The organism is Tunturiibacter gelidiferens (assembly GCF_014201335.1).
Lineage (GTDB): Bacteria > Acidobacteriota > Terriglobia > Terriglobales > Acidobacteriaceae > Edaphobacter > Edaphobacter lichenicola_E.
Genome location: NZ_JACHEB010000001.1, coordinates 1 through 461,373 on the forward strand (window position 1 = coordinate 1; position 461,373 = coordinate 461,373).

Below are 461,373 nucleotides of genomic sequence, written 5' to 3' on the forward strand. Positions count from 1 at the left end.
CCGCCGTCAGCGTCGTCTTGCCATGATCGATGTGCCCGATCGTCCCGATGTTTACGTGCGGCTTTGACCGGTCAAACTTTTCCTTGCCCATGACTCTCTCCGTATTTCCTGCGTCTCGTTGACTTCTAAATTCGTGCGAAGACTAACGCCTCGCGATTATTTTGCGTTTGCTTCTTTGCCCTGCACCTTGGCAATGATCTCTTCCGAGACCGAGCGAGGCGCTTCTTCGTACTGCTTGAACTGCATCGAGTAGTTCGCACGGCCCTGCGTGGACGACCGCATATGAGTGGCATAACCAAACATCGTGCTCAGAGGAACGGTGGCCTTGATTGCCTGCGTACCACCGACCATCTCCATACCTTCGATACGGCCACGACGGCTGTTAAGATCGCCGATGATCGTACCCATGTACTCTTCGGGAACGGTCACTTCAACCGACATCACCGGCTCCAGCAGAACAGGCTTTGCCTTGCGGGCGGCTTCCTTGAAGGCCATTGAACCGGCGATCTTGAATGCCATTTCGTTTGAATCGACATCGTGATAGCTACCGTCGTAAAGCGAAACCTTAACGTCCACCATCTCGTAGCCGGCCAGAATGCCGCGCTGCATCGCGTCTTGAATTCCCTGATCGATCGGCTTGACGTACTCCTTCGGAATAGCGCCACCCTTCGTATCGTTGGTGAACTCATAACCCTTACCCGGCTCGTTGGGCGAGATCCGGATCTTGCAATGGCCGTAGTTACCAGAACCACCGGTCTGACGAATGTACTTGCCTTCAGCGTCAGAGTTCGCGCGAATGGTCTCGCGGTAGTTCACCTGGGGCTTACCAACATTGGCTTCGACCTTGTACTCACGCATCATGCGATCGACGATGATCTCAAGGTGTAGCTCGCCCATACCGGCGATGATCGTCTGGCCAGAATCGATGTCCGTGCGAACACGGAAGGTTGGATCTTCCTGCGCCAGCTTGGCAAGCGCCATACCCATCTTTTCCTGGTCAGCCTTCGTCTTCGGCTCGACAGCGACCTCGATAACAGGCGCCGGGAAGTCGATCGACTCAAGCACTACAGGATACTTATCCGTGGTGATCGTGTCGCCGGTAACAAGATTCTTCAAACCAACCGCAGCGCAGATATCGCCCGCGAGGATCTCAGTGATCTCTTCACGCTTGTTGGCGTGCATCTTCAACAGACGGCCAATACGCTCCGTCTTGCCCGTCCGCGGATTCAACACCGAGTCGCCGGTCTTCAACTGACCCGAGTAGACGCGGATGAAGATCAGCTGACCAACGAACGGGTCGGTCATGATCTTGAAACCAAGCGCCGAGAACGGCTCGTTATCATCAGCCTTGCGGATAACCTCTTCTTCCATGTTGTCGGGGTTGTGACCGATCATGGGAGGAATATCGAGCGGGCTAGGCAGGTAGTCGACAACTGCATCGAGCAGCGTCTGCACGCCCTTGTTCTTGAACGAAGAACCGCAGAGGACCGGGAAGATGTTCATCGCGATGGTCGCCTTGCGGATACCAGCCTTAAGCTGTGCCTCGGTCGGCTCCATACCTTCGAGATAAAGATGCATGATCTCATCATCAGAATCGGAGACAGCCTCGATCAGGGACGCACGCGCAGTCTTGGCCTTATCGAGCAGGTCGGCAGGAATCTCTTCTACCGAGTACTCTGCGCCCATGGTCTCGTCGTGCCAGTAGATCGCCTTCATTGTGACGAGATCGACAACGCCAAGGAACTTCGCCTCGGCGCCAATCTGAATGTTGATCGGTACCGCACGCGCGCCCAAACGATCAACGATCGTTGAAGTCGCGTAAACAGCGTCCGCGCCGGCCTTGTCCATCTTGTTGATGAAGCAGATCCGGGGAACCTTATACTTGTCAGCTTGACGCCAGACAGTCTCAGACTGAGGCTGCACACCAGCAACCGCGTCAAAGCAGGCAACCGCACCATCAAGCACACGGAGCGACCGCTCCACCTCGGCCGTGAAGTCCACGTGGCCAGGCGTGTCGATGATGTTGATGCGGATGTTCTTCCAGGTGCAGGTCGTCGCCGCGGAGGTAATCGTAATTCCGCGCTCCTGCTCCTGCTCCATCCAATCCATGGTCGCAGTTCCCTCGTGCACTTCTCCGATACGATGCGTGATGCCCGTATAGAAGAGAATGCGCTCGGTCGTCGTCGTCTTGCCGGCGTCGATGTGCGCCATGATACCGATGTTCCGGCAACGATTCAGAGGTGTAGTGCGTGCCACGATCTATCTCTCATCTGCGAGCATCTGCTCGCGGTAATAACTGCGTGAACCTAAAATCCTAAGGACGCTGCTGGAGAACTAACTACCAGCGGTAGTGCGCGAAAGCCTTGTTGGCTTCGGCCATACGGTGGACGTCTTCCTTCTTCTTCATCGCGGCGCCACGGCCATTGGCTGCATCGAGCAACTCAGCGGTGAGCTTCTCAACCATGCCCTTCTCGCCACGCGCGCGGCCGTAGGTCACAAGCCAACGGATAGCGAGCGAAGTTCGGCGCTCCGGCAGAACTTCGATCGGTACCTGGTAGTTCGCACCACCAACACGGCGGCTCTTGACTTCGAGAAGCGGCTTGCAATTCTCGATCGCCTTCTTGAACAGCTTGAGGGCTTCGTCGCCACCCTTCTGCTCAAGGTTGGTCATGGCGGTGTAGAAGATGCCCTGCGCGGTCGACTTCTTGCCGCCCCACATCATCGAGTTAACAAACTTCGTGACCAGCGTCGAGTTATAGACCGGATCTGCAGCAACTTCACGCTTTGCGATGTAACCTTTTCTCGGCATTGCTTTCTCTTCTCGTCTTCCTTCAGGACCGTAGAACTCTCAAGCCCTGAACCTGATTGATGCGACCAGCCGATTTCACTCAGCCAGCCGGGTTGATCTCAAAACTACAAACTATTTCGCAGCTGCTGCCTTCGGACGCTTCGCGCCGTACTTCGAGCGGCTCTGCTTGCGGTTGGCCACGCCGACCGAGTCGAGCGTGCCGCGAACCACGTGATACCGGACGCCCGGCAGGTCCTTCACACGGCCGCCGCGGATCAGCACAATCGAGTGCTCCTGCAGGTTGTGGCCGATGCCCGGGATATAAGTCGTAACTTCAATCCCGTTGGTGAGGCGAACACGCGCAACCTTCCGGAGAGCCGAGTTCGGCTTCTTGGGGGTCTGAGTGTAAACGCGGGTGCAGACGCCACGACGCTGGGGCGAACCCTGGAGCGCGGGACTGGCGGTCTTATAACGAGTGGGCGTGCGGCCCTGCTTGACGAGCTGATGGAACGTAGGCACTAGAACTCCTTGTTAATGCGCGCGAAACATGACAACCAAACTTATGTGAGACGCACAGGTAGGATTCAAGCTTCGCCTTTTGCGGTACAAGCCCCGTACACGCAAAAAAGTGAGAACGCTGAAGCGTCTCTGACGAAGATCTTCCCTGCTGCGTCTGTAAACCGGTACAACAAACCAGACGTAAACAGTCGACGGTGGCCGAGCGCCTTTCCTTAACTTTCAAAGGATGAGCCGACTCCGTTTCGCTGTCCCGGCCCGCATAGCCCATCCAGGGTGGAGGGTGTCGCAGGCACGATTGCGATAGGCCGCAGACGAATGACATTCAGATCCGATGAATCAAACGAATCACTGACCGGGAATGTCCTGCGGTGAATCTCTTGTATCCAGTATAGCGCAATCATCCTCAACCCGTCTTGCGACAGGAAGCGAACCTAAGATCACGTGGGTTTTTCTCCACCCATCCGTGCGTCGAGCTTCCCCTACGACACGGTCCGGATACTCGCGGAACCTTTTTACAATATCAATATGGCGGCAAAACGTCAAATTTTTCGCCACTTTTCCCACCAAAAACGCCGATTGCACATCTCAGGATGCAGCCGTCGCCCTCATGACAAAAGAGCATGCCTCCATGCTAGGCTTTTCGAATGGCTTTGGCAGATTTCCGTACGTGTTCCCCCTCCTTTCATTTCATCGCCTTCACTGCGGTCCTTCTCCTTGGACCCATCTCCGCAGCGCAGGCTGAGTCCGATGCGGCCACCGCGCCGAAAGACCCGCGGATCGGATCACTCATCGAGACACTTGGCCAAACGAAGATCCCCAGCGAGGCAGCTATCTCGCCCGACGGCGCGACGGTAGCCTGGTCAGTTCGATCGCACGGAAGTACTCAAATTCATCTCTCCGATGTAGCGAATCCGGATCCCGCCAAGGAAAAAATCGTAAGTACCGGATCGGGAGCAACCGACTGCAGCAGTTCGAATCCGAAGTGGTCGCCAGACGGAGAATCGCTCACATTCGTCTCCGGCTGCACAGCCAAAACCGACGCGAAGGGACAGGATCAGGTCTTTCTCTGGTCGAAGAGCACCGGCGAATCAAAACAGTTGACCCATCTCACAGGCAACATCGACTCTCTCGCGTGGTCCCATGACGGAAAGTCCATCGGATTCCTCTTTGTCGAAAACGCCACGCGCAGTGCGGGAGCTCTCGCCGCCATGAAGCCCTGGTCCGGAGTAATCGGCGAAGATGGAGTCGAGATTCAGCGAGTCGGAGTCGTCCAGGTCGCAACCGGCGACTTCGCACAGGTGACGCCGGCAAATCTGCACGTCTACGAATTCAACTGGTCCCCCGACTCGAAAAGCCTTGCCTTCGTAGCAGCAAATCCCCCAGGCGAAAACAACTGGTGGGTCGCCCAACTCTACACCGAAGATCTAGCCACCGGCCAGCCCAAATCCATCCTCGACACCTCGAAGATCTCCGGCTCCCTCCACGGCCTCCAGATCGCCGTGCCCCGCTGGTCGCCGAACGGCAAGCAAATCGCCTTTATCGGCGGCATCATGAGCGACCAGGGATCAACTGGCGGCGACCTCTACCTCATCCCCTCCACAGGAGGCGAACCGAAGGACGTAACGCCGGGACGTAACGCGTCGGTCGCCTACTTCGGCTGGGCCGGGCCGGAGATTATCGCCATAGCGGAACACGTCGGCGGCAGCAGCCATCTCGTCGCTCTCGACCTCGCCACCGGCAAAGATATTCCCCAAACCAGCGTGACCTTCCCCGAGTCAATCGGCGCCGGCGACCTGGTCATGAGCGTCTCTCTCTCCCACGAACACACCATCGCGCTGATTCGCAGTTCCTTCGAGCGTGCCCCCGAAGTATGGGCTGGCCCGCTTCACGACCTCAAGCAGATCACCCACCTCAACGACGACCTCAAACCCACATGGGGCAAGACCGAAAACATCGAGTGGACCAACGGAGGATTCAAAGTTCAAGGCTGGCTGCTTTACCCTGCGAACTATGACCCTGCGAAGAAATATCCTCTCCTTGTAAGCGTCCACGGTGGACCTTCAGCTGCCGTTACCCCCCGCTGGCCCGGTGTCGGCTACGGCGGCGTGCCGTTCTCAGCCCTCGGATACTTCGTCTTCATGCCGAACCCGCGCGGAAGCTACGGCCAGGGAGAAAAATTCACCCAAGCCAACGTCAAGGACTTCGGCTACGGCGACCTCCACGACATCCTCGCCGGCATGGACGTCCTCGAAAAGCGCTTCCCCATCGACAAAAATCGTGAAGGCCTCACCGGCTGGAGCTACGGTGGCTTCATGACCATGTTCGGCGTCACGCAAACCAATCGCTTCCGAGCTGCAGTCGCCGGAGCAGGTATCAGCGACTGGAAGAGCTACTACGGAGAAAACTCCATCGACCAGTGGATGGTGCCGTTCTTCGGCAAAACCGTCTATGACGATGCGGACGTCTACGCCAAGAGCTCGGCGATCGAGTACATCAAGAAAGTAAAGACCCCAACCTTGGTCGTCGTAGGGGATCGCGACGGCGAGTGCCCCGCTCCGCAGAGCTTCGAGTTCTGGCATGCGCTCCGTGCCGAAGGCGTGAAGACGCAGTTAGTGATATACCCGAACGAGGGACACGCGTTCCGCGATCCCGCCCACCGGCGAGACGTTCTCGAGCGCGCTCTGAACTGGTTCGAGACAGAGATGCCCGCAAACTAGACGGGCCATCTCCAAGCCTCGCTCCCTTCAACGATTTTTTTTTGCGGAAGGGAGCGACCTTCCCACGATGCGAAATGATTGGTTGGATCGTCCAATCAGCGTTCACTATTAGGCCCGGACGATTTGCTTCCGGTCTGTGCAGCTTTTACACTATGGGTTCAGCTATCCAGCGGTTGCGGTGTGACCGTTCAGCTTGAGTTCTGGTTGGACGGGGAGGTTCAATGCGTCGGTTTGTCACGGTAGTCTTTCTTCTGTTTTTCACGATTCCTTTTGGCGTCTCAATAGCAGGCTGTTCCAAAAAATCAGCCACCGTCTTCTGCAACGGCGGAGACACCGGCCCTGCCGTAGGTCAGGTGTCGAACATCACACTACAGCCGAAGATCTTCGGCGTCTCGCTGAACTTCGCGCAGATCGGTCAGGTCACCGCACCGACCGCAATCGACTGCAAACAGACTGCCGTAACGGTGTCCAGCTATACCTACTCCACCTTCCTCCCGAACGGCCAGCCGGACATGACAATCGCCGATGTGCAGCCCACCACCGGCCGTCTCTGCGCAGGAACCTGGAACAGGAACACCGGCGGCGGCATTGCCGACTTCACTACCTGCAACCCCACCAATAAATCCGGCACCGTCTACGTCATTGCCAATGGTGGCGGAGTCAGCAGCAATCCCCTTCCTATCTTCGTTCACCCCGTCGTCACCAACGTCACTCTCGGTCCACTCTCAACAGACTGCGTCAACGATCCTGCTACCAACTGCAGCCCCGCAGCATTTGACACGCAGGCCTCCACCTGCGCACAAACCACCAATGGAAACGGCTGCTGCGCCGTACCGGTTCCGACAACCGCCACTGCAGCCGCTGAAACCGGTTGTGTCTCCCAATCCGTCACCAGCCAGCTCGCTGCCAGGGTGGTGGCCGGAAACGGCGCGAATATCAGTTGCCAAGTCGGCCATCTCTCCTACGCCCCGCAGACCGCTACCGTTGTCACCATCGACGAGAACGGCGTCGCGACCGCGCAGCAACCAGGTTCGACTGTCATCACCGCAAATATCTCGAACGCAGGAAGCTCCGCAGGATTCTTTTCCACCTGCCCTCCCATTTCGATCCAACTCACCGCACCTGTTGGGACCACACCTTCCAACAGCGTCATCGTCAATCCCAACAACGTTCAGCCGATTAACATTGTAGCGATAGACAAAAATAATACGATCCTCACCGGCCTCACCCTCAACTTCGAATCCACCACTCCCACCACGATTCCCGCTGCTTCAGCCGCCTCGGTGACCCCCATCTTCCCCGGCGCAGCTGCCATCACTGCCGTCTGCCAGCCTCCCACCTGCAATCCTGCCCCATTCAATCAGATTGGCCTCTTCGGCAACGGAAAACCAATCACCTCGAATCCTGTTCTCGTGACAGCGCCAGGCACCAACAGCACCAATCTCTACATTGCAAGCACCAACTCGTTTTATCTGGTGCCGGTAGATTTCACGCAGCCTCAGCTCGGAAGCCCGATTCGCCTGCCCTATCAGCCCAACTCGATGGTCATCAGTGACGACGGGAGCACCGTCTACATGGGGAGCTCCTTCGAGTTGATGACCTTCGCTACCGCGACCAACAGCTTAAGCGCTCAGGACACGACCGTACCCGGCTCTGTACTCGCAATCTCCCCCGACGGTACAACCCTCGTCATCACCGATCCGATTCGCCAGTTCGTCTACCTCTACACCCCGAGCAACGGCACTATCCAGACCCAATACGGCGGCGTTGGCACCCACGCCGTCTTCTCGCCCGACAGCACCACCGTCTACATCACCCTCGGCAACTACGACGCTTCGACCGGCGTCACCACCCCGAACAATCAGCTCCTCGTTCACTCCACCTTCACCGGCTGGTACCAGACGCAAACAACGCTGCCCAACTCGACTACACCGGTAAATACGACCGACGTCGCCATCGGGGTTCCAAGCGTTGGGGCTTTCTTCGGCGGCAGCAACACCACGGCCCGCTCCTACTGCCCGGTGGCGACGATAGTAGGCTTGCCGGCCACCACCGATTCGACTACTACCAACATCTTCTACCCGGATGCCGCTGTGCTCGGCCCACAAACAGACCGAATTGCCACTACAAACGACGGTCAGCACGTCCTGGGCGCGACTGTCACACCAACTCCAACCTTCACCGACCTCTCGACGGCGCCGGGGCTGCCGGACAACGAATGCAACGAAACCAACTCGACGACAGGCCTCACCAAGCCGCAAACGTTTTCAACCAGCACCGCCTTCACTGGGCCACTCCCCGGTATCACCGCCACGGCGATCACCGGCATCTTGCCTACCTCTGACTCGAAGATCGCCTTCGTAACCTATCTAGGCAGCGGAGCCGTCGTGCCGACCTACAGCCCGCAGGCCACCGGCGCCGGAACTCTTGGCAGCATTCCGCTATCGACCGCGCTGGGTACACCCATCGCACCGGTCGCTGGCGTCGTCAGTGCCGACAACCAGACCTTCTTCGCGGGCACATCAGGTGACAACGCCGTCCACCTCATCACCAAACAGACCGACGGCACCTACAAGGACACCACGACTCCGATCGCGCCGAAGCTACCCGACGCGAACGGAAACATCGTCGCTCCGAACCTCCTGGTACAGAAGCCCCGGAAGGCTACTTCCTAGAATAGGTCCTGCCGGACGGGTACCCTGCGCGAGCAGCGGTCACTTCGCGACTCGTGATTGCTTAGCAGGGTGCTCCCGTCGGTCGCCAGCAAAGATCCGCGCCGACCAACGGGAGGGCTAACGGTTCATCCAGCCAAGACCGGTACACAAGCCACGAAGTGACCGCCGCCCGCGCAGGGCGCCCGTCCGGCAGGACACCGTCTCAGGCAAGCCGTGTCTTCAGCACATCCCGCGCAATCGCATCTAGAACGCCATTGAGGAAGTGAATTGACTCAGGCGCAGCAAACCGCCGTCCAATCTCCAGCGTCTCGTTGATGATGATCGCAGCAGGCGTATTGGGAAATCCCAGCATCTCAGCGACCGCAGCCCTCAACAGATTTCGGTCAACCACCGGCATCCGCTCCAAACGCCAGTTCTGCGCATGCGCCTCAATCAGCTTGTCGATCTCCTCATCGCGAGTCGTAGCGATACGATAAAGATCTTCCGCAAATCCCCGCGTCTCGGCGTCCACATCTTCCACCGAGGCCCAGAAGAGCTTTTGCACTTGCTCAGGCGCCTGCTTGCCCAAGTCCCCCTGAAATAACATCTGCATCGTAAGTTCACGCGACTTCCGGCGGGTGCCCATTATTTTTTCCCCCCGTCGTTCTCTGCCGCGAGCTTACGCTGAAGCGACACCATCTCAATCGCCGCACTGGCCGCCTCGAACCCTTTATTCCCTGCCTTGAGCCCAGCGCGATCCAATGCCTGCTCCAGAGTCTCGCAGGTCAGCACCCCAAACGCATGCGGAATCCCAGTCTCCTGTTGCGACTGGCCAATCCCTCGCGCCACTTCGTTGTAAATCGCCTCGTAATGCGCCGTCTCGCCGCGAAGCAGGCACCCCAGCGTAATGATGGCGTCAAACTTCTTCGACTCCGCCAGTGTCCGAGCGGCGTTTGGCACCTCCCACGCACCCGGAACCCGAACAACCTCAATGTCCGCCCTAGCCGCACCACTGCGATGCAGCGCATCCAGCGAGCCCTGCAGCAGCCTATCGGTAATCACCGTATTCCACCGCGTCGTCACCACGGCAAAGCGCATATTCGCGGCGCTCAGGTCGCCCTCAATCGCCTCCGGCAAGCCATGAAGCGGATTCTCCGACTGCCAGAACCCAATCCTCAGCTCCGGACTAATCTGCACGGTGAAGAGCCTGCTGTTCCAGTGCGTCAGCTCCGTGCCCGACAGAATATCTGCGATCTCCTCGCTGCGATAGCTGGTGAGCAGCCACTTTTCTACAAGCGAACGAATGTGATCCAACTGCGTTGTCTCGACCAGGACAGGCGGCACCGCAGGCGCCCTTCCAGCGACGAACTCAAGGTTCCCAACAGGCGCCAGGAAGGCAGCTCCACGACCCTGCCCATCCTGCCAGCCCTTGCCTTGCTCGAAACCAAGAGCGGAAAATAGGCTGGCGACACGGTCAAACTCAGCCTCCGAGGCGATCGCGCTCACGAGCGTAATTCCCTTAATCATAGATTCGATTGTATCGTCTGGAGTGCGAAGCAAGCTTGCCCGAGGAGTGGTCTGTGAACTACGAAACGCTGTTGTGCGAGGTAAAGGATCAGGTAGCGCGTGTCACTCTGAACCGTCCCCAGGTGCTCCACGCCCTCAACGCCCAGGTCTTCAACGAACTGGAAGCGATCTTCACCACGCTCGCGACCGACCCTGCCGTTCGGGTCATTCTCCTCACCGGCTCCGGCGAAAAAGCCTTCGCCGCGGGCGCAGACATCAACGAACTCGCCGGCACTGACCCCGTCGCGGGAGAGGCCAAAGCCCGCCGCGGCCAGGCGGTCTTTCGCCTCATCGAGACCTGCGGCAAGCCCGTCATCGCCTGCATCAACGGATTCGCCCTCGGTGGCGGCTGCGAGCTCGCCATGGCCTGCACCATGCGCCTCGCCAGCGAGACCGCGCGCCTCGGCCAGCCCGAAGTAAAGCTCGGCCTCATCCCCGGCTACGGTGGAAGCCAGCGCCTTCCCCGCCTCGTCGGTCAGCCAGCGGCGCTAAAACTCCTTCTCACCGGCGATATGATCGGTGCCGCCGAAGCACTGCGAATTGGCCTCGTAGACGAAGTCCTCCCCGCCGACAAGCTCATGGAGCGAGCCGAAGCCCTGGCCAAAACAATTGTCAGCATGGCACCACTCGCCATCTCCGCCTGCCTCGAAGCAGTACGCGACGGAAGCGAAGCCAGCCTCGAAGAGGCCATCGACATGGAAGCAAAGATCTTCGGACGCCTCTGCGGAACCGCGGATAAGCAGGAGGGCACCAAAGCCTTTCTGGAAAAACGCGTTCCCGTGTGGACAGGACGATAAATCACCGATCTTTGCGAGGAATTACAGGCAATTTTGGCCTTTTGATCGATGCGGTGGCTTGGTATGCTGTGATCGTGCCCAGACAGTTTTTATCAAGCGCCTCTCTCTCCCGACCGTCGTTCCTCAGCCATTCACTGCTTCGCTGCTCCCTGCCTCTATCCGCCCTCGCGCTCTCTCTCGCCCTCACCGGCTGTTCTCACCCCTCCATCCCCTCCATTCCCAACGTCTCTGAAGCCAACGCGCTCGCGGCCGAGCAGCAGCAGGAAACAGCCCTCGCCCGTCAGCAGATAGAGCTAATCCCCCCTCCCTCGAAGACCCGCTACATGGCCGTAAAGAGCCTCAACCTCTGGGAGAACCCATACATCACCGTGCAAGGCGGAATGGCAACCCTGCACGTCGTCGTCGCTGACGCCAACACCAGCAACCTCGGCGTCGGCGGTATGCTCCGTCCCATCGGCGCACGCCGTCGCGATCTCAACGTACGCGTGTCCGACCTTCCCACCGCCCTCAATGCCATCCCCGAAGACTCCTGGCCGTACGGACGCGTCATAGCAGTAGAAGAAGCCCACGAAGTCCCCACGAGCGCCCGGCCACAGGTTCGGCGCAACATGGAGAGCGTCATCAAAACCCTCAGCGACCTCGGCGTAGTCGTCTACGAGTGGAGCGACAACGGACGCAGTTGATCTCGCGAACTCGCCTACGCAAGCAGGTCTGATCTTCCATCCACGGTTGCGCTAAGATGCTCGTACCTTTGAGTGCGGCAAATCTTTAGAGCTGGGTGAACGATTGCAACTGCATACGACGGCACTGGTAGTCTTCTGTTTTTTCTTTCTCCTCGTAACTCTTGCCGGATTCTGGGCCGCACGATGGCGAAGACCGAAGACAGGCATGGGCTCGCTCGAGGAGTGGGGCCTCGCCGGCCGCAGCTTCGGTACCTGGATCACATGGTTCCTCATCGGTGGCGACCTCTACACCGCCTACACCGTCATCGCGGTCCCCGCAGCTCTCTACGGCGCCGGCGCGATGGGATTCTTCGCAGTGCCTTACGCGGTCATCGCCTACCCGTACATGATGCTCGTCTTGCCGAGACTCTGGACAGTATGCCACCGCCACGGTTACATAACCTTTGCGGACTTTGTCAACGGCCGTTACGGCAACCGCTGGCTCACCATCGCCATCGCGCTAACCGGCGTTCTCGCCCTCATGCCTTACATTGCGCTCCAGCTAGTCGGCATCCGCGTCGTCATCGGAGCCATGGGCATCCACGGGGAGTGGCCCCTCGCAGCCGCCTTCGTCATCCTCGCCGCCTACACCTACTCAAGCGGCCTGCGCGCCCCGGCGGTCATCGCCATCGTCAAGGACGTAATGCTCTACATCATGGTCCTCGCCGCTCTCATCTACATCCCTCACAAACTCGGCGGCTACGCCCGGGTCTTCGAAATCGCCAATCAACTACTGGCCCACCACACCCCAACCGCCACGATTCATCTGAAAGAGGGACAGTTCCTCGGCTACTCCACCCTCGCCATCGGTTCTGCCATAGCCCTCATGCTCTACCCCCACACGGCCACCGCAGTCCTAAGCGCGCAGAGCGCAAACGTAGTACGCCACAACGCCGCCATGCTACCGGCCTACAGCTTTCTCCTCGGACTCATCGCCCTCCTCGGCTATCTCGCCCTCGCCGCAGGCGTCGTCACCAAGGACGCGAACATGGCCGTCCCATTGCTCTTCCTCAAAATGTTTCCCGAGTGGTTCGCCGGCTTCTGCCTCGCCGCGGTCGCCATCGGCGCGCTCGTACCCGCAGCCATCATGTCCATCGCTGCCTCAAACCTCTTCACGCGCAACCTCTACGGAGCGCTGCTCAAACGGAAGATGCTCCCCGAAGAAGAATCGCGCATGGCCAAGGTCGTCTCCCTGGTAGTCAAGTTCGGCGCACTTCTTTTCGTCCTCAAACTCCCCGCGCCCTACGCCATCGAGATGCAACTCCTCGGAGGAATCTGGATGGGCCAACTATTCCCCTCGGTCGTAGTTGGCGTCTTCACCCGATGGTTCAACCCGTGGGCGCTTCTCCTAGGCTGGGCCGCAGGCATGTCCAGCGGCACCGCAATGGCCGTCGCGCTCGGCCTCAAGAGCTCGGTATATCCCCTTCACCTCTTCGGAAGCACGTACCCCATGTACGCCGCCGTCCCCGCTCTGCTCCTGAACCTCGCCGTCTCCACGGTGCTGACGCTCCTATTCCGCGCAATGAAGATAACCTCCGGCAGAGACTCCACGGACGCCGCAGCCTACATAGGATAGCCAAAAAGGTATACAAGTCACGAAGTGACCGCCCTCCGCGCAGGAGGCCCGTCCGGCAGGACGCCTCTACTCCCACTCAATCGTCCCCGGCGGCTTCGATGTAATGTCATACACCACCCGATTGATCCCACGCACCTCACTCACAATCCTGCTCGAGATCGTGCGCAGCACCTCATACGGCAGCGGAGCCCAATCTGCCGTCATCCCATCCTCACTCTCCACCGCCCGCACCGCACACGTGTTCGCATACGTCCGCTGGTCCCCCATCACACCAACCGACTTCACCGGCAGCAGCACCGCGAAGCTCTGCCAAACCTTCCGATAAAGCCCAGCCTTCTTAATCTCATCCACCACAATCTGGTCGGCCTCTTGCAGAATCGCCACTCGCTCCGCCGTCACCTCACCCAGAATTCTCACAGCGAGTCCCGGCCCCGGAAAAGGCTGCCGCTCAATAATGTCGTCCGGCATCCCAAGGTCTCGTCCAATCCGCCGCACCTCATCTTTGAACAGATCCCGCAGCGGCTCAATCAACTTCAGCTTCATATCCGCCGGCAGCCCACCTACATTGTGGTGGCTCTTGATCGTATGGCTAGGCCCATGCACACTCGACGACTCGATCACATCCGGATAAAGCGTCCCCTGCACCAGCCACGCAATCTCCTCCCCCGAACTTTTTTCGGCCTCGAAGATTTTCTTCGCCTCATCATCAAACACAGCAATAAACTCGTTCCCAATTACCTTCCGCTTCTGCTCCGGATCCGTCACGCCCGCAAGCTTCGCCAAAAATCTTTCACTGGAATCCACAGCCACCACATTCAGCCCCAGCTGCTCGCGCATCGTCGTCTGCACCTTCTGAAACTCATCCTTCCGCAGCACGCCGTTGTTCACAAAGATGCAAGTCAGCCGATCACCAATCGCCCGCGCCACCAGCACCGCAGCCACGCTCGAATCCACACCCCCACTCAACCCGCAGATAGCATGCCCGGTCCCAACCTGCGCCCGCACCCGCTCCACTGTCGATTGAATAAAGTGCTCCGGCGTCCAATCCTGCTCCGCCCCGCAGATATCCAGGCAAAAATTCTTCAGCAGCTCCATCCCCTGCCGCGTATGCGCAACCTCGGGATGAAACTGCACCGCCCAAATCCCTCTCGCCTCATCCGCAATCCCCGCCACCGCATTCGAAGTCTTCGCCGTCAAATGAAATCCCACGGGCAGTTCCTCGGCCTCGTCTCCATGCGACATCCACACATCGAGCGATCCCGGAAGGCCACGAAACAGCGGCGTCTCCGCCACCACCGTCACCTCCGCGTGCCCATACTCACGCGCAGCTGCACCCACCACCTTTCCACCAAGATGATGCACGATGAACTGCAGCCCATAGCAGATTCCCAGCACCGGGACGCCCATCGCCAGAACACCCACGTCCGCATCCGGAGCATCCGCGTCATACACAGAGCATGGCCCGCCCGAAAGAATCACACCCTTCGGGTTCAGCTTTTTCACCTGTTCTAGAGGAGCTGTGCAAGGCAGCACAACCGAGAAAACATTAAACTCACGAATACGCCGCGCGATGAGCTGCGTATACTGCGACCCAAAATCCAGAATGACAATCGTTGAGGTATCCACTTACCTAGTGTAAACGCGGCAACGAAAGTCTTTCCCTAGTACAAGTTCTGCCTGCGTCGATACGAGGAATTCCTTTCGCGCGCGCTCTCCATACCGCTCACCACCGCAATTCCCAACATGATCACGGCGATTCCGACAATATAAGACTCAGGAATATGGCTCAGATATGCAAGGTAGGAGACCGCAGCGATCAGAAACAGATATGCAACGGCATACAAGGCAGAGGACATGATCTTCTCCAAAAAGGGGAATCAAGGGCCCGTGCTTGAGTAAGATGCCGTATTTTCTGCCTGGATGGCAAAAACTTTAGTACCCGCCCGACCGCGGCTATTAACTAGGATCTTTATGCCGTGTCGTCTGCACTCCGGTAACAATCCCAACTCCAAGCATGATCACAGCAATCGCAACAATGTAGTGCTGCGGGATATGCATCAGATGCGCAAGATAAGCCACACCCGCAATCAGGATTAAATATCCAACCGCATAGATGCCAAATGACATAGTCGTTCTCCTGGCAAAAAATAGCCTATGCAGATGTGATGCAAAATATCCTACTATCCCCGAGAAAAATATTCTGCGCCCTCGTACGCTCGCCAAAGCTGCAGATAAGCCACCTGCCGAGCAACGTGAAAGAAGTCAGATCCAAGAAAATAAAGGACCGTCACCCCGACCCACCACCAGAACAGAAACTCAGGCGTCGTCACACTCTCAAACGGCAGCGGAGTTGCCGAAAACACCATCGCCAACACAATCAACGCGATCTTCACGATTCCCATCACCAGATTGATCTCCACTAGCTTCGACTTCAGCGGCCCCAACCGAAACGCCGCTGCCAAACTTTCCCTTACACCCAACCCCTTCCACATCGCCATCAACGGCGCCACCGACAACCCCCAGCTCACCACCGCCCACAGCGTAAACAACCCTAACGTCGCCACAATCACCAACGAAAAATATCCCACAAGATTCGGCTCGCCACCCGCCGCAATGGGTCCAGTCACCGTCCACTCCGCCACCCGCTCCATACACCAGAACCAAACTGCGAAGCTCCCCAGCAGCGCCAACACCCTCACCGCCTGCAAGACAATCAGTGTCCCAACACGCGAATGCAGCCGTTCATCGGCGCGCCGCAACACCACCGTTCGACCCACCGCCGACACCACCACCCAGGCCACCACCAGCAACGGCGCCAGCCACAACACCACACTCAACACCTGCGGCACCAGTAGCGCCAACGCCTTCGCCAACGTCTGCGCCGATCCCAACGGATCCACTACCGTCATGCCCTTCAACGCCGCATAGTCCAACGGCGTAGCCTGCAAGATCTTCAGCCCTTCATGCCGCAGCAACAACATAGCCGGCACCCCATAAAGCCACCGCCAAAGCACCTCGAGCGCCGTCAGCGAAGGCCGCCGCCAGCACTCCGAAAGCGTATGCACAAACGACTGCGTCCCCCGAACCGTCCCAGCCGCAACCACCACCCCATCCTGCGGAATCTGCTCCACTACTTCACCACAAGATTCACAAGCTTACCCGGCACCACGATCACCTTCACCACGGTCTTCCCTTCAATCCGAGCCTTTACCTTCTCATCGGCAAGAGCCGCAGCCTTCACCGCAGCCTCATCGCTGCCCGCAGGAACCTTCACCACAGTCACCAGCTTCCCATTCACCTGCACCGGAATCTCAACCTCCTCATCCCGCGCAAGCTCCTCATTCACCGCCGGCCACTGCGTGCGGAACACCACTCCCTCGCCGCCAAGCTCCTCCCACATCTCCGCCGCAAAGAACGGCGCAAACGGAGCCAGCAACAAAATCAAACTACGAAACACCTCAGCCACGGCACCAGGAGAGATCTCCCCCGCGTCCATCGCCGCTTCATTCGCAGTAATCTCGTTCACCAGAATCATGATCGAAGAGATCGAAGTATTGAAATGCCAGCGCCCATCGAAGTCATGCGTAACCTTCGCAATTGTCTGATGCAACCGCCGCAACAACGCCTGATCCTTCGGCGCAGTCATACTTCCTTTCGCACGAGCAACACCCGAAAACTTCGTCGTCAGCCGATACACTTTACTCAAAAACCGAGAGATCCCCGCAACACCCTCTTCCTGCCACTCCAGATCACGATCCGGCGGAGCCGCAAACAGCGCATACATCCGAGTCGCATCCGCGCCATACCGCAAAATCATGTCGTCAGGCGAAACCACATTACCCTTCGACTTCGACATCTTCGCGCCGTCTTTGATCACCATCCCCTGCGTAAACAAACGAGCAGCAGGCTCATCGTTCTTAACCAAACCAAGATCCCGCATCACCTTCGTCCAGAACCGCGAGTAGATCAGATGCAGAATCGCATGCTCGACTCCGCCGATGTACTGATCAATCGGAAACCAATAGTTCGCCTTATCCGAATCAAACGGCGCAGCCGAATTCTTCGCATCCGCATAGCGGTAGAAATACCAGCTCGAATCGACGAACGTATCCATCGTATCCGTCTCCCTGCGCGCCACACCGCCACACTTCGGACACTTCGCATTTACAAACTCCGGAATCCGCCCCAAAGGTGATCCATTCGTCTGCGTAATATCCACCTGCTCCGGCAACAAGATCGGCAACTCGCTCTCGGCCACCGGCAGCGGCTCCTCCGGCGAGCACTTATCGCAATACACCATCGGAATCGGCGTACCCCAGTATCTCTGCCGGCTCACTCCCCAGTCCTTCAAACGATACGTAACCGTAGGAGTGCCAAATCCGTTCACCTTCGCAAACGCAGCCATCTTCTCCTGCGCCTCAAGGCAGTTCTCCCCGGTCCACTCGCCTGAATCGATCAACACCGCCTCATCCTCACCGGTATAAGGCAACGCCAGATCAGTTGTATCGACATTAGGAGCAATCACCCGCCGCAGCGGCAGCCCATACTTCTGCGCAAACTCAAAGTCCCTCTCATCATGAGCCGGCACGCTCATAATCGCACCAGTTCCATAGTCCGCCAGAATGTAATTCGCCACCCAGATCGGTACCCGCTCGCCATTGAACGGATTCACCGCGAACCGCCCGGTAAACACTCCGTGCTTCTCTATTGCACCCAGCGCGTCAGACTCGCGAGCTACCTTCTGCTGCTCCAGCAACTCTTCAATCTGAACTCGCAGCGCGTCATCCTCCAGCGCAAACGCCTTCGATACCGCGTGCTCCGGCGCAAGCTGCACCGACGTCGCCCCAAAGATCGTATCCACACGCGTCGTAAACACCGTGATCTTCGCATCGCCATCCGCGACAGCAAAATCTACATGCGCCCCCTCGCTCCGCCCGATCCAGTTCCGTTGCATCGTCCGGACCTTCTCCGGCCAACCCTCCAGCTTTTCGAGCCCATCCAGCAGTTCATCCGCATACTTCGTGATCCGCAAGAACCACTGCGTCAGATCGCGCAGCTCAACAACCGTATCCTCATGCCGCCAGCAGCGTCCGCCAATCACCTGCTCATTCGCCAGCACCGTGCAACACTCCGGACACCAGTTCACCTTGCTCTTCTTCCGATACGCGAGCCCCTTCTCGAACATCTTCAAAAAGAACCACTGGTTCCACCTGTAGTAATCCGGCAAACAAGTCGTCACCTCGGTGGACCAGTCGTAGCCATACCCCATCCGCTGCATCTGCTTCCGCATCGCAGCAATGTTCGAAAGCGTCCACTCCCGCGGCGGCACTCCATTCTTCAGCGCAGCATTCTCCGCCGGCAATCCAAACGCATCCCAACCCATCGGGTGCAGCACGTTATACCCGCGCATCCACATATGCCGCGCCAGGGCATCGCCAATCGCATAGTTCCGCACGTGTCCGATATGCAGCGCGCCGCTCGGATACGGGAGCATCTCCAGGCAGTAGTACTTCGGCTTCCCCGAATCATGTGCGTCCGCCGCATAGAGCGTCTTATCCGCGTCCCACACGGCCTGCCACTTCGGCTCGATCTCAGCCGGGCTATAGCGCTGCGGCTGGTTCGGCTCCGCAGCAGTAGAACTCTCAACAATGTTCGCGGTTTCACCGCCGATTTCGCTCGTTCGTGTCTCTGGCATACTACTTTTATTGTAACCGTCCCGCCCAAACCAACGTCTCGCACACCATTGGCCCACCCTTCTACTCACCAGCCCGCTGCCTACCAGGCAACAAGGCGCGCAACCCTTCCCGACAGCGATTTGTCTTGGTATCTTTTCCGCATATACCCGATAATCCAGACATGCCTCCGGCCCATCCCGCGCAGCCCGTCTCTTCTGGCGACCCAGAGAATCCCGGCGGTTTTCAGCACATTCCGGCACTCGACGGCATTCGAGGACTCGCCATCCTCATGGTCCTCTTCTTCCACCTCTTCGCGTCCAACACAGAGACGGGCTCGAAGCTCTTTGATCTTCTTAATCAGTTCCGCGCGTCCTGCTATCTCGGCGTCAATCTCTTCTTCGTTCTTTCCGGTTTCCTCATCACTGGCATCCTGCTCGACACGCGCACTCGCCCCCACTTCTTCAAAACCTTCTACGCCCGTCGCGCCCTTCGCATCTTCCCGCTCTATTACGGCGTTCTCATTGTGCTGTTTCTTCTCACCCGCCCTCTTCACTTACTCTGGTCCGGTTGGCCGATCTACTATCTCACCTACACCGCCAACCTAGCCCTATGGAACGTTGGCCCTCTCAATCTCCAACCCTTCAACATCAACCACTTCTGGTCACTACACGTCGAGGAGCAGTTTTACCTCCTCTGGCCCTTCCTGGTCTTTCGCATCAAACGCCTTCAGACTCTCATCAACGTCTCCCTGGTCACATGCGGAGTAATCCTCATAGTCCGCATCGTCCTTGTCGCCATGCGGCCGCATCTGCACAACATCTACCTGCCGTACTCGCCCACCTTCTCCTGCGCAGACAATCTCCTCTTCGGCTGCTGCCTCTGCGCTCTTCTCCGCACCTCCGCCCGTCAGCGTGTCCTCGCGCTCGCTCCCCGCGTCCTTGCAATCTGCACGGCAATCCTCGTCGTTGCCAGCCTCCACTATCACGGCCTTATCTGGGAGACCACCTTCTTCGTACCGACCTTCGGCTTCACCCTCGCCGCAATCCTCTTCGCGTCACTCATCGCCATGGCTCTGCGTCCCGGCTCAAACACCCAGCGTCTCTTCGCCACCCCCACCCTCGGCTTCTTCGGCAAATACAGCTACGGCATCTACGTCTTTCATTACTCCATCGAAACCATGCTCAACGGTCCAACCCGTCTCTTTGTCACCAACCATCTTCACTCCAAAGCCCTCGGAGTTCTTGCGGGGGCCTGCGTAGTTATGGCCGCGACCATCCCGGTAGCGTTCGTTAGCTATCACCTCTACGAATCCCGCTTCCTGAACCTCAAGCGCTACTTCAGCTACAGCAAAAAAGAAACATCCACCCCCCTCCAGGCGACCTAGTCAATCGCGATTCCCCGGCGAGCCCTTGCATCGCAGCTGCCAAATCCCTATAAAGGCTTGACCAGCAACCTGAGTGTCGGCACGCTCCACTCCGAAACCAGGTCCAGGCTTCCATCGAATCGAGTGTGCGACATGAACAAGAGACAGTTCCTCAAAGGCTCCGGCTCAATCCTGACCGCCACCATGCTCTCCCGCTTCGTCTCAGCCTCCGAGCAAGATGCCGCCGCCCACCAAACCGCACCACGAACCAACTGGGCCGGCAATCTCACCTTCCACACCGACACCCTCTATCAGCCCAAAACCGTCGAGGAAGTCCAACATATCGTCAAAAGTTGCGACAAACTCCGTGCCCTCGGCCGCGGTCACTCCTTCAACGCCATCGCGGACAGCACCCACGCGCAAATCTCCCTCAAACAACTCGACTCCATCGACATCGACGCCAAGGCCCGCACCGCTACCGTCGGCGCAGGTGTCACCTACGGCAAGCTGGCCCCCATCATCGACGCAAAGGGCTTCGCCGTCCCCAACCTCGCCTCACTCCCACACGTCTCCGTCATCGGAGCCTGCGCCACCGCCACCCACGGCTCCGGCAGCAACAACGGCAACCTCGCCACCATCGTCTCTGGCCTCGAGATCGTCACTGCCGATGGCACCCTCCACACTCTCTCCCGCGCCAAAGACGGAGACCAGTTCCTCGGCCAGGTCGTCAACCTCGGCGGCCTCGGCGTAGTCACCAAAACCACCCTCGACCTCCAACCCACGTTTCAAGTCGCGCAGGTCGTCTACGAAAACCTGTCCTTCTCGCAACTCGAAAAACATCTCGATGAGATTTATCTCAGCGGCTACAGCGTCAGCCTCTTCACCACCTGGCAAAATCACCGCGCCAATCAGGTGTGGGTCAAACGCCGCCTCGATCCAGGCGCCACCTCAGTCAAGTTCGCTCCAGAATTCTTCGGCGCACCCCAAGCCACGCAGAAACTCCACCCCGTCCCAGGCCACGCCGCCGAGAGCTGCACCGAGCAACTCGGCGTCCCCGGCCCCTGGTACGAACGCCTTCCCCACTTCAAGCTCAACTTCATCCCCAGCAGCGGCGCCGAAATCCAGACCGAATACTTCGTCCCCCGCGAGCACGCCTACGAGGCCATCCTCGCCATCGAACAACTCCGCGACCGCATCACCCCGCACCTCTTCATCACCGAGCTCCGCGCCATCGCAGCCGATAACCTCTGGCTCAGCATGGCTTACCAACGCCCGTCACTCGCCATCCACTTCACTTGGAAGCCCGAGTGGGACGCCGTCCAGCAGATCCTCCCCCTCATCGAAGAAAAACTCGCTCCCTTCAACCCCCGCCCCCACTGGGCCAAAGTCTTCACCCTCCCACCCGCAAAAATTCAACAGCAATATCCCAAAATGCCCGAGTACCAAGCCCTACTCAATCACTACGACCCAAAAGGAAAGTTTCGCAATCAGTTCATAGATACCTACATCTTCAGCGCCTGACCCATTTCAAAGTCTCGAGGAACCAACAAACGGGCCTCAGAAGCTTAGCGTCTATAATTCGTCCTGATTCTCAGGAGTCAACCATGCGAGCAGTTCTCCTGTCTTCCGCGCGCCGTCCACTCTTCCTCACCCTTGGGCTTCTCGCTCTTAGCGCTCCACTCAGATCGCAGACCGCGCCGCCACCCACCGTCAAAACTTACGATGGCGGAACAAGGCAGACTCTCGAGAGCATCTTCATTCCACCCATGGCGCACGCCCCGTTCAGCCTCACCCTCGAAACCGAGTGGTCGCGGCCCATGGGAGGTGGCGGCACCTACACCCTCGTCAACAAACGGCGAATCATGCGCGACAGCACAGGGCGCATCTATCAGGAACGTTGGCTGCTCGTCCCAAAGAATGGAAAAATGGAGTCTGTCATGGACTTCATCCAAATCTCAAACCCAGCCGACCACACTCTCTACAACTGCCAGATCGACATAAAGCGCTGCTTCCTGATCCCCTACAGCGGATCGGTAACCAGCACCTATCAGCCTGCAGTCCATCCCTCAGGCGCACTCGCAGACAACGCAGGCTACCAACAGCACGAAGATCTCGGCCACAACAACCTCTCCGGCATCGACGCCATCGGCTATCGCGAAGTCACCACTCTCAATCCGGGCGTCTACGGAAACGATCAGCCGATGATCACCACCAGAGAGTTCTGGTACTCGCCCCAGCTCGGCATCAACGTTCTCTCCAAGCTCGACTCCCCTCAATCCGGCAAACAAATCTTCACCGCGCGAGAAATCTCAACCACCGAGCCCGAAGCTCACTTCTTCGCTTTACCCGAAGGCTTCACCGTTCAGGATCAACGCCAACCCGCCCCTGACCCACCGCAACACTAACCCGCAGCCAACGTCCGCAACACCCCAACATTCCTCGCCTCATCCCCCGGAGCATCTACCGGCGTCTCCGCAATAAACGCCGCATGCGCAAACCGCTTATCACGCAGCAGATGCCTCGACACCAATATCTTCAGCTCGTAAAGGTTCCGGGGACACTACAAGGTCGTTACGAAACTCGTCTCAGCAATCATTCACGGTTCGGTCGACCATCCGCGTCATGGCCTGAGACCTCTGCTACGAACACCTCACTTCACAGAGGCGCAGAGTTTTTTTGACTTCCAGCTGTCTACCAGTGTGGTTGGTGGCTTCGATGCATCGTGGAGGACGAGCATCAGGCCACGCCGAGCCTCTGTTCCGATTGCGGTCAGTTCCATCGGCACCCCTTCAGGAACAACGATGTCGACTCCGCTCTTTCCTATCCGCGTACCCTCCGGAGTCTCCAGACATGTCTCTCCACTATCGGTATAAAAGGCCTCAATTCCTGAATGGAGGTGCGTCTTGCTAACCATCCCCGGCTGTAAGGTCGCCTCCATAAACTGCGCCGAGTAGGACCGCCCAGCCTCAAGAACCAGAGGTCCTATCTGTGTCACGCGTCTGGCTGAGGAGTTGAGCTCGGGCTTGTCACCGACCGTGAGGAGCCACACCTTTCCCAACGAAGCGGCGACGGTTCCGTCCGATCCTTTCGCCTGCTGTGCGAGTTCTCTTGTCGGGAATACATCAATCGTCCAAAAGACGGATCGACTGGAAGTCGCTACAGGCTGACTGCCAAGAATCCAGCATCCGGTTTCCCCGGTCTTTTGGCTCAATGGTTTACAGCTCACGAGGCCTTGCGGTTGCTGTGCATACATTGCACTGCCAAGACACATGAGCAGCGAAAGACTAGCAGAAGTACTACGAATGGAGGAAAGAACGAACGTTCTATTGATAGTAGGCATCGCTAGCTCCTCGAATTCAGCATATAAGGGATGGTCAAACGAGTTTCATAACACCCTCACTAACCCGCAGCCAGCGTCCGCAACACCCCAACATTCCTCGCCTCGTCCCCCGGAGCATCTACCGGCGTCTCCGCAATAAACGCCGCATGCGCAAACCGCTCATCATGCAGCAGCCGCCGAAACACCTCCGCGCCAATCGTCCCCTCACCAATGTGCTCATGCCGATCCAGCTTCGAACCCATCGCCGCCTTCGCATCATTGCAGTGCCACACCTTCACATCGTCGAACCCAACCGTATCCCGCACCAGCAACATCGTCTCCGTATACCCATCCGGCGACACCATGTCATATCCCGACACATGTACATGGCAAGTATCCAGACACACCCCCACCGGCGCACAAGCCTTCAGTCGCTCCACCAGCTCCGCCACCTGCTCCAGCTTTCCCCCCAGCGAAAACTCCGCCCCCGCCGTATTCTCAATCAAAATCCTGAAGTCCTTCCCCTGCCACGCCACGCCATCAATCGCCTTCTCAATTGACTCCGCCGCCAGCTGCAAACCCTCCTCCCGCGTCAACCCCTTCCAACTTCCCGGATGCAGCACCAGATACTCCGCCCCCAACGCCAGCGCCCGCTCCACCTCCCCGCGAAACGCCGCCACGCCATTCACGCGAACACTCTCCGTCTGACTGCAAAGATTAATCAGATAGCTCGCATGAATCGCTACCGGGCCCACATCATGCTTCGCCCGTAGCTCCCGCATCTTCTTCGCGTCTTCCGGCTTCACCGCCGCAGCTCGCCACTGTCGCGGACTCGAAGAAAAAATCTGAAACGTATTCGCCCCCGCCGCCACGGCCCGCTCCACCGCGGTCCACGTTCCCCCCGCCGTCCCCACATGCACGCCAATCCGCTTCTTCCCCGTCTTTGCGATCACTGAACTCTTCATCCCTCAAGGCTACCCCACCCGCAGCTTAAAGCGCGCCTCCATCACGCCCAAATGCTATGCTGACCCCGGCCATCATTCCGTGCAAAGAGGACGCCCCAATGCCCGCTCCGCAAAGTCTTAAAAACCACACTCGCTACCATCCGCCCTTTCACTTCGTCATCATTCCTCTGCTCCTGCTCAATCTCATCTTCTCCATCTACATCACCGTCCATAACTGGCCTGGCTACCAGCACACTCATCTCTGGAACATCGTCATGGCTATCGTCTTCCTCCTGATGGCCGGCAACGCCCGCGAGTCAGCTATGAAAGCCCAGGACCGCGTCATCCGCCTCGAAGAGCGCCTCCGTCTCCACGCGCTGCTCCCCGAAGCCGACCGCGCGCACATCAACGAGCTCACCACCCGACAGCTCATCGCCCTTCGCTTCGCCTCCGACGACGAACTCCCCGCACTTGCCCACCAGGCCCTCACCAAAAATATGGAGCCAAAGGCAATCAAGCAGGCCATCGTCAACTGGCGCGGCGACCACCACCGCATCTAGCCTTCGCCCAAAGAAAGAGGCGGCCACAATCTGGCCGCCTCTCACAATCACCTATCTTCGAAGCTCAGTATCCTACCGCAAACGAAGCCCGTTCATGCGCCGGCTTCTCAATCTCGTCAACCAAAGCAATCGCATAATCCGCAAAAGAGATCTTGCTCTCCCCCTTCGCATCCGAAATCAGCTCTTTCGTCCCCAGCCGAAACTTTCCCGTCCGCTCTCCCGGCGCGAAATACGCCCCTGGGCTTAGATACGTCCAGTTGATATCAGACTTCCGCAACACCGCCAGCGCGTTCTCATGCGCAGTCGCAATCGGCAGATACTCCGCCGGAAGATGTCCCGACTTGATCAGCGTCACTCCGGGCGCAACCTCCAGCAACCCTGCACCGCCAACCACCAGCAGCCGTTTCGCACCCGCCTTCTTCACTGCGGCAATCTCTCGCTCCGTCACACCAACAATCGCCTCTGTCGTATCCATAGGAGGAGCGTATGCGCTCACCACAGCGTCAGCACCCGTAACAATCGCAGCGATCGAGGTCACATCCGAAAGATCATCCGCCTTCGCGGTCACTCCCTGTTCTGCCTTGATCGAATCCACCTTACGCGCCACCGCAGTCACTTTATGCCCTCGCCGAAGCAGCTCCTTCACAATCTCCTTACCCGAATTTCCTGTCGCTCCATACACCACAACGTTCATCGCCATCTCCTGAGACGCTAAATCAAATTCACTCCAAAACTGAGATGCGGCCCGACACCTGGCTGGACCGCATACCCGAAAATATCTTCAAGCCGCCACAAATTGTGAACGAATCGTCTCGAAATGCGGCTGCAGGAACGTCGCACGATCCGTCTTGCCCTGCATCAATACAGCCGCTCCACCAGCCGACACGAAGGTCGTATCCGTCACACCCAGAAAACCAAACACGTTACGCAGATAAGGCTCCACGTGATTGAACGAGGCCATCACGGTCCCGGCATCATACACACCACCTGAGGCAATCAGGAACGTAGCTTTCTTCCCAATCAGCAAGCCCTTAGGCCCTCCCTCTCCATAAGAAAACGTCTCGCCGACCCGCGCAATCTGATCAATCCAGAGCTTGAGAACCGCAGGCACACTGAAGTTGTGCATCGGCACACCAAAAACATACTCATCGGCAGCTCTCAACTCAGCAAGCAGAGTGTCCGAGAGCGCAAGCGCCTCTTTCTGCTCCGCACTACGCGCATCCTTCGGCGTATACGCCGCGCCAACCCACGCAGCATCGATCGTCTTCAAATTGCTGCCGGCAAGGTCACGTGTGATCACCTTCCCGGTTGGGTTCGCCTTCTTCCAGTTCTCAACATATTCACTGGTCAAACCGCGCGAAACTGAGGTCTCAAGAAATGGGCTCGAATTCACAACTAGTAATGTGGGCATGGCAAAATCTCCTATACAACATCTGACGTCTAAACAACTGTTGTCGATTCATAAAAACACGACAGATGTCGTTTAGGCAAATAATGTCGCCAAGATTTAGTAAACTGTTATCAGTCCAATGTCTGCGTCCACCGCAAAACCCGCCCAAGGGATTACCGATGAGGACATCGCTGAAGCCGCTAGCCGGGCCAGCCACCTGGCCTCAGCGTCTGCAACGCCGGCCGAAATCCCCGAATTGATGCCGGAGAGATCAGTCGACCCCCGCATCCTGCGAACCCGAAAGCTCCTGCAGCAGGCCCTAGTCAAGCTCATGGAAAAGAAGGAGTTTGACGCTATCTCCGTTCAGGACATAGCCGAACAAGCGACCATCAACCGCGCTACCTTCTACGACCACTACACGGATAAGTTCGCGCTGCTCGAGTGCACCGTCGGCTCCCGCTTCATGGAGCTGTTGGCCGAACGAGGAGTCACCTTCAATGGCTCCTGCAGCTCAGCCCTCAAGGCCTTCATCCTCGGCGTCTGCGACTTCATCGCCTCCGCGCAACTCCCCAGTTGCGAGCGGCCAGGGCAGCTGGAACCCCACATGGAGTCGGCTATCATCGCGGTCGTCCGCCGCATGCTCCTCGATGGCCTCGAAAAACACCCCTCCAACCAGCCCCTCTCCCCCCAGATGATCGCGACCACCGCAAGCTGGGCAATCTACGGCGCCGCCAGAGAGTGGGCCCAAACCCCCAACCGCCCCCCATCCATCGACATCGTCGAGACGATCCTCACCCTCGTCTCCCCGCTCCTCGCCCTCGCCGAAACCACACCGCACGCCCCATCTCAGCCTGCCCCATCTGACCGTTAAGGGAGGAGGCCGCCAGAAAGTGGGCCCTGTTCAATTAGTAACAAGAATAGTTACCAATACAGAAAGTCACATCCCCCCGCAATAACCGCTCGTCCAGTAAGCTTCTACTTCGAACTGGATCCACCACCGTGACCGCTGCTCCCCGAGGATCCGCCGCTCGCCGACGACGTAGCACCCAGGCTATGAGAAGACGCCGAAGACGCCGATGACGCCGAAGATCCCCCATACGATCCCGCTCGCGATGCCGGAGCATACGATGTATTCCCACTCTGAATCGGCGCTCCCGCCCGCAATGTAACCGGCCCGGTGTTCCCACTGTGACTCGACCCCATGAACCCCGCAGAAGGCGCGGCAGCATAGACTGGCATATTTGCCGATCCGTGTTGCTCCACATGGGACGAAATCTTGTTCAAGCTTCCCAGCGACCCCCTCGGCACGCCCAACCCCGCCGAGTTCTTCTGGAACACAAAGTTTCCCGGCTTATCTTCCTTGGAGAAGACCATTGGTGTATTGTTCGCAAGCACCAGCGAACCCGTGCCCACCGTCGGCGCCTGCGGTGAAGCAGCACGCAAGGGGGCGTGCACCCCAGTTCCAACCCGCCCCGCTGCCCCGCCACCGACGATCCCAACATTGTTCAATCCATTAAACGCGCCGCCCGGCTGCCAGCCCCACCCATACCCCGGGAAAAACGACCACGTGCCCGAGTGATACGGCAGCCAGCCCCACGGATACGGCGACACCCACGAGTAACCCGCGCCCGGATACTGCGCCCACACCCCATTGCAGTACGGATTCCATCCTGCGCCCACCAGATACGGCTGCCAGAAAGATCCAAACGCTCCGCCATTGATAAAGTTCCCGTAGTAGTTCAGGTCGCTCAAGCCATACGTGGCACCTCCGGCGACCATCGCATTCGCCTGCGAGTAGCGCGCATGATAGTCGTTCGCCTCCTTATCCCACGCATCGTACGGCTCTTCCTCAATCTTCTTCGTAACAGCCACCTGCTCTCCACCCAGCGTCAGCGACTCCTTCTTCGTCAACAGCGTCGTCTCCGAGCCGTGCTTCACCTCCACATTTCCGTTGAAGACCGACACCACCGTCTTCCCAGCCTCCACCGTCATTCTCATATGCGTCGACGGCGAAACCGTCATCGTCTCATCCCCCGCCCGAACCACGAACTCATTCCCCTTCGTGCTCTGCAGGTTCACATAAACCATTCCCCGCACTACCTCTATCGTCGAGGCTTTGGCTCCCGAGCTGCGCAACGCCAGCAGCGGAAACTCCACCAGCGAGTTCGGCGCCACGCGCAGGGTACTGTTATCCTCAAACTCCACCTCAGCGTACCCATCGGCGGTCCGAAGCCTCTCGCCTTGGATGATCGGCATATTCGGCATCGTCTGTTCAAAGCCATTCCCCGTCTTCCGATCGAGCGAAAGCGTTCCCTTCACATCGCTCAGCCGCACAATCCTTACGTGCGAATCGCCCGGCCGCGCCCCATTGTCCACAGGCACGCTGGCTGCTGACACATCAGCCGTCTGCGTACCAGCTGCCGGGACATGAGCCGCGGGCACATCAGCCGCCGTCGCATCAGCCGTCGTCACGTGCGCAGTCAATGCAGAATCCCGATCTAAAGGATTACTTTGCTCCCCGGCCGCTCCACTCTGTGCTCCCGCGGCCACAACTCCCGCCACCGAAAACGCCAACGCCAGAAACACTCCGTATCCGAACCCGATCTTCATCACCGGCCTCCCAAGAACCAGAGCAGTTGCAACCTTCAGGTGCGGGAAGTATACGTCCGCGACGATTGCTGTGGCTTCACCAAAACACAAATAGTTCTGGTCTTTTTTCGTGTCGATACCCGAAAAGAGAATCGGCAGAACAACACGCTTCCCCGCCTCGACAGACCCGTCGCGTGGCTAAATCATCAAAGAAAGGCGGTTGCGGCCGAATCTAGGCTGAAGCCGAAAGTTGTCCTACCGGACAGTGACCGTGGTCGCTACGTCCACGTTTCCCCGAATCGCATTCGAATAAGGGCAAACTAGATGCGCACGGTGTACGAAATCCTCTCCCGTCGCCTGGTCAACTCCGGCCAGGGTCACAGCGAGGGACGCCGACAGAACAAAGTTCCCCTCTCCGTTGCGGCTGATGCCAATCTCTGCCACGACCTCGACCTGATCGTCGGTGAAATGATGCCTGGCCTCTCGACTCACTCGCAACAAAGCGTTCTCAAAGCAAGCTGCGTATCCTGCTGCAAACAACTGTTCAGGATTCGTGGCACCTCCGCTCCCACCCAGAGCCTTTGGCAGCGCCAGGCTGAGGTTCAGAAGCCCATCGTCACTCCGGATCGATCCATGACGGCCTCCTTTTGCAGTAACTTTCGTGGAATACAGTGGCCCCATATATTTTTCCTCCTTTGAATATCCGTGCCGTACCAGCGTACGTCAGGGAGCCTCAAAGGTTCGAGTCAGTCGATCCGCTGACTGGCACCGTGCTCCATCTTGCAAACAAAGCAACTCCACGGCCGACTAGCCAAAAAGAAGAGCCGTCCCGAAGGACGGCTCAAAACAAGATGCATTGTTCTCGTTTTTTACGAACGAAGGGAGCGACGACGTGCGACGCCTGCTGCACTAAGCAGACCCGTCCCGAACAGAACGAGGGTTGAAGGCTCCGGGGTAGCAGCTACGGGAGTCAATGAGAAAGTACCTACGCCGAAGCCGCTGCCGCTGACGATCTCGCTGTAGTTGTTGCCGGGAGTGATGTCGGTGGAGCCGGGTGCGTACGCGCTCCAGACGTTGACCTCTGTGCCATTGGCGGTCTCAAAGCCGAGGCCGTCGGTATCAAGGAAGGTGCTGTTGGGGAACAGGAGATTGTCGCTGAATTCGAACTTGACCAAGCCGGTGATGGCGCTGTCGTCAAAGGTTCCGGTGATGGAATTGATCACCCACTCATCGCCAGTGGACTGAGTTGCTGTGAGAGTTCCACTGCCGGTTCCAGGGAAACCACCGAGCGATGCCGCAGGACCGGTGAGGCTCCAGTCGAAGGTATCTGCATGGGCAGCGAGAGTAGTGAGAGTGAGGGCGGCAGGAAGGGCTAGCAAACAGGCAAAACGTCCAAGCTTCATCGGAACTCCGGTACTGCAGGGATGGGTAAGACGACCTGCAGTACCGCAGTTGAGTCACCGAAATGAAAGTGTTGCGATTGTCCGGTTTTCGCGGTTCGCTTTCCCTTTTCCACAGAGCATGTTGCAGGACTCTGCCTAACGAGTCGGCAAGGATGTCCCATGTTTATTTCAAGCCGGTAAATTCATGATGCTGCAACACTTAGTGAACTTCTCCTGAGCCGAGACGAAGAACAGGTTCGCGCTGCTCTTGGCACATGCAATATGCGATGCGCTTAATCGTGAGTGGCGTCGTGGTCGAGCAGGAATTGATTGACCACCGACGCATACTTATCGGGTTCTTCGTAGTACGGCAGATGCCCGCTTTTTTCGAACCAGACGAGTTGCGCTCCGGGGATGCTGTGGGCCACTGTCCAGGAGATGTCGGGTGTCACGTTCAGATCGAACCGGCCCTGGATCACAAGCGTTGGGAAGTGGTAGTGCGCCATCTGCGAACTAAGGTCGACGTTGGCAAACGCTTTCGAGACAGCTTCGCCAGTGGCCGGGGCAAAGCCAAGGTCAGGAGCATTCGCGAGGTATCGGTCGCAAAGCTCTTGGGAGTAGAAGATCATGCGGAAGTGGGCCCGCAGATCGAGATCAGCGGCCTCCGCGTCGGAGTTCGCGTGGCCATGTAGTTTGTCGATCTGTTCTTTTGTTTTGGCGATGACGTCGGGGAAAACCTCTTCCAGCCGCGGATGGAGCTTGGAAAAGCCTGGTGCAGCGGAGTCCGACAGGATCAGTGTGTGGACGTGCTCCGGATGTGCGGCCGCGTAAGCGGAGGCGAGCAGGCCTCCATAGGAATCGCCAATGAAGTCTACCTTCTCCACATGCAGCGAGGCGCGAACGGCCTCCAAGTCGTTAACCTGGGCCTCCATTGTCTGTGTGGCGCCCGGGCGCAGGTGCTGGGAGCCACCCGTGCCGCGCTGATCGTAGAAGATCACCTGCCTGTGCTCCGCAATGCGCCGCGTCCAGACATCATTCTGGATCATGTACACATGCGAGAGACCGGGGCCGCCGTTGACCGCGATGATCGGCGTGGTGGTGGACGGCTTGCCGTAAGTGAAGGTGGCAAGATCCACATCCGGTGTATGAACCAGACCGGTGTGGGGCTGCGGAACTTGGGCGTAGGCCGCCGCCGTTACGAGAAGGAGAACACCGCGAAGGAGTGAATGCATGGCATGTTGAGTATAGAGTCCTGGCCTTCCCAAACTTGTAGAACCGCTGTGGGTGGCCGTGGCAGATGCGATTGTTACTATAGCGTTCCGATCCAGCTTAAAGGTCACTCCGGTGGCGAGACAGTGATTGTTTTAGAAGTGATCAGTGGGATCAGGCTTTCTTGCATCATAGGAGTTCGTACGCTAAAAGACATCGCCAGCAGAGGAACAGGTCGAAGACCCCAATAGCGAAGAATTGCCATCAATCCTGTCGGATTCGTTCGTTTCGAAAACGATAAAGTTGTCTATCCCGTCCCCATATCGGAGGAACAAACGTGCGAAATCATAAAGAAAAATTCTCAACCTTCCGCCTGTTCCAGAAACTCCCGACCATATTAGCCGGATGTTTCGCGACCTTAGGATTATCTGGATGCCTGGTGGCCGGATACTCAAGCGGCGGGGGCTGGTTCGTTTGGCCGGGGAGTCTAGGGTTAATCGTGATCGTTCTACTGATAGTCTTTTTGCTAAGGCGTCGGTAGTGATTTGGAGCTCACTTCAATCGATCAAAGATCAAATCAGAAATTCCAACATTCGACATTGCCGCCCATGAATCGAATCAGCCGGCTCTTCGGCGTGCTCTCGCTGTTGACGATCAGCATGTCGGCGCAAGATCTAAATATAAATCCCACAAGACCAACGATCGCCAACAGTGCAGCCATCCAGAGCAAAGGTGTCGCGCAGGCGGAGGTAGGCTACGATGCCTATCCCCAAAACCCGCCAGGCAATCAGCAGACGTTCGATACGTTGTTCACTTATTCTCTGCTGCCTAGACTCAGATTGGATTTCGACTGGTCTGCGTTCAATCATCAACAGCAAGACGGAAGCATCACCAATGGAGTCGGAACGATCGAGATCGGCGGGAAGGTCGAGGCGAAGAAGGAACAGTACCATAGGGCAGCGCCGGGGATCGCATTTCAATATGAGGCCGAGTTTCCCACTGCCTCGGCAACCCCGCTTCAAGGCTACGGTCAACAAGCGATTCTGCTCCTCAATCATCACTATGGAAAGAACGGGGATGTGGATGTCATCGTAAACGGCTCGATAGTACAGTCTGATTGCCAAACGACTACAGGGTGTCGGTACGGCGGACAACAGTCATTCGCTCTCAGTTATCACCTTCAGAAGGACACGCGTCTCTATGCCGAGGTTTTTGGTCAAAACACTTCACAGTCCAACACCCCACCAGGCACCTATGTTTTTAGTGGCTTCTATCACCAGTTTGGCGAGGCCTTCGGCATTAATGGGGGACTGCGCTTCGGCGTCAGTGATCACTCGTCTACGATCGGTACGACAGTCGGGCTGGTCTTCGGCAAGCGCCTTCAAAAGGACGCGTCAGCCAGGCAATAGATGGCCGTTGATGCTTCACGACAGGTGCTCATAATGGCAGGACCAACAAATCGACACGAACCTCGCTGGCCCGCGCTCTCGGCTTTGTTTGCCGTGGGAGGCTTACGGTTAGCTATCCCCAGCTTTCTCTCTTTTGGCCCCGACTGGCTTCTTCTCATTGTGGTTAGCTTTTTGATGATTCCGACCGTCCTCGCAAGACGCGGCGGAAATCTAAAGCTCAATCAACTATTCGGTTATGCCTTGAATGTGGTGGTTACTGCTGACATGGCCTGGTCATTGGGCTTATTAATCGCGGCCTTGCCGACCCACAAGCTTCCTCCTCAAGTCCTCTTACGTTCGGCGGCGGCGTTATGGGTCACCAACATTCTTGTCTTTGCGTCCTGGTATTGGCGCTTGGACGCCGGTGGGCCAAACCAGAGGGATTTACGCGAGAGTCATACCGATGGGGCCTTCTTGTTTCCGCAGATGACTCTTAGTTCTGAGACACGAACGGAGATGGGCGAGCAGTACTGGCGACCAGGATTTGTGGACTACCTATTCATCGCCTTCAACACGAGTACTGCATTTTCGCCTACAGACTGCCCAGTATTGTCTCGATGGGCGAAAGTGCTGATGATGATCCAATCTCTTATCTCTTTCACCACTGTCGCTCTGCTGGCGGCTAGAGCGGTGAACATACTTTAGTCGACGGCTAATCACCGCTGGCCTCGGCAGCGCTAACCTCAGGTCGAGAAATCCATCGTCACTCCGAATCGATCCATGACGGCCGCCGTTTGCTGTGACTTTTGTGGAATACAGTGGCGCCATACGTTCTGCCTCCTTTGAATCTTCGGCCGTACCACCATACTTCCCAAATCTCGAAGCCACATCCTATGCAAAGCAGATACGATATTTGCATACGGCCCGTCACTGTTCGTCCCTATTTCTAAGGAGAATCCCATGCTAGCGAGAGCCAGCCTGTTGAGCCTGTGTGTGTTGTTCACCGCATCCGATGCCACCGCACAGGAGATGCCGAAGAGCCAACCGCCCATCTGGGCTAGCAAGCCCGATATCTCCGCCTTCGAAGCGACCGAAAACGCGCACCTCGCGTCCGCGCAAGCCGCCATCGACAAGCTCCTCGCCGTCAAAGGTCCCCGAACAGTCGAGAACACGCTGGCTCCCTACGACAATGCTGTATCCCATATCGACTCCGCTTCCAATCTCTCTGGCATCATGCAGCAGGTCCACCCGGAGACAGCCTTTCGCGACTCCGCTACCGCGATGACCACCAAAGTCTCGAGCGCCCAGACCGCGTTATCCCTGAACCGCGATGTCTACCACGCTCTCTCCTCCATCGATCTCGCCAACGCCGACGCGGCTACAAAGTACTACGTCCAGCGGCAGCTCCTCGAGTTCCGCCTTGCCGGTGTCGACAAAGACGATGTCACTCGCGCTCAGCTCAGGAAACTTCAGGACGAACTGACTGACGCGCAGTCCCACTTCGGTCGCAACATCGCCGACGGCCAGATCGTTGTCGACTTCGACAGCGCCGCCGCCCTCGATGGCCTGCCCGCAGATTACATCACTAGCCACAAGTCCGGGCCGGACGGAAAGATCCACATCACCACGAGTTACCCCGACATCTTCCCAATTCTTGACTACGCCACAAACCGCGAAACAGTCCGCAAGATGTGGGTGGCCTACTCCAGTCGTGCCTACCCCAAGAACCGTGACGTGCTGCTTGCCATGATGAAAACCCGTTATCAAATAGCGACCATCAACGGTTACAAATCATGGCCCGACTACGACACCGCCGACCGCATGATCGCCACAGGCCCAAACATCGCCGCCTTCATCGACCAAGTCGACGCCGCCCTCCGCCCCACCGCACAGCGCGAGTACGCCCTCCTCCTCGCGGAAAAGAAAAAGACCGAACCCAACGCCACCGAACTCTACTCCTTCGAGTCCTTCCATCTCCGTGAACTCGTTCGTCGCTCGCAGTACAACTTCGACTCCCAAAGCGTCCGTCCCTATCTCCCCTATGCCGAGGTCAATCAAGGCGTCTTCAACACCGCCGCCGCACTCTTCCACGTCTCCTTCAAACAGGAGGCCGACGCCCCAGCCTGGGCCCCCGGCGTCGAAACTTGGGACGTCATCGATAACGGTAAAGCTATCGGACGCATGTATCTCGACATGCATCCCCGCAAGGGCAAGTACAGCCACAACGAGATGGCCCCAATCCTCGACGGTATCCGCGGTAAACAACTCCCCGAGGCCGCCCTGGTCTGCAACTTCCCCGCTCCCACGCCCGACGACCCCGGCCTTATGGACATCAACGACGCCACCACCTTCTTCCACGAGTTTGGCCACATGATGCACCACATCCTCGGCGGCAACCAGCAATGGGCCGGCGTCAGCGGCATCTCCATGGAGCGCGACTTCATCGAAGCCCCTTCCCAGATGCTCGAAGAGTGGATGCACAGCCCTCAGGTCCTCGCCACCTTCGCCAAACACTACAAGACCGGGGAACCCATCCCCGCCGAACTCGTCAAACGCATGAACCGCGCCAACGCCTTCGGCCGCGCCAGCGCCGCTCAGCTACAGCTGATGTATTCTGCAATCTCCTACGACATGTACAAGGGCAATCCCGACACCATTGATCCGGACCATGTCATCCTTCCCGATAACGACCGCTACACCCTCTACAAGATCATCCCCACAGACGCACACTTCTATTGCTCCTTCGACCACCTATCCGGCTACTCCTCCGCCTACTACACCTACGTCTGGGACAAGGTCATCGCCGAGGATTTCTTCCAACAGTTCGATCAGAACAACCTGCTGGCAGGTCCTACTCCGATGCGCTATCGCAGCGTAGTGCTTGAGCCCGGCGGCTCCATGTCCGCCAACGACCTGGTCAAAAACTTTCTGGGTCGCCCGCAGAATATGGACGCCTTCAAAAAGTGGGCCTCGCAGGAGTTCAACGAGACACCGTAACCACCAAACATCCTTGAGCACTCCGATAGAAAATCCTGTCAAGCCCCAAACCAGCAAATCCCCGCGCCAGACAAGGGGATTCGCGTGGCGCATTACCCCCACCTAATCCGATATACTTAGAACAGCAAGAAAACTGCAAGGGGAACAGTCTCCTTGCAGTTTTTCATTTAAGCCTCAACGGGTAGCAAGGAGCATCAAAAGCCAAATCTAAGCTATTTATTTTCAATATTTTACAAGCAACCCATTTGTAATGAATATTTTACAGACACACCCCCACCGCAAACCGATCAAAACAAATAACATAGCTGCAAATACCCCTAAGGGGGAGGGGGAGGGGTCCAGAATTGGAAACATAACAGTCATCGCCAAAAACGAAGAACAACAATGCGCCACAAAAGAACCACAAGCCACCACAGAAACACCACAAGATGCACCCACCGCACCGCATCGTTCACTCGCAATTTGACCAAAGGCCCCTGCATTTCCGGCCAATGCGTTTTACCATAGAGGCATGACCGAAGTGGCAGATCAAGAACAGCAATCGACCGGACACGCGTCCAAATACACCCGCAATAGCCCCTTCCGCTCCACCGTGACCTACAACCGCCTCCTCACCGGCGAAGGCTCGGAGAAGGAGACCCGCCACGTAGAGCTCTCCATCGAAGAGGGCATGACCTACACCCCCGGCGACGCCGTCGGAATCATCCCCGAAAACCGCGCCATCGCCGTAGCAGAGGTCCTCGAAGCCCTCCATTTCACCGGCCGCGAGCGGGTCTTCGACCACTACAAGGTCGAAATCAGCCTCGAAGAGGCCCTCCGCACCCGTCTCGGCATCGGCAAGCTCGCCCGCGGCTCCGTAGGCCAGTACGCTAAGCTCGCCCCCACCATCGAAGGCCTCAAAAACCTCGTCGGCCCCGAAAACAAGGCTCGGGCCGAGGAGTACTGCTGGGGACGCGAGTTCGTAGACCTCGCCACCGACTTCCCCAAGGTCATCACCGACCCACAGCAGCTCTTCAACGTCCTCCAGCGCCTCACCCCGCGCATGTACTCCATCGCCTCCAGCCAGGCCATGCACAAGGACACCGTCCAGACCACGGTCCGCGTCATCCGCTACGAGTCCCATGGCCGCGACCGCCAGGGCGTAGCCAGCGGCCACCTCGGCGACCGCGCCGGCGAAGGCACCACCATGCCCATCTTCCTCCACTCCAACAACAGCTTCCGCCTCCCTGAAGACACCACCAAACCGGTCATCATGATTGGCCCCGGCACCGGCATCGCCCCCTTCCGCGCCTTCCTCGAGGAGCGCCAGGCCACCGGCCAAAAAGGCGACAACTGGCTCTTCTTCGGCGAACAACGCGAAGCCATGGACTTCCTCTACAAAGACCAGTTCCAGACCATGCACAAGGACGGCATCCTCACCAACCTGGACACCGCCTTCTCCCGCGACCAGTCCCGCAAAGTCTACGTTCAGGACCGCATGCAGGAACGCAGCAAAGAGCTCTACGAGTGGCTCGAGCGCGGAGCCTACTTCTACGTCTGCGGCGACGCCACCCGCATGGCCAAGGACGTAGAGACCGCCCTCCTCGACGTCATCGCCCGCGGTTCGAACGGAACCCTCGACCATGCAGCCGAGTATCTGGCAGCCATGAAGAAACAAAAGCGCTACCAACGCGACGTCTACTAGAACCCAGGGCGGCGCAGCGATCGTTCATCCGCACGCAGGGGCCGCCCGAAATTGAGTTCCGGCTCATCGAAAGAGAGTAGCTTGTGGCCCGCCCGAAAAGTACCGACAAACGAAGAGCGATCCTGTCCGCCGCAACGCGGATATTTGCGGAGCGCGGATTGAGCGCCCCTACCTCCGCGATCTCGATCCTCGCCGGCGTAGCTGAAGGAACGCTCTTCACCTACTTTGCAAACAAGGTCGAGCTTCTCAATGTTCTCTATCGAGAGATCAAACTGGAACTCGCCGATGCGATGATGACCGGCTTCCCCCGAAACAAAAGCATCCGCATCAAACTCCACCACATTTGGAACTGCTACACAACCTGGGGAGTCGCCCACCCTGAGCAACGCAAAGTACTCTCACAACTTCAACTATCTGACAGCCTCACCCCGGAGTCCAAAGAGGCGGGGTCGGCCCCATTCGTCGGAATCGAAGCGATGGGTCATGACGCAGTCAAACAACGCGTCCTTCAAGACATCCCCCAAGAGTTCCTCTCTGCAACGATGGAAGCGTCAGCACAAACAACCATGGCATTCATGGCTGCCCACCCGGCCTCCGCAGAGAAATTTCAAACCCTCGGATTCGAGATGTTCTGGAGAGCCATCTCAAAAAAATAAGCTGTCCGTGACCTATCGGCGTACACCATTTTTTAGCAGAATGGCAAAGTCATACCCCGCCTCAAGCTCCGTCAGGCTAATGCACTCCGCTCCCATCGCGTCAGCAAGTTCCCTGGCCTTACCGAATGCATTCTCGCTTGACTCGGAGTCAACGATGAGAGCGGGACATTGAATCTTGGTAGCCGCCTGCAACGCATCATGCCAGGCATCCGTGCCGCCAAAGGGGACATTCGCACGACCATCGGTGATCAGCACCAGAAGTGTCTCTGTGGTCACGAATCCGCTCGCTAGTTCAAGAGCATGCGCCAGCGGAGTACGTCCCCCCGTCGGCAGATACTCCAGAGCAGCCGTCACCGCCGACACATCGCTCGTAGGCTCAACCAGAACCTCTGCGGATTCGCCACGAAATACAACAACTGCAACCTCGTCGCGACGTCGTAGCGACCGCTCAATAAGACCGGCCACTGCCCCCTTAACCGCTCTCATCCGTTCCCGCGCGGCATGCGATCCGCTTGAATCAACAACGAATAGAAATCGCGATCCGACGAGGGGCTCCCGCACTTTCTCATATAGATCTTGAAGACGCGGCGTCACTTGCCCCGTACGAACAACGGTTTCCAATATGGAGGAACGCGCATCAAGCTCCGCGGGCTGTTCGCTTCTCCTGCTTCTGACAACGGGCCCCGGGGCCTTTCCTCTGCGCGCCTCTGTAGATCCGCTTTTGCCATCATCCGCAGTCCAACGCAACTCGGGTGTTCTGACCGGCAAGGAAGTAAATCGTTGCTCAGTCATTTGATCGGCCTCTTCACTCTCCCCAATCGGCAGCGGTGTTTGGGGCAATGGCGAAGGCGAAGTCTTCGGAAGGTGTGGTCTCTGAGATGAGCGTGTTATCCGGTGGGCGAGGGCGAGCGGCAAAACAGTATCAATATGTTCTTCTGTGACCTCCTCGCCTCCCAGCATTGCTGCCTGTGCACAGCTGGCACGCGCAATCGCCAGATCTGCACGAAGAGATATAACTCCGCACTCGCAAACAATCGCACTGATGCGGTCCAACATAGCGGTAGAGCATCGCACTGCCGGAAGCGTCGCTCTCGCAGCTACTATCCGTTGTTGAAGACTTATCTGCTGTTCCATCCACCGAGCCGCGAAAAGTGAAGGATCGGTGTCATAAATCATTCGACGTTCAACGATCTCTCGTCTTTCGGTAACCAGTCCAGCGGCAGCAATATCGGCAACGAGAGCAAACCGATCGAGCAACTGTGGCCGCAGCGATCCTTCTTCAGGGTTCATACTTCCCATCAAAACGAACCGCGCTTCCTGTACCGCGCTGAAACCTTCTCGTTCGACCGTAGTGACGCCGGTCGCTGTCGCATCCAACAGCGTATCGGCAAGATGGTCAGGCAAGAGATTGACCTCATCGACGTAAAGAACCCCACCATTTGCTTCTGCTACCAGGCCCGGCCGAAGCGCTGGCTTACCTTTCAATGTACTAGCCAAATCCATGCCGCCCAGAAGACGATCTTCTGTAATGCCTATCGGAAGATTAACGAAGCGGCCAGGCTTCGGGAGCAACTCGGCGAGCGCTCGCGCAGCCGTCGTCTTCCCCGCTCCCTTGTCTCCACGTAATAACACGCCGAGTCGCCAATCCACAGCAGCGAGCAGCAACGCTATTTTCATCTGTTCCTGGCCGACGATCGCAGTAAAGGGATAAGCCGGTCGGATCATACCGCGCTCCTCCTCGTCTCACCGCGTAGTTCCAGCAGGGCTTCACTATCGAATAAAACTTCACGTAACGCCTCGAGCGTCTCCGACTTCGGTTCTTCCCATAATCCTCGCTCATTTGCTTCGAGCAAACGTTCGGCAATCGCATTCAACGCCCAAGGATTTGATTGCTTCAGGAAATCCTGAGTATCGACTTCGAGCGCATACACTTGGGCAAGCCCTTCGTAGACAAAATCTGGCGCTACATGTGCCGTCGCGTCAAAGCCGAAGATGTAATCCACAGTCGCGGTTAGCTCCAGTCCACCTTTGTAACCATGGCGTTTGATACTCTCGATCCATTTCGGGTTGACTACCCGTGAGCGATAGACACGCAAGGCCTCTTCGCGCAGGTCCCGCACGCGAACAGCATCCGGCCGGGAGTTATCGCCAAAATAAGCCTTCGGTTGTATCCCAGTGAGAGCCCGGATGGTCGCCACCATACCGCCGTGAAACTGAAAATAATCATCAGAATCAAATATGTCGTGTTCGCGGTTATCCTGGTTATGCAGAGCGACCTGTACACTCTTCAATCGTTCCGCAAAAACATGCCGCGCATCGACACCGTTCGCTGCGTTGCCGTACGCGTAGCCGCCCCATTCGAGAAACACCTGAGCGATATCTTGGTCACTCTTCCAGTGCCGTGTCTCCATAAGCGCCTGAATACCCGCACCGTACGTACCGGGTTTTGCCCCAAAGATTCTGTACCGCGCGGATGCCTCAGCTTCTTCAATTCCCTGCGCCCGATTTTTTTCAAGGTCCCGCAGGTAATGTTTTTTGGGGAAATTCATCTCCAAAGGCTCATCCTGCTGAATGACGAGCGAGACCGCGTCGTCGATCATATCAATCAGATGAGGAAACGCATCTCGAAAAAATCCGCTGATGCGGAGCGTGATATCAATGCGCGGCCGCCCGAGCTTTTCTAGTGGAATCAAGGTCATTCCCTCAGGACGCCTCGACTGTTTATTCCAGATCGGCTGCACACCAAGTAGCGCCAGAACCTCGCTCACGTCGTCGCCATGAGTACGCATCTGCGAGGTGCCCCACGCGCTGAGCCCAACTGTCTCAGGGTATTGATTTTCCTCGACGCGATATCGCTCTATTGCCTCGCGAGCAAGCTGCTGACCAACCCGCCACGAAGCTTCCGAAGGAAGCGCCCGCGGATCGACCGCGTAGAAGTTTCTTCCTGTGGGAAGTATGTGCGCCATCCCGCGTGTCGGTGCACCCGCCGGACCGGCTGGAACGTAGCGGCCTTCAAGAGCGTCGAGAACGTGCTCAACCTCTTCATTCGCCCGTTCCAGGTTTGGAACAACCTGCTGACAGGCGAACGTAAGAGCCGCTGTAATCTCTTCCGAAGCTGAGCCCACTATCGCACGTTGCAACTCCTCGGACGAATCGACGCAAAAGCCAGTTTCTTCGAGTCTTGTATAAAGACTCAACGCCATTCGATCCAGCACTTCGAGTACATCGGCATGCGTGTAGCAAATAATCTCAGAGAGAATGACCGCAACATCAAGTTTTTTCCCGGGCGCGTCGAGAAGTTCCTGATAGTCAAATTGGAGACTGAGAGCGAGCGCATCCAAAAGACTAGGTGAGCCCACGTTCGCCAACCGAGTCATTGAGCGAAGCATCTCGGGAAGAGGAGGCATATTACCGAGTACGTGCAGACCATCACGGATCTGCGCCATGCCAAGCTCGCACAGATACCCATCAATGTCTTCGATCAGATGCGCGACCTCACTCCCGCTCATCTCTGCGAGGGTTACGGGTACCCCTTCTGGCGTGAGTTCGTCGTCCCAATCGTGTTTATGATCGCCATGGTCACGTGACAATATGTTTTTCAGATCGAGATCAGTTTTCAGATTTGCATCCTGAATCAGTTCCCAAATCTGCTGTTGAATGAAAGGGAGCTTTGATGGGTCCAACTTCTCTACCGCGTAGTACTCGTTCACTAATTGGTTCAACGCCGCGAGCGGGCCGTACGTCTCTGCACTAGTCATTGGTGGTGTTAAATGGTCCACAATCACTGCATGACCTCTGCGCTTCGACTGACTACCTTCGCCAGGATCGTTGATGATAAACGGATAGACAAGCGGCATGTCTTGGATTAGCAAATCCGGGAAGCAGTCTCCCGACAAACCAACGGATTTTCCCGGTAACCATTCGAGCGTTCCGTGCTTTCCAACGTGCACGATGGCATCGGCGCCCCATCCGCCATCTTCCACTGAAGTCGCTAGCCACTGATAGAACGCCGTGTAGTGATGCGTCGGGGGCAGATCAGGAGTGTGATAGATGGCGTCAGGGTTAAGCCCGTAGCCACGCGGCGGTTGAATTGCTATCAGCGCGTTCCCCAGATGCATTGCCGCAAATAAGTAGTCGTCAGTATCACTCCATGGTTCAAAGTCCATCGCAGCAATCTTCGTCGCGACGTCGCCCATCAGCTTCTTATCGATCTTCGGCGAAGACGATCGCAGGGTATGTCCACGATCAGCAGGCTGCCCCCACAAATCGATCATCCGTTTCTTTGGGACATCAGGATAACGTTCGAAACGTTGCCGATAGACTGCGCGCGAATATCGCTGCGCGCTTCCCTCATTGAGGGGATGCGCGTCGTCATATGTCCCGCGCGAAAGTAGATCGTGAATCAGATCATCGGCCGACTTAGGCAGGTTTCCGATCGTGTAGCGGCGTCCCTTCATCGCTTGTAGCAGGTTCAGCAAGCTCGCCGGCGAATCCAGACCGACAGCATTTCCTACCTGGGCAGCCTTGGTCGATGAATTTGTAAGAACAAACGCAACATGCTTATATGGATTGGCCAGGGTCTGGAGTCTCGCAAGCCGAGCGGCAATTCCGGCAACCCGGTCTACGCGCTCAGGGTGAGGAACATAGAGATCCCCGGATTGAGCATTGCCCCGCTCCTTAAATGAAATCGGAACCGAGATGATCCGGCCATCAAACTCCGGAAGCGCTACGTTGATCGCAGTGTCCAGCGCATTTAAGCCACGCCTAGATACCTCCCAGTTTCCCCTTGTCATCCCACTCGGGATCGCCTGGATCACTGGAATTCCTAATCTCTCTAGGATTGACACGTTCTCGCCTGCAAGTGTCACATCGCCGGCATTGATTTCTCCCAGCGCAAATGACAACGTGGTTACGATGACATTGGCGCGTCCTTCAACCAGTCGGAGGGCGGCTGGGAAATCCTTATCCAGAGCCTTCATGCTAGATGTAAATATGCAGAGCGCGTTCAAGCCTTGCGACTCCACAGCCTCAGCCAGAGCATCAACGAAGGCAATATTACCGCTGAGAAGATGAGCGCGATAAAAGAGAATGGCTGCGGTCGGCTTCGTACGATCAGCACGCTGCAGCCAGTCCTCGTATTCCGCATGCTCCAAATCCTGCATGTAGATTCCGTGTTCGGCCGGGGTCGTAGGTTTCTCGTAACCATGCCCGGTTAGCAGCAGACGGTCCGACAAATATTTTAGGCATTCCGTAAGATTCGATGTTCCACCACGCTCCAGATAAGTTGTCACGGACGCGACAACATCGGGATCGACAGTGCTGGCACGAAGAAATTCGGGATTCATCTCGCCGACACCGCTCACCACGACGAGGAATCGATTCTGCGTAGCGCACATGGCGCTGAGAAGCTGGAACCCTGCAACCGAGCTCAATGGCCCGTGCAAACGCAACACAATAACGCGAGCACGCGCCAAAGATCCCGCCAACAGCGCAACCATCTGTTCCTCACTGCGCAGACTATTCAATGAATAAGGAAAGACATTGATGTCTCCAGGAAGTCCAGGGCGCGCGTTTTGAAGCGTCACCAAGTCGGTGTCTGCATGCGTTAAAAGGGCAATACCCTGTACTTCTTCCTGTACTACACTCTCGGAAGCAATCGAGGCCGAAGCCGCAGGCCGGGCGTCCCAGTCGTAAAAGTTGAAGACGTATTCCAGTAGTTCCTCTGGTGGCTGCAAAAAGCGATCGGCTTCCAACATCGCATCGATGTATTCAAATATCTGTTTCACTTGCCATCGAGTATTTACGGAATGAAACCACACCGACCTTCCATCAAACACCAAGCTCGCCACATTTGATAAAACACACGGCCCGAGACATCCCGCCTTTGTAAGATGGACTGTATTTCGCATCTTCCGACGAGTCCATTCTTCTTTGTATGTTTCCACGGGCACCTGTGCATAGCCCCGCTCGATCCTCCCGCAACAGCATCCGGAAAAACAATACGAGAGATGCGCACGTCGCTGAACGATGTTCACCGGTCGACCGTCTGCCCGTACTACACGTTGACGATGCATCTCACTCAAAGCTCACACCTCTTCCTGACGCTAAGGCAACAGGCTCGGTGGAAAGAGCTCCAAATGAGGAAACCGTATAGGAATAGCGATCATGCATCTTCTTGTTCTCCGCAGAAGTCTGCCGGTTACTCTCGGGTAGGTCTCCTGGCTTGGAGGTAGCAGGGTAAACCTGCACGCCGCTTTACCTTCCCCAGCCAGCGGCCGAGTGGTACCTCAAAGCAGCTATCCTCACTTACAGTGGCGGAACCGCGCCGGTTCTTCACCGGACTTCCCTGTTATGCCCTGATGGGCACCCGAGACAGATTTCGTTATACCACAATGAAATCGTTGCGATGTCACGCTCACGTCGGCTCGAAAATCGGCTGGCAAGCAAATCGCCCACTAGGCTGACGCGTTGACGGTCATCACACGCAGATCTGGCGAAACAAGTAATCTCGCCTCGGTCCGGGCTTGCACCTCAGCGGCGTCCAGCCCATCGGCTACCTCAGTCAACACCAGCCCTTCAGCGCTTACGCGAATCCAACAAAGCTCGGTCACAATGTCATGGACCACGCGCTGTCCGGTCAGTGGCAGCGTACACTCTTTCAAAATCCTCGACGTTCCATCCTTGGTCTGATGCTCCATCGCAACAATCACGCGACGCGCCCCCGCCACCAGGTCCATCGCGCCTCCCATGCCCTTCACCATCTTTCCCGGAATCGTCCAGTTTGCGAGATTGCCATTCTCGTCGACTTGCATCGCTCCGAGGATGCTCATATCCATGTGTCCGCCCCGAATCATCGCAAACGACTCCTCGCTCGCGAAAAACGAACATCCCGGCAGCTCCGTCACCGGCTGCTTCCCTGCGTTAATAAGGTCGGGGTCAGCGCAGTCATCGGTCGGAGGCCCGCCAACACCGAGCATTCCATTTTCCGACTGGAACATAACGTCGATCCCCGCAGGTACGTATTCAGCAATCATGGTCGGCAGCCCGATGCCAAGATTCACATAAAAGCCATCTCGAAACTCTCGCGCAATCCGCCGCGCAATCCTCTCTTTCCCTGTCACGCGGCACCTCCGGACTGGATGAACTTCGACTCAATCGGTTTACGATAAGCTGCGCCGACCACGACCCGGTTCACATAGATTCCCGGGGTCACGACGTGGTCGGGATTAAGCTCTCCGGGCTCAACCAGTTCCTCGATTTCGGCAACTGTTAGCTTCGCGGCAGTCGCCATCGCCGGATTAAAGTTTCTCGCAGTCTTCCGATACACCAGATTCCCTAATCGGTCGCCCTTCCACGCTTTGATTAACGCCACGTCGGCGTTCAGTGAGTGCTCTAGCACGTAAGTCCGATCTCCAATTTTGCGCGTTTCTTTCCCTTCGGCCACCACTGTTCCCAATCCGGTCGGCACATAAAACGCGGGGATTCCGGCACCACCTGCACGAATTCGTTCAGCCAGCGTTCCCTGTGGAATCAGCGTGAGATCAAGCTCTTTCCTCAATACCAAAGCCTCCAGCCGTCGGTTTTCGCCCACGTAGCTTCCCACGTGTGAAGCAATCATCCCCGCCTCCAGCATCAGTCCCATACCGAAGCCGTCGACGCCCATATTGTTGCTGATCGTGTGTAGCCCGGTTACGCGGCGTTCCACCAGAGCGGCAATCAGATTCTCCGGAATCCCGCAAAGCCCGAAACCTCCAAGCATCACCGTCGAACCGGAAGCGATATCCGCGACTGCTTCGTATGCAGTTTGGACAACTTTATTCATCGAAAAAATCCCTAGGGCGGCTGAGGAAAGAGGCCGCGTCGTTTATGACCGCCTACTTCGCGTGAGTCGAGAAGGTGAAGGTAGTGGTGCTGTGCCGCACTTCGCCCGGCTTCAACTCGGTCGATGGAAAAGCAGGGTGATTCGGTGAATCCGGAAAATGCTGAGTCTCCAGACATAAGCCCGTGTTTTTCGAGTGGCTTTCTTGCGCTTTCCCATATTGCGTTCCATTAAGGGAGTTGCCCGTATAAAACTGTACCCCCGGCTCCGTCGTCGTCACAGTCAAAACGCGCCCGCTCACTGGATCGTAAACCCGACCTGCGGTCTTTACCTCTCCGTTCTTGCCGCGGAGAACCCAATTGTGGTCATATCCGCCGCCGATCCTTAACTGTTCATTGTCATCGTGAATCCGGGTTCCAATCACGGTCGGCTTACGAAAATCAAATGGTGTACCCTCCACTGAAGCCAGCGCTCCCGTGGGAATCTGCCCCGAATCTACTGGCGTGTACTGATCAGCTGGAATCATCACTACTTCATCAAGAATCGTGTTCTTCGCATCACCCGACAAGTTGAAGTAAGAGTGATTGGTCAGATTGATGACCGTACCTTTGTCTGTAGAGGAACTGTAGTCGATGCGCAGTGCACCGTGGTGAACCGTGTATCGAACATGCACGGTGAGCGTCCCTGGGTAGCCCTGATCGCCGTCCTTACTTACTAACGTCATCTCGACTCCATCTGCGATGGCCCGCGCTTGCCAAACCATGCGGTCGAAGCCCACCGTGCCCCCGTGCAGCGAGTTGGCGCCATTGTTCGTTGGAATCTGATATTGATGACCGTCAAGAGAAAACTTTCCGAACGCAATGCGATTCCCGTACCGTCCGACGATCGCGCCAAAGTACGTTGACTTATCTGCAACGTAGCCATCCAAAGCGCTATATCCCAACACTACATCGGCAATCTTTCCGTCGCGATCCGGCGTCTTGATCGAAACGACTCGCGCCCCGAAGGTCGTAATGCTCGCCTCCATTCCTTCGCTCTTTAATGTGTAGAGTTCGACTGCCGTACCGTCCGGTGCGATCCCGAACGCAGTTTTAGTTACCGAGCCATGTGCCGCCATCGCAGTTGTCATGCTAAGCAGCATAATCCTCAGCCATCTCATCGTCATTCTCCCCGTACATTTTTCCGCTTGCGGGCGGTATTCGGTCTGTTCTGAAGCTGAATTTTCCTCGCTTCGGCAGCCCTCGCCACTATACGTGAACCACTGTTCGTACGAAACAGAGATAACATTTGAGCGTCAAGAGTAATCGTGAGAAGGATGGCCATGACCACGCAAAATCGGCGACTTGAGTCAACTCGCGCTTCACGCACAGAGTTAGGTTTCAGTATTCGCCAGGCGCAAATCTCACATCAGGACGAGATCGCAAAAATGTGTGCGGTGCTGTGGCCAGAAACATCCATCGAAGAACACCGTCAAGAGATAAGTCGCCTGCTCACCTCCGGGATGTACGGCATTCTGCCGGCAACAATTCTCACTTCCTATTACGAGGACGGAACACTCAACGGTTTTCTTCAGGTAGGACTGCGTTCACACGCCGACGGCTGCGATTCCTCGCAACCCGTTGGCTTCATCGAAGGTTGGTTTGTCTACGAGCACTTCAGAGGTCAGGGTATCGGCAAGGGCTTGATGCGTGCGGCGGAGAATTGGGCCCGTGATCACGGGTGTAAAGAGATGGCATCCGATACCTGGATCGACCACGAAAGTTCAAAGAAAGCCCATGAAGCCCTCGGCTTCGAAATAGTTGATCGATGCATCAATTTCCGCAAAGAGCTCTGAGCGTTCGCTCATCGGTTGCTTAGCGATGTACTGGAGACATCTCCCGCTCCCACGGCTGCAATACCTTCACCGAAGCCATCCCAGCGGCCGTCGCCGCTTGAATTCCCATCTCCGTGTCTTCAAAAACCAGGCAGTCCTCTGGATTCACTCCCAGCTGGTTCGCTGCAATCAAAAAGGGCTCTGGATCGGGTTTGCTCCGTTCGTAATCCCCCGCACACACCAACGTTTCGAATTTGTCCAGAAGCCCCAGCACCTCCAGCGAAGAGGTTACAGAGTCCCTTGTACTACCTGATACCACTGCAAATGGAATTTGCCCGTGACTAAATTCGATATGTTCGAGCACTTCCGGCACCGCTTTCAACTCAGGAAGAATCTCGAAGTACAGTGCCTCCTTCCGCCTTGCCACTTCTTCCCCGGGCATCGACAAACCATCTCGCGTATTTAGCGTGGAGATAATTTCGGATACCGGCATTCCACCCCACGCATAGAACGTCTCTTCTCCAAACTCACAGTTCCATTCCGCCAGAATGCTTTTCCATGCGATGTAATGCAGTGGCATCGAGTCAACAATCGTTCCATCGCAATCGAACAGATAGGCCTTGAAAGGCCCCTCTGGCAACTTCAACTTCCGAGGCGCAGCTACCATCAAATCTCTCCTTGCATCTCGTCGGCGCCAAGAGGCCAGACGCCGTCGCTCGCGAATAAAATCCAGGGCCGATAGGCGACCAAAACACTGATCGCACTACCGCCGCTGAACATTATCAATCAATCGAATTATTTCAGTTCGCAACCGGCAAAGAAGTATCCAATCTCAAACGCAGCTGTATCCTCCGCGTCTGAACCATGGATAGCGTTCTCCCCAATCGACGATGCGAACTTCTTGCGGATCGTCCCCTCATCCGCCTGAGCTGGGTTGGTCGCACCCATCAACTTGCGTAGATCGGCAATCGCGTTATCCTTCTCGAGCACCATCGGAAAAATGGGGCCGCTCGACATGAATTCGGTCAGTTCGCCGAAGAACGGACGCGCAGCGTGAACGTAATAGAATCCTTCAGCCTGCGCCTTAGAAATGGAAAGCCGTTTGATCGAAACAATCTTAAACCCTGCCTTTTCAATCTCGGCCAGGATTGCCGCCGCGTGGCCCTTACGAACTGCGTCCGGCTTGATGATGCTGAATGTGCGTTGTGACAACGTATTTCTCCTAGGTGAGTCTCTATTACTTAGTGTAGAACAAGGCCAGCGAACCGCGCCTGTGTTCAAGCTTGGCTGAAACTTCTCACTGGAGCATGGATGAATGCGGATGTTCCAAAAGACAGCGTGGATATGGTTTCTGGGCTTCGCCGCGTGGCTTGCCGATGCCCTCCTCAGCTTGCGTTTACATAACATCCTCCACGCCCGCCTCGCCCTGATGGTCGCTATTGTTTTCTTTACGGCCGGCCTCTTCTATCGCCGTCAAACCTAATCGGTCCGGCATGGAGTCGTCTTCCTCGTGGATCAAAACTCTCGGCAGAACTTGTCGTGCCGAAATTTTCGCTGCCACAAGATTCGACGACGTAAGCCATTGCTCGGCGATAGAATTGTCGAACGATCTCAGTTACTCCCCACGATGATGCCGATGCGAATCCTTCTAACGTTGTTGATGGTTCTTTCTATATCATCGCGCGCGCAAACACTTCGCGCAGGTGAGGCGATCAGTCTCATCCAGCACCATTACGCCGCAATGCCCCCGCCCAACACAGTGGATACCGTTAAGGCGGGCGATCCGAATACACTCGTCACCGGCGTTGCTACAACCTTCCTCGACACGATGGAGGTTTTACGGGAGGCGGTCCGCCGTGGGGATAATTTGATCATCACGCATGAGCCCACTTTCTATAACCACCTCGATGACACGAAGTTCTTTACCGATGATCCGGTTTACAAAGAGAAGTTGGCGTTCATTGAACAACACCATCTGGTGGTGTTTCGGCTCCATGATGAGATTCACGCTGATACAACCGACCACATCTTACAGGGAATGTACGAGGAACTCGGCTGGGATAAGTATCCGCATCCGCCTGGGCCCCGCGGGCAATATTTTTTAACGATTCCTCAGGTAACACTGGCGGAGCTATCTAGATCGCTGCAGTCTAAACTTCACATTCAAACACTACGAGTCGAAGGGGATCCTAATCTTTCTATATCCCATGTGGCATTCCTTCCCGGGTCTTCCGGATTAGAGAAGCAGGTTTCCGCCCTGCGTCAGCCAGCGGTCGAGGTGTTGATCGCCGGGGAGGCAAGCGAATGGGAGACGGTCGAGTACGTTCGGGATGCAGTAGCGCAGGGTAGGCCTAAAGCGCTGATTCTGCTGGGGCACCAAGTGTCAGAGGAGCCTGGAATGGAGCGGTGCGCCAAAGATTTGCGCGAGTTGTTTCCTAGGATACGAGTCGACCATATCGTGGCGGGACAGCCGCTATGGAATCCAGAGCATGGCCCCGCCGTAAAGTCTCCGCAATGATCATGGTTGAGCCAGTACTCGTCCAGCTAACGTGAAGGGGAGATGAGATAGACTTGACGGCGAATTGGCCAGGCCGTCGCTGGAAAGGGCGTCGATTTCCCGATCGCCCTTCTCTGTGTGCAGATGGCCGTTGCAATAGAGAACCTGTCTGCCCGGAACGGCGGGGACACGATCGCCTGGCACGACGACACCAACTAGGTTCATAGGGTCGGCCGCGGCAACGGCAATAATTGCGCTGCACTCGCGTGTGCGTGCAGCCCGGAGGGATTCGACAGCCTCGGAAAGGGCATATTGCTCGCCGCCGAAGCCAGAGACGAATCGACCGCCTCTGACCTCGCCACGGGCCTCGAGGCGTCGAAGCATATGGAGCAGATCGCGCCATTTGGGAGCGTTGGATTCAGCGAGAAGAAGGTCGCGGAAGAGAACGCCATAACGGCTGAGCAGTTGGCGGGCGAAGGACTCAAGCGCGGTTTCGGTATCGCGGGCCATCTCGATTGCCGTCGGCGCGGTCTGGATTCCCTCGCGAAGCAATGACCATCTACCAACCGAGCTACGCGCGGTACGTTTGCCGGGGGCTTCGGTTGTCATGGATTTGCGACGGGGATCCATGCAAGCACGAAGTTGGTCGAAGCCGTCAGCAGATACGACGCCTGCCGTAGCGAGCTCCCATAAAGCTTGCTGGGTTTGTTGCCGAGTGAGTTTAGCAATGCGCTGAATGTCGTTGGCAAAGCAGGCACCGCGTTGCTGGAGGAGTGTACGGAGCTGTAGAGCTGCAGGACTCAGCGCAACGGCTAGCTTGTCTTCTTCAACACCCTGATGAGCGAGTGTGTAAGGCAGCCAGTCCGCAGTCTCGCGGATGTAGAAGGTGATGGGCGCAGCATTGGTGGGTATAACTCGTCGAGGAGAGGAGCCGTCGCCTTTAGACCAAGCTGGATGAGGAGAAATCCGACCCCAGCCCACGGCTCCTGAGAGACACATCGAATCTAGCCAGCGGGGGTCGTAGTTGGCTACGCGGGAGGGAAGAAGAGTACGCTCCCACTCGATGGCAGGAGCTTCAAATCCCTCAAGTTGCCGGAGAGCTTCAAGGACGCCTTCTTCACCGGTGAGTTGAGTTTGGGGGGCGAGATGTTGCCAAGTGAGCAGCCAGCGCATATAGACCGTCGGAGTGACTGGCTCGATCTGCTTGCGAAGAGCGGCAACGGTTCGTCGGTGAATGCGTTGAAGAATGCGGCGTTCGCACCATTCGATATCGTGGTCTGCAACTCCTGCGGTCGAATCTGCCGAGGCGAAATACTCAAACGTTCCGCGAATGAGAAGACCCTGCGTCTCCATCGAGAGGAAAGCTTGGAAAATACCGGCAGGTTCGAGGTTTATAGTGCGTGCGAGAGAGTTAGAATTCGTGGGTCCCGTAATCTGCAACCATCCCTGTACTACCTTTCGTAGTGACTCCTCTTTTGTAACTGATTTTGGCTCATCATCGGCTACTGTTCGCCACAAGACGGCCACCCAAGGGAGTCGCTCGGTAGCTACCCAGACTTGGCTTCCGGCGCAGTCGATCGTCTGCGCGCGACCTGTGCGAGCGAGGCGATCGTAAAACAGATGCCAGTCGCGGACTTCGGCGGAATCGAGTACGTGCAAGGGTAGGACGATCAGAGAGTGGAGAAGGTCGTGGAGCTCATGTTCGTCGCGGAGGTCGGGCCATATCTCCTTGCGGATGGCGGCTATAGCGACAGGATCTACTTTGCCGGGTTGGTCCGGTTGGTTTCGGCCAAGTGAGGTGGCCCGAGCTCGGCGTTCTTCGAGACCGGCTTCGTCTAGATAAGCGTAGGGATTAGCGTTGAGAAGTTCATGGGCAAACTGCGAGGGTGTCGGAGTATCAACCGCCAGGCAATGGATGGAGCCTTCTTTTATCCCGCGAAGAAGATCAATGAGCCCTTCGAGATCCATCGCTTCCTGGAGGACGTCCTGCATGACCTCATTGACGAGTGGGTGATTGGGAATTTGGATGTCGCCGACAATCGTCTCGAAGCAAGCAGCAGCCTGAGGAAAAACAGAGGCCATGAGATCTTCAGAGCGGGTGCGCTGAATCTGTGGGGCTATGCGTTTGCCTTTTGAAAAGCGGAGGAGTTGCAGACTACGACCCGCAGCCCAACGCCAACGGTTTTTGAAAATCGGGGAGGCTATAGACGCTTGTTCCAACAGCTCTTTGGCGGTGTGTTCGGTGAGGAACTGGAAGACGTCGGCAAGGGGGAAGCTGTGCTGCTCGGCGAGGGAGATGTTGATGCCGTTGTCGGTGGCAGCGGCCTGCAGCTCGAAGTTGAAGCCGCGGCAGAAGCGCTTGCGTAAGGCGAGACCCCAGGCTTTGTTGACACGACCGCCAAAAGGAGCATGAAGAATGAGCTGCATGCCGCCACCATCATCGAAGAAGCGCTCGGCGATGATGGTGGTTTTGGAGGGGACGGCACCAAGGGCGGCTCGACCGGTGACGATGTACGCGATGAGCTGTTGGGCTCCGCTGGCGCAGATGCCGCACTCCTGCATGAGCCAGGCAGTGGCAGCGGCGACTTCGGGTTGTGCGGGGGAGATATAACCGGGGGTAACGTTGCGAGTGAGCGCGGAAATCTGTTCGCGGAGCTCACCGACACCGTCAGAAAGAATAGCAGTGCGCTGGGGGGCTTCGCCTTCCCAGAAGGGCAAGCTGGGAGGGGCGCCATGGGCGTCTTCGACGAGGACGCGGCCGGTGGCTTCGACGCGCTGAATCCTCCAGCTGGAAGTGCCGAGGAGGATGACGTCGCCTGGACTGGAATCGACGGCGAAGTGCTCGTCGAGAGTCGCGATCTGTACGCCTTCGGGCTGGAGGATGACACTGTAAAGAGCCGTGTCGGGAATCGCGCCTCCGTTGGAGATTGCGATCATGCGGGCTCCACGGCGGGGATGGAGATGGTGCTGGACGCCATCACGAAGGAGATACGCCCCGTAGCGGCCGCGACTTGATTCGATGCCTTCGGTAAGAAGGGTAAGGAGATCATCGAAGGCTTCTCGGGTGAGATTGCGGTAGGGGTAGGCACGGCGGAAGACGTTGTAGAGTGCGTCTTCTTCCCAGGACTCGGCGCCACAGGCTGCTACGATCTGCTGCATGAGAACGTCGGCGGGCTGAGAAGGAATTTGTAATTTATCCAGTTCTCCAGCGCGCATCTTTCTGACGAGGGCGGCTTGTTCGAGTAGATCATCGCGGGTGGTGGCGAAGAAGCGACCCTTTGGGATAGCTCCGCGGCAATGACCGGCACGGCCGACTCGCTGCATGGCCACGGCTACTGCCCGTGTAGTGCTGATCTGGCAGACCAGGTCGATGTCGCCAATATCGATACCGAGTTCAAGGGACGCGGTGGCGATGAGAATTTGAATTTCGCCGTTCTTGAGGCGCTGCTCCGCATCGAGGCGCAGTGTCCGGGAGAGAGAGCCGTGATGTGCGGCTACGTGCTCGGGACCAAGGCGCGCGGCGAGCTCGAAGGCGATCTTTTCGACGAGGCGACGAGTATTGACGAAGACCAGGGTTGAGCGGTGATTCTGAGCGTGGGCGGCAAGCTTGTCGAAGATCTCGGTCCACATATTGCTGTTGGTGACAGAGTTGAGTTCATCGCTTGGGACCTCGATGGCAATGTCAAGCTCGCGACGCTGGCCGACTTGGACGATAGTCGCGGGCTTACGGTCTTTGTGGATGCCAGTCAAGAAGTTGGCAACGAGTTCAATGGGGTTTTGCGTGGCGGAGAGGCCGATTCTCTGCGGTGGAGTAGAGAGGCCGGTGAGGAATTGACCCGGACTAAGGCGGTTTTCTCCAGTGACCAGAGCATCTAGGCGCTCGAGTGTGAGGGCGAGGTGGGCACCCCGTTTGTCGTCGGCCACAGCGTGGATCTCGTCGACAATGACGGTGCGGACGTGGCGTAGATTCTCCCTGCTCTTGCCGGCGGTGAGGAGGATATAAAGAGATTCGGGAGTAGTGACGAGGATGTGAGGTGGGTTGCGGAGCATGGCGGCACGCTCTTTGGGCAGGGTGTCGCCCGTGCGGACTCCTGTGTGGATCTCGGGGCAGAGATAACCACGCTCCATTGCAAGTTTTTGGATCTCGGCTAATGGTGCGTCGAGATTTTTCTGAATGTCGTTGGAAAGGGCTTTGAGGGGACTAACGTAAACAACTTGAGTGCAGGGCACGAGTTGACCTGAGAGAGATTGTCGCAGGAGCTGGTCAATGCAGACCAAAAACGCTGCCAGGGTTTTTCCTGAGCCCGTGGGTGCTGAGATAAGAGTAGCCTGGCCCGCGAGGATACTCGGCCATCCGAAGGTCTGGGGTTCGGTGGAGCTGCCAAATTTGGAGAGAAACCACTCGGCAGTGACGGGATGCGCCCAAGCGAGTGATTGAGGGACTTCCCATGACATTCGCTGATTGTATCTCGGTTTTGTTCGTTCTTTCTTCGCTGCAATTGTTATCTACAGGTTGCCGGTTCTAACATCAGAGGCGACCGCAGCAGTATTCGATTCGTCGAGGTATTGCTCAATTACTTTTTCGAGCGTCCCCTGGGCGGAGAGGATGAAGTCGATTGCGTCGCGGGCACCCCCAAACCCGCCGGGGTTCGGCGTGACGAAATGGGCTGCGGATTTGACCTGCCGCCGGGCATTGGCAGTGGCGATGGCCAGCCCGCATTGGCGCAGGACTGGAAGGTCAACGATGTCATCGCCGACATAAGCTAGTTGGTCGATGGTGTAGCCGGTCTTGTCGAGAATCTCTCTAATGGCGATCATCTTGTGAGATTGGCCCTGGTAGATGAACTCCAGCTTAAGATCATTGGCGCGAATTGCGACGGTTTGGGATTGGCGTTTTGTGATGATGCCGATGCGAAGGCCGCCGAGACGCCCCAGGGAGATTCCGAGTCCGTCGTGTGCGGAGAAGCCTTTTGCCTCGACGCCGTGACCTTGAGAGTTTGGAATGACAAAGATCTGACCGTCGGTAAGGACTCCATCTACGTCGAAGATGAGAACCTTTATATTTTTTGCGCGGGCTTCAGCAGTCATGGGACGATGATAGCCCGACGGCCACCAGCAAGATCCCGGATGACCCTGGAGATGACATTCCATGAGGTCCAAAGGTGCGCTCGGATCATGGCTGTCTCATGCTGTAAGGAAACTCGAATACTAGACCAGCGATGGGCAGCACGACATTCACAAGTCTCGCGTGCTTGTCGCTCTCAAAGTAAACGCGCCCGCGGGTTACTTCGTTGGGAGGTAGTGAGGTGGCTTGAAGAGGATGATCGCTTGCGGCCTTGTCCGCAGCTTGCTGTAAGGCCATCTTCTTTGCGTCTGAGTCGGCATCTGCAACATCGGGAGTCTGCGCTGGATCAGTGGTGGAGGATATGGAAGATTGTTGGGAGAGGAACGAGGACGCGATGGGGGGAGTGGGGGAGGTCTGCGGCTGTGGGGCCGGCGTTGGTGTTGCTGGAAGATCCTTCAGGTCGCTTGGTGGGACGTAGAGGAGAATCTTCGGCTTGGGGGTAAGGACCTCTACGCGGAAGTCCTCGGGTGTGAGGCTTTGGGGCAGGATGGTGTTGTTGGCGATGCTGACGTCGGCGCGGGTGTAGGCGCCTTCGTGAGATATGGCGACCATGACGGTGAAACGAGGAGTGTTGATGACTCTGTAGTTGCGGCCGTAGAGGGTTTTGCCGAAGCAGTTGGCGTTCGGCTGGCAGGTAATTACGTTGTCGGGGAGGATGGTTTTTGGAACGCTGGCGGCAAAAGTGAGGGTTGGGATCAGGATGAATAGGAGGGGGGCTTGCTTGAGGGGAGTCATGAGTAACCTCCTGCTGGGTGGCAGTGGAGGTAACTTAGCAGTTACCAAGTAGGTACTGAATGACTCGATAGTTGTATTGAGGTGGGTTGGTGCGGGACCGGTGTGGCGCTCAAAGTGCGAAGGGTCACAAGTCGACGCCGAGGCGTCTATTTGTAACCCTTCTTCACTGTTTTGTTGGCGCGAGACTGCATTATCCGGTGGTGCAGCTTATCGCGGGAGAGGTCGGATTAGGCGGGCTGGATGTTCGCAGCCTGCTTGCCCTTGGGGCCAGTAGTGATGTCAAACGTTACGCGTTGACCTTCCTGGAGAGACTTGAAGCCACTGGAGTTGATTGCAGAGTAATGCGCGAAGAGATCCTCTCCACCGTCTTCCGGGGTGATGAAGCCAAAACCTTTTGCGTCGTTGAACCACTTAACTGTTCCGTTTGCCATGATGCGTCCTACTTTCATAAGGCGATATTTCGCCATTAGCTATAAGGGTAGCAGGATGTGAGCGAATTTCAATCAATAACGTTACATGTTTCTTCCAAATCCGGCAGAAGCTTCTTCTAAAGAGTGATTTCGGCCCGAATGGCCATTTTTTGAACTTTCGGTGTCAGGCTATACCCCTCCCCTCCCCTTGGGGGGTATTTTGCAAGCAAGACCAATAAATACAATGGTTTAGCGGGGATAGGTGTCGCTAAAATATTGGATATAAAGTACTTACGTGCAAAATACTTATTTTGTTTGGGTTACGGATGTCCTGAACTTGGTTAGTGCCTCAGTTATGAAGACTTGAGGCCGGAAACGACGCTCGCATGGATGTGGTTGCTTGTGGTCCTTTCGTTGTGGGTTTGTGGTCCGTTGTGGAAGATTAATGGCAAAAGGCTGCCGCAGCTTTCGCCGCAGGCAGCCCTTGGTTTTGATCTCTACTTTAATTGTAACGAAGTGGGTATAACTCATACGCCAAATCTGGTGAAGATTTTTTCGATTATTTTTCGGCAGTGAAAGTTTGGCCCGTGGGTCTTAGTCGTTTTTGGGTTTTAGCGGCTAGGATAGGCATTGCCCTTATGACGACCACAAAATCGAGCTCCGTTTTTCTTCTGGCTAAGAGTGCTATCACCGGAGCGCTCGGCGGCTTGCTGTTTGGCTTCGACACGGCTGTCATTGCGGGAATTACACATGCTCTGACGGACAAGTACCAGTTGTCCCCGGCGAACCTTGGATTTACGGTTTCGATTGCGCTTTGGGGAACGGTGATTGGGGCGATGGTCAGTGGATCGCTGGGCCAGAAGCTGGGCAGCCGTAAGGCGTTGCGGTGGATGGCGGTGTTGTACGTTGTCTCGGCGCTTGGGTGTGCGCTGGCCGGAAGCTGGGGTATGTTTTTGTTCTTCCGGTTCCTTGGCGGGCTGGGAATTGGCGGTTCGTCGGTGCTGGGGCCGGTTTATATTGCGGAGCTTTCCCCGGCGAAGTGGCGTGGGCGGATGGTGGGTCTGTTTCAGATCAACGTGGTTGTGGGGATTTTGCTGGCGTATATGTCGAATGCGATTGTGGCGCATTTTGTGCAGGGTGGAATTCAGTGGAGGGTGCAGATTGGAGTGGCGTTTGTTCCGGCGCTGCTGTTCCTGATCATGTTGCTGAGTGTGCCGCAGAGTTCGAGATGGTTGATTACGCAGAACCGGATTGCAGAGGCTACCCTGACGCTACAGCGGATGGGATCGCCTGACTCTGAGGCTGAGGTGCAGGAGATTATCGAGTCGATTCGGCAGGAGAGGTTGGAGTCGGCGACGAAGCTGTTCTCTGCGCAGAACCGGCTGCCGATCTTTCTGGCAATTTCGATTGGGATGTTCAATCAGCTGACGGGGATCAACGCGATTCTTTACTACCTGAACGATATCTTTGCGAGTGCCGGGTTCAACCAGGTGTCGAGCGATCTGCAGGCGGTGGCGATTGGCGCGATGAACCTGGTGGCGACGCTGGCGGGGGTTTCGCTGATCGATAAGGTTGGGCGCAAGAAGCTGCTGCTGGTGGGGGCGGTGGGCTGTGGGGTGTGCCTGCTGGCTGCAGCGATGATCTTCCAGACTCAGTCTCATCAGCAGTACCTGCTGGCGGTGCTGATTGCTTACATCGTTTTCTTTGCGTTTTCGCAGGGGGCGGTGATTTGGGTTTATATCAGCGAGGTTTTTCCGACGAGCGTTCGGTCGAAGGGGCAGAGCCTTGGCTCGTCGGCGCATTGGATCACGAATGCTTTGATTGCAAGTATCTTCCCGGTGCTCGCCCGGTACTCAAAGTCAATTCCCTTCTTTTTCTTTGCGGTGATGATGGTGGTGCAGTTTTTGGTGGTGCTGTTGGTTTATCCGGAGACGAAGGGATTTACGCTGGAGTCGATGCAGAAGCATCTACATGAGAAGGTGAAGCCGGTTCATTGATTTTTTATAACGAAATGCAAACGCAGATCCCCTTCGGGGGTGACAACTAGAAAAGCAAATACAACGGCAACGGCAAATACAGGGATCCTTCACTATATTCAGGATGACGATTTTAATTTCGAGGGGATGATCGATGCGGTTAGGGTTGTTTACGCCGATATTCAATGGGTTGACACTGGATGCGTTGCTGGTGGAGTTGAAGAAGTATCCGCAGATTGAAACGCTGGAGATTGGGACGGGAGGGTGGCCCGGGAACAGTCATCTTGATCTGGATGCGCTGCTCGCGAGTAAAGAGGCGGCGCGGACGTATAGGGCGAAGCTGGAGGATGCGGGGCTTTCGATCAGCGCGCTGTCGTGCCATGGGAATCCGGTGCATCCGAAGAAGGAGATCGCTGAACGCGATGATGAGGTGCTGCGGAAGACGGTGAAGCTGGCGGAGCAGATAAATGTTCCTGTGGTGGTTACATTTTCTGGCTGCCCGGGTGGATCGGCACAGGATGTGACGCCGAACTGGATCACAGCGGCTTGGCCTCCGGAGTTTTCGGATGCGTTGGCGTGGCAGTGGGAGGAGCGGCTGATTCCCTACTGGAAGGGTGCGGCTAAAGTTGCGGCGGATACAGGGGTGAAGATTGCGCTCGAGGCTCATCCGGGATTCTGCGTGTATAACCCGGAGACGGTGCTGCGTCTGCGTGGGGCTGTGGGCGATTCGGTTGGGATCAATCTAGACCCTAGTCATCTTTGGTGGCAGGGGATCGATATTCCGACGGCGATTGCTGCGCTGGGTGAGGCTATCTTTCACTTTCATGCGAAGGATGTGGCGATCCATGGGGCGATGCGGGATATCAATGGAGTGTTGGATACGAAGAGTTATCGTGAGATGGCGAAGAGGTCGTGGTTGTTTCGGTCGGTTGGGTGGGGGCATGACGAGCTGGAGTGGAAGAGGATTGCTTCTGCGCTGCGGCTGGCTGGGTATGACTTCGTGATGAGCATTGAGCATGAGGATGCTCTGGCTTCTACGCATGAGGGCCTGTCTTCGGCGATTGGGATGCTGTCGCGCGTGTTGCTGAAGGAGGCTCCGGTTGAGGCTTGGTGGGCGTAAGGGACTGTCCTGCCGGACGGGCCCACTGCGCGTGGGGCGGTCACTTCGTGACTTGTGATTGCTTCGCTTGGGTGCTCCCGTTGGTCGCTCTTGATCTAGAGGGGTGATTCTATTGGGATGGCTCCGGCGCTTTCCGTGGCTGTGACTGATGTGCTTTCTTTGTCAGTGAAGGTGAGCAAGAAAAGAACGAGGACTGCAGCTGACGCAGAGGCTGCGACGATCCAGATGGATTGCCACTGGTGGATCGGTGTCCCGGTTGCTGATGTTGTGGTGTAACGCTCTACGACCGCTCCTGAGAGCCATGAGCCTACGAACATGCCCGCTCCGTAGGTGATGAAGGTGATGAGGCCCTGTGCGGCTGCACGCAAGGCGGCAGAGGCTTTGCGGTCTATGTAGATCTGGCCGGTGACAAAGAAGAAGTCGTAGCAGATGCCGTGGAGAAGAATGCCGAGCCAGAACATCCAGACTTTGCTGTCGGCGTTGCCGTAGGCGAAGAGGAAGTAGCGCAAGACCCATGCCGACATGCCCGCGACGAGCATGTACTTGACGCCCAGGCGACGAAAGAACCAGGGGATGAGAAGCATGCAGAAGAGCTCGGACATCTGGCCACCGGTCATCTTGCCTGCGGCGTTGTGGACGCCTGCTTCGTTGAGGAAGAGGTTGGTGAAGGCGTAGTAAAACTGCAGCGGAATGCAGATGAGGAAGGAGGCGATGGCGAAGATGGCCATGGAGCGCTCGCGTAGGAGAGCGATGGCTTCGCGGGGGAAGATGCTGGAGAGGGAGAAGCGACCTTCGCGGGCGAGAGGTGGCGTGTCGGGGAGGGTGAGGCAGTAGAGCGCCATGAGGATGGAGAGCGCGGCGGCGAGTTGTAAGGGGCGGGCGGTGGCTTCGAGTCGGAGGGTGCCGACGAGGAGGCCGGCGGCGATCCACCCGGCTGTGCCGAGGACGCGGATGGGGCCAAACTCTAGCTTGGGGTCGGACATCTGGCGGAAGGCGAGGGAGTTGGTGAGGGCTAGGGTGGGCATGAAGCAGAGGCAGTAGAGGAGGAGGAGTGGATAGATTTTGTTGAAGGCGATTTGTTGCGAGGCGAGAAAGAGGAGGATGCCGCCGAGGAGATGGAGTGCGGCAAGGACGCGTTGGGTGGCGAAGAGCTTGTCGGCGATGAGGCCGACGAAGAAGGGAGCGATCATGGCGCCGACGGCGGTGGTGCCTGCCGCGAGGCCGATCTGCTGGCCCGTGAAGTGGAGCGAGGAGGCTAGCCAGGTGCCGACGGTGACGTACCAGGCTCCCCAGATGAAGTACTCGAGGAACATCATTGCGCCGAGGCGGGTCCTGATCTGCATGTTCACGTGGGGTGGTTCCCTTCTTTGGTGCCTATTTCGCTGCTTGGGTTAGGGTAACGCGAAGGCTATGTAGGCTGCTCCCTGCGGACCTTTGGGGTTGCGGGCGTTGCTGGTGGCGATGACGACGTACTGGCGGCCGTCGACCATGTAAGTGGCGGGGGTGGCGTTGCCGGCGTAGGGTAGGTCGCCTTGCCAGAGGAGGGTGCCGGTGCGGCTGTCGAAGGCGCGGATGGTGTGGTCGAAGTTGGTGGCAGCGATGAAGACTATGCCGCCGGCGGTGGCGATGGGGCCACCGTAGTTTTCGGTGCCGGTGTCTTTGAGGCCTTTGGCAGCTAGCTCGGGATAGTTGCCGAGAGGGATCTTCCAGAGATATTTTCCGGTGTTGAGGTCGATGGCGTTGAGGGTTCCCCAGGGCGGCTGGACGGCGGGATAGCCGTCGGGGTCTAGGAACTTGCGGTAGCCGGTGAAGCGGTATTTGGCTGGGCCTGCTGGTGGGGTCAGGGTGGATTCGACTTCTTTCTTGGAGGAGTTGTTGGAGGTGACGGCGGCTTCGACGATGGGGGAGGCGCTGTCGCCGAGGAAGCGAAGGAGGGATGCGGTGTCGGCGTCGGTGAGTTTGTGGAAGGACGGCATGCGGCCTTTGCCGTTGTGGATGTTGGCTAGGATCTGCTGGTCGGTGAGGCGGAGGCGGACGCCTAGGAGGCCGGGGTAGTTGGAGGGGGCGCCGAGGAGGTCGTCGCCGTGGCAGATGGCGCAGTTTTTGTCGTAGATCTTTGCGCCGGCGATCTCGCTGCGGTTGACGGATTTTGGGGTGGGGGTTGTTGGTCCGCCGGTGTCGCCGGTTTTGAGGTATTCGAGGACGGCGGTGAGGCGGGCGGCTTCTACGTTGGGGAAGGAGGGCATGCGGCCCTTGCCGCTGTGGATGATTTCGGTGATCTGTGCGTCGGAGAGGTGCTTTTGTTCGTCGATGAGGGACGGGAAGGCGGGGGGATTTCCTTTGCGGTCGCCTCCGTGGCACATGGAGCATTGGCTTTGGTAGACATTGGCGCCGAGGCTGCCGCCTTGCTTGTTTTCTGTGAGGCCGCCGGTCCAGACAATGTCGTTGGCGTTGATGTAGATGACGCCGGTTTTGATGTCGACGGCTGAGCCGCCCCACTCGGCGCCGCCGTCGAAGCCGGGGAACACTACGGTTTGCTTGTCGACGGTGAAGGGGACGAAGAGGCCGTTGCTGATGAAGGTTTTGAATTGCTCGGCTGCCCACGCGTGTGCTTCAGGGGTGCGGGTGGTGAGCATGTCGGCGGTGAGGAGTTGGCGCGCGTAGGGTCCGGGGGTGGATGGTACTGGTTGCGTGGGAGAGGTTTTTTCACCGGGTGCGGTGGATGCGGGGAATGGCTTTTCTTCGATGGGGAAGAGAGGTTGGCCGGTGGTGCGGTCGAAGAGGAAGAGGTAGCCCTGTTTGGTGGTCTGGGCTATGGCGTCTACAGTTTTTCCGTGCGAGCGGACGGTGACGAGAGATGGAGGCGACGGGAAGTCGCGGTCCCAGATGTCGTGATGAACACCCTGGAAGTGCCAGAGGCGTTGGCCGGTATTGGCGTCGAGCGCCAGGAGGGTGTTGGCGTAGAGGTCGTCGCCGATTCGGTCTGCGCCGTAGAAGTCATTGACTGCAGAGCCGGTAGGGGCGTAGACGATGCCGCGTTTTTCATCGAGCGCCATGCCGGTCCAGTTGTTGGCGGCACCCGTTACCTTCCATGCGTCTTTCGGCCAGGTCTCGTAACCAGGTTCTCCGGGAAGAGGAATGGTGTGGAAGATCCAGCGAAGCTTGCCGGTGTGGACGTCGTAGGCGCGTATGTCACCGTGCAGCGCAGGCTCAGTTTCGGGCGCGCGGAACCCGACGATGATCATGTCCTTGTAGATGAGGCCGGGGGTGGTGAGAGCGGCGAACGATTGAGTGACGTCTTTTTCGTTGAGATCTTTTCGGAGGTCGATCTTGCCGCCGTCACCGAAGGAAGAGATGAGTTTTCCAGTCGCAGGGTCGAGCGCGTAGAGATTAGTGAGAAGGCCGGCGAAGAGAATGCTTTGCTTGCCATCGGTCCAGTAGCTCAGGCCTCGTGTGGGCTGGAGTCCCGGGGTACCGGTGCTGAAGGTCCAGAGATTTTTTCCGGTAGCTGCGTCGAGCGCGATGACTTTTTGTGTGGGGGTGAAGCCGAAGAGGACTCGACCGATGATGAGCGGATTGGTCTGGAGGCCGCCCGGCTCTTTGGTATCGAAGGTCCACGCAACTTTGAGTTTGTGGACGTTGGTGCGATCGATCTGATGGAGCGCGGAGTATCGATCGTCTGCGCTTTGACCACCGTAGACTGGCCAGTCGGTCTGAGTCGCAGCGTGTCTCGCCTGTGCGTTTGCTGCGGGGAGAATCTGTCCCGGGTTGACGAGGCTCAAAGCCAAGATGGCTGAAACAAGGAAGGGGACGAGGGTAGCGGTGCTTGCTCCGCGTGCTTCCATTCGAAAAGCTGTCAAAAAAAACATAGATGATGGAGGGTGAGAGTAAGGAAGACAGCGGCAAAAACAGATACGGGGGTCTCTCCACTCCGCCGTGCGATGAGGCCGCCCGGCTGCGGTCGAGATGACAATCCTTCTTAAATTTTTGGACATATGTTTCGTGATTTTCGCCAGGCCCATGAGCTAGTCCGTGTACTTGATGATTTGCATGAAGCCGTAGTCCATGTGGAGTTGCTGATGGCAGTGGATCAGTGAGTCGCCTGGGTTGTCTGCAGTGAAGTCTACGGCGACGGTTTGGAGCGAAATCACGTTGACAGTGTCCTTGATGAGTCCGCTGAGGTGTTGATCTTCGATGCGTGTGACCTCGAAGCTGTGGCGGTGCAGATGGATCGGGTGCTGATCGCCGCTGGCGTTGCGGAAGATCATACGATAACGTTTGCCTCGTTTGACTTTGAGAGGTTTGACGTTGGGCCAGGCATCGCCGTTGATGGTCCAGGTGTCGAATTGAGAGCCATTGAGTGCTCCCGCGTCGCGGAAGGTGAGGGTGAAAGTCTCTTCTGGGTCCGGCACGGGATTGTTGGCGGCAAAGCGAGTGTAATCCCACTCAGTGGGCTGTGGGTCGCGCCATACTGGGTCGCCTGATTTGCCGGCGTACTCGATGACGATACCCAAGCCGACGTCGCGGCTTTCTTTCAAGGTCGAGCCTAGAACCCACACGCCAGGAGAGTTCATCTCGACGATCGCATCTACACGCTCGGCGACGGCGAGGGACAGAACCTCGACAGAGGTGGGGTTCGGGACGGGGTTGCCATCCATTGCGATGACGCGGAAGGTGTGGCCGGGAAGGGCGACAACTACATTTTCGGTTGCGCTGGCGTTGAGGAGACGGAAGAGGACGCGCTCTCCTTGTTTGACCCGGATGGGTTCGCCCGCGCCAAGCATGTGCGCGTTGATGGTGGCGTGGGTGTAACCAACGTCGGAGCCAGAGGTCTGCGGCATGTTCTGCGATTGTGCGCGCATGGTTTCGACCATGGGGACGAAGTGGGGGCCCCAGTGATGAATGGCGAAATTTACTTCTTTGTCGTGACGCCCTGGGTCGGGCTCGCCGTCGATGAGGAGAAAGCCGAACTGGCCGGTGTAGGCCGCGAGGGAGAGATCTCCCATGGCCATGGCGTGGGTGTGATACCAGCGGGTTCCGGAGGGATTGGGCGTGAGGTGATAGCGCAACGTTGCTTCGGGAGCGATCAACGGAGAGCCTTCTTCGACTGCGCCGTCATTCAGCGAATCGGTGGTGAGGCCGTGCCAGTGGACCAGGTCTGGGCTTTTCGTGCCGTTGGTGACGTCGATGGTGGTGGGCTTACCTTTTTTCAGGCGGAGCAAGGGGCCAGGGATTTGGCCGTTGTACGCTACGGTTGCTATCTGTACGCCATGGCCGATGTCCAAGGTGCAGGGCTCGATGCGCAAGCGAAGATCGGCGTGGGTTGCTGGTGCTGGGGTCGCCAACGCTTGACTGCTTCGTGGAACGATCGCATTGGCCAAGGATGCGCCTGTTGCAACTAAGAAACTTCTCCGGTTCATTCAAACTCGCGACGTGCTGGGGATCGTTCTATCGTTGTCTAAAAGTAATAAGCGTCGAGAGGTGAGTTGTCCAGAGGATTGAATGTGTGACGATTACTGGACTCGAAGATGGTGCATGTTTTCAGGATTGCGGAGACCATTCGTGCGAATATTGGATCACTGCCCACATATTGTTAGAAGGATCGTCCCTTGAGATCAATCGCCGCTTGCCTGATTTCCGTTGCTTTGACGTCGTCACTCCTTGCTCAGTCCACTCAGTTGCCTGATGCGGATAAAACGCTCGCTCGTGACATCTTTCGACAGTTGATTGAGACGAACACGACGGATTCGGTTGGGAGTACGACGGTCGCGGCGGATGCGATGCGGAAGCGGTTGCTCGACGCTGGCTTTGCGGAGTCGGATGTGGTGGTGATGGGGCCGAATGACAGGAAGGGCAATATGGTGGCGCGGTATCGCGGGCGTGCGGGCTCGACGCTGAAACCGGTGCTGATTATTGGGCATATCGATGTGGTCGAGGCGAAGCGTTCGGACTGGACGACTGATCCGTTTCAGTTCGTTGAGAAGGATGGGTACTTTTACGGACGCGGAACGCAGGATATGAAAGATAGCGATGCGGCTGCAGTTGAGAGCTTTATCCGGATGAAGCGTGAGGGATTTGTTCCTGATCGCGACATCATTCTGGCCTTGACTGCGGATGAAGAGGGAGGCAAGTCGAACGGCGTGGATTGGCTGCTGAAGAATCATCGCGAACTTGTCGATGCAGCGTTTGCGCTGAATCCTGATGCGGGTGGACCTGAGTTGGAGAAGGGCAAAGCTGTGAGCATGGGGGTTGAGGCGACGGAAAAACTTTATGCCGACTATCGTGTGAGTGCGACAAATCCGGGTGGGCATAGTTCCCTGCCGCGGCCTGACAATGCGATCTACCAGGTTGCGGATGCGTTGGGGAGATTAGAGAAGGCGCAGTTCCCTTTGGAGACGAATGAGGTGACGCGCGCTTACTTTGCGAGTAGCGCGAAGACGAAAGAAGGGCAGTTGGCGGAAGATCTGAAGGCTGTGTCGGGGGCGGTGCCGAATGCAGAGGCTGCGCAGCGGCTGTCGAAGGACGCGATCTATAACTCATTGCTGCATACGACTTGCGTTGCGACGATGATGTCGGCTGGACACGCGCCAAACGCGTTGCCGGGGAGCGCGGTGGCGAATGTGAATTGTCGCATATTTCCTGGGCATTCGCAGGAGGAGACTCGGCAGGAGTTGGTTCGGATCTTTGCCGATCCGACGCTGAAGGTGCAGTATGTCGACAACAGTGGCGAGGTGTTTGAAAAGGGCTCCGATCGCAAGTCGATGGCGCCGCCGCCGCTGGATCCGGCGGTGTTTCAGCCGCTCGATGCTGTGGTGAAGATGTTGTGGCCGGGCATTCCGGTTATTCCTGAGATGGAGACTGGCGCTTCCGACAGCGTGTACACGATGAATGTGGGGATTCCGAGTTACGGCTTCTCGGGTATGGGGGTGGATCGCGACGATGTTCGTGCGCATGGGCGGGATGAACGTATTCGTGCCGTCGATTTTTATACCGGAGTTGAGTTCGAGTATTCGTATCTGAAGGCGCTTACTTCGCAATAACTTTCGTCTACTTTTTTCTGGGGCGTGCCGGGAAGCCGGCGTGTCTGAGGAGCCAGGCCTCTTGTTGCCGATAGACAGGGGTCGAGAGAACCATGCTGGTGGTGGGCATTCCGTAGGGGAGAAGACGTTCGATGAGAGGCTCGAGTTGGTCGATGGACGAGAGCCTGACTTTGATGAGGAAGGCTTCTCCGCCTGTGATGTGATGGCACTCCTGGACCGCGTCGATGGTGGGGAGAAATTTTAGGAACGGGCGGTAGTGCGTGTTGTCGCAGGTGAGGCGGATAAAGGCCATGACCGGGTAGCCGAAGGCTTTTTCGTCGAGCAGGGCGCGGTAACCGAGGATGACCTTGTCGGCTTCGAGTTGGTGGATTCGTTCGGCCACGGCAGAGGGCGAAAGACCGACCTTGCGACCGAGTTCTGCGTAAGAGATTCTCGCGTCCTCGGCGAGCATACGCACGATACTGTAGTCGATAGGGTCGAGATCCTGAGACATAGATGTTGCCTCTTTGCTTGTAGCTGGATGAGGTACCGAGGTATCAAGTGTAATACGTTTTGAATTTGATGGATTCGCCTGAATGATGACGGCTATTCCAACGCTTCGACTGATTATTGCGTTGTTTTCCGATTGATTCGCATGGCTTGCCTCGCTGTGCTCCTCTATTCTTGCTGATTATGGTTGAACTAAATGGAAGATCGTTGACGATTGATGAAGTTGTTCGAGTTGCGCGAGGAGGCGAACCTGCCTCGATCGCGGGAAGTGCTTTGGGGCGGATGAAAATCTCGCGCGGCAAGGTGGAAGAGGCGCTTCGTGGTGAGATCGCAGTTTATGCGCTGAACACTGGTGTTGGGCTGCTGGCGAATGTGCGGCTTGAGGCAGACGGTATTGAGCAGATGCAGCTGAATCTGGTGCGTTCGCACTGCTGTGGTGTGGGGGAGCCGCTGCCTGAGGATGTTGTTCGAGCGATGATGCTGATCAGGGCAAATATTCTCGCGATGGGATTGTCGGGAATTCGGCCCGTGGTTGCGGAGAGGCTGTGCGATCTGCTGAACCACGGCATTACTCCGGTTGTGCCGATGCGTGGAAGCGTTGGCGCGAGTGGGGATCTGGCGCCGCTTGCGCATATGGCGCTGGTGTTGATTGGTGAGGGTGAGGCTTTTCTGTCGGGGGAGCGGAAACCGGCGGCTGAGTGCCTGAAGCGTGTTGGCTTGGAGCCGTTGAAGCTGCAGGCGAAGGAAGGGATTTCGCTGCTGAACGGGACGCAGGCGATGCTCGCGATTGGGTGTTTGCAGCTTCATGATCTGAATGAGCTGTTTCAGTCGGCACAGATTGCGGCGGCGCTGACGCTGCAGGCGTTGCGTGGTACGTCAGCGGCGTATGATGAGCGGCTTCATGCGGCACGTCCGCATCCGGGGCAGGTTCATAGCGCTGCTTCGCTTCGCGAGTTGCTTGCGGGATCTATGCGGCACAGGTCGAGTACGAGTGTTCAGGACGCCTATTGTTTGCGTTGTGTTCCTCAGGTGCATGGGGCGGTTTGGGACTCGCTGCGGCAGGCGGAGAGGGTCTTCGCGATTGAGCTGAATAGCGCGACGGACAATCCGTTGCTGCTTGAGGATGATTTTGTTTCCGGCGGTAACTTTCATGGAGCGCCGCTGGCGCTGGTTTTGGATCAGTTGGCGATTGCGATGTGCCAATTGGCTGGGATCTCCGAACGCCGAACGGAGAGGCTGATGAATCCTAGCCTCAATGAAGGGCTCCCTGCGTTTCTGGCTACGAAGCCGGGGGTCGAGTCGGGGCTGATGATGGCTCAGGTGACCTCTGCCGCACTGGTGGCTGAGATGCGAGTTCTTGCTACGCCGGCCTCTGCGTGTTCGATTCCGACGAGCGGGAACCAAGAGGACTTTGTGAGCATGGGAATGACGGCCGCGCTGAAGCTAATGCAATCGGTGACGCACTGCCGGATGGTGTTGGCGATTGAGTGGCTGACCGCCACGCGTGCGCTCGACTTTCGCGGAGATCGTTCCGTGTCGCCTATGCTAGATGCAGCTCGTAGTGCATTTCGCGTTGCGTGTCCGGAGTGGGAGGGCGATTGCGTGCTGTCTGGAGTTATGGCTGATGCCGATGAGTTTCTTGCGAAGATCGAATGGGCGTCGACGCTGAATGTACCGGAGGTAGCGCACGCATGAGTGCCTATAGCCCGATTCGTGCACCACGCGGAAACACACGTACCGCGCAAGGCTGGATTCAGGAAGCTGCCAAACGCATGTTGATGAACAACCTTGATCCAGAGGTGGCAGAGAAGCCGGAGGAGTTGATCGTCTATGGAGGACGCGGGAAGGCTGCTCGCAACTGGGAGGCTTACCATACGCTAGTCAGCACGCTCGATCGGCTGAAGAACCACGAGACGATGCTGGTGCAGTCGGGAAAGGCGGTGGCGGTGCTGGAGACGCACCCGCTGGCTCCTCGAGTGTTGATTGCTAATTCGAATCTGGTGCCGCACTGGGCGAACTGGGAAGAGTTCGACAAGCTGGATCGCGCTGGGTTGATGATGTATGGGCAGATGACTGCGGGATCGTGGATCTACATTGGCACGCAGGGAATCCTTCAGGGAACGTACGAGACGTTTTTGGGAGCCGCGCAGAAGTACTTTAATGGGTCGCTGAAGGGAACGATCACACTGACCGCTGGACTGGGCGGCATGGGAGGCGCGCAGCCGCTTGCGGTGAAGCTGACGGGCGGTGTGAGCATTTGTGTCGAGGTAGATGAGAGCCGGATTCAACGGCGCATTGCCACACGGTATCTGGATGAGGTCGCGAGTTCGCTAGAAGATGCGATTTCGCGGGCGACGGCGGCGCGCAAAGAGGGTCGTGCGGTTTCGATCGGGTTGTTGGGAAATGCCGCTACGATCTTGCCGCAGATTGTGCGGTCTGGTTTTGTGCCTGATGTTGTTACAGATCAAACGAGCGCGCACGATCCACTCTATGGCTACTGGCCGGTCGCCAGGGAGGATGAGGACCTGGCTGCGCAGCGGAGCCGAGAACCGGAGCGCTATCTTGAGCGGGTGCGCGCTGATATTGCTCAGCACGTCCAGGCCATCCTGGAGTTGCAGCGTCGCGGCGCGGTGTGCTTCGACTACGGCAATAATCTGCGTGCGCAGGCCAAGATCGCCGGTGTGGCCGATGCTTTTGACTATCCCGGATTTGTTCCTGCGTTTATTCGTGATTCTTTTTGCGAGGGGCGAGGGCCATTTCGATGGGTTGCACTCTCGGGCGATCCTGCCGATATTGCGGCCACCGACGCGGCGCTGCTGAAGCTCTTTCCGGACGATGCGCGGCTGAATCAATGGCTGCCCTGGGCTGGAGAGCATGTTGCGTATCAAGGGTTGCCGGCGCGCATATGCTGGCTGGGTTACAGAGAACGCGATCAGGCTGGTCTGCTGTTCAACCAGATGGTGCGGGATGGCCGGCTGAAGGCGCCGATTGTGATTGGCCGCGATCATCTGGATGCGGGTTCGGTTGCGAGTCCGTACCGCGAGACGGAGGCGATGCTGGATGGCTCAGATGCGGTCTCCGATTGGGCCTTGCTCAACTTTGCAACCGGGATTGCCAGTGGGGCGGGCTGGATGAGCTTTCATCATGGGGGTGGCGTCGGCATGGGATACAGTCAGCATGCCGGACTGGTCGCGGTGGCTGATGGCAGCGAGGAAGCGGATCAACGGTTGCGTCTGTGCCTTACGAACGATCCGGCTATGGGTGTGATTCGGCATGCAGATGCTGGATATGAGAAGGCTCGCAGAGTTGCAGATGAGCGCGGACTCGACATGCCGAGCGTTCACATAGCCAACAAAGCTGAGGCGAGATGAGCGAGCTGCTCTTAACCGGGATCTCTCAGGTTGTAACTCCGTTTGGTGCGGGAGCGAAGCATGGGACGGCGATGGGGCAACTGCGCATGATTCAGCAGGCAGCGATTGCTGTCGATGCGGGATTGATCTCCTGGATTGGACCGGAGCGTGATTGGCGCGGCAATGCTGAGTCGGTCATCGATCTTGGAGATCGCGCGGTTGTTCCAGGGCTCATTGACCCTCACACTCATGCTATTTGGGCGGGTGATCGGCTGGCCGACTTTGAAGCCCGAAGCGCTGGTGCGACCTACGAAGAGATTCTCGCAGCAGGTGGAGGGATCTGGCATACGATTCGTGAGACCGCGAAGAAGAGCAGTGAGGAGATGGCAGCGCTGGCGTTGGCTCGTGTTCAGGCGCTGCAGCGTTCAGGCGCTACGACCATCGAGGTGAAGTCCGGGTACGGTTACACGCTCGAAGCGGAGTTGCGGATGCTGGAGGCGATCCGCCTGCTGCAGCAACAAGCTCATTGTCAATTGGTACCTACGTTGCTGATCCACCTCTGTCCTGTAGAGCATACAGAACGCGAGGCTTATCGCGAGATGGTTTGCGCTGAACTGATACCTGAGGTTGCTCGCCGCGGACTTGCTCACACGGTGGACATCTTCGTTGAGCATCACGCATGGAGCGCTGCGGATGCGAGGATCGTGCTGGGTTGCGCGAAGGCCGCGGGGCTGAATATCAAGCTGCATACGGAACAGTTTCAACGGGTTGGTGGGCTGGAGATGGGATTGGAGATGGGCGCTTTGAGTGTCGATCATCTTGAGGTGTGCTCGCTTGATCAGTGCGAGCATGTCGCGAGATCGAAGACGATTGCGACGATCCTTCCGGGTGTGAGCCTTCACCTGGGTCTTGCTGCTGCGCCGGGTCGTGCACTGATCGACGCTGGGGCAGCGGTGGCTATCGGGACGGATTTGAATCCGGGCTCCAGTCCGCTCTTCTCGACGGCCGCTGCGATGGGTCTGGCGGTGAGGTTGAATGGACTGACTGCGCCGGAGGCGTTGAGCGCGTTGACGGTGAATGCGGCGGCGGCGCTTGGTTTGTCGAATGTGGGGCGGCTGGAAGTTGGAATGCAAGCAGATTTGCTTGCGCTTGAGAGTTCAGATTGGCGGGACCTTCCTTACACGATCGGACAGAATGTGGTTCGCGAGGTCTGGGTTGCCGGACGAAAGCAGGCTGCATGAGCGTGTCGTATCAGCCTGAGCTCCTTTACGTCGATGGACGATTTCGGAGTGGATGTGAAGTTGTTGTAGCGGACGGAAAGATCGTCTCCGTTGGACAGGTGAATGCTAAGAAAGATATCGAAGGCGTGGGCGTTTCTGATGTTCGGCGGTTGACGGGTCGCGCTTTGTTGCCTGGGATGATTGATATTCATTCGCACTCGTTTCAGCGTGCGCTGAGGGGTAAGGCGGAGTCGAGACGTCGGAGCGGACCTGACTTTTGGTCGTGGCGCAACATTATGTACCGTTGCGCACTTGCGCTAACGCCTGAAGAGATCTACGACGTTGCGCGCATGGCGTTTCTCGAGATGACGCGTGCGGGGATTACGACCGTTGGGGAGTTTCACTATCTTCATCGCACTCCGAAGGGCGAGGCTTACGCCGATCCGAACCTGTTGGCGAAGCGGGTGATTCGCGCGGCTGAGAGCGTGGGGATACGGATTGTTTTGCTTCGGTGTGCGTATGTGCGTGCGGGCTTTGAGCTTCCGCCCGATGCGGGCCAGATACGTTTTCTCGAACCGGATGCGGAGAGATTCCTGATCGATTCGGAGACGTTGCGGAGTGAGATTGCGAAGATGGCGGCGACTGTGAGCTTTGGGCTTGCGCCGCATAGTGTGCGGGCAGTTCCGCGGGAATATCTGAAGACTATCTCGGCGTGGGCGCAGACGTATGCAATGCCTTTGCACATGCATGTTGCGGAACAGCCTGCAGAGATTGAAGCTTGCGTCGCTGAGTATAGAGCGACTCCGTTTGAGTTTCTCGACGGGCTTGGCCTGATGACACATGACTTCACCGCGATTCATGCGATTCATTTGCAGGCTGGTGAGATTGAGCGGATGGGGCGCGGGAAGATTACCGTGGGTGCTTGTCCTACGACGGAACGCAATCTTGGGGACGGGATTCTTGCTGCGGACGAGTTGATTGATGCGGGTGTGTCGATTGCCTTTGGCACGGATAGCCACACGCAGACGGATGCGCTGGAAAATGCGCGGGAGCTGGAATCTAATCTGCGCCTGCGGCATCTGCAGCGGGCGGTTCTCGATGGCAGACAGGGAGAAGCGCTGCCGGCTCTTCTCTTCGACTTCGCGACGTGTGCAGGGGCACGATCGCTTCATGTGGAATCTGGTGCGCTGGAGGTGGGGAAGGCTGCTGATTTCTTTACGGTAGATCTCTCGGATTCTTCCATCGCGGGAAGCCTGCCGGACGAACTGCTGACGAACGTGGTCTTCAGTATGTCTCCGAGAGCAGTTTGCGATGTCGTGGTCGATGGGAAGACTGTCATTGATGAGAGGCGTCATGTGCTGGAGGGTGAGATCATCGAGGCATTTCGACGGGTGCAGACGCGGCTTGGGACGGAGTTATGATGCTTCCTGAAACACTGCTGGGGGAACTGGTGGGTATCCCGAGCGTCTCAAGCATGAGCAATCGGGCGGTGGTTGAGTGGATTCAGAGGGTATTCGAACCGCTTGGGTGGCATCATCGACTGTTTCGATATGAGGATGCGGCTGGGGTGGAGAAGTTGAACCTTGTTGTGTCTCCGCAGCCGATGGGCGATGGAAGGATCGATGCGGAACTTGCGATTGTGTGTCATACCGATACTGTTCCGTTTAGCGCGGAGTGGGTAGAGGCTACTGAACTTCACGAAAAAGATGGGATGCTCCATGGGTGTGGGGCTTGCGACGTGAAGGGTTTTCTTGCGTGTATGCTGGCGGCGGTGTCGGGGATCAAGGCGGAAGAGCTGAAAAAGCGATTGTGCCTCGTGTTTACCTCGGACGAAGAAGTGGGTTGCCGGGGAGCGCGTTACCTTCTTTCGTGCGATGCAATGAGCGCGAGATACGCGATCGTTGGAGAACCTACCTCGCTCGCTCCTGCGCGTGCGGGCAAGGGCTATTGTCTTGCATCGATCAAGGTGATGGGGAGAGCCGCGCACAGTGCGTTTCCTGAGGCTGGGCGATCCGCGATCTTTGCTGCGGCTCGATTGCTGCGAGAGATTGAAGCGCTGGGACAGCAGCTGATGGAAGACCGGAACGACGCTTTTTCTCCGCCGTGGACGACCTTGAATGTTGGGGAAGTTCACGGGGGGACGGCAAAGAATGTTGTGCCGGCGGAGTGTTCCTTTTTATTGGAGTGGAGGCCTATTCCGACTCAGCGGCCGGAGGTTGTTCTCGAGCGGCTGCGAGCGATCATTGATCGAATAGATACAGAGCGGGGCCAAGAAGGGATTGAGATACAGGTTGAAGTCTTGAGGATGGATGAGGGATTTGAGACCAGCGTCGATAGCGCTGTCATTCGTTCCGTCATGAAAGGATCCGATTCCGAAATTAAGACGATTGCCTTCGGGACCGAGGCTCCGTGGCTTGCTCGAATGGGAGCTGAGGCTGTGGTGATTGGGCCGGGATCGATGCTCACCGCTCACAGTCCGCGAGAGTGTGTTCCGATCGCTGAACTTGACGCATGTGTAACGATACTGCGCCGGGCGATCGGAGAGCTTTGTGGCTGAAGACGGTGCGCTAAACTTGCCGCTGAGGCTAAGGGACTGCCTGAAGCAACGCCGGATGTGTAGTGGCCAGGTTTGCTACGAGCTCGCCGAATAACGAGTTTGCCCAGGCGAACCAGCTTCTTGTGAATTTTGTGGCGTCGTTGCGATTGAAGCTCTCATGCATGAAGCCCGATCCGGCGCTCGCGTGTTTCAGCATGGCGAGGGCGTGAGCGATCTCTTTGTCCGATTGGCTTGTAAGCGCGTAAGTGGTGATGGCCATGGGCCAGATCATGTCTTTGCCTTCGTGAGGGCCACCGATGCCCTCGCCTGCACTTCCCTGGAAGAACCAAGGATTGCGTTCACTCCAGACAAAGCTTCGGGTGCGGGCGTAGAGAGCCTGGTCGGGCGAACTGTGGATGTACGGAAGTGCGAGGAGACTTGGGATGTTGGCGTCGTCCATCAAGAGTTGGCTGCCATAGCCGTCTACTTCGTAGGCCCAGATTGTGCCTTGAGGCGTCTGTGCCACGGCGTGTTGTTGCAGCGCCTTGGCCACCTCAGCTGATAAGGCGGTGGCTTCGTTTGCGAGAGCTGAATCGTGCAGAATCTCGTTGGCCATCTGCGCGAGGTAGCCGAGGGCTGTGACGGCGAATAGGTTGGACGGGACGAGGAACGGGAAGGTGCAGGCGTCATCTGACGGACGGAAGCCAGATGCGATGAGACCTACAGGCTGCACCGGAGCGCCGTATCCGCTGCAGGGCAATGTCTCGGTTGCGATCTTTGAGATTCGCTGGAAGTGGTAGGGTCCGAGGCCTTGCTTGCGCTGTTGAACCCGCATCGTCTGGACTGCGAGCTTCATCGCGGAGCGCCAGGTCTCGTCGAAGGGAGACGTATCTCCTGTCGCGCGCCAGTACCCGTAAGAGAGGCGCATTGGGTAGCAGAGCGAGTCGAGTTCCCACTTTCGCTCGCCTACACCGCGCTTCATGTCGGTCGCGTCGGTTCTGCCCCACTCGAGCGGAGGTGCGTCGAGATCGGCCATGAAGGCGTTCGCGTAGGGGTCGATGAGGGTGCACCTCGCCTGGCGGCGAATGACGCCTTCGAGCATACGGCGGAGTTCCGCGTCCTTTGCAGCCAGCGGGAGATAGGGCCACACCTGGGCGGAAGAGTCGCGCAGCCACATAGCTGGAATATCGCCTGTGATGACTGCCGTGTCGGGTTTGCCTTCGAAGGCGCCGAACTCGATGGTGGTATCGAGTGTGTTTGGGTAGCAGTTTTGAAAGAGCCACGCCAGTTCGGCGTCGCCGATTTTTCCGCTCACGTTTGTGAGGTAGGCCTCAACGGCTGTGCTGCAAAACTTTCTATCCTGGAGGGAGGGGCGTTTGGAGGTGAATGAAGGTGGCGCACTGGCTGCCAAAGCTGCTGAAGACCGCAGGGTGAGGGAGGCTGCGGCTCCCGCTCCCATTCGCAGCATCTCGCGGCGGCTGATTTCGTTGTATGTCATCTCTTGATCGACTGGTTCCTGGATAATAGAGGTGATCGAAGATACCTTGAGAGCCAGAAATATTTGGCTCCGCTTACTAATATTTCACGTGGGTGACTTTTCGATCGATAATTCGTCAATATTTTGATCATTCTCGCTCAGTTCGGTTTAGTCTACGTCAATACAGTACGTGTTGCGAAGACAGAGACCGTCTGAGCGACTTCCATCTTTGTGTTTGTGATTGAGTATCCATGGAGTTTCAGTGATTTCAAGAAGAACATTCCTCGGCGGCGTCTCGGCTGCCTGTGCAGTTAGTGCGACGGAGACAAGCGCATTCGGCAAAATCATTCACGATTCCAAGGCCGCGGGTACCACGTTCGATGCGGCGTCGTTGGTTGATATCAGAATTGGAACCGGCGGGCATGGGCACACGTTTCCGGGAGCTACGCTGCCATTCGGCGCGGTTCAGCTAAGTCCTGACACCTTCAATGACCAATGGGACTGGTGCTCGGGTTATCACATCGCCGACACTTCGATTATGGGCTTCAGCCACACGCACCTGAGCGGGACGGGCTGTGGCGACCTGCTCGACTTTCTGGTGATGCCGGGGACTGGCGAGTCGAAGATTGTGCCTGGTCCGCGGAGTAATCCTGATGAAGGATATCGATCACGCTTTGACCATGCGGACGAACATGCTGAGCCAGGTTTTTACTCTGTGCTGCTGAAGGATTATGGGGTTCGCGCTGAGCTGACTGCGACAGAGCGCACTGGATTGCATCGGTATAGCTTCCCGGTTGGGGCGGATGCTCCGAAATCTGGTCACATCATCGTCGACCTTGAGCATAGCTACGCCTATAACGGTAAGTCGGCCGTGGTCACGTCCTCGCTTGAACGCACCGCATCAGACACGCTCGCTGGGGGGCGCACCACGAAGGCCTGGGGTGATGGGCGGCAGATCTACTTCACGATGAAGTTCTCGCAGCAACCGACTCGGGTTGTTTTTTATCGGGAAGGGGTAGAGGTTCCGGATGGCACACAGCCGCTGACGGGCAAATCTCTGAAGTGCGTTCTGTTTTTTGACACCGCGAAGGACCCGGTGGTTTTAGTCAAGACGGGAATCTCTGGTGTAAGCGCAGAGTCTGCAGCGAACAATCTGAAGGTTGAGCTTCCGGGATGGGACTTCGAAAAGGTTCGCCGAGACGCACGCGAGAAGTGGAATCAACAGCTCTCTCGCATCAGGATCAAGACGGAGAATGAGACGCATCAGAAAATTTTTTATGCGGCGCTATACCACGCTTGCGTTGGACCTTCGCTGTTCGACGATGTTGACGGGCGATATCGTGGGATGGATAAGCAGATTCATCAACTTGAGAACGGACAACGAAACTATACTGCGTTTTCGCTGTGGGATACCTATCGTGCCGCCCATCCTCTGTACACGCTGATCGCGACAGATCGGGTGCCGGACTTTGCAAATGCTTTGATCCGCATGGCGGAAGAGAGTCCCGCCGGAATGCCGGTTTGGCCGCTGCAGGGCTGCGAGACCGGGACGATGACGGGCTATCACTCGGCCGCTGTTATCGCTGAGGCTTGCAACAAAGGCATTGCCGGAGTGGACTACGAGCGCGCCTACAAGGTGATGATGAAACGCGCGATGGTGGATGACTATCGCGGGCTGGGTTATTACCGTTCGAAGGGCTACATTCCGTGCGATCTCGAAGAGGAGTCAGTCAGTAAGACGTTCGAGTATTGCTATGATGACTGGTCGATTGCGCACGTCGCGAAGAAACTTGGTCATGCGGACGATGCGGCGATGCTGGTTGAGCGCTCGCGCAACTATCGCAATTACTACGACCGCTCGATGAACTTTGCGCGACCTAAGCTGGCGAATGGGGAATGGGCTGGGCCCTTCGATCCGATCGAGATGGGAACGACGAAGAAATGGCGCGACTTTACTGAGTCGAACTCATGGCAGACTACGTTTGGGATTCAGCATGATGCGGCGGGGTTGATTGAAATACTCGGAGGGCAGAAGCAGTTTCTTGAGAAGCTCGATGAGTTGTTCGACCAACCTTCGACACTGCCTGCCGATGCTCCGCCGGATATCGCGGGACTAGTGGGCCAGTACGCACATGGCAATGAGCCATCGCATCATATCGCCTATCTTTATTCGTATGCGGCGCAGCCGCACAAGACCCAGGCGCGCGTCCGCATGCTGATGGAGAAGATGTATGCCGCGCTTCCGGACGGATTGCAGGGCAACGAAGATGTGGGCCAGATGTCATCCTGGTACATTCTTAGTTCCCTGGGCTTTTATTCTGTTGACCCGGTGAGCGGTAACTATGTCTTCGGCACACCGTTGTTCGATCAAGTGAGTGTGCAACTGGGCAACGGCAAGCAGCTTGAGATTGTCGCGCATCGCCACTCGCCAAGCGATCAGTACATTCAATCAGTGACTTTCAATGGAAAGCTGTATAGGAAGTCCTGGTTCAATCATCGGGATATTGTGAACGGAGCACGCATCGTCTTCGAGTTGGGGGACAAGCCGAATCTTACGTTTGGATCCCAACCAGCGGACATGCCACCATCTTTGACTCTTGAGAGCGCCTGAGCCGCTCGATTTATCAATCTTGTTTCAGCCCGTTTGATGAGGCCTTGATGACAAAACTTCTGCTCTGCCTTCTTTTTCTTGTGCCAGCGGTTTTCGCGCAGACCAAGACGCTGTTCTATATGACGGATCATCCGGATTCGGTTCGCGACTTCCTGGAGCATCAGACCAAGATCGATATCATCGTGCCGACGTGGTATGGCGTGGATTCGAATGGACTGGTGTTTGGTGAACCGGATCCGACGGTGATGCGCGTTGTGAAGCAGCGGCACATCGCTTTGTTTCCCATCATCGCTATCTTCGATAAGATTGGTGTCCACTCGTTATTGACCAGCGATAAAGCACAGACGGCGCTGATCGGATCGTTGATCTCTGAGTGCAAGCAGAATGGCTACGATGGCTTCCAATTGGACTTCGAGGACATCTCATGGACCGACCGTGATGCTCTTTCCGCAAGTGTGAAACGTATCGCCGATGCCATGCACCGCGAACACCTGCAACTCCAGATCGCGGTCGTTCCCAACGCTCCTGGGCATCCGGGGCATAGCGCGTTCAGTAAATGGATCTTCGCGGACTGGCGTGGCGTATTCGACCTGAAGGCGCTTAGTGACTCGGTCGATCTGATCTGCCTTATGACTTATGACCAACACACGCGATGGACTACGCCTGGGCCAGTTGGAGGATGGGTATGGACCAATGAGAACCTTGAGTATGCGCTGAAGGCAGTACCAAGGGAGAAGTTGTCGCTCGGTATCGCACTCTATGGCTATCACTGGTATGCGGGTGACCCGGGGCTGAACGAGAAGGAACAGAAGCCCAATATTACGGCAGATTACATCAGCGCAGCCGACGTACAGACGCTCCGTGATACCTACGACGGCCATGAAGAGTGGGACCCCGTGGATCACTCGGCTTATTTCTTCTTTTATCGGGACCAGATGCGCGAGTGGATCTTCTACACTGAAAAACGCGGATTCGCTGATCGCTACGATCTAGCCAAAGAACAACATCTACAGGGTATTTGTGCCTGGGTTCTCGGTCAGGAAGACACTGCTATTTGGAGTGTTCTGCCAGAGCGGTGAGAATAGTGAGTCAGGTATCGGTTAACTACTACCGACACTTCCCTAACGCGGCGGCGATATTCTAGATTTTCCTTCGACGAGGAGATTGATGTTGCTCTCTTCGTCGAAAGAAAATCTATTTCGTTGACGCTGCGGTTCGATGAACTGCGGCTCTAGTTCGGGGGGAGTTGAGCAGAGTCCCAGCCCCCACCGAGGGCCATCTGCAACTGGGTGCTTGCTACAATCCGCCGAGCAACCAAGGACGCGGCGGTTCTTTCATCCGTCAACTCGATGGTCTGATTCGTCAGCACTTCCAGGTAAGGGGCGAGTCCCCGCTTGTAGCGAAGTGTCGAGAGCTCTGTGCTCTTTTTCGCTGCATCTACGGCTTTGTCTTGTACCGATGCCTCTTGTTCTAACACTCTCAAAGCCGAGAGCTGGTCTTCTACATCACGAAACGCAGAGAGCACCTGTTCGCGATAGAGAGCCGTGGCTTGCTCTCGCTGCGCAATTGCTAAATCCATCTGCGCTCTTCTTCGACCTGCATCGAAGAGAATCTCATTGGCCGAGGGGCCAGCGTTCCATTGTGTGCTGGTTGAATTAAAGAGATTGCTGATCGTGCTGCTTTGCACGCCGCCGCCTGCACCAAGAAAGATGGTGGGATAGTAGGCGGACTTCGCGACGCCGATCAGAGCATTCGCGGATGCAACGCGACGCTCTGCTGCCGCGATATCAGGACGCCTCTGCAGAAGCTCCGATGGGACGCCGGTGGGGATACTAGGGGGATCGCCCACGATCGGGTGCTCTGCGATGTGAAACCCAATCGCCGGTTCTCCTACGAGAACAGCGATCGCGTGTTCGAACTGTTCGCGCTGAACGCCGAGATCGATGAGCTGCGCTCTGGTCTCTTCCAGCTGTGCCTTTGCCTGCTGGACATCGCTGTCCGAGCTGAGGCCGCCTGTTAGCCTGTCCTCTGTGAGCTGAAGGGCCTCGGTATAGGCATCGATCGTCGATCGCAGAAGCTGCAATTGAAGATCAATTCCGCGAATCTGGAAGAAAGTGACAGCGAGGAGTCCTTGGAGGCTGAGTTGAGTGTTGGCGAGATCGGCAGAAGTAGCCTGCGCGCTTGCTGCGCTCGATTCGATCTGCCTGCGTATTCCTCCCCACAGGTCCGGCTCCCAAGAGATGTTGAGCGGAATGAGAAAATCCCAATAAGATTGGGCCGTATTTATCGGTCTCAGAGGTGCGTTATTCGAAATTCGATTGCGCGATGCGCCGGCGCCTATCGATACCGTGGGATAGAGCGAAGAACGATTTTCTCGAACAAGATCGTGAGCCTGATCGTAGGCCTGGAGAGCGGCTGCGATGTTCTGGTTCGCAGTCGCGCATCGTTGCTCAAGATTGTTTAGTTCGTTGTCCTGGTAGACTGCCCACCAAATTCCGCGGTCGACCCCATCGGCGGGCTTCGCGGAGGCCCAGTCGCCGTTGTGGCCTTCGTCCGAGAAGGCGGGAGGGGCGGGCATGGTTGGAACCTTATAGTTTGGGCCAACTTTGCAACCACTTATCGCCATCGCGCCAAGCAGCGCACCAGGGACCAACAGATTGCGGACCTTCATCGCTTGGCCTCCGCAGCCTGATTCTGATTGTTATTGGGAGTAACGACGCGAACTTCTTCTCCGTCAGTTAGTGAATCAGGGGGATTTCCGACGATGGAATCTCCAGGCTTGAGGCCGGCTAGAACTTCAACCGTCGTCCCGTAGTCGCGACCTGGCGTGATGCGCGCCATGTGCACGTGATGATTTGCATCGACGGTGGCGACCCGCAATCCATCCGGCTCCAGGATCAATGAGCTGACCGGCACTACCAGAACAGGCGCTTCGCTGGACACATTGAGGTGCACCTCGGTATAACTTCCCGGCAACAGTTCGCCTGATCGGTTGTCCACGTCTACTTCGGCGAGAAGAGTTCGTGTCGCGGGATCGACTGCATCTGACGAACGCACCAGCTTACCTTCAAAGGTGCGGCCTGGGTATTGGGGCAGAGTCAACTTCGCGATCGTTCCATTCTTGGCATCTGGTGAATATATCTGCGGCACGTTGATGAATACGCGGAGAGTGCGGACAGCAGAGATATCGAATATCTCCCTGTTGGCCGAGTTTGCGCCACCGGAGGTTGAGGTGCTCCCTGTCGCTGTGATGAGTTGTCCGATGTCGAGATTGCGTGCGGTAATCACGCCATCAAATGGAGCTACGATGCGTTCGAAGGAGACCAGTTCCTCCAACCTCTGAACGTTCGCCTGTGCCGAAGCTACTTGAGTGTTTCTCGCTTCCAATGCCTGGGCCGCAGTATCGGTATCCTGCTGCGAGACAGCATTGCGGCCTATCAGGTCGCCGTACCGATCCGAAGTCACCTTTGCAATGCCCGCATTGCTCTTTGCCGTGGCGAGGTCTGCTTTCGCCGAGGCAAGCTGCTGATCCAGCTCCGGCGTTTCAATCACCGCAAGCAACTCACCCTTGCGCACAGGCGTTCCGATGTCGTGATACCAGGCCTTTACATAGCCGGTTGTGCGGGCGTAGATCGGCGCCAGGGTGAAGGCCTGCATGTTGCCGGGAAGAACAATCTCACGACCACCCTTCTGTATCACCGGCTTCTCCAGGGTCACCGGAGGGGCGGACGTGTTTTCGGTGTACGTCTTCAACTCAGCGCTTGCATGTTTGCGGGAGACGATGCCAAAGACCGCGACGACCACAGCCACCACCAGCACAATCACGACGAGGGAGAGCAGAGAGCCGCGCGAGATTTTTGGCGGCTCCTGTCTTGTCTGTTGAGCATCGTGAGGAGCGGCTTGCTCTTTGGCTAAGCTTTGCTCTGGGCTTGCTTTTGGTCTCGTCTGTTCGTCGGCGCTCATTGCCATATCTCCGAACGCGCTTTTGGCGCGGTATTCAGTAGGTTTGAATGATCCTGGATCACTCATAGTTCGTCTCCCGCATCTGCGTTTTGCGCTTCTTGCACTACGAGAGCATCATTTCGATGCATGAATGCAAAAAAGACAGGAACGAAAGTTAGTGTTCCAAAGGTTGCGAGCAGAAGGCCGCCGATGACTGCGCGGCCGAGTGGCGCGTTCTGTTCGCCTCCGTCGCCGAGTCCAAGAGCCATGGGGACCATGCCGATGATCATTGCAAGTGCCGTCATAATGACGGGACGGAACCGCGTGAAGCCGGCCGAGAGAGCGGCGTCCATTGCACTCAGTCCGAGGTCCATCTGTTCTTTCGCAAAGCTGACTACCAGAATTGAGTTAGCTGTTGCCACCCCCACGCACATAATTGCGCCGGTGAGTGCAGGGACGCTGATGTGGGTGCCAGTTAGAAAAAGCAGCCATACGATTCCAGCCAAAGCGCCTGGAAGCGCTGCAATGATGATGAACGGGTCAAGCCAGCTTTGGAAGTTGACCACGATAAGCGCGTAGACCAAGACGATCGAGAAGAGCAGTCCATAGACCAATCCAGTGAAAGAGGTGTGCATAGTCTGGATCTGTCCGCGGACATAGACCTCGGTTCCACGAGGCAGCTTACCTTTACTGTCCTTAACCATCTGTTCAACTTTGGTCGAAACGCTTGCGAGGTCTGTTCCTTCGACCGCACCAAAGATATCGATTACCGGACGCGCGTTGTAGTGGCTTACGGTGCCTTGTTCAGCCGTTCTTCGAATTGAGGCGAGATTTCCAAGAATCTGAAATTGCTGTCCCGAGCCGTTCGTTGCAATCGGAAAGTTTTCGAGTTGTTGCAGACTTTGAACGTTATATTGTGGGGTCTGAACGGCGATGTTGTAGCTGACGTGATTTTGAGGATTGAGGTAGAACGTCGGATTAGTCTGAAAGCTTCCGCTGAGACTCGTAAGCACGCTGTTAGCCACGTCTCGCTGGCTGTAGCCTACCTGTTGCGCGCGAGTGCGATCTACATCAATGTTCCACGTCGGAAGGTTGAATGGCTGCTGAATTCGCAGGTCGGTCGTGCCGGGGATGTGGCTGATTTGCTCCATCATTTGTTCGGCCACAACGCGATTCTGTGCAAGTTGTTGCCCCACTACCTGAATGTCAATTTGTGCGGGGAGACCGAAGTTCAGGATTTGGCTGACCATGTCGGTTGGCAGATAGTAGAACTCAGTTCCTGGAAACTGCTGGGTAAGCTTATCGCGCAGTTCGTGCGTATAGCCGGCTGTTGGATGATGCTTTTCATCAAGCGACACAAGGATATCTGCATCCGCGGTGCCGACCGGAGCGGAGTTCGAATAGGAGAGATTCAAGCCGGAGTATGGGATTCCAATGTTATCGATTACAGAAGTAAGTTCTGCGGCAGGGATCTCTTTGCGAATTACATCCTCGATGTGATCGCATAGTCGAGCGGTGTCCTCAATTCGTGTGCCAGTTTGCGCACGGACATGCAACTTGAATTGTCCTCCATCGATCGACGGGAAAAAGTCTTGCCCCAACCATGGATAGAGAAGGACCAGAGAGGCGATCCAGAACCCAGCGATAGAAAAGAGAAATGCACCTCGATACTCAAGGCAGAAGCTTAGTAGACCGTGATACCAGTTGCGCAACTTTTCGAAGTATCGTTCAAAGACAAGTTGGAAGCGGACGAATGGATTGCGGCTGACATGGTTCGAATGAGATTCTTCATGGGGCTTTAACAGGTATTTTGCCATCGTCGGAACGATTGTTCTGGAGAGGAAGTAGGACGCGAGCATTGCGAATACTACTGCTTCGGCGAGTGGAACAAACAGATATCTCGCCACGCCGCCCAGGAAGAACATAGGAACAAAGACAATACATATCGAGATCGTCGAGACGAAAGCAGGGACTGCAATTTGAGCGGCGCCATCGAGAATCGCCGTTTCGACTTCTTTTCCCTCTTCCAGATTTCGGTTGATATTTTCGATTTCTACGGTAGCGTCATCAACAAGAATGCCGACTGCCAGCGCGAGGCCACCGAGGGTCATAATGTTAATCGTCTCGCCAAGTGCGGCAAGCATCAGCAAGGAACAGATCACGGACAGCGGGATGGAGACGGCGATAATAATGGTCGAACGCCAGCTACCGAGAAATATGAGGATCATTGCAGCTGTCAGGCAAGCGGCGATGAGGGCTTCGCGAACGACGCCGCTGATTGCTCCACGTACAAAGACTGATTGATCAGCAATCGGCTGGATTCTAAGCGCTGGGGGCAACTGAGCTGCGATTAACGGGAGCTGAGCGCGCACGTCCGAGATGATCTGCAACGTTGAGGCGTTACCGGTCTTTTGTATCGTCATCAACGCGGCACGTTGCCCGTCTACACGCACGATGTTCGTCTGCGGAGGAAATCCGTCGCGAACATTTCCTATATCGCGAATATAAGTCGTCGATCCGTTTACCGTCTTGATCGGCAAATTATTCAACGCAGCAATGGAACTAGGTGCACTGTTTGTCTCTACCTGGTAGTCGACGTGTCCCATCTTCATGTCGCCCGCCGGTAGGATAATGTTCTGCGTTGAGACGGTGTTTACAATATCTGAAGCGGAAAGCCCATAGGCCTGCAGCTTCTGCGTATCTACATCGACCTGTATCTGGCGCTGCTTGCCGCCATAGGGGAATGGCGTGGAGGCGCCCTGGACTGTTGCCAGTTGTGTACGAATGAAGTTGGCACCGAAGTCGTAGAGCTGTTGTTCGCTCAGACCCTGGCCGGACAATCCGAGCTGCAAAATCGGGACACTCGAAGCGCTGTACTGAATGACCAGGGGCGGCTGCGTTCCTTGCGGATATTGACGAAGCGCTGTCTGTGCGATGGCTGTAACCTGCGCCACGGCCTGCGAGATATTCACCGACGGGCGGAAGAAGATTTTTACGACAGAGACGCCACTCAGTGTTTGGGATTCGGTGTGTTCGATGTCATTGACTACAGTCGTCAGGTTTCGTTCGAAGGGCAGCACAATTCTATCGCCCAGCTGCTCAGGCGACAGGCCAGCGTAATTCCATACGACGGATACGACCGGAATATCGATGTTCGGAAAGATATCGACCGGCGTGCGCAGCATGACCACGGGTCCGATGATGAACAGCAGCAGCGACAAGACGACAAAAGTGTAAGGTCTCCTAAGCGCGAGACGAACGATCCACATCAAAGCTCCTTGAGACGATACTTTCTCGTGAATGACGGAGGCCTGGCCCCACGAGAGTTGTTAGCACAAACCGGCCAGTTGGCACCATACAGAGAACCAAGCGTTTAGAAATCTGATGACCTGCAAGCGGTGCAGGACTCAAAGATGTGCCCTGCGGCGTTTTACGATATGCCCGATCGTCTTATTTTTCGCGGGTCTTTGATAGTCCAGTCGCCTCAAACCAGCGAATACAGTCTCTACGATTGCCTCGGACTCCGAGTCACTCAAGGACCCGTGGCCGGCGAGAAGTCGAAAGACTATTGGCCCATAAATCATGTCGAGAACAATGTCTCCGTCGACAGCGCTCCGGATCTCGCCACGGTCTACGCCTCGCCGCCACATAATCTTGGCAGCATCTCTTCGAGCGTAGAGGAAACGCTCTCGAAATGATGCAAGAAACGCCGCATCACTCTGTCCTTCCGCAATAAACTGGCAAAAAAGTCTTCCTAGCGTAGACGTGTAGAAAGCGGTTAAAGACTTCAATTGCTGCGTAAAATCTTCTTGGGCGGATCCTGTATTCGGCATTGCAACCCGTTCCGTCGTTCCGGCGAGATACGCGTCGAGGGCTACCATGCTCTTGTTGGGCCACCACTTATAGATCGTGGCCTTGCTAACCCCTGCCCGTCTCGCGATCGCATCAGCTGTCACTTTTCGCAGTGACTCGCGCTCCAACAGCTGAAGCGTTGCTTTCAGGATGGCCGTCTTTGCCTCGAGACTGCGATGTCGGCCGCGCTTCTTTGGCTCATCCGCGTATTCGAGGTCTTCCTGTTGCCGCATGCTTGTCTTCTCGCAGGAAATTCACCAGGTCGCACAAATCCTAGATGTGCAAAGCCTATGTGCTCTTGGATTCAAATCCTCCAACTCGAGACTCAGAATCTTACATGAATTATAAACTATACGTCCAGTATTGAAATACGATTATTCATTCGTATTTGAGAATTGGCCCTCTGAATATCTAGCGTCGATCGCAGACGAAACTCCAACCGCAGGGCTGTCTTTATTCTCGTGGCAAAGAGAACGAAATGGAGATTGCCATCTCCGTGCCCCCCGCAGGGAGCCGTTGCGAGTTCGTAGTGATAGCTGCCTAGACGGTCAGATTTTTCATGTAGTCGGCGTCGATCTTGAGAGATTCCATTGGCGGGAGGTCAAACTCCTCCTGCTCAACAAAGTAGTGTTTGATGTTTGCTTTCTTCGCCGCCTCAAAAACCGGACGATAGTCGAGGGTTCCTCGCCCCAACTCGGCAGCCGGAGGCGGTTCGAGCGTGGATGCCGGCTTCTCGATGTGCTTGAAATCTTTGACATGAAGCATCGAGATTCGAGAAGGATAACGGTGTAGATAATCCACTGGATTGGCGCCACCCACGATGACCCATCCGCAATCCATTTCGAAAGTGACAAGAGCGGGATCCGTCAGGCGAACCATTTCGTCGAATGGGACAACCCCATCCTGTTTGGCAAACTCCATCGTGTGGTTGTGATAACCGAACTTCATGCCGGCGGCCTTCAATTTTTCGCCAAACTTGTTGAATTGATCGGCGTTCCAGCGATAGTCCTCAAGGGTGAAGGAGGTAATTTGCGTGCGATAGGACTGGTCTTTCAGCCGTGAGGGGTCCTTAATCCCCGGGAAGGCGCAGATGATGTACTGCACGCCAATCTCTTTGTTGAAAGCGACGATCTTGTCGAAGTCCTTGTTCAGACTCGCGTAGGGGTAGTGGGCGCTAACGCATTTCAGTCCGGCAGCAGACATCGCACTTTTGACTTGTTCGGACGAGTGGTCAAAGTAGCCTGCCGTCTCAACTTCCTGATAGCCAAGGGCGCCGATCTGTTTGAGCGTTCCTTCGTAATCCTTCGCCATCATCTCGCGGACGGAGTAGAGCTGAAGGCCGATCGGCAGACCAAAGGGCGATGCCATCAATCGATCACAGCGAAGGAGAGGGGAGCTATAGACCGCTGCGGCGGTGGCAGACTGGATAAAGTTTCTACGTGTGTGGCTGGTCATCGGGGTCCTTTTTTCTGAAAGAAGTTTGGTTGGCCTAGTCGGTTCGCGGCTGAGCTATCCAAATACACTACTTCTGTTCGATTCGCAGCGCAGTTCGGCGGCGTTTACGACCAGCAACGACCACGGTACATCAATATTCGATTTTCGGGTATCGCTTCGGAGACCACAGGCGGAGTGGGCCACAAAAGATCGACGACCGGCCCTCCGAGCCCACCCAGAGGTTCCGGCCGCGAGATAAGGTTACCGAAGACGTCTCGTTTCGCCGGCGAGGTCTAACGGCTCTTACTGGAACAGATCATCGTCACTGGCTATGTATATTTTCTCCAAATGGAACTGCAATCTACAGGCTTTAGAACAATCGGAAGCCTGCTAGAGTCCTGTCATCGAAGTTATGCAGGCGCGGGAGAGAACACCAGTGCCACCTGATGAAAACTTTTTATAGCCAATGCGGTATGACCGCGGGTTTTCAAACGATGACGAACTCTGTCATGCAAGGAAGGCGCCAGCGAGACGTTCTGCTGCGAGTGCCAGATCGTTCTCGTTGACTGCAGCAAATGTGAAGACGAATTGCACGTGGCCCGGGCGCTGGAGCTCACAGGGGGCGGGCCAATAAAGGCGCTCTACCCGAATTCCGGCAGCAACCGCGCGGTCGAAAGCATCTTGTTCAGAGAGTTCGATCTCGAAGTCAGCCAGGAAGTGCATGCCTGCATTGTCTCCATAGACTGTGACTTTTCGCCCGAAGTGCTTTTGCAATGATTCGACAAGCACCGTACGCCGGTTACCGTAGATGATCCTCATCTTTCGGACGTAGGGTTCGAGATGTCCCTCGGTGAGGAAGTCGGTGAGGATGCGCTGGTCGATGGAAGAGCTTTGAAAGTCGCAGAGTAGCTTGGCTCCTGTAAACATGTTCTGGAAGCCGGGGGGGACGACGAGGTAGCCCAACCGCAAGGTGGGGAATAACAGCTTGGAAAATGTTCCAACGTAGAGTACCGGGGCATCCGGCACCATCCCCTGAATGGAGGGGAGGGGCCTTTCGTTGTACCGATACTCGCTATCGTAGTCGTCCTCTAAGATGAGTGCGCCGGTTTCTTTGGCCCATGTCAGTAGTTCTATGCGGCGAGAGACGGAGAGGGAGACGCCACGTGGATATTGATGGGAAGGCGTGACATAGACGAGTTTTATAGCTTTGTCGTTGTGCTTCTTGAGCTGCGAGATTTGCATGCCGCTCCGGTCGACCGGGATCGGCAATACGGTTGCTCCCTGGGAGGCGAAGATTCGTCCCGCGAAACGATACCCCGGCGCTTCCATCGCGGCGTAGTCCGATGGATCGAGGAAGATTCTGGCTGCAAAGTAAAGGGCTTGTTGCGATCCGCTGGTGATGATGATCTGACTGGGGTCGCAGACGACGGCGCGTGACACGCGCAGATAGTGAGCTACGGCTGTCCGCAATTCGGTACTGCCACTCCACTCCTGCGTGTATTGCAGAAGGCTTAAGGCACCCTCCTGCATGCGCCGAACCAGAAGTCGGGTCCAGAGCTTTATCGGAAAAGCGCCTACGTCGGGTCCGTGCGAGTCCAACCGAATGATCTCGGGCGGGACGGGGGGGCGGAGTGGCGCGTCGAGGAACTGGCCGTATCGGGAGAGTCGTTTGGGGACGTCGCTCTCGACTTGCGGAACGAGAGCGACGGTCGAATTGGTGGCGTACATGTCCCATTCCGGGAGTCTGGTAGAGACAAAGGTTCCGGAGCCGCGCCGGGTCTCGAGGTATCCCTCCGAGATGAGCCGCTCGTAACACTCAGTGACCGTAATTCGTGAGACACCAAGGGATGCGGCGAGGGCTCGGGAGGCAGGTAGTTTGGTTCCAGCCTCAAACCGCCCCCCGATGATCCCGTCGCGCAGGCCATCGTAGATCTGGCGATAGAGAGCTATCGGGGAGACCGGATCGAGTTTGAGGGCTACTTCCATGGCACAAGATTACCTGTCTTACGTCCTTGGCTGAGAACTAGTTCCGTCGACCGCCAGGTCCAGGCCGGATTTGGTGCGGGTCAGGGTGCGGACGATCGAGTTGGCGGCGGGTTCGATGGTGACGGAGCGGGCGTTGGTGGAGGCAAGTTGGAGGCCGTAGAGCAGGACGGCGGCGCGCTTTGAATCGAGACGGTTGCGAGCTAGGGCGGCGACCAGGAGGGAGATGGAGACCTGGATGGATTCGACGTCTTCGAGTGGCGGGAGGTCGAGCTCGAGGGGGACGGCTTCGGGGAGATATTGGGGTGTTTCGGTTGGGGAGGCCGATGGGTTGGGGTGGTTTGCGGACAGAACTGGTGCGGTTTCAATGAGATGCTTGTGGCGGCGGAGGAGGCGGGAGTGGAAGTAGCAGAAGGCGGAGAGTCCGAGTGAGGGTGATTTGCAGCGGCGTCCGTTGGTTTTGATGTGGCGGCAGATGGCGGTTTCCATTTTTGCTCTCCTAGTGTCTTGTGGTTGGGTACCCCCCCCCACCCGGGGTATTTTGGGGATAACTGAAATGGATGCAATAGCTTAGCGGAAGGGTATACCGCTAAAATATTGCATCCATGTGGGTTACGGCTAAAATACTTTTTTTGTTGTAGTTATAGGTCGTAGTGTCACTTCTCTTCTCATTTGGGTCGTTGCATCGTGTGGAGCGTTCGTGGTCCTTTCGGGGTGCGTTGGCGGTCCGTTGTGGACTTTAACTGCGAAGGGCTGCCGCAGCTTTTCGCCGCAGGCAGCCCTTGGTTTGATCTCCTATTTAATTGTAGCGAATTGGCTATAACTCATACGCCAAATTTCGCGAAGATTTTTTGAATTATTTTCAGACGCGCCTGAAGCTGCGGCGAGTCGGTGCGATGATAGTGCATCACGGCTCCAGGTGTCTCTCTTTGTGGGAGAGGACGTTTCATCGAGAACCTTGCTGACGAGGATTTCATGCTGCTAACACTGATGTCGCGCCATGTTGGGAACGTCTATGTAATCCGATGCAAGGGCCGTATTGTCTTGGGCGAAGAGGCGAAGGCTCTGGAGGTGGCGCTGGAGGGTGGCGCGTGGGAGTTTTCGCAGCTGGTGGTGGAGCTGAGCGGAATAAGCCGGCTGGACAGTATCGGGCTCGGGTTACTGATGCGCTACGCCGAACGGATGCGAAGACGGGGTGGGGACCTTCGGCTGGCTGCGCCGCCGCAGTTTCTTGTGAATCTGCTGAAGATGACGAAGGTATCGGCTTCTCTGGAAAGCTATGCGACAGAGGAGGAGGCGATCCAGTCTTACCTGAAGGAGCGGCCAGTCGAGCCGGCGAAGAAGAGAGTGGGGCCACGGGTGCTGGTGGTGGATGAGTCGGCGGATCTTTGCGTATTTGTGAGAACCGTGCTGACGCAGCATGGCTACGATGTGAGATCGAGTTGCTCTTTACGCGATGCGAAGACCCTGCTGCAGGTGGATGGCGTGGAGTACATTCTGGTGGGACCGAGCACACCGCATCTGTCTGCTGAGACGGTGGTGCAGACGCTGACTGCATTGGCGCCCAGGGCGAAGGCGTTGCAGCTTGACCCGGAGTTTAAGATCCGCGATGTGCAGGAGGCGAGCGACGCTCTGCTTCAGTTGTTTGGGGCCGATGGGGCGTGAAGGGTCATTTGTAACTTAACGCGATAGATTTGTTCTCAGCTGCCGGCCATCCATTCGGTGATGCGAGCATGAAAGCTGCGACTCATCGCAATCTTTTGGCCATCCACCAGCACAACCGTAAACTCTCCGCTGGGTTCGGTGCGGACTTCTTTCAGATATTGCAAATTGACGATGGCGGAACGATGCACACGCAGGAACATCTGCGGATCAAGCTTTTCCTCAAGATGGCTCATCGTCTCGCGCAGCAGGTGTTTTTCGGCTCCGGTGCAGATGCGCGCATAGTTCTCTTCTGCTCCAATCCAACGAATATCTGAGACGGGGAGAAACAGGATGCGACCGCGAGACTTGAAGACGATGCGTGTTGTGTAAACCGGAGGATTCTGGGTGCGGCCATTGCTTCGTCCGGAATTTTTCTTTGAGGTGTCAATCTCGTCATGGGCACGCTGCACCGCTGAATGCAGACGCTCGGAGGTGAAGGGTTTAAGCAGATAGTCGACTGCGTGTATCTCGAACGCGCGCAACGCATAGGAATCGTATGCGGTCGTGAAGATGATGCGGGGCACAATGGAGTCGCTGGCGGTAGAGAGTTTGTCGATGATATCGAAGCCGTCCATGCCTGGCATGCGGATATCGAGAAACAGTAGATCGGGTCGAGTAGCGCACACCAGGTCTATCGTTTCGGAAGCTGATGCACCTTCACCAACGATTTCGATCTCGGGCTCGTCACGAAGCAACTGGCGCAGCTTCTGCCTGGCCAGGACTTCGTCGTCCGCCAAGATAGCGCGGATCATTATGCACCAAACCTTGTCAGTGTCTCTGTGGGACTAGCAGAGAACTGTAGGGGGAGGGTTATGGTTACTTCGACCTGATCGCGTGCGACCTCGCGTATAGAAAATGTGTGTTGATCTCCGTAGTGCAGTTGCAGGCGGCTCTTTATGTTGGCGAGCCCAACACCTTGACCGTCTGTGACTTTGGACGAATTCGAATTTAAACCTGCGCCGTTGTTGAGAACACTCAGCGTCAGGTGCGAGTCTTTCCGTGTTGCCTCGATGTGGAGGAGGCCATTGCTATCTAATCTGGAGAGACCATGAGTGTAGGCGTTCTCGATGAGTGGCTGGAGAATCATGGTGGGTACAAGAGCATCGTGCAACTCCGGATGTACCCATAGTTGCTGGTGTACGCGGCCCGTGAATCTGCGCTCCTGCATAGCGAGATACATCTCCACAAACTCCATTTCGTCATTGAGACGGATGAACTGCACTTCGCCGCGTTCGAGGGTGATACGCAAGAGGCTGCCGAGTTGTTCCAGCATTGTGTCGGCGGCTGCGATATCGGTCCGCATGAGGCTTGAGATGCTGTTCATGGTGTTGAAGAGGAAGTGTGGATTCAACTGCATGCGTAGAGCGGCCATCTGGGCCTGAGCCAGTTGTACCGACAACTGAGCGGCCGCAGCCTCTTTTTCGCGGAATTTCTGGTAGTAGCCTACTCCGCGAAAGAGTGCGAAGACACACCAGAAGATGACAAGGCTATCAATGAACTCTGCGTCCAGGTGAAACGCCAGCCTGTGCCAATAGGTCATGTGCGGGCGGTTGAGCGGAAGACGCGGAAAGCACGCAACCCAGATCATCTCTTCCACGACGCTGGCAACTATGCTTAGCGGAAGCACTTGCGTGAAGATGCGAAATGCGTTCGCCCGTTGAATCCAGGGTCCGCACCATCTCCACAGCAACCAGCAGATGACACCCCACAAAAAATATTGCACCCACCATGCTGAAAAAAGGAGGCCTATGCTCATGCGGTAACTCCATAGGCGCATGGTCATCCACTCCTGCAGGCCGAACAGGGTGCCCAGCAAGATCGACGCGCTTACAAAGATCACCGGATGCATGAAGGCTGGTTGTGCGCGTGTGCGATTTATCGGCAGAAGCTTCAGAGAATCATCCTCGGCCCTCCTCCCTTGACGGATGGAATGGGTACGCAACCAGACATTCTATTCCTACGTCGTCAGGAAGTTGGTACGTAAAGCAATTGGCCAGCGTGCAGACCAGATGTGGAGACTGCAAGTGCTGATGCAGGAAAGCGTTGCCGCCTGTCGCCGTCTTTATAGATGAAGAGAAGGGGCGTGCTGTGTTGCCGATACCAGGCATCTGCATCCGAGTCGAGCGCTGCGATCTGCTCCGAGCCCAGCTTTTTTGTGAGGGCTGCGATGTCGTATTTGACCAGGTTCATCGCTTGTTCTCCGCCCTGCAGAATGGCCGTCCGGAATTGGAGGTAGGCGGCTTTGTTGTCTGCGGGGACACCTTTGCCATCACGTGCAAGCGCGCCCAGCACCACAGACGATCTCCAATAGCCTGCGTTCGCTGAAGTTTCGAGAAGGGAGGGTCCTTCCATTGGGGAGGGTGCAAGCTCAGGATGGTTGACCAGGAGCAAGCCCAGCGAGTGGATCGCGGGAATATATCCAGCATCGGCGGATGTGCGCAAAAGAGCCTCCGCTTTGCGAAGGTCGTGGGGGTGGTCTGCGTCCACCGAAAAGAGTGTGCCGAGGTTATAGGCGGCGATGAGGTCGTGCAACTTCACCCCGGTTTGATACCAGGTTTCAGCGGCAGCCTTGTCTTGTTTCACGCCGATCCCGAAATAGTATAGGTCGCCGAGGTAGCTGGCGGCGGCGCCTTCGCCCCGGTGTACCGCCTCCTGGAAGAGCTGCATGGCAAGTTCCTCATCTTTGGCGACACCGAGGCCCCATACGTATACAACGCCGAGATTTACTTTGGCTCTGGTGAGGCCGGAAGCGGCGGCGAGTTGGTACCAGTGCAGGGCACGTGCATGGTCGACGGGAACACCTATGCCAGCCTGATAGAAGAAGCCGATCTCATTTTCCGCCTCGGGATCTCCGGCTTCGGCGGCTTTTCGATACCAGTATGCGGCCTGCTTCGCATCCTGTGTTACTCCGTTGCCTGTAAAGTAAGCCGCGGCCAACTCAATTTGTTGAGTAGCGTAGCCCTTTTGGGCGTCTGCTTTTAGTTGAGTGATATCGGTCCCCTCTGCTGAAGCCAGGTAATCGGCAAGTAGAGTTACGCCGATCGCGAGCAACAATGCTCTTATCAGCTTTACGGAGATTAGAGGATCGTGAGTTAGTCGAACCATGATTTCCTCCAGCTTTGGCAATTTCGTTGCGAAGCGGAATTGTAGTTATCGGCTCCGCCGAATTACTTTCTCGTAAATAAGTCACTGGCCTCGACACAGGAGCTTACTGGGCAACCATACATGCGGAGTGCGCGGCGACAAACTGACATGTGAGGGATAGCGGCGCGGAGTGACGAAGCTGGCCAAGCTCGGGAAGAAAGAAAAACTATCGATCAGAAATACAAACAAATAGCGGCATCGATAGTTCCGAACTCTTCAGCAAACGGGAGAGGTGCGAGAAGTCGAGCTACCAGATAACTTAGCTGGAGAACTTATTACTCCGTCCTCCGGTGACGCCTAGCATTGGGCGGCTGCGTCACGCTCAGTGCGCGAGACTAGTCATTTGTAGATCGACCTGCGGATTCTGCCCTTTGTCACATTCTGTGCGGCACTCGTCACAACGCTGTTGTTGGCCTAAGAAGTGTCGGCACATAATGCACTGCACAGGGCTGCGGGTTGCGATTCTGCTTTCTTTGCATGACGATCCATGCTCCCGGAGAGTGCAGGACATCAAGCGGCACGAGTAGTAACTGCCTTCGCTACGAGTGACTCGAGTGTGATTTGAAGTTAATGCGACGAGGGACTTCAGGCTTTCCATATGTCAATGATTCGGAGTCGGAACAGATGGTCGCCTGCGCATCAACACTTGAAGGGAGTCCAGCTATGTTCAGAAACATTTCAGTTTACGCGTCGATTCTTTTCGTCCTGCTTTTTCTGCCTGTTTCTCTGACTCTGCTAACAGCACAGACCGATTCCGGCATTGTGTCGGGATTAGCGGTCGATCAAAGCGGGGCCCTCGTCTCCGATGCGACGGTAACGCTGACCAATACGGGGACAAACGCTGCACGAACGGTGACTACAAATCACAGCGGTGAGTACACGTTTCCCCCTGTGGCTGCCGGTATTTATACGGTGAGGGCGGACGCTCCGGGGTTTCAGCGGTTCGAGGCGCGAGTTGAAGTGACTGTTGGTGGGCATGCAACGGTCCCGATAAAGTTTGCACTCAGCGGCTCGCAACAGACCGTGACCGTGATCGATCAGGGTGGGACAACTGTCAATACGCAAACTCAGGAAGTGTCGCAGATCGTGAGCAGCGTCCAGGTTTCGGAGCTGCCCAGCCTCACCCGCAATCCGTACGATTTTGTTTCCATCTCAGGCAACATCAGCTCTGGGGATAAGGTAGCGCAGAGTGGCGCGACGAAAACTACCGGCGACCAGAACGACACGACGCGCGGGGTTGGATATTCGCTTAATGGTCAACGGTCCAGCGGCACAGAGATTCTGCTGGATGGGGTTGAGAATGTTGACTCGTATGTGACGGGCCCCGAAGTTACGGTGCCGATCGATGCGGTGCAAGAGTATCGAATTACGACGAGCAACTTCGAGCCACAGTACGGCCGCGCGTCAGGCGGGGTCGTCAGTGTTGTGACCAAATCGGGGACCAATCGATTTCATGGAGGCGCGTGGGAGTTCAATCGGCTGGCGGCCTATACCGCCAATACCGTTCAGAATGCGCAGAGTGGTGTACCGAAGGGCGGCTACACGCGCAACCAGTTTGGCTACGATGTAGGTGGGCCGATATTGAAAGATCGGCTGTTCTTTTTCCAGAGCACTGAGTGGGTGAGGGTGCGTAGCGCGGGCAATCAGATCTCGCTGGTGCCGACGCCGCAGTTTCTGGCAGCATCCAATTCTGCGACGCAGGCCTTCTTCACGCAGTATGGCTCTCCGGCTCCAACCTTTACCCAGACATTGAGTAAGGACGACGTAGTGGCTTCGGGTGTGAATCCAACTCCTGGTGGACCGTTTGGTCTTTTGTCTGGAAGCACGCCGGTATTCGGTGTCGCGCCGTTTACGTCTCCCACCAATGCCGGCGGTGGCGATCCGCAGAACACGTATTACCTGATTGGACGTGTTGATTTCAACGCGTCCCCAAAAACTCAGATGTACGGGCGGTATGTCTTCTACAACGAGCTCGATGAGAACGGTTCCATGTTCAGTACGCCATACTCGCAATATAACGTTGGTGCTTCCGAGCGGGACAACGCCGCTCTGTTCGGCCTGACGCATGAGTTTTCTGGCGCCCTGGTATCGAGCACGAAGTTGAGCTTTACTCGTCACACGTTAAGTCAGCCGTTCGATACGTCGCAGCAAAACGCCCCTACCCTGTTTCTTTATAACAATGCGACGATTGGTGGGAATCTGGTTCAGTTTCCTGGCTTCTATAGTCAGTTTGAAGGGACAGGAGGACTTCCATCCGGAGGGCCGCAGAATACTGTTCAGATCAGCCAGGACATTGATTGGACGAAGGGTCAACACTCGTTCAAGGCCGGTACTCAATTGCTCTATATCCAGAACAACATCACCTATGGCGCCTATGCGCAGGCAGTCGAGGGGATCGGTACGAGCGCTCCAACAGGCCTGGATAACTTTTTGAAAGGAACACTGTCGATCTTTGAGGGCGCAGTCGACCCACAAGGCGCGCTGCCCTGTGTACGGGACTACACGACTGGCAATTTGGTCCAGACGCCGCAATGCCAGATCACTCTGCCCGCGTCGCAACCGAACTTTGCCCGTAGCGACCGGTTCAAAGACTGGGCGGTGTACGCGCAGGATGCATGGAAGCTCACTCCGCGCTTTACCCTTAACTATGGCGTGCGCTACGAGTACTACGGGATTCAGCACAATAATAAGCAGGATCTCGATGCCAACTTCTACTACGGGCCAGGTGCGTCGCTTCAAGCGCAGATTCGCAGTGGCCAGGTGTTCACGGTGCCTAATAGTCCGATTGGCAAATTGTGGAATTCGCAATACGGCACTGTTGGACCTCGCGTCGGCTTTGCCTACGACATCAACGGTGATGGCAAGACAAGCGTTCGTGGCGGATACGGAATAGCTTACGAGAGGAACTTTGGAAATGTAACGTTCAATGTCATCCAGAATCCACCCAACTATGCTGTGGTCCAGATCACGACACCTTCGCCGATAACAACTAACAACGCCGGTCCCATTGGCGGCTCGAGTGGAACGGTTCCGCTTCCTCCAACCAGCTTGAGAAATGTAGATGAAAATATTCGCACGGCGGCAACGCAGTTCTATAGCCTGACCGTCGAGAGGCAGCTTGCGAATAACGTCGTTGCATCCATCGCTTATGTCGGTTCGCGAGGGACACATCTTTACGATGTGAAGGGCTACAACATGCTTGGTGCTGGGAACGTCTATCTCGGCGATCCTGTGCAGGACGCGAGCGGCAACTTCATCTACTCACGCCTTAATAATCAGTATGGGTCGATCAATAATCGTGGGAGCGAGGGAGATTCTTACTATAACGGCTTGAACATTGGTTTTCAGATGACGGATCTCGAACGTACTGGGCTCATCATCACAGCGAACTATACGGTTGCGCACTCGACCGACAATCTGAGCTCGACGTTCTCTGAGAGCAATAGCTCGGTCAACGGCATTGGCAATCTTGGTTATCTGGATCCGTTCAATCCTGGATTGGATTATGGGGCATCTGACTTCGACATTCGTCAGCGATTCGTCCTTGCGCCGATTTACAGGACACAGTGGTTTAAAGATAATCATTCCTTTGCCGGGAGACTGCTGGGAGGATATGAGGTTACTGGTATTTATACGGTCCGCACCGGGACGCCATTCACGGTCTCCGATAGTAGCAACTCGCTGAATCGCAGCGCCGGGGTTGGGATACCTCGCTACACGCCTGGCACAACGATATCGAACTATAGTTTCACCAAAGCGATAGATAAGAATAGCTCGGGCGCAAACCTGTACGACCTTGTCTCTCTTCCTGCGGCCGTGAGTTACGGAAATCCTGCTCTGGGAGGGATATCCGACTTCGGGCCGTATCCCGCTGCGATGACGCATCGGAATGCGTTCTCCGGGCCTGGCGCGTGGAACTTCGACCTTGCGGCAAGTAAGAGCCTATTCGTCAGAGAAGGTATCGAGGTTGAGCTGAGAGCGGAAGGCTTTGACATCTTCAATCACCACAACCTTTACATCACTGAGTCCAATAACGACGTTGCCAACTACGGCTACGATGGCGCGACCATCCCTATCCAAGCAAAGAAAGGTGGCGTCAATGGGGGCGCGAACGATGAGCGGCGCTTTGGTCAGTTTGCTCTGAAGATTAAGTTTTAATGTGCTTCGCTGGCCGGTACGTCTACCCAGGTGTTTGAGCGGGCGGACCGGATCACAGCGTCGATGATGTGAGCTGAACGCAACCCATCATTGAAAGTAGGCAGGCCTTCCCGCGCTTCTCCTCTGATGCTCGCATAGGTGTCAGCAACAAAGTTCTCAAAGCACTGAGCGTACCCTTGTGGATGCCCAGCAGGCAGAGTCGACAGACGGCGCTGCTCGGATGAGCCATACGAGGGATCTCTTTGAAGTATCTCTGCGTTAGCTTCTCCTCCAAGCCAGACCGTTTCCGGGTTTTCCTGGTCGAATACCGCGGAACGACGCTCCCCATCAAACTCAAACCAAAGCCGATTCTTCCTGCCCGCCGAAACCTGGGAGATCAGGACAGACCCTAACACGCCGGATCGCGTCTTGAAGATGACGGTGGCAGCATCTTCTGTATCCACCTTTCGCGTTTGCCCGACATCGCTACTTCTCTGGAAACTAACTTCTGATTTGACGGGTCGTTCTGGCACGGTAATCGAAGTGGCAGCGGTGAGAGAGGCGATCCTCTCCCCGCTTACGAACTCCATCAAGTCGCACCAATGCGAGCCGATATCGGCGAAGGCCCGAGAGGGTCCTCCTGTTGCGGCATCTACCCGCCAACTTGTCGCAAGTGGAGATAGAAGCCAATCCTGGAGATAACTGCCATGGAGAAGTTGCCAACGTCCGAATTCGCCAGCGTTAACCCGCGAGCGGATCTCACGAACGAGAGGGTGGAATCGGTAGACATAAGGCACAGTAGCAACCCGCTGCCGCCGATGGGCGAGTTCTGTGAGCCTCTGGGCAACGGAAATCGAGGTGGCAAGCGGCTTCTCGCAGATGACGTGTGCGTTCGCGGTAATTGCTGCTTCGACATGCTCCGCATGCATTGCGTTGGGAGTGCAGACGTGGACAACATCCGGGGCAATCGTTATAAGGTCTGCAGGTGTAAGAATCGGTTGCGTGTGCCAACGCCGAGCCATTTCGACTGATCGCTCCGGAGTAGACGCCATTGCGCCGACCAATGTCGCTCCGCATAAGAGCGCGGAGCGCCGATGCACCTCTCCTATCATTCCGGTTCCGAGAATCGCGATACGCAGGGGACTAGAACTGATGTTTTCTTCCGTGTTGTAAGGCACAGTGACTCCGTTTGGCGTTGGCTTTGACTGTAGCTTACCGGAAGCTAAAAGAACATAACCTCAGCATTTGCTGAGGTTATTGAGGGAGGGACTTCTATCATGCTCGGTCGAGTTCGACGTCCTTTACTTTTTCTTCCAGAGGGTAATTTTCAACCCGCCATAGATGTTGAACGGGGTTCCTGGGGCCTGGAAGGACGAGGAGCGAATAGGAATCGAGTCATCGTCGGAGCCGTATGGATTGCCAAAAGGCTGTGCCACAAAATGATTGTTGTTATCGAAGGGGGTCGTTCCTAGTTGTGCCCCGGTCGAGTAGTGCTTATCGAGAAGATTGTTCATCTGCACGAACAGTTGAAGGCGATCAGTTGCCTGGTATCGCGCGCCCAAGCTTGCTACTCCATATCCAGCTGATTTGGCCGGCCCCAGATAAAACGCTCCGTCTGGTTGGTCCAGGTTGTTTTCGTTACCTCGCGCGAAGGAAGACCCAACGGCAAGAATATCCAGTTCCGCCGTGAGCTTAGGCGAAGGCCTGTATTGGCCATAGAGCTTGAATATGTTGCGCGGGACCTGTGGTATGAAGTCACCAGGTACGATGTGGATGTTGTCATCGATACCGGGTTGACCCGCCAAAGCACTGTCGTGCGTGCTGTTGCTACCGCCATCGATGGTCTGGGGGCTTTGATAGGTAGCGTTGAGGAAGGTGTAGTTACTGCCTACACTCCAATGCAGCCAGTCTTCGGATATCTCCAATTCGATGCCATCCCGACGTGTTTTACCGAAATTGAGGAAGTAACCGAAACCGGTCTGCTCGGACGCGACAAAAAGTAAGTCGTTATAGTTCTGACCGAAGAAATAATCGGCGCTCCAATGCAGCGAGAGACTCTCGTTACTGCGAATGCCTACTTCGAAGGTCCGCGAGACAACCTGTTTCAGCGGAGGATCACTCACCAGCGCGTTCGGTAAGTTGCAAGGCTCGGTCGGATCGGCGCAGCCAAGCTCAATCGACGTTGGAGAGCGGCTTGCCTCGCTGTAGTTGAAGTAAGCATTGAAGAAGTGGGAGGGCTTATAAGTGAAGCCGGCTGCGGGGTTGAACCGCTGAAATACATTGCTGCTGGTGAGATTACCGCGCGCTGCGGAAATCGGCAGATAATCCAGATTGTCGAGCGACGTGTGGTTGTAGCGGCCAGAGAGTGTAAAGGCCCAGGGGCCATAGGTGAATGTATCAGTGGCATATATGCTGGGTGTGTTTACTGTCCCGTGCAGTAGCACCTGACTATCTACTGGGTCACCGTCAGAGAACGTCGTGCCGTCCAGAAAGATTGGGACGAGAGTGAAGGACACGTTATCTGTATTAAGGTATCCGAGCTGCGTAAGCTGATGGTAAGTCGAGGTGCCGCGATCCCAGCTGGCGCCTACCGCGAGCCGGTTGTGTTTTGTCTTCCACGCGACCAGCCCGGAGAGGCCATAGCTGTTCTGTTTGTCCATAGTTCGCGTGATGACACCATTGCAAGTGGAGGACGGATCGCCGCCGGTGTCGTTTTGAAGCGTCTGTGCAAGGCAAAGCCAATAAGGGAATGGTTCGGTGGTTGCGTCGCCTGTGATTGGGAAGTTGGTGTATCCAGCGGCGGTGAGTGCGGCGATATCGTCGGGGCCTAGATCGTAAAGGTCCTGACTGAACGAATCGTCGTTCAAGTCGCCATTGGAGCTGTCTGTGCGGACGTAACGATAGTATGCATTTGCAGAGAACGTTAGATTTTCTGTCTGCGCGTGGGTGACGTTGAGAGTCAACGAGGGAGAATGGTCCCACGTGACATCGGGAATCGTATTGACGTCGCTATAGTTCGTCTTCAGGACTCGGAAGTCTGAGGTTCCGTTGCCGGTCATCCAGTTGTCGGCATAAGCTCCGCTTAGAAAGACACTCGTCTTCGCATCAGTCCAGCCCACCTTGACGAAGGACTGTCGGATCTCGGATGGCGAAAATTGTCGCCATCCATCTTCACGATATAGATTGCCTGCCAAATAATAGTTGAAGCCCTTAGGCAATACACCCCCCAACTCTCCTTCACCGGCGCGTCTACCGAATTTACCGCCGGTGATCTGTATGGAGCCACCCTGGGTGTTAAGGCCGTCCTTAGTCTGCACCGGGATCGCGCCGCCCAATGTGTTTAGTCCATAAAGCGGATCGGAACCAGGAATCAACACCATGTCCCAGATGGCCACTTTGGGAATCAGATCCCACGCGACGATATCGCCAAAGGGTTGATTCTGGCGTACGCCGTCCAGGTAAACGGAAAGCCCTTCCGGCGTCCCCAACAAGGGAGAAGCAGTATAGCCGCGATAATTAATGTCCGGCTGATAGGGGTTGCCAACATTCTCGTTGATGTAGACGCTGGTTAGCCGCTTATTCATGAGATCCGCGAGGTCGAGTGCATTGCTGTCCTCAAGGTTCTTTGCGGTCAATGCTTGCACCGGAACCGGAATCTCGTCGACAGACTGATTAGCGTGCCCGATCGGCGTCAGAGAAAAAACGGTGAGGCTACTCGACGCGCCCTGGATGAGAAGGTAACCGCCTGTGAGACAGGTGTCGCCGAAGATATTTCGATTGTGACAGACCGGGGGGCAAATCCAGCCCTTGAGATATCGAGGCGGTAGCGTCCAAATGTTAGACCGTCCAAAGAATAGGCGCCCCGCGCGTCTGTTTGAAAGGTACGGTTGGTACCCGGACCGGCTATATGACCGCTGGCCTGTAGTGCAGCGCCGGAAGGATCGTGGACCTGGAGCCGGATCTCGCCGGTGCTCTGCGCGTAGCTGGGCGTCACCGCCAACTGAGCCGCAAAGAGGAGAAAGCTTATCAGGACAAGGCGGATCAACTTGAATCGAATACCGAAATGCATAGGCAAGGAACAAATATTGTGATTTGGGCACGCGTCTCCCGGATTCACTATGACTCTACTTCGGCGACGTCGATTGAGTTTTCGACGCACTCAGCTTAGGAGTGCTTCTCTTCCATAAACGCGCCGATGAGCCTGGCGCATTCTTCCACGAAGGTTCGGTCGTCTGGCCCAAATGCACTGAGGTCATGGCTATCGATGTCGATCTCGCCAACGACCTTGTCTCGAACTCGGATCGGGACAACAATCTCTGACTTCGTCTCGATAGAACAAGAGAGATAACGGGGATCGGCAGAGACATCATCCACGATCACTGTCTTGCCCTGGGCCACCGCAGCACCGCAGATGCCCTCCGTAACGAGGATGCGAACGTGGTCAGTCGGTGCCCCGTGAAATGGCCCCAGCACAAGAACATCCGCGTCGTTCCGATCCAGCATGTAGAAACCAACCCAGTTGTAGTGAGGCAGTCGCGCCGCGATCAGGCGGACGGTGAACTCCTGCAAAGTAAGAACATCGTCCGAAGTCGCGCTGGATCTCTCAATCTCGCTGAGAATCTCTTGGAACGCTTGGTGAGCCATGTCTCTATTGTCTCTCAAGCAGACTTTACGAACTGGAGCGCTACCGAGTTCATGCAGTACCTGAGCCCCGTCGGACGCGGTCCGTCATCGAAGACGTGGCCCAGATGCGCGTCGCAACGCGGGCACGAGACGGCGGTACGCTCCATTCCTAGTGTGGAATCGGAGTTCTCTTTGACATTCTCCTTGGCGATGACCTGCCAGAAGCTAGGCCAGCCGGTCCCAGACTCAAACTTCGTCTCCGAACTGAAGTTCGGCGTTCCGCAGCAGATGCAGTGATACACGCCCTTCTCGTGGTTATCCCAGTACTTACCGCTATACGGCCTCTCGGTTCCTGCAAGCCGCGTAACAGCGTAGGCCTCGGGGGCGAGCTGCTGCTTCCACTCGGCATCAGGCTTAATTATGGTTTGAACGGTAACGACACCCTGGCGCTGTCCTGAATCGGAGAACTGGACGATTTTGATGTCTTTTGGCGTTTGATCTTTTGCCTCTACGGGCTGTGTTCTGTATCGCGAGTGGAGTATGACTCCCACCACGGCGGCTGCAGTCGCGCCAAGAAAGGCGCGGCGAGGCATCTTGTTTCTATCTTTGTCCTGATACTGAGTCTCTTCGGCCATAACTCCTCCTGCTAATAGTTAGACGTACTGATGACGGGACTGCTTACCCGAAGGTGAATGCGAAGGCCTGCACCCCTGGATTGAGGAACTCGATCGTGAAGGTGTGGTCGGTGATCGCGCCCTTCTGTCGTACCAGCTGATACAGGCGGTTCTCGGTGACAATGCCATCTCCGTTGTCATTTGTATCAACTCCGTGGTTTTCGCCGGGAGCCTTGCCGTCTATTGTCACCCGAAAGCGAACTGGCTTGCCATCTACCGAGGGGCCTAAAACCAGATGTAGATCGCGAGCGTGGAAACGAAAGGCGATCTTTCCCCTCGCGGAGGCGAGGACTGCTATCTGGCCCTGGTCTATCCATTTTCCTGCCAAGGCCCATTGATTGAGCTCGAGCTGTGGCGGAATCGAATAGAGTTTCGGACCGTCCTGATTCAAGCCGCCGGGCGACGCAAAGTGCTGGGTCCGTTGATAGCCGACGTAGGTCTCCGGCGACCGCACATCGTCCATATCGGGTGCTGCCTCCGCTCCATGCGCCTGAACGTTGACGATTCCTGCCGGCAATGCCTGCTGTGCATTTCGTTCTTTCAAGAGGTCTTGTATCCAGCGTTCCGACTCATCGTAGTTGCCCTCTCCAAAGTGATGAAACCGCACCTTGCCGTTCGCATCGATGAAGTAGTGGGCAGGCCAGTATTGATTGCTGAAGGCGTTCCATATTTTGTTGTTGTTATCCATCGCCACCGGATAGGTGATGCCGAAGTCGTGGACCGCCTTCTGCACGTTGGAAAGATCCTTCTCGAACGGGAACTCCGGAGTATGGACTCCGATGACCACGAGGCCACTGTCCTTGTACTTGTCAGCCCATGCCCTCACGTAAGGCAGTGTGCGCAGACAATTGATGCAGGAGTACGTCCAGAAATCGATCAGGACGACCTTGCCTTTAAGCTGATCGGCGGTCAATGGAGGCGAGTTGATCCAGTCCGTTGCTCCCGATAGACCAGCTAGTACGGACACCTGTGTGGATCCTCCAGTTGAGTTGCTGGTCATCGTCATTTGGTCCGCGGGCTTATCGGTTGATCTGGGATGAAAACGATCGAGAAGGCTCTGCTCGACCCCGGATGTGCTGGAAAGCGATAGTCGCGTGAGAAGGCCGCGATCCAGTCCAAATGCGACCAGGAACACTCCGGCGAGTACGGCGACACCTAGGATGCGACGTATCCATTCTTCCGCTCCCAGGGACCGTTTCATCGCCTCGAAGACCCGTCCGCCAGCAAGGAGAGCCACCGCAAGCGAGGAGATCGAACCAACCGCATAAGTAAACAACAACAAGGTGGTATGTGCGCTGGCACCCTGGAGTGCTGCACCAGCGAGAATCAATCCAAGGATCGGCCCGGCGCATGGCGCCCATAGAAGGCCGGTAGCAACGCCGAGCAAAAGCGACTGCAGCACTCCTCCGCGCGAATCGGACGAAGCGGAGTTTGTCAGTCTATTCCCCAACTGCACAAAGGGGCGAGATAGACGCTCGGCGAAGGCAGGCCAAAGAAGGGATAGACCGAGTATTGCGAAGACAATCAGGGCTGCAATGCGCCCGTATTGGTTTGCACGAACCAACCAGGAGCCTCCCACGACGGCAAGCGAAGCTACTGCGGCAAACGTGACCGCCATGCTCAGCAAGAGAGGCAGGCCAGACTTGCGAAATGGCTGGTCTGCCCGTGCGAAGGTAAATGGCAAAATCGGCAGAATACATGGGCTCAAGATGGTGAGGACACCGCCCAAAAATGCCAATACGAATAAAACCATACGACTCCTAGCTCCTTGGATGAGACGCTCTTACCTATAAGGAAGTTACAGGTTTTGGCCAGGATTGGAGGTGGAATGATGACTCCTGGGGAAAGAGACGGGTCCCGGAGCTCGAAGCCGCTCAAATCAAGCAGAAGACTTCTTCCAAGAAGTCGAGTCGCGTGGACTGCGAGAGCTGAACTCATCTGCGAAGAGCCAACCTCCGTTCCGCTAAACTAGGAGTTGCCCTCACGGAAGCCGCATGCCAGCCGAAATCATCCTCCAACAGACCCCGGACGACGCAGCCCTCCTCGACAAGCGCGAGCAGCTTGCCGCCGTCCGCACTACACTCGCCGAACGCGAATCCGAGCTCGCCCAAATTCGCGCCCAGCTCAAGACCTTCGAAGGCCGTTATGTCCGCCAGGTCGGCATTCTCTACGCCGAGCTTGACGAAATCGAAGCCCGAATCGCCGAGCGTGAAATCGACCTCTACGACTCCGACTCCGCCCGTCGCCGAGCCGTGGAGACCCGCCAGCGCGCGCAGGAGACCCACGATGCCGCATTCGGCGAAGCCCGCGAAGCCGAGGAGTTCGACCCACCGCCCAGCCTCAAGACGCTCTTCCGCGAGGTCGCCAAGCGCATCCACCCCGACTTCGGGCGCGATGACACCGAGCAGAAGCACTTCACCCTGCTGATGGCCCGCGCCAATCAAGCCTACAGCCGCGGCGACACCGAAACTCTGCAGCGGTTGCTTGACGATCACCGCGAAATCAACGCCTCCATCGCCGGCGAAGGCGCGGCCGCCGAGCTTCTCCGCATCACGCGCCAGATCCAGCACGCCGAGCGCGACATCGCCACTCTAGACGCCGAGCATCAGACGCTCCTCGCCAGCGAAATCGCCCAACTGCACCTCGATGCCGAAGCCGCCGCCCGCGAACATCGCGACCTGCTGACCGAGCTCGCCACCAACATTCGCGAGCAGATCGCCGACGCCCAACACCGCTTCGAGCTCATTGACCGCCAGATCAGCGCGCACGGAAAATAACGATGGAAGATAAAGCCAAAGCCGGGCTGCAACACATCCCTACCAGCGGCGCTCTGTCGCTCCATTCCACGCGCTCGAGCATCATCACCCGCGGCCGCCGCGATGCCGCCAACGCAGCCTCTAACCCGCACTACCGGCAAGCTGTTACTGACTACAACGCCCGCAACTTCACCGAAGCTGCGCCGGGCTTCCGGCTCGCCGCCGAGCAGGGCCATGCCGAAGCGCAATATCTCCTCAGCACCCTGTACGACGCGGGTCGGGGCCTGCCACAAGATGACACCGAAGCAGCCTATTGGGAGCGCAAAGCCGCTGAGCAAGGCCACGCCTACGCTCAAGCCAACCTCAGCTTTCGCTACTATGCGGCCGACAATTTTGCTGAAGCTTTCGCATGGTGTCAACGCGCTGCTCACAGCAACCTCGCCTGGGCGCAATACAACCTCGGCCTCATGTATCGCAAAGGGGAAGGGGTTCCGCAAAGCAACACAGATGCTGCCCATTGGTATCGCCTGGCGGCCGCCCAGAACTATCCTGAAGCCCAGCAGAAGCTGGCCGATCTCTACTACACGGGCCAAGGCGTCCCGCTCAGCCATACACTGGCCGCCGCGTGGTATCGGAAGGCCGCCGATCAGGGCGACGCTGAAGCCCAGTTCCAGCTCAGTCACCTCTACGCCATCGGCCAGGGCGTCGAACACGACTACACCCAATCCCGCCACTGGATTCGTCAGGCCGCTGTCCAAGGCCACGAACAGGCGCTCCGCGAACTAAAGCGCCGCGAGTACCGTGACCCATGATCCACGCGATCAAGTCCGCCCTGATTCCTACTTCAGTTGCGTTCAGAGACGAACACAGCGGTCGTCAGTGCGGGCACCGTGGCGGCTCCAGTCTTCGAACTGAACGTCGACTCGCGCGTCGCCGTATCGCTGGAGTTCTGCTGGACCGGATGAAGTTGAAGCTTTAATCCCGCCAGTCTGCTATCGGTGAAGGTTGTCTGCGCATTGGTTGCGTTGAAGATGACGACCACATGTTTATATTGGCCGTAGTTCCCACCATTCGCGTCGAGCTTCATCACGATGATCCCCGGCGTTTGGTTGGTGCCCGTGTTCAAGAAGCTCAGATTCTGCTGGATCTCTTTGAGCGTTGACATTCTAAAGAGATTTGAGCTGTAACGAATCTGCATGAACTCCTGGAACGCCGCTCCGGAGAAAGAAACGTCTTGCGGCTGCGGCGCGTAGGCGCCATTGCTTAGCAGAGGTTGCATTAACGGCCACTGGCCCTGGTTCTGACTGGCGATCGGCAACCCGATACCCCAGTTGGCCCCGCGGCCGCTCCAGTCAATCTTGTTGAACCAGTCTCCGGAGTCGAAGCTGTTCTGATCCAAATCCTTTGAACGGAGCAGGTCGTCGCCGGCCTGGAAGAATGGCACTCCCTGGCCAAGTTCGATCACGCTGAACGCTATCGCCTGGCGTCGCGCTCGTACGGTGCTCGAGTCGTTCAGACTTGATTTGATCTGCACGGCATCGAAGATGTCCTGATTGTCGTGTACCGAGCAGTAGTTCACCGCTTCTATCGGCGATGCGGTGTATCCGGCTGGTTGGCCGCCATAGTTAATTTGCGCTCCTGTCACCGTCGCGCCCGTGTAGGACGTAAAGGTGTAGTTCCGCAGATTGCCGGCGAGCCCCAAACGTATCCAATCCTCGTCCTGCAGCAGTGCCGTCAGTTGATCGCTTTGCGCGGTCGTACTCGTCGTGTAATCACTGGAGTCTGTCAGCAGCCCCGTTGAAAAGCCCTGCACCCGCAGGTCCGCAAACGGGTTTCCCCCGCGATCACCATCTCGTATCCGATCGTTAAAGGTACCGACCCCAGAACCGTACAGATTCGCTTGGCTCGCATTCGGTCCGATAGCGCCGTTAGCAGTTTCACCCGTCGTCCAGCCCTCTCCATATAAGTAGATCTTTGACCCATCCACGCCATCTTTCAACGGCGTCAGTGCGGCCAGCGCCTGCTTGATGGCTTGCATGTTGTAGGTAAAGTGGAAGCTCATCAGGTCGAACCGGAAGCCATCGATCTTGTACTCCTTTGCGTTCATCACAAGCGTGTCGACCATCAGCTTTTCCATCATCCGGTGCTCACTGGCTGTGTCAGGGCAGCACGAGCCAGTCTCCAGAGACCCGTTTGCATCCAGCCGGTGATAGTACAGCGGAACTACCTCATCAAGATTTGAGTTTGCAGCTTCTCCACTAGCGTTGGTGTGATTGAAGACGACGTCCTGGATTACCCGCAGCCCCGCACGGTGCAGACCCTGCACCATCGTGCGGTATTCGAAGACGCGATTATCAGGATTGATCGCATAGCTCCCCTCCGGCGCCATGTAGTGCACCGGATCGTAGCCCCAGTTATAGGCATCGCTGGACTGGATTGCAGCGACAGCGGCCTGCTGTTGCTGGCCGTCCGGCGGATCTCCCGAGAGATCGCCTGTCGTCTGCCATGTTGACTTGTCCTCGTTCACCGAGGCGAAGTGGAACGACGGAAGAATGTGGACCGCCTTCAGCCCGCTCTCCGCAAGTGCGTGCAGACGACGCATTCCATTTGTGTTCTCATCCGCGAACGCGTCATACATGCCACGGTGTGCGGCCGGGACCGTCGTATCGCCCACGCTGAAGTCGCGAATATGTAGCTCGTAGATGCTAATGTCGTTCAGCGAATTCAAAGGCGGTGAAAATGAGTAGTTCCATCCCGACGGCTTCGTCGCCTGTGAGTCCAGATCTGTTATGCGGCTCTTTGCGCCATTCAATGCGATATCAATTGAGTAGGGATCCGAGGTGACGTTCGTATCCACCGTCTTATCCACCGGCACATATACGTTCACGCTGTAGAGGTAGTATTTGCCCTTCCAGTCTGCGGTTCCCCGTGCGACCCAGACGCCGTTATGCTCGTGCATAGCCACTGTGGCCTCCGGCGCTGCGTCATTTTCATGGTCAAACAGCTGTAGCGAAACACTCTGCGCGGTCGGCGCCCACAGCTTGAGCTTCACCGCTGCTTCGTTATCGTCCGCCCAATCGAACCAACAATCATCGTCCGGGGAGTGCTTCACCACTACACCGAGCTTTCCCGAGTAGTAATAAATATCGTCTAGTACGCCCGCATCCTGAATGCCAGTTGCATAGCTCAATGCTCCGGATTGGCTGACAGATGAGATCGCGATTTGTCCCTTCAGCCCCTGCTTGATCGTTGCCAGCGGTACGCGTGGCGATACCGTCAGCACAGCGTAGCTCGCCAGCTGCGGATAACGGGTCAGCTCTTCCTGGGTAAGCGTGCCACCTGGAGTCAACGGTATCGCCTGCCCTCCGGTCACGCCCGTCTCCGTTAGCTGCAGCCCGCCCGTGAGGCTCCAATAGATTGCGTAGGTGTTCCCGCTCTGCAAATACGTGGGTTGTATCGCCACGCGGGTGCGATCCAGCCAATACGCCTGCTCTTTGAGGAAGTTGCTGTTCAACTTCTGCGCTTCAGTGGGTTCCGACGTATACACCGTCGCATCCCCCGAGATAATCCACGCCTGACTGAACGCCGTGATCTGAAGATGTTGATCCGGTCCCGGATCCTTCACCTGATTTTCGGCACAGTTATTGATGATGAAACCGAGATCGCCCGTCGGAGTTCCTTGCGCCGGATTCACCGACACGTCAAAGTACACCCCGTAAGCATCCGTCCCTGAGATCTGAACTTCGCTGCTGCACCAGGAGGCATTCTCAGTCGACGCATTCCACGTGTACAGCGCCCAGCCTGAGTAATTTCCATCCGGACGGAAGTAATGGATGCGAACATCGCCGGGGGGAATCGGCGGGTCCGACTGCGCCCGCAGGGTAGGTAACAAACACATCAGCGCAAGTAGAAGGAGCAGAAGGCGCTTTGCTGTGGATCTTGCGCGCGGGGGCATCGTACGTGCCCAAAGAGGGGAGGTAGAAGGCATCATCGCGAAGCTCCTGGAGCTCGTTACCGCACGGCCTGTTCTGTCAATGATCGATCATGTGGCGAGAGACAGCCAGACCGGGGGGTTCGGCACGGCAGTCACAATAGCGGATTACCTTCGCTACGCGCAAGCTTATTCTCCTGTCGTTCCATAATTTTTATGGTCAGGTAGCAGGTAGCAGTCGACCGCTGCTCAGCGAGTCTCTTGTCGGCGCAGTGCACATCGTACTCTGCGAGATGATGTCAGCAGAGCTCAACGGAACCAAATTGCCATGACGTTATATTGTCATTATGCCAGCAGCGACGCTGTATGCCAGGATCGAGGAAACCATTGCCACTGAAATCGCCCAGGGCGAGTATCGCCCGGGAGATCAATTGCCTACCGAAGATGAATTGCTTCAGCGATTTCAGGTGAGCCGCATTACGGTTCGTCGTGCGATCCAGAATCTGGTCAGTCGAGGCTTGCTCGAGATTCGTCGTGGACGTGGAACATTCGTTCTGTCGCCGCGGATCGAAGCGGAACTCACAAAGCTAACGGGCTTCGTCGAGGACATGAAATCTGTCGGGCGAAGAGCCACTGCCCGTGTGGTAAGTCAAGGTGTCATTGCCGCCTCGGAACGCGTTGCAGAACGCCTTGAATTGGCGAAAGGGACAAAAGTGATGCAGATCAAGCGGGTGCGGCTCGCCGATGATACGCCGATCTCTTTTGATGAGACATATCTGCCCCTCCCCCTTGGCAAGCAGATCGTGCGCAACGATCTGCGGCTGCATCCGATCTTCACTCTTCTCGAAGAAGAATATGGAGTCCCTCTGGTCGAAGCAGACTATGAGTTGGAGGCGGTGATCGCAACCAAAGCGGTCGCTGACGCCCTTCAGGTAACGGTGGGTTCTCCGATCTTTCAGATCGAGCGAACGTCGCTGACAATCGGCAATCAGCCGGTCGACTATGAGGTGCTGTCTTATAGAGGCGATCTCGTCCGCTTCGTCACGAGGCTTCTTCGTCATCCGGGAAACTCGGCGGGAACTCGGGCGTTGCGCTCCCGCAAGCGATAGCTATCAATGGACCACGGGCCTGGGTTGAGCAACACGATCGCCAGAATGCACGCGATATAGAGAAGCTCGCATTCGTATCCAGGGGGACCGAATTGCGCTCGACCATCCACGATCGCTTTGATTTTGATGGAACTGAAGCCATAGGGTAGATGGACCGTAAACATGGCGGTTAGCAGGACCACCGTTGCAGGAACGCTTGCCCATGCAACAAATGCGCCGAGAAGAAACGCTGCTCCTCCCAGCAACTCTACCGAAATTGTGAGGTAGGCCGACAGATGCGCGAAGGGAACGTGCAGAGACTGCAGAATCGCTGCGAATGCCTCCGGGCCCTTGATGATCTTCGCCCAGCCGTGTTGTATAAAGCCCCCGCCGACGATTGCGCGAAGTGGAATCGCGGCGTAACGCTGCATGGCTGAAGAAATGCAGGTTGCTGCGGCAGGTTTGAATTGCGTTGGCATAAATTTATCCTTCTGACCGAATTTTGATTTGAGAAATCTAGGTCATTATGACGTTATAATGTCACGTGAGGTTACAAGAATTTCCATGCTTGAGAACCGATCGGGGGGCAGCGGTCATCCTTCCTTACGCGAAGCGCTCGGATTCTGGTGGAAATTGGGCTGGATCAGTTTCGGAGGCACAGCAGCTCATCTCGCGATCATGCAATCCGAACTGGTTGAGAAGCGTCGCTGGATCGATTCCGACGATTTCTTCCATGCACTGAGTCACTGCATGCTGTTGCCGGGACCTGAAGCGCAGCAACTCGCCATCTACATTGGTTGGAAGTTGCACGGAAAGATAGGCGGGTTCCTGGCTGGGATCTTGTTTGTTCTTCCCTCTACCGCCATCCTCCTCGGGCTCAGTTTGCTCTATGCCGGATACGGGACTGTCTGGTGGGTGACCCTCCTGTTCCACGTGTTGAAGCCCATTGTCGTCGCTTTGGTTTTGCATGCACTCTTTAAGATCGGGCGTCGCGCTCTCAGGTCCCGGCTGCAATGGTTTGTGGCAGTTGCATCGTTCCTCGCTCTCAGCCTGTTGCATGTTCCCCTTCCCTGGATTATGGGAGTGATTGTTGCCATCGGTGTCATTCTGGGGCTTCTCCGGCGCCTGAGGGGGATCGACCACTCCCCATCCAGAGAGAGGACGGTAGTTTATGCATCTAGCGACGTGCTTTGGCGGACCATGCGCATTGTGGGTGGATGTGCCGCCATCGGAAGCGTTCCGTTGCTTTTGTTAGGGATCTTCGGGTGCGATTTTCCGTTCTGGATAAGGTTGTCCGCCTTTTTCACTCAAACAGCCTTTGTGACCATCGGCGGCTCATACACCGTAATTCCGTATGTCGCACAGGTAGCCGTAATGAAATTCTCCTGGCTAAGCCATGCGCAAATGTTGGACGGATTTGCGCTCGCGGAGACAACGCCGGGACCACTGATTATTGTTGTCGGATTCGTCGGATTTATGGCTGGATTTCATCATTTTAACGGGTCCTTTCTCATGGGAACGATCGCCTTACTCGTCACGATCTTCTACACTTTCCTGCCGGGGTTCTTGTTTGTTTTCGTTGCGGCGCCGTGGATTGCAAAATCCGGTGCAAGCCAGGTGATCCGATCGGTCCTAAAGCTCATCACGGCCGCAGTTGTTGCCGCCATCCTGCAGCTTACCGTCTTCCTGTTTCGCGGAGTGCTCTTCCCTGCCGGTTCGAGGAACCCGGATCTCTGGGCCGTTGTCTGGATTATGAGCGCGTCCCTCTTGATCCACCTGAACTCTCGACGCATGTTTCGCAAGCCCGATCGCCTTTCAGGCCTTAGAAGGAACTGTGCTCGAAAAGCAGAAACCGCTTCATCCCGCTGATCCTTCTTTTTCTTCGCCACGGCAATGGCGCCGGGCATCAGCGGATGAGCCACCTTCACCGCTGCCGCGTACGGTCAAAGGTAGTGGTAGATCCAGCCCCGCCGGGTAGCCTGAATCTATGCCCTTCGACTGCACTTTGCCACTGCTGTCCTTCTCGCTCGCATGGAATTCAAACTGTTCCAAAGTTCAGGAAGGCTCGCTGTTGCGGATTTCCATGCTGCGGATGAGACCCTCCTGCACGAGGTAGACGTGTTGGACCATCGAATCGACGAGTATTTTTCCGGTGAGATCGCGAACGACCTGATGGACGTGAACGGTAGTGCGGCCATCGGATTCGAAGGTGAAATCGGTGGGTTCGACGTGCGGGTCGAGGATTGCCCACTGGCGCGTCCAATAGTCGCGAACCTCTGCGTGACCGTGCGCGCGACAGTTTTCCATTAAGTTGGGCCAGTCCACATCGCGATGCATGAGGTTTAGTACGGCGTCGATATCGCGTGCGTTGAAGTGCTTGTAGGCGGAGGCGAGAAGTTCGCGGTTAGTCTGGATGGCCTTCTGTTCTTGGATCATGATGGATGCGCTTCTTTAGCCGCGGACGGAGATGCCTGAGAAGGTCAACACGACGCGGCCTCGCACCGGTGCGCCGAAGACGCTGGCTGGCTGGAAGACGCTGGTCAAGAGCTGATCAACTACCTGGCTCTGAACAGCCGGGCTCTCAGGTCCGGAGACGATGCGATAGTCGTAGACCTTCCCCGCTGAGTTCACGCTGGCCTCCACGACGATGACGCCGTCGTGGTCGGTGAGGATGGCGTGGGGGTTGACCGAGGAGTAGAGATAGTGGGGCGAGGTCATGGCGCCGAGGGGCTCGTCGTTTGCCATAACGGGTTCTGGTGCGGCGAAAAGTCCCAGGAGAACAGCGATGCCGCCAACCAGAGCGACAGTGCCGGCAAAACCTGCAGATACCTGCACCAATAGAGGACGAACTGCGTTGTCCCATTTGAGACTGATGGTGTCGATCCAACTCGATTTGCGCCTGGAATGTTCGTGCGAGATGGCGAGCCTGAGCCTAAGCCCGAGGTCGGCCGGAGCCTTCGCTTGCCCAACGGTTGAAAGCATACGCTGGGTGGCACGCAAGGAAGCAAAGTCTTGTCTGCAGTCGGCGCAGTCTTCCAGATGTCTCGCGATTCGTTGCATCAGCTTTCCGCTGACATCGCCATCGAGATACGCGGAGAAAGAAGACTGGCACTTTTGACAACTTAGGGAGCTCATCGTGTCACCATCTGCTTCGATTCCTGAGAGGCCGGGGAGGACTCAGAAATTGCTGCGGCTACGACGCCATCCGCATTCAGGATTATGCGGAGGGCAGAACGACCGCGGGTGAGTCGCGACTTCACTGTGCCGAGGTTGACGTTGAGAATCTCGGCGATCTCTTCGTAGGTGAAGCCTTCAATCTCGCGCAGAATAACGACTGTGCGGAAGGCCTCGGGGATCTGCCGGAGTGCGGCTTCAACCCGCTCGCGAGTCTCGGCCTGGGCTGCATGGTCGAACGGAGAATCGGAGCGATCGGCAAGCGTTGCGGCGAGGCTGAGATGATTGTTCTCGGCGTCCGAGTCGGCTTCGAAAGAGGAATCGATGGTGATCTCCTGTTTCTTGTGGCGCGACCACCAGCGTCTCTGATTCGAGGCCTCGTGGAGAGCGATGCGATAGAGCCATGTACGCAGGCTGGACCCGCCGTGGAAGCCACGGATGCTGCGGAAGACCTTGATGAAAACTTCCTGAGTGATGTCGGCTGCGTCGGCGGGGTCGTTGAGGCTGCGGGCGATGAGTGAGTAGAGGGGTTGATGATATTGCGCGATGAGGACGGCGAACGCCTCCTCGGATCCGGCTTTGAGGTCGGCGACGAGAGCTACGTCTTCGGTGGTGATGCCTATTGCGCTTACTAGATTACCCACTATCGTGCCCGCCTGCATATCGGGTGTCCTTTACATTACGACTTGACGAATCGCTATGCAACTATGGAGCGTGCGACGCTCGCGAAGGTGTTAGAAACTGCGCCGCCGGCGGCCGAGTGCTCGCTCACTCTATTAGACTTAGACACCGGAGCATGGCAGATAAGTTCCCGCTGACATTGACTAATATTGAGCTGTCGGCCAGAATAGAAAGAGTCCTTCCTAAGAGTGGGCCTGTGGCGCAGCTGGGAGCGCGCTTCCATGGCATGGAAGAGGTCATCGGTTCGATCCCGATCAGGTCCACCAAATCATCTAGCTTAGAATCAAAAATTTATAGAGACCGTACAAGGCGACGCAAAAACCCCGTCATCGTCGGTGCGGTAATGCTGCCTCCTCGCGCCATATCTGCAGAGCTGTGACGAGAGCATGAGGGATGGGGATCGTGGCTGCTGACGGAAGATTCTTGAGATTGGTAAGGTGCTTACTCACACTACCCCGTGTTGGAGTAAGCCATCCGCCGCCCAGGTCTATGTCGCACCACTTAAGGCCTCTAACTTCAGAACGCCGAAGTCCGGTGACAGCAGCGACAAAGGACTGCGACGCGGATGGCGGTCTGCTCCAAAGCATCCGGAATCATTCGCTCACGATTTTTCTGACGCTCACTGGGCTTGCCTGGATTATCCTCTACGTCAGAATGGACTCCGAGGCGAAGTGGGGACAGGATAGATGCAACTTCGTCCGTAGCCAAGAAAGTCAATACAAGAATCGAGGAGGAAAGAGCCCAGATGTCAAAGATTCGTGTCGCGGGATTTGGTGTTTCGCTCGACGGTTTCACCGCTGGAGTTGAGCAAAGCCTGAGCGATCCGCTTGGTAAGTGTGGAACCGAGATCTTTCAGTGGTTCTTTCATACGCGGACCTTCTGCTCAATGCACGGCCAAGAGGGCGGATCCGCCGGCGACACCGACGATGAATTTGCCCATCGGGCGATGGACAACTTCGGCGCCTTCATCCTCGGTCGAAACATGTTCAGTCCCACGCGCGGCGCTTGGCTGGATGACTCATGGAAGGGCTGGTGGGGCGACAATCCGCCTTATCATGCGCCAACCTTCGTTTTGACACATCACGCGCGCGAGCCTCTGGTCATGGAAGGCGGGACAACTTTCTACTTTGTGACCGGCGGAATTGGTGAAGCGCTCGAACGCGCGAAGCAAGCTGCAGGCCAAAAAGACGTCAAGATTGGAGGAGGCGTCTCGACGGTGCGGCAGTATCTCAAGGCCGGACTCATCGACTCCCTGCATCTCGCGTCGGTGCCTGTTTTGCTCGGTCAGGGGGAATCGTTGTTTGAGGGGTTGGATCTGCGTGCGCTTGGCTTTTCCGTAACCAATCGCAAAGCTTCGGAATACGCGAATCATCTCACGCTGGAAAAGGTTTAGAGAAGCCGAGTTGCCAGCACGTCGCGGCGATCGGTATCGCGGTCGAGCCTCAGTTGTGTGATGTGAGAACCAATAGCAGGATGTGGAGTCTTGCTGATAGGGATGGGCGCTCATTTGGCGCGATTTGAGGACGATCACAACGATGGGTGTAACTTGACTTCGATCCGCTAAGGGGTCGATTTTCACTGTCGGCGAAGTACGGCGGGTAGATAGCTTCCGCGCCGGAATTGCCATAGATTCCAATTTCGCCCAAGGAATCGATATCGGTAGTTGTCCATAAGGAATTCCCGCGTACCAAAGAGATCGTTGCTCGTGATCTCGCCTGCGTTGACACGTGGCATCAGTGCCGCTTGTTCCTTCCACACATTCTTCGGCCAGACTCAAGTTACATGGGCTGGTCATAAATAAGGCATGTCTCTCGCGAGAATCGCGAATCGCACCGAGTTGGATTTCTCGATGAATGCGAGGCCTGTAAGCTTCAACCGAGCGAATTTTATACAAAGATGGCTCCCGACGTGGAGGACAACCCTACGCTATGCGATTGGCGCCGACACAGATATCTAGCATTGTTATCGATTAGCAGTGTAGTCTTCTGCTGACCTCATATAGGCTGATTGACTCCATCCATAGGCCGAAACCCCTAGGGGATCCTTCATGGCCCTAAGTTGTTTCGAGTGCTCAGCTGTTCAACGCCACAGCTGAGCCAGTCTTACCGGCCCGATCTGTCCTGGAAGAAGAAGGAGAACGATGAATTCGATTCTGCTCAGTGGCATCGTCTTTGCTTGTGTCTTCGCAGCTGCATTGGTTGGTATGGCTATCCGGCGAATCCTTCCGGAGGAACACCTCTGCACGGATGTCAAGGAGACCGTAAGACTCTCGACGGCTCTAATCTCCACCATGGCTGCGTTGGTCCTCGGAATGCTAGTATCGTCCGCAAAGTCGACCTATGATGCACGGCAGAACGAGGTCGTAGAGATGTCCTCCGAGATCGTCACGATCGATCGATCCCTGGAACGGTACGGCCCGGAGACCAGGAACATTCGCAGTGAATTCCGCCGCGTTGTAGCGGAGGGCGTCCAACGTATCTGGCCAGCGCAAAGCTCCTTGCGTTCAGAGCGCAGACCGGCTGACAAAGCTGAAACGCTGGTGGATCAGCTGGAGCATCTGGAGCCTAAGGATTCGAGTCAAGTCGCCGCAAAGTCCCAGATCACTGTGCAGATTATTGCTTTGCGACACACTCAATGGCTCATGTACCTTAAGTCCCAACACAGCTCGGTACCCACTCCTCTCCTCGTGGCACTCATCTCCTGGCTGGTGATCATCTTCGTCGGCTTCGGACTCTTCGCTCCACCAAACGCCACGATCTTCGTTACGCTAGGTCTTGCCGGCTTAGCCGTATCGGGAGCGATCTTCATCATCCTTGAGATGTATAGCCCCTTTACCGGCGTGATGAGGATCTCTTCAGCTCCCCTTATCGAAGCGCTCTCTCAGATGGAACGGTAGTCGTCTGATTCACGATTCTTAATCTCTCAATCTTCAGGCAACGCGCGATCACTTACCAGTCAATTTCTCAGGGAAATTGATCGGGAGACCAACGTCGCCACGCTTGATCTGTCCGGATCGCTTCAGGGAATCAGTCAAAATTCTCAGAACGTTTTGCGGTCGGCGGCTCCGACCCATCGTAGTTAACTCCGATAGGTCGGAGCCAAATCGAGTTGGGATTGCGATGTTCTATGTCTCCGTAGTCATGCGAAGTCTATATCTGATCAAAGCTTAGCCGGTCGGATTGCAATTGGCACATGGATTGCATCTACTCGGAGTGACCTGAGAGCAAGGGCGACGTCACGATCCGGAGAGATATCTCTCTCTGCCACAAGACGACTTCAGGCGACGGTATGAGCGGCGCAGATGTCGGCAGCAGCAGCGGCGTCGATTTGCCGAAAGAAGTGCAATGGGAATGTTCATGAAGATCGGATCGTCGCGAAGCTCATTCAATAACGTCAGTCGCAGGACGTTTCTTTCGACGAGCGCGGCAGCGCTTCTTTCAGTGCGTGCTGTAACAGCGAAAGGTGAGCAGGCATCTGGCGGCGATCCTCTGCCCTCGTGGAATGATGGACCCGCCAAGGCGGCGGTGCTTGCTTTTGTGAGGGATACGACCGAGAAATCGAGCCCGAAGTACGTTGAGAAGGCTGACCGAATCGCCACGTTTGATCAAGATGGCACGCTATGGACGGAACACCCGTTGTACGGACAGGCAATGTTTGCGCTGAAGCGTGTGGGTAAGATGGCGCCGGAACATCCGGAGTGGAAACAGAAGGATCCCTTCAAATCGGTGCTGGCAGGCGACCGTGCGGCGATGAGTAAATTTACTGAGACTGATTGGCTACAGATCGTCGCCGTGACCCATGCGGGGATGAGCACGGAGGCCTTTGAGGGGATCGTGAACGATTGGATCAAGACAGCCAAAGCACCTCGTTTCGACCGGCTTTATACCGATCTTGTCTTTCAGCCCATGCTAGAGGTTATGCAGTATCTGAGGGCCAATGGATTCAGGACGTACATCGTGACGGGAGGTGGCCAGGAGTTCGTTCGCGCCTACAGCGAGAGGGTGTATGGGGTTCCACCAGAGCACGTTGTTGGATCGAGCATCGTCACGAACTATGACAATTCGAGCGGGAAGCCGGTGCTAATGCGAGAGCCCAAGCCATTTTTCATCGACGACGGTCCCGGCAAGCCGGTTGGAATAAACCTCTTTATTGGCAAACGGCCGCAAGCTGCCTTTGGCAACTCCGGAAGTGCCGATTTCAAGTCGGGCGATACTCAAATGCTCGAATGGACACAGGCAGGAGGTGGCGCGCGGTTGATGATGCTCGTTCTACATGATGACGAGAAGCGCGAGTATGCTTATGGGCCCGCCGCAGGACTCCCGGACACGGGTGTCGGTACATTCTCCGAAGCGCTACTAACTGAGGCGACGAAAAACGCGTGGATCGTGATCAGTATGAAGAACGATTGGAAGCAGATTTTCCCTTGGCAAAAATGAATTGAACGACCTCTTTACTGGCCATAACCGCTCGCTCCGCTTTTTCTGGAAGTCGAGTGCGTACTTGAAAAGGAAATTCCAGTGATGATGATAAAGTTGACAGCGTATGCACTGCTCATGTCACTTGCCTTGGCAGTTGGCTGCAAGCAAACGCCCTCTCAGGACCCGACAACCTCGACCGCGCCTGAAGCTGTCGTGAAAGATGCCGCATCTGCCTACGAATATCTGTATCCTCTGGTCGTCTTCGGCGTCTCGACGGAGGCTCTCACCAACGTTGAGAAACCGACCTGGGAGACATTGTCGGCACCCATCAATCAGTTCATGAGTGTGCGCCAAAGCCGTCCAGATAATCATGGCGTCATCCTTCCCAGCACGGACACTTTGTATACCCTGGCCTGGACTGACGTGACGAATGAACCTGTGATATTTACGACACCGGCCATTCCGAACGTTCCCGGAACTACCAAAAAGCGGTTCATGATGTACGAGTTTATGGACGCATGGACGAAGGTCTACTACAGCAATGGCCTTCAGAAGGGTCTGACTAAGAAAACCAGCTTCATCATGGTCGGCCCCGACTTCAAGGGCGACCTGCCTAAGATTCCGAATAGCATCGTCGTCCACTGTACGACCAATCAGTCCTGGCTGATCGTCCGCACCCAAGTTGAAGGGCTCAACGATCTGCCCAATGTTCACGCGGTTCAAGATCAATATGATCTGAGGCCACTCAGCGCGTTCGGTAAACCTTTTACTCAACCTCTCGGAACCGTCAATCCCAATATACCCGTCACGCCTGGCCCGTCGCCGCAAGCCAATGCGCTTGACGGCGAGAAGTTCTTCACGAAAGCCGCCGAGTGGTTTAACAAAGTGCCATTTCCCGACGAAGATAGGGCCAAGGGCGTTGACAAACTCCTTGCCCAGTTCGGGATAGTTCACGGTCAACCCTTCGACTACTCCGCCTTATCGCTTGAAAAGAAGGCGGCTATGGGTCTCGCCACGAAGGCAGTCCAACATGAGTTCGATAAGATCGCCGCAAATCCGGCCAGCATCGGAGATCTGAAACAAGGGTGGCTCATTCCAAATCCACACCTCGGAAACTATGGAACAGATTATTCGCTCCGAGCAGGAATCGCCTTTGTGGGATTTGGCGCGAACCTTCCCGAGGATGGCTACTACCCCTTCTTGGTTCAGGATAGCGCTGGAAAGACCCTGGATGGCGGGAAGAAGTACACGATTACCTTTGCCAAGGGCCAAACACCGCCTGCCGGAGGGTTCTGGTCCGTTACCAACTATCAGAATCACTTTCTGATACCCGGCACTACAAAGTTTTCTGTAAGTGACTGGATGAACCCAAAGAAAAACGCTGACGGATCTTTGACCATCTACCTTCAGCCTACAAGTCCCGGCGCGGACAAAGAGCTCAATTGGCTACCAACATCAGCGAGCATCCCGATGATGACCCCGCTAATGCGCCTTTACTGGCCATTGCCACCCGCTCTCAATGGCACGTGGTACCCACCGCCCGCAATTGAAGTGCAATAAACACACAGAAGCGCAGCCAGACTGAGGTCATACACCATGAAACGTCGCCTTCTTCTCGTCGCGGTTACGGTGCTCCTTTTGAGCAATTTCGCCTTATCCGCCCAGACAGATACTCCAGCAGCGTCCGGTGATGCCTATTGGATTGCTTATTGGGGAAGCCCAAAAGTGGTTCTCTATGGTCCCGAGGAACAAGCGTTTAACCAAAACATCCATCAAGTGCCGTTCGCCCATGACCGTTTCGATCATGCATTAGATCAGGACACTTTGAACGCAAATGTCCAATGGTTGAAGGATCATCCGGGTGATCGTTTCTTCATTGAAGGTTATGCATCTGTGACCGGCAGCGAGGGCTACAATCTCAACCTCTCGAGACAGCGAGCGGAGTGGGTCAGAGAAATCATGATTCATAAGGGCATTCCGGAGAACCAAATCGTGCTGGCCGTGCCGTGGGGGAAGTTGTATCCAGCTTGTATCGACTCCTCCGAGGATTGCCATGCTAAGAACCGAGTTGTCCGGTTTGCCTACGCTCCTCGTTGAGAGAACTCGCCGCTCGCAGGAAAAGCTGGTTCTGAGTGATCACCGTTAAAGCTTGTAGGAAATGCTCTCATTTCAGTCGAGGTAAAGAATATGAAAAAGCTTCACGCAAACCGTTGTGTCGGACTCGTCGTTATTTTGGTTGCGGCGTTGACTTTGACGATTCAAGTTGCCCAGGGTCAATCCCAAATCCAAGGCGTGATTAATGGCCGCAGCGGTGCGACCATGACGGTGCAAAGTGCCGGATCTCCCAACACTGTCGTGCTTCTGACTGACAGTACGAGCGTCGGAGAGGTTGAAGGGGTCTTCAAAGCTCGCACAAAGCAGATGCCTATGACGGCTCTCATTCCCGGCCTTCCTGTTCAGATAAAGGGAACTCTTAATGATCAAAATCAGTTTGTCGCCGACACTATCAAATTCAAAGGCTCAGACCTGAAAGCTGCCATGGACGCCCAGGCGGGTCTGCAACCGACCGAGCAGAAGGTAGCTGCCAATGCGGCGCAGATACAGTTGAGTGACCAGGAGATTGCAGCGCAACAGGCAGCCCTGCAGCAGCAACAAGCTCAACTTACGGCCGAGCAGCAAAAGGTCGCTGCAAATAAAGCGGCCATCGCAGCTGCTAACAAACGCTTTGGCGAGTTAGGCGAATACAACATCCTTGGAGAAACCACTGTTCTCTTCGCTAATGGGAAGATCACCGTGGAGCCGCAATATAAAGAGCAGCTTCTGAAGCTAGCACAACAAGCCAAAGGTATTACTGCCTACATTCTTCAGGTACAGGGGTATGCCTCTGCGGTCGGCAGCGCTGCGTTGAATCAAAGACTTAGCAGCGAGCGCGCGAACGCGGTCACCGCAATTCTCGTTCAACAAGGTCAGATTCCTCTCACCAATATGCTCGCCCCTGGTGCAATGGGAACATCTTCTCAGGTTGACTCTGACAAGACCTCTGAAGGTCAGGCTGAAAACCGCCGTGTCGTCGTGCGGATTCTGCAAAACAAAGGCGTCTCTGGCAATTGAAATCTGGAGTCACAGTACTGACGTTGTTGGGTGGTCACATTCGACGGCCACCTCCCTTAGATTCGGGCTCTGAATAAAGCTTGTCCAATCTCAGTTGAGGAGAATAAATATGCGTGCCTATTCGAGAACTTCCAAGATGATCTTGAAGAGTTTTGTAGTTGCAGCTATCTGCCTGCTAGCCGTCCATCCAGGGTTTGCCCGAGACAAATACGAAACTATTGACGCTCAGGCCTTCGGTACCGGCACACAGATGGGGCAGAATATAGGCGTCACCTTGAACATCTATGAGTTTTCTACTCCTGCAGACCGAGTAACCCTAGTCCAGGCTTACGAGAAGGGCCAAAATCAGGGTCTCGTTAACGCTCTCTCACGAATGAAAGCTGTAGGGCACGTTGAGATAACCGGTACGCTCGGCTACGACTGTGCCTATATCAGAATGACGGCCACGCCCACCGGACGTAAGATCGTATTCGTCACAAATCGGCAGATCCGTTTTGGAGAAGCATTCTTCGACACCCAATCCCAGTCATACAACCTGACGGCCGGCGTTCTCGAACTCAACGATCAGGACAAGAGTAAGAGCACAGGAATTCTGTATCCCGAAGCGCAATTGACCATGAATAAAGAAGGCCAACTGACATTGGATTTGAATCAGAACCCCTGGAGACTTTCCGACCTCCTCGATTGGAAGGGAACTGCGGGAGTTAATTAAAGTAGTGCCAATAAGGCACTTGGCATCGGTGACGCTAGTGATCGACGCTTCAATCTCATAAAAATCGACAACGCCAATTGCATATCAACTAGCTCTTATGTGGTTTGAGGAGATGTGATGTCGAAAGATAGACCCACAATAGGAGTTGATGGATTGTTGCTTCCGATCCTGCCCCCGGAGAGAGATCCTCGCGTTTGGGCGCGGCTCGTGAGAATCATGTTCTACTTGCCCGGATTTATGGCATTGCTCCTAATCAAGACAGGAGAACCCGTGAGCTTCGGCATCACGGTGGAGCTCCTAATGCTATCGAGCGCGGCTGCCTTGGTTGGTGGTCTCTTTATAGGTGCTGATTCGTCAGGTACAGGAGCCGACGCTGCTTCGAAAATTGGCGTGTGGAGCGGATCTTTAATACTCGAGTTATTAGCCGTTGTTCCTTTTTTATGCGCTGTGCCTTCTTTGTTCCACGAGCTCGCTCATAGCACACTGCTGCATGCTCGGTTACCCGACACAGTAGACACATCGCTCGGGGCGTCCGAACTGTTGCCGATGGCCGCGATCCTGATCTTTATGCTTTATCAACTGGCAGGTTTTGGAACCTTACATTTTATCCTGCGAAAGACAGGAAATTGGATGGTGAATGCTGTGATTCTGTGCTTGATCATTGCCAGTTATGTCGCCAATCGCGAACGGATCTATCTATGGGAGCGAAGATGCACAGGGGTCTTGGTGATCCTGATGGTGCTTACAACCATCTACGCAATTCTTAGGTTGAAGCAGATGCAGTTGACTTATGATGAGCGGCTTCCGCCCAAATCGCAAAAGTAGGCCTCGTGCACCGTTCTGAGTTCAATGCTTTTTGCCTTTCCAATCTTTGCTGGTTTCAAGCGCAAGATCTTCCGGTGCATCTTCATCCGATTTTTCCAGCTCTTTGAGAAGCCCTTCATCCGATAGATCCAACGATTTGGAATTCGCCCAGTCGTGGCGGACTATCTCGTGAAGTCGGTTTGTAACGTGTTCATCGTTGACTTCTATCGCTAATTCGCGACGAGTGTCGAAGCTTCCAGGCGAGAGGTTGATTGATCCGATAATTGCCCGATTGCCGTTTGCAAAGAGCAATTTTGCATGTAGCTTCAGATGCTGCAACCTATGGATTTTCACGCCGACGTCCTGGAGAATGCGAAGACCGCTCACCCCCTCGTTCATCTGCTCCCGCTTCAGTTTGTGAGGTGGCCGAGCCATGACATGGATCTCGACCCCCCGGCGCGCTGCCCTGACGAGATGTTCGATCATGATCGAGTCTTGATAACGTTCGTTTTGCAACCACAACGAGTGCTTGGATTCGTCGATGAGTTGTCCAAGGCGCTGACGCCCATTTCCTATGCACCAGATGAGGTGTGAGTGGTCTCCCGGAGAAAACGCGGTACGGTGCCAGTCCGCTTCGAAACAATCAATGATCTCTCCTACCTCGTGTTTATGTGTAGTCACGACAGCGTAGTCGCGGGTCACCGTGAGGTTCTTGGTCTGCCAATTGAGTTACTTCACATAAGCGGTCTTGTCGTCGATCACCATTGACTTTCACGCCGGCCTGAGTCAGAGTTTTACGCGTCTCCTCGTTTTCCTGCATGCCATTTCGTCGCGCCGGATTGAGCATAATCCGCACGTCTACTCCTCGCCGATGGGTTGCAATGAGGGCGTCGATTAAGGTCGGATCCGAAAAAGTGAACATTTTAAGCCTGAGTGATTTCGTTGCGCTCTTCGCGGCGTCTACGATGGGCTTTCCGGAATCATCCGGTAGAACGATTAGGGAACGGGACATGGAGTTCCTTCCGGGCCGACTGCTTAGGATGTCAGCGAGCGTCGCGCGAAGCTCGTTGGAGTGATAAAGTTCTTTCGGTTACGAACGAAGAGCGGATGCAATAAGATCAGCACATTTTGGTCCCAAACCATCGTTTGCAGCTGAACGAGATGGGCGTTATCGCTAGTGACATAAATGGATCGTTCTCAATGTTCATCGATTCTTGCCGATGAATGCGCGGTGAGCGGGCTCTCCTCCGGCTCCATTTTGGAGGCGATCTGCCATGACATGACTTCAAGGGCAACAAGACGTGCGATGAGAACAGTGAGATATAACTGACCCGTCAACGCTTCTGCAATTGCGAGGCTGCGTGAGATCGGCTTAATAGGCACAATGTCTCCGTATCCAAGGGTCGTCAGAGTCGCAAAGCTGTAGTAGTACCACTCAACTACGGAGAAGAAACTACCTACAGAAGTTTGGAATGAGCCGGGAATCAAGCGATTGGCGATGTGATAACAGTGAGCCCAACCCAAGCCGAGCAGGAGATACACGGCCACGGCTCCTTGAACCCTAGCGGAGGTTACAATTCCACTCCGGAATATCTGGGTGAGGAGCACGCAGCAAATAAGGACAATGCTGGCAAGAGTCGCAACCTCCCGCCAAAGCGCGAAGTTGTCGGTTCTGATCCACCATGCGGTCCATCGGATGACGAGAGCAATGATTGCAACAAACGAGCTAAAGATGAAGAGCCGACGATTTTCCCATGCAATCGCCACGCCGCAGATAGTTACGACTGAGAAGATAAGGTCACGCCAAAACTTTGCGTAGGGACGCTCAAGTCCCAGCACGGGGATCAGGAACACGGTGAGGACAAGCAAACCCAGAAATATCGATAGAGTGAGTTGCGACTCCCAGGTCTGTGTGATCAGAGCACGCCCCTTTTCGAAGGCGGAGACTCGACGGTCTTTTACAAAGGTTTTAGATAACATCTGGTTGGAGAACCTTCTATGAGGCTGCGAGAGTGATCACATCAACAGAAGTTCAGATGAAGATAAGCGATTACAGCGTTCAGCGATCTCTGTCTCTGCGAGTTGTTAATCTGCTGACGCATTCTCGTCATCCTGTGATTAGCATCTACGGTTCCACGATGGTCCAGTCAGTATCCGGGTCGAACTCGCTCATAGAGCTTGCTATCTCCGCGGTGTTCTTCCCCAGATCTTTCTGGAGCAGCACGCCATCCTGATTGATGATGAAGGTCATTACTCCGGAGTTTCCATACTCAGCAGGGTAGGCGACGAATGCGTACCCGCCGGTCATCTTTCCTTCGATCACGTAGTCTTTTGCTCCGCCAGGCGCCTTTCCGGTCTGGCCTTTTAGCATATGAAAGTAATAGCCGTGGAATGCAGTGTGCCCGTTTGCATGGGCGACATAGCCATCCGATGATGCGGCTGCCGCCAATGGTCCGAGTGGACTCGCTGGCTTGCCATTCGCGGGCTTCCAGTACAAGCCGTTCTGCTTATCAGGATCGCTGATGAACTTTGATGCATACTGCTTCACCTTCTCACCGTCGTGAAGATGAGCGAAATAGTCTGCTTCGGCTATAGCGGCCGCTTGACAGGCATTGATGATCGCCAACTCGTTCCTTCCGATACGGCGGTTGAGAACCTCTTCCTTTCCCGCATCGGTATCAAAAAACCAGCTACCGTCACTGTTTTTCTTTAATGGAATTGGAAACTGAAAATTATCAGCTCCAACCAGCAACACCTCACCGCCATCGGGCATGGTGCGCCAGCGGTGCATAACACCATACTCGTTGATAAACGAATCTGCCGTGTATTTGTCCTGTACGGGATCTCCAGAGAGAATCAGTGCCTTAGAGTGCGGACCGAAGATTGCCATAAGCGCATCCACATCTCTGGACTTCGCCGCCGTCAGCAGAGCGTTCCCTGCCTCCTCAGGCGAAGCAAAGACCCTAGTCGAAGGGTTCTCATAGGCCTGGCACGGGACAATGGGAAGGATCACAACCAGAAGTAGAAGTCTCAATGCGAATAGAAATTTGCGACATGTAAGCAACATTGCATCCTCCGAAATTGACTTTGTTTCTGTTCGCGTCATTCGTGTCACCTTCTACCTCCCCAACCACCGCCACCGCCGCGGCTCGCCGAACCACGAGCACTCTCCTGTCGGGATTGCCATCCACTTCCGCCGCCTCCAAAGGCCGAAGAACCGCTGCTCTTTTCCTGCCCTCCATATCCTTTAGCAGCTGCAGAGTTGGCTCCGGAATAGCTAGAGGTGTTGTGGCTGGTCCCTTGAGTTTGATTCCATCCGCTGCCCGTGTTCTTGTAGACGTTTCCGTTCGCCGTTGCGTATTTATTTCCATTTGCGGCTTGCCCTGCTGACGCACTATTGCCGTACGCTCCCGAAGCGGCTACACCTTTGCCACCCGCTGAGGTCTGAACCGACCCCACTGATCCCGCCGACGTAGTTTGATGTTGGGTATACGCGGTATTACCGTTCTTGGAGGCGACCGAGCTTCCATAGCTGCCGTAAGCGTTCGAGGACTGATGCGTAGCGGCGTATGCCCCCGTGTTTGGGTTGTAAGCTTGGCCAACCTTTTGAGTGCCGTACGCGGTTGTGGTCGAGGCGCCTCGGGCATAGGTACCGGTGGAAGGGTTGTATGCGTTGCCTGCTTTTGCCACGCCATTCGGGCCGTAAGCCGTCGCACTGGAGCCGTAGTAGCCGCCATGCCATGCGCTGTTTCCGTAGTAGCCACCGCTGTGATAAACCACGGTGCCACCGTGCCAGTTGCAGTTCCAATAGCTGTAGCCCCAACTATTATTGATCGCGGCCCCGACAGCTATACCGATTCCGAAAGCAACGACTGCGGTCGTCACAACTGCGGCCGTACTGTAACCAGGGGTGACATAGGTGACTCCGTAGACCACCGTGGGGTTATAGACCGGCACATACACAACCTGCGGATTGGTCGGTTGAATCACGATCACCTGGGGCGATTGCTGTACTACGGTGATCTGCGATCCAGATTTCAAGTTACCGGCAACCTGCGCTTTGGCGCGTAGTACCTGGACTTCAAACATGACATCAGAAGATTGCGTGTGGTACGCCTCGCCCAATGCCGAGGTCCAACTTAGATTCTTGGCCAGGCTGTCGAGAACCGACGGGAACTGAGTAATTGCTTTCACGCTTGGATCCCACGGCTGTTTATCCACAGCATTCATAAGAGCTGTGCCGCTTAGGGCTTTGTTCATCTGCATCCAATTGCCAGCCGCAGCGATCTGGTCGGGAAAGGTAGCAGCTCCGAGGATTTGCGCGACTAAGGCGTCCGGGTATAGCGCGATGGGTGCAAGCAAGCCTTGCAGATCCTCCGCAGAAAGAGGTGCACCCTGACCTGGATATGGTGCCGCAGCTGCTTGCTGACCCACGGCATCCACAGCCGAGATCTGAAAGACGAGCAGCAACGAGAGCACCGCGGCCAAACCCTGCCTCGTAATAGTTTTGATCATTATCTTCTCCATCCAGAAAGGTCTTCGGTATCCCGCCTAGTTTCAGTTTCGAGATTGCTACTGTTTCAGGGAGATCGGGGGACCGCTCACCCTCTTTGCGAAGAGGTCGACGTTCACTTCAACGCGATCGGCGATTTTGATAAATGGAATTCCACTATTCATGCCGAACTCCTTACGATCAAAGGCCATCGTGCCCTTGATGTCACCGGAGCCGGTTCCTGCGCCGCTAACGGTCAAAGTCAAGGTCTCAGGTTTAGAAACACCTCGTATGGTGAAGGTCCCTGGCACGTCAAAGGTGGTTGGGCCGGTCTGGACGATTTTTATCGACTTGAATGTGATGACCGGATCTTCTGTGACGTCGAAGAAGTCCTTACTCTTCAGCTTGTCGTCCTTCATGCCACTTCCGCTATCCACCGACGCGGCCTGGATCTGAATATCCAAGGTACCCGATGCGACATCCGTCGAAGTGAAGGTTAGAGTGGCATCCCATTTTTTGAAGTCGCCGGCGAGAGCGACTGAGGATTTCACAAAGAATTTGACCGAGCTCTGTTGCGGGGTAACTTTGAAGACGGGAACTTGTGACAGAACGGACGGCGCGAGCGAAGCTATAAGGAAACCAAAGATGGGCAGGTACTTAATCTTCATGGAAGAACTTCCTTTCAGAGAACTCGTGTAGTTCAATAAAAACTGCTAGCGGGAAATCGAACTTACTTAGCGCAAACTTCGCGTGCAGCTCCTTTTGTTAGAAAACTCGTCCTATGCGGAAGTAGAACCGTGCATGGCCATAGTCACCGACAGAGCCTGCTACTAGCACCGGACCGAAAATCGTATTAACTAGAAGCCCTGCCGCGGCATCCATAGGAAGATTTGGCGGGCTCGGACCATTGGGGAGCTTATATGTCTTTCCCAACTCCAGGATGCCGAGGAAATCGACCGTACTTCCCAACAACGGTGGCAATTTCGCTAACTCGCGTATGTAACCGATCTGTCCCAAGAAATATTGGTTTGTGAGTAACTCGTTGGTGCTCCAGGCTACTAACCGTTGAGAGCCACCAAGAGAGAAGGCAGGTACGCCGGTCTTGTAGCCATAGCTACTACCACCATAGGCACCTACAAATATAGAAGATGGCTTGTTTAAGCGGAAGAAGTCCTGCGCTTGGATCTCAGTCACTGGAAAGGGACCCGGCGCAGCGGGGTTGACCGTATACCCCTTTGTGTAAGCCAAGAGGCTCACTCCCGAGCGCGGGATAACAGGTTGATCCAACGTCGTCAGCTGATATTGAATCCTGGCGTCACCAGTGGCGCCCGAGGTGGTGGGAAGAGTCGGCACATTACCAATCTCCGGGGATATCTTTTGATATCCGCCCTCATAGCCGAGTCGAAGTTCACCTGTCCGCCCAAAGGCATAGCCGGTGTCGATGCCGCCCAAGGCCTCCCTCAGGCGATAACTCGCTTGCAACGTATTCCCGGAGTAGACATTCAGTTGTTGGCTATTTAATCCCATTCTCGGCGCAATGAACCAATTGCTCGATGGTGTAAATGGATGGTAGTACTCGCTATCCAAAAGGTATTGGGACCCTACAACGACATCGCTGCGGAGTTCAGATCTATAGCCACCGAAATCTAAAAACGTGATTCGAGCTCCGATGCTAAAGAGCACATTGTTGTAGTCCGAACCGTCGATCAGGATAAGTGGGCGGACGATCGGGGGGGCATAGGACTTTTGCTCTGCTTGAATCTGAAGGCCTTGCTGGCCATCTTTCTTGACCATGGAATAGGTGGAGGTCGTAAAACGACCCTGTCCGATGATGGACATCATGTCCTGGTCTATTGTTTCAGTCTCAACTGGTTGCCCAATCAATCCGGAAAGCTGCTTCTCCATCCCTTGCTTCATTGCGGGAGAGGACGTTCCAGTGACCTCTACAAAGGTGGGGATGGGGGCAGTTTTACGCCGCGCATTTCTTTCAGCTATATATTGATCCCACTCAGTCTGGCTGACTGAGTAGGCAGCTAGAACGGAGGCTTTGGCGGCTGCGGCATCGTATCCGGCCTTGATGATTATGTCGGCCTTGTCATAGTCCAGAGCGGTGTACTTCTGGAGTGGAACGGTCACAAGTATGTCAGCCTGTTCCATCGAGCGAAGTTCATTGGCTGCAATCATCACAGAGATGGATTGACCTAGGACTCCATAGCTGGGCAAGGTCGCTTTGGGGCTTAGCGGCTCCGTTTCCAAGTGGATTCCGAGGACGACGTCGGCACCCATCTCCTTGGCTACGTCGATTGGAATATTGTTGAGCAGACCACCATCTGCATAGAGGTGGTCTCCGGACCGGACGGGCGAGAAAATTCCGGGTAGAGACATCGTAGATCTCATTGCTAATGCTAGCGGACCGTCGCGAAAGATGTGCGGTTTGCCGGACACGAGATCCGTTGCAACGCAGGCGAACGGGATGGGTAGATCGTTAAAGCTCGGGAGCTCAGAGTAAGGAAGAGCCACGCGGTCGAGGATTAGGTCGACCTCCTGTCCGGTATTGAAGCCCGCCGGAAACTGCAGGCCTTTCCGCAACCCGAACTCGAGTGAGCCTGGTACTTCGTGAGCATCCTCTTTGCGGCGGAAGGAAAGGTCGGTGAATGGTGTGTCACCGCTCAGTACCTGGTCCCAGTCAATGCCGTTGATGAGTTCTCTGACCTCGGCAGGAGAGCGACCAGTCGCATAAATTCCGCCAACTAGGCCGCCCATGCTCGTGCCCGCAACATAGCTGACCGGGATGTGATGTTCCTCCATCCAGGTGATGACTCCAATATGAGCGAGTCCCAAGGCTCCCCCGCCTTCGAGCACCAAACCAAGCTTGGGTCGCGCCGTGCTATCCCGCTTGGGCGGGACCTGCGAATAACCGCAGCTGCTGGCCACTAAAGCGCCTAGCAGAAACAGTGATCGCGTGGCTCTGGAGTGCATGACGGCCTCTCTTGAAACACGTGCTGATCTGCAACGTCTGTAATTAACCGATGGGCTGGTAGGAAGAGTTTTGAATCATCACTCCCAACTGCTTGCTGACTCCAGTCACCTGGTTGGTGGAAACGTGATTGGTGCCATCGGGTAGTTTCGCGAACTGCACGGCTATTGTCACTGCGTCTTTAGGATCCGTGAGATAGCTTGAGACTTGCACTGCCATGAGTGACTTCTGTTGCTGGCTCAAGACGAGCGTGACAGAATCGCCGGGTTTAAGGTAATTCTTGACGATTAGACTTATCGTTCCGTCACCCCCATTCGGTTGCATGGAGATGTCACCGCGCTTATAGGCCTGGTCGAGCGCTTCAAGATCCAACTGGGAGTACTGCTTTCCCAAAGCGGCGATCTGCTGACCATACTCTTGAAACTCATCCGTCTTCTTGGCGATGATACGTTGCTTAAATCGTCCCCCGCTGGGTGGAGGTGCTTCCGTCTGATTGATTTCGACCTTCTGTTGCTGGCCATCAGGACCTATGCGCACCTGGAACTGCTGCGTCTTCTTGACTTCGCCTTTGAGGCTGGTGGTCTGAATCTCTGTCCAGGTATAGCGTGCGAGCGCTTGCTTGTTCTTCGCAGAAGAATCTCTGATTTCCATGAGCCGTTGCTGCATCTCTGGGCTTTGAGCATGGATAGGAAGGATTGAACAAAAAGGCATCGTCGTGGCTAACGCCGCCAACAGTGAGTACTTGAGGGTATGTTGCTTCAGCTTGTACATTCGATTGACTCCTTAGGTAAACTCACGGATTAGCTCTTAGGCCATTGTTTGAACATCTTCGCTACGGCCTTCTGCACCAACTGCTGGTTTTTGCTGCCGTTGTTGTTCAAGGCGTTTTGTGCAATGCCACGCCAGACCAAGCTCTGCCCCTTCGCGTCATACAAATCTACGATCAACGTGCCAATCACGTTTTGCTGCGGAGTAATGCTACCCATACCACCTCCAAATCCGCGCATTCCCATCGCGGTGTAAGAGGTTTGCTCCTTCATACCACCGTTGGCCGTGACGAGGATGTCAGGTTTCTGTGACTCATCCACCTTTTGAAGTCCCTTGCTCTGGAGTGCGGTATCGATATCTTGTATCGCGACCTGCGCCAAGATCGAGTTCTGAACCTTATTGGCGTTGTTCGAACCCCACGCGTAGGTATGGTACTGGGAAAAACTCTGGCTCTGGTTGTAGTTCACGGAGACTGTTTGTCCGGTAGCAACCGCGACCGCCGAACACAGTATCATCACGCACAATGCGAATTTAGTTTTCATTGTTACCTCTCTTATTTGCCGGTGTTATGTGCAGATCGTTGTTTCTAGCCCGTGATTGAGACGCTTACTTGCATTTAGATTCATCGGACTCAGTCACTGCCCGCCGCGGCTGCTTTCTGCGCGGCTTCGATCTTTTCCTTTAGGTCTCCAATACTGAAGCTGCCGCCCGCCTGCATTGGTGGATATTCGATGAAGGAAGGTATGTACTTCGCGATGATTTGCCCAGGTACTACGAAACGCCACATCTCGTGTTTGAAGGAGTCGTAGTATCCAATCGATCCATTTGCAAAACCGTTTGATGGCCAGTTCATACGTTCAAACGGATCCTGACGGAGATTCGTGAGCTTTGGCATGTTCGGATATACAACCGGCCCGATCCAGCCTTGGGGCTGATCGATGAACTGGTATTTATAGTTGTCGTATCGAAGTGCGCCAAGCTTTGTTTGGGCGAAATACCAGATCTCATGTCGCTTGGAAGGTCCGTTGCCGGTCAGCATATCGGTCTGGTCGTAACCATCGAGATGAACCTTGTAGCTTTGGCCGCCCAACTTCACACCTTTGAGTAGTTGATCGTTAATATCCGGATTGCCGGCAGCTGCAACCAACGTCGGGAACCAGTCAAGACCGGACATGATGCCATTCGATACCGTGTCGGCTTTGACGTGTCCTGGCCAACGGATCAAAGCTGGAACCCTGAAAGAGCCTTCGGTAACCTCTCCCTTTGCGCCCGCGAACGGGGTTGTGCCGCCATCGGGCCAGGTGTAGACCTCAGCGCCGTTGTCGGTGGTAAAGATGACGATCGTGTTGTCCTCTTCACCGGAATCATGAACCCACTTCAGGACTACGCCAATGTTGTCGTCCATCTGCTTGAGTGCTGCCTCTTCCAGTCCGAAGTCGGTCTCCGTGTTGCGCATTCCGTCATACTTCGGCGACAGGTGAGTTAGTACGTGCGCCCGAGTGGGATTCATCCAGACGAAGAATGGCTTATCGTCCTTCTTGGCTTTCTCCATGAATCCGATGGTGGATTGTGTGATCACCTCATCAAACGTGCCCATGTCGTATTTAATTCCCGGCCTTGGGTCCGGCGGCAGAGGACCTTCATCCACTATCTTCTGTTTACCCACCTCTCCCCATCGCGGCTGTACAGTGGAGTCAGATGTGTCATTTGCCCAGCAATGAATCAGATTTCGGGGTCCTACCGTGTCCTTCCATGCGGCGGGGTAGGTGTAATAAAAGGGATCTTCCATCGCGTTAAGGTGATAAAGATAGCCGAAGTATTCGTCGAAGCCGTGTACGCACGGTAACGCGGAGTTATGGTCGCCGAGATGGTTTTTGCCAAATTGGCCAGTCTCATAACCAAGTGACTTTAGCGCGGTTGCGATCGTCGGAGCCTGCGCGGGCAAGCCAATCAGCGATCCTGCCTGTCCGACCGTCGTCAATCCTGTACGTATTGGCAGCTCGCCGGTGATGAAGTTGGCACGACCGGCTGTGCAGCTTGCCTCGGCATAGTAGTCGGTAAGCCTCATCCCCTGCTTGGCGAATTTGTCGAGGTTAGGGGTCGCGTTCAGCATGATGCCCGAGTTGTAAGAGCCAAGATTGAACCACCCAATGTCATCGCCCATGATCACGATGATGTTTGGCTTTTTTGTGGATGGAGGTTGCGCGTGCCCGGCTTGGCAGACGCCGCCGAAGAGCATTGCGACGATAAAGAAAACTGCCGCCATCTGCTTGATTATTGCTTTACAGTTCATGCCTTCTCCTCAAAACGCCTTCAAGTCCTATACCTAGTTGTCGGAATAACGTACTGCCTCGATGTAATTCATCCCAAATACGTCCCTGACTGAATGAATCTCAAGCAGGGGGACCTCCGGAGACGTCTCCATCAGCATCAACAGATCAGTGAAGCAGCTCGAGCGGATGTGCGATTTCAGTTCCGGTTCGCTCGACCAGTCCTGCTCAAAGCAGAGCGCGTCCGGATTATCAACCTCCCGAAATATCCGGCCTTCAATAAATCCGCGGTCCATTCGCGAGGCAATTCTGATAGATCGCATCGCCTCAACAGCTTCCATTGAACGATTAGGTCGAGCCATCATTCTCAAGCTGATCTGGAACATGTCACTCTAGGAGCAATCGAGTGACCAACTGTCGTCGCGCAGCTGTGGGGAGCTTATGTAGCGAAGGGTACGAGGGTTATGAAATAAAGCCTCGGAACCGTCCTGCTTGTCGCACTTCTCCAGGGCTCCGACCAATCGGAGGAGACTCCGAAGGGTCGGAGTCTGCAAATAGATATCTAGCTTAAGTAGGAACGCTTTAAACGAGCGGCATCCGCGAATTACATATGTGCTCGATGTACGCGGCCCAACGGCTAGTCATTTTAGGGAAAAGAACATATTCAGCTTGAGCCCAATGCCTTCGAGTTGGCTGTTGGGACGCTTACCCGTATTGTTCTGATGTTCGTAGTAAAGATCGAATTCGTATCGCTTCTTTATGGGAAACAAGCTGCCGGCATAAAGTTCAGTTGTGCTCCACTTTTGATACTGCTCCTCGTAATAAACCTCAGCACTGATGTAGGGGATAGGGTGATAGGAGCGAATGCTTATTGGCCGTTCGACCTGGAGCCTGTTGCGATAACGCCACTTAAAACTTCCGTTCGTCCAGTCCAGATCGGCACGGTTTCTGTCCGTGAGTAGAAACTGGAGCTTCAGAGGAAAGTGTGCTGTCGTCGCCAGCTCCATCCGATTGGTTGAGGGTGAGCCCGGCGTTGCGAGATACCGATATCCCGCAGCGAAGACCAGCGGACGGGCCTTCGCGTCGTCAAGGTCAAACGCTGTTACCTCCTTCAATCGGACTAGAGGCTTCAGATACAGTTCCAGATCTGGGCCAATAGTTAGCTGGGTTGGATCGCCACCTTCTCTGGTATTCGCAGCCTGCACTCTGAATCGCACGGTTCCATTTAGCTTGAGATATGGGTCCAGCTCGGGCAGAGCTTCTGTCTCCTGCGCCAACGCGACAACCGTACACGTCGCCAACAGCGCTAAGGACAGCGTAAGCGTCGGAAGGGACATATCAATATGGTCTTACGATCCATCTGCCCGCAGTTTGAAGATTGCTTTGCAACAAATACCTCACACAGTGCGGTGCTTCCGTTCGCGACTATTTCAGACGTGACGCAGCTACTTGAGATTAAATGTGGCGCCGATCAACACACCCTGCTGGGCTGCGTCATAGACAAAGGTGGAGGAAGGACGATAGTTGATGTCCAAATAGCGCCAGCCTACTCCAAGCATGACCGTGGGTTTAATCCTGTAACCCAGATACGCAGCCACCTGATAGTCCACGTTCGCCTGGCCACCTCCCGCATCGCCCAGGATCGTTACCGAGGCCTTCGGTGAAAGCGCCATACTGATCTTCGCTCCAGCAACCACGTCTACGAAGTTAGCCGCCTGAGAGTCATCGGCTAGAATACCCGATGGCTGAAAGCTAAGATTCTCACCCAGATGCCAATATCGAAGTCCGACCAAGACGTCGGTTTGTAACTTTGGACTATCCACAACGCGGTAACCCACCTTAGGCGTGAAGATTGTCTCGGTCATCTTCGCTTTTATTGTCGATACTCCGGGATACGCCTCCTCCGGGATCGCCGTGTCATCGGAAAGCTTGATCCACATGAAGTCAATCGGCACAACAAAACGTCGCTTCCGGGCTTCGACCGCACCCATAAGACCGATGTTCAGCTTCGAGAGGACGTCTCCGACACTCGCGTGAAAGCTGGCGGAACGGTCGCGTGCGCCGATCGTGCCGTGTACTCCCGCAAACCACAGATAGGGGCTGATTGCGAGATGCCATTTATCGTCATCTGCGGGATTGGTCGCTGGTGCGGCGATAGCGCCTGAGGTTTGATCTTGAGAAGTCATACTTGCAGCCTGCTGCCCAATTGCAGAGATAGGTGCAAACAGGCAAACCAGAGTCGCCAGTGCAACAAAACAAGTCGGTTGTCGTCGTTCAAGCTGTGGCGATCGGGTCATATGGTCCTCTTGTAGGGTTGAAATTGCGTTATTCGGTCTGCCAACCCGCTCATCCGTTTACAAATCCACTCCGGGCGAAGCACTTTTTTCGTCAAAGTGCATCAGGTTCTCTATCCGGAGTCGCGAGTACTACATACCAATGCACCCTTATGGCCAAAGGCCAACAGGGGTAGCCTTAGCACAGACTGCTGTTATATAAGGACTTACTTCCTTCCTCACAAGGCCGAGGTGTCTCCCCTAACTGAGGAGAACTCCGACCGTTCGGAGTCAGCTCCGACTCTTCGGAGTTTGGTTTCCAAACTGAATTGCAATACGCCGAGTCTGAAATGTTGGGTTAGTCGACAAAAATGTGGGCCAAGCCATTGACGCCGTGATACCTTACGCTTGCTCACAACAACTCAATTCAGCGGTTTCGAGACGGCAATCCAATCATTGCTCTAAGCGGATCCCGCCAGCACGAGGGCCCGAACGTGTACTCCACGGGAGAAGGTCGTCATGGTCCATTCAGCTCAGCACGTAGCGGAAGATTTGTATGAAGAGAAACTTTCGATTCAAGGGTCACCAAATCGCTCAGCCAACCTGCGTTCGGATCTAGACGACAGACTCAGATTCGAAATGTTAATGACGGAGCTTTCAACGCAGTTCGTTGGCCTGACCTGCGCCTCCATCGATAAAGAGATTGTCGACGCCCAAAGGCGTATTGCGGAGTTTCTGGAGCTCGATCGCAGCACTCTGGTTCAACTACGTGATAACGACCGTTTCGTGTTGACTCACAGTTGGCAACTCGCCGGCCTTGAGCCGTTTCCTGGATTCGCGATCAAGGATCTCCCCTGGATGGCGAACGAAATTCTCCGTGGTGAAACGGTCTGTTTCGCCTCCATCGACGATCTCCCGGAGGAAGCGTACAGGGAGAAGGAAATTGCGCGTCGGTTCGGACCACGCTCCAATGCCACCTTCCCACTCAGAGTTGGAGGCAAGGTCATCGGAGCTATGGCATTCGGGACAGTGCGCCATGAACGACTGTGGCCCGAGACGCTCATAGTCCGATTGAAGTTTTTTGTCGAAATGATCGGGAGCGCGCTTGCACGCACCTGCGCGGAAGATGACGCAAGGAAAGCGCTCGAGGAAGTCCAGCGCCTCCGCGATCAGCTTCAACGTGAAAATGTCTATCTGCAACAGGAAGTGAAGTCTGTTCGTGGGCACAGAGGCCTTATAGGCAATAGCGCTGCACTCCGGAAGGTCTTGGAACAGGTCGATCAGGTGGCAGGTACTAATTCCAGCGTTCTCCTGTGTGGCGAAACAGGAACAGGTAAAGAGCTCATCGCATCCGCTATCCATGAACTAAGCCCGCGAGGCAAGCGGCCAATGGTCAGGTTGAACTGCGCAGCGATCCCAGACACTCTTATCGAGAGTGAACTCTTTGGACGCGAAAAGGGTGCCTACACAGGGGCGCTTTCAAGGCAGGCCGGACGCTTCGAAGTGGCTCACGGCTCAACGCTCTTCCTGGACGAGATCGGAGAACTACCGCTCGACGTGCAATCCAAGCTGCTGCGCGCACTCCAGGAAAAGCAGGTCGAACGCCTGGGCAGCTCGAAGAGCATATCTTTTGACGTGCGAATCGTCGCGGCGACCAATCGTAATCTGGAGACAGAGATTCAGGAGAAACGATTCAGGAGCGATCTCTACTATCGACTAAACGTGTTCCCGATCCACATGCCAGCTCTGCGCGACCGAATCGAGGATATTCCTTTACTTGTCGAGGCTTTTGTTCATGAGTTCTCAAAGTCCTTCGGTAAGCCGATCGAATCGATAGATAAAGACTGCATGCGGGCGCTGCAACTGTATCGATGGCCGGGAAACATCCGTGAACTACGTAATACCGTTGAACGGGCCATGATTCTTGCCAGCGGTCCGAGACTACGTATCTACCCTCCATCCAGCGCATCGGGGGAGGCCGCACATAGCATGCTTCTAAGCGATGCAGAGCGCGGGCATCTGCGTAATGTCCTCGAAATGACAGGCGGAAGGATACGGGGCAAAGATGGTGCGGCGGAATTGCTCGGTTTAAAACCCACGACTCTAGATTCCATGCTGGTTCGACACGGCATCACTTCCAAACTCGAACATTGAGGATACTGGAGCGGCACTCACCTTAGTCCTGTAAAACCCCTAGGCCTCTTCTCTTAGTTTTAAAGGTGCTCACGGAGGTGCCGAGGATTGCCCGGCAGTGTTCAAGGATGCCTTAGGCCACCGATGCTCCTAGTATCAATAGGTCACAAGCAGTTGTTGTTATGGCATGGAAGAGGTCATCGGTTCGATCCCGATCAGGTCCACCAATTACACCAACAGAACAGACAGAAGAACGCGATAGGCCTGGCTTTAACGCCGCACCTCCGCAGCACACTCTGCGTTACAGATCAGAGCGCCGACCTGAAATCATCAAGCCAGATTCCGTAGCCTCTAGTCCGGTGGGCCGCGTCAGGACATATGCTGCAACGATAGCCGCGGCAAAGCCCGATGCTGCGCCCACTCCAAGCGCCCATCGGGGCCCGAAGCGGTTTGCAACCCAACCGACAATGGGCGCTCCTATGGGAGTGCCGCCCAACGCAACGGCGAGGCGGAGCGCCATGACTCGGCCGCGCATAGCTGGCTCAGTCGAGAGTTGCATCATGCTGTTGGTTGTGTTGGTGACCGTCAGTGCTGCCACACCTATGACCACGAGAGCAGCCGCGAACCACCAATAACCTGGAGCCAGCGCAGCGAAAGAACATCCGATCCCAAAGACCGCGGAGCCAATCAGCAAGGAGCCAAACTTCGGCTTTTCGCGGCCGGCGGCGATCAGTGCACCCGAGATCGTCCCGATCGCCATGATGGAGGACAACAGCCCGAAGCCCCGCGCGTCGGTGTGGAAGACCTTGACCGCCATGGTCGAAGTAAAGATTGGGAAGTTGAGGCCGAACGTTCCAATCAAAAACAGCATGACCAGAATCGCCCGAAGATCCTGCCGCCCCCAGACGTACCGGAGCCCTTGTAAAAATCCTCCCTCAGTGCGTCGAGCCCTCATATTTGGATACAGTTCGGATACGCGGAACAGCGACATGGAGATCAGAACCGCGGCGAACGACAGGCCGTTGACCACAAATGCCCAACCAGTCCCAACCTTCGCAATGACGATCCCGGCGACCGCGGGACCGATCATGCGGCCTGCATTGAAAGATGTCGAGTTGAGGGCGACTGCATTCGACAAGTGCTCATCTCCCACCAACTCTGCGACGAAAATCTGGCGCACTGGAGCATCAAGTGCCGCGGCAGAGCCAAACAGGAACGCAAATACATAGACGTGCCAGAGGCGGATGCTACCTGCGACCGTCAGCACTCCCAAAGCTAATGCGAGTGCGCCCATTAGCGCCTGGGTCAGCATCAGGAGCTTGCGCTGGTTGAAATGATCCGCTGCATAACCGGACCATGGTAAAAGAAGAAACTGGGGTGCGAACTGAAGAGCCATGACAATGCCCACAGCGGAGGCATCGTGGTGTGTCAGTTGCGTTAGTACAAGCCAATCCTGAGCGACACGCTGCATCCATGTGCCGATGTTGGAAACCAGAGACCCGGCTGTCCACACTCGATAGTTGTAGATGCCTAAAGCGCGGAAAGTACCCGCCGCTGGGTTCTTCATGAACGCTCCGGCTCGTTGCCTCCATTGAACTTGCCGAAGTGCCGAGCTACTTGAAGACTGATCAGCAGTGCGCCTAGCCCAAGGGCGAGGACGTTGGTTGTCGATCTCAGCTCAAAAGTGCCTACGCGCACTACGAGAAGGTATCCGACAACGGCGTTGAAGAAGCCCCACAACACATTTACCGTCGATGAGGAAAAACCCTGGCCGGGAGGCTTTGCGAAAGGGCTCTGGAACGGTCGTCCCATCATTCCGCTGACAAGATGTGGAACAGCGTTGGCCAGGAAGACTCCTCCGAAGAAGTAGGACACGAGATGATGCCAATTCATATTCAGGCGCTCCTCGTACCAAGCAGATTGATGATTTCCTGTGTTGTGCCCGTCTCGCCAAGGCGGGGAAAGACATGTGCGAGGCTGTACGCGTGTGCCTCAGGCCTCAAGTCGGTCATGGCGTCGGTGGCCAGCGTAACGTTGAATCCTGCCTCATACGCCTGACGCGCTGTCGCCTCTACGCCTGTGCCAGTGGCGACGCCAGTAATGACCACCTGCGTTACATCGTGCGCCTTGAGCTGGGCTTCAAGATCGGTACTGGCAAAGGCGCCCCACGTTCGCTTTGTAACTACGACGTCGCTGGGTCGGTGATCTAACTCCAGGATCAAATCGGTAAATCCTTCTGGAAAGGTCGTGGGACGGCGTGGCAGCTCTGTCCGTCCTGGCGCGCCTCCGGCCACATTGACCAAGACCACGGGCAGGTGAAGCTCGCGAAATGTTGCGAGCAGGGCTTGCGTGTGTTTGATGACGTCGGCGACTGGATGAATGAACGGTGAGCCAACGATACCTTTCTGAAGATCAACGACGATCAGGGCGGTTTTCGGGTCTAGGGTCGTAACAGGCACAAGAGTTCTCCTTGGAAGTGATTTCTGTAAGGTAGCGATATGCGCGCAGGAAAACGTCAGTCCTCAACGAGTCGCGCGAGTAATTGGAGAACAGCCGCAAGCTTCTCCTGCTCTTGAACGGAGAGCTTCTCCTGGATTGTGGTTGTGAGCCAATCCTGCCTGGCAGCACGGCCCTCCTTAAGAAACTTTTGGCATTTCCGAGAGAGTGACATCAAGGTCTGACGTGCGTCGTTCGGATCCGGAGAACCACTCACCAATCCGACGTCCAGCAACGAAGTGACGATGGCGCTCATGGACTGAGGACGCATGCCTTCCGCTCTGGCAAGACTCGATACCGTGACAGGGCCATCTATCTCAAGGCGAAGAATCACGGAGACTTGCGAAGGAGTCAAATCGCTCCGGCCGCCGTGTTCGCGCAGCTTCCGCTTGAGTTTGCCAAGGATCGCCCGCAGTTCCGCCGCAAGTGCATAGGTCCGCTCTATTCGAGGACGATTTGCTCGCTCATCCATGAAGTTCATTCTATCTTATATACAGTTTACCTGTACAGATGAGCTGTATAGTTTGCCCACTCGCTTATTCGGCAATGACGTTATATTGTCCTTATGACTGAGGTCCCACCTTATGGCAAGGCAGACTCGATTTGTCGGAGGCAATGAATTGAGTAGTTGCCACGGAAACGATCCTGATCTTCGCTGTTTCATATTTCGTGATGGAAGATGCAGCGTTGGTCATTGGCGTGGTGCAGTTTCGCACAGTAGGGAACGGCGCCCCTGCGAGTTCGTAAAAACAGCTCAGCGCCGGCGAGCATGCCAAACGTCGGCGCAATGAAATATATCCAAACCGCGTGCCAGTCGGTGGCATAGAGTGCAGGCCCAAACGTTCGCGCAGGGTTCATGCTCATTCCTGATAGCGGCGTTTCGAAGGTTATGTACGTTGCATACAATGCGCCAACAAAATAGGGTGTGAATTGTGCCAGTGACCTGTGATTGGATAAAAATAAGATGGTGCTCATCAGAGTAAACGAGATCATCAGTTCGGCGACAAATGCACCTAAGTTGCCGAACACACCCGGCGCTGTCATCGCATAGCGGACAGCTTCGTTCTGCGGCACGTTGTGCAGGAAGACCGCTGCGATCGCGACGCCACTCGCTGCTCCAGAGAACTGTGCAGTGGCGTAAAACACCGCGTCCCACAACTTCACCTTGCCCAGCCGATAAAAGGTAAAGGTTATTGCCGGATTGAAATGACCACCAGACTGCTTGCCCCACGGCGTCATGATAATCGCGACGAGCGTCGTCCCCACCATCAAACCCATAAGTCCCCGACGCAAGATAGGACTGACGATAATGTGTCGGGCCGGCGAAGCTGGATGTTGCAACAAGGTCGCAAATATACAAACAGAAAGCATGAATAAAGCCAGCCCGACGGCCTCCATGAAGTACTCGGGCCAGTGGAGACGTAAGCTGTCGACTGCATTCATCCTTTCTTCGTTTTGCATCTGGGATGCCAAAAGCAAAACGCTCTCGCTCAGAGATGAGCGCAGAGGTAAGTTGCTCTGAACTGGCAAGATCCATTTTTGAGAGGAGCCGAGAGACTTTGATCCCGGTGACGAAGTCGCGACGGATGGCCGACACTGACGAATGTTGGTCGCTACCCTCGTCGCGGTCGAGGGAACATCACATGTGAATTTTCCGGCGATCTATTTCAGCTCCTATCTCACGCCAGAGCAGACGTACGCCGAGTTACTTCCCGTGTTTCTGGCTACGAGCGAGCCATTCCGTAGGAGACATTCCTACACGTTGCGTAAAGACTCGCGTTAGAGCTGTTGCATTTGCATATCCAACCGCGGCTGCGATGAGCTTCAGGGAGTTGCCTTTGCGCAACATCGTCTGGGCAACTGCCAAGCGCCAGTCCGTCAGGTAATCAAATGGCGTCATGCCGACGACCTTGCGGAAGTGGGCGGCGAAGCGCGCGCGTGACATGCCTGCGGATTGCGCCAGCTGCTCCAGCGACCAGTTAGTTTCAGGGTGTTTGTGCATGCCTTCGATCGCCTTGCCCAGACGTTCGTCGGCGAGCCCCAACAAGACACCACTGTTAACCAGGTGGGCATTCAGAGCGGACCGTATGAGGAGGACGAGGACGTATTCGAAGAGACGATCGAGAGCAGTCTGCCGGCCGGGAAACTCGGAGGTAGATTCGGCGAACAAGAGCGCGAGCGCCGGGGCAAGTTCGGGAAGAACGTTCAGGGGAACCAAGAATGGCTCTGGAAACGAGGCGATAAGGGGATTCATCATTCCGGCGCCGAACTCAACGGTCGCGCAGACGAGTTCTGCCCCCTCTTCTTCTGAGCCCCGAACGCGGTGCTGGTGGGGACGAGGAAAGAACAGGATGCTTGGAGTATCGAGGACCAGCGGTCGAGCGTTAGGGTGAGTGACCGTCAGGGTTCCCTTTCGGAGCACATGAAGATAACCGGCCTGTTCGTCGAGGTTAGGGGAGATGCCACAGAGTCGTCCTGAGTAAAACATTCGGGCGGAGAGGGAGAATCGTTCGAAGAATGGAGCCAGGCTATCCATACGAGACTATAAGATATTCCAACGATACTCTTATTGCCAATAAGTATCGTCTCATCTTCAGAGATGCTCCCGGTAGGGTCCAAAAGCACCGCCGGAGATTGGAGAAGATCATGTCCCGTATTGTTCCTGTAGTTTCGTCCAACGTCGATGCCAAAGTTGCTACTACGCTCTCTCAGGTGAAGGCAACCTTGGGGATGGTGCCTAACCTCTTTGCCACGCTGGCGCATGCTCCCGTGGCTTTGGATGGGTTGTTGTCGCTGTCGAAGACGCTTTCGCGTGGCCGGCTTTCTGCCGCTCAACGGGAGATTGTGGCCCTGGCTGTGGGCCAGGAGAACGAGTGCCAGTACTGCCTCTCGGCGCATACGGCCAAGGCGAAGGCTGAAGGTGTGAGCGAGGAAGATGTCCTGATGGCGCGTGCCGGAGACGGCGTGAATCCCTTTGAACGTGCCCTGGCATCGTTCGCGAAGAAGATCGTTCGTCAGCGCGGTCATGTTTCCGACGAGGATATCGCGGACGCGCGGAAGGCGGGGATCGATGACGGCCTGATGATGGAAATCGTTGCCAACGTCGCGGCGAATACGTTGACCAACTACGCTAATGAACTTGCCGGTAGCGAGATCGACTTCCCAGTGGTCGAGGTGAAGCTGTGATGCGGATGAATTGGTTTGCGGCGGCCACGAAGGGAAGGACGGGATAAAGACAACGAACGAGAGTGACGAACATCGTTCGCCACTCTCGTCGCGACGCGGTTTACAACTCTGCGTTTGAGGCGTTGTCTCTGTTCAACGGCTGAGCGTATGCTGAGAATCGCCCGCACGAAGCATGGCTGACGAAGCCCATGTTGACGAGTGTCATAGTGCGATCCGACACTAATATTGAAGTATTGAACACTCCGCGCGAGTGGCATGTTCTCCTGTTAAGGAGTGGCGATGAGAAAGAAGAACCGATGGAGTCAACGACGCAGTCCCCACCACTGGAATTGAGCAACAAGGGTGCACTCAATGAGTTAGGGCTGGGTTCCGGTGGGGCCGTGCTCAACATTTTGAAGTTGATTCTTGCGGGATCTCCGCTGCCCGAGGTGCTCACAATTATTGCTCAGTCGGTCGAATCTCGTGGCGACGGCACATTGTGCACAATCTGGCTACCGGACGATGATGGAAAGCAACTTCATTGTGCGGCGGCGCCGAGCCTTCCCGGATTCATCAGCGAGACAGGATCGATGCTTATTGGCCCCCAGGGAGGATCTTGCGGCACAGCCGTTTATCGAAGGCAGCCAGTATATGCAAGTGACGTTCTTGAAGATCCTATTTGGGATCATTATCGTCACCGGCTCTTGCCTTTTGGAATTCGTGCGGTGTGGTCGCGGCCGTTGTTTACGAGCGAGGGTCAAACCCTAGGAACGTTCGCCATTCATTATCGTGAAGTGCGTAGCCCTGATGATTCCGATCTGAAGATGATCGAGAACGCGAGTCATATTGCCGGGATTGCAATTGAGCGCCACCTGAATGAAGAAAGATTGCATCTCGAACGGAATCGGCTGCGGCTGCTTCTGGAAATAACTAACAGTATGACATCGAAGTTAGACATGCGTCGTTTGGTGGAGACGTTGTCTACTGATCTGCTGAGAGTGACGCGGTGTGATTTTTGCGCGTTGCTCCTACCCGACTCCGATGGCGGGGGGCTGCGCGTCACTACGCTTTACAACCCCGAAGCACGAGGTTTTCTGTGCGACGGGACGACCATACCTAACGACGGCTCCATCTGTGGCAAAGCCTTCCGGACCGGCACAGCTCAATGTTTCGAAAACTTCGAACAGGTTGGTTCTAACGTTGAAACTTCCGGAAATACCGCAAGTCAACTTACCTTTCAACGTGTAATAGATGAAGGCCTGGTGTCAGGGTGCTGCCTCCCACTCATGGGCAAGGGGGGTGCAATAGGCGTGTTGACAGCGTTAAACCGATCAGAGAGAACGTTCAAACAAGATGACATCTCCTTTCTCGAACAGGTTGCTCGTCAAGTTGCTACTGCCGTCGAGAACGCGTTGGAATATGAAAAAGCGATCTCGGATCGAGACAAGGAAGCGAAGCAGAGACTTTATCTCGAGGAGGAGATTCGGGGCGAGTTCGGGGCAATCATAGGAAGCAGTCCCGCACTGAAGACCGCCTTGGATCTGGTGTCCACAGTGGCGCCTACCGATTCAAGCGTACTGATTCTCGGCGAGACGGGAACCGGTAAAGAACTTATTGCGCGCGCAATTCATAATCTGAGCAGTCGCCGAGGACGTTCCTTTGTCAAATTGAACTGCGCTGCGATTCCGCTGGGGCTGCTTGAAAGTGAGTTGTTTGGGCACGAAAAGGGAGCATTCACCGGAGCGATTGCGCAAAAAACAGGGCGCTTTGAGCTCGCGAACAAGGGAACGCTCTTTCTTGATGAAGTCGGCGATATTCCTCTTGAACTTCAAACAAAATTGTTACGCGTTCTGCAGGAGCAGGAATTCGAGAGACTCGGAAGCAATCATACTCACAAGGTTGACGTTCGCGTGATCGCGGCCACTCATCGTGATTTGACAGCCATGATCAAGCAGACGACATTTCGTGAGGATCTGTATTACCGGCTGAAAGTGTTCCCGATCAGCGTTCCGGCCCTGAGGCAACGCACGGAGGATATTCCGAAGTTGGCCTGGCATTTCACTGCGCTCTACGCGCGACGGATGAACAAAAAGATCGACTCCATCCCTTCGGAAACAATGCTTGCGCTGCTGCGATACCGTTGGCCAGGAAACGTTCGCGAATTACAGAACTTCATCGAGCGCGCAGTGATTCTCTCACCTCACACGATCTTGCGGGCGCCCACATCCGAATTGGAGCCTTTCTGTGCTCCGACCGGGCTAAATCTGCCGATGACTGGTCTCGAGGAATTGGAGCGGGATCATATCGTCCGCGCTCTCGAACTAAGTGATTGGCTCGTGGGTGGCAAGAATGGCGCGGCTGCGCGACTGGGAATCAAGCGCACCACCCTGACTTACAGAATGCGGAAGCTTGGGATAGTCCGTCCGTCCCCGTCTCGACAGAAGATCACCGTCTAGAACCGGATACGTTAGGTTTGACCTTCTTGCTACATGCCGCGACAAGTTTCGCGACGGCAACCCGTCAGTGACGGGCATCGGCCACGGATTTGTCACTGACAATGCGATATGCCCGGACGCTTACCGACCCAACACTTTGCAGACAGGCAACTTAACACTTCCCAGTTTTGTTTCGTCATAGTTCTTATATGGCAAGTTGATTGCACGGGGAATCGTAGCTGACTTTTCCGCGCGCTTACTGTCGAGTTTAAGTGGATCTTGATCGTGAGGCTCGGGCCTGACCTAAGAATTCGGGCGCATCAGACCTGACCATGTCGATTCTCGAATCGAAATACAAAGCCGTGCGCACAATGACGCGATCTCTTGCAGCGAATCTGTCCGCCGAAGATCAGATGGTCCAGTCATGCCCTGAAGCGAGTCCCGTGAAATGGCATCAGGCCCACACCACATGGTTCTTCGAAACTTTCATACTGCGACCATTTCTGCCCGGCTACAGACCCTTTCGAGATGAGTTTCATCGCCTCTTCAACAGTTATTACATCTCGCTCGGAGAGAAGATTTCCGCGAAAAAGTTGCGCGCGGCATTCTCTCGGCCAACGCTCAATGAGATTCTGGCTTTCCGCGCCCACGTTGATCAGGAGATGGAAAGATTGTTTTCCTGCTCCATTGACCAAGAGGTAGCACGGCGCATCCTGTTAGGTCTGAATCATGAACAGCAACACCAGGAATTAGGACTGACTGACATTAAGCATGCATTCTTCTCGAATCCTATCGGGCCGTCCTACGGATCTGCACCCATGCCCAAAGAACGCACCCATCCGGCCTATCAGCTCAGATGGTTCGACTTTGAAGGTGGGCTCACTGGAATCGGTTATCCGTTGAACGCTGGGGATCCTCTGGACTTCTGTTTTGACAACGAGACGCCGCGCCACAAGGTTTATCTGGAGCCGTTCCAGATTGCGAGCTGCATGGTTACCTGCCGTGATTATCTGGAGTTTATGTCCGATGACGGTTATATACGCCCCGAACTCTGGCTCTCTGACGGCTGGGATTCTGTGCAACAAGCGGGCTGGGAAGCGCCACTCTATTGGGAACGCGATTCCACCGACGCAACCGGGTGGCGCGTCTTCACACTAAAAGGGTGGCACGGACTTGCTGGTCTGCTTGACACGGCGTTATGTCACGTCAGTTTCTTCGAGGCTGACGCATTCGCGCGCTGGCGTGGCTGTCGCCTTCCGACCGAGGCAGAATGGGAGTCAGCTGCGATCAAGGAACGCCGACATGGAAATCTGCTCGATACTGGCAGGCTACATCCTACGAGAGCGAATGGCGCGGGTCTTGAACAATTATTTGGAGACTGTTGGGAATGGACTGCCAGCCCCCACACCGGTTATCCGGGGTATAAACCACTTCCCGGTGCGCTGGGCGAGTACAACGGCAAATTCATGTCTAGTCAGATGATTGTGCGCGGGGGTTCGTGCGTCACACCGGCGGATCACATACGTGCGACTTATCGCAATTTCATTCACCCGGCAATGCGTTGGCAGTTCACAGGTATTCGTTTGGCAATTTGAAAGATTCCGAAGTTGAGTGCCGAAGCGTAGATGATGCCCGAGACATTCTGGATGAGTACGGCCGTTCGCGAAGTTTCTCCTATGCCTCCAATTTAGAACGCAGTCGACAGTCCGAGATCCAGCAAACCTGGTTTCGTGACGACTTCGCCGACCAAATCCTGTCAGTGTTGGATCTTCGTCACGAATCTGTCATCCGAACGCCTTCCTTTTGACTCACGCATGAAGTTATCCCTTTACACCTGGATGACTTAGCTTTCGCGCTGATGAGGATCGACGTTGGCCATCTGGTTGCACGGACAGACGTCATGAACCGAAGTCTTTTAATACGTGAAGGGCCGCCACAGTAATTGCTGTCGAGACTACCGTTCGACATCGCGCTGTGACGGGAGGTCCGCTGCCGTCGCATCCCCGACACGTAATAATCATCGGCCGGGTAAGAGCCATTCTGCTTCACGCTGAAGGGGGAGGCCTTGCTCTACGGGCAAGGCGCCCACCGCCAAATCGTTCACATCAACCAAACTAGCGAAACATGAGGAGAAGTTTTTATGGAACAGACCGCCAAGCCTCCAATATCCGCGGCGAATGGTCATCCATCGAGTTCTCGGTCAAACGTGCCGGTGATATCAGTACATAGAATGGAAGCGGACGGAATCCAGATCTTCCACCGTGTGGCCGGCAATGCGGGGGCACCTGTATTGCTCTTGCTCCATGGTTTTCCCGCGTCATCCTTCATGTTCCGTGACCTCATGCTTCGCCTCGCGGATTTCTACAGAGTGATCGCTCCGGACCTTCCGGGATTTGGGTTTACAGAGGTACCCGAGAAGCGAAAGTACACCTATTCGTTCGACGCGTTGGCAAACACCGTGCAGGCTTTCACTGATGCTCTCAGTCTCAATCATTATGCGATTTACGTCTTTGACTATGGGGCTCCGACGGGCTTTCGTCTCGCAATGAGCCACCCGGAACGGATCACAGCGATCATCTCGCAGAACGGCAACGCCTACGAAGAGGGACTCGGCGACGCGTGGGAACCGATCAGGACTTATTGGTCTGCGCCGACATCAGAGAATCGAGAAGTGGTCCGGCAAAACATCTTGAATCTGGAAGGAACTCGATGGCAGTACACGCACGGTGTTACGAACCCGGAAAGCGTGCATCCAGAGTCCTACACGCTGGATGCTGCTTTGCTTGAAAGGCCGGGCAACAGAGACATTCAGCTTGATCTGTTCCTCGATTACGCATCGAACGTCAAGCTTTATCCCAAGTTTCAAGAGTATCTTCGGAAGTCGAAACCGCCGTTGCTGGCGATCTGGGGCAAGAACGATCCATTCTTCGTCCCTGCCGGAGCCGAGGCATTTCGAAAAGACCTACCGAACGCGCAAGTTCAGTTTCTGGATACAGGGCACTTTGCAACGGAGACACATTCCGTGGAAATAGCTGCTGCGATCAGAGAGTTCTTAGGGGCGAATGGTGCCTCCCAAACGGACCGTGGGAGCCTGCGATGAATTCTTCTCTTTCAGCGGCTACTGTTGTATTGGTTCACGGAGCGTGGGCTGACGGCTCCTGTTGGCAAAATGTCATCCTGCCCTTGAAGCGGCACGGACTCACGATTACGTGTGCACCGATCCCCCTTACTTCGCTTACGGACGACATAACGGCTCTCGCGCGAGTGATCGAGAGGACGACTGGACCAGTGGTAGTCGTTGGGCACGCCTACGGAGGTGCGGTGATCGCCGGACAGCATGATGATCGCGTCAAGTCCCTGGTATACGTTGCAGCCCTGGCGCCAGACGAGGGTGAAACAGTTGCGGATGTGTTTTACCGCGCTGAACCGCATCCGGAGGCTCCGCGCCTCGCACCTGATGAGCATGGCGTTATCTGGATGCCGGAAGAGGGTTTCAGCCGAGCGGTCGCTCACAAGGTTCCGCAAGATCAAGCAACGATCATCGCTGCGATTCAGAGGCCGATCGCAGTGAAATGCATTCAGGAGAAAGCCCCTAATCCCGCATGGAAGACGAAACCGTCGTGGTTTCTTCTTGCGGAAGAGGACCGAATGATCAGTCCGGAGACGCAGCGTTTCATGGCTGATCGTATGAATGCCAAGATACGGTCGCATAAGGTGGACCACTCTCCAATGCTTACCGCCCCAGATCTCGTGGTTGAAGTAATCCTGGAAGCGGCCCATGAAACGATCGGGCGATAAGTGCTTGTGAAGAGGAGTGTCAGCTCTTCTCTGCGCAGAAAACATGGGACACGCTCAACGGAAACATGTGTCCTGCAAAAGAAAGGCTTTTACGATGCTCAACTCTGTCGCTATAGTGACTGGCGCAAGTCAGGGAATCGGTCGTGCCACTGCATTGCGGCTGGCACGCGATTTTTCAGCCGTAGTACTTGCAGCAAGGAATCAGGACGAGCTACAAAAGACCTCCGCCGCTGTTAATGCGACGGGGACCAAGTCGCTGATCTGTGCGCTCGACCTGCGCGATCCTCAGTCGCCCGAGATTCTTGTAAAGGCGGCTCTCGAACGGTTCGGGAGAATCGACGCGCTGCTTAATATTGCTGGAGCTGTTCCGCAGATCGATTTGTTCGAAATGACCGATGCTCAATGGGAAGACGGCATGTCATTGAAGCTCCATGGCGCACGTCGTCTAACAATACGAGCCTGGGATGCATTGAAGGCTTCAGGCGGGTCGGTTGTTTTTATCTCCGGAAGTGCCGCTCTTGATCCAAAGCCTGGCTTCGCAGCGGTAGCTGCGGTTAACGCTGCGATCATCGCACTCGCAAAAGCATTCGCGGAGCAAGGCATCAAGGACGGAATACAGGTCAACAGCGTCGTGCCAGGTGCTGTGATGACTGGGCGCAGGCAATCTTTCTTTGAGAAGTGGGCGCCAGCTCACAACCTTACGGTGGAAGAGGCGATGCAGAAGTTTCCGGAACAAGCCGGTATCGCTCGCTTCGGCAAACCGGAAGAAATTGCCGACTTGATGGCGTATATGGTTTCACCCGCGGCGAAGTGGCTGACAGGAGCTTCCGTGCGGATGGATGGCGGCGAAGTCAAAGGTATCTGATGGGAATTCATTTCCCGCTGTGGCTCTTTGAATGCTAACCGGGTTTGAACCGGACACTGCACGCCTCAGCGAAATACGCCGAGTAGAAAGGAGAAATCATGCGTGCATCGTACTCGACCACTTTGGCGGTCTGGACAGCCTGGTCATTAAGGACATTCCCGAACCTGAACCAATGCCTGGCCACGTCGTCATTCAGATCAAGGCATTTGGGATCAACCACGCCGAGATGCACATGCGTAGAGGAGAATGGGCTGAAGCAGCTCCTGTGAGCGGAATCGAATGCGTGGGTATCGTGAAATCGTGCCCAGGTGGGGAGTTTGCAGTCGGCAGTAAGGTAGTCGCCTTGATGGGTGGACTGGGGAGGACCATCAATGGAAGCTATGCCGAGTACACTCGCGCTACTGTCGGCGCCGTAGCGCAGATCGAATCTAATCTTCCTTGGGAGGAGCTCGCGGCGCTTCCCGAGAGTTACGCCACTGCGTGGACATGTCTCTTTCGTAATTTAGAGCTTGTGAAGGGCCAGACTTTGCTCATTCGTGGCGCCACGTCCTCATTCGGTCTTGCAGCGCTCAACATGGCGGTAGACGCGGGTGCAAAGGTCATCGCTACAACACGCAGCAGAGATCGATTCAAGAAGCTGGAAGATCTGGGCGCTCATCGGGGGGAGTTGGAGGGACCGGATCTTTCGTGGCGTATCACTGAGGCGAAGCAGATCGACTCGATTCTCGATCTCGTGGGAAACAGTGTGATCCTCGACTCTCTCCGGATCTTGCGCCGTGGAGGACGAGCCTGCCTCGCAGGATGGCTCGGAGGCCTGGCTCCCATATCGGACTTCAACCCGCTATTGCAGATGGCGAGCGGTGTGTACCTCACTTTCTTCGGCAGCTTCGTCTTTGGTACACCAGGCTTCCCGCTTTCAGATGTTCCACTCAAGGAGATCGCGAGCAAGGTCGAGCAAGGAAGGTTCAATGCGAAACCGTCCCGGGTATTCCGCTTCGAAGACATTCGTGAGGCCCATCGCATGATGGAGGCAAATGAGGCGCACGGAAAGATGGTGGTCAAGCTCTGAGCGCAAGTCCCTCAAACTTCGAAGGGCATGACTTATGACGAAGACGGCCGCCGAGACAAGCGGCAGAACTAAGATTCGTCATTGGCAAACATCTGTCGTGGCTTTGACTACAGGAGATCGAACTTCTTTGAATGATGCAAGGCGATTACTACGGAGCAGAAGAGACTTAGCTCGACAGCCTGTCACAAAGAAGAGGCATTGAGACTTGGTATTTGGATTGCAGCAATCGGATCAATCTTAGTAAGGGAGAAGTAAGTATGAGTCGCGTCTCGACAGGACAAGAAACTAATTTGGAGAGAGAAGACTTGGTTTCTTCTGCTGATCTCTCAAATCAAGCTAAAAGTAATTTGACCAAATTGGCTGCGTGGATAAGTGATCGTAAGATCCCTTTCCTTGTCAGCAATATCGGCATGATTGTTATGCTTCTTTGGGCAGGATCTTTCAAAATGACTCGGCCCGGCGCCGAAGGCATCATTCCACTGGTTTCCAACAGCCCGCTGATCTGGTGGCACTTTAAATTATTCGGCCCTTACGTCGGCTCCGACATAATCGGTCTCACCGAGTGGATTGCCGCTCTATTGATGTTTACAGGCTATTTCAAGCCTAAAGCCGGCATCCTGGGTGGGCTCATCGCAACGGGCATGTTCTTTACAACCAGCACTATGATCATCACTACTCCCGGCACAATTACCCACGTTAACGGCATAGGGTACATGAGTTTTCTGGGCCTGTTCCTCTTTAAGGATGTGATAGCCCTTGGAGTGTCCCTATACCTGATCAGCTACTTCGGAAAACAAGCTGCCGTTTCCGAAAATGAAAGCTAACCACGAACGATAGGTCATCGTAAAAAACGGGAAGTCCCTGGCACAGGAATGCACAGGCGGAGTTTCTCTAATCCATCACCTGCAACGGAGAACGGCATATATGGATCCTCAATCACAACCGGAAGTTTACGATCTCGTCATTCTTGGTAGCGGCGCAGGTTCGAAACTGCTGGCCTGGACCTTCGCCGGGCAAGGTCGGCGCGTCGCGGTAGTGGAACGCAAGTACGTCGGCGGAGCGTGCCCAAACATCGCATGCCTTCCCAGTAAGAATATCGTTCATAGTGCGCAGGTCGCTCACTATGTTCGGCGCAGCGAGGACTTCGGAATCAGCATCGACAGTTTCCGCATCAAAATGCCCGCTGTCAGAGATCGAAAACGCAAGATGGTCCAAGGGCTCGTAGACACTCATCTCGCTCTCTATAAAGAAAGCGGCGCGGAACTGATCATGGCGTCAGGAAAGTTTGTTGGCCCAAAGACGCTCGAGGCCACATTGTCGGATGGAACAAAACGGTTGCTGCGCGGCGAAAATGTAGTGATCGGTACAGGGACGCACGCGGTGGTCGAAGACATTCCTGGGCTGAGGTCAGCTCAGCCGTTGACCCACGTAGAAGCCCTTGAACTCGATGTCGTGCCCGAACACTTGATCGTTCTTGGGGCCGGGCACGTTGGGCTAGAGTTCGCACAGGCGATGCGCCGATTCGGGAGCAAAGTCACCCTCTTAGATCGTAATCATTGCGTTCTTCACAGTGAAGACGATGACGTCATCGAGGGTTTGGGGAGCCTCCTCAAGGACGAAGGCGTAGATCTGGTTTTGAACGCAAAGATCAAAAGCATCTCTGGAGTATCAGGACAGTCGGTCCGTGTCACTCTCGAACAAAACGGAGTGGCGAAGTCACTGGAAGGCACGCATATCTTAGTCGCAGCTGGACGGGTACCAAACACGAAAGACATTGGGCTCGAACTTACCGGAGTGGAAGTGACAGAGCGCGGATATATCAAAGTAAACGAGCGCCTTGAGACGACCGCTCCGGGAATCTGGGCGGTGGGTGAGGTTGCAGGAAGCCCACAATTCACACACATCAGCGAAGACGACTTTCGAGTTGTCCGTGACAATATACTCGGCGGGCACCGAGTGACCACCGGTAGGCAGGTACCGTTCTGCCTATTCACAGACCCTGAATTGGCGCGCGTTGGGATGACCGAGAAGGAGGCAAAGGCAAAGGGGATTGCCTACTGTCTCTTCAAGATCCCGATGACGTCCATGCTCAGAGCGCGGAGTCTCATGGAAACCCGTGGATTCCTAAAGTGCCTGGTAGCGCGTGACAGCGATCACATTCTCGGGTTTGTAGCGTTCGGCGTGGGTGCGGGCGAGATCATGGGGTGCGTGCAGATTGCAATGCTCGGAGGGATGCCCTATACCTCACTTCGAGAGGCTGTCCTCGCACATCCGACGATTCCGGAGGGATTGATCTCCCTATTTTCCAGCGCATCATCATAGTAGAATGCGACAAAAATCAAACACTCTGATTGGGAGTGTCCCCGAATTTAACCCGTGGAACCCATGTCGAACCCACGTCGTTTTCCTCGGCACAAGCGGTGAACATGTATCGTTCCCCCAACGTAGGGTTACGTGCTTTGAATCGAAGCATTTCCACGGCAGAGGGGACACCTCACTCGGTTCCAGGGCTCCCATCATGTCCGGCTCGACCGGGATAGGATCCATCGCGCTCAGATCATTGAGCGTTTCGGAGAATATATCCATATCTGGTTTTAACGCATCTAGAACTAAATGGTTCATAATAGTGAGTGCATCCTTCCCGGTTTTAGTCGGAGAGGTATCAGCATAGCGGGTAGCGCTGTGAAGACATCATCAAGGAGGAAGAGGATCAGGTATGGCTCGTCCTAGAAATTTCAGCCGTCAAGGGGTCCTTGAAAAAGCCCTTCCCGTTTTCTGGGAACATGGCTTCGCAGATACGACCCTTCAGGATCTCGAAGCGGCAACGGGGGTCAACAAGTCGGGTCTTTATGCAGAGTTTCGAGATAAGGACGATCTTTTTCTTGAGACCCTGCGCTACTACATCGAGACGAGCGAGATTAAGGACACGCTCACGACCGAACCACTTGGCTGGGATAATGTTCGCAGGTACCTTAATGTGGCACTCAAATGCGTCGAGGGGCAGAAGGGGTGCTTCGCCACAAATTCAATGAGAGAGTTCGCGATTCTCCCGAGGGAAGCTCATGGCATCGTGCAGAACAGCCTCAAGCCCCTGCGACAACTCCTCGTTAAGAACATCGAGGCGGAGCGACCGCGCATGCCGGCGGGCTCGCTTGCTGATATCGTGATGACCTTTTTTATTGGCACCAGCCTTGAACAGAACCTCGCTACAACCAAGACGGCAGGAGCACGAAAGATCGAGAGCTTTATGCAGATATTGCGAAGCGTTTGACGCTTTTCATAAGGGACTCGACAGGTGGCTAGCCCACTGCGAAACCAGCTCCGCAGACGCCCCCGTAACAGCATCGCGCTTGCCTTCTAACACCGCAAGTTGCACCGCGAAGTTTCCCAGTGTTGCACTCTCGGCCGATCCCCTAAACAACTCCAATCCAGTTGCCTCCTGGGTTAGCCTATTCAGAAAATCATTTTGGCTCGCGCCCCCAACAACAAACAGTCGACTCAACTTCTTCCCGCTGTGAAATGCTACTCGCTCCAGCACACTCGCATACCGAGCCGCAAGACTATGGAAGATGAGACTCGCAAATTCGGGAGCATTCTCTGGGCTTTCGTCAAAAGGAACGAAACCCTTTCGCACCCGTTGGCCATTGATACGTTGCGGCATCTGCCCAGCCAGCAGCAGGTCAGCATCATCGACATCTAACAGGCCATCTGGCTTCACTGCCGCCTCAGCCGCTGCCACAATCTCGGGAACTGTCCAAACGCGGCCATCCTCGCCCCATTTTTCGATGCACTGACGAATCAGCCACATCCCATTCACATTCTTATGGAAGCAGATTCGATCACCCACAGCCCCAAGATTCGTAAAATTCTCTTCGCGAGCTGCCGCATCGTTTCTCGGTTCCTCCAGCAGCGTTCCCACTAACGACCATGTACCCGAGCTAATGTACGCCCAGTCATCTCCGGTCGCCGGTATCCCGGCAATCGCCGAAGCAGTATCGTGGCAGGCTGGCGCAATCAGCACGGTATCCCGAAAAGCTGGCAACTCTGCCAGTGGCCCAGTCAGTCGACCAACTTCGGTTCCTGGGGGGACCAATTGTGGCGCACATGCAAGATCCAGATTAGCAGCCTGGAAAATCTCCGGACACCACTGCCGACGATCTAACTCCATCATCTGTGTATGAGTCGCATTCGTATGCTCGGCCACACGCGCTCCACCCAATCGCGACAAAATATACTCCGGTAGATTCAGCCACTGCAGTTCACTCAGCTGTCTTTGCAAAGCATCTGCATGAAGCTGATACAGGGTGTTAATTCGCATCAATTGAATGCCGGTCAATTCCCGCAACCTCCGGGGACTGATCTTTCGATGCAGAGACCACTCTGCATCTAGGGTTCGCTGATCGCGATAGCAGAACGGATCAGCCAACGCCTTACTATCTGTATCCACCCACACGTAGTCCACTGCCCAACCATCAACCGCAATGGAACGCACACCCTCTCTTGCAATCTCCGCGCACTTTCGGAGTCCATAATCGAGCCCCGCCTCGATCATCGTCAGGTCCCAGCGAAGTTCGCCGTACACCTCACGCGGAGCATTCGCAAAACGATGCACCAGCGTAATCAGCGCATTCCCCTCCACCCAGCGGAGCAGCGAAACGCGGCAACTCTCGGCACCCAGGTCTACCGCAATCAAAGCCCGCTGGTCTATAGGCAAGAGCAGCATGTCAGGCGTCCGCCTTCATCGCAGATAGGCCTCGGTCAAGCCTCCGTCAACCGGAATCAAATGCCCTGTCGTGCATCGCGCCTGAGGTCCCGCAAGAAACAGAATCGCCCGCGCGCAATCCTTGGGATCGATGGGCTGGTGCGTCAGCGTCCGCGTTGCATAAAACTGGGCCAGCACATTTCGTAGTTCATCGTCGGAGCTCTTGTCGTCGAAAGGCAATTTATATTTCTTCAAAGAAGCAACTACTCGATCTCGCGGAAACATCGTTGAGCCTTTTACGACGGTGGCGGGGCTGATGCCATTAACTCGCACATGAGGAGAAAGCGTGACCGCCAGTTCCCGCACCAGATGACTCAGAGCTGCCTTACTAACGTCGTAAGCTTCACTCCCTCGCTTAGCGACAACCGCATTCGCCGAACTGGTTAGCACGACGCTGGCGTCGATTCCCTGTTGCGCAAATATCTTCGCAGCCTCGTCCGTCAACAGATAGTTGGCCGTAACATTAACTTCCAACGTCAATGCCCATTGAGCATCGCTGATAACTCCATCCGGCGAGGATGGAAACAGCGCCGCCGTGTTGACTAGAATGTCGATGCCACCAAACTGTTTGATCGTCGCATCCAGCGCAGCTTTGATCGCCTTGCGGTCCCGAATATCGATGCTCGTCCATCCCACTGCCTCCTTGCCTGAGATTGCCGCGGTCTCAAGCGCAACGGCCTCCGCACCTCTCACGTCGCGGTCCGCTACCATCACGTGCGCACCATGCTCAGCCGCCAACAACGCAACCTCGCGACCAATCCCGCTACCTCCGCCGACGACGAGAACAATCCGCCGGCTCAACTCTTTCTCCGGTGGCTGGCGTCGAATCTTTGCCTCCTCCAGCTTCCAGTATTCGATCCGAAAGGCCTCGCTGGGAGGCAGCGCCACGTAATTCTCATAAACTGTAAATTGATCCGCTGTCGCAGCTGGACCAGCTTGAGGGATCTCCTTGCAATCCTCTCCAGTCCCAAGAGCACCGGCGCTCTTCATCACACCAATCGCATTAATGTAGAACTCGCCCGTGATCCGCGCTTCAGCTTTATTTTTTCCGAAGCTAAACATGCCCAGACCCGGCGCCAGCACTACTGTCGGGCTGGAATCCCGCACCGCGGGCGACTCCTTCACCGCATAACGGCTGTAATACTCCGCATAATCCGCACGGTACGTCTCCAGGGCGATGTCGATCAACTCCTCTAATTCAGTAGGGTCACCCTCTGGATTCCACTTGATAAACATCGGACGAATCTTAGTGCGGATGAAGTGATCCGGGCAGCTTGTTCCCAGATGAGCCAGCCTCTCTGCCTGAGCAGAGTTCACAAACTCCAAAACCTCTGATGCATCGCTGAAGTTCCCGATCCATCGCTGCTTTCGCGAAACAACTCCACGCAGATACGGCATGATTCGCAGCGCAATCTCTGCGCGATCCTCGCGACTTTTTACCCGGGCACCAGCGAAATGTTTGTGCCCGGCGACCGACGCATGCCGCTCGATAAACTGTCCTATTTGATCGATGATCATGATCGTATTCAGATAGCTCTCGCGTTGCGTATCCCCCCATGTAAACAGCCCATGGCCACCCAGCACAACTCCATCGCAACCGGGGCTGGCTTCGACGACTTCCCGCATCATCATCCCTAACTCGAAGCCCGGTCGCTGCCAGGGTAACCAGACCAACTTGTGGCCGAATTCCTTGTTAAACTCCTCCATTTTGATCTTCCCGTTCGCGGACGCGGCCAGCGCGATCCCCCAGTCCGGATGTAAATGATCCACGTGTGCAAACGGCAGAAACGCATGGAGAGGAGTGTCAATAGATGCGGCTACAGGGTTATTCCCAAACGTACACAAGGGGTACAAATCAACCATCTCATCTTCCAACTCGACGCCGCGGTACACCCTCTCCAATGACAGTAACTTCTCCAAGTAAAGAGTCGCGAACCCAGTGCGCTTGATGCTCCCGAGATCGCCGCCACTCCCCTTCACCCAGAGAACCTGCATTGGCCTCGAATCCAGGGGGTCAGAATGATCCAGCTTCGAGCTTGTATTGCCTCCGCCAAAGTTCGTGATCCGCAGGTCCGATCCCAACAGATTCGACCGGTATCTCAAAAGCTCCGGCCCATCCAAAGTTCCCGCAACCGCCTCATCCCAACGATCTTCAAGAACACGAAGACCCTTCTGTGCTGTCATACATTCCCCCGTCGTACCGGCTACTGAAACGCCAGGATCATCATTCCACACGAAACACCAATACGGCAACTATTTCCAATGAGAAAATTCATTAGAAAATAGCCGCTATTGACACCCGAGAGCGGAGGTGACAGCTTCTTTAGAACATATGGGATCTGCAGAACTGCAACGTCTAAACTACGACGCGCCACTTGTGATCCCCTCTTACTCCAGACTAGGGGTCAGTCGAGCAATTCCCGTGTCACCACCTTGTGGGCGACATAGTTGTAGGGAGCCACCGTCTGGCCGCGCAGCAGCGACAGTCCAAGATGCATCAGGCTCGGCCCATACGACGCAGCCTCGTGGGACACCGACGCAATGAGTGGCGATCGATCTCTCCGCATCTCCGCAACTGCCTCCGCGATGCAGTCCTGTCCCACAATCACAACATGCTTGTCTCGCTTGTTCTCACGGACTGCATCGACCGCGCCTAATGCGCTTGAATCTGTCGCCGCAGCAATCAAGATGTGCTTGTTTTTCGGATGCCGCTGCAGAAAATCAGACACCAGCATTTTGCTTCGGTCCCGCATTCCCCGTCCGTCAATTCTCACATATGACTCCACCGGCAGATCGGCAATCCCGCTGCGAATCCCCTCGAACGCACCCACAATTCTGCTCTGCACCAGTTGCCCAGCCTCGGGCAGGTCCAGTCCAATCACCCAATCCACCCGACCACCCCAGTTCGCCATCGCGTACGCCGCAAGCGTCTCGCCCGCCTCAATTCCCACCCGGTAGTTATCCACTCCAAAGTAGGTGGCGTGAGGATGCGGGATATCAATCGCGATCAACGGAATGTTTGCCTCCGCTATCTTGTCTGCAATTATCGGAGCAACCTCTTGCTCCACTTGGAATTCAATGATCAGATCAACCTTGCTTCGAACGAACTCCTCCGCATTCTTTAGCGCAGTTGCTGCGTCGTAGCAATTGTCAAGGACCAGCAGATCGACTCCAACTGAAGCCGCTGCATCTTTCAAACTCTCTGTTACCTCATTGGAAAAGGGCATCTCTGCGCTCTGCCCGGCAAACCCGAATCGTAGCTTCTTCTCCCGTGTCACCTGTCGGTAGAGGCCATCTGGCGACTGCGAAAGATACCCGCGGTGCACGAACGTCTTTAAAACCCGATAGACCGTGGTCTTTGAGATGCGCGTCTGCCGATGGACCGACTCAAGCGTCATTGGCTGGTTTTCCGCCTGTAGAAGTTCGAGAATATCCAGGGCCTTGGACAGGACGGGAATCAAATAAAGTCGCTTCGTCGTTTTACGTGCCGCCATAGTCTCCTGCTGAGGAACAATCAATCAGCCGTTCCATTATGTGGCAAGGCAACCGCGTTTCGTTAATGAAATAAACAATCTATGAAAGCAGGAGCCTGCTGCTCGGCTATCTATCAGGCATACCGGAATTCGCTGCGTGCATTTTGGCTGTTCCGTTCCTGCGTGATCTTCTCCACATAACCGCTGTCCCTCAGAGCCTTCAAGGGCTCTGAAGGAAGCCCGCGTGCCTCCCGCCACTCCCGCACCAACGGTCGAACGTCCTGCCAGAAGGCCCCGCGGAAGCACTCCTCCGCCTCCACCAAGTGGCACTCCTGTTGCAATTCGGCAAGCCGAGCCCTGTCCACAAGCGCCGCCTTCGCATAGATCTCCTGCGCAGTGACCACCGTCTGCACCATTGCTTCGATCTTACCCTTCAAGTTATGACTCTGATCGATCATGAACGCAATCTGCGCCTGATCATCGTTCCCAACGCTCAAAATCTCATGAAAGATTCGGAACACCTGGTAAGGGTCAATAGACCCTAGCGTCAAATCGTCATCTGCATACTTCCGGTCGTTGAAGTGGAATCCGCCCAACGCCCCCAGGTGCAGGAGCCACGCGACAATCTGTTCGATATTCGTGCCTTGATAATGATGCCCGGTATCCACCAGTACCTTCGCCTTCGGTCCCGCCCGCCGAGCCAACTCCAGCGCCATTCCCCAGTCAGCAATATCTGTATGATAAAAAGCCGGCTCAAAGGGCTTATACTCCACGAGCATCCGTTGCCCTTCACCCAGAGCCGCGTGCGTTTCACCCAGCACCTCTTCCATCCATCCAATGCGCCTCCGAATACTCTGCGTGCCCGGATAGTTTGAGCCATCCGCAATCCACATCGAAACATCCTGCGACCCCAGCGCCCTCCCGATCTCGACTGAATCCAGCAGGTGCGCCAGCGCATTGCCGCGAATCTCTGCGCTCGGATTGGCAATTGAACCATACTTATATTCCGCATCCTGAAAAAGGTTTGGATTGATCGATCCCGACTTCACACCATACTTCTTCTCGAGTGCTTGGATCGCCGGAACATCTGCCCTCCCACCCGGAAGATCCCACAAGACGTGCAGTGCGACCGTAGGACTCGCTCCGGTCAAGGCATTTACCTGCGCAGCATCCGCGAACTTTTCTTCAATTGTCGTTGCTGCGCCACCCTGCACAAACTTGCCAAACCGGGTACCAGTATTCGCGAAACCCCACGACGGCACCTCGATACGAAAAGCATCCAGAGCCGTCCATACACGATCACGTGCTGCGTTTGTTGCGATCCCCAAATCCATTTGCAGGCTCGTTTTCCCTAAGTAGAAATATACTCTCTATTGAAACATTCAAAGGTTGCACCATTTCGAGGGGATTTGTCAAAGAGTTTCTCTCTCAAAACCTGACCTCATCAAAACTACATCCAGAAAGCGCGGCCCATGCACCCCCTTGATCCGCGTCATTTCAATGTCCGCGGTGGCCGATGGTCCCGAGAAAAAAGTTGTCGGCAGCTCAGCCGTCTCCTGGAGTCGAGCCATCGCCTCCGACACAGTCTCCACAACATCCTCCTCACGCACCACGCACAACTGATAGTCCGGAACCAGCGTCACCGCCCGCCTTCCCTGCCCTGGAACATTCTGCAATATCACTGTGCCGGTCTCTGCAATCGCCATGGTCGATCCGGTCATCACGCCATCAAATCTGTCCAAATCCTCCGGAGACAAACCTTCGTCTTCTACAAACTCAACCCCGACCGGCAACCACTGCTTTGCAATCCCGGCCGGCACAAGCATTCGCGTCTTTCCGCGCTCAGAAAGCAGCTTGGCCACGATCGCGGACACGCCGTCTCGCCCAACACGAACAACGTTTGCGTCATAATCCCGAAGGCGATCTTCCAGCAACTCCAGCACAGCCTCCCTGCCTCGGGTAGCCGTTCGCCGATACTCTCGGGGCAGTCGAGCCCACCCAGCCCTGGCGACCTCTGCATTCGAAACCCCGCCCGTAGCCGCACGAATCCGCTGAAGAATTTCCGCCCTGGCTGAACCCAAAGATGCAGCACCTATATCAACTCCCATGCGTCCCCCGTTTCTCCCACCAGTCTCGAAACGTCTCCTGAGGCATCTCCTGCAAATCCCTCGCCTTGGTCCATCCACCTAGCATCCCCGGCAGCCATCCGATCCATCCCGCGCCCTTCTCATCCCTCCGCACCAGCGGAGCCTCAGCCATGCGTCCCATACGCTGCGCTGCCCGAAATCGCTGCTCGCTGAGAAAAATCATCCCCATCGTCTTCATCGCGAGTGCCTCGATATTCAGCGGCCCGTTCTGCTTCACAACCTTATTCCGCAGGTGAATCAGCACCTCAGGAATATTGATCTTCACCGGACAAACCTCATAGCAGGCTCCACAAAGCGACGAGGCATATGGCAGCGACTGCGCATGATGCATCTCCTGCAACTGCGGAGTTAGAATCGCTCCAATCGGCCCTGCATACACGCTCCCATAAGCATGCCCACCGGTCTGTCGATACACCGGACAAGCATTCTGACAGGCTCCGCACCGGATGCAGTTCAGGGTCTGCCGTCCCTCCGCATCTGCCAAAATCTCCGTGCGTGCATTGTCCATCAGCACCACATGAAACGCACGCGGGCCATCCGAGGCGTTTACGCCAGTCCAGATCGAGTTATAAGGGTTCATCCTCTCGCCGGTGGCCGAACGAGGCAACAATTGAAACAAAACTTCCAGGTCCGCAAACCGCGGCACTACCTTGTCGATCCCTGCCACCGTAATGAGTGTTTCTGGCAACGTCAAACACATCCGGCCGTTGCCCTCGCTCTCCACGATGCAAACACCGCCAGTCTCTGCAATGAGAAAATTGGCTCCACTCACTCCCGTCTTCACCCGCAGAAACTTCTCCCGCAAGAATATCCGTGCTGCATCGGCCAAATCCTCAGGCCGCTCGCCGAGTTTCGGCAGATTCATCTCTCGCCGAAAGATCTCCCTGATTTGCTGTCGATTCTTGTGCAGCGCCGGCACCACAATATGCGAAGGCTGGTCGTGCCCCAACTGAATAATCAACTCTGCCAGATCCGTCTCGTAGGGGTGAATCCCTGCAGCCTCTAGCGCCGAGTTCAACTGAATCTCTTCAGTCGTCATCGACTTGATCTTAATCACCTCATCCGACCTCGAAGCCTTCACCAACCCGACGATAATCTGTTGAGCCTCCGCCGCATCCCGAGCCCAATGCACGACCCCACCAGCCCGGGTGCAATTGGCTTCAAACTCCTCCAGATAGAAATCCAGATTCTCCATTGTGTGCTGACGAATCTGCTTCCCGGCCTCGCGCAGTTCCTGCCAATCCGGCATCTCGGCCACCACGCGAGCCCGCTTGGCCTGAATCATATCCGTGGCATGGCGAACATTCCGTCGCAGCTGCCCATCTTTCATCGCAGCCCTGGCCGCCATCGGAAAAACCGGAGCAGTCTTCGGATCCAAGGCGCTCCCGCTCACAGTCCCGCCCCCTCATCTGCAGCCAATATCTCCGCAAGATGGAGCGTCTTCACACCAGTCTTCTGTCGGTGCAAAGCCCCCTGAATGTGCATCAAACAACTGTTATCGCAAGCCGTACACACCTCCGCGCCAGTCCCTAAAACAGTGCTGATCTTCTCCTCAAGCATCGCACTCGAAACATCCGCATTCTTCACGGCAAACGTTCCGCCAAACCCGCAGCACTGTTCCAGCCCATCCAACTCAACCAGATCAATTCCCCGCACCGCCTTTAGCAAACGCACCGGTCCATCGCCCAGTCCAAGATTTCGTAGCCCATGACAACTAGCGTGATACGTCACCCGATGAGGATAGTAGGCCCCCACATCCTCCAGTCCCAACCGCTTTGTCAGGAACTCTGAGAACTCAAACACGCGGGGCAGCAACTGCGAAACTTCGGCGATCAATGCAGCATCCCCAATCTCGGCCGCCATCTTCGGATAATGATCCCGCATCATCGCGACGCAAGAGGATGAAGGCACCACGGCCGTCTCAGCCCCGCGAAACTGCTCCACAAACCGCTTCACCAGCGGCAAGGCCTCAGACTGGTACCCTGTATTCCAATGCATCTGCCCACAACAGGTCTGTCCTGCAGGAAATTCCACCGTATGCCCCAGCCGTTCCAGCACCCGAACTACGGCCTTACCCGTATCAGGAAACAGCGTGTCGTTATAACAGGTAATAAATAGCGCAACTCGCAGGGTCGCCTCCGCCTCTCAAGCTAGAAATTCAATAGGGATTATATTTCCCAATGCAACTTTCGTCAGGTACGATAGTACGCGCTCAGCAACCATCGTGAATCACGTAACGAGGTATCGTGGGAACCAACCCTTTTATCGGCGTCATCTTTCACTGGATCGGCGGTTTCGCCTCCGCCACAAATTTCATTCCTTTCCGCGGCATCAAGCGCTGGTCCTGGGAGATCTACTGGCTTGTCCAGGGCTTCGCAGCATGGATCATCACCCCTATCGTACTTGCTTATATCTTCGTTCCCAACGTCTTCGGCATCCTCCGCCAGGTCCACGCCGACCCCTCGAGCCACGTCATTGGTTACGCATTTCTCTGGGGAGCGCTCTGGGGCATGGGCGGCCTTACCTTTGGCCTCGCCATCCGGTATCTCGGCATCGCTCTCGGCTACGCCATCGCTCTCGGCCTCTGCACTGCCTTCGGAACCCTCATACCTCCCATCTACGATGGCTCCATTCACACTATCCTGCACGAATCCTCCGGCCAAATCATCCTCTTCGGTGTCCTCGTCTGCCTAATCGCCGTATCCATCAATGGCGCCGCCGGTCTCTCCAAGGACCGTGAGATCACCCCAGAAGAAAAAGCCGAAGCCGGAGAGTCGGATTACAACTTTGGCAAAGGCATTGCCGTCGCCATCTTCGCTGGCATTATGAGTAGCTTCTTCGCTTTCGGACTTAAGGCAGGCAAACCCATCGGCGACATCGCCAAAACTCAACTCCTCGCCAACCATCGTCTGGATCTCTGGCAGAATCTCCCCATCCTTATTGTCGTTCTCTGGGGAGGTTTCCTAACTAACTTCATCTGGTCCGCGATCCTCATCCTGAAAAACCGCTCCATCAAGCAGTTCGCAGGTGAACCTGGCTATAACCCAATGCGCGCCTCTCACTCCTCAGGCGACACCCTCGTCGACTTTGACCCGCTCGATGCCTCCACCTATGACCGCCTCGCCCCCAAGACCCTCGCGGCCAACTACTTCTTTGCTGCCGCAGCTGGAATCATCTGGTATTTTCAGTTTTTCTTCTACTCGATGGGCCAGACAAAGATGGGCAAATACGACTTCTCAAGTTGGACCCTCCACATGGCCAGCATCATTATCTTCGCCACCCTGTGGGGTCTCATCTTCAAGGAATGGCACGGCACGAGCCGCCGCACCAAACTCCTCGTCTCCTGCGGCCTCTTTCTGCTTGTCAGCTCCACTTTGATAGTCGGGTACGGAAACTACCTAAAAGCCAACTGAGACTTTCCAAACAATCGACTCATTTGGGGTTCAAGTCGTTGAGATATTGATGCTTTGATAAGTGCATCCTATGATCCTTTCGCTGTTGTCTCAGTAGGGCGGCAAATCTCTTACCGTTCCAGGAATAGTCCTGGATGCGCTGCGCAAAGAGAGACTCACCTAAATCATTCGTATCGGATGTAAGTAACGGGTTATCTGCGCGCTTTAAAGCTTGTTGAAGTGACACGCCCGGATCCGCCACAGCGATCCACTTCAGAAGCCAGACATAGGACTCCGCCGCGTTGTTCTGGGTGCATGCGCGTTGAAGGTTGTGGAAATAGGTAGCTTCAGAGTGCCGTCGACGTTCTTGCCAGGCTTGCAGTCTTCGCCGAGCGCGCGGCAACCAATACCAGATCATCGCAAGTAAAAGGGCAACCGCGATGCAGCACAGAGATGTGATCAGAATGCGCGATCGATATTGTTTCCATAAACTCCTATGTCTTATGGGAGCGATCGGCGCAGGCTCCGATTCCGGCGGAAGCTCGGTGACATAATTCGTGTTGGCGGCAGCTATGAAGTGAACAGCTGGCAAGGTAGCCGTTACCAGGCGATGAGACGAGAGATTCCACCACTTCAGTTCAATCGAAGGAAGTGTGTAGTCTCCCTCTTTCTGGATGACGTATTTCGCAGTCTGCGTGCGACGGCCATATACAAAGTCGCCTCGATCAGTCTTTTGATCATGGATGACGGGCTCCTCCGGGTAGACGCGGATACCACTGGGCGCGTCGAGAGAAAGAGGTGGAATCAACATCGATTGCATCTTCGTTGCCGTTACCGTAACGGTTCGCTCTATCGTGTCGCCGACGCGAAGGTTTTTCATGGGCGATGACCACTTCTGCTGCATGGTGAGCGCCGTTGTGGGAAGGAAGTAGTCGAGGTCTCTTGCCGCTGCCGGAACATCGGCGTGAAATGCGAGTGCAGGCAATGGGACTTGTGCGATCGTGCTCTTTGGCGGGGCGAGCGCGAAAGGAACGGTGACCTGCTCGCGAGGTAGATGAAAATCGCCAGCCTGTTGCGGATAGATGACGTAGGTCTCGGTGATGCCGGCGTACCTGACTCCATCGATCTGGGTATTGGAGTTCGCGGGGCGGTCTTGTGGCAAAACGACGATTGCGTTTTCAATCTCAAATTCTGGGAAGTCAGGACTCCCGGTGAAGTAATTGGGAACGTACACCGTTACGACCATTCGTATTGGCTGGCCAACCAGAATCCCATGGGATGGCTCGAGGTGGGCTTGAACGATGGGGCTTTGAGCTGCTGCCGTGAGCGCGATGAATGCGGCGAAGACGGTGATGAGAACGCGCTTCATGGATGAGGCTCCTCAGCCGCCTGAACAGCGAAACGTCGGCGGAGAAAATCGGCAGGGGTCGTCTGGATATTTCGCATCCAGATGTCAGCCATTTTCTTGGGATCGATCTGCGCCTGTATTTTCCTCCCGTTCTTCGCTCTGTTGTCGAACTTCATTTGATCGGGCGGAAGGTTCGGTGGAATCTCCTGCTGCTGGTCTTTGTCCTTATCTTTGTCGTTCGTTTTGGGGATGAGCAATTGAACGAGAGTGAGGTTATCCTGCGCCTCCGGCCACGGATGCCTCCGCGCGAGTGTCTGCTGGTACGCCGCGACTGCCTCGGGATATTTTCCGAGATGGGCCAGCGCGTCGCCCTGGTTGTACCAAGCCTCAGCGGAATCACTAAGGGCGAAGGCGTTCAGAGCATCGTCATACTCTCCTGCACGCGCAAAAGAGACTCCACGCCAAAGCGGGTCATCGAACGCTTCGGAGGCTCTCTGGTAGTCACCCTTCTGAAAGTAGTAGCGGCCTTGCTGATCGTGCGTCAGCCAAAGGTCGATCCATGAGAAGCTCGAATGAACGTTGGAAGGAGGAAGAACGAAAAAGACAGCGAGTGCCGCGGACGACCAGCGCACCGTCCACCCTTTGCGGAACCAGAAGACGGCAATAGCGGCGATGGGAAAGGTGAGCCAATAGCCTTCATCGATCCAGCGCGTCTTCGAATTCTTCTGCTGCAAGGTCTCGAGGTGGTGTTGCACGCGGCGCTGGATCCAGTGGATGTCGTCGTCATTGAGAGTAAGCGTGGTGGCGGGGATGTCGATGCGGCTGAGAGAGCGAAGAGCGTTTACGTCAAGCTTTGCATAGACCCGCCGACCAGTTCGATCACTGAGAAAGCCGTTGCCGACTGTGCGCACGGGCCCTCCGTTGGAGGTTCCTACACCTAAGACGAGAATGTCGTTCTGGCTGTCGTGCGCAGTAGCGAACTTGCGAAATTCGGGCAGCGCCTGAGGCTCGATTCCGTCCGTGACGAAGAGGATGGTTCCGGATACAGGCTCGTCTTTGAGAAAGTCTTCGACTGCACGAAGCGCTTTGGCCGTGTCCTTTCCCTGGCTTGGCATCAGAGACGTGGAGAGCGAACTCAGGTAAAGATCGAACAGAGAGTTGTCGGTAGTAAACGGAAGCACCATGTGGGCGGTGTTCGCGTAGACGAAGAGTGCTGTGCGTCCACCATTTCGGACTTTGAGGAGCTCCCGCAGTTTGAGCTTCACTCGCTCGAGCCGTGTGGGGTCGAGGTCGATTGCGTTCATCGTCTCGGAGAGATCGAGTGCGATAACGAGCGGTGCTTTGTCCTCGGTGAATGGGGGCTGTTCGCGCTTCCAAGTAGGGCCAGCCATCGCGACGGCTCCGATAACGATGAGCAGCGAGATCATGTGGACGGGACGCAGACGCCAACGCCGCTTGCGCGACACAATGAGATGTTCCAGCAGTGCGGGGTCTATATAACGCTTCCAACGAGAGCGCACGTCGTCACGAAAACGAAGTGAAAGGTAGATTACAGGCGCGGCGAGCAGTAACCAGAGCCACTGCGGGCGAAGAAAATGCACCGCTGCCCACCACCCGCTCATACATGCACCTTGAAGACGCCCGAGGTCGTAGCTTCGTCCTGTTTTTCCCGTCGACGCGAGAAAAGCCTGAGCATGAGACTCGCCAACAGCATCAGCAACTGACACCCAACAAACAGAAGAACTGCCGCCCCAAGTGGAAACATGAAGAGTTCTCGCCGCGGCTGATAGCTCAAAGTTTTGAAGTTCTGCGGCGTAATCTTATCGAGGGTTGCGTACGCCTTTTCGAGCTCAACGCGGTTCTCTCCGTGGAAGACCTGTCCGCCGGTTGCTTTTGCAATGTCATTGAGCGCGTTGTAGTCGACCTTGTCTTCTCCGGTGGCTCGAGGATCGCCAAGTCCGACGACGTGGATGGTGATGCCATTCTGGCTGGCGATCTCGGCGGCCTTGCGCGGCGGCATGCGGCTGCCGGTGTCGTTGCCGTCGGTAAGGAGAATCAACACGCGCTGCTGCTTGGCTTCGCTGTTATTGAACTGCTTGATCGCAAGCCCGATAGCATCACCGATCATTGTCTGCGGACCGGCCATGCCTGCGTCGGTCTGGGCGAGGATCTGCAAACCGGCCTCGTGGTCAAGCGTGAAGGGTGTAACAGGATAAGCGGCTTGGCCGAAGACGATCAGGCCGATGCGGTCGTTCTTGCGTTTGCGGATGAACTCACCAACGACCTGCTTGACTACATCGACGCGACGCAGGCGCTTGCCGTCAGAAGTACGGAAGTCCGGAGTCTCCATTGACTGCGAAATATCGAGAGCCAGCATCAGATCGCGTCCGGGCTGAATCTTTTGGATGGGTGGCTCAATAAGCTGTGGCCGCGCCAGCGCCAGAACGATGAGGCACCAACAGAGCGGCGCGAGAACCTTCTGCAACCAGTTTGTTCGTGGGACGACTGCGCCGGGCTGCGGGGTGAGGCCGATGCTGGAGCTGATGTAATGGAAGAATGTCAGTCGCAGGGAATCCTGCTCTTCCTTGTAAGCGGGCAGCAGCCAGTAGACAAGAAGAGGCACCGGCAGCAGGGCGAGCAGCCACGGATACTCGAGCTTATACACGATGACTCCTGATCCAGGTCGCTACCGTCCTTCTTAGCGTGTGTTCGTCCTCGTTCGACAGTGTGACAGGTTGAAGAGCCATCTCTTCGATCCGATCAGCAGGCGGGGAGTGAAACGTCTCATCGCCAGTGGCCTCATTCAGAAAGTTGAGCCACTCTGCGCCGCTAAGCGAAGCGACTCTTTCGCGCGGCCACACCGCGAGCGCCGTCCGCTTGAGAAGCGCAGAAAACTCATTTGCTGGTAGGAGATCGAGCTCTCGCAACGCCGCGCGGCGATAGCGATTAGCAAACCATTTCCTCATCTGGTGGACAGACACCCAAATTACGAGTAGTCCTGCAATGACGAACAGAACGTACCAGCCGACGGTCTGAGGAGTCCACGTGGGCCCAGGCGGCTGATAAAAGTCGTGCAGCTTGTCGAGAGGGGCGCTCATATCCGCCTTCTCCGATCTGCGATTTTACCCAGCAGGTGACCCACTTGCCCGGGCACATCTTCAGCTGTACTAAGTGGAAGTACTGGCACACCGAGCTCATGCTGCCACGCCAGAATCGCGTTCATCCGCTTGCCGGACGCTTCAAGAATGTTCTCGCGCACGTTCTCTTGACCCAACTGAAGCTCAACCTGCAGCTTGCCGTCGCTGACGACGAGCTGTCCGGCAGGAGGAAGCCGAACAGCAAGGGGATCGAATGCAAGACAGCAGATAACATCGTTCAGCCGTGAGAGGTGCAGCAGCAGATTGCGCGTAGTGTCATCAGCGCCATCGAAGTCGCTGGCAATGATAATGAGGGCATCATGATGGCAAACGCGAGCAACAGATGCAAGCACTTCATTGAGGCGTTCGGGATGCGGCGATGAAGACATATCGCTGCGCAGCAGATGGTTCTGATGAGTGATGCGGTCGAGAATACGCAACACCGTCGCCCGACTTCGGTGCATGCGGACCTGCTCGGTCGTGTCATCGTTGAAAATAAATGCGCCAACTCGGTCGCCCTGGTGGAAGACTCTCCATGCAGCCAGGGCAGAGACCTCTGCTGCAACCACGGACTTCATAGAAACCCGACTGCCGAAGAACATGTTGATGCGTTGGTCCACCACCAGCATCGTGGGACGGTCGCGTTCTTCCGAATAGACGCGCACATACGGCTTACGCATCCGTGCAGTCACGCGCCAATCGATGCTGCGCACATCGTCTCCAGCGACGTAGTTGCGAAGTTCCTCAAAGTCGAGCCCACGTCCCCGCACGTGTGAAGCACGCCGGCCAAACAGCAGACTGTGGACGGGCTGGTTATGTTTCAGAGTGAAGCCATTGGCCTTGAACTGCAGCGCAATCAGCGAATCGAGTTCGACATATGCTCCCATGACAAGAACTCCTGCTTATGCAACGGCGACAAGTTCCACAACTTTTTTGATCACTTGATCTGGTTTGATTCCTTCCGCCTGTGCGTCATAGCTGAGCAGAATGCGATGACGGAGGACATCGTGGACCACCGCCTGTACATCGTCTGGGCGTACATAATCGCGGCCCTTGAGCCACGCATACGCTCGCGAGCACTTGTCGAGACCTATGGTTCCGCGTGGACTCGCTCCAATCTGAATCCACTTGCGCAGGTCTTTGTCGTATCGCTCGGGGTAACGAGTAGCTTCAATCAGGGCCACTATATATTGTTCGACAGCCTCGGCCATATGCACCGCATGAATCTCGTTGCGCGCCGTAAAAATGACATCTTGCGACACCGGTGGTTCCTGCGCGGTTGCGTTCTTAGAAGTATCGGCAGTCTCGGCCTCTTCGCCGCGTACCAGCAACATGATGTCACGTTCGGACTTATCTTCCGGGTAGTCGACGTAGACGTGCATCAGGAAGCGGTCGAGTTGCGCTTCTGGAAGCGGGTAAGTTCCTTCCTGCTCGATAGGGTTTTGGGTTGCCATGACAAGAAAGAGTTTCGGTAATGTGTGGGTCTTGCCGGCGACGGTAACTTGCCGCTCCTCCATCGCTTCGAGAAGCGCAGCCTGAACCTTTGCAGGCGCGCGGTTTATCTCATCTGCCAGTACGAGGTTGTTGAAGACTGGGCCCGGCTGAAACTGAAATTCGCCTTTATCCGCCGTCGTGAAATAGATCTCCGACCCCGTGATATCGGAGGGCAGCAGGTCGGGCGTAAATTGAATGCGAGACAGGCCAGCATCTAGAAACTTACTCAGTTTTTTGATCGCCCTCATTTTTGCTAGACCGGGGAGGCCCTCTACCAACAGGTTCCCATTGGCGAGCAGGCCGATCAAAAGCCGTTCGATCATTGCCTGTTGCCCTAAAACTGTCCGTTCCACGCGCCTTTGCAGATCAAGAATTGAGTCGAGAGTGGCCACGGATTCTCCGCCAACTTCAGTCGCGATATCGAGAAGAGTAGAGCCATGGTATTTGCTTTCTTGACTTGGTGAGGGGTGAGGCAGAATAACCCCGTTCCCTTGCAATACCTTTCGGTATTTTAAGAATGAAATTCCCAGGCCCAATGCAAAAGATTTGTATCGTTTAGAGGCTGCTCTCGTTCGGAAGTCCTCGCACGATCCAACCAAGCAACCGCTACCTACGGCATGAGAAAGCTTTCAATTACGACTGCGGAATCTACCACTTTCAGCTTGCTCCACCGACGTTTAGTACGCGAAAGGAGCTGTCCATGCTTTCCATCTTTAGCAGGGTCTGCACTCGGTCCAGAACATTTCGTCCGGCCCTCTTAATCTGCCTCGCACTTACGGGCGCTATATTCGGTGCGCAGGATTCCAAGGCCGACGACAAGAAGCCAAATATCCTGGTCATCTTCGGCGATGATATCGGTCAAAGCAATATCAGCCGCTACACGCACGGCCTGATGGGGATGAATACGCCGAACATCGACAGTATTGGCGAACATGGAATGACGTTCACCGATTACTACGCAGAAAATAGCTGCACCGCAGGGCGAGCGACATTTATCACCGGACAGGTTGCGGTGAGAACGGGAATGACCAAGGTCGGCGTTCCAGGCGCGCCCGTGGGGATTCAGAAGCGCGATATTACGATCGCAGAGGCAATCAAGCCACTGGGCTACGCAACCGGGCAGTTCGGCAAGAACCATCTTGGCGATCGTGATGAGTATCTGCCGACAAACCACAGCTTCGATGAGTTCTTCGGCAATCTCTATCACCTGAACGCCGAGCAGGAACCGGAGATGCCTTATTGGCCTAAGGACGATCCGATCTTTTTGAAGGTGTACAACCCGCGTGGCGTTATTCATTCCTTCGCAGATGGAAAGATTGAGGACACCGGGCCGCTAAACATCAAGCGCATGGAAACCATCGATGATGAGGCCTCCAACGCTTGCATGGACTTCATGGATAAGCAAGTGAAGTCGAACAAGCCGTTCTTTGTGTGGATGAACTTTACAAGGATGCACGTCTTTACCCATGTGAGGCCGGAGTTCCACGAAAAGAGTGGGATGCCGGGCAACGATTATGCAGATGGAATGTGGGAGCACGATCAGGATGTTGGAAAGCTGCTGAAGAAAGTAGACGACCTTGGAATCGCAAATAACACGATCGTCCTCTATACGACGGACAACGGCCCCAATATGTTCTCGTGGCCCGATGCGGCGATGACCCCGTTCCGGAATGAGAAGAATTCGAACTGGGAGGGTGCGTACCGCGTGCCTGCGATGATTCGTTGGCCTGGACATATCAAAGAGAATGTCTGGTCAAACGAAATCGTCTCCGGACTGGATTGGTTCCCGACGTTTATGGCTGCGGCGGGTAATCCCAACATCACCGAACAACTGCTGAAGGGTACCGGCCCCGGTGGTATGGCGCGCACAAGGTACATCTTGATGGTTACAATATTCTTCCCTACCTAACCGGTCAGGTGGAGCACTCTCCACGGCGGAATTTTTATTACTTCAATGACGATGGACTTCTGGTGGCCATGAGACATGACAACTGGAAGTTTGTTTTCTGCGAGCAGCGAGAGATTGGTGGCTACAAGGTATGGTCGAATCCATTCGTCTGTACTCGACTCCCATTGATTGAAAATTTGCGTATGGATCCCTACGAGAAGGCGCCTCTCATTTCGGATCAATATGACGATTGGCAGGTCCATAATGTGTACCTGGCGATTCAGGGGCAAATCTCCGCACAGGAGTTTGTCGAGTCATTCAAGACCTATCCACCCAGTCAGGCTCCGGCAAGCTTCACGATCGACCCGGAGAGCTTTGTGAACATGGCTCCGAAGCCCAAACAGTGAAGAGGGATGGAGCCGACGTCTAGTTGATTGAAAAGAAGAACGAACGACAAGCAGAATAAGGAACCGGGTTCATCCTTCACAATGAACCCGGTTTGTTTTATTCAAGGGGCCTGAATGCCAGCCGCGAAACCTGCCTCATCTTCCGCGAAGAAACCGAATAACAGCCGTGGCGGAGTCAAGAAGCCTGCTCAAGAGATCCGGGAGACACACCCCATCCGCTTCGACGGAAGAATGGCATTGTTTACTCTCTTACTCTTCTTCTCCGGCACAGCGGCGCTCATCTATCAGGTTCTCTGGATCAGGCAGCTCTCTTTGGTGGTCGGGGTTGAAGTCTATTCCATTACGGTTGCGGTAAGTGCTTTTTTCGCGGGGCTGGCAGTAGGAGGCGTGCTGCTGGGCCGAATGGCGGATCCATGGAAGCGGCCACTCCTGCTTTATGCTCTGCTCGAAGTCGGCGTGGCAGTGGCTGGATTTGTTGTGACGGTTGCGCTGGCGCATACAGCAGGCCCGTTTGTCGCTATCGAATCTCATGCCGGCATTCTTGCGTGGGCACTTCCCTTTCTGCTGGTCGGTACACCGGCATTTCTGATGGGCGGAACTCTGCCCGTCGCGGTACGTTCGCTGGCGGCCGGGACGTCACGCGTGGCGAGGGTGGGCGGCTGGCTCTACGCTGCCAATACGGCTGGAGGCATCGCGGGTGCGTTGCTCAGCTCTTTCGTGCTCCTGCCATGGCTCGGCGTGCGCGGCAGCGCGCTGACCGCGGCGCTCTTCAATTTGGTCGCAGCGGGCGTGGCACTTGTTCTCGACCTGCGATCCGCAACAGAACAGATCACAGGGAAAGACATAGAAACTCCTGACGCACAGCCCAGAGGCTCGCGTACGGCGCTCGTCCTTTATGCGATTGCGGGCGGTATCGCTCTCGGCTACGAGGTAGTCTGGTCGCAAGCCATGGCTCAGTTTCTGAGCACGAGGGTGTTTGCGTTTTCAATGGTGCTCGCGACCTACCTGGCGGGTCTGGTCGTCGGAAGCGCGCTATATGCACGCTTTTCCAACCGCGTGCGTGACGCATGGGGAGTGTTCGGGCTTCTCATCTCCGCTGCCGGAGTTGTGGCTCTACTGGAGGTCGCCGGTTTGAGCTTGTGGCAGCTGCGCATTCAGGGTGAGGTCGGCAATCTCGCCCTCTCCGTCACCGGCAGCGAATTTGCTCACATGTGCGCACAATTTCTCGTTGCTGCCATCGGCGTCGTCTTTGTGCCGACAATTCTGCTTGGTGCAGCATTTCCTGTGGCGTTGCAATTGGCGGCAGACCCTGAGCGCCCAGGCCGCGATGTCGGTGCCGTCCTCGCGCTTAACACTGCAGGAGGAATCGCCGGAACCCTGTTGACGGGCTTTCTCCTGGTGCCTGCGCTTGGGCTAGTGCACACCTTCAGTGTGCTGGCAGTTGCCGCCGCAACCGTCGGTGCCTTGGCAGTCGTCCTAGGAACAGGCGTGAGCCGGAAGGTGCAGTGGGCGGTCTTTGGCATTGGACTGGTAGCCGTCGCGGTTGGAATTCTTACTCCGCCGGATCGTCTCGCGCGGCTTCTCCTGACAACACGTGGAGGAGGCGCATTGGTCTTCTACCAGGAGAGCCGCGGTGCCACGGTCGCCATCGCACAGCAGCGATCTGGCGACAACGTATTTCGGCGGCTCTACATTCAGGGGGTCTCCAACTCTGGGGACGCTCTACCGTCTCTGCGTTATATGCGCCTGCAGGCGATGCTACCCCTGCTCATTCATCACGGCGAGCCAAAATCTGCACTCGTGATCGGATTTGGCACGGGCATCACTGCTGGAGCGATATTGCATTATCCGCAATTGAACCGAAGGGTTTGCGTCGAGTTGCTTCCAGCAGTGGTTAAGGCGGGTCAGCTCTTCCCCGAGAATTACAAGGCGGGTTCCGATCCGCGCATGCAAATTCGTATCAGCGACGGACGGCACGAGCTGGTGCGCACCGCAGAACGGTACGACCTGATCACGTTAGAACCGCCGCCGCCTTCTGCAGCGGGAGTCGTGAATCTCTATTCGACGGACTTCTATCAACTCGCCGGGAAGCGGTTGGAACCGAATGGCCTCTTAGCTCAGTGGCTTCCGATTAGCACGCAAAATGATGAGGATACTCGCTCACTAGTGCGCAGCTTTCTGGATGTTTTCCCCTATGCGACTCTCTGGAGTACCGAGTTGCACGAGATGCTGCTGGTCGGGTCTTACCAACCCATCGAGCTAAACGCGAATCAGATTGCCAGCCGCTTCACACAGGGTGAAGTCAGCACGTCACTAGGGGCGGTCGGCGTATCTTCACCAGCCGCTTTGCTCGCTACATGGGTTACGGGAAGAGAAAGTCTCGAGCGCTACGCGGCGAATGCGCGTCCGGTTACGGACAACGATCCGCGCATCGAGTATTCGCGTTGGGTGCGGCCAAAGGAGATAACGCGAGTTCTCCCCGAGCTGCTTGCTCTTCGAACAGATCCACCGCTTGTCGATGCTGACGATGCTTTACGCAATGAGGTCATACGACAGCGCCAGGGTCTTTTGGATTTCTACTCAGCCGGTCTAGCAGCCTATACCGGAGACAGAGAAGGGTGGGACCACGCAATGCAGCGCGTCGTCGATACGGATGACAATAATCCTTACTATCGACGGATCGCAGGTGAACGTAGATAACCCCGAAAACACCAGACATCCATCGGGCAGAGACACGAAGAGCAAAACTAAACACCCCGGACGCCGGTTGCAGGATCGTAAGGTTGGCGACGAACAGTGGGAACTTCAACACCCACCACTTTGAGCTTAGGCTCTAGTTCTACTGCATGTAGCAGTTCGCTATTAATACGGTCATCAATCGCGATGGCATTCTTTGCGTTCACGGGATAGCGGATAAAGACCTGAAGCGCCGCGGATGTGAGCACAAGTCGGACCTTTGGTTCTAATGGGCCGACCGAAACCAGTAACAAATTTGTTTCCATCTTGCGGCGTAGGTCCTCAAAACCTTGCCGATAGTCAATGAAGGCGGCGCTGAGTGCGGCCTGCATCCGTCTCTCTACCTCGATGTAATCGCTATCCGGCGCCAGGGTGACGCTGGTTTCGTGCCAGAGGAAATCGGTACCGGGAATCTGCCGGAAGAGGGCCGCAGTGGGTTGAAAGACAATGGCATTGGAAAACGCCACCACTCGACCTGAAGGTTGGACGTCGGATCCGACTCCGATCAACTCCATGACATGGAAGCGAATCAAACCAATCTCGATGACTTCTCCATTCACTCCAGCTACCTGACGCGATCGCTTGTTCTGATGCCGAATTTTCCTATCAACAAGAAGTAACCAACGATAGCAATGATTACGTTCTGGAGCGCCAGTGCGACTCCCGCCGTCAGGAGCCCTGCAAATGTTGCGATTGAGCCCAGACGACTCACAAGCCCAAATGTGACCACCATCGCGATAACGAACCACAGCACAATTTGCCGCAACAGCAGATACGGATAGCGACGATGAGAATCCGGAACATACCGAAAAATCGCCCGTCTCCACAACCGGAATACGAGAAAAACAATTGCGACAATCACTGCAAGAAACACCAGCCGAAACAAGAGCGACTTTCTTGCATCCAGGTATTTTCTCTTCGTAGCCTCCTTCCAGTCCTCAAGGTTCCTCTGATAGGTCTCCAATAGAATTGTCTGTTTGCTCGGAGGGATGAGGGGTGCAGCGACAAGATTAAATTCCCTGGTGAGCACGTCCAGTGCGGTCCGTTGTTGAAGGAGCACAGCCGGATCTGACGAATCCGCTCGGTCCGCGATAGTGTCGCCTCGAAGACTCAGTGCTTTAATCCGCTCGTGGAGAGGGATCTGCAGTTTACGTGCGCTCTGGTCGAGATTCCTCGTGTTATCGATCGCGTCATCGATCGTTTTAATCTTTCGCGAGAGAGAATACACCGCACCTAGCTTGCTCCAGATGCCAAGAGGTTCAGCCGGCCGGGTCGTTGCTTGCTGCTTCATGGTCGCGGCTGATCTTGTGGCGGAGGTGCTTCCTCCTATCGAAACAGAATGTTCGAGAGCCTCAATATGAGATAACAAGCCGCTTGGCTGGGAGGCACTTTCCATGAACTGTGACACGCTGTTCAAAGCGCCACGCCTGGCCTTGAGCAAAGCCACCTTGCTCTCAGTCTCAGCAATCGCCGAAAGAATATCTTTTTGCTTCTTGAGTGACGTGGACTTCAGTTTTTGCTTCAGCGAATCTAGTTGCGATTGAGTTTGATCTAATTGGACGTCAATCTTAGATGCCGATGCCGCCAGGGATTGATAGCGAGAGTCGACAGAAGTAGAGGAAATAGCTCCAGATGTAGTTTGGCCCAAGAGGTCAGCTCCAGCATGACCAAAATCAAACGAAAGTTTGACGACCTGGTCCGCAAGGGGAGCGTTGCTGGCAGCAAAGAGAATGTCATTCGGAGATGGAGGGTCCGGTTGTCCAACAGCTATCTGCTGATACCAATTGATGGTCTCGTTCAAGAAGTCAATTATTTGAGTCTGATCGATGGGACTGGTCGCAATTCCAGCCGACAGCCCCCGGTTGGAAACGAGTACCACCAGCAGGATCGCGAGGCAGCGTCGGGTCTTCTGTCGGGGCATGGCTCCTCGATGATACGAATCGCTGATACCGGCCTACAGCATCCCATTTATCCTAAACCTAATGGAACGACCACCCTACCGTTGACGTCGCGCCAAGGTTGTTCGAAGGCGCACCTACAACCGGCTGGTTATCGTAGTTGTCGTAAAAGCTCACCCGGACGTAGAAATCTCCGAAGAATTTGTGATAGATGTCCTGATTCAAAGTCATCCGCACGCGGCCAGGCGATGTAAGGCTTGGATAGAGCCAGACTGTAGTATTGAAAGTCGTCGAATCGAATCGGAACGTTGAGTACTGCACTGCAAAGGCAGAGTCCAAAGCCTTCGTTCGCGCAGTGCTCACGGCGCCTTGAGCATCTCGCTCAACAGTGAAGGCGAGTCCGCCCATAGCTGTCAAATTAGTGCGGTTGGTGAATATTAAGCGGTTCGCTACTCCGCCTCCGAGAGTGGAGCGTAGCGCGATCTGTTGCTCCGTACTTGATAGAAAGTTCGTCAACCCGCCGCCATACCAATTCGATTTGCGGAGTTGTTGGAAGAGGGCAATCTTCGCCGTGGTCTCATTGGTGTTCGAGGTTTCTTTCTGGCTCGAGAACTGAGAGCTCGTATCCAGGGAGAACAGATGCTCTTTCGATTGATAACCAAGATCACCTTCGACGGTCAGGTTCTTCTGTCCGTTCGATTTCGCGAAACTTGACCCTACATCGAAGTTCCCACGCATACGTTTGAGAAAAGTCTCTCCAAGTTGGTCAATCTCAATTACCGAATCAAGCGGCAGCGTTACGGAGACGCCTTCGTCGATCACAAGGGTGCGGTCTTCCGCTCCCTTGCCAAGGGTACCGGTGTAGATCTTTCCTGCAGGATCGGCAATCACGAAGTCCTGCGCACTTTCTACATGATCCACCTCGGACCAATCGATTACGAAAGCGGTACTCGTGTATTTGGGTTTGACGCTCAACTGCCCCTGCGAGAGAGACTGGATCTCGCCAGTAATTTTGTCACCATTCCGCATGTAGACGGTGTCCGTCTTGGTGCGGCTGCTTGCCAGCGCGACACAAGGCGCGAGAAGGAACAAAACCATCCATCTTTGAAAAAACCTGCGTGCCTTGTGGCTAAATCGCAGTACAACGATCATCCGAGATAAGGATTCCGAGCAATAGGTCATAGAAGTCCTCTACCGCGCCAGTTTAGTCCGTGCCTGCGTGCGAGAATCGAGATACGAAGAGCCGATCCTAGGCCAAGGTTGGAGCGGCGGTGCCTGTTGAGGCTGCAAGATTGCTCATCAATTTTCGACTTCTGATTCTTATAAGAACAGACTCTATTTTGAGACTGACGGGGGTGTTTTCTTCAGCAAGTAAGGTCTGAGTCATCTCGCTTGCCAATAGAAAGGGCTTTGTATACGATGAGGTTCGGCTGTATATGCAAAGGCGAGTCTTAACTGCATCTCTGTTGCATGGCAGTTCATCTCCCCACGCAAATATATTCCAGACTCGAAGATTCTTTCAGCAGGTCGATCCGACTCCAGCGTTTGCTCTGATGCTTAGAAGAATGTTCGCATGTGTGGAGGTGCCTCCTGAAGCAAGATCTACGACCGCGCCCCTGTTCTCCGCACCTTCTCGCTGTTTTAGTGCTGCTGTTCACATCCTGTCATCTAGCGTACGGGCAGCAATCTGGGCACTATCTCCAAGGGGTTTCCGGTCTGGATAATGGCTCGACCGCACCACCCGGTGTCTTCGTAACTTATCTGCCTTATGTCTACAAGGTTGACACTTTGGAAGGTCCGAATGGCAACACCCTGCTTAAGCCGGATATCACGATCGTGGCCAATAACGTCGTCTATCAAGTGACTACGGAGAAGAGGATCTTGGGCGGGAGTTACGGATTATCCGCCATTATCCCTATCGTCAACACTCGTTTCACAGCTGACCTCTTCGACGCATCACAGCAGTCAGCTGGAGTCTCCGATATCTTCGTCATGCCGGTGGTTCTTGGATGGGCAAAAGGCAAAGCGACCTACATCTTGAACTACGGATTCTATGCGCCGTCCGGGGCGTTTGATCCTTCACAAGCACTCAATCCCGGCCTCGGCTTCTGGGAACACCAGATCCAGGCCGGCGTCGGTTACTCCTTCGACAAGCTCAAGCTATGGAATGCTTCAGCTCTTACAACATGGGAGATCAACCAGAGCAAAAGCGGGCTCGCTGTGAAGCCGGGACCGATGTTTAATCTCGAGTACAGCCTCGGCCATCGTTTCTACAACTACAAGATCAACCTCGGTGTGGCCGGATACGTTTACGAGAAGCTCTCACCAGACTCGGGCAGCGGCATCTCACCGCTGGTAGCGGGCAACATCGACCGGTCCTACGGTATCGGTCCCGAGTTCAAGTACACCAATCCTGTGAAACATCTCGGCTTAGACTTCCGCTATGAGCGACAATTCGGGGTGGAGGCCAAAACGCAGGGCGATGTCTTCGTCATCGGTATCACGTGGCTCAATATATTCCCGCCACCAGCGTCTGCTCACCATTAAGGCGAGCCACAACCGCCCAGAAGTAGCAAGAGGTACACATGAAGACGCGAACGGCCTCAATCAAAAAGGGGCAGATAGAAGAAAAATCGGCCAAAACAATTTGGACCTCAGGCCTGGTCATTGTGCTGGCGATCGGCGCATGTGTTGCGGTCTACAAGCACTCATCGCCCTTTCAGGCTAATCTTCCTGTTGCCGCGATTCCGGCTGACGCTAACCAAATAGCGCCGCCGCCACCCAACACTGCCCCGACTTCCGCCCAAAAGACCGCGGCTCCTGAGATAAGACAGGTTGCCTTCGGACCCACCGTCCCAAACACCACAGCTCTTCCGACGAAAGCGCCTCAGGGCATGGCCTTGATTCCTGGCGGAGAGTTTTCCATGGGAGCGCAAAATCCTCCGGACATGGATGACGTCGGCATGAAGGCCACGCTTGATTCCCGTCCTGTGCATCGTGTTTACGTTGATGCATTCTTCATGGATAAGACGGATGTCACCAACGCCCAATTTGCAGCGTTCGCGAAGGCAACCGGCTACATTACCGTTGCGGAAAGAAAGCCGCGTGCAGAAGATTATCCCGGCGCTCCACCCGAGAACTTGGTTGCAGGATCAGTAATCTTTGCTCCCCCAGATCATCCCGTCTCCCTCAACGACTACTACCAGTGGTGGACCTACGTACCCGGCGCAAATTGGCGACACCCCCTCGGTCCGAAGAGCAGCATCGTTGGCAAGGAGAATTATCCTGTCGTCCACGTCTCCTATGAGGACGCCCTTGCCTACGCAAAATGGGCAGGTAAGCGTCTTCCCACGGAAGCTGAATGGGAGTTCGCCGCTCGCGGCGGCCTCGCAGGTAAGCCATATGTCTGGGGCGATGAGTTCCGCCCCAAAGGCAAATGGATGGCCAATACTCACGAGGGTCATTTTCCTGACAAAGACACAGGGGATGATGGATACACAGGAATCGCTCCTGTCGCAAAGTTTCCTGCGAATAAGTATGGCCTCTTCGACATGGCGGGAAATGTCTGGCAGTGGACCAGCGACTGGTATCGCCCGGACTACTATCAACAGCTCCAAGCAAGCGTCACGCGAAATCCGCAGGGGCCAGAATCCTCCTACGATCCGTCGGAGCCTGGCCACTCAAAGAAGGCGCAGCGCGGAGGCTCTTTTCTCTGCACCGATCAGTACTGCTCGCGCTACATCGTAGGCACACGCGGCAAAGGCGACGTCGATACGGGTACCAACCATTTAGGATTTCGCTGCGTGATGTCGCTTCAGCAGGCGGAGACAGCACTGAAAGCTGGAGAATCGAACCCCGCACAACCACTCACTGCAATGAAATAGGGTTCCGCACGGCCCTCGTTCACTTTCGCGAGCCGCACCTAGAGCGATTTGCCATTGAGGCGACGCGCTACTTGGTACTCTGATAGACGGCAAGGTACAGTGAAGGTGTTCTGGTCATGGGACTCACAAACACATGTCGGGCCGCCCTCCAAAGCCTCTTGTTGTCGATGACCATTCCCGTGCTCGGAGCGGGACAGATTCTACAATCTCAAACTCCTGCACCGAATCATTCCATCGTCACCAGCTCATCGTCGTCTCCTGAGAGCAGCAATGGCGATCTAAAAAATGACATGGAGAGCTGTCGTGTTCATCGAGTGACAAGCCTTCCAGGAAGTCACCAGTTCGCAAGTGATTTTATTGAAGCGATCGCCAGCGACCCTAGTCCAGACGTCGAGGATCCTGACACGATATGGGGTCTTACTGCGGATCTTAGCGGTGAGGTTCCCCCACAGGATCGTGCCATGTACATATCAAAATCAACCGACGGCGGCGCGACATGGATTCAAGTTGCAAAAGTGGGTTCGAAATATTTCGATGCAAAGATCGGTGAGGGTCTGCGCAATGGCTTCAGAGTCTCTCCCGGTGGAACCTACTTCGTGGTTACGACGCAACGAGGCGCCTTTCAAGTCTTGCCTCAGTCGAGCGGATCCGAGACTTTAGTAAATCCTATTGCCGGCCCTCGTGTACCTTCATCGCCTCCGAAGGTACCGATTCCGAAGAGAGCGGGTGACGCGGTGAGGGCAAACGCCCTTGAGATGACAGCAGACGGAAGGCATCTCATCATTGGTTATGGATACTTTGACCTCGATCCACAAATCTTCACCTATCACAAAGATGCAGATGGCTCATGGGTCGAAGATGGACTTCTTTCCGGTCTACCCACTGACATGGACATTCTCTCCATGGAATTCGACGATTCGAAGAAAGCAGAACCTGGTTTTCTCTATGTGGGAACCGGCGACCAGGTATATCTTCTCAACTTTCACACCAATAAATGGAGTCGAATCGAGGGAGTAGGCCCGGACTCAGCGATCCATGGAATGACTGTCGTTGGCGGTCTTCATCTGGCAGCTTGCTGGGGGGTCTATAACCCGACAGGCCCTGGCACCGTGAGAAGAGTGACAAACGCCAGCTTTCTTATACATAGAACGACAGATGAGGCAGGTTCCAACCTTCGCGCTTACAGCATCGAGGTAGACCCGTCAAAGCCGACCCGCGAGGTCGTAACCTCGCTCACAGGCGTTTACACAAGCGAAGACAGCGGCCAGAGATGGAGAAGGCTCAATGATCTCCCAGAAGAAGAGTTTCGCACTGCGCATTTCAACTCCGACGGAACGATCCTTGTCTCTGGGATCGCAGGTACGTTCCTGGTCAATCCATTTTCAGACGCTTGTTCGCCTCACCTAAAGGGTCGCGATAAATAGCTCCATCCGGGGTGATGCTGCCTATCTGCTTCTCGCGATTCGTTGGACAGAGTTCCGTTTGGTCGCTTTAGCTAGGCGCGCCTCATCAGCTAACTGGATCTTGTGCGCCGTAACAATAGATCCAATCAAGCCCGGAAAGCGCTTATCGATCTCCTCGCAACGAGAGGTGTTGTGCATCTCAACACCCTGGCGTTCACCCCGAATCAAACCAGCCTCCCGAAGGATCTTGAAATGCTGCGAAAGCGTCGATTTAGGAATCGGCTTTTCGCTGACATTCGAAAACGCCACGCAGTTGTGCGAACAGTCCTGTCCTACGATATCGGCATAGATCGCCACCCGCACGGGATCAGACAAGGCGTGAAGGATCGCTTCAACCGTGACGTCCTGGACCGAGGGATGAAATAGGGGTCTCACGAACACCACAATAGTCTCTTTCAGCGATAAGTTCAATAGTGCATAAATTCTGAACTAATGAATCCTTCTGTCACCGAACTCAATCTACTCACCAGCAGACGAAACCTGCCAGCCCCAAGTGGCTCGAAAAGATCTCAACCGAAGAGGAATAAGTCATGAGCAAGCTCAAAGGTAAAGTAGCAGTCGTCACGGGCGCATCCAAGGGTATCGGAGCAGCCATCGCCAAATCGCTCGCCTCTGAAGGCGCATCCGTCGTCGTCAACTACGCCTCCAGCAAGTCTGGTGCGGACACGGTTGTTGCCGCGATCACCGCTGCAGGCGGTAAAGCAGTAGCCGTCGGTGGAGATGTCTCCAAAGCTGCCGAGGCACAAGGCATCGTCGACGCTGCGATCAAGAACTATGGTCGTCTCGACATTCTTGTCAACAACTCCGGCGTCTACGAGTTCTCTTCTATCGAAGACGTTACGGAAGAGCAGTTTCACAAGATCTTCAACATCAACGTGCTCGGCGTTCTTCTCACTACCCGAGCGGCCGTCAAACACCTAGGCGAAGGAGCGAGCATCATCAACATCGGCTCCGGCGTCAGTAGCCTCACCCCTCCCAACAGCGCTGTCTACACCGCCACGAAAGGCGCTCTCGATTCCATCACCGGCGTCCTGGCGAAGGAACTCGGGGCGAGGAAGATCCGCGTCAACTCCGTCAACCCGGGCATCGTCGATACGGAAGGCACGCAAACCGCAGGCTTCATTGGTTCTGATTTCGAAAAAGCTCTTGTGGCGCAAACCCCTCTCGGCCGAGCAGGCCGGGTCGACGACATCGCCTCCGTCGTTTCCTTCTTCGCATCAGACGATGCGAAGTGGATCACTGGCGAGCGCGTCATCACTGGCGGTGGTCTCCGCTGATTAACCGAGATCTCTCGAATGCTCATCAGCATCGTGCGTTCGAGAGATTCTTCCCACATCTCGGCCGGAACAATTCGAGCAGCTAACAGCAAAGGATAAATGACATGGGTAAGATAGACGGAAAAGTAGCAGTCATCACAGCAGCTACGTCAGGCATGGCGCTAGCCACGGCGAAACTCTTCGTCAAAGAGGGCGCATATGTCTTCATCACCGGCCGCCGCCAGGACAAACTCGATGAAGCTGTCAAGGCAATCGGCAAGAACGTGACTGGGGTCCAGGGCGACGCAGCCAACCTTGCCGACCTCGACCGTTTGTACGAAACAGTCAAGAGGGAGAAAGGAAAGATCGACATACTCTTCGCTAGCGCAGGCCAGGGCGAGTTCGCCAAGATCGGCGAAGTCACTGAAGAGCACTTCGATAAGACCTTCGATCTGAACGTACGTGGCACACTCTTCACCGTGCAGAAGGCTCTCCCGCTGTTTACCGATGGCGGTTCCATCTTCATGAACGGCTCCATCGCCAGCATCAAAGGCTTCCCGGCCTTTGGCGTCTACAGCGCCAGCAAAGCCGCAGTGCGCTCTTTTGCTCGGACCTGGCTCAACGATCTCAAGGACCGCAAAATCCGCGTCAACGTGCTCAGCCCAGGAACGATCGACACTCCAACCCTCGATCCTCTCGGGCCCGACGCGAAAGAGTATTTCAAGACGCTTATCCCACGCGGAGAGATCGGTCGCCCGGAAGAGATCGCAACCGTAGCGCTCTTTCTCGCCTCTGACGATTCAAGTTTCGTCAACGGCATCGAACTCTTCGTAGATGGCGGAACAGCACAGATCTGATCAGTGAATATTACTCAAGCGGCGACTGTTTCAGACGTGAAGTTGTAGCGGAGAGGTGGGTCACCTTCACGCTCTTCGCCAAGCCAACCAAGGCCAACAGTTTGATACCCCAGTAGTTGAAGTCCAACTCCCACCAAGCCATCCCGTGGTTCGCAGACACAGGATGAGCGTGGTGATTGTTGTGCCAGCCTTCGCCCCCTGTCAACAGTGCAACCCACCAGCTATTGGTTGAGTCGTCGCGCGTCTTGAAGCGGCGCGATCCCCATAGATGGGTGGCCGAATTGACCAGCCACGTGGTGTGGAAGCCGATGGTAATCCTCAAAAACACGCCCCAGAGCAGCCACGAGACACCCAGCCGCCACCCGCCAAGAGCCGTGCCGACACTGAGCAAAGCGATGGCGGTCAGGGTGATCGGAAGCCAGTGCCACACAGCCAGCCACCGATAGAAACGGTCGCGTTCTAGATCTGGAGCGTATTGGGAGAGCCTGGTCGTTTCGCTGTGAATCGAACCGCGAAGGATCCAACCCATATGGGACCACCACTTACCATCACGGGGAGAATGCGGATCACCCGGCTTGTCAGTGTACTGATGGTGCATGCGATGTACGGCGACCCAGTAAGTTGGACTGCCCTGCAGCGCCATGGACCCACAAATCGCCATGGCATACTCTAACCATTTAGGTGTGGTGAAACTGCGATGCGTGAGTTGGCGGTGATAGCTGATTGCAATCCCCACGTTCTGACCGAGCAGCCACATCACGAGAAATATGGCGACCGAAGACCAACGGAAGAAAAACGGCGCCGCGATGGCCCCCAGGTGAAACCCCGCGATCACAACAAAAAATACCCAGTTGAAATCGTTCGACTCAGCCTGTACCACTGCGAGTTCGGGTCTGTCAGTTTTTTGTGGTGTTGCTGCAACAGTCGCCATGCATGTTTTGCCTCTGGTGTCGAGGCTAACGCCCGGCATGGCGTGTGACTAGCGTGCGCAGGTAAGAGTTCGGTAATACTTCAGACAGGACGCACCAAGGACGTCGTACTCAGGCAGTCAGGCGCGCCCGGCAAACTCCCGAGTCTCCGTATTCACCTTAATTTTTTCCCCTTCTTTAATAAACGAAGGCACCCGGATTTCGACACCTGTCTCCAGCTTGGCCGGCTTGGTCACGCCTCCGCTCGCAGTATCGCCACGAACTCCGGGTTCGGTATACGCGACAGAGAGTTCCACCTGAACCGGCAACTGCAGTCCAATCGGGTTGCCGTTATATTTATCAATCTGAATCAGGATTCCCTCAACGAGAAAGTCTCGGGCGTCCCCGACCATCTCATCCCTAAGAACGAGAGTCTCAAAACTCTCCTGATCCATAAAATACGAGCCCTCACCGTCGCTGTAGAGGTAAGACGCTTCAACCGTCTGGAGATCCGGCTCTTTGAACTTGTCGCTGGCCTTGAACGTTTTATCGAAGACAGCGCGCGTAAGCATATTCCGCATCCGCAAACGAACTAGCGTCTGTCCACCTCTGGCCGTAGGGGTGGAGATCTCCGCTTCCAGACAGCAGAACGGAACGTTTTCATACTCAAAAGACATCTTGCGCTTTACGTCGATGGCGTCGATCAATGTGGCCATGGACCTCCTCAAATACTTCGGTAATGCGGGGTTGAAGGTGGTGATTCCACCAGAGAGCTTAGTCGCCTCGTTGTCGGCTGAAGTCCGGATGACCATAGGATAACAGCGCGCTGAGCCGATTCATGGCTCTCACGATCCAGAAGTGAAGTTGGAAAGCATCGTAGCCCACGTGGGTCGCTAGCGTTCGCCGCTTCCCGCGCGTTGGCCCGTGCCTCGAAGTGAATGCCGGCCCGTCACCCGTTCAGGGGCGGCATTCCAACAGCAGTACGAGATCGAAGCTGGCAAACTGGCTGGGGCGAGTTCTCACCGCTAGGCTAAAATCGCCGTCCAACTTGAAGCTCGTCGATGTCATCATCGTCTTCGTCTTCTTCCTCGTCGTCATCCTCATCTTCGTCATCCTCGTACTCATCATCGTCATCATCATCTTCATCTACTTCGTCGTCGTCATCCTCAAACTCATCCTCGTCGTCGTCCTCCTCTTCTTCGTCGTCATCATCCTCGAACTCATCATCGTCGTCTTCCACTGCTTTCTTCGCGACGCTGAGGGATTCAGACGTGGCGTAACCTGCAGGGGAGTCAAGCGAGCTGTATTCAGAGGCGGCAATGAAATCCGTACCCAGGGGGAAAAAGGTTGCGTTGAAGTCGAAGGTTAGGGTCTCAAGTGCCATAAAAATCTCCTGTTGAAAATGTGTACTGGGATAGGATGCAGCAGATTGAAAAAAGTGAGTGTGAAAATTCACTTTTCCCCGAATTGAACGATTAGCGGAATCTGACGCTTTTCCTGATACATGCGTTGGTCCGCAAGACGACGCAGAAAGACCTCATCGGTCGTGTCGTCAGGGTAGACGGCGACGCCGATGCTTCCGCTCACGGTAACCGTGTTGCCGTTGATCTGCACAGACTTGCTGAGCGCCCCGGAGAGTCGCCCGACGCAGTTGTCCGCGATATGGTCTACCGGTTCATCGACAGGCAGATCCGTAACAATCACGATAAATTCGTCCCCGCCGAGTCGCGCAAGTGTGTCCGAAGTTCGGATGGCGGCCCGAAGGTTATGCGCAACGCGTTGCAGCAACTCGTCGCCCGCATCATGTCCGTAGGAATCGTTAATCTGCTTGAATCCATTGAGATCGAGCATGAGCAACGCAGTACGGGTGTGGTTACGATCCGACCGCCTCAGCGCGTCCACCAAGAGGTCCTCAAAGTGCCGCCGATTCGGCAGGCCCGTCAAATGGTCATGGAACGCATACCATTCGTTGCTCGAAACCTGGTGTTCCAACATCACCAGCAGCATGCCGATCGTAACCAGAAACTTCTGCATGTCCCATATCTGCGAAGCGATATCGATGTACTGCGGGTGGTTGATAACCCATGAATGCAGTAGAAAGACCAAAGCCCACAGGGTAAAACCGAGAACGACCGCAACCTTCCCGAGGCTCTGGCTGGGCAGGCTGAGTTGAAAGAAGATGGCCGTCGCGAGGTAGATGGCGAAGAGCGGGACATATGCCGTATCGCGATACATTCCGTTCGAAGCGAAAAACCAGGCCGAGCCCCAGACACATATCTGTGCCGCAACAATCCACCAGGCGCCCCCCAGTTTCCAGGTGCGCGCAAGCAAAAACGGGCTGACTGCTCCGACCAGAAGACCGCAGACAATGAAAACGCGGTAGATCCCAGGCGTCCGGACATCAAAGCCATACGTCGTAAGAACCGCAAAAAGGGGGGGAGCATTCAGAAAAAGATAGTAAAGCGTTTGTTTCCGCGGAAAGAGAGCCCTCGCGGCAGCCCACAGAAAGATGCCTCCAGCTGCAAGGTACGCATCCAGCGCAACGACGTGCGAACTAAGGTGCCATTGGCCCTTGGGCGAATAAAAAGCGTGAGCAATGGCCTCAAGAAAGATGAACAGCAGGCCACTGATCCAAAGATCGACCCTCTCCTGCGGATGGCGCTTACGCAGAAAGTAAAGGATCGTGAGAAGCGTTGCCATTGCGGCCAGGTCAGGAGTCAGTCGGTAGTTCATCTGTCTTTCATGCGACTTTGTCGCTGCTTTCGGTCCAAAGAATCACGTATTAGCTGGGAGAGAGTAGTTCAGTATCGAACATTACCGTTAATGGCCCGCAAAAGGTAGCCTGTCAGGCTTCGGAAAATGGCTTGAGCTGCTTCTCCGTAGGCGGACTGGTCAACAAGCTCACAATAACCAGACACAGCAGCGAAGCAAGCAGAGCCGGCAGAATGGCGTCGCGTTCGCTGATGGTCGCCGGAAGGTGGGAGTGGACCAATCCCGCATCCCAGAAGACGGTAACGAAGGTGCCGACCGCAATGCTGGCCACCGCCCCTGCGGCCGTCGCGCGCCTCCAGTAAAACGTGGCAAGGATAACTGGCGTCAGGGCAGCACCGTAAATCGTGTAAGCGTAAAGCGATTTTTTCAATACCGACTCGATGTGGAGCGACTGATAGAGCGCCCACAGCCCAAGCAGAACGACCATAAGACGAGAGACTGCAAGAGTCTTCTTGTTGGAAGCCTCCGGATTGATATAACGGAGGTAGATGTCGTTGACGAGATTGGTCGACGGAGAGAACAGCCAGTTGTTCGCCGTTGAAATAATCTTTGCGAAGATAGCTCCCATCAGCAACGCGCCCAACAGGCGAAGCGGACCCGAACCAGAAAAGCCGTGCAGCCCAAGGTAAGCAAGAATCTCGCGAGGACGAGCCGCAACCTCTCCACTAGGAAACAGACTCGACCCCGTGACCGCGAGCGCCACGATAACGGTCTCGAGAATAACCGTGCCGATGATCCATCCAACCACCGCCCGCGTGGCATCCTTCTCGGATTTGGCGGAGAAAAACTTCTGATACATCGACTGATTCCCCAGCAGCAATAAGCAGGTCGGAAGAAAGAGCTCGAGACATCGAATGTGCGACAAGTCACCAAAGACCTGAAAGTGGGTAGCTGGAAGGCTCGCATGAATCGCAGACCACCCTCCCGCACGCTGAGCAAGTATGGGCAAAGCGATGATCATCGTGAAAGTAGCAAGCAGTCCAATCGCCACGTCCATATAGGCGACAGAGGCCATCCCGGCGATGGCGGTAAAAACAATGACAAAAGCCGCAATAATATATTTGCCGAAGTCAGGGGTAATAAGGTCCGGAAAGATCAGGTGAAGAATATCGCCCCCACCTACAAACTGGTAACTCGTCACAGCCGTATAGCAGAAAAGAATCGCGATGACGCCAAGAATACGGGCAGCCTGGTTATAACGAACCTCGAGGAGATCCGGAATAGTGAATTGCGCGAACTTTCTCGCTCGTGGCGCAATGAAATAGATCAGCAGCAGTCCCGCCCAGCCGCCGCCTCCCTGCCACAGCGCCGCAAAGCCGTGCTTGTACGCATTCTCGGCGCCGCCAAGTAGCGACCCTGACCCAATCCAACTCGACAGCAACGTGAAGACCAGAACGAAGGCAGGCAGCGAGCGGCCTGCCACAAGGTAATCGGCCTTGGTTTTCACCTTGCCAAGACGGGTCAGCGATACCGTGAGCAGGGTGACGACAATAGCCGAAAGAACAATCGCATAAAGATTCATTTGGTAGGGTCAAGTGTACTGTCTTGAAGCTGATTACAACACCGCCCGCCCCCCATCAAAAAAATTGCGGAGCGGCCGGAACTCGAAATGGTAAGACTCCCCTACCAGACTTTGCACGTCGGTGCATGCACCATCGGCTGGCCCGCCTTGCAACTAAACGCCTTCTGAAACTCGGGCAGATTCGAAACCACGCCGTTGATGCGCGCGTAACCCGGCGAGTGAGGATCCGTTATTGCCCGAACGCGCAAGACCTCGGGACGCTCATTTTCGCAGGCCCATTGCGCCATCCCGACAAAAAATCGTTGGTCCGGTGTAAACCCATCCGCACTCACCAGTTGCTGCCCCGCCGTCTGCTTCTCCCACGCAATATAGGCGAGCAGCGTTCCACCCAGATCGGCCACGTCTTCGCCGCTGGTCAGCTTCGAGTTGATATGAATATCGTCGACCACAATGTACTGGGCATATTGATCCCGAACACAGTTGATACGATCCTCGAACCCCTTTGCATCGGCGGCCGTCCACCAATCGCGAAGATTGCCCTTGTCATCAAACTGCCGCCCCTCATCATCGAAGGCGTGTGTCAGTTCGTGGCCGATCGTCGCTCCCGTATTGCCATAGTTCGGCGCATCATCCAGCTTCGTATCGTAGAGCGGCGGCTGGAGAACGCCCGCAGGAAAGTTGATGTCGTTCATCTGCGAATTGAAGTAAGCGTTCACCGTCGGCGGCGTCATTCCCCATTCGTTCCGGTCGACTGGCTTCCCCAGCTTGTGCCACTGGCGCGCGTCCTCGAAGCGGTAAGAGCGCGTCACATTGCCGATGTAGTCGTCTGGCTTGATCTCGAGCGCCGTATAGTCGCGCCATTGATCCGGGTAGCCAATCTTATTACGAATCACCTTGAGCTTACGCAGCGCCTCCTGCTTCGTTGCAGGGCTCATCCAATCGAGATTCTCAATCTCATGCTGCATGGCAGCTTCCACCTGCTCGGTCATCTGCTGCGTCTTAGCCTTGGTGTCCGCAGAAAAAGTGCGTTTCACAAACTCCTGCCCCAGCGCCTCCCCCAGGTCGCCATCAACTCCGCGGGTGCACTTCTTCCAGCGCGGAGGCATCGCAGGAACCCCGCGCAGCGTAGTCGAATAAAAGTCGAAGTCGGCTTGCTCCAGCGGGTGCGTCAGATACGGTGCCGCAGACGTGAGCAAGTGGAACCTCAGATAGCCGCGAAGCGCGTCAAGCGACTCGGTTGTAAGCTCCTCCTGAACTGCCTTGATAAATTCCGGCTGCGCAACATTCACCTTCGCAACGCCCGGCGCACCTTGCGTTGCAAAGTAGCGTGGCCAATCGAAGGAAGGGGCAATCTTGCCGAGTTCTTCGATCGTCATCATGTGGTACGTATTATGCGGATCCCGACGCTCGACCCGTGTAAGAGATGCCTTGGCGAGAGCCGTCTCGATGCGCAGCGTCGCATCCGCATCGGACTTCGCCTGGGCCGCCGATTCGCCACCCAGCATCATCAGCTTCTGAATATAGGCGACGTATTGCTCGCGCAGCTTCACACTTTTATCGTCCGTCTTCAGGTAATAGTCGCGGTCAGGAAGACCAAGTCCACCCGCATCAACAGCCACGATCACCAGAGACGAGTCGAGCGCATCCTGGTCAGTGCTGGACCCGAAGAAAAAGCTACCCTGATACTCGTGATGCAGCGAGCCTATCGCCGTAAGAAGTTCCGGCCGCGTCTTCAATGCGTCGATCCGCGCAAGCCCTGGCTGCACCGGTTTCACACCGAGTGCATCAATCGCTGCCGTGTTCATGCAGGCCGCAAAGTAGTCGCCCACCTTCTGCTGAACTGCGGTACGATCGGTCGCCTTCGCGTCCGCCTCCAGGATCCCCCACAGAAATTGCTCATTATCATTACCCAACTTGGCGTAGACGCTCCAACTGGCCCGGTCAGTGGGGATCGGGTTCTTCTTCTGCCAGCCACCACACGTGAACTTGTAAAAATCGACACACGGGTCCACGGAACGGTCCAGGCTCGAAAGATCAAGCGACGGCGAATAAGGCATTGATTGGAATGGCTGAGCTGCTTCTTGCGCAGGAAGGCGCATCGCAACGAGACAGAGTGCAATGGCCGCCAGGGCGACCGGAAGCTTCGAGAGCATGAGTTCTCCTGTGCACCATCCTATCTGCAAAAACTCCCACAAACCACGCAGATCCATTCCAAAGGCTGGTCGGCCAAGGATAGACTGATTGCGGTTACACCCTAGAAAGCGGAAGGCGAAATATGGCTGGTTTTTTGAAGATGTGTGCCGGAGCAGCTCTGGCAACAACCGTAGGTAGTTTAATAGCAGGGGCGCAGACCGCGCCAATCACACTCAGTGTCGATCTCACCGATGCTCCCCGCAAGATCCTCCACGCAACCGAGGTAATGCCGGTGACAGCTGGCCCCCTGACCGTCGTCTACCCTAAGTGGATTCCCGGAGAGCATGGGCCAACGGGACCCATCGATAACATGGCGGGCTTCTTCATCACTGCAAACGGTCAGCCCATCAAATGGGAGCGCGACAAGGTGGATATGTTCGCCTACCACATCACCGTCCCGCAGGGCGTCACGCAGTTAGAGATGAAAATTGACTTCCTCGCAACCGCTGGTACCTCTGGATACTCTGCAGGTGGATCGACCAGCGAAAACCTCGCTCTTCTCAGTTGGAACACGCTTCTGGTCTACCCCGCCGATACCGACGCAACCAAAGTCATGTTCACTCCCTCTGTGAAACTGCCAGTCGGATGGAACCTCGGAACAGCATTGGACAAAGATGGCAGCTCCGGCCAAACATCAACCTTCAAAACCCTAAGCCTCGAGCAATTAGTCGACTCCCCCGTACTCGCCGGTCGATACTTCCGCGAGATTCCCCTCGCTCCTGAGATTTCGCCGAAGCATTATCTCGACATGGCCGCCGATGGCCCCGAACAACTGGATCTGTCCAAAGAGCACATCGCCGACTTCGACAAACTCGTGCGCGAGACCGGAGCTCTCTATAAGTCGCGCCACTACGGCTCCTACCACTTCCTCGTCACGCTCAGCGACGAGGTCGCGCACTTCGGCCTTGAGCATCATCAGTCCAGCGACGACCGCGTGCCAGCCACTACCTTCACCGACGATCGCGAGTTTGTGCTCGATGGCCTGCTGCTTCCGCATGAGTTCACGCATAGCTGGAACGGCAAATACCGTCGCCCCGCCGGCCTCGCCACCAACAACTATCAGAAGCCAATGGAAGGCGACCTCCTCTGGGTGTACGAGGGTTTGACCGAGTACCTGGGCGATGTGCTCGCCGCACGTTGCGGCATCTGGACAGCCGAGCAGTACAAACAGCGGCTTTCAACCATCGCAGCGGAGTACAACAACCGGCCAGGCCGCACCTGGCGCGATATTCAAGACACCGCGACCTCAGCGCAGATGTTCTACTCCACTGGTGTGGGATGGGACAACTGGCGCCTCAACGTGGACTACTACGACGAGGGCGAACTCATCTGGCTCGACGTCGACACCACGATTCGCAAGATGACCAACGGCAAAAAATCAATCGACGACTTCGTCGCGAAATTTCACGGCCTCGGCGGAGACACAGGACCAAAGGTAGTGCCATACACCTTCGACGACGTTGTTGCTGTACTCAACGATGTCGCACCCAACGACTGGGCCACGTTCCTCCGCTCGCGCCTCGATTCGAACTCCTCTCAAGCCCCCATGGGGGGTATCGAAAACGGCGGCTACAAGCTCACTTACACAGACAAGCCAAACTCCTGGAGCACACTCGAAGACCAGCAGTCTGACAGCTTCGACTTCTGGTTTTCCATCGGCTTCCACGCGAACAAGGTGGGCAATATCTCAGACGTCCTCAAAGGCGGCGTCTCCGATAAAGCTGGTATCGGTCCGGGGATGAAGATCCTGGCAGTAAACGGCCGCGCCTACAGTCCCGACGTGCTCAAGGCCGCAATTCACGAAGCCAAAGACTCCGGTCCGGCCGTCGAGCTCATCGTCTTCAACACCGGCTACTACAAGGTGGTCAAACTGGACTATCACGATGGCGAGCGCTATCCACTGCTCGAGCGCGTCTCCTCGGTGCCCGATCGTCTGGATGACATTCTGAAGGGGGCAGCGAAGTAAGGTCAGGCAGCAGGCTTAGGAGCAGATTCATCGCTTGACGAATTTGCCGCAGAAACCAGCGTTTGATTAACCGGTGCCGCCGCGGCAGCTAGGCTGTTTTGCTCGAGAACGAGCAGACGCTTCGCTGCAGCGGCGGCTTCTATTTCGCTATTGATCTCAGCCCCCAGCAGCAGCATAAGACCCGTCAAATAAAACCACGTCAGCAGGATGATCACAGCGCCTAACGACCCGTACGTCATCGAGTAATTGTCGAAGTAGTGAACATAGAGTCGAAGTCCGATCGAAGTGATGAGCCATCCTACGATGCCTACAGCCGCGCCTGGCGTAAGCCAATGCCACTGACTTCGTTTTAGATCCGGCGCAAAGTAATAGATAACCGCAAAGAACAGCGACAACAGAATCACGGCAAACAGCCATCCAGCCACCCGAGCCATGAGCGCCACGAGCGCGGCAAAAAAGTGGTCGTAAATATGCAGGTGAGCAAGGCGGGCAAAAAAGTCACCCCCCAGCAGTGAGGCCAGCATCAGCGTCACCAGCCCCATTAAAAGCATAGTCACACCGATCGCGGAGAATCGAGCCGCAAAGTAAGAGCGAGTCTCCTTGACCTTATAGACCACATTGAGCGAATCCTGAATCGCGGAAAATCCCACCGAAGCACTCCACACCGCCGCAGCCAAACCAAAGGTCAGCTTGCCGCCGGTAGCCGCAGCAGTTGTCTGGTTGAAGGTCTCCAGCACCGTTCCCATCGCATCTTGCGGGATAACAATTGCGAGATAGCCCAGCAGGGAGTAATAGATATGCGATGCCGAACGAGCCGCCAACCCTAGCAGCGATGTCGCCGTAAACAAGCTGGGGAACAACGCGAAGATAAAGTAGAAACCAAGCTCGGCAGCACGCCCCACCAGGTTGTCGTCCAGAAAAGACCTCCAGGTGTGCTTCGCCACCGCCCCAACCGGGATGCCTTCGAGGTTCCAAAGGGAGTGAAGCGGAGACCGCGACACAAGATCCCATATGCGCCGTTGAACTCGGACGCCATGAACAGGATCGAGGATGGGATCGGCGGAAGAGATGGCGGCGCTCCCTCGCCCACTGCCTTCGTCTCGTAAAATCATCGGTCGAGACGCGCTTGGTAGGCGTTCTGGCTAGGTAGATGCTGCTTCAACCGAAAGAGAAACCGCTACAAGCTGGTTTTCCACCGGGTTCTGATGCATAAGATCGCGATGGAGCATCTTATTTATTGGTGAGATGAATGCAGAGAACGTGGCGAGGCAGACCATTCGCAGTTAGAAAGATGGAACAGCTCTGGCGGTTAGTGCGCGAGAGTCACGAGCAACCAATGACCGGGATCTCCCGGCCCGTCGAGTTGGTAGACCCCAACGAACTTGGAGTCACTTTCATTGGTCACTCCTCGTTTCTCCTACAGGTTCACGGACGAAAGCTGCTTGTAGACCCGGTGTTCTCCAAACGCCTGGTTGTCCTGCGTCGCCAACGGCGTCCTGGCGTAACAGTCGAAGCGCTGCCAGCCATCGACGTGGTCCTCCTCACCCACGCCCACATGGACCACCTCGACATGGCATCCCTACGCCGGGTCATCCGGGCAACCCGAAAGCTAACCGGCCAGACTCCCGAGGTCGTAGTGCCGCGCGGCGTCGAAGATCTGGTGGAACGCCTTGGCTTCTCGCGGATTCACGGCCTCGCATGGTGGGAGCAGATTGAAATACAAGGCCTCACGATAATCATGACTCCCTGCAAACATTGGGGCGCAAGAATGTTTCGCGACACCCACCGCGGCTACGGCGGATATGTCATTGAAGGCGGTGGCCAGTCGATCTACCACTCTGGCGATACAGCCTACTTCGACGGCTTCCGCGAGATCGGCGCAAAACTCAAACCCGAAGTCGCCCTCCTGCCCATAGGCGCTTATTTTCCAGACACCTACCGCTCCGTACACACCAGCCCTGAAGAAGCAGTGCGCGCTTTCGTCGAACTCGGAGCCGACCAAATGGTACCGATGCACTATGGAACCTTCCGCCTCGGCCGAGAGCCGATGGAAGAGCCCGTACAGCGCCTCGAAGCGGAGGCACAAAGACTCGGAATTAACCGAAAAATAAAAATTCTGGGCGAAGGCGAGACGATGCACCTTCACGCGGCGACCAGCATCCGATAGGGTATGACAACTTCAACCGTAAACGCGAAGGCAAGCGGGACATTTACGATCGGCGGAGATCTCACCGTCAATCGCATGGGATATGGGGCGATGCGGATCACCGGCGACGGGATCTGGGGCGACCCCAAAGATATCGAAGGCGCAAAAAAAGTTCTGCGACACGTCGTCGAACTCGGCATCAACTTTATCGACACCGCAGACGCCTACGGTCCTGACGTGAGCGAACAACTCATCGGCGAGGCGCTGGCTCCTTACGCAAAGGGTGTCATCATCGCAACCAAAGGCGGCCTGACACGCCAGGGCCCGAATCAGTGGCTGCCCGTGGGGCGCCCTGAGTACCTGACCCAGCAAGTTGAGATGAGCCTGCGAAGACTGAAAGTAGAACGGATCGACCTGTGGCAGTTGCATCGCATCGACCCGAAGGTGCCCGTCGAAGAGTCCCTCGGCGCGATCAAAAAACTGCAGGAACAGGGCAAGATCCGACACATCGGACTAAGCGAGGTAAAACCTCACGAAATCGACCAGGCTCGCAAAGTTGTCGAGATCGTGAGCGTGCAAAATCAGTACAACATAGGCGACCGCCAGCACGAGGATGTCGTCGACTACTGCGCCAAGCACAAGCTAGCGTTCATCCCATGGTTCCCCGTAGCAGCGGGCAAGCTGGCTCAGCCTGGCGGCAAGCTGGACTCCGCTGCCAAAGCACACAAAGCAACAGTCTCGCAGCTCTCACTCGCCTGGCTACTCCATCGCTCCCCCGTCATGCTCCCCATCCCGGGAACGACCTCGGTGCAGCACCTCGAAGAGAACGTGGCCGCAGCCGATGTAAAGCTATCAGCAGCCGAGTGGAAAGAGATCGAAGACTCCGCGAAATAACCACCAAACCGTTGCCAACAGAAAAGAGCCGCGATCTTGCGGCTCTTTTTGTTAGCCCTGTCAGCCGGGATCAGGTCTTAGGCGAACTCATATCCAACGGTTTGGTCGTAACAACTCCCGTGTGTTCCTCCTGCGCATTCCAGCCAGGAAGTTCCTGCGAGCCCGTAATCAACCGTGCTCCATCCTTGAACGTCAGATAAGTCCACGCCCACTGACGGAATACGGCAAGCCGATTCCGGAAACCGATAAGAAAAAAGATGTGCACGACCAGCCACGTCATCCATGCAGGAAAACCACTCCAATGTGCCTTGAACGGCCATTCGATCTTAGCCACCGCTGCCTTGCGTCCGATCGTCGCCATATCGCCTTTATCGAAGTACCGAAACTGTTCGTTCTTGCCGCTCCCGTCACTCCCTGCGCCTGCAGCGACCAACCGGCCAATACGTTTCGCAGCATAGGTTCCCATCTGCATAGCAGGCTGAGCCACACCCGGAACCTGCTTGCCATCCTGCTCGACGTGCGCAAGATCTCCGCAGATAAAAATCTCCGGATGTCCCGGCGGGTTGAGATGTCCATCGACAATCACCGCCCCTCGCTTATCTGTTTCAGTGCCAAGCATCTTCCCTAACGGCGAAGCCTGCACCCCGGCTGCCCACAGCGTAACCACCGCATCGATGCGCTCCTCCCCCACCATCACGTAACCCGGCTGCACATCACTCACATGGGCGCCGGTCCGAACCATCACTCCAAGCTCGGCAAGCTGCTCAATCGCCTTCTGTTGCAGATCCACCGGATAAGCCGCCAAAATATTCGGCCCACCCTCCAGAATAAGAACCTTCGCCATCGAAGGGTCGATATGGCGAAAATCACGTGACATGTACAGTCGCGCAATGTCGCTAATGGCGCCCGCCAGCTCAACTCCCGTCGGGCCGCCACCGATAATCACAAAATTCAGCGCAGGATGAGTCCCGGTCTCCATCATCTGCCGCTCTGCCAGTTCGAAGGCGAGCAAAACCCGCCGGCGAATCTCCGTCGCATCTTCGATAGTTTTCAGTCCGGGCGCAAGCTTAGCCCACTCGTCCTTGCCAAAATAAGAGTGTGTCGAACCCGTCGCGACAATCAGGTAGTCGTACTCGAGCTCCACACCCGTCTTCAGATGTACCCGCCGCTGCGCCACATCGAATCCCACCGCCTCGTCCATCAGCACGTCGACATTCGGATGATTGCGCACAAGCGCACGGATGGGCTGCGCAATATCGGCCGGAGAAAGAACCGCGAGCGCCACCTGGTAGAGCAAAGGCTGAAACAAATAATGATTTCTGCGATCCACCAGCGTAACGTCGACTGGAAGTTTCCCCAGACCCGTCACCGCATTAATGCCGCCAAAGCCCCCACCCAGAATGACAACCCGCTTCCGTACAGGTCCTGCTGCCGCTGCCACCATCGTTCAGGCTCCTCAATGTACTTATCTCTTATCTGATGCCGAATAGAGCCGTTCGGCTTTGTCCAGATTCGACGGCCTACACCTGAAGGAGTTACAAGAAAAGCGCTCCTTATAGGACAAAGGAATCAGGGCTGCTTTTGCAGAGTAAGCGAAATAAAGCCCAGCGTGCCTGTAGCCGCGGCAAGATTCGTGGTCTCCGCGATTCCCGAAATCTGCTCCGGTGCAATCGTCAAAAGACCATTCGCGTCGGAGACAACCGAAGACTGCGACGAGCCAAGCACAGGAGCGATAGGACAGCGGCCTCGGTCCGGGCAAGCCGCCTCCCAGGCGTCCACTGTCTGGTAGATCTGAACCACGGCACCGGCAACCGGATGTGATGCCGTGTCCGTCACCTGCAACACCACCGGCGTGAGCGTACTCGTCACAGTAACAAGTTGACCGGCTCCGCTCACAACAATCAGACGCAGATCCCCAAGATCGACGCCCTGCGTCGTAAACGAAGCACAGATGTTCGTCCAGGCACAGCCAGAAACAACAGCCTGTCCTCCAGCCGTCAATGGACCAGCCGTCGTAACAGTCTGCGCGATCTCCTGCGAGTTGACCTGAGAGTTGGCCGGCGACACCGAAACCGCCCCTGAAATCGTCTGCCAACCAACCGGCAGTCCCGCAGTCGAAGCAAAGTTATCGGTTACGCTAAGCTGCGGCCTCCATTCCACAGTCGCGCCCTCCGCGATGTATTCGACCGCCTGTATCGCAGTCGCGGTTTGGACTCGTGTAGCCGCCGTGAAAGATGCAACCACCGTACCATCCACCCCGGTAGCCTGCAGCGTGACCCCGCCCGCGCTCATCGGTGTAACAAGCGTCGAGGCGATACCATTCGCACCTGTACTCACGGTACAACTAGCCGCTCCACAAGCAGAGAATTGCACCGAGCCATTCGTCGCGGTAAAAGTCACAGCCTCGCCCACGACCGGAGTCACCCCATCGCCATTCAGCACCTTCACGGCAAACGGCGTCGCTACAGGTTGCGAAAGCTGCACCAGACCCGAAGGCGCACTCACCAGGCTAAGCACAGCGACCGGCGTAGCGTAGCTCAGCGACTGCGTCATGACAGTTGTCCCACCGGTAGACAAATCCGTAACTGCGACATCGGCAACCAGCCCCGTGCTCGAGCCGAGTGCTTGAATCGAAGGCACCGTAGCGACAATCGTGTTCGCAGTCCAACTGGAAACCGTGGCGGCAACACCGTTGACGGTCACCGCATTGCCCGTACGAAAGCCCATTCCGCTGATCGTAATCGTGCCGCCCGCAGCGCTCACCGTCACAGGAATCAGCGAGTCCGCATAAAGCACACGTGCTTGATAATTGAAATCCGGACGTCCATCTCCACGCTGATCGGCAATCCCAATTCGTAACTGATTAGGTTGCGTAAACGTAGTCGTCAGCGTGGTCATGCCATTGGCCTCTCCGTTGAACGCCTCGTCAGCACCTGCAACGCCAGGCAAAGAACCCAGCGCGTCGGTCGCATTCCACACCCCAATCACCGGCATCGCCTTGGCGCTGGTCACGAATCCCTGTTCATCCTCTGCCGTAACCTCAAACGTCGCCGAGCGGTTCGCTTTCACCGAAAGCGAAGACCACGCGGAGTGACCATACCCGCAGAGCAGCCCGGACCACCATCCCTGCGACGCCACAGCCGTAGGAGCCGCTTCGGTTCCGTCCGTGGCCGTATTGCAGCCGGCCGCCGCATCGTTCGTGACAAAATCTACGAACGGCTGGGCGTAGCTGCCGAAGATTCCATAAGTCGACACCGGATCCGATCCAGACGGCGTGACAGTATTGGCGACATACGGCCCGACGGCATATTGTCCCGTATAGAGCGGATTGACAGGCTCTGTCTCTATGACCAGCTCCTGATAGGTGCCAGGAAGCATCGGTATTCGGTCCAGTAAATAATAGCCCTCGTCCGATAAATTCTGGCTCCCTTGGCTTCCGGCAAACGACGAGTCTGGACCACTCACAGGATTTCCGTTCGATTGGCGAAACAGAGCACCCGACACACTCGAGACCGTATACCTGTCTTCGATCGCCGACGGGAGAGTAAACTGTGCCCATCGGCGCACGACGACGTTGACCCCTTGCATTCCCTCTCCCGTAGGGAAGTTGACATGCCCGGAAAACAGGTTCGCGTTCAGCAGGCTATCCGTCTTGCCCGGGCCTGCCTCCCCTTGATTGATGAAGTAGAGTTGCGCCAGCGCCGATAGATCGTCCGGACGTAGAGTGAATGGCTGCGGCATGCATTGGTAGGTATACGGGCCACAGATGATATCGATCGGATGCATCACCGGCCAAAACATTGCCTGGTCGAACGTAGGTTGCGGGGTGGCCGTGAAGACGTTGTCATTGGTCTGCGACCAACCCAACCCAAGCACGCGACCGAACGCCCGCATCAGTTGATACTGCAACTGCATCTGCTGCTGAGGCGCAGGGCCAGTGCAGCGGCCGTTGAGAATCAGGATTGCGTGCTGAATGAACCCGGCCGGAACGATCGAGTCAACGCTCTCCGTCACGCCATTCTGCAGGCATCCCGAAGGATCGCTCGCCCCATCGCCCAGTAGAAGATCTGTAATTGACCCATCGCTGTCATAAATCACCGCGATCTGCTTGGCGAGATAGTTGCTGCTCTGCACATCGCCAGGAAAGATGGGCCCATTCGACCCCAGAAAAGCATTGGCTCCGCTGACATGCTCATTGAGCGCTCCGCCCTGCGACAGCACAAGCGTCGCAGTCGGAACATTCCAGACCGCCGCCGCTGCAGCAACAAGAGCGTCCGCCGCCGCGTGGTTCACCGTCGAACTCAGATCCCCTGGATCGGTGAAATAAAGCGGCTGGTTCGTATACCAAACTACCGCAGCGCCCGAGGTCGTAAAGTACGGCGGCCCCGTCACCCAGCGTGGACCGCCAGCCCACGCAGTCGCCACGGTCCCAAACCAACAAAACAACACAAACAGGAAAGTTTGCAACCACACGTCGAATCGAATTCGCAAGCTGGTGTCAGGGCGTGCCATGCTCCGCCTTCTGCCACGTGGTCAACAACCCCAGCACTACCTCCACCGAAGCCTGTTGCGCCGGAGTCGAGGCGCCGGCGGCACTCGTATAACCGAGCGGCAGAATCATCGGCACATCTCCGGCACGAGCACCCGATGCAACCACCGTTACGACCCGCTGTTGTCCCGGACTCAACTGCGGAAACGCATTCGCCGGGCGCACCGCGTCGTCGCGATAAGAGACCGCGCGTCGCAGTCTCGCTCCCAGCCAACGGAGATCGACAAACGGCAGAGAAGTTGGCGGCGTTGTGCTCTCCGCCAGCGAAGCCACAATCCCGCTCTGCCGAATGGGAATCGCCCCGTCGAGCCCGCCAACCGGCGAACTAAGCCCTGCGCCAGGCGCGTGCAAAAGCATCAGCAATCGCTGCCCGACACGGTATCTCCCGCTGCCTGCCCAAAGCCCTCCCCACTCATGCAAAACATACGGCTGCCCCGTTTTGCACCCGCGAATCGCCTCATCGACGCGAAACTGAATCTCTACAATCCCGGAAGCCGGGCTGCCACCCTCGGGAAGATGCACCGTCAGCACCTGCCCCATGAAGATGACGTCGGCCCGATCCGACATCTGGTGCAGCAGATCTGTAACCGTTTGCGCTCCCTTAACGGACGAGGCCTGCCCCCAGGCTATCGGAGCCATCAGCAGCACGGCAGCGTGCAGCCGAACAAAAACTCGCAGTATCCGCGCCATCCCGTCCCTCCGCCCTCTCCCTGTTCTTCGTCAGGAGAGTCACGTTACGAACGGTTGTCCTATTTTCGGACACTGCGGCGGCGACTAGATCTCCGGATAAAAATCAAAGAACGCGTCGATACTCATTCGCAGCTGCGCCTCAATCTCCTCCCGGCTGCCTTCCAGCACATGCAGCGTCACATGTGCCTCCTTGCCGTTCTTCAGGGTTACGGGCGCCTCGCCCACCGATGCGATTTCATCCGCAGGTAACAGTCTCATTCCATACACTAAGGTCAGATTTGCCATAGCCTCGATTCTTTCACCAAACGCACCCAAAAGGCGGTTTGCATCTTTTCGCCCGCTGGCGCATTTACACTAAGAGAGCTTATATGCCCGAAAACATCACGCACGACACTGTCATCCTCGGTTCCGGGTGCGCCGGACTCACCGCCGCCATCTACACTGGCCGCGCCAACCTCAAACCGCTCGTCCTAGAAGGCCACGAACCCGGAGGCCAGCTCTCCATCACCACGCTGGTAGAAAACTTCCCCGGATGGCCCGAGGGTGTTCAAGGCCCCGACCTCATCGAGAACATGAAGAAGCAGGCTGTCCGCTTCGGAGCAGAGCTGCGCCTCGCCCACCTCAGCTCCATCGATCTCTCCAAGCGTCCCTTCGCCCTCAACCTCGGCAAGGAGACCATCCACGCCCGCACTCTCATCATCGCCTCGGGCGCCAGCGCCCGCTGGTTGAATCTCCCCTCCGAGCAAGCCCTCATCGGTCACGGCGTCACCTCCTGCGCCACCTGCGACGGCTTCTTCGCCTCAGGCAAAGAGATCGCCGTCATCGGAGGCGGCGACACCGCCATGGAAGAGGCCCTCTTCCTCACCCGCTTCGCCACCAAGGTGACCATCATCAACCGAAGCGAAAAGTTCCGTGCCTCGAAGATCATGCTCGACCGCGCCATCGCTCACCCCAAGGTCAAGTTCCTCTCCAACACCGTCGTCGAAGAGGTGCTCGGCGTCGAGGACAAGGACGTCAAGGGCCTCCGCGTCAAAAACAAGGTCTCCGGCGAACAGTACGTTCTGCCCGTCGCCTTCATGTTTCTCGCCATCGGCCACATCCCCAACGCCGAAGCCTTCCGCGGCATGATAGACCTCGACTCTGAGGGCTACATCCTCACCCGCAACAACGTCTTCACCACCCTCAACGGCGAACTCCTCCCCGGCATCTTTGCCTGCGGAGACATTCAGGACCGCCGCTATCGCCAAGCCATCACCGCCGCCGGCTCCGGCTGCATGGCCGCCCTCGAGGTCGAAAAGTACCTCGAAGAACACGGCCGCTGATGGTAAGGCGTTTGTGGCACTCCGATGCTTGAAACGCCGACTATCATCTCCTTTCGCTATTACAGAAAACCGACGGTATCGTTTGATTCAACATCAACATTAACCATGCGGCTTTCTTACGCAATCTCGTAAACTTGTCACTAGGGAAAATCGTCTCATCTGTCAGACCCTCCCCAAATCGAGCCCCCGATTGGACTCTGCTCTGCGATTATTCTTCCTCATAGCAATTCTCTGTGCCGCACTTCCTGTTTCAGCCCAGCAGCCAACGCAACTAGAAACACTCCCCGACGCACCCTCACAGGTTTTTCTAGCCGCTGCAAACCCTCCAACGGAAGTCGCTTCCTCGTCCTCACTCAACTCCTCCGATCCGTTCGACTACTCCTTCTACCCATCCGGCTACGCCCCCCAAAACTCCGCCCAGGACTCCGCCGCGCAGGCCGCCAAAAACGGCGATCACCCAAAACCGAGTCAACCCGTCGTCCTCGATGCCAACGGCAATCCCATCCCCCTCGAACGGCAGCAGCCGAAACGCATCCTCGGCTTCATGCCCAACTTCCGTTCTGTCTCCGCAGGCTCAACCCCCCATCCCCCCGGCTGGAAGTACAACTTCACCGTCGCGACCCATCAAGCATTCGATTACTCCTCATTCATCTTTCTCGGCCTCACCTCTCTCAGCGCCGAAGCCCTCAATGAGCATTCGGATCTCGGCAAAGGAATCGGCGGCTTCTACTCCTACACCTGGCGAGGTTTCCTCGATAAGACCGACGGCACCTACCTCTCCGCCTGGCTTCTCCCCAGCCTCCTTCACGAAGACACCCGCTTCTATCCTCTCGGCCACGGGCACAGCATTGTCATGCGGGAGCTTTACGTCATCAGTCGCCAGGCCGTCGCACAGACCTACGGCGGAAGGCAGACTCCCAACATCGCCGGACTCGGCGGCAAGGTCCTCACCCAGGTCATCTCCCGCTCCTACTACCCCGCCGGATCCACCGACTTCGGCACACTCGCCGAAAAGTTTGGCTTCTCGGTCATGCGCGACGTCATCTTCACCAACATCCGCGAGTTCTACCCCGACATCGCCGCTCACTACATCCGCAAGCACCGTGAGAAGGCAGCGCGCATGGCTGCAAGCGACGCAGGTCAAAGCTCAACTCAGACCGGCAACCACTAATGCAAGCCGCCAGATAAATTGTCAGGTCTCAGCCTACAAACGGGATGCACACAGGATTGACGCACCCTCCGCACCCCTGCGAGACTCACCCATATGCAATACAGCGGCAAGCTCGAATACGCTCAGCAACGAAAGATCCGCGAACGCAATACTGCTCTCTACCGTCTCGCACACTGGCCCATCTGGATCTGGGTCTTTTTTCTGGCCCCCGGCCCACTAACCTTTTCCTTGTTCGCCCATGGCTTCGGACGCGGCAATCTCACCTGGTTGATCGCGGTACTCGTCGGCACCGGCATCGCAGCCGTACGCGGTCGCCTCCCAGGCTCCGAGCCCCGCCCCTACATCCTTCGCTTCGACGAGGACAAGCCTAACCCTCTCTATCGCCGAGTCTGCTACACCTTCGCCTGGAACACCGTCCTAAGCTTCGTGCTCCTCAACCTCATCGGCCTCCTCATCGCAGCAGCAACCGGCACCTGGTACATGAAGCAGATCTACACCTACGTCTACTTTCCTCTCTGCGGAACAATCCTCTTTCTAGGCCTAATCGGCGTGCTGCCGCGCGTCAGGCCCTCCACCAAAGGAGAAGGCACAGAGCGCCGTTACTTCTACGGCTCCGTCTGGGCCGTCACCATATCGCAGGCACTTCTACTGGCATTTTGGAAGACCCTCCCCCCAACCCGCACCGCAAGCCTGACAAAGCTCATCATCTTCGCCGCTTCCCTTCTGCTTATGGGACTAGCCGCCTACCGTGGCGCGCTCCCACGCACCCGCCCCATCGTCCCCGGCGAGCTCATGGTCGCCGACTGAAATTCACGAACACAAGCGCATCAACGAGCAGAGAGCTTCTTCGCGCCATCTGCCGCTGTCTTCGCACTCGTCCCTGTCACAGACAAAAGAGTCCTGATCACCCCATGCGCATTGCTCAGAATGGCACTCGCCGCGGTCTTGGTCGACGCAAGGTTAGCCATCGTCACCGATCCAACCATCGTGCTCACCACACCACCAGCAATCGCAAGCGCCTCCGCCCGCTTCACATGCGTAATCCGATCCGCAATAAGTTCCACCATCCGCTGATAACCACTCAACGCAACCGCCCGCACCTGCGGCTCACAGTGGCTTAGCTCCCCGCCGTTCATCGACAGGGGACAACGAAAAGTGTTCTCTTCCGCCTGTGATTGATTCAGATAACGCCACACGATGATCTCCAACGCTTCGGCATTCGACTTGCCAGCCGTCTCAGCCTCAAACATCTCCAGCAGGCGACCAAACGCCGCAGAGTTCGCTTCGGCAATCAGCTGTTCCTTCGACTCAAAGTGGCGATAAAACCCGCCTGGCGTCAGGCCCGCGGCAGCCATAATATCCCGCATCCCCACCGACTCCAGTCCCTTTTCCAAAAACATCTTTGAAGCTGTAGAGACGATTCGTTCTCTCGTCTCCGCCGCGTCACTGCGAGACCTGCGCATACTTTCAACCTCTCAAAAATACCTGCATCTTTTAGATGACAACTGTTCTCTAAAGGTTCAGATGGGACGAAATCCTTCCATCGAGCAGCCTAACCGCTGCAAAGGAGATGCAATGAGCGAATCAAAGATTCTAGTAACCGGAGCGGCCGGGAAAACCGGCAAAGATACCGTCAAATTCCTCCTCGAGCGTGGTCAAGCCGTACGCGCAATGGTGCGAACCAACGACGATCGTTCCGAAGCCCTCCGCAAGCAGGGCGCCGAGATCGTCCTCGGAGATCTCCGCAACTTCGAATCCGTACGCGCCGCACTCGAAGGTACTCGCAGCGCCTACTTCGTCTTCCCCATCCAGCCCGGCATCCTTGAAGCCACGGCATACTTCGCCCAGGCAGCTAAAGAAGCCGGCGTCCAGGCCATCGTAAACATGTCGCAGGCATCAGCCCGTCGCGAAGCGACCAGCCACGCCGCTCAAAATCACTGGCTCTCTGAAAGAGTCTTCGACTGGTCCGGCGTCCCCTCCGTCCACCTTCGCTCCACACTCTTTTCCGAGTGGGTCCTCTACTGGCGCGGCTTCATCAAAGCGGCAGGCATCCTCCCGCTACCCTTCACCAAAGGCCGCGTCGCCCTCGTCGCCGCCGAAGACCAGGCTCGCGTCATCGCCAACATCCTCATCGCGCCCGCAGAGCACGTCGGCAAAACCTATCCCCTCGTCGGCGACAAAGAACTCACCTTCCCGGAGATAGCGGAAGAGATCTCCCATGCCATCGGAAAGCCGGTTCGCTATCAAGTGACCGACGCTCCAGCGTTTGCAAGACTCGCAAAGGAAAATGGCATAGACCTCGGAGACTTCTTCTGGCAACACCTCAACGAGATCGCCATCGACTTCCAGAACGGAATCTTCGCCGGCACTAACAACCTCGTCGAAAAAATCGGCGGCCAACCACCCATCAGCCTGCCCGCCTTCATCGCAAAGCACCGCGCAGAGTTGGTCGCCTAACCGCGATCAACTCCGCCTCTCCATTCGCACTTACCCGCCACACGGAGGCACCTCATGAAGACACTAGCTCATAGCATCGCACTCGCTCTCGCGCTCATCCCCGTAGCCTTGAAGGCACAAATGCCGAAATCCTCCCCACTCCCGCCTACCCCCACCAACAGAATCCTCGCCATCGGAAGATTCAACGCACCTCCCACGCCCGACCAGTTCAAGCTGCTCTCCTCGCAAGAGGTCCCCGACACCATGCGACTCTACCTCGCCGGCAAGATCGACCAGTGGTACTCCATCCAAAATGACAACGGCGTCGTCTTCATCATCAACGCATCCACGGTCGAAGAGGCCCACACCATGCTCGAAGCTCTCCCCCTCGGCCAGGCAAAGCTGATGACCTTTCAACTGATTCCTCTCGGCCCACTTAGTCCTCTGGCTCTCCTCCTGCCCAAACCCGACAAGCCCGCGCAATGATCAAAGATCCAAATCCGAGCAGGAGCCGAGCAACAGCCGAGACAACAGTACAATTGGGCCAATCATGGAGGCCCATCGTGAAGAAGCAACGCCGCGAATTCCTCACAGCGCTCACCGCTGCCGCCGGATCAACGCTGCTGCCGGTGTCTTTTGCGACCGCCGAGCAAACACCCACTGCCAACCATCCCGCAAAGGAGGCGGTCACCGGCATCGGCGGCTTCTTCTTTCGAGCACACGATCCCAAGGCACTTGAGCAGTGGTATCAGGACAACCTTGGCGTCTCCGTAATCCCAAAGAGTGAGAACGAATCTGCCTGGAAACAGCAAGCCGGACCAACGGCGTTTGCGCCTTTCCCCGAGACCACCAAATACTTCGGTGACGCGACAAAGCAGTGGATGCTGAACTTCCGCGTAAATGACCTGGAAAAGATGACCGCACAGCTAGAAGCAGCAGGAATCACGGTGAAGGTAGACCCTACAACGTATCCCAACGGCCGCTTCGCACGCATTCACGACCCGGAAGGAAATCCGATCGAGCTGTGGCAGCCGATGAATGCGGCCCAAACGAAGTAACGCTAAGGCTTCGTCCAACCATGTCATAGAAACCCAATCGCCCGAAACAACTTACCGACCCCTAACGCCAATCGTCGATCACAAAGGCATCGGCCCGATTGAATCCCTCCAAATGCGGACGCTGCATCGCAACACCCTGCTTGTCCACTCGATATCCGCGAGACCGCAAGCACCGATACGCATCTTCACGAGCCATGTTCACCCCAGCCTCTACCGTCGCTCCACGCGAAGAGGCGAATGCCTCACAAGCCTCCAGCAATCTGTCGAATCGTTCCGCCGCGCCCGCACCTCCACGCGCCGCCCCGAACTTGACGTAACATGTCTTCTCGCCGCCCTCGGATCCCGCTCCATGCAGACACACGGCGAAAGCATCCAACGCCTTGCGCGTATAGGTCAACACAACGTCGCCAGTACGCTGCGCAAGCACAGAGCGAATCTCACCACCAAGATCAAGCCCCTTATCGATCCTGTGGGTAAGCCTTCCGCAGGCCTCGATAGCACTCTCCCGCTCGCTCTTTTTGAGAGCCGACAGCAGCATCGGCGCCTTCGCGTATTCGGTTCGAGCCCCATCCGGAGCGAGCGTCATCACCCCAGTAAGATAGCGGGGCCAATAGCCGAACTTTTGATACAGTCCGACATGCTTCGCGCTCTGCGCAAAGGTGTACAGCCCGGTATGCCGCACACCCCATCGATCGAAGGTCGTCATCGTGGCTTCCATCAGACGCTGCCCCACGCCACGACCCCAGTACTCCGGCTGCACCGTCAAAGGCCCGAAGAACCCGAACGATCCCCAACGCGTAACGACGTTCGACCCCACCAGCCGATCACGTTCCCGCGCCGCGATCACCTTGACGTTGCTTGAGCGCCAGCGTGGCGTCATGAAGTGACGATCCCCCATACATTCCAGCGGATTAGCCAACCCGAAAAATGTTCCAAATGCCAGCCGGACGATACGGTCAGCCTCTCCTAACTCACTCTCCTTCAGTGGACCAACCTTGATTGTTTGAATTGATTGATTCATCGGCACGGCGTTACGCCTCCTCGGTTGACTCGCCACAAATGCAAACCAGCCACCTTGCAAATATGGGCCAGCCAAGTCTAATCGCCTTCGCTCGTCTCTTGGCGAACTTTACCCTTTTTGGCAAATCCCCTCCCCTGCACGCGCAATCTTGAGCCCAAAAAACTTGCCGCATAGTCGGAATCTGATATAGTCGGATTCCGACCATGAAACCCGACCCCAACCCGCCTCTAGCCCCTGCCATGCTGCACATCCTTCTGGCCCTCGCCGAAGAAGACCTCCACGGTTACGGCATCATCCAGGAGATCTCACGCCAGTCCCACGGACATTACAAACTTGGCCCGGGCACCCTCTACGACAATCTCAAGAGACTCATGGACCAGAAGCTCGTCATCGACGCGCCGAAATCCTCTCTCTCCGATGACGAAACCCGCCGTCTCTACCGCCTGACCGCTCAAGGCCGTACCGTGCTCTCCGCAGAGATCGACCGGCTGCACAGTGTCGTACAAGAGGCGAGGCTGAGGCTCAGCGAAAAGAGGCCACGCCGAGTATGAACCCTTCCCTACGTGTCCTCTATCGCTCCATCCTTCATCTCCACCCGCCTGCCTTTCGAAATCGCTTCGGCGAAGAGATGCTTTGGATCTTTGACGAGCAGACCCGCGAAGGTCGTTCCCTCCAACTCTTCTTCGACATCCTGCGTTCGCTCCTTGTTCAGCAGATCGACACGCAACTTCACCCCCAGCCACAGCCTTCCGGCTTCTACTCGGAGATCTCTTCGACACCGCCCCTGCGTCGAATCGTCCATGCAGCGATCCTCTCCATCCTCGCCGTACTAACCCTCACCCATCTGTCCGGCTCGCAAGGTCCGCAACCCAGACTCTCCGACTCTCCCTTGGTCTCCTCCTCCAGAGTTCATCACAGCTTCACCTACTGGCATCTCTATCGAATCGAAGGCTACCCCGCTCTTGCCCTCAACATCACCAACTCCTCGTCGGAAAGATCCCTCTCAGCCCGCAACCCACAATCCGGAGACTCCAGATGAGAAGACCCAAGATGAAGCGACTGGCCCTGAGACTCCTCGCCCTCTTCACCATCACTCTCTCTGCTGCAAGCCAACTCCATGCTCAGAATCCTGTCGGCTCCTGGCAAGCCACACTACCTGCCGAGTCGCAAGGGCTCCGCATCATGCTGAAGATCGACAAGAGCGAGACGAACGGCACCGCCGGCTCTTGGAAAGGAACTCTTTACAGCATCGACCAGGCGCGCAAAGGCTATCCCACGACAACCCTCACCATTACAGGCGCTCTTATCAAATTCACGGTCGACGACTACCACGTGTCGTATGAAGGAACGTTCTCTCCCGATGGAAACTCCATCACTGGGATCTTCACGCAAGGCAAATCCGTACCGCTCACCTTTGACCGTGCCACCGAAGCCACCGCATGGCCGACCGACTCCACGCCGCACAAGGTCCAGTTCATTCCCGTCGAAGCAGACGTCAAGCTCGAAGTACTCGACTGGGGAGGCACCGGCCGCCCACTCGTCCTGCTCAGCGGTCTGGGCAACGACGCCCACGTCTACGACAAATTCGCACTCAAGCTAACTCCGAACTACCACGTCTACGGAATCACCCGCCGCGGCTTCGGGGCCTCCAGCGCGCCACCACCCACCGTAGTCAACTACAACGCTGACCGCCTCGGCGACGACGTCCTTGCTGTCATCAGCGCTCTCAACCTCAACCGCCCCATCGTCGTGGGCCACTCCATCGCCGGCGAAGAGTTGAGCTCTATCGGAAGCCGTCACCCGGAAAAAGTTGCGGGACTCATCTATCTCGACGCAGCCTTCCCCTACGCCTATTACAACCACGCCAACACCGACCCGATCCTCGATATGGTCGACGTCAGAACACAGATCGATGCGCTCCAGGCAGGCGCTGTACTGGAGCCGAAGTTTGTAGACAACATGTTGACCAGTGTCGCCCAACTTGAAAAAGATATGCAGAAAACAAGAGATGACCTGGCGAAGATGCAGCCTCCGTACCCCCCGCCGCCGCCGGCGCTTGGTTTGGCGATCCTCTTCGGTGTGCAGAAATACACCCAGATCCCCACTCCCATCCTCTCCATCGTGGCGTGCCCGCATGACTTCGGCGATGATTTCCACGCCACTCCGGAAGGGAAAGCGGCAATCGTAAAGGAAGACGAGGCTCGCTGCACGGCACAGGCCGACGCATTCCAGTCCGGCATACCATCCGCCCATGTTGTTCGCCTGCGAAACGCCGACCACTACGTCTTCCGCTCGAACGAAGCCGACACCCTCCGCGAGATGAACGCATTCATCGCCACCCTGCCAAAAGATTGAAACACCCCTCACACACCGGCTTCTCGTTCGCTGCCGCTAAAATTCCACCGCGCTACACCACCAAAAGACCAGCAAAACACCATGTCAAGTCCACAAAACGCAACCACCCGCGCCAGCGTTGAACAATCGCGTGGCGTATCAGTTATGCCCCCATCGCTATACTGGATGTAGTGATACTGGATGTAGTGGCCAAACAAAGAGCGTCATCCTGAACGCAGTGGAGGATCCCTGTATTCGTCTTTGTTTCTATTTTTCCGGCTAACCCATTTAGAAACAATATTTTGCACGTAAGTCCTTTAGTTGGAATATTTTACAGACACACACCCTCTGTAAACTGATCCATCCAAAGGCTTTACGCCCAAAATACCCCCCGGGGGAGGGGAGGGGGTCGAAGCCTAGAACTTGTGAAACATAAAGAAGGCGCCAGCCACCAGACAGCCGAACGCAGCGAAGTGGTTCCAATGCAGCTTGTCGCCAAAGTAAAAAGTCGAAAAGACACCGAACACCGTCAGCGTGATCACCTCCTGAATCACCTTGAGCTGATCCGGACTGAAGGTCTTCGATCCGATCCGATTAGCCGGCACCTGCAGACAGTATTCAAAGAAGGCGATGCCCCAACTGACCACAATGACCTTCCAAAGCGGCACCTCTTTGAACTTCAGGTGCCCATACCAGGCAAAGGTCATAAAGATGTTCGAGCCGATCAGCAAAAAAATAGTCCACATAGTTCGTTCCAGTCTCCATGCAATCAAATGGGAAGCTGAACGGTAAGATGCAAAGAGCATGACCATCGCCGGGAACCTCGAACACCTCCAACAACAGATCCACGAAGCCTGTCGCCGAGCCAACCGCTCCGACAGCAAAGTAGCCCTGATGGCAGTCAGCAAAGTCCACCCGGTCGAGGTGATTCTCGAAGCCTACGCCGCCGGCCAACGCCTCTTCGGCGAGAACCGGGTACAGGAGTTTCAGGAAAAATACCAGCATCTTGCCGCCCTGAACGATGCCCAGTTCCACCTCATCGGCCCGCTGCAGTCAAACAAAACCGCCCGCGCCGCAGAGTTATTCCACGCAATCGACGCAGTAGACTCGCTGAAGATCGCCCAGCGACTCGACGCAGCCGCCAAAGCACTGGGAAAGAAGCTCCCTATCTTGGTAGAGGTAAAGCTGAGCCACGAAGAATCCAAACACGGCCTCGACCCAGCAGAGCTACCCACTCTACTCGCCGCAATCGAACCACTCGAGTCGATCCTAGCTGTAGGCCTAATGACGGTTCCTCCATGGTCCGAAGACGCAGAGCTAGCCAGGCCGTACTTCCGCGAACTCCGCAGACTAAGAGACCAATCAGTCACTAGCTTCCCGAAGCTGACACAGTTGTCCATGGGGATGTCGAACGACTTCCAAGTGGCGATCGAAGAGGGCAGCACGTGCGTCCGCGTTGGAACCTCCATCTTCGGCAAGCGGATCATGGCAAGCGCCGGATGAACTCCGAGCCCCAACCACCTGAGCTCCATCGCGGCCTGTCGACCGGCGCTGCACTCAGCCTCAACGTCATCGACATGGTCGGGGTCGGACCGTTCGTCACCCTGCCCCTGATCGTCGGAGTAATGGGGGGCCCACAGGCAATCCTCGGATGGATAATGGGCGCCGCCTTGTCCCTCTGCGACGGCCTGATATGGAGCGAACTCGGGACCGCCTATCCAGAGGCCGGCGGTTCCTACGCTTACCTGAAACACCTCTATGGGGAGAAGACCTGGGGGCGGGCGTTTTCGTTTCTCTACGCCTGGCAAGTCCTCATCAGCGCACCGCTCTCGACCGCCTCGGGATGTATCGGATTCTCGCAATACATCTCCTTCTTTCTTCCGAACGCCAGCCGACCATTCGCATCCACGTCGCTTCTAGGAGTTCCAGTGGTGCTGAGCGGACAGACGTTTATCGCAATGGCAGCATGCGCACTCGCGATGCTGGTTCTGCACCGAAGTATCATCGCCATCGGTCGAATCGCTCGCTGGCTTGGGCTGGCTGTCGGTCTCACGCTGGTATTGGTGATCGTCGCGGGATTCACGCACTTCAACGCTCATCTGGCTTTCGACTTCCCAGCCGGCGCCTTTCATCTCAACGCGGCATTCTTCGCCGGACTTGGCGCTGGGATGCTGATCTCAGCCTACGATTATTGGGGATATTACGGTGTTTGCTTCGTGGGAGCTGAGGTCCGCGACCCCCAACGGACGATTCCACGCGCGGTCCTGGGCTCGGTCGGTGTTGTCGCAACGCTCTACGTGCTGATGAACATAAGCGTTCTTGGCGTGCTGCCATGGCGAGAGATGGCACAGAATAGCGACAGTCATGCCCGCATGTTCACCATGGCGGTCTTCATGGAAAAACTTTATGGACATGCTGCTGCCGGGGTGATCGTCGTACTTATCGCACTCGCAGCGCTCGCCTCCGTATTTGCCCTATTACTCGGATATTCGCGGATTCCATTTGCTGCAGCACGGGACAACAATTTTCCATCGTGGTTTGGAGTTCTGCACCCGAAGCATCGAGCTCCACTGCATTCCCTATTGGTGCTCGGTGGCATAACGCTAATCTGCTGCGTTTTTAGGCTGCAGGAGGTCATTACAACCCTCGTAGTGGTCCGTATTTTGTTCCAATTTCTCCTGCAGGGAATAGCCGCGCTGCTACCGAGACATCGCAGCGAGCGCAAGACGCGAGGATTTCGGATGCCGCTCTATCCGCTGCCTATACTGCTAGCGCTGAGCGGATTTGTCTTCATTCTTTTTTCGCGACCTAACTTCCTGCGAGATATACGTACTGCCGGGCTGATCTTGGCAGCAGGCTCCGTTGTGTATGCGTTGCGCTACAAAAGGATCAGGAGCGCATCCGAAACGAGTTGACGTCGATGACAAACGTGATTGATCGAAGTATACAAACCAACAGTTCATAGCGGGCAAACAGAGAAGGACGAGAAAACGGCAGGCGCAATAACCGAATTGCTAGCGTGGACTAAAGTTGATATTCGACGAGACTACTTGAAGCCAAAGTTATAGATAACACCGGTGCTTACTCGTATGTTATTTTGGCGGTCGTTCTTAGCGTTGGGAATCTGGGTGTAGACATAGTCAAATTGCCCAAGGGTCACGCCCCACCTTCGCTTAAGTTGTGTGCTTACGCCTCCTCCTGCCGCCAAGCCGAACGAGTTACGGTTTATTGTGAACTGAAAATTCACATCCTCCGCCGCTCCGCCAAATAGTGCTTCACCGTACGGAACGAAACGGCTGGAATTGCGCCGACTGTACCGCGCACCGAACAAATAGTTGACGATGGTGATGTCCTGCGACGTGCCGTTTACCTGATTAGCGTGGGCAACGGCGATATCCGCCAAGGCAGCCCACCTCGCGGTCACGTTCATAAGTATCGTTCCACTTCCACCATTGAGCGAGAAGCAGCCGCATTGGCCCGGAGGTGCGTTCGCGTGGAAGTAGTTATAGTTGGCGCCGATTTCGAATCGAGGTATGTCGTCGTGGAACCCGCCCATGGATATCGCCTGGGCATGGATAACGCCGGATAGAACGGATAGAAGTGCCATTAGCAGGACGCTTCGAAGATGCATCATCCTTCTCCTACTGAACGATCAAGGTGGCGGTTGCCGCATGTTGGACGGTACCTTCAACGCCGGTTACCGTGACGGTGTAGGTCGTTGGGGTAAGAGTGAAATACCCACCTGCGCAGCCACTAAGTGCAGCGATTGGGAGAAGAGAACCCAGGGCTAAGAGGGCTAGCATCAAAGTACGAGGTATCTTCTTTCGCAGCTTCCTTATTGTCCCGAGGCCTAGAAGGCTAAGCATTCCGAGAGCGATCGACAGTTCGTTCTTTGAAGAAGTAGTGTCTTGCGACGGGGAGTTTCGCGCGCTGAGAGAACTGCTGGTTTGTATGTTGAGAACGACTCCCGTGGTACCACTACCTGCGGCAACGGTGGATGGAGTGAAAGTGTAAGTTGAGCCCGTTGGCAACCCTGTGACCGTGACTGTTACGTCATTGAGGAAGGTTGTCGCGATTATCGGAGCGAGGCTAAAGTTAAAGCTCGTCGTCGCTCCCGGAAAAATGTTCTGGCTAGCAGGCCCACTATTTGTGTTCGTGAAGTCTTCCACGGTGTCGCTAGCGGGAGCTGACGTGCTGGGCGCAAAAGTGCCATCTCCAGAATAAACAGCTACGATCTGATGTGCCCCCATTGCCAGATTTGAAGTGAGGAGCGCTGCATTCGCATTCGTGCTGAGGGACACTGCGACGCCACCGTTTGAGGTAAGTGAGGCGGTCCCCAATACGGTTGTACCGTCCAAGAAAGTTACCGTTCCTGTTGCATTAGGGCTAGAAGCGGTGACGTTGGCCGTAAAGGTAATTCCGGTCTTAATCAGTTGGGCAGGTGTGCTTTCGGTAATCGCGATAATGGTCGGAATCTTGTTGATGACCTGTGCCAGCACTGAAGATGTCGAGGAGCTATAGTTTGAATCCCCGCCAAAAGAAGCTGTGATTGGATGAGATCCGATCGTCAGCGTCGATGTAGCAAATGTTGCTACTCCCGACGCATTTAGCGCTCCCGTTCCCAGAATGGTTGAACCATCAAGGAAAGTCACAGCGCCTGTTGCTCCGGAGTGTACGGAGGCAGAGAAAGTTATAAGCTGATTGAATGCCGCGGGATTTGTCGAAGAGGTTAGAGTTACCACGGAGGCTGTTTTGCCGACCGTAACAAGAGTAGGCGGCGACGTAGCTGGATTGTTGTTCGCGTCTCCCGAGATGGCCGCTGTAATGGAATCAACTCCAAGCGGTAGCGACGGAACAGTAAGGGTTGCAACCCCGTCCACGATAGGTGCGGTGCCTAACGGTGTCGTGCCATCGGAAAAGGTCACTGTTCCAGTAACACCTGCTGGGACTTTTTCGGTGATGGTCTCCGGCGTATCGATGGGAAGGTTAGCGGACGAGACGACGGGCGGAGGTAGGATCGGCGTTAGCTTACCTACTATCTGGGTGAGATTAGCGGAAGCGGAGTTGTTATTGGTATCTCCGTTGTAGGTGGCGGTGATGGGGTCGTTGCCAGTGGGCAGGATAGAAGTGGACACGGTTGCTGCGCCGCTAGTCAGCGTCGAAGTGCCAAGTACGGTCGCGCCGTTGGTGAAAGTCACAGTGCCGGTTACGCCAGAGGGAAGCGAGGCGGTAAAGGTCACGGATTGGTTCGCCGCGGACGGATTGGCGGAGGAAGTTAGAGTGACAATAGGGGTGGCCTTAGTCACGATCTGAGTGGTAGTGCCCGTGGCCGGATTGTTGTTGGTATCACCTCCGTAGGAGGCAGTAATCGGGTCGCTGCCGACGGGCAGAGTTGTTGTGGTGATCGTCACGGTCCCGGTCGTCGGGTTCACTGTGCCGGAACCCAGGGTTGTTCCGCCACTGGTAATAGTTATGGTGCCGGTCGTGCCAGGGGGGACCGTCGTCGTAATCGTGACGGGATTGCCAAAGGTGCTCGATCCGGAGGTAGTGACGATGACCGTCGGAGTTGTCTTACCGACCGATTGGACGAGGTTCCCCGCTGCGCTGTTGTAGTTCCCATCTCCATTGTAGGTAGCGGTGATGGTATCGCTTCCTGCTGGGAGTGCAGAACTGGTCACAGTTGCTACTCCACCAATCAGCGTCGAGGTGCCCAGAACCGTTGAACCATTGGTAAAGGTTACAGTTCCAGTGGCGCCGGACGGAAGCGTAGCGGTAAAGGTTACAGATTGATTCAGTGCAGACGGATTGACCGAAGAAGTCAGGTTTACCGTGGGAGTTGCTTTTGTCACAATCTGGGTGGTTGTGCCGGTAGCTGGATTGTCGTTTGTATCGCCGCCATAAGAAGCCGTGATTGGGTCACTGCCCACCGGGAGCGTCGTCGTTGTGATGGTTACCGTGCCAGTCGTCGGGTTTATCGTGCCGGAGCCAAGCGTCGTTCCGCCACTGGTGACTGTGATCGTGCCGGTTGTGCCGAGAGGTACAGTCGTCGTAATGGTAACTGGGTTGCCGTAGCTGCTCGAACCGGAAGTAGTAACAGTAACGGGTGGGGTAGCTTTGTTAACTGTCTGGGTCAGACCTGCTACTGCCGTATTGTTATTTGTGTCGCCACTGTAGGTCGCAGTGACCGGGTCAGCACCTATAGGCAGGATGGAAATGCTTATGGTCGCTACACCATTGGCTAAAGTTGATGTGCCCAGAGCTGTTGAACCGCTGGTGAAGGTCACGGTGCCGGTCGTGTTCGATGGAAGTGATGCCGTGAAGACGACTGACTGGTTGGCAGAAGAAGGGTTAAGCGACGAGGATAGGGTCTCTTTTGGAGAAGCCTTGGTAACGGTCTGTGTAGCCGTCCCAGTGGCGGGATTGCTGTTTGTGTCGCCCCCATAGGAGGCAGTAATCAGGTCGCTGCCCACTGGAAGAATGGTTGTAGAGACCGTTACTGTTTCAGTGGTGGTGTTCACCGTGCCAGAACCCAAAGTCAGGCCACCGCTGGTGATTGTGATCGTGCCGGTGGTGTCCGAAGGAACAGTCGCCGTAATTATGACCGAACCACCGTAAATGCTCGGGCCGGAGGTTGTGACTGTGACGGTTGGAGTTACCTTGGCCTTGCCGACCACTTGGGTGAGACTAGCCGAAGCGGAGTTGTTGTTGGTATCTCCGTTGTAGGTTGCGGTGATGGGGTCGCTCCCTGACGGCAGGGTAGAAGTGGAGACGGTTGCCGCGCCGCCGGCCAGTGTCGTTGTTCCGAGGACAGTCGCCCCGCTGGTAAAAGTCACTGTGCCGGTCACGCCAGAGGGTAGCGAGGCGGTAAAAGTTACGGACTGATTTGCTGCCGACGGATTGGTGGACGAGGTTAGAGTTACAGTCGGAGTAGCCTTTGTGACAGTCTGAGTGGTAGTGCCAGTGGCTGGGTTGTCGTTGGCATCGCCCCCATACGAGGCTGTAATCGGGTCGTTGCCGACAGGCAGAGTCGTCGTGGTGATGGTCACGATGCCAGTCGTTGGATTCACCGTGCCGGAGCCCAGATTCGTTCCGCCGCTGGTAATTGTTATTGTGCCGGTGGTGCCAGGGGGGACCGTCGTTGTAATCGTGACGGGGTTTCCATAGGTGCTCGAACCAGAGGTGGTGACGATGACCGTCGGGGTCGTCTTATTTACAGTCTGGGTTAAAGTTGCTGTCGCTGTGCTGTTATTTGCATCGCCGTTGTAGGTTGCAGTGATCGGGTCAGCACCTATCGGCAGGGTAGAAGTGTTTACGGTTGCTACACCATTTGCCAATGTTGACGTACCTAGGAGGATTGAACCGCTGGTGAAGGTCACGGTTCCGGTCGCGTTCGATGGAAGAGATGCGGTGAAAACTACTGACTGATTCGCGGCCGAGGGATTGACTGATGAGGACAGCGTCTCAGCAGGAGAGGCTTTCGTTACCGTCTGCGTCGTCGAACCCGTAGCCGGATTGTCATTCGTGTCACCGCCATAGGAGGCAGTGATTGAATCATTCCCAACTGGAAGAGCTGTCGTAGTGATAGTTACTATTCCTGCCGGATTCACGGTGCCGGAGCCAAGAGTCAATCCCCCGCTGGTGATCGTAATGGTGCCAGTTGTGCCTGAGGGAACCGTCGCAGCAATTGTGACCGAACCACCGTAGATGCTTGGGCCGGAGGTGGTAACGTTTACAGTCGGAGTCGCCCTATTCACAACCTGGACGAGAACAGCTGAGGTATTTGAGTTATAGTGCGCGGTGATATTGTGCGAGCCAACCGAAAGACTAGACGTCGTGAATGTTGCGGTGGTTCCGGATATGACTCCGCTTCCAATGTTAGTTGAACCGTCGAAGAAGACAATTGTCCCGGTCTTCCCCGTAGGTACGGTCCCAGTGAAGATGACGGATTGTAAATAAGTTGAAGGATTAAGGGAAGAGCTTAGCAGGACGTTAGAAACTGTGGCTGTAACCGTATTTGAGTTGCTAGGATTGTAGTTTGAATCTCCAGCGAAAACGGCAGTGAGTGCGTCGGCACCTACTGGCAGGGCAGTTGTCGTCAGCGTAGCGACCCCGTTCACTAGTTTGGCGGAACCCAGGGAAGTCGTTCCCGTGAAGAATGTGACAAGCTCATTGTTGGTGGTCGTGGTTGGTGGTCCGACTGTGTAGGGGGCGAGCATAGCTGTCAACACTACAGATTGACCCGGGAAAATCGATGAGAGTACCGACGACGTCAAGGTGAGCGTGGTATCTACGGGTGCGGCGGTGAGTGGCACCGTAGCAGAGATGCTGCCTATATAAACAGAGTCGCCAGAGTAACTGGCATCCACATTGTGAATACCACTTCCAAGCGGGAAGACGGCCACATGAGTGAGGGCAGACGCAACAGAAGTTTGTTGAACCTGGCTCAAGGAAACAGCGGCACGGGGGGTATCTGCGTCTGTTCCAATGAGGTCTGCATTGCCGTCGTTGTTATAGTCTCCTGCGTTGACAGCATAGGTGAGGGCGAAGCCGCCAATGCCTGGCTCTTGGTAATTCTGGAAGGTTCCGTCGCCATTACCCTGGTAGACGAGAGCCCCGGTACTACCTCCTGCAATAATGTCAGGGATCCCGTCGCCATTTACGTCGGCCAGATGAGGATCTGATGGAATGTCCGAAACGTAGGTGGATGTCTGGAAAGCTCCCTTCCCATTTCCAAGAAGGACAAACAAGCTGTTTCCGATATTACTGTTGCCACTACCCGGTCGTGTAATGGAACTTGATACAACGTCTGGAAAGTCATCGGCGTTTGTATCACCCGCCGTAAGGAATTCCCCTATCTGGGTCGCTACGGGAGAGGTCGGAATTTGAAATGTTCCATCCCCATTACCGAAGGCGAGGTAGAGATCTGACAACGAACTGTTGGGTGTCGCTGTATCGACAGCGTAGGCAACATCGTCCTTCCCATCCATGTTAAAGTCCGCAACTACTACGCCATTGGCAAGGGCAGGGGTCGAAATAGATACCTTCTCCTGGAGGAATTTGCCAGTGCCGTCGCCAAGGAAAAATTTGACATTCTCTTGTGACTTGTCGGAGAGTGCGATATCCAAAAGACCGTCGTTGTTGAAGTCGCCGATGGCAATACTCGCGACATCGCCGGTAGGATAATAGACAGGTGCCTTGAAGGTTCCATCGCCGCTGCCGAGGATTATAACCAGACCGCCATTAGTGCCGTCGGAACAGCCGAGCGCAATATCGGTGACCCCATCGCGGTTGAAATCGGCAAGGACAATCTGTAGCGCTTTCCCAACGTTACAACCGGCGTAGTTTACCTTCGGCTGAAAGGTCCCATCTCCATTGCCGAGAAGCACGGAAATCGTCTGTGCGGCATCCCCGGTCACCACATCGAGATTGTTGTCGGTATTAAGATAAGCAGATGCGATGGCAACTGACCGAAGGCTCGTACCGTTGCCACCTATCGCGAATGGCTGGTTCTGAACAAATGTCGTCGAGAGCGTTGACACTACGAGATTTTCGGTGCCAAGCAGGCTATTGCTCGTGCTCGTGTCCAGAAACGAGATAGTGCCGCTGGGGCCAGTGTTAAGCGAGCCAAAACCTGCGACAGTTCCAGTAAGACTGTAGTTGCCGATAGATCCCGCTGAGGTCAAAGTCAAGGATGATGCATACGTACCCGTCACTGAATATGTGACCGTGTTTGATTCGCTGCTTGCGTAGAGGTTGTTTGCCCTGAACACAGCTTTATAGCTGTGATTTCCGATCGGTCCGCTACCGATTTTGACGGAGGCAGAAGCTGCAGGAAAAGTCAATTGGGCGATTCCCAGAGCAGAGTTGTTTTCGCAATACTTTGCCGTCGCTTCACAAAAAAGCACTAACCCGGCTGTAATTGGCGAATTTCCTGCTGTTACGGTTGCCGTCAGTATGATCGGAGTCTGATAGGCAACAGAAGTCGCAGAGATTGCCAACGTTGTGACGGTTGCTGTTGCGGTGGGTGTTGTTCCAAAGGCCACGGGCGAGATGACCGATAACAAGGTGAGGAAAAAAAGTACTCTCGCGCGGCAAAGACTCATAAAAATCGAGACAGAAAAACAAGGCGAACGGTGAGACAAGCGTGTCATAGGTTTCCCCTTGGCTCGTTACTTCGACCAAACTTTAGTACTCAACGTAACCTCCCGAGTAAGTACTCACCTATTACACGAAAGTTGCACCGTGACGGTGAGTCGATTGGCCCTGATCGCGCTCGACGCATCCGGAACGGGCAATCTCACTAGGTGGGAATGAATGGAAGATGGCTTGCCTACACCGCGCCTGACACCTGCAGCAATTTGTGCTTGCAAGGATTTCGGGTGAACTGGGACTACGCGGTATAGTTCGTCTCAACCTGGAAGACCTAAGGTCGCCATCAAGGTAAGAGCAGAGACTATTTCGACGCGCGTCGGACGTTTAAGTCGATTGATAGTAGAAGCTTGAGTGAAAATTACTCTTCGATGACTGCCTTGACCAGATTTCTCGGGCTATCGACATCAATGCCACGACTGATCGCCAGCGTGTAAGCGAGTAGTTGAAATGGCACGACCTCCAAAATGGTTGATAGAAGGTCATTGCTTGGGGGGATAAAGAGACAGGAATCAGAACACTTAGGAACATCCTGATCACCTTCTGTTGCCAGGGCGATAATTCTTGCACCCTGCGCTCTCATATCCTTCATTAATTGCAGGACCTTTGAGTATCGCAAGAGCGAATCGGGATCACCCGCGTCGGCAGTGGCGATCATAATCAGCGGAGAATCTTTGCTGACGAGGGCGTTAGGGCCATGTTTCAGTTCACCCGAGGGATATCCTTCAGCGTTTAGGTATGCCGATTCCTTAAGCTTAAGCGCACCCTCCCTGGCTATCGCATAGTGAGCACCGCGACCGAGATAGAGCAACGTGCTGGAGTTTGCCAGCTGAGGCGTCAAGGCTTCGATCTGCTTCTGCCAGCCAGGCAGCGCGGCCTGGAGCAAACCGGGGATCGCGCGCAACTGGCGGCCGTGAGCTTCAGCAGTCTGCAGCGTCATGCGACCGCGGACTCGCGCCAAGTGAAGGGCGAGAGAGTAGAGCACAGCGAGTTGGGTGGTAAAACTTTTTGTTGCTGGTATGGCCTTCTCAACACCAGCAAAAGTAGGCAGTGAAGCACTCGCCTCGGTTGCCATGCTGGAATGGGCGTTATTCGTGATTGCGACGGTGGCGAGTCCTCGCGCGTGCGCTTCTCGGAGAGCGGCAAGCGTATCAGCAGTCTCCCCGGACTGCGAGATGACTACCACGCCGGGATTATGAAGAGTATGCGTAGAGCGGTAGGTGTACTCACTCGCGTATTCGACGTCAACAGAGATCCCAGTCAGATCTTCAAGCATGATTTCGCCAGCAAGGCCAGCGTGTCGGCTGGAACCACTAGCGGCGATAACGAGCCGTTCTCGACCTCCAAGAGCATCGACAACCGGTTGAAACGTCTCTGCTGTTGAAAGACCGCCCGGGACGTATTGTTCGATGGTCGCGGCTAGAGCTTGAGGCTGCTCATAGATCTCACGCAGCATAGCATGAGGAAATGTCACGAGATCCTGCGATATGGGCGTCGGTTCTGTCATTTGTTTTGGCATCCAACTGCTTTCTCTAACTGTGTAACGGCCAGCTGACCTATCGAAGTCGATCAATGAGCACTATCGCCACACTTAGACGATGGCTGATCCAATCAAGTCTATTTTGATGACGCCACTTGAACACACGAATAAATCTTTACATCTTCAAACTTGTATGTACGACTATACTGGATTCGCGATATCAAAGATAGGGTTTACCCGCTAATCCAGACGCCGTCGACTCACCGTCTTCACTATGTCGGCGCCGAAGATTCAGAAACATGGTTAACTAAGAGCTTGCGTTCAGGTGAAATCAGGAAAGGGTAGCAATGATCAGTACTATAGCGGCGCGGAGACTCATAAGTTCAAACTCAGTGGTGGAGTACCCGCTCGTCATGATAGAAGATGGTCGCATCGACCAAATAGTGAGCCTGAACGCCGCCGACCACGAACGAGTGCAGACAACATATGACTATCGTGAGGCCACCCTCGTTCCCGCCTATGTCGACATTCATATTCATGGCTGCGCTGGACACGACGTAATGGAAGCCGACCCGCCGGCGCTGAACGCCATTGGTTCATATCTCTCCAGCCGTGGTGTCGGAGCATACTTTCCCACGACTGTCACGTCTCCCAAAGATGAGACTATGCGCGCTCTGGCTGGGCTTGCGACTGAAATCAAACGGAGGTCCGAGACGATCGACTATCGTGCTACTCCGCTGGGAATACATCTTGAGGGGCCCTTTCTCTCGCATCTGAAACGTGGCGTACATACCGAGGCCCTTCTGGAAGCTCCTGCCGTCTCTCTGTTCGATCGTTTTTGGCAAGCGGCAGAGGGACAAATTCGCCTTATGACGATTGCTCCCGAACTGCCCGGAGCGACCGAATTGATCGCTCATGCGACTGCCCTAGCCGTTCGTTGCAGCATGGGACACAGCGATGCCAGAGTATGTGAAGCAGAGGCCGGTTTTTTGGCCGGTGCGCGCACCGCGACGCACACGTTTAATGCAATGCGTGCGATCGATCATCGCGAGCCCGGACTAGCCGCTTACGTGCTGGATAAGCAATCATTGTTTGCAGAGATCATTTGTGATGGCATCCATGTTGACCCACTTATGGTTAGGCTCTTTTTGAAAGCCAAAGATAAAGATCGTGTCATTCTCGTGACCGACGGCATGAGTGCCACCGGAATGCCCGACGGAACTTACATGCTGGGTGATATGAAGGTTGAAGTGCATGATGGGCGTTGCACCTCCAATGGCACACTTGCGGGCAGCGTCCTGACTCTTGACCGCGGAGTACAGAATCTCATCGAGTTTACCGGAGCGAGTCTGAGTAAAGCTGTGGCTGCAGCATCTCACAATCCCTCGCAGCTGATGGGCATTGATGAGAGCTGGGGCAGGCTCGAAGTCGGTCGCGCCGCCAATATTACGGTATTATCGCCATCAGCGCAGGTCATGCAAACTTTTTTGGCGGGAAGATCGACGATCGCATAAAGTGTAGGCTCTTATGCTCTTGCGGGGAGTTAAATTAAGTGCCCAATCTGCCCATTGCTTGACCACCCGCGCCTCCTAACAAGTATGTATAGACAACTGAACTGGGATAAGACTAAAAAGACAAGGGAAGCGAATCGACAAGTTGTATCTTAGGATGCTGACTTGGAACACTGCTGCCCATACAGTTGTGAACCATCAAGACGCAAGTGATTTTCCGAAACGTCTCAGGAGCCAGAGTGCCGAAGCCTGAATCACAACCTGCCTCAACAGTACGTCCTCTGGATAAAAGCGGCTTCATACCGTTGTATTACCAGATTCAACGGGCTCTCATGGAAATGATTCACTCCGGAGAGCTATCGACAGGAGATCCCCTGGCTTCCGAAGAGGAACTGGCGCGCCTCTATCGGGTAAGCCGAATGACTGCACGACAGGCGCTCCACGGGTTGAAGACCAGCGGCTTTGCCGTTAGTCAGAAGGGGCGCGGCACTTTTGTCACTCGGCCTAAGCTTGAGAAGAACATCATGCATCTGCGCGGCTTTACCGAAGATATGAAGCATCTCGGTATGGTACCGAGCTCAAAATTAATCGAGCAGACGGCGGTCAAAGCACCTGCAGAACTCGCGGAAAAATTAAAGCTGGACGCAGGGGAAATTGTAATGCGGCTACGGCGGCTGCGGCTGGCCGACGGAATTCCGATGGCGCTCGAAGAATCACACATTCCACTGAAGCAGTTTCCAGGTTTGGAGAAGGTCAACTTCGCTAAACAATCTCTCTACTTCGTGCTTCGCGAAACATTTGGCGTTCGGGTAGCGTGGGCAGATGAGGTAATCGAGGCATTACCGGCAACTCGCGAAGAATCCGATTTGCTTACGATTCCCAAAAAGGCGAGCATCCTTTCAATCTCGCGGACCATTATGACCACGGAAGAGACCCCAATCGAGGTCGCCTGTTCCCGTTATCGTGGCGATCGTTATCGGGCTTCGATCCGTGTGCCAACCACTTCTATTGAGTAAGCCCTGAGCTGACCGCAGACGTATTGCTCTCGACATTCAAATTTCGATGCCCTCTGATGGCGAAGAAGAATATATATATATAGCAGAGCAAGACGATGGCAAAACTGCGCTGATAGCCCACGGTATCTGACAGAAAACCCTGAATTTCCGGAATTACTGCGCCACCCACGACCATGGTGATCAGGATACCGGAGCCCTGACTCGTGAAGCATCCCAACCTATGCACCGACAGCGGGAAGATACACGGCCACATCACGGAGTTGAAGAGCCCGCATGAAACAACAGCCCACATCGCGACGTGCCCGTGAGTCGCAATTGCGACTCCAATCAGAAGAGCAGCAACCAACGAGACGAACGCTAGAGCTCGCTGAGCTCTAACTTTGCGTAACACAACAAAGCCGATGAAGCGGCCGACCATGGCACCTCCCCAATAAAGGGAGACGTATCGCGCGGCTGCCTCGTGGCTCAAACTTCCCATCGATGGTTGGCTGAGGTAGGTAATCATGATGCTTCCGATGGCGACCTCGGCGCCGACATAGAAGAAGATGGCGAGTGCACCGAGACGAAGATGTGAGAAGCTCCAGGCGCTTCCGCCCGCTTGGGACCTAACTCCGCCTTTCTCGATGACATCCGGTAGTTGTACAAATGCCGTGATGATCGCCATGGCAAAGGCACAGATGGCCAGGATTGCGTAGGGCATCCGGACAGAATGAGCCAACTGCGCTGCCGAAGCACCGGCTGCGATGAAGATGAAGGCCGCGCCTACCCTGGGTGCGATGGTCGTTGCGATCGAGTTGAATCCCCCTGCCAGATTGAGCCGGGAGGATGCAGTCTCTGGAGTTCCTAGCGCTCCGATGTAGGGATTGATCGCTACCTGGAGAAGCGCGAGGCCGCTACCAACTACAAATAGAGCGAAGAGAAAGAGGGGATAGAAGATGATGACCGAAGCGGGCAGGAAGAGAAGCAGTCCGAGACCCATCACTGATAGTGCGACGACTATCCCTGATTTGTAGCCAATCTTGCCGACGATCCATCCAGAAGGCACCGACATGACGAAGTACGCCCCGAAGAAGCAAAACTGGACCAACAGCGCAGTCACGTTAGTGAGATGAAAGAGGTCTTTGAAGTGAGGAACTAGGATGTCGTTGAGCGCGGTAATGAAACCAATGCCGAAGTAGAGAGAGACCATCAACATCTGTGGAACGGTGTAATTCCGGCTGACGTTGCTCACAGTTGTGATTGAACGTTCTCCCACGACCCCAATTGCCATTTCAGTCCCCTATTTGCATGCAAACTGCATTTAATATGTCTAGATGACTATACTGCGTTGACAGCTTGCCCACTGGAAAATTGGAGATCTTTCTGCCGCATTGCCTCTACAAATCGGTTAGTGATGCTCTCGGGACGGGTAATAGCGGACCCGACGACGACGGAGATGGCACCCAGCGCAAGGGCGTGCAGGGCGTCCGGGGGGTTAGTGATGTGGCCTTCTAGGAGTACGGGTATTGTCAAGTGTGCCACGAGGGATTGGAGGAGAGGCCAGGAAGGGGTACGAATCCCGGCGGTTTCGGCAGTGTAGCCATAGAGGGTGGTTGCGACGGCGTCGGCTCCGGCACGCTGGGCGGCGAGTGCGTCTTCGAGGGAGGCTATATCGGCGAGGACCGGACGGTTGAGCTCGGCGTGGATTCGGGGGACGAGTTCGGTCCAGGGTTCGGGAGATGTGAGACGGCGAGCGGTGCAGTCGAGGGCGATGATGTCAGCTCCCGCGTCGCTGATGGCCTTGGCAGAACGGAAGTTAGGCGTTATGTAGACGTCTCCGTTATGGTCGTAGGTCTTGATGATGCCTATGATGGGGAGTTGCGTCAGGGAGCGGAAGGCTGCAATGCTGGTTACGCCTTCGGCGCGGAGACCACCTGCTCCGCCGCGCAGAACCGAGGTTGCGATTCGGGTGAGCGTGTCGAGATTGTCCAGCGGATCGCCTGCATCTGCCTGACAGGAGACGACGATGCGGCCGTGAAGCTGTTGGAAGGGCGAGTTGAACGAGGCGTTTGAGGCTTGAGACACTTTGCTTGCTTTCTTGGACGCTGCTGTTGAGCAAATGCTCACAGCAACAGCTGTAGCAACAGACTATCTGCAATTCGGTTTATTGTGGATGAGGGAAAAAGGAGCGTAGATTGAGACAGATTACTCGGCGTGGATTTGTTTTCGGTTCGGCAGCGTTGTCGGTGGTGGGCAGGGTCGGGTTTGCGGCTGAGAAAGAGGCGGTGCCGTTGCTGATTGGAACTCAGACTTCGGGTACGAGCAAGGGGATCTATGCGTACTCTTTCTCGGAGAAGACCGGGGACTTGACTGCGCTTGGTCTTGCTGCTGAGACTGCCAACCCTACCTTTCTGGCCTTGGCTCCTGATGGCAAGACCCTCCTTGTAGCGAACGAACTTGATAAGTTCGAGGGCAAGGATAGTGGTGCGGTGTCGACTTTTACCTTGGACCGGACCAAGACGCGGTTGACCAAGGTCAATCAGGTTGCTTCGCTTGGTGGGGGGACCTGCCATGTCGCGTTCGACCACACCGGGCGGGATGCGTTTGCGGCGAACTACGGCGGGGGTAGCGCTGCTTCGTTCGCGGTTGGAGCGGGCGGGATGCTGAGTCCCGCCGTTTCGTTTTTTCAGTACACCGGACACGGTCCAAACAAGGAGCGGCAGGAGGCTCCACATGCCCATCGGGTGACGGTGTCGCCGGATAACCGGTTCCTGCTGGTCAACGACCTGGGGCTCGATGCGATTCACATCTACAGGCTCGATGCGTCAACGGCGAAGCTTGTTCCAAACGAGCCGGCGGAGTGGCGGTCGGCTCCGGGAACCGGGCCGCGGGCGCTGCGGTTTCATCCGAACGGCAAGTTTGCGTACTGCGTCACCGAGATGGCCTCCTCGGTGGTGGTCCTGCGGTGGGACTCGGAGCGGGGAGCGCTCGAGACCGTGCAGGAGATCGTGATGAAGCCTGCCGACTTCAAGGGCGAGACCAGCGGGGACGATATTACGATCGACCGCGAAGGCCGGTTTGCCTATGCGACGGACCGCTTCGACGATATCGTGGTCACGTTTTCCATCTCCCCCTCCGATGGGAAGCTGACTCTATTGAACCGGATGCCGTGCGGGGGGAAGGTTCCCCGCCATCTTTCGCTCGACCCGAGTGGCCATTGGCTTCTGGTTGCCAACCAGGAGTCGGACAATATCTCGGTGCTGGCTCGTGACCCGAAGACAGGTAAGTTGACGGACCCCGGTAAGAGTTTTCCATTGTCGCGGCCACAATGCCTGGTGTTTGCTTAAGTGCTTTTGGTTGAAACTCCGGGTTCTATACCCCTGGGTACCCCCCTCCCCCCGGGGGGTATCTTGGCGGTAAAGTCCTTCTATTCAGTAATTTGCAGAGGGGTACTGTCCGCAAAATATAGAAAACAGATGACTTGCGCCTAAAATACTTATTATCAAACGGTTAGCCCACGCGGTAAATACCGTTCAAATGGACAAAGAAGTCCCGGCGCTTAGAGCCGGGGCTTCTTTGTCTATGTATCAATTATAGTGACTGGGCTGTAACTCATACGCCAAGTTTATGTATTTGAATGGAAAAGGGTTATGCGCTTTGGAGACTTGACAGATTCTCTGGGCTTCGCGGCTGGGTCTCGCTTTCTTAATGTAAAGTGCGCCCTGCGCGGGCGGCGGTCACTTCGTGACTGTGTACCCCTTTGGTTGGCGCTCCCGTTGGTCGCGAAGAAAGATGAATCGCGGCTCTGAGTGCGTAAACATTTGTTGACACGCGGCTTGACTATCTAACCGGTTAGACAGTATAAAGATTTCGCATCAAGGTAAACGGTCAATAGGGAGCGGGTTTTTGATGAAAGATCGTCAGAGCGATGTTGCTGTCCGAGCTGCACTTGCGAAGCTTGTCGCTTCTCAGGTTGGGGGCCACCTTGCACTCGACTTCTGCAATACGGCGGGGGAGCACCTCGCCGAACGGCCTGACGAACTACTTAAGGATTGGGAGTCGTTTGTCCGATGGACGGTTCAGGTTGGATTGATCGAGCCTGAGCTGTACGGCGAACTGGTGGATTCTCCATCGCCTATCGATGAGGTTTGGGAGCTTCGGGAGGAGATCTACCATGTCGGGCTGACGCTTGCGCTGGGAGACCCGGTTGCGGAGCACGATCTGGTGGCGATTCGCGAAGAGGCGAACGCACCCAAGCCGATGGTTGTGAGTGACGGGGGCAGAGTGCATTGGCGGCCTGATTCGCAGTTTGCTTCGCAGCAGTTGCGGGCGATTCTGGCAGGCGAGGCGTTGTCTTTGTTCTGTTCGAGGAGGTCGGCTCGGATCGGTATGTGCGGAGGCGGACTTTGCGGATGGCTCTTCCTCGACGAAAGCCGAGGAAAGCGGAGGCGCTGGTGTGACATGAAGGATTGCGGGAACAGGGAGAAGGCGCGCCGGTACTACCGGCAACTACAGAAGAGCAAATAGGACGCCTTCAAGGAGGATGGGGACCGATTCGGGCTTGGTTTGTGGAGTACGAAACGAGATGTCCAAAGGAGAAGTACCTATGAAGCGAATGATTGGTTTATTTGCAATGAGCATTCTGCTGACAGGTGTCGCGGCCGCCGCGATGGATGTGCCGACCGCCGAAACCACAATCAACGACGCTGAAGCCGCCCTGGGAGTGGCGATGATTCACAAGGATCTCGCGACGCTCGATAGATTAGTTGGACGCGACTGGACCATGCAGAGTGATAGCGGGACCATGGGGACGAAGGCGGGTTTCCTCAATGATGTGAGATCGGGGGCGCTGATCGTGAAAAGCTTCAAGCTCCACGACGTTCATGTCCGAGTGCTCGGAGATGTGGCCTTTGTGCAGGCCTTCGATGACGAGGTGAGCTCCTACAAGGGCAAAGACAATAGCGGGACCTACAACTGGCTGGATGTCTGGGAGAAGCGGGATGGGCGCTGGGTCTCAGTTGCTACGCAACTGACCAAGGTCGAAGCCAGGAAATGACGGCGACGCGAGGGCTGAGCTTCCGACTCAGTCTTCGCGATCATACCGCCCTGACAGCGGGCTTTTGTGGTGGATCCCAAGTGAAACGACCGAATACGTTATGGCTTTACGTTCATTGGGGGGCCGCTGACCCGCTTGCCGTGGAGGTTGACTTCGACCTCGACGCGGTCGGCGATTTTGATGAAAGGGATTCCGCTGTTCATCCCGTAGTCTTTGCGGTCAAACGCCAGTATTCCCTTGATATCGCCTTCGCCTGTCCCGATACCGGAGACGGTCATAGACAAGGTCTGAGGTTTGGAGACTCCGCGGATGGTAAAGGTACCGGGGATGTCGAAGGTATTCGGACCGGTCTGAACGATTTTGTCTGCATGGAAGGTGATAAGCGGATTGTTCTCGGCGTCAAAGAAGTCTTTGCTTTTGAGTTTGCCGTCCTTCATGCCGCTTCCGGTGTCGACGCTGGCTGCCTGAGCCTTGATGTCCAGGACACCCGTTTTGACATCGGGTGAGGTGAAGGTCATCGTGGCGTCCCACTTGTCGAATTTACCAGCTATCGGGACGGAGGCCTTCACGTTGAACCCGATCTCGCTTTTGGTTTTGTCGAACTTGAAGACCGGAACTTGTGCTGAACCTAGCGGCGCCAGGAGTGCGGCAAGAATCGGCAACCCTGCAAGATATCTCATTTTCATAAACTTTCCTTTCGAGATTCGATGGATTCCGGGGGAGGGAGAAGCTTATCAGCAATCTGTGAATTGCGCTGCCTGTCTGGCAGACGTTCGGGACTCTTCGTGTAACGCAGACATCAACGCTCCCGTAGAACAATTACGGGAGCGTTGTATAGAGGCGTCTGGTTTACTTGTTCGGCTTCGGGGGAAAGCCTTTGAACATCTTCGAGATGTCGCTGTCCATAGACTTCGCGTTTTTGGACGAGTTGTCCGATAGATCCGCCGTGGCGAGGCCCCTCCAAAGCAGGTTCTTCGAATTGCTCTCAAAGATGTCGATCACGAGGTTGGTCGTCTGTTGGTTGGTCGTGGTCGTCGTGGCCTGGCCGAACCCGGGATCCGCCCATCCTCCGCCCCAACCCCAGCCACCCCAGCCCCAGCCACCGCCCCAACCGCCGCCAAAGCCGTCGTACATGGTCTGTGTCTCCTGCTGGTTATGAAGACTATCGGAGGCAAAGACAGTGACTGCACCGCCCGAGTCCATGAGTCGCCAGCCCTTTGCCTGGAACTGTAGATTGACCTCCTGCTTGATACGGTCGGTATAAAAAGGAATCTTCGTCGTGACTTTTCCCCAGGAATACGTGTGGTACTGGCTGAAGTTAGTCTGATGGTTGTAGTCGGTCCTCACATTATCGCCAAGAGCGATGACTGGGGACCCCAACAAAAGTGCACCGGCAAGTACGATTGGCAAACCATATCTCATTGGATTTCCTTTTCCCGCTGGATTAGTTTCTTGTGGTGTCCACAGATCCCAAATGAAGGTACGTTGAACAGAAGCACATCGGCCCGTTGGGAACTTCGGAAAATGCGCCCTGTCGCGGGATGCAATTCCATCCCGCCGAAAGTATCTGCCCGGACTTCAGTGAAAGCAAGTCCCGCCCGACAAGTGAAATCTATCTGCGCTAGTTGGGTGTTTCTGGATGCGGAAGGCACATAGCCCCTTAGTAACTCCTTTGGTAACCGGGAGTTGCCGAATTGGGAATCTTTTTGCACTTTTTTTGGGGCTTGAGGCAACCCCAAAAATGGTTGACAAAGCGGCTCCGGTGTGGTGAACCGAGGGCCATTTTTGTGCATTAAAGATACCCTTTAAGCCTTGAATTTCTTATACTTAAGGGATGGAACCGAGACTTGGAAATGAACGTATAGCAACCATGACAGGAAAGGCCAGAACCGCTTTCACTTTAGCGGCGATGGTGGTTCTGTCAGCCTTTGCGACGGACAATGCCATCCCGGCAACTGTGCGAGCAGCGGAAGCGGTGCCGGTGATGCATGAGGTCACGACATCTGAGATCGTCACGACGGTTCGGATGCCAAAGGCGACGGTACTGACCAGATTGACGAAGATCAAGAGCGGCTTGGCGAGTTGGTACGGCGACATGTGGCAGGGGCGCCAGACAGCCAGCGGCCGGATCTTCGATATGAACGAGATGACGGCGGCTCATAAGACGCTTCCGTTCGGCAGCAAGGTGAAGGTGACCGATCTGCGTAATCAACGCTCCGTGATTGTGACGATCACTGACCGGGGAGCGTTCTTCCCGGGCAGGGTGATTGACCTATCGCTTGCCGCCGCGAGGCAGTTGCGGATGGTGAATACGGGCGTCGATCCGGTGAGACTTGAACTGCTGACCTTTCAGAACTAGGCTTCCCGACCTTATCGGCTGAGTTTGACTTCGCTTTAGCTGCGATTCCCTGCTGCCGAGGATTTCTTCCTTGGGCGAGCGGGTGCGTCTGTTTGCAGGCTGCGGGTATATTGCTTCTATGCCGCTTGATCCCCGATTGCAGATGCTTTTGGATGAGGCGAAGGCATTGGGCCATCCGCCAGCGCACGAACTGACGCCGGAGGAGGCCAGGGTGCATCGGGTGGAGATGATGGCGCGGTTTGTGCCAATGCCGGAGTATGCCGACGTGTGGGTGGAAGAGGGGATGATCGCTGCGGAAGGGCGAAAGATCAGGGTGAAGGCTTATTCGGCTGGTGGGGACGGGCTGGTTCCGGTGGTGGTGTTCTTTCATGGCGGCGGGTGGGTAGCTGGGACACTGGAGACGCATGATCCTTACTGCCGGGCGCTGGCGAAAGAGGCCGGGGTGCTGGTGGTCTCGGTGGACTATCGATTGGCGCCGGAGCATAAATTTCCGGCCGGGCTCGAAGATTGCCTGGCGGCGACCGAGTGGGTGCTCGCGCATGCGGGGGAGTTGGGTGCGGACGCTTCTCGGGTGATGGTGGGGGGCGACAGCGCGGGTGGGACGTTGGCGACGGTGGTGGCTTTGTTGCTGCGGGATAAGGGCGTGACGGGGCTGGCGGGGCAGATTCTGCTTTATCCGGCTGCGGCCTACTATGATCCGCCTACTGCTTCTTATCTGGAAAATGCCTTGGGGTACGGGCTTACTCGGTTGGGGATGATGTGGTTTTGGGATCACTATCTGAATGATAAGAGTGAGGGGAAGGACTTTCGCGCGGCTCCGCTGCTGGCGGATTCGCTGGCTGGGTTGCCGAGGGCTTTTGTGGTGACGGCGGAGTATGACGTGCTTCGCGATGAGGGGCAGGCATATGCGAAGAGGTTGGCGAAGGCTGGGGTGGAGGTGACGGAGGTGTTTGCAGAGGGGATGAACCATGGGTTCGCGGCTTCGGTGAATGAGTTTCCGTTTTTGCCGCAGGCGAAGGAGATGCTGCGGAGGGTGGCCGAGTGGGTGAAGGCTGGCGGGTAGGCTAGCTGGGTTTCTTTGGGGTCCACTTTTTTCGGGTGGGGGATGGGTCAGTGGAAGCGTTGGATTCCTCGGGTGAGGGGGACGAGGTTTGCGTAGTGGTGACGGGGGTGGTGGACTTTGGCTGCCACTTCTTCCGTTCGGGCGGCGGGGGTGCGGGCGAGGGATTCTGGTTAGCTGCAGACGCAGGCACATGTTCAGGCGCTGCAGCTGCATCTTCGATTGGGGCGATTTCGGAGACTTGGGTTGGGACGGTCGTTTGTTCAGGTGAAGGCGTCGATGTTTTGGGTTGCCACTTCTTGCGCTCGGGAGTTGGAGTGGGTGCGGCGATCTGAGTTGCTGAAGATTGGCTAGCGGTCTGAGTCGCTTGAGGTGGGCTGGGGGGCGGAATCGTAGCAGCAGGATTCTCGGCGGGATGGCTTGCGGTGGCCGCTTTGGGTTGCCACTTCTTTCGTTCTGCGGAGGGTGCCGGGGTTTGGGGGAGTTCGACGGGGAGAATCTCTGCTGTGGGAGACGGCGTTGCCGTAACGGTGGCGACCGTGGGTTCGGGAACTGCTTGCGAGATGGGAGGTGTGCTGGGTTCGCTCTTTTGCGGGATGGCGGTGAGGCCTTTGCTGCGGCGGACACCTTCGAGGAGAAGTTCGGCTACGTCTTTAATGACGATATCTTCGGAGTCGGCTTTGGTGGGGGTGCTGTCGAGCATGCTCTTGCAGAAGGGGCAACCTACGGCCAGGACTTTTTCTCCTGTGGCTGGGGCGAGGGTTTGCTGGGCTTCGCGGAAGCGGTTGTCGGAGATGCGCTCGTTCCCTTCCTCCTCCTCTTTCCAGAACTGGGCGCCCCCTGCTCCGCAGCAGAAGGAGTTTTCTTTGTTGCGGGGGAGCTCGGGGGTGGAGTTCGAGAGGATGTTCAGAAGATTTCGAGGGGCTTCGTAGACGCCGTTGTGGCGGCCGAGGTAGCAGGGGTCGTGGTAGGTGATGGTGGCTTCGCTCGGCGTGGGGGTGAGTTGCTTGTTGGCAACGAGGGTCTCCAGATACTCGGTGTGGTGGAGGACTTTGTAGTCGCCGCCGATCTGTTTGTACTCGTGGCCGATGGAGTTCATGCAGTGGGGGCAGCTTGCTACGATGAGTTTTGGCTGGACGGTGTTGAGCGTGGAGACGTTTTTGTCGGCTAGCTGGCGGTAAAGGTACTCGTTGCCGGCTCGGCGGGCGCTGTCGCCGGTGCAGCACTCCTTTTTGCCTAGGACGGCGAAGTTGACCTCGGCGTGGGTGAGGAGCTCTACGAAGGCGCGGGCGGTTTTCTGGGCTTGAGGGTCGTAGCTGGCAGCGCAGCCTACCCAATAGAGAACGTCGGGGGTGGGATTTTCGTCGGTGGTTTTGACGTTGAGGCCGTCGGCCCAGGCGAGGCGCTGCTCGTGGTTGATGCCCCACGGGTTCTGGGCTCGCTCCATGCCGCGGAAGGCGGATTGGAGCTGGCTAGGGAATTCGCCTTCGATCATGACCTGGTTGCGACGGATGTCGATGATGTCGAGCATCTGCTCGTTTTGGGTGGGGCAGACCTCCATGCAGGCTCCGCAGGTGGTGCAGGCCCAGGCGGCTTCGGGGGTGAGTGCGAATTTGAGGAGCGGGTGGGGGCTGGGAGCGTCTTTTTCAAAGGGGGCGGCGGTGAACGCGAATGGGCTTTGTGCAGCGGCGAGGTCGTTAAGTTCCATGCGCTTGTTGATTTCGAGCGCGGCCGGGCTTAAGGATTTCCCGGTGGCAGTCGCGGGGCAGACGTCCTGACAGCGGTTGCACTGGATACAGGCGTAGGCGTCGAGAAGGCGGGGCCACGCGAGGTCTTCGAGTCTTGCGGCTCCGATGGTTTTGGCGTGGGCTTCGTCTTCGATTTCGTTGTCAGCTTCGAGGTTGAGGGCTACGGGAGGGAGAACTCCGTAGGTGGGTTCGCGCTCGACGAAGTACTTGGCGGGCGCCATGAAGATGTGGATGTGTTTAGTGTAGGGGAAGTAGGCGAGGAAGGCGAGGACGGAGCCGAGTGCTCCCCAGTATCCGAAGATGCGGAAGGCTTCGGCGTTGGCTGAAGTGAAGAGGTGAGAGAGCAGAGTGGCGAAGGGCTCGTGATACGCGGGGCCTTCGGCTGCGATGCGGGCTCCGGCTCCGATCGCGCGGCTGCCGACGTGGAAGAGGATAAAGGTGGAGACGATGAGGGAGTCGCGGGTGATCTTTTCTTGTTGAACGTCTTTATGGAGGAGGGTTCGAAGATTGAAGCGGAAGTCGGCGCGGCTAGGTAAGGCGAAGCGGCGGATGACGAGCGCGACGACGCCAAGGAGGACGAGGAAGCTGAGTACGTCGGCGAGGAAGCTGTAGGTTGTTAGGACCGTGATGAGGGTGTAGAGGAACGCCTGATTGAGAGCAGGAGGACTGAAGGAGAAACTTATTTGCCCGGAAGATATAGGAAGGAAGCCTTCGGCGGCGTCGACGAGGTTGACCAGGCCGTAGAAGATGAAGCCGTAGAAGATGAAGGAATGAAAGAGGCCGATTGTGGGGCGCTTTTTGAAGGTGCGCTGTTGGGTAAGCGTGGTGATAAGAGCGTAGAAGAAGCGGCGCGGGAGATGGTTAAAGCGTGGTTCGGGGTCTGCGGCGCCGCGGCGGATGCGGAGATAGAGGCGGTAGAATCCCCAGAAACCCAGCGCGAGGGTGACGGCGGCGAAGAGAAGGAAGGCGATCTTCTGAGGGAATGGAAGCATTGGGCCGGCGTCGTTCGCGTTCGATGTTCAGGTTTCCGTAATTTCTGTTCAGCTAACGCTATTCGACGGAGCGGGAACAGACAAGAGCAAATGCGGGGGGTCTCTCCGTTGCGCGACAGACGGTGATGCTCGTCTGTCGCTTCGGTCGAGATGACGATTTTTTTACGGTCGGTTGAATAGATGCTGCGTGCTATTTTTTCAGTTCGGTGAGGATGGCGGGGACTAGTTGGGTGACGTCGCCGATGATGCCGTAGTCGGCGATCTTGAAGATGGGAGCTTCGGCGTCGCGGTTGATGGCGACGATGGTCTTGCTCTTGTTCATGCCGGAGAGGTGTTGGACGGCACCGGAGATGCCGATCGCAATGTAGGTCTTTGGCTGGACGGTTTTGCCCGTTTGGCCGACTTGTTCGGAGTAGGGACGCCAGCCTGCATCGACGATGGCGCGGGTTGCGCCGACGGCGGCTCCGAGTTGGTCGGCGAGGGCTTCGACGTATTGGGTGAAGCCTTCGGCGCTGCCGACGCCGCGGCCGCCGGAGACGACGATTTCGGCTTCGGTGAGCGAGATGCGTGAGCTGCGCTCGGCGGTCTTGCCGGTGACTTTGAGGCGTGGGGTGGGCAAGTTTAGGTCAACATCGAACTGTTCTGCGGCGTCGGTCTTCGGCGTTGCGGGGTTGAAGACGCCGGGTTTGATGGTGACTACGGCGATGGGTGCGGAGGACTCAACGGTTTCGGTGACGCGTGCGAGGAAGGTGTAGCGCTGGGCGGTGATTGTTTCGCCAGCGGCTTTGAGGGTGATGACGTCTTCGAGCAAAGGGGCGTCGAGTTTGATGGCGACGCGGGGGCTGTACTCGCGGCCGCTGCGGCTGCCGCCGATGAGGAGGAGGTTGGCTTCGCCTTCGGTGGCGATCTGCGCGACGGCGGCTGACCAGAGTTCGGGGTCATATTGGGCGAGCGCCGGGAGGTCGGCGACGAGGACCTGATCGACGGCGCGGGCGACTTCGTCGGCGATGGCGGCGATGTTGCTGCCGAGAACGAACGCTGTGAGAGGAGCTTCGCGGCCTAATTCGCGGGCGGCCGTGATCATCTCCCAGGTGCTCTTGCTTACTTTGCCGTTGGCGTACTCCACGACGATGAGAATCATGCGATCACCCTTGCTTCGTTGCGGAGAAGATCTACGAGTTGCGCGGCGGCAGCGGGTGCGTCTTTGCCGTCGAGGATTTTATTGAGGCGACTTTTGACCTGGATCTCGACGCTGACGAATTTGAGTTTTGGTGTGACCGCAAACTGGTCGAGAGACTCTTTGCGGAGCTCTTTTTTCTTGGACTTCATGATGTTGGGGAGCGTGGGATAGCGCGGCTCATTGAGACCCTGCTGTGTGGTGACGACGGCGGGGAGTTCGAGGGTGAAGGATTCGCTGCCTTCGTCAGCGTCGTGTTTGCCGGTGAGGGTGGTGCCTTTGAGTTCAAGGGCGCTGGTCCAAGTGACTTGCGGCCAGTTGAGGCGTTCGGCGGTGGCGGCGGCGAGTGCGTGCGAGTCCCAGTCGGCTTGCTGGCCGCCGGAGAAGATGAGGGTTGCCTGCTCTTGCGTGGCGAGCTGGGCGAGGACTTTGCTGAGGGAGATGGCGTCGAGGCGGATGTCGGTTTCGACGTGAATGGCGCGATCGGCGCCCATGGCGAGGGCGGTGCGGAGGGCATCCTGCACGCGCGAGGGGCCTACGGCGACGGCTACGATCTCGGCTTCGATGCCGCTCTCGCGAAGGCGCAGCGCCTCTTCGACACCATACTCGTCCATGGTGTCCATGACGAGCTTGCTGTTTTCGAGCGCGACAGCATTGTTTGCGATGTGCACGCTCTCTTCGGCGTCGAGTACCTGCCGAATGTAGGTCAGTATGCGCATGTGTTCTCCTGCTTCATTCCTGTGTGTCGTGTGATTTGACTCTTTGAAGCGGCTCGGCGTTGTGAGTCGATGCCGCGTTTGCTTTGATCGAGAGTGTGATGCGGACTCCAATGATCACGCTCTCGAAAAGAGCTTTGCTCCGACGCGAGAAGGATACTGAACGGGCGTTCAGTTCGTCAACGCGCGTCACGTTCAACGCTCCAAGAGCGCTGTCCTGCCGGACGGGCTCCCTGCGCGGGAGGCGGTCACTTCGTGACTTGTGTACCCTCCCGTTGGTCGGAGGAAGAAACAGGTCTGCTGGGTAATCAAACTTTGAGGCCGATGAGGCGCATGAGCTCGATGCCATTGCTTTTTGTGACGACACCTTCCTGTAGCTTGAAGTCGAATTTCATCTTTCCGTCTTCGATCTCGTCCTGGAGATGAACATTGTGGAGACGGGGGTCGCGCTGCTCGCCGATGTTGGTGAGAGCGAGGTCGTGGGTGCTGATGAGGCCGATGGCTCCGCTGTCGAGTAAGGCGTGAACTACGCCCTGTGCTCCGATGAGGCGGTCCTTGGAGTTTGTGCCTTGGAGGAGTTCGTCGAGCAGGAATAGGACGGGAGGATGATTTTCTGCGAGGTCGCAGATCTGGCGGAGACGCGTGATCTCGGCGTAGAAGCGGGAGCTTCCCTCCTGGAGCGAGTCGTTGATAAGGACGCTTGCGCCTATTTGTAGCGGTGTTAGTTGCATTTTTTGGGCGCGAATCGGGGCACCGGCCATGGCGAGAACGGTGTTGATGCCGACGGCGCGCATGAGCGTGCTTTTGCCGGACATGTTGGAGCCGCTGATGAGGAGGACACGCGTTTCGCCGCAGATACTGACGTCGTTGCGGACGCACTTTGCAGCGGAGATGAGGGGATGGCCGAGCTGTTCGGCGGCGAAACAGGGTGGGCCTTCGACGAACTCGGGGAAGGGATCGGCGGGATGCTCGTAGGTGTAGGCGGAGAGGGAGAGCAGCGCTTCGGCTTCGCCGACGGCGCTGAGCCAGGTGCGAACGGCAGCTCCGTGGGCGCTACGCCAGGCCTCGGCTGCGTAGGCGACCTGAACGCCGTAGAGGAGAGGCACGTTGAGTGCGCGCAGGATGGGGTTTTCGAGCGCGTTGATGTACTCCACGATGGTTCGCAGGCGGGCTATGGCTCGAGAGCCGGCGAGGTGATGGGAGGAGAGATCGCGTTTGAGGGCTTGCAGGCGGGGGGATTCGAAGTGTTCGCGCTCGAGGCGTGCGAGGAGGGATGAAAGAAGTTGGAGGTCTTTGAGGGCGTGCTCGGTGGACTGAAGGACTTCGGCGGTTTGCTTGCGAAGAGAGGCGGTGATGATGCTTGCGAGTATGAGGACGAGGAAGAAGGGAGTTTTTTCTCCGCGCTCGGCCCAGTAGATCGCTGATGCTATCGATGCGAGGGAGAGAGTGAGAGAGAACCAGCGGAGAGCGTGATGTTTTAGTTGATTGGGCGATTCGGCCCAGTGCGTGAGGGCTTCTGTGCGGATGCCGACCTTGAGGTCTTCGCCCAGAATAGCGACGTCTTCGCGAAGATCGAGGCGGGTGCTGAGCTCGGAGAGGGCGGCGTGGCGTTGCTTGATGTCGGCGATTGGGGATGGAGTGAGGAGCCAGGCGGCTAGGGTGTCTTCGCCCATGCGCGTGCGAGCCAATGAGAGAAGTTCGAAGAGGCTGCCGGAGCCGAAGAGGTCGAGATCGGTGGCGTAGAGGCTGGTGTGAGTGTCGATGCGGTCGCCGGTTTGGCCGGTGCCTATCCATCGGTCTTCGATGCGGGCGAGACCCTTGCGATAGAAGTCGACGGCTCGCTCGGCGCAGGAGCGATTGCGCAGGACTTGTGCGTGAAGGATGGCGATCGCAAGGAATAACGCGGGGCCGGTTAGGAGCCACCAGGGTGAGAATGCGTCGTTGTGGAGAGACAACCAGGCAGCGATCAGGGTTGCAGTGACTATGAGGAGTCGGAGGTTTCCAAAGCGACGATGCAGTTTTTCGATGTGCGCGACGTGTTGCTCGCGGGCTTGCTGGCGTTGTTTGTACTCTTCGGAGGGAGAACGATCGGACGGAGGCACAGAGGTATTATCGCTTACCCTCTGTGCCTCGCCGATGGCTGGTTATGTTGTTGCAGCGGTGGATTCGACGGTATTCGTGGAGGCGACGCGAGCGTACCACTTGGCTGAGTCCTTCATGAAGCGGCGCTGCGTGGGAAAGTCCACGAAGACCATGCCGAAGCGTTGCGTGTAGCCCTCGGACCACTCGAAGTTGTCGAGGATGGACCAGGAGTGATAGCCACGAACATCGGCGCCGTCCTGAATGGCGCGGGCTAGTTCGCGAAGGTGTTCGCGGTAGTACTGAATGCGGCGAACGTCGGCGACGCGACCGCTGGCGTCGGGATAGTCGCCGTAGGAACAACCGTTTTCAGTGATCTCGATGGGGAGTTTGTAGTCCTTCGAGACGCGCTGCACGATCTCGTACATGCCGCGTGGATAGACCTCCCAGCCAAAGTCGGTGAGGGGGCCTTCTTTTCCGTTGTAGTGATTGAAGCCCATCGCGTCGTACGAGGGTTTAGCGGGAGCAGGAGTGGCAAGATTGGCGACTATTTGGCGGAAGTAGTAGTTGACGCCAATGTAGTCGAGTGGCGCGGTCATGCGCTTGTCGTCGCCGCTTTGGAAGCCCATGGTCTCGAGAGGAACGCCGTGGACGAAGGCTTCGGGATAGTGGCCGCGCAAGGCGGTCTCGAGAAACCAGACGTTGTTGAAGGCATCGAAGCGTTTGGCTGCGGCAGCATCTTCGGGCGAGGAGGTCGCAGGCGTGGTGGAGGACATGCTGAAGGCGGTGCCGACTTTGGACTTCGGAGCGATGGCTTTGATGGCGCGGAAGGCGTCGCCCTGGGCGAGATTCACGGTGTGTGAGGCTTTGAGGAAGAGGTCGAAGTCCTGCTTTCCAGGAGCGTGGACGCCGCTTCCGTAGCCGAGGTAGGTGAAGACCCAGGGCTCATTGAAGATGGCCCAGGTGTTGATGCGATCGCCTAGCGCCTTGACTGCTATCTCGGCGTAGTCGGCGAAGCGGGCGGCGGTGTCGCGATTTGGCCAGCCGCCTTTGTCCTCGAGAGGCTGAGGGAGGTCCCAGTGGTAGAGAGTGACGAGCGGGCGCAGGCCGGCCTTGAGAACTGTGTCGGTGAGGCGCTTGTAGTAGTCGATTCCCTTCTGGTTAATGGCGCCTTCGCCAGTGGGTTGAATGCGTGACCATGCGATGGAGTAGCGATAGCTGCGCATGTTCATCTGCTTCATGAAGGCGATGTCTTCGGGGTAGCGGTGATAGTCATCGCAGGCTACGTCGCCGGTGTAGGCGCCCTTGACGTTTCCTGGGGTGTGGCTGAAGCGATCCCAGACCGTTTCTCCGCGGCCATCAACGTTCCAGGCGCCTTCGACCTGATAGGCGGCGGTGGCGGTGCCCCAGAGGAAGTCCTTCGGGAATTTGATTTCGCCTGCGGCGAGAGTCTGCTCTGCGACGGCGTTGAGAGTGGGGAGGATGGAGGCTCCGGAGAGCTTCGGAAGCGCGGCTGCAGCGGCCCACGCAGAGGTTTGGGCAAGAAAATTTCGGCGATTCATGTCAGATCGTCTCCGGGCGGATTGTTTTGAGGTCGCTATGTCTTAAAAAATAAGGGATGGAGAAAACTCGAAAATTGAAGGGGGTTTCGGGGGAAACCTGGTCAGGGACGTGGTGTTTTGATGGTGAAGTTGTGGTGGGATGCGTGGTAGATGTGGTGTTTTAACCGTGTGTTTTTGTGGTTCGAAAAATGTGACAGATTTTGAGATTTATTTTCAGGCCGGGCTAATTAATTCCTTTTGCAGATTGAGAGTCGGGGCAAAAGTTACCCGTCGGCGAAGAGGGTTTCTCTTCGCCGACGGGTGATTGTGTTGCGTTCGTGTTAGAACAGCACCTTGAGGGCAAACTGATACTGCCGTGCGGTGTAGTTCGGATCGGTCTGCGAGATGCTTCCGAATCCGGCATTACCCAAGGAGTCGCCAGGTTGACCGTTCTGGAGGTAGAAGTTCGGCGTGTTCGAGATGTTGTAGCTCTCTGCGCGGAACTGCAGTCCCACCCGTTCGGTGATGGTGAAGTTCTTGAAGACGGAGAGGTCCACGTGACGGAAGTTGGGTCCGAACAGCACGTTGCGCGGTGCGGTTCCAATAACTCCGAGGACCGGTTGAGGGGCGAATGCAGCAGTGTTGAAGAAGTCGTGAATCGACTTCGATCCGCGAGGATCAGCGATCAGATTGGGACGATCGTTGCCTCCGCTGTTTTGCGGAACGGCACGGTTACTGAAGCCGTTTCCATCAGGATTGTCGATACCACTGCCGCTGTTGATGATGGTGAAAGGTTTGCCACTCTGCCAGACGGTGATGGTATTGAACGACCATCCGCCAAAAGCGGCTTTCTTAGCACCTGTGAAGTTCTTGCCGTACTGCAGTTCGTAGTTCAGACCGAGAGCGAAGCGGTTTTGGATATCAAGTTCTGCCACCGCGTACTCGGTTGCCCGGATGTTGAACGGATTTGCATTGCTCCAACCCTGGTTGCTTCCCTGCTGGGAGAAGCCAGTGATGTCGCTCAGAGCTTTGCCCCAAGTGTAGTTCGCATCAAAGGACAGCCCCTTGGAAAAGCGACGCTGGAAGGAGGTTTGGAGAGCGTTGTAGTTGGAGATACCGCCGCTGTTGATGTAGCTGATACCGCCTGGTGCGTTAGGTCCGGCAGCATGGAAGACTGCATCAAGCGGACGGGCTCCGCCTACTGGGTTGGTTGCGCTTCCCAGCGGGGCAAAGGGATTGTAGGGCAACGCCTGATTGACGTTGTTGATGGACTCCGGCAGATGCTGTCCTATGTTTCCGACGAATCCGATAGTGAAGACGTTGGGTCCAAACTGCTGCTCGACTTGCAGGTTGTACTGCTGGATCATGGCGTTCTTGAACTTCGGTGCCTCGGCTACGAACCCGATACCGGGGATCGTGGCGAGATTGGCGAGTTGTGCTACTGACGGGGCGGCGGGTTGCGGTATACCCGAGGTGAGGTTACCGGGTTGGCCCTGAAGCGTGCAATCATCATTTTGGCCACTCGGAAGAGCCCCACCGTTTTCGTACTTTATGAGCTGGACCGCTATGGTGGATTGGCAAGACGGGTTATAGACGGACGTAAATGGAGCATTTTTCAGGTCGGCGTTGGAGGTGTAGTTACCAGGGAAGTAACTAATTCCGTAGCCGCCGCGGATGACGGTCTGTGGTGTCGCCGAGAAGGAGAAACCAACACGTGGGGCGACGTCACCGTAGTCAGTCGGGATGTTGACCTGTGAGTTGACGCCGTTGACACCAGCAATCTTCAAGGCGCTGCTTGTGGCGGCTGCTGGGTTGCTAAGCGCATCGAGAAAGTCATAATTCGAGATGTGGTTGTGCGCTTCGGTGAATGGGGTAAATACGTCGTAGCGGAGGCCATAGATCGCGGTCAACCTTGAACTGACCTTCCAGCTGTCCTGGATGAAGCCACCCGGCTCCCAGCTGCGGTAGTCGGGGGGGGCAATGTTGAAATTACGCTGCTGGTTATTGAAGCCGCCGAGCAGAGTCGAGGCCAGCTGGTTGTCCTGAATTGTTTTCTGGTCTTTGTTGGCGTTTAGGGTGTCGCTCTGAAGGTTGAACTGATATGCACCGACTGCGGAGGCACTTTGGACGTTACGGGCCTGGCGGCGAATCAAGCTGAGGCCGCCCTTGATGTTGTGGTTGCCCTTGGTCCAGCTAACAGTACCTGAGTACTGGAAGGTGTTGTCGATGTCCTGCAGGGGAACATAAGCACCGTCGCCGATGTCGCCAAAGGGGCCGACCGCGAAGGGCGTGAGGGAATCAGCAAAGGGGCTGAAGCTGGTCATGCTCGCCGGGAAGCCGAGTTTCTGGTCGATTCCGATGCCGTAGTTGAGTGGAAGAGAGAGGTTGTTGATGCGGGTGTAGCCCAACCGCAGGTCGACCAGCAGGCCCGGATTAAAGATGTGCGTAAAACCAAATGCAAACTGTTGTGCGAAGTCGGATGCGGGACCATCGAAGTTGTATCTTCCGCCCGAAACCTCAACACCATTTACGGTTCCGAAGTTGGGAGGCGTGAAGCTAGTAACTTTGTTGTAGGACCAACGGCCGAACAGCAGGTTTTTATCGTTCAACTTATGGTCTACGCGAGCGTCATAGAGGTTGTAGTTCTGTGTTTTGCTCGGGCTGATGATGTAGTTGTTTGAGAGACTGCTGTTGGTAGGTGCCGGGTACAGCTTGAGGTAGGCGAGTGCAATCGGATTGATGGGAACGGGTCCACCGGTGCCTGGAACCAACCCCTGATGCGCCTGAAGAGTTCCGTTATTGGTGGTGAAGAGCGCCTCGGGCGATCCACCGTTGAGGCTGTTGATGTTGTTGTATTCGTCGATTGTCGGGACGGTGCCGGTGTCGGTAACGCCCTGGACGTTCCGGAGACCTTCGTAGTCAAAGTAGAAGAAGGTTCTATCTTTGATGATCGGTCCGCCGATGCTGGCGCCGTACTGATTCTGACGCAGCTCTGGTTTGTTGCCGGTGGTTGCGAAGACGTTACGGGCGTCGAAGATGTCGTTGCGGAAGTATTCGTAGACCGAACCGTGGAATGCGTTTGTTCCAGAGCGGGTGATGAGGTTGATGACGCCGCCTGCGGTACGACCAGCCTCTGGAGAGTAGCTGTTGGTCTGGACGGTGATCTCCTGGATACCTTCGACGTTCGGCTTGATACCGATGGTGCCAATGATGCGTTCGTTGTCGTCGATACCGTCAACGACCCAGTTGTTGAGCGAGTCGTCCTGTCCGTTGACGGACAAGCCGGCTGCGTTGGTGCGGCGATCGTCGGGACGGCCACCGCTCGAGAGGCCGTTGCCTGCACCTTCGTTAGCGCCGGGGACAAGGCCCACGAGCTGAACGAAGTTACGGCCGTTGAGGGGAAGATCCTGCACTGCTTTTGCGGTAACGGTGGTGCTGACGGTTGCGCTGTCAGCCTGAAGAAGAGGGGTGCTGGCGGTGACTTCGACGACGGTGGACTCTGAACCGGTCAGAAGGTGTACGTCGTTGCGGGCACGGTCACCAGCTTCTACGGAGAGATCGTTGGTGATAGAAGCCTGGAAGCCGGCGGCTTTGACCGAGACGGAGTAGTGTCCGACCGGCAGGAGTGTGAATGTGTAGTCGCCAGATCCGTTGGAGGTGGCGGTGCGCTTCTCGTTGGTTCCGACGTTGGTGAGGACGATGGTGGCGTTGGGAACGACGGCGCCGGTGGCATCGGTGACAGTACCGAGGATGTCGGCGGTGGTCAGCTGCGCGAAGGCTGCTGAGGTAAAGAGGACAAGGAGCGCCAAGAGGTAAGCCGGCTTACTCCATCCCCGAGATATTCTGCGTCCGCACTGGCCTATGCGGTTCATGTGGGATTTCGAATCGTAGATCATGTGGTTGTCCTGCCCTTCGGTGCTTGGTTTGTAAATCGTTTAAGTCGATTTCTCGTTACAGTGCTTGGCTGGCAGAGTTTCGTTGAATTCTGCTCAACAAACTAGGGATGCATTTTGCTGTTTTATGGAAAAATCGTCCTATTTGAGGCAAGTGAAGCTTGTGGTGCATTTACTTCAAACGTTTGAGTAGAGGAAATGACGTTAGTCTTCCCCGGCTGAGGATTCTGCTGGATTGAACTATTGCTTGTCAAGAAAGTTTTTGGCGCGGGGGTGATTCCGAAGACCCTGCAGAAACAATCCCGCATTGTTGGTCGTACCAGTTTGACTTTGGGTTGAAGTCTCTCGATGAGAACGAGGAGATGATCATGCGGAATGGGGCTAATTTTGGGCAGGATTGAAGAAAAGCTGAGGCGGGGTTGGGAATTGGTCCGACGATTGAAGGAGACCTTTTGGACTCAGACTGGTTACTCCTTTAAAGAAAGGGGAGGAGAGCGCAAAGTGTTGATGCGCTCTCCACCAAGGGAAACGTTTGCGTGAGGGTTAGAACATATACTTCAATGCGAATTGCAGATTGCGTTCTCCCTGCGAGGCATTGACGAGACCAAAGCTGGGCCCGATGGAGGAGTTAGGAGCGTTCAGGATGGGGTGGTTGAGGGCGTTGATGGCTTCGGCGCGGAACTGCAGGCTCTGGCTTTCAACGATGTGGAAGCTCTTCGAGACGCTGAAGTCGACAGCCTGGAGACCGGGTCCGGTGAAGCTGCCGACCGAACAGTTGCCGAAGCCGCTGGTGGGTTGGGAGACGGAGCTCGGATCGAACCAGGTGTAGCCGGGGTTGCCAGCGAGAGTAGACCGCTGGTACGGCGTGTTCCTGGGTTGACCGTTGCAGTCGGCACGAGCGAAGCCGGAGGTGGTGCCGGAGTTGTCGGTCGCCTGCGCGGTGAAGGGGAAGCCATCGTGGAACTGGAGGATGGTGTTGGCCTGCCAGCCGCCGATGACGAGATCTGCGGCGCGCGGGATGTTGGAGCCGAACTGCCGTCCGCGGCCGAAGGGCAGGTCATAGGTGACGAAGCCGTTGAAGGAGTTGGTGAGGTTCTGGTCGCAACGACCGTAGTCGGCGGCGGGGTTGTAGGTGTTCTGGAAGAAGAAGTGGTTATTGCCGGCCTGGGTGATTCCGTTGCCGTCGCCGTACTGAGCGAAGAAGCCGGAAGTGTTGCCGAGGCACTTGGCGAAGGTGTAGTTGGCCTGGAACTCGAGGCCATGGCTGAGGCGCTGCTGGAAGCTGGTCTGGAGAGCGTTGTAGTTGGAGTAACCGACGGACGAGGTGAGACGCGCCTGACCGACGAGAGATTGGAGGGTGGGATTGAGGTAAGGGCTCGGTGCGATATTGCCGTTGGCCTCGAGGACCTTCTGGTTGATGAGCGAGATGGCCATGAGGTGGTCGGTTTTTTGACCGACGTAGCCGATGGAGAAGGTGGAGGAGTTGCCGATCTGGCGCTGGACGGTGAGGTTGTACTGCTGGGACACGGCAGGACGGGTGTTGTTGGGGTCGTAGGCGTGGATGCCTGCATTGGCGAAGCAGAGGGGTGACTGTGCGATAGCCAGAGCTGCGGTACAGCCGGGGGCGGTCAGGGTGGAGAAGCCTTCATCGAGTGTGGAAGACGGAAGGGGTACGGTGCCGCCGGCGTTGGTGACGTTGGGCTGGACTGCGAAGGGCGGGTTCTGAAAGAGGAGGTTGCCGGCGCCGGTGGTCTCAGAGAAGTTGGAGATGCCGTAGGCTCCGCGGACGACCATGGCTTTGTCGCCGTTGGGCTGCCAGGAGAAGCCTATGCGAGGCTGGAAGTTGGTGGGTCCGTTGTACTGGTTGTAGAGGGAGGAGGAGTTGCCGTTCATGCCGGCGATCTCGACGTTACCGGTGAAGAGGCCATAGTTGGTCTCCTGGTTGTGAGCATCGGAGCGGGGGTTGATGACCTCGTAGCGAAGGCCGAGGTTGATAGTGAGGTTCGAGAGGGGGTGCCAGTCGTCGGTGGCGAAGCCGGCGTAGAGGTTGTTACGCAGGCTGTGGTCGGTGCCGTTGCCGACGGCCACGTTCTGAGGCAGGCCGAGGAGGAAGTCGGCTTCTGCGAGGCCGCTGGGAGTGGAAGTGGTGCCATTTGCGCCTCGGATCACGACACCGGGGTTGCCAGTGAAGGAACCGTTGAAGGTGATCTGGCCGGCGAGGCCGGAGTTGCCGACATAGAGGATGTTGGTGATGTAACGGTAGCCCTCGAAGCCGAAGTTGAAGGTGTGCTTGCCGTGAATGAGGGTGACGGTGTCTTCGATCTGAGCGACGGTGTCGTGGAACTGCTGGACGAGGTTGTTGTTGCCGAAGTCAGAAGCGTTGAAGGCTCCGGCGAAGAGCATCTGGGGGAGGAAGGTCTGGCCGGGTGCTGCTCCGGCGATGCCGAAGGTGGAAGGGAGATTCTCGCCGGTGGGGTTGGTGTTACTGAAGGTGACGGGGAAGTAGCTGGCACCAAGGCGAAAGTTGTTAAGCAGCGTCGCGCTGAAGCTATGGGAGTAGTCGATGACACCGTTGTAGAGCGGATAGGTGTTCAGCGAGTCGCCCTGCAGGAGGAGGCCGTTGTTGGTGGGGGCGCTGATTCTCTGCTGGGAGTAGCGGCCGTAGACGTGATCTTTCTGCGAGGCTACCCAGTCGATCTTGACGTCGCCCTGATCGGTGTTGGTCGAACTGCTGGTGAGATTGATCTGATTGTTGGTCAGGTTGCCGTTGATGGGCTGTGGGTACAGGGGGGAGTTGAGGATGTTGGCGGCAGCGGGGCTGATGTTGCCGGTGATCTGGTTGTTGAGGAAAGGCACGCGGCCAGTGGGGGAACCCGCGGAGTGGGGATCGTAGAGCTGCTGGGCGAGGTTGGTGCAGACGCCCTGAGCGTTGAAGCCGGCGGTGCAGAGAGCGGAGAAGTCACCTTTGCGCTCGGCTGTCGTCATTACGGTGAACGGTGCTGCGGTGGCGGGTTGGTCGAAGCGGGAGCCTTGATAGTCGACGAAGAAGAAGAGCTTGTCCTTGATGATAGGTCCGCCGATGGAGCCGCCGAACTCATTCCAGCGAAGCTTCGGCTTGAAGCCTGTGCCATCCGGGTTGTTCTGTGCGGGGAGGCCGTTCTGGGCTGGAACGAACGGGTTACCGCGGGTGAGGCCGTTGGCCCAGGTGTTGGCGTTGAAGACGTCGTTACGAATGAACTCGAAGGCGTCGCCGTGAAACTGGTTGGAGCCGGACTTGATGGTGACGGAGACGACGCCGCCGAGGTAGTTGCCGTAGGAGGCCGGGGCGTTCTGCGAGATGAGATTGAACTCCTGGATGGCATCGACGCTAGGGGAGAAGGCGACCTCGTTGTTGTCGATCTGGTTGTTGTCCATGCCGTCGAGGATGTAGTTGTTAGTCTGCTCGCGGTTGCCGTTGATGTAGGGGCGTCCGCCCTGGAAGCTGGATTGCGGACCGGTGAAGCCGCTCGGGTTGGTGGTGATGGCGCCGGGCGTGAGCAGCGTGAGCTGCTGGTAGTTGCGGGTGGCGAGGGGGAGGGTGACGTTGGCGTGGGCGTCGAGGACGGTACCGAGGTAGCTGGCATCGGTTTGGAGGAGAGGCGGCGCGCCTGTGACTTCGACGGTCTGCGAGGCTTGTCCAACGGTCAAGGCTATGTCTATACGTGCGGTCTGTGCCTGGTCAAGCGTGATGGCGGAGCGCTCTGACGAGGAGAATCCCTGGGCTGTGATCTTGAGGGTGTACTGACCTACAGGGAGGGGGGAAAGATAGTAGGAGCCTGAGGCACTGGTTCGAGTGTCATAGGTGGTGCCTCGGGAGATCTCGCGGGCTGTGACCTCCGCGCCTGCGACGACGGCGCCTGAGGCGTCGGTGACGGTTCCGGTGATCTTAGCGCTGATGTCCTGCCCATGGGCAAAGGTACAAATCAGGAACATGAAGAAACTGCATAAAGCGATGCGTGCTCTCATTGGTGGCCTCCAATTCATTTCTCTGTCAAGCGACGTCGACTGTCGCTCAGATTTATGTCAGTGTTTGCGCCTGAGGTTGAATAGCACTGCAGTTTGTCGTTGCGCAGCGACTTCAATCCTTTGCGTCTAGTTGATAACCATTCCCTCGGACATTGCGGTTGTCGGCGAAACCCTGCAGAAAACCGCGAGCAGAAAACTTTCGATACCGATTTAGACGTTCCGAAAATGATGACTTCTTTTGAAGTCAAAATGGTATAGACAACTGTACAAACATGCAAGGAGAAAGTTGGAATGGAGGAGGTCCTACCGCCTGCTCGACTTTCGGGTGTCTCTCAGGAGAGAAGAAAGGATAAGAGTTGGGGAGGCGGAAGACTGTGATTTTCGAAGAATCGATCCTGGGAGAGGTCTTGCAACTGGCAAGAAAGTACGTCGTGACAGATGGCCTGAATTTTTCAGGCGGTCCGTTCAGACGACATCGATGGTTTCTGCGACAGCGGGACACCACATCGATCTTCTGAGGAGTATGCCTCCTCGAAGTGGGTCGTGTGGTGTGCTGTGTGCGTTTGTTAGAAACTCAACTCGACGTTTTAAAGGTGGCCAGTAAGCGTTCGCGAACGAAGACGATGTGGTCGCGCATGGCTAGACGCGCCTCGCGCTTTGAGTCTTTTTTGAGAGCCTGGTAGATCTTTGTGTGAGCGACGGGAGCAGTTGTTGCCGAAAGCTCGTAGGACTTGGAACGGCAGAGCAGGGCCTTTTGCTGGACGTTTTCGAGGACGCGGCAGAGCTCCTGGTTGCCGGTAGCCGTGGTGATGAGGTTGTGAAACCGCATGTCCTCTTCGATGTGCTCGAGCTTGTTGCCGTTCTTGAGGAACTTTTTGGTGCGATTGATGCTGGCTGACAGATCGCTGAGCAACTTCGGGGTGATGTGGGCAGCATCGATGGCGTGCGTCTCGAGAACTTCGCGGAGCTCGTAGAGGTCCTTGATCTCTTTCGCGGAGAACTGGCGAACGTAGGCGCCACGTCGTGCTTCGATGCGGACGAGACCTTCAGCTTCCAGTCGATTGAGTGCTTCGCGTACGGGAGATTTGCTGATTCCGAGTTGGGTGGCGAGGGATTCTTCGGTGAGCCGGGATAGTTCCCCTAACGTCCCATTCAGCACACTCTGCTTAATGCTCCGGTAGGTAAGCTCAGTAAGATTTGGGATTTTAGCCAGCTTAATCATGATGGTGGTGGTCTGGAGGATTCTACACGACTCGTGATTTGGGACCGTTTGGTTGGAAGGGTACGGTGATTTAATCGCCGGGGTGGTACTGTCGCTCGATGTGTCCCTTGAGATCGGAGGGGTAGAAGTAAACGTCTCGGAGGTCGCCTGTGCTGTAGCGGTTCGCCTGGTCATTGAAGTAAGGGGAGGAGGGATTGCCGCTTTCGCCACCTGCGGTGACAGCCTTCGCGTGAACTTTGTCGCCAAACTCGACGACGGCTACGAAGCTGTTGCCGCTGGTGCCGTACCACTTCTTGGTTCCGGGGTAGGGACGGGCTCCGAAAGAAGCGAGGGAGCCCCAGAAGGAAGAGGTAAAGCCTACGGGGATGCTGGGGCTAACGTCGTTGAAGGGTTGGACGATATCTCCGGTGAGGCGCTGGAAGCGATTGATGTCGCCCCACGGGGTCTTCCATGTGCCGAAGTTGGAGGTGAGTTCGTCGGTGGCGGCGGAGAAGGATTGCAGAAGCTGCGTGGGGGAGGCTTTGGTGGCGATGTAGTCTTCGGCGCGGAGACCTTCCTTTTTGGCTTCTGGTGTGGTGCTTCGGCGAATGTCTTCTCCCCAGAATATGGCGAGGGAAGTTGGAACGGAGTCGATCGCCCAGCGATGGTTCCACGCGCGGAGCTGTTGAATGGGATCGGCGAGTTTGGTCTTGAGTGGGTTGGAGGATGGGAGCGCGTCGTAGGCCTTCAGGAGCGCCGGCATGGTCTCGTCAAACCAGGGGAGGTAGCTGTCGTAGGCGGCGGCGATGAGCGAGTCGAGGGTGAAATCTTTTTTGTCCTGCAGGACGCGGATGGCGTGCAGGCCGCGAGCGGTCTCTGTGCCGGTTTCTACGTAGACGGGATAGTCGGCTTTGCGCAGGCTGCTGCTGCCGGCGCCGGACCAGGGCCAGTTGTTGCTGTTGTAGAGCCAGCCGCTCTTTGGGTTGAGGAGCTGGGGGAGTTCGTTGACGGTGAGGAGGTCCTTCCAGTCGGTGGCGGGGTTGCTGCCGTCTACGGGTTTGGTGAAGTCGAAGGCGGTGTCGCGGCGGGGGATGAAGTTGCCGTGGAAGTAGGCGATGTCGCCGTCGGCGTCGGCGAAGATGGTGTTGTTGGAGGAGTTCGCTTTGAGCTCGAGAGTTTGGCGGAAGGATTTGTAGTCTTGTGCCTTGGTGCGGATATAGGACTGTGTGAGCGCTTTGATTGGCTCCTGCATGAGGCGGATGCTGATCCATTTGCCGTTTGCTTCGCGGATGATGGGGCCGTGATGGGTGCGGTAGATGGTGAACTTCTTTTCGGCTATGCCGTGATCGGTTTTGTAGGGAACCGTGATCTGCTCTGTGGTGAGGGGGCGGAGTTCGTTGCCGTATTTATAGAGGAGGCGATTGTCTTTCTTCTGGATGGTCTCCAGATACTCGTCGACTGCGTCGACGCCGCTGGAGGTGTGCATCCAGCCGGCTCGCTCGTTGAAGCCTTGATAGATGAAGAACTGACCCCAGGTGACGGCTCCGTAAGCATCGAGGCCGTGGTCGCTGGACATCTGGAGTTCGGAGCGGAAGAAGAAAGATGTGTGGGGGTTGATGAGGAGGAGTGCGTGGTGGTCGCGCGTGTTCGAAGGGGCGATGGCCATGCCGTTGGAGCCGGTAGGCTCGGGAGGGTCGCTGTCGTGGACGTATGGAATATTTATCGTGGATACGAAATGCGGGGGTCTCTCCGCTCCGGCGGCAAGATGCGCCGCCTCCGGTCGAGATGACGGTATTTCCGATGCAACAGCGGGAGCGACGGACGGTGGGTGCGCGTAGAAGGCTTCGAGCTGGGGCAGGTTGATGCGTTCGATGTCGCCGCCGATGCTCCCTTCGGTGAAGGAGAGAGCCATCCACGGCTCGAAGTGTTGAATGACTCGCGGTTTTACGTCTGGATGCTTGTAGAGGTAGAAGTTGAGGCCGTCGGCGAAGGCGTTCATGAGAGTTTTGAGCCAGTCGGGGCTGGCTGCGTATTGCTTCTTTAGCTCCGCCGGGTTGATGAAGAGCTTCATGCGAAGGTCTTGATAGATTCGGGATTCGCCTTCGGCTTCGGCGAGTCGGCCCATGGCGTTAATGTAGTTGGTCTCGATGCGATTGAAGTCGTCCTCGGCCTGGGCGTACTCCATGCCGAAGACGGCGTCGGCGTCAGTCTTGCCGTGAACGTGCGCGATGCCCCAATCGTCACGGATGATGGTGACGTTCGCCGCTTCTTGCTTCCAGCGGGTGGATTCGTTGGTTTCTGCTGCTTGAAGAAGTGAGGTGGAAAGCAGGACGGCGAAGAGTGTGGCTAGAGGCTTAAGACACTTTCTGTTCTGCATGAACTGCTCGTCTCCTGTGCAGTGCGTTCGACTGGTGCGGCGGTGCGAACAGTTTACCTGCAGGAGACGAGCTGCTTTGCGTTAGAAGGAGAACTTGGCTGCGAGTTGGACGAGGCGTGGGGCTGCGGCGCTGACGATTTTGCCGAAGTTTTGTGTGTCTTCGACTTGTCCGTCGACGGCGGCGGGACCGTAGAACTGGGTGTGGTTGAAGGTGTTGAAGGATTCGAGGCGGAAGTCCAGAGATTTTGATTCTGCGAAGCGGAGGCCTTTCTGGAGGGCCATGTCGAAGTTATTGATGCCGGGGCCGTAGAAGACGCGGCGCTTGGCGTTGCCGAGTTGGCCGAGGTTTTCTTCAGGGAAGAGAGCGGTGTTGAAGGCCTGTCTTCCGTTGCGACCATTGGTGTTGATCTTGAGATGGCCAGGGAGGTATTGGGGGGTGTCGAGGAGATAGTTGTTTGCTCCGTTACCGAGAGTGCCGAGGAGGGAGTTGTCGGAGTTGTCGAAGAGTGTGACGGGAAAGCCGGTGGCGAATCGGGTGGTGCCGGAGAGGTTCCACTCTTCGGTGAGGCGGTTGCTTTTGTGGAAGAGAGAGGCGAGAGGGAGCGCCCAGGAGTAGCTGGCCACGAAGTTGTGTTTGAGGTCCCAGGCGGAGATGGTGCGGCTTTGGCGGGGGTCGATGGGGTTGAGCTGCTCGCCGAGGCTCGAACCTTGATCGATCGATTTGGCGTAGGTGTAGCTGAACAAGACCTGGGTGCCGTGGTGCTGGTAGCGGAGGGTGGTTTCGAGTGCGTTGTAGTTGGAGCTGGCGGTGGATTTGTCGGCAGTGTTTTCGCCGTAGTTGGGGCCCTGGCCTACGCGAGTTCCCTGCACTGTCTGACCGGCGCTGTTGGTGTAGGTGGAGTCTTCGCCGAAGGGTCCGCAGCCGGGTAGGCTGAGGCAGAGTGCGGGATCACCGGGGTTGGCGGAGACGAGGGTGAGGATGCGGTGTCCCTGATTGCCGACATAGCTGACGGTGAGCAAGGTGTTAGCTGTGATTTGGCGCTGGAGCGAGAGCATGTAGTTGTTGGTGTAGGGGGCGCGGTTGCGGTAGTAGAAGAACGGATCTGCGGCGATGGGAGTGAAGTTGGCCCAGTTGACCGACGTGTCGGGGTTGGTGCGGGAGACTGAATGCGACGGGAACGGGAAGGGAAAACGTTGGCCGTTATTGACTCCGGTGGCGGCGGTGACGAAGGGCGTCGCGAGTAATGGCGGGCCCGGGCTGAGGTAGTTGAAGCCGAAGGGCGGAACGGCGTACATGATGCCCGCGGTGAGGCCGGGGAAGGCGGTGTAGAAAAGGCCGTAGCTGGCGCGGATGCTTGATTGGCCGCTTGCTCCGAAGATTTTGCTCCAGATGCCGTGTTCGATCTTTGGAGAGTAGGCGAAGCCGATGCGCGGGGCGAAGTTTTTGTAGCTGGTGGGGGCGATGGTGTTGGGAACGCCGGGATCGCCGGCTACGACGAAGCCTTCGGGAGCTCCTGGAAAGAGCGTCGATTGCTCTCCGGGAATGTAGGTTTGGAGTTGATTGTATTTTTCTGACCAGGGGGCGATGACGTCCCAGCGGAGACCAGCGTTGATGGTGAGGTCGGTGCGGACGCGCCAGCTGTCCTGCACATAGAGGCCGAGGTAGTGATTGCGAAGGTAGTACTGCTGGCCGGAGGATTGCGTGAAGTTACTTGGTGTGCCCAGGAGGAAGTCGGCGTAAGGGTCTCCGGTCTCGGTGCCGTTGATGTTGAAGGTGCCGTTGAAGGTGCCGTTGGGATGCTCGTTGACCTGGTCGAAGTGAAATTGGACACCGAATTTGAGCGTGTGCGCGCCGACGGAGCGGGAGAGGCCGTCACTGAGATAGTAAGTGTTGTTAGTCTGGGTCATGTTTGTGATCGGGACGCCCATGACGAAGGTGGGGAAGGTGATGTTCTCGACACCTTCAAACTGCGGGGCTTGAACGAAGATGCCTCCGTTGGCGGGATCGGTGAACCCTTGAGATGCGAGGCTGACGCCGAGGCCTCCTTTCGGCTGGCCGATGACATTTGCGTTGCGGAGGTAGCCGATGTGGAATTCGTTGACTGTGTTTGCGCCGATGACTTTTGTATCGCTAATGGAGAAGAGTTGCGCTCTACCGATGAAGAGAGCGTCGAAGCCGGGAACGCTTGCTCCGGCGACTGAGCCGGGGTACGGGTTATCGAGGCTGTAGTCGTCGATGAAGTAGTAGGCGGAGAGTTGGCCGATGCGGCTGTTGCCGTCGATGCGTACGGAACCTTTGTCGTCGCGGACAGTATGCGAGAAGGCAGAGGTGGAGAACTGGTTCTCACCTACATTCGGGGACGGGATGTACTGGAGCAGATTTTTTGCGGGAGCGGCCCAGACTGACTGAGGTATTGCCAGGTTGGGGAATACACACTGCGCGGTCGAGGTGCAGCCAGCGAAGTAATACGGCTCCCCAGCAGTGACCTGGTAGCCGAGTTTTGGAGTCAGGATCTGCGAAGCAAGGTAAGAACCGCTTACCGTGGTTGGAACGGTGACATGCGCCCCGTTTACGGTGGTGGTGGTTACAAAGGACGATGCAGAGTCCGAGAAGTTGCCATTGCGCTCGGCGACGGTGGGGACGGAGATGTTTCCGGTGGAGACGCCTTGTGTGGTTCGGGTTCCCTGGTAGTCGGTGAAGAAGAAAATCTTGTCGCGCTTGATGGGACCGTCGATGGCTCCGCCGAATTGATTTTGGTCGAAAGAGGCGCGGGTTTGATCGAAGTATCCCTTCGAGTCGAGGTTGGTGTTGCGGAAGAACTCGAAGGCTTTGCCGTGAAGACGATTGGTTCCGGATTTGCTGACGACGGTGATGATGCCACCGTTGTAGTTGCCGTATTCGGGATCGAAGTTGGTGGTGAGGACGCGGAACTCTTCGATGGAGTCCAGGTTGGGGATAACGGCGGTGCCTCCGTTCATGGGCTCTTCCACATTGATTCCGTTGACCACGAATCCGTTGGAGGATTCGCGCTGGCCGTTGATGGAGAGGTTGCCGGGGTTTTCGTCGCCGGAGGGATCGATGCTGCCGGTTACTCCGGCCATGATGACGGAGCTGGGGAGGAGGGTGGAGACGGGGGCAACGCCGGGTTGGATGGCGAGCAGATCGGTGTAGCTGCGGCCGTTGAGGGGGATCGCGGTCATCTGGTCGCCGGAGACTACTTCGCCGAGGTGAGTTGCGGTGGTTTCGACTTGAATGCCGGCTTCGCTTGTGACCGTTACAACGTCGGAGCGGGTGCCGATCTCGAGGGACGCGTTGATGCGGAGAGCGGAGTCGGCGTCTACGGTCAGGTCGGTCTTTCGCTGCGGGTTGAAGCCTGCTGCTGTGATGTCGAGGTCGTAGTGGCCGACGGGAAGATTGGGGAAGGTGTAGAAGCCTTGTTTGTCGGAGACGGCGCTGTAGGCCGTATGTTGGGCGGTGTTGACGAGCTTGAGCACAGCTCCAATGACGACCGCGCCGCTTCGGTCTGTGACTGCGCCGGAGATGCTGCCGCCGGTTGCGGCATGCAGGAAAGATGTGATTATGAAGAGGAATGCGAACGCCAGAAGAGACAGAAGCGTTTTGACGACAGGAGAGCTTGATTTCGATAGCAACATTTACGCCTCAGAAAATGGCGTGGCAATCAGGCTAAGCTCAGGATGAGTGAGCGATCGCCCCCGTTTCCACGCGGGGTAGAATCACGACTTCTCCTGGGTAGGTCTCCTGACTTACAGGCGAAGCTGCTGTTGAGCGGCTCCTGACTCTTCGCCTTCCCCGATTACAACCGAGTGGCTAGTGAAGAGTCTTTTCCTGATTACAGTGGCGGGACCATGCCGGACTTACACCGGCTTCCCTTTTATGCCCTCGCGGGCACCCAAGATGTTTCATTTACAAATTAGCACATGTCGAGGTGGTCGACGAGGAGGTGCATTTGTTTCGTCAGTTAGTGCAATTCATTGACGAAACTGTGACTAAGTTATTTTAGAGCGGGGCGCAACGGCTTTAACTCCCCGTCATTCGTCGCGGGCTTGAGACCAAGCAGCTTTGCGATGAAGTCGTAAACGTCTACGTTCTGAAAGCTAGCGAGCTTCGTTCCCGGGCGGATGTCGGTGCCATTTGCAACGAAGATCGCTTTCATCTCGGGCATACGGGTTACATCGTATCCGTGTTCGCCTGCCGGTGGCTTGCGGGCGCTGTCGTGGATGCGAATGTTGTAGGGGCCGTTGGGCACGATGACCGGATCGCCTTCGCGGGGGTTTTCGTTGAAGTGGAGATAGGCTGGGACGTCGGCTCGACGATAGGCTGTGAAGCGCGGGTCTGGATGAGCGCGGAAGCTCTCGTAAGCTTTTTGGGCGTCTGTTTCGGTTTCTGGATAGAGGAGCGTGCCTTCGGATTTGAAGTGCGAGAGATCAGCGTACTGGTCGAGAGTGATCCAGTCGCCTTCCGTCTTTATCATTCCGTGGTCGGCGAGGATGATGAGATCGATAGGAAGATGCGTGGCGTTGAGTTTGGCCTTTAGATCGCCCATGAGTTGATCGACGTGGTGAACCTGCTCCTGCTCTTGAGAGGAGTCGGGGCCATATAGGTGTCCGGCGTGATCGGTATTGCTGTAGTAGAGGGTGATGAAGTGCGGACGTTCTGATGGGGGCAGATTGAGCCAGGCGATTACCTGATCGATGCGCCTCTCGTCATCAAAGCCATCGTCGAAGTGAAGATATTCGTCGGGCCGTTCGCCGGCGATTTTTGCTTCGGAGCCCGGCCAGAAGAAGGATGCGGCACGCATTCCCTGCTGTTCGACGAGGGACCAGAGTGGGGTGCCTTGGTACCAGCTTCCGTCGGTGGTGGTCTTCGGGTCTCGGTAGGAATATGTGTCGTTGCGAACGGGATCGTAAAACACGTTGCCGACAATTCCGTGATGCTCGGGATAGAGACCTGTGACGAGAGTGAAGTGGTTCGGAAAGGTGATGGAGGGGTAGGACGGCAGCATGCCCTCTGGTGCGGTTGCTCCGGTGCGTGCCAGTTCGGCGATATGGGGTGCGCCGAACTTTTGTGGATAGTCGTAGCGAAAGCCATCGAGCGAGACCAGAACTACGTAGTGTTTTTTCTGTTGTTTCGGTGAGTTCGGGGGGCCGTCAACTTTTACTACTTTTTCGCTTTCGGAGCTTTGCGGAGATTTGGCTTGAACGCTCTGGACCAAGGGAGCGAGGAGAACGGCAAAGACGCAGGTTTTGAGGATGGATACGCGAACGGACAAAATGCTACTCCCGAATTTGCTCACCGAATGAGCACGGTTATTGGATGCAAGAAAGGTTAAGAGTTCGGAACCATTTTAAAGGTTTCTGGATACAGAGACGTGAAAGTTGCGGCTAGGTTTCGGACTTGAAGATACGGGTCCCAAATTCCACCAATAATCCTGCATCAGGTATAACCTTATTTTTTCAGGAGAAGATGAGTGCCTGTTGATCCGCTTCGAGTCATCTCTGATCTTAAGGAACTTCGTGCGCTGACGGGCAGCGCTGATGGCGCTCAGCGAGTGGCGTGGACTCCGGTCTGGCTCAAAGCGCGCGAATGGTTTCAGGAGAAACTGAAAGGGCTTCCCGTGGAACATCATTATGATGCTGCGGGAAATTCCTGGACTACACTTCGGGGCGATTCAGACCGAGCTCTTATTCTGGGGAGTCATCTTGACTCTGTGCCGAATGGAGGTTGGTTGGATGGATGCCTTGGCGTGCTCGCTGGACTCGAGGTGATGCGTAGCCTGGCAGAAGATTTCGACGGACGGCCGCCGATCACGATTCGGCTGGTCGACTGGGCCGATGAAGAAGGTGCGCGATTCGGTCGCAGCCTCTTCGGATCTTCTGCGTTTGCAGGAACCCATACGATTGAGGCCGACCGCAGTCGGACGGATCGCGATGGCGTGCGGCTCGAAGATGCTCTTCGCAATTGTGGGATTGAAGTGGAGCAGATTGGGAGGGCCGGGGAGGAGCGCACGAACGCCACTGTGTATTTGGAGTTGCATATAGAGCAAGGGCCAGTGCTCGAGGGTAGGGGTCTGCCGTTGGGAGTGGTGCTAGGGACCAAGGGTGTGGAGCGCCATGCCATTACGTTCCATGGGCAGGAAGCTCACTCTGGATCGACACCGATGAGGGTACGACGGGATGCGCTGGCGGCTGCGGCAAAGCTGGCGCTTGAGATTCGTCCAATCGCGCGGAAACATCCTGATGCGGTCGCGACGATGGGAAGCGTGAAGACTTTTCCGGGGATTGTGACGGCTGTGGTTGGACGTTGCGAGACTACGCTTGACATGCGTGACCTTGATGCGAAGGTGCTAGCTTCGATGCTGCGTGAGGCGCGCGATGCGAGCGAGCGTTTCGCGAAGGAAGAAGGCTGCACTGTCGATTGGTCGAGGATTTGGAGTATTGAACCGATCCCGTTTGATCAGCAGCTTATTGAGTTTTGTGAGGAGGCAGTCCGGGAGACGGCCGGAGTGTCTCATCGACTGCCGTCCGGTCCGCTGCACGATGCGGCGGAGGTCGCGCGCGCGGGGATTCCAACTGTCATGATGTTTACTCAATCGCTTGCCGGGTTGAGTCACAATAAAGCGGAAGACACGAGGGTTGAGGATTTGACGTTGGCCGTACAAGCCTTCGATCGGCTTGCGAGAAAGACCTTGAGTTGGTTGAGCGAGCAGGGATGATGATCAAAGATGAAGATGGAGCCCTCTATCGCATGATTCAAAGTGATCTTGGATTTTCTGGTTGGCCGTGAGTTTGGCGAGATAGTGCATAATAGTCACTCCTGATAAAAGATGCGCGGTCTAGGAGGGTCATGATGTCTTCCGTGATGCAATTACCCACATTCGATGGATGTTTCTCCGGCAAAGATCTTGTTGAGCCTGACAGGATGATCCGACTCTGATGAGCGCGCGCGTTCCTTTTCCTGAGCAGATCGCGGCCGCGCCAGAGGTGGCAGAACGCTTTGGCGATCTGCACCCTCCACTCGACCGGCAGGCTGCTGTGCCTGAGGCTAATCGCTGCTTGTATTGCTTCGATGCACCGTGCACGAATGCATGCCCGACGCATATTGATGTGCCGCGATTTATCAAGAAGATTGCCAGCGGGAATCTTTCGGGCTCTGCGCGCACGATTCTGGATGCGAATATTCTGGGAGCCAGCTGTTCTCGGGCGTGTCCAGTGGAGGTGCTTTGCGAAGGGGCCTGCGTGATGCATCGCTACAACAAACAGCCGATTCAGATCGCACGACTCCAACGTTTTGCGATGGATGCGTTGCACGAAAGCGGCGCTCCGCTGCCGTTTGAGCCTGGCGCTGAAACTGGGCTGTCGGCTGCGCTGGTTGGCGCGGGGCCGGCTTCACTGGCTTGTGCCGCTGAGCTTCGGCGGCGCGGCATTCGGGCTGATCTATATGACGCACGGCCGTTGCCCGGAGGTCTCAACACCTACGGAGTTGCAGAGTACAAGTTGCCGTTGGTGGAGAGTCTGCGTGAGATTGAGATGCTTGCGCAGCTGGGGGTGGACTTTCACTTCGAGACGAGGATCGATGCTGCGGGACTTGCCGAACTTGAACAGAAACATGATGCGGTTTTCTTGGGTATCGGACTGGGTGCGATTCATCAGCTCGGAGTCGCTGGAGAAGGGCTCCCCGGAGTAACGAATGCGCTCGACCTAATTGCTGGATACAAGTCCGGCTCGCTGACGACTGTACCCAATCGGGTTGTCGTGGTGGGAGCCGGCAATACTGCAATTGATGCGGCGATTGCAGCCGTTCGGCTTGGGGCTACTGATGTGTATATCGTTTATCGGCGAGGGCCGGAACAGATGTCGGCGTTCACGTTTGAGTACGAACATGCGAAGAATGAGGGTGTGAAGTTTTTCTGGCATGTTCAACCGACGGGCATTCGTGGCAGTAAAGCTGCGGAAGGGATCGAATTGACGAGGCTTGAGTCGACAGATGATGGTTCGATTGTGCCTCAAGAAGGATCGGAGTTCGTTCTCGAAGCTGACCTGATCATCCTTTCGATTGGGCAAGCTACGCACTCAGGCTTTCTCTCTAACTCTTCGAGTAAGTCGGGAAAGATTCAGGTTGAACGCGGTCGGATTGTGATTGATCGAGCGACGGGACAGACCTCCAACCCGAAGTTTTTTGCAGGTGGGGACTGCACCAACGGCGGACGCGAGGTAGTGGACGCAGTTGCAGATGGAAAGCGCTCAGGGGTCGGCATCGCTGCATGGTTGGAGGCGCAACATGTCGCCGTTTAAACCGACGTTGGAAACTACCTTCTGCGGCATTCCGTGTCTCAACCCCTTCTGGCTGGCGTCTGCGCCGCCTACGAACTGCGGAGAGCAGATCATGCGGGCCTTCGATGCAGGTTGGGGCGGAGCCGTTTGGAAGACGATTGGGGAGCCGATTACCAATGTGAGTTCGCGCTACTCGTCGATCGATTGGGAGGGGCGTCGCATGATGGGCTTTAATAACATTGAGCTCATCTCGGATCGTCCGATTGAGGTAAATCTGCAGGAGATCGCGGAGGTGAAGCGGCGGTATCCGAAGCACGTGGTGATTGCATCGCTGATGGTTGAGAGTAAGCGCGAGACCTGGCATGAGATCGTGCAACGCGCTGAGGATGCAGGTGCGGACGGGCTTGAGCTTAACTTTGGATGTCCGCATGGAATGAGTGAACGCGGAATGGGATCTGCGGTGGGACAAGTGCCGGAGTACTGTGAACAGATTACGGGATGGGTTAAGGAGAAGGCCCGCACGCCTGTGATCGTCAAGCTGACTCCTAATATTTCGGATATCCGAATTCCTGCACGTGCCGCCAAACGCGGCGGGGCGGATGCGCTGTCGGCCATCAATACCATCAACTCGATCACGGGCATTGATCTCGATACATTTCAGCCGAACCCGAATGTGGATGGTAAAAGCTCGCATGGCGGCTACTGTGGGCCCGCGGTGAAGCCTATTGCGCTCAACATGGTTCAGCAGATTCAGGCAGATGCTGGGAGCGTGCTTCCGCTCTCGGGGATTGGTGGTATAGGAGGCTGGCGTGATGCGGCGGAGTTCATTCTGCTGGGCTGTAGCACAGTGCAGGTGTGTACCGCTGCGATGCACTACGGCTATCGGATCGTCGAAGATATGCAGGACGGACTGTTGAACTGGATGGCAGAGAAGGGGTTTACTACTCTCGAAGATTTTCGCGGGTTGTCGCTTCCGAATGTTCGCGAGTGGAAGCAGCTGAATCTCAACTACCAGATCGTTGCTCGCATCCACGAGGATTTATGCATCGGGTGCCAGCTTTGTTATACGGCTTGCTGGGATGGTGCGCATCAATGCATCCATCTCGACCGGACGTCTCCGGTGCCCGATACGACGCGAACACCAGCGATGGTCGAGGTTGAGGCCGCACGGAAGGTTTCGACGACGCCTATTCCGAAGCTCGACGTGGGAGGGGCGAAAATGATAAGTACGCTCACCCCGCTGGAACGAATTCCGCGTGTGGATGAGCACCATTGCGTGGGTTGCAATCTCTGCTCGCTGGTTTGTCCGGTTGAAAACTGCATTACGATGGAGCGCATTGACAAAGATATTGAGGCTGAAAGCTGGGAGGAGCGCGTGGCAAAGGGCATGGTCTCGGCGGGTGCGCGCGAAGTGATGAGCACCAATACGTGATGCAGATCTGCCTATGAGGACGGAGACCTTTTTCTGTGCAACTGTAGCGTTGAAATAGTCTGGAGCAAAGATGGGAACATTGATTCAGGACGGCACTGTTGTCACGGCTGAACGCGTTGAAAAAGTAGATGTGCTGATTGATGGCAGTACGGTGTTGGAAGTGCGTGCCAACATCGATCCCGCGGGGCATACGGTGGTGAATGCAGCGGGGCTTTTTGTTTTGCCCGGTGGTATTGATGCCCACACTCATATGGATATGCCGTTTGGGGGGACGACGTCTGCGGATGACTTCCTCACCGGCACGCGTGCGGCGGCGATCGGCGGGACAACTACGATCGTTGATTTTGCGATCCAGGCAAAGGGAACGCGCATGCGGGACGCCCTCGATATCTGGAAGGCAAAGGCCGACGGCAAGGCTTGCATCGATTATGGGCTGCACATGATCGTGACCGATCTTGGCTCCGATAACGGGAAGCAGGGGCTGCACGATATGGACGATATGGTGCGTGAGGGTGTCGCCAGCTTCAAGCTTTTTATGGCGTACCCGAACGTACTGATGGTGGATGACGGAACGATCTTCAAGGCTTTGCGGCAGACGGCGAAGAACGGTGCCCTGGTATGTATGCATGCTGAGAATGGAAGCGCGATTGATGTGATTGTGCAGCAGGCGCTTGCGGAAGGGAAGACGGCGCCGATCTATCATGCGCTGACGAGGCCGACGAAGGCGGAGGCAGAGGCGGTGCACCGTTCCATCGCGCTGGCCGAGATGGCTGGCGTCCCCGTTTATATCGTTCACCTTTCGAGCGAAGATGCACTGAACCAGGTTCGGGAGGCGCGGGATCGTGGGGTGCCGGCATTTGCAGAAACGTGCCCGCAGTATCTTTTACTGTCGATTGAAGATCAGATGCCTGGAAAGAGCTTCGAGGAGGCAAAGTATGTCTTCACTCCGCCGCTGCGAGAAAAGAAGAATCAACCGAAGCTTTGGGACGGACTGGTCACAGATAACTTGCAGGTGGTTTCGACCGATCACTGTCCATTCTGCTTTGCCGACCAGAAACAGCTGGGGAAAGATGACTTCAGCAAAATTCCCAATGGTGGGCCTGGCGTGGAGAATCGCATGCAACTGCTGTATCACTTCGGTGTGAATGCAGGGAAGATTTCGCTACAGCGGTTCGTCGAGATCACGTCGACTGCGCCGGCACGTATCTTCGGGATGTACCCGAAGAAAGGAACGATTGCTGCAGGTTCGGATGCGGATATTGTGTTGTGGGATCCTGATGCCGAACACGTAATCTCCGCTGCGACACACAATATGCGTTGTGATTTTTCGCTGTTCGAAGGTTGGACGGTTAAGGGCAATGCGCGGCAGGTTTACTCGCGTGGGGAGCTCGTTGCCGATGGGGGACGATATGTTGCCGCGGTTGGTCGTGGTCAATATCTGCGGCGAGAGGCGAGAGGAGGGGCATGGCAGTGAGCTCGATCACGTCTGGAGTCGCTGATCAGTCTTCTGCAATGCTGGTTGCGGAACATGACTCGCGGCTCTATAACAAAGATCTTGCTCCGACTGTCGCCGCGCAACGTACCTGGGGGACCTACAACTACATCGCTCTGTGGTTTTCGATGTCGATGGAGGTGACGACGTATATGCTCGCGTCTTCGCTGATCGCGGGCGGTATGAATTGGAAACAGGCGATCCTGACGATTCTTTTGGGGAATCTGATCGTGCTGGTGCCGATGCTTCTGAATGCGCACGCGGGGGCAAAGTACGGTATTCCTTTCCCTGTGTTTGTGCGTGCGAGTTTTGGTACGCGGGGGGCGAATCTGCCTGCAATGTTGCGGGCTTTTGTGGCTTGTGGATGGTTCGGGATTCAGTCGTGGCTTGGGGGACAGGCAATTGCGGCGATGATTGCCGTGTTGTGGCCAGCGACGGCACATGTGCCTTCTGTGCTTTGGGCAAGTTTTCTCGGGTTCTGGCTTCTGAATATGTATGTCGTGTGGCGGGGCGTTGAGTCGATTCGATTTCTGCAGAGTTTTTCTGCACCATTCATGCTCGTGATGTCGCTGACGCTACTCTTCTGGATGCTGCATAAGGCCGGTGGCTTTGGACCTATGCTGTCGGCACCGAGCCGATTTCACACGACGGGCAGTTTTCTTCGCTTCTTCTTTCCATCGTTGACGGCGATGGTGGGATATTGGGCGACTCTGTCACTGAATATTCCCGACTTCACGCGTTATGCGAAGTCGCAGGATTCTCAGATCGTCGGACAGGCGTTCGGTCTGCCAGTCGCGATGGTGCTTTATTCTTTCATCGGGATCGCTTGTACTTCGGCGTCAGAGGTCATCTTTGGAGAGCCGGTCTGGTCGCCGATCACTTTACTTGGACGCTTCCATCAACCGCTCGCTGCGTTGCTCGCGCTGGTTGCTTTGTTGATTGCGACGTTGAATGTGAATATTGGCGCAAATGTGGTTTCGCCTTCAAATGACTTTTCGAACCTTGCGCCGGGGTTGATCAGTTTTCGTACAGGTGGATTGATTACGGGATTTTTGGGTCTCGCGATGATGCCGTGGAAGCTGATGAGCAGCTTTGGCAGTTATATCTTTGGCTGGCTCATCGGCTATTCAGGATTGCTGGGACCTGTTGCAGGCATTATGGTGGCGGATTATTTTTTGATTCGGGGGACGCGGCTGGATACGATCTCCCTGTACCGACGCGGAGGCCCCTATGAATACACCCGCGGCGTGAATCCCAGGGCAATCGTTGCCCTAGTCGCGGGCGTCGTCGTCGCGTTGATCGGGCTCGCAGTTTCCTCTTTGCGATTTCTCTACGATTACGCCTGGTTCGTCGGTTTTTTTGTGGCGGCGGCCAGCTACTATTTCCTTATGCTGCGATACCGGCCAGCCACTCCACGCTCGCCGATCTCGTGACACACGCAACACCATAAGAATAGGATGGCACTCATGAGCCCCATCGATGTTGTCGAGCCTCAGAGCTCCAATAAGTCAGAGCCGCTTACCAGCCAACAGGTTGTCGATCTTACGCGCCAGCATAACTACGGCACGTGGCGATTTCAAAAGGGCTGGAACCCGATGCACATCGTCGACGCTGAAGGCTGTTATATCGTCGACGGATCGGGAAAGCGGTATCTCGACTTCTCGTCGCAGCTGATGTGCTCTAACCTCGGTCACAAAAATCAGGCTGTTGTTGAGGCGATTGCCCGTCAGGCGCAGCAGTTGAGCTATGCGATGCCGGGTTACGCGACTACCGCGCGAGCGGAACTGTCGCAGATTCTTCTGGAAGTTCTTCCCCGGGGGATCAATAAGTTTTTCTTTACTACGTCTGGTACCGAGGCGAATGAGGCGGCCTTCAAAATTGCACGCATGTACACCGGCAAGTCGAAGATCATCGCTCGGTATCGCTCTTATCATGGTTCGACTGCTGGCTCTATCGCGGCTACGGGAGATCCACGGCGATGGGCTATGGAACCGGGTGGCAAAGGGCCGGGGATTCTCTTCGCGCCGGAGGTTCACTGTTACAAATGCCCGATCAAACACACCTATCCGGGCTGCGGTATCGCCTGCGCTGACTATATCGAGCATATGATTCGGAACGAATCGGATGTGGCGGCTGTTCTGGTGGAACCGATTGTCGGGACTAATGGAGTAATCGTTCCCCCCGAGGAGTACATGCCTAAGCTTCGCCGGATTTGCGATGAGTACGGTGTTTTGCTGATTGCGGATGAAGTGATGACTGGGTGGGGGCGCACCGGCGAGTGGTTTGCGATGAATCACTGGGGAGTTGTCCCGGACATTCTCGTAACGGCGAAGGGAATTACTTCGGCCTACGTTCCTTTGGGTCTCTGCGCTACGAGTGAGAAGATCGCTGAGTTTTTTCAGGATCATTACTTCGCCCACGGTCATACGTACGAGGCGCATCCGCTTACGCTTGCGCCTGCGGTCGCTACGATTCGTGAGATGCAGCGTCTTGGACTTGTAGAACGGGCGCGGGAGCTTGCGCCTTATGTCGAAGGCAAGCTTAGAGAGTTGAAGGCCAAACATGCCAGCGTCGGGGACGTTCGCGGAAAGGGGCTTTTCTGGGCGGTCGATCTGGTGAAAGATCAGACTACGAAAGAGCCCTTCAACACGTATTCAGACAAGGTTTCCGGAAAGCCGCTACTGGTGGATCAGATCGCCGCGAAGATACTGGCCGATGGAGTTACGATTCAGGCCTGGGTCTCGCATTTCGTGATTGCTCCGCCGCTGATTGTGACCAAGGAGCAGATTGACCACGGGATCTCAGTGCTCGATAAGCATCTCGGGCTGGCAGATGCTGCTGTTGGGCAGTAAGACAGGAGAACCTATCCCAGAGTCGGCATCGAGGTGTCTACTCCTTTGCGAATGCCTGTCGGCCAGCGAGCAGTAATCGTCTTCAGGCGCGTATAGAAGCGCACGCCTTCGGGTCCGTACATTGCATGATCGCCGAACAAGGAGCGCTTCCATCCGCCGAAGCTGTGGAACGCCATCGGCACAGGAATGGGGACGTTGATGCCGACCATGCCAGCCTGGACTCGGTGCGCGAAGTCTCGCGCGGTGTCCCCGTCGCGTGTGAAGATAGAAGTGCCGTTGCCGTACTCGTGATCGTTGATCAGTTTCAATGCAGTTTCAAAGTCGCTGGCTCGCACGATGCCCAGCACTGGACCAAAGATCTCTTCACGATAGATCTCCATCTCCGGCTTGACGTGATCGAAGAGACAAGCGCCCAGGAAGAAGCCTTCGCCTTTTGTGAGGGCGTTTTCGCGACCGTCGACGAGGAGTTCTGCTCCCTCGGTCTGACCGTGTTGCAAGTAGCCGGTTACGCGATCCAAATGCGCCTTTGTAACAAGTGGGCCAAGCTCTGCGCCTTCTTTCATGCCATCGCCCATCTGCAGGCCTTCGATGCGATGTTCGATCTTGTCGATTAGCTTGTCGGCAGTGGCGTTTCCTACCGTGACCGCAACCGAGATCGCCATGCATCGCTCGCCTGCCGATCCATAGGCGGCGCCGACAAGCGCGTCGGCGGCTTGGTCGAGGTCCGCGTCCGGCATGACAATCATATGATTCTTGGCGCCGCCGAGGGCTTGTACGCGTTTGCCATGCTTCGTTCCTTCGCGGTAGACGTATTCGGCGATCGGAGTCGACCCCACGAAACTTATCGCCTGTACAGTGGGGTGGGACAGCAGAGCGTCTACCGCTGTTTTGTCGCCGTGGACGACATTGAAGACGCCGTCCGGCAACCCCGCTTCTTTGAGCATCTCGGCGAGCAGCAGCGATGCACTTGGGTCGCGCTCGCTGGGCTTGAGGACGAAGGTGTTGCCGCATGCCAGGGCTATGGGGAACATCCACATCGGGACCATGGCCGGGAAGTTGAAGGGAGTGATTCCTGCTACGACGCCGAGGGGTTGCCTCATGGACCAGCTGTCGATATCGGAGCCTACTTGCTCGGTGTATTCACCTTTGAGCAACTGAGGAATGCCGGTCGCGAACTCGACCACTTCGAGGCCTCGGGTTGCCTCGCCTTTTGCATCCGAGAAGACCTTACCGTGCTCGCTGGTGAGGAGCGCGGCCACTTCGTCGAGGCGCCGCTCGAAGATTTCGCGAAACCGGAAGAGGACGCGGGCTCTGCGGAGGGCCGGCTGGGCTGACCATGCCGGAAATGCCCGGGCAGCTGCCGCTACAGCGAGGTCTACTTCAGCGGCGGTTGCGAGGGCGACCTTCGCCTGCACGCGGCCGGTTGCCGGGTTGTACACGTCTCCGAACTGGCCGGATGTTCCGCGCATAGTCTCGCCGTTGACCCAGTGATGGACCTCACGGAGTTGGCGCTCGGCGGATAGGGACGGGGGCAGAGTGGATGTGGCGGACATAGGCAGCCTCCTCTTGAGAGGACTATCGTACCAGCCGGTTGGAAGGAACGCCGAATCTGTCTGTCGATAGGGCTGATCGGCTGCGAGCCTGGGCGGCTTTAAGGTGTGGACATTATTCGGGCCGCATTCATCGAAATTTTCGAGGATTGTGAAACGCCTGTCGTTCTCGGATCACAATCTAAATGTCATCCTGTCTGGAATTTCTTTGTCCTATTTTTGGACGCTTCTCTGCCTTGGTTCACTGGTTTCGCTGTTGAATACCGCCGGCCCTCGGACCTGACAAGTCTCAGGGTCGGAGTACCCAAATACGGGGGGACGGCCCAAAAATGGCGGCTACCCGTGTCGTATGACTCGGCATTTGTCGGGGGGCAAACAGCCCTTCGAGTGAGGTACTAAGGTTTGGGAAAGAGGTAACGCACGATTGCCGGTGAGGGTTCGTAACAAGCTCTTCCTACAGTGTAAACTTGGGCGCAGTATAGCCGCCTGGGGAGAGAGAACTTGCAATTTTTTGCGTTCGACGCGGCGTATCTTGAGAGACTCCGATCCGGAGACGCCCGCACCGAGGAGCACTTTGTCAGCTACTTCGGAGAACTGATCCAACTGAAGCTGCGTTCTCGATTGAATTCCAGAGAAGCCATCGAAGACGTCAGGCAGGAGACATTTGTACGAGTGCTGGTACTGGTTCGCTCGCCGAATGGTCTCAGAGAACCCGATCGCCTGGGAGCATTTGTAAATTCGGTTTGCAACCACGTGTTGTTGGAGCATTACCGGTCCAAGAACAAAACCGAGTCGTTCCTCGACAGCGAGGCGGAAGCGACGCTAGTGAATCATGATCCAAGTGCGCTCAGCCTCCTTGAGACAAAGGATGCGCAACGGATCGTGCACCAAATTCTGAAGGAATTGACTGACCGAGATCGTATGCTTCTTCAATCTGTGCTGCTTGAGGAGCGCGACAAGGATGAAGTGTGCAAACAATTTGGTATCACTCGCGATTATCTGAGAGTGTTGGTCCATCGCGCGAAGCAGTCTTTTAAGTCGTTCTATATAAGCCGCATAGGCGACAGCCGGATGAATTGAGGAAGAATCGAGTCTGCTTCTGATTCAAGCCAGTTCCCGAATCCGCGAAGAGTTCATGCGTTCCGACTGACTTACTCGAAATCTATAAAGTTGGGACGTATTTCAGCTTACGCCGGTTCGTGAGAAGATAATCCCCGTCTAGCGGGGGCTCGGACGAAGTTGCTAATTTAGCCACGCTCAAACAAATTTCTGGGAGTCGTTGAAACGAGCGTGGCACTCACATCACTAAGTCAATGCGTGCCCGGATATGCGACGGGAGAGACAGTGGCTACACCGAAGCAACTCTCCCCAGCCGATAAATCTTGTAGGTGTGCATGGACTGCTTTCCTTCAAAGCAGTCCATGCAGATCGATCTTGAGTTCCAGCCAGTTGAGCTCTTCGGCTGGTGATGCCTGCGAGAGGTGACGGGAGACATCACCTCCGCAGGTTTCTCATTAGCAATTAGGAGCAGCCTCCCTCGGCGCGAAAGTGTCTTCCGAATCACTTAGAAATCGGCCAACCCATGAAAGTCGCGGGCCTTCGTAAAGCTGATGGCTCTCGAAGGTTATGATGGGTTCACTTTCGAGTTCAGCAGACTGAGGAGGCAATCTATGAACGCACCATCGTTGAAGGTCGCGGCCGGCTTAGCTGTTCTATCCTGGAGCGTTGTTGGATCGGCGAGCGATCTTACGATTCACTTGAGCGGTTCGGAACCGATCTCGCGGAAGACGGTGAGGTACCAGTGTGACACCCAGGGGAGCAAGATGGGACTGCCTGCGGAGGTCTTTTCGGTCGAATATGTGAATGGGGCGGGAAACAGTCTTGCCATTGTTCCCGTCGGGGGGCATTCGCTGATCTTTGCGAACATAATGTCAGGCTCAGGTGCACGATATGCGGCTTTGCAATATATCTGGTGGGATGCGGGAGGTCGAGGAGTTACATTTTCCTCGGATTCTATCGCGGGCAGTTTGACCTCTGAATGTCACCGTGTTGAGTAATCCTCTTCACGCGCATTCGGGTTCCATCTTTCTCTCCAGCACTTCCATGTCTTCGTCAAAGAATATGTAGGCGCGTTACGAGTTAGTGAGTTCGACGGCAAGTTCAGGCATGTCGACGACTACATGCTTGCGCCGCTGTGGCAAGTGTCGATCCGATGAAAAGCGATCTTGTCGGTTCTAAACACGTCCAACCGCCGCACTATAGTATTTTCTACAAGAATCAGAACTGTGAAGAGAGACCTCTTTTATGAATTTTGAAGAGACCGAATCCGCTGCAGCAACTTCCGAAGATGGAGCTCCAGGATGGAGGTTTGCCGTTGCGGCCGGCATCCTCGGTTGGGTTCTCGACGCCTTCGATTTTTTTGTCGTCGTCTTTCTTATATCGGAGCTGATGGGGAAGTTTCATGTTGGGAAGGCAGCGATTGTGTGGAGCATGACACTTACGCTGGCAATGCGACCGATAGGGGCTCTATTTTTCGGAGCTCTGGCCGATAGGTTCGGACGAAAGAAGCCGCTCATTGCGTGCGTTCTGTACTTTTCGACCGTGACCGTGCTAAGCGGTCTCGCTCCGACCTACTGGGTCTTTTTGGCGATGCGACTGTTATACGGCCTAGGGATGGGCGGGTATTGGGGTATTGGGGCTTCTTATGCGATGGAGAGCGCACCTCGGCACAGGCGTGGTGTTCTTTCTGGCCTGATGCAAGGCGGTTATCCTTTCGGATACCTGATGGCAGCGATCGGAATGCAGACCCTTGCTCCGGCGTTTGGCTGGCAGACGATGTTCTTTGTTGGGGCTGGAGTGACTGTCGTTATTGTGGCGCTGGCCGCATTCGCGCCTGAATCGGCTGCGTGGCGAATGCACCGGACGCCGTCACTCGGGAAGATCTTCGGCACGCTGTTTCAACATATGGGCGTCTTTGGATATCTTCTGCTGCTGATGACCGCAATCACATGCCTCTCTCATGGCACTCAGGATCTTTATCCTGACTTCCTGAAGACGCTGCCCTGGATGAATGGCGCAACTGTGCTGGGGATGAAAGCGACGCTAGGAATTCCGGTTATTTACAACGTCGGGGCGATTATTGGAGCGGTTGTAGTGGGGGCGATGTCGGAACGAATTGGGCGGCGATATGCCGTGATCGCAGCGCTTGGTGTGTGTCTGCTGGCAATGCCGATGTGGGCATTCGGTGGGTCGGTGGTGGCGATTGTGGTTGGATCGTACCTGATGCAGAGCGGGGTGCAGGGTGCGTTTGGCGTGATTCCGGCTCACTTGAACGAGTTGGCGCCGGATGCGATTCGTGGGCTGTTTCCTGGGTTTGTGTATCAACTCGGGGTGCTGTTTGCTTCACCGGTATTGCCATTGCAGAATCTGCTGCGGGGCAAGTTCGGTTACCCGTGGGCGTTGTGTTCTTTCGAGACGCTGGTGATCGTTTCCCTGCTGCTGATCTTCTGGTTCGGTCCGGAGAAGCGAGGCAGAAGCTTCCATCAGACAGACCGGTCAGAAGGTTTGCCGTCGAATGTCGCAGGCTCGGTTGCCGCTGCGGTGAAATAATTTTTGGGGGGCCATTCGGGCGTTTTTTCGGGGTATTTTTGAAAAAACCGTGGTCAGGACGTGGTGTTTTGATGGTCAAGATGTGGTGGAATGCGTGGTGAAGATGGTGATTTAGCCGTCACATTTCAGGGTGCGAAAAATACGCCACGGATTTCAAATTTATTTTTTGCAGAGTGGTGTTGGGAATCGCCTGGTACGAGCGAGACTCCCGCCTGGATTCAAGCCGACTGCTGCAAAGGGACATTTCGTCTGGGTGAGAAGGCAGGAAGACAGACGTGGCGCAACGAAACGTCAGGCTGATCGGCACCGTGCTTCACTGCAACGGTCGCCAAGCAGTTCAAACAAATTGAGTCAGATGATCCATCCATCTTCGGTCGATGGGGATGTGCTGCAGAGGCTTGCTCGGCCATGATGGTCTCCTCGATAAAAGGTTTTGTTGTCTGTTGTTAATTGATGAGTAATCTCTGGAGAGAGTTGCCTCAGGCCGGTTGGAACTCGCCGCTTGTCCTCACTTACGACTTCTTTATGAAGGTGTCGCGGTTCTGTTCAAAGGTCTTCTCGGGTCGGATTCGACTTTCGGACTTCAGCTTTTAGCTGCTCATTGATGGTTGCAAGTCGTTCGTTTATAAGAGAGATCGATTCGCCCCAGGTCTTAAAGGTTTCGGTCGTGTAACCGGAATCAAACGTCCGGGGGTGGGGCTCTTTTGCGGAGTGTCTGCGTTTGGCTTCTTCAAGCCTTTGCTGAAAGTACGCAAGCCGTTGTCTGAGATTTTCTTCGCTCATGCCAGTACTCAGTATATTTGATGCAGATTTTGGATGCGAACGCGACTCTACAACACATGGCACCGGAACATACGTTTTGCGGCAGGTTCGGGGAAATCCTCTTCATAAAATGAGGCAAAGTTTTCGCTAGATTTTATTGCTGTCCATAAGAAGCGTCTCTAGCATCGTCTTCACGGGAAAGTATTCTGCCGAGCTCGATTTCATGATTCGCACTTCTCCAACCAACAGGAACGAGGCGCGCTATGCTGAAGCAGATATCCAAAGAGCATGATTCGATAGTGGATGACGAACGGACCAGCAATACGGTCGCGGCTCTGAAGCAAGGGATTCTGGACAATCTCTTCTATGTTCTCGGCAAACGGGTTGAGGTCTCGACGGACATGGATCACTTCATGGCCCTCGCGTATACGGTGCGGGACCGGATTCTGGCTCGCTGGCTTACGACCAGGGAGGACTATGCGAAGAACAATGTGCGCACGGTCTACTATCTCTCGGCCGAGTTTCTGATGGGTCCGTATCTCGCAAGCAACATCCTCAACCTCGGAATCGACGATGTGATTCGTCAGGCGGCAGGAGAGCTTGATCTCGACCTCAACCATTTGATCGGACAGGAGAGCGAGCCTGGGCTGGGAAACGGCGGCCTCGGGCGACTCGCAGCGTGTTATCTCGACTCGTTGGCAACGCTGGGAGTGCCGGCGATGGGCTATGGCATTCGCTATGAGTTCGGCATGTTTCACCAGGCGATTCGTGATGGCTGGCAGGTGGAGTTGACCGATTATTGGCTGCGGTACGGGAATCCTTGGGAGATTCGGCGTCCGCAGGCCTGCGTTGAGGTGGGCTTCGGCGGCCACACACAATCGTGGGCAGATTCCTTCGGGGAGTACAAGGTGCTATGGACGCCCGATGAGGTCGTTAAGGGAGTTCCGTTCGACACGCCGATTGTGGGATATCGCTCGGGAGTCGCCAACACGCTTCGACTGTGGAGGTCTGAAGCCAACGAATCGTTCTACTTCGACCGCTTTAACAGCGGCGACTATGAGGGCGCGGTAGGAGCTAAGATCTTCGCAGAAAATATCTCGAAGGTGCTTTATCCGAATGACGAAGAGATCCGAGGCAAGGAGCTTCGCCTGCAGCAGCAGTACTTCTTCACCTCATGTTCACTGCAGGACATGATTCGGCGGCATGAGACCACTGGTCACTCCCTTGAGAATTTTCATGAGCAGTGCGCGGTGCAGTTGAACGACACCCATCCGTCGATTGGAGTCGCAGAACTGATGCGGCTGCTGGTAGATATTCATGGTTTCGGTTGGGATAAAGCGTGGGATATCACCTCGCACACCTTCAATTACACGAATCACACGCTTCTACCTGAGGCGCTGGAACGGTGGTCGCTGCCGATGTTTCAGTCACTGCTTCCCCGTCATCTCGAGATTATCTATGAGATTAATTCGCGTTTTCTCAGTCTCGTTCGCACGAAGTTCCCGAACGATGAGGCGCGAGTGGCCCGGATGTCTATCATCGACGAGCATGGTGAGAGATATGTTCGCATGGCCTATCTTGCGTGCGTTGGAAGTGGGCACATCAATGGCGTTGCAAAATTGCATACGGAGTTGCTGAAGAGCGACGTGCTTCGTGATTTCTATGAGCTGTGGCCTGAGAAGTTTATCAACGTGACCAATGGGGTGACCCCTCGACGCTGGCTCGCCGTCGCTAATCCTGAGCAGTCAGAGCTGATGACGAGCAAGATCGGCCATGACTGGATTGGTGACCTGGACCAGCTTTCGAAATTGGAGCGCTATGCCGAGGACTCTGCCTTCCGCTCCGAGTGGCAAGGGGTGCAGCGCGCCGTAAAGGTTCGACTTGCACAGTACATTGCGGCAAAGACGGGGATCTCGGTTGACCCTAGCTCGATGTTCGACGCGCAGGTGAAGCGTATTCACGAGTACAAGCGGCAACATCTGAACGTTCTTTACATCCTGACGCAGTATTACCGCCAGAAGAAAGATCCTACGCTGGAGATCTCACCTCGAACGTTCCTGTTCGGCGGAAAGGCTGCGCCGGGATACTTCATGGCGAAGTTGATTATCAAACTCATTACCTCGGTCGCTGAGGTGATCAACAGCGATCCCGAGGTGAACCAACATCTGAAGGTGGTTTTTCTTCCTGACTACAATGTCACCTTCGGCCAGCTGGTCTATCCTGCGGCAGATTTAAGTGAGCAGATCTCGACCGCGGGCAAAGAGGCTTCAGGCACAGGCAACATGAAGTTCGCGATGAATGGGGCGCTTACGATTGGGACTCTCGACGGCGCCAACATTGAGATTCGTGATGCCGTGGGCCACGAAAACTTCTTCCTCTTCGGACTGACTGCGGCAGAGGTTGTGGCGAGGAAGGCCGCCGGCTATCACCCTCACCAGATCTACGAGTCGAATGGGGCACTGCGCGAGGTGATTGACGGTATCGCTTCGGGCCGGTTCTCACGCGGCGACGGCAGCCTCTTCCGTCCTTTGGTGGATGGTCTGCTCAATAGCGATCCGTATCTTTTATTTGCCGACTATCAGACCTACGTTGACTGTCAGGATCGCGTCTGCAAGACGTATCGGGACCAAGAGGCATGGTCGAAGATGTCGATCTATAACGCTGCGCGCATGGGTCAGTTTTCTTCGGATCGGTCGATTCGGGATTATTGCAAAGATATCTGGAACATTACGCGGTTTGAGATTGGAGCTGGGCTTCCGGCTAGTAAGTGAAAGAGCAGAGACCTGATGGCCTTTGACTGTGCATGGCCACTAGGTCTCTCGTGTCAGGAATGTCATGCGCAGGCGTTGGCGACGATGTGATTCGGAACCGAGACTTCCACTTCGGTGCCGGCTCCGGATCTGCTCCATATGCTCAGCTGCGCGCCGATCCTTGCGGCTTGCTCACGCATTCCGAAGACGCCCCAGTTCGAGTGCTTTCCTGAACGCGTTACGTGTGGGTCGATTCCGCGACCGTTGTCACGGACAATGAGTCGCAATCTGCGAGGTGAGTACTCCACCTCGGCTTCGATGAGGGTCGCTTCGGAGTGCTGTAACGCATTGACCAGCGCTTCCCGGCCAATCGAAGTGATCTGCTGCAGGATCGCCGGTTGTAATGACTTCGGTTTTCCTGTCACGGAGATTTCACAACGTACCCCGGAGGGCGAGAAGTTTCGCAAAACTGCGGAGAGCGATTGTTCGATAGTGGTGAACTGAAAACAGTGTCGATCGGAAGGATCTACAGAATTTGTTTCAAGAGAATCGTCCAGCAGCATGGAGGCACCGGGAAAGCTCTGGTTTAAGGTGTCGTGTAACTTGCGTGCGATGCGCGCCCGTTCGCTCTGCCGTTCTTCACAGCTGAGAGGATTGGGATCGAGAGGACGGAACAGTCTTTGAAACTGGTGCTTGATCGACGAGACCACATCATGGGCAGAGGCGGTTTCGACGGTTGGACCAGACATGGTTTGCTCGACGCTAAGGTTCATTGCTTCTCCCCCTCCCTGTTTCAATCCACTCGCGGACGTACGACGGGCAGTTTTTTAGGACGATTCCGTGAGCTTCGCAGGCGGCAAAGAACTTGATGACTTCCCGGTCTACTAACTTCACGTCTCCTAAATCAAGCGCTATGGGTGTTGGTTTGGCACCGGGCTCGATTTTGAGGAGTTTCTGCAACTCCGGTAATTGCTCCTCCTCGATTCGGCCACTTAAAGCGAAGGTCACTAAATCCTTGTCTTCGGATCTTCGAATCTTGAACATTGTGGATTACTGTGCAATCGGACAACCAATTGTAAGTAGCTGATGGGTCATGGTTTTCAACGTTCCGCAGCTCACGAAATTCGTGAATTCACGAATTTCGTGAAGCTTGCGTGGGTGAAATCGGGCCGCTAACTCGTTCGGAACCGGTGCTTATTGATGTTAAGCGCTTTGATTTTGGAGTCGAGGGTTGAGGCAGGAACGCCAAGCCTGGCTGCAGCCCCTGACGAGCCAGACACTCGGCCTTGAGCGTCGGCGAGCGCGGCCTCGATTGCTTTCTTCTCTTCAGAAGGCGAGATCTTGAGGAGCGTTGGGCCGGTTCGATCCGATGGATCAAATCCTCCGGTGAGCCAGCTTTCATCAACGACAAAAGTCTCTGACTCGCAAAGGATCACAGAACGTTCGACAATATTTTGCAGCTCGCGAATGTTGCCGGGCCATGTGTATTGCTTAAGTCGATCGAGCGTGGGCTTCTCGACGCTGTGAATTTTTTTCCCGGTTTTACTTGAGTAGCGATCGATAAAGTATTCGATCAGGAGAGGGATGTCTTCCCTTCTCTCACGCAGGGCCGGCATCGCGATGGGAAAGACGTTGAAGCGGTAGTAGAGGTCTTCGCGAAATGTGCCAGCGTCGATGGCGGCTTGCAAATCACGGTTGGTTGCGGCAATGACGCGCACGTTCGCAATGATGACCTTGGTGCCACCAACACGCTCAAACTCACGTTCCTGCAGAACCCGCAGGAGAGCGATCTGCGTTTCAGGGGGAAGCTCCCCGATTTCGTCGAGAAAAAGTGTGCCTCCTTCGGCTAACTCGAAGCGGCCGAGACGGCGTTGCGTGGCGCCTGTAAAGGCTCCCTTCTCATGGCCGAACAACTCCGATGAGATAAGAGAGGTGGGAATTGCAGCACAGTTGACACTCACAAAGGCGCCGGCTGCACGCCGGGAGCGTTTGTGAATCGCGCGGGCAATCAACTCTTTGCCCGTACCAGTCTCGCCAGTAATCAGCACGGTAGAGTCGGTCGGCGCTACCTTGGTGACGCGTGCCAACACGGTCCGCAGAGCTGCTGATTCGCCTACGATCTCCTCAAACATCGATGTTCGGACTATTTCTTCGCGGAGCGCGATGTTCTCTTTATAGAGTCGATCCTTGAGCGCTTGTATCTCTTGAAAAGCTGTCTCAAGCGCTGCTCTTGCCTGATGCTGTTCGGTCACGTCCACCGCCGTACCGACGTACTCGCAGAAGTTCCCAGATGCGTCGAAGACAGGATGGCCGACGGAGTGGATGTGTTTCGTTTCTCCACTCGGAAGAACGACCCGGTATTCGAAATCAAGATTTGGCTGTTGATGAGCGATCGCTTCGTCAAAGACTCTGATGTAATTTTCTCGATCCTCTGGATGAATTCGTTGAAGGAACTCCTCGTGCGGTGGCACTCCTCCTTCGGGATCGAAGCCCAACAATCGAAAGTTCTCTTGTGACCAGTGAACTCCCCTCCCGGCGGCCACATCGTATGCCCAACTGCCGGTACGAGTCAGGCTTTGCGCGTCCGCCAGATAACCCTCGCTCCGGCGCAACGCGTCCTCGGCTCGTTTAGCCTCTGTGACGTCGGTGACGGCCCCGATGATTTGCAATCCTTCCGGTTCGTCGCCTTTGACGATGCGTGCGACGACACGAACGTACTTTACCGATCCATCGCCGGCAATGAGCCGATGCTCGATGTCAAAGTCGCCCTGGTCGGCTGAGGCATGTTCGAAGACATGGTTGAGCCGGTCGCGATCGGCCGGATGGGTTCGCTTAATCACCAACTCGACTGTTGGAGTGATCCCCGGATCGCATTCGAAGATCCGGTAGGTTTCTGCGGACCAAAAGACTTCTCCGGTCGACAGATTCTCGCCAAAACTACCGGTTCGGCTCAGGCGCTGTGCCTCTGCCAAGAAAGTCTCGCTCCGGCGCAACGCCTTCAGTACCTGCCTGCGTTCGGCTCTGCCACTTGCTTCACGCAGGGCACGAAGCACGGATGGTACGAGCCTCGACAGCCTGGTCTTGAGAACATAGTCGGTGGCGCCGATCTGCAGCGCTTCAACGGCGACCTCTTCCCCAAGCGTCCCGGAGACAAAGATGAAAGGCACCTCGGGCAAGGTACTCATCGCAAGCCTCAACGCTGAAAGTCCATCAAATGATGGAAGCGTGTAGTCGGCAAGGATCAGATCGATCTCTCCCTTTTCCAGGGAAGCGCGGAACGCGGTCTGAGTATCGACCCTTGCCATCTTGCAGGCCAGGCCCTCTGCCTCGAGTGCCGCCTGAATGAGTTCTGCGTCGTTAGGGTCGTCCTCAAGGGAGAGAATGCGTAAACAGGGATAAGCGCTCACTTATTTACGCTCTCGGGCGGTGGAACGTTGATGACCGCCCAGAAGGCCCCAAGTTCTTTGATGGCGTTGACGAACTGATGAAAGTCGACCGGCTTTACGACGTAAGCGTTGACGCCAAGTTTATAGCTGGTCACCAGATCCCGCTCCTCGTGGGAAGAGGTAAGGACGACGACAGGAATATACCTCAGGTTCTCGGCGGCTTTAACTTGCTTCAACACCTCGAGTCCGTCTACTTTGGGCAGCTTCAGGTCCAGTAGGATGACTGCGGGATTTTCACGGGAACGCGCTGAAAATTTGCCTCGGCAATTAAGATAATCGAGAGCCTCTTCGCCGTCTCGAGTGACAACCACTTCATTGGCGAGGTTGTATTCCTCCAGAGCGGTCAGGGTAAGCTCGACATCTTTGGAGTCGTCTTCGACCATCAAGATACGTCCCAGTTTTTGCATGTCATCTTCCTGACTTAGATTTTTGGCACCGAGAAATAGAAGGTTGCGCCTTGATCGATTGCACCTTCTGCCCGCACCTTGCCTCCGTGACGATGAATGATGCGCTGAACGGTTGCAAGACCGATACCGGTACCTTCAAACGAATCCACATGATGCAAGCGCTGAAACACACCAAACAGCTTATCTACATATTTCATATCAAAACCTGCGCCGTTGTCTCTTACGAATACCACGACTTCATCTTTATTTCCGTCGACGCATCCTATCTCGATCTCCGGTTTCGGTTGAGGGCGAGTAAACTTCACAGCATTTGAGAGAAGGTTGACGAGAACGAGCCTGAGCATGGAACGATCTCCATAGCAAACAGGAAGTGGTTCGATTCTCCAGACAATGCTGCGACCGTTGGTCTCGGGCTGTACCTCGTTGAGGGCTTCCTTCACGAGCTGCTCCAGATTCACTGACGTCTTTTGCGCCTCCGTGCGTCCTATTCGCGAAAACGCAAGGAGGTCGTCGATCAGGTTTCCCATCCTCTTTGCGGAGTCAAGTATCATCCGCAGGTATCGCAGTCCCTTGTCTTCCAGTGCGGAAGATGCGTTCTTCTGAAGTAGCTCAGCGTATCCGGCCATGTGACGGAGAGGGGCGCGTAGGTCGTGGGAGACTGAGTAGGCGAAGGCTTCCAGTTCTTTATTGCTGGCCTGCAAATCCGCGGATCGCTTCTCGAGCTCCTGATTAAGACCGCGAATCTCCTCTTCGCGACGTTTGCGGTCTGTGATGTCGTTATTGGTTTCCATGATGGCGACGGCTCGATTGGCTTCGTCGCGTCGTAGCGACCATCGACTTGCCACCACCACTGCGGTTCCATCGGCCTTTGTGCGCCTGACCTCGCCTTCCCATCGCCCGGTTTGCAGCAGCTCTGCGTTGATGTCTTCGATCGGCATCGGGAAGACGGTCTGGAGGAGATCGTGGGATCGTTTTGCAACCGCCTCGTATGGTGCCCAACCATATAGTTCCTCGGCGCCGCGATTCCAGTAAGTGATGACATGGCTCATGTCGCGGACGAAGATGCTGTCGTGGGTGAGATTCAGCAGGCTAGCCTGTTGGGTTCGCTCGACGACTTCAGCCTGGAGTTTGTCTTGAGTTTGTAGGAGATCTCGTTCAATTCGGCGTCTTACGGCACTGAAGCGGGCAACTAAGACGGCGAAAGAGATCAAAACCAGGATTGCTGGGATGTCAGAGGGGGTAAGAGAAAAGGCATAAAGGGGAGGCGCAAAAAAATAATCGAAGCAAATGCTCGAGAGCACGATGGCCAGTACGGACGGGCCCACCCCGGCATGCCATGCGGTTAAAGCGATTGCGAATAACAAGAGCGGAAGTTCGACATCACGAAATTTGAAGTGTTGCAGCACAAGAGCTGGCATAACGGCGAGAGCAACGGAGATAACCGCTAGGCTGTAACGGTTAACAATTGGCAGGATTTTGTGCGAATCAGAGTTCGACTGCGCCATCAGCTCGCCTCACTGTTATCGTCGGCGGAATTCGAAGCACAAGTATACCGCCCAGATTTTATCCGGAGGTTTTCAGCACGAGGAGAGGTTTGGTATGGTGGTGCGTCCGGGGCCCGAATACAGTTTATGTTTTGGGAGGCGCTTATGAAGAAGGCTGCAGCGATCAGTTCTGTTCTGGATGTGCCCGGATTGCCGGCGAATCCCTTCGGGGAGACCGGATCTCCGTCTGTCACAGTTCCGGCTGGGAAACACCTGGTCGTAGAGACTGTGAGTGTTCAAGTGGATGTGACCCCGCTGGGTAGTCAGCTGGAGGCGTTCGTCAACTTCACCTGCGGAGGGAAGAGCGTTCAGCTGTTCGTCCCGCTAACCTTTGCCTACGGGCAACCCTCGAATGGGTACGACACTTATGTCGCGCTGAAGGCCGTGCGTTTGTACGTTGACCCTGGCACGGTTGTCTCCGTTACGACGTATAGCCCGACGGGCTCGACGGGCACGCTGTTTGTGACCGTCTCGGGCTATCTGACGTGAATGGGATTCACATCAACCTATAAGTCTCAACTAGACGCGGTACTTGACTCCGGCCGTCGGTCAAACAGGATAGAACCTGGGAAGTCGGCAAGTATCCAGGGATCTGCAAGCAATTCTGATCTCAACTGTTGACTTCAGGCCAATGCGCTCACTGAGGTTGCCATTTTGGTCAGGTCAACGCCAGTACCCAGAGTCCTCTAATCGTCAGTGATCATCCGTGCCTGCACGACTCGAGCCAACTGCACAAAAGTTAGACGAAACGACACGCCCCTCGGACATGGCGAGGGGTCTGCCGTTTCTCTCCATTGTTTACGCGAAGGCTTCGCCAATCATCTCTTCGCTCTTCTTCCAGAGCGCAACAGCGTTTTGTGGATCGACCGCGTAGCCGCGCACTCCTTCGTCAAGCAGGCCCAGCCTTGCGTCATCTGCGACGACATCACTCACGTGGCAGTTCTCGCAATACCTTCCTCCTACCTCGTCGGCGGGTGCAACGACAGCTGCCCATACTGAAGTGGCGGCTCCCTGGGGAATTGTTTTGAACTCGAATGGTCCTTTGCCCGCTGCTGCGGCCTGTTCATTGATCTGATTGATCATCTGTTCCATGTGGGCCTGTTCCATGTGGCGGGCGAGTTCGGTCTGAATGCCCCCTGGATGGACCGCTACAGCGCGGACCCCGCGCTCTCGATGCCGCTGATCGAAAGCAACGGCGAAGAGGATATTCGCAGTCTTCGAGCGCCCGTAAGCAACGAAGGGCTCGTACGGCGTCGTCTCAAAGTTGGGATCGTTCAGATCCACATTGCTGAAACGGTGCCCTGAGGAAGAGAGATTGACCAGGCGTCCGCCGTTCTTGATCAGCTTCGCGATGCGGTTCACAAAGACGAAGTGGCCCAGGTGATTGGTCCCGAATTGCGTCTCGAAACCATCCTCTGTCTTCCCGAACGGAGTAGCCATGACACCGGCATTTGCGATGATCACATCGAACAAGCGGCCATCCGTGATCAGCTTGTCCGCAGCGGTGCGCACGCTCTTCTGGCTGGCGAGGTCGAGCTCGACCACCTCGAAACTCGCGCCCGTCTCCGCCGCGGCCTTACTGACCTCCGATGTCGCTCGCTGTGCCTTCTCCAGATCACGCGCCGCGCCCACAACATCTGCGCCATGCGCCACCAGCGCGCGTGCCGTCTCTACGCCTAAACCCGCCGATACCCCTGTCACCAGAATCCGCTTACCCTTGAGGTTGACCCCTGCGAGGACATCTTCCGTCGTTGACTTAGCTCCAAATTTCACTGCCATGCTGCATTCTCCGATCACAAATCTTTTGACACCGGCCTCGGCCTGGAATAAAACGGAGTCAACCTCCGTTATGCTTATGAGATTACCGGAGAGCCCCTCCGGTTTCAGAAAGATCGATGAAAAAGTCAGCCGCTAAGAAAACTGCCCGCAAGCCCCGAGCCGACGCACAGCGCAACCGTGAGCGGATTCTCGGAGTCGCGAAGCTGGTCTTCACGCGCCGGGGTGCGGAGGCCAGCATGGAGGAGATCGCCAGGCGTGCCAAGATCGGCCCGGGAACGCTTTACCGGCACTTTCCTACGCGCGATGACCTGCTGGCAGCTGTCTATATCGGCGAAGTCGAGAAGCTGGCCGAGGCACAGAGAAAGTTCTCCTCGGAGCTGCCTTCGATTGAGGCGCTGCGGGCGTGGATGTTGGTCTTCATCGACTACATCGCTGCGAAAAAGATCATCGCCCCAGCGTTGAACGCAATGACTTGCGGTCCTTCGCAGGTATATCAGCAGACCACCCGCGTCATGGAAGAGGCTGCCAACGCGCTGGCGAGGCGCGCCATCGCCAGCAGAGACCTTCGACCAGATGTCGATCCAATGGACATGCTGCGCGCCATCTATGGGATCTCCAGCGCGGGCAGCACAGACGATTGGCCTGAAAAGGCACGGCGGTTTGTGGACATCCTCATTCAGGGCTCCCGGCCTCAATGAACCGCGTCTCTGTTAGGTGGTGCTATGCGGGAGGGATCACGGGCCGAAAGACATCGGATGAGACTTTGTATCCATTTCGTTCCCGTGACTGCTCCATAGGTCGAATATGAACACCGAATAGCCGCAAGTTGCGGCGATGCAGTAGTTAGGCAGCCATTACGAACCCGTGGGCAGGAGCCCTGGACGATATTCTTAACACCGCAATCGCCCCTTACAGGAAAGAAGGGGTAGAATCACCGCCTACAGTCAAATCGCCTAAAAGAAGCGACCCGAACTCTGAGATAAACCATTGGTGCAGTCTGCGAGGAGAGGTTGCCAGACGATGAAAGTGAGAATGCCTCAAGTAAGTCACACGTTCCGTAGTAGGGGTGGCGCTGCGCCTAGGGCAACTCGAATGAGCGATGATCGGCGGCCTTACGCTCGTAGCCTTACCCGCCGAGGCTCGCGTCACGGGCGTGAAGACGTTCTTGGTTGACTACGATGCAACCGTCTACCAGAAGGATTTAGGGAGCGATTCCCTCCACGTCGTTAAGAACATGGAACTCTACACTCCGGACAAGACGTGGAACCCACATCTGATAATCGGTGAGATGCATTCGCAGACTTTTCAGCCAGACAGAACGCGTTTTCTGAAAGGAAGATCATGATTGGCAGCAAAGCCTCACGCTTCTCCGCTCGGAAGTTCGGGTACAGCGGGCTATTACTCGCCATGCTCGTGGCGGCTTCATTATCTGCTTATTCCCAAGGCGACAGGAAACCGGAGACGATCGACGCTCAGGCGATGGGCACGAGTACCCAGATGGGTCGAAATGTCGGCGTCAAAATAATCATCAATCAATTTTCGACACCAGAAGACAGGCAGGTTCTCATCGACGCGTTCAAGAAGGGCAAAAGCCAGGGTCTAGTAGACGCACTCACAAAAATGAAATCCGTCGGCCGTATTGCCATCACCGGCACAGTGGGCTCTGACCTCAGTTATATTGCATTGATTCCCTCGCCCACGGGCCGCAAGATCCGGTTCGCTACCAACCGCCCTATAAGATTCGGTGAAGCCTATAACAACGGACGCAGCACAGACTATAACTTGACCGCCGGAGAAATCGACCTGAACGACTCCGACAAGAGCAAGAGTGCAGGCGTGCTCTATCCTGCTGCGCAACTGGTAATCAACAAGCAGGGCCAGCTTCAGTTTGAGCTTTTCCAAAATCCCTGGAAGCTAGTCAACATCATCGACTGGAACGGTGCTGGTTCTAAAGAATAGACGGCTTGGATAGGTGATCACGCTGACTTGCTGAACACTCAGGTAGGAGAGGCGCTACTGCGCACTGTTGTATAACTTCCTACGTCGAATATGGGCTTGGATCAGTGTGGCAGGTCCAACACAAACTTCTTCAATATTGGTCGCAGATTAGAGTCGTTCAAAATTATCGAATTTCTCTGGCTACCTCTAATGAGAGGCCACGTGGATCGCCACGATTGTCATATCGTCATCCAACTCGTCGCTCGATCCTCGACCAGACCAAAGCGACAATTCCTCAAGTAGTCGATCGGCAAATTGGGTTGCCGAGGTAGCAGTTTGCTCGTTCTCCAAAAACTGCCTAAAGCCATCCGCGCCAAACTCTATTCCCGCAGGATTCGTCGTTTCAGGAATTCCGTCGGTATAGAGCAAGATGCGGTCCCCAGGCGTGAGGGGGAGTTCCTTCGAAGTATAGGTTGCAAACGAGAACTTCCCGAGAAATAAACCGTTTTCCTCGATGCTGCGTACGCCTTCGGCCCCCCATAAAAGCAGAGGCGGATGACCAGCGCCAGCGTATGTCAGTGTTCGGTTTTGAATGTCGATAAAGACGTATGCCGCTGTCACGAAATGATGTTCGAACTTTCCGCATAACGCTTCGTTCAGCCCCAACAGCACCCGCGCCGGATCGGCCGCATGCGATGCCTGGGATGAGAAGGCAATTTTTATCATCGATGCAATAAGTGCCGCTGGCATCCCGTGTCCCGACACGTCGGCCACGAGAACACCGAGGTGCTCCTCATCTACTACGATGAAATCGTAGAAATCGCCGGCTACGGAGGTCATGGGGACGTAACGTGCCGCGATATCTAGACCGGCGATTTTCGGGATGCTGGATGGAAGAATTGATAATTGGATCTGCCGCGCTGTTTCCAGTTCTTTCTGGATGGCGAGCAACTGCTGTGAGAGCTGTTCGCGGATGCCACGAAGCGTAAGGTGCGTTTGGACACGCGCTTTTACAACCGCAGGAGAGAATGGCTTATGGATGTAATCGACTGCACCGACGTCGAAGCCCTTTGTCTCATCCTCGACCTCCGTCTGTCCGGTAAGAAATATGACTGGTATGTCGCGCGTCTCCGGATCCAGTTTCAATCTTGTACATACTTCATATCCGTCCATCTCAGGCATCACGACATCCAGAAGAATCAGGTCCGGTAGAGGTATAACTTTGACGAGCTCTAGTGCTTTTGAACCGCTGGTTGCAACGCGAACTTTGTATGTATCTTTCAAGATCGAATTCACTATTTGAATGTTGGCGGGAGCATCATCCACCACCAGCACCGTCTTCTGATTAACCTGAGTCATTTGCCGCCCTCATTTCGTGCGCAATGTTCGGCGATGTCATGCAGTTTTAATAGTGCCGCGTCAAAATCGAAGTCGCTGATCGACGCGCTGAGACCATCCAGATAGGGCTTCTCGACAACACCTGCCACTGCGTCCTTCAAACTGCGAAATGACTCCCCGGCGCCGCCGTCACTCGCCTCGAGCAAAATCCTAAGCCGATCGATCGCAGCAGTCGCCGCCTTTCCATCGAAAGGCGAAGTCTGTACCGCTTTGGGAGGAGTGCTCGCCGATTCGCCTAGCGCTTTATTGAGCGCCTGAATCTGAGTCCCCATCACATTCGCAAATTCAGCGAGTGGTGCCGAGAGACCTTCTTCTCCGTCGCGGAGTGCCTTCTCCAGTTTCTGGGCTACCGACTGGACTTCCACGATTCCTAGATTGCCAGCAACACCTTTGACGGTGTGAGCAATGCGTTCAGCCAACTTCAGGTCACCGCTTTCGATGGCAGCCGAAACCTGGTCAGGGGCGCCTGCTTGCTTGACGGCAAACTGCTCCAGTAGATCACGATACAGTTTCCGGTTGCCGGCGACACGGTTTACTCCTTCCATGACCTTGATGCCTGAGATCTCTGGCAAAGTTACTTCGTCGGATGCTTTTGTATTGGGGATAGCGGATTGGAGCTTGGCTGCCTGGTTAGGCCTCGGCTTCGCCCATCGCAGCAACGTCACAAACAGATTATCTGGGTCAATCGGTTTGGACACATGATCGTTCATGCCGGCATCGAGGCAACGCTGGCGTTCTTCCACGAGAGCATGCGCTGTCATTGCAATGATCGGAAAGTTTAGCAAGCGCGGATCACCTCGCAGCAGCCTGGTTGCCGTGAACCCATCCATCTCGGGCATCTGCAGGTCCATGAACACTACATCGAACTTCGGAGGCTGATCTCCAGCGGTTAAAATCTTTACTGCTTCACCACCATGGTTGGCGACGGTTACAATTGCTCCGGCGCTTTCCAGAAGCTCTGTTGCAACCTGCTGATTCATCTCGTTGTCTTCGACAAGAAGGACGCGTATCCCTGTGGCGTCATGGACGGTCGCGCCGTCCTTTCTCTTATGGGAACGGTAGTCATCCCCACCCGCGACTCCAAACAGGTCCACCAGAGTGTCGTAGAGTAGCGACTGGTTTACTGGCTTCAACAGGTAGCTTTCGACGCCAATCTCCTCCGCTTGTGCCCTGATCTCTTCCCGCCCGAAGGCGGTGACCATCACAATTTTAGGAATATTCCGAAGACGTTTGTTGCGCTTGATGATGCGACTGGCCTCCAATCCGTCCAGTCCCGGCATATGCCAATCCATCAGCACCAGGCGATAGGGGTCTGTAGAATCTGCGGCAGCAATCTCCCTCACTGCGTCCTCACCTGACGAAACTGATTCGGCGCGGAGTGCAAATGCGCGAAGCGCCTCGGTTAGTATCTCGCGAGCCTGCGCGTTGTCGTCGACGACCAGGGTCCGGATCCCCACCAAATCAACTATCAATCGTCTTTGTTTTTCCTCCGATCCGACTCCGAACCATGAAGTGAAATGGAAGGTACTCCCCACGCCGGGTTCACCTTCTGCCCAGATGGAACCCTCCATCATTTCGACCAGCCGTTTCGAGATTGAGAGCCCAAGCCCGGTGCCTCCATATTTTCGAGTCGTTGAAGTGTCCGCCTGCGCGAATGCCTGGAATAGCCTCGAGATCTGCTCGGTTGTCATCCCGATCCCGCTGTCGCGTACAGAGAATTTAACTTTGATCCGATCGGCTACCTGCTCCACCATCGCAACCGTTACCAATACCTCGCCGCGCTCCGTAAACTTGACCGCATTGTTCACCAGGTTGATCAGGATTTGTCCAAGACGAAGAGGATCACCGATCAAGTTAGGCGGAATGTCATGCTGCGTTGCGATTAGGAATTCGAGGTTCTTATCCTGCGCTTTTTGACTGACGATCGTCGATAGATTGTCGAGCACGTCCTCCAGCCGGAAATCTATCTTTTCAATATCGAGTTTGCCTGCCTCGATTTTGGAGAAGTCCAGAATGTCGTTAATGATTCCGAGCAGTGAGTGTGCGGCGAACCTCACCTTGGTCAGATAGTCCGACTGTTTTGGAGTGAGATCTGTCTTCAATGCCAGGTGAGTCATCCCGATGATGGCGTTCATCGGCGTCCTGATCTCGTGGCTCATGTTGGCCAAAAAATCGGACTTGGCTCTGGTCGCAGCTTCGGCCGCTTCTTTTGCCACTTCAAGATCCGCGGCCTGCACCTGAGTCTGCTCCAGCAGCTTTATGGTGACAAGTTTGCTAGAAAGTATCTTTGTATTGAGGGCGACGGTTGGTAACAGCGCGTCCAACAGCGCCTGCTGTTGCTCCGATACAGGTGCCGAAGTCGCCAGTTCAATAATCGCCAGTACGTCGTCTTGGTTTAGCACCGGGATAAACAGTATGCAAGCCGGGGTTACTGTACCCGTTCCCGTGCTCACGCCGAGAAGTTCGTTCGCTTCGGAAGCAATCCGAAGAGTTCGGCGCTCAGCTGCCGCTTGCCCCACCAGGCCCTTGCCAAGAGAGAACTCCTGCGGCTCCGTCGAGACATCTGTTGCGAACGCCCCAACGCGAACGAAGTTCGTGCGACTATCGTCAGCCAGGTAGAACGCACCATACAGCAGATCTAACGTCTCCGAGATTCGCGATAGTAGAACGCTGGCGAATGCCGAAAAAAATTCGGTAGACTGTAGTCGCTCCGTCGTAGCCGCGACCTCGGTTTTTATCCAGCGTAAAATCTCCCGCTCGCGAGCAGCAATCTGCAAAGTCTGCAACGCTCGGCTCATCTCCCCAATCTCATTGGGACGATTGAGATTTGCTATCGGCAGGTCAAGCCGTCCCTCCGCAACGTCAAGAATGCGAGTCCTGAACGAAAAGATAACCCTAACCACTTCAATCTGCACTATTGAGAGGGCCATCGCGAAAGATGCAGCTAGTCCGAATACTATTACGACCCAGGTAATCAGAATTGTGCGGTGAGTTCTGAGCGTGAGTTGATCGGACTGTTGGTCGACACCGCCGTGAACTTCGTCAGCCAGGGCAGCCAGCGATTGGCGTCCTCTGCGAAATTCAGGATCAAATGTTTCGCGCGACAGCCGGACAGCCTTGTCGTTATTGCCACTCAGGGCCGCGGCTCGAATAGGTCGGGAGTCGGAAACGGCTTGGTCAAAAAGGGCTGCCGCCGCATCGACCTTCTGGGTCATTCCCGGAGTTTCTGCACTGATCAGTGTGACGGAAGAGTGAAATTCGGCCTCTGTCCCATCGAGCTCTGCATCGATAATTCGCATTCTGTCGGTATCAGGCTCAGCAATTTCCTGATAGACGAGCTGGGCGAATCGGTTGCTCAACACCCGCGCGATAGTCAAATTATGGAGGGCTTTGACATTTTTCGCTATCAGATCGCTGTAACCGTCGTCGATTTTTTTCATCTCGATCGACGCGTAGCACGCCGCCACAATGACCATGGCGGCCAGCGGTAGCAGAGCTATCAGTATCTTGGTCCGGATTTTTAAATTCGCTAAAAGACCCATCTGGTGAGTTTTGACCCCCAACGATGAAATGCGACTCCGGAAGATGGACAATTGTAGCCCTTCAGAATGCGCTCAGTGGCGCAGCCATCTGTATAAACTCGGCGGATCCAGTCAATGAGATACCGAGTGGCCATCCACAATGCCGATGAACCAGTTTTCACGTTCTGCCGCCGACGACCACGGCATTCTTGGCAGAGATCGAGAGGCTACGGAGAGCAGATCCATGTTGACTGCCAGAGAAGTCTATCAACGGCTCACCACCGTGCTTCAAGAAATCTTTGACGACGAAGAACTTCAAGCCACGCCCGACGTCACCGCCTCTGAAATAGAAGGCTGGGATAGCCTCAAGCACGTTCGCCTCGTTCTCTCAGTCGAGAAGGCCTTCACATCTCCTTTGCCGCCTCAGAGATCGGAAATCTGAAAAATATCGGAGAACTGGCACCCCTTATCGAAGCCAAAGTCGTATGCCCGATCAAGCGCAAGACCTCCCTCGGTTTTGACCTGGCCTGGGTCGATGCCGAAGTCCTTCAGCTGGGCTGATTGCGCGGTGGGATCAGCAATGAAAGAGGATGCGTGGATGTCGATATTGCGAAGGCCATTGAGGCCGAAAAGCGGCTTTAGAAAATCGAGCCTTGTATCTTTGTTCCATTTCCCGGCGACCAGCTCAGCATCCCCGATCAATCCCCAGCCTTCGTGTTTCGCGATAGTTGCCAGTTGACAGAGATAGGCGAGGAGTTTGATCCCTTCTGTACTTTTGACTTCTTTCCTGGGAACCTGTAGCTTCACCAACATCGCTCGCAGGGGAGCTGATTCACGCCCTCAAACACCGAAAATATGAATTTGCAACGTTCGAGAAAGTCCGGATAGCTCATCGTTCGCGGCGCGACGTTCCCGAGTCTGCCTGGCAAGCGATTAGTCCACCAACCCCTGTGGCTAATCTCGCTCTTCGACAATCCGCCGATATCTGCTGCTGTGTACAACTCTCCTGCTGAATCACAGATTTGTGCGATTGAGTCCATGAGCGCGAGATAGGACTCCACCAGCTCTCGTTTGCGAACCCCAATATTGCGCTCCTCAGCGAAGGTGTTGGGCACCGGTAGCGGACGGGTCCGGAGGAGCTGAGTTTGGCACGTCCGGTGGAGGCATCAGCGATGTCTTTCCCTTACCCTTCTGGCAGCACCACCACAATGTGCCACTTTCTGTGAACGCCGGACATCGTAAGGGACGCGGAGTTCCTGACGTCGCAGGCTATGCCAGAGGTTATTCGATCGTCTACGCAGGCACGACGCAACCGGATGTTCAAGGGACAAGTGAAGCCGCTCCGCTTTATGCGGGGCTCGTCGTTGTGGTCAACTCACATCTCGGCGAGCGAGTTGGATATTGCAATCCCACGCTCTACGATGGTAGGAGCAACTCATATTTTGGGGCTCCGGGTTACACCTCGACAGCGGGCTGGGACGCGTGCACGGGCCTGGGAAGCCTTCGAGGGAGAGCCTTGCTTAAAGCTCTTCAGCGCCATCACGCGACGACTCATGAGGTCGGTCCTGAGCAGGGTTTCACTGGAAAGGTTGCTGGCCTGGTCTTCGACCGCTTCGGAGAATTCGATGGCTTCCTGATGGTCGATCTCGCTGGCGGTGAAAGAAAGTTTGACAGTCGAGACGGAGAGGTTGAGCAAGTGGTAAGCCGCGCTTGGAGCGAGCACGTAACCACCACAGTGTTATTCCGTGACAAGGAACCGCGCATTCCGATCTCCATTATTCTCCGTGGCCGTCCTTGACCGGAATGCGTCTTTTGAACACCGTCGGATCGCATTCAGTCCCTATAAACGATCATTTCGGTAGTAGTCGGGTGCCGATTATCATCGACGAGTGCATCGGCCTGTTATCGACAACTGAGGGTGGAACGATTGCGTTTGTTAGTAAACACAAGCCGACTTGTCGTTACAAATAGAGTCGTCGATGAGCGCATTGACGACTCTATCACTCGCCGCGAGCATGATTGTTGGACGGAGAGTCTCCACAGAGCAACTAACGAGGTAATAACTCTGGCTACTGGTAGCCGCAAGGGCGCTCGGAGCCTACCCACAGTTGGGCCAGGTCTCTGAGGTTGTGTTTGTATGTGCGCGTTACCAAGTATTCCTTCCCACCTTTTACACGCAGCCTGTACTCTCCCGTTGGTAAAGGTTGGACCTCCTCCACGGCCACAATATTTACGAGGACCGAGCGATGAATGCGAATAAAACCGTAGGGTTTGAGCTTCTCGGCAATGGACGAGAGCGACTCATGCACTAAATAGACATTAGGTCGATGTCGCAGCGAGACGTAATTACCTTCGGCTTGCACAGCCAGGACGTCGGCTAAATCCAAGAGTCGGATTGTACCCTTTGTCTTGAACGCGATTCGCGGCGTCATGCGATCAGCCTCTCCTGTGGTTGCCGGGCACGCGCAGAGACCTCAGCCATCCCACGATATTTCTGATTCCCACTTCCCACACCTTCGCATCTTGAGCAACCTTCGCTAACGACGCGTTGCCCTCGACCATCGCTATTAGAAAGCTGGCAGTCTCATCAGGGTTCAGCTCGCGGCGCACCGTCCCTTGCGACTGCCCCTTCCGCAAAAGCGCAGCAACTCCTTTCTGCCAGGCAAGGAAGAGCATCTCCAGTCTCGTACGGAACTGCTCGTCCAGGGGAGACATCTCCTGTGTCAAATTGAGCAGCGGGCAACTGTTTCGAATATCTTTAGGCCGACTTGGCAACCCTCGGACAATGCCGATCAGAATGTTGATGGGTTGCCCGTCGCCGAGCATAGGAGTCAACCATCTGTCTTGGAAGAGTTTTGCAATGATCTCTTCAACGATGGCATATCCCAAGGCTTCCTTGCTCTCAAAGTGGTGATAGAGCGCCCCCTTTGTGACGTTGGTAGCGGCGAGAATTGTATCGATGCCTGCACCCTGGAAGCCTGATCTGTGGACCTCCCGAAAAGCCGCTTGCAGCAGGCGTTTCCGTGTACGCTTTGGATCACGGAAACGTGTTTTCTTCTCGTGATCACTTAACATACCGACCAGTTTGTACGTTAAATATTCGAAAGTCAATCAAAACGCCTGTATGAGCCTTGACTGCGCGGTGTTCTCGAATTCCGTAGACTCCTGTCAGCTTAAGTATGGATAGTTGGAGAAACCTCGCCAAGGCCGTTTGGGGATCACCCCAGGAGATTGTTGGGCCGCCACTCCGCCTCGAAATCTGAAATGTTCGGCCTGTTATGTCACGTAATTGATGTGAACGTGGACCACCACGTGCACCCACGCATTACGCACATCGGCACGCAGATTTTCATTGGAGGAAAAGGAGAAGATATGAGCATATCAAGGCAGTTGCGGAATTTCTGGATGTCTGGAGTCGCGACGATTGTTCTGGGTAGCTTCAGCAATGCGTTCGCTCAACAGAGCTACAAAATGACCGACTTGGGCAATAACAAGAACAAGAACAACTTCGCCATGGTCATGGGCCTCAACAATCTAGGGTGGGCGGAGAACATGGATGGGATCGTGAACCCTCCTGAGACAAGTACGTCTACGACAATTGCAAGTGGCCGCGCCGTGATCAGCATTTACGGATTCAACATCGACTTGGGCACGCTTGGAAAACCCGACGCCAACAGTTGGATTGACTATGGTGGGATCAACGACCTCGGGGAAGCCGTTGGTTACTCCGAAACAGCTGAGACGGATCCGAACGGCGAAGACCTTTGCGGTTTTGGCACACATCTTGAGTGCGTTCCGTTTCTTTGGCGAGAAGGCCACATGAGTGCTCTTCCCACGCTCGGCGGAATTAATGGGTGGGCCAACGCCATCAATAACCGCGAACAAATCGTCGGATTTGCCGAAGACGGTGCCCTGGACTCCACATGCGGAGACACCGTGAAAAACAATCGAATTGTGTTGCCGGCGTTGTGGGAAAGAGGTAAGGTCGAAGCTCTTCCTCTGGCACGTAATAGCGATGTAGACGGTTTTGCAAACGGGATTAACAATCGAGGCCAGGCCGTAGGCTACTCAGGAAACTGCAACGAAGCTCACGCCGTAGTGTGGAAAGACAAGACTGTCTTTCCGCTTAAGGATTACGGAGTTTTCAGTTCCGCATACGCCATGAACAACAGCGGTCAGATCGTCGGGCAAATCGGCAGTGCTGAGGGCTACTTTGCCGCAGTTTGGCCGCAGGGCGCAGATGGCGAAGTCAAAAGCCTCAAACTTCTGCCGGGAGATTCTGCCGCCTTTGCCACCGGCATCAACAACCGGGGCCAGGTGGTGGGAAGCACCTTTGACTCGAATGGCGACTGGTCCCACGGCTTCATCTGGCAGGACGATGTGATCATCGACCTTAATACGGTAATTCCCGACGATTCCAACCTCCTCATAATCGCAGCTAGCAATATCAATGAGCTCGGACAAATCTCCGGCATGGCAACGGTGCAAAACGGCCCCCATAAGGGCGAAATTCATGCCTTCCTTTTGACACCGGCAGACATACGCATCGGCGCCTCGATGGCAGATTACGCACGTACACACCCGCATTCTGCTTTACCGGCGAATGCTTGCAATCACTCCTCGCAGAGATTCGGACCTGCCCGACTCCAGCGATAAAGGCATTCTTTCCCTTGCGTATGTGTTCGACCTCTGCTCGGTTTAATTCCCCAAGCGCGACGGCACGCACGGTTGGTAACACTAGCCCTTGAGGCGTGACAAACAGCGCGCCTCAAGGGTTTTTAGTGACCGCACGTCCGATGCCCGCGTGCTCGTCCGCGGGAAGTTATAGGTTGCCGGCCCGTCGCTATTAGCGGCTAAATATCAGAGGTTTAGGCACATCGCGTGAAGTTTCCGTTGAGGCTGGCCACGGGCAATGCAAGGGTTCGCTTCAACTGTTGGCTTTAGGCCAAAGCACTCATTGAGCTACGGTCAGCGCAGCCTCGATCATTAGTCCTGTGAAACGAGCTTATCGTCAGGGATGTCTCTGGATTAGCGACAAATCGTCGAGTCACTCATTGAGGTCGGATTAGTAACGACAAATGGAATGAGAAGGGTGCCTTAGAGGAGACTGAGGCATGAGCAAACAAGGAGCTGTTCTCGCAACCAAGAAATCAGCCAGGAGGGTTCTGGTTGGAGCGACGATCGTTGGCGTGGATTTAGGAGACCAGTGGAGTCATTACTGCATACTCGATGAAGATGGCGAGATTACAGAAGAGGGCCGCTTCCGAACGAGTGAAAGTGGAGTGGCAAAGCGCTTTGAAGATATGGATCATGCTCGAGTTGCCATGGAAGCGGGTACTCACTCGATCTGGATCTCTGAACAGCTGAAGGAGTATGGGCATGAGGTGATCGTCGCCAACGTCACCGAATTGCATGCCATCAGTCGTAACGACAGCAAGAGCGACCGGACCGACGCAGAAAAGCTTGCACGGTATGCCCGACTTGATCCGAGGATCCTGCGTCCAATTACCCATCGGACGGTGGAGCAGCAACAGGCACTGACTATGATCCGAGCGCGGGATGTTCTGGTTCGTCCGCGCACGGCGGTTGTGAATGCTGCTCGTGGCTTGGCCAAACCATGCGGATATCGTCTGCCAGCGTCATCGACTCGAAGCTTCCCGGCGCGTTGCGCCGGCCTGCTTCCGGAAGGACTGGCGGCTGCACTGGAACCGCTGTTCGCGCAGATTGCGCACATGAACGCACAGATTAAACTGTACGATCGCGCGATCCTGAAGCTGGCAACTGTGACCTATCCGGAGACCCAGGCACTGACTCAAGTCCACGGCGTCGGCCCGCTGACGGCAGTTACTTATGTCTTGACTCTGGGGAGCAAGGAACGCTTCGAACGAAGTCGTGACGTCGGCTGCTATCTCGGCCTTCGACCGAAACGAAGCCAATCCGGTGATCGTGATCCGCAACTGAGAATCACGAAAGCTGGTAATGAATACCTACGGCGGCTCCTCACTGAATGCGCCAACTTCATCCTTGGCCGCTTCGGTAAGGACAGCTCGCTGAGACGGTGGGGACTCCATTTGGCCGAGCGAGGCGGGAGGAATGCCCGGAAGAAAGCAATCGTTGCTGTTGCGAGAAAACTGGCAGTTCTGCTTCATCGTCTCTGGGTGACGGACCAACCTTATGTTCCCCTCCATGAAGCTCAAGCTGCTTGAAACAGGAAAGGATCTCTGATGTTGCGATCACACCGTGTCACGATGACTGCGAAGCCGACTTGACCTTCGAGGTCGACCGATAAATGGCAGCATCGATCTCTCGTTGGACTCCAAAAGGCACAGAGCCAATGGCTCACTCATAGTCCGAATAGAAAGTTGGTCGGAGAACAACATGGTGCGAAGCGGAATCTCAACCAGATTCAAGACTGGAAACCAACAATGACTTGACGCTGGCACCCTTCTCATAGAATGTCGGCTTCTCGGAAGGAATCCCCATCATTCCCGCAAAGCGGGGTTATCGAAAACTTTGGGACGTTCTTGCGGAAAAGCGGACCTTTTCGAGAATATCCGGGCGTGAGTAAACAGAAGCACGTTTCCTGCAATTTGTCTCAACAGGGTAGGTTGGGAAACAGCGTTCGTGTGTGTTCGACTGCGAAGTCCCTAAAGACTCGTACTGCCTGAGACAGATGTTTGTTACTTAGGTGGAGCAGCCAGAGATCAAAAGTGCGGAAGCGCCACTTCGGCATCACTTCGACGAGAGCCTCCTTGCGCGACAGACCCGGTAGAACGACGGGAGGAAGTTCTCCAACGCCAGCTCCCGCCAAGATCGCGGGCGCGAGTCCCGCATAGTCGTTCATCGAGAGATACGGATCGAAGAACAGCGTCTCTTTCTGATTGCCGTCAACGTGTTCGAAGATCCAGCGATCCCGCGGTTTCCAGCGAGCGAAGGAGAGAAGACGATGTTTCAGCAGATCCTGAGGATGCCTGATGGGAGGAAACCTCTTCAGATACGACCGGCTGGCCAGCAACTGATGGCGATAGCTGAGGAGTTTGCGTCCAACAAGGACCGAATCGCCCAGTTGTCCGATGCGAACGATCAGGTCTACGCCATCGGTGATGTGATCGACGGCCCGTTCGGCAATCAGCACCTGAACCCGCACGTCTGGGTAACGAGCCTGGAACCCGTTGATTAGCGGAGCGAGGAACGAATCAGAGATGCTTGGCGGCGCTGAAAGCCGGAGCTTTCCTGACACAGTGGCTCCATAGTTGGAGGCGATACTCGAAACCGCGTCGCTCACCTGCGCCCCCTGCTCCGCGTGCTCCAGCAGTTCAGCGCCAACGTCGGTCAGCCGGAGTCTGCGCGTGGAGCGATCGAGAAGCCGGACGCCGAGTTGGTTTTCCAGTTCCGCGATGCGGCGGCTCAGGGTCGACGTTGGCATCTTCATGCGCCGGGCGGCTTCGGCGAAGCTGCTAGCCTCAACGACACGAGCGAAGGCGACCAAAGAGTTCAAATCCATAATCATTGCATTATCCCAAATATGGCACAGTCGATGCCACACCATGCCACTACCGCAACTCTTGTGCTACAGCTAGAGTCCCTAGTGGAGGACGAAACGACATGAGCGATGTGCAGGCCATCACCGCCTTGCTGGTACGGTACGAAGAGGCACTCAACCAATCCGACACGGAAGCGGTGATGAAGCTGTATGCCGGTGACGGCATCTTTATGCCACAGCACTTTCCGTCGAGTGGGGGAGCCGATGCGGTACGGCGAGCATACGAAGGCACTTTTTTTGCAATTCAGCTGACCGTCAAATTCAAGATAGAAGAGGTTCATCCGGTTTCGTCCGATTGGGCGTTTGCACGTACAAATTCCGTCGGAACCGTTTTGGTGCATGCCACCGGAGACTCTTCTGCCGAGGCGAATCAAGAGCTGTTTGTCTTGCAGAATGTCGAAGGCGAATGGAAGATCGCGCGGTATTGCTTCTCAACTACCAACCCACCTCGCGCTTAACCCAGTCAGGAGAGAGACCATGCCAGATATGAAAGCAGTCGTGATCCACGAAGCGGGCGGACCAGATGTGCTTAAGATCGAGAGCCTTCCGATCCCCACCCCGAAGCAGGGCGAGCTGCTGATTCGAGTTAAGGCATTCGGTTTGAACCGCTCCGAACTGTTCACGAGGCAGGGCATTCGCCAAACGTCAAGTTTCCGCGTGTGCTGGGCATCGAGGCCGTCGGAGTCGTGGAGGATGCCCCCGGCGATGAGGTAAAACGGGGCGACGTCGTAGCGACAGCGATGGGTGGCCTGGGGCGACAGTTCGATGGGGGCTATGCCGAGTACACCTGTGTCCCCGCCGGACAGGTGCAGGTCATTCGCACAAGCCCGGATTGGACCACCCTCGGAGCGATGCTGGAGACTGCATGGGGATCTCTCTTTCGCTCACTGCGACTGCAGGAGGGCGAGACGCTGATGGTGCGCGGGGGCACCACCTCGGTTGGTCTAGCTGCGGCTGCGATCGCAAAGAACTACGGAGCCCATGTGGCCTCCACGACGCGAAACCCTGACCGCGTCGCCGTGCTGCGTTCCTCGGGCGCAGACCATGTGTTTTTGGATACGGGGGCCATCACTGATGATGGTTCGCCGAAACTACCCGCAGGGCGTAGACAAAGTGCTCGAACTTATTGGAACCACCACGCTCGAGGACTCTCTTCATTGTGCTCGCGAGGGCGGCGTGGTCTGCATGACCGGCATCGTGGGTAACCAGTGGGCGTTCGAAAGCTTCGCTCCGATGGAAAGATTCCTACAGCCGTATGTCTGACCTCGTATGCGGGCGAGTCGTCTGACTTTATGCGCACTCCTCTGGAGGAGTTCGCCCAGCAGATCGCCGCAGGCACCTTGAAGATCCAGGTAGGCCGCGTGTTCCAGATAGACGAGATCGTGGAGGCACATCGGCTTATGGAGGAAAACAAGGCTGGCGGTAAGATCGTAGTTCTCGTTCCTTGATACGATGGCCGATTTCTCTGCTAAGGCCTGAAAAGTTGGCTCGTGTTGACCTATCAGGCGCACAACGGAAAACCGCCCATTCTCTGCGCAAAAACTCTATGCATCCAGCCTTCTTGGAGGCGACAGCGGAATAATTTGCAAGAGATTTGCAAGAACGTTGGGCATTCTGGCACTTTTGGCGCTTCCTGCACCTTTTGGAATCTGTAAGTTACAAATTCCATTAGCAGCCCGGGAGACCGATCCCATCTCTGACCACCACATCTTAAGCGATACGTCACCAATTACTCCTCGACTTCGATTTGTTCACAGAATTCGCCATAGTGAAGGTAGTTATTGGTCGACTGAACAAAAGCCTTGGGGTTCGAAGACGGTAGACAGAACTTATAAGCAGTCCAACTTCGCAAGCGACAAGATCGCGCCGAGCTGTCAGACTCCTGTCCTGCGCGTCGGTCGGTTTTGAGTAAGGTTTTAGTGATTGTTTTTTATGCGGTGGGTTTGTGGTGTTTTGTTGGGGTTTTGAGAAATGTGAGTGCTTTGACGTGGTGTTTTGGTGGTCTTGGTGTGGTGTTTTGCGTGGCTGGCGTGGTGTCTTAGCAGTCACTTTTTTGGGTGGGAAAAATGTGACAGGGTTTTTGGATTTATTTTTGGGGCTTCCCGTTTTGGAATTGTGGGTGTGCGGTAGCGGGAGTTCGTGGCCGAGCAGTAGTCTTCGGGGCCGTGGTTCCTGTCGCGTGCGATGAGGGCTTGCTTGTTTGTGTCCCATCCTTCGCAAAAGACGCGAAGGATGGGAGCCTGGTAGCGAGCTGCTTCGTTGTTAGAGTTTCTTTTTGAGGTCGTAGGCCATGTTCTTGTGGGCCGCGACGGCGGTCTTGCCCTTGATGACTGCGGCCTGGAACTTTACGTCTTTGGTGTCCTTGGCTTCCGTGGTGAATGCCTTCAGGGCTTTGGTGTGGTCGGTCACCATCTGATCCATGTATTCCTTGTCGAAGTCGTTGCCGGAGAGACCGTTGAGTTTATCCAGTTCTTTCTGAGCGTCGGGGTCGGGGCCGGTGGGAGCGGTGAGGCCCCAGGAGTCGGCGAAGGGCTTCATGCTCGCGGTCATCTGCGTGTGTTCTTTGACCATCTTTTCGGCGAACGCCTTGACTGCGGGATTAGTGGCTTTCTGTTCTGCCAACTGGCTGAGGGCTATCTCGTTCTGGTCGGATTGCGCTGCCATGGCGAGAAACTTCTTGTCGTCATCCGTGACTGCTTTTGCTTTGACTGGCAGGATGGTGGCAGCAATGCCGAGCATTGCGCAACATATCCATTGCGTAGATTTTTTCATTGGTTCTCCGATAGTGCGGGGTGGCCGCGAAGTTCGTTCAACGCGTAAGAGGCAGTCTTGTGGCTTCGCGTTGTATCTCGGAGGCTGGTTACACGTATCAGTTTGCGTGGGGCGCAAAATTCTTCCTGCAAATACTTCCAGGTTTATAGCATCGTTACTAATCCTTCTAGATCAGCGCAATGTCTCGGGCGAACAGGTTCTGCTCGTTGGCATTAACCGCGCGCTTCGGTCGCATGCGGGTTGATTGAAGCTGCGAGCCGCAAAGCGAGACCTATAAACTCTATAGCGTTCTCGGGGCTGAGTGCTCCACGTGTGGCGTGTTCTGCATCGGCTACCAGACTTCGAAGTTTTGACAATAACTCATACTGCGAGTGTGAAATCACGCCTTCATTTAGGAGTATTGATCCGACGACCATAGGCATCGTCTTCGCGGCGTCAGTGATTTCAAGCTTCCTGTCATCCGCGGCTTGGAGGGCAGCTTCTTGTACTCTGTGCCACGCCGATGTGATTGCGCTGCGGGGTCGAACTTCCGCTAATGTGATCAAGTCTTCCCAAGGATTACGCCCACCACTCGCGGGTTCATTGGGCAACGACGTTCTGTCAGCCACCCTAACTAAGTTTGCAACTTCTTTACCGAACTCAATCTCTACGTCGCTGTACTTAACCTTTCTGACGAATGGAATGAGGGCAAGAAGATGTTTTCTCAAAAGAAGTACACACGTAAGGACAGTCAGCGGCTAAGCTGTGGCTGAGACAATTTGCGAAATAAATGTAAGGGTCTTTGACCCTGTCTCTGCGGCTGTTTTGTCGACCATCTACCCTCCGTCCCCACGAGGCTGCGGGTGTAGTCTGCGGGCTGTGAGGCAAGACCACGGCTTCGGGCAGTTTACATCCCCACCCTTCGCAAAAAATGCGAAGGATGGGGCACCCAAGTTTTGTCGTTTAGTTAAAGGGTGGGGCATACGGCGATGGCCTATTACTGCTTTGGTATAGGAATAGGACCAGGAATAGCCTTCTGGGAGTGAGGATCGGCCGCCGATGGCACGCCTTGCGGAATTGCCGGTGGAAGTCCTGGAATTGAGAAATTTGCATCTGGAATCGGCACTTTTCGTATCGCTTCGAGTAGAAATTGCACTGGAGCCATTCCGGCGACATCATAGCCACTAAATGATGTTGACTGCACACCTAACAAAAATGCGCGCTGACCGGACACTGAGATTCCAGGAAAACCAACTGGGACAAAAAAGATTGGGGATCCGCTGTTACCTGGAACGAGACTGGCAGCGATCATCCATTCCGTTTGCAGATTAGCTGTGCAGCCTGGGCAGCAAGCAACGCTAATTTTTTCTTCCGGCACACTAGAAACGAACCCGAATTTGAAAATAGGATAGTTCCGCCTCGAACCTGATGCACCAAGCAACAACCCCGCTGAAGCTATCTGCGCACCGCTATTCACTTTTTTTAATTCTTCAGGGTTTGGAAGTTCCGTTATCGAAATGGGCGCATTTTCTGTGTCAAGAGTCGACATATATTGGCCGTTCAACACAGTGAAGGCAATGTCGACAGATTGATCATCTGGGAAGAACCAGTCGGAATGTCCATTTGTGCTCATCGGCACTGGAACTTCAATGGTTCCGGCTGCCTCCGTCTGAGGGTCATAGGTTTTTGTTGAAGACAGCAACCAGTGTTCCATTTGAAGGCTTACATCCGGCCCACGCTGGATCGACGATATGGCGTGCTGTTACTAGGATTTCGTATGTCTGATTAGGATTTGATTTGAGAGGAACGCCGATCAAAAAAGCTGTTCCAGCTTCTTGCAGCTGTCCGGCGGAATCTACAACATGCAAAAACACAACTGAGCGGCGAACCGAATCAAGGTTTATGTTGAAACGCTTTGTGCGTTCCCCACCATCAAAAACGCACTCGTGAGCAATATTGTTGCGCCAAATTTACGTAATAGACGACAAACTCTGCATGTCATATGCCACTGATAGTGAACTAGATATACCTAAGTCGCAATAGCCGAATGAGAAGCGATCTTATTTCGCTGAGGCTGAAGCCATCGACTCTATTCTGGGGGGCTAAATACGATCGGTGAGGCGGTATGGCGGAGAATGGGATTCGAGTCGACCCCTCTGGTCCGTCTTTTTGGAATCAATGGGATAGTCGGTAAAAGTCACTGCTGAAACGGGTTATATGCATTTCTGCATGTGGTTGATGATACGGGTTGATATCGATTGGTACCAGTCAAAACTGCGGAAAAGTGTAGCCAGAGTGTAGCCACCACGGCAGCTTCGAGAGATGACTGCCTATGCGTCCTCAGCTAGAAGGCTCGATTGCCGGGTCTAGATAGCGACTGTGGAGGTGATGAGATCTTCGACGCGGACGGGTAGATCGCGTACGCGGACTCCGGTCGCGTGGTAGACAGCTGCCGTGATGGCTGGGGCCATTCCGGCGAGACCGATCTCGCCGATGCCGCGGGCGCCGTATTCTCCGATCATGGGGTCGGGGATGTCGAGAAAGGTTATGTCGATTTCGGGATGGTCGGCGGAGGTGGGGACGATGTAGTCGGCGAAGTTGTCGTTGATGGGGTGACCGTTGCGGGGATCGTAGGTGGTGGACTCGAGCAGGCCCATGCCGATGCCCATGACGACGGCTCCGGCCATCTGGTTTCGCGCGGTCTTGGTGTTGATGATGCGGCCAGCGTCGACGACACTGACGACGCGGCTGACGCGGAGATGGCATATGCCTGGGTCCCATTCAACCTCGACGAACTGCGCACCGAAGGAGTGGCTGGAGAAGTTCTTGCCGTCGGTGTCGGAGCCGTAGCCTCCAGTCTTCCCTTCTCCGTTGGCGCTGCCGAGATTGGCGAGCTTTAGAATCTCCTGGAAGGGGACGCCGGAGTCGGGTGTCTGATTTTTGAGGTGAACGCGACCTGAAGACATGGCGAGGTCGGCAGGCTGCTTGCCCAGGAATGGTGAGCCTTTCGCGGAGCCTGCGGTGGTGAGAACGACTTTGATGGCGTTGACGGCTGCTTCGGCGACGGCAGGGATGATGGTGGCGGTGGCGGTTGAACCTCCGGAGGTCGGTCCGGGCGGAAGGGAGCTGCTGCCGAGGACAGATTGGATGCGGGTGACGGGGATGCCGGTTTTGTCGCTGACGATTTGAGCGATGACGGTGTAGGTGCCGGTGCCGGGGTCCTGGCTGCCGGAGCTAACGCGGGCTGAGCCGTCGACGTTGAGACTGACGGATGCTTCAGAGATGCCGCGACCGGCAGACCATGAAGCAGCGGCGACGCCCCATCCGAGGATCAGATCGCCTTTGCGCATGGACCCTACGGCTGGCGTGCGCTTTTCCCAACCGAATTTTTTGGAGCCCACTTCGAGACACTCTTTGAGGTGACGCGAAGAAAAGGGTTTGTTCTTTTCTTCGTCAGTGAGTGTATCGAGCGAGAGGCGGAGCTGGACGGGATCTTTTTGAAGCTTAATGGCGAGCTCGTCCATTGCTGATTCGAGGGCGAAGAGGCCGGGTACTGCTCCCGGGCCGCGCATGGGCGTGGGAGTGCCGACGTTGCGGCGGACGAGGGCGGAGGATACCTGCAGGTTGGCGGTGCTGTAGAGGAATGGTGTGGCTTCGCCGCAGTTTTCGCGGATGTCGTCGTTGATGGAGGTGTGGTTGCGATAGTCTTGGCTTAGCGAGAGAAGCTTGCCGTCGGGAGTTGCGCCAAGGCGCATGCGCTGTTGCGTGCGTGGACGATGGCCAACGTTGGCAAACATCATCTTGCGTGAGAGCGTCAGCTTGACGGGCCGGTTGAGGCGGCGAGCGGCCACCGCTGCAAGTGCAGAGTGGGGCCATGGGAAGAGCTTTCCGCCGAAGCCGGAGCCGATGAAGCGGGAGATCACCTCAACATTTTCTTTCGGGACGCCGAGGACCTGGCTCATGACGTTCAGGTGGTTCATTACGCCCTGGGAACTCTCGTAGAGAGTGAACTTTTTCCCGTCGAAGATGGCGACGGTGGCGTGCATCTCCATTGGGTTGTGGGTTTCGGCGGGCGTGGTGTAGGTGTAGTCGATTTTGATGGGGGCTGAGGCGAAGACGGCTTCGGGGTCGCCGCGGTGGCTGAGGATTCTTGGGCCTCCGGGTGCGCCGATGGCGGGCATAGGGTCACTGAGGTCGGTGGCGACGCTGAATTCTTCTGGTGTGTAGGCGATTTTGACGGCGGCGGCGGCGGCTTGCGCCTGCGCGAAGGTTTCGGCTATGGCGAGTGCGACGTATTGGCCCCAGTAGTAGACGGTGTCGTCTTCGAAGGGAGGGCGCTGCTCGCTGTTGCGTCCGCCGGAGGCGTTGCGGTAGACGTGGTCGAAGTTGCTGTGGTGAAGAATCGTGAGGACGCCGGGCATCTTCTCGGCGACGGAGGTATCTATGTTGCTTATCTTGCCCGAGGCGATGGTGGCTCCGACAGGGACTGCGTAGACCATTCCGGGGAAGTTGTAATCTGATGCGTAGCGGGCGGAGCCGGTGGTTTTCAGCGGGCCATCGACGCGTGAGAGCGAAGCGCCGATCACTGCTGTGGGCTCAGCAGTGGAGGCCTGGATATGGCCATTAGGGCCGGCCTTGTCGGCTTGGATAAAATCGAGGAATTCACTGAATAACATTAGATACTCCTGCGGTTGTGCGAACAGCTATTACTTACGCGGACTTGGTGGACATGGTGAGGGCGCGGACGATGCATCGACGCGACAGCTCCACCTTGAATGCATTTTCGCTGGCTGGCTTGGCGTTTCTCAAAGCGGCCTCTGCTGCTCTTACGAACGTGGCGCGATCCGGGGAGTGTCCTTCGAGCGCTTTCTCTGCTTCGAGGGAACGCCAGGGTTTGGTGCCTACACCTCCCAGCGCAACGCGGATGTGTTGGATCTTCCCGCCTGAAACTTTCATGACGATCGCGGCGGAGGCGAGTGCGAACTCGTAGGCTGCGCGGTCGCGAAGCTTGAGGTAGGTGAAGTTAGCGCCAGCTATCGGCGAAGGCAGCGTGACGCTGGTTATGATCTCGCCAGGCTCTAAAACATTCTCGCGGTTGGGAGTGGAGCCGGGAACGAGGTAGAAGTCATGGATTGGGACGCTGCGCTTGGCCTGGGGACCCTGAATTTGAATTGTGGCTTCGAGCGCGGTGAGCGCGACGTTTTGGTCAGAAGGGTTGGTTGCGATGCAGTCCTTGCTCGTGCCGAGGATCGCAAGCATGCGGTTGTGGCCGCCGATGGCCGAACAGCCGGTGCCGGGCTCACGCTTATTGCAGGCGTGGGCAGTGTCGCGGAAGTAGACGCAACGTGTACGTTGAAGAAGATTGCCGCCGGTGGTAGCCATGTTACGCAACTGCGGCGAAGCGCCGGATAACAGGGCTTGCGAGAGAACCGGGTAGTCGCGAAGAACTGTCGGATGATGCGCGACATCGGAGTTGCGGGCGAGGGCGCCAATGATCAGACCGCCTTCGGCGTTGAGCTCGACCCGATCGAGAGGAAGAATGTTAATGTCAACAATCTCACGTGGGCGCTCGACGTTGAGCTTCATGAGGTCGACTAGCGTAGTGCCGCCGGCGATGAAGCGGACCTGAGCCCCCTGTTGGGCTGTCGCGGACTTGGCTGCAGCTTGTACAGCTTGATCGACAGTGGCGGGTTGCGTGAAGGTGAAGGTATCCATGTTTCGACTCCGGTTGGTTCCCTGCTGTGAGGCTTAGGAGCTGTGGCGGACCTGTTGAACGGCGGCGACGATGTTCGAGTAGGCACCGCAGCGACATATGTTGCCGTACATCGCCTGCTTGACGTCGGCATCCGTTGGCCCGACGTTCTCTTTGAGCACCGAGACGGCGGACATGATCTGGCCTGAGGTGCAGTATCCACACTGGTAGCCGTCGTGCTCGATGAAGGCAGCCTGCATCGGGTGGAGATGATCCGGCTGACCGATACCTTCGATCGTTGTGATCTCATCGTTCCGATGCATGACGGCGAAGGAGAGACAGGAGTTGACGCGGCGACCGTTAACGTGGACCGTGCAGGCTCCACATTGACCGTGATCGCAGCCTTTCTTGGTGCCGGACAGCGCAAGGTTCTCGCGGAGGCAGTCGAGCAGAGTTGTACGGGGGTCAAGTTGGAGAGCATGGGATTGCCCGTTGACTTTGAGAGTGAGGGCAACCGTACCCTCAGGAAGAACTTCTTCCGTCGCAACGGGTGGAGGAGCGACCGGGGTCGAGGCCGACGCGAGCACTGGAGGCGCCGCGGCGGCAAGACCTGCGGCTCCAAGATGCGAGAGAAAGGAACGGCGGCTGAGGCGGTTGTTCGGTGGGGTTTCGGAGGGAGCTACTGCAGCCGAATCAGGATAAGACTCCGAATCGACTGCTGAAGGAACCTCAATTTCTGGATCGGTGGGATGCTTTGCCATAGAGCCTCTGTGAGATCGAGAGTGAAATGCGAGTGCTGGCGCTCTTCTAATGGACGGTCTGGGCGGGCATCAAGTTGCACATTTGCTCGGCCGATATGGGGATGTTCAAAACCAATCGGAGAATGACCTATGGCGGAGGTCGTTGTAACAGACTCGCGTCCAAACCTTGCAACTCTGAATACCCCTTCGCCTCCAGCTCTTACCATCGCCATTGCGAATGTTTGTTGCTGAAAATATGTGTTGAAGTTCTTGAGGCTAATCGCAAAGAACGTTCCCGAGAATGAGGTCGACCGAGGCAGCAGCCAAACGCTTGAGTTCGGCGTCGTTTTCCTGCTTACCGACTCCCGCTAACAGACGGTATAGGATGTCCCCCGTCAACGAGTCGTGAAGTATCACGGCGATCCGGTCAATTGGAATTGCCGTCTTTCGCAGCTCTTTGTGTCGACTTTCCAACAGAGACCGTATAAACGAGGCTGTTTTGGCGGGACCGTGTGTGTACCACGCCTCGCCTACTTCGGGACAATTCGCGGCTTCGCCTATAGCGAGACGGTGAAGGTCTACCGACCGTTTTGCGGTGATGAGCTTCAGGATGTGAAAGGAGAGTTTCTTCAGACTCGCTTCAAGGTCCAATCCCGTGTAGTCAATCTTCGCTAGCGGCTCATTCGACTCGCGGCACAGGTTCTCGATGCTGCTGATAAATAACCCACATTTCCCACCGAATTCGCTATACACCGTACTCTTCGAACCACCAGCCACCTCGACAATCTTGTCGATAGTGACGCCCTCATAGCCGCGCTTTAGAAACAGGTCCGCTGCGACTTTTTGAAGTTTGCCGTTTCGGACCTCTCCGCGCGACCTTTTGTTAGGCATTCATCTCTCCCATCTCAAGTCATGAGTGCATCCAAAAATATGTAATGCACTCCCCAGCTTGAATCCCCTCTACTAGCAGTATCTTATGCGACCTACTACTTCAGACCACTCGGGCTCGCTAGCCTCATAGGGTTGCCGCAAGCTGTAATTATAGTGTAACGTACTGTACAGTACAGTATTTCAGTAAATCAATAGCCGGGCATCTGGGAGGATACCTCATTGGATCGTCGCAATTTTCTTTCTAGCTCTCTCGCTGCTTCAGCCCTCTCGTTTGCGACTGCTGGTGATTTACTTGCACAGGCAGGCTCTCCTGCGGACAACTCTGCGCCGGAGTACATGGATCTGCGCCGGTACCATTTGGCGAGTGGACCAGGCGTCAAGATCACCAATGATTTTTTTGCCGATGCCTTGATTCCGGCACTGAACCGGCTTGGCATAGGGCCAGTTGGTGCGTTCTCAGTTTATTTCGGACCAGATACTCCGTCCTATTACCTCCTGATGCCAAGCGCGAAGCTGGAGACGTTAGTTACAGCTGACATTGAGTTGGGGAAGGACGTCGTCTTCATGAAGGCGGCTGCGCCGTTCTGGGATGCTCCCGCCGCCACGCCGCCATACATTCGTATAGAGAGTTCCCTATTGCGGGCGTTCCCCGGATATCCCAAGGTCACGCCGCCAGCCTCCGCTGCAGCCAAGGGAAAACGCGTCTATCACCTTCGTCAGTATCAGTCACCGACTAACATGGACCACGTCCGGAAGGTGGAGATGTTTCACAACGGCGAGTTCGGCATTTTTGCTAAAGCTGGCGCTACGGGAGTTTTCTACGCCGATACACTGGTCGGGCCGAACCTGCCGAATCTTACCTATATGCTCAGCTTTCCTGATATGACCTCGCTTGAAACCGATTGGGGAAAATTTTCCGCGGATCCCGACTGGAAGAAGCTTTCCGCCGACTCAAGGTTTAATTTGGACCCACCGACAGTATCAAACGTGACAAGCCTTGTGTTGCATCCTCTAGCCTGTTCGCAAGTCTAGTGCAGAAATGAGCGTAGCCCGACTTTTCGAATTAATGGTGCGTCAAAGTTGTTGTTGAGCGCATCTTATTTGTAATGTACCGTACAGTACACTACATTAGTCTGGGCAATCACACGCCACCTGGAGCTCACATGAGAAGCAACCTCAATGATTCGTTCACTCGCTCGATAACTGACCCGTTTGCAATGCAGAGGAAAGCCGCTATTCGGCCGGGAGCGCAACCGGATTCGGATTCGATGATCAGCATTGTGCATCCGGCTGGACTGAGCAGCGAAACACAGCAGACTTCAGGATCGCTACGGATGTCGGCTATCGCGGCAATGAATGGCATTGAGTCGTCGCTTTGGGCAGGCATATTTGTGGTGGAGCCTTCCGGAAAGACAGGCATCCACCACCACGGCAAACAGGAGACTGTCGTTTACGTGCTTGAGGGAGAGGCTAATGTGCGCTGGGGCAACTTTGGGGAGCACTCGGTCACCGTTGGAGCGGGCGACTTTCTGCATGTGCCGAGTTGGTTGCCACATCAGGAGCTCAACACTTCTAGAAAGAATCCATTTCGATGGGTAGTGGTGCGAAGTACACCAGAGCCGATCGTTGTAAATCTACCTGACGATTTCTGGACTCACACTACCTACAACCGATAGCGAGGAGATTTCGATGAATACGAGAAGAGACTTCTTGAGTAGCGCTACCAAAGGATCGGCCGCAGCGGTCGCAACAGCACTTCTACCCTGGACAGCTTCAGCGGCAATCACATTAGAGATGAATGACAGCATGGAGGAGGCCATCGGCGGGGACAATAAGGAGCACTACAAGCCGCCCTTCAGGTTCGGAATAGGAGGGGTTCCACTCGGAAATGAATTTGCAGTCGTCACCGACAAAGATGCGTATGCCACCATCGAAGCCGCATGGAATGCTGGGGTTCGCTACTATGACATGGCTCCGTGGTACGGGCTCGGCTTGGCAGAGCGTCGATACGGCAACTTCCTTCACAACAAGAATCGAAGTGAATTCGTCCTCTCCTCGAAGGTCGGTAAGCTTCTTAAGGCATCGAAGACCGCGAAGAATAAGGAGTATTTTCCATTTTCTCCTTCGCCTAACGACGTCGTCTACGATTACACGGCGTCTGGCGTGCGACGATCCATTGAAGACAGTCTGCAAAGACTCGGGATTGACAGCATTGACATCGCCTTCGTGCATGACATCTCATCGGACAACAAAAGTCTTCCGACACCCTGGCAAGAGCAGTTCGAAATCGCGCGAAAGGGTGCATTTCCTGAGCTCACCCGCATGCGGGAAGAGGGATTGATCAAAGGTTGGGGAATCGGCGTCAATACTCCAGAACCAATCATGCGACTGCTTGAAGTTGCGGATCCGGATGTATGTTTCCTGGCCTCCCAGTATTCTTTGATCGACCACAAGAACGCACTGGATCAGCTGTTTCCAGCAGCCAGAGTCAAGAATGTGTCTTTCGTGATTGGGTCGTCACTCAATGCAGGGTTTATATCGGGAAGTCCACGTTACAACTATGGGAAAGAGTCATACCGGATTCCGTCGGCGTTTCTTGAAAAACGCGCGAGGCTTCGCGAGGTTGCGAGTAACCACGGAGTCGACCTCCGGACTGCTGCGCTTCAATTCTCTGCAGCGCCAGACATCGCTGCAGCCCTGGTTGTAGGCGCCAGCAGCGAGCAACAGATTCTTGCGGATTACACCTCGATGCAAACCAAGGTCCCTTCTGAGTTCTGGGCTGATCTCAAGGCTCAAAATCTGATCGAGCAAAATGCGCCAGTGCCCGCTTGAGTGCAGGCATCCGGGCTCCAACCATTCCAAATTCTCAACACAAAAAAGGAGCATTCATATGAACACCCAACAGACCCTTACAGGCGCAGCAGCAGGCACGTTCACAATCGGTGGTGATCTTACGGTCAATCGGATGGGCTATGGAGCGATGCGAATCACAGGGGCAGGCGTGTGGGGACCTCCCGTGGATAAGGCTGCTGCGGTTACGACTCTCCGACGGGCGATTGACCTCGGAGTAAACCTAATCGACACGGCCGACTCCTACGGGCCTGGGACATCCGAAGAGTTGATCGCAGAAGGACTCTACCCATATCCAAATGGATTGGTAATAGCAACCAAAGGAGGATGGGAGCGCCCGGGCCCCGGCCAATGGACGCACAACGCCAGTCCTAAACATCTCACCGGGGCACTTGAGGGCAGTTTGAAGCGTCTGCGTCTGGATCGTATCGACGTCTATCAACTACATGCTCCCGATAATGCCGTGTCCTTCGAAGCGTCGATAGAAGCACTGGCCAGACTGCGCGAGCAAGGTAAGATCCGCCATGTCGCGCTCTCGAATGTGACACGTGAACATGTGGAGAGAGCTCGCGTGATCGTACCGATTGTCTCTGTGCAGAACCGCTACAGCTTCGCTGATCGGGAGTCAGACTTTATTGTTGATTATTGCGAGCAGAACAAAATAGGTTTTCTTCCGTGGGCTCCGCTCGGTCAAGCGCAGGAAGCACATGACGCGATCAAGAAAGTTGCAAAGGATCTTGATGCAAGTCCTTTGCAGGTCGCATTGGCCTGGCTCCTCAAACGGTCGAAAGTGATCCTGCCGATCCCCGGAACCTCCTCGGTCAAGCATCTGGAGGAGAATATTGCTGCTGCGGGTGTTGAACTTCCTCAGGCCGCGTACGACAATTTGGCTGCTGTAAGCCATCCTCCCGCGAGTCTACGTGGTTGAAGCGCTGCCAAAGCTTCGGGCAGCTCCTGCTAAGCCATCGCACGATCAACTTTCGCTAAACAATCGGATCTGGAGATGAGAATATGAGACGTTTACGTTTCGCAAAGTTCCACGCATTGGTTTCTCTCGCCTTCGTCGCTCTTCTTCCTTCTGCGCTCCAAGCCCAGCAGACGATCACCGGTCAGGCCGCCTTTGCCGACTACACGCAGCAGAAGCCGGGCGTCCGGCGAAAGATCACCGTGGCAGACCTGCCAGAGCCCAAGCCGTCCGAGTCTGTAGACAACGGTCCCTCTCTTGTCCAACGGCCAGCTGGTGCGTGGCCGATTGCCCCAGCTGGTTTTACAGTGCAGCTCTATGCGGGCGGTGACGCAGCCACTCCTATGCAGCGATCCGAAAATAAGAAAGAGACGCATGCGCCCACCTCCGGAACCTTTGTGATGCCCCGCATCATCCATGCTGCACCGAATGGCGACCTCTTCGTAGCAGACTCGCAGGCTGGCTCCATATTTGTACTGCGTGGCGTTACGGATTCAGGTAAGGCAGCTACGATCAGTACCTACGCTACGGGCCTCGATCATCCCTTTGGCGTTGCGTTTTATCCCGCGGGCGCGAATCCGCAATGGATCTACGTAGGAAACGCAACGACCGTCGTTCGATTCTCCTACAAGTCCGGTGATACTAAGGCTGCCCACGCGCCCGAGACAATAGTGCCCGATCTTCCTGGATACGCTCAACTCCGTGGTGGCGGCCATTGGACGCGAGACGTCGTCTTCTCTGCCGACGGAAAGCACCTGCTGGTGTCTGTGGGAAGTGGATCGAATGCAGACGATCCCGACACCCATCCTGGAGAGTTCCATCGGGCGGATGTCCTGGAGTATACCCCTGAGGGAAAATTTGTCGAGGTGTACGCCTACGGTATTCGTAACTGTGTCGGCGAGGCGATCAACTCTATTACCGGTCAGCTCTGGTGCTCGACAAATGAGCGTGACGCCCTGGGGAACAATCTTGTTCCGGACTATGTGACTTCAGTGAAAGAAGGCGGCTTCTATGGTTGGCCCTGGTTCTATATGGGGGGACATCAGGACCCGCGACTTATGGGCACTCATCCTGAACTCAAATCCAAAGTCATTACGCCAGACGTACTGGTTCAACCTCATATGGCATCGCTCGGAATGACGTTTTACCCTACCAGTCAATCCATGTTCCCATCCCAATACGACGGTGACGGATTCGCATCTGAACATGGGTCATGGAATCGTGCGAATCGCGGGGGCTACGAGGTGATCCGGATTCCCATGAAGGACGGCAGAGCCACAGGCGAGTATGAGGATTTTCTTACCGGGTTTGTCACCGCGGATGGGCAGGTCTGGGGCCGACCGGTAGGAGTAACCGTGGGTCATGATGGCGCTCTCTACGTTACAGATGACGGCTCTCGCAGCGTTTGGCGCGTTTCTTACACTGGCAAATAGCGTGACTATGCTGAGTCTAGAGTAGTCAACCCAAGAGGAGATGACCGACATGATTTCTAAATACCGCACCATTGGAATTACTGCCGTCGCCATTGCATCTCTGACGCCCGTACTCGCTCAAACCAGCGCGAATAGCGTTGCAAGCGGTAAACGCGAGATCCTCTTGCAAACGACCGAATCGTGGAACGGCAAGCCATACACACACTACCCGACGGGTCAGCCACAACTCACGACCATCAAGCTGACCGTCGCACCACACACCGCCCTGCCATGGCACACGCATCCATTCCCAAATGTCGTCTATGTGCTTTCGGGAACTCTCACACTGCATGACAAGGCCAGCGGCAAGACACAGGTGGTTCATCAGGGACAAGCGGTAGGCGAGTCAGTGGACGATGTGCATCGGGGCGAGTCGGGTGACGAACCCACCGTCCTGCTCATCACCTATGCGGGAACTCCAGGCGTTCCAACCTCAGTGCCTGCAAAGGGCGAGAAGGCGGAATACTGAATAAGGATGCGGGGGTTAGACAGTTCCGTCGTTTTGCAAAGATGAGGTTTGCTATGGAAAGACCAGATAAAGCGCAAGTACGGGAAATGCTGTGAGCCTAAATATTGGCCCACAGCAAGAGACCCGAAGCAGGATTAGTCTTCGAGATAGAACTGGATGTCGAGGGTGCGCAGATAGGAATGCAAGCCCGCATCCTGGATTGGCATCACATAGGCGTCGGCACCGGACTCGTTGACGTGCTCATGCCAGTAGCCAGCTGGTGTTACGAACGCAGCGCCCTTCACCCAGTCCACGCGGATAGCGTGTTTGATAGAGCCGTCCGGATTCAGTTCCGGTCCGATCAGGGTATATACGCCGGGCTTGGCTTCTACCGCGAAGTCGAGCGCGACGGACTGATGACGGTGCGGGAGCTGCCGCGTACCCGGAGGCACAATGCCAAACATGGACCATAACGTATGTGTGATGGTTAGCGTCTGGTCGAAGTTTTTGTTTGCCAGCAGTACGCTGACACGGCTGCGCTTGCCTGCGTTTGGATCGTTCCTGGCCCTCTCCAACTCGGTCATAATCATGGCACGCGTGTACAAGGTCGGCTGGAAGCGGTTCTTTGACTTTTCCACGCCAAGATATGCGAGCAGAGGAGAGTCGTTGACCATGTAGAAGGCAGTGTCCGCGTCAGCATGGTGCACTGCAGCAGCTACGCCGGGTAATGCAAAGATGTCGCCTTCGTTCCATTCGATCGCGCCCTGTTCGATCTCTGTATGGCCCTTGCCCTTGATGACGTAGAAGAACTCGCTGGTAGCATCAGCGGAAGTGGTGATCGACTCACCAGCTTTGATGCGAACGAAGCTTGCCAGCACGCTTGGGCCTGTCACGGGATAGTCAGTCTTCAACTCTTTGCTTAGATCGAGTGGAACAACACGTGTCGCGCCTGAAGCATACAGTTCAGGCGAGAACGTCTTGACTGGGATGCGCGGCGTCGCTCCGGAAGAGATTGGGTCGGCTGCTTTACTGTACTCAAAGATCTCGGCACCCTTCGTGAGAGCAACGGTCGGGATCATCTTTTCGGAAATTGCGTTGTTCATGTGTTCTCCTTTTGCACGAGGTGCAGTCGTTGATTGCATGGCTAACCTCAGATATAGTCTGGCTGCTGCCGAGCAATCCTGTATCTTTGATTTCCACGGGTCTTTTGGATTCTTTAGACTGGGATCATCCGGCCAGTTAGGAGCCGATCGACGCGTGACACAGTCATCGCAGGAACGAATGATTCTTGTAGGAGCGAATGACCCGCTTCCTGAGGACCACTTTTGGTTTGATGGAGATGGCTTCAGTGTTTACGCGGCCAAACAGCCGCGCAGTACGTGGCAGGAGCATGTACACGATTGCTTACAGGTGACCGTGGGCCTTGAGCCCGCGCATATGCATGCGGAGTGGCGTGCAACGGGAAAGCTGCGCCAAAGCAAGGAATTTATCGGAAACGCAGTCAGCGTGATCCCTGCGGGTATTCCGCACAAGACACTCTGGCAGCGGCGGGCAACGTTGATTCACATCTACATCCGTGAGGAGTTTCTGCTACGTCTCACCTCAGATGTCTTACAGCAGGACTCTTTGGAGCTTCAGCCCACCTATCTGGTCCGAGATCTGCTGATTGAGGAACTCGCTCGTTCGCTTTATCTTGAGTCAGTTGATGGTCATCTAAATGCTGCGGTGGCGAGCGCAGCAGTCACGACGCTCTGCATGCGAATACTCCGAGCCTACTGCGTACGAGAAGGCGAGGCGGCTTATGCGACAGGAGGTTTGGGGCCCGCCCGCGAACGTCGCGTGCGGGAGTACATTGAAGCGGACCTAGAACGCGATCTCTCCCTTCAGTCTCTTGCGTACGTAGTTGGATTGAGCCCACAACACTTCGCGGTCCTATTTCGCGAGTCCACCGGATTCACACCGCATCAATACGTCAACCATCGCCGCATCGCCTGCGCACAGGAACTTCTGAAGAAAGTTGATGTACCGCTCATCGAGGTATCGATGCGATGTGGCTTCTCAAGCCAGAGCCAGTTCATCACGACGTTTCGCAAGCTGGTAGGCATGACGCCGGGGCGATTCCGCTCATCACTCGCTTCTTCTCAGTCGTAGCTGTTACCTCGCCGTCATCCTCTGTGGGAAGCGTTGCAAGTACACCTGAAGATTTCAGAATTACGCGTTTTTCGAGAAAGCTAAGCAGTCTCTGCTCGTCCAAACTGTTAATGAAGAACAGTGGAGGCGCTTATGAAATCAGATGAAAAGCATGAGTCGGCGAAGGCGATCGTATCGCGCAGGTTTTTTCTGGCAGGGTCGACAGCGCTGAGTGCGGTCTCACTAACAGGAAACATGGAGGGGCAGATGACACAGGCGAAGACAGAGCCTTGGGGACGCATTCTCAACGGCAGACTGGCGGTAGTGACTGGAGCGGCACGCGGGATTGGACGCGCCGCGGCGGTGGCCCTGGCGCATAGCGGAGCTAACGTGGTTGGAATCGACATCTGTGCCGTTGTCGATCCACGTTCAGGAGTGGAGCCAGCTAGTCGGGCGGAACTCGATCAGACTGGTGAAATGGTCAACAGCGAAGGCGTCGAGTGGAGGAGCATTGTGCTGGACCAGCGCGACCTTCCCGCATTGCGCATAGCCGCGGAGAAGATCAACGCCGAGTTTGGCCACATTGATATCTTGTTTGCCAATGCCGGTATCCAAGCGTTCCGTCCGCTACTTCAGATGGAAGACGCCGACTGGCAAATCCAGATCGACGTCAATCTGACGGGTACAGCTAATGCTCTCCGTGCCTTTGCGCCGTATATGGTGCAGCAGAAACACGGCCGGATCATCATGACTACATCAACTCAAGGGCGGCACGGCACGTTGAACGGTTCCGCTTATTCGGCATCGAAGTGGGGCATCATTGGCTTGATGAAGTCAGCAGCGATGGAACTGGGGCCGCATGGCGTCACCGTGAACTGTCTTGTGCCGGGACTCATCGATACACCACTGACGCGCCATGAGGAGCGATATGAGCAAGCTCTGCAGGCGGCGGGACGCACGCCAACGGGCGACAAAGCCGTGGATGAAGAGGCGGCTCGTAAGGTGCTGCAGAGCAAGTCAATTCTGGGTGTCCCGTGGATCGATCCGTCAGAAATGGCCCCGGTCGTCGTGTTCCTTGCGTCTGATGCGGCGCGAATGGTTTCAGGCGCAACCTACGATGTAACGGGCGGTGACAGTGCCAATAACGTCTAGCCAGGCCGTTGACCGATAGTTGCATCACCCTACAACATGCCAGTTAGTTCGGCGATCTCCGAGTGGCTGACCGCCGGACACTGGCATGTTCCAGTGATTCCCGATTCGAACCGTCGTAGCGAGTAGCGGTCGTGACTGTTGTCACGGAAATCAAACTTCGTGTCCACAAGTCTCGCCGATGATCTTGAGCCGATTCAACGTGAAGATCATTGCACCGAGAGAACGCGAGTTGCGGCCATTGCATGACGTTCCGTAGAGTGCATGGAACTCCTTTTATTCAATTATTCTCTGCCTCTTAGAGCAAGCAAAGACTACCAACAAGCAAAAATCCAAGTAGGAGTGGCCAGTCATGTTGCTTCATGTCATGATTTCTCGTCAGTGGGTAGGTATGCTTCTCTCGCCAACTACCGAATTTGTCCTTGAGATCAGATGTGAAGTCACTGAGTCGTCGGCGCCTTGGAGCTATGAGCGCCTTCAGAGCGTAGCTGCTCATTCTTGAGTAGCAAATCGGCAATGATGAGTTGCAGAGCTTCGATTTTTGCCGCCAGAATGTGGTATCCGCTTCAGGCTCTGGACCTGTCGGGCGCTCGTGGGGAAGGACTTTCTCGCTGTACGTTGCCAATTCAGCCGTTGCACACGTCGATGCAGAGGTAGCTACTGAAGGTGAGGAATTGTGCTTCAGAAGGCGGTCTGCTGAAACATAGCCGGTGCTCATCGCTACGATGAGGAGAGCACCGATGATCGCTTGAGGGGCCAGAGATGGAACACCGGTCCACCTCGAAGCTGCACCGATAGCGAATGCGACAATGAACGCGATTAGGATTCTCATCTACTCCTCCTCAAAGCCTAGGTGACACCAGTTTCCTCGACGGGGTCGCGGGACCTGGTGTGGTCATTGAAGAGATTGGAGACGGAGCACACGAAGGAACAGTCGGTAAAAGCCACTGCTGAAACGGGTTATATGCATTTCTGCATATGGTCGATGATACTGGTTGATATCGGTTGGTACCAGTCAAAACCGCGGAAAAGTGTAGCCAGAGTGTAGCCAATTCAGTGCACCGTTCTTGTCAGCCAGAAGGACTGGCCACGCGAGTGAGTTTAAGGCCTTCGGCATGGGTGGATTCACATTCTGCCAACCGGCTACCCTTCACACATCGTCGAAGACCAGTGGCGGAGTTGGCTTGTGAACCCATAACGATCGACGCCTATGTCGTCCAGCTAACATTTCGCGAACAGGCTTTGTCGGCTGCCCATATTCAGCTAAGCTGTTTGAGTTGTTCACTCTTGCTCAATGCCAAACGAAACCCCAGGCCCACTCAAAACTGAAAGAATTCATAAGAATCTGATCCAGGGCAAGAGCCAAATGGCCGACCTGATTCGAGCTCATGACTGGAGTTCGACTCCTCTTGGGGGAGTCGAGGACTGGTCTGAGGGCCTTTTGTCCTCCGTGAACCTCATGCTTGCGTGTGCCTTTCCCTCGCTGGTGTTCTGGGGGGAGGAGTTGGTGCAACTCTACAACGATGCGTTTATTCCCCTTCTCTCGGAGCGCCATCCATCAGGTCTAGGCCAGAAGGCAGAGGAGTGCTGGTCCGATGCCTGGCAGATTGTTGGCCCAAATCTAAGAAGGGTCATGGATGATCGGGAGACCGTATACCACCAAAACGCGATAGTTCCGATCATCCGGGACGGCAGGTTGCAGGATATCCGGTGGACGTATAGCTATAGCCCGATCTTTGGTTCCGATGGGGCTGTTCTGGGCGTGCTTGTCATCTGCCAGGACATTACTCGCGAAGTGGGTGCAGTCCAAGACCTCAGAGAGAGCGAGACTCGCGCTTCGCGCATATTGCAAAGCATCGGTGACGCCGTGATTGTGACGGACCCGGAGACTCGCATAACCCAGATGAATTCCGTCGCCGAACAACTGACTGGCTGGAAGCTCGGAGCAGCCAAGGGCGAATTGCTGGCAAATGTCTTTCAGATCGTCAATGAAGCCACTCGACAACCCCTGGAGAGTCCCGCAGACAAAGTCAGGAGCACAGGTTCGGTGGTTGGGCTCGCCAACCATACTGTTCTCATCTCCAAAGACGGAAGAGATGTTCCTATTGATGACAGTGGCGCTCCTATTCTCGATGAGAGAGGAGCCCTCAACGGTATCGTTCTTGTATTTCGTGACATTGAAGAAAGGCGAGCCGCTGAGCGGGAGAGCGATCGCCTCACGGAGCGCTTGACTCAAGTATTGGGTGCGACGACGGATGCGATTGTGGGAGTGGACCGTAACTGGGTTATGACCTATCTCAATCCAAAGGCGACTGAGCTCTACGCTTCCGATCGGCAGATCCTCGGCGGGAATATTTGGGAGGCATTCCCGGACGCGGTCTACGAGGGATCTCCTTACGTCGAACATTACTACCGGGCGATGAACGAGAGGGTTTCGAGCGGGTTCGACGCGTATTATCCTGCGCCTCTTAATTTATGGCTTCACATCGATGTCTACCCAACAGGCGAGGGGATCGTTACCTTTTCCCGAGATGTCACTGACGAGAGGAATGCTCGCGAAGCATTGAAGAGCAAGTCTGAACAAGCAGAACGCCAGCTTGCAGAGATTGAAACCGTCTATCGTACCGCTCCAATCGGTTTGGCTTTGTTTGATACACAGGATTTCCGCTATCTGAGGCTCAACGACAGGCAAGCGGAGTTTTTCGGACTGAGGCCGGAACAGGTCGTTGGCCGCACCCTAACCGAGATGGCTCCGATTGAGGGGCTTAAAGAGTTGTTTGAACAAGTGCTTGCGGGGCAGCCGGTCGTCAATTTTCCTCTGGAAGGAGAATTGGTTACGCGTCCCGGGGAGCACCGCTACTGGACCGTGAGCTACTTTCCGGTGATTGGCGCTGGTGGCACCGTTCAGGCGATCTCGGCAGCATCGCTGGAGATTACTCACCAAAGGAAGGCCGAGCTTGCTCTGATGCAGAGTGAAAAGCTGGCAGTCGTGGGACGGCTCGCGTCTTCGATTGCACACGAAATCAATAACCCGCTTGAATCTGTCACGAATCTCTTATATCTAGCGGAGCGTTGCGACGACATGACGGAGACCAGGACATATGTCCAGACTGCGGAGCGCGAGCTGCGTCGAGTGTCAGTTATCGTCAATCAAACTCTTCGATTTCATAAGCAGTCGAGCAGTCCCCAGGAGATCTCCGGAGATCAGCTCATCGATAGCATCGTCTCCATGTTTCAGAGTCGCATTGTGAACTATGGCATACGCGTCGAAGAGCGCAAACGTATAGTGCCAGCAGTACGGTGTTTCGAGGGAGAGATCCGACAGGTACTCAGTAATCTGGTTAGCAACGCGATTGATGCCATGCAACCGCTGGGAGGCGGCCGGCTAATGTTGCGTAGTCGTGTCGGAAGAGACTGGAACACAAAACGACGGGGACTTATCATCACCGTCGCAGATACCGGCAGCGGTATGTCAGCTTCGGTCGCGAAACGCATATTTGAGCCGTTCTATACGACGAGGGGCATCAGTGGAACTGGTCTCGGACTTTGGGTAAGTAGCGAGATCGTTCTTCGACACCGAGGAACATTGCGCTTTCGGACCAGTGAGAGATACGGTCGGAGCGGAACGGTCTTCTCATTATTCCTCCCGTTCGACGCGGTGACCAGGTAAGAGCCCCATACAACATCCTGTACTGAAATCGTCATCTCATTGAGGCTAGGCAAGGCAAGCCAATCCGGATCAGTGCAATAGGTTCGAGAGGGTTTGAGTCAAGTTGGCTCGGCTCGGTGGCATCGCCTGGATCCGTAGCCAGGAGCTAACGTGACGAAAACCCGATTACCAAACCAAAAGTTACCGAACGAAACTGCAGTGAGACTTTCGACTCAAATTGCTAAAGAGACGAGAGGAGATGCATTCGGAAAGTTCGCAACCGTGGCTTCGGGATGGTTGGGATCGAAGTGGGCGTTTCTCGCGGCCATCTTGCTTATTGTGATTTGGGCAACTACGGGGTCGCTCTTTCACTACTCAGATACTTGGCAGCTGGTCATCAACACGGGAACTACTATTGTTACTTTTCTCATGGTCTTCCTGATTCAGAACACTCAGAACCGGGATGCCCGAGCGATCAATCTCAAGCTGAACGAGCTTATCCATGCCATTGACACTGCCGGCGATCAAATGATGGACATCGAGAAGTTGAGTGATGAGGAACTAGATGTCCTGCAGTCTCGTTACGAAACGATTCGGGCTGAATGCATGGAACGAAACAAACGTAGCAATACGGGCAAGAAAGAGGTAGAAGCATGAAGTCCTTGGCGGATCCAACAAAACTGAAACCCCTCGATAAAAAGGAAGGACTGGTGCAGGTCATCATCGAGAACCCCGCTAACAGTCGCAACAAATTCGCCTATGATCCCGATCAGGGGATCTTCGCACTTAAGAAGGTGCTCCCTGCTGGCATGGTGTTTCCTTATGACTTCGGCTTTCTTCCTCAGACCCTTGCACCGGATGGTGATCCTATCGACGTTCTTTTGCTGATGGATGAGCCCGCCTTTCCAGGATGCGCCGTTCGCGCTCGACTCGTTGGCGTCATCGAAGGGGAACAACTTGATGGGAAAAAGAAGATCAGAAACGACAGGTTGATTGCGGTAGCGGAAGCAAACCACCAATACGCCAATGTTCGAAAGCTCAAAGACCTCCCTTCTCAATGGATGAAGGAAGTGCAGGACTTCTTCGTGAACTATCACAATCTTGAAGGAAAAAAATATCGCCTGCTGGGATGTAGAGGCGCCGATGCGGCGATGACTTTGATCAAAGAGGCGATGAAAGCCGGCTGAGAGGAAGAGGTTTTACAGCCTATGAGCGAGATAATCTTTCGGTTTCTTATCGGAGGCTTTGTAGTAAGTATGTTCGCCACGATTGGAGATACACTTCGCCCCAAGAGTTTTGCAGGCCTGTTTGGAGCAGCACCCTCGATTGCTTTAGCGACCCTCGGGCTCACGATCGCAAAGAGCGGGGCCCAATACGCTGCGATCGAATCGAGATCTATGCTTCTTGGCGCAATTGGATTTTTCTTCTACACAATAGCTGTGTCGAAAGTTCTCAGGCGCTATAAGCCCTCGACGCTCGCGGCGACGATAAGTCTTATGCCTGTATGGTTCGGCGTTTCATTGGGCTTATGGTTTCTGACAATGAGGTCACACTGAGATGATCAGGGTGGATCTGTCTTCGCTTCGGGAGACCAAACCGCATGAGTACGCGATGAGGTTCCTCTTTGGTGGGATGTGTACCGTTTTGGCAGGACTTATCGCAAAGCGATTCGGCCCGGCCGTCGGGGGGCTCTTTCTGGCATTTCCGGCCATCTTCCCGGCAGGTGCGAGTTTGATTGAAGATCACGAGAAGAAGCGCAAGGCTGAATATGGATTAGATGGAACCGTGCGAGGACGTCTGGCGGCCAGCATTGATGCGGAGGGTGCATCCCTCGGATGCATCGGCCTTATGGCATTTGCAATCGTTCTTTGGCGCGGAATACCCGGCCGCAATGCATACTGGGTAATTTCCGTTGCTTCGTGCGCCTGGATGCTGCTTTCAGGAGCACTTTGGGCACTAAGAAGAAAGCGCCTCTTTCATCACGGACCAAGATAACGGGCCGCGTGCTACACTTCCGCGCATGCCTCTGATAGTCATTCTCATCATCTTGTTAGTTCTCTTCGGCGGTGGCGGCTACTACATGGGCCCCGGAATCGGTTACTACGGTGGTGGTGGCATTAGCCTGATTCTCGGTTTGATCGTCATCTACCTGCTCTTTGGGCGAGGACGAGAACGACTCTAAGCAATCGATCGTGACGTAACGACCAATGCCACCCCATCAATCCCTTGACGATGTGTCTGCATCAGACTGCGTGGAATGATCGCACGCATATGAGTGGCAGGAGCACAGGTCATGGAAGATAAGTTGGCTTTAGTTACAGGTGCGTCGAGTGGAATCGGCCTCGAATTAGCGAAGGAATTAGCAAACAGAGGATATGACCTAGTCATTTCTTCGGCCGGTGAGAGACTGAGCGCAGCCGCAGAGGAGATACGGAGCAGCGGACATCAGATCGTTGAAGTGAATGCCGATCTCGCAACAAGAGCAGGCGTTGATCAGCTATGGGCACAAGTTCAATCGCTTGGTCGTCCAGTCGACATTGCCTGCATCAACGCGGGCGTGGGAGTGGGCGGATTATTTTCCGAGACTGATCTTGACGCCGAGTTGAATATGGTTGAACTTAACTGTGTCGGAACCGTGCAGCTCGCGAAATTTGTGGTGCAACACATGAAAGAGTTGAATGCCGGGAAGATTCTCTTTACTGCGTCCATTGCAGGTGAGATGGTCGCGCCACGTGAAGCGATCTACGCTGCGACAAAGGCATTTGTTCTTTCGTTTGCTCATAGCCTTCGGTACGAGTTGAAAGAAACCGGCATCACGGTCACGGCTCTTCAGCCGGGCCCAACCGATACAGACTTCTTTCATCGTGCAGGGATGGACGATACCGAGGTAGGGCAAAAAGGTAAATCTGAAAGCGAACCAAAGGATGTCGCCCGCCAGGGGATTGATGCACTGTTGGCCGGTAAAGATCACGTTTATGCTGCGTCGTTCAAGACGAAGCTCGAAGGTGCTCTGGCTAATGTCGTACCGGGAAATCTGAAAGCCGCAATGCACGAAAAGATGGCCAAGCCTAACTCTGAAAAGTAACAAGCAGAAACTTGATGGCGCGGAAGCCCGTCCTTTGACGGGCTTCTGATCGTTGATAGTCAGACCACGCAATCACCGGTTTGTGCGTCTATGTTAGTACGTCTGTGAGCAAGCCGCCGGACGATCCCAAACATTGCGTTGCACGGATGCGCAAAGGAGATTGCGATGTCCTCTGCCTTAAAGGAAAAGCCCTATGCGGAAGAAGTACCCACCACCAGCCCTGCGAGTGTGATTCTCAATGGACGTTATCTTCCTCCTCCTGAGGACAAAGATGGCAGACTCTGGGTAAGAACCTCCGCGCTGATTCAAGCGAGCACCAACGATTTATACGCTATGTGGCGTAACGTCGAAGCCGCGCCTGGCTGGCAGGAACAAATTAAGCACGTTGCAGTCACAGGTGAGCGAACTTCGCATTGGGTGATGCAGTCCGGTGAAAAGACCATTGAATGGGATTCCGAAATCCTCGCGGACGAACCTGGGAGACGGATCGCATGGCGATCCATCGGTGGCGACTCGGACAATGCCGGTGAGGTGATCTTTGAACAGGCTCCTGGTAGCCGCGGTACCGTAGTGACGGTGCTGCAGGCGTTCCGCATCGACAAACTGACTAGCGCCTGGGAGACGTTCACGGGTCGCAATCCGAAACAAGCCGTGATTGAGAATCTGCGACACTTCAAAGCTCTTGCCGAGACGGGCGAGATCCCGAGGACTCAGGGACAACCTCATGAGGACCGCGGCTTGATTGGAAAGATGAAGATATCGACCTATGGTGAAAAAGTTCCTACGCCTTCGGGATCAAACTGAGCGACAAGCTCGCATTGGACATTGCCAGGAATCGAATTGGAGGAAGTCATGAAGGCTGTTTGTTGGATGGGGAAGAGCAAAGTAGAAACGCTTACGGTAGCAGACCCGAAGCTTCTGAATCCGCATGACGCGATTATCAAGGTCACGCGAACTGCCATTTGCGGATCAGATCTTCATCTCTACGACGGATTCATACCTACCATGGAATCGGGAGACATTCTGGGCCACGAGTTCATGGGTGTCGTCGAAGAAGTGGGGAAAGAGGTCACCAATCTGCGGCGCGGGGATCGAGTCGTTGTTCCATTCACGATTGCATGCGGCAACTGTCTCTTCTGCAAGAAGAAGATTTGGGCTGCGTGTGACAACAGCAATCCCAATGCTCATTTGATGGAAGCCGCATACGGATATTCAGGCTCGGGCCTGTTTGGCTACTCCCATATGATGGGCGGTTATGCTGGCGGGCAGGCGCAGTATGCGCGTGTTCCTTTTGCGAATGTAGGCCCACTGAAGATCGAAAGCGATCTTCCGGATGAGAAGGTGCTTTTCCTTTCCGATATCTTCCCGACCGGATATATGGCGGCTGAAAATGCGCAGATCCAATCTGGAGATACGGTCGCGGTGTGGGGCTGCGGACCGGTAGGTCAGTTCGCAATTGCAAGCGCGTTCATGCTTGGGGCTGCACGAGTTATCGCAATTGATCGTATACCGGAACGACTTGAGATGGCGCGAAGCCTCGGGGCAATCACGGTCGACTATTCCGAGGAGGATGTCAGCGTTCTCACCGCACTCAAAGATCTAACTGGTGGCATTGGCCCGGACGCGTGCATTGATGCCGTTGGTCTCGAGGCTCATTCCGCTCAACTTCAGGGAACCTACGACAAGGTCAAGGTCGCTCTGATGATGGAGACCGATCGACCAAGCGTACTCCGGCAGGCAATTCAGGCTGTCCGCAAGGGCGGCACCTTGTCGGTGCCTGGAGTCTATGGTGGCCTTCTCGATAAAGTGCCGTTTGGGGCGGCTTTTGGTAAGGGCATCACTATGAAGATGGGCCAGACCAACATGCATAACTACATGAAACCTCTGCTTGAGCGGATCGAGAAAGGACAGATCGATCCGAGCTACATCATCTCTCATCGCATCACGCTTGAGCAGGCGCCTGAGATGTACAAGGTCTGGAGAGACAAGAAAGAGAATGTGACAAAGATCGTGATCGATCCTTGGGCAAACGCCGCAGCCTAGGCAAGATACCTTTTGGCGTTATGACAATAACAATCACCATAGTCTGTGGAGTTGCTGAATATGAGTTCTGACAATCCGATTTCCCGCCGCGATCTCGTCACCCATCTGGGAGCGGGCATAGTAGGTGCTGCGATCACTGCGGCTGTTCCCAATGCACAGGCACAGACCGCGGTTGGCAATACCGCCGCACCATTTGTCGATCCGACATCCAAATATCCAAAGCCGCCCTATCCGGGGCAATCACAACCGTGCCCTGGCCTCGCCAGTAAGATGAACCCCCGAGCGGACCACGGCGAGACGAGTTACAAGGGCTCGGGCCAGCTCATGGGACGCAAAGCGCTCATCACGGGCGGCGACTCTGGCATGGGACGCGCTGCTGCCATCGCCTATGCGCGGGAGGGCGCTGATGTTGTCATCAGCTATTACCCCACGGAGGAGCCTGACGCTCGCGAAGTCATTCAGCTGATCAAGGCAGAGGGCCGCAAGGCCATCCCAATACCAGGTGACCTTCGCGAGGAGAGCTACTGCAAGGAACTTGTTACGAAGGCCATCGCTGAACTTGGTGGGCTCGACATTGTTGTGTCCAACGCGGGACGACAACAGCAGTGTGAAGACATACTCCAGCTCACGACGGAAGCTTTCGATGCGACCATGAAGACCAATATCTATGCTCCTTTCTGGATCATCAAGGCAGCACTTCCGCACATGCAGCCGGGCTCATCCATCATTGCCACAACGTCTGAGCAAGCCTACGATCCCGCAGGCAACTTGTATGATTACGCCCAGACTAAGGCAGCGACGATGAATTATGTGAAATCATTGGCCAAACAGTTCGGTCCCAAGGGAATTCGTGTGAATGGTGTTGCGCCGGGACCGATCTGGACAGCACTTCAGGTGTCTGGCGGAGCAACCCAGGATCACTTGATTCACTCTGGCGAAACGTATCCCTTGAGACGAGCAGGACAGCCAGCTGAACTCGCCAGTATTTACGTGCAGCTCGCAGCTAACGACGCCAGCTATACCACCGGCAATATCTATGGCGCGGGCGGTGGTGCGGGGCAGCCGTAGAGTTCTGAGCTACTTCCAAAAAACTTCACCTATATTAGATAAACACAATTACTGAGCCGGGCGAGATCTTGATAGCGCGACCTAGCGCTTCCAAATCGCGTTCGGCATGAGACTGGCGAAGATAGAGGTCCAGCTCCTGATAGCGTTTTGAAATCTTCTCGTCCATCGCGACTGGATGGGGTCCATAGGCTCGCGGTAATCTTCTCAAGATGTCTGAGCAAGCTTGCTCAATAAGGTGTCGAACGGTTAGGGCGCGTACCAGAGCGCTTTCACGATCTTTCGGAGCAACGTCGATCTCACGACCAGCGGAGTCGAGGTAGCACAATGACGCCCAGATTGAAGCCCGCATTGCACCAAGGTGCGCCAATGTGTGAGGGTCCTCTCGGGATTGTTCGTTCGCATACTCAACAAGTCCTGCAGCGCCTCCAGCCCAACAGGCTGCGGGTCCGCATGCCCCGTGCCAGAAGCCCGGTCGCTGAAGGTACCAGCCCGGGACTCCGATTAGTTCCTCAGGGATGACAGGTAGATTCTCGAAGGTCACGGTGGAGGTCCGAGTTTCTCGAAAGGCGTTCGTCTTCCATTCTGAATCATCAAAATGTAGGAAGCGATCATTGTCTCGAAGATCGGCATCCACAAGTTGCGGCTGAGGACCGCCCACTGTGATGAGTGCGCGATCAACTAGTCCGGCCCCACTGCAAAACATCTTTTTTCCACTGATCCGAAAAGAGGAGTCATGGTTCCGTTCCAGTGTGATGGCCTGTCCTGGGCGCTCGGACGCCCACACTCCGTAAAGGCTATCTGGTTTAGGATTGCTGCCATTCTCTTTAAGGATAGCGACTGCATCCCAATGCGCTTCTGCCATACGGGCAAGAGAGAGATTCCTGCGGCCAATCTCAAACAAAGATCGGTGACGCCTGTCAGTGTTGCCAGCACCAGGCAGAGGAATTTCTTCTGCAACTGTCTTGCGAAGCTGAACGATAAACGCCTCGGTCGTCATGCGCTCACCTCATTATGCGCGGCGAGAGCGTCCGCAAATCCATGGGGTGCACGTCCAACACGCCTACCACTCGTCAGTACTTTCACTGCATTTGTTGAGGTGCGTCGCGCAGCAGTTTTCAGAAGGCGATCCCATAGATCATGATCCTCAGCCGTCGTAAGTCCTTTCCATCCGCCTGAGCGAAGGTAGACATCACCACGAATTCCCAGGTTTGCCCCATGAACATGTGGATGGGAACCGTCCTCATGGATGAGGTAGCTCTTGCGAAACCGCACGCCAACGCCGATATCATGTTCCTCGAACGAATCGACATCAACAATACCGGCGACGGTCTCTATGCCTTGGTCCGCAAACAAAAGCTGGTCGACGAGCCATGACCTTGGTACGCAGCAATCGGCATCCGTATTTGCCAGCCAACAACGACGGAGCTGGCCTGAATACCGCCGCAGAGCCATCCTAGTGGCAAGCGAACGTGCGTGGCCCACAGCCCCCGCTTCTGTTGTCAGAACTGTTCCATGTTCTGCCAGGATCTTTTTCGCGATTTCAAATGTCAGGTCGGTAGAAGTATCGCAGGCGACAACGACATCCGTGGTGACCGATACCGGAAGAAGTGCACACGCCTCCAACACGGATTTCAGGCATCGAGGAAGGAGAGCTTCTTCATTCCGAGCAGGAATCACCACCGCTACGTGCCATGGGTTATGACTCATAGGCGCACCCATCGATCAAGGCGGAAATCTGCGTGACGTTCCGAGTGTTCCAGACTCAGCTCCTTGATATTCGAGATGACCTGATGGACATTGTCCCCGCTCAAAAGATGATCGGGAGAGAAGCCGAGCCAATGTGCAGCAAGAAATGTGCCGCCGGGGCTAATCTGGGTGATCAGTCGATCTATGAGAGATGCCAATTGGGATTCAGCGAAGTAATATCCGATCTCGCTGAATACGACCAGATCGAACTCACCGGTTGGCATCTGGTCTGGCATCGATGCGCACATAATGTGGACGTTTGTTTGGGTGCTGCAGCGTTGACGCGCCCGATCGACTGCGATGCAGGAGATCTCCATCGCTTCTACCTCGTCACAGATCGAAGCTAGTCGCTCTGTCAGGACTCCGATAGAACATCCCGGTTCGAAAGCGCGTTTGTATCGACTACGAGGGACAGCTTGAAGAATGCGTTCGTAACGCCCAAGCTCATAACTACTCGACGAGAAGCTCCACGGATCCGGGCTGCTCTCGTAGAGCGCATCAAAAAAGGCGCGACTTGTAGTGTTCCTGATCATGAAGGCAAAAAGATCTCGGCCGAACGTCGGGCAGGCCAAAGCAGCTCATCCGGAAGGATGGGTTCTCCCGAAGGATGCTCCAATTGAGAACGGTACAGAGATAACGCACTAAGCTTTGAGCGCCGATGATCAGCACTGAGAGAAAGCGACCGCAGAGGCAGGTTCTTAAGCAGCTGTGGTGTTCCGCGGTGCCACGTCCAAAAAAAATAAAAGGTGAGCGATGCTCCCGCACGCTGCGCAACTGTCTGCGCTACGCGACCGCAGGCTTCATGGTCTGGATGAAAGTCTCCTATCCATGGAGCAAAGATGTGGGTTTCTCTAGAAACGAGCGGGAGGAGGCGTTCTGTGAGAGTGCTTTCTTCAGAGCTGACAGCGCTGTCAGTAAGCCCGAGACGAATAACGTCGCCGGGCTTCAAACCTAGTTGCTTAACTGCCGCACTTTGTTCCATCCGTCGGTTCGCAGCAAGAGTAGGGCCGCCCCGGCCATATGCGTTCTCGCCGTCTGTTACGGCGACTACCTGCACAGGAACGCCTTCCGAAACTTGTGTTGAAATCAAGCCCCCGGCTCCGAGAGTTTCATCGTCCGGATGTGGTGAAATCACAAGGACATTCTTCCCAGATGGTTGCCACGACGTCGCGGCTTGCCACATGGGTGACCACTCTTCTTCTAGAGACAGGGGTACGATCATAGGTCAACTCAAATTGTCTGATGCATGAAACTCCTGAATCGCCAAAGCTAAGAGACATCCGGCCGTGTGTTTTTGATAGCACCCACGTTCTTTGCAAATTCAACGAGCAGGTGATGATTCCATGGCTGGAGCAAGGAAGGGCTTGGTGATCCTGCCGCGTTTTACGGAGTTAAACCTCACCCGCTTGAAGAAACGGCTGGGAGTCGGATTGAGACTCATCAAATGATGCTCGAAGTCGGTCAAAACCATATTGCGAAGATGCTCTGAGGCGTAGCTACTGCGCCAAAGTCCTAAACGTAAGTGAGTAGCGTAGCGAGTCGACGGGCGGGATACTATGCTCCCATCGCGTTCGAACTTCGCCTTCCAGAATGTAGATCGATCGTGGTTTGAGTATTTGGGACTTGCGAATCCAGCTCGTGCCGGTTGAAAGGCGAAGGCGCATGATTGCCGGTGCCAGAAGCGAAACCCCAACGATCACACCAAATTCCGGCTTGTCTTTGTGCCAGCCTATTCCAGCGCCTGGCGGATATTGATTTACTCCGCCTTGCTGAATTTCATCGATGTTCCTCCCCGCGAAATCTGCGGCCTTTCTGCGGAGCTCTTCGATAAACAGCGGAAACCTTTCCGTTGGCTCAACCGTACGACGTGCATAGTCATAGCGAAGACCAAAAGATGTTACACGTCGATTGCCAACATGACCGTGAAATTCGAATGGTTTGAGCTCGAGTGTTGCAAGTGAGGCGACGAGAGCAGCCTCATCAGCTTCACTGATGATGTCCTCTTGATAACGAAAGCCACTCGGCATAGTAGGCGCTTGGGTACTCTCTAGTTCAGCGAAGAGACCTTTCTGCGTTGCCATCAGAACCTCCTGGAAGGTCTTCAAAATAGATTCAGCTGAGACGTTGGTGCCGACTGTTTGTCCTGTGGCTTGTCATCAAGAACCGTCCTGCCGCCGATCGATGCAGAGATTGCTCGCTCGTGAGCTATCGCGGTGTCGAAATCTGCAAACGGCTGCCGATTCGCCTCGACATTACGGATCAATTGATCCAATCGCCGGAAGCCCTCAAGTTTTTCGGTGTGGCCCAGTCGAGCTGCTTCCAGAGAGCGACGCAGGATGGCGAGCGAGTCATCGTAGACCTTTAGTGGAACCGGAAAAGGGTGCCCATCCTTGCCACCATGTGCGATTGAGAAGCGTGCCGGATCGGAGAAACGGCTGGGGGCACCATGTACGACTTCGGCAATGAGAGCAAGAGATTGTAGCGTTCGTGGACCGAGACCTTCTACCAGGAGTAGCGAGGCGAAGTCTCGTAGGTCTTTTTCATGTGCGACTGCCAGGACTGCGCCTAGTCGCTCCAAATCGACATCCTTGGCACGGACATCGTGATGCATTGGCATCGAAAGCTTGCGGGCGTCGCCTAAGACCTTTTCAAAAGGACTTTTTGCAATTACAAGCAAAGCATCTCTTGCCCTTTCGGAACGGGCGTCCACCAGATTCCGAATCTCACCCTGGGGTTCGCCTACGATGGCGGTGTGTGGGTCGGACACGAAGTCCCGCACTGTAGCTGAATGCCAGTGATACCTCCGCGCTACGCGATTTTGAGCATTCATCCCCTGCTGTACAACGGCCCATTCGCCGGATCGCGTGACTACGAAGGAGTGCAGATAAAGCTGGAATCCGTCTGCAATGGCGTTGTTGTCCACTCGCGCCGTCAGCCGGCTGGTGCGTGCCAATGTATCTCCATCAAGTCCAGTCTTCATAGAAAAAGCACGAAGTTCATCCGAGGTGCGGATGGAATGTCGGCCACGACCTCCGCAGACCATCAAACCAAGATCCGAAAAACGTGGATTGAGACCACGCTTCAGTGCTCCGAGTACCGAAGTCGTGATGCCAGATGAGTGCCAATCCATACCCATGACTGCTCCATAAGACTGAAACCAGAATGGATCACTCAATCGCGTCAGAAATTCGGATTGGCCATAGTTTAAAATCACCTGCTCGGCGATGGCTGTTCCTAGCGCAGTCATGCGATTGGCCAGCCACGTAGGCACACGCCCTCCGTGGAGCGGAAGATCGGCAATGCCGGAGCGTTTCATTGGATGATATCGTATTTATTATTCGCCATTTGTTCGCTTTAAGCAATCTGATGACTGGTTAGTAGCAATGACCATCATGCAGGAGCAGTCAGCTTTATTCTTAGCGCCAACCCTGACTTCAACGCCATGCACTGAAGAATGGCAGTACCGAAAAAGGCCGAGAAAGCTCAGCGGAAAACGGACGCGAATAGAGAAAACGATGTCACTCTTTGACGATCAGGGCTAACGACTACAACAGCGGACGAGGTAATTAATTCCGTGCGCCGTCCGGTTTATCTCCTTCCCTTTGGAAGGACTAAGAAATGATCTTAACGATTACACCTTCCGAACCTCGTAGCTCTATAAAGTTGCCGACCTGCTCCAAGTCACGACGAAAATCGGTCCCCGTGAGAATTATCCCGGCTTCTGTCTCCGCATGAATCGGACTTTGACCTAAATTGAGCAACACCACCAAGCGCTGGTTCCCGTCGCTTCGTTCGTAGCATAAGAGATCTCCTAAAGTTGTGAGGACGCCCAAATGGCCACCTACCAGCATTGGGTAAGCACGCCTGAGAGCGATCAATCTGCGATACAGGTTCAGGATGGACGCTTTATCGCTTTCTTCAACCTCAACATTCACCGTCTGATGATCGGCCCCGATAGGCAGCCAAGGCCGACCCTGCGTGAAGCCGGCTTTCTCGGATGAGTCCCACGTCAAAGGAGTACGTTCGGGATCTCGTCCCATCCCGATTCCCGGCTGCCTCTTTTCCGCGGGATCTTGCACGTCTTCCGCCCGAATCAAGGCGTTCGTCATACCGATCTCTTCGCCATAATAGATCGTCAATGTTCCGGGAAGAGTGAGCAACAGCATAGCTGCTATCACGCTTTGTGAACGGCCAACTCTTGTCGCGATCCGCGCATTATCATGATTTCCCAATACCCAATTTGGCCATGCTCCATGCGGTAACACTTTCATATATTCGGAGACAACCCTGGCAATGGCTTGCGCGTTCCAGGTACATTGGAGCAGCAGGAAGTTAAACGGCAGATTTGCTCCGTTCAAATCCAGTCCGTAGTAAGTCATCAAATCTTTTAAGGGGAGATATATCTCTCCTATCAGGACGCGTTCGGGATAGCTGTCAATCAGAGATCGCATCTCTGCGACGACCTCGTGCACCTCGGGCCGGTTGGAGTTGTATATCGTTAGCAAGCTGTTGCCGGAGGATTGAGTTGCACTGAACTCAGGATTCGGTGGATTGTCGCGATATTGATCGTCCTTGATGATGAGCCACATGACATCAACGCGAAATCCGTCCACACCTTTGTCCAGCCAGAACCGGAGCACGTCGAACATAGCCGCGCGGACATCAGGGTTACGCCAGTTCAGATCCGGTTGTTCTTTTAAAAAGGAGTGATAGTAATACTGATTCGTGCGTTCATCCCACTCCCAACCCGAACCACCAAAGTTGCTCCTCCAATTGTTCGGTTCATCGCGCCACAAATACCAATCTCGTTTCAGATTCTCACGAGAAGATCGACTCTCTATAAACCAAGGATGTTGATCGGAAGAATGATTGGGAACGAAATCGAGGATTAACCTGAGATTTCGGCGATGTGTTTCCTCGAGAAGGCGATCGAAATCCTCCATGGTTCCGAAAATTGGATCAATGCTGCAATAACCAGCGACGTCATATCCGAAATCAGCCATGGGAGATCGATAGATCGGCGCTACCCAAATAGCGTCGACACCGAGTCGAACCAGATAATCCAGGCGCTGGATGATGCCATCCAAATCTCCGATGCCATCCTCGTTGCTATCTTGAAACGATCGAGGATAGACCTCGTATATCACTGCGGATTGCCACCAGACAGGATTGTGCATCTAATGTTGCTCCCCGGGGAAAATTTCGAACTGAAAGATTGCTCGCATGATCAATGACCTCTGGTACAAGAACGCAGTTATCTATTGCCTTTCAGTCGCAACTTATATGGATGCAAATGGAGACGGCTGCGGCGATTTTCAGGGACTAATGCGCCGTCTGGATTACCTGCAAGGACTGGGTGTCACTGCGATTTGGCTGATGCCGTTTCAACCATCTCCCTGCAAGGATGATGGGTATGATGTCGCCGACTACTACGGAGTCAACCCTCGCTATGGGACGCTCGGCGACTTTGTCGAGTTCACGCATGGTTGCAAACAGCGTGGATTGCGCGTGCTGATCGACCTGGTGGTCAACCATACCTCTAACGAACATCCTTGGTTCCAGGCGGCACGTCGCGATCCGCAATCTAAATATCGCGATTGGTATGTGTGGTCGAAGAAGAAGCCGAAGAATGCCGCCTCAGGAGTAGTGTTCCCCGGTGTACAGAAGTCGACATGGACCTATGATGAGGTTGCCAAGGCCTATTACTTCCATCGCTTTTACGATTTCCAACCGGACCTCAATACTTCCAATCCTGAAGTACAGGCTGAGATCCTTAAGATCATGGGCTTCTGGTTGCAACTTGGAGTCTCCGGTTTTCGCATGGACGCCGTTCCATTTGTCATTTCGCAAAAGGGTGCAAAGGTAGCCAAACCAGAAGAACACTACGATATGCTACGGACCTTTAGCCAGTTCCTAACCTGGAGAGAAGGAGAAGCAATTATTCTGGCCGAAGCGAACGTGCTCCCAGGAACCGACATGAAATATTTCGGCTCAGCTGGTGAGCGCGTGCAGATGATGTTCAACTTCGAGGTAAACCAGCACCTTTTTTATGCGCTCGCCACCAGCGATTCTCGACCCCTTGTCAAGGCGATGCGCTCGACAAAATCGAGACCTGCTACGGCGCAGTGGGGGCAATTTCTCAGAAATCATGATGAACTCGACCTCGGACGTCTAGAAGTCGAGCAGAGAGAGGCCGTCTTCAGCAAATTTGGCCCCGATCCGGACATGCAGCTCTACCAGCGCGGTATTCGACGTCGGCTCGCCCCGATGCTGCAAGGTGATCGTCGCCGACTGGAGCTCGCTTACAGTTTGATGATGACCTTACCTGGCACACCGGTGATTCGCTATGGCGACGAGATTGGAATGGGAGACGATCTCGCTCTGCGCGAACGAAACTGTGCCCGAACGCCGATGCAATGGTCAACAGAGCCGCAAGCAGGCTTCACAAAAAGTGATCATCCAGTGCTGCGTGTCATCAGTGATGGCCCCTATGGTTTTCAGCACGTCAACGTGGCCGATCAGCGCCGGGATCCGAACTCGCTTCTTAACTGGATGGAACGTATTGTTCGCATGCGCAAGGAGGTTCCCGAGATTGGCTGGGGTGACTTTTCTTTTGTCTCGGCAGGTACTCCAGAGGTCCTGGTAATGCAGTACAGCTGGCGTAATAATTCCGTCCTATGCGTACACAACCTTAGCGGCCAACCACGAGAGATTCGATTCTCTCTTCAATTTGAAGAGAAGCAATGTATGCTCGCGAATCTCTTGTCCGATGACCACAGCCAACCTGATCGGGGTGGCAAACACTCCATGCTGCTTGAACCGTACGGCTATCGCTGGTTTAGGGTTTGTGGCTTGGACTACTTGCTCAAACGATCAGACATTTAAGACCCAATGTGCGTTTAATGGTGAAAGGTGGTGTTTTGCGCCTGACTGTTGAGCTCTACCTTTTCTCTGTTGCAAGTGTGGGACTCGAATCGACCTTTTTGTCCGTCTTTTTGGAAGCAGTTAGATAGTCGGTAAGAGCCACTGCTAAAACGGGTTACATGCATTTCTGCATGTGGTCAATGATATCTGTTGGTACCGGTCAAAATGGAGGAAAAGTATAGCCAGAGTGTAGCCAATTGGCGATGACGCGATCTACCCCCGCGAGCTTCGGGCAAAGTCCGTGCATCCCTCGGATGTATTGGTCTTATGGCATTTGCAATCGTTCTTTGTCGCGGAATACCGGTCGCAATGCCTCTTGGGGTGACTACCCTAGCTTCATGCGACTAGATCCTGCTTTCGGCAGTACTTTGGGCGGGGAGAAGAAGGCGCTCCTTCATCGCGGACTAAGATAACGAAGAAGAGATTAGACGTTGGATAAAGTTTAATGACAACAAACTATAGAGGAGATTGGGAGTCTCTCATCGGGTCAACATCGCGCCTTGCGGTGAAACTCGGTCAGGATGGTTCGCGACTTCGAACCACGGTCTGAGACGAGTGACACCGCCCGGGCAACGCTCAGAGGACCTTTACCGTGATGACCTGAGAGGTGGAAGCAGTGTTGTTCGCGTCACCAGCGTACTCAGCAGTGACCTGATACGTTCCTGCTTTCACTGCCGACGAGGGTACGGAGATTGTTGCCACTCCTCCTGAGAGCTCGACCGAGCCGACAACTACCGTACCGAAGAGCAGAGTGACCTTCCCTGTCGCGGTGCCGGGCAGGTTTGGTCGAGCCACTGAGATTTTGTAGCTGCCTGATGATCCCGCATTGATCGTTGTCGGGCCGGTGAGGTTCGTGGTGGATGTGGCTTTCGTAATTTTGATGGTCTGGGTCGCGCTGACAGGTTCGTTGTAGTTGTCTCCACTGTAGGCGGCTGTCACCACGTAGGTGCCAGCGGCTATCTGTCCGAAGTTTGCCACGAAGATCGCCATACCACTGCTAACGGTAGTGCTCCCAAACTTGTAGGCAGGTGTGCTGAAGGTTACGGTTCCGGTCGGGGTTGGAGCTCCGGTTTTGCCGATCACAACGGCGAAGGTGGAATCCAGCCCCTGTGTGGTCGTCGTTGGAGTGGCGTGGAATGTGATCGCCGGCAGAACTCTGATGTCGAGCTTGTCGTTGGTGGAGACTGAGCTGACGAAAGCCGTTGAGCCGCCATAGGTGACGTGGACCTGGTAGACGCCCGGAGCGATGAGGGCGGTGGGGAACGAGAAGGTGGCCTTTCCGTCTGAGAGCGTTGCGGTGGAGACTGTCTGGCTGCCAACGACAAGACTGACGGTTCCCTGGGGAAGGTTGCTGCCTACGTGTGCGGCAACTGCTACCGTCACCTTGGCAGTCTGTCCCTGTTGAATCGTCGTCGGGGAGCTTTCAATGGTCGTGGTTGTGGGCACTTTGCTCACCTGGATTGCTGTGGTCGCTGATTCAACTCCACCGCAGGTGAACGAGTAGGCCACGCTTCCGCTTGCTACTGGAACGACGCTCTCACTGCCCGCGATCGTACGTAGGCCGGCAGATCCATTGCCTCCGAAGGTGCCATCGGAGCTGCGAGCCACGCACACGGCCGCGTTGTTGCTAAACGCATTGCTGACCGACCAAGAGAGAGAGAGCGGCACACCGACATACGCCGAAGATGTGCTGGCGCTCAACGAGATGGCAGGAGGAAGACCGGCGTTCAGCTCGTAGAGAATTCCGGAGGCAAAGCCACTTGAGAAGGTAGCTCCATAGAGGTTGCCATCCTGGCCTTCCATCACGCCACCGTAAGGACTGATTGCGAAGTCGTCGTAGGGACTTTCGAAGCTGTAGATTCTGTTTGCATTTCCGAAGGTGTCCATCTGCAACACTGTGCCGCCGGGGTTAGTACCGCCGTAGGATGGCGTGATGTACATGTAGCCGTCACCTGCGATCATCGGTCGACCAAGATCTACATCTCCACCCTCAGCAAATGGGTATGGGTACACGGACTGGCCGAGAACTGCCAGCGGGGTGAGCGTGGAATTTGCGCCGTCTGGAGTGATGCGGAAGAAAGCACCTTGTAAGTTGAGGCCGCCTCCACAGCATGACGTTCCATAAAGGTTTCCGTCCTGGGCTTCGACCAGGTCGGCCGACGGAAAGGAACCATCGATCGCGGAGTAGAAGTTTGTGAAGTTGTAAAAGGCCTTGAAGCCAGTGCCGTTGGTGTTCAGTTCGAAGGCGGTTCCCCATCCGAAGGATCCGCCGTAAGCTGCGGTCCCGTAGAGCAGGCCATCGCTGGCAAGAACCAGACCGCCGGTAACACCCGCTCCGTCTTGTTCTCCGGTAAACGAATAGAGGGTCTTGAAGGTGTTCTTCTGGTAGTTCCAGCTCCAGATACTGCCATCTCCGTAGGTTCCATCGGCAAAGGTGGTTCCGTAGAGGGTTCCCTTGCCGTCGTCGATCATGTCGCCATATGGCGTTCCGCCATGCTGAAAGCGATAGAGAGAGATAAAGACGCCCGTGGAGATGTTGTAACGAAAGAGGGATCCGCCTGCAACGGCGCTACCGGGAGCACCGAACGCAAGGGTCGTTCCATAAAGATAGCCGTCTGAGGCTTGAATCAATCCGGTCAACGGAAGACTGCCGTCCTTCGCGCAATCAAGGCTGTACAGCGTAAGGTAGGTCTGACTTGCAGGATCGAAGTTGAAGATAGTACCGCAACCGTTTTTTCCGCCCTCAGTCGTGGTGCTGTATAGCTTGCCGTCGCTGGCAAAGATTACAGGCGCATCGGGCCCCTGTCCGTCGAGGCTGGAGGGTACGTCGAAAGTATGGAGTACGGTAGGGCTAACGCCGCCCGAAAACTGCAGCGTTGGCGCGTTCGGTGTCGCTGCCTGCGACTTTGCCCCAACGCTCGTGGGCGACGCGAATTTCTGCGAACCGGGCACCAGAGCAGCTACGCCCTGCGCAAGCTTCTCTTTGACTGTCATCGGCGATTGTGCAACAGACGGCAGAGCCGCTGCGATAAGGGCGAGCATTAAGACCGGAACCTGCTTCATACGTTTCACCACTCCCTGTCATCTTCTGGAAAGGAAAGCGCGGTCGCTGTGCGTAAGTATGCGACCGCGCTTGCCAGGTTTTATTTTGTCGTTACGGTGACAGACTCGCTCGAAGAGGACGACGACGCATCCTGCGTATCTCCCAGGTAGACAGCGCTGAAAGAGTAGGCTCCTGCGGACACCACGACGGTAGAGCTTTTGATGACTGCTTTACCGCCGGACAAGGTTGCGCTGGCGACGACCTGTCCGTTTCTCAGCAACTGCACTGTACCGGTTGGGGTTCCCGGTATATTTGGCTTCGTCACGGCGATGTTCGCTACCAGCTGGCTGCCTACTACGACCGACGATGCAATTCCAAGCGTAGTGATAGTGCTGTCCTTGGAGATGGTCATCGTTTGCGAGGCAGACGCGGTGGTGTCATCGACATCCCCTCCATACTTAGCGGTCACTGCATAGGTCCCGGCTGCATATTTGCTCGTGTCGATCGAGACGATAGCTGAACCTGAGCTGAGCACGCTGCTGGTAATGGTCTGATTCCCGATGGAGAAGACAACAGAACCACTGAGAGTTCCAGCCCCGTTAGTCACAGAGACTATTAGAGTAACTGGCTCGCCATCCGCCAGTTTGGCCGGTGTTAGAGTGAATTTGACGGTAGGGGTGGTCTTCGCGACGACGATCTTCGCGACTCCGGAAACCGAAGCGGCGTACTTCTGATTCCCCTCATAACTTGCCTGAACGCTGTAGTTGGCCGCACTGAGCTTAGCAGTCGCGAAGGAGAGGTGCGCCACACCATTTGTTACTTCTGCAGTAGCAATTGTTTTCCCGCCAGAGACCAGATCAAGAATACCTGAAACCACTCCGGACGGAGTTGCAACCGAGACATCGACTGCGCCCGTTTGTCCGAAGACCAGACTCGACGGCGCGGAATCGATTGTTGTCGTTGTCACGATCTTCGGCAAGACGTCTACCGTCGCAGTTGCCGTTTGCGAGCCTCCACATGTCAGTGTGTAGAGGATGGTTCCGGACGTAGCCGGCTCAACCGTCATATTTCCGGCGATCGACTTCTGGCCGACGAAGCTGCCATCAGAGCTCGAAGCGAAGCATACCTTAGCTGAATCACTGAAAGCATTCGTCACGCCCCATGTGAGCTTGACCATCTGATCTACGTCCGAAGTCGTTGTGCTTGCAGTCAGCGTCATTGCAGGCGCAATGCCGGCTTCGATCTTGAAGATGTCACCGTTCTGGTTTTCGGCGCCAGTGATGGTGCCACCCCAGAGGTTCCCAAGCTGGTCTTCCAGCACTGCAGCGGTGGGAGTTCCGGAAGTATCGCTGGCTCCGAGTGCGGCGAAGTCATGTACGTCAGTGAAAACGCCTGCTGTTGTGAAAGCCATCAACTGGCCGTAGCCGGTCGGCCCTCCTTGCGGACCGACCACGTAGAGTCTTCCGTCACCGCCAAGTGTCGGGGCCCCGTGCTGTGGATTTGTACCCTGACCGGCGCTGAGGCTAAAGGCGTAGACCTGCGTGTAAGTGGGGTTGCCTCCATTTGGCGTGATCTTGTATAGCGTGCCGCAGCCGTTGCTGTTGTCATTCGCCGAGCAGTCCTTGCCCCCAAAGAGAGTGGTGCTATAAAGCGAGTGGTCCGATCCTTCGACAAATCCCTGAACCGGAGAGTATCCGTCAGTGGCGCTCGCTCCGAAGTTATGAATCACCTTGAAGTCGGTTCCCTGGACGTCGACAGACCAAGCCACGCCGTCGCCGAAACCCGTACCGGTGTGGTCCGTTGGGCCACCGAAGCGGGAAGTACCGTATATTCTGCCGTCGCTCGCAACAAGGATCCCACCCCAAGGATGCTGCCCATCGACGCCATTCTTGAAGTCGTAGACATCGACGTAGGAGTTGGTCTTGTAGTTCCACGAGAAGATATTCCCAAGGCCGTTCAGTCCGTCGTACGAAGTGCTTCCATATAGATGGCCCTTGGCATCATCGATTAGCTGACTGTATGAGCCACCTCCGACGACAAAGTTGTAGACGGTAGTGAAAACCCCCGTGGAGAGGTTGTACTGGAAGATCGTGCCGCGATAGTTAGCACCCCCCGAATCGGTCACTCCGTATAGGTTTCCATCAAAGGCTTCCATAAGCGATGTGACAACGGTCGCGCCGTCGGGCGTAAATCCGAAGTTATGGATGTCGGTGTAGGTGCCATCCGGAGTCAGCTTGAACAGTACTCCGTTCATAAGCGTGCCGCCCGAGACAGTTGCGCCGTAGAAGTTACCGTCGCTGGCGAGCATTAGGCTGTTGGAAGAGCCCGTGCCGTCCGGCGCGCAGCTTCCACCGCAGTGATAGGCTCCTTCAAAGCTGAAGACATCCACGATGGAAGGCTGGGTATAGGCAGAGGTGGAAGCTTCCGGCCTGCTCTGCAGCGCTGCGGCCGGCAGGGCAGATGCGGCAAGGATGGCTGCGGCGGTAGTGGCTTGGATCAGTCGATGAATCATCTTTCGAAACCCCCGGGAGATACTGTTTCAATGCCGATGTTGTGATCACTTATCCTTACCGCGTCGCAGCGCTGGCGGCTGCGACGACGGTGAGGGTGAAGGTCCTTGTAGACGGCTGGTTGGTAGCGTCGCCGCTGTACTTTGCGATCACGCTGTAGGTGCCTGGTGTGAGGCCCGCGGTGTTTACGGAGAGCACAGCACTGCCGGAGCTCAGACTGAGAGTTCCGAGTGACTTGGTTCCGAGGAGGAACGCGACCGTACCCGAAGGAGGCACTGTCGAGCAGCAAGCATGTGTCACGACCGCTGTGATAGACACCAGAGAGCCTTCGGCTACTGGATTCGCGCTGGAGGTGAGGGTTACCTCGCTCAGCGCCTTGGTCACAATTACAGTGAGGGTTGAAGAGTTGGAGGCGGCATCCGAACCATCTCCTGCATACTTGGCGATTACATCGTAGGTTCCCGCAGGAACGCCGGTCAGCACCTGCTCGTAGACAGCTTTGCCGGTACTGTCCAGCGTCGCTACACCTTGTGTGCTCTGCAGCAGAGTACTGGAGTAGAAGTGTACGGTTCCTGTCGGAACGCCTGTGTAGCCTGCAGGACGCGCCACGTTGGCAACCAAGGTTACCGTGCCGCCCGCTTCTACGGAGCTTGTACCACTCGGTACCACGGTGGTTGCCGCCTTGGTGACGATCAGTTTTTCCGCCGCTGAGACCGAAGACTCGTAGGTGGCGGAGCCGCTGTATACCGCAACCACTGAGAAGGTGCCCGCCGCATACGTGGTCGCGGGTAGGCTGATCGAGCATGCTCCCTTCGCGAGTGTGCAGATTCCCTTCGAGACACCGCCTGAGGTGAAGGTGACAGTACCGTCGAGCGTGCCTGTGGCACTCGAGACCTTCGCAGCGAAAGTGATCTTGGAAGAGCCTGCTGCCAAGGTCGAGGGCGAGACGGTCAGCGCCGTCGCGTTGACTACTGTGCCAGCCTTGATCACCTGAAGGGTCGTCTGCGCGGTGGCTGGCGCGTAGTTTTCATTCGTGGACGAGTACGTCGCCGAGACTGCGTAAGCACCGACAGCCAGCGTACCCGGCGCATACGTGTAGCTCGCTACCTCGGTGCAGCTTCCGCCGGACGAGCATCCGCCAGTTGGCTCGAGGGTTGCCGTTCCTAGCGTGGTGCCTCCGATCGCGAAGGTCACTATACCCGTGGGGTAGGTGCCCGATCCGCTGACCGTTGCCTGGTAAGTGATGCTCGCGGGCCCGTGTTCGAAGACATAGGAGGCGACGCTTGAGTTAAGCGCCACGGTCGCCTTGAAGGGCGATGCGCTACCGTAGGCCTTCGCGAAACCCTGTGCCAGATTCCATGCATTGACTGACCCGATGCCGGTTGCGAAGTCCCAACCAACGTTGGTGCCGTAGGTGACTTTGTAAGATGCATCTGTTACTGAGTCCACTCCTACCGGGGCACCTGCTGGAGCGTTGATGTTGAGGTCGTTGGCGATGCCGAAGCAGTCGAACGCAAGCAGAGTCTGCGGGTTGTAGTAAGTGCAAGGCGTATTGATATCGCCCCGGGTGACGTCATGGAAGATGCAGGCGCTTGTGCCGCTCGCACCCTTCGTCGAGTTACAGGCAGAGTTGCCGGCCGAGCCGTACTCCGTGCTTGCCAGCGAGTAGTACAGGTAGTTGGGATTACCTGCCATCTCCTTTGTGTAGCTGTTGATCAGGGTCTGAATGCCGGCCATCATCGGCGAGGAAGCTGAGGTCCCTCCTGCGCCAGACCAGGTATCGGGCGTTCCAGTGCAGGGTTCGGTTCCATACTGCGCCTCTGCCGGATTCGAGGCACAGAGCACGATGTAATGGCCCCAGACACCGTTCGAAGCGAAGAGTGAGACGTCCGGAATATCGCGCACGTGATCGTTCGGATTTCCAACGATCTTCTGCCAGGAAGGCTTAGGTTGGCCTATGCAGGTGCCGTCGGCTACGCCGCTGGTCGCAGAGGTGCCGCTAAAGCAATTGCTTGGGCCTCCGCTGCCTGCGACCGTGTCGATGTACTCGAATGTGTTTTGAGGCGTAAGAGTGGCCGCCAGCGGGCTTCCGCAAAAACCGCTTGGGCCATAGCTCTTCGGATATCCCAGGAAGGACGCAACCAACTCACTCGCGCAGCTGTCATTCCACGGGATCTCGGGGATGTAGCTTTTGGCGGAGGCGTAGTCTGCATTGTTGGTAGCGTTCCAGTAGGTCGTCCGAGTGTGATCGTACGTATCGCCAAAGTCGGTTCCACCTACGGCCACATTGTAGGGCGTGGTGGCATACCCGCTGGTGTCGACGCCGTAGTACGAGACCGGATTTCCATCATCGCAGGCGCGTGCCCCATCGTCCCCGCTTGAGACGAAGATCGACACACCTCGGGCTGCTCCATGCTGGTAAGCATAGGAGAACGCAGCGTTGCTTGCCGCTCCGTTGCCAACTTCGCAAAAGCCATAGCTCATGCTGAGTACCGGAACTGTAATCTTGCTGGCGGACACAAGATTTTCAATCGCGATCAACCCGCCGAACGTGCTGTATCCGTCCTGGCAGGCCTCCACGACTACGTTCGCGCCGGGAGCCATGGCAGAGGCATATTCCACATCGAGAGCTACCTCAACGTCGGTCCCGTCGTTGTAATCTCCCGGCTGGCCACAGAAGAGTGCACCAGTGGGAAACGAGGTCGTCTGTTTGCCGCCATATTTGGCCAGGCCAAAGGTATCGACAAACGTCGTCCAATCCGGTGAGGTTCCCGTGCCCTCGGGATCGTACGCGGTCTCGTCCTCGATCAGTCCAATGGTTTGGCCTTTCCCGGTTGTACCGGCAGCCAGCAATGGCGTCGTGTTGTAGATTGTCTGCGCGTCGCCGGGCGTGAAGAGATACGAACTGCCACTACCGTTGGGAGCGGTATAGTCCGGTCCAGAGCCTGTTGTCGCTCTGCTCTCTTCCGCGGTCACCTTACGGCGCGTCACATGATCGGCATGAGGCTTGAAATCGCTCAGTGAGGTCGGCCCTACGACTACGCTTGCGAGCGATGCCGGGATCTGCGGGTCGGACATGTTGGCGACGTGTCTCTCGCCCCCAGGAAGTTCCAGCCGATGGATGTCAGTATGGAAGGCATCACGCACCATGGATGCGGTTCCGGAGAAGTCAACCACCATTCCGTCTGGCGTGATACCTCCAATAGTGAAACCATGACCTGCGAGCCATGCCGTGACCTTCGCCACATCGCTCGCGCTAACTCCAAACTGCTCGTCGAACTCCTGCTCCGAGAGCCAAGAGTGATATGACGCGCTACCCGGTGTCTGCATTTGGTCCATGGCCTTCTGAAGTGCCGCCTCCTGCTCGGGTGAACGCTTGAGCTGTAGCAGCATGTGGGGCATTGAGAAATCAGCTGCCACAGCGCCTCGATCGTTGGCGGAATCGCGTGCGGCGCGGTGGGTGTTGCCTTCCAGTGTCACCAGGACGCGCTCATTGATCTGGGCGGTTATACGTGCGCGAGCGGAGACCGAACCTGGCACAGCAGCGCCCCAAGCGTAGCTGGTGAATGCGAGAACAGCGGCAATGACGGCTTTCTTCATGACTCCCGTTTCCTCAAATCTGAGCTTCAGTATTAGTGCGTGTAGCGTCGCGTGGCCGCGGCGATTCGGACGCCGAACCTGGATAAGTGGTGGAGTGTCGTCTCTTAAGTAGGGCTGGAAGAATAAGACCCTGTAAAATTGATAAATCTCCCATGAAACTTTGCCAAGCCCTCATTCGTAGCCGTGCGGCACCCTCTTTCGAGGGGTTACTACAATGCGGACTGAAAAATGTAAGGCCGCTACTGGCTTGTGTACTACCCGCGCTTCTGGGCTGTCAGCTGCTCGCGAGTTCTGTACACCCTCCGACCCAAGAGGATATGCGGGAGCTTTATCACTCTACCTGGACCGCGCGAGAGGGTGCTCCTGCAGGCATTTGGCGAATCGCGCAGTCGACCGACGGGTTTTTGTGGATCGCGACCAACTCGGGGCTTTATCGCTTTGATGGTGTCCAGTTTACGAAGTTTCAGCCTGCAGACGACGCCAAGCTTCTCTCTGAGAACGTGATTACCTTGTACGCACCCACCACGGGTGGGCTCTGGATCGGCTACCAGTTCGGTGGCATTAGTTTCATCAGAGATGGAAGGATCACAAACTATCCCGCTGAAGGTATCTTTGCGTCCTCTTCGACTGGTTTTCTTGAACTCAAGGACGGCACGCTGTGGGCGGCGACGGGACAAGGCATGGCGCGATTTGTCAACGGCCAATGGATACCTATGGGCCACGAGTGGGGATTCCACGGACGATCTGTCTTCCGTCCTTTTCTTGATGCCTCAGGAACACTCTGGGCTTACAACGGCAAGACACTTCAGTACCTCCCGGCGGGGGAACACCTCTTCCATGACACAAGCATCGAAGGCAAGTTTTGGGGCCTCCTCTCCGACAGGCCGGACCGCACCTGGCTAGCAAGTGATCACGATCTGGTCGAGCTCGTTCGCGCGCCCGGCGGTAACTGGTTGTTGTATCCAACGCACTCTGACTTTTCGCCAGGCTTTGCGGCACGAGCGCGTGACGGTAGCTTATGGATGGGCTCTGACCTTTCCGGCGTATTTCGCTTGAGAGCACCGCTTCCCTCCCCCGGCGTTGCAGTCAGCCGCGACTCGTTTGAAAACTTCGCGGCCAAAGACGGGCTTACTGCAAACGTAAGCATGCAAGTCATGCGTGATCGCGAAGGCAGCCTGTGGGTTGCGACCGAAAAAGGGTTGGATCAGTTCCGTCCGGCGGCACTCTCGTCCCTAACAATGCCACTTGGGACCAACGGCATCTCAGTCGCGCAGGACAAGGGCGGCCTGCTGGTTGGCGTGAAAAATATTCGCGGGCCATCGCTGTTTCGTCTGCGAGACAACACACTCGTCCCAATTCCTCATAGCCCGGAGGGGATCACCAGCCTCTATGCCGACGGCGACAACAGCGTCTGGATTGGGGTAACCAGCCAGCTCTGGCATATGGTGGGCAACCGATTCACAAGGATCCCGATGCCGGAGGATGGGAATGGCCTGCCGCTGGAAGTCCAGACCATGACTACCGACGCGAAGGGAGTTCTGTGGGCGAGCATTCTCGGACACGGCACCTTCAAGCTGGAAGGTGCCAGATGGAGCAGGTTCAAGGCGCCGGACGCGGATCACTTTGCGGTGCTCAGCATGTTGCGGGACCACGAAGGCCGCATCTGGCAGGGTTTCATCCGGAACAACGTCGCGATAGTAACGGGCAACACGACCACGACGCTGGGGACGCGCGACGGCGTGACTGCAGGAAATATTCTAGCCATCGCCGAAGACGGCGACCATGTATGGCTCGGCGGTACCGAAGGCCTGTCGTACTATCGCGACGGTGCGGTTCATTCCATCCTGAGTTGCGGCGATGACTCGATCCGGGGCGTGACCGGTATCGTCGAGTCGGCAGATGGAAGTCTTTGGCTGAACCAATCGTCCGGCGTGATCATGATCTCGCACGACGAGCTTGCAAAGGCATCTGCCGATCCGCGGTATCGCGTTGCGCTGCGTCTGTACAACTACCTCGACGGACTCACCGATGTCCCGGTGCAACTGAGGCCGCTGCCCACGGCGATCAACACCAAGGATGGACGCATTTATTTTGCGGACCGCCACGAGCTGACCTGGATCGATCCCGCGCAGATTGCCAGGAACACGGTTGCTCCTGCGGTCTTCGTCGACCGTGTGGTCGCCGACCATCGTGAATATATGGCGCCGTCAGGCGTCACTTTAGTTAAGGGCGTGCAAAACCTTCGTTTTGACTACACTGCCCCAAGCTTATTGATACCGCAACGCGTGCGCTTCCGCTATATGCTCGAAGGTTTTGATAAGAGCTGGCAGGACGTGGGTCCCCGTCGACAGGCGTTTTACGTAAAAGTTCCTCCCGGGCACTACACGTTTCGCGTGATGGCCAGTAATAACGATGGCGTCTGGAGCCCCGTCACAACGACCACCCCGCTTTACCTTCCACCTACTTTTCTTCAGAGCTGGTATTTCAAAGCCTTAATCATTGTGACTATGGCGAGTTTGCTGAGCTTTCTCTACAACCTGCGGCTTCGACATGCGACCAACCAGGTGCGCGTTCGGCTCCTCGAACGTCTGCGCGAGCGGGAACGAATCGCCCAAGACCTACACGACACGTTCTTTCAATCGATTCAGGTATTGCTGCTTCGCTTTCATACGCTGACCAAACAACTGCCACACGAAAACCCCGCCCGCCGATCCTATGAGGATGCGCTCAAGCAATCCACACAGGTGATGATTGAAGGACGCGAACTCTTACGCGAGCTGCGATCCGAGCCTTCGTTCGATACGCCCCTGTACGCACCGTTCAAGCAGATGATCGACGATCTGCGCCCGAGCACGAGTGCGCGACTTACGTTTGAGACTAACGGGAACCCTCGCAAGCTTGACGCTGCTGCAGGCAGCGAGACCATGAAGATCACACGAGAAGCGCTGGCCAATGCGATCCGCCATGCCGGAGCTTCGTGCATCGAAGTTCTGCTTGCCTTCGGTGACTCGTCACTGCGCATTGTTGTCTCTGACAACGGTGTTGGCATCCCCGCTGAGTTCGTGCAGCACGGTCACCGAGACGGTCATTTAGGCATGCTGGGTATGCGGGAGCGGGCAAGCCGACTCGGTGCGCTCATCGAGATACGAAGACACCCAGGGGGAGGCACGGTTGTGGAGTTGAACATTCCCGCCACGGTGATCTATCCGACGGAGAGTTCCCCGAGCAGACAAGCGACTCCTTTCTACCCGCTAAAACCTATTACTGCGACGAGGAAGATCAATGATTAGAGTACTTGTCGTTGACGATCATCCCATGATGCGTGCCGGGATTGCGAGTGAGATCAATACCGAGCCGGACATGATCGTGGTCGGCGAGGCTATCGACGGTCGGGAGGCGATCCTGCAGTTTCGTTTGCACAAGCCAGAGGTCATGTTAGTGGACATGCGTATGCCGAATATGGGCGGTCTGGAGACGATTCTAAAAGTACGGGCAGAGTTTCCAACAGCACGAATTGTCGTACTCACTACGGGCGGTGGCGATTATCAAGCCATTCGAGCCTTTCGTGCAGGAGCCTCCGGATATCTGTTGAAGGACATGCTGGGATCAGAACTCGTCAAGACCATTCGTCTCGTCCATGAGGGGCACCGCTGCATTCCCGATGAGATCGCCTCAAAACTTTTCGGCTCCAGCGGAGAGGCGGAGCTTACTGTGAGAGAACTTGACGTTTTGCGGCGTGCCGCAAGGGGTTTATCCAATAAACTCATCGCGGAGGAGATGCTAATTTCTGAGCACACGGTGAAGGGGTATTTGAAGAACATCATGACGAAACTGCAGGCGAGCGACCGCACTCACGCAGTGACCATCTCGATTCAAAGGGGCTTCTTCGATGTCTAACGGGATCACGTCGAATTAGGGTACCTTTTTTTGGAGTGGCTTTGTGATGTTTTTGCCGTGTTGTTTTGATGGTGTGCGTGAGGTGTTTTGCGGGGCTGATGTGATGTTTTAGCAGTCGTTTTTTTGGGTTACGCTAAGACGGTCGAACGTCATATTGAGAGCGAAGCAAGTGCGAAACTGGCACCTCAGAGAGGCATGGAAATGCCCCAGGTCGGTTTCCTAGAGCGAGCGATACGTCATTGGATCGAATTACGGACTTTCTGGCCACTGGTGCCTGGGGTATCGGCGCATGAGCTCGCGGCGCACTTGTGGATAGAGTCTCGACCAAAATCCGGCAAGATCGGTCGTGGTCTGCACAGCTCTCTGGTTCGGTGCGAGCAGATGTACTACCAGCGGGGTACGGTCGGCTCCAACACGCGGAGTGTCTCGCATTCCGAAGAAGTCCTGAAGGCGAGATGCTATCCAAGGGGGCTTGTCGCCACCGTAATGAATTTTGGTGTGACGCCCATTCTGCAATCGAACGCTCACTGGAGCCAGTTCACGCAGAAGCTTTGAATCCGTCTTTTGCTCCACAAGGAGAAGGAAGTCCTTCGCTGCGGCTTTCAGATCGGCAAAGCTTCGAAGTCCGGAGCATAGTTCACGCAATGCTTGTGCGATATCTGGCTGCGTAAGACCGGCGAACTCAACCCGTGCTCGGAATTGCTTCAGTAAATCCCCATCGACGAAACGCTCGATGCCAACTTCCAACGCCTTGCTGCAGAGCAGATCGGATGCGGCCTCCGTGTCCGGTAGTGTGTCCTGGGACTCTTGAATCACCAGATCGTCGTATAGCAAGGTGCTGACTACATCTACCCGTTCTGCGACGCGATTCCATGTCACGCTGGATTGCGGTCGCGTTGAAGCGACTCACGCCATCATTCAAGATCCGTCCGCTAAATATGGGCAACAGAAACGATCTGTCAAAGTTAAAAAGTTTGAAATGGCTCTAACGTTCAATTATTGGCTCGGCTGATTCCGGGTTTCACAGGGGTCGGACTGTGGATCCGATCGCGGGCAGACTCGCAGACTCTGCTCAGGTACGCAGGTTTATGGAGCAAAGCTTTCTAAACAAGCGATTATGTGGATCAGGTTCGAATCGACTGCATCTACCTGATGTCATTCCCGCCAGAAAGTCCACTTCCAAGAATGAAACAGGCTCGTTTTCATTTACGGGAAAAGGTGTTTTCTTCGCGCAGGTTTCGCACAGTCTTTGACCACTTGGAAGCTCGGCTGAACGAGCGATTGCGCCTACAATCCGGAGACGCTGTTGCCGATCTCAAGGAGTGCCATTCACACGGACCCTAGCATGATCACCGTGGCACTCGTGAAAGCTGAAGCCGAATGCGAGGATTTCCTCTTGAATTTGGATATTACAGTGTGAAATATACTTGCGGATGATAATTACTAACTAGTCGATTATTTTGTCGCTTGAATCGGGGCAAAAAGCGGGCTGTAGGTGCCCTACCCCACCAAAACCCTGCCACCACATCAATGAAGAGGGTTGGTTAGGGCTCCTAACATCCTGTGACGGACTCGGAGCTATGGTTCGACGAAGGTCTCGTGAGGTGCTCTCTCCTCTTGAACCCTCTGTTCTTCGCCTACGCGCTCTTCTTCAGCATGAACTTCTTCCCGCACTACTTTCATCTCTTCTCCCACCACACTCTGAATATCCTCTTTCGAAGACTGTTGCATACGGAAGCGATTTAGCAAGAATCCGAAAAAGCAGTGGTCAGAGGCAGCACGTCGTTCAGGTGGGCGCTCAATACGGGTTTCAAATGGTGGTCGAAATAGTAGTCGGCTTCCTTATCCACCAAGCTGTCAATAAACTTCGCGGACACTCCTTCGAATTCTGGCACTGCTGTGCCTATCAGTTCTCCAAAGATGGCGCTCAGTCCTGCAATCAGTTCCTCATTCGGGCCCGTGCTCGAATCCTTCTGTTCATCTTCAGTCTTGTCCGCACCCTCCGCTTCGGGGTTGAAGCCGGACTTCCTTTCCATCGTATCCAGGGCGTCCGCCATCTCTTGGCTGTTCGGAATAGCCGAAACAGCATGTTGCGCCATTGCTTCAAGGGTTCGACCTTGGTCACGGTAGGGGACTGTGTCATTGATCTCCGAGAACACCGCTTCATATTCCTCGCGAATGCTCGCTTTCTCATCGGGAGTAAGCTTTTTCAAGGAACGGTCAAGGGACTCAGCGGCGACAAGGCGTAGATCGTTTCGGACGGGCTTCTCTTTTCGTTCGGCCTCGATTCTGCGCCTCTCTACGTGATCCTGGTATTTGAACGGCACTTGGGCAAAAAAGGTGAAACTGCTTACACAGGCTACGACCGACGATATCGAATGAAGATACTTGAGGACCTTGCCGCCTCTTGTTACCGGTTTGAGTCGGGGAATCAGCAGGGCTACGAATATGAGACTCAAGGTCAGAGCTATAGTGCTTGGGAGAGAGAGATCCACCCACGCTTTCGCCTCCTTTGAGAGATAACCGATATGGTTTTCAATCAGGCGGATCGACTTCGTGTCCTCATCGAAGAGATCGAAGACCGCCTGCATGACACAAACGATCGAAAGGCCAAAGCTGATGGGGAGCAACAGACCTCTCGTTGTCTTCAGAAGGACGCTCTTTTGTCCTGATCCATCGTCGTCCCGCGTCAGCTCGACCAGAAGCAGCACGATTGATGCGTTTGGTTAGATTGACCCGAAGATTCATGGTCAAAGCTTACCAAATCAGTATCAGAGCTAGTATCACTGGTTGTAAGCTATTGATTATAAAGTAATGGCGGAGAATGGGGGATTCGAACCCCCGATAGAGCTTTCGCCCTATAACGGTTTAGCAAACCGCCGCCTTCAGCCACTCGGCCAACTCTCCGTCTGTGTTGCGATGAGCATCTGCCTCTCGGCGATGCCCGGCTGTGGCAATTATAGCTTGAGGCTGGGGGAGGAAGACAAGGTGCTGCGGAATGAGGCTTGGGCACTCCTCAGAAAAACGAATGCAACCGCAGATTCCCTTCGGGAATGACAACTAAAGGACGAGGACGACAACCAAAAAGACGGCGGATGCGCGGGATTGACTATATAAAGACTGAATGGCGGTGGGGCGGGTGGGTTTGGGAAGAGCGATGGCGGGCGGGGGGAAGATACGGCTGCTGCCGCTGATTGCGGCGACGTACTTTATGGTGTCGGGTGGGCCGTATGGACTGGAAGACATACTCGGCATGGCGGGGTATGGGTGGGCGCTGGTGCTGCTGCTGGTGGTGCCGGTGGTGTGGAGTCTGCCGACGAGTTTGATGGTGGGGGAGCTGGCGGCGGCGATACCGCTGCAGGGTGGGTACTACTGCTGGGTGAGGCGGGCGCTGGGCAGCTTCTGGGGGTTTCAGGAGGCGTGGCTGAGCCTGGCGGCGAGTGTGTTTGATATGGCGATCTATCCGGCGATCGTTGTGCTGTATGTGGGGAGGCTTGAGCCGGCGTGGACGGCTGGGTACAGGGGGACGGTTTGGGCGCTGGCGGTGGTGGTGCTGTGTATGGTTTGGAATCTTTGGAGCGCGAGGGCGGTGGGCGAGGGTTCGGTGGGGATGTTCTGCCTGCTGCTGTCGCCGTTTGTGGTGCTGACGGCGGTGGGGTTGTGGAAGGGGTTGGTGGGCGGGCATGGTTTGGGCGTGGCGGGGACGGCGGCGCTGGGGGTTCCGAGGACGGGGGCGGACTTTGCGGGGGCGGTGTCGGTGACGCTGTGGAACTACATGGGGTGGGATAACGCTTCAACGGTGGCGCAGGAGGTGGAGGAGCCGCAGAAGAATTATCCGAGGGCGATGCTGGCGGCGGTGGGGCTGGTGGCGGTGACGTATGTTCTGCCGCTGGCGGCGGTGGCGGCGGCGGGGATTCCGGCGGAGAGGTTTTCGACGGGTGCGTGGACGGATGCGGCGAGGGAGCTGGTGGGGCCGTGGCTGGCGCTGTGCGTGGTGCTGGGTGGGACGATCAATGGGTTCGGGATGTTCAACGCGCTGGTGATGAGTTATACGCGGGTGCCGTATGCGCTTGCCGAGGAGGGGATGCTGCCGAAGGTGGTGGCGAAGACGAATGCTCGTGGGGTGCCATGGGTGAGTGTGGTGCTGTGTTCGGTGGGGTGGGCGCTGGCGCTGAGGCTGTCGTTTGAACGGCTGATTTCGATTGACCTGGTGCTGTATGGAGGGGCGCTGGTGCTGGAGTTTGTGGCGCTGGTGGTGTTGCGAGTGAAGGAGCCGGAGTTGGCGAGGCCGTTCAAGGTGCCGGGCGGCGTTTGGGGTGCAGTGGGGATGGGCGTGGCGCCGGCGGGGCTGATCGCGTTTGCGCTATGGGCGGCGCGGGGGGAGCGTGTGGCTGGGCTGCCGGCGCTGGGGTTTGCGGCGATTGTGGCGGCAGCGGGACCAGTGGTTTATTTTGCGGCTCGGGTGATGCGAAAGGGCCGCCTTACGGCGACCCCTTCGGTGATGCGCTGATGGCAGCTACGATTTTTTGGGGACCGGCTTGGGGATGGGGTTGGCCTTGTTGTCGATGAAGCGCTGCTGGGCTTCGAGGACTTTGTTGCGAGCGAAGGATGCATCCCGCCAGCCTTTGACTTCGACACGCTTGCCTTCGAGATCCTTGTAGATGGCGAAGAAGTGCGTGATCTCCTTGAGCATGTGGGGATAGATCTCGGAGAAGTTCCAGACATCTTTGTAGCGGGGATTGTCCTGGCCTACGCAGAGGACCTTCTCGTCGCCGAGGCCCTGGTCTAGCATCTCGAGGACGCCGATGGGGCGAACCTGCATGACGCATCCGGAGAAGCTGGGGGTGTCGACGAGAACGAGGCAGTCGAGGGGGTCGCCGTCGTCGCCCAGGGTGCTGGGGATGAAACCATAGTCGCCGGGGTAGTGGACGGGGGAGTAGAGGTTGCGGTCGAGACGGAAGACGTGGAGCTCTTTGTCGTACTCGTACTTGTTGACACCCTCGTAAGGGATCTCGATGACTGCGTTGATGACCTCGGGGCTGTTAGGCCCGACGGGGAGTTCCAGGTAGTTCGTCATAAAGTCTGGGGTCTCTTCTCTTGTCCAATCGAAAAATTTAGGCTTGGCTGACTTCGTAGTTCGGTTGGCCCAGCTGCCTGGTGGAGGTTCGCTACCTCGATTGAGGGCGAAAGCTGCACCTTGTCTATAATCAGACAAAATGAAGGCTCATGTCTATGTAACGCTGAAACGAACGGTGCTGGATGCCCAGGGGCAGACAGTTGCAGATGCATTGCGGCGGATGGAATATCGCGGCGTTGCCGATGTGCGGCAGGGGAAGTATTTCCTGCTGACTCTGGAGGATGGACTGGAGCAGAACGCCGCGCAGACAGAGGTGGAGCGGATTGCACGCGAGGTTCTGACAAACCCTGTTATTGAGGAGTTTACGTTCCGGTTGGAGTCCTGAGCAAAGGCTTCCTGTGCGGTACTCGGCGCTAATTTGGCGTGGATTTTCGCGTGTGACGAATAGTTCAGAGTGCGCCAGTTCGCGTAGGGAAACCCATGGGTGCTAGGCTTAAAGGGTTATAGAGGACAAGCCTTTTGAGTGATGCGATTGTGGAAAGTGCCGCAGCGACGGCTGGTGATAAAGAGACGGGAGCGAGCCGTTTTGTGCGGGCCTGCCTGCGTCGGCCAGTAGACAGAACGCCGGTGTGGTTTTTGCGGCAGGCGGGGCGTTATATGCCGGAGTATATGGCGGTGCGGAAGCACCATTCCCTGCTGGAGATCTGCCGAACGCCTGAGATTGCGGCTGAGGTGACCATTACGGCGGCTGAGCGACTGGATGTGGATGCCGCGATCATTTTTGCCGATCTGCTGCTCCCATTTACGCCGATGGGTCTGGACTTCGAGTTTGTTGCTGGCGAAGGCCCCGTAGTGCATACGCCGGTGAGGACGCTGGAGCATGTAAAGGCACTGCGTACCGATCGAGTGGAGGAGTTGCAGTACGTTGCGCGCGCGATTGAAAAAGTTGCCACGCACTTTTCTGCGCCCCGTGCCGATGGGGACACGCTGGGGATCATCGGATTTTGCGGCGCTCCGTGGACGCTTGCTGGATACATGATCGAAGGCGGCAAGCAGGGCGGTGGGGATCGCAACTACATCGAGACCAAGAAGATGATGTACTCGTATGGACCTGCGTGGTCGCTGTTGATGGAGAAGATTGTTACTGTTTTGGTTGCTTATGTGCAGCAGCAGATTGAAGCGGGCGCGGATGTGATTCAGGTCTTCGATAGTTGGGTGGGTAAGCTGAGCGTTCGCGACTATCGACAATACTGTCTTGGCTGGACAACGGAGCTGGTGCAGCGAATCAAAGCGCTGGGTGTGCCGGTGATCTACTTCGGCGTGGAAACCGCTTCCCTGCTGCCGGCGATGAGCGAGACAGGTGCGGATGTGATTGGGCTTGACTGGCGGACTCCGTTGGAAGAGGGCTGGAAGGCCGTTGGTGCTGGCTGCGCGGTGCAGGGGAATCTCGATCCGATTGCCCTGTTTGCGCAGGAAGATGTGTTGAAGGAGCAGGTGCGCGAGATTCTTAATGGGGCTGCGGGGCGGCCTGGACATATCTTCAATCTCGGCCACGGCATTGTGCCCGGAACACCTGTCGAGAATGTGATCCGCGTGGTGGAGTTGGTCAGAGAGCTGAGCGCGCGATGAGCCTCGAGACAGGCCGGAGCGCTGTGCTGCTGCTCGCGCATGGAACGCCAGACATGCTCGGCGAGATGGCGGAGTATTTAAGCAAAGTGACCGGCGGCCAAGCAATGCCGCAGGAGGTTGTGAAGGAGCTACAGCATCGGTACGCGCAGATTGGCCTGCAGGAGTCGCCGGGTCTGGAGCCACCGCCGCTGACGAAGTGGACGATGGTGCAGGCGCATATGCTGGAGCATGCACTGGACGCCGGAAAGGTTTATGTAGGTATGCGAAACTGGCACCCCTATATCGCCGATGTGGTGGCACAGATGCGGTTGGATGGTGTGACGCACATCAAAGCAGTGTGCCTAGCTCCGCAGAACTCCCGAACGAGCGTGGGGCTTTATCGCCGGGCCGTGCATGCTGCGGCGAAGGGTATGGAAGTTGAGTTTGTTGCGGGTTGGGCTGAGAGTCCTCTATTGGCGGAGGCGTTTGCGGAGAAGCTGCAGCCTGTATGGACGGAGGCCTGTGCTGAGGTGGGACAGCGCGTGCCCGTTTTGTTCACAGCTCATAGCGTGCCGTGTCGAACGATCATGACGGGCGAGGCTTCAGTTGCAGGAGCGCGGCCGGGAACTCCTGTGCAGGATTCGCCGGACCCCTATCCGGTGGAGGCTAAACGCACTGCGCAGTTGGTGGCAGAGCGGATGACCCCGGCTGGATTCGGAGACAAAGATTGGTACTTCGCGTTTCAGAGTCAGGGTATGAGCGGTGGTCCGTGGATCGGTCCAACGGTGGAGGACACACTCAAAGCGATCAAGGCCGAAGGGCATGTGGGCGTGGTGATGCAGCCCGTGGGCTTCCTCTGTGATCACGTGGAGATCCTTTACGACATCGACATCGCTTTCCGGCAGACCGCAAACGAGTTGGGCCTTAAATTGTGGCGAGCCGAGAGCTTGAACGACTCCCCGGTACTGGTAGAGGCGCTGGTGGAGGTCGTATCCGGCAGATATAAAGCAACCGTCGACGAGGTCATGGTTCCGGCGTAGGTATAGGCTGTCATGAGGGCTGAAGGCGGGGGCTCTGGCCTCCGCTTTTGTTTGCGGAAACCTCTGGAGAAACGATGAAACGGGTTGCAATTGTGGGCGGTGGGGTAGCCGGGGTGACGGCAGCGTATGAGCTGGCGCAGCAGGCCCGCAAGGGCGTACCGCTGCAGGGAGTGTTGTTCGAAGCCTCGACGCGGCTGGGGGGAATCATCGAGACGGTCCATGAGGGTGAGTTTGTGATTGAATGCGGGCCGGATGCCTGGGTGACGGAAAAGCCCTGGGCGCGCGAGCTCGCAGAAGAGCTTGGGTTGGCTGATGAAGTGATGCCTTCCAATGACGCCACGCGGAAGACGTATGTGCTGATCGATAAGAAGCTGCAGGCTATGCCGGATGGCATGCGGATGATGGTTCCGGCTGACCTCGATGCTCTGGATCAGTCCGAACTGTTCAGCGCAGAGGCCAAGCGGGCTTATCGCGAAGAGCCTGGCAGAGCGGAGGAGTTGCGAGCGGCGTCTCCTGAAGGAGACGAGAGTGTTGGGGAGTTTGTTCAACGCCACTTTGGAGACGAGGTGTTGGAGAAGATCGGGACTCCCCTGCTGAGTGGTGTATTTGGTGGCGATGTGACGAAGTTGAGCGTGCAGGCGGTGATGGCTCCGTTTGTCACAATGGAGCGAGAACACGGCAGTCTGATCGACGCGCTGCGGGCGAGGAGTGTTGTAGCGAAGAAGAGTTCAGTGTTTACAACGCTGCGCAGCGGAATGGGAACTCTGGTGAATCGTATGATCTCCGCGATTCCCGAGGATTGGATTCGATTGGCTGCGGAGGTACGGTTCATCTCGTACGGCGAAGAAGGATGGCTGGTGGGGACGGCCCGGGGCGTAGAGCGCTTTGATGCAGTGATGATGGCCGCGCCGGTTGATATTGCTTGTTCTCTTCTGCAACCGATTGACGCTGAGATGGCTCCTTTGATGGAGATGGATGCTAGTTCCGCAGTAGTGGTCGGATTTGGGTTTCCAGACGCCGCGAAGGTGTCTTTACCGCAGGGGTTCGGTTTTCTGGTGCCTACAGGATCAAATAGTCTACTGCTCGCAGCGACGTTCGTCGATCAGAAGTTTGAAGACCGCGTGCCCCAGGGGGGACGACTTTTGCGAGCCTTCTTCGGTGGCAAGGCTGCCGAACGGTTGATGCGATGCGGCAACGACGAGACAGTTGCAGTGGCACGGATGGAGCTGGCAAGAGTCCTGGGGCCTTTGCCTGAGCCGCAAGTGACCGTGGTGCGGCGATGGCCGCGCAGTCTTCCGCAGTATGCCGTGGGACATCTTGAGATGATGAGGAAACTCGATTCGCGAGTAAGAGCGTTCAAGGGATTGTCACTGCTTGGTAATGGATATCGCGGCGTGGGAGTGCCCGATCTGGTGCGGGATGCGAGAACTGCGGCAAGACAGATCGCGGACGAATGAGAAGAGATGCCGCGAAGTCGCGGAATGTAAAGATTTGACCCGGCGGGATGAGCGGGATAGTCTTTTCTACATCTGGTGTTGGGAAGACGGTGCAAATCCGTCACTACCCCGTAACTGTAAGCGCTGAGAGTTTTGACGATTGGTATTAAACCACTGGGATGCGTCCTGGGAAGGTAAGTCAAAATTTGCTGAAGCGTAAGTCAGGAGACCTGCCAGGGCCGATCAGGCTGATTCAGCTTCGCTGGGAGAGCTGAAGAGCATTCTCGCCGACTGCATTCACGGTCTGCACGAGCGCTGCCTAACTAAATTCCCGCTCTGCTCGATTGCTTCGAAAGATGCCGGGCAAGGAGCTAACGATGCAGGAGATGCGCCACAGTTCCATCACTCTCGTACTTGGCGGCGTTCGCAGCGGGAAGAGCCGTTACGCGCAACAGCTTGCAGAGCGAGAGAGCCGCGTCATCTTTGTGGCGACAGCGAAGGCTTCCGACGACGAGATGCACCGCAAGATCGAGCGGCATCGTAGAGAACGCCCTGCGGAGTGGATCACCGTGGAGGAGCCGCTGGAGCTGGTTCAGGTACTAGCGCAGAAGGCACGCGACTGCGAGGTGATGCTTGTGGATTGTCTGACGGTCTTTGCGGCGAATCTTCTAGAGACCGAAGGCGACGACCAGGATGCCATTGAACGACGTGTTGAGGCTCTGTGTGCCGCGTTGCAATCGGCGGGTTGCTCCGTCGTGTTGGTGTCCAATGAGGTAGGCAGCGGAGTTGTGCCGGCGTATCCCCTGGGACGCCAATACCGCGATCTGCTGGGCGAGATCAATCAGAGCGTAGCAAGGATCGCCGATGACGTGGTGCTGATGGTGGCTGGGCTTCCGCTCGCTTTGAAGGGACACCTGGAGGTGACTCTGTGAGAGCTCTGCTGGTGTCAGGCACAGCGAGTGGCGTGGGAAAAACGACGGTCGCGCTTGCGATCATGTCTGGCCTGAGGCGACGCGGTCTTGCGGTGCAGCCATTCAAGTGTGGACCTGATTTTTTGGACACTGGCCATCACACCAGGATATGCGGGCGAAAGGCTCGAAATCTTGATACGTGGATGCTGAGCGAAGACGCGAATCGATCTGTTCTGCAAAATGCTGCGCGTGGCGCGGATGTTCTCGTCGCTGAAGGAATGATGGGATTGTTCGACGGAAAGAGCGGGAACACTGAGACGGGAAGCACAGCGGAGATTGCCAAACTGTTGAAGCTGCCGGTCGTACTCGTCGTCGATGCAGCAAAGACTGCCAGGAGCATCGCGGCGGTAATGCTCGGCTTTGAGATGTTCGACTCAGAGCTGCAGCTTGCCGGAGTGATTTTGAATCGCGTCGCGACCGAGCGACACTACGAGATGCTACGTGCGGCGATTGAGACATCGTGCAAGACGAGAATTCTAGGCTGGCTGCCACGTGATCCGGCGATTACGATTCCCGAACGCCATCTCGGCCTGCAGGGAGCGGCTGAAGCTGCGGTAGAAGATGATGCTGCAATCGATACACTGGCTGCTCTTGCGGAGAAATATTTCGATCTTGATAGTTTGGGTGAGCTGCATTGTGGGTTGGAACTGGATGTGACGGGCGTTACCGGAATAGAAAGTTCGCCAGTGGCCGAAAGCGTGCGAATCGGTGTTCCATCTGATCACGCTTTCTCGTTCTACTATGAGGACAATCTGGATCTTCTTCGCGAACAGGGCGCTGAGATCGTTCGGTTCAGCCCGCTGCGCGACAGGTCTCTTCCAACGGGGCTGGATGCGCTCTATCTCGGCGGAGGATATCCGGAGCTTCATGCAGAACGACTAAGCAGGAATCGTCAGATGATCGAGGAAGTCCGTGCTTTTGCTGCTTCGGGGCGACCCATCTATGCGGAGTGCGGTGGCATGATTTATCTCTCCGAAAGCCTTAAAACCACCGAGGGCGTGAACTACGCGATGGCTCGAGTCCTGCCACTCTCGATACAGATGACCGGAAAACTTGTGCAGTTCGGATACGTCACCGTGAAGTTTACCGAAGACTGTCTCCTAGGCCTCAAAGGGGCAATTGTCCGCGGACACAGCTTTCACTACTCGTCTATCGTCTCTCGCGGAGACATTGAGACGAGCTATCGCGTGCAGTACTCCATGTCGGGGAAAGAGGAGTTTGAAGGCTTCCGGCAAGGTAATGTTCTGGCGAGTTACGTTCATCTGCATCTGCGCGCAAATCCGGCAATAGCGAGAGATTTTGTCGCTGCAATACGACAGGCGCGAACCTTGCAGACGGTGGCGACATGAGCGGACCTAGTGACTGGAGGGGGAACACATCAAGTCCGATGATCGACTCTAAAATTACGTTTAGCATTGAGCCCCCAAGTCAGCAATGGCTAGCGAGAGCACGAAGACGTTTGGATCAGTTGACCAAGCCGCTGGGCAGCCTCGGCAGACTCGAAGATCTCGCGGCCCAGATGGTGTCAATCCGTGAGGAGACCTTTGCTGATCCGATGCGAAAGGCAGTCTACGTCTTTGCCGCCGATCATGGAGTTACCGCTGAAGGGGTCAGCGCGTATCCGAGCGAGGTGACCCGGCAAATGGTGCTCAACTTTCTTGCTCACGGCGCCGCAATCAATGTGCTCGCAAAGGCCCACCAGGTCGAGATGAACGTTGTGGATGTCGGCGTCGATGCGGACTTCGATCACACCGCTGGGTTGCTGCACCATAAAGTACGCAGAGGAACGCGCAATATGATGCGAGAGCCGGCGATGAGTGCGGATGAGTTATCAGAGGCGCTCGATATTGGCCTCATGCTTGCAGATTCTGCAAATGAGAAGAGCTACAACCTGGTTGCCGTCGGCGAGATGGGTATCGGCAATACCACGGCGGCCAGTGCGATTACCTCTGCACTCACACGTGAACCGGTTGATCTCATCACCGGTAAGGGAACGGGCTTGAATTCCGAGGCACTCAAGCGCAAGTGTCTGGTCATCGAAGCTGTTCTAGCGAAGCATTTTGATAATCTGCCTCCTAATCCTCTCGATGTGCTGCGTTGTGTCGGCGGCCTGGAGATTGCCGCGATGACCGGTTTCATACTGGGTGCGGCAAGGCATCGGATCGCAATAGTCGTGGATGGGTTCATCTCGACCGCAGCCGCGGCAATCGCATTTGCAATCGCACCGCAAGTGCGCGGCTATCTCTTTGCGGGGCATCAATCCGAGGAGCCGGGCCATCGAGCGCTGCTTGAATACGTTGGACTGCTGCCGATTCTCGCGCTAAAAATGCGACTCGGCGAAGGAACAGGTGCTGTTCTGGCGATGCCGATCCTCGAGTCTGCACTGTGCCTCTACAACCAGATGGCGACGTTTGAATCGGCCGGCGTTAGTGAGGCGAAGGATTGAGTGCAACGCGGCGAATCCGCAACGTGGGCTGGGAGTTGGCAACCGCCTTCCAATTTCTCACGCGAATCCCCATGCCCTCGACAACATTCGAAGAGAACTCGCTCTCTCGATCAGTCAAATTTTTTCCATTGGTCGGCTTGGCCATAGGTTCTGGAGCCGCGCTGCTTCAAGGGATTCTGACCGTCCACCTGGCTCGCCCACTTGCTGCGTTTGTCGTGCTGACCTATCTGGTGCTAATCACGGGCTGCCTGCACGAAGACGGACTCGCAGACACAGCAGATGGATTTGGCGGCGGCTGGACGAAGGATCGAATATTGACCATCCTGAGAGACAGCAGGATTGGAAGCTACGGCGCGATCGCGCTAGTCTTGTCTCTGCTGGCACGCTATCTGCTTCTCGCGTCATTGCCGATGGAACGCTTCACCGCTTACATCATCTCTGCCCACGTATTGTCCCGTTGGAGTTCGCTGCCATTAAGCTACTTTCTCGCTTCAGCGCGCGAACAAGAGGGGCAGGGCGCGCGCATCGCCAGGCTGATCTCCTTCCCTTCGCTTCTGTTCGGCTCGCTCGTGAGCGTCGCGATCGTTATCTTCGCGCTGCGAAGATCCTCCGTGGCGCCTCTTCTCGCTGCTCCACTTCTCGTAGCGCTGAGTGGGTGGTTCTACCAGAGAAAGATTGGCGGTATAACTGGCGACTGCTTTGGTGCAACCAATCAGCTTACTGAAATCGCGGTCTATTTCTGTGGGGTGTGGATCGCATGAGCGACATTCTCTTCATTCGCCACGCGGAGACCGACATGGCTGGAACATTTTGCGGTCACTCCGACCCCGATCTGAATGCACGCGGTCACGAACAAACGGCCGAATTGATCGGCAGACTTCGCCCGGAAAACATTGGCACCGTCTATACAAGCGACCTGCGTCGGGCGCAAACGACAGCAGAAGCCATCGCCAGCGCATTCGGAATTGAATGCACACCACGTCGAGCTCTGCGCGAGATCAGCTTCGGTGAATGGGAGGGTCTCACTTGGAAAGAGATTGAGCAGCACGACGAAGCTTATGCGCGTCGGTGGATGGCTGATCATCCCTTGCTCTCAGCACCTGAAGGCGAGGCCCTTTGCGATTTTGAACAGCGCGTCCTCGAGGAAGTCGCGTTCTTATCCACAAAAGCCGCAGAGCAAGATATCGCGGTTGTGACCCACGCAGGGGTACTACGTACGGTGCTGGTCTCACTTCACAAATGCAGCGAAGAAGATGCATGGAGACTGACAAAGCCTTACTGCGCCATCGTTCGACATGTGGTTGCGGCTTCGTCTCAACTGCAGTTCGTGGAGGCACGCTCGTGACTATCTCGAAAGTTAGCGTGCACGAACTGATCGCATGGGATTTGGATGACTACCCCTACCGCGATGCAGCCGCCGGTGTCGAGTCGGTCAAGTTAAGTGAAAGAACGAAACGAGCACGTGCCAGACTCGCCGAACGAGATCTATACGTGGGGACCACTGCACTGCTCGAACGAGAGACGAAAGACATTCAAGACCTACTCAAAGGCGCTGCGCAGCGCGAAGATTTGAGGCAGGAGTATGAAAATCTTGACTGGGTTTTAGCCGTGATCGACCTGCGCCGCCTGCTCGCGTTTCAGCGCAGACTGATCTTCAGTTCCGAGTCGGAGGTCTTGGTCGCCCCAGAACCACATGACTGGCCCCAATTGATCTCGATGGCGATTGGTTCACAAAGAAGTACCGAGCATGTGCTGATTCACGACCGTAGCAAGGAAGATCAGTTGGACATTCGCCTGCATTCGAGCAATCCAGACCTGCGGTTGCGCTTTCATCCTAAGACGAGCCGAGGTGAGCTTTTACCGCTTTCGCTTTATGGCGGCAGTCCCTTCTTCGAGGTGGCAGAGTTTCGTGGACGATGGTTTTTGCGCGATGGCTATCATCGCGCCTACCATCTGCTACAGGCGGGAGTCGATCGCGTGCCTGCTGTAGTGATCTATGCGCGGAGTATTGAGGAGTTGGGCGCAACTGCCCCATGGTTCTTTAATGATGAGCACTTGTTTTCGGATCACCCTCCGCAGGTCACTGATTTTCTCGATAACAATATGATCCTGCGTTACGAGAGGACAGCTCTTCATAAGGTCATTCGAATTCATATCGAAGAGTCGCTGGAACCATTTGACGCGACCGAAGGAAAATAGGAGAAAGACCATGAGCATCGCAACGAAACGTGGAGATGGCGGACAAACCGGGTTGGCTGGTGGAATTCGCATCTCGAAAGCAGATCTGCGAGTGGAGGCTTACGGCACAGTTGATGAGTTGAATTCGACTCTGGGATTTGCCCGAAGCATATGCACGAACAAAGAGATCTGCGACTGGACCGAAACGATTCAACGCACGCTGTTTCGGGTGGGATCGGCGCTGGCTACTCCTCCGGAGAGCAAAAAGTCTCCTCCGGCTGTTTTGCCAGAAGATGTTGAAGCACTAACGCAGCTGGTGCATCAGATCGAAGCGACAGAAGGCATCCTCGCTGATTGGTCATTACCTGGGGCACACACTGAGTCGGCTGCATACGAGGTGGCTCGCACAGTCTGTCGCAGAGCAGAACGCAATGCGGTGCGGCTTGCAAACAGCGGAATAGAACTCAAGCCAGAGATACTCGCATACCTCAATCGATTGTCTGACGTGATCTGGCTCTTCGGCAGGCTCATTGAGGTCAAGGCCGGCGTGGATGCACGCTTGCGCAGTGGCGATACTGCAGGGCCAAAGTGGTCAAGGGCCTGGAAATGACCAGAGCAGAGGGTTTCGATGAGAATGAGCGGAAGGCGGTCTACCGGGCCATTCGCGAGCGTAGGGATGTGCGTCGCGGCTTTCTGCCGGAGCCTATTCCAGAAGAGCTATTGCATCGGCTGCTGGAGGCCGCGCACAATGCACCTTCTGTCGGTCTCATGCAGCCATGGCGATTTATTGTTGTGCGTGATCTCGCTGTGCGACGGAAGGTACATGAGATTTTTCTCAAAGCAAATGAACTGGCGATGGCGAGTTACGAAGGAGAACAACAACAAAACTACGCGTGCATGAAGCTCGAAGGAATTCTCGAGGCTCCACAAAACCTTTGCATAGTTTGCGATTCGCAGAGTAGTCAAGGGCATCGACTGGGGCGACGTACAATGCCTGAGACTGCGATCTACTCTGCCGTATGCGCGGTTCAGAATCTGTGGCTCGCCGCAAGAGCTGAGGGAATCGGCGTTGGGTGGGTAAGCATTCTGGAGCCACAATCATTGCGCAGCACGCTGAAAATTCCGCAACGAATAACACCGGTAGCTTATTTGTGCCTCGGTTACGTTGATGCGTTTTCAAAAGAGCCGGATTTGGAGCGTGCAGGCTGGGAAAAGAGAACGCCACTGAAGAGTGTGCTCTCGTTCAACGAGTACAACGGCGATTGGGGTGAAGGAGGACTAGCTTGACGAGAGCGCGAGCGATCATGGTTCTGGGCACCGGCTCGCATGTCGGCAAGTCGTTGCTGACCGCAGCTTTGTGCCGCATCTTCGCGCAGCATGGCTATCGCGTTGCACCGTTTAAATCACAGAACATGTCGTTGAACTCTGCGGCAACGTTTGAAGGGCTGGAGATTGGCCGCGCGCAGGCGCTGCAGGCGGAGGCCGCTGGAGTTGCGGCATCGGTTCATATGAACCCTATTCTCATCAAACCATCTGGCGATCAATCCTCGCAGGTTATCGTGCGCGGAAAGATATGGGGGCGAGTAACTGCGGCGGACTATCATCGACGACGCATCGAAGAGCTGTTGCCGATCGTCCGCGAAAGCTATGACTACCTTGCCTCCCGATTCGATGTCATCATTCTGGAAGGTGCCGGATCGCCCGCAGAGATCAATCTGAAGCAGCATGACATTGCGAATATGCGAATGGCTGAGTTGGCCGATGCCGGCTGCCTGCTAGTCGGCGACATCGATCGTGGAGGAGTCTTCGCCTCGCTGCTTGGCACGCTCGAACTGCTGGACCCTGAGGAGCGTGAGCGCGTTCGAGGATTCGCGATTAATAAATTTCGCGGTGACGTAACCTTGCTGGAGTCCGGCATACGAATGATGGAAGGGCGAGTGAACAAGCCGTGTCTAGGGGTCGTTCCATATTTGCCTTCGCTAGTGCTCGAAGAAGAAGACAGCCTTGGGCTGCCGCCTACAATCCAGACTAAGTGGTCAGTAGAGCAAACTGCAAACAGTTCGGCTAACCGTGCGCTACGGATAGCCGTGATTTTGCTGCCGTCGTTTTCGAACTTTACTGACTTTGATTCCTTGCGTGCGGAGCCGTCCGTGTCCCTGCTGTTCTGTCGAACTGCCGAGGCAATCGCCCAGGCCGACGTGATCATTCTGCCGGGCAGCAAGCAGACCGTGGATGATCTCCTTTGGATGAAAGAGGCCGGTTTGGATATTGCCTTGCAGCAGCACGCCCATACAAGTCTAGTCGTCGGTATCTGCGGAGGCATGCAGATGCTCGGCAAAGCAATTAGTGATCCGTCCGGCATGGAGCACAGTGGATCGGTTGCGGGACTTGGCTTATTGCCAATTCACACCATTATGCAATCGGAGAAGGTGACTCGAAATACGCGCGGAGAGATGGCCGCCGAAGTTTTATTCGGACAGCAACTCACACAAAAAGGACTTGCAGGGTACGAGATTCACATCGGGCATACCGACTATGAAGTGGGGGCCAAGCACTTCTCAAATCTTGCATGCGGAACCGATCTGTCGAACACAAGCAGAGACGGATGCATAAGTTCCGACACACGCATCTTCGGTACCTACCTTCATGGGATTTTCGAAGAAGACAGTTTTCGCCATCAGTTTCTTAGTGCCGCTCGCGCGTTTCACAGACTCTCGCCACCTCGTGACGTTAATCCATGGAAGCAGCTTCGAGAAGGCTCACTAAATCGACTCGCTCACGCGGTCGAGAGTGCGCTCGACATGCGGGCGATCTTCTCTTGGGCTGGCCTAACTTATGATCCGCCTCTCTCGGAAGACACGCTATCGCTCCGAAGTTCAAGTGTGGCGAGATGAGCAGTCGAAATGTTCTTGCTGCTGCATATTTGTTCGACTGGATAGCCGGAGATCCTGAGTGGCTCCCGCATCCCGTGCGGGCGATCGGTAGAGGGATCGATGAGGGAGAGCGAATTTTACGACGGCCTGGGCAGACTCCCGCAGCCGAGCTTGCAGCGGGCGGGGTGCTGACGTTCGGCATGGTTGTCGCGGTTTACTTAAGTACGGCGAAGACTATCGCATGGATGAAGGAACGAGACAGGCGGTTGGGGTTCGTCACGGAGACGCTTTTGGCTTGGACATGCCTCGCATCGCGCAATCTGCACGATGAGGCCTCTGCTGTAGTGAACGCTCTTGAAAAACACGATATCGTTCTGGCGCGACAACGTCTCTCAAGAATCGTCGGTCGCGACACTCAGACGCTGAACGAACAGGAGATTAGTCGAGCGGTGATCGAAACCGTCGCAGAAAGTTGCTCGGATGGTGTGATCGCGCCTCTCTTTTATATGGCGATCGGAGGGGTTCCGCTCGCCATGTCCTATAAGGCGGTCAACACGCTCGACTCTATGATCGGTCATGCAGACGATAGATACTTTTATTTTGGGAAAATAGCTGCGCGACTGGATGACATCGCCAATTTCGTTCCCTCTCGACTGACGGCCCTGGGTATTACCGCCGTCGCTCTCATAGAAGATGCGAGTCCGGCAGCTGCGCTTGAAACATGGCGTCGCGACGGCGCCAAACACAAGAGTCCGAATTCCGGACAGCCAGAGAGCTCCATTGCCGGCGCACTTCAGGTTCGTTTGGGCGGGGAGAATCATTACGCGGGCGAGCCCTTGACTTCGCCTCTCATTGGAGAGGAATTTGCACGACCAACGGTACAGAAGGCAAAGCAGTCAATTCGAATGGTCGCAGTTGTCTCGGTAATCGGAGCGCTTACTGCATTGTTGCTGCACCGGGGACGACGATGACGCCACCCACGCAGATTTTCTTGCCAACGCATGGCGGTCAACTTCGTCAGATCGCTTCTCGGTATGGGTTCGAGCCGGAGCAGCTCATTGATTTCAGCGCCAACATCAATCCAGCTGGCCCTCCTGCGTCGGTGCTCATCGCACTTCAGCAGGCCCTCGGGGATGCTGCCATTCTAGTTGCATATCCCGATCTTGAATTGACCGAACTCAAGAAAGCTTTGGGAGAAGCCTCGGGAATTCTCGCCGAAAATATCGCAGTCGCGAATGGTTTTGTACCGCTCCTCGAAGCCGCTCTGCGTTCACTCAAGATTGCACGTTGCTTTCTGCCTGTCCCCTCATTCAGTGAGTATAGGCAAACGCTCACAAACGCTGGCGTCGAGGTCGCTCAATACTATCTCCCCCAGGGGGAGGGATTTTCCTACCAGCCCGAAAAGCTTTTGCGAGCTGCGTTGGACAATGGTTGCGACGCGCTTCTGTTGGCCAATCCGCAGAACCCTTCTGGCGCACTTTGTGGAGCCGGCGGTATGCGAGACCTGGTCGAAATGGCTGCTAAGCACAGAATCAAGGTGCTGCTCGATGAAGCTTTCATAGACTATGTTCCGACCGAATCCTTAACCCGATCCGCAGTCGAGTTGGAAAATCTCATCGTGTTTCGTTCGGTAACGAAATTTTTTGCGATTCCCGGGCTGCGTGTGGCCTACGCGGTCAGTAGTGCTTCGTCTATTCAGAATCTGAACGACAGGCTTGCTCCATGGCCGGTCTCGAGCTTGGCTTCAGAGGCGGCATCTACCGCTCTCCAAGACAGCGCCTATGTAGAGGAGACTCGTCGAGAGAATTATCTGCGACGAACCTGGCTAGAGCGAGAGTTTGCTAGCGTGAAGATCTTTACCTACCCTTCGAGCACAAATTTTTTGCTGCTTCGATTTGCTGCAGATGTGGACGTGCAACTGCTCTGGGAAAAGATGATCGCGGAGGAGCAGATTGTGCTTCGCTCCTGCGCTAACTTCGAAGGACTCGCCCCGGTGCACCTACGGACCGCCGTTCGGTCGGAAGCAGAAAATGAGAGATTGGTTCACGGCCTGGAGCGAGTACTGTTACGAATGAAGAGATGAGTCTCTAGAATTGAGGCTGTTTTGCCATTCTCCATGACCACATCAGAAATGACGTTGAGGTAAGGTCGATAGCTGGCTCTGTAGTGCTATAAGACTGCACATTATCCTGGAAGACAGCAGCCTGGGATCGGTTGAACGTGCCACTATTCCCATTGAATTTCTTGAAAGTGTCGACTCCGTTGGCAGGGCAGAGAATCATGCCTCCTACGACGCCGCTGGTCGCGGAGCTGGCCGGCCCCTCGGTAGCCGCACCCCACAGAATCAGAGTTCCACCAGAGGTGCCATTCAGCGCTCCCACGAGATTGGCAACCTGGTGTTGAATACAGTTCGGGAACGTGCTGCCGTCACCAACGATGAAAGAGGATCCCCACGAGTTGGCGCCCATGATATTGGCCAGCCAGCGCTGTGAATACTGGTTGTAGCGGGGAGAGTTCGTAAGCAGATATGCCTCGCTTGCCATCACCGACAGGCCGGCGCCATGCGAGGTCGTGTCGCCTGCGCTCCATTGGTCGCCGAAGCCCCACGGATCGGAGTCAGCCTGAGCGATGGCGTCGTCCACCTGGCGGAGCAGTTGGCTGCGGATCGCCGACTTCGAGAGCGCCAGGCCGCCGGGATCACCAGCCAGCTCCATAGCCCGGTAAAGTTCAAAATGGGCGAGGCCGCTGACATCGTAGAGGTTGAGCGTATCGGTGAAGCCAGGTTTGTAGATGTTCACGACATAGTTTCTAGCGAACTGCGCGGCTTGTCTCAGATAGAAGCTTGCATCGACCTGCGGCAATCCTGGGGGAACGTCTTGTTCCTCCGTCGCGGAACGCAGTGCGAAGTACAGTTCCGTAGCGCCGAGTTCCATGTCATCTTCCCATACACTCTCCGGATATCCGTCAAACGGCGCGATTGTCAGCAGACACGTTGGACAAGAGCCGCCCCCGTCAGAAGGCGCGGGGTCGGGGTAGGTCGTGTCGGCACGCGCAAAAACATCTTCGGCCTCTTTGAGGCATCGATGGGCGAGCGCCGGATCTTGCTTGCGGTTGAGTTGGTAGCATAGGCTGAAGTCCGCCGCGAGGCGCCCGGCGAGGTTCGGGCTTATTTTGGATGCCGAGGGCGGCGCAACAAATACCGGTCGGTTGCAGATATAGAAAGTGGTGAGCGGATCGCATGGCTGCGGGTCACCAACCTGCTGAAAGATGTCTGCGGCCTGGGGAAGTGTCCAGATGTCGTACTCGGTGATCAGGCAGTAGGGAGTGTTGTAGGTCCCTCCACAATTGCCACTCGCTGACGATGGAGTACCTTCTCCGTAGTAGTTCCAATCCTGCGAATTGTCGACCTGGTAAGCGAGTCTTCCCGTCGAACCATCCCACATCTTCAAGAGCCAATCGACGCCGAACTTTGCTTCGGAGCTGAAATCTGAGGAGACAGGGCCACCATGGCTTTTCCCCGCATAAGAGACTGAGTTCGGCGGGGCCGGCGGATAGAGCGGTGCAGTTCTCCCCATCTGATCGGGAAAGTCGCGGACACCGATCTGCATGAGCGCCGCAGTGTAGGTGAGGGTTTGCACATATTTCTCGTAATCGCCAGCGTCCCACCAGCCACCCGACGCATCGATCTTCGACGGGCTTGCCGGACTCAAGGGGGGTGCCGGAGGCACATTATTGATGAAGTCATTGTCATCCAGCGGAGGAGTCAGATAAGTCCGGGCACTCTTGTCCTTCAGGTGCCCGGGGGCGGTGCGCAGTTCATTGCGGATAAAGTCCGGCCCGTCGCGCTGCGTTTCATAGAAAAAAAGCGAGTTCACCAGCAGCCCGGGATAAAGGAGCTCCGGACGGTCGACCGCAAAACGGGGCGAGCTCGCCGGTACCGGTCCGGAGACATTGATGGAATAACTGTGTCCGGATGGAACGTTGAAATCGAGCGCGTAGACCTGATAAGTGAGCTTCTTGCTATTCGACCAAGTGCCCGAGGGATCGGCCACCTTGCCGCGATACGCGACGTTGCCCGCGTCATCGACCACTTGGAACAAGGCGCCAGCCTCCGACGCGGTCGACATTAAATACGCACGAGCAGGAAGAGCCCCTGCTTCGTACCCGACCTGATTCACGCGTACATACGCCGACTCGGCACTCGCAACACGCGCATATTAGCGAGAGCGCCAACCCTAAGAGACCGGCCTTTAGCCCTTGGAGACAAACGGATGAATGATGATTGAGCAGCGGCATTTGCGAACCTCCTCGCGCCGGCAATCGAACTATTAAATCGTTTGAAATGGGAGAGTAACCAATGATCTTGGCGAATGTCAACTCCTGATTAGGGCCACCTCAAGGTCCGGGAACGGACAGCTCGGACCTTGCGCCCGTCAGATTGACGCGTAAATATGACTCCAGATGGGCAATCCTATCGAGGAAACAGTTCTCCGTGCCTGGATTATCCGGCACCAACTTCCAAGCTAAACACTTGGTCATCGCACAGCTTGTTCGTCACTGGATAGTTTCTGTGCCGAGTCTCTGGTTTACCAGGGCTTCTAAATAAACATCAAGGTTCTTACTCGGAGCCTCTACCGTGCCTTGAACTTGGTTGCCGTCGACCCTAACCCTCCTCAAATACGGTTGCAAAGACACTTCGGTACCCGCACGAATGAACCGGGGAATGTCCAAGGCGTTGCGGACCGCGAGTGCATCTTCCACAGAGAGTGTATTGAGAATGAAGTCGATCTTTACAGGGTTTCCAAAACGCGCGCCAATGCTCAACATGTTCGAATGATCGAGAACTCCTGCGAGCGATTCGCTGACTGCTTGCGGAGCAAGGTACGTTGTCAGTCCTGGGACTGGCATCGATACCACCGCCCAGGAGTTATCCTTCGAACTCAATTGCGCCAGTCTTCGCAGCAGGTTCGCATCGACTTGAGTATGGGTTGAGTAACGATTCAACGCCAGCTGGAGAAGTGTTGGAGTCCCGAAGACCACCGTCGTACCGTCGAGCACCGCCATCCACCTGACATCCGTCATCTGTTTGGATTCGCGTGCCAATGGCCATACGATCAGGATTGCGACGCCGTTATAATCGCGTCTCGTCGCTCCATGTGTAAGGGCGGACTGAAAGATGCGGGCTTGGTCAAAATGGCCCGATGCCAGTAGCAGATGCTCGCGCAGTGGCCCGGCACTGGAAGATGTTGCTACCTGCACAACTTCAGTGATGCCACTCATCGCGTTGCTGCCTGCAAGCGCGCTAATATCCGCAAAATCCAACAAGCTGTCGCGGCTATTCACGAGGATTCTTCCTCGCGCGCTTCGATTTCCTGGGTCTTCGATTCCTGCCACTACTTCACAACCAGCTGGAACGAGACGGAGGAGGGTGTTGTATTGCGGCGATGCGAGAATGTTGCCGACAGCAAGCTGAATTGCCGCGAGGGTGAGGATCGAGCGAAGTATTCGGTGTCCGAACATCGTTGTTTACCTCCGGCCCTGCATCGCAAGCGCAGGACGTCTATGGGCGCGCACGTGAGCGGGCCCGGATTGACTATGCCGCCGTCCCCGGCGAAATGGCCGGACCTCGAGCACCGACGATATGGATCGGTAGTGTGGTCGGCAGAGTGGCGGCCACGCAAAACATCCAGATGATGCTGATGAAGCGGCCCATCGGGATGAAGATGGCCGCATTCCAAGTCAGAAGTGTCAGGGTCGACAGTTCGGACGCACTCGCAATCAAAATGCCCAGCCACATCAGCCAACGTGGAATGAGGCGATGCAGGCTGGAAGTGACCGACACGCCGGCGACAAACAGACCGAGGGGTGCCACGAACCCAGGTCCTCCCGCCGCGAACCCCAACAGTTGAAGCGCGCGAACAGCTCCCGCCGTGTCGGTGATGTCAGCTGTCGAGAGTGTCCAGCCTGCCAAAGCTGACAGCATCAGCATCAGCATCGCAGCAATGCCACCACAAAACGCGATCGTTTCCCCCGCCGCGCGCACCCCTAAAAAACGCAATCGGCTTCCCGTCACGGCCGCAAAGATTCCCAAAGGTATGGCAGAACCAAACTGGAAAAAAGCTCCCCAGCAAATCGACGGGCCATATCGCGAAACATACGCGACTTCGTTGGCGAGCGGTTCGTACGGCATGGCAAAGCTGGCGTGGGGCGCAAGCAGGACATCAACGATGATCCCTGCAACAGACAAAGCCGTGTAAACGGACGCCAGCGCCATGAGAGAAGGGCCTGCGTGGCGATTTAGTGGGCGCGAAGGCTGCGCGGGCAGATCCATAATGTAATCATTACTATTATTAACTATTAAGATATGCAACAATTCCGTTTATGGACTCTGAATCTTCCAGTAAATCTTCTGGCGCCTTTCTCCTAGCCCAGCTTGGATCGCATGCAGCAAAGCAGTTCGCGGAGCGGTTGTCACCTCTCAAACTCCTACCTCAACACGCAGGCATCTTGCGAATGTTGGACCGGTCGTCAGGGTTGAGTCAGCGCGACCTAGCCGCCAGGTTGGGGATATATGCAAGCCGTCTCGTTGCAATCCTCGATGAGATGGAATCACTTGGTTTTGTTGTGCGCGAGGGCAATGTTGGGGATAGGCGCACGTATTCGTTGCGTCTCACGCCTAAAGGACGGGAGATGCTGGCGGAGATCGCAAAGATCTCGCGTGAGCACAACGAGTCGGTGTTCGCTGCGCTCACCTTGAAGGAGCGCGATGCGCTTACGGGGGTACTACAGCGGGTTGCCGACCAGCAAGGCCTTACTCGAGGCGTTCATCCGGGTTACAGCCGACTCGGAGGAGAGACGACACGCATCGGCACGACCGGAGACATTGAACCGAAGAGAGCGGACGAGGCCAGCTGACCGAAGAGATACTGATTCGACGGCTGCTCTCCAATTCCAAAGCTGAAGGATGTGGGCGCTGTTGTCTTAGAGGAGTTGTACATGGAGCGTCGTCTGGACAGCGATTACGCTTTGGTGTTGTTGTGCAGGAACGCCTATCGACGCTCGTAACTTGCGGGTCTTACGTCGCGGTCGGTAGGGTTTGCAGAAAGGCGATTACGTTGTCGATCTCCGCGTCGGACCAAATAGGGGATCGGCCCCTAGTGCGGGTCAGGGGCTCGTCAATGATATCGATGTTCTGACGCAGGGATGGAGGAAGGTCCTCAAATTTATCGACCGCGCCTGAGGCGAGTACGGGTATCACATCTGCGGATCGGTGTCGCGACGCACGTCGAAGCGCAAAGCCTCCTTCAATGTATGGAAACGCCCGTTGTGAAAGAACACTTGCCGCGCGGCTACGTTCCGCAGCGTGGGGTTTTGAAGAGTCCGCAAAACTTCGATTCTTTTGCCTGGTCGGCGCGCACGGGGCCGCACAGACCCATATCGAAATAGTCAGGCGAGGCGTTAGCAAGAATCTCCGGATTGCGCGGGACACCGAGCGCCTCGAACTGGTAGTCGGTGAAGATGGGGTGTGAGCCGTCCACGCCTTTTCTGTCAAGGTGGCAGGTTGCGCTATTGCCTCGCTTTGGATCGTCAAATAAGGTCAGTCCGCGCTGCTCCTGTGCGGTGAGCTTCATTTTTCCATCGAGGTAGTCGTTGTATTTGCTGCTGTATGGATGGAAGCTAGCGTCCTCCAGCTCGAAGCGCTCGATCGCAATGAGCGTCGCGGCATAGGCCCGGGGATCATCGAGGATGTCTGGTCCGAACTGTCTTCGAAGGTCATTGGCATACGAACCTGTTTCCTTCGGTCCAGCGTTGGCCATCTCGTTGGGGGCCAGAGGGAAGGTGGCCTGTTCGTGGAGAGTGTTGAAACGGCCGTCCCAAGTGAGCCCCCCCGCTGGCGGCTTCTTCTCCTTCGAGGGTACGTTCGACTGGGTCTGCGATGAATTCCTTATTCCAGATCGGTGTGCGGTTCAGAACGTAACGCAGTGAAGGGACGGGGGGGCGCCCTGACGGGAGTTCCTGTCCCAGTTGGACTGCCAGCCCATTTGGCGGCCCGTATGCGTGGGCGGGGCTGCGGCAGGTAGCGCAGGACATTCGAAATCATTTTTCGGTGGAAGGATGAATGTCGTCGCGACCTGATCGAATTCTCCCGCGATTCGCCGCATACTTGGTTCATCCAGCGTCTCGGCATGAGAGACAATAGCAACGGGGTTCCCCGCCAGCGGGCCTTCTGTGAAGGCGTCGACAAAGGCATACCGGATTTGCATAGTGTTCTCTGTAAAACTGGACGTGCTCTTCGGAAAGTTTTAATTCCTCTTCTGAAGGCTGTAGCGACGGAGCTCATCGAAAACTCCACCGCAACCCACGCGAAGAAGATCACGAACGGTGCAAGAGCAAAGCAACGTGAATGTTCCCGTGCGGGATGTCTTCATTGCGTGGTATTAAATTCACCGTGAAGACTTGCAGTTGAATCTCCTCCGGCCCACACATCGAAATCGGAGGGTTGCACAACCCTAGTTTTCGACTGCGGACTCCAAAAATGCAGTTGTTCCGCTCCAAGAGGAACCTGAGAGTTTTGGTTCTCACGCTTGGAGGAGAACCTGTTCAAATCCCTTTGTGCCTCGGCCGCAACTACACCAAAGAGTGCGATCCCCAAAAAGAGCGATTGCAGAATATCTCTTCAATATCATTTTCTTGTACTCTGTTTTTTGGAAATGAATCAGATCTTTGCTGCGATTATGTCGGTCATTATGCTGCTGCCGGCTTTATGCCGTAGCGGCGGGTCAGCCACGCACGGACGGGCTCATCGAAATACTTAAGAACTAGCCATGCCAGGCCGATCACGAATGGCAGAAGCAGGAAGATCCAAGTCAACAGCACGGACTTGGTTGGGTGTCTTGTCTGAGCAAAGTTCGCAATGATATATACGAACGGGATGTGTGTGATGTAGAGGGGATAGGAGAGCCTGCCGCTGAACTTGCACAACCTCATCATGCCTGCACCAGCATCAGAGTGCGCGCCACAGAGAATGATCAGCGGAAATAAGAACAGCACGCATGAAGCATCATAAAGGCCATTGAAAGAAAGCCCGGCTGCGTTGGGGAACTTCGGCGCTTGAAAGATGACCACAAGAAAAATCGAAAGAACCAAGAGTCCAATTTTTGGACGGCGGATGCGACCCTGCATACGATACAGCCAGAGCCCCATCACAAAAGAGACGGTCAACCGCAGGGGTGCCATCCAGATATCAGGATATCCCCAGCCTCCATCCATCGAACCTTTCATATTCGCAACCCATATGAGCAGCAGCCCGGAGACTCCGAAGATGATTCCAAGCGTGAGCGCACGCAGCCGGCGAAGAATCAGAGCGTACGCAATATTTCCGAGATACTCCTGCATGAGGGACCATGCTGGCCCATTCAGTGCCTGGCTTTCGTTCTGTCGGCCCCCAACTGGAGGGGAAGGTAACAGGAGAAGCGAAGTCACATAGGCCAGCAGTAGCATCGGCGTTGAGGTCTGGTTTATGCCCTTGCCAAAGGGATCGAGAAGATAGCCGAGAAGCCCAAAGGTCGCGCCCACCAGCACCAGCGGATGAAGCCGAATGAGCCGGATCCGAAAGAATTGGAGGGTAGACATTCGATTCCATCGGTCATCGTAGGCATAGGCGACGACAAAACCGGAGAGCCCGAAGAAGAAATCGACTGCCAGGTAGGCGTGGTGCATCAGGCTCAGAGGAGTGTCCCAACCGAATGAGTAATTGAAGACGTGAAAGATAACAATCAGGATGGCCGCACTCCCTCTCAATCCATCCAGCACTTCAAAGTGTTCTTTCCCGGTGCTTGTCCGGTCAGCTTGAACTGCGCTGCCCGTCTGACCAAGAGTTGATACGTCGTTCATTTGAGAGGTCTCCTTATCTTTCGAGCTTTATCTTAGCTGCTATGAGCTGTTAGCACAGGCTATCTGTTCGGCGTTGGCTTGGAGAAATTAGTTTCGTCAGTGACTTGGCCTCCAGAGGGCCACGCTGGTAACAGAGCAGCGTACGCGAGCGTCAAAGAGCGGAATCGATACATTGCAGTTCTCATAGGTTCATCGCGGATCGTTCGACGAATGATCAAATTCAATGGATCCGGAGGCTCGCCTTCAAAGGGGTGCTCTCTGAAGACGGTCCAACTAGGACGCCGTATTCGCCATTAGTCAGAATCCAGGTGTCCTTTAGTTCGTCGAAGGTCTGCAGTTCCTGTGGATCGATCGCAACGGTAACATCCTGTGACTCGCCAGGCGCAAGAGTGACGCGCTTCCAACCGACCAGGCGTTTGAACGATTCATCAGCTTCTTTGGGGAGTGTGGCGTACACTTCCGCGATCTCGGTCCCCGTCCTTTTGCCCGTGTTTTCGACTGTAAAGCGGACTGTTTTCGCGGATGAATCGACACTCAGGCCGGAATACGCGTAGGACGTATACGAAAGGCCAAAACCGAACGGAAACAACGGCCGCTTATGCTGGGCTTCGTACCACTTGTAGCCGACCTCTGAACCTTCGTCGTAGTGGACGGCATAGCTGGAGACGCGCGTTTCGGAGTTCACAGCATAATGTCCTTGCCCTTCGTCATTCGGAGGAAGGGGCGCGATTAAAGGGCGAGGAAGATCCGCCTCTCCCTTTGGGAAGGTTATCGCCAGCTTGCCAGACGGATTGACGTCGCCGAGAAGGATGTTTGCTAACGCCTTGTGCCCGGCGCTGCCCGCATACCAAACCTCAACAACCCCGGCCACCTTGTTGAGCCAGGGCATCGTAACGGCAGTCCCTGTTTCAAGAACAACGATAGTATGCGGATTGGCTGCCGCTATCTGCTCGATCAGCGCATCCTGGTTGTCCGGGAGTGAAAGATTCGGCAGGTCCATACCTTCGGACTCCCACTGATAGGCGAAGACAATCGCCACATCCGCGGTCTTTGCTAAAGATGCCGCTGACTGCAGATCCGTTCCCGGATTAAATTCAATTGTTGTGTTCGGCAACTTCGCTCGCAGCGCCTGTAAGGGGGACGTCGGAAACCAGATATGATCCTGCCAATGCGTTGCGCCTTTCCCAAGGGGCATAATGGCATTGCCGCCCGGCGGGTCAACTTGTGCAGAACCACCACCGGAGATCATTCCGACATCCGCATGGCCGCCGATGATTGCAATGCTGTGGACCTTGGACGGAATGATTGGGAGCACAGCCTGGTTGTTCTTTAGGAGAACTATGCTCTTTTCTTCGATACGCTGCGCAACCTCAAGCCCTTTTTCTACGTCTACCACACCCTTATGCGGAGGATCATCGACGATTCCAGCTAAAAACTCTGCATACAAGACCCTGCGAGCATGGTCATCAATCTCGGACAGAGGCACTCTCCCTGCGTCTACTGCCTCCTTTAACTTCAGGCCGAAATAGTCGGCCATAGGTTGCTCCTGATCGAGGCCGGCAGAGGACGCCTTCTCCGTACTGTGCGTGCCGCCCCAATCCGAGATCACAAAACCTTTGAATCCCCAATTCTTCTTGAGAACATTCTGCAGCGTGTAGGAATTTTCACAACCGAAGTCTCCATCGATTCGGTTATAAGAGCACATCACGGCGCCAGGATTGGCGATAGAGATCGCAATGTGAAAGGCCAATAGATCGGACTCCTGCATCGCTCGTTTCGAGATGACAGAATTCACAACGAACCGTCCAGTCTCCTGGTCGTTGACTGCGTAGTGCTTGATATCGCCGATGACGTGTTGCTCCTGCTCGCACTTCATCATGTTTCCAACGAGAGTGCCGGCTAGGAGCGGATCTTCGCCCGCGTACTCGAAGGTCCGCCCATTTCGGGGCTCGCGGGTGAGATTCACGCCGCCTCCAAGACTTACATTGAAACCTTGAGCCCGAAGTTCCCCGCCGATCACTTCGCCGAATTGGCAAGCGGACTCAGCATCCCAACTCGAAGCTGCACCCAGATTGGAAGGCATCGCCGTCGAATATCTTCCATTTGCACCGCTCGCTCTCACGCCGTAGCCGGCGTCCGAGATGATCAGGGGAGGAATACCCAGGCGCTCGACACCTTGGGTGTAACCAGCGCCGCCGTTGGTGAGAGGGGTTAGAGGCATCCGCCACTGCGACTCGCCTGCCATGCCGTTGCCATGCACCAGCGCCAACTTTTCATCAAGAGAAAGCTGCCTCAGAACCAGCTCTGAGCGCTCCCCTGGAGGTAGGTGTGAATCCATCCAAGGCCGGCTGGTTTCCTGAGCCGACGCGATGCCGACTCCGATGAAGGCTGCTGTGATGACTAAAAGAGGAAATTGCGACTTGCATCTTTGCATCGTGTCTCCGGGTCGCCCCGCCGATGCTGCGCTGGCGAGAATCAATGCCAGAAGAAATCGCTGCAGTGCGACAGGGCGACTACGATTGCAGAATCTAATATCAATAAGGTGATGTAAAAGCTCCAACGGGTAGGAGCGTGGCGTTTTTCCAATAACTGTCTATCTTGCTTGAAGTTGCCATCGGAACGGTGGACCGCTCGGGCCATGTATCATACGGCTAAATCACCGACCGCAGCCAACATGGAGTCATAGTGTTATCGACGAACAGCTAGGAGACCTACCGCCAGGTCTCGACAGCAAGAACAGTGGGAGGGCCAGCGTGGCCTTCGATGACATTCGTTTCGATCACCGCTTCCAGATTGAGTTGGTCCCAATTCTTAGGAGCCTTCTTCAACATCTCATCTAGGTACGCAGGCTTAAAGACTACCTCGCTGGCAGCTTCGGTGCCCTCCCCTAGAATTCCTGCAATGATAATGACCGGCTGGCCCGTAATGCCGTCATGGATTCTGGCGATGATGGCATAGTCCTTTGCCAACTTTGTGTAAGGCACCTGCCATTGGAGGGTCCAAAACCTCTTCTCGGGACTCTTCCGGTCTACAAGCCTTCGCTCCTGCGAATCGTACTCGAATCCGAAGGGTAGATCCTGAGTAATCCGCATGGTCCAAACGTTATCGAAGGCGCCAATGAGCACGACGGGGCCTTCGCGTAGCTGGGTGTAGCCGATCTCTGAATCGGAAACAACGCGAAAATCGCCGCCCTTTGGGACGAGAGGAACAATAGAACGCGCCAGCGTGATTACATCCGAGACATCGAGACGGCCATAGAGGGGCATCCCGTTCGGCGTTGTGCGCTCTCGATCGACCGCATCTATCGGTTGCCCCAGGCAGTATGTGACCTTGCTTGAGGCCGCTGTAACCGGTTCCCAAAATCGTTCCAAATTCGACGGCTTCCGAGGGATTTGGATACGGCCCATTCCGAATCCTGCGATCAGGGCGAACAACGATACTGTTGCGATGGGTATCCATCGATGCCTGGTCCGCAATGTTGAAGGCGGGACCGCCTCGGCAGATTTAAACTCGGTTGCGGGGGAATCCTGAGATGTCGCCCGGTTCCTCTGGGAAATCAGCGACCCGGATTCGAGGTTCACGGAGACGGTTGGATCCCGGAACGAGGGAATGTATGAGCCTACCGAGAGTTCGACTATCAGCTCTCCGAAATGATCCGTGTTGTAGTAGTACTGGACCAACCTCTTACGGACTTCGGCCGCGGTCGTTCGGACTACTGGATCAAGGTTTACGTCGTAGCTTGGCTCGCGTCCAAAGGCTTCCACACCTATCGTCCGTTCTTTTAGTTCGCTCGCGTTGCCCAGCAGCGTCTGCTCCACCGTGTAAGCCAGAAATACGGGATAGCGCTTGCTGTTTGCGAAAAGCGGGTGTGCAAGGAGCCGTTTCAGCTGATCGCGGACAGCACTGGCATCTGGAGCGAGACCCGGTCCAGTCTCTTTTTCGGATTGTGGCGACAATGGCATTGTGGGTTCTGCTAATTCTCTTCCGGCTTTTCGGGTTTGGCGACGGGCACGGCGTCTACCTCGACGCGTTGGCGCGCAAAAGCAAAGACGGAGAACCGGGGGAATAGAGCCGGGGGCCCGACATCAACCTCTCATTATTCCATATTGACAAGCGGGTTTTGGGGGTATCATACATTCCTTTTTAGCCACTCGTCACCTCAGGTAAGTCTTTCAACAATAGGTACTTATCCCTCAGTCAATTGGTTCCTACCCGATAACTCTTATAACGGTGAACCCTAGTGAGTAGAGTTATCCCTTCTGATTCCGCGGAACGAAAGTGTCACGAGATTTCCCATGTCCGCCAACGGCTACTTCTCCAGAATCGGCACTATCCTCTCGCTTTGTGTTGTTTTGGGAACGCTTTTTTCTTTTGATAACGAGCTCTCGCCAATGGCTTGGGCGCAGGTGCCGTCCTCAAACTGGAACGGTGTGCTTCGCACGAACGGATCCCTGCCCGCGAACGAGGGAACGGTGCTCCTCGACTCAGGCACGAATCACTATTCCGCAGCTGTAGATACAGAGGGAGCTTTTTCGTTCCGGAACTTAAATTCGGGTCTCTATTCAGTGACTGTCCTTGCCGTAGGAAACCTCTACCGCTGCCCTACCCAAGTCTCTATCCCCTCAGCGGCTATAGGGGTCACCCTCAAGCTGGGCCGCGATGGCTCGGTAGAGATGACGAGTACGGAGATTGGAAGAGTAGTTGACACCGATCAACTCACGAATAAGGGAGTGAGTGAAATCCCGCTCAACAAAAGGGACTTCAGCCAAATCCTGCTGCTCGCTGCTGGAACGTCTAGTGACACCAACGGAGCCTCCAACTTTACCCAACAGTTCGCGATCAATGGACAGCGAGGCGTGGAGGCAACTTTCTCGCTGGATGGGGCGGACATTAGTGACCCCGAGATGGGTGGCGGGACGTTCACTAATTTCAATGTAGACGCGATCCTCGACCTGAAATCGTCGTCCGGCGTAATGCCAGCTGAAATAGGCCGAGGCGCATCTGGGTATACGGACATCCTGACTCGATCCGGAACAAGCGACCTGCACGGATCGTTTTTCGAGTTTCTCCGAAACTCTGCGCTCGATGCCCGCAACTACTTTGATCATCCTTCCCCGGTAAGCCCGGGACGCATTCCGCCATTCAGAAGAAATGAGTTTGGATTTACAAATGGAGGCCCAATTCCAGTTTCTCGTTGGATCGGCAACGGCAAGCAGATCTTCTATTTCATCGAGTACCAAGGCTTCCGCCAGGTACTGGGAACGACCCAGGTCCTTTCAGTCCCAACCGCGGAACAGCGATCTGGTATGGACACAACGGCCTTTCCTGGAGATACGCTCTTTGTTCCGGTGAACTCCTCGATTAGCCAGATACTGGCGCGATATCCGCTGCCAAATTATCCAGCCGGAACATTCGGCGCGAACACATACGCAACTTCATCCAAAGTGAATACGGACGCAGATCAGTTTTCCGGCAGGCTTGATTTTCAGAGCGGCGCCAAGGACCACTGGATGGCGCGATTCTCTCTCGACAATCTCAGCGGTCCGACGACGAACCCAGATCAAACGGTTATAGATCCGAGCTTCGGTGTGGAATATGTCGATCACCAGCGTAATGGCGTGTTGACATGGATACATACCGCATCGGCGAATCTCGTGTTCGAATCATCGCTGAGTGCGATTCGAACGACACCCTCTTTCCCAACTTCTAATACAACGGACCCAGCCGTCAAATTCAACGACGCTCTCTTCGAGCCGTTCAATGCCCCAGGCGGTTCCGTTTCCAGAGACTACGGAAACTTATTCCAGGCTCGAGAGAACGTAACGTTCGCGCGTCACTCCCATACGGTCAAGGTTGGTGCGGAGATTCGCCTGAACCGCGACTCCGGCTATTTCGGATCGAGCCCAAATGGAGAATATGACTTTGGCGGAGGAACAGCATACTCTGCAGTGAAGATCACGTCGGCAAGCGGTTCTCACACTATCAATATTGGAGATCCTCTGCCTGATACTTTGTCAGCGTTCCTTACCGGAAGCGCGTTTGCATATACACGAGCTGTCGCACCTAGTTACTTTTCGAACGGCCAAAACATAGGCGCCACTGCTGTAAATCGGACGGCAATCGCAGCCTACGCGCAAGATACCTGGAAAGCCACAAGCCGGCTCACGATCGGCTATGGAATGCGCTTCGAGCTCTACACGCCCATATCGGATCGAGCCAATCGTACTTCCGGATTTTACCCATCTCCTGGCGGAGGACAGGTTTTCTTGATTAATCCTGAACCCAGGTACCGTACGCGAATGAATAATTGGGCGCCACGTCTGCAAGCTGACTATCGCTTACGCCCGACCCTGGTACTCCATGCCGGCGCAGCTTTCACTACGATTCCACCCAATATCTGGCAGGACAACATGATCACGGGCAATTTGCCGTTCGTGTTCTACCCGCGCGTAACGGCTGGACCGACGGCATTTGTCCCCTACGGATTTCAGTTCACTCCAGCGCAGTTACCCCGCGTCTATACCCCCGACGGTACAGACATCTTTGCCAATCGACGGCCCAACGATGTCCCTGCCAACACGGAAGTTGATATCGATCGCCTGGAGCAAGGAATTGCAGATGCTTCCGAAGGAGAAACAACTCCGCTCAACGTAGGGGCGATCAGCAGGAACTTTGGCAACGCTGGTCTCGGCACATGGTCCCTTGGATTAGAGCAGTCCATAGGACAAGTGACGCTATCTGCCACTTATGTGGGCACAACCGCCTATAAGCTTCCCCGCGTAGCATTTCCCAACGCATATCCTGGCGCGACAGCACAGTTTGCACCATATACGAAGTTCAATGCCGCCGGCCAGGCTGTTGGCGGGTTCGGAACCGAAGGCGAGATGACGGCGACTTCGCACTCCTCGTACAACGCTCTACAGGTCTCCGGGCAGGGTCAAACTCCGCACGGTGGACCTGCCTTCCAAGCGAACTACACTTGGTCGAAGTCGATCGATGATGCCAGCAGTGTTGGTGGGACCTCAGCCACCAGCACCGTGGGAGCAATAGCGCAGGCAGCGCCTCAGAACCCTTTCGATACTCACCCGGAACGCGGTCCGTCAGTGTTCGACACGACGAATTCATTCTCACTGAGTCTCACGCAGTCTCTTCCGATTTATGCGATCCACCCCTTGAATTACGTGAGCAGTAAACTTACTCGCGGCTGGCAGTTGATCAGTATTTCATCGCTGTCTGGCGGTACACCTTTTACCGTTTATACGGGAGTTCAGCAAACGGGTGCAGGGTCAGCCAATACGGACAGGCCCGATCAGATTGCAAAGCCATCGCTATCCACTGCGAGGCCCAAGAGAGAGGACTACTTCGGGCGTGGAAGCGATAACGCCTCTTTTTTTTCAATACCAATTAACGTTTCGGGAGGAACGGGCCCAAATAGTGGGCGCTTTGGAACTCTTGGACGGAATACCTTCCGAGGGCCGGCCTATTACGACTATGACTTTTCTTTGGTCAAAGACACGCCGATCGGAAGAAGACGATCTGGAGCTGAACTCACCAACTTGCAGTTCAGGGCTGAGTTTTTCAACTTGTTCAACATCGTGAACATGGGACTTCCGTCGAACACAATCTTTGGGTCGGGCTTTGGCCAGATCAATCGAACGAATGGCAACTCCCGACAAATTCAGTTTTCTCTGAAGCTCGAATACTAAAGGTCTTCAAGGTGCGGCGTCGTCAGATCGCTGGAAAACAACGGCATGATTCCTTCAGGATTTGCCGGCTGGATGAAGTTTTTTTTGCTCGTGGTGGATGGGTGTTTTTGCAGGGGGTTTTTGAGAATTCCGGTTCGTAGACGTGGTGTTTTGATGGTGGGATCGTGGTGTTTTGTATGGCTAGGGCTGGTTCCTTGTCGCGCGTTTTATGGAACCTTAGAGTACGCCACGATTTTCAGATTTATTTTCAGGGATCCTGAGCCTTAGGTAGCGTGCCAGGGTTTGCTGTAGTGAGTGTCCCATTGGACGAGGTCGATGTTCATGAAGCGTGAGGTGGCGTGTCGGGTGTCCACCTCGAGGAGCATGTAGGCGTTGGGGTCGTAGCGGGTGGCGGCCATGGTGTAGTGCTGGGGGCCGAAGGTGTGGCCGTAGTCGATCCACTTGTGGACGTGGCCGGATACTACGAGCTGGATGTTGTTCTGGTACTTCTTCAGGAGAGGATGCAGGCCGTAGTCGGCGAACTCTACCGGGCGATCCTGGACGAGCGGGTAGTGTATGAAGATGAAGGTGGGCTTGTGTTGCTGGAGCTGGGCTTCGAACCAGTGGAGTTGCTCTTCGCCGAGTGAACCGATGGCGGGGTTGAAGTCGGCTGAGTTGCGGTCCTGGGTGCTTCCGAGAAAGTTGTTAAGGTGGATGAATTTGTAACCTTTGTAGTCCACGACGGAGTAGGGCTCGGCGTTGAACTTGGCCTTGAAGAGGCGGTGGCTCATCTCGCGGGGGACGTGCCTGACGTCGTAGTCGTGGTTGCCGAAGCCTAGGTGGACGGGCATCTTGAATCCGTCGGTGATGGTCTTGGCGTTGTCGAGGCGGGTGGTGTTTTTGAAGTAGAAGTCGTAGTCGGTGGAGGGATAGTTGTGGAAGTAGTCGCCGATGAGGAAGACCTGCTCGATGGCGGGGTCGAGTGAGTTGATAAGGTCGCGCGCGGAGGTGAGGCGGGGAGTGGTGACAAGGATGCTTTCGTTGTCTTCGACGCCGTTCTCGCTGCCTTTGACGTAGAAGTTGTCAATGATGTGGGTGTCGGCGACGAGTGCGAAGTAGAACTTGTCGGGTGAGGCTGATGCCCGGACCTGCTCAGCCCAGAGTCTCCGGGTGAGCAGGTTGCCGAGCGATGCAGCGCCGAGGGTCGTGAATTGTCTGCGGTCCATATCAAGCACGCTCCAGGTTTAGTTTAGAAGATCAGTTTGAGTGCGAACTGAAGGACACGAGGCGGAGCGGTGGTTGCTGCCGTGACCGCGCCGAAGGTGGATTGCCCCGCGGTGCTCTGTGGATAGGCGTAGTTGACCTTGTTGAGAATGTTGAAGGCCTCGGTACGGAAGTCGAGCGCGGTGCCTTCGAGATAGAGCGGGAAGACCTTGTGGACGCCAAGGTCGAGGTTATAGAGGGGATCGAATCGCACCGAGTTGCGGCCGGCGTTGCCGTAAGGCGTGTTGGGACCGGGGATGCTAACGGACGCGGGGTTGAAAGCCAGCAGGGCTGTATTGGAGGCGTTCTTCACACGTTTCGATTTGGGCAGGACGACGGGAACGCCGGTGAGGTTGGGACGATAGGTGAGGATGTCGCTTACGTCCTGGAAGGAGTTCTCGCTGTAGGTGAGATTGACGGGGATTCCGCTGCTGGCTGAGTTGATGGCAGTGAGCTGCCATCCGCCAAGAGCCTCCTGCATGAGGGAGGGAGCGGAGCCGCCAAACATGCGGCCTTTACCGTAAGGAAGATCGTAGACGACGGTGAGGATTTCGTTGAGTGGCTGGTTGTAAGCGGAGACGCTGCGGTCGCCGAGTGGGTTCGCGAGGTTGATGCGGGAGTTATCGCCGGCGGGTGTATCGAGGTGACCGGACGCATTGTCCTGAGCGCGCGACCAGGTGAAGGAGTTGAGGATGTAGAGGCCGTGGCTGGTGCGGTGCTCGAACTTGGTCTGAAGAGCGTTGTAGGCAAGGAAGCCATCGGGGAGGGTTTCCTCGATGCCAGTGAAGTTGTGCACGGGGCGGCGGGCCTGCAGGGGGAGACAGCTGGAGGTGCTGCCAGCGAGACCGCTGGCGTTGCAGTTGGCGGTGACGGCGTTAGGTGCTGCCTGATTGTAGTCGCCCAGAACTTGAAGCTTGACGCCGTGTTCACCGACGTAAGAGACCTCGAAGGTCATGTTGTTGCTGAGCTGGCGCTGGACGGTGAGGTGATAGCTCTGGACGTAGCCGGTGGGCAGGTCCTTCGGCAGATAACGGACTTCGGCCAGGAGGGTGTTGTAGTTGGCCGGAGTGGCGAAGTTTGTGGGGAAGCCCTGCTGGGTGGTGCGGAAGCAGGTCGAGAAAGGCTGATCGCCGGTTGTGCAGACAGGAAGTTTGCTGGCTGTTGCGGCGGATGGAGCGAAGGGTGCCACCTGCACGCGGTTGGTGTTGACGATGAACGGACCGTTATAACCGAGCATGTTCTCGCCGCCTTCGCGGTTGAACTGCGCAAAGCCAAGACCGTAGCCGGCGCGGATGACAGTTTTAGGATCAGCCTGGAAGGCAAGGCCGAAGCGTGGAGCGAAGTCGAGCTTGGGCATGTTGACCAGTGCTCGGTTATAGATAGAGCCGGACGAGGCCTGGATAAGCGAGTTGGTGGTGGGGTCGAAGTTGGCGAGGTGGTTGTCTGATTCCCACTGCGGCGTGACGAGCTCGTACCGCAGGCCGGCATTGACGGTAAGTCGGGAGTTTACGCGGATGTCGTCCTGGAAGTAGAGGAAGTGCATGCGCTGGTTGAGGTGAATGACGGCGAAGTTGTTGAGCTGGTAGGAATCGTCTGCGCCGAGGAGGAAGTCAGCCAGGGCAACAGCTTCTTTGGTTCCGGTGTCGGCTGTGTTGAGAGTCGTGGTGCTGCTCCCGGAGTAGCTGAAACCGCCGTTGTAGGTGTTGAGACCGAAGTTAGGGTTGAAGTCGCTGATGGCGGTAAAGATGGCCTGGTATTCGTAACCGAATTTGTAGCTATTTCTACCGTGCAGCAAGGTGTAGTTGATCTTGGGGTTGAGAAGCCAGGGGTTCTGAAACTGGGGATTACTGTTCTGGCTGCCGAACTGGGTGTAGCCGTTTACGCTCTGGTCGTTGAGGCTGCGGACGACCTGAGGGTCTGTGGGAAGACCTGTGATTCCGGCCATGAGGCTGGGCATGCCGGCGCCGTAGGGGCTCTTTCCGCCATCGGTACGGGTGAAGGCGAAGCGTGCGTCGAGGATGGAGTTCTGGCTGAAGGTGTGGGTGACTCCTCCGGCGATCTGCTGGTTATAGATGACGACGACGCCGTTGCTGCTGCTTCCACCGGCTGGTCCCTGAATGGTGGGGGCATCCTGAATGGTTCCCTGATGTTCGCTGTAGCGGACAAAGGCAGTGGTGCGGGCGTTGAAGGTTTGATCGACGCGTATGTCGCCCTTGTCGTCACGAACGGTGCCGGCGGGCAGGGAGGCGTAGTTGTTGGAGAGAGCGGCTGCGGTAGGTGTTGGAAGGGCTGCGAGGACACCCTGCGCGAAGGGCGACGCGTCGCCAAAGGGAATGACGCCGTTGGCGTAGACTTTTCCATTCAGCGGATTGACGAGGGGTACAGGTGTAGCGCTTTCGACACCGGAGGAGTTCGTGGTGAGGAAGGTGTAGCCTCCGTTGGCTTTGGCGAGGGCGCTGGTGCCGTTCTGATCCAGAGATGGAACGGTGGCGGTGAGGGGCGAGTGCGTGATCTGACGGACGCCTTCATAGTCGGCGAAGAAGAAGGTGTGGTCTTTCCAGATGGGACCACCGAAGGTTCCGCCGAACTGGTTGCGGATCAGAACGGGCTTGGAAGGCTGGCCGGTGAGGGGGTTGGTCGGCGGAGTGAATGGTCCGACGGCGTTGAGGACTGTGTTGCGGAGATAGTCCCAGGCCTTGCCGTGGAATTGGTTGCTGCCGCTGCGGATGCTGACGTTGATGACACCGCCGGCGGAGCGGCCGTACTCGGCGGAGTAGTTGTCGGTTTCGACACGGAACTCGTTGATGGCGTCGGGAGAGGGAGGGATGGCCTGGTTGGAGAAGCCCTGGTTGGAGGTTCCGTAGGCGTTGTTGTCGACGCCGTCGAGGAGGAAGTTGTTGAATTCGCTGCGCTGGCCGTTGATGTTGAAACTGGCGTCGCGGCTGCTGGTGGTGGTGTTCTCAAGGATGTTGCGGCGGACACCGGGGACCAGGGCAGCGAGATCGGCGTAGGCGCGGCCATTGAGGGGAAGATTTTCGACCTCGCGGGTACCGATGACCTGGCCACGTTCGCTGGAGTCGGTCTCGAGAAGATCGGCGGCTCCGGTGACAGTGACGGTCTCGCTGGCAGAGCCGATCTTGAGGGAGACGTCGACACGTTGCCTTGCGTTGACTGTGACGGTGAAGTTTTGGGTGGTGGTGGTGTCGAATCCGTCGGCCTGGGCATTGACTTGATACTCACCGATCTTTACGTCGGTAAACTCGTAGGCGCCTTGAGAGTTGGTTTTTGACGTGACGACCGACTTCGTCTCCTGGTTTATGAGGGACACCGTTGCGTTAGATAGAGCCGCGCCGGAGGCATCATGTACGTAACCCAGGACGGAGGCAGTTTCAAACTGCGCGGATAACGGGCAACAATTCAGGACCAGAAGAAAAGCCATCAGTGCTAAAAAAAGACGTTTCACAATTCGCTCCAGGTGCTTTCGTCCGACGTTGAGTTGAGAGTGACTATGGGTTGCTGGCGCAGGTTCCCGGCTGCCGGATACAAGCCACATAGATGAGGGCCAATAGGTTTGATCATGGCGAGGTTTTGAGGTTCGCGAAAGGGTGTTCGTAGCGGCTTTGAACGTTACCCCGTGAGTTCACCCTGTCTCACCCCTCTGTATTTCGAAGGGATTTGACATATCGGGGAGGGGGAGTTCACTGGAATTTCATATATTACGGCTATGCTTAGGGCATGCCGAACTACCGTGAACGGTCCAATGAAAAGAGACCGGACGAGTTTCGTTTAGGGCAACGCCGGGTTGCTGACTCCGGCTCTGATATGTCGCGCGGAGAGGTGCTGGTAGAAGAGCCTCCAGGCATTGGACGGGAAGATCCTCTACCGCGTGAGGAATGGCAACTGGCGCTTCGGATCGTTTCCAGCAAAGGCTTCTGTAAATCGGAGTTGCTCCAGAAATTTCTGCTGTACGTCTGCGAGCAGCAGCTTATGGGAAATACGCATGAGATTACAGAGCAGCGAATCGGCACGCAGATCTTCAATCGCACGACCGATTACAACCCAGGCGAAGACAATATCGTGCGGAGTTACGCGCGCTTATTGAGAAAACGCCTCGATAAATACTTTGAAGGAGAGGGACTCGAGGAGCCGTTGCGGGTCGATATCCCGCGAGGTGGGTACGTCCCTGTCTTTGTCCGCGGGTTCGGTGTGCAGGAGCCGGTCTCGGAGCTTTCCCGCCACAGCGGCGTGGGAAAGACTGAGTTGGGGAGGCATTCTGACAAGGCGGAAGATGAGCCAGAGGTTGCCGCGGAGATTCGGCATATAACTTCAAGGACTCGTTGGCAACCGGCGTGGCTGTCGATGTTCGCTGGACTGCTCGCGGGAGTCTTATTGGCATCGGCGGGGTGGATAGGCACGCGGATGTTGCAGGAAAAAGGGGCGCAGGAGCCGGCGCATCGTGTGTGGATGCAGCTGTTCCAGCGAAACCGAACTACGCTGATTGTTCCTGCCGATAGTGGCCTTGGTATTTTGCAAAATCTTACGGGGCAACTGGTCACACTGGAGGAGTATGCAAACGGGACCTATCTTTCCGATGCGAAATCGCTGCCTGGGCTTGGACTTGAGAACTTGAACGACCTGCGCCGTCAGCGCTATACCAGCGTCGTCGATCTGAATATTACTGCGATGCTGGCGCAGCTTCCCGAATCTGCCGGCAGCCAGTCAGAGATTCGTTATGCGCGGAGCATCACAACGGACGACCTGAAGAATTCCAACGCGATACTGCTCGGCTCCACGCATACGAATCCCTGGGTATCACTCTTTGAAAAAAAACTTAACTTCAAGCTCGAATATATGCCTGAGGTGGACCGGTCGTTTGTACTGAACGAACATCCGGTCGGCGCAGAGCAAATGAGGTATGTGAACGGCACTGGAATGGCGAATCGCACATATGGCGCGATCGATTACTTGCCTAGCCTCGATGGAACTGGTCATGTGCTTATCATTCAGGGACTGAATATGGCTGCCACGCAGGCTGCTGCAGACATCCTGTTCAGTTCGGAGCAGATGAAGCCGATCCTGAAGCAGGTAGTACGGCCAGATGGTTCCGTGAAATCGTTCGAGTTACTGGTGGAGACTAGCAGCATTGGTGCGACCGCCCCTGGAGCGCAGATCATTGCGACTCGGTTCTATCCATAAACAGGGTAGGAGATGGATGCTGCTGAGGATGTCATTTTCGAACTGCTCTGTAGCAGAGCTGTCTGTGCCACACCCCAAATACAGAAAGCCCTTCGACATGATCTTCGAAAGGGCTCGTTTGGAAGAATGGTCGGGGCGGAGGGATTCGAACCCCCGACCCTCTGGTCCCAAACCAGATGCGCTACCAGACTGCGCTACGCCCCGACTCTTTTTAGTTTATCGCATCGAGCCGGGTACCGCGATCAAAGCGTGTGAAAGAGGCCGTGACTGCTTGTTCCGAAAAGCGCATGGAAGAGACCGTCAAAGACCCAGGTGAGCAGAAGCAACGGCAAAATAACCAGTCCAGCCAACACGAGACACACCACGCCGAGAAAGAGCCAGCTTTGCAGTGTGTGCTTTCGCGGCTCATCGACGCTGCCCACCAGCAGCGCGTAGTTGCGTCGGTTCGCGCGCCATGCGATGTCGAACATATCTCCGAGAACCGGGATAGAGCCAACAAGCACTTCGATCGCAACGTTGGCCACCATGCGCGTTACCGTGACGTAGGAAACACCGCGCACCCAGGCCGCGACAATAATGATGCAGGAGGCGATTCCGCCAATCAGATCGCCTACGCCCGGGATGAGGCCCACAATACCATCCAGACCGAAGCGGATCGAGGTGCCGGGTATCCTGATGAAATCGTCGAGAACATGCGACAACAGGTCGAGGCTTTCGTCATCGAAGGCTTTCCCGCCCCGTTTCAATCGGGGTGACAAGATCTCGGGTTTTGCGGTAAATGGCATTGGACCCTTCCCGCCCCGCCCAGAGATTGCCCTGTAGGCGGCCAGTGCTATAATTCCAGTATACGGCGGCTATAGTTCAGTGGCAGAACGCCGCTCTGTGGCAGCGGATGTCGTGGGTTCGAAACCCACTAGCCGCCCCAAACTTCTCAAATCTTCAGACTGCGGATCAACCTTGTCCCGCGTACCCCAAGCTTCCTCTACGCCCGTCCCGGTCGCCGCTACCAGGCTCCCGGTGCGTCTCTATGCCGGAACCTCAGGATGGGCGTATCCAACCTGGAAGCCGGAGTTCTATCCTGCCGGCACCCCTGCGAAGAAGTTCCTTCAATTCTATGGAACGCAACTGACTTCGGTCGAAGTGAACTACACCTTCCGCGCCCTGCCGACGTCGAAGATGCTCGAAGACTGGCTCGCCGCGACTCCTCCCGACTTTCGCTTCAGCTTCAAAGCGCCGCAGCGTATCACCCATCTCAAGCGATTGCGCGGTTGCGAGGAGCTGGTGGCTCAGTTTGTGTCAATCCTTGAGCCAGTCCGTCAGGCGGGCAAACTCGGCCTCCTACTTTTCCAGCTTCCTCCTAATTTCAAGGCTGACGCCGAGCTTCTCAGCACCTTCCTCTTTCTTTCCCAGCTTCACGGAGCAAGCGCTCCGCAGATTGCTTTCGAATTTCGCCACGAGTCGTGGTTCAGCGAGAATATCTACACGATCCTACGCGAGCACAACGCGGCGCTCTGCATTGCCGAAAGCGACGACCTGTTGACGCCCGAGGTGCAGACTGCTGCGACTCACACCAGTTATCGGCTCCGCAGAAGCGAAGGATATTCGGCGACAGAGCTTGACGCTTTCGCGCAACGCTTCTCAGCGCTCGCCGAACAACGCGACGTCTATATCTACTTCAAGCACGAGGACGAACCTACCGGCGCACTCAACGCCGTACAATTTCTCGCCCGCATCCAGGCTCAGGCGGGGAAACAGTAATGGAGACAGACGAGATCGAGACTATTGCGAGCCACGCGGCAGAGTTTCAACCCCGGCGTTTTATCAACAATGGGCATCTGCAAACGATCATGGGCAACTACCTGCCTCGGATAAATGGACTGCCCACGCCCGAGGCAACGCTGGTCGAAGTGTCACCTGCTACCGCCACGCAAATTGCAAGTCAGGTTCTCTGCCACTGCCATTGGCAGCCAGAAGAGGTGCGTGCGTCCCGACCGACAGCTATCCTTGTGCATGGACTGGAAGGTTCATCGAACTCTCAATATGTCGTCGGCAACTCGAACAAGCTGTGGCGCGCCGGTTGCAACATCATCCGCATGAACATGCGCAACTGCGGAGGTACTGAAGCACTGTCGCCGACGCTTTATCACTCGGGCCTCTCGAACGACGTGCTGGAAGTGATGAACTTCTTTGTCGCGCGAGATGGTCTGCAGTCCATCTCGCTGATCGGTTACTCGATGGGAGGAAATCTCGTTCTCAAACTTGCCGGCGAACTGGGCACCTCAGCGCCGCCAGAACTCCGGTCAGTTATCGGCGTATCCCCCGCGCTCGATCTCGGCGCCTCTGCAGACGCTCTTCATCGCCCACAGAACCGGCTCTACGAGCTGAAGTTCCTTCGCGCTCTTCTAATTCGCTATCGTCGCAAGGTCGCGCTGTTTCCTCATGTGTACGATCCGAATCTGGCGACTGGTATACGCTCCCTCCGTGAATTGGACGACCGCATCACCGCGCTTTACTCCGGCTTCGCAGGCGCAGCCGACTACTATTACACAGCTGCCGCCGCCCGCGTCATCGACCAGATCTCCGTACCAACTCTCATCCTCCACGCACTGGACGATCCTTTCGTCCGCATCACCGACGAGAGTTGCAGCAGGCTCGAGGCGAACCCGAACATTCGTTTGATTACGACTCACCACGGCGGCCACTGCGCCTTTCTCGCCCAACCCGACGCCGACACCGGCTACGACGGTTACTGGGCCGAGCACACGCTACTCCGTTTCCTGCTCGCCAACGCATCAGTCGCGCTCACAACATCTGGCCGCCAGTAACGCTAAGATAATTCCTAATGCTCTCTGACTGGTCCGCCGAATGTTCCTCAGACGACCCCGTGCTCGTCGTTCCCTGGTCTGATCCATCCGATCCCTCCGGAAATCGCCGATTCATCGATCTGCGCGAAAATCCCTACGATCTCGATCATCTCCCCGAGGTTGAACAGCATCCGCCGCTGATGCATGCTCTGCGCGCTCTCAACGCCTCCAGATCGCCTGTCTTCACTGCCAAATGCGATGCTTGGCCACTCGATGCAGAGCAACTCAACGACCTTCGTGCAAATCTTGACGTGGTTGCCGACGAAGCCCCTGCCGGCTTCGGCAGCTACATTGACCTTCTCTGGCGCGAGCGTTCTCTCTTCGCCTCCTACCATCAGATGGAACAGATGATGCACCGTCTCACGCGTCACTCCTCTCCGCTGGACCATTCCAATGCCATGCTCGACTGCGTCATCCGTCCAGCGTTGGTCGATCTCACCGGCCCCCAGGAAGGCTTCGCCGTCAGCCTCTACATAAAGGCCCTCGGCCACGATTCTCAAACTGCAGAGCAGAATTGGGCCTCGGCGTTGGACGCCGTAGTCGCCCTGTTGCGCAGCAAGGACCTTGCCTTAGGCTAGGCCGCCACCAATTTTTGAAACCTGAAGGCCCTCGATCCCGCTACAATCAATACAGGACATGCGCGGGCGAGTAGCTCAATTGGATAGAGCACGAGCCTTCTAAGCTCGGGGTTGTGGGTTCGATCCCCGCCTCGCCCACCACCCGCACTTGGCGTCCACAGCACCTAAGCCTCCAGCAAAAGATCTTCTTCCGATGTTACGGGATGATCTTCTCCAGCATGTCGGCTCCCGATCGCATGCCGCAGCCCAGCCAGCACGATGAACCCAATCGCCAGGCAGCAGACGCCATTCCACTTCCAATGTGTCCAGGCCATCGTCGCCAGGGCCGATCCGATGGCCGCCCCGGTAAAGTACACCGTCATATAGACCGTGTTAAGCCTGCTGCGCGCTGAAGGAACTAACCCGAAGATCCTCGTCTGATTGGCCACCTGCGTCATCTGCGCGCCTACGTCGAGCACCAGCACTCCGACTACAAGCGCAATGATGTGAAACGTGGTCGAGATCCCCGCAGGCTCCTCCACCCAAAGCAGAATGTACGAGAACGCCAGTAGGCCCATGCCCAACGAGATGACCCAGCGCGATCCGTGACGGTCGGATAACCGGCCTGCCAGCGGCGCGACCAATGCGCCCGCCGCGCCAACCACGCCAAAGGTTCCAGCTACGCCTGCACCAAGTCCATAGTGGCTTTGGAGCAGAAAAGCCAGCGTAGTCCAGAAGCAACTGAAGGATGCGAATACAAGCGCACCGACAACCGACGATTCGCGCAGCAGCGGCTGAGTGCGAAAGAGCGTCCAAAGCGACTTCATGGCGTCGGCATAGCGTAGTTGCTGCTTCGGAGGAAGTTTCGGCATCACCTTCCAGATGAGCGGAACAAACGTCCCATTTATCACCGCAGCCACCACGAAGACCCACCGCCAGCCATGAATTCCACTCACCCAGCCCGCGAAGGTACGCGCCAGCAGAATCCCCAGCAACAATCCGGTCATGACTGTACCGATAGCGCGCCCCCGTTGCTCCTGCGAAACCAGATCCGGCGCAATCGGAAGAACAACGTGAGTGACCGATGCAAAGAGTCCGAGTAGCAAGCTCCCTGCGATAAGCCAGCCCAGTCCGGGAGCAAGCGCGACCAGCAAGAGTGCGACTGTCACCGCGCCGTACATCCGCATCATTAGTGCGCGTCGTTCCAGGACATCACCAAGCGGAACGAAGGTAAATAGGCCGATCGCATAGCCTACCTGGGTCGCAACCGCAACGAAGCCGACACGTCCCGCGGTGACCCCGTAGCTATGGCTCATCTCCAGCAAAAGAGGCTGGTTATAGTACATCGTCGAAACACCGACGGCACAGGCAAGTCCCAGGAAAGGTAGAGGTGCTGTTGGTCCAGATTTTGTCGAAGTCTTAGAAGTGGTCATACCAATACTCTTCCTCTAGTGTAGAACCTGGGAAGCGATTGGACCAATGGGGGCGGATCGTACGAAGAGGCTAAATCTTCCCTAATGTCAACTTAGCGATCGTGGCCAACTGCATGAACGAGGTTCCCTCGTAGATCTTTCCGATCTTTGCATCACGGTACAGCTTCTCGACAGGATAATCTTTTACAAACCCCGACCCTCCGTAGACTTCCACCGCGAGGCTGGCAACCCGCTCCGCCACTTGCGACGCAAAGTACTTGCACATCGCCGCCTGCTTCAGAAAGTCGAGTCCCGCATCCTTAAGCCGTGCCGCGTTATAGACCATCAGCCGCGCCGCCTCGACCTCCGTCGCCATCTCGGCCAGTTGAAACTGCATCGCCTGAAACTCAACCAGCGTCTTACCAAATTGCTTGCGTTCCTTGGCCCACTTGGCCGAATGACCCCAGGCACCCGCCGCCAGCCCTAACATCTGCGAGCCGATGCCGATGCGGCCCTCGTTCAGAGTTTCGATCGCTATCTTGTATCCCTTGCCGGGCTCGCCCAACACCTGCGCAGCCGGCACAACACAATCATTGAAGATAAGCTCGCATGTGCTCGAGGCGCGGATGCCCAGTTTGTCTTCCTTCTTGCCGAGCGTAAATCCGGGCGCACCTTTTTCCACGAGGAACGCAGTGATTCCCTTGTAACCCGCCGCAGGATCGATCGTCGCAAAGACGATGAACAGTCCAGCCTCCTTCGCGTTGGTAATCCAGAGCTTTTGTCCGTTGAGAACATAGTCATCGCCCCGCTTCACCGCCCGCGCCTGCAGAGCAAACGCGTCCGATCCAGATGAAGCTTCGCTAAGCGCATAAGATCCTATGGTGTCGGTCGCAAGCCGCGACAGATACTTCTTTTTCTGGTCTTCATTGGCCCATCGCACCAGCGCATTGACGCACAGCGTGTTCTGGACGTCGACCATCACTCCCACCGACGGATCAACGGCAGAGATCTCCTCCACCGCCAGGATCGCGTTGAAGAACGTTCCGCCTGCCCCGCCATACTCTTCGGGAATCTCAATACCCATCAATCCAAGTTCGAAGAGTTTACGGATAAGCCCGGCATCCATCTGCTGCGACTCATCCATCCCGCGTACCAGCGGACCGATCTGCTCCACCGCAAAGCGTCTTATCGTGTCTCGAAAGAGCTGTTCGTCTTCTCCCAACTGCGTCAACGCCATCGGACCAACCTGCTGCGACATCTACTCACCTCAAACCGTATTCAGGAAAAGGTGAGTCTAGCATCTTGGACACACAACTGAATAGCCATTCACTCAGTCTGAAAGCGTACGGCGAATCCGTCTAAGGCCTGCATCGAAGAAAGAATAAATCGCTACCCGGCAACTTTTACTGATCTCCCGCGGCGGCTAACAATCGAAAGCTTCTCTGTGTTCAAAATCTTACGAGCCTGTTCTTTCGCATGATTGGCCCATGGCCCAATCGGATCGAGCCGCACATAGGCCAGCCAATGCCGCAACGCTCTTCGACGCTGTCCCTGGCGCTCATACGCCAGCGCCAGATTGTAGTGCGCGTCGGCGTACTGCGGGACCAGTGCGACAGCTTTCTGATAAGCTGTCGTCGCCTCTGCCAGTCGCTGCATCTCGTCCAGCACATTGCCGAGATCGAAGAACGCCAGTGCATACTCTGGATCGGCCAACGTAGCGCGCCGATAGAGCCCTTCGGCCTCTTCAAATCGGCGAAGGTTATAGTGAATCGTCCCAAGGTTGATCAACGCCGGCGCATGCTGCGGCCGCATCACCAGAATCGCGTCATATACCTCCGCAGCCTCTTGGATCGTGGCCGGGGTTTCCTCCATCTGCACCGCCCGCAAGAACATCTCCTGCACTTCAGCGGCCTGGCGCAGAGCAATATCACCTGCCCCCACGACACGAAGCTGACGAGCCGGCGCAGTGTCAAAGTCGAAAGCAAGCTGCTGCGTAAGCGGATCCATCAACGCGCCGCCGTGTCGAAAACTCAGCCGCGAACCACGACGCACAAAGCTCGCTTCGAGCAGCGGGTTTCGTACTCCCCCCAATCGCTGCATCGCATCGACGGATGCACGAATACTTTTCGCCGAGATCCGCGTCGCCGCCTGTAGATCGCGGAGTCTGCGCAATTGGCCGAGAGCGTCAAAAGAGTAATTTTCGTTGGGAGAGACTAATCCCGCTCGCTCCCACGCCACTAACTGGCGTGCCTGCAAGTGAAGAATCCGGATTACGTCTTGACGGCTATATCGGGTCACAGGTGTATCTCAGTTGGCACCGTCTTAGAGGCTCATCCATCGAACTCTCTCTGGAGTATGCCTTCGAACCCCGCGCCAATCAAGACCTAAGTCATCTAACCTTATCAAATAGCAGTGGATAACTCGTACCAAAATGGGTTCTCTCCACTTCAACGAATATTCATACTCGCAAACAGTTCTCGATTCACGTAAGTCGCGGCTGGCGGCTTTTGAGATCTTCAAGAAGACGCTCGATCCTATCCTCTTTCTCCAAGCTATGGAGTTGGTCTTCAAGAGACTGCGCTTCGAGGATCATGTGATTCGCTGCATTCGTTGCCTCGTTGCGTTGGATGGTAGTGCGTAGTCGGTTCAGGACGTTCGATCTCTCGTGCGAGGTGGGAAGTGTGCGGGCGGCATTCGCTTTGCCTGCAGTCCGGGCGCGGCGGTGCTGCGCTATCAACACCTCGCAAGTGGATCGCGTCTCAGACAGTTTCTGTTGAAGGCGGCCGAAGGCGTTGCGAAGAGTCTCTGTCTCAGCCGTCTGATCTTCCAGCTGCTGCGCGAAGTTTGAAGCGAGTTGCTGGCTGCTCAAACTTCGCTCGAGCGCAGCGCGGGCTAGATCGTCCTGCTGCTTCTGAACAGCGAGTTCGGCCTTACGATTCCACTGGTTCATGGCATCCTCATGCTCCTTCAGTTTTTTCTGGAGAAGGTGCTGGTCAGCAATGGCGATGGCGACCTGCGTCTTGACCTGGAGAAGCTGATTCTCCATGTCCAGAACGAGTTGCTTTGCGAGTTTCTCGGGATCTTCAGCCTTCTCGATGAGATCGTTAATGTTCGCTCGTAAGAGCGTTCCTACACGTTCAAGCAGTGCCATGGGATTTCTCCTTTTGCAACGGATGCTGATTCGGCGCGGAGGAGTTCTCCGCGCCGATTTGTAGCTCAAACCTGGGAGCTGTTGCCGTTTTCGCGTGGCTTCATCGCTTTGACATTGGCCATGAGATCGTGAAGGTTCATTCCCGATAGAGCCTCAAAGAGCGCAGGAACCTGGGCTGCGATCTTAGTCATCTCACCGGTGACCTTGCTTGCACCCGTAGCTCCATCATTCCCGGTAGAGACGATGGTGATCTTATCGACCTTGCCGAGAGGCTCAGCCATGGCGCGCACGACGTCTGCCATATTGGTGATCAGCTTGTCGACAACCGCCGCCTGCGTCCACTCCTGATAGGCTTCGGCCTTGACGTTCATTGCCTTCGCCTCCGCCTCTCCCTTCTGGAAGATGATGTTCGCCTCCGCCTCACCTTGCAACTTTGTAGCTGCGGCGCGGCCTTCTGCTTCCATCATGATGCGAGCCTTGTCCGCCTGAGCGATGTTTTCGATTCTCTGACGCTCGATCTCAGAACCCTTGAGAATCGTCGCAATAAGCTCCTTTTCGTGACGCAGGATCTCAGCCTCCTGGACCTTCACCTGTTCCTGCTTCTCGATCTGCTGCACCCTCACCTGTTCGGCGACGACCTTCTGCTGCATCACGTTGGTCTGAAGCTCATAAGCCTTATCAGCCTGTGCCTCCTGGCGACGACTCTGCTCAGTGAACTGCGCCTTTTGAATATCGAGGTCGCGCTGAGCTTCGGCCTGTTTCGCTAGCGATGCCGTCTCGGCGATTACCCGATCCTGATCGGCGGACGCCTTGGCGACAGCTGCCTCGCGCAGTGCAATGGCACGGCGTATTGCAGTGTCACGTTCGGCCTCTGCCGCGGCGATCTCCGCATCGCGTTTGATGCGTGCAACATCGGGACGACCCATATTGGTGATGTACTCGTTCTTGTCCCGCACCTCGCGAATCGTAAAGGAGATCACCTCGAGCCCCATCTTGCTCATATCGTCCATACAAGTCGAGCGCATACGCTCGGCCACCATCTCCGGCTCTTTGACAATCTGCTCCACCGTCAACTGACCGATAATGCCCCGCAGATGCCCCTCCATCACCAGGCGAATGAGTCCTTCACGTTGGTCCGGAGACTTCGTAAGAAACTGCTCCGCGGCTGTAAGAATGGACTCCTTATCAGAGCGAACCTTAATCTGCGCCACTGCCTCTACAGTTACTGCGACACCTTGCTTCGTATAGAGATCCTGCTGTGGAGCAACATCAAAACTCATCAGTTCAAGCGAGAGCTGACGAGAATTCTCTACGACGGGAAAGATTACGGCGCCGCCGCCCTTGATGACGCGCGGGCCGCGAAATCCGTACACAATAATCGCTTCGTTTGGGCCCGCCTTGCGAAACATCTTGGCCATCAGAAGCGCCAGTGCAAGAGTGGCAAAAACAACCAGACCGACAATAAGGATGACCGAATTCGGCATATCGTTCCTTTGTCCCAGAGGGACGAGAAGGCGTGTTATTTGCTTGCCTCAAGAGATCGGTGGCGGGGAAAGTACCTCGGCAAGAGAGGCCGCCTGTGTCGAAAGAATTCAAGCTGTCATGAATGCGTCACGGTAGCCCGTTGGTGAGTTCATCCCACCGACGGACATAGGCCACACCGCGGTCATAACGAATCACTACAACCTCGGCTCCGCGTTCGATCGCGCTGCCGTCCTCGCTACGCGCAGCAGAGGCGCGGCGGGCTCCAGACTGCGAAAAGATGATCTCGCCAATGCCGTTGCCGTCCCGAATGGAATCGCTGACTTGCGCTAGCACACCGGCCATCTCGGTCTCCTCCAGCGTTAAGACGCGCTCGCGCGGGAGAAGCAGCTTGAAGAGAATCGCCCAAATAATCATGGCTCCGGCGAAGCCGCTTACCAGAGCAACAAGCAATACCAGCAGCCCACCAAAGATGCTGGAATGATGCAACAGATAGCCTGCGCCCCCAAACCAGCAGAGAAAAACAGTAAGTGTGAACCCATTCACAGCAGAGAGTCCTGAGCCGCGATGGGCCCCGCCGTGGGCTGCGTGACCATGAGCCATATGACCAATGTGAAAGCGGCCGATATGCAGATGCGCAAAACCTCCGACAACAGAGATCAGGCTAAGGACCAGACCAACACCGAAACAGATGAGATAGAAGGAGTCCATATTATTTGGTGCTCCGTTTGCCAGCCTTTGATGGCAGGGTTTGAGTTGCCGCCGCAACCGAAGACTCATCGGGCCGCAGGACGTGAAAGAGGCGGTCCAGCAATGCAGGCGTCTCGAGAATGCTCTCGATCAAGAGAAAGCAGCGTCGTGAATCGCTATGGTTCGCCAGAGCGAGCAACGCTTGGCAGAGCGCCGGATCGCGACGAAAGCGCTCAGCGCCGCCGACGAGCCAGAGGTCGAGCTTGTCCTCAGCAGTACGAAGGTCGGAGATCAACTCGGAGTGATAGCCCTCCGGATCATCGACAAGGTAGCCGGGGTGCACCTGAAAGAATTTCGCTAGTAGCAATCGCGTCGTATTTGTCAGATGAGGACGTGCACCACTTTCGATCTGCGACAGATATGACTGGCTGATCGTTGCCTTGCTTGCTTTTTTTTTGCCGGTGCCGTTCTGTTGCTGAATCGCACCGACTAACTCCTGCTGTGTCATAGCGCGGTTGAGGCCGCGAAGATTGCCTTCGACTTCGCGAAGATAACGAATTTTGTCTTTCAGCTTCATGGTGTATTACAAATTGCGATATTTATATAGCAATTCGTAATAAAAATCAAGACCCCATTTTATGAATGAAATCAAGCTCGGTACATACCACTTCTAAAGACACCGCCCCCGCAAAATCGCTTTGCATATCTCAGAATCGATGACCCAGCGTATGCTGGCCACATGCTTCCGCCTGGCTGGCGCCCGTCGCATTCGCGTTGCCTGTCGACTCTCCTGCTTTACGTCGTCTCCCTCCTGGTAGCTCTCCCCGAGCCATCGGCGGGACAAGCATCCACGGGATCTTCGCCAACATCTTCGCCCGCTACGCTGATCGAAGGACTAGGGAAAGCGGTCGCACCGCTCGACGGTCCCTGGCAGTTCCATCTGGGCGACGACCCGCTCTGGGCCGTCCCCTCCTACGACGACTCTCAGTGGGAAAAGCAAATGGCACAGAGACCCTGGGGCGAGCAAGGGCACGCTAGCTACACCGGCTTCGCCTGGTACCGCCTGCGCCTTTCGCTCAACCTAGCTTCAGGCAATAGCTGCGACTTGAGCCTCCTCGTACCGCACCTTGACGACGTATACGAGATCTACTGGAATGGACGCTCCGTCGGTCGCAGCGGAAGATTCCCTCCTTCTCCCATCTGGTACAGATCCTCCGACGAGCCCGCAATCTACATTCTTAGCCCCGGAACCACTCAGTCACCGGAGCGCGAACTTCAGGGCATCCTCGCCATCCGGGTTTGGAAAGCGCCTCTTCTCTCCGACGATTCTGGACTATCGGGAGGGTTCGAGGGAGCCCCGGTAGTAGGCACTCCCGACTCCATCGCAGCCTACAAAACTACATTGGACTACCAGTGGCTTCGCTTCAATCTGGTCTCTTTCAGCGAGTACCTCCTATACGGAATCGCTGGCCTCCTCAGCTTCCTCTCCTGGCTTCGTGACCGGCAGCAGCGAACCCTCTTATGGATGACCGGCTTCGCCCTGAGCCCTCTGGTCCGTCTAGCCCTCTATGGATTGCGCATCGCATGGCCCGTCGGATTATCAAACGCTCTGGGGCCTCCCGTCTCTTCAATCCGCGACATCTCTCTTTGGTTTTTGCTGCTTTGGCTTCTTCATCTCGACCACGACCCGGCATTGATTCGCCTCGCCCGCCGCTGCGCCGTTGTCAGTTTGTCTACAACCATCCTCGATGGTCTTCTGTCCCTGCTGGATGCCAGCGTCGGGTGGTTCTGGGTTATTCAGATTGCGGACGCAGTGCTCACCGGGATCTACTTCATCACCGCCGCCATGCCTCTTCTCCTCGTCGCCCTCGCCATCAAACAACGGCGCCGCTTGGATTTGGCTCGCAGGCTTGTGGTTATCGCCGCATTTCTCTCAGGAATGATGCAAGTTATACAGGGCTTGGCGCCCCAGGGCAGTCGTTTCACGCACTGGACTCTTGCCAACAAGTTGCGCGAGCCCATCTTCTTGATCAGCGGTAGTGCTGTGTCCTTACCCACACTGACGGGAACCTTCCTGCTCGCCGCCCTTGTCTACGCGATCTATCGCACTTCGATGGAGGACCGCCGTCGTCGCAGCCTTCTCGATCATGAGATGAGCAGCGCGCGCGAGCTCCAGCAGGTGCTCATCCCAGAAACAGTTCCGTCGGTACGTGGCTTCGCGATTACCAGCTCCTATCGCCCCGCACTTGAAGTTGGTGGAGACTTCTTTCAGATCATTCCCCTCGATGACGACTTCACCCTCGTCATCCTTGGCGATGTGAGCGGCAAGGGCATCAAGGCCGCCATCGCGGTCTCACTCATCGTCGGACTAGTGCGAGTCCTCGTTGAAACGACGCAGAGCCCTGCCCAACTGCTAACTGAACTTAATCGACGCCTGTGCGGCCGGTTGCGAGACGGCTTTGCCACGTGTCTAACCCTGCGTGTTGATTCCCACGGCAATTGCCTCATAGCGAGCGCAGGACATCCCCCACCCTATGTCAACAATCAGGAGCTCGAGGTCTCCGGCTCCTTCCCGCTCGGATTGTTTCCTTCCGTTGCGTACGAGGAGAGCTGGCTGCGTTTGCAGGTGAACGATCACCTCGCTCTCTACACCGACGGTTTACTCGAAGCCCGTAACAAGACCGGAGAAATTTACGGCTTCGACCGGGTCCGCAACCTCTTCTCTACGCTCCCCGACGCCGCCAGGGCAACAGAAGCCGCGGTACTTTTCGGCCAGGACGACGACATCACTGTCGTCACCCTGGTCCGTGTACCCATCGGCGAAGAATCAGCCGACCTCTCCGCCAGCAGTCTGAACTTATAGAGTCTGCCGCACCGAGATCAACGTGTTTAAGTGCCTTTGAGAACATCTTTCTTCTCATCGAAGATCCTCTTGGTATCCTCCCTCACCTTCTGTGCAATATCGGTCCATACGGGATTGATCGTCTTCAGATCCACTTCGTCCCTCTCTCTAGCTTCGTCAAACTCTTTGGCTTTTTTCACTCCGTTCATATAACTCGACATCGTCTTCACTATCTCGAAGGCCGATGCAACCACAACACCCATATCATCTTTCAACTCCTCGGGCACTCCCTTATACACTTCAGCTTTGTGCTCTTCGATCCACTGGAAGACGATTGGTATCACAACCTCACCGACCCAACGGTTGTAAGCGTCCAACCCTTCAACTCCTGCAATCCAGGACGGATGCATCGCCCAATCTGGATGAGCGCCGCAAAGTCCAAATCCATTACCCGGTTTAATTAAGCATTGAGTGGTCCATTTGATATGCATGACTGTCTCCTCGCCGATGCTGAGATATAGAAGCTGTCTACAATTGCAGTGAGATTTCAGGGGGGACACCTACAACCCGGTTGGCCACCAGAGCTCTATCCGTCCGATCCCGCACCGCATAAACCGGCACAGCACGTTCGAGGACAAAGCTAAGGTGCAGTGTTTATAGCATTGATTCTGTGTCGTTGCATATGGAAGCAATGGATAAAAGTGGGAGATTCGGAAGCGAGGACGGGCAAATACGGCTTCAAGTTCCGCGTAAATCAAGCAACACGTCCTCGCGAAGGTAAGCGCTCACTGTTGCGAGGGAAGCAGCAATCCTGACAACAGCCGGTTCATTCGCTGTTGTTTGAGGAATAGGCACCGAGCGCGCCACCAACGGTGGATCCGGCGTTTTAGAAACATCAACTGTACTCATGCCACGAATCTCTTTGAGCACACTCGTGGAAGTGGCGACCGCTTCTGCAACTCGCGGATCGTCTACGCCCGCTTCGCCAACCAAACCTCGCCGCAGGATTGCTAGTCGCAACATGAAGATGCTGCGTATCAGAGGCAACCACGAACGAATTCGACGCCGTGATGTGAGATCGAGTTCCCTCTCCCGTCTGAATTCGAGCAATACAGCATCAGCCAGATCGCGAACTTTGTCGAAGTTATTTTCAATCTTCTCCCGTAATCGCGTGACGGCAGGGGCCGCTTCGACACTGCCACGCGCCGGAAGCTCCGTGATGCAATCAAGAGTTTCATCAAATAGTTGCGTCATCGTAGTTGCAGCAGGACGCGACCATAGTCGATCAAAGATCAGCCACATTGCAACTAGCCCGAGAAAAATTCCAAATACGCGATCCCGCACCTGAGTGAGCCCCACGTTATAGTGTGGATCGGTCAGATGGACACTCTCATAAGCGAGTGCCATCTGACGGCCGGCATACGCGATGCGTGGTGAAGCAGTGAAGACCCAGGCTGAGCAGAAGATAGCCGCGGCCAACGTCAAACTGAAACCGCCTATGGATTGCACACGCGGCAGAATGAGTATCTGGGCCACAAAGGCAAAGACACCACCAATAGCCGCTCCAAAGAAGCGAAGCATCTGCTTCTGCCGTGAGGCCCCTGCACTCGAGAGCCCCGTCACGATGCACGTGGTAAGAGCGACGGACAGACCGGGCCAATTAACGGCCCAATAAAATAGATAGCAACAAATAGCGGCGAGAGACGCGCGCATGGCGAAACGGAGGGTTGCGGGATCCGTAATCGCTCCGGGCCGAATCAGACCCTTCGGTTCTGCGTGTTGTTCGGGAACGCGTTCAGCAATCAAATGGCTTGAGTAAACCTGCGTAAGTATGGCAACCGAATATTCGAGCCGATACACCGGCGAGTGACGCAGTTCGCCGGGCTGCGGAGCAGGCAACGGAATAGGTTCCGGTGCACTTCCTGCAATAAAATCCGCTCGCACCTGATCAATAGCATTCACTATCGCACGCAGTCGCGCTTGCTGATTGGGAACAGCTTGACCAGGCATCTCCACCAGACTGTAAGTGAATTCAACCATGTTGCCGATGAGACCGATGGCTGAGTTTTGTTCGTCGCGAACCCGTCGCGAATAGTTCAGCTCGAGTAATGTCTTTCGTATGCGTCCGGTCCCGATCATGAAGTATTGCCGCACACGCCGTCGAAGCAACGGTCCTGGTGTACGCCCGTCCGAGATCACTTCAAGACAGTTACGTAAAATTAAGAGTCTCGTATCGAGACCGCGCTGCACGCCATTTTGCTTTTTGTCGATTGCTAAGACATATTGGACGGCCAGAAAGGTCGCGATGCCGATAAGCAGGCTCAGCAAAATGTAAAGGATGTTCTCAAAACGAGCATCTGAAGAGAGTCGCGCATCATCGAGAACGTCGATGCCCGTAGCCACGTAGAGTCCGAAACTGGTCGCCGCTGCGTGATCCTCCCCAGCTTCAATCAACCAGCAAGCGAGGAATAGCGTACAGACGACCCAGAGAAAATGCAGCATTGGAGATCCAAGCACGAAGACCGCACCGCACAGTACCCAGATGGCGGCAAAAAAAAGGAACAGGATGCATTTTTTCGCTGCGCGAAAGCTCGCTGCAGGCGTGTCCTGCATCAGCAGGAGCGGATAATAGACCCCGAGCACAGCGCTTGGTAACCGAAAGGTCAGCACCAGGATGGCTGCAATCACGGTTGCAACCGTGTATTGAACCACTTTTTCGAGGCGTCCTGGATACGGCTCGAGCTCATTGCGTACAAGCCGCCACAGCCCTAACTGATATGACCGCCGCGTCCGTGCCGCTATGGAAGCGGAACTAGCGATGACTGCCTCCCTGAATCGTGACAAGGCTCGTGGCACCCACCCGCAGCACTTCGGCCGGCGCATTGAGGATTCGAACGCGGACCGGATAACGTGCAGCCAGATGCACCCAGTTGAGTGTTCGTTCGGTTGCCGGCAGACCAGGTTTTAGGACACCAACGACATCAGGGTCAGGTATAACCCCGAAACCAATACTGTCGACGACTCCGTCAAACTCCGTATTGGGGGCCTGCATAATAAACACCCTCGCGTGATCGCCAGGATGAATGTGAACGAGTTGGTCCTCGCGGAAGTTTGCGACCGTCCACCAGATTCGCGCATCGATCAGCGTGAACAGTTGATCCCCGATATGTGCGTAGGCACCCTCGGCTATCGTCAGATTGGTCACTCGCGCATCGAAGGGTGCGTACACCCGGCAATGGTTGAGGTTATAGTGAGCGTGCTCCACGGCGGCCTGCCGGCCCTCGCGCTGTGTCGTCAGTGGATCGAGGATCCTGACCTCGTGCCCGCGCTGCTCAACCTGCGCTGCATTCTGACCAACCTCGGCGACCGATTGAGTCTGTTCTTCAAGAGCAGCCTTGAGCGACGCTTGTTTCAGCACCAGTTGCGCCTGCGCCTGCCGAAGCTGTTCAGCTCTGGCCTTGGTGTTCGAGCGCAGTTGATCTACCTGATCCGCAGTCACGAACTTTCTGGCCAGCAACGGCTCGGTACGCTTGAGATTGCTCTCCGCATAGTCATATTCAGCCTCCGCCTGCTTGACGACGGCCTCCGCATGTCCTACGTCAGCCGTTGCTTCATCGATCAACGTTGTAGCCCGATGCATCGCAGCTTCAGAAGCGTTTTGCGCGGCTCTTTGAGCAATGACGGCACTCCTCTGACCGGCAATTTGGCGCGACTGATCGAGAATATTGCCTTCGAGCGCGGCCTGTTCCGAAAGAGCTTGCTGAAGGGCATAACGATAAGGCAGATCGTCGATCTCATAGAGCAGATCGCCCTTGTGCACAAACTGATTATCCTGCACGGCCAGGTGCACTACTGGCCCTTCTACAACCGGTGCAATCCCAATAAAATTTGCGAACACTGTAGCGTCGTCTGTTCGTGGATGAGTCGACGTCAACACAATAACCAAAATGAGGCAAAGAACAGCGCTCGCGATGATGGTCATCGAGATCGTTTTCCCCACTGGATCTGCGACCGTTCGAGGATCAATGGAATCGTCCATATAAGACACCTCCTAGTAAAAGAGAGCCAGCCACAACAGACATGTGAGCGTAATCGAGAGCGCGATGTACACCAGGCCAAGTGGATTCAGACGAGCTTCATACCCCAACCGCCTAAGCACTAGATGTATCGCTACGGTTAGTGCAATACCGAGGACAAGGCAAATCAGCCATCCCGGAAAATAAGAGCCGTAGATGCCGATCGACGGTGCCCGTCGGCAGCCGCAGAGCGTGGCCAACGGCATCAGCCTCCAGAATCGAGGGCGACGTGGTCCTCGAGAATCTATGACTCCGAGGAATGACTTAGCAGGCCAATGAAAGTGGTTCATGGCGCTGGTCTCCTCGCCGTGGTTTTAAGAAGATCTCCCGTGCTGTACGCCAGCTCCGCCAGGGAATTAAGTACACCGACCCGCGCTGTAATGTCAGCCGAACGAGCATCAGCCAAGTCGCGCTCGGCGGCCAGGAGGTCGACCAGGTTGCGTATACCAAGTCGATAACTCTGCAGTGCAGCTTCATAAGAATCCGTCGAGGCGGTCAACAGCATGGTCGCGGCATCGCGTTGTCGGAACGCAGTGTTGACATCCGAATAGGCCCGCCAAACCTCATCACTCACCTCATCGCGCATACGATCAACCGCGGACTGCGCTTGTTTCTGCGAAGCATGTGCCTGTTCGACTTCGTTCCTGCGGCGCCCGCCATCGAACACGGTCCAGTTCAGCGAAAGGTCCGCGTGATAAGTATTTGCGCCAGCATACACACCTGCAAATGGATTTTGTTGGCCAAATGCTCTGAGAAAACCCTCGTCGCCCTGAATCGTCAACCGGGGGTACCACTCGGAACGAGCGCTCGTAATCGCGCCGCTGGCCGCGCGAACCCGCTCCATCTGAGCAAGCAGATCAGGGCGTTGCGAGAGAGCCTTATTGATCGCATGCTCAGCAGTTTCATTCAACTCATTTGGAATTGGGAGGCTGTCGAGATTCTGAACTTTGTAGTCACCGGCTGGAGATGCTGTGAGTACGGTCGCAAGATCACCCGAAGCGATCAGGCGCGCGCCTCGTGCCGACTCGAGGTTATAGACAGCACGGGCCTCCGCGCTGCGAGCCTCGAGTAAATCAGGAACCGTGGCCACACCAAGATCAAGTCGTTGCTCGGCTGCTTCGCGAACGGTGCGTGCCGAAGTTAGATTGGCCTCGGCTGCAGCAACTTCACCTTGAGTCTGCTGAAGCCGGAAGAAGGCCGCAAGCACCCTGCTCACGATCTTCAAGTGAACCTGGTTGAATTCAAAGTTGGCTGCCAGAAGCTGTGCACGGTCCTCGTCGATGTGTCCGCGACGCTCGCCGAAATCGAGAAGCGTATAGGAGAGGCTGACGGCAAGATCGTACTCTCCGATCGTTTGCAGCGCAAAGTTTTCATTGATCAGAGCGCCGTCCTTCGACGTTACCCCTAAAGCGCCCGCCACCAGTGTGGGATACAGGTCAGAGCGGGAGATTCCTAATCGGTCTGCGCGGCCTTTGGCGAATGCCCAGGCTTCACGAGTCTCAGGATTATTTAGCTCTGCGAGATCGATCAGCTCCGCGAGTGTATAAATATGGGTCGGGTCAAGCTTCAACTCGTTTCCCGGCCCCGCATGCAAACCGCTCTCTGTGCGGTTGCTATCCCATGGGCGGTCAGGAACCTGCGGGGCTCGTTGCGGATGCGCGATAACTGGCAGAACGATGCAGACGAAGGCAATGCTCCACATTCGTCCGCAATTCGACGGGAGTAATCCTTGTATTTTCATCTCCGGAACTCTTCACACTGAACGCAGATTTGTTGAAGACAAGTTGAGCCAGCTTATCCTATGTGCAACACTCTGGACCGATTGCAAGTAATCTGGAATCCACTCGAACTCTGCAGCGCGATAGAGGCGTTAGTCATGGATAGGCGCAGAACGGGTGGGTGAACTCGCAGTTATTTAATCACACGTCGACGATCCAGGTTATCGAGCATTTCGTGAAACAGAAGACCGGGAAGACTGTGTACCAAGAAATCTGAGCCCATGGCGGCGGTCGATTTCGCGTGAGTTAGACGAACTGCCTCCGAGTGCACACAGATGATGACGTGAAGTTGGAGTATCTCGACCGCGACAAGTTTGTGATTCAGATTCGCGAGGCAAAGGACAAGGAATCGCCTGCGAACGATCCCTAATCGTCTCCGCTACAACGGATGCGGAGCGATTCCCAGTTGAAGCGCGTCCAAGGACGCCATCCAACGTGACGTTTACTCTGCGACCGAAGACATGATAGTTGGGCTTACCGCCTAGTCGAATGCCTTAATTCCCGTGCCCTATACTGCGACGCCATCCCGAATATTCCATTTTCTTTCATTATTGTGAAATTCGTACCCGCCATATGGTCATTATTTAGATCATTGTGCTATTGTCCTCCAGTTACACAAAGGATGGTGTTCCTATGCAGGAAACAGTAACTGGCCCGCGCTTCGTCAAACCCCTTCACACTCTTTCAAAACTACTTCTGCTCGCCTTAACTTGCATCGGTGCCGCTCAGGCGCAAGTCGTCCTCGCTCCGTCTACCCCCCAGGTGGGCTCTTCCAATCCTGTCAGCGCGGAACCGTCCGTTACACGGCCCAACGTCAAACCTTGCACCGTTTCACTGCTTACCAACGCGCCCTTTGACAACTTCAACGCAACCACATTCAACTACGCCCCACCCGCCGCCTGTCCCGGTCCTTGGGCCAAGGTCATCCTCACGGCAGACTTCACCGTCTCCGCAGGAAACCAGTTCGACCGCTCCGCTTGGTTTTATCTCGGCGACGTCAATATCTTCTTCGGCACTACTGCCGAGCCCCGCAACAACCTCAGCCCCTCCTGGCACATTGAACGCGACGTCACCGACCTCACCGCGGTTCTCAAAACCGCCCAGCCGGGCTCGGCCACTATCGGCAACATCGTCAACTCCACTGACACTAGCACTATCTTTGCCAACGCCGCGCTGGAGTTCTTTCCTGCTTCGCCGCTCGCCCTCGCTCCTGCTACGCCGGACATCGTCGTAGGGCTCAGCTCCGGCAGCAATCCTGCCGCGCTCAACACCACAGCCGACCAGGTCAGCCAAACCGTCAATCTGCCGCGCAACGTGGAGAAGGTCTATCTCGACGTATTCGCCCAGAGCCAGATCGACGATGAGTTTTGGTACCTGTGCGTACCCAACGACCAGACCGGCCCCCTCGAGAGCTGCGGCAACACCGCCTTCCGCGAAACTGAGATCAGCATCGACGGCAAGCCCGCCGGTGTCGCGCCAGTCTATCCCTTCATCTTCACCGGCGGCATCGATCCCTTCCTCTGGGAGCCCCTTCCCGGTGTCCAAACCCTCGACTTCAAGCCCTATCGCGTCGACCTTACTCCCTTTGCCGGCGTGCTCGGCGATGGAAACCAGCACACCGTTGCCGTCAGCGTCTTTAACGCCGACAGCTTCTTCAACGCAACCGCGAACCTGCTCATCTTCACCGACCACGGCAGCCGCGAGGTCAGTGGTGGGCTGATTAGCAACACCCTTAGCGCTGCCCCAACTCCGCACGTCGACGAAAACCTGACAACCAGCTCAACCGGAGTCGTAACGGGTACAGTCTCGGTCGGCTCCAACCGCACCTTCTCCATCAGCGGCTTCGTCAACACCTCGCACGGCCGCGTCGAAACCACGGTCGAACAAAAGGTCGACTTCCTCAACACCCAGACCTTCAATGTCAACCCGAACATCGGAGCCGACGTGCAAAACGTTGTCCAGACCAGCACTGTCGATTCGCAAACCACGACACGGCAGGGCTTCTTACTGGAGACAGTGAGCAAGCATGTGTCGTATCCGTTGACGGTGGACTTTTCCTTCACTCCCAACTCGGGTGGCACCTTCACCCAGGCAACGTCGGTGAATCAGCAGAATCAGCAAACCGATACAAAGGCTCTCAACGGATTCCCTCTGTTCGAAAGCAACACGCAGGAGCAGGTCATCTCCAAGGACACCTTGTCGATCAATGCCGCCGACCAGATCACCGCTGCAGCCGGCAACTCGAGTGCTTCCTTTCACAGCAATGACTCGCTCGGTAACTGCTTCAGCCGTTCGCTCACAGCCGAGAACCAGGTGCTGACGTCCGTCACCGACGGCAAGGGGTGTAAACCGGAGAAGCGGTTCTAGACTGCACGCCGCGACGTGAGGGGCAGTCCTCGCTGCTCCTCACGTACAACAGGACTGATTTATTAAACGGCCTCGGATGCCCAGCTCTCGTTGAAGGCGGAGCGAGATCAGACCCGCACCCCAAGTTTCACCCCTGGAATCCTACGCATCGGCCTCGATAACTGTTAGGCTCTTCCCGGTCTCTCCCGCCCGAAGAGAATCCGCTGTGACCACCAGGGTGACACCTGGAGTGAGTTCTCCGTTCAACCTATCGCGGAAGTCATCGGGCATGGTCACTCGAGCACGGTCGGCCGCCGACACTTCCCTGCTACCGGTCCAGTTTTGCCCAGGTAAGGGCAGTTGCATCCAATGAAATCCCTGGTCGTCGACTTTAGAGAGACTGTACGCTGCCGTTTCGGTTACGGGACCCGCGATGGTCACATGCGCGGAACCAATCAGAACACCGTTCCGCAACACTATGAGCCTCTGATCCGACGCGCTTAGGATGAGAGATACCGGTCCCGAAGCAGACTTCTCCGGTTGCCAAATGGACGGCCCAGTTTGCGCAGCAGCATTCGCTGCGACGCTTTGCAGCAAGTCGGGGGTCGGAGCGACGCGTGGCAATTCCTCGAGATCTGTAATGACAACTGTCATCCCAAGTGAGCTCGCCTTGTAGAGCAGTTTGGCAAAAGTTAACGGCATTCGAACACAACCGTGGGAGGCGGGAAAGCCCGGCAGATTTCCAGCATGCATCGCAATCCCGGTCCAGGTGAGCCTTTGCATGTAGGGCATTGGCGCGGAGTTATAGAGATTTGACCTGTGATCGATATGCTTCTGCAACACGGTGAAGACGCCGGTTGGCGTTCGATGACCCGCCTTTCCAGTGGAAACAGTCGAAACTCCGATCAACACGCCATTGCGATACACGGAGCATCGCTGCACTGGCAAACTGATTATGGCAAGAACTGGTCCGGAAGGTGCGACTGCCGGTGCCCACAGATATTCTCCCGGCTTCAGACGCTCAATGGCGTCCGTAACGCTTGCCCCGTCGAGCTTGGCCTGCAGCCCCTCGGCTGTTCTAAGATGCAACCAACCTAGAGCGATACTTCCCGTCGCATTTTGGAGGAACCTTCGCCTGGTACTACCCATATCCATGTAACTCTCCAATTGAAACGATCTGTATGACAGATTCTGGGGATGGCCACCGTCTCTCAACGGAGAACTAGCTGGTGAAGGCGGCGATGGCCGAGCGTTCATCGTCCTTGATGTCAAAGACGGTATAGAGCTTGGTAATCTGAAGCAGATCATGGACCTTCTTGGTTAGGTTGAGCAGCTTGAGCTCGCCGCCCCCGTTTCTGACCGTTGTGAAGGCGCTGACCAGTTCTCCTATGCCGGAACTATCGATGTAGTTGATGTCGCCAAGGTTGAGCAAGATCTTTTTCGAACCTGTGGCTATGACATTGCGTACTGCGTCGCGGATCGTGACACTTCCTTCTCCAAGGGTGATACGGCCGCTAAGGTCCAAGATTGTGACTCCGTCTACGTGACGACTCTTTATTTTCATGCTCATGATTACGTCTCCTTTATGCCAATTACACTGGCCTGTCACAGCGAAAAGGTGCGAAAGCACCCCTTGCTCATTGGGGCAAAATATTCATGCCTTCCCGGTTCATCGAGACTCGCTCTTTGGGACCAAGACTGATACATCAGACCTCCTGGAAGTCGAGGCTTCACCGATCGTTCGAAGGAAGCATGGTATGTGCGGAGTCGAGGTCGCGTTGCGTGAAGGCATAAGCTTCCGGGAACTTTGCTCGCAGGGTTTCTGCGTTGGCCAAGCCAGGGTAGGCGAAGACTTGCTGGTTGGTGAGGCCGGGGACGAAGCCGGGCTGCTTATGGTTTATGGTTTGCAGCCAGAGACCATAGAGCATGTGAAGAGCGTTTGCCTGCTCCAACAGATCAATCTCCTGTACCACCTTTTCAGGGGGCAGGGTGGACGCGTCGGAGGTCTGTGCAGTGTAAGCGGCGGCGTGAGCGGCTGCAAGGGTCATGAGGTTGTAGCCCTCCAGTGCTCGGTTGAGTTCGAAGTATGTTTCGGCGTACCTGGTAACTTCCTTACGCGTCATCATGGAGAGGACGCTTGTCTCTCCAGCGGTGATCCACGATGCCGTAGCGATTTCAAAGACATTCGGGGGAAAGAGCACGACGCCGGGAAGTTTTGCCTGAGGAGTCCCGGGATGTTGGCGAAGGTAGTTGAAGACGCGAAGGTTGTTCTGGAAGAGCGCTGCGGTGCCGAGATCACTTTCAGCATTGCGACGAAAGGTCTCTCTGTTTTGTTCGCGCTCCTCCGCGAGAGCTTTTCGAGTCTCGGCTACCTCGTTATGGTGATGGATGCTCTCGACAGCCTGCTCGAGGCACACGGCAATGAGCAGGCCGATGACAATGGTGGCGATGTGGACGAAAAAGTCTCGCCAGGAGTGAACAGCGTGATCGGGTGGGTGCACATCGAGCATGTGAGATGTCTCCCGGAGGTAGCTGCAATGATATTGAAGATCGCGACCCGGAAAGTCGAAGTTGTATCGTAAGAATTTAGAAGCAAGTCACTGAGATCGGCGGCGCGCCCCTCCTCCAGAACCTCTTGTACGTCCTCCGCCCTGTTGCCGCGCCGCGCCGCCGGATCGTTGGAACTGCTCCGTCCGTTGCGTTCCTGTTTGGCGCGCCTGAGCATCTCGGTTAAGCTGCTGCATTGTTCCTGAAGAAGTTGCTGGCTGTTGCGCAGCACCTGGCCTGCTAGCTGCGCCTTGTGGACGTTGCTGCGCCTGGGCACCCTGCGTTCGGCTTCCATTTTGGGCATGAGGCGTTGGCTTGGGACCCGTATCTGACCAGCCGCCGTTGTCATACTTTTGCCAGCCGCCACTCGAATCCTTGCGGTAGACATCTCCGTTCTTGCCGGCGTACATATTGTCGTTCTTCCCTTGAGCAACGAAGCCACTGTTCCCATTCGCTCCGCTGTAACCAGCGCCTCGCGCTCCTTCAGATGTACGAAAACCCGCCGCGGTTCCCTGTGAGTTTGTTCTATGTGCGGTCTGCGCCCACTGATCGCCGCGCACCGCGACGGAGCTTCCCCAGTTGCCGTAAGCATTCGACCCTTGGCGCGTTGCACCATACACACCGGTATAGGGGTTGTAGGTGCGTGCGGCTGTCGCGCTGCCATATGGGCCGTAAGCTGAGACCGATCTGCCGTACCGTCCTGTGAAGGGGTTGTACCAAGCCGCCCCTGTTACACCTCCATACGGACCATAGGCTCCTCGTGCGACACCATAGGTGCCCGAGTGGGGGCTGTAGAAGGCACCAACTCCGTACGTGGTGGGATAGGGACGATAGATGGGATAACCGTACGGTGGATGGTAGTAGTAAGGCGGATAGTAATAACCCGTCCCATACGCGATCGTCAGGCCGACAGCCGCACCCACAAGAAACATACCGAGATATCCCGCCGTGTGATCGCACTCGACGGTAGTTGGAGAAGTTTGCACCTGCGTAACGTAAGTCACGTTATAGACCGGCGAACTTGGTGGAATCGTATAGATCTCTTTCGGGACAGAGCTTGCAACTTTCCACGGACCATTCGGCGTAGTGGACATGAACCAGACGGCCTGAAAGCAGAGGTAATATACATCTCCGACCTGAATGACCTTGTCTTGTGTATTAGTCGCGTAGGACAGCGTCGTAGTATCGATCGGCTTGAACTGAGGTTCTCCGTCGTACTGAACTTTTACCTGTGCCTCCGCTTCTTTGATATTCACAACTGCTGTAGTTGGGATCTGAGCCAGGAGAACAGCATCTTCTGCCTCTTCCGTACCCGGAACCGACGCTAAAACATCGGAGCCCGGCCCATGCGGCGGGATCTTCGCAAAGTCCGAGGGCAAATCCTCGCTCGCATAGGTCCACGGCCCATCAAGCGAAGCGGAACGGAACCATCGCCCCGAAACCAGGAAGTAATATTTCTGTTCGTTCGTCTGAACGAAGACCGCGCTCTTTGTATTGGTCGCGTACGTGAGTTGAGTGCCCGGAATCTTCGTATAGATGGGAGCACCTTTGAACTCAATCACCTCAGCCGGAACATTACTGAAGAACACCGCGGGTGCAGCGCCGACGGGACCTTGCGGCGGTATGGCCTTCTTCGCCTCCGCCCAATTCTGGTCGGCAGGAAGCTTACTCATCTCCTTTGGAAGTTGCGCCGCCACGGTCCACGGCCCTTCAAGTTTGGCAGCCGTCAGCCACTGCTTTCCATTCAGCAGGTAATACTTCTTTCCTGCCGTGTCGAACAAGACCGTCCAATTCGCGTTGACGACAAACTCAAGTTTTGTCTTCTCGATGGGCGCACGTACCTCTTTGTCATCCACCAACAGCAGAACGGTCGGCACTCTACTGACAAATATCTTCGGAGGATTGTTATCGACCTTCACGGCCGGCCCCGAAACTTTTCCCTCTTCCACCTCTGCCGTCAATCGGTCGAGTGAGATCGTCATCGTGTTATCCGGCTTGAAAAACGTGCGAACCAATTCGTCCAGCTTTGCGTCGGTCGCCGTGTCTACCGACGGAAACCGTGTGTCAACCAACTTAATGTTGCTGATGACGACCGTCCGGGTCTCCTTGTCGGCATCGGTACGGGCTTGAATAGAGACCACTCCGGGCGTAGGCTTCCCGCCCGCCGGAGTGACAGAGATTGCCATTCGGGCGTCTAGTGTCCGGTAATCCGCCCACTGATCAATCTGCGGTTGATAGTAAACAATACGCGCCCCATTCTGGGTAATCTCACGTGGCCAGCCGATATCTTCAGCGAGCATCAGAGTGGGGACTCCGCAGAGCAAAAGCAGATATGCAACGATCTTTCTCATGCCACCCTCTTTCCCTGAACAAAATTTACTTGTCATCTCAGGAGCCTCAGTTCAAACTGAATGTCGATCTTGATTGCAGACGGCCAGGGCCCAGCTTCTCGAACTGCTGTAGCGTTGATCAACATGGCATCACCATCTTCGCGGGTCCATTCGCGTCAGTCTGATCCTTCCGAATCCCATGTTTGTTCGCAGAATCACCATCACCGCGAGATTCAGCAGTTGGTGGGCTTTCACCGGAGTCGGTTGTCTCATTGAGGTATGCAGGACGCCGGCCTGATTTGTGCCACGCAAAGAATTTTCTCCTGATCTAAATCGGGAGATGGCTTCGAAATTTTAGACAAGCAACTGATCACAAGTAAGCCAAGGGCTAATCAATCCCACCCTGGCGAAGTTTGAGCAGAGCAGCACAAAGGGAGAGTATCGATGAAGGGCCTGCTCATCCTGGCACTCTCTGTGATATCTGCGACGGCCTTCGCGCAAACGGAAGGCGCACATATCTCAGGCAGAGTGACGGACGTAGGCGGCGCAGTGATCGCCGGGGCCAAATGCACGGTCACCGACATCGACACCAACATCTCGGCCTCTACTGCAACCAACGAAGACGGGATCTACGTCCTTCCCGGCCTCCACCCAGCCCACTACCGGTTGACCATCGAAAAGGATGGCTTCCGCACCGTCGTCCAACCCGACCTTGAACTCTACGCCCAGGACGCCGCCAACGAAAACTTCATGCTCGCACTCGGCCCCAGGACGGAGACCATAACCGTCGAGGACAGCGTTCCCCTGCTTCAAACCCAATCGGCAGCCGTCAGTACAGTGGTCAACCAACAGTTCGTGGACAACATGCCGCTTAATGGACGCAGCTTTCAGTCCCTGATCTCGGTGGCGCCTGGCGTAGTGTTCACCTCCACTCAGAATGACGGACCTGGCCAGTTCAGTGTGAATGGCCAACGCAGCGACGCCAACTACTTCACGGTCGATGGTGTCAGCGCAAACTTCGGCGTTCAAGTAGGTGCGCTCAGTCAATCGCTGGGCGGCGCGATCCCGGCATTCACCTCGCAGGGTGGCACCAACGGATTCGTCTCCGTGGATGACATGCAGGAGTTTCGCATTGAAACCTCATCGTACGAGGCCGAATTTGGACGTACTCCCGGCGCGCAGATCTCTATCGTCACGAAATCGGGCGCAACAACTTCCACGGTACGGCCTTCGACTACCTGCGCAACGACATCTTCGACGCCCGCAACTACTTCGACACGCCTCTGCTCCCCAAGCCACCGCTCCGCCAGAATGATTTTGGGGGAACCTTTGGTGGGCCCATCACCAAGGACAAGACCTTCTTCTTCTTCTCCTATGAAGGGCTTCGGTTGCGCCTGCCCCAGACGGCCTCAGACCAGTTCTATACCGCATCGGCACGCGCGGCCGTCGCGCCGGTCTATCAGCCGCTGGTCAATGCGCTTCCGCTCCCGGATCCCAATGCACCCCTCATCGACCCCGCCTGCGACAACATTACGAATCCGTGCCAGGCGAACATCGTTGCCGCCTACTCCAATCCCTCTAGCCTTGACGCAATCAGCATCCGCATCGACCATCATCTGACGAAGAAAATCAACCTGTTTGCACGCTATAGCCACGCACCGTCGTATGACGCGACCCGCAATTGGGAGGAGGTTGGGACTAGCACCGTCGATATGGATACGTTCACCGCGGGCGCCACTATTCTGCTCACTCCTGCCATGCTGAACGACTTCCGCGCAAACTGGAGCCAAAGCACCGCCGGCGTTACCACCTCCCTCACCGACTTTCAGGGTGCGGTGGTGCCTCCTCTGTCGAATCTATTCCCGTCATCGTCACCCTACACTCCCGGCACAGGCCAGGCTCTCGTCTTCTTTCCGGATGGCGAGGATATGGAGGTCAGGCAGGGAAGGCTATCTAGCAATTCAGAGCAGCAGCTTAATTTCGTGGATACGCTCTCCTGGGCCTTCGGAACACATCTGTTCAAGTTCGGCGTGGATTATCGACGTTTGACCCCCACGGCTGGGCCTGATAGGGGGTATGCTTTTTTTCCCTCAAGTTTCGCACTGTTGAGAGCCGGGACGGTAGACACAGCCCTTTTGTCAAATTTCGCCACAAATTTCTCCGATTCGCTGGACCTAAGTCGGCTCTTCATTCCATTCCGTGCGACATCGAACCACATTGATAGCTGGAAACATTGTTCGATGCCTGCAAGTCGCAAGACACAAATTGTCGAGTGCTCTAGTCGCTGAATGTGCTGCACAAATATGATGCCGGGGCAAGAGTCTTTTTGTGCCCTGGACATTGCAAAATTTCACAGAAATATTGAAGTGTCTACGAAAACAACTTCTTCGATAAGGAGCGCGACGAGACTCGAAGCCGACTGTGACCTTGCCCTTCGGCAACGGCGTGCTTGAAGTGATCGTGACCGCACTTAACGAAGAGCGTGTACCCGGCTGAGTCCTTCGCGCTCTTCGCAGGAACCTCGATCTCTGCCGCAATACGGTGCGACTTCGCCCTTACATTCGGCCGCTTCGTCGAGGCGTTCGTATCAGCCCGCTCCTCGTTGACCTGCATCCGCCTACAGACAAACACCCCAATGGAGTATTCGGGAGAGTGCTGTTCGTTCGTAGAGCATGGATTCGATTCGCCCCCTGAGGGTTCGAACGCTCTAGCCCTCCATGCGGCACATCTCGGCATAAAATTCCCGTTGCAGCGGTTGCTCGAGCGACAACAGCTCACGGAAGTGAGACCAACTCAATTGTTGCGACAGCGTGGCAGGAATCTGTTCACCATATCTGCCGTGCTCGTTTTTGCGATCGTAGCGTTTACAGTTCGACTAATCGTCCGCAAATGCATCGCTTTTCGCTCCGAGCGTGGTTGTCGAATAGCGCGAGCCCGGCATGGCTGTTTTGTAGCCGTTGCAATTGATTGAGATCGGGGTACAATTTTGGCGCACTCGCGACTTTGACGTATATAGCACAAACTAAAGTGCTTGCGGTAGTAGCCGCAACCGATAATAAGTTGCTCTCATCCGCTTGATTCTAAAAGAATCCTTATAAGTCATTGAAAAGGAATGGAGCCGATGAGCGGAGTTGAACCGCTGACCTACTGATTACGAATTTGCGAGGCAGGACGTAAAGTATTGATAAATATGAGAAATCGAGCGTAATCTAGTATCGGCCGAAGTTGCTGACTGACCGTAACTTAGCGGAATCGAATACAGGTAAGCCGAACTGATGACTGTTCCCCTGTTGTACCTAAAAACCGCGCCATCTGAACCGCCAAGGGGCGTTCAGGGCCGCAGTCGCAGCGCCGCGAGGACGTGCCCGGTCGGGCCCAGGAAGACAAGGTGACAGTTTCCGACCGTACGCCCGGAAACTGTCAAGGAAGACCCGATAAATCTCTCACTGAGTTGGGCTGAATTACCACATACTGCGAAAAGAATTAGTAGTGATAGGAACGCGCGACGCTGGGATATCGAGCAACAAATGCGAAAAGCCTTTGATAACATTAAACTCCCTGGGTGTAACGTTGAAGCTAATTGGTGTACATCGCCTTCATACAAATCGTTCCGACAGAGTATTGTGCAGATGCGAAGGTCCGCCAAGAGGGTGAACCCTTTCTCAACTTATCTCACCTCTCAGGCTTCAGTTTGTCTATTACCTGTAGTTTGTATCTAATGTTTAGATCCGGGACAGAACAGACGAGAATTTGATTAGGCTATTTTAGGATGACTAAGGATGCTTTACGCTGCCACCGATGCTCCTGTAATCAATCACTTACAGCTAAATTCAAATCTGTCACGGCAGAGGTCGCGGGTTTCCTAAAAAGATTTCCTAGGCGTACCGATCTACTCGTAGCCACAGGGATGATGCATGGTTCTCAGAACCATTTCCTGAAGGTTGGCCACGCTTCTCGCAGATTCTGTTTCTCATTGCGGCACACATATATCGGTATGACCTCATATGGTTGGCCCCACTCGTTTGTGGTATGCGCGACTTCGGATACGCTCGCAAACTGTTGTTCGAGAACCTCGCGCTTTTCCCCAAAGACAACCATGACCGATCCATCGTGTCCTCGCGGACCCCAATACCAGTAGTTCTGATGACCGCTGATCGCTATTGGGACATCAGGGCGGTATACATTCACAGCACTCGCCTCGCCGTAGTTGCTTACTAGAATTCCTGCCTTGGAGCGGTCCTCCGGAGAAAGAGACCAATATGCCCCAGCCAGTTTGTCTGCCATGTCTCGCCATCCTGTCATATCGGCCGTTAGTTCAGGTTGCGGCGCATGCGCCGAAGCATTGAATTCGCGTGGCTTCAGACTGGTATGAGCGATGTAGCGTACATACTCTGGGGGTGTCAGCACTGGCTGCACAATCAGTATGCCTAGAATCCCATATGCCAGAATCGAGCTGGCATATGCGGGAACGGCTATCCGTCGTGCCCATCCACTCTTCAACCATTGGTCCCATGCCACACCGCCGGCGGCAAATAACAGCGGATAAACAGGCGCTAAATAATAGTCGTTCGCGTGCAGCGCCATCATGCCTGGCAGGTACAGGATGTACAACACGCCTATCCATCGCAACCCGTTCGCCGCACGATCAGCTAACAACCAGACCAGACCGCCAAGCCACAGTAGACTCGATAGTGGACCGGTGATGAATACTTGGTTCCACAGAAACGCTCCCGGCCCGAGTCGCACGTTTATGCCCTGCGCTCCGACATTGTGCAGCCAGATCAGAGTCGGCCAACCTCGATGCACTTCCCACAGCAGATTCGGCAACGCAATCAGAACGATCAGTGCAATACACACGGCGAACCATCGGCCCCCTAACGCCCTTCGTGCTGGCGTCAGCAGAAGTGCCGCCAACATGGCAAAGAGAAAAAACGCTTCGTTCCATTTGTTCTCGAGACCTAGACCCGCCACTATTCCCGCGACTACCCACCAACGTGCCCCATCGCCGTGCACGGCCCGTAGCACCGCGTATGCAGTTCCTATCCAGAACAGGGGCTCAAAGCAGTTCATCGAAAGAATCGCATCAATTGCGAGTACTACCGGGCAGGCCATGACACCGATCATCGCGAGTATCTGCGCCAGGCGGCGGCCGCCCATCTCCCGCACCAACAATCCGGTTCCGGCAACCTCCAGTCCTCCAGCAACGGAAGGCAATATGCGAAACAGCGCGAGTGAATGCAACCCAAATACCACTTCTGAGAATCGTGCCGCCAGAGCCACAATTGGGGGCTGGTCCAGATATCCCCATGCGAGATGCCGTCCACACACGATGTAATACATCTCGTCACGAAATAGCTGATAGCCTACGCGCTGGGCGCGCAAATTCACCGCTATGTGCAACGCAACTGTGATCAGGGCAAAGACCGACGCCATTTGCACCGACTGGGATAGCCCTTCTTTCGTTGGTCGCACGCCATTCACCGTCTCGACTGGAGCTTCCTGCAAAATCCTGCTTAGACCCATGGCCTCGTTATCCTGTATTCGTTCATCGTGTTTAGTTGGGTAGCCTAGAAGTCAATCCACGGCACACCCACTCGTGAGTTGGTTTTTCTCAGGCGACACACACACAGATGAGCCTTTAGTCGCAGAGCGCCCTTTGGCATAACCTGTGTTCGGTGTCCGAAAAAGTTAAGATTTCGTCGTCGAGTATTTCGTGGCCAAATAAACTTTAGGCATAGCTGTACAAACACCAAGCCCTGGCTTTATTCCCAATATCGAATAAGCGGTAATACTCGCGAGCGATGTGATTGTCGATGACGTGCCGAAGCCACGTTGAGGATCAAATGAATCCGTTCATGCTTCCCCTTCACAAGGGATCGTTGTGAATACGTCTGGTTGATCTGATCTGGAGAGGATTGATCAGTCGAACAAAAGAGCTTCTGTCGCTGCGGCAACGTCCTGTTTCCGCATCAAGCTTTCGCCAACAAGAAAGGTTCGGGCCCCAGAGGCAGAGAGACGCAGGATGTCTGCGTGATTTGATATGCCACTCTCGCTAACGATGACCCGTCCCTTTGGAATTTGTGATGCCAATTTCTCGGTCGTGTCCAGCGAAACTTCGAAAGTGCGCAGATCGCGGTTATTGATGCCGACGAGCTTCGTTTCGAGTGGGAGGGCGCGCTCTAGCTCCTGGCCGTTATGCACCTCGACCAGTACATCCATTTCGAGATCATGGGCTGCATGCACCAGTTCACGAGCCTCAACATCATTAACGCTGGCCATAATGACGAGAATGCAATCGGCACCCCAAGTGCGGGCTTCATCGACCTGGTAGGGCTCAAAGAGAAAGTCCTTGCGCAGAACGGGCAGACCTGACGCTTCGCGCGCAAGCCGAAGGTAATCCGGATGGCCCTGGAAGGATGGCTCGTCGGTTAGGACTGAAAGACAGCTGGCTCCTCCTTCGACATAAGCACGCGCCAAGGCGGCAGGATCGAAGTCTGGACGAAGCAGTCCTTTTGACGGACTTGCTTTCTTGATCTCGGCGATCAGTGCCGGACGACCCGAGGAAAGATGCCTTTCAATAGCAGCCGCGAAGCCCCGCGGGGTGGGCGCTTGTCGAGCTAACTTTCGCATCGCTTCGGCGGAAGTTTTTTGTTTGGCGAGGAGAATTTCCTGTCGTTTGTAGACTTCAATCTTAGCGAGAATGTCGGGTTTCGAGGTCGTCTGGGTGCTCACTTCAATTTTCCATTCTTCATATAACAGTTCCGCATCGAATTTTTTCCCGGCAAGCTTCATGGGTGCCACGGTCCACTCGCTTGTGGTTTTTGGGTGTAGTTGAATGCGTAGTTGAGTTCAGACCGGGTGCGTATTCACGCCATCGTTGCTAACCTCAGAAGTCGAAGTCTCTATATAAACTGTGACCTTAGGTTCAACTTAACTCATCCCTCCGCTTTATTCGTGTCTATTACTGTGGTTTGTATCGAGTATTGCGGCGGGCGGAACTATTTTGTCCGGATGACTAGCTTGCCGGGGTTGCCAGCAACCGAACCACTATAAGCATGGTCTGCTTCTTCCATCGGCAGCTCAGCTTTGACGAAAGCTTTCAATTCCCCGGAATCGAAGCGCTTGCCCAAGGAAGCTAATTGTTCTCCATCCTGTTCGACAATGAAAAAAGCACTCTTTACGCGTGAATCGGCACTCGCTTCTGCGTCCGCAGCAATCGTGACCAACCTGCCACCAGGCTTGAGAAGATCCCAGGATCTGTCCAAGGTTTCTCCGGCCACGGTATCGAAGATTACATCGACTAGGCCTGCCTCTTCAAAACGGTGCTCGCGATAATCGATGACCTCATTGGCTCCGAGCTGCTGTACAAAATCGATGTTTGACTTGGACGACGTGGCAATCACATACGCTCCCTGCGATTTAGCTAGTTGAACTGCGAAAAGCCCCACCGCCCCAGCCCCTCCGTGTATAAGGACTCGTTCGCCTTTCTGTAATTTTGCTCGGACATGCAGTCCCTGCCATGCCGTCAGCAAGCTAATCGGGGCTGAGGCCGCTTCGATGTGGGACAGAGAAGGCGGCTTCAGAGAAAGATTCGATGGTTTTGTTATGCAGAACTCAGCCGTAGCACCCTCTGCAAACCAATCGTTCAGGCCGAAAACAGCATCTCCCAGACTGTAGCCAAGTGCTCCCGCGCCTAACCCCGCAACTGTACCTGAGAATTCATGTCCAGGAATTGCCTTGGATCGGGCTGAACCGTCCGCATAGTGGCTGGTGGGATACCAAAGCTTCTCGGTAGGGGTTACTCCAACGGCGGAGATTTGAATTAAGATTTCGCCCGCTTGCGGCTCGGGAACCGGACGTCTTACCGGCTGCAGGTTCAGTTTGTCTGAAAACTCCATTGCCTTCATATCTGCCATTGCTTCACTCCTTTAAACTCGCTGTATTAGTTGTGATTCCCGCTATCAGGACGTAGCGCCATTTGCGGTGTTGTGCTCGCTAAACTTCATGATCGACTTAAAAAATTGCCCAAGTTTCGGTGGGCCGCAAAGTTTTCGAATTCATAGCAACTCCACGTAAGCAATATTGCTTCAGGCAAGATGTCTTTACCCGAGAACTGCGATCCACGACAGCCGAAGCTAGGAAGCGGGAGTGAGAATTGGTGCTCCTTCGTTCTTGACGAAAAATACGATGAACTTCGCTGGTTTGGTCTTGCTCGCATTACGACACACGGTGTGAACGTCTTCAGGCGATTCGTAAAAGACCTGTCCTTGGCCAAGCCGCTGAAGCGTGCCTCCGCGAACTTGCATTTCAACTTCTCCTTCGAGAACGTATACAACCGCATGTGCATCATGCCGATGGATCGCGTCGACAGCCCCTGGTGCGTAATTGACGGTAACGACTTGAATCTCTTTACCTGGTGCTTCGGGTAGCTTCCTCGTTAGGAGTGTAGCCACATTTTGGGCGTGTATTGTCGTGCCCACCAGGCCAACGACGAATAGAGAGAGGATAAACTTCTTCATGTTAAGCATTGTGTTTCTGTCCTTTCGCGACGACTTTGACGAAGACTATCGGGTAACCGATCTGTGTTACTGACACTCTGTTGTTCAACCCTCTAATCCTGGGCCGTCCTCGCCGACCTCAACATGTAGAGCTTGCAGAAGACCTGACATACGAATCGCGCAACCGTCTGCTCAGTTTAAGTCGCTGGTATTCTGTAGGACTTAGACCACACACCTCTCGAAATATCCGAGCAAAGTGTTGTTGCGTTTTGAAACCACAGGCCAGAGCGATATCGATCATTCGTAGATTCAACGATACGAGCAATTCTTTGGCGTGCTGCACTCTTTGTTGCAATACGAATTGGTGTGGGCTTTCACCCATCGACTTTTTGAAGATGTGAGAAAAGTGAGTAATGCTCAGCCCCGTGACTGCTGCCATGTCGGCAAGGCTTATATCTTCGCTGATTCTCGATCGTACAAGGTCTATGACATTACGACGCCCAACGTCACTAAGCCCACCTTTGATCGGGCGCGTAGCCTTCATTGAAAGAGAGTAAGTTTGCACTAAAACTGCGGCCAATGCCACTTCAATAGACTGAAGAAATAATTGGCCACTGGGGTAACCAGATGCTCTTTCGATATTGACTGCAGTCATCAACGCCGTGAGCCGCGGATCCTTGAGCTTGTGAATACTCTGCAGCTCTATCTCTCTATTCGCTTCACCGGCAGCCTCGCTTAGGCGGAAATCAGACACTTCAAAATGAAGCCCTCTTATTTGATCGTGGCTTTGGACGAGCGCAACACGTTGCCGACAACATAAAGCAATCTCGCCTGACACGTATTCAAATCGTTCCGTTGGAGAGCCGTCGATGCTGAGAAAATCAATAGCTCCAGGCTGAAGCACCATCACCACGTATTGAGACTCATGCTCCACTTTGAGTGGCTTTGTAGAAAGAGATACTAATTCGACCCTCAATGACATCTGCCTAAATCCTTACTAACGTACAGAGAACCCAATAAATGTTAACTAAGCTAACGTTGGCGGCCCTCTAGGAAAGGATGCAGTTTTTAGAGAAAGGATGCAGCCTTCCTCTTTAGGACCGCAGTAGGAACAAAAGAAGTTCCGTGTTTTCAACGATCAGCTAACAGGTGACAGGTGACCGATTACGTCATTTGCCATATGACTCGCTATCTTGGCAAACAGAACGACATCAAGTGCTTTATCTATGTGAGCGGGGCACAAAGCTATGGCGTTGATTATTGGAATGAAGCGGTTATGATGTGTCATGATTTCGAGCCAAATTAGATTGGGAGTTTGATTTTGTTCTCTCAACAATTGGAGAAAACAGAGCACTCTTTGAACCACAGGGTGAATACTGTCGCTGGATTCAAAATGAATCCTGATAACTCCAATTCCACGTTGCATCGCATCTGGTTCGAGCAAGGCCTTCCAAATGCCTCGATCGCTGAGCGGGAGGATGGCTCCCTCTGCGGTCTCATCTAATACTGCAGCACGAAAGAACGCTAATGCCATTGCTATTTGTTCTGGGTAAACAGCAGGTATTTCGGGCTGTCCGTTGGTAATGGTCATAACTCTCTCCACGTAGTTCTCGGCATACTGCCAGTCTTTCCGGATGACAGGATCGCCCTATGGGCGCCGTGAACCCGTGACGTCTGGTGGCCCAAACTCACGCAGGCGTTAGGAGATCATGATTGAATGGGCCTGAACCTCATTGACCGGATGAACGATGTGCTCTGGGGCTGTTTCATCCAACGTCTGTCACCGTCACCCATTTACGTTATCCCTACACTCTGGTCGGGTGTAGTTGGCGGAGGGCATGATCGCAAGGATCCGTCTCCTCAAAGGTGCCTGCCACAGCGAAACTGACTGGACATCATGTCATTGCGCAATCTTCCTGTAGTACAACTTTTTTCCTACCTCGACGTTCCGGATTGCTATTCGGAATCGGTGAAGGGAGATGCCGCTATCACGTCGACGGCATTAGGAGCTTTGTAACCGGGGATAAGGCGCTCACAGATGCTGGAGTTCACGGTGCCGTAGGTCGTGCCGGGCTTGTACGCAAAACCGGCAAAGTACTCTTGGATGAACGCTTTCTTGAAGTGTTTCCGAGGGTATCTCGCAACGACTTCCTCGCGCACCTCCGAAGGAAACTGGTCGAAACCTCTTCCAAGAACATCGAGACCGACTCCCGAATAGAGTAGAGCTACTTCGGGGCGCATGTGCTGAGTGACACCGGGAGTGGTGTGCAGAGCGATGGCCGTCCATGCAATTTCTACCCGCTCTTCGGGGACCTTATGTGCAGTGAGAAACTGACGGGCCGCGTTTGCGCCATCGACCTCGAAGCGTTCGTCTGGGCTCGAGAATTTCTTAAGGAGGCCAAAATCGTGAAATGCAGCCGCGACGTAGAGAAGTTCTGGATCAAAGCGAAGCTTTCGTTGGCGGCCCTGCTCCGCCGCGAAGAAGTAGACACGAATCGAGTGATTAAAGAGCAGATCCGTGGAATGCTCACGCAGGAGACCGGTAGCTTCTTTCGCAAGCAAGGAGTCGGGAATGACAAGGGAGGATGATAAATTTGACATCGTTATATCCTTTCTGGATCCCCCAGTAGACTGAGGGATCTTATCGATTTGGTTGTTGTTATTCTTTGCTTCAGCTAAACATGCACAGGACACTAACGTGGTGACGCCAGCCGCAACTATACCCTTCAACACTGTGCGTCGTGACCGATCGTGCACTGACTCTGGTCCCTTATTACACCTCTTGAGCGACAACTTAATTTCTCCAATTCCAGTCTCGTTAAGTACTACTCAGATCCTCACATCACGAGCACTAGCTGGCACCAGGTCTATCTTCGAATAGTGGCCACTTTTTCAAGTTATCTCGCCTCTTAGATTCAAGTGTGCCTATTACTATCGTTTGTATCTAATTTTGTGATCTGTGACAGAACAGACGAGAAGTTCAGCTCTTCCCATACATATCCGGGAGTTTGTTGAAATTCAGGCATTGATGCACTTTTTTCCATCCTTCCGTCCCGGACTGCCATTCGGAATCGTGGAGTGCTCACGCAGGAGATCACCGGCTTCTTTCGCAAGCAAGGAGTCGAGAACGACGAGAGATTTGACATCGCTATCTCTTTTCTAGACCAATTCTAGGAGCTTGCCGAAGCGGGCGCCACGACATAAATGCCGCAATTTAGGACATGGAATGTGAACCACACTCTACGGAAAAACAACACCCGTGCGATGCTGGTGCATTGAGTCACGATGGAGACGTCTTCGATGTTGTTGCATGCGAAGGATTTGCGCAGCACGAGACGCAAAGAACGTCGCTAGAGGCGGGAAGGATAGGTACTCGCCATAGGGCGAGATCTGCGAACCCGTAATCTGGCCTTCACCGGGAATAGCTGGCCATCGGCAACCGTGGTTCTTGCCCGATACCAGAAACAATGAGTTCGTGACCCATGACGATAATATTGGTTTTCGTTTTCTGACTTCGCTCGCGACTTTCGACAAGATCCGGCGGCAACAGTCGGCGGTATGAGCTCAAGGCAATTTAGAGGGTCACTCGTCTTCTACCGTGGATTGCTCAACTTTGCATAGCCCAAATACGTAATAAAACAGCGCGAGCAGTACAAGCCAGAGCGGACCGACTAGTAAAGCGATACGCGTATCGGGGAAATAAGCCATCAACGCGGTGACCAAGACCAGAAACGCTAATGCCATCCATGATGCGTATGGATAAAAGGGCACGCGGAGAATCAGCCGACCGCGCTCGGTGTCGTTTAAGCCTTGCCGAAATTTCATCTCCGTGATGAGCACGATACTCCATGTCCAGATAGCCCCGAAGGTTGCGATAGAAGTCACCCAGACGAACACTCTCGCTGGCACCAGATAATTGAGTAACACACCAAGCAACAACATCGCGACAGACGCCCAAATCGCACGTCGCGGTACTCCGCCTCGTGAGGTGATCGCAAACATACGCGGTGCCTGGCCCTGTTGAGCGAGATTGTAGAGCATGCGGCCTGTACTGTAGATGCCGCCATTGCACGACGACAGCGCGGCGGTGAGCACCACGAAGTTGATGATACCTGCGGCCGATTTAACGCCAAGCCGCCGGAATGTGATCTCAAATGGACTGCCATGGGTGCCAAGTTCATTCCATGGATAAATCGACAGGATCACGAACAGGGCGCCGACATAGAAAAGTAGAATGCGCCAGAATACTGAGTTGATCGCATCCGGAATTGACTTATTCGGATTTTCTGCTTCACCAGCAGCAAGTCCGATCATCTCCACTCCTAGATATGCGAACATAACCATTTGCATCGCCATCAATACGCCCTTGGCGCCGTTGGGCATGAAGCCGCCATTGGACCAAAGATTGTGGATACCTGTCGCAACCCCATGATTACCAAGACCACACATAATCATGGCGCTGCCGCCGACGATCATCATCACAATGGTCACGACCTTGACCATGGCGAACCAGTACTCGAATTCGCCGTAAGCTTTTACCGCGGCAAGATTGACCGCGCTCATCGCCGCGAGCGCAGCCAGGGTCCAGATCCATTGCGGCACAGTGGGGAACCAGATCCCCATATAGATGCCGACTGCGGTAATTTCGGCAATGCAAGTTACCAGCCACATGAACCAATAGTTCCAGCCAGTCAGGTAACCAGGAAGTGGGCCTAAATAATTCTGGGCGTATCGACTGAATGAACCGGCTACCGGTTTATGTACAGCCATTTCGCCCAGGGCTCGCATGATGATGAATATCGCCGAGCCACCGACGATGTAAGAGATCAGAATTGCCGGACCCGCGAGCTTGATTGCAGTCGCCGAACCTAAAAACAAACCCACTCCAATGGTCGATCCCAAAGCCATCAGGCGAATGTGGCGTTCCTGTAGGCTGCGCCGTAACTCTTGTTCGTTCATCTTCAGTGTGTCCAGTGACGTAACTATATTGTGATCTGTTGCGTGAAATAGAGGTGTGCGGCCAGAGTTGCTCCAAAGTCTATGTCGCGACGAATCGACATTCGCGCACGACCTTAAATGGCGTTGTAGAAAGAGATAATCAGTTGAATATCGATGCGAACAGTGACCTTAAATTCAACTTATATCGCTCTCCGATTTCAGTGTGTCTATTCAGTTCGTTTGTGCCTAATTTTGAGAGGTTTAAGCGAAAGCGAGGAGGCTAGCTCTTTACATGCCGTAGAAACGCCAATGTTAGATAACTAACATTTTGAGTCCGGTGATGATTCTGAGGACTCCCACAGACATCTTCCCGAACTTCTTTAGCGAACAGATAGGCGCAAACGTTCATCAGGCGAGCACCTTCTTGCCAAGGGCCTTCAACCATTTCAGTCGTCCTTGAGATCAAGGCAACCTCCGGACACAAGTCGTTATATAAATCGCAGTTCACGGAGATGCCGACGACAGACGCCCATTTAAGGTTTTATTGCTCAATGGTAAAGCCAGTCTCCTTTCCTGCACTAAACAATCGAACGCGCCGCTAACAGTGTTTTTTCTGGGCAGATTTTGCATCTTTAAAGCATCATTTACAATCTGTATATATACGATACGTGTCGTTTTGTATTGTGCTCAATAGAAGCTGTCAAACTGTGACTGGCTCTATGCGCGGAATTGGAGAAATGAAATGTGGATCGTCAAAATAGCGTTGAGGAGACCTTATACGTTTATTGTTCTGGCGCTTCTCATTCTTATTCTGAGCCCGATCGTCATTTTAAGAACGCCGACAGACATCTTCCCGAGCATTAATATTCCGGTTGTCGCCGTTGCTTGGACTTACACAGGCCTCAGCCCGGAAGAGACCGAAGGGCGTATCACTACGGTTTACGAACGCATCCTGACTACAACCGTCGACAACATCGAGCATATTGAGTCCACAACGGTAAACGGCACGGCGATCGTCAAAATATTCTTACAGCCGAATGCAAGTATTGATCGTGCGAACGCTCAGGTGACTGCGATTTCCCAGACTATTCTGCGCTTTTTGCCTCCTGGCGCACTTCCTCCCCTTGTCGTTGATTTCAATGCATCGACTGTTCCCATCCTTCAACTGGGTCTTTCGGGAAGGGGTCTCACGGAGTCTCAGCTCAATGACATAGCGTTGAACTTTCTGCGTACTCAGCTAGTTACGGTTCCGGGTTCTTCGGTTCCGTTTCCCTACGGCGGAAAGCTACGCCAGGTTATGGTGAACCTCAATCAGGGCCTTTTACAGTCCAAGGGGCTCTCACCTAACGATGTGCTCACTGCCCTTGGCAATCAAAATTTCATTTTGCCCGGTGGCACGACCAAGATCGGAGACTTTGAGTACGACGTTGATCTCAATGGGGATGTTAAAGCAGTCCAGGAACTCAATGATCTACCTATAAAGATGGTTGGAAGTTCTACCATCTATCTCCGCGACGTCGCAACGGTTAGCGACGGATTCGCGCCGCAGACAAATATCGTTCGTCAAAACGGCGCTCGAGGTGTTCTGGTCCCCGTACTTAAGGCGGGAGATGCTTCAACCATTGACGTAGTCAATGGTATCCGTAAAATGCTTCCGCGTATTGAACAGACACTTCCTCCAGAACTCAAAATCCAACCGCTTTCAGATCAATCCGTGTTCGTTCAGGGTTCCATCAACGGCGTTATTCGCGAAGCTATCATCGCCGCGGCACTTACCGGTTTGATGATCCTCCTCTTCTTGGGAAGCTGGCGCAGCACCGTTATCATCGCGGTATCCATCCCACTTTCGATCTTGACCTCTGTGATGGCCCTAAGCTTTCTTCACGAGACCATCAACATCATGACGCTTGGCGGCCTTGCGCTAGCCGTCGGAATTCTCGTCGATGATGCCACCGTTACGATTGAAAATATCGAGCGTCATCTCGAAGATGGCGCTCCACTCCATAACGGCATCCTCGGCGGCGCTGCGCAGATCGCCGTTCCGGCGTTGGTCTCGACCCTTTGCATTTGCATTGTCTTCCTTCCAATGTTCTTCCTCACCGGCGTTGCGAAGTTCCTGTTCGTTCCGCTGGCCGAGGCGGTCATTTTTGCCATGCTGGCGTCGTACGTGCTATCTCGTACTCTGGTCCCCACGTTGGCCCTGTATCTATTGAAGGCCAAGCATCACGATGACCCGAAGTCAAATAACCCATTCGCTCGGCTTCAGAGAGGATTCGAGCGGCTCTTCGAGAGAGCTCGCAATTCATATTCTTCTGTACTCATCGGACTCATTTCTGGGAGAAAGATCTTCGTTCCCAGCTTCTTGCTGGTATGCATATGTGCCTTCGCTCTTGTTCCGTTCCTTGGCCAGGACTTCTTTCCAGCTACGGACAGTGGACAGTTCATACTTCATGTGCGCGCCAAGACTGGAACGCGTATCGAAGAAACAGCCCGTCTGGCAGATGACGTTGAAGCTCGTATTCGGCAGACTATACCTGCTTCCGAAGTTGACAATATCCTCGACAACATTGGTCTACCATTCAGCCCCCTCAACTACATTTACAACAACTCCGGCTTGACCGGAGCCGCCGATGCTGACGTGCTCGTCTCTCTGAACGAAAAGCATCATAAAACCGGCGACTATGTACGAACTCTCCGCGAGACGCTTCCCCGCGAATTTCCTGGGGCGACGTTCGCGTTCCTCCCCGCCGACATTATGACTCAGACGTTGAACTTCGGCCTGCCTGCGCCAATTGATATTCAGATCGACGGTCCGGATGTCAACGCAAACCTTGAAGTGGCTAAGACAATGATTTCGCAGCTAAGTCACGTTCGCGGCATCACTGATCTGCGTATTCAACAGCAGTCTGACTATCCCAAGTTTCACATCGATGTGGATCGGACTAAGGCGGCTCAGGGAGGGTTCACTGAGCGCGACGTCGCCAATAGCACGCTGATCTCTTTGAGTAGCAGCTTCCAGATTGCCCCCATGTTTTATCTCAACCCGAAAAACGGAGTTTCGTACAACATTGTGGCACAGACGCCCCAATACAAAATTCAGTCGGGTCAAGACCTTCAGAACATTCCTATCAGCGGTTCAAACCAGAAAAGGCCTGCGATCCTTACCGATGTCGCTTCAATTAAGCGCACGAGTGAACTCGGCTCGATCAATCACTACAACATCCGACGCGTCGTTGATATCTATGCATCCGTACAGGATCGGGATCTGGGTGCAGTCGGTCGTGAAGCCACTCGTATCGTTGATGCCAATCGAAAGACACTTCCTCGCGGTAGCTTCGTGACACTCCGCGGCCAGTACGGCACGATGCGTAGTTCTTACATTGGCCTGATTGGTGGTCTTGGTTTTGCGATCATTCTGGTCTACCTCCTCATCGTGGTTAATTTCCAGTCATGGCTAGACCCTTTCATTATCATCACCGCACTTCCTGCGGCACTAGCTGGAATCGTCCTGTTCTTATTTATCACGCACACAACGCTTAGCGTTCCCGCTCTGATGGGCGCCATTATGTGTATGGGAGTTGCCACTGCAAATAGCGTTCTGGTCGTGTCCTTCGCAAAAGAGAGATTGCTTCATCACAGAGAGCCGATCACTGCAGCGATCGAAGCGGGTTCCACTCGGTTTCGCCCAGTAATCATGACTGCTCTGGCCATGATCATTGGGATGGTTCCCATGGCCCTTGGTCTAGGCGATGGCGGTGAACAGAATGCGCCTCTCGGGCGAGCGGTGATCGGAGGTTTGTTCTGTGCGACGATAGCCACCTTAATCTTTGTCCCTTCTGTATTCGCACTTTTGCATGGAAGGTCCAAATCCACGGACGAACAGGTCCTAACAGAGTCGGCGAACTAACCTATTCACGCGCAATCGATGCGTTTGCAAATGGAAAGAGAATATGACGATCGAGAATGATCCATCAGAAGTTGTTCAGGCCAATGCAGAACTGCTCACAACACCATCATTGAAAATGGTATCTGGGCCGATGTTGGCTGGACTGAGTGTTGCGGCTCTTGTCGTTGGCGCCATCATTTATGGTGGCATCCACGCACGCGCTCAGGCGGAGACCGATCTAGGTCTTCGCACCGAGCATGCATCGGTGCCGACAGTGAATGTCGTTCGGCCAAAGTCGGGAGCAATGTCTCAGGAGATCGTATTGCCTGGCAACACCCAGGCATACAACGACACACCTATCTATGCCAGAACAAACGGGTATCTTACGCACTGGTATGTAGATATCGGAACTCACGTGATGCAAGGACAACTTCTTGCAGAGATCGACACTCCGGAGATCAATCGACAGCTTGAGCAGGCACGTGCAGATCTAAAGAACGCAGAGGCCAATGAACAACTGGCAGAGATTACTGCGGAACGCTGGAAAAACCTACTCAAAACCAGTTCTGTTTCCAAACAGGAGACCGATCAGGCTATCAGCGATCTCAGTGCTCGCCAAGCAGCGGTAGATTCAAAGATTGCAGACGTGCATCGTTTGGAAGAGTTGCAATCATTTGAAAAGGTCTATGCACCTTTTAGTGGCGTTATCACTGCGAGAAATACGGATATTGGCGCACTTATCAATGCAGGCGCCGGTGGTGTACCGCAAGAGCTCTTCCACATGGCGGCAGTAGACCGCCTACGCGTCTACGTTGCTGTGCCGGAGGTCGACTCGTTGGCTGCACAAGTTGGAGCCAAGGCAACACTGGCTCTCGACGAATTTCCCGATGAAATATTTGAGGGCAAGATCGTACGCGATTCCCATTCGATCGATTCGGCCTCGAGGACGCTCAATGTCGAGGTTGATGTCGAGAATGCAAAAGAACGTATCAAGACCGGCGCATACGTATTTGTGCACCTCAAAATCCCCCGGCAGACCGAGACTTCTGTTCAATCGCTCACTATCCCAGCCAACACCCTGCTGTTTCGGTCAGAAGGTTTGCGCGTCGGTGTAGTTCGGAATAACCGTGTTGCGCTTACTCCGATCAAGATTGGTCGCGACTTCGGGGCCACAGTTGAAGTAGTCTCCGGTCTTCTGCCAACAGACAACGTCATCTTAAATCCTTCAGATTCGCTCAGTGGCGGTAGAGAGGTTCAGATAGGTCGACCACAGGTCGGAGGCTCGAAGTGAACCGTCATCTCACTTTCGCCAGTTTATTTGGTGCAGGTCTTCTTCTCAGTGGCTGCATGGTCGGCCCCAAATACGTCAAGCCAACTGCTCCCTTAACCCCTTCATTCAAGGAACAGTCGCCAGAATACTTCAAAGAGGGGGCTGAGTGGACACCATCTACTCCACAAGATCAGGCGTTTCGCGGGAAATGGTGGGAGCTCTTCGGTGACCCGGAACTCAATGCGCTTGAAGACGAACTAACAGTGTCTAATGAGAATCTGAAGGTGGTAGAGGCTCGACTCCGCCAAGCGCGTTCGGTCATTCGCTTCAATCGCGCCGCTCAGTTCCCAACTATTACCACTTCACCAAATTTTGCCAATGAGCGGCAATCCGCTAATCAGCCATACTTTCCACTTTCACAGGTGAACAATGGTACGGGCTCTTTCACCATGCCCTTCGATCTATCTTATGAAGTGGATTTATGGGGAAAGATTCGACGTACCGTAACCGCCTCGCGAGAGGAAGCGCAGGCGACCGCAGCAGACGTCGAAACGGCTAGTTTAAGCCTCCATTCCGAACTGGCCGTCGACTATTTCGAACTCCGCAGTGCTGACGCGCAAAAACAACTTCTCGATGAAACAGTAAAAGATTACGCCGATGCGTTGGAGCTCACGCAGAACCGCTTCGAAGGAGGAGCTGCTCCTAAATCTGATGTGGCTCAGGCGAAGACACAGCTCGATGCAGCAAGAGTTCAGGACACTGATATCACAGTGATTCGTGCTCAGTATGAGCATGCCATCGCAACATTGATTGGAAAACCGCCTGCCGAATTCCGCGTATCTTTCTCTCCTAAGACACCTCTACAACTTCCAAGCATCCCAGTGAGTCTTCCCTCAGTACTCCTTGAGCGCCGACCTGATATCGCCGCCAATGAACGCCGTGTCGCTGAAGCCAACGATCAAATTGGAATCGCTCGCGCAGCGTTTTTTCCGTCCTTGATTCTAGGAGCGCAAGGTGGGTTCACAGGCACTTCCATCATAAATTGGTTTAATTGGCCCAGTCGTATGTGGGCGGTAGGGTCTCAGATTTCGGAGCCTCTGTTCGACGCGGGACGACGCAGCGCCGTCACTCAATCAGCAACTGCCAACTATGACGGTACCGTTGCTTCTTATCGGCAGACAACGCTCACTGCGTTCCAGGAAGTAGAAGACAACCTTGCAGCCTTACGCATTCTAGAAACTGAAGCGGTACAACAGGAACGAGCCACGGCCTCCGCGGCTGAGGCGCTTCAACTCTTTACAAACCGATACGAGGGCGGTGTCGACAACTATCTGCAGGTCATTACCGCGCAAACGGTGCTGCTGACGAACCAACGCAATGACATCGATATTAAACGACGGCGCATGGACGCTAGTGTTCTTCTCGTAAAAGCCGTTGGTGGAGGATGGGACACGACCCAACTGCCCAAATACTAGATATCCTTCAGCGGAGCTCATCTTCGGGTCTGCGAAGATGTACGGGTGTGAGGTCTTCACCTCCACCTCCCTTCATTATTTATCCGACGAAAAGGTTCTCTCGCAGAGTTGAATCTCGATGGTCTCGAAGGATCTGGTGCAGACTGTCTCCGGATTTCTTGCCTTCCCTCATTTCATATTAAAAGGAATGGGATGAGGGTGAAAGCCGTTCTGAAGTGAGAAGGTTAGAAGACGATACGTATAGTTTATGATTATGAATTGTCATCCAAAGATGTAATCCAATGGTGCGACAGAGCGGGCTAACAGCTACGTGATGCAGACAGTTTTACCTGTAGCGCTACTCGGGCTTGCTTCATCGAGAGATCAATGACTGAACTCAAAAGTCGAGGCCGACATCGGAGTGACGAATCGGAAAGAGCAATATTGACCGCTACCCTTCACCTTTTGAAGCAGCAGCCTTTACGCGATATCACGATTGAGGCAATCGCTCGAGAGGCAGGCGTTGGAAAGGTGACTATATACAGGTGGTGGCCGAGCAAGGCCTATGTCGCGTTAGACGCCTTTAGCAAAACGATGAACAAGACCATATCGGTCCCCGACACTGGTAACGGAGAAAATGATCTCGTAGAGTTGCTTCGCTTAACCATGAATTTCTACTCCTCCACCGGACAGATGTTCAGTGAGTTCTTAGCGGAGTGCAAGAATGACCCTCAATTTGCAATCGTTTTCCGAGAGCGCTTTTTGAAACCGCGCCGTGAAGCGTCCCGGGAAGTTTTGGAACGTGCAATCAATCGCGGGGAGATCGATTCGGCAGTCGATCGAGAGGTCGTTTTAGATATGATCTTTGGTCCTATGGTCTTTCGGCTGATGGCCGGGCACGGCCCGCTCAATAGGAAAGAGGCGGCGACGATGATTTCAACATTGTTTCGCGGTATAGAAAACCGCAGTTCGAAGGCTAGATAAGTCGAATTCGGCTTTGATGGGATATCCACGTCAGAACGGGCTCGCTGTCGCCTTGCGCGAACTCGGTCGCATCGAACGCACGCTCTCTTCATCCTGGATTGGCTGCAAAAGCGTTGAACTGCGTAGGCGAGTGCACACCGGCCTGAATAAGGGCGAAGCCGCAATGCGCTTGACCGAGCCGTGTTCTTCTCCGTCTTGGCGAGATCCGCGACCGCAGCTTCGAGCAGCAGCAATGTCGCGCCAGCGGGCTCACCTTGGCCACAGCCGGCATCACGTTGTGGAACACCGTTTACCTCGAACGAGCCACCAACGCACTACACGAAAACGGGCATACCGTAGACCCTGCGCTCCGGAGACACTTGTCTCCGCTCGGATGGGAGCACATCAACCTTACCGGAGACTACCAATGGCGGAAACGCCGCAAGACTCCGTAAGAGCAAGTTCAGGCCTCTGCGACAGGCCTAACATACGATCTGGTCCGTCGGTGTCCGGCCCCACCCGGTCGGCCAGTGCCTAATCAGGTGGCCGGCATCACGTTGTGGTTGAGCCGGAACATGTTGGCCGGGTCGTAGGTCTTCTTGATGGACGCCAAGCGCTCGTAGCGCTCGGGGCCGTAAATCGCCGCGGCGTCGGCCGCCTCATCCGGCGCGAGGTTGTTCACGTACCGCCGGGCGCCCTGCCAGGGCTTCATGCCGTCGAGCAGATTGGCGACCGACATCTTGAGTTGCTCCTCCTCCGACAGCGGTCCGGCGGAGACACCCAGCAGGCTGTACGGCAGCCCCCTGGTCGCTACGGCGTTGGGCACCTTCGGCTCCCGGTCCCAGGCCCCGCCCAGGGCACGTAGCTCAGCCATCACCAGATCGGTTTCGGAGTCCGGACCGACGAGTTCTATCAGCTTGTCCTGCGCCTGCGGAGGGAACTCTCGCAGCATGATGCCCCGTTCGTAGTAGGGCAACGCGTCGGTCGGCTCGTTGTGGATCGATGCGACCTCGGCGTACGACATGTCCCGCACGGTGTCCAGGACTGCAGGAGCTACCGCTCGCAGCGGCTCTATCATCCGCTCGCCGTCCGCGGTCGTGCCGCTGTAGGCGATCCGCACCGACACCAGAAACTTCCCGCGCAGAGGCTCAGCCACTTCGGGCATTGATGGCATCCGCATCACCGCGATCGACGTGACCATGGTTTCCGGGGTGCTGGGGTGCCAGGCGGTCCAGGCTCGCAAAACGTCGGCCGTCCGGTCACCGGGGAAGTAGAGGCCTCCGCCGTAGAGGCGAGACACGGGGAACAGATCGAATTCCAGAGCGGTGACCACTGCGAAGTTGCCCTTGCCGCCGCGCAGCGCCCAGAACAGGTCTGGTTCGGATTCCGCAGTGACGTGCCGCAGTTCGCCGTCCGCGGTGACCACGTCGAGCGAGCGCACGTGGTCGGCGGCATACCCCTGGGAGCGGCCGAGGGTCGGGCTGAGACCGCCGCCCAAGGTGTAACCGGAGACTCCCACGGTGGGGTTCGACCCGTTCAGCGCGGCCAGACCGACCTCGGTTGTCTTCGCAATGACCTCCGACCACAGCACTCCGGCTCCGACCCGGACCGAGCGGCAGGCCGCGTCGATCGTGATGTCGTTCATTCGATGGGTGGCAATCACGACGGCGCTGCTCGCGGAACCGACGATCTGGTGGCCGGTGGTCTTCACCAAGACTGGCCGGTGTTGCCCTGCCGCGAAAGAAACGGCGGCCTGAACATCGGTCACGCTCTCAGGCACCACGATCACCGCGGGCGTTAACTCGTGGTTTAGGTTGAAGACCGCGCGTTCGTCGTCGTATCCCGCGTCGCCCGGCAGTAAAACCGAACCCGCGACCGTAGCCGCGAGGCGCGCGGCATCTTCCGGCAATACCGGCGGCAGGGAAGAATCGTTGAAAGTCATGACATACTCCTATTTCTACTGCGGTACCCGAAGCCAAGAGACCTCACCTTTGATCTGCTCCTTAGTCTTTCGGGGAACTTACGGTGCAATCTGGTCCCATCTGCCCTTACTTATGAAGTACCGCTCACGTGTTTACATCACGAGTATCAGGGCAAGTAGTAGGTTTGTTTGCGAACTGTGACCTTGAGTTAAACCTATCTCGTCCCTTCAATTTCAGTGTGCCTAATACTGTCGTTTGTATCGAATTGTGCGAACCTGTGACAGAAAGGCCGAGGAGTCCAGTGTTCCTCGTCTGTGAATTCATGCGGGAGCCGTCCGAGCTACAGGCCCCGATATTTGCTAAAAGAATTCATGAGTTGACTGAAGGTTACATCGGCGAAATCGCGGAGCTACTCATGCGAGCTGCGGTCAAGGCCATCGAAACGAAGAAGGAACGAATTGATTGCGTGCTTTTAGCAGACCTCAACTGGAAACCGACACGACAACTGGGATCGACCCGTGCCAGTCGCGCAGGCGTTCTAGCGTCGATCCGATCATCCTTGCGCCTGTCCTCCCCGATCAGTCGCACGCTGCGAGCGTGCGCCACGATCGCTTCATGACCGAGCTCGCTAAGCAACCGGCTTACCCACGGGGAATGCGTTCCGGTCTCCAGTGCGATACGACTCCGAGGCATCGCTCCAAAAATCTCTTTTATCGCGTTGGGCGTCGTGCTCAACCTCTGCTCCATCAGGACGTCACCTGCTGCATCGAGCACGCAATAAAAGCTCGCCCTGTCGCGCAGATCCAAACCGACGGTAAGGTGCCAGTCCTGCTTGTTGAGGGCCTGCTGCATCATCGTAGTGGTAAGCTTCTTCATCGCCGGTCTCCCTGTCTCCCACGCTTCAAGCGCGTCGATAACTTGGGAGCTTAACGCATCCCACTCGAGACCGGCCTTCTTATCCCATCTGCTATCGCCAACTGAGGGCAGAACGATCGCGTTTGTCAGTAAACGCAAGCCGACATATCGGTAGTAATCCGGCTCGATGAGCGCGTTGGTGATTATGCACAACGTGGCACGCACATTAGCATCTACCTGCGTGAGCTCCTGGAGTATCGGGACCTCTCCCCTCGCTTTGGCGTGGGTTTGCTTTCAACTCGGTTCTGTTTGGGGAGAGTTGGTGCCGGACACACAACCGCAGCTGGTGGTATCGAAAGGCTATCGACTATGTACCGTCGTATGTCAAAGCGCGGGTGCAGACGAGAACACTGTAAGACATGCACCCCGACGAACTGGGACGGCCGAGGTGGATTTTGATGTTGATCAGCGAGGGGTGGAGGAGGGGCTCGGGCTGTTTGATGCTTCCATTCGGAGTGCTCCGACGGGAGAGGCGAGGCTGCCAAGATCACGCTTCGCCGTAGCATCGCTGGGATCGTCTCTCACTTCGACACGTGCTAACGCAACACACTTCGCGCCGTAGGCGCAGGCCTCCGCCTGGATGGATTTTATCGAAATGGTTGTCGAAGAGTGCGAGCTAGGCATAGCTGTTGCAGTCATTGCAATTGATTTAGATTGGGGTACAATTTTGGATCACTTTGCAGCTTTTAGGTATGCAGATGAAACTAAGAGGCTTACTGGAAATAACAGCAACCAATAATCAGTTGCTCTTGGCCACTAAATCTAAAAGCACGCTTATAAGTTATTGAAAAGGAATGGAGCCGATGAGCGGAGTTGAACCGCTGACCTACTGATTACGAATCAGTTGCTCTACCAACTGAGCTACATCGGCCTGTCTCTCTATTCTAGCGGCATCGCAGCCATCCGCCAAATCTTCTATTCGACCCAGTTCTCTTGGCTGCGCCACAATCCCAAATAATCTACCCGCCATCGAGAATCAATCGGCAAGATGTCGATTCGCAATCTCGATGAAGTTCCTTGCAAGAACACTCTCTACTCCCACCTTAACCCCGAGATCAATCGAAGTCCGGCACGCCGCCTTCACCTCTCGATACACCACCCCCGGCACCGCGACCCTCGCGACGCAGGCCGGCGCCAGCGTCACACCAAGCCCCGCGGACACCAGCCGCACTAGCGTCAGCCACTGCGGCGCGTCCTGAACAATGTTCGGGCGAAACCCCTCCCGCTCGCAACAGGCGATGGTTCGGTCGTAGGCAAGCGGGCCCATCCGTCGCGCAAACATGATGAACGGCTCTCCCTCCAGTGCTTTGACGCTCAACGTTCTTCGCCGAGCCAACGCGTGCGCCTCCGGCAGCACAGCCACATACTTTTCTTTCAACAGCGTAGTGATGCGAATCCCCTCAGTCGGGTCCCCATCCCGCAGAAACGCAAGGTCAATCTGCCCATTCAGCAGCGCCGCGATCTGCGCAGAGGTCACAAGCTCACGCAGACGCAGTTCCACCTTCGGATAACGATGTCGAAAACTCTGAATCGCGGCAGGCAACTCCGTGAACATCACCGAGCCACTGAACCCCACGGTCAGCGTCCCCTCTTCACCGCGCCCAAGTCTGCGAACCTGTGCAAGGTCTTCGTCCACCTTCTCCATCGTGCTTCGTGCGCGTCTCACAAGCAGTTGTCCGGCAGGCGTCAGCTTCACCCCACGCGTCGTCCGCTCAAAAAGAGCATGACCCAGCAGCTGCTCCAGCCGTTTGATCTGTTGGCTTAGCGGAGGCTGTGCCATCCCCAGACGTCTGGCTGCCCTGCTGAAATGAAGCGTCTCTGCGACCGCGAGGAAGTAGCGTAGATGTCGCAACTCGATCTGGTCGCTCATACGCCAATGATATAGATTGCGACCTTTCACCTATTGGACATCCTGCGAAACTCCTCGTAGCGTTGACTTCAGGGAGACGTCGTTCAGTCCCCCACTCACCAGAACCAATGGAGACCCTCATGAACAACACTGCTCTCGACTTCAAAATTCGCGAATTTGAACCAGGAGACGAGATCGCCTTCCGTCTCCTGAACGAAGAGTGGATCACCCGCGAGTTCGTTCTCGAGCCGAAGGACATCAACTACCTCTCGAACCCCCAGGCGACTATTCTCGATCACGGCGGCAGAATCTTCTTTGCCGTTCAAAACGGCGACGCCGTCGGCTGCTGCGCCCTCGTCGCCATGGAACCCGGAGAGTTCGAAGTATCCAAGATGGCCGTAACGCGGGCCTGTCAGGGTAGCGGAATCGGCCGCCGTCTCCTTGAAAAGGTTGTGGACGAAGCAAGAATCTCAGGCGCAACCCGCCTCTACCTCGAGACCAACCACAAGCTCACCCCTGCTATTCACCTCTACGAAGCAATCGGCTTTCGGCGACTTCCGCCCGACCGCGTGGTGCCTTCCCCCTATGCCCGTGCAGACGTCTCGATGGAACTATCCTTCTTCACTCCGTAGAGATACGTCGTCACACGTCGCTCCATATTTCAAAATCAAAAAACAACAAGCGACCCGTCCTCCATGTCACGGCGCATCAATCCGGTCAGTGTCTTCCCTCCTGCAATCCATCCCTTCTTCCGTACCGGTTGGCCACACCAACATCGCAAGTGCAGCCAGAGCGATCGCTATTTGAAACACCGGATGCAGACCCTGAGACATAAAACGCCGCTTCCTTCGAAGAGCTTTCTGTTCCCTGCTCTCTGCATCGACAACGACGCTCTCAGCCGTGAGACAGCACCTTGAGCGCCTCTTGTTTTCGTCAGCTTCTCTCCCACTTTGGTAACCATCCAACTCTAAAAAATCGCCCCGAAAACACCCTCCAAAAAAGCGAAGAGGCCACCCGGCAACGAGGTGGCCTCTTCTTTAGGGAGAATAGTTCCAACGGAGGCAAAGCCATCAGAACTTTCTGGCGAAATACTAAGTTTGGCGATATGACGTGTCAAGGCCAAAACTCGCCTACTGTAAGTCCTTATTGATCATACGGTTACGGGGGTTACTAACCTGATAACACCACCCCTGATGTTCGCCTTATATTCGCTTTATGCCTGCCCACGAAATCTCAAACGGCATTCCTATCAGCCGCTTAGCCCATTCCATGCACCATCATCAGTGCAGATATAGCAGCCTTCCGTCATCCCCGGGTGGTCGACTTCGGATCCCCTGTCTGAATCCGGGCCGCACTTCCGCTCAGGTCGATCCGAAGGAACTCCGGCTCAGTCGCCGCCGGCTTACCCTGAAGTACCCTAATCGCAGCCCGCCCGCCACCCAGAAATAGTGCCAGAATTACCGCGGCCAAAGCCCCCAGTCCACAGAAAACCAGAATGCTGGTAAGCAGGCTCACGGTCTTCTTGATTTCCGCATGGAACTCTGGCGGTACCGGCTTGTTCCACGTCACCTCGCTCCGCAGATGGATCCCGTCCACCAGCCTCTTCGCCTCCTCCGCGTTCCAGGCTCCGGTCGTCAGCAGCACCAGTGGTCCCTCACGCCTCAGCATCACGGTTCCGGCCGCACCACCCTCCCGGTTCATCTCCGTCTCGATCTGCCGCCCGTGGTCGCCCGCAATCTGCGGCGTCGGATAGAGCAGCATTGTCAGCGTGCCCTTCCCCTCATACTTTGCCGTCACAACCTCCGCAGCCTTATCGAAGCCAACAATCTCCGGCGGCAACACGCCACCCATCGCCTTATAACCCACCGGCCCCAGCGCATAACGCTGCGACCCATTTTCCAACCCCTTCGTCGGCAGATAGGTCGGCAGCAGCGGAGACATCCCCTTAGGCCCTCCCACCTTCGGCAGCCCAGTCTCCACCGTCCGCAACTGCGCCTCAGCCGAAGCCGAACTACCCTTCAGATTCGCGACCACCACGGACACGCCACTCCGCACGACATAAGGCGCACTCTTGTAGAGGTAGTCATACGCCGCGGCCGCTCCCGTCGCATCCACAAACTGATAAACCGTAATCGTGCCGCCCCGTGCCCCACCGCCAGCCACCGGACTCTGCGGTCCGCCCCGCTCATATCGCCGAAGCCCATCCTCTATCAGCACCGGACCATCAACTCCGCTCCATGACGGAGCGCCATTACCCGCTTCATGGTCCGGCCCTCCCCGCAGCGACTCCGGCAGCAACGGAGCAGGAGGCTCCGCAAGCATCACCTTCGCCGTCTGTCCCTCCAGCGAAATCGCCGACGCACCCGCCATGGCAAACGCCAGCAAAACCGGCGCCACTACCCGCATCCGAGAAGAAAAACCCATACGTGGTCAGACTACACCAGCACCCGAACGTAAGCCTAGACGTCAAAGCCCATCGATCACCATCGCCCTCTCCCGCGGACCCAATCCTCCTTTCCCGACTCACCATCAAAGACAATCAACCGCATCACTCGACGGGGAACCTCAACAGAGTCGCAATCCCATCGGGATCTCCCAACCCCCTGCTGGCAATCAATTGATTAATCTCCTTCAAATAACTCGGGCTATGCTCCACCGTCTTCGAAAACGACTGCACCAGCCTGACCACATGCTCCTCTCCGAACGCCTCTCGCGCATAACCCGCCATCCCGACCAGCAGGCCGTAGATCAGCGCATACTGCGTCACCATCAACATGTATTCGTCAAAAATCCCCTGCGGAGTTATATGAGCGCTAGCCTCCCTGCCAAACGGAAACAGCGTCCTATAGATATAGTTCAGCAGATAGTTCTCCAGAATATGCGGATGCGCCGCAAAGAACGGCGCGCAATACTTTGCTTCCGCCTCCACGTAATGGAGCGCATCGCTTGCCGAAGTCGACCCAGCAGAATATCCGATGCCCTGCAAAAACTCGTCGAAGCACTCCAGGAAACGTTGGCCACAAGAGCCCGCACGAATTCGCTGGTCGATCAACCGAAGCACCACATCCAGCTGCACCGCAGGCTGCGCCGGCACCTTCTCCAGTTTGTCGCGCAGAGCACCCGATTCCACAATCGCCCAATAGCTGCTCAGAATCTCCGGCACTGCATCATCTTCCTGCGCACTCACCACCTCGTTCAAACGCTTACACAGCATCCCCAACAAAAACAGCCGCTGCCAAAACGGACGCCCACGATCCTGAATCATCGCCACCATTAGGTCCCGAACCTCCCAGAAGTAGCGCGTCGGTTTATGGATCGGCCCATCCCCACTCGTCAGCCGCGAAAACTGATCCATTCGAAAGTGAGCTGAAGAAGCCTCCCCCACCCTCCGCGTCGAGTCGGCATCGAGCAACACCTGACGCGCCGCCTGCGGACACGAGAGGTAGAGCGAAACCTCAAGCTCATCCTCCACACTGTTCAACGCACGAGGGTATGTGGAACAAGTAGCAGATAGCAGCTCCGAACCATACTCCTTCTGCACCCCGCAGAGCCGCTCAGCCGAAAGAAAAGGGCACCGCCCTGAAGCATCCGGCCGAATTCGCGCGTAAAGAGACTCCGTCGCCCCGACAGGAAGAATCGAGACATACTGCTTCACCAGAGCACCCAGCTTCTCCTCAGGAAACGCCTGATACCCCTCATACGTCTTCTTGTCCACCAGAACGCTCATGCCATGACAACAGGAGTCCTCGCACTCAGTCCCGATACAGTGAAAAGCACTCCCGTAAAGCGGTTGAATCTTCTGCGTCTCCGGCCTCATGGACCTCCTCAGGAAGCACGGCGAGTCATCTCGAAAGCACCAGGCTCGCAACGCATCTTCGCGCGAAAAAATATCCGCGACGACACAACAGCAAATGCGTTGCCATCACTGGATCATCCAGATTGGAAAAATCTAAGAATCAATCGACCGTCGTATTGCCCAAACCCGCCGAAATCCCCCCCTCTACCCAAAAATCGTCATCTCGACGCAGTGGAGAGACCCCCGCATTTCGCCCTTGCTTCTATCTTTGGTGTTACCGATACCATCGTGACGATGCGGGAGCCGGCACCATTGACTTGTCCCTTTTTACCGCTCACAACGAAGAGCCACTACCACCCCAATTCAATTCCCGTTAGCCCGCTCCGTCGGTACCTTCGCCCCACTCAACCCACCCGCATATTTCGCGACGCCTTTATATAGACTCTCCGCCACCCGCTCCCGATAATCGGGCTGCTGCAGTTGCCGAGCGTCCTTCGCATTCGTGACAAATGAAATCTCTGCCAGAATGGAGGGCATATTCGCCCCAATCAACACCACAAACGGAGCCTTCTTCACCCCGCGATCCTTCAACCCCGCGTTGCCTCGCTGCAACCCGCCATACAAACTCTGCTCCACATCCGCCGCGAACTCACGAGACTCCTCGATCTTGTCCTTCAACGTAATCTTCTTCACCAGATCGCTCAACTGATGAATCGACTGATCCGATACCGCGTTCTCTCGCGCAGCCGTCTCCAGCGCATCAGGCGACGAAGTGAAGTTCAGATAGTAAGTCTCTACCCCACGCGCACTTGCATCCGCGGACGAGTTGGCATGAATCGAAAGAAACAGATCCGCCTGCGCCTTATTCGCAATTGCCGTCCGCGTCTCCAACGGAATAAACGTATCGTCCGACCGCGTATAAATAATCTCCGCCCCCAGCCGATCATGGAGCAGCTTTCCCAGCCGCAGCGCCACATCCAGCACCACATCCTTCTCTTCAATCCCATCAACGCCCAGCGTCCCCGAGTCATGTCCCCCATGCCCCGCATCGATCACGATCCGCCCGATCTTCAACCCCAGCGCCCGCACCATCGACGTCTCGCCATCCGCCGTAGGCACCGCCGCCCTTGCCGGCACAGCATCCGCATCCTTCACGGCCTTACCCTTCTTCAACCGTTTCGTCGGCACCGCCACCGGCACATCAGGAGCAGCTCCAACCGCAGCACCCGCAACGACGCCTGCAGTCGCGCCGGACGAATCCGCACCCGAATCTTTCTTCCCCGTAACCACCGCAGAGATCGGCTGCGAGGTCGGCTGACTGGTAGCCTCCACTCTTCCCGGCTGCGCACTCAGCGCCGCTACGTCAAACGAACTCCCCGACTTCACCGCCGTCGTATTCGGCACTGTCGGTGCAGCCGCGGCCGCCCTCTGCATCGGAACGTTCACCGCCGGCGCACCCGGTTCCGCCTTGCTCCCGCCATGGATATCTATAATTAAGCGATAGGGATTCGGCAGCAGAAACGCCGAATACTCCGTCACATCATTAACATCCAGCACCACGCGCGTCATGTCGTTGGAAAACTGCGCCGCCCGGATCCTCTTCAAATATCCATCATCGGTCACCGCAAAGCTCTTCCCGACCAGCTCCTGCGCCAGCCGTGTGCCATGCAGATCGAAATAAATCCGATCCGGATTCGGCACCCTCGCCGCCTCATACGTCACATCATCGCCCAGGTCGATCGCCACCCGCGTATAGTTCGGCGTCGACCAATGCCGAATCCCCGCCACCTGTGCCAAATGCCCTCGCCGCGCCGTCTTCGCAACATGCATCGGCGCAGCACCCTGCGCTTCACCAGCCGAAGCCCCACCGACGGCCGCATCGGCCGTCTCATCCATCGGCACTGCAACTGCCGCCGCGCCCGCACCCACAGCCTTCCCATCGACCCCACTCGAAGCAGACGCAGAAGCCCCGCCCGTTCCAATCTCCTTAGTCACAGAAGGCAAAACCGGAGCCGGAGCCACCGCCACAGCAGCATCCTGCACCCCACGCCCTGCACCTTGCTCCAACGAAGCCAGCCCAGCCCGCGCCTCCTCCGCCTTTTCACTTCGCGGATACTGCTTCACCAGCAGCGAATATCTCTCCCGCGCCGCCTCCACATCATGAAGATCATTCTCATAGATCTGTCCTTCCGCCAACAGCGCACTCACCCGCAGCGAGCTTCCCGGATACTGCGTCCGTAAAAACTCATACTGACCCACCGCCGCCTTCAGACTCATCGCATCATGCAGCCCGCGCCCCTGTTCAGCCAGCAGCTCCGCCACCGCATTCACGCTATCGGGAGCATGCATATCCCTTGGCGACTCGTGGTACACCGCACGAAACCCATCCATCGCCCGCGTATAGTCCGCCTTTGTCCGCGTCCCTTCCGGCATCGCCTCCAAAGTCTCACGACCCCGCTCCGCCTGCTCCCAGGCGCTCAACTCCGCATGCCTCTTCTGCGCCGGCTTCGCAGGCAGAACCTGCACCATCGCGCAACCCAGCACCACCGCGCAACCGCCACTCCACCAAAAACGAGTTGTCTTCCCTAAGCCCATTGCCTTCTTCAAAATCGACAGACTTGGCTAAGTTTAAGAGAGCCCACCCTAAAACGCGCGTGAAAAGAACCCCCGTACACCCCCCGATACCCCCCGTGATTCCCAAAACACAAGCCCTTGTGTCTCCCCGAACTAGCTACCCAACGCCGATCGGCACTTCAGACTCTGCGTCCCATCCACCCGACCTCTCAGTTGCAAGGTAAAAACTTCCTGTACACTTTCCCGCATGGTAGATATCGATCTTCTCGTCGCAGCTCTTCGCAAGCGCGGCCACAAGGTAGAAGGCATATTCAAAGTCCCCGATAACGCCGGCGACTACGAATTCGTCGTGGACGGAAACACCCTCAACCTCGCAGAGACCCGCCAGCTCCTCGAATCCGAAGAACCGAAGTAGTCACTCGAGGAAGGCGTGGTAACTGAAGAAGACCTGAACAAACTCCTCAATGCCGGAATTCGCTCCCTGGCACTCTGAGGAGCAAGAGGAAACCGTTTGGCGGTCTCTGACAAAATAGTATGTCAGACGAGGTCTGCTGAGATAGCAGAAATTGGAATGGAATGCCGGAGCAGTTCCTACCCCAGCAAACCGCCCACCACCTCCGCCGCACTCTTCAAAGCCGCATCCAACGAACCAACATCATTCCCACCAGCCTCCGCCAGATCAGGCCGTCCCCCGCCTTTCCCTCCAACCTGAGCCGCAAGCTGTCCAACAATCTTCCCCGCCTGCACCCGCGAAGTCAGATCCTTCGTCACGCCCACAATCAACGAAACCTTCCCATCCACAGCAGCGCCCAACACAACAACACCACTTCCCAACTTAATCCGCAACGAATCCACCAGCTCCCGCATCTGCGCCTTCTCCACTCCATCCACCCGCTGCGCCAACAGCTTCACGCCCTTCACTTCCACTGCAGATGCGCTGGCGTCAGACAAAGACGAACTCGCCGCCTTCATCCGCACTGCATCCAGCTCCCGCCGCAGCTTCTTCATCTCCTCCTCCTGCGCCGCAATCCGAGCACGCAGCCCATCCGCCGGAGTCACCTCATCCGAAGAGCTTCCCAACATCGCCCCCACCACACGAGCCACCTCAAAATCCCTCCGGAACTCATGCAGCGCCCCCGTCCCACTCACCGCCTCCACGCGTCGCACGCCCGAAGACACCGACCCCTCCCCCACCACCTTGATCACGCCAATCTCGCCCGTAGCCCCCGTATGAATCCCGCCGCAAAGCTCCGTCGAAAAGTCGCCGATCTTCACCACCCTCACCTTCTCGCCATACTTCTCGCCAAACAGCGCCATCGCGCCCAGCTCATTCACCGCCACGTCGATCGGCACATCCACCAGCGTCTCCACCTTCGTATTCCCCATCACCTGCCGGTTCACAATCTCCTCAACCTCGCGCAACTCCTCCTCGGCCACACCCGTAAAGTGCGAAAAATCAAACCGTAGCCGCGTCGCATCGTTCAACGACCCTGCCTGCTTCACATGTTTACCCAGCACCTCCCGCAACGCCGCATGCAGCAGATGCGTCCCCGTATGATTCCGCGTCGTAGCCGCCCGCACCGCACCATCGACCACCGTATCCACCGTATCGCCCACCGCAATCGTATGATTCGCCCTCACCTTATGCGCAAACACTCCCTGCACCGGCTTGGTCGCGCCACTCACCTCCGCCACCACCAGGTTGTGATCCCCCGAGTACAACCACCCCTGATCCCCAACCTGCCCACCCGAGTCCGCATAGAAACTAGTAGCGTCGAGGACCACCTCACCCGTCTCGCCACCCTTCAACTCCGGCACACCAACGCCATCCTTCACCAGCGCCAACACCTTCGCCCCATCCACCCGCAGCGTCAAATATCCTTCAAACTCCGTCTTCGGCAACTCGCGATAAACCGGCGCCGCCGACTTCTGCGACCCACCCTTCCAAGAAGCCCGAGCCCGAGCCTGCTCCTCTTCCTTCGCTTGATCAAAACCCTCTTGGTCGAATTTGATAGAAGCATCACGGGCAGCGTCAATCATGAAGTCAAGCGGTAGCCCGTAGGTTTCGTAGAGATGAAAAGCGATTGTCCCAGGAAGAATCGCAGATTCAGGCAAATAGCCATGCACCTCATTTGGGTTTAAACCCAAATCACTCATCAGCGCATTGTTTTGTTCAGGATCAGAATTCGACAAGTACTCGCTCTTGGCAGTTTCAATGGACCGGTCAAGGAGTTTCGCGCCGGAGGTTAGCACCCGAGCAAACTGCTCCTCCTCCGCCAGCACCACCCTACTCACCCGCTCCGCAGTCTCCTTCAACTCCGGATAAGCCACCTGCATCTCATCCCGAACCGCAAACACCATCTCATACATAAACGGCTTCTCCTGCCCTAGCAGCCGTCCATGCCGAATCCCGCGCCGCAGAATCTTCCGCAGCACGTACCCTCTGCCTTCATTGGCAGGCAGCACACCATCCGAGATCAAAAACGTAGCCGCCCGAGCATGGTCCGCAATAATCCTCAAGCTCGCACGCGACCGGTCATCAACAGCATGCTCCGGCTCCACCTTATGCCCGGTCAACTCCTCCGCCCGCGCAATCAGCGGAGTAAACAAATCCGTCTCAAAGTTCGACAACACTCCCTGCAGCACCGCCGCAACCCGCTCCAACCCCATCCCCGTATCGATCGACGGTTTCGGCAGCGGCGTCAGCGTCCCATCGCTGCTCCGATCAAACTGCATAAAAACTAGATTCCAAATCTCGACGTACCGCTGATCATCCTGCGGAAACGGCTTATCCACTCCCGCCTCTTCAGCTGCCTCAATCCCCAGGTCGTAGAAGATCTCGCTACAAGGCCCACAAGGCCCCGTATCCCCCATCTGCCAGAAGTTATCTTTGGCCGACATCCCAAAGATCCTCTCCTTCGGCACGCCCGTCTCAATCCAAAACTTCTCCGCCTCATCATCTCGCGGAACCTTCGCATCCCCTTCAAAGATCGTCACGTAAAGCTTCGCAGGATCTATCCCAAAGCAATGATCGTGATTAGAAGTCAGCAGCTCCCACGCATAAGCAATCGCATCCTTCTTGAAGTAATCCCCAAAGGAAAAATTCCCCAACATTTCAAAGAAAGTATGGTGCCGCCGCGTAAACCCGACGTTCTCAAGATCGTTATGCTTGCCCCCCGCCCGCACACACTTCTGAGAGCTGACCGCCCGCGTGTAATCCCGCTTCTCGTTCCCAAGAAAAACATCCTTGAACTGATTCATCCCCGCGTTGGTAAACAGCAGCGTAGGATCGTTCACCGGCACCAGCGAAGAAGAGTGCACCCGCCGATGCTCTTTACCCTCAAAAAACCGCAAAAAATCTTCCCGAATCTGGCTGCCTGAACGATTAATCATAAGCACCAAGTTTATCAGCGCAACGGCATTCGTCGTAGAATCCCGAAGCGGAGCAGGACATCGCAGAAAGGAAACTTCTATTCCTTCAACACGGAGACTTTGGAATGGATGGAGGAGACAACATGATCGTTATCACCACGCCCGCAGGGGCGATCGGCCATCAGGTCCTCGAGAAGCTTCTGAATTGCGGCGAGACCATCCGCGTGATTGCGCGCGATCCTTCGCGCCTGCCTGCGCATACACGCAAGCGGGTCGAGGTGGTGCAGGGATCGCATAGCGACAGCGTGGTCGTCAACCAGGCATTCGAAGGTGCCGATTCCGTGTTCTGGGTAGTCCCTCCGGACTTCCAGGCCAACAACGTTGAGAAGCGATATCTGGAATTTATAAGGCCGGCGTGTGAAGCCTTCAAGAGCCGAGGTGTGAAACAGGTTGTTGCGGTTTCGGCCCTGGGGCGCGGATGGCCTAAGCCTGCCGGGCTGGTGTCCGCATCCATCGCGATGGATGATCTGATAGCAAGCACGGGCGTCGCCTTCCGCGCACTGACGATGCCTTCGTTTATGGATAACTTTCTTCGTCAGGTTGAGCCGATCAAGAACCAGGGAATGTTCTTCTCGCCGATGTCCGGGGACCTGAAAACCCCAACATGCGCGACACGCGACATCGCGGCGGTAGCGGCGAAACTGCTGCTCGATTCTTCGTGGAGCGGGAGTGGCAACGTGCCGGTCCTTGGCCCAGAGGATCTGTCATGCAACGAGATGGCGCAGATCATCTCAGAGGTACTGGGAAGACCAGTTCGCTTTCAGCAGGTTCCGTTCGATGCCTTCAAGGCGAGTCTGATCGAGTCCGGAGCATCCGAGTCGATGGCCACTGCCATGGTGGAAATGATGGTGGCTAAGAATGAAGGTCTCGACAACATGGAACCGCGAACTGCGGAGTCCACCACGCCCACTACTTTTCGCCAGTGGTGCGAAGAGGTATTGAAGCCTGCTGTGCTGCGTTAATCAATCACCCAGCCGCAGCACCTTCGCCGCATTCCCACCCACCAACATCTCCATCTCCGCTCCAGACAACACCCCCGCCACCTTCTCCAGAAAATCCTTCCCCTTCGTGTTCGCACTAAACGGATAGTCCACCGAATACATCATCCTCTCAATCCCAACCACCTCGAGCGCACACTCCAGCGGCGGCAGAGTGAAATACCCACTCGTCGTCAGATGAATATTCGTCTTGAAATAATCCGCCACCGGCCGCTTTAACTTAGCCGCCCCCGACAACATCCCGCTAGACCGCGCCAGCGCGAACGGCAGCCCCTCACCCATGTGCCCAATAATCAATTGCAACCCCGGGACCTTATCGAACAAGCCCGACACAATCAGCCGAAGCGTATGCAGGGCCGTCTCCGAGTGCCATCCCCACCCCGCAATCGACAGCATCCGCCCCAACTCTCCCGGCAATCCAGAGTAGTAAGCCTCGCGAACCGGCTCCGGAGGCGGTGCCGGATGCAGATAAACCGGTACACCAAGCGCAGCCGCCGCCTCGAAGAACGGCAGAAACCGTGCATCATCAAAGAACCGTCCCCCCACGGTCCCATTCACCATCACCCCACGAAACCCCAACCCGTGCACACATCGCTCCAACTCCTTCGTTGCCTCGCCCACATCCTTAAGCGCCAACGTCGCGAATCCAGCCAGCCGATCTGGATGCTCCGCCACAGCCGCCGCCAGCTCGTCATTCACCTCTCGCGCCACAACGGTCCCGTCCGCCGCGCTCAACCCCTCCAACCCGAACGCCACCAGCGACATCACCTGCAGATCGATCCCAGCCTCATCCATCGCTGCAATTCGCCCCGCCCCAAGGTCCAGCAGCTTCGCCTGCATCTCAGGAAACTGCATCCCCATCTTCGCGGAGTACTCCGCCGTCGCCCGCACATACGTCTCAGTCAAAAAATGTTCTTCCAGCGTGATCGTCTTCATCCCACCTTAGACGCCATCCATCCACCAGAGTTTCCCGCACTCATTCACCCACCAACCCCGGCACCCAGGTCTGCCCCTCCATCCGAAACACCTCATCCTCCGTCTTCCGCAACACTGCAAACTCTCCACGATGCTCCGTCATCACCATCGCCGTCACCAACGCATCGAAGGCATCCTCCGAAGCCCGCGCCTTCGCCACCACCAATCTCGACAACCCCGCATACATCGCATTCTCCCGCTTCTTCTTCGCAAGATAAGCAGTCCGCGCCACCTCCGAACTCTTATTCACCGCCCCTGTCATCAGCCGCGTATAAATCTCCACCACCGTCGGCGCCCGTTTCACATCCGGCTCATCGTAGGGCCAGATCCGAAACCCAGCCTCACGCAACACCAGCAATCCCGGCATCCCCCTCAGCGAAGCAGTCCCCACCGCCCCCGCTCCACCAATCTGAAACACCGACTTAGGCGCGATCCCCGCAATCTTCGCGACCTGCAGCGGATCGGTCATCTCCGCCCGCACCTTCAACACCGTCTCCGCCCGCCGCAACATCCTGTGCGCATGCTCCCCGCAAAACTCCGCGGGCTTCTTCCCATGCCGCCTCGGCCCTACCCTCCCCCAAAACCGCACATCCTCACAGTCCCGATGCAGCCATTTTTCTCCTTGCCCATCCGCAACCAATCGCCAAAACTCCGGCGCCGACCCAATCCCCAACTCCCTCAGAAACCAAGCTGGATAGCTAAACGTAAAGTCAAACCCCACCACCATCCGAGGAGTCTCCTCGCTTATCTCAATCAGCCACGCAATCAGCTCCTCCCGCGTTCTCCCACCCTCCAGCGTCACCCGCCCCGTAGAAGCCGTCCAAACCCCAGCCCAAATCTTCCTTCTCTGCCCCGGCCCCTTATCGCCCGACCAGTCCACCCCAACCACCCGCTTCAACTCGTTCTCAACCATCCTCCTATCATCCACCCCAGGGAACTTTTTCCCTGCTCCCACCGTTTAATCTCAACAGGAGAGAAACACGAATGCTCAACTTTTTGCTATTTCTGATCCTCATGGTCTTCTGTTGGCCCCTCGCCCTCGCGGCGCTTCTTCTCTATCCGCTCATCTGGCTCATCCTTCTTCCCTTCCGACTCGTCGGAATCGTAGTCGGCGGAACCTTCGAGCTCATCGCCGCTCTCTTCTATCTCCCCGTGCGCATGCTCCGCGCCATCTAACACCTACCGACAGAAGTAGAAGAAAATAGCTACATGACCGGCACGCGCATCGACAAGTGGCTCTGGGCCGCCCGTTTCTTCAAAACTCGCGAGCAAGCCTCCAAAGCCTGCGACATGAACCGCATCACCTCGAACAACATCTCCGCCAAGCCCTCTCGCGAGGTCCGCGCAGGCGACAAGCTCCACATCAAAAACGAAGCCGGAGAATTCGACATCGAAGTCCTGGCCCTTAGCCACCAGCGCGGCTCCGCGGCCATCGCGCAAACCCTCTACCGCGAAACCGAAGAAAGCAAAGAGTCCCGCCGCAAAGCTGCCGAAGAGCGCAAACTCCTCGGCCCCATCGCCTTCACCGCATCTTCCAAACGCCCCAACAAACGCGACCGCCGCCTCATCCACAGCTTCCGAGGCGACTACTAATCGCACAATCTCCGCTCCGAGCATCGCGAGGACCACGCGAAGCAATCACAAGTCACGAAGTGACCGCCCCACGCGCAGTGGGCCCGTCCGGCAGGACACCCAATCACTCATCCTCATTCTGCCGTGCATAGCCATCCGAATCTCCCGCCCGATCCTCCGGCTCTGCATAAGAATCCGAATCCACCCCACCTTCTTCCACCCCAGCCAAAGCCTCCTCCGGCAGATCCCAAGCCTTCAGCACCTTAAAAATCGCATTCGAAGAAAACCCAGCCCGCAACAACCGGTTCATCGTCCGCACAGTCTCCTTCTGCGCATTCTCCCCGCTAGGCTGCTTCATCCTCTTCCGCGCAATGTACTGCCGAGCCAGCGCCACCTCATCAACATCCTCATACGCTGTCTCCAGCGTCGAAGCTACCAGTTCCTTCCCCACACCCTTCATCATCAAATCCTGCTGCACACGCCTGCGCCCAAACTTCTCATGCTCCTTCCGCACACGCGTATAGTCCTCGGCAAACCGTGTATCGCTCAAATAGTTCAGCTCTTTCAGCCGCACGATCACTGCATCCATCGCCCGCTCGCCCGCCTCACCGTCCTCCGCGCGAGCCTTCATCAACCGCCGCAGATCCCGCACCGTCCGCATCCTTCGCGCCAGCGTCCCCACTGCATAGTCAAACAACCCAGCCTCACCCACCGGCTCCCGCTTCTTCGGCTGTGCAAACGCCATCACAATGTCCTCAATCCATTCTCACCCAAACAGACATCAGGGCACGACATTCAGCGTAAGCTCATTCGACCGAACCACCTTACCCGTCTTCGGATCCTTCCGAAATACCTGTACGGTGTACCGCCCCGGCCGAGTCAAGCTCACCAGCTTTGCCACATGGGCGGTCTGCAGCGCGGCCTTCCCCGGCTGCACATACTCAACCATCCGACTCTCTTCCTGCTGATGCTGCTGCGCCTCACGCCCATACGCAGTAGGCTCCATCACATGCCCCGCCGCATCCTTCACTTCAATCCGGTACGAGAACTCCGGATTATTCGCACCCGGTCGATGCGCAAACGCAATCTGGTGATCCGACACATTCCTCAATGCAATCGTCACCCTTGCGTCGCCGCCCGCCCGGACCTCATCCTCCGGCGCACTGATCGCAATCGTAAAGTCCTCTCCTCCCACACTCTCCTGCGGAGTCTCCTCTACATTTTGTGGAGCGTTCGACGGCGCAACCGACGGCGACACCACCGGAGACGGAGCCGCAACCACCGGAGCATCAGGAGCAGGCGCAACTGGCCGCTTAGTCTTAAGCGATTCCTTCGTCGCCCCTGCACCCGGCGCGCCCTTATTCAGGGCAACCGCCGCATACAGATTCGTCTTCGTCCACCGATCACACCAGTCCCCAACAGTCTCGTACCAGAGCTTCGAGTTCTGCGGCTTCAACACCCAATGCCCTTCATCCGGAAAATAGAGCATCTTGCTCGGCACATTCAGCCGCTGCAACGCCGTAAAAAGTTGAAACCCCTCCGACACATCCAGCCGATAGTCCCTCTGCGAATGCACCACCAGCGTAGGGGTCTTCGCATTTTGAATCGCAAGCATCGGCGACCACTTCCTGAATGGATCGTTCGCAACCGGCCCAGCAGCATATCTCCACGGCTGTCCCGGCGCGACCTCTCCACTCCGCCGAAACTCCCACTCGTTAAACCAGATCTCCTCGGTCGTTCCATACGCGCTCTCAGGATTAAACATTCCGTCATGCGTCACAATGCACGCAAAACGATCCGTATGCGTCAGAATCCAGTCCGCCATAAATCCGCCGTAGCTAGCACCGAGCGCACACTCCCGCGTCTTATCGATAAACGGATACTTCGACTCCGCAAAATCCAACCCCTTCATCAGATCGACGTAGGCCTTCCCGCCCCAGTCCCCATTCACACCATCAATAAACGCCTGCCCATATCCCGTTGACCCGCGCGGATTGACCATCACCACCACATATCCGTTCGCCGCCATCAACTCCGCATTCCACCGATAGCTCCACGCATCGCCCCACGCGCCTTGTGGTCCACCATGAATCAAAAACTTCAAAGGGTACTTCTTCGCGCTATCAAATTTAGGCGGCGGAATCATAAAGCCCTGCACCGACCCACCCTCCGCACCACTGAACGTGAAGCTGCTCATCTGCGGCAGATCGAGATGCTGCTCCAGATCATCATTCAAATGCGTAAGCTGCACCTCGATCGTCGAAATCTGACTTGAAACAGTCGAAATATCTCTATTCGCCGACTCCTTCACCTCTCCGCGAAACAGCGCCACCACTGCGGCCGGAGACTCCACCGTCATCTTCGTCGCCACCAGCTCATACCCAACATCCTTCAACGCCGCAAACTGCAGCTCCCCGTACTCGCCTCTCCCCGGCAGAGCAAACAGCGACTCACCGAGATTCGGATACGTACAAAAGATCCGCTCCTCCCCATGATTCGCAGTTGTAAAACAGATCTCCGGATTCTCCGGATTCCAC

The 461,373-nt window shown here is 55.7% G+C and carries 371 protein-coding genes, 6 tRNA genes, 2 pseudogenes and 3 riboswitches (1 of these 382 only partly in view); of the genes and pseudogenes, 165 read left to right on the plus strand and 214 right to left on the minus strand.

Features of this window, described 5'->3' with window-relative positions; genetic code table 11:
* From HDF14_RS00005 to rpsL, 4 genes are all read right to left on the minus strand, one after another.
* Positions 1-91, minus strand: a 91-nt coding sequence (locus HDF14_RS00005; protein WP_183769003.1) for a GTP-binding protein, incomplete at its 3' end; no start/stop codon positions are given.
* A gap of 65 nt (positions 92-156) precedes the next feature.
* A complete protein-coding gene (gene fusA, locus HDF14_RS00010; RefSeq protein ID WP_183972353.1) occupies positions 157-2,256 on the minus strand; it encodes an elongation factor G in 2,100 nt (699 codons plus the stop codon).
* 82 nt (positions 2,257-2,338) lie between these two features.
* Entirely contained in the window at positions 2,339-2,809 is a 471-nt protein-coding gene (gene rpsG / locus HDF14_RS00015) for a 30S ribosomal protein S7 (protein WP_158943903.1), read from the minus strand.
* A 111-nt stretch (positions 2,810-2,920) separates the two neighbouring features.
* The gene (gene rpsL / locus HDF14_RS00020) at positions 2,921-3,307 is read right to left on the minus strand and encodes a 30S ribosomal protein S12 (protein ID WP_123489299.1); all 387 of its coding nucleotides are present in this window, start codon (positions 3,305-3,307) and stop codon (positions 2,921-2,923) included.
* 644 nt (positions 3,308-3,951) lie between these two features.
* On the opposite strand from rpsL, the gene HDF14_RS00025 reads away from it, so the two are divergent.
* A complete protein-coding gene (locus HDF14_RS00025) occupies positions 3,952-6,024 on the plus strand; it encodes a S9 family peptidase (protein WP_183972355.1) in 2,073 nt (690 codons plus the stop codon).
* 221 nt (positions 6,025-6,245) lie between these two features.
* Positions 6,246-8,699 (plus strand): hypothetical protein, encoded by a 2,454-nt coding sequence (locus tag HDF14_RS00030; RefSeq protein WP_183972357.1) that lies wholly within the window; start codon positions 6,246-6,248, stop codon positions 8,697-8,699.
* A gap of 202 nt (positions 8,700-8,901) precedes the next feature.
* On the opposite strand, the gene nusB is transcribed toward HDF14_RS00030, so the two are convergent.
* Both nusB and ribH read right to left on the minus strand, forming a co-directional pair.
* Positions 8,902-9,324: a transcription antitermination factor NusB gene (nusB, locus tag HDF14_RS00035; protein WP_183972359.1), complete on the minus strand. Its 423-nt coding sequence runs from the start codon at positions 9,322-9,324 to the stop codon at positions 8,902-8,904.
* The gene (ribH, locus tag HDF14_RS27095) at positions 9,324-10,205 is read right to left on the minus strand and encodes a 6,7-dimethyl-8-ribityllumazine synthase (protein WP_183972361.1); all 882 of its coding nucleotides are present in this window, start codon (positions 10,203-10,205) and stop codon (positions 9,324-9,326) included. Before ribH ends, nusB begins: the two co-directional genes overlap by 1 nt.
* 53 nt (positions 10,206-10,258) lie before the next feature.
* On the opposite strand from ribH, the gene HDF14_RS00045 reads away from it, so the two are divergent.
* The 3 genes from HDF14_RS00045 to mctP all read left to right on the plus strand — a co-directional run bounded on the left by HDF14_RS00045 (position 10,259) and on the right by mctP (position 13,339).
* Positions 10,259-11,041, plus strand: a complete 783-nt coding sequence (locus HDF14_RS00045; RefSeq protein ID WP_183972363.1) for an enoyl-CoA hydratase/isomerase family protein — start codon at positions 10,259-10,261, stop codon at positions 11,039-11,041.
* Positions 11,026-11,724, plus strand: a complete 699-nt coding sequence (locus HDF14_RS00050; protein ID WP_313899449.1) for a hypothetical protein — start codon at positions 11,026-11,028, stop codon at positions 11,722-11,724. Before HDF14_RS00045 ends, HDF14_RS00050 begins: the two co-directional genes overlap by 16 nt.
* A 103-nt stretch (positions 11,725-11,827) precedes the next feature.
* A complete protein-coding gene (gene mctP, locus HDF14_RS00055; RefSeq protein ID WP_406707088.1) occupies positions 11,828-13,339 on the plus strand; it encodes a monocarboxylate uptake permease MctP in 1,512 nt (503 codons plus the stop codon).
* Between the two features lie 66 nt (positions 13,340-13,405).
* Here the strand turns inward: mctP and guaA are convergent, their stop codons facing one another.
* From guaA to leuS, 5 genes are all read right to left on the minus strand, one after another.
* Positions 13,406-14,965: a glutamine-hydrolyzing GMP synthase gene (gene guaA / locus HDF14_RS00060; RefSeq protein WP_183972365.1), complete on the minus strand. Its 1,560-nt coding sequence runs from the start codon at positions 14,963-14,965 to the stop codon at positions 13,406-13,408.
* Between the two features lie 35 nt (positions 14,966-15,000).
* The gene (locus tag HDF14_RS00065) at positions 15,001-15,195 is read right to left on the minus strand and encodes a hypothetical protein (RefSeq protein WP_183972367.1); all 195 of its coding nucleotides are present in this window, start codon (positions 15,193-15,195) and stop codon (positions 15,001-15,003) included.
* A gap of 100 nt (positions 15,196-15,295) precedes the next feature.
* Complete coding sequence (locus HDF14_RS00070) at positions 15,296-15,466, minus strand: hypothetical protein (protein ID WP_183972368.1); 171 nt, start codon at positions 15,464-15,466, stop codon at positions 15,296-15,298.
* Positions 15,467-15,519: 53 nt separating this feature from the next.
* Positions 15,520-16,470: a hypothetical protein gene (locus HDF14_RS00075; protein ID WP_313899450.1), complete on the minus strand. Its 951-nt coding sequence runs from the start codon at positions 16,468-16,470 to the stop codon at positions 15,520-15,522.
* Positions 16,470-19,034, minus strand: coding sequence for a leucine--tRNA ligase (leuS, locus tag HDF14_RS00080; protein WP_183972370.1), 2,565 nt, complete (start codon positions 19,032-19,034; stop codon positions 16,470-16,472). The genes HDF14_RS00075 and leuS overlap by 1 nt, the downstream gene beginning before the upstream one ends.
* A 161-nt stretch (positions 19,035-19,195) precedes the next feature.
* On the opposite strand from leuS, the gene HDF14_RS00085 reads away from it, so the two are divergent.
* From HDF14_RS00085 to HDF14_RS00095, 3 genes are all read left to right on the plus strand, one after another.
* Positions 19,196-20,398: an acyltransferase family protein gene (locus HDF14_RS00085; protein ID WP_183972372.1), complete on the plus strand. Its 1,203-nt coding sequence runs from the start codon at positions 19,196-19,198 to the stop codon at positions 20,396-20,398.
* Between the two features lie 132 nt (positions 20,399-20,530).
* Positions 20,531-21,898, plus strand: coding sequence for an FAD-binding protein (locus HDF14_RS00090; RefSeq protein ID WP_183972374.1), 1,368 nt, complete (start codon positions 20,531-20,533; stop codon positions 21,896-21,898).
* Between the two features lie 83 nt (positions 21,899-21,981).
* Positions 21,982-22,782 carry a hypothetical protein gene (locus tag HDF14_RS00095; protein WP_183972376.1) on the plus strand — a complete coding sequence of 267 codons (801 nt, stop codon included), beginning with the start codon at positions 21,982-21,984 and terminating at the stop codon, positions 22,780-22,782.
* On the opposite strand, the gene HDF14_RS00100 is transcribed toward HDF14_RS00095, so the two are convergent.
* From HDF14_RS00100 to HDF14_RS00110, 3 genes are all read right to left on the minus strand, one after another.
* Positions 22,779-22,904, minus strand: coding sequence for a hypothetical protein (locus HDF14_RS00100; RefSeq protein WP_313899451.1), 126 nt, complete (start codon positions 22,902-22,904; stop codon positions 22,779-22,781). The two genes, HDF14_RS00095 and HDF14_RS00100, sit on opposite strands and share 4 nt — an antisense overlap.
* Positions 22,905-23,027: 123 nt before the next feature.
* Entirely contained in the window at positions 23,028-23,717 is a 690-nt protein-coding gene (locus HDF14_RS00105) for a cupin domain-containing protein (RefSeq protein ID WP_183972378.1), read from the minus strand.
* 59 nt (positions 23,718-23,776) lie between these two features.
* Entirely contained in the window at positions 23,777-24,661 is an 885-nt protein-coding gene (locus HDF14_RS00110) for a deoxyribonuclease IV (RefSeq protein ID WP_183972380.1), read from the minus strand.
* 98 nt (positions 24,662-24,759) lie between these two features.
* On the opposite strand from HDF14_RS00110, the gene HDF14_RS00115 reads away from it, so the two are divergent.
* The gene (locus HDF14_RS00115) at positions 24,760-25,200 is read left to right on the plus strand and encodes a DUF6526 family protein (RefSeq protein ID WP_183972382.1); all 441 of its coding nucleotides are present in this window, start codon (positions 24,760-24,762) and stop codon (positions 25,198-25,200) included.
* Between the two features lie 64 nt (positions 25,201-25,264).
* Here HDF14_RS00115 and HDF14_RS00120 read toward each other — a convergent pair whose 3' ends face one another.
* Positions 25,265-25,894 carry an NAD(P)-dependent oxidoreductase gene (locus HDF14_RS00120; RefSeq protein WP_183972384.1) on the minus strand — a complete coding sequence of 210 codons (630 nt, stop codon included), beginning with the start codon at positions 25,892-25,894 and terminating at the stop codon, positions 25,265-25,267.
* Between the two features lie 87 nt (positions 25,895-25,981).
* A complete protein-coding gene (locus tag HDF14_RS00125) occupies positions 25,982-26,611 on the minus strand; it encodes an FMN-dependent NADH-azoreductase (RefSeq protein WP_183972386.1) in 630 nt (209 codons plus the stop codon).
* Positions 26,612-26,729: 118 nt separating this feature from the next.
* On the opposite strand from HDF14_RS00125, the gene HDF14_RS00130 reads away from it, so the two are divergent.
* A complete protein-coding gene (locus tag HDF14_RS00130) occupies positions 26,730-27,461 on the plus strand; it encodes a TetR/AcrR family transcriptional regulator (RefSeq protein ID WP_260697920.1) in 732 nt (243 codons plus the stop codon).
* 104 nt (positions 27,462-27,565) lie between these two features.
* Here the strand turns inward: HDF14_RS00130 and HDF14_RS00135 are convergent, their stop codons facing one another.
* The 4 genes from HDF14_RS00135 to HDF14_RS00150 form a co-directional block, all read right to left on the minus strand.
* On the minus strand, positions 27,566-29,200 hold the full coding sequence (locus HDF14_RS00135; protein WP_183972388.1) for a FecR family protein: 1,635 nt from the start codon (positions 29,198-29,200) through the stop codon (positions 27,566-27,568).
* Between the two features lie 234 nt (positions 29,201-29,434).
* Positions 29,435-29,860, minus strand: coding sequence for an organic hydroperoxide resistance protein (locus tag HDF14_RS00140; RefSeq protein ID WP_183972390.1), 426 nt, complete (start codon positions 29,858-29,860; stop codon positions 29,435-29,437).
* 188 nt (positions 29,861-30,048) lie between these two features.
* Positions 30,049-30,582, minus strand: coding sequence for a PEP-CTERM sorting domain-containing protein (locus tag HDF14_RS00145; protein WP_183972391.1), 534 nt, complete (start codon positions 30,580-30,582; stop codon positions 30,049-30,051).
* A 272-nt stretch (positions 30,583-30,854) separates the two neighbouring features.
* Positions 30,855-31,793, minus strand: a complete 939-nt coding sequence (locus tag HDF14_RS00150) for an alpha/beta fold hydrolase (RefSeq protein ID WP_183972393.1) — start codon at positions 31,791-31,793, stop codon at positions 30,855-30,857.
* A 585-nt stretch (positions 31,794-32,378) separates the two neighbouring features.
* Here HDF14_RS00150 and HDF14_RS00155 point away from each other — a divergent pair.
* The 5 genes from HDF14_RS00155 to HDF14_RS00175 all read left to right on the plus strand — a co-directional run bounded on the left by HDF14_RS00155 (position 32,379) and on the right by HDF14_RS00175 (position 38,495).
* Positions 32,379-33,179, plus strand: a complete 801-nt coding sequence (locus HDF14_RS00155) for a hypothetical protein (protein WP_183972395.1) — start codon at positions 32,379-32,381, stop codon at positions 33,177-33,179.
* Between the two features lie 33 nt (positions 33,180-33,212).
* On the plus strand, positions 33,213-33,863 hold the full coding sequence (locus HDF14_RS00160) for a hypothetical protein (RefSeq protein WP_183972397.1): 651 nt from the start codon (positions 33,213-33,215) through the stop codon (positions 33,861-33,863).
* A gap of 255 nt (positions 33,864-34,118) precedes the next feature.
* Entirely contained in the window at positions 34,119-36,155 is a 2,037-nt protein-coding gene (locus HDF14_RS00165; RefSeq protein WP_183972398.1) for a M3 family metallopeptidase, read from the plus strand.
* A 511-nt stretch (positions 36,156-36,666) separates the two neighbouring features.
* The gene (locus HDF14_RS00170) at positions 36,667-37,839 is read left to right on the plus strand and encodes a diflavin oxidoreductase (protein ID WP_183972400.1); all 1,173 of its coding nucleotides are present in this window, start codon (positions 36,667-36,669) and stop codon (positions 37,837-37,839) included.
* Between the two features lie 83 nt (positions 37,840-37,922).
* Positions 37,923-38,495: a TetR/AcrR family transcriptional regulator gene (locus tag HDF14_RS00175; protein WP_183972402.1), complete on the plus strand. Its 573-nt coding sequence runs from the start codon at positions 37,923-37,925 to the stop codon at positions 38,493-38,495.
* 12 nt (positions 38,496-38,507) lie between these two features.
* Here HDF14_RS00175 and HDF14_RS00180 read toward each other — a convergent pair whose 3' ends face one another.
* From HDF14_RS00180 to HDF14_RS00200, 5 genes are all read right to left on the minus strand, one after another.
* The gene (locus HDF14_RS00180; protein ID WP_221304490.1) at positions 38,508-40,220 is read right to left on the minus strand and encodes a VWA domain-containing protein; all 1,713 of its coding nucleotides are present in this window, start codon (positions 40,218-40,220) and stop codon (positions 38,508-38,510) included.
* Complete coding sequence (locus tag HDF14_RS00185) at positions 40,217-44,281, minus strand: cobaltochelatase subunit CobN (RefSeq protein ID WP_313899452.1); 4,065 nt, start codon at positions 44,279-44,281, stop codon at positions 40,217-40,219. Before HDF14_RS00185 ends, HDF14_RS00180 begins: the two co-directional genes overlap by 4 nt.
* 405 nt (positions 44,282-44,686) lie before the next feature.
* A riboswitch (cobalamin riboswitch) is annotated at positions 44,687-44,881 on the minus strand.
* 69 nt (positions 44,882-44,950) lie between these two features.
* On the minus strand, positions 44,951-45,616 hold the full coding sequence (locus tag HDF14_RS00190; protein ID WP_183972406.1) for a 3-oxoacid CoA-transferase subunit B: 666 nt from the start codon (positions 45,614-45,616) through the stop codon (positions 44,951-44,953).
* Positions 45,613-46,317, minus strand: a complete 705-nt coding sequence (locus HDF14_RS00195; RefSeq protein ID WP_183972407.1) for a CoA transferase subunit A — start codon at positions 46,315-46,317, stop codon at positions 45,613-45,615. The genes HDF14_RS00190 and HDF14_RS00195 overlap by 4 nt, the downstream gene beginning before the upstream one ends.
* 52 nt (positions 46,318-46,369) lie before the next feature.
* The gene (locus HDF14_RS00200) at positions 46,370-47,473 is read right to left on the minus strand and encodes an aldose epimerase family protein (protein WP_260697921.1); all 1,104 of its coding nucleotides are present in this window, start codon (positions 47,471-47,473) and stop codon (positions 46,370-46,372) included.
* Between the two features lie 162 nt (positions 47,474-47,635).
* Between HDF14_RS00200 and HDF14_RS00205 the strand changes: the two genes are divergently transcribed.
* A complete protein-coding gene (locus HDF14_RS00205) occupies positions 47,636-48,148 on the plus strand; it encodes a GNAT family N-acetyltransferase (RefSeq protein WP_183972409.1) in 513 nt (170 codons plus the stop codon).
* A gap of 19 nt (positions 48,149-48,167) precedes the next feature.
* Here the strand turns inward: HDF14_RS00205 and HDF14_RS00210 are convergent, their stop codons facing one another.
* Together HDF14_RS00210 and ndk are read right to left on the minus strand one after the other, a co-directional pair.
* Positions 48,168-48,773, minus strand: a complete 606-nt coding sequence (locus tag HDF14_RS00210) for an HAD family hydrolase (RefSeq protein WP_260697922.1) — start codon at positions 48,771-48,773, stop codon at positions 48,168-48,170.
* A gap of 149 nt (positions 48,774-48,922) precedes the next feature.
* Positions 48,923-49,339, minus strand: coding sequence for a nucleoside-diphosphate kinase (gene ndk / locus HDF14_RS00215; RefSeq protein ID WP_183972413.1), 417 nt, complete (start codon positions 49,337-49,339; stop codon positions 48,923-48,925).
* A 109-nt stretch (positions 49,340-49,448) separates the two neighbouring features.
* Here ndk and HDF14_RS00220 point away from each other — a divergent pair, with 109 nt between their 5' ends.
* Both HDF14_RS00220 and HDF14_RS00225 read left to right on the plus strand, forming a co-directional pair.
* Positions 49,449-49,610 (plus strand): hypothetical protein, encoded by a 162-nt coding sequence (locus tag HDF14_RS00220; protein ID WP_183972415.1) that lies wholly within the window; start codon positions 49,449-49,451, stop codon positions 49,608-49,610.
* Positions 49,611-49,763: 153 nt separating this feature from the next.
* On the plus strand, positions 49,764-50,645 hold the full coding sequence (locus HDF14_RS00225) for a Nif3-like dinuclear metal center hexameric protein (protein WP_260697923.1): 882 nt from the start codon (positions 49,764-49,766) through the stop codon (positions 50,643-50,645).
* Here the strand turns inward: HDF14_RS00225 and HDF14_RS00230 are convergent, their stop codons facing one another.
* The 4 genes from HDF14_RS00230 to HDF14_RS00245 all read right to left on the minus strand — a co-directional run bounded on the left by HDF14_RS00230 (position 50,646) and on the right by HDF14_RS00245 (position 56,915).
* On the minus strand, positions 50,646-55,079 hold the full coding sequence (locus tag HDF14_RS00230) for a DEAD/DEAH box helicase (RefSeq protein WP_183972417.1): 4,434 nt from the start codon (positions 55,077-55,079) through the stop codon (positions 50,646-50,648).
* Positions 55,080-55,130: 51 nt separating this feature from the next.
* Positions 55,131-55,712, minus strand: coding sequence for a KdsC family phosphatase (locus tag HDF14_RS00235; RefSeq protein WP_183972419.1), 582 nt, complete (start codon positions 55,710-55,712; stop codon positions 55,131-55,133).
* An 85-nt stretch (positions 55,713-55,797) separates the two neighbouring features.
* Positions 55,798-56,484, minus strand: a complete 687-nt coding sequence (locus HDF14_RS00240) for a hypothetical protein (RefSeq protein WP_183972422.1) — start codon at positions 56,482-56,484, stop codon at positions 55,798-55,800.
* A 227-nt stretch (positions 56,485-56,711) separates the two neighbouring features.
* The gene (locus tag HDF14_RS00245; RefSeq protein ID WP_020712649.1) at positions 56,712-56,915 is read right to left on the minus strand and encodes a cold-shock protein; all 204 of its coding nucleotides are present in this window, start codon (positions 56,913-56,915) and stop codon (positions 56,712-56,714) included.
* Positions 56,916-57,532: 617 nt separating this feature from the next.
* Here HDF14_RS00245 and HDF14_RS00250 point away from each other — a divergent pair.
* Positions 57,533-58,891, plus strand: coding sequence for a sugar porter family MFS transporter (locus HDF14_RS00250; RefSeq protein ID WP_183972425.1), 1,359 nt, complete (start codon positions 57,533-57,535; stop codon positions 58,889-58,891).
* A gap of 133 nt (positions 58,892-59,024) precedes the next feature.
* A complete protein-coding gene (locus tag HDF14_RS00255; protein ID WP_183972427.1) occupies positions 59,025-59,990 on the plus strand; it encodes a sugar phosphate isomerase/epimerase family protein in 966 nt (321 codons plus the stop codon).
* Positions 59,991-60,085: 95 nt separating this feature from the next.
* On the opposite strand, the gene HDF14_RS00260 is transcribed toward HDF14_RS00255, so the two are convergent.
* The 3 genes from HDF14_RS00260 to HDF14_RS00270 all read right to left on the minus strand — a co-directional run bounded on the left by HDF14_RS00260 (position 60,086) and on the right by HDF14_RS00270 (position 65,335).
* The gene (locus tag HDF14_RS00260) at positions 60,086-61,333 is read right to left on the minus strand and encodes a nucleoside permease (protein ID WP_183972429.1); all 1,248 of its coding nucleotides are present in this window, start codon (positions 61,331-61,333) and stop codon (positions 60,086-60,088) included.
* Positions 61,334-61,381: 48 nt separating this feature from the next.
* Positions 61,382-63,835: a c-type cytochrome gene (locus HDF14_RS00265; protein WP_183972431.1), complete on the minus strand. Its 2,454-nt coding sequence runs from the start codon at positions 63,833-63,835 to the stop codon at positions 61,382-61,384.
* Between the two features lie 180 nt (positions 63,836-64,015).
* Positions 64,016-65,335, minus strand: coding sequence for a multicopper oxidase family protein (locus HDF14_RS00270; protein WP_260697924.1), 1,320 nt, complete (start codon positions 65,333-65,335; stop codon positions 64,016-64,018).
* Between the two features lie 264 nt (positions 65,336-65,599).
* Here HDF14_RS00270 and HDF14_RS00275 point away from each other — a divergent pair, with 264 nt between their 5' ends.
* Positions 65,600-67,030: a M20/M25/M40 family metallo-hydrolase gene (locus HDF14_RS00275; RefSeq protein ID WP_183972435.1), complete on the plus strand. Its 1,431-nt coding sequence runs from the start codon at positions 65,600-65,602 to the stop codon at positions 67,028-67,030.
* A gap of 7 nt (positions 67,031-67,037) precedes the next feature.
* Here the strand turns inward: HDF14_RS00275 and HDF14_RS00280 are convergent, their stop codons facing one another.
* Positions 67,038-67,523: an Lrp/AsnC family transcriptional regulator gene (locus HDF14_RS00280; RefSeq protein ID WP_183972437.1), complete on the minus strand. Its 486-nt coding sequence runs from the start codon at positions 67,521-67,523 to the stop codon at positions 67,038-67,040.
* Between the two features lie 179 nt (positions 67,524-67,702).
* Between HDF14_RS00280 and hutH the strand changes: the two genes are divergently transcribed.
* The 5 genes from hutH to argE are packed head-to-tail and all read left to right on the plus strand — an operon-like array spanning position 67,703 to position 74,646.
* Positions 67,703-69,214, plus strand: coding sequence for a histidine ammonia-lyase (gene hutH, locus HDF14_RS00285; RefSeq protein WP_183972439.1), 1,512 nt, complete (start codon positions 67,703-67,705; stop codon positions 69,212-69,214).
* Positions 69,211-70,890: a urocanate hydratase gene (hutU, locus tag HDF14_RS00290; protein WP_183972441.1), complete on the plus strand. Its 1,680-nt coding sequence runs from the start codon at positions 69,211-69,213 to the stop codon at positions 70,888-70,890. The genes hutH and hutU overlap by 4 nt, the downstream gene beginning before the upstream one ends.
* Entirely contained in the window at positions 70,887-72,110 is a 1,224-nt protein-coding gene (gene hutI, locus HDF14_RS00295) for an imidazolonepropionase (RefSeq protein ID WP_183972443.1), read from the plus strand. The genes hutU and hutI overlap by 4 nt, the downstream gene beginning before the upstream one ends.
* The gene (locus tag HDF14_RS00300; RefSeq protein ID WP_183972445.1) at positions 72,107-73,510 is read left to right on the plus strand and encodes a formimidoylglutamate deiminase; all 1,404 of its coding nucleotides are present in this window, start codon (positions 72,107-72,109) and stop codon (positions 73,508-73,510) included. Before hutI ends, HDF14_RS00300 begins: the two co-directional genes overlap by 4 nt.
* A complete protein-coding gene (gene argE / locus HDF14_RS00305) occupies positions 73,507-74,646 on the plus strand; it encodes an acetylornithine deacetylase (protein ID WP_221304492.1) in 1,140 nt (379 codons plus the stop codon). Before HDF14_RS00300 ends, argE begins: the two co-directional genes overlap by 4 nt.
* Before the next feature lie 28 nt (positions 74,647-74,674).
* Here the strand turns inward: argE and HDF14_RS00310 are convergent, their stop codons facing one another.
* Positions 74,675-76,123: a glycoside hydrolase family 125 protein gene (locus HDF14_RS00310; RefSeq protein ID WP_183972447.1), complete on the minus strand. Its 1,449-nt coding sequence runs from the start codon at positions 76,121-76,123 to the stop codon at positions 74,675-74,677.
* 241 nt (positions 76,124-76,364) lie between these two features.
* Between HDF14_RS00310 and HDF14_RS00315 the strand changes: the two genes are divergently transcribed.
* Both HDF14_RS00315 and HDF14_RS00320 read left to right on the plus strand, forming a co-directional pair.
* Positions 76,365-78,713 carry a GH92 family glycosyl hydrolase gene (locus tag HDF14_RS00315; RefSeq protein ID WP_183972449.1) on the plus strand — a complete coding sequence of 783 codons (2,349 nt, stop codon included), beginning with the start codon at positions 76,365-76,367 and terminating at the stop codon, positions 78,711-78,713.
* A gap of 47 nt (positions 78,714-78,760) precedes the next feature.
* The gene (locus HDF14_RS00320) at positions 78,761-79,792 is read left to right on the plus strand and encodes a glycosyl hydrolase family 18 protein (protein ID WP_183972451.1); all 1,032 of its coding nucleotides are present in this window, start codon (positions 78,761-78,763) and stop codon (positions 79,790-79,792) included.
* Positions 79,793-79,944: 152 nt separating this feature from the next.
* Here HDF14_RS00320 and HDF14_RS00325 read toward each other — a convergent pair whose 3' ends face one another.
* The 7 genes from HDF14_RS00325 to HDF14_RS00355 all read right to left on the minus strand — a co-directional run bounded on the left by HDF14_RS00325 (position 79,945) and on the right by HDF14_RS00355 (position 90,413).
* Entirely contained in the window at positions 79,945-81,384 is a 1,440-nt protein-coding gene (locus HDF14_RS00325) for an efflux transporter outer membrane subunit (RefSeq protein WP_183972453.1), read from the minus strand.
* Positions 81,381-82,742, minus strand: a complete 1,362-nt coding sequence (locus HDF14_RS00330; RefSeq protein ID WP_260697925.1) for an efflux RND transporter periplasmic adaptor subunit — start codon at positions 82,740-82,742, stop codon at positions 81,381-81,383. The genes HDF14_RS00325 and HDF14_RS00330 overlap by 4 nt, the downstream gene beginning before the upstream one ends.
* Complete coding sequence (locus tag HDF14_RS00335; protein ID WP_183972455.1) at positions 82,739-85,924, minus strand: efflux RND transporter permease subunit; 3,186 nt, start codon at positions 85,922-85,924, stop codon at positions 82,739-82,741. Before HDF14_RS00335 ends, HDF14_RS00330 begins: the two co-directional genes overlap by 4 nt.
* Before the next feature lie 138 nt (positions 85,925-86,062).
* On the minus strand, positions 86,063-86,740 hold the full coding sequence (locus HDF14_RS00340) for a TetR/AcrR family transcriptional regulator (protein WP_183972457.1): 678 nt from the start codon (positions 86,738-86,740) through the stop codon (positions 86,063-86,065).
* A gap of 307 nt (positions 86,741-87,047) precedes the next feature.
* The gene (locus HDF14_RS00345; protein ID WP_183972459.1) at positions 87,048-87,962 is read right to left on the minus strand and encodes a sugar phosphate isomerase/epimerase family protein; all 915 of its coding nucleotides are present in this window, start codon (positions 87,960-87,962) and stop codon (positions 87,048-87,050) included.
* 486 nt (positions 87,963-88,448) lie between these two features.
* Positions 88,449-89,927: a PLP-dependent aminotransferase family protein gene (locus tag HDF14_RS00350; RefSeq protein ID WP_183972461.1), complete on the minus strand. Its 1,479-nt coding sequence runs from the start codon at positions 89,925-89,927 to the stop codon at positions 88,449-88,451.
* Between the two features lie 18 nt (positions 89,928-89,945).
* Entirely contained in the window at positions 89,946-90,413 is a 468-nt protein-coding gene (locus HDF14_RS00355) for a hypothetical protein (protein ID WP_183972462.1), read from the minus strand.
* Between the two features lie 486 nt (positions 90,414-90,899).
* Between HDF14_RS00355 and HDF14_RS00360 the strand changes: the two genes are divergently transcribed.
* A complete protein-coding gene (locus HDF14_RS00360; protein ID WP_183972464.1) occupies positions 90,900-91,589 on the plus strand; it encodes an STAS domain-containing protein in 690 nt (229 codons plus the stop codon).
* A gap of 35 nt (positions 91,590-91,624) precedes the next feature.
* On the opposite strand, the gene HDF14_RS00365 is transcribed toward HDF14_RS00360, so the two are convergent.
* From HDF14_RS00365 to HDF14_RS00375, 3 genes are all read right to left on the minus strand, one after another.
* The gene (locus HDF14_RS00365) at positions 91,625-92,380 is read right to left on the minus strand and encodes a LytR/AlgR family response regulator transcription factor (RefSeq protein ID WP_183972466.1); all 756 of its coding nucleotides are present in this window, start codon (positions 92,378-92,380) and stop codon (positions 91,625-91,627) included.
* Positions 92,380-93,477, minus strand: coding sequence for a sensor histidine kinase (locus tag HDF14_RS00370; RefSeq protein WP_183972468.1), 1,098 nt, complete (start codon positions 93,475-93,477; stop codon positions 92,380-92,382). Before HDF14_RS00370 ends, HDF14_RS00365 begins: the two co-directional genes overlap by 1 nt.
* Before the next feature lie 116 nt (positions 93,478-93,593).
* Positions 93,594-94,733: a tetratricopeptide repeat protein gene (locus HDF14_RS00375; protein WP_183972470.1), complete on the minus strand. Its 1,140-nt coding sequence runs from the start codon at positions 94,731-94,733 to the stop codon at positions 93,594-93,596.
* A gap of 702 nt (positions 94,734-95,435) precedes the next feature.
* Here HDF14_RS00375 and HDF14_RS00380 point away from each other — a divergent pair.
* Positions 95,436-98,930 carry a TonB-dependent receptor gene (locus tag HDF14_RS00380; RefSeq protein WP_183972473.1) on the plus strand — a complete coding sequence of 1,165 codons (3,495 nt, stop codon included), beginning with the start codon at positions 95,436-95,438 and terminating at the stop codon, positions 98,928-98,930.
* Here the strand turns inward: HDF14_RS00380 and HDF14_RS00385 are convergent.
* The 6 genes from HDF14_RS00385 to HDF14_RS00410 form a co-directional block, all read right to left on the minus strand.
* Complete coding sequence (locus tag HDF14_RS00385) at positions 98,927-100,087, minus strand: Gfo/Idh/MocA family protein (protein ID WP_221304494.1); 1,161 nt, start codon at positions 100,085-100,087, stop codon at positions 98,927-98,929. The genes HDF14_RS00380 and HDF14_RS00385 overlap by 4 nt on opposite strands.
* A 123-nt stretch (positions 100,088-100,210) precedes the next feature.
* Positions 100,211-102,553: a TonB-dependent receptor gene (locus HDF14_RS00390; protein ID WP_183972475.1), complete on the minus strand. Its 2,343-nt coding sequence runs from the start codon at positions 102,551-102,553 to the stop codon at positions 100,211-100,213.
* Between the two features lie 47 nt (positions 102,554-102,600).
* A complete protein-coding gene (locus HDF14_RS00395; protein ID WP_183972477.1) occupies positions 102,601-102,954 on the minus strand; it encodes a carboxypeptidase-like regulatory domain-containing protein in 354 nt (117 codons plus the stop codon).
* A gap of 119 nt (positions 102,955-103,073) precedes the next feature.
* Positions 103,074-103,553, minus strand: coding sequence for a GAF domain-containing protein (locus tag HDF14_RS00400; RefSeq protein ID WP_183972479.1), 480 nt, complete (start codon positions 103,551-103,553; stop codon positions 103,074-103,076).
* Positions 103,554-103,567: 14 nt separating this feature from the next.
* Positions 103,568-104,167 (minus strand): peptide-methionine (R)-S-oxide reductase MsrB, encoded by a 600-nt coding sequence (gene msrB / locus HDF14_RS00405; protein ID WP_221304495.1) that lies wholly within the window; start codon positions 104,165-104,167, stop codon positions 103,568-103,570.
* 43 nt (positions 104,168-104,210) lie between these two features.
* On the minus strand, positions 104,211-105,959 hold the full coding sequence (locus HDF14_RS00410; protein WP_183972481.1) for a cytochrome c biogenesis protein DipZ: 1,749 nt from the start codon (positions 105,957-105,959) through the stop codon (positions 104,211-104,213).
* Between the two features lie 241 nt (positions 105,960-106,200).
* Between HDF14_RS00410 and HDF14_RS00415 the strand changes: the two genes are divergently transcribed.
* Together HDF14_RS00415 and HDF14_RS00420 are read left to right on the plus strand one after the other, a co-directional pair.
* On the plus strand, positions 106,201-106,983 hold the full coding sequence (locus HDF14_RS00415) for a hypothetical protein (protein ID WP_183972482.1): 783 nt from the start codon (positions 106,201-106,203) through the stop codon (positions 106,981-106,983).
* A gap of 2 nt (positions 106,984-106,985) precedes the next feature.
* Positions 106,986-107,774 (plus strand): tetratricopeptide repeat protein, encoded by a 789-nt coding sequence (locus HDF14_RS00420; RefSeq protein WP_183972484.1) that lies wholly within the window; start codon positions 106,986-106,988, stop codon positions 107,772-107,774.
* Between the two features lie 32 nt (positions 107,775-107,806).
* On the opposite strand, the gene pulA is transcribed toward HDF14_RS00420, so the two are convergent.
* Complete coding sequence (gene pulA / locus HDF14_RS00425) at positions 107,807-110,953, minus strand: pullulanase-type alpha-1,6-glucosidase (protein ID WP_260697926.1); 3,147 nt, start codon at positions 110,951-110,953, stop codon at positions 107,807-107,809.
* A gap of 287 nt (positions 110,954-111,240) precedes the next feature.
* Between pulA and HDF14_RS00430 the strand changes: the two genes are divergently transcribed.
* Positions 111,241-112,002, plus strand: coding sequence for a GntR family transcriptional regulator (locus tag HDF14_RS00430; protein ID WP_183972486.1), 762 nt, complete (start codon positions 111,241-111,243; stop codon positions 112,000-112,002).
* On the opposite strand, the gene HDF14_RS00435 is transcribed toward HDF14_RS00430, so the two are convergent.
* On the minus strand, positions 111,951-112,460 hold the full coding sequence (locus HDF14_RS00435) for a DoxX family protein (protein ID WP_183972488.1): 510 nt from the start codon (positions 112,458-112,460) through the stop codon (positions 111,951-111,953). The two genes, HDF14_RS00430 and HDF14_RS00435, sit on opposite strands and share 52 nt — an antisense overlap.
* Positions 112,461-112,545: 85 nt before the next feature.
* Between HDF14_RS00435 and chrA the strand changes: the two genes are divergently transcribed.
* A complete protein-coding gene (gene chrA / locus HDF14_RS00440; protein WP_183972490.1) occupies positions 112,546-113,850 on the plus strand; it encodes a chromate efflux transporter in 1,305 nt (434 codons plus the stop codon).
* A gap of 186 nt (positions 113,851-114,036) precedes the next feature.
* Here the strand turns inward: chrA and HDF14_RS00445 are convergent, their stop codons facing one another.
* From HDF14_RS00445 to HDF14_RS00455, 3 genes are read right to left on the minus strand one after another with little or no spacing between them, the layout of a single operon-like run.
* A complete protein-coding gene (locus HDF14_RS00445) occupies positions 114,037-114,417 on the minus strand; it encodes a nuclear transport factor 2 family protein (RefSeq protein ID WP_183972492.1) in 381 nt (126 codons plus the stop codon).
* Positions 114,418-114,432: 15 nt separating this feature from the next.
* The gene (locus HDF14_RS00450) at positions 114,433-115,116 is read right to left on the minus strand and encodes a zf-HC2 domain-containing protein (protein ID WP_183972494.1); all 684 of its coding nucleotides are present in this window, start codon (positions 115,114-115,116) and stop codon (positions 114,433-114,435) included.
* Positions 115,113-115,817 (minus strand): RNA polymerase sigma factor, encoded by a 705-nt coding sequence (locus tag HDF14_RS00455; RefSeq protein WP_183972495.1) that lies wholly within the window; start codon positions 115,815-115,817, stop codon positions 115,113-115,115. The genes HDF14_RS00450 and HDF14_RS00455 overlap by 4 nt, the downstream gene beginning before the upstream one ends.
* Positions 115,818-116,026: 209 nt before the next feature.
* On the opposite strand from HDF14_RS00455, the gene HDF14_RS00460 reads away from it, so the two are divergent.
* The 9 genes from HDF14_RS00460 to HDF14_RS00500 all read left to right on the plus strand — a co-directional run bounded on the left by HDF14_RS00460 (position 116,027) and on the right by HDF14_RS00500 (position 124,902).
* Positions 116,027-116,102: transfer RNA gene (locus HDF14_RS00460), tRNA-Ala, on the plus strand.
* A 479-nt stretch (positions 116,103-116,581) separates the two neighbouring features.
* Entirely contained in the window at positions 116,582-117,229 is a 648-nt protein-coding gene (locus tag HDF14_RS00465; RefSeq protein ID WP_183972497.1) for a dihydrofolate reductase family protein, read from the plus strand.
* 747 nt (positions 117,230-117,976) lie between these two features.
* Positions 117,977-118,732 carry a DUF4239 domain-containing protein gene (locus HDF14_RS00470; protein ID WP_183972499.1) on the plus strand — a complete coding sequence of 252 codons (756 nt, stop codon included), beginning with the start codon at positions 117,977-117,979 and terminating at the stop codon, positions 118,730-118,732.
* Between the two features lie 460 nt (positions 118,733-119,192).
* Positions 119,193-120,272 (plus strand): HAD family hydrolase, encoded by a 1,080-nt coding sequence (locus HDF14_RS00475; RefSeq protein ID WP_183972501.1) that lies wholly within the window; start codon positions 119,193-119,195, stop codon positions 120,270-120,272.
* A gap of 84 nt (positions 120,273-120,356) precedes the next feature.
* The gene (locus HDF14_RS00480) at positions 120,357-121,814 is read left to right on the plus strand and encodes a DUF1254 domain-containing protein (protein ID WP_183972503.1); all 1,458 of its coding nucleotides are present in this window, start codon (positions 120,357-120,359) and stop codon (positions 121,812-121,814) included.
* 36 nt (positions 121,815-121,850) lie between these two features.
* A complete protein-coding gene (locus HDF14_RS00485; protein WP_183972505.1) occupies positions 121,851-122,351 on the plus strand; it encodes an OmpA family protein in 501 nt (166 codons plus the stop codon).
* A 135-nt stretch (positions 122,352-122,486) separates the two neighbouring features.
* The gene (locus HDF14_RS00490) at positions 122,487-123,365 is read left to right on the plus strand and encodes an OmpA family protein (protein ID WP_260697927.1); all 879 of its coding nucleotides are present in this window, start codon (positions 122,487-122,489) and stop codon (positions 123,363-123,365) included.
* Between the two features lie 136 nt (positions 123,366-123,501).
* Positions 123,502-124,077, plus strand: a complete 576-nt coding sequence (locus tag HDF14_RS00495; RefSeq protein WP_260697928.1) for a hypothetical protein — start codon at positions 123,502-123,504, stop codon at positions 124,075-124,077.
* Positions 124,078-124,347: 270 nt separating this feature from the next.
* A complete protein-coding gene (locus HDF14_RS00500; protein ID WP_313899453.1) occupies positions 124,348-124,902 on the plus strand; it encodes a hypothetical protein in 555 nt (184 codons plus the stop codon).
* A 21-nt stretch (positions 124,903-124,923) separates the two neighbouring features.
* Here the strand turns inward: HDF14_RS00500 and HDF14_RS00505 are convergent, their stop codons facing one another.
* From HDF14_RS00505 to HDF14_RS00560, 13 genes are all read right to left on the minus strand, one after another.
* Positions 124,924-125,583 carry a phospholipase D-like domain-containing protein gene (locus HDF14_RS00505; protein ID WP_221304496.1) on the minus strand — a complete coding sequence of 220 codons (660 nt, stop codon included), beginning with the start codon at positions 125,581-125,583 and terminating at the stop codon, positions 124,924-124,926.
* Positions 125,549-125,893, minus strand: a complete 345-nt coding sequence (locus HDF14_RS27310) for a phospholipase D-like domain-containing protein (RefSeq protein ID WP_221304497.1) — start codon at positions 125,891-125,893, stop codon at positions 125,549-125,551. Before HDF14_RS27310 ends, HDF14_RS00505 begins: the two co-directional genes overlap by 35 nt.
* Positions 125,894-126,078: 185 nt before the next feature.
* On the minus strand, positions 126,079-126,861 hold the full coding sequence (locus tag HDF14_RS00510; RefSeq protein WP_183972513.1) for a potassium channel family protein: 783 nt from the start codon (positions 126,859-126,861) through the stop codon (positions 126,079-126,081).
* Between the two features lie 145 nt (positions 126,862-127,006).
* On the minus strand, positions 127,007-127,948 hold the full coding sequence (locus HDF14_RS00515) for a DUF2950 domain-containing protein (protein WP_183972515.1): 942 nt from the start codon (positions 127,946-127,948) through the stop codon (positions 127,007-127,009).
* Positions 127,949-127,992: 44 nt separating this feature from the next.
* Positions 127,993-129,396, minus strand: a complete 1,404-nt coding sequence (locus tag HDF14_RS00520; RefSeq protein ID WP_183972518.1) for a DUF3300 domain-containing protein — start codon at positions 129,394-129,396, stop codon at positions 127,993-127,995.
* Between the two features lie 57 nt (positions 129,397-129,453).
* Complete coding sequence (locus tag HDF14_RS00525) at positions 129,454-130,041, minus strand: YceI family protein (RefSeq protein ID WP_183972520.1); 588 nt, start codon at positions 130,039-130,041, stop codon at positions 129,454-129,456.
* Between the two features lie 97 nt (positions 130,042-130,138).
* Positions 130,139-132,352, minus strand: a complete 2,214-nt coding sequence (locus HDF14_RS00530) for a patatin-like phospholipase family protein (protein ID WP_183972522.1) — start codon at positions 132,350-132,352, stop codon at positions 130,139-130,141.
* 43 nt (positions 132,353-132,395) lie between these two features.
* Positions 132,396-133,121, minus strand: coding sequence for a hypothetical protein (locus tag HDF14_RS00535; protein ID WP_260697929.1), 726 nt, complete (start codon positions 133,119-133,121; stop codon positions 132,396-132,398).
* A 29-nt stretch (positions 133,122-133,150) separates the two neighbouring features.
* Positions 133,151-133,660 carry a DUF4136 domain-containing protein gene (locus HDF14_RS00540; RefSeq protein ID WP_183972524.1) on the minus strand — a complete coding sequence of 170 codons (510 nt, stop codon included), beginning with the start codon at positions 133,658-133,660 and terminating at the stop codon, positions 133,151-133,153.
* Between the two features lie 89 nt (positions 133,661-133,749).
* A complete protein-coding gene (locus HDF14_RS00545; RefSeq protein WP_221304498.1) occupies positions 133,750-135,411 on the minus strand; it encodes an arylsulfatase in 1,662 nt (553 codons plus the stop codon).
* A 33-nt stretch (positions 135,412-135,444) separates the two neighbouring features.
* Entirely contained in the window at positions 135,445-135,774 is a 330-nt protein-coding gene (locus HDF14_RS00550; protein WP_183972526.1) for a hypothetical protein, read from the minus strand.
* Positions 135,775-136,029: 255 nt separating this feature from the next.
* Entirely contained in the window at positions 136,030-136,725 is a 696-nt protein-coding gene (locus tag HDF14_RS00555; protein WP_183972528.1) for a DUF2490 domain-containing protein, read from the minus strand.
* A 108-nt stretch (positions 136,726-136,833) separates the two neighbouring features.
* Positions 136,834-137,574: a hypothetical protein gene (locus HDF14_RS00560; RefSeq protein WP_183972530.1), complete on the minus strand. Its 741-nt coding sequence runs from the start codon at positions 137,572-137,574 to the stop codon at positions 136,834-136,836.
* A 732-nt stretch (positions 137,575-138,306) separates the two neighbouring features.
* Here HDF14_RS00560 and HDF14_RS00565 point away from each other — a divergent pair.
* Complete coding sequence (locus HDF14_RS00565) at positions 138,307-139,815, plus strand: sigma-54-dependent Fis family transcriptional regulator (RefSeq protein WP_183972532.1); 1,509 nt, start codon at positions 138,307-138,309, stop codon at positions 139,813-139,815.
* 280 nt (positions 139,816-140,095) lie between these two features.
* Here HDF14_RS00565 and HDF14_RS00570 read toward each other — a convergent pair whose 3' ends face one another.
* The 6 genes from HDF14_RS00570 to HDF14_RS00595 all read right to left on the minus strand — a co-directional run bounded on the left by HDF14_RS00570 (position 140,096) and on the right by HDF14_RS00595 (position 144,826).
* The gene (locus HDF14_RS00570) at positions 140,096-141,361 is read right to left on the minus strand and encodes an MFS transporter (RefSeq protein ID WP_183972534.1); all 1,266 of its coding nucleotides are present in this window, start codon (positions 141,359-141,361) and stop codon (positions 140,096-140,098) included.
* Positions 141,358-141,687 (minus strand): hypothetical protein, encoded by a 330-nt coding sequence (locus HDF14_RS00575; protein WP_183972537.1) that lies wholly within the window; start codon positions 141,685-141,687, stop codon positions 141,358-141,360. Before HDF14_RS00575 ends, HDF14_RS00570 begins: the two co-directional genes overlap by 4 nt.
* A gap of 2 nt (positions 141,688-141,689) precedes the next feature.
* Positions 141,690-142,253: an isochorismatase family protein gene (locus HDF14_RS00580; protein ID WP_183972539.1), complete on the minus strand. Its 564-nt coding sequence runs from the start codon at positions 142,251-142,253 to the stop codon at positions 141,690-141,692.
* Positions 142,254-142,309: 56 nt separating this feature from the next.
* The gene (locus HDF14_RS00585; RefSeq protein WP_183972541.1) at positions 142,310-142,762 is read right to left on the minus strand and encodes a MarR family winged helix-turn-helix transcriptional regulator; all 453 of its coding nucleotides are present in this window, start codon (positions 142,760-142,762) and stop codon (positions 142,310-142,312) included.
* Between the two features lie 188 nt (positions 142,763-142,950).
* Positions 142,951-143,733, minus strand: coding sequence for an MIP/aquaporin family protein (locus tag HDF14_RS00590; protein WP_221304499.1), 783 nt, complete (start codon positions 143,731-143,733; stop codon positions 142,951-142,953).
* A 262-nt stretch (positions 143,734-143,995) separates the two neighbouring features.
* Entirely contained in the window at positions 143,996-144,826 is an 831-nt protein-coding gene (locus HDF14_RS00595) for an AraC family transcriptional regulator (protein WP_183972543.1), read from the minus strand.
* A gap of 110 nt (positions 144,827-144,936) precedes the next feature.
* Between HDF14_RS00595 and HDF14_RS00600 the strand changes: the two genes are divergently transcribed.
* The 10 genes from HDF14_RS00600 to HDF14_RS00645 all read left to right on the plus strand — a co-directional run bounded on the left by HDF14_RS00600 (position 144,937) and on the right by HDF14_RS00645 (position 156,893).
* Positions 144,937-145,476, plus strand: a complete 540-nt coding sequence (locus HDF14_RS00600; protein WP_183972545.1) for a carboxymuconolactone decarboxylase family protein — start codon at positions 144,937-144,939, stop codon at positions 145,474-145,476.
* A 296-nt stretch (positions 145,477-145,772) separates the two neighbouring features.
* Positions 145,773-147,911, plus strand: a complete 2,139-nt coding sequence (locus tag HDF14_RS00605) for a sigma-54-dependent Fis family transcriptional regulator (protein ID WP_183972547.1) — start codon at positions 145,773-145,775, stop codon at positions 147,909-147,911.
* A gap of 311 nt (positions 147,912-148,222) precedes the next feature.
* Positions 148,223-149,485: an ergothioneine biosynthesis protein EgtB gene (gene egtB, locus HDF14_RS00610; protein WP_183972549.1), complete on the plus strand. Its 1,263-nt coding sequence runs from the start codon at positions 148,223-148,225 to the stop codon at positions 149,483-149,485.
* Positions 149,486-150,030: 545 nt separating this feature from the next.
* Complete coding sequence (locus tag HDF14_RS00615) at positions 150,031-150,990, plus strand: alpha/beta fold hydrolase (RefSeq protein ID WP_183972551.1); 960 nt, start codon at positions 150,031-150,033, stop codon at positions 150,988-150,990.
* A complete protein-coding gene (locus HDF14_RS00620; RefSeq protein WP_183972553.1) occupies positions 150,987-151,688 on the plus strand; it encodes an alpha/beta fold hydrolase in 702 nt (233 codons plus the stop codon). Before HDF14_RS00615 ends, HDF14_RS00620 begins: the two co-directional genes overlap by 4 nt.
* A gap of 94 nt (positions 151,689-151,782) precedes the next feature.
* A complete protein-coding gene (locus tag HDF14_RS00625) occupies positions 151,783-152,553 on the plus strand; it encodes an SDR family oxidoreductase (protein WP_183972555.1) in 771 nt (256 codons plus the stop codon).
* Between the two features lie 31 nt (positions 152,554-152,584).
* Positions 152,585-153,622 (plus strand): zinc-binding alcohol dehydrogenase family protein, encoded by a 1,038-nt coding sequence (locus HDF14_RS00630; protein WP_183972556.1) that lies wholly within the window; start codon positions 152,585-152,587, stop codon positions 153,620-153,622.
* A 257-nt stretch (positions 153,623-153,879) separates the two neighbouring features.
* On the plus strand, positions 153,880-154,446 hold the full coding sequence (locus HDF14_RS00635; protein WP_183972558.1) for a DUF417 family protein: 567 nt from the start codon (positions 153,880-153,882) through the stop codon (positions 154,444-154,446).
* Positions 154,447-154,546: 100 nt separating this feature from the next.
* Positions 154,547-155,944, plus strand: coding sequence for a dihydrolipoyl dehydrogenase family protein (locus HDF14_RS00640; RefSeq protein ID WP_183972560.1), 1,398 nt, complete (start codon positions 154,547-154,549; stop codon positions 155,942-155,944).
* A 394-nt stretch (positions 155,945-156,338) separates the two neighbouring features.
* Positions 156,339-156,893, plus strand: coding sequence for a TetR/AcrR family transcriptional regulator (locus HDF14_RS00645; protein ID WP_183972562.1), 555 nt, complete (start codon positions 156,339-156,341; stop codon positions 156,891-156,893).
* A 6-nt stretch (positions 156,894-156,899) separates the two neighbouring features.
* On the opposite strand, the gene HDF14_RS00650 is transcribed toward HDF14_RS00645, so the two are convergent.
* From HDF14_RS00650 to HDF14_RS00680, 7 genes are all read right to left on the minus strand, one after another.
* Positions 156,900-158,345 (minus strand): rhamnulokinase, encoded by a 1,446-nt coding sequence (locus HDF14_RS00650; protein ID WP_183972564.1) that lies wholly within the window; start codon positions 158,343-158,345, stop codon positions 156,900-156,902.
* A 15-nt stretch (positions 158,346-158,360) separates the two neighbouring features.
* Positions 158,361-160,568, minus strand: coding sequence for a bifunctional rhamnulose-1-phosphate aldolase/short-chain dehydrogenase (locus tag HDF14_RS00655; RefSeq protein WP_183972566.1), 2,208 nt, complete (start codon positions 160,566-160,568; stop codon positions 158,361-158,363).
* Between the two features lie 221 nt (positions 160,569-160,789).
* Positions 160,790-161,878 carry a substrate-binding domain-containing protein gene (locus HDF14_RS00660; protein ID WP_183972568.1) on the minus strand — a complete coding sequence of 363 codons (1,089 nt, stop codon included), beginning with the start codon at positions 161,876-161,878 and terminating at the stop codon, positions 160,790-160,792.
* 113 nt (positions 161,879-161,991) lie between these two features.
* Entirely contained in the window at positions 161,992-163,191 is a 1,200-nt protein-coding gene (locus tag HDF14_RS00665; RefSeq protein ID WP_183972570.1) for a TIM barrel protein, read from the minus strand.
* A 78-nt stretch (positions 163,192-163,269) separates the two neighbouring features.
* A complete protein-coding gene (locus HDF14_RS00670; protein ID WP_183972572.1) occupies positions 163,270-163,965 on the minus strand; it encodes a LutC/YkgG family protein in 696 nt (231 codons plus the stop codon).
* The gene (locus HDF14_RS00675; protein WP_183972574.1) at positions 163,955-165,397 is read right to left on the minus strand and encodes a LutB/LldF family L-lactate oxidation iron-sulfur protein; all 1,443 of its coding nucleotides are present in this window, start codon (positions 165,395-165,397) and stop codon (positions 163,955-163,957) included. Before HDF14_RS00675 ends, HDF14_RS00670 begins: the two co-directional genes overlap by 11 nt.
* Positions 165,394-166,134 (minus strand): (Fe-S)-binding protein, encoded by a 741-nt coding sequence (locus tag HDF14_RS00680; protein ID WP_183973631.1) that lies wholly within the window; start codon positions 166,132-166,134, stop codon positions 165,394-165,396. Before HDF14_RS00680 ends, HDF14_RS00675 begins: the two co-directional genes overlap by 4 nt.
* 116 nt (positions 166,135-166,250) lie before the next feature.
* Here HDF14_RS00680 and HDF14_RS00685 point away from each other — a divergent pair, with 116 nt between their 5' ends.
* Positions 166,251-167,417, plus strand: coding sequence for an L-rhamnose/proton symporter RhaT (locus tag HDF14_RS00685; protein ID WP_183972576.1), 1,167 nt, complete (start codon positions 166,251-166,253; stop codon positions 167,415-167,417).
* 19 nt (positions 167,418-167,436) lie between these two features.
* Here HDF14_RS00685 and HDF14_RS00690 read toward each other — a convergent pair whose 3' ends face one another.
* The 6 genes from HDF14_RS00690 to HDF14_RS00715 are packed head-to-tail and all read right to left on the minus strand — an operon-like array spanning position 167,437 to position 173,767.
* A complete protein-coding gene (locus tag HDF14_RS00690; RefSeq protein ID WP_183972578.1) occupies positions 167,437-168,765 on the minus strand; it encodes a BatD family protein in 1,329 nt (442 codons plus the stop codon).
* Positions 168,762-170,366 (minus strand): VWA domain-containing protein, encoded by a 1,605-nt coding sequence (locus HDF14_RS00695; protein ID WP_183972580.1) that lies wholly within the window; start codon positions 170,364-170,366, stop codon positions 168,762-168,764. The genes HDF14_RS00690 and HDF14_RS00695 overlap by 4 nt, the downstream gene beginning before the upstream one ends.
* Positions 170,363-171,409 carry a vWA domain-containing protein gene (locus tag HDF14_RS00700; protein WP_183972583.1) on the minus strand — a complete coding sequence of 349 codons (1,047 nt, stop codon included), beginning with the start codon at positions 171,407-171,409 and terminating at the stop codon, positions 170,363-170,365. The genes HDF14_RS00695 and HDF14_RS00700 overlap by 4 nt, the downstream gene beginning before the upstream one ends.
* Positions 171,402-171,842, minus strand: a complete 441-nt coding sequence (locus tag HDF14_RS00705; protein WP_183972585.1) for a DUF4381 domain-containing protein — start codon at positions 171,840-171,842, stop codon at positions 171,402-171,404. The genes HDF14_RS00700 and HDF14_RS00705 overlap by 8 nt, the downstream gene beginning before the upstream one ends.
* A complete protein-coding gene (locus HDF14_RS00710; protein WP_183972587.1) occupies positions 171,839-172,768 on the minus strand; it encodes a DUF58 domain-containing protein in 930 nt (309 codons plus the stop codon). The genes HDF14_RS00705 and HDF14_RS00710 overlap by 4 nt, the downstream gene beginning before the upstream one ends.
* Before the next feature lie 15 nt (positions 172,769-172,783).
* Complete coding sequence (locus HDF14_RS00715; RefSeq protein WP_183973633.1) at positions 172,784-173,767, minus strand: AAA family ATPase; 984 nt, start codon at positions 173,765-173,767, stop codon at positions 172,784-172,786.
* A gap of 308 nt (positions 173,768-174,075) precedes the next feature.
* Here HDF14_RS00715 and HDF14_RS00720 point away from each other — a divergent pair, with 308 nt between their 5' ends.
* From HDF14_RS00720 to HDF14_RS00725, 3 genes are all read left to right on the plus strand, one after another.
* Complete coding sequence (locus HDF14_RS00720) at positions 174,076-175,284, plus strand: sulfatase-like hydrolase/transferase (protein WP_260697931.1); 1,209 nt, start codon at positions 174,076-174,078, stop codon at positions 175,282-175,284.
* A 68-nt stretch (positions 175,285-175,352) separates the two neighbouring features.
* A complete protein-coding gene (locus HDF14_RS26210; RefSeq protein WP_260697932.1) occupies positions 175,353-175,670 on the plus strand; it encodes a hypothetical protein in 318 nt (105 codons plus the stop codon).
* Positions 175,671-175,784: 114 nt separating this feature from the next.
* Complete coding sequence (locus HDF14_RS00725) at positions 175,785-178,370, plus strand: fused MFS/spermidine synthase (protein WP_221304500.1); 2,586 nt, start codon at positions 175,785-175,787, stop codon at positions 178,368-178,370.
* A 47-nt stretch (positions 178,371-178,417) separates the two neighbouring features.
* Here HDF14_RS00725 and HDF14_RS00730 read toward each other — a convergent pair whose 3' ends face one another.
* From HDF14_RS00730 to HDF14_RS00740, 3 genes are read right to left on the minus strand one after another with little or no spacing between them, the layout of a single operon-like run.
* A complete protein-coding gene (locus HDF14_RS00730; RefSeq protein ID WP_183972589.1) occupies positions 178,418-178,966 on the minus strand; it encodes a hypothetical protein in 549 nt (182 codons plus the stop codon).
* A 5-nt stretch (positions 178,967-178,971) separates the two neighbouring features.
* Complete coding sequence (locus HDF14_RS00735; protein ID WP_183972591.1) at positions 178,972-180,327, minus strand: mechanosensitive ion channel family protein; 1,356 nt, start codon at positions 180,325-180,327, stop codon at positions 178,972-178,974.
* A gap of 58 nt (positions 180,328-180,385) precedes the next feature.
* Positions 180,386-181,402 carry a DUF481 domain-containing protein gene (locus HDF14_RS00740; protein WP_183972593.1) on the minus strand — a complete coding sequence of 339 codons (1,017 nt, stop codon included), beginning with the start codon at positions 181,400-181,402 and terminating at the stop codon, positions 180,386-180,388.
* 690 nt (positions 181,403-182,092) lie between these two features.
* Between HDF14_RS00740 and HDF14_RS00745 the strand changes: the two genes are divergently transcribed.
* The 3 genes from HDF14_RS00745 to HDF14_RS00755 all read left to right on the plus strand — a co-directional run bounded on the left by HDF14_RS00745 (position 182,093) and on the right by HDF14_RS00755 (position 185,612).
* Positions 182,093-182,851, plus strand: a complete 759-nt coding sequence (locus HDF14_RS00745) for a SphA family protein (protein ID WP_183972595.1) — start codon at positions 182,093-182,095, stop codon at positions 182,849-182,851.
* 38 nt (positions 182,852-182,889) lie between these two features.
* Positions 182,890-184,188, plus strand: coding sequence for a formylglycine-generating enzyme family protein (locus tag HDF14_RS00750; protein ID WP_183972597.1), 1,299 nt, complete (start codon positions 182,890-182,892; stop codon positions 184,186-184,188).
* Between the two features lie 116 nt (positions 184,189-184,304).
* Positions 184,305-185,612, plus strand: a complete 1,308-nt coding sequence (locus HDF14_RS00755; protein ID WP_183972599.1) for a hypothetical protein — start codon at positions 184,305-184,307, stop codon at positions 185,610-185,612.
* Positions 185,613-185,633: 21 nt separating this feature from the next.
* Here the strand turns inward: HDF14_RS00755 and HDF14_RS00760 are convergent, their stop codons facing one another.
* A complete protein-coding gene (locus tag HDF14_RS00760) occupies positions 185,634-186,032 on the minus strand; it encodes an ArsR/SmtB family transcription factor (protein ID WP_313899454.1) in 399 nt (132 codons plus the stop codon).
* A 149-nt stretch (positions 186,033-186,181) separates the two neighbouring features.
* On the opposite strand from HDF14_RS00760, the gene HDF14_RS00765 reads away from it, so the two are divergent.
* Together HDF14_RS00765 and HDF14_RS00770 are read left to right on the plus strand one after the other, a co-directional pair.
* Positions 186,182-186,928 carry a glucose 1-dehydrogenase gene (locus HDF14_RS00765; RefSeq protein WP_183972601.1) on the plus strand — a complete coding sequence of 249 codons (747 nt, stop codon included), beginning with the start codon at positions 186,182-186,184 and terminating at the stop codon, positions 186,926-186,928.
* 104 nt (positions 186,929-187,032) lie between these two features.
* The gene (locus tag HDF14_RS00770; RefSeq protein ID WP_183972603.1) at positions 187,033-187,764 is read left to right on the plus strand and encodes an SDR family NAD(P)-dependent oxidoreductase; all 732 of its coding nucleotides are present in this window, start codon (positions 187,033-187,035) and stop codon (positions 187,762-187,764) included.
* A gap of 10 nt (positions 187,765-187,774) precedes the next feature.
* Here HDF14_RS00770 and HDF14_RS00775 read toward each other — a convergent pair whose 3' ends face one another.
* The 6 genes from HDF14_RS00775 to HDF14_RS00800 all read right to left on the minus strand — a co-directional run bounded on the left by HDF14_RS00775 (position 187,775) and on the right by HDF14_RS00800 (position 195,119).
* The gene (locus tag HDF14_RS00775; RefSeq protein WP_183972605.1) at positions 187,775-188,695 is read right to left on the minus strand and encodes an acyl-CoA desaturase; all 921 of its coding nucleotides are present in this window, start codon (positions 188,693-188,695) and stop codon (positions 187,775-187,777) included.
* A 117-nt stretch (positions 188,696-188,812) separates the two neighbouring features.
* The gene (gene efp, locus HDF14_RS00780; RefSeq protein ID WP_183972607.1) at positions 188,813-189,388 is read right to left on the minus strand and encodes an elongation factor P; all 576 of its coding nucleotides are present in this window, start codon (positions 189,386-189,388) and stop codon (positions 188,813-188,815) included.
* Between the two features lie 314 nt (positions 189,389-189,702).
* On the minus strand, positions 189,703-190,056 hold the full coding sequence (locus HDF14_RS00785) for a hypothetical protein (protein WP_183972609.1): 354 nt from the start codon (positions 190,054-190,056) through the stop codon (positions 189,703-189,705).
* 68 nt (positions 190,057-190,124) lie between these two features.
* A complete protein-coding gene (locus tag HDF14_RS00790) occupies positions 190,125-191,405 on the minus strand; it encodes a diguanylate cyclase domain-containing protein (protein ID WP_183972611.1) in 1,281 nt (426 codons plus the stop codon).
* A 112-nt stretch (positions 191,406-191,517) separates the two neighbouring features.
* Positions 191,518-192,966, minus strand: coding sequence for a sodium:solute symporter family protein (locus tag HDF14_RS00795; protein WP_183972613.1), 1,449 nt, complete (start codon positions 192,964-192,966; stop codon positions 191,518-191,520).
* Positions 192,967-193,067: 101 nt separating this feature from the next.
* A complete protein-coding gene (locus HDF14_RS00800) occupies positions 193,068-195,119 on the minus strand; it encodes a M13 family metallopeptidase (protein ID WP_183972615.1) in 2,052 nt (683 codons plus the stop codon).
* A gap of 122 nt (positions 195,120-195,241) precedes the next feature.
* On the opposite strand from HDF14_RS00800, the gene HDF14_RS00805 reads away from it, so the two are divergent.
* The gene (locus tag HDF14_RS00805; protein WP_260697934.1) at positions 195,242-197,125 is read left to right on the plus strand and encodes a M61 family metallopeptidase; all 1,884 of its coding nucleotides are present in this window, start codon (positions 195,242-195,244) and stop codon (positions 197,123-197,125) included.
* 2 nt (positions 197,126-197,127) lie between these two features.
* On the opposite strand, the gene HDF14_RS00810 is transcribed toward HDF14_RS00805, so the two are convergent.
* Complete coding sequence (locus HDF14_RS00810; protein WP_183972617.1) at positions 197,128-198,237, minus strand: YihY/virulence factor BrkB family protein; 1,110 nt, start codon at positions 198,235-198,237, stop codon at positions 197,128-197,130.
* A 224-nt stretch (positions 198,238-198,461) separates the two neighbouring features.
* On the opposite strand from HDF14_RS00810, the gene HDF14_RS00815 reads away from it, so the two are divergent.
* Together HDF14_RS00815 and HDF14_RS00820 are read left to right on the plus strand one after the other, a co-directional pair.
* Positions 198,462-199,292, plus strand: coding sequence for an MBL fold metallo-hydrolase (locus HDF14_RS00815; protein ID WP_260697935.1), 831 nt, complete (start codon positions 198,462-198,464; stop codon positions 199,290-199,292).
* Positions 199,293-199,295: 3 nt separating this feature from the next.
* Positions 199,296-200,165 (plus strand): aldo/keto reductase, encoded by an 870-nt coding sequence (locus tag HDF14_RS00820; RefSeq protein ID WP_183972621.1) that lies wholly within the window; start codon positions 199,296-199,298, stop codon positions 200,163-200,165.
* A gap of 70 nt (positions 200,166-200,235) precedes the next feature.
* Here HDF14_RS00820 and HDF14_RS00825 read toward each other — a convergent pair whose 3' ends face one another.
* The 4 genes from HDF14_RS00825 to HDF14_RS00840 all read right to left on the minus strand — a co-directional run bounded on the left by HDF14_RS00825 (position 200,236) and on the right by HDF14_RS00840 (position 205,689).
* The gene (locus HDF14_RS00825; RefSeq protein WP_183972623.1) at positions 200,236-201,609 is read right to left on the minus strand and encodes an NAD(P)/FAD-dependent oxidoreductase; all 1,374 of its coding nucleotides are present in this window, start codon (positions 201,607-201,609) and stop codon (positions 200,236-200,238) included.
* Positions 201,610-201,734: 125 nt separating this feature from the next.
* On the minus strand, positions 201,735-204,677 hold the full coding sequence (locus HDF14_RS00830; protein WP_183972625.1) for an IPT/TIG domain-containing protein: 2,943 nt from the start codon (positions 204,675-204,677) through the stop codon (positions 201,735-201,737).
* Entirely contained in the window at positions 204,664-205,404 is a 741-nt protein-coding gene (locus tag HDF14_RS00835) for a hypothetical protein (protein WP_183972627.1), read from the minus strand. Before HDF14_RS00835 ends, HDF14_RS00830 begins: the two co-directional genes overlap by 14 nt.
* 84 nt (positions 205,405-205,488) lie before the next feature.
* A complete protein-coding gene (locus HDF14_RS00840) occupies positions 205,489-205,689 on the minus strand; it encodes an allantoinase (protein WP_183972629.1) in 201 nt (66 codons plus the stop codon).
* A gap of 83 nt (positions 205,690-205,772) precedes the next feature.
* Here HDF14_RS00840 and trxB point away from each other — a divergent pair, with 83 nt between their 5' ends.
* The 3 genes from trxB (at position 205,773) to HDF14_RS00855 (ending at position 208,704) form a co-directional block, all read left to right on the plus strand.
* The gene (gene trxB, locus HDF14_RS00845) at positions 205,773-206,726 is read left to right on the plus strand and encodes a thioredoxin-disulfide reductase (protein ID WP_183972631.1); all 954 of its coding nucleotides are present in this window, start codon (positions 205,773-205,775) and stop codon (positions 206,724-206,726) included.
* 190 nt (positions 206,727-206,916) lie between these two features.
* On the plus strand, positions 206,917-207,897 hold the full coding sequence (locus HDF14_RS00850) for a hypothetical protein (RefSeq protein ID WP_260697936.1): 981 nt from the start codon (positions 206,917-206,919) through the stop codon (positions 207,895-207,897).
* A 93-nt stretch (positions 207,898-207,990) separates the two neighbouring features.
* A complete protein-coding gene (locus HDF14_RS00855) occupies positions 207,991-208,704 on the plus strand; it encodes a hypothetical protein (protein ID WP_183972633.1) in 714 nt (237 codons plus the stop codon).
* Between the two features lie 20 nt (positions 208,705-208,724).
* Here the strand turns inward: HDF14_RS00855 and HDF14_RS00860 are convergent, their stop codons facing one another.
* Positions 208,725-209,360, minus strand: coding sequence for a TetR/AcrR family transcriptional regulator (locus HDF14_RS00860; protein WP_183972636.1), 636 nt, complete (start codon positions 209,358-209,360; stop codon positions 208,725-208,727).
* Positions 209,361-209,472: 112 nt separating this feature from the next.
* On the opposite strand from HDF14_RS00860, the gene HDF14_RS00865 reads away from it, so the two are divergent.
* The 3 genes from HDF14_RS00865 (at position 209,473) to HDF14_RS00875 (ending at position 211,391) form a co-directional block, all read left to right on the plus strand.
* On the plus strand, positions 209,473-210,354 hold the full coding sequence (locus HDF14_RS00865) for an NmrA family NAD(P)-binding protein (protein ID WP_183972637.1): 882 nt from the start codon (positions 209,473-209,475) through the stop codon (positions 210,352-210,354).
* Positions 210,355-210,408: 54 nt separating this feature from the next.
* On the plus strand, positions 210,409-210,819 hold the full coding sequence (locus tag HDF14_RS00870; RefSeq protein ID WP_221304501.1) for a hypothetical protein: 411 nt from the start codon (positions 210,409-210,411) through the stop codon (positions 210,817-210,819).
* A 77-nt stretch (positions 210,820-210,896) separates the two neighbouring features.
* The gene (locus HDF14_RS00875) at positions 210,897-211,391 is read left to right on the plus strand and encodes a VOC family protein (RefSeq protein ID WP_313899455.1); all 495 of its coding nucleotides are present in this window, start codon (positions 210,897-210,899) and stop codon (positions 211,389-211,391) included.
* A 61-nt stretch (positions 211,392-211,452) separates the two neighbouring features.
* On the opposite strand, the gene HDF14_RS00880 is transcribed toward HDF14_RS00875, so the two are convergent.
* Positions 211,453-212,412, minus strand: coding sequence for a GNAT family N-acetyltransferase (locus tag HDF14_RS00880; protein ID WP_260697991.1), 960 nt, complete (start codon positions 212,410-212,412; stop codon positions 211,453-211,455).
* 203 nt (positions 212,413-212,615) lie between these two features.
* Here HDF14_RS00880 and HDF14_RS00885 point away from each other — a divergent pair, with 203 nt between their 5' ends.
* Genes HDF14_RS00885 through HDF14_RS00895 form a run of 3 tightly spaced genes read left to right on the plus strand, consistent with a single transcriptional unit; the run spans position 212,616 to position 214,767 of the window.
* Entirely contained in the window at positions 212,616-212,963 is a 348-nt protein-coding gene (locus tag HDF14_RS00885) for a PadR family transcriptional regulator (protein ID WP_183972643.1), read from the plus strand.
* Positions 212,960-213,451 carry a hypothetical protein gene (locus tag HDF14_RS00890; protein WP_183972645.1) on the plus strand — a complete coding sequence of 164 codons (492 nt, stop codon included), beginning with the start codon at positions 212,960-212,962 and terminating at the stop codon, positions 213,449-213,451. Before HDF14_RS00885 ends, HDF14_RS00890 begins: the two co-directional genes overlap by 4 nt.
* Positions 213,452-213,462: 11 nt before the next feature.
* Entirely contained in the window at positions 213,463-214,767 is a 1,305-nt protein-coding gene (locus tag HDF14_RS00895) for an alpha/beta fold hydrolase (RefSeq protein ID WP_183972647.1), read from the plus strand.
* Between the two features lie 395 nt (positions 214,768-215,162).
* On the opposite strand, the gene HDF14_RS00900 is transcribed toward HDF14_RS00895, so the two are convergent.
* Positions 215,163-215,492 (minus strand): DMT family protein, encoded by a 330-nt coding sequence (locus HDF14_RS00900; RefSeq protein ID WP_183972649.1) that lies wholly within the window; start codon positions 215,490-215,492, stop codon positions 215,163-215,165.
* 58 nt (positions 215,493-215,550) lie between these two features.
* Between HDF14_RS00900 and HDF14_RS00905 the strand changes: the two genes are divergently transcribed.
* Together HDF14_RS00905 and HDF14_RS00910 are read left to right on the plus strand one after the other, a co-directional pair.
* A complete protein-coding gene (locus HDF14_RS00905) occupies positions 215,551-216,249 on the plus strand; it encodes a YggS family pyridoxal phosphate-dependent enzyme (protein WP_183972651.1) in 699 nt (232 codons plus the stop codon).
* Positions 216,246-217,661, plus strand: a complete 1,416-nt coding sequence (locus HDF14_RS00910; RefSeq protein WP_183972653.1) for an APC family permease — start codon at positions 216,246-216,248, stop codon at positions 217,659-217,661. The genes HDF14_RS00905 and HDF14_RS00910 overlap by 4 nt, the downstream gene beginning before the upstream one ends.
* 131 nt (positions 217,662-217,792) lie before the next feature.
* Here HDF14_RS00910 and HDF14_RS00915 read toward each other — a convergent pair whose 3' ends face one another.
* The 3 genes from HDF14_RS00915 to HDF14_RS00925 form a co-directional block, all read right to left on the minus strand.
* Positions 217,793-218,380 (minus strand): outer membrane beta-barrel protein, encoded by a 588-nt coding sequence (locus HDF14_RS00915; RefSeq protein WP_183972655.1) that lies wholly within the window; start codon positions 218,378-218,380, stop codon positions 217,793-217,795.
* Positions 218,381-218,387: 7 nt separating this feature from the next.
* The gene (locus HDF14_RS00920) at positions 218,388-224,789 is read right to left on the minus strand and encodes an Ig-like domain repeat protein (protein WP_183972657.1); all 6,402 of its coding nucleotides are present in this window, start codon (positions 224,787-224,789) and stop codon (positions 218,388-218,390) included.
* Positions 224,790-225,256: 467 nt separating this feature from the next.
* Positions 225,257-226,402 (minus strand): SIS domain-containing protein, encoded by a 1,146-nt coding sequence (locus tag HDF14_RS00925; RefSeq protein ID WP_183972659.1) that lies wholly within the window; start codon positions 226,400-226,402, stop codon positions 225,257-225,259.
* A 320-nt stretch (positions 226,403-226,722) separates the two neighbouring features.
* On the opposite strand from HDF14_RS00925, the gene nagA reads away from it, so the two are divergent.
* Both nagA and HDF14_RS00935 read left to right on the plus strand, forming a co-directional pair.
* Positions 226,723-227,889 (plus strand): N-acetylglucosamine-6-phosphate deacetylase, encoded by a 1,167-nt coding sequence (gene nagA / locus HDF14_RS00930; RefSeq protein WP_183972661.1) that lies wholly within the window; start codon positions 226,723-226,725, stop codon positions 227,887-227,889.
* Positions 227,890-228,125: 236 nt separating this feature from the next.
* Positions 228,126-228,902, plus strand: coding sequence for a GntR family transcriptional regulator (locus tag HDF14_RS00935; RefSeq protein WP_183972663.1), 777 nt, complete (start codon positions 228,126-228,128; stop codon positions 228,900-228,902).
* Here the strand turns inward: HDF14_RS00935 and HDF14_RS00940 are convergent.
* Both HDF14_RS00940 and HDF14_RS00945 read right to left on the minus strand, forming a co-directional pair.
* Positions 228,892-230,172: a sugar MFS transporter gene (locus HDF14_RS00940; RefSeq protein ID WP_183972665.1), complete on the minus strand. Its 1,281-nt coding sequence runs from the start codon at positions 230,170-230,172 to the stop codon at positions 228,892-228,894. The two genes, HDF14_RS00935 and HDF14_RS00940, sit on opposite strands and share 11 nt — an antisense overlap.
* 47 nt (positions 230,173-230,219) lie before the next feature.
* Positions 230,220-230,966 (minus strand): N-acetylmannosamine-6-phosphate 2-epimerase, encoded by a 747-nt coding sequence (locus HDF14_RS00945; RefSeq protein ID WP_183972667.1) that lies wholly within the window; start codon positions 230,964-230,966, stop codon positions 230,220-230,222.
* A 110-nt stretch (positions 230,967-231,076) separates the two neighbouring features.
* Here HDF14_RS00945 and HDF14_RS00950 point away from each other — a divergent pair, with 110 nt between their 5' ends.
* The 3 genes from HDF14_RS00950 (at position 231,077) to HDF14_RS00960 (ending at position 233,937) form a co-directional block, all read left to right on the plus strand.
* Positions 231,077-232,228, plus strand: coding sequence for a lactonase family protein (locus HDF14_RS00950; RefSeq protein WP_183972668.1), 1,152 nt, complete (start codon positions 231,077-231,079; stop codon positions 232,226-232,228).
* 562 nt (positions 232,229-232,790) lie between these two features.
* Positions 232,791-233,408 (plus strand): CGNR zinc finger domain-containing protein, encoded by a 618-nt coding sequence (locus tag HDF14_RS00955; RefSeq protein WP_183972671.1) that lies wholly within the window; start codon positions 232,791-232,793, stop codon positions 233,406-233,408.
* A 79-nt stretch (positions 233,409-233,487) separates the two neighbouring features.
* Positions 233,488-233,937 (plus strand): nuclear transport factor 2 family protein, encoded by a 450-nt coding sequence (locus tag HDF14_RS00960; RefSeq protein WP_183972673.1) that lies wholly within the window; start codon positions 233,488-233,490, stop codon positions 233,935-233,937.
* 98 nt (positions 233,938-234,035) lie between these two features.
* Here the strand turns inward: HDF14_RS00960 and HDF14_RS00965 are convergent, their stop codons facing one another.
* Both HDF14_RS00965 and HDF14_RS00970 read right to left on the minus strand, forming a co-directional pair.
* Entirely contained in the window at positions 234,036-234,617 is a 582-nt protein-coding gene (locus tag HDF14_RS00965; protein WP_183972675.1) for a YceI family protein, read from the minus strand.
* 169 nt (positions 234,618-234,786) lie between these two features.
* Positions 234,787-235,359, minus strand: a complete 573-nt coding sequence (locus HDF14_RS00970; RefSeq protein WP_183972677.1) for a DUF4136 domain-containing protein — start codon at positions 235,357-235,359, stop codon at positions 234,787-234,789.
* Between the two features lie 448 nt (positions 235,360-235,807).
* Here HDF14_RS00970 and HDF14_RS00975 point away from each other — a divergent pair, with 448 nt between their 5' ends.
* Positions 235,808-236,296: a septal ring lytic transglycosylase RlpA family protein gene (locus HDF14_RS00975; RefSeq protein ID WP_260697938.1), complete on the plus strand. Its 489-nt coding sequence runs from the start codon at positions 235,808-235,810 to the stop codon at positions 236,294-236,296.
* A gap of 118 nt (positions 236,297-236,414) precedes the next feature.
* Positions 236,415-237,359 (plus strand): alpha/beta hydrolase, encoded by a 945-nt coding sequence (locus tag HDF14_RS00980; protein WP_183972679.1) that lies wholly within the window; start codon positions 236,415-236,417, stop codon positions 237,357-237,359.
* Between the two features lies 1 nt (position 237,360).
* On the opposite strand, the gene HDF14_RS00985 is transcribed toward HDF14_RS00980, so the two are convergent.
* From HDF14_RS00985 to HDF14_RS01035, 11 genes are all read right to left on the minus strand, one after another.
* Entirely contained in the window at positions 237,361-240,096 is a 2,736-nt protein-coding gene (locus tag HDF14_RS00985; RefSeq protein WP_260697939.1) for a (Fe-S)-binding protein, read from the minus strand.
* A 190-nt stretch (positions 240,097-240,286) separates the two neighbouring features.
* Positions 240,287-241,237, minus strand: a complete 951-nt coding sequence (locus HDF14_RS00990) for an electron transfer flavoprotein subunit alpha/FixB family protein (RefSeq protein WP_183972681.1) — start codon at positions 241,235-241,237, stop codon at positions 240,287-240,289.
* Positions 241,234-241,992 (minus strand): electron transfer flavoprotein subunit beta/FixA family protein, encoded by a 759-nt coding sequence (locus HDF14_RS00995; RefSeq protein ID WP_183972683.1) that lies wholly within the window; start codon positions 241,990-241,992, stop codon positions 241,234-241,236. The genes HDF14_RS00990 and HDF14_RS00995 overlap by 4 nt, the downstream gene beginning before the upstream one ends.
* 305 nt (positions 241,993-242,297) lie before the next feature.
* Positions 242,298-244,091, minus strand: a complete 1,794-nt coding sequence (locus tag HDF14_RS01000) for a MutS-related protein (protein ID WP_183972686.1) — start codon at positions 244,089-244,091, stop codon at positions 242,298-242,300.
* Positions 244,092-244,133: 42 nt separating this feature from the next.
* The gene (locus HDF14_RS01005) at positions 244,134-245,630 is read right to left on the minus strand and encodes a GH1 family beta-glucosidase (protein WP_183972688.1); all 1,497 of its coding nucleotides are present in this window, start codon (positions 245,628-245,630) and stop codon (positions 244,134-244,136) included.
* A 320-nt stretch (positions 245,631-245,950) separates the two neighbouring features.
* Positions 245,951-249,505, minus strand: a complete 3,555-nt coding sequence (locus HDF14_RS01010) for a TonB-dependent receptor (RefSeq protein WP_260697940.1) — start codon at positions 249,503-249,505, stop codon at positions 245,951-245,953.
* Positions 249,506-250,045: 540 nt separating this feature from the next.
* Positions 250,046-253,507 (minus strand): carboxypeptidase-like regulatory domain-containing protein, encoded by a 3,462-nt coding sequence (locus tag HDF14_RS01015; protein ID WP_183972690.1) that lies wholly within the window; start codon positions 253,505-253,507, stop codon positions 250,046-250,048.
* A gap of 574 nt (positions 253,508-254,081) precedes the next feature.
* Positions 254,082-254,729: a GntR family transcriptional regulator gene (locus HDF14_RS01020; RefSeq protein ID WP_183972692.1), complete on the minus strand. Its 648-nt coding sequence runs from the start codon at positions 254,727-254,729 to the stop codon at positions 254,082-254,084.
* Between the two features lie 70 nt (positions 254,730-254,799).
* On the minus strand, positions 254,800-257,085 hold the full coding sequence (locus HDF14_RS01025) for a penicillin acylase family protein (RefSeq protein ID WP_183972694.1): 2,286 nt from the start codon (positions 257,083-257,085) through the stop codon (positions 254,800-254,802).
* A gap of 81 nt (positions 257,086-257,166) precedes the next feature.
* The gene (locus tag HDF14_RS01030; RefSeq protein WP_183972696.1) at positions 257,167-260,739 is read right to left on the minus strand and encodes a TonB-dependent receptor domain-containing protein; all 3,573 of its coding nucleotides are present in this window, start codon (positions 260,737-260,739) and stop codon (positions 257,167-257,169) included.
* A 79-nt stretch (positions 260,740-260,818) separates the two neighbouring features.
* A riboswitch (cobalamin riboswitch) is annotated at positions 260,819-261,015 on the minus strand.
* Between the two features lie 83 nt (positions 261,016-261,098).
* Positions 261,099-262,376 (minus strand): ectonucleotide pyrophosphatase/phosphodiesterase, encoded by a 1,278-nt coding sequence (locus tag HDF14_RS01035; RefSeq protein ID WP_221304503.1) that lies wholly within the window; start codon positions 262,374-262,376, stop codon positions 261,099-261,101.
* Positions 262,377-262,574: 198 nt separating this feature from the next.
* Between HDF14_RS01035 and HDF14_RS01040 the strand changes: the two genes are divergently transcribed.
* The 6 genes from HDF14_RS01040 to HDF14_RS01065 all read left to right on the plus strand — a co-directional run bounded on the left by HDF14_RS01040 (position 262,575) and on the right by HDF14_RS01065 (position 271,153).
* Complete coding sequence (locus HDF14_RS01040; protein ID WP_183972700.1) at positions 262,575-263,819, plus strand: Zn-dependent hydrolase; 1,245 nt, start codon at positions 262,575-262,577, stop codon at positions 263,817-263,819.
* A gap of 220 nt (positions 263,820-264,039) precedes the next feature.
* Positions 264,040-265,398 (plus strand): NAD(P)-dependent oxidoreductase, encoded by a 1,359-nt coding sequence (locus HDF14_RS01045; protein WP_183972702.1) that lies wholly within the window; start codon positions 264,040-264,042, stop codon positions 265,396-265,398.
* Entirely contained in the window at positions 265,385-266,809 is a 1,425-nt protein-coding gene (gene preA / locus HDF14_RS01050; protein ID WP_183972704.1) for an NAD-dependent dihydropyrimidine dehydrogenase subunit PreA, read from the plus strand. The genes HDF14_RS01045 and preA overlap by 14 nt, the downstream gene beginning before the upstream one ends.
* Before the next feature lie 70 nt (positions 266,810-266,879).
* Positions 266,880-268,283: a dihydropyrimidinase gene (hydA, locus tag HDF14_RS01055; protein WP_183972706.1), complete on the plus strand. Its 1,404-nt coding sequence runs from the start codon at positions 266,880-266,882 to the stop codon at positions 268,281-268,283.
* Positions 268,274-269,734, plus strand: a complete 1,461-nt coding sequence (locus HDF14_RS01060; protein WP_183972708.1) for an NCS1 family nucleobase:cation symporter-1 — start codon at positions 268,274-268,276, stop codon at positions 269,732-269,734. The genes hydA and HDF14_RS01060 overlap by 10 nt, the downstream gene beginning before the upstream one ends.
* A gap of 33 nt (positions 269,735-269,767) precedes the next feature.
* A complete protein-coding gene (locus tag HDF14_RS01065; RefSeq protein ID WP_260697941.1) occupies positions 269,768-271,153 on the plus strand; it encodes an aspartate aminotransferase family protein in 1,386 nt (461 codons plus the stop codon).
* Positions 271,154-271,164: 11 nt separating this feature from the next.
* On the opposite strand, the gene HDF14_RS01070 is transcribed toward HDF14_RS01065, so the two are convergent.
* A complete protein-coding gene (locus tag HDF14_RS01070) occupies positions 271,165-272,706 on the minus strand; it encodes a CoA-acylating methylmalonate-semialdehyde dehydrogenase (protein WP_183972712.1) in 1,542 nt (513 codons plus the stop codon).
* Between the two features lie 498 nt (positions 272,707-273,204).
* On the opposite strand from HDF14_RS01070, the gene HDF14_RS01075 reads away from it, so the two are divergent.
* From HDF14_RS01075 to HDF14_RS01090, 4 genes are all read left to right on the plus strand, one after another.
* Positions 273,205-273,783: an RNA polymerase sigma factor gene (locus HDF14_RS01075; RefSeq protein ID WP_183972714.1), complete on the plus strand. Its 579-nt coding sequence runs from the start codon at positions 273,205-273,207 to the stop codon at positions 273,781-273,783.
* Between the two features lie 590 nt (positions 273,784-274,373).
* Positions 274,374-274,760, plus strand: a complete 387-nt coding sequence (locus HDF14_RS01080; protein WP_183972716.1) for an MliC family protein — start codon at positions 274,374-274,376, stop codon at positions 274,758-274,760.
* 247 nt (positions 274,761-275,007) lie between these two features.
* Positions 275,008-276,312: an MFS transporter gene (locus HDF14_RS01085; RefSeq protein WP_183972718.1), complete on the plus strand. Its 1,305-nt coding sequence runs from the start codon at positions 275,008-275,010 to the stop codon at positions 276,310-276,312.
* 1,025 nt (positions 276,313-277,337) lie between these two features.
* Positions 277,338-279,845 (plus strand): glycogen/starch/alpha-glucan phosphorylase, encoded by a 2,508-nt coding sequence (locus tag HDF14_RS01090; RefSeq protein ID WP_183972720.1) that lies wholly within the window; start codon positions 277,338-277,340, stop codon positions 279,843-279,845.
* Between the two features lie 62 nt (positions 279,846-279,907).
* Here the strand turns inward: HDF14_RS01090 and HDF14_RS01095 are convergent, their stop codons facing one another.
* The 5 genes from HDF14_RS01095 to HDF14_RS01115 all read right to left on the minus strand — a co-directional run bounded on the left by HDF14_RS01095 (position 279,908) and on the right by HDF14_RS01115 (position 285,182).
* On the minus strand, positions 279,908-280,597 hold the full coding sequence (locus tag HDF14_RS01095) for a sensor histidine kinase (protein WP_183972722.1): 690 nt from the start codon (positions 280,595-280,597) through the stop codon (positions 279,908-279,910).
* Complete coding sequence (locus tag HDF14_RS01100; protein WP_183972724.1) at positions 280,587-280,868, minus strand: hypothetical protein; 282 nt, start codon at positions 280,866-280,868, stop codon at positions 280,587-280,589. Before HDF14_RS01100 ends, HDF14_RS01095 begins: the two co-directional genes overlap by 11 nt.
* Positions 280,869-280,996: 128 nt before the next feature.
* A complete protein-coding gene (locus HDF14_RS27100) occupies positions 280,997-283,231 on the minus strand; it encodes a sigma 54-interacting transcriptional regulator (protein ID WP_183972726.1) in 2,235 nt (744 codons plus the stop codon).
* A complete protein-coding gene (locus HDF14_RS01110) occupies positions 283,228-283,677 on the minus strand; it encodes a response regulator (RefSeq protein ID WP_183972728.1) in 450 nt (149 codons plus the stop codon). Before HDF14_RS01110 ends, HDF14_RS27100 begins: the two co-directional genes overlap by 4 nt.
* Positions 283,678-283,691: 14 nt before the next feature.
* Positions 283,692-285,182 carry an ATP-binding protein gene (locus HDF14_RS01115; protein WP_183972730.1) on the minus strand — a complete coding sequence of 497 codons (1,491 nt, stop codon included), beginning with the start codon at positions 285,180-285,182 and terminating at the stop codon, positions 283,692-283,694.
* A 144-nt stretch (positions 285,183-285,326) separates the two neighbouring features.
* Here HDF14_RS01115 and HDF14_RS01120 point away from each other — a divergent pair, with 144 nt between their 5' ends.
* Entirely contained in the window at positions 285,327-285,710 is a 384-nt protein-coding gene (locus HDF14_RS01120) for a hypothetical protein (protein WP_183972732.1), read from the plus strand.
* A 309-nt stretch (positions 285,711-286,019) separates the two neighbouring features.
* Here the strand turns inward: HDF14_RS01120 and HDF14_RS01125 are convergent, their stop codons facing one another.
* Entirely contained in the window at positions 286,020-287,000 is a 981-nt protein-coding gene (locus tag HDF14_RS01125) for an SDR family NAD(P)-dependent oxidoreductase (protein WP_183972734.1), read from the minus strand.
* Positions 287,001-287,116: 116 nt separating this feature from the next.
* Here HDF14_RS01125 and HDF14_RS01130 point away from each other — a divergent pair, with 116 nt between their 5' ends.
* The 3 genes from HDF14_RS01130 to HDF14_RS01140 all read left to right on the plus strand — a co-directional run bounded on the left by HDF14_RS01130 (position 287,117) and on the right by HDF14_RS01140 (position 288,959).
* On the plus strand, positions 287,117-287,698 hold the full coding sequence (locus tag HDF14_RS01130) for a TetR/AcrR family transcriptional regulator (RefSeq protein ID WP_183972736.1): 582 nt from the start codon (positions 287,117-287,119) through the stop codon (positions 287,696-287,698).
* 401 nt (positions 287,699-288,099) lie between these two features.
* A complete protein-coding gene (locus HDF14_RS01135) occupies positions 288,100-288,345 on the plus strand; it encodes a DUF2950 family protein (RefSeq protein WP_183972738.1) in 246 nt (81 codons plus the stop codon).
* Positions 288,342-288,959 (plus strand): hypothetical protein, encoded by a 618-nt coding sequence (locus HDF14_RS01140; protein ID WP_183972740.1) that lies wholly within the window; start codon positions 288,342-288,344, stop codon positions 288,957-288,959. The genes HDF14_RS01135 and HDF14_RS01140 overlap by 4 nt, the downstream gene beginning before the upstream one ends.
* 186 nt (positions 288,960-289,145) lie before the next feature.
* Here HDF14_RS01140 and HDF14_RS01145 read toward each other — a convergent pair whose 3' ends face one another.
* Entirely contained in the window at positions 289,146-290,297 is a 1,152-nt protein-coding gene (locus tag HDF14_RS01145; protein WP_183972742.1) for a SpoIIE family protein phosphatase, read from the minus strand.
* Positions 290,294-293,878 (minus strand): response regulator, encoded by a 3,585-nt coding sequence (locus tag HDF14_RS01150; RefSeq protein WP_183972744.1) that lies wholly within the window; start codon positions 293,876-293,878, stop codon positions 290,294-290,296. The genes HDF14_RS01145 and HDF14_RS01150 overlap by 4 nt, the downstream gene beginning before the upstream one ends.
* A gap of 223 nt (positions 293,879-294,101) precedes the next feature.
* Here HDF14_RS01150 and HDF14_RS01155 point away from each other — a divergent pair, with 223 nt between their 5' ends.
* A complete protein-coding gene (locus HDF14_RS01155; protein WP_183972746.1) occupies positions 294,102-294,299 on the plus strand; it encodes an acyl carrier protein in 198 nt (65 codons plus the stop codon).
* On the opposite strand, the gene HDF14_RS01160 is transcribed toward HDF14_RS01155, so the two are convergent.
* Positions 294,281-294,664, minus strand: coding sequence for a hypothetical protein (locus HDF14_RS01160; protein ID WP_183972749.1), 384 nt, complete (start codon positions 294,662-294,664; stop codon positions 294,281-294,283). The two genes, HDF14_RS01155 and HDF14_RS01160, sit on opposite strands and share 19 nt — an antisense overlap.
* A 403-nt stretch (positions 294,665-295,067) precedes the next feature.
* Between HDF14_RS01160 and HDF14_RS01165 the strand changes: the two genes are divergently transcribed.
* Complete coding sequence (locus tag HDF14_RS01165) at positions 295,068-295,655, plus strand: hypothetical protein (protein ID WP_183972751.1); 588 nt, start codon at positions 295,068-295,070, stop codon at positions 295,653-295,655.
* 271 nt (positions 295,656-295,926) lie between these two features.
* Here HDF14_RS01165 and HDF14_RS27315 read toward each other — a convergent pair whose 3' ends face one another.
* Both HDF14_RS27315 and HDF14_RS01175 read right to left on the minus strand, forming a co-directional pair.
* Complete coding sequence (locus HDF14_RS27315) at positions 295,927-296,289, minus strand: LytR/AlgR family response regulator transcription factor (protein ID WP_183972753.1); 363 nt, start codon at positions 296,287-296,289, stop codon at positions 295,927-295,929.
* A 4-nt stretch (positions 296,290-296,293) separates the two neighbouring features.
* Positions 296,294-296,968 carry a TetR/AcrR family transcriptional regulator gene (locus HDF14_RS01175; protein WP_183972755.1) on the minus strand — a complete coding sequence of 225 codons (675 nt, stop codon included), beginning with the start codon at positions 296,966-296,968 and terminating at the stop codon, positions 296,294-296,296.
* A 261-nt stretch (positions 296,969-297,229) separates the two neighbouring features.
* Between HDF14_RS01175 and HDF14_RS01180 the strand changes: the two genes are divergently transcribed.
* Both HDF14_RS01180 and HDF14_RS01185 read left to right on the plus strand, forming a co-directional pair.
* Positions 297,230-298,513: a hypothetical protein gene (locus HDF14_RS01180; protein WP_183972757.1), complete on the plus strand. Its 1,284-nt coding sequence runs from the start codon at positions 297,230-297,232 to the stop codon at positions 298,511-298,513.
* Between the two features lie 458 nt (positions 298,514-298,971).
* Entirely contained in the window at positions 298,972-300,063 is a 1,092-nt protein-coding gene (locus HDF14_RS01185) for an IS110 family transposase (RefSeq protein WP_221304504.1), read from the plus strand.
* Between the two features lie 389 nt (positions 300,064-300,452).
* Here HDF14_RS01185 and HDF14_RS01190 read toward each other — a convergent pair whose 3' ends face one another.
* Positions 300,453-301,361: a LysR family transcriptional regulator gene (locus HDF14_RS01190; RefSeq protein ID WP_183972759.1), complete on the minus strand. Its 909-nt coding sequence runs from the start codon at positions 301,359-301,361 to the stop codon at positions 300,453-300,455.
* Between the two features lie 101 nt (positions 301,362-301,462).
* On the opposite strand from HDF14_RS01190, the gene HDF14_RS01195 reads away from it, so the two are divergent.
* On the plus strand, positions 301,463-301,858 hold the full coding sequence (locus HDF14_RS01195) for a YybH family protein (protein ID WP_183972761.1): 396 nt from the start codon (positions 301,463-301,465) through the stop codon (positions 301,856-301,858).
* On the opposite strand, the gene HDF14_RS25930 is transcribed toward HDF14_RS01195, so the two are convergent.
* A complete protein-coding gene (locus HDF14_RS25930) occupies positions 301,836-302,042 on the minus strand; it encodes a hypothetical protein (protein ID WP_221304505.1) in 207 nt (68 codons plus the stop codon). The genes HDF14_RS01195 and HDF14_RS25930 overlap by 23 nt on opposite strands.
* Positions 302,043-302,059: 17 nt before the next feature.
* Here HDF14_RS25930 and HDF14_RS25935 point away from each other — a divergent pair, with 17 nt between their 5' ends.
* Together HDF14_RS25935 and HDF14_RS25940 are read left to right on the plus strand one after the other, a co-directional pair.
* Positions 302,060-302,605 carry a hypothetical protein gene (locus HDF14_RS25935; RefSeq protein ID WP_221304506.1) on the plus strand — a complete coding sequence of 182 codons (546 nt, stop codon included), beginning with the start codon at positions 302,060-302,062 and terminating at the stop codon, positions 302,603-302,605.
* Between the two features lie 3 nt (positions 302,606-302,608).
* Positions 302,609-302,848 (plus strand): zinc-binding dehydrogenase, encoded by a 240-nt coding sequence (locus tag HDF14_RS25940; RefSeq protein WP_221304507.1) that lies wholly within the window; start codon positions 302,609-302,611, stop codon positions 302,846-302,848.
* An 814-nt stretch (positions 302,849-303,662) separates the two neighbouring features.
* On the opposite strand, the gene HDF14_RS01205 is transcribed toward HDF14_RS25940, so the two are convergent.
* The 6 genes from HDF14_RS01205 to HDF14_RS01230 all read right to left on the minus strand — a co-directional run bounded on the left by HDF14_RS01205 (position 303,663) and on the right by HDF14_RS01230 (position 311,474).
* Positions 303,663-304,172, minus strand: a complete 510-nt coding sequence (locus HDF14_RS01205) for a DUF4142 domain-containing protein (protein ID WP_183972763.1) — start codon at positions 304,170-304,172, stop codon at positions 303,663-303,665.
* Positions 304,173-305,148: 976 nt separating this feature from the next.
* Entirely contained in the window at positions 305,149-305,865 is a 717-nt protein-coding gene (locus tag HDF14_RS01210) for a hypothetical protein (protein ID WP_183972765.1), read from the minus strand.
* 652 nt (positions 305,866-306,517) lie between these two features.
* Positions 306,518-308,827 (minus strand): xanthine dehydrogenase family protein molybdopterin-binding subunit, encoded by a 2,310-nt coding sequence (locus HDF14_RS01215; protein WP_183972767.1) that lies wholly within the window; start codon positions 308,825-308,827, stop codon positions 306,518-306,520.
* Between the two features lie 34 nt (positions 308,828-308,861).
* Positions 308,862-309,866, minus strand: a complete 1,005-nt coding sequence (locus HDF14_RS01220; protein ID WP_183972769.1) for an FAD binding domain-containing protein — start codon at positions 309,864-309,866, stop codon at positions 308,862-308,864.
* Between the two features lie 33 nt (positions 309,867-309,899).
* The gene (locus HDF14_RS01225) at positions 309,900-310,604 is read right to left on the minus strand and encodes a (2Fe-2S)-binding protein (protein WP_183972771.1); all 705 of its coding nucleotides are present in this window, start codon (positions 310,602-310,604) and stop codon (positions 309,900-309,902) included.
* A gap of 255 nt (positions 310,605-310,859) precedes the next feature.
* Positions 310,860-311,474: a TetR/AcrR family transcriptional regulator gene (locus HDF14_RS01230; protein ID WP_183972773.1), complete on the minus strand. Its 615-nt coding sequence runs from the start codon at positions 311,472-311,474 to the stop codon at positions 310,860-310,862.
* 219 nt (positions 311,475-311,693) lie between these two features.
* Between HDF14_RS01230 and HDF14_RS01235 the strand changes: the two genes are divergently transcribed.
* The 6 genes from HDF14_RS01235 (at position 311,694) to HDF14_RS01260 (ending at position 317,229) form a co-directional block, all read left to right on the plus strand.
* Positions 311,694-312,506 (plus strand): NIPSNAP family protein, encoded by an 813-nt coding sequence (locus HDF14_RS01235; protein ID WP_183972775.1) that lies wholly within the window; start codon positions 311,694-311,696, stop codon positions 312,504-312,506.
* A gap of 131 nt (positions 312,507-312,637) precedes the next feature.
* Positions 312,638-313,150, plus strand: coding sequence for a cupin domain-containing protein (locus HDF14_RS01240; RefSeq protein ID WP_183972778.1), 513 nt, complete (start codon positions 312,638-312,640; stop codon positions 313,148-313,150).
* A gap of 13 nt (positions 313,151-313,163) precedes the next feature.
* Positions 313,164-314,306: an aldo/keto reductase gene (locus HDF14_RS01245; protein ID WP_183972780.1), complete on the plus strand. Its 1,143-nt coding sequence runs from the start codon at positions 313,164-313,166 to the stop codon at positions 314,304-314,306.
* Between the two features lie 58 nt (positions 314,307-314,364).
* A complete protein-coding gene (locus tag HDF14_RS01250) occupies positions 314,365-315,252 on the plus strand; it encodes an aldo/keto reductase (RefSeq protein ID WP_183972782.1) in 888 nt (295 codons plus the stop codon).
* An 83-nt stretch (positions 315,253-315,335) separates the two neighbouring features.
* Positions 315,336-316,721 (plus strand): PQQ-dependent sugar dehydrogenase, encoded by a 1,386-nt coding sequence (locus HDF14_RS01255; RefSeq protein WP_183972784.1) that lies wholly within the window; start codon positions 315,336-315,338, stop codon positions 316,719-316,721.
* 49 nt (positions 316,722-316,770) lie between these two features.
* A complete protein-coding gene (locus HDF14_RS01260; RefSeq protein ID WP_260697942.1) occupies positions 316,771-317,229 on the plus strand; it encodes a cupin domain-containing protein in 459 nt (152 codons plus the stop codon).
* A gap of 134 nt (positions 317,230-317,363) precedes the next feature.
* On the opposite strand, the gene HDF14_RS01265 is transcribed toward HDF14_RS01260, so the two are convergent.
* Entirely contained in the window at positions 317,364-318,311 is a 948-nt protein-coding gene (locus HDF14_RS01265) for a cupin (protein ID WP_183972788.1), read from the minus strand.
* A gap of 154 nt (positions 318,312-318,465) precedes the next feature.
* Here HDF14_RS01265 and HDF14_RS27105 point away from each other — a divergent pair, with 154 nt between their 5' ends.
* Together HDF14_RS27105 and HDF14_RS01275 are read left to right on the plus strand one after the other, a co-directional pair.
* Positions 318,466-319,359: a helix-turn-helix transcriptional regulator gene (locus HDF14_RS27105; RefSeq protein ID WP_183972790.1), complete on the plus strand. Its 894-nt coding sequence runs from the start codon at positions 318,466-318,468 to the stop codon at positions 319,357-319,359.
* Positions 319,360-319,491: 132 nt separating this feature from the next.
* On the plus strand, positions 319,492-320,490 hold the full coding sequence (locus HDF14_RS01275) for an SDR family NAD(P)-dependent oxidoreductase (protein ID WP_221304508.1): 999 nt from the start codon (positions 319,492-319,494) through the stop codon (positions 320,488-320,490).
* A gap of 295 nt (positions 320,491-320,785) precedes the next feature.
* Here the strand turns inward: HDF14_RS01275 and HDF14_RS27320 are convergent, their stop codons facing one another.
* Positions 320,786-321,319 carry a XapX domain-containing protein gene (locus HDF14_RS27320; RefSeq protein ID WP_183972791.1) on the minus strand — a complete coding sequence of 178 codons (534 nt, stop codon included), beginning with the start codon at positions 321,317-321,319 and terminating at the stop codon, positions 320,786-320,788.
* A 534-nt stretch (positions 321,320-321,853) separates the two neighbouring features.
* Here HDF14_RS27320 and HDF14_RS01285 point away from each other — a divergent pair.
* The 10 genes from HDF14_RS01285 (at position 321,854) to HDF14_RS01330 (ending at position 330,332) form a co-directional block, all read left to right on the plus strand.
* The gene (locus tag HDF14_RS01285) at positions 321,854-324,157 is read left to right on the plus strand and encodes a PAS domain-containing protein (RefSeq protein ID WP_183972793.1); all 2,304 of its coding nucleotides are present in this window, start codon (positions 321,854-321,856) and stop codon (positions 324,155-324,157) included.
* 150 nt (positions 324,158-324,307) lie between these two features.
* Positions 324,308-324,793 carry a low affinity iron permease family protein gene (locus HDF14_RS01290; RefSeq protein ID WP_313899456.1) on the plus strand — a complete coding sequence of 162 codons (486 nt, stop codon included), beginning with the start codon at positions 324,308-324,310 and terminating at the stop codon, positions 324,791-324,793.
* The gene (locus HDF14_RS01295) at positions 324,790-325,323 is read left to right on the plus strand and encodes an inorganic diphosphatase (RefSeq protein WP_183972795.1); all 534 of its coding nucleotides are present in this window, start codon (positions 324,790-324,792) and stop codon (positions 325,321-325,323) included. The genes HDF14_RS01290 and HDF14_RS01295 overlap by 4 nt, the downstream gene beginning before the upstream one ends.
* A gap of 21 nt (positions 325,324-325,344) precedes the next feature.
* A complete protein-coding gene (locus HDF14_RS01300) occupies positions 325,345-325,692 on the plus strand; it encodes a DUF3147 family protein (RefSeq protein WP_183972797.1) in 348 nt (115 codons plus the stop codon).
* 1 nt (position 325,693) lies between these two features.
* Positions 325,694-326,131 (plus strand): DUF3147 family protein, encoded by a 438-nt coding sequence (locus HDF14_RS01305; RefSeq protein WP_183972799.1) that lies wholly within the window; start codon positions 325,694-325,696, stop codon positions 326,129-326,131.
* 25 nt (positions 326,132-326,156) lie between these two features.
* Entirely contained in the window at positions 326,157-326,318 is a 162-nt protein-coding gene (locus tag HDF14_RS01310) for a DUF3309 domain-containing protein (protein ID WP_183972801.1), read from the plus strand.
* A 111-nt stretch (positions 326,319-326,429) separates the two neighbouring features.
* Positions 326,430-327,221 (plus strand): SDR family NAD(P)-dependent oxidoreductase, encoded by a 792-nt coding sequence (locus tag HDF14_RS01315; protein ID WP_183972803.1) that lies wholly within the window; start codon positions 326,430-326,432, stop codon positions 327,219-327,221.
* Positions 327,222-327,386: 165 nt separating this feature from the next.
* Positions 327,387-328,025 carry an SRPBCC family protein gene (locus HDF14_RS01320; RefSeq protein WP_183972805.1) on the plus strand — a complete coding sequence of 213 codons (639 nt, stop codon included), beginning with the start codon at positions 327,387-327,389 and terminating at the stop codon, positions 328,023-328,025.
* A 48-nt stretch (positions 328,026-328,073) separates the two neighbouring features.
* Positions 328,074-329,264 carry a zinc-dependent alcohol dehydrogenase gene (locus HDF14_RS01325; RefSeq protein WP_183972807.1) on the plus strand — a complete coding sequence of 397 codons (1,191 nt, stop codon included), beginning with the start codon at positions 328,074-328,076 and terminating at the stop codon, positions 329,262-329,264.
* A 60-nt stretch (positions 329,265-329,324) separates the two neighbouring features.
* Positions 329,325-330,332: an SDR family oxidoreductase gene (locus HDF14_RS01330; RefSeq protein ID WP_183972809.1), complete on the plus strand. Its 1,008-nt coding sequence runs from the start codon at positions 329,325-329,327 to the stop codon at positions 330,330-330,332.
* A gap of 34 nt (positions 330,333-330,366) precedes the next feature.
* On the opposite strand, the gene HDF14_RS01335 is transcribed toward HDF14_RS01330, so the two are convergent.
* From HDF14_RS01335 to HDF14_RS01365, 7 genes are all read right to left on the minus strand, one after another.
* Entirely contained in the window at positions 330,367-331,329 is a 963-nt protein-coding gene (locus HDF14_RS01335) for a hypothetical protein (RefSeq protein WP_183972811.1), read from the minus strand.
* The gene (locus tag HDF14_RS01340) at positions 331,326-332,039 is read right to left on the minus strand and encodes a glycosyltransferase (RefSeq protein WP_183972813.1); all 714 of its coding nucleotides are present in this window, start codon (positions 332,037-332,039) and stop codon (positions 331,326-331,328) included. The genes HDF14_RS01335 and HDF14_RS01340 overlap by 4 nt, the downstream gene beginning before the upstream one ends.
* Complete coding sequence (locus HDF14_RS01345) at positions 332,036-332,611, minus strand: SAM-dependent methyltransferase (RefSeq protein WP_183972815.1); 576 nt, start codon at positions 332,609-332,611, stop codon at positions 332,036-332,038. The genes HDF14_RS01340 and HDF14_RS01345 overlap by 4 nt, the downstream gene beginning before the upstream one ends.
* Positions 332,608-333,300 (minus strand): PIG-L deacetylase family protein, encoded by a 693-nt coding sequence (locus tag HDF14_RS27325; RefSeq protein ID WP_183972817.1) that lies wholly within the window; start codon positions 333,298-333,300, stop codon positions 332,608-332,610. The genes HDF14_RS01345 and HDF14_RS27325 overlap by 4 nt, the downstream gene beginning before the upstream one ends.
* Positions 333,301-333,574: 274 nt before the next feature.
* Complete coding sequence (locus HDF14_RS01355) at positions 333,575-334,159, minus strand: alpha-ketoglutarate-dependent dioxygenase AlkB (protein ID WP_183972819.1); 585 nt, start codon at positions 334,157-334,159, stop codon at positions 333,575-333,577.
* Between the two features lie 20 nt (positions 334,160-334,179).
* Entirely contained in the window at positions 334,180-335,394 is a 1,215-nt protein-coding gene (locus tag HDF14_RS01360) for a DUF763 domain-containing protein (RefSeq protein WP_183972821.1), read from the minus strand.
* 295 nt (positions 335,395-335,689) lie between these two features.
* Positions 335,690-337,255, minus strand: coding sequence for an alpha-amylase family glycosyl hydrolase (locus HDF14_RS01365; protein ID WP_183972823.1), 1,566 nt, complete (start codon positions 337,253-337,255; stop codon positions 335,690-335,692).
* A 46-nt stretch (positions 337,256-337,301) separates the two neighbouring features.
* On the opposite strand from HDF14_RS01365, the gene HDF14_RS01370 reads away from it, so the two are divergent.
* A complete protein-coding gene (locus HDF14_RS01370; protein ID WP_183972825.1) occupies positions 337,302-338,963 on the plus strand; it encodes an alpha-amylase family protein in 1,662 nt (553 codons plus the stop codon).
* Positions 338,964-339,578: 615 nt separating this feature from the next.
* On the opposite strand, the gene HDF14_RS01375 is transcribed toward HDF14_RS01370, so the two are convergent.
* The 3 genes from HDF14_RS01375 to HDF14_RS01385 form a co-directional block, all read right to left on the minus strand.
* Positions 339,579-342,065 (minus strand): Ig-like domain-containing protein, encoded by a 2,487-nt coding sequence (locus HDF14_RS01375; protein WP_183972827.1) that lies wholly within the window; start codon positions 342,063-342,065, stop codon positions 339,579-339,581.
* Between the two features lie 80 nt (positions 342,066-342,145).
* Positions 342,146-344,557, minus strand: coding sequence for a choice-of-anchor tandem repeat GloVer-containing protein (locus HDF14_RS01380; protein WP_183972829.1), 2,412 nt, complete (start codon positions 344,555-344,557; stop codon positions 342,146-342,148).
* A gap of 55 nt (positions 344,558-344,612) precedes the next feature.
* The gene (locus HDF14_RS01385; protein WP_183972831.1) at positions 344,613-348,155 is read right to left on the minus strand and encodes an Ig-like domain repeat protein; all 3,543 of its coding nucleotides are present in this window, start codon (positions 348,153-348,155) and stop codon (positions 344,613-344,615) included.
* 317 nt (positions 348,156-348,472) lie between these two features.
* Here HDF14_RS01385 and HDF14_RS01390 point away from each other — a divergent pair, with 317 nt between their 5' ends.
* On the plus strand, positions 348,473-351,445 hold the full coding sequence (locus HDF14_RS01390; protein WP_183972833.1) for a sensor histidine kinase: 2,973 nt from the start codon (positions 348,473-348,475) through the stop codon (positions 351,443-351,445).
* A complete protein-coding gene (locus HDF14_RS01395) occupies positions 351,438-352,052 on the plus strand; it encodes a response regulator (protein ID WP_183972835.1) in 615 nt (204 codons plus the stop codon). Before HDF14_RS01390 ends, HDF14_RS01395 begins: the two co-directional genes overlap by 8 nt.
* A gap of 249 nt (positions 352,053-352,301) precedes the next feature.
* On the opposite strand, the gene HDF14_RS27110 is transcribed toward HDF14_RS01395, so the two are convergent.
* Positions 352,302-352,931: an ATP-dependent helicase C-terminal domain-containing protein gene (locus HDF14_RS27110; protein ID WP_183972837.1), complete on the minus strand. Its 630-nt coding sequence runs from the start codon at positions 352,929-352,931 to the stop codon at positions 352,302-352,304.
* Positions 352,932-353,669: 738 nt separating this feature from the next.
* Between HDF14_RS27110 and HDF14_RS26230 the strand changes: the two genes are divergently transcribed.
* Positions 353,670-353,798 (plus strand): hypothetical protein, encoded by a 129-nt coding sequence (locus tag HDF14_RS26230; protein ID WP_260697943.1) that lies wholly within the window; start codon positions 353,670-353,672, stop codon positions 353,796-353,798.
* On the opposite strand, the gene HDF14_RS01405 is transcribed toward HDF14_RS26230, so the two are convergent.
* Positions 353,795-354,682 carry a hypothetical protein gene (locus tag HDF14_RS01405; protein ID WP_183972839.1) on the minus strand — a complete coding sequence of 296 codons (888 nt, stop codon included), beginning with the start codon at positions 354,680-354,682 and terminating at the stop codon, positions 353,795-353,797. The genes HDF14_RS26230 and HDF14_RS01405 overlap by 4 nt on opposite strands.
* 185 nt (positions 354,683-354,867) lie before the next feature.
* Positions 354,868-354,959, minus strand: a tRNA-Ser gene (locus HDF14_RS01410).
* Between the two features lie 217 nt (positions 354,960-355,176).
* Between HDF14_RS01410 and HDF14_RS01415 the strand changes: the two genes are divergently transcribed.
* Complete coding sequence (locus tag HDF14_RS01415) at positions 355,177-356,562, plus strand: APC family permease (protein WP_260697944.1); 1,386 nt, start codon at positions 355,177-355,179, stop codon at positions 356,560-356,562.
* 6 nt (positions 356,563-356,568) lie between these two features.
* Here HDF14_RS01415 and HDF14_RS01420 read toward each other — a convergent pair whose 3' ends face one another.
* The gene (locus HDF14_RS01420; RefSeq protein WP_183972841.1) at positions 356,569-357,129 is read right to left on the minus strand and encodes an inorganic diphosphatase; all 561 of its coding nucleotides are present in this window, start codon (positions 357,127-357,129) and stop codon (positions 356,569-356,571) included.
* A gap of 139 nt (positions 357,130-357,268) precedes the next feature.
* Between HDF14_RS01420 and purS the strand changes: the two genes are divergently transcribed.
* The 15 genes from purS (at position 357,269) to HDF14_RS01495 (ending at position 371,764) form a co-directional block, all read left to right on the plus strand.
* Complete coding sequence (gene purS / locus HDF14_RS01425; RefSeq protein WP_183972843.1) at positions 357,269-357,514, plus strand: phosphoribosylformylglycinamidine synthase subunit PurS; 246 nt, start codon at positions 357,269-357,271, stop codon at positions 357,512-357,514.
* A gap of 134 nt (positions 357,515-357,648) precedes the next feature.
* Entirely contained in the window at positions 357,649-358,758 is a 1,110-nt protein-coding gene (gene hemE, locus HDF14_RS01430; protein ID WP_183972845.1) for a uroporphyrinogen decarboxylase, read from the plus strand.
* Positions 358,755-359,777 (plus strand): ferrochelatase, encoded by a 1,023-nt coding sequence (gene hemH / locus HDF14_RS01435; RefSeq protein ID WP_183972847.1) that lies wholly within the window; start codon positions 358,755-358,757, stop codon positions 359,775-359,777. The genes hemE and hemH overlap by 4 nt, the downstream gene beginning before the upstream one ends.
* 74 nt (positions 359,778-359,851) lie before the next feature.
* Complete coding sequence (gene hemG, locus HDF14_RS01440; RefSeq protein WP_183972848.1) at positions 359,852-361,234, plus strand: protoporphyrinogen oxidase; 1,383 nt, start codon at positions 359,852-359,854, stop codon at positions 361,232-361,234.
* Positions 361,235-361,290: 56 nt separating this feature from the next.
* Positions 361,291-361,465: riboswitch (cobalamin riboswitch) on the plus strand.
* Between the two features lie 125 nt (positions 361,466-361,590).
* Complete coding sequence (cobU, locus tag HDF14_RS01445) at positions 361,591-362,145, plus strand: bifunctional adenosylcobinamide kinase/adenosylcobinamide-phosphate guanylyltransferase (protein WP_183972849.1); 555 nt, start codon at positions 361,591-361,593, stop codon at positions 362,143-362,145.
* Complete coding sequence (locus HDF14_RS01450; protein ID WP_183972850.1) at positions 362,142-363,533, plus strand: cobyrinate a,c-diamide synthase; 1,392 nt, start codon at positions 362,142-362,144, stop codon at positions 363,531-363,533. Before cobU ends, HDF14_RS01450 begins: the two co-directional genes overlap by 4 nt.
* 38 nt (positions 363,534-363,571) lie before the next feature.
* Positions 363,572-364,630, plus strand: a complete 1,059-nt coding sequence (gene cobT / locus HDF14_RS01455; RefSeq protein ID WP_183972851.1) for a nicotinate-nucleotide--dimethylbenzimidazole phosphoribosyltransferase — start codon at positions 363,572-363,574, stop codon at positions 364,628-364,630.
* Between the two features lie 23 nt (positions 364,631-364,653).
* Positions 364,654-365,391 (plus strand): adenosylcobinamide-GDP ribazoletransferase, encoded by a 738-nt coding sequence (gene cobS / locus HDF14_RS01460; RefSeq protein ID WP_313899475.1) that lies wholly within the window; start codon positions 364,654-364,656, stop codon positions 365,389-365,391.
* Positions 365,388-365,975 (plus strand): histidine phosphatase family protein, encoded by a 588-nt coding sequence (locus tag HDF14_RS01465; protein WP_183972853.1) that lies wholly within the window; start codon positions 365,388-365,390, stop codon positions 365,973-365,975. The genes cobS and HDF14_RS01465 overlap by 4 nt, the downstream gene beginning before the upstream one ends.
* Positions 365,972-366,829, plus strand: coding sequence for a hypothetical protein (locus HDF14_RS01470; RefSeq protein WP_183972854.1), 858 nt, complete (start codon positions 365,972-365,974; stop codon positions 366,827-366,829). The genes HDF14_RS01465 and HDF14_RS01470 overlap by 4 nt, the downstream gene beginning before the upstream one ends.
* A gap of 10 nt (positions 366,830-366,839) precedes the next feature.
* Complete coding sequence (locus HDF14_RS01475) at positions 366,840-367,418, plus strand: cob(I)yrinic acid a,c-diamide adenosyltransferase (RefSeq protein ID WP_183972856.1); 579 nt, start codon at positions 366,840-366,842, stop codon at positions 367,416-367,418.
* Positions 367,415-368,095, plus strand: a complete 681-nt coding sequence (bluB, locus tag HDF14_RS01480; RefSeq protein WP_183972858.1) for a 5,6-dimethylbenzimidazole synthase — start codon at positions 367,415-367,417, stop codon at positions 368,093-368,095. Before HDF14_RS01475 ends, bluB begins: the two co-directional genes overlap by 4 nt.
* Positions 368,092-369,702 carry a cobyric acid synthase gene (locus HDF14_RS01485; RefSeq protein ID WP_260697945.1) on the plus strand — a complete coding sequence of 537 codons (1,611 nt, stop codon included), beginning with the start codon at positions 368,092-368,094 and terminating at the stop codon, positions 369,700-369,702. Before bluB ends, HDF14_RS01485 begins: the two co-directional genes overlap by 4 nt.
* A complete protein-coding gene (gene cbiB, locus HDF14_RS01490; RefSeq protein WP_183972860.1) occupies positions 369,699-370,652 on the plus strand; it encodes an adenosylcobinamide-phosphate synthase CbiB in 954 nt (317 codons plus the stop codon). Before HDF14_RS01485 ends, cbiB begins: the two co-directional genes overlap by 4 nt.
* Positions 370,649-371,764, plus strand: a complete 1,116-nt coding sequence (locus HDF14_RS01495) for an aminotransferase class I/II-fold pyridoxal phosphate-dependent enzyme (protein ID WP_183972862.1) — start codon at positions 370,649-370,651, stop codon at positions 371,762-371,764. The genes cbiB and HDF14_RS01495 overlap by 4 nt, the downstream gene beginning before the upstream one ends.
* Before the next feature lie 4 nt (positions 371,765-371,768).
* On the opposite strand, the gene HDF14_RS01500 is transcribed toward HDF14_RS01495, so the two are convergent.
* The 4 genes and pseudogenes from HDF14_RS01500 to HDF14_RS01510 all read right to left on the minus strand — a co-directional run bounded on the left by HDF14_RS01500 (position 371,769) and on the right by HDF14_RS01510 (position 376,012).
* Positions 371,769-373,637, minus strand: coding sequence for a glycoside hydrolase family 9 protein (locus tag HDF14_RS01500; RefSeq protein ID WP_313899476.1), 1,869 nt, complete (start codon positions 373,635-373,637; stop codon positions 371,769-371,771).
* A 3-nt stretch (positions 373,638-373,640) separates the two neighbouring features.
* Positions 373,641-373,862, minus strand: a pseudogene (locus HDF14_RS26235) (cellulase N-terminal Ig-like domain-containing protein); the annotation flags it as partial.
* A gap of 373 nt (positions 373,863-374,235) precedes the next feature.
* Entirely contained in the window at positions 374,236-375,201 is a 966-nt protein-coding gene (locus HDF14_RS01505; protein WP_183972866.1) for a hypothetical protein, read from the minus strand.
* Positions 375,202-375,274: 73 nt separating this feature from the next.
* Positions 375,275-376,012, minus strand: coding sequence for a hypothetical protein (locus HDF14_RS01510; RefSeq protein ID WP_183972868.1), 738 nt, complete (start codon positions 376,010-376,012; stop codon positions 375,275-375,277).
* Positions 376,013-376,062: 50 nt separating this feature from the next.
* Between HDF14_RS01510 and HDF14_RS01515 the strand changes: the two genes are divergently transcribed.
* The gene (locus HDF14_RS01515; protein ID WP_183972870.1) at positions 376,063-376,596 is read left to right on the plus strand and encodes a MarR family winged helix-turn-helix transcriptional regulator; all 534 of its coding nucleotides are present in this window, start codon (positions 376,063-376,065) and stop codon (positions 376,594-376,596) included.
* A 434-nt stretch (positions 376,597-377,030) separates the two neighbouring features.
* Here HDF14_RS01515 and HDF14_RS25945 read toward each other — a convergent pair whose 3' ends face one another.
* The 5 genes from HDF14_RS25945 to HDF14_RS01535 all read right to left on the minus strand — a co-directional run bounded on the left by HDF14_RS25945 (position 377,031) and on the right by HDF14_RS01535 (position 383,537).
* A complete protein-coding gene (locus tag HDF14_RS25945) occupies positions 377,031-377,630 on the minus strand; it encodes a cytochrome c peroxidase (RefSeq protein WP_313899477.1) in 600 nt (199 codons plus the stop codon).
* 18 nt (positions 377,631-377,648) lie between these two features.
* Positions 377,649-377,945 carry a PhzF family phenazine biosynthesis protein gene (locus tag HDF14_RS25950; RefSeq protein ID WP_221304510.1) on the minus strand — a complete coding sequence of 99 codons (297 nt, stop codon included), beginning with the start codon at positions 377,943-377,945 and terminating at the stop codon, positions 377,649-377,651.
* A gap of 481 nt (positions 377,946-378,426) precedes the next feature.
* On the minus strand, positions 378,427-379,575 hold the full coding sequence (locus HDF14_RS01525; protein WP_183972873.1) for an acyltransferase family protein: 1,149 nt from the start codon (positions 379,573-379,575) through the stop codon (positions 378,427-378,429).
* Between the two features lie 220 nt (positions 379,576-379,795).
* Positions 379,796-382,009, minus strand: coding sequence for a glycoside hydrolase family 3 C-terminal domain-containing protein (locus tag HDF14_RS01530; RefSeq protein WP_183972875.1), 2,214 nt, complete (start codon positions 382,007-382,009; stop codon positions 379,796-379,798).
* 277 nt (positions 382,010-382,286) lie between these two features.
* Positions 382,287-383,537, minus strand: coding sequence for a hypothetical protein (locus HDF14_RS01535; RefSeq protein WP_183972877.1), 1,251 nt, complete (start codon positions 383,535-383,537; stop codon positions 382,287-382,289).
* A 333-nt stretch (positions 383,538-383,870) separates the two neighbouring features.
* On the opposite strand from HDF14_RS01535, the gene HDF14_RS01540 reads away from it, so the two are divergent.
* On the plus strand, positions 383,871-387,281 hold the full coding sequence (locus tag HDF14_RS01540) for a hypothetical protein (RefSeq protein ID WP_183972879.1): 3,411 nt from the start codon (positions 383,871-383,873) through the stop codon (positions 387,279-387,281).
* Positions 387,282-387,544: 263 nt separating this feature from the next.
* Here the strand turns inward: HDF14_RS01540 and HDF14_RS01545 are convergent, their stop codons facing one another.
* On the minus strand, positions 387,545-388,486 hold the full coding sequence (locus HDF14_RS01545) for a metallophosphoesterase family protein (RefSeq protein ID WP_183972881.1): 942 nt from the start codon (positions 388,484-388,486) through the stop codon (positions 387,545-387,547).
* 23 nt (positions 388,487-388,509) lie between these two features.
* Positions 388,510-391,986: a TonB-dependent receptor gene (locus HDF14_RS01550; RefSeq protein ID WP_313899457.1), complete on the minus strand. Its 3,477-nt coding sequence runs from the start codon at positions 391,984-391,986 to the stop codon at positions 388,510-388,512.
* A gap of 272 nt (positions 391,987-392,258) precedes the next feature.
* Here HDF14_RS01550 and HDF14_RS01555 point away from each other — a divergent pair, with 272 nt between their 5' ends.
* Positions 392,259-393,719 carry a hypothetical protein gene (locus HDF14_RS01555; RefSeq protein ID WP_183972885.1) on the plus strand — a complete coding sequence of 487 codons (1,461 nt, stop codon included), beginning with the start codon at positions 392,259-392,261 and terminating at the stop codon, positions 393,717-393,719.
* A gap of 127 nt (positions 393,720-393,846) precedes the next feature.
* Here the strand turns inward: HDF14_RS01555 and HDF14_RS01560 are convergent.
* Positions 393,847-393,923, minus strand: a tRNA-Pro gene (locus HDF14_RS01560).
* A 38-nt stretch (positions 393,924-393,961) separates the two neighbouring features.
* Positions 393,962-394,504 (minus strand): DUF4112 domain-containing protein, encoded by a 543-nt coding sequence (locus HDF14_RS01565; protein ID WP_183972887.1) that lies wholly within the window; start codon positions 394,502-394,504, stop codon positions 393,962-393,964.
* 65 nt (positions 394,505-394,569) lie between these two features.
* On the opposite strand from HDF14_RS01565, the gene HDF14_RS01570 reads away from it, so the two are divergent.
* The 5 genes from HDF14_RS01570 to HDF14_RS01590 all read left to right on the plus strand — a co-directional run bounded on the left by HDF14_RS01570 (position 394,570) and on the right by HDF14_RS01590 (position 397,302).
* Positions 394,570-394,644 (plus strand) — tRNA-His (locus tag HDF14_RS01570).
* A gap of 32 nt (positions 394,645-394,676) precedes the next feature.
* Positions 394,677-395,477 (plus strand): DUF72 domain-containing protein, encoded by an 801-nt coding sequence (locus tag HDF14_RS01575; protein WP_183972889.1) that lies wholly within the window; start codon positions 394,677-394,679, stop codon positions 395,475-395,477.
* Positions 395,477-396,544, plus strand: coding sequence for a YheT family hydrolase (locus HDF14_RS01580; protein WP_183972891.1), 1,068 nt, complete (start codon positions 395,477-395,479; stop codon positions 396,542-396,544). Before HDF14_RS01575 ends, HDF14_RS01580 begins: the two co-directional genes overlap by 1 nt.
* 17 nt (positions 396,545-396,561) lie before the next feature.
* Complete coding sequence (locus HDF14_RS01585) at positions 396,562-397,161, plus strand: hypothetical protein (protein ID WP_183972893.1); 600 nt, start codon at positions 396,562-396,564, stop codon at positions 397,159-397,161.
* A 64-nt stretch (positions 397,162-397,225) separates the two neighbouring features.
* Positions 397,226-397,302, plus strand: a tRNA-Arg gene (locus HDF14_RS01590).
* A gap of 23 nt (positions 397,303-397,325) precedes the next feature.
* On the opposite strand, the gene HDF14_RS01595 is transcribed toward HDF14_RS01590, so the two are convergent.
* From HDF14_RS01595 to HDF14_RS01625, 7 genes are all read right to left on the minus strand, one after another.
* Entirely contained in the window at positions 397,326-398,573 is a 1,248-nt protein-coding gene (locus HDF14_RS01595) for an MFS transporter (RefSeq protein ID WP_183972895.1), read from the minus strand.
* A 70-nt stretch (positions 398,574-398,643) separates the two neighbouring features.
* Positions 398,644-399,810, minus strand: a complete 1,167-nt coding sequence (locus tag HDF14_RS01600; RefSeq protein ID WP_183972897.1) for an acyl-CoA dehydrogenase — start codon at positions 399,808-399,810, stop codon at positions 398,644-398,646.
* Positions 399,811-399,941: 131 nt separating this feature from the next.
* Positions 399,942-400,850 carry a tetratricopeptide repeat protein gene (locus HDF14_RS01605; protein WP_313899458.1) on the minus strand — a complete coding sequence of 303 codons (909 nt, stop codon included), beginning with the start codon at positions 400,848-400,850 and terminating at the stop codon, positions 399,942-399,944.
* Positions 400,851-401,034: 184 nt separating this feature from the next.
* Positions 401,035-401,703 carry a PspA/IM30 family protein gene (locus tag HDF14_RS01610; protein ID WP_183972899.1) on the minus strand — a complete coding sequence of 223 codons (669 nt, stop codon included), beginning with the start codon at positions 401,701-401,703 and terminating at the stop codon, positions 401,035-401,037.
* A gap of 65 nt (positions 401,704-401,768) precedes the next feature.
* The gene (locus tag HDF14_RS01615) at positions 401,769-403,187 is read right to left on the minus strand and encodes a flotillin family protein (protein WP_183972901.1); all 1,419 of its coding nucleotides are present in this window, start codon (positions 403,185-403,187) and stop codon (positions 401,769-401,771) included.
* Between the two features lie 127 nt (positions 403,188-403,314).
* Positions 403,315-403,896, minus strand: coding sequence for a hypothetical protein (locus HDF14_RS01620; RefSeq protein WP_183972903.1), 582 nt, complete (start codon positions 403,894-403,896; stop codon positions 403,315-403,317).
* Position 403,897: 1 nt separating this feature from the next.
* On the minus strand, positions 403,898-404,452 hold the full coding sequence (locus HDF14_RS01625) for a helix-turn-helix domain-containing protein (protein WP_183972905.1): 555 nt from the start codon (positions 404,450-404,452) through the stop codon (positions 403,898-403,900).
* 162 nt (positions 404,453-404,614) lie between these two features.
* On the opposite strand from HDF14_RS01625, the gene HDF14_RS01630 reads away from it, so the two are divergent.
* Entirely contained in the window at positions 404,615-406,738 is a 2,124-nt protein-coding gene (locus HDF14_RS01630; protein ID WP_183972907.1) for a PP2C family protein-serine/threonine phosphatase, read from the plus strand.
* A gap of 26 nt (positions 406,739-406,764) precedes the next feature.
* On the opposite strand, the gene HDF14_RS01635 is transcribed toward HDF14_RS01630, so the two are convergent.
* From HDF14_RS01635 to HDF14_RS01655, 5 genes are all read right to left on the minus strand, one after another.
* A complete protein-coding gene (locus tag HDF14_RS01635; RefSeq protein WP_183972909.1) occupies positions 406,765-407,208 on the minus strand; it encodes a hypothetical protein in 444 nt (147 codons plus the stop codon).
* 247 nt (positions 407,209-407,455) lie between these two features.
* Positions 407,456-409,429, minus strand: coding sequence for an FUSC family protein (locus HDF14_RS01640; RefSeq protein ID WP_183972911.1), 1,974 nt, complete (start codon positions 409,427-409,429; stop codon positions 407,456-407,458).
* Between the two features lie 100 nt (positions 409,430-409,529).
* Positions 409,530-410,756, minus strand: coding sequence for a biotin/lipoyl-binding protein (locus HDF14_RS01645; RefSeq protein ID WP_183972913.1), 1,227 nt, complete (start codon positions 410,754-410,756; stop codon positions 409,530-409,532).
* A 12-nt stretch (positions 410,757-410,768) separates the two neighbouring features.
* Positions 410,769-410,999 carry a YtcA family lipoprotein gene (locus HDF14_RS01650; protein WP_183972915.1) on the minus strand — a complete coding sequence of 77 codons (231 nt, stop codon included), beginning with the start codon at positions 410,997-410,999 and terminating at the stop codon, positions 410,769-410,771.
* Between the two features lie 80 nt (positions 411,000-411,079).
* On the minus strand, positions 411,080-412,534 hold the full coding sequence (locus HDF14_RS01655; RefSeq protein ID WP_183972917.1) for a TolC family protein: 1,455 nt from the start codon (positions 412,532-412,534) through the stop codon (positions 411,080-411,082).
* Positions 412,535-413,204: 670 nt separating this feature from the next.
* On the opposite strand from HDF14_RS01655, the gene HDF14_RS01660 reads away from it, so the two are divergent.
* Positions 413,205-414,938: a peptide-N4-asparagine amidase gene (locus HDF14_RS01660; RefSeq protein WP_183972919.1), complete on the plus strand. Its 1,734-nt coding sequence runs from the start codon at positions 413,205-413,207 to the stop codon at positions 414,936-414,938.
* 141 nt (positions 414,939-415,079) lie between these two features.
* Here the strand turns inward: HDF14_RS01660 and HDF14_RS01665 are convergent, their stop codons facing one another.
* The 4 genes from HDF14_RS01665 to HDF14_RS01680 form a co-directional block, all read right to left on the minus strand.
* Positions 415,080-416,072 carry a L,D-transpeptidase gene (locus HDF14_RS01665; protein ID WP_183972921.1) on the minus strand — a complete coding sequence of 331 codons (993 nt, stop codon included), beginning with the start codon at positions 416,070-416,072 and terminating at the stop codon, positions 415,080-415,082.
* Positions 416,073-416,139: 67 nt separating this feature from the next.
* Positions 416,140-416,487 (minus strand): STAS domain-containing protein, encoded by a 348-nt coding sequence (locus tag HDF14_RS01670; protein WP_183972923.1) that lies wholly within the window; start codon positions 416,485-416,487, stop codon positions 416,140-416,142.
* Positions 416,488-416,647: 160 nt separating this feature from the next.
* Positions 416,648-417,427 carry a hypothetical protein gene (locus HDF14_RS01675; RefSeq protein ID WP_183972925.1) on the minus strand — a complete coding sequence of 260 codons (780 nt, stop codon included), beginning with the start codon at positions 417,425-417,427 and terminating at the stop codon, positions 416,648-416,650.
* A gap of 87 nt (positions 417,428-417,514) precedes the next feature.
* Complete coding sequence (locus HDF14_RS01680) at positions 417,515-419,815, minus strand: hypothetical protein (protein ID WP_183972927.1); 2,301 nt, start codon at positions 419,813-419,815, stop codon at positions 417,515-417,517.
* A gap of 423 nt (positions 419,816-420,238) precedes the next feature.
* Here HDF14_RS01680 and HDF14_RS01685 point away from each other — a divergent pair, with 423 nt between their 5' ends.
* Positions 420,239-421,414 (plus strand): TonB-dependent receptor, encoded by a 1,176-nt coding sequence (locus HDF14_RS01685; protein WP_183972929.1) that lies wholly within the window; start codon positions 420,239-420,241, stop codon positions 421,412-421,414.
* Between the two features lie 92 nt (positions 421,415-421,506).
* Positions 421,507-422,082: a hypothetical protein gene (locus tag HDF14_RS01690; RefSeq protein ID WP_183972930.1), complete on the plus strand. Its 576-nt coding sequence runs from the start codon at positions 421,507-421,509 to the stop codon at positions 422,080-422,082.
* Positions 422,083-422,164: 82 nt separating this feature from the next.
* Here the strand turns inward: HDF14_RS01690 and HDF14_RS01695 are convergent, their stop codons facing one another.
* From HDF14_RS01695 to HDF14_RS01740, 10 genes are all read right to left on the minus strand, one after another.
* Positions 422,165-422,407, minus strand: coding sequence for a hypothetical protein (locus HDF14_RS01695; protein WP_183972933.1), 243 nt, complete (start codon positions 422,405-422,407; stop codon positions 422,165-422,167).
* A 94-nt stretch (positions 422,408-422,501) separates the two neighbouring features.
* On the minus strand, positions 422,502-422,615 hold the full coding sequence (locus tag HDF14_RS27330) for a DUF1016 N-terminal domain-containing protein (RefSeq protein WP_406707179.1): 114 nt from the start codon (positions 422,613-422,615) through the stop codon (positions 422,502-422,504).
* A gap of 1,100 nt (positions 422,616-423,715) precedes the next feature.
* Complete coding sequence (locus HDF14_RS01705) at positions 423,716-425,317, minus strand: glycosyltransferase family 39 protein (RefSeq protein ID WP_183972935.1); 1,602 nt, start codon at positions 425,315-425,317, stop codon at positions 423,716-423,718.
* A 396-nt stretch (positions 425,318-425,713) separates the two neighbouring features.
* On the minus strand, positions 425,714-426,586 hold the full coding sequence (gene trpC, locus HDF14_RS01710) for an indole-3-glycerol phosphate synthase TrpC (protein ID WP_183973658.1): 873 nt from the start codon (positions 426,584-426,586) through the stop codon (positions 425,714-425,716).
* A 206-nt stretch (positions 426,587-426,792) separates the two neighbouring features.
* The gene (locus HDF14_RS01715) at positions 426,793-427,710 is read right to left on the minus strand and encodes an NADP-dependent oxidoreductase (RefSeq protein WP_183972936.1); all 918 of its coding nucleotides are present in this window, start codon (positions 427,708-427,710) and stop codon (positions 426,793-426,795) included.
* A gap of 219 nt (positions 427,711-427,929) precedes the next feature.
* Positions 427,930-428,313: a cupin domain-containing protein gene (locus tag HDF14_RS01720; RefSeq protein ID WP_260697946.1), complete on the minus strand. Its 384-nt coding sequence runs from the start codon at positions 428,311-428,313 to the stop codon at positions 427,930-427,932.
* Between the two features lie 118 nt (positions 428,314-428,431).
* Positions 428,432-429,274, minus strand: coding sequence for a helix-turn-helix domain-containing protein (locus HDF14_RS01725; protein ID WP_183972940.1), 843 nt, complete (start codon positions 429,272-429,274; stop codon positions 428,432-428,434).
* 156 nt (positions 429,275-429,430) lie between these two features.
* Positions 429,431-429,883: a hypothetical protein gene (locus HDF14_RS01730; RefSeq protein WP_183972942.1), complete on the minus strand. Its 453-nt coding sequence runs from the start codon at positions 429,881-429,883 to the stop codon at positions 429,431-429,433.
* A gap of 365 nt (positions 429,884-430,248) precedes the next feature.
* Positions 430,249-430,893, minus strand: a complete 645-nt coding sequence (locus tag HDF14_RS01735; protein ID WP_183972945.1) for an HD domain-containing protein — start codon at positions 430,891-430,893, stop codon at positions 430,249-430,251.
* A gap of 981 nt (positions 430,894-431,874) precedes the next feature.
* Positions 431,875-433,251 carry an amino acid permease gene (locus HDF14_RS01740; RefSeq protein WP_183972947.1) on the minus strand — a complete coding sequence of 459 codons (1,377 nt, stop codon included), beginning with the start codon at positions 433,249-433,251 and terminating at the stop codon, positions 431,875-431,877.
* A 721-nt stretch (positions 433,252-433,972) separates the two neighbouring features.
* On the opposite strand from HDF14_RS01740, the gene HDF14_RS01745 reads away from it, so the two are divergent.
* The 5 genes and pseudogenes from HDF14_RS01745 to HDF14_RS01765 form a co-directional block, all read left to right on the plus strand.
* Positions 433,973-437,137, plus strand: a complete 3,165-nt coding sequence (locus HDF14_RS01745) for an efflux RND transporter permease subunit (protein WP_183972949.1) — start codon at positions 433,973-433,975, stop codon at positions 437,135-437,137.
* Between the two features lie 43 nt (positions 437,138-437,180).
* A complete protein-coding gene (locus HDF14_RS01750; protein ID WP_183972951.1) occupies positions 437,181-438,407 on the plus strand; it encodes an efflux RND transporter periplasmic adaptor subunit in 1,227 nt (408 codons plus the stop codon).
* Positions 438,404-439,861 (plus strand): efflux transporter outer membrane subunit, encoded by a 1,458-nt coding sequence (locus HDF14_RS01755; protein WP_313899459.1) that lies wholly within the window; start codon positions 438,404-438,406, stop codon positions 439,859-439,861. Before HDF14_RS01750 ends, HDF14_RS01755 begins: the two co-directional genes overlap by 4 nt.
* Positions 439,862-440,284: 423 nt before the next feature.
* Entirely contained in the window at positions 440,285-440,824 is a 540-nt protein-coding gene (locus HDF14_RS01760) for a TetR/AcrR family transcriptional regulator (RefSeq protein ID WP_260697947.1), read from the plus strand.
* Between the two features lie 13 nt (positions 440,825-440,837).
* Positions 440,838-441,234: pseudogene (locus HDF14_RS01765) on the plus strand (Tn3 family transposase); the annotation flags it as partial.
* 107 nt (positions 441,235-441,341) lie between these two features.
* Here the strand turns inward: HDF14_RS01765 and HDF14_RS01770 are convergent.
* The 5 genes from HDF14_RS01770 to HDF14_RS01790 form a co-directional block, all read right to left on the minus strand.
* Positions 441,342-442,745 (minus strand): FAD-binding oxidoreductase, encoded by a 1,404-nt coding sequence (locus HDF14_RS01770; RefSeq protein WP_183972955.1) that lies wholly within the window; start codon positions 442,743-442,745, stop codon positions 441,342-441,344.
* 367 nt (positions 442,746-443,112) lie between these two features.
* Complete coding sequence (locus HDF14_RS01775) at positions 443,113-443,601, minus strand: IS110 family transposase (protein WP_183972956.1); 489 nt, start codon at positions 443,599-443,601, stop codon at positions 443,113-443,115.
* Between the two features lie 444 nt (positions 443,602-444,045).
* Positions 444,046-444,264, minus strand: a complete 219-nt coding sequence (locus tag HDF14_RS01780) for a hypothetical protein (protein ID WP_183972958.1) — start codon at positions 444,262-444,264, stop codon at positions 444,046-444,048.
* 171 nt (positions 444,265-444,435) lie between these two features.
* A tRNA-Thr gene (locus HDF14_RS01785) sits at positions 444,436-444,511 on the minus strand.
* Positions 444,512-444,616: 105 nt separating this feature from the next.
* Positions 444,617-445,510 carry a LysR substrate-binding domain-containing protein gene (locus HDF14_RS01790; RefSeq protein ID WP_183972960.1) on the minus strand — a complete coding sequence of 298 codons (894 nt, stop codon included), beginning with the start codon at positions 445,508-445,510 and terminating at the stop codon, positions 444,617-444,619.
* Between the two features lie 119 nt (positions 445,511-445,629).
* Between HDF14_RS01790 and HDF14_RS01795 the strand changes: the two genes are divergently transcribed.
* Positions 445,630-446,121 (plus strand): GNAT family N-acetyltransferase, encoded by a 492-nt coding sequence (locus HDF14_RS01795; protein ID WP_183972962.1) that lies wholly within the window; start codon positions 445,630-445,632, stop codon positions 446,119-446,121.
* Positions 446,122-446,187: 66 nt separating this feature from the next.
* On the opposite strand, the gene HDF14_RS26240 is transcribed toward HDF14_RS01795, so the two are convergent.
* The 4 genes from HDF14_RS26240 to HDF14_RS01810 form a co-directional block, all read right to left on the minus strand.
* Complete coding sequence (locus HDF14_RS26240) at positions 446,188-446,322, minus strand: hypothetical protein (RefSeq protein ID WP_260697948.1); 135 nt, start codon at positions 446,320-446,322, stop codon at positions 446,188-446,190.
* 472 nt (positions 446,323-446,794) lie between these two features.
* The gene (locus HDF14_RS01800) at positions 446,795-447,913 is read right to left on the minus strand and encodes a DUF6599 family protein (RefSeq protein ID WP_183972964.1); all 1,119 of its coding nucleotides are present in this window, start codon (positions 447,911-447,913) and stop codon (positions 446,795-446,797) included.
* A gap of 124 nt (positions 447,914-448,037) precedes the next feature.
* Positions 448,038-449,306, minus strand: a complete 1,269-nt coding sequence (fliB, locus tag HDF14_RS01805) for a flagellin lysine-N-methylase (RefSeq protein WP_183972966.1) — start codon at positions 449,304-449,306, stop codon at positions 448,038-448,040.
* Between the two features lie 342 nt (positions 449,307-449,648).
* Positions 449,649-451,880, minus strand: coding sequence for an N-acetylmuramoyl-L-alanine amidase (locus HDF14_RS01810; protein WP_260697949.1), 2,232 nt, complete (start codon positions 451,878-451,880; stop codon positions 449,649-449,651).
* A gap of 226 nt (positions 451,881-452,106) precedes the next feature.
* Between HDF14_RS01810 and HDF14_RS01815 the strand changes: the two genes are divergently transcribed.
* A complete protein-coding gene (locus HDF14_RS01815) occupies positions 452,107-452,274 on the plus strand; it encodes a hypothetical protein (protein WP_183972968.1) in 168 nt (55 codons plus the stop codon).
* Between the two features lie 176 nt (positions 452,275-452,450).
* On the opposite strand, the gene alaS is transcribed toward HDF14_RS01815, so the two are convergent.
* The gene (alaS, locus tag HDF14_RS01820) at positions 452,451-455,252 is read right to left on the minus strand and encodes an alanine--tRNA ligase (protein WP_183972970.1); all 2,802 of its coding nucleotides are present in this window, start codon (positions 455,250-455,252) and stop codon (positions 452,451-452,453) included.
* A 122-nt stretch (positions 455,253-455,374) separates the two neighbouring features.
* Here alaS and HDF14_RS01825 point away from each other — a divergent pair, with 122 nt between their 5' ends.
* The gene (locus HDF14_RS01825) at positions 455,375-456,253 is read left to right on the plus strand and encodes an NAD(P)H-binding protein (RefSeq protein ID WP_183972972.1); all 879 of its coding nucleotides are present in this window, start codon (positions 455,375-455,377) and stop codon (positions 456,251-456,253) included.
* Here the strand turns inward: HDF14_RS01825 and HDF14_RS01830 are convergent, their stop codons facing one another.
* Positions 456,254-457,225: an amidohydrolase family protein gene (locus HDF14_RS01830; RefSeq protein ID WP_183972974.1), complete on the minus strand. Its 972-nt coding sequence runs from the start codon at positions 457,223-457,225 to the stop codon at positions 456,254-456,256. It lies immediately after the preceding gene.
* 40 nt (positions 457,226-457,265) lie between these two features.
* Positions 457,266-458,177 carry a hypothetical protein gene (locus tag HDF14_RS01835; protein WP_183972976.1) on the minus strand — a complete coding sequence of 304 codons (912 nt, stop codon included), beginning with the start codon at positions 458,175-458,177 and terminating at the stop codon, positions 457,266-457,268.
* A 71-nt stretch (positions 458,178-458,248) separates the two neighbouring features.
* On the opposite strand from HDF14_RS01835, the gene HDF14_RS01840 reads away from it, so the two are divergent.
* The gene (locus HDF14_RS01840) at positions 458,249-458,440 is read left to right on the plus strand and encodes a hypothetical protein (RefSeq protein ID WP_183972978.1); all 192 of its coding nucleotides are present in this window, start codon (positions 458,249-458,251) and stop codon (positions 458,438-458,440) included.
* A 33-nt stretch (positions 458,441-458,473) separates the two neighbouring features.
* Positions 458,474-458,857, plus strand: a complete 384-nt coding sequence (locus HDF14_RS01845) for an RNA-binding S4 domain-containing protein (RefSeq protein WP_183972980.1) — start codon at positions 458,474-458,476, stop codon at positions 458,855-458,857.
* A 103-nt stretch (positions 458,858-458,960) separates the two neighbouring features.
* On the opposite strand, the gene HDF14_RS01850 is transcribed toward HDF14_RS01845, so the two are convergent.
* Both HDF14_RS01850 and HDF14_RS01855 read right to left on the minus strand, forming a co-directional pair.
* Positions 458,961-459,581: a regulatory protein RecX gene (locus HDF14_RS01850; RefSeq protein WP_183972982.1), complete on the minus strand. Its 621-nt coding sequence runs from the start codon at positions 459,579-459,581 to the stop codon at positions 458,961-458,963.
* A gap of 36 nt (positions 459,582-459,617) precedes the next feature.
* On the minus strand, positions 459,618-461,373 hold the 3' portion of the coding sequence (locus tag HDF14_RS01855) for an alpha/beta hydrolase family protein (RefSeq protein ID WP_260697950.1). It continues 1,151 nt past the right edge of the window; the window shows 1,756 of its 2,907 coding nt (coding positions 1,152-2,907); its start codon lies off the right edge, out of view; its stop codon occupies positions 459,618-459,620.

What these genes read in the sequence shown, in the direction of transcription:
- HDF14_RS00140 (WP_183972390.1), bottom strand. Translation starts at nt 29,860, where the DNA reads ATGGGGCCACTGTATTCCACGAAAGTTACTGCAAAAGGAGGCCGTCAT.
- HDF14_RS01790 (WP_183972960.1), bottom strand. Translation starts at nt 445,510, where the DNA reads ATGAGCGACCAGATCGAGTTGCGACATCTACGCTACTTCCTCGCGGTC.
- HDF14_RS00375 (WP_183972470.1), bottom strand. Translation starts at nt 94,733, where the DNA reads ATGGTTCGACTAACTCACGATCCTCTAATCTCCGTAAAGCTGATAAGA.
- HDF14_RS00380 (WP_183972473.1), top strand. Translation starts at nt 95,436, where the DNA reads ATGTTCAGAAACATTTCAGTTTACGCGTCGATTCTTTTCGTCCTGCTT.
- HDF14_RS00235 (WP_183972419.1), bottom strand. Translation starts at nt 55,712, where the DNA reads ATGACTGCTGAAGCCCGCGCAAAAAATATAAAGGTTCTCATCTTCGAC.
- HDF14_RS01255 (WP_183972784.1), top strand. Translation starts at nt 315,336, where the DNA reads ATGAGACGTTTACGTTTCGCAAAGTTCCACGCATTGGTTTCTCTCGCC.
- HDF14_RS01610 (WP_183972899.1), bottom strand. Translation starts at nt 401,703, where the DNA reads ATGGCACTGCTTGAACGTGTAGGAACGCTCTTACGAGCGAACATTAAC.
- HDF14_RS00120 (WP_183972384.1), bottom strand. Translation starts at nt 25,894, where the DNA reads ATGAACGTTGTGGTGTATGGAGCGACAGGAAATTCGGGTAAGGAGATT.
- HDF14_RS25950 (WP_221304510.1), bottom strand. Translation starts at nt 377,945, where the DNA reads ATGCAAATCCGGTATGCCTTTGTCGACGCCTTCACAGAAGGCCCGCTG.
- HDF14_RS00980 (WP_183972679.1), top strand. Translation starts at nt 236,415, where the DNA reads ATGCCGCTTGATCCCCGATTGCAGATGCTTTTGGATGAGGCGAAGGCA.
- HDF14_RS00940 (WP_183972665.1), bottom strand. Translation starts at nt 230,172, where the DNA reads ATGGCAATTGGGGTCGTGGGAGAACGTTCAATCACAACTGTGAGCAAC.
- HDF14_RS27320 (WP_183972791.1), bottom strand. Translation starts at nt 321,319, where the DNA reads ATGAGAATCCTAATCGCGTTCATTGTCGCATTCGCTATCGGTGCAGCT.
- HDF14_RS00145 (WP_183972391.1), bottom strand. Translation starts at nt 30,582, where the DNA reads ATGAAGCTTGGACGTTTTGCCTGTTTGCTAGCCCTTCCTGCCGCCCTC.
- HDF14_RS00550 (WP_183972526.1), bottom strand. Translation starts at nt 135,774, where the DNA reads ATGTTCCAGATCAGCTTGAGAATGATGGCTCGACCTAATCGTTCAATG.
- argE (WP_221304492.1), top strand. Translation starts at nt 73,507, where the DNA reads ATGATGCTTCCTGAAACACTGCTGGGGGAACTGGTGGGTATCCCGAGC.
- HDF14_RS00805 (WP_260697934.1), top strand. Translation starts at nt 195,242, where the DNA reads ATGGCTGGTTTTTTGAAGATGTGTGCCGGAGCAGCTCTGGCAACAACC.
- HDF14_RS01535 (WP_183972877.1), bottom strand. Translation starts at nt 383,537, where the DNA reads ATGCCATTGTCGCCACAATCCGAAAAAGAGACTGGACCGGGTCTCGCT.
- bluB (WP_183972858.1), top strand. Translation starts at nt 367,415, where the DNA reads ATGACCAGAGCAGAGGGTTTCGATGAGAATGAGCGGAAGGCGGTCTAC.
- HDF14_RS00590 (WP_221304499.1), bottom strand. Translation starts at nt 143,733, where the DNA reads ATGAATGCAGTCGACAGCTTACGTCTCCACTGGCCCGAGTACTTCATG.
- HDF14_RS01715 (WP_183972936.1), bottom strand. Translation starts at nt 427,710, where the DNA reads ATGGCAGATATGAAGGCAATGGAGTTTTCAGACAAACTGAACCTGCAG.
- HDF14_RS00660 (WP_183972568.1), bottom strand. Translation starts at nt 161,878, where the DNA reads ATGGCGGCACGTAAAACGACGAAGCGACTTTATTTGATTCCCGTCCTG.
- HDF14_RS00520 (WP_183972518.1), bottom strand. Translation starts at nt 129,396, where the DNA reads ATGATCAAAACTATTACGAGGCAGGGTTTGGCCGCGGTGCTCTCGTTG.
- HDF14_RS01230 (WP_183972773.1), bottom strand. Translation starts at nt 311,474, where the DNA reads ATGCCTAACAAAAGGTCGCGCGGAGAGGTCCGAAACGGCAAACTTCAA.
- HDF14_RS00655 (WP_183972566.1), bottom strand. Translation starts at nt 160,568, where the DNA reads ATGACAGCACAGAAGGGTCTTCGTGTTCTTGAAGATCGTTGGGATGAG.
- HDF14_RS01250 (WP_183972782.1), top strand. Translation starts at nt 314,365, where the DNA reads ATGAACACCCAACAGACCCTTACAGGCGCAGCAGCAGGCACGTTCACA.
- preA (WP_183972704.1), top strand. Translation starts at nt 265,385, where the DNA reads ATGTCGCCGTTTAAACCGACGTTGGAAACTACCTTCTGCGGCATTCCG.
- HDF14_RS00415 (WP_183972482.1), top strand. Translation starts at nt 106,201, where the DNA reads ATGCCAGCCGAAATCATCCTCCAACAGACCCCGGACGACGCAGCCCTC.
- HDF14_RS01795 (WP_183972962.1), top strand. Translation starts at nt 445,630, where the DNA reads ATGAACAACACTGCTCTCGACTTCAAAATTCGCGAATTTGAACCAGGA.
- HDF14_RS01850 (WP_183972982.1), bottom strand. Translation starts at nt 459,581, where the DNA reads ATGGCGTTTGCACAGCCGAAGAAGCGGGAGCCGGTGGGTGAGGCTGGG.
- HDF14_RS01685 (WP_183972929.1), top strand. Translation starts at nt 420,239, where the DNA reads ATGAAGGGCCTGCTCATCCTGGCACTCTCTGTGATATCTGCGACGGCC.
- HDF14_RS00790 (WP_183972611.1), bottom strand. Translation starts at nt 191,405, where the DNA reads ATGAACTACCGACTGACTCCTGACCTGGCCGCAATGGCAACGCTTCTC.
- HDF14_RS01680 (WP_183972927.1), bottom strand. Translation starts at nt 419,815, where the DNA reads ATGAGAAAGATCGTTGCATATCTGCTTTTGCTCTGCGGAGTCCCCACT.
- HDF14_RS00335 (WP_183972455.1), bottom strand. Translation starts at nt 85,924, where the DNA reads ATGTGGATCGTTCGTCTCGCGCTTAGGAGACCTTACACTTTTGTCGTC.
- HDF14_RS01100 (WP_183972724.1), bottom strand. Translation starts at nt 280,868, where the DNA reads ATGTTCAAGATTCGAAGATCCGAAGACAAGGATTTAGTGACCTTCGCT.
- HDF14_RS00835 (WP_183972627.1), bottom strand. Translation starts at nt 205,404, where the DNA reads ATGGCGCGGATACTGCGAGTTTTTGTTCGGCTGCACGCTGCCGTGCTG.
- HDF14_RS01030 (WP_183972696.1), bottom strand. Translation starts at nt 260,739, where the DNA reads ATGTTGCTATCGAAATCAAGCTCTCCTGTCGTCAAAACGCTTCTGTCT.
- HDF14_RS00350 (WP_183972461.1), bottom strand. Translation starts at nt 89,927, where the DNA reads ATGGAAGTAGCCCTCAAACTCGATCCGGTCTCCCCGATAGCTCTCTAT.
- HDF14_RS01720 (WP_260697946.1), bottom strand. Translation starts at nt 428,313, where the DNA reads ATGAAGAAGTTTATCCTCTCTCTATTCGTCGTTGGCCTGGTGGGCACG.
- HDF14_RS00090 (WP_183972374.1), top strand. Translation starts at nt 20,531, where the DNA reads ATGAACAAGAGACAGTTCCTCAAAGGCTCCGGCTCAATCCTGACCGCC.
- HDF14_RS01240 (WP_183972778.1), top strand. Translation starts at nt 312,638, where the DNA reads ATGAGAAGCAACCTCAATGATTCGTTCACTCGCTCGATAACTGACCCG.
- HDF14_RS01775 (WP_183972956.1), bottom strand. Translation starts at nt 443,601, where the DNA reads ATGAAGAAGCTTACCACTACGATGATGCAGCAGGCCCTCAACAAGCAG.
- hemG (WP_183972848.1), top strand. Translation starts at nt 359,852, where the DNA reads ATGAAACGGGTTGCAATTGTGGGCGGTGGGGTAGCCGGGGTGACGGCA.
- HDF14_RS01800 (WP_183972964.1), bottom strand. Translation starts at nt 447,913, where the DNA reads ATGGGTTTTTCTTCTCGGATGCGGGTAGTGGCGCCGGTTTTGCTGGCG.
- HDF14_RS00735 (WP_183972591.1), bottom strand. Translation starts at nt 180,327, where the DNA reads ATGCCCCGACAGAAGACCCGACGCTGCCTCGCGATCCTGCTGGTGGTA.
- HDF14_RS01010 (WP_260697940.1), bottom strand. Translation starts at nt 249,505, where the DNA reads ATGATCTACGATTCGAAATCCCACATGAACCGCATAGGCCAGTGCGGA.
- HDF14_RS01315 (WP_183972803.1), top strand. Translation starts at nt 326,430, where the DNA reads ATGGAAGATAAGTTGGCTTTAGTTACAGGTGCGTCGAGTGGAATCGGC.
- HDF14_RS00515 (WP_183972515.1), bottom strand. Translation starts at nt 127,948, where the DNA reads ATGTTGCTTACATGTCGCAAATTTCTATTCGCATTGAGACTTCTACTT.
- HDF14_RS00355 (WP_183972462.1), bottom strand. Translation starts at nt 90,413, where the DNA reads ATGGAAACCGCCATCTGCCGCCACATCAAAACCAACGGACGCCGCTGC.
- nusB (WP_183972359.1), bottom strand. Translation starts at nt 9,324, where the DNA reads ATGGGCACCCGCCGGAAGTCGCGTGAACTTACGATGCAGATGTTATTT.
- HDF14_RS00420 (WP_183972484.1), top strand. Translation starts at nt 106,986, where the DNA reads ATGGAAGATAAAGCCAAAGCCGGGCTGCAACACATCCCTACCAGCGGC.
- HDF14_RS01510 (WP_183972868.1), bottom strand. Translation starts at nt 376,012, where the DNA reads ATGGATCTGCCCGCGCAGCCTTCGCGCCCACTAAATCGCCACGCAGGC.
- HDF14_RS00635 (WP_183972558.1), top strand. Translation starts at nt 153,880, where the DNA reads ATGAGTCGCGTCTCGACAGGACAAGAAACTAATTTGGAGAGAGAAGAC.
- HDF14_RS00220 (WP_183972415.1), top strand. Translation starts at nt 49,449, where the DNA reads ATGTTCCAAAAGACAGCGTGGATATGGTTTCTGGGCTTCGCCGCGTGG.
- HDF14_RS00320 (WP_183972451.1), top strand. Translation starts at nt 78,761, where the DNA reads ATGACAAAACTTCTGCTCTGCCTTCTTTTTCTTGTGCCAGCGGTTTTC.
- HDF14_RS00265 (WP_183972431.1), bottom strand. Translation starts at nt 63,835, where the DNA reads ATGGAAGCACGCGGAGCAAGCACCGCTACCCTCGTCCCCTTCCTTGTT.
- HDF14_RS00370 (WP_183972468.1), bottom strand. Translation starts at nt 93,477, where the DNA reads ATGCATCCGGTGATCTTTGTAAGCGCGTCGATCTTGCTGGGCACCCTG.
- HDF14_RS00750 (WP_183972597.1), top strand. Translation starts at nt 182,890, where the DNA reads ATGAAGACGCGAACGGCCTCAATCAAAAAGGGGCAGATAGAAGAAAAA.
- HDF14_RS00510 (WP_183972513.1), bottom strand. Translation starts at nt 126,861, where the DNA reads ATGTTATCTAAAACCTTTGTAAAAGACCGTCGAGTCTCCGCCTTCGAA.
- HDF14_RS00970 (WP_183972677.1), bottom strand. Translation starts at nt 235,359, where the DNA reads ATGAGATATGGTTTGCCAATCGTACTTGCCGGTGCACTTTTGTTGGGG.
- HDF14_RS00200 (WP_260697921.1), bottom strand. Translation starts at nt 47,473, where the DNA reads ATGAGATGGCTGAGGATTATGCTGCTTAGCATGACAACTGCGATGGCG.
- HDF14_RS00195 (WP_183972407.1), bottom strand. Translation starts at nt 46,317, where the DNA reads ATGAATAAAGTTGTCCAAACTGCATACGAAGCAGTCGCGGATATCGCT.
- HDF14_RS01310 (WP_183972801.1), top strand. Translation starts at nt 326,157, where the DNA reads ATGCCTCTGATAGTCATTCTCATCATCTTGTTAGTTCTCTTCGGCGGT.
- msrB (WP_221304495.1), bottom strand. Translation starts at nt 104,167, where the DNA reads ATGGCCGAAGAGACTCAGTATCAGGACAAAGATAGAAACAAGATGCCT.
- HDF14_RS00345 (WP_183972459.1), bottom strand. Translation starts at nt 87,962, where the DNA reads ATGACCAGCCACACACGTAGAAACTTTATCCAGTCTGCCACCGCCGCA.
- HDF14_RS00170 (WP_183972400.1), top strand. Translation starts at nt 36,667, where the DNA reads ATGACCGAAGTGGCAGATCAAGAACAGCAATCGACCGGACACGCGTCC.
- HDF14_RS01360 (WP_183972821.1), bottom strand. Translation starts at nt 335,394, where the DNA reads ATGAAACGCTCCGGCATTGCCGATCTTCCGCTCCACGGAGGGCGTGTG.
- HDF14_RS00630 (WP_183972556.1), top strand. Translation starts at nt 152,585, where the DNA reads ATGCTAACCGGGTTTGAACCGGACACTGCACGCCTCAGCGAAATACGC.
- HDF14_RS00870 (WP_221304501.1), top strand. Translation starts at nt 210,409, where the DNA reads ATGAAGACACTAGCTCATAGCATCGCACTCGCTCTCGCGCTCATCCCC.
- HDF14_RS00695 (WP_183972580.1), bottom strand. Translation starts at nt 170,366, where the DNA reads ATGAGCGGGTGGTGGGCAGCGGTGCATTTTCTTCGCCCGCAGTGGCTC.
- HDF14_RS01140 (WP_183972740.1), top strand. Translation starts at nt 288,342, where the DNA reads ATGATTGGCAGCAAAGCCTCACGCTTCTCCGCTCGGAAGTTCGGGTAC.
- HDF14_RS01260 (WP_260697942.1), top strand. Translation starts at nt 316,771, where the DNA reads ATGATTTCTAAATACCGCACCATTGGAATTACTGCCGTCGCCATTGCA.
- egtB (WP_183972549.1), top strand. Translation starts at nt 148,223, where the DNA reads ATGTCGATTCTCGAATCGAAATACAAAGCCGTGCGCACAATGACGCGA.
- HDF14_RS00475 (WP_183972501.1), top strand. Translation starts at nt 119,193, where the DNA reads ATGAAGATCGGATCGTCGCGAAGCTCATTCAATAACGTCAGTCGCAGG.
- HDF14_RS01145 (WP_183972742.1), bottom strand. Translation starts at nt 290,297, where the DNA reads ATGACTCAGGTTAATCAGAAGACGGTGCTGGTGGTGGATGATGCTCCC.
- HDF14_RS01385 (WP_183972831.1), bottom strand. Translation starts at nt 348,155, where the DNA reads ATGAAGAAAGCCGTCATTGCCGCTGTTCTCGCATTCACCAGCTACGCT.
- HDF14_RS01745 (WP_183972949.1), top strand. Translation starts at nt 433,973, where the DNA reads ATGTGGATCGTCAAAATAGCGTTGAGGAGACCTTATACGTTTATTGTT.
- HDF14_RS01185 (WP_221304504.1), top strand. Translation starts at nt 298,972, where the DNA reads ATGAGCAAACAAGGAGCTGTTCTCGCAACCAAGAAATCAGCCAGGAGG.
- HDF14_RS00555 (WP_183972528.1), bottom strand. Translation starts at nt 136,725, where the DNA reads ATGTCCCTTCCGACGCTTACGCTGTCCTTAGCGCTGTTGGCGACGTGT.
- HDF14_RS00885 (WP_183972643.1), top strand. Translation starts at nt 212,616, where the DNA reads ATGAAACCCGACCCCAACCCGCCTCTAGCCCCTGCCATGCTGCACATC.
- HDF14_RS01530 (WP_183972875.1), bottom strand. Translation starts at nt 382,009, where the DNA reads ATGCAAAGATGCAAGTCGCAATTTCCTCTTTTAGTCATCACAGCAGCC.
- pulA (WP_260697926.1), bottom strand. Translation starts at nt 110,953, where the DNA reads ATGATGCCTTCTACCTCCCCTCTTTGGGCACGTACGATGCCCCCGCGC.
- HDF14_RS01150 (WP_183972744.1), bottom strand. Translation starts at nt 293,878, where the DNA reads ATGGGTCTTTTAGCGAATTTAAAAATCCGGACCAAGATACTGATAGCT.
- HDF14_RS01625 (WP_183972905.1), bottom strand. Translation starts at nt 404,452, where the DNA reads ATGAAGCTGAAAGACAAAATTCGTTATCTTCGCGAAGTCGAAGGCAAT.
- HDF14_RS01670 (WP_183972923.1), bottom strand. Translation starts at nt 416,487, where the DNA reads ATGAGCATGAAAATAAAGAGTCGTCACGTAGACGGAGTCACAATCTTG.
- HDF14_RS01225 (WP_183972771.1), bottom strand. Translation starts at nt 310,604, where the DNA reads ATGGCAAAGCATCCCACCGATCCAGAAATTGAGGTTCCTTCAGCAGTC.
- HDF14_RS00710 (WP_183972587.1), bottom strand. Translation starts at nt 172,768, where the DNA reads ATGGGAGCATATGTCGAACTCGATTCGCTGATTGCGCTGCAGTTCAAG.
- HDF14_RS00855 (WP_183972633.1), top strand. Translation starts at nt 207,991, where the DNA reads ATGCAATACAGCGGCAAGCTCGAATACGCTCAGCAACGAAAGATCCGC.
- HDF14_RS01080 (WP_183972716.1), top strand. Translation starts at nt 274,374, where the DNA reads ATGAACGCACCATCGTTGAAGGTCGCGGCCGGCTTAGCTGTTCTATCC.
- HDF14_RS00840 (WP_183972629.1), bottom strand. Translation starts at nt 205,689, where the DNA reads ATGGCAAATCTGACCTTAGTGTATGGAATGAGACTGTTACCTGCGGAT.
- HDF14_RS01305 (WP_183972799.1), top strand. Translation starts at nt 325,694, where the DNA reads ATGATCAGGGTGGATCTGTCTTCGCTTCGGGAGACCAAACCGCATGAG.
- HDF14_RS01845 (WP_183972980.1), top strand. Translation starts at nt 458,474, where the DNA reads ATGACCGGCACGCGCATCGACAAGTGGCTCTGGGCCGCCCGTTTCTTC.
- HDF14_RS00725 (WP_221304500.1), top strand. Translation starts at nt 175,785, where the DNA reads ATGCCAGCCGCGAAACCTGCCTCATCTTCCGCGAAGAAACCGAATAAC.
- HDF14_RS01005 (WP_183972688.1), bottom strand. Translation starts at nt 245,630, where the DNA reads ATGAATCGCCGAAATTTTCTTGCCCAAACCTCTGCGTGGGCCGCTGCA.
- HDF14_RS00625 (WP_183972555.1), top strand. Translation starts at nt 151,783, where the DNA reads ATGCTCAACTCTGTCGCTATAGTGACTGGCGCAAGTCAGGGAATCGGT.
- HDF14_RS01155 (WP_183972746.1), top strand. Translation starts at nt 294,102, where the DNA reads ATGTTGACTGCCAGAGAAGTCTATCAACGGCTCACCACCGTGCTTCAA.
- ribH (WP_183972361.1), bottom strand. Translation starts at nt 10,205, where the DNA reads ATGATTAAGGGAATTACGCTCGTGAGCGCGATCGCCTCGGAGGCTGAG.
- rpsG (WP_158943903.1), bottom strand. Translation starts at nt 2,809, where the DNA reads ATGCCGAGAAAAGGTTACATCGCAAAGCGTGAAGTTGCTGCAGATCCG.
- HDF14_RS00465 (WP_183972497.1), top strand. Translation starts at nt 116,582, where the DNA reads ATGTCAAAGATTCGTGTCGCGGGATTTGGTGTTTCGCTCGACGGTTTC.
- HDF14_RS01735 (WP_183972945.1), bottom strand. Translation starts at nt 430,893, where the DNA reads ATGTCAAATTTATCATCCTCCCTTGTCATTCCCGACTCCTTGCTTGCG.
- HDF14_RS01325 (WP_183972807.1), top strand. Translation starts at nt 328,074, where the DNA reads ATGAAGGCTGTTTGTTGGATGGGGAAGAGCAAAGTAGAAACGCTTACG.
- HDF14_RS00070 (WP_183972368.1), bottom strand. Translation starts at nt 15,466, where the DNA reads ATGTCATTTGGCATCTATGCGGTTGGATATTTAATCCTGATTGCGGGT.
- HDF14_RS01335 (WP_183972811.1), bottom strand. Translation starts at nt 331,329, where the DNA reads ATGACGACCGAGGCGTTTATCGTTCAGCTTCGCAAGACAGTTGCAGAA.
- HDF14_RS00535 (WP_260697929.1), bottom strand. Translation starts at nt 133,121, where the DNA reads ATGTACAAGCTGAAGCAACATACCCTCAAGTACTCACTGTTGGCGGCG.
- HDF14_RS01320 (WP_183972805.1), top strand. Translation starts at nt 327,387, where the DNA reads ATGTCCTCTGCCTTAAAGGAAAAGCCCTATGCGGAAGAAGTACCCACC.
- HDF14_RS00165 (WP_183972398.1), top strand. Translation starts at nt 34,119, where the DNA reads ATGCTAGCGAGAGCCAGCCTGTTGAGCCTGTGTGTGTTGTTCACCGCA.
- HDF14_RS01825 (WP_183972972.1), top strand. Translation starts at nt 455,375, where the DNA reads ATGATCGTTATCACCACGCCCGCAGGGGCGATCGGCCATCAGGTCCTC.
- HDF14_RS00620 (WP_183972553.1), top strand. Translation starts at nt 150,987, where the DNA reads ATGAATTCTTCTCTTTCAGCGGCTACTGTTGTATTGGTTCACGGAGCG.
- HDF14_RS00975 (WP_260697938.1), top strand. Translation starts at nt 235,808, where the DNA reads ATGACAGGAAAGGCCAGAACCGCTTTCACTTTAGCGGCGATGGTGGTT.
- HDF14_RS00205 (WP_183972409.1), top strand. Translation starts at nt 47,636, where the DNA reads ATGACCACGCAAAATCGGCGACTTGAGTCAACTCGCGCTTCACGCACA.
- HDF14_RS01275 (WP_221304508.1), top strand. Translation starts at nt 319,492, where the DNA reads ATGAAATCAGATGAAAAGCATGAGTCGGCGAAGGCGATCGTATCGCGC.
- HDF14_RS00180 (WP_221304490.1), bottom strand. Translation starts at nt 40,220, where the DNA reads ATGATCCGACCGGCTTATCCCTTTACTGCGATCGTCGGCCAGGAACAG.
- HDF14_RS00300 (WP_183972445.1), top strand. Translation starts at nt 72,107, where the DNA reads ATGAGCGTGTCGTATCAGCCTGAGCTCCTTTACGTCGATGGACGATTT.
- HDF14_RS01190 (WP_183972759.1), bottom strand. Translation starts at nt 301,361, where the DNA reads ATGGATTTGAACTCTTTGGTCGCCTTCGCTCGTGTCGTTGAGGCTAGC.
- leuS (WP_183972370.1), bottom strand. Translation starts at nt 19,034, where the DNA reads ATGCCAGAGACACGAACGAGCGAAATCGGCGGTGAAACCGCGAACATT.
- HDF14_RS01245 (WP_183972780.1), top strand. Translation starts at nt 313,164, where the DNA reads ATGAATACGAGAAGAGACTTCTTGAGTAGCGCTACCAAAGGATCGGCC.
- HDF14_RS01215 (WP_183972767.1), bottom strand. Translation starts at nt 308,827, where the DNA reads ATGTTATTCAGTGAATTCCTCGATTTTATCCAAGCCGACAAGGCCGGC.
- HDF14_RS27325 (WP_183972817.1), bottom strand. Translation starts at nt 333,300, where the DNA reads ATGATCGTACCCCTGTCTCTAGAAGAAGAGTGGTCACCCATGTGGCAA.
- HDF14_RS01525 (WP_183972873.1), bottom strand. Translation starts at nt 379,575, where the DNA reads ATGAACGACGTATCAACTCTTGGTCAGACGGGCAGCGCAGTTCAAGCT.
- purS (WP_183972843.1), top strand. Translation starts at nt 357,269, where the DNA reads ATGAAGGCTCATGTCTATGTAACGCTGAAACGAACGGTGCTGGATGCC.
- HDF14_RS00705 (WP_183972585.1), bottom strand. Translation starts at nt 171,842, where the DNA reads ATGAGCGCCCCTCTCGACAAGCTGCACGACTTTTATCAGCCGCCTGGG.
- HDF14_RS01835 (WP_183972976.1), bottom strand. Translation starts at nt 458,177, where the DNA reads ATGGTTGAGAACGAGTTGAAGCGGGTGGTTGGGGTGGACTGGTCGGGC.
- HDF14_RS01660 (WP_183972919.1), top strand. Translation starts at nt 413,205, where the DNA reads ATGCAGGAAACAGTAACTGGCCCGCGCTTCGTCAAACCCCTTCACACT.
- HDF14_RS01580 (WP_183972891.1), top strand. Translation starts at nt 395,477, where the DNA reads ATGGAGACAGACGAGATCGAGACTATTGCGAGCCACGCGGCAGAGTTT.
- HDF14_RS01420 (WP_183972841.1), bottom strand. Translation starts at nt 357,129, where the DNA reads ATGACGAACTACCTGGAACTCCCCGTCGGGCCTAACAGCCCCGAGGTC.
- HDF14_RS00435 (WP_183972488.1), bottom strand. Translation starts at nt 112,460, where the DNA reads ATGCCAACGCAATTCAAACCTGCCGCAGCAACCTGCATTTCTTCAGCC.
- HDF14_RS00925 (WP_183972659.1), bottom strand. Translation starts at nt 226,402, where the DNA reads ATGACAGAACCGACGCCCATATCGCAGGATCTCGTGACATTTCCTCAT.
- HDF14_RS00650 (WP_183972564.1), bottom strand. Translation starts at nt 158,345, where the DNA reads ATGCTGCTCTTGCCTATAGACCAGCGGGCTTTGATTGCGGTAGACCTG.
- HDF14_RS00130 (WP_260697920.1), top strand. Translation starts at nt 26,730, where the DNA reads ATGTCTGCGTCCACCGCAAAACCCGCCCAAGGGATTACCGATGAGGAC.
- HDF14_RS01395 (WP_183972835.1), top strand. Translation starts at nt 351,438, where the DNA reads ATGATTAGAGTACTTGTCGTTGACGATCATCCCATGATGCGTGCCGGG.
- HDF14_RS00670 (WP_183972572.1), bottom strand. Translation starts at nt 163,965, where the DNA reads ATGGGAGTTGATATAGGTGCTGCATCTTTGGGTTCAGCCAGGGCGGAA.
- HDF14_RS01840 (WP_183972978.1), top strand. Translation starts at nt 458,249, where the DNA reads ATGCTCAACTTTTTGCTATTTCTGATCCTCATGGTCTTCTGTTGGCCC.
- HDF14_RS01095 (WP_183972722.1), bottom strand. Translation starts at nt 280,597, where the DNA reads ATGAACCTTAGCGTCGAGCAAACCATGTCTGGTCCAACCGTCGAAACC.
- HDF14_RS00665 (WP_183972570.1), bottom strand. Translation starts at nt 163,191, where the DNA reads ATGGATTTGGGGATCGCAACAAACGCAGCACGTGATCGTGTATGGACG.
- HDF14_RS01015 (WP_183972690.1), bottom strand. Translation starts at nt 253,507, where the DNA reads ATGAGAGCACGCATCGCTTTATGCAGTTTCTTCATGTTCCTGATTTGT.
- HDF14_RS01120 (WP_183972732.1), top strand. Translation starts at nt 285,327, where the DNA reads ATGAAGAAGGCTGCAGCGATCAGTTCTGTTCTGGATGTGCCCGGATTG.
- HDF14_RS00250 (WP_183972425.1), top strand. Translation starts at nt 57,533, where the DNA reads ATGACGACCACAAAATCGAGCTCCGTTTTTCTTCTGGCTAAGAGTGCT.
- HDF14_RS01630 (WP_183972907.1), top strand. Translation starts at nt 404,615, where the DNA reads ATGCTTCCGCCTGGCTGGCGCCCGTCGCATTCGCGTTGCCTGTCGACT.
- HDF14_RS00410 (WP_183972481.1), bottom strand. Translation starts at nt 105,959, where the DNA reads ATGGTTTTATTCGTATTGGCATTTTTGGGCGGTGTCCTCACCATCTTG.
- HDF14_RS01505 (WP_183972866.1), bottom strand. Translation starts at nt 375,201, where the DNA reads ATGTTCGGACACCGAATACTTCGCTCGATCCTCACCCTCGCGGCAATT.
- HDF14_RS01045 (WP_183972702.1), top strand. Translation starts at nt 264,040, where the DNA reads ATGAGCGCGCGCGTTCCTTTTCCTGAGCAGATCGCGGCCGCGCCAGAG.
- HDF14_RS00115 (WP_183972382.1), top strand. Translation starts at nt 24,760, where the DNA reads ATGCCCGCTCCGCAAAGTCTTAAAAACCACACTCGCTACCATCCGCCC.
- hutU (WP_183972441.1), top strand. Translation starts at nt 69,211, where the DNA reads ATGAGTGCCTATAGCCCGATTCGTGCACCACGCGGAAACACACGTACC.
- HDF14_RS00225 (WP_260697923.1), top strand. Translation starts at nt 49,764, where the DNA reads ATGCGAATCCTTCTAACGTTGTTGATGGTTCTTTCTATATCATCGCGC.
- HDF14_RS01665 (WP_183972921.1), bottom strand. Translation starts at nt 416,072, where the DNA reads ATGGATATGGGTAGTACCAGGCGAAGGTTCCTCCAAAATGCGACGGGA.
- HDF14_RS01135 (WP_183972738.1), top strand. Translation starts at nt 288,100, where the DNA reads ATGATCGGCGGCCTTACGCTCGTAGCCTTACCCGCCGAGGCTCGCGTC.
- hydA (WP_183972706.1), top strand. Translation starts at nt 266,880, where the DNA reads ATGGGAACATTGATTCAGGACGGCACTGTTGTCACGGCTGAACGCGTT.
- HDF14_RS00965 (WP_183972675.1), bottom strand. Translation starts at nt 234,617, where the DNA reads ATGAGATATCTTGCAGGGTTGCCGATTCTTGCCGCACTCCTGGCGCCG.
- HDF14_RS00160 (WP_183972397.1), top strand. Translation starts at nt 33,213, where the DNA reads ATGGCAGGACCAACAAATCGACACGAACCTCGCTGGCCCGCGCTCTCG.
- HDF14_RS01690 (WP_183972930.1), top strand. Translation starts at nt 421,507, where the DNA reads ATGGATACGTTCACCGCGGGCGCCACTATTCTGCTCACTCCTGCCATG.
- HDF14_RS00110 (WP_183972380.1), bottom strand. Translation starts at nt 24,661, where the DNA reads ATGAAGAGTTCAGTGATCGCAAAGACGGGGAAGAAGCGGATTGGCGTG.
- HDF14_RS00600 (WP_183972545.1), top strand. Translation starts at nt 144,937, where the DNA reads ATGTCCCGTATTGTTCCTGTAGTTTCGTCCAACGTCGATGCCAAAGTT.
- HDF14_RS00860 (WP_183972636.1), bottom strand. Translation starts at nt 209,360, where the DNA reads ATGCGCAGGTCTCGCAGTGACGCGGCGGAGACGAGAGAACGAATCGTC.
- HDF14_RS00255 (WP_183972427.1), top strand. Translation starts at nt 59,025, where the DNA reads ATGCGGTTAGGGTTGTTTACGCCGATATTCAATGGGTTGACACTGGAT.
- HDF14_RS00990 (WP_183972681.1), bottom strand. Translation starts at nt 241,237, where the DNA reads ATGATTCTCATCGTCGTGGAGTACGCCAACGGCAAAGTAAGCAAGAGC.
- HDF14_RS01065 (WP_260697941.1), top strand. Translation starts at nt 269,768, where the DNA reads ATGAGCCCCATCGATGTTGTCGAGCCTCAGAGCTCCAATAAGTCAGAG.
- HDF14_RS00775 (WP_183972605.1), bottom strand. Translation starts at nt 188,695, where the DNA reads ATGGCGACTGTTGCAGCAACACCACAAAAAACTGACAGACCCGAACTC.
- HDF14_RS01655 (WP_183972917.1), bottom strand. Translation starts at nt 412,534, where the DNA reads ATGAAAATACAAGGATTACTCCCGTCGAATTGCGGACGAATGTGGAGC.
- HDF14_RS01355 (WP_183972819.1), bottom strand. Translation starts at nt 334,159, where the DNA reads ATGGCAACGCAGAAAGGTCTCTTCGCTGAACTAGAGAGTACCCAAGCG.
- HDF14_RS00455 (WP_183972495.1), bottom strand. Translation starts at nt 115,817, where the DNA reads ATGCAGGCGGGCACGATAGTGGGTAATCTAGTAAGCGCAATAGGCATC.
- HDF14_RS00365 (WP_183972466.1), bottom strand. Translation starts at nt 92,380, where the DNA reads ATGATCCGCGCTATCTTGGCGGACGACGAAGTCCTGGCCAGGCAGAAG.
- HDF14_RS01615 (WP_183972901.1), bottom strand. Translation starts at nt 403,187, where the DNA reads ATGCCGAATTCGGTCATCCTTATTGTCGGTCTGGTTGTTTTTGCCACT.
- HDF14_RS00820 (WP_183972621.1), top strand. Translation starts at nt 199,296, where the DNA reads ATGACAACTTCAACCGTAAACGCGAAGGCAAGCGGGACATTTACGATC.
- HDF14_RS01345 (WP_183972815.1), bottom strand. Translation starts at nt 332,611, where the DNA reads ATGATCAGGAACACTACAAGTCGCGCCTTTTTTGATGCGCTCTACGAG.
- HDF14_RS00785 (WP_183972609.1), bottom strand. Translation starts at nt 190,056, where the DNA reads ATGGCACTTGAGACCCTAACCTTCGACTTCAACGCAACCTTTTTCCCC.
- HDF14_RS00960 (WP_183972673.1), top strand. Translation starts at nt 233,488, where the DNA reads ATGAAGCGAATGATTGGTTTATTTGCAATGAGCATTCTGCTGACAGGT.
- HDF14_RS00645 (WP_183972562.1), top strand. Translation starts at nt 156,339, where the DNA reads ATGGCTCGTCCTAGAAATTTCAGCCGTCAAGGGGTCCTTGAAAAAGCC.
- HDF14_RS00765 (WP_183972601.1), top strand. Translation starts at nt 186,182, where the DNA reads ATGAGCAAGCTCAAAGGTAAAGTAGCAGTCGTCACGGGCGCATCCAAG.
- HDF14_RS01060 (WP_183972708.1), top strand. Translation starts at nt 268,274, where the DNA reads ATGGCAGTGAGCTCGATCACGTCTGGAGTCGCTGATCAGTCTTCTGCA.
- HDF14_RS01730 (WP_183972942.1), bottom strand. Translation starts at nt 429,883, where the DNA reads ATGACCATTACCAACGGACAGCCCGAAATACCTGCTGTTTACCCAGAA.
- HDF14_RS01180 (WP_183972757.1), top strand. Translation starts at nt 297,230, where the DNA reads ATGAGCATATCAAGGCAGTTGCGGAATTTCTGGATGTCTGGAGTCGCG.
- HDF14_RS00905 (WP_183972651.1), top strand. Translation starts at nt 215,551, where the DNA reads ATGACCATCGCCGGGAACCTCGAACACCTCCAACAACAGATCCACGAA.
- HDF14_RS01295 (WP_183972795.1), top strand. Translation starts at nt 324,790, where the DNA reads ATGAAGTCCTTGGCGGATCCAACAAAACTGAAACCCCTCGATAAAAAG.
- HDF14_RS00865 (WP_183972637.1), top strand. Translation starts at nt 209,473, where the DNA reads ATGAGCGAATCAAAGATTCTAGTAACCGGAGCGGCCGGGAAAACCGGC.
- HDF14_RS00810 (WP_183972617.1), bottom strand. Translation starts at nt 198,237, where the DNA reads ATGATTTTACGAGACGAAGGCAGTGGGCGAGGGAGCGCCGCCATCTCT.
- HDF14_RS01595 (WP_183972895.1), bottom strand. Translation starts at nt 398,573, where the DNA reads ATGACCACTTCTAAGACTTCGACAAAATCTGGACCAACAGCACCTCTA.
- HDF14_RS00795 (WP_183972613.1), bottom strand. Translation starts at nt 192,966, where the DNA reads ATGAATCTTTATGCGATTGTTCTTTCGGCTATTGTCGTCACCCTGCTC.
- HDF14_RS00605 (WP_183972547.1), top strand. Translation starts at nt 145,773, where the DNA reads ATGGAGTCAACGACGCAGTCCCCACCACTGGAATTGAGCAACAAGGGT.
- trxB (WP_183972631.1), top strand. Translation starts at nt 205,773, where the DNA reads ATGCCCGAAAACATCACGCACGACACTGTCATCCTCGGTTCCGGGTGC.
- HDF14_RS00895 (WP_183972647.1), top strand. Translation starts at nt 213,463, where the DNA reads ATGAAGCGACTGGCCCTGAGACTCCTCGCCCTCTTCACCATCACTCTC.
- HDF14_RS01070 (WP_183972712.1), bottom strand. Translation starts at nt 272,706, where the DNA reads ATGTCCGCCACATCCACTCTGCCCCCGTCCCTATCCGCCGAGCGCCAA.
- HDF14_RS00135 (WP_183972388.1), bottom strand. Translation starts at nt 29,200, where the DNA reads ATGAAGATCGGGTTCGGATACGGAGTGTTTCTGGCGTTGGCGTTTTCG.
- HDF14_RS00065 (WP_183972367.1), bottom strand. Translation starts at nt 15,195, where the DNA reads ATGTCCTCTGCCTTGTATGCCGTTGCATATCTGTTTCTGATCGCTGCG.
- HDF14_RS01205 (WP_183972763.1), bottom strand. Translation starts at nt 304,172, where the DNA reads ATGAAAAAATCTACGCAATGGATATGTTGCGCAATGCTCGGCATTGCT.
- HDF14_RS00030 (WP_183972357.1), top strand. Translation starts at nt 6,246, where the DNA reads ATGCGTCGGTTTGTCACGGTAGTCTTTCTTCTGTTTTTCACGATTCCT.
- HDF14_RS00445 (WP_183972492.1), bottom strand. Translation starts at nt 114,417, where the DNA reads ATGATCCAAGAACAGAAGGCCATCCAGACTAACCGCGAACTTCTCGCC.
- HDF14_RS01380 (WP_183972829.1), bottom strand. Translation starts at nt 344,557, where the DNA reads ATGATTCATCGACTGATCCAAGCCACTACCGCCGCAGCCATCCTTGCC.
- HDF14_RS01300 (WP_183972797.1), top strand. Translation starts at nt 325,345, where the DNA reads ATGAGCGAGATAATCTTTCGGTTTCTTATCGGAGGCTTTGTAGTAAGT.
- HDF14_RS01110 (WP_183972728.1), bottom strand. Translation starts at nt 283,677, where the DNA reads ATGCAAAAACTGGGACGTATCTTGATGGTCGAAGACGACTCCAAAGAT.
- HDF14_RS01390 (WP_183972833.1), top strand. Translation starts at nt 348,473, where the DNA reads ATGCGGGAGCTTTATCACTCTACCTGGACCGCGCGAGAGGGTGCTCCT.
- HDF14_RS01810 (WP_260697949.1), bottom strand. Translation starts at nt 451,880, where the DNA reads ATGGGCTTAGGGAAGACAACTCGTTTTTGGTGGAGTGGCGGTTGCGCG.
- HDF14_RS01545 (WP_183972881.1), bottom strand. Translation starts at nt 388,486, where the DNA reads ATGGACCGCAGACAATTCACGACCCTCGGCGCTGCATCGCTCGGCAAC.
- cbiB (WP_183972860.1), top strand. Translation starts at nt 369,699, where the DNA reads ATGAGCAGTCGAAATGTTCTTGCTGCTGCATATTTGTTCGACTGGATA.
- HDF14_RS01645 (WP_183972913.1), bottom strand. Translation starts at nt 410,756, where the DNA reads ATGGACGATTCCATTGATCCTCGAACGGTCGCAGATCCAGTGGGGAAA.
- HDF14_RS00450 (WP_183972494.1), bottom strand. Translation starts at nt 115,116, where the DNA reads ATGAGCTCCCTAAGTTGTCAAAAGTGCCAGTCTTCTTTCTCCGCGTAT.
- HDF14_RS00800 (WP_183972615.1), bottom strand. Translation starts at nt 195,119, where the DNA reads ATGCTCTCGAAGCTTCCGGTCGCCCTGGCGGCCATTGCACTCTGTCTC.
- HDF14_RS00825 (WP_183972623.1), bottom strand. Translation starts at nt 201,609, where the DNA reads ATGGTGGCAGCGGCAGCAGGACCTGTACGGAAGCGGGTTGTCATTCTG.
- HDF14_RS01370 (WP_183972825.1), top strand. Translation starts at nt 337,302, where the DNA reads ATGATCAATGACCTCTGGTACAAGAACGCAGTTATCTATTGCCTTTCA.
- HDF14_RS00400 (WP_183972479.1), bottom strand. Translation starts at nt 103,553, where the DNA reads ATGGCTCACCAAGCGTTCCAAGAGATTCTCAGCGAGATTGAGAGATCC.
- HDF14_RS01830 (WP_183972974.1), bottom strand. Translation starts at nt 457,225, where the DNA reads ATGAAGACGATCACGCTGGAAGAACATTTTTTGACTGAGACGTATGTG.
- HDF14_RS00985 (WP_260697939.1), bottom strand. Translation starts at nt 240,096, where the DNA reads ATGCTTCCATTCCCTCAGAAGATCGCCTTCCTTCTCTTCGCCGCCGTC.
- HDF14_RS00995 (WP_183972683.1), bottom strand. Translation starts at nt 241,992, where the DNA reads ATGCGCATACTGACCTACATTCGGCAGGTACTCGACGCCGAAGAGAGC.
- HDF14_RS01085 (WP_183972718.1), top strand. Translation starts at nt 275,008, where the DNA reads ATGAATTTTGAAGAGACCGAATCCGCTGCAGCAACTTCCGAAGATGGA.
- HDF14_RS00085 (WP_183972372.1), top strand. Translation starts at nt 19,196, where the DNA reads ATGCCTCCGGCCCATCCCGCGCAGCCCGTCTCTTCTGGCGACCCAGAG.
- HDF14_RS00230 (WP_183972417.1), bottom strand. Translation starts at nt 55,079, where the DNA reads ATGTCATGGGAAGTCCCTCAATCACTCGCTTGGGCGCATCCCGTCACT.
- hemH (WP_183972847.1), top strand. Translation starts at nt 358,755, where the DNA reads ATGAGCCTCGAGACAGGCCGGAGCGCTGTGCTGCTGCTCGCGCATGGA.
- nagA (WP_183972661.1), top strand. Translation starts at nt 226,723, where the DNA reads ATGATCAGTACTATAGCGGCGCGGAGACTCATAAGTTCAAACTCAGTG.
- hutI (WP_183972443.1), top strand. Translation starts at nt 70,887, where the DNA reads ATGAGCGAGCTGCTCTTAACCGGGATCTCTCAGGTTGTAACTCCGTTT.
- HDF14_RS01020 (WP_183972692.1), bottom strand. Translation starts at nt 254,729, where the DNA reads ATGATTAAGCTGGCTAAAATCCCAAATCTTACTGAGCTTACCTACCGG.
- HDF14_RS01340 (WP_183972813.1), bottom strand. Translation starts at nt 332,039, where the DNA reads ATGAGTCATAACCCATGGCACGTAGCGGTGGTGATTCCTGCTCGGAAT.
- HDF14_RS00470 (WP_183972499.1), top strand. Translation starts at nt 117,977, where the DNA reads ATGAATTCGATTCTGCTCAGTGGCATCGTCTTTGCTTGTGTCTTCGCA.
- HDF14_RS00155 (WP_183972395.1), top strand. Translation starts at nt 32,379, where the DNA reads ATGAATCGAATCAGCCGGCTCTTCGGCGTGCTCTCGCTGTTGACGATC.
- HDF14_RS01210 (WP_183972765.1), bottom strand. Translation starts at nt 305,865, where the DNA reads ATGGAACACTGGTTGCTGTCTTCAACAAAAACCTATGACCCTCAGACG.
- HDF14_RS00890 (WP_183972645.1), top strand. Translation starts at nt 212,960, where the DNA reads ATGAACCCTTCCCTACGTGTCCTCTATCGCTCCATCCTTCATCTCCAC.
- HDF14_RS00615 (WP_183972551.1), top strand. Translation starts at nt 150,031, where the DNA reads ATGGAACAGACCGCCAAGCCTCCAATATCCGCGGCGAATGGTCATCCA.
- trpC (WP_183973658.1), bottom strand. Translation starts at nt 426,586, where the DNA reads ATGAAGCTTGCCGGGAAAAAATTCGATGCGGAACTGTTATATGAAGAA.
- cobU (WP_183972849.1), top strand. Translation starts at nt 361,591, where the DNA reads ATGCAGGAGATGCGCCACAGTTCCATCACTCTCGTACTTGGCGGCGTT.
- HDF14_RS00430 (WP_183972486.1), top strand. Translation starts at nt 111,241, where the DNA reads ATGCCAGCAGCGACGCTGTATGCCAGGATCGAGGAAACCATTGCCACT.
- chrA (WP_183972490.1), top strand. Translation starts at nt 112,546, where the DNA reads ATGCTTGAGAACCGATCGGGGGGCAGCGGTCATCCTTCCTTACGCGAA.
- HDF14_RS01130 (WP_183972736.1), top strand. Translation starts at nt 287,117, where the DNA reads ATGAAAAAGTCAGCCGCTAAGAAAACTGCCCGCAAGCCCCGAGCCGAC.
- HDF14_RS00880 (WP_260697991.1), bottom strand. Translation starts at nt 212,412, where the DNA reads ATGAATCAATCAATTCAAACAATCAAGGTTGGTCCACTGAAGGAGAGT.
- HDF14_RS00105 (WP_183972378.1), bottom strand. Translation starts at nt 23,717, where the DNA reads ATGCCTACTATCAATAGAACGTTCGTTCTTTCCTCCATTCGTAGTACT.
- HDF14_RS01740 (WP_183972947.1), bottom strand. Translation starts at nt 433,251, where the DNA reads ATGAACGAACAAGAGTTACGGCGCAGCCTACAGGAACGCCACATTCGC.
- HDF14_RS00310 (WP_183972447.1), bottom strand. Translation starts at nt 76,123, where the DNA reads ATGACATACAACGAAATCAGCCGCCGCGAGATGCTGCGAATGGGAGCG.
- HDF14_RS00525 (WP_183972520.1), bottom strand. Translation starts at nt 130,041, where the DNA reads ATGAAGATTAAGTACCTGCCCATCTTTGGTTTCCTTATAGCTTCGCTC.
- HDF14_RS00565 (WP_183972532.1), top strand. Translation starts at nt 138,307, where the DNA reads ATGACGGAGCTTTCAACGCAGTTCGTTGGCCTGACCTGCGCCTCCATC.
- HDF14_RS01650 (WP_183972915.1), bottom strand. Translation starts at nt 410,999, where the DNA reads ATGCCGTTGGCCACGCTCTGCGGCTGCCGACGGGCACCGTCGATCGGC.
- HDF14_RS01025 (WP_183972694.1), bottom strand. Translation starts at nt 257,085, where the DNA reads ATGCAGAACAGAAAGTGTCTTAAGCCTCTAGCCACACTCTTCGCCGTC.
- HDF14_RS00540 (WP_183972524.1), bottom strand. Translation starts at nt 133,660, where the DNA reads ATGAAAACTAAATTCGCATTGTGCGTGATGATACTGTGTTCGGCGGTC.
- HDF14_RS00740 (WP_183972593.1), bottom strand. Translation starts at nt 181,402, where the DNA reads ATGGTTTTGTTCCTTCTCGCGCCTTGTGTCGCGCTGGCAAGCAGCCGC.
- HDF14_RS01675 (WP_183972925.1), bottom strand. Translation starts at nt 417,427, where the DNA reads ATGCTCGATGTGCACCCACCCGATCACGCTGTTCACTCCTGGCGAGAC.
- HDF14_RS00595 (WP_183972543.1), bottom strand. Translation starts at nt 144,826, where the DNA reads ATGGATAGCCTGGCTCCATTCTTCGAACGATTCTCCCTCTCCGCCCGA.
- HDF14_RS01620 (WP_183972903.1), bottom strand. Translation starts at nt 403,896, where the DNA reads ATGGACTCCTTCTATCTCATCTGTTTCGGTGTTGGTCTGGTCCTTAGC.
- HDF14_RS01220 (WP_183972769.1), bottom strand. Translation starts at nt 309,866, where the DNA reads ATGGATACCTTCACCTTCACGCAACCCGCCACTGTCGATCAAGCTGTA.
- HDF14_RS01540 (WP_183972879.1), top strand. Translation starts at nt 383,871, where the DNA reads ATGTCCGCCAACGGCTACTTCTCCAGAATCGGCACTATCCTCTCGCTT.
- HDF14_RS01475 (WP_183972856.1), top strand. Translation starts at nt 366,840, where the DNA reads ATGAGCATCGCAACGAAACGTGGAGATGGCGGACAAACCGGGTTGGCT.
- HDF14_RS01750 (WP_183972951.1), top strand. Translation starts at nt 437,181, where the DNA reads ATGACGATCGAGAATGATCCATCAGAAGTTGTTCAGGCCAATGCAGAA.
- HDF14_RS00915 (WP_183972655.1), bottom strand. Translation starts at nt 218,380, where the DNA reads ATGATGCATCTTCGAAGCGTCCTGCTAATGGCACTTCTATCCGTTCTA.
- HDF14_RS00025 (WP_183972355.1), top strand. Translation starts at nt 3,952, where the DNA reads ATGGCTTTGGCAGATTTCCGTACGTGTTCCCCCTCCTTTCATTTCATC.
- HDF14_RS00690 (WP_183972578.1), bottom strand. Translation starts at nt 168,765, where the DNA reads ATGAAGCGCGTTCTCATCACCGTCTTCGCCGCATTCATCGCGCTCACG.
- efp (WP_183972607.1), bottom strand. Translation starts at nt 189,388, where the DNA reads ATGGCCACATTGATCGACGCCATCGACGTAAAGCGCAAGATGTCTTTT.
- HDF14_RS01695 (WP_183972933.1), bottom strand. Translation starts at nt 422,407, where the DNA reads ATGCAGGTCAACGAGGAGCGGGCTGATACGAACGCCTCGACGAAGCGG.
- fliB (WP_183972966.1), bottom strand. Translation starts at nt 449,306, where the DNA reads ATGAGGCCGGAGACGCAGAAGATTCAACCGCTTTACGGGAGTGCTTTT.
- HDF14_RS00280 (WP_183972437.1), bottom strand. Translation starts at nt 67,523, where the DNA reads ATGTCTCAGGATCTCGACCCTATCGACTACAGTATCGTGCGTATGCTC.
- HDF14_RS00770 (WP_183972603.1), top strand. Translation starts at nt 187,033, where the DNA reads ATGGGTAAGATAGACGGAAAAGTAGCAGTCATCACAGCAGCTACGTCA.
- HDF14_RS01365 (WP_183972823.1), bottom strand. Translation starts at nt 337,255, where the DNA reads ATGCACAATCCTGTCTGGTGGCAATCCGCAGTGATATACGAGGTCTAT.
- HDF14_RS01375 (WP_183972827.1), bottom strand. Translation starts at nt 342,065, where the DNA reads ATGAAGCAGGTTCCGGTCTTAATGCTCGCCCTTATCGCAGCGGCTCTG.
- HDF14_RS01780 (WP_183972958.1), bottom strand. Translation starts at nt 444,264, where the DNA reads ATGCCTAGCTCGCACTCTTCGACAACCATTTCGATAAAATCCATCCAG.
- HDF14_RS01815 (WP_183972968.1), top strand. Translation starts at nt 452,107, where the DNA reads ATGGTAGATATCGATCTTCTCGTCGCAGCTCTTCGCAAGCGCGGCCAC.
- HDF14_RS00900 (WP_183972649.1), bottom strand. Translation starts at nt 215,492, where the DNA reads ATGTGGACTATTTTTTTGCTGATCGGCTCGAACATCTTTATGACCTTT.
- cobT (WP_183972851.1), top strand. Translation starts at nt 363,572, where the DNA reads ATGATCGACTCTAAAATTACGTTTAGCATTGAGCCCCCAAGTCAGCAA.
- HDF14_RS00815 (WP_260697935.1), top strand. Translation starts at nt 198,462, where the DNA reads ATGACCGGGATCTCCCGGCCCGTCGAGTTGGTAGACCCCAACGAACTT.
- HDF14_RS00755 (WP_183972599.1), top strand. Translation starts at nt 184,305, where the DNA reads ATGGGACTCACAAACACATGTCGGGCCGCCCTCCAAAGCCTCTTGTTG.
- HDF14_RS00245 (WP_020712649.1), bottom strand. Translation starts at nt 56,915, where the DNA reads ATGGCAAACGGAACAGTTAAGTGGTTCAACGACGCAAAAGGTTTTGGC.
- HDF14_RS01465 (WP_183972853.1), top strand. Translation starts at nt 365,388, where the DNA reads ATGAGCGACATTCTCTTCATTCGCCACGCGGAGACCGACATGGCTGGA.
- HDF14_RS01725 (WP_183972940.1), bottom strand. Translation starts at nt 429,274, where the DNA reads ATGTCATTGAGGGTCGAATTAGTATCTCTTTCTACAAAGCCACTCAAA.
- HDF14_RS00585 (WP_183972541.1), bottom strand. Translation starts at nt 142,762, where the DNA reads ATGGATGAGCGAGCAAATCGTCCTCGAATAGAGCGGACCTATGCACTT.
- HDF14_RS01555 (WP_183972885.1), top strand. Translation starts at nt 392,259, where the DNA reads ATGCCGAACTACCGTGAACGGTCCAATGAAAAGAGACCGGACGAGTTT.
- HDF14_RS01495 (WP_183972862.1), top strand. Translation starts at nt 370,649, where the DNA reads ATGACGCCACCCACGCAGATTTTCTTGCCAACGCATGGCGGTCAACTT.
- HDF14_RS27310 (WP_221304497.1), bottom strand. Translation starts at nt 125,893, where the DNA reads ATGTCCCGTTCCCTAATCGTTCTACCGGATGATTCCGGAAAGCCCATC.
- HDF14_RS01090 (WP_183972720.1), top strand. Translation starts at nt 277,338, where the DNA reads ATGCTGAAGCAGATATCCAAAGAGCATGATTCGATAGTGGATGACGAA.
- HDF14_RS00150 (WP_183972393.1), bottom strand. Translation starts at nt 31,793, where the DNA reads ATGCATTCACTCCTTCGCGGTGTTCTCCTTCTCGTAACGGCGGCGGCC.
- HDF14_RS00530 (WP_183972522.1), bottom strand. Translation starts at nt 132,352, where the DNA reads ATGCACTCCAGAGCCACGCGATCACTGTTTCTGCTAGGCGCTTTAGTG.
- HDF14_RS01565 (WP_183972887.1), bottom strand. Translation starts at nt 394,504, where the DNA reads ATGCCATTTACCGCAAAACCCGAGATCTTGTCACCCCGATTGAAACGG.
- HDF14_RS00910 (WP_183972653.1), top strand. Translation starts at nt 216,246, where the DNA reads ATGAACTCCGAGCCCCAACCACCTGAGCTCCATCGCGGCCTGTCGACC.
- HDF14_RS00125 (WP_183972386.1), bottom strand. Translation starts at nt 26,611, where the DNA reads ATGCCCACATTACTAGTTGTGAATTCGAGCCCATTTCTTGAGACCTCA.
- HDF14_RS01515 (WP_183972870.1), top strand. Translation starts at nt 376,063, where the DNA reads ATGGACTCTGAATCTTCCAGTAAATCTTCTGGCGCCTTTCTCCTAGCC.
- HDF14_RS01330 (WP_183972809.1), top strand. Translation starts at nt 329,325, where the DNA reads ATGAGTTCTGACAATCCGATTTCCCGCCGCGATCTCGTCACCCATCTG.
- HDF14_RS01265 (WP_183972788.1), bottom strand. Translation starts at nt 318,311, where the DNA reads ATGAACAACGCAATTTCCGAAAAGATGATCCCGACCGTTGCTCTCACG.
- HDF14_RS00480 (WP_183972503.1), top strand. Translation starts at nt 120,357, where the DNA reads ATGATGATAAAGTTGACAGCGTATGCACTGCTCATGTCACTTGCCTTG.
- HDF14_RS00545 (WP_221304498.1), bottom strand. Translation starts at nt 135,411, where the DNA reads ATGAACTGTAAAGCAATAATCAAGCAGATGGCGGCAGTTTTCTTTATC.
- HDF14_RS00485 (WP_183972505.1), top strand. Translation starts at nt 121,851, where the DNA reads ATGAAACGTCGCCTTCTTCTCGTCGCGGTTACGGTGCTCCTTTTGAGC.
- HDF14_RS00640 (WP_183972560.1), top strand. Translation starts at nt 154,547, where the DNA reads ATGGATCCTCAATCACAACCGGAAGTTTACGATCTCGTCATTCTTGGT.
- HDF14_RS00095 (WP_183972376.1), top strand. Translation starts at nt 21,982, where the DNA reads ATGCGAGCAGTTCTCCTGTCTTCCGCGCGCCGTCCACTCTTCCTCACC.
- HDF14_RS00360 (WP_183972464.1), top strand. Translation starts at nt 90,900, where the DNA reads ATGCTGCTAACACTGATGTCGCGCCATGTTGGGAACGTCTATGTAATC.
- HDF14_RS00720 (WP_260697931.1), top strand. Translation starts at nt 174,076, where the DNA reads ATGCTTTCCATCTTTAGCAGGGTCTGCACTCGGTCCAGAACATTTCGT.
- HDF14_RS01285 (WP_183972793.1), top strand. Translation starts at nt 321,854, where the DNA reads ATGGCCGACCTGATTCGAGCTCATGACTGGAGTTCGACTCCTCTTGGG.
- HDF14_RS00830 (WP_183972625.1), bottom strand. Translation starts at nt 204,677, where the DNA reads ATGGCACGCCCTGACACCAGCTTGCGAATTCGATTCGACGTGTGGTTG.
- HDF14_RS26240 (WP_260697948.1), bottom strand. Translation starts at nt 446,322, where the DNA reads ATGTCTCAGGGTCTGCATCCGGTGTTTCAAATAGCGATCGCTCTGGCT.
- HDF14_RS01125 (WP_183972734.1), bottom strand. Translation starts at nt 287,000, where the DNA reads ATGGCAGTGAAATTTGGAGCTAAGTCAACGACGGAAGATGTCCTCGCA.
- HDF14_RS01415 (WP_260697944.1), top strand. Translation starts at nt 355,177, where the DNA reads ATGGCGGTGGGGCGGGTGGGTTTGGGAAGAGCGATGGCGGGCGGGGGG.
- HDF14_RS01705 (WP_183972935.1), bottom strand. Translation starts at nt 425,317, where the DNA reads ATGGGTCTAAGCAGGATTTTGCAGGAAGCTCCAGTCGAGACGGTGAAT.
- HDF14_RS01115 (WP_183972730.1), bottom strand. Translation starts at nt 285,182, where the DNA reads ATGGCGCAGTCGAACTCTGATTCGCACAAAATCCTGCCAATTGTTAAC.
- HDF14_RS01195 (WP_183972761.1), top strand. Translation starts at nt 301,463, where the DNA reads ATGAGCGATGTGCAGGCCATCACCGCCTTGCTGGTACGGTACGAAGAG.
- HDF14_RS00495 (WP_260697928.1), top strand. Translation starts at nt 123,502, where the DNA reads ATGATCTTGAAGAGTTTTGTAGTTGCAGCTATCTGCCTGCTAGCCGTC.
- HDF14_RS01635 (WP_183972909.1), bottom strand. Translation starts at nt 407,208, where the DNA reads ATGCATATCAAATGGACCACTCAATGCTTAATTAAACCGGGTAATGGA.
- HDF14_RS00340 (WP_183972457.1), bottom strand. Translation starts at nt 86,740, where the DNA reads ATGCGGCAACAGGAAGACCTCGAATACGCGGATGAGCCAAAGAAGCGC.
- hutH (WP_183972439.1), top strand. Translation starts at nt 67,703, where the DNA reads ATGGTTGAACTAAATGGAAGATCGTTGACGATTGATGAAGTTGTTCGA.
- HDF14_RS00570 (WP_183972534.1), bottom strand. Translation starts at nt 141,361, where the DNA reads ATGAAGAACCCAGCGGCGGGTACTTTCCGCGCTTTAGGCATCTACAAC.
- HDF14_RS01600 (WP_183972897.1), bottom strand. Translation starts at nt 399,810, where the DNA reads ATGTCGCAGCAGGTTGGTCCGATGGCGTTGACGCAGTTGGGAGAAGAC.
- HDF14_RS00240 (WP_183972422.1), bottom strand. Translation starts at nt 56,484, where the DNA reads ATGACTCCCCTCAAGCAAGCCCCCCTCCTATTCATCCTGATCCCAACC.
- HDF14_RS01770 (WP_183972955.1), bottom strand. Translation starts at nt 442,745, where the DNA reads ATGACTTTCAACGATTCTTCCCTGCCGCCGGTATTGCCGGAAGATGCC.
- HDF14_RS00955 (WP_183972671.1), top strand. Translation starts at nt 232,791, where the DNA reads ATGAAAGATCGTCAGAGCGATGTTGCTGTCCGAGCTGCACTTGCGAAG.
- HDF14_RS01585 (WP_183972893.1), top strand. Translation starts at nt 396,562, where the DNA reads ATGCTCTCTGACTGGTCCGCCGAATGTTCCTCAGACGACCCCGTGCTC.
- HDF14_RS00325 (WP_183972453.1), bottom strand. Translation starts at nt 81,384, where the DNA reads ATGAAGGTCCGCAATCTGTTGGTCCCTGGTGCGCTGCTTGGCGCGATG.
- HDF14_RS00575 (WP_183972537.1), bottom strand. Translation starts at nt 141,687, where the DNA reads ATGAATTGGCATCATCTCGTGTCCTACTTCTTCGGAGGAGTCTTCCTG.
- HDF14_RS00560 (WP_183972530.1), bottom strand. Translation starts at nt 137,574, where the DNA reads ATGACTTCTCAAGATCAAACCTCAGGCGCTATCGCCGCACCAGCGACC.
- alaS (WP_183972970.1), bottom strand. Translation starts at nt 455,252, where the DNA reads ATGATTAATCGTTCAGGCAGCCAGATTCGGGAAGATTTTTTGCGGTTT.
- HDF14_RS26210 (WP_260697932.1), top strand. Translation starts at nt 175,353, where the DNA reads ATGAGACATGACAACTGGAAGTTTGTTTTCTGCGAGCAGCGAGAGATT.
- HDF14_RS27315 (WP_183972753.1), bottom strand. Translation starts at nt 296,289, where the DNA reads ATGACGCCGCGAATCGCGTTCAAGACAAAGGGTACAATCCGACTCTTG.
- HDF14_RS00330 (WP_260697925.1), bottom strand. Translation starts at nt 82,742, where the DNA reads ATGAGTGATCCAGGATCATTCAAACCTACTGAATACCGCGCCAAAAGC.
- HDF14_RS00260 (WP_183972429.1), bottom strand. Translation starts at nt 61,333, where the DNA reads ATGCAGATCAGGACCCGCCTCGGCGCAATGATGTTCCTCGAGTACTTC.